Source organism: Paenibacillus sp. L3-i20, from assembly GCF_022180385.2.
Classification (GTDB): Bacteria; Bacillota; Bacilli; order Paenibacillales; family Paenibacillaceae; genus Pristimantibacillus.
Genome location: NZ_BQME02000002.1, coordinates 1,095,757 through 1,557,129, shown reverse-complemented (window position 1 = coordinate 1,557,129; position 461,373 = coordinate 1,095,757). Strand labels below are relative to the sequence as shown.

At 42.1% G+C, this 461,373-nt stretch carries 488 protein-coding genes, 1 other RNA gene, 2 pseudogenes, 1 riboswitch and 1 other annotated feature (1 of these 493 only partly in view); of the genes and pseudogenes, 415 read left to right on the top strand and 76 right to left on the bottom strand.

Features of this window, described 5'->3' with window-relative positions:
- Positions 1 to 51: 51 nt before the first annotated feature.
- Positions 52 to 2,067 (bottom strand): serine hydrolase domain-containing protein, encoded by a 2,016-nt coding sequence (locus MFF31_RS20885; RefSeq protein ID WP_238190669.1) that lies wholly within the window; start codon positions 2,065 to 2,067, stop codon positions 52 to 54.
- A 214-nt stretch (positions 2,068 to 2,281) separates the two neighbouring features.
- Positions 2,282 to 2,524: a binding site (T-box leader), on the top strand.
- A gap of 59 nt (positions 2,525 to 2,583) precedes the next feature.
- Here MFF31_RS20885 and leuS point away from each other — a divergent pair.
- Positions 2,584 to 5,022 carry a leucine--tRNA ligase gene (gene leuS / locus MFF31_RS20880; protein WP_238192174.1) on the top strand — a complete coding sequence of 813 codons (2,439 nt, stop codon included), beginning with the start codon at positions 2,584 to 2,586 and terminating at the stop codon, positions 5,020 to 5,022.
- A 42-nt stretch (positions 5,023 to 5,064) separates the two neighbouring features.
- Here the strand turns inward: leuS and comER are convergent, their stop codons facing one another.
- Positions 5,065 to 5,904, bottom strand: coding sequence for a late competence protein ComER (gene comER / locus MFF31_RS20875; protein ID WP_238190668.1), 840 nt, complete (start codon positions 5,902 to 5,904; stop codon positions 5,065 to 5,067).
- Between the two features lie 72 nt (positions 5,905 to 5,976).
- On the opposite strand from comER, the gene MFF31_RS20870 reads away from it, so the two are divergent.
- The 7 genes from MFF31_RS20870 to holA all read left to right on the top strand — a co-directional run bounded on the left by MFF31_RS20870 (position 5,977) and on the right by holA (position 14,576).
- Positions 5,977 to 6,618, top strand: coding sequence for a ComEA family DNA-binding protein (locus MFF31_RS20870; RefSeq protein ID WP_248565546.1), 642 nt, complete (start codon positions 5,977 to 5,979; stop codon positions 6,616 to 6,618).
- Between the two features lie 122 nt (positions 6,619 to 6,740).
- A complete protein-coding gene (locus MFF31_RS20865; protein WP_238190666.1) occupies positions 6,741 to 8,036 on the top strand; it encodes a homocysteine synthase in 1,296 nt (431 codons plus the stop codon).
- An 82-nt stretch (positions 8,037 to 8,118) separates the two neighbouring features.
- Positions 8,119 to 8,649: a deoxycytidylate deaminase gene (locus MFF31_RS20860; RefSeq protein WP_238190664.1), complete on the top strand. Its 531-nt coding sequence runs from the start codon at positions 8,119 to 8,121 to the stop codon at positions 8,647 to 8,649.
- 214 nt (positions 8,650 to 8,863) lie between these two features.
- Positions 8,864 to 11,464 (top strand): ComEC/Rec2 family competence protein, encoded by a 2,601-nt coding sequence (locus MFF31_RS20855; RefSeq protein ID WP_238190663.1) that lies wholly within the window; start codon positions 8,864 to 8,866, stop codon positions 11,462 to 11,464.
- A gap of 271 nt (positions 11,465 to 11,735) precedes the next feature.
- Positions 11,736 to 12,284, top strand: a complete 549-nt coding sequence (locus MFF31_RS20850; RefSeq protein ID WP_238190662.1) for an RNA polymerase sigma factor — start codon at positions 11,736 to 11,738, stop codon at positions 12,282 to 12,284.
- The gene (locus MFF31_RS20845; RefSeq protein ID WP_238190661.1) at positions 12,281 to 13,303 is read left to right on the top strand and encodes an anti-sigma factor; all 1,023 of its coding nucleotides are present in this window, start codon (positions 12,281 to 12,283) and stop codon (positions 13,301 to 13,303) included. Before MFF31_RS20850 ends, MFF31_RS20845 begins: the two co-directional genes overlap by 4 nt.
- A gap of 238 nt (positions 13,304 to 13,541) precedes the next feature.
- A complete protein-coding gene (holA, locus tag MFF31_RS20840; protein WP_238190660.1) occupies positions 13,542 to 14,576 on the top strand; it encodes a DNA polymerase III subunit delta in 1,035 nt (344 codons plus the stop codon).
- Between the two features lie 201 nt (positions 14,577 to 14,777).
- Here the strand turns inward: holA and rpsT are convergent, their stop codons facing one another.
- Positions 14,778 to 15,050, bottom strand: coding sequence for a 30S ribosomal protein S20 (gene rpsT / locus MFF31_RS20835; protein WP_238190659.1), 273 nt, complete (start codon positions 15,048 to 15,050; stop codon positions 14,778 to 14,780).
- 259 nt (positions 15,051 to 15,309) lie between these two features.
- On the opposite strand from rpsT, the gene gpr reads away from it, so the two are divergent.
- Complete coding sequence (gpr, locus tag MFF31_RS20830; RefSeq protein ID WP_238190658.1) at positions 15,310 to 16,317, top strand: GPR endopeptidase; 1,008 nt, start codon at positions 15,310 to 15,312, stop codon at positions 16,315 to 16,317.
- A gap of 176 nt (positions 16,318 to 16,493) precedes the next feature.
- On the opposite strand, the gene MFF31_RS20825 is transcribed toward gpr, so the two are convergent.
- On the bottom strand, positions 16,494 to 19,094 hold the full coding sequence (locus MFF31_RS20825) for a CBM96 family carbohydrate-binding protein (RefSeq protein ID WP_238190657.1): 2,601 nt from the start codon (positions 19,092 to 19,094) through the stop codon (positions 16,494 to 16,496).
- A gap of 444 nt (positions 19,095 to 19,538) precedes the next feature.
- Here MFF31_RS20825 and spoIIP point away from each other — a divergent pair, with 444 nt between their 5' ends.
- The 15 genes from spoIIP (at position 19,539) to MFF31_RS20750 (ending at position 34,671) form a co-directional block, all read left to right on the top strand.
- Positions 19,539 to 20,771: a stage II sporulation protein P gene (gene spoIIP / locus MFF31_RS20820; RefSeq protein ID WP_238190656.1), complete on the top strand. Its 1,233-nt coding sequence runs from the start codon at positions 19,539 to 19,541 to the stop codon at positions 20,769 to 20,771.
- 6 nt (positions 20,772 to 20,777) lie between these two features.
- Positions 20,778 to 21,173: a translation initiation factor 2 gene (locus MFF31_RS20815; protein ID WP_238190654.1), complete on the top strand. Its 396-nt coding sequence runs from the start codon at positions 20,778 to 20,780 to the stop codon at positions 21,171 to 21,173.
- Positions 21,174 to 21,251: 78 nt separating this feature from the next.
- Positions 21,252 to 23,069, top strand: a complete 1,818-nt coding sequence (gene lepA / locus MFF31_RS20810) for a translation elongation factor 4 (protein WP_238190652.1) — start codon at positions 21,252 to 21,254, stop codon at positions 23,067 to 23,069.
- 64 nt (positions 23,070 to 23,133) lie between these two features.
- Positions 23,134 to 24,303: a radical SAM family heme chaperone HemW gene (hemW, locus tag MFF31_RS20805; RefSeq protein ID WP_238190650.1), complete on the top strand. Its 1,170-nt coding sequence runs from the start codon at positions 23,134 to 23,136 to the stop codon at positions 24,301 to 24,303.
- Between the two features lie 82 nt (positions 24,304 to 24,385).
- Complete coding sequence (locus tag MFF31_RS20800; RefSeq protein ID WP_238190648.1) at positions 24,386 to 24,856, top strand: N-acetyltransferase; 471 nt, start codon at positions 24,386 to 24,388, stop codon at positions 24,854 to 24,856.
- Positions 24,857 to 25,034: 178 nt separating this feature from the next.
- Positions 25,035 to 26,060 (top strand): heat-inducible transcriptional repressor HrcA, encoded by a 1,026-nt coding sequence (gene hrcA, locus MFF31_RS20795; RefSeq protein ID WP_238190646.1) that lies wholly within the window; start codon positions 25,035 to 25,037, stop codon positions 26,058 to 26,060.
- A gap of 18 nt (positions 26,061 to 26,078) precedes the next feature.
- Positions 26,079 to 26,633: a nucleotide exchange factor GrpE gene (gene grpE / locus MFF31_RS20790; RefSeq protein ID WP_238190644.1), complete on the top strand. Its 555-nt coding sequence runs from the start codon at positions 26,079 to 26,081 to the stop codon at positions 26,631 to 26,633.
- Positions 26,634 to 26,737: 104 nt separating this feature from the next.
- The gene (gene dnaK / locus MFF31_RS20785; RefSeq protein WP_238190642.1) at positions 26,738 to 28,579 is read left to right on the top strand and encodes a molecular chaperone DnaK; all 1,842 of its coding nucleotides are present in this window, start codon (positions 26,738 to 26,740) and stop codon (positions 28,577 to 28,579) included.
- A 98-nt stretch (positions 28,580 to 28,677) separates the two neighbouring features.
- Positions 28,678 to 29,808 (top strand): molecular chaperone DnaJ, encoded by a 1,131-nt coding sequence (gene dnaJ / locus MFF31_RS20780; RefSeq protein ID WP_238190641.1) that lies wholly within the window; start codon positions 28,678 to 28,680, stop codon positions 29,806 to 29,808.
- 93 nt (positions 29,809 to 29,901) lie between these two features.
- Positions 29,902 to 30,060, top strand: coding sequence for a YfhD family protein (locus MFF31_RS20775; RefSeq protein WP_238190639.1), 159 nt, complete (start codon positions 29,902 to 29,904; stop codon positions 30,058 to 30,060).
- A 135-nt stretch (positions 30,061 to 30,195) separates the two neighbouring features.
- Entirely contained in the window at positions 30,196 to 31,185 is a 990-nt protein-coding gene (gene prmA / locus MFF31_RS20770) for a 50S ribosomal protein L11 methyltransferase (protein ID WP_238190637.1), read from the top strand.
- Positions 31,186 to 31,896: a site-2 protease family protein gene (locus MFF31_RS20765; RefSeq protein ID WP_238190634.1), complete on the top strand. Its 711-nt coding sequence runs from the start codon at positions 31,186 to 31,188 to the stop codon at positions 31,894 to 31,896. It begins immediately after the preceding gene.
- 48 nt (positions 31,897 to 31,944) lie between these two features.
- On the top strand, positions 31,945 to 32,736 hold the full coding sequence (locus MFF31_RS20760) for an RsmE family RNA methyltransferase (protein WP_238190632.1): 792 nt from the start codon (positions 31,945 to 31,947) through the stop codon (positions 32,734 to 32,736).
- Positions 32,737 to 32,741: 5 nt separating this feature from the next.
- Positions 32,742 to 34,130 (top strand): tRNA (N(6)-L-threonylcarbamoyladenosine(37)-C(2))-methylthiotransferase MtaB, encoded by a 1,389-nt coding sequence (gene mtaB, locus MFF31_RS20755; RefSeq protein ID WP_238190630.1) that lies wholly within the window; start codon positions 32,742 to 32,744, stop codon positions 34,128 to 34,130.
- A gap of 106 nt (positions 34,131 to 34,236) precedes the next feature.
- Positions 34,237 to 34,671 carry an NUDIX hydrolase gene (locus MFF31_RS20750; protein ID WP_238190628.1) on the top strand — a complete coding sequence of 145 codons (435 nt, stop codon included), beginning with the start codon at positions 34,237 to 34,239 and terminating at the stop codon, positions 34,669 to 34,671.
- Positions 34,672 to 34,673: 2 nt separating this feature from the next.
- On the opposite strand, the gene MFF31_RS20745 is transcribed toward MFF31_RS20750, so the two are convergent.
- Complete coding sequence (locus MFF31_RS20745) at positions 34,674 to 35,645, bottom strand: Na/Pi cotransporter family protein (RefSeq protein WP_238190627.1); 972 nt, start codon at positions 35,643 to 35,645, stop codon at positions 34,674 to 34,676.
- A 132-nt stretch (positions 35,646 to 35,777) separates the two neighbouring features.
- Here MFF31_RS20745 and MFF31_RS20740 point away from each other — a divergent pair, with 132 nt between their 5' ends.
- The 31 genes from MFF31_RS20740 (at position 35,778) to rnpB (ending at position 69,497) form a co-directional block, all read left to right on the top strand.
- A complete protein-coding gene (locus MFF31_RS20740) occupies positions 35,778 to 37,139 on the top strand; it encodes a class I SAM-dependent rRNA methyltransferase (protein ID WP_238190624.1) in 1,362 nt (453 codons plus the stop codon).
- A 46-nt stretch (positions 37,140 to 37,185) separates the two neighbouring features.
- On the top strand, positions 37,186 to 40,701 hold the full coding sequence (gene addB / locus MFF31_RS20735) for a helicase-exonuclease AddAB subunit AddB (protein WP_238190622.1): 3,516 nt from the start codon (positions 37,186 to 37,188) through the stop codon (positions 40,699 to 40,701).
- The gene (gene addA, locus MFF31_RS20730; protein WP_238190620.1) at positions 40,698 to 44,591 is read left to right on the top strand and encodes a helicase-exonuclease AddAB subunit AddA; all 3,894 of its coding nucleotides are present in this window, start codon (positions 40,698 to 40,700) and stop codon (positions 44,589 to 44,591) included. Before addB ends, addA begins: the two co-directional genes overlap by 4 nt.
- Positions 44,592 to 44,626: 35 nt before the next feature.
- The gene (locus MFF31_RS20725; protein ID WP_238190618.1) at positions 44,627 to 45,244 is read left to right on the top strand and encodes a hypothetical protein; all 618 of its coding nucleotides are present in this window, start codon (positions 44,627 to 44,629) and stop codon (positions 45,242 to 45,244) included.
- Between the two features lie 76 nt (positions 45,245 to 45,320).
- The gene (locus tag MFF31_RS20720) at positions 45,321 to 45,641 is read left to right on the top strand and encodes a hypothetical protein (RefSeq protein ID WP_238190616.1); all 321 of its coding nucleotides are present in this window, start codon (positions 45,321 to 45,323) and stop codon (positions 45,639 to 45,641) included.
- 117 nt (positions 45,642 to 45,758) lie between these two features.
- Complete coding sequence (locus MFF31_RS20715) at positions 45,759 to 46,103, top strand: histidine triad nucleotide-binding protein (protein ID WP_238190613.1); 345 nt, start codon at positions 45,759 to 45,761, stop codon at positions 46,101 to 46,103.
- A 95-nt stretch (positions 46,104 to 46,198) separates the two neighbouring features.
- Positions 46,199 to 46,372: a 30S ribosomal protein S21 gene (gene rpsU / locus MFF31_RS20710; protein ID WP_005547957.1), complete on the top strand. Its 174-nt coding sequence runs from the start codon at positions 46,199 to 46,201 to the stop codon at positions 46,370 to 46,372.
- Between the two features lie 15 nt (positions 46,373 to 46,387).
- Complete coding sequence (locus tag MFF31_RS20705; RefSeq protein WP_238190611.1) at positions 46,388 to 46,831, top strand: GatB/YqeY domain-containing protein; 444 nt, start codon at positions 46,388 to 46,390, stop codon at positions 46,829 to 46,831.
- A gap of 144 nt (positions 46,832 to 46,975) precedes the next feature.
- On the top strand, positions 46,976 to 48,361 hold the full coding sequence (locus tag MFF31_RS20700) for an NfeD family protein (protein ID WP_238190608.1): 1,386 nt from the start codon (positions 46,976 to 46,978) through the stop codon (positions 48,359 to 48,361).
- An 82-nt stretch (positions 48,362 to 48,443) separates the two neighbouring features.
- Positions 48,444 to 49,442, top strand: a complete 999-nt coding sequence (gene floA, locus MFF31_RS20695) for a flotillin-like protein FloA (protein WP_238190606.1) — start codon at positions 48,444 to 48,446, stop codon at positions 49,440 to 49,442.
- A 67-nt stretch (positions 49,443 to 49,509) separates the two neighbouring features.
- Positions 49,510 to 50,070: a hypothetical protein gene (locus tag MFF31_RS20690; protein WP_238190604.1), complete on the top strand. Its 561-nt coding sequence runs from the start codon at positions 49,510 to 49,512 to the stop codon at positions 50,068 to 50,070.
- Positions 50,071 to 50,317: 247 nt separating this feature from the next.
- Positions 50,318 to 50,596, top strand: a complete 279-nt coding sequence (gene yqfC, locus MFF31_RS20685) for a sporulation protein YqfC (protein WP_238190602.1) — start codon at positions 50,318 to 50,320, stop codon at positions 50,594 to 50,596.
- A 20-nt stretch (positions 50,597 to 50,616) separates the two neighbouring features.
- A complete protein-coding gene (yqfD, locus tag MFF31_RS20680; RefSeq protein ID WP_238190600.1) occupies positions 50,617 to 51,810 on the top strand; it encodes a sporulation protein YqfD in 1,194 nt (397 codons plus the stop codon).
- A 6-nt stretch (positions 51,811 to 51,816) separates the two neighbouring features.
- On the top strand, positions 51,817 to 52,788 hold the full coding sequence (locus MFF31_RS20675; protein ID WP_238192173.1) for a PhoH family protein: 972 nt from the start codon (positions 51,817 to 51,819) through the stop codon (positions 52,786 to 52,788).
- 17 nt (positions 52,789 to 52,805) lie between these two features.
- On the top strand, positions 52,806 to 55,058 hold the full coding sequence (locus MFF31_RS20670) for an HD family phosphohydrolase (RefSeq protein WP_238190598.1): 2,253 nt from the start codon (positions 52,806 to 52,808) through the stop codon (positions 55,056 to 55,058).
- A gap of 1 nt (position 55,059) precedes the next feature.
- On the top strand, positions 55,060 to 55,557 hold the full coding sequence (gene ybeY / locus MFF31_RS20665; protein ID WP_238190596.1) for an rRNA maturation RNase YbeY: 498 nt from the start codon (positions 55,060 to 55,062) through the stop codon (positions 55,555 to 55,557).
- Complete coding sequence (locus MFF31_RS20660; RefSeq protein ID WP_238190594.1) at positions 55,557 to 55,922, top strand: diacylglycerol kinase family protein; 366 nt, start codon at positions 55,557 to 55,559, stop codon at positions 55,920 to 55,922. The genes ybeY and MFF31_RS20660 overlap by 1 nt, the downstream gene beginning before the upstream one ends.
- 27 nt (positions 55,923 to 55,949) lie before the next feature.
- Positions 55,950 to 56,387, top strand: coding sequence for a cytidine deaminase (cdd, locus tag MFF31_RS20655; RefSeq protein WP_238190592.1), 438 nt, complete (start codon positions 55,950 to 55,952; stop codon positions 56,385 to 56,387).
- Positions 56,388 to 56,389: 2 nt separating this feature from the next.
- Positions 56,390 to 57,313 (top strand): GTPase Era, encoded by a 924-nt coding sequence (era, locus tag MFF31_RS20650; protein WP_238190589.1) that lies wholly within the window; start codon positions 56,390 to 56,392, stop codon positions 57,311 to 57,313.
- 89 nt (positions 57,314 to 57,402) lie between these two features.
- On the top strand, positions 57,403 to 57,555 hold the full coding sequence (locus tag MFF31_RS20645; protein WP_238190587.1) for a YqzL family protein: 153 nt from the start codon (positions 57,403 to 57,405) through the stop codon (positions 57,553 to 57,555).
- A gap of 61 nt (positions 57,556 to 57,616) precedes the next feature.
- Entirely contained in the window at positions 57,617 to 58,363 is a 747-nt protein-coding gene (recO, locus tag MFF31_RS20640; RefSeq protein ID WP_238190585.1) for a DNA repair protein RecO, read from the top strand.
- A gap of 333 nt (positions 58,364 to 58,696) precedes the next feature.
- Entirely contained in the window at positions 58,697 to 59,575 is an 879-nt protein-coding gene (gene glyQ, locus MFF31_RS20635; RefSeq protein ID WP_238190584.1) for a glycine--tRNA ligase subunit alpha, read from the top strand.
- A gap of 1 nt (position 59,576) precedes the next feature.
- Positions 59,577 to 61,658: a glycine--tRNA ligase subunit beta gene (glyS, locus tag MFF31_RS20630; RefSeq protein ID WP_238190582.1), complete on the top strand. Its 2,082-nt coding sequence runs from the start codon at positions 59,577 to 59,579 to the stop codon at positions 61,656 to 61,658.
- A gap of 33 nt (positions 61,659 to 61,691) precedes the next feature.
- The gene (locus tag MFF31_RS20625) at positions 61,692 to 62,513 is read left to right on the top strand and encodes a pyruvate, water dikinase regulatory protein (RefSeq protein WP_238190580.1); all 822 of its coding nucleotides are present in this window, start codon (positions 61,692 to 61,694) and stop codon (positions 62,511 to 62,513) included.
- Between the two features lie 79 nt (positions 62,514 to 62,592).
- Positions 62,593 to 63,063 carry a YaiI/YqxD family protein gene (locus MFF31_RS20620; RefSeq protein ID WP_238192172.1) on the top strand — a complete coding sequence of 157 codons (471 nt, stop codon included), beginning with the start codon at positions 62,593 to 62,595 and terminating at the stop codon, positions 63,061 to 63,063.
- Positions 63,064 to 63,200: 137 nt separating this feature from the next.
- Positions 63,201 to 65,033: a DNA primase gene (dnaG, locus tag MFF31_RS20615; RefSeq protein WP_238190578.1), complete on the top strand. Its 1,833-nt coding sequence runs from the start codon at positions 63,201 to 63,203 to the stop codon at positions 65,031 to 65,033.
- A gap of 36 nt (positions 65,034 to 65,069) precedes the next feature.
- The gene (gene rpoD / locus MFF31_RS20610) at positions 65,070 to 66,203 is read left to right on the top strand and encodes an RNA polymerase sigma factor RpoD (protein WP_238190576.1); all 1,134 of its coding nucleotides are present in this window, start codon (positions 65,070 to 65,072) and stop codon (positions 66,201 to 66,203) included.
- A 90-nt stretch (positions 66,204 to 66,293) separates the two neighbouring features.
- A complete protein-coding gene (locus MFF31_RS20605) occupies positions 66,294 to 67,130 on the top strand; it encodes a hypothetical protein (RefSeq protein WP_238190574.1) in 837 nt (278 codons plus the stop codon).
- Positions 67,130 to 67,903 (top strand): tRNA (adenine(22)-N(1))-methyltransferase, encoded by a 774-nt coding sequence (locus tag MFF31_RS20600; protein ID WP_238190572.1) that lies wholly within the window; start codon positions 67,130 to 67,132, stop codon positions 67,901 to 67,903. Before MFF31_RS20605 ends, MFF31_RS20600 begins: the two co-directional genes overlap by 1 nt.
- On the top strand, positions 67,879 to 69,000 hold the full coding sequence (locus tag MFF31_RS20595) for a Nif3-like dinuclear metal center hexameric protein (RefSeq protein ID WP_238190570.1): 1,122 nt from the start codon (positions 67,879 to 67,881) through the stop codon (positions 68,998 to 69,000). The genes MFF31_RS20600 and MFF31_RS20595 overlap by 25 nt, the downstream gene beginning before the upstream one ends.
- Before the next feature lie 93 nt (positions 69,001 to 69,093).
- Positions 69,094 to 69,497, top strand: an RNA gene (rnpB, locus tag MFF31_RS20590) — RNase P RNA component class A.
- A gap of 536 nt (positions 69,498 to 70,033) precedes the next feature.
- Here rnpB and MFF31_RS20580 read toward each other — a convergent pair.
- Complete coding sequence (locus MFF31_RS20580; protein ID WP_238190569.1) at positions 70,034 to 71,881, bottom strand: S8 family peptidase; 1,848 nt, start codon at positions 71,879 to 71,881, stop codon at positions 70,034 to 70,036.
- Between the two features lie 176 nt (positions 71,882 to 72,057).
- On the opposite strand from MFF31_RS20580, the gene MFF31_RS20575 reads away from it, so the two are divergent.
- The 6 genes from MFF31_RS20575 (at position 72,058) to helD (ending at position 78,851) form a co-directional block, all read left to right on the top strand.
- On the top strand, positions 72,058 to 72,558 hold the full coding sequence (locus MFF31_RS20575) for a YpuI family protein (protein ID WP_238190567.1): 501 nt from the start codon (positions 72,058 to 72,060) through the stop codon (positions 72,556 to 72,558).
- A gap of 55 nt (positions 72,559 to 72,613) precedes the next feature.
- Positions 72,614 to 72,826: a DUF1540 domain-containing protein gene (locus MFF31_RS20570; protein WP_238190565.1), complete on the top strand. Its 213-nt coding sequence runs from the start codon at positions 72,614 to 72,616 to the stop codon at positions 72,824 to 72,826.
- Positions 72,827 to 72,833: 7 nt separating this feature from the next.
- Positions 72,834 to 73,262 carry a hypothetical protein gene (locus tag MFF31_RS20565; protein WP_238190563.1) on the top strand — a complete coding sequence of 143 codons (429 nt, stop codon included), beginning with the start codon at positions 72,834 to 72,836 and terminating at the stop codon, positions 73,260 to 73,262.
- Between the two features lie 129 nt (positions 73,263 to 73,391).
- Entirely contained in the window at positions 73,392 to 74,183 is a 792-nt protein-coding gene (locus tag MFF31_RS20560; RefSeq protein ID WP_238190561.1) for an ABC transporter ATP-binding protein, read from the top strand.
- Positions 74,171 to 76,525, top strand: coding sequence for a poly(ethylene terephthalate) hydrolase family protein (locus MFF31_RS20555; protein WP_238190560.1), 2,355 nt, complete (start codon positions 74,171 to 74,173; stop codon positions 76,523 to 76,525). Before MFF31_RS20560 ends, MFF31_RS20555 begins: the two co-directional genes overlap by 13 nt.
- Positions 76,509 to 78,851, top strand: coding sequence for an RNA polymerase recycling motor HelD (gene helD, locus MFF31_RS20550; RefSeq protein WP_238190559.1), 2,343 nt, complete (start codon positions 76,509 to 76,511; stop codon positions 78,849 to 78,851). Before MFF31_RS20555 ends, helD begins: the two co-directional genes overlap by 17 nt.
- Before the next feature lie 17 nt (positions 78,852 to 78,868).
- Here the strand turns inward: helD and MFF31_RS20545 are convergent, their stop codons facing one another.
- Entirely contained in the window at positions 78,869 to 79,762 is an 894-nt protein-coding gene (locus MFF31_RS20545; protein ID WP_238190558.1) for a helix-turn-helix domain-containing protein, read from the bottom strand.
- 675 nt (positions 79,763 to 80,437) lie between these two features.
- On the opposite strand from MFF31_RS20545, the gene glgB reads away from it, so the two are divergent.
- From glgB to MFF31_RS20520, 5 genes are read left to right on the top strand one after another with little or no spacing between them, the layout of a single operon-like run.
- A complete protein-coding gene (gene glgB, locus MFF31_RS20540; protein WP_238190557.1) occupies positions 80,438 to 82,345 on the top strand; it encodes a 1,4-alpha-glucan branching protein GlgB in 1,908 nt (635 codons plus the stop codon).
- A 16-nt stretch (positions 82,346 to 82,361) separates the two neighbouring features.
- Positions 82,362 to 83,528 (top strand): glucose-1-phosphate adenylyltransferase, encoded by a 1,167-nt coding sequence (locus MFF31_RS20535; RefSeq protein WP_238190556.1) that lies wholly within the window; start codon positions 82,362 to 82,364, stop codon positions 83,526 to 83,528.
- Positions 83,525 to 84,634: a glucose-1-phosphate adenylyltransferase subunit GlgD gene (glgD, locus tag MFF31_RS20530; protein WP_238190555.1), complete on the top strand. Its 1,110-nt coding sequence runs from the start codon at positions 83,525 to 83,527 to the stop codon at positions 84,632 to 84,634. The genes MFF31_RS20535 and glgD overlap by 4 nt, the downstream gene beginning before the upstream one ends.
- 55 nt (positions 84,635 to 84,689) lie before the next feature.
- Positions 84,690 to 86,153 carry a glycogen synthase GlgA gene (gene glgA / locus MFF31_RS20525; protein WP_238190553.1) on the top strand — a complete coding sequence of 488 codons (1,464 nt, stop codon included), beginning with the start codon at positions 84,690 to 84,692 and terminating at the stop codon, positions 86,151 to 86,153.
- A complete protein-coding gene (locus MFF31_RS20520) occupies positions 86,135 to 88,105 on the top strand; it encodes a glycoside hydrolase family 15 protein (protein WP_238190551.1) in 1,971 nt (656 codons plus the stop codon). Before glgA ends, MFF31_RS20520 begins: the two co-directional genes overlap by 19 nt.
- A gap of 40 nt (positions 88,106 to 88,145) precedes the next feature.
- On the opposite strand, the gene MFF31_RS20515 is transcribed toward MFF31_RS20520, so the two are convergent.
- From MFF31_RS20515 to MFF31_RS20495, 5 genes are read right to left on the bottom strand one after another with little or no spacing between them, the layout of a single operon-like run.
- Positions 88,146 to 88,598: a spore germination protein GerPE gene (locus MFF31_RS20515; RefSeq protein WP_238190525.1), complete on the bottom strand. Its 453-nt coding sequence runs from the start codon at positions 88,596 to 88,598 to the stop codon at positions 88,146 to 88,148.
- A complete protein-coding gene (locus MFF31_RS20510) occupies positions 88,573 to 88,797 on the bottom strand; it encodes a hypothetical protein (RefSeq protein WP_375541339.1) in 225 nt (74 codons plus the stop codon). The genes MFF31_RS20515 and MFF31_RS20510 overlap by 26 nt, the downstream gene beginning before the upstream one ends.
- A gap of 3 nt (positions 88,798 to 88,800) precedes the next feature.
- A complete protein-coding gene (gerPC, locus tag MFF31_RS20505) occupies positions 88,801 to 89,481 on the bottom strand; it encodes a spore germination protein GerPC (RefSeq protein ID WP_238190523.1) in 681 nt (226 codons plus the stop codon).
- 32 nt (positions 89,482 to 89,513) lie between these two features.
- A complete protein-coding gene (locus tag MFF31_RS20500) occupies positions 89,514 to 89,723 on the bottom strand; it encodes a spore germination protein GerPB (protein ID WP_238190520.1) in 210 nt (69 codons plus the stop codon).
- Positions 89,720 to 89,959, bottom strand: a complete 240-nt coding sequence (locus MFF31_RS20495; protein WP_238190518.1) for a spore germination protein — start codon at positions 89,957 to 89,959, stop codon at positions 89,720 to 89,722. Before MFF31_RS20495 ends, MFF31_RS20500 begins: the two co-directional genes overlap by 4 nt.
- Before the next feature lie 135 nt (positions 89,960 to 90,094).
- Here MFF31_RS20495 and MFF31_RS20490 point away from each other — a divergent pair, with 135 nt between their 5' ends.
- From MFF31_RS20490 to mntR, 11 genes are all read left to right on the top strand, one after another.
- Positions 90,095 to 90,523, top strand: a complete 429-nt coding sequence (locus MFF31_RS20490) for a hypothetical protein (RefSeq protein ID WP_238190517.1) — start codon at positions 90,095 to 90,097, stop codon at positions 90,521 to 90,523.
- A gap of 157 nt (positions 90,524 to 90,680) precedes the next feature.
- On the top strand, positions 90,681 to 90,881 hold the full coding sequence (locus tag MFF31_RS20485) for a hypothetical protein (protein WP_238190515.1): 201 nt from the start codon (positions 90,681 to 90,683) through the stop codon (positions 90,879 to 90,881).
- Positions 90,882 to 90,921: 40 nt separating this feature from the next.
- Positions 90,922 to 91,152 (top strand): hypothetical protein, encoded by a 231-nt coding sequence (locus MFF31_RS20480; protein WP_248565545.1) that lies wholly within the window; start codon positions 90,922 to 90,924, stop codon positions 91,150 to 91,152.
- Positions 91,153 to 91,227: 75 nt separating this feature from the next.
- Positions 91,228 to 91,665 carry a Fur family transcriptional regulator gene (locus MFF31_RS20475; RefSeq protein WP_238190511.1) on the top strand — a complete coding sequence of 146 codons (438 nt, stop codon included), beginning with the start codon at positions 91,228 to 91,230 and terminating at the stop codon, positions 91,663 to 91,665.
- A 17-nt stretch (positions 91,666 to 91,682) separates the two neighbouring features.
- On the top strand, positions 91,683 to 91,919 hold the full coding sequence (gene yidD, locus MFF31_RS20470; RefSeq protein ID WP_238192170.1) for a membrane protein insertion efficiency factor YidD: 237 nt from the start codon (positions 91,683 to 91,685) through the stop codon (positions 91,917 to 91,919).
- 455 nt (positions 91,920 to 92,374) lie between these two features.
- Positions 92,375 to 94,360 (top strand): methionine--tRNA ligase, encoded by a 1,986-nt coding sequence (gene metG / locus MFF31_RS20465; RefSeq protein ID WP_238190509.1) that lies wholly within the window; start codon positions 92,375 to 92,377, stop codon positions 94,358 to 94,360.
- Positions 94,361 to 94,586: 226 nt separating this feature from the next.
- A complete protein-coding gene (locus MFF31_RS20460) occupies positions 94,587 to 95,609 on the top strand; it encodes a metal ABC transporter solute-binding protein, Zn/Mn family (protein ID WP_238190507.1) in 1,023 nt (340 codons plus the stop codon).
- 70 nt (positions 95,610 to 95,679) lie between these two features.
- The gene (locus MFF31_RS20455; RefSeq protein WP_375541369.1) at positions 95,680 to 96,495 is read left to right on the top strand and encodes a metal ABC transporter ATP-binding protein; all 816 of its coding nucleotides are present in this window, start codon (positions 95,680 to 95,682) and stop codon (positions 96,493 to 96,495) included.
- Positions 96,479 to 97,288, top strand: a complete 810-nt coding sequence (locus MFF31_RS20450; protein WP_238190503.1) for a metal ABC transporter permease — start codon at positions 96,479 to 96,481, stop codon at positions 97,286 to 97,288. Before MFF31_RS20455 ends, MFF31_RS20450 begins: the two co-directional genes overlap by 17 nt.
- A gap of 35 nt (positions 97,289 to 97,323) precedes the next feature.
- Complete coding sequence (locus MFF31_RS20445; RefSeq protein WP_238190501.1) at positions 97,324 to 98,037, top strand: cytochrome c biogenesis CcdA family protein; 714 nt, start codon at positions 97,324 to 97,326, stop codon at positions 98,035 to 98,037.
- A 117-nt stretch (positions 98,038 to 98,154) separates the two neighbouring features.
- Positions 98,155 to 98,577 (top strand): transcriptional regulator MntR, encoded by a 423-nt coding sequence (mntR, locus tag MFF31_RS20440; protein ID WP_238190499.1) that lies wholly within the window; start codon positions 98,155 to 98,157, stop codon positions 98,575 to 98,577.
- A gap of 438 nt (positions 98,578 to 99,015) precedes the next feature.
- Here the strand turns inward: mntR and MFF31_RS20435 are convergent, their stop codons facing one another.
- Positions 99,016 to 99,990, bottom strand: a complete 975-nt coding sequence (locus tag MFF31_RS20435; RefSeq protein WP_375541338.1) for a DUF1385 domain-containing protein — start codon at positions 99,988 to 99,990, stop codon at positions 99,016 to 99,018.
- A gap of 200 nt (positions 99,991 to 100,190) precedes the next feature.
- Here MFF31_RS20435 and MFF31_RS20430 point away from each other — a divergent pair, with 200 nt between their 5' ends.
- The 5 genes from MFF31_RS20430 to MFF31_RS20410 all read left to right on the top strand — a co-directional run bounded on the left by MFF31_RS20430 (position 100,191) and on the right by MFF31_RS20410 (position 104,299).
- A complete protein-coding gene (locus MFF31_RS20430) occupies positions 100,191 to 100,703 on the top strand; it encodes a YqhR family membrane protein (protein WP_238190496.1) in 513 nt (170 codons plus the stop codon).
- Between the two features lie 90 nt (positions 100,704 to 100,793).
- Positions 100,794 to 101,246, top strand: a complete 453-nt coding sequence (aroQ, locus tag MFF31_RS20425) for a type II 3-dehydroquinate dehydratase (protein WP_238190493.1) — start codon at positions 100,794 to 100,796, stop codon at positions 101,244 to 101,246.
- 13 nt (positions 101,247 to 101,259) lie between these two features.
- Positions 101,260 to 102,333, top strand: a complete 1,074-nt coding sequence (locus MFF31_RS20420; protein WP_282570601.1) for a M24 family metallopeptidase — start codon at positions 101,260 to 101,262, stop codon at positions 102,331 to 102,333.
- A gap of 28 nt (positions 102,334 to 102,361) precedes the next feature.
- The gene (efp, locus tag MFF31_RS20415; RefSeq protein ID WP_238190489.1) at positions 102,362 to 102,919 is read left to right on the top strand and encodes an elongation factor P; all 558 of its coding nucleotides are present in this window, start codon (positions 102,362 to 102,364) and stop codon (positions 102,917 to 102,919) included.
- Positions 102,920 to 103,045: 126 nt separating this feature from the next.
- Positions 103,046 to 104,299 carry an aspartate kinase gene (locus tag MFF31_RS20410; protein ID WP_238190487.1) on the top strand — a complete coding sequence of 418 codons (1,254 nt, stop codon included), beginning with the start codon at positions 103,046 to 103,048 and terminating at the stop codon, positions 104,297 to 104,299.
- An 81-nt stretch (positions 104,300 to 104,380) separates the two neighbouring features.
- Here the strand turns inward: MFF31_RS20410 and MFF31_RS20405 are convergent, their stop codons facing one another.
- Entirely contained in the window at positions 104,381 to 105,091 is a 711-nt protein-coding gene (locus MFF31_RS20405; protein ID WP_238192169.1) for a 2-phosphosulfolactate phosphatase, read from the bottom strand.
- 162 nt (positions 105,092 to 105,253) lie between these two features.
- On the opposite strand from MFF31_RS20405, the gene MFF31_RS20400 reads away from it, so the two are divergent.
- From MFF31_RS20400 to MFF31_RS20270, 27 genes are all read left to right on the top strand, one after another.
- A complete protein-coding gene (locus tag MFF31_RS20400) occupies positions 105,254 to 105,520 on the top strand; it encodes a YqhV family protein (protein WP_238190485.1) in 267 nt (88 codons plus the stop codon).
- Between the two features lie 101 nt (positions 105,521 to 105,621).
- Positions 105,622 to 106,662 carry a stage III sporulation protein AA gene (gene spoIIIAA, locus MFF31_RS20395; protein WP_238190483.1) on the top strand — a complete coding sequence of 347 codons (1,041 nt, stop codon included), beginning with the start codon at positions 105,622 to 105,624 and terminating at the stop codon, positions 106,660 to 106,662.
- Positions 106,659 to 107,174 (top strand): stage III sporulation protein SpoIIIAB, encoded by a 516-nt coding sequence (spoIIIAB, locus tag MFF31_RS20390; protein ID WP_238190480.1) that lies wholly within the window; start codon positions 106,659 to 106,661, stop codon positions 107,172 to 107,174. Before spoIIIAA ends, spoIIIAB begins: the two co-directional genes overlap by 4 nt.
- A 15-nt stretch (positions 107,175 to 107,189) precedes the next feature.
- On the top strand, positions 107,190 to 107,393 hold the full coding sequence (gene spoIIIAC / locus MFF31_RS20385; RefSeq protein ID WP_197935305.1) for a stage III sporulation protein AC: 204 nt from the start codon (positions 107,190 to 107,192) through the stop codon (positions 107,391 to 107,393).
- Positions 107,394 to 107,402: 9 nt separating this feature from the next.
- Complete coding sequence (gene spoIIIAD, locus MFF31_RS20380; protein WP_238190478.1) at positions 107,403 to 107,798, top strand: stage III sporulation protein AD; 396 nt, start codon at positions 107,403 to 107,405, stop codon at positions 107,796 to 107,798.
- Between the two features lie 5 nt (positions 107,799 to 107,803).
- Entirely contained in the window at positions 107,804 to 109,027 is a 1,224-nt protein-coding gene (spoIIIAE, locus tag MFF31_RS20375; protein ID WP_238190476.1) for a stage III sporulation protein AE, read from the top strand.
- Positions 109,028 to 109,204: 177 nt separating this feature from the next.
- The gene (gene spoIIIAF, locus MFF31_RS20370) at positions 109,205 to 109,930 is read left to right on the top strand and encodes a stage III sporulation protein AF (protein ID WP_238192168.1); all 726 of its coding nucleotides are present in this window, start codon (positions 109,205 to 109,207) and stop codon (positions 109,928 to 109,930) included.
- A 29-nt stretch (positions 109,931 to 109,959) separates the two neighbouring features.
- Entirely contained in the window at positions 109,960 to 110,589 is a 630-nt protein-coding gene (locus MFF31_RS20365) for a stage III sporulation protein AG (protein WP_238190474.1), read from the top strand.
- A gap of 217 nt (positions 110,590 to 110,806) precedes the next feature.
- Positions 110,807 to 111,421: a SpoIIIAH-like family protein gene (locus MFF31_RS20360; RefSeq protein WP_238190472.1), complete on the top strand. Its 615-nt coding sequence runs from the start codon at positions 110,807 to 110,809 to the stop codon at positions 111,419 to 111,421.
- Positions 111,422 to 111,648: 227 nt separating this feature from the next.
- Positions 111,649 to 112,149 (top strand): acetyl-CoA carboxylase biotin carboxyl carrier protein, encoded by a 501-nt coding sequence (accB, locus tag MFF31_RS20355; RefSeq protein WP_238190469.1) that lies wholly within the window; start codon positions 111,649 to 111,651, stop codon positions 112,147 to 112,149.
- Positions 112,150 to 112,196: 47 nt separating this feature from the next.
- Positions 112,197 to 113,585: an acetyl-CoA carboxylase biotin carboxylase subunit gene (accC, locus tag MFF31_RS20350; protein WP_238190467.1), complete on the top strand. Its 1,389-nt coding sequence runs from the start codon at positions 112,197 to 112,199 to the stop codon at positions 113,583 to 113,585.
- Between the two features lie 102 nt (positions 113,586 to 113,687).
- Entirely contained in the window at positions 113,688 to 114,095 is a 408-nt protein-coding gene (locus tag MFF31_RS20345; protein WP_238190465.1) for an Asp23/Gls24 family envelope stress response protein, read from the top strand.
- A gap of 99 nt (positions 114,096 to 114,194) precedes the next feature.
- Entirely contained in the window at positions 114,195 to 114,752 is a 558-nt protein-coding gene (gene amaP / locus MFF31_RS20340; protein WP_238190463.1) for an alkaline shock response membrane anchor protein AmaP, read from the top strand.
- Between the two features lie 14 nt (positions 114,753 to 114,766).
- Positions 114,767 to 114,997 carry a DUF2273 domain-containing protein gene (locus MFF31_RS20335; protein ID WP_238190461.1) on the top strand — a complete coding sequence of 77 codons (231 nt, stop codon included), beginning with the start codon at positions 114,767 to 114,769 and terminating at the stop codon, positions 114,995 to 114,997.
- Between the two features lie 112 nt (positions 114,998 to 115,109).
- Positions 115,110 to 115,553, top strand: a complete 444-nt coding sequence (nusB, locus tag MFF31_RS20330; RefSeq protein ID WP_238190459.1) for a transcription antitermination factor NusB — start codon at positions 115,110 to 115,112, stop codon at positions 115,551 to 115,553.
- Between the two features lie 56 nt (positions 115,554 to 115,609).
- On the top strand, positions 115,610 to 116,470 hold the full coding sequence (gene folD / locus MFF31_RS20325) for a bifunctional methylenetetrahydrofolate dehydrogenase/methenyltetrahydrofolate cyclohydrolase FolD (protein ID WP_238190457.1): 861 nt from the start codon (positions 115,610 to 115,612) through the stop codon (positions 116,468 to 116,470).
- A gap of 8 nt (positions 116,471 to 116,478) precedes the next feature.
- Positions 116,479 to 117,858, top strand: a complete 1,380-nt coding sequence (gene xseA, locus MFF31_RS20320) for an exodeoxyribonuclease VII large subunit (protein WP_238190455.1) — start codon at positions 116,479 to 116,481, stop codon at positions 117,856 to 117,858.
- Positions 117,833 to 118,090, top strand: coding sequence for an exodeoxyribonuclease VII small subunit (xseB, locus tag MFF31_RS20315; RefSeq protein ID WP_238190453.1), 258 nt, complete (start codon positions 117,833 to 117,835; stop codon positions 118,088 to 118,090). The genes xseA and xseB overlap by 26 nt, the downstream gene beginning before the upstream one ends.
- 2 nt (positions 118,091 to 118,092) lie before the next feature.
- Complete coding sequence (locus MFF31_RS20310) at positions 118,093 to 119,007, top strand: polyprenyl synthetase family protein (protein WP_375541337.1); 915 nt, start codon at positions 118,093 to 118,095, stop codon at positions 119,005 to 119,007.
- A gap of 115 nt (positions 119,008 to 119,122) precedes the next feature.
- The gene (gene dxs / locus MFF31_RS20305) at positions 119,123 to 121,021 is read left to right on the top strand and encodes a 1-deoxy-D-xylulose-5-phosphate synthase (RefSeq protein ID WP_238190451.1); all 1,899 of its coding nucleotides are present in this window, start codon (positions 119,123 to 119,125) and stop codon (positions 121,019 to 121,021) included.
- Between the two features lie 15 nt (positions 121,022 to 121,036).
- Positions 121,037 to 121,867, top strand: coding sequence for a TlyA family RNA methyltransferase (locus tag MFF31_RS20300; protein ID WP_238190449.1), 831 nt, complete (start codon positions 121,037 to 121,039; stop codon positions 121,865 to 121,867).
- Between the two features lie 125 nt (positions 121,868 to 121,992).
- Positions 121,993 to 122,478 carry a hypothetical protein gene (locus MFF31_RS20295; RefSeq protein ID WP_248565544.1) on the top strand — a complete coding sequence of 162 codons (486 nt, stop codon included), beginning with the start codon at positions 121,993 to 121,995 and terminating at the stop codon, positions 122,476 to 122,478.
- A gap of 19 nt (positions 122,479 to 122,497) precedes the next feature.
- Positions 122,498 to 122,950, top strand: coding sequence for a transcriptional regulator AhrC/ArgR (ahrC, locus tag MFF31_RS20290; protein WP_238190444.1), 453 nt, complete (start codon positions 122,498 to 122,500; stop codon positions 122,948 to 122,950).
- A 15-nt stretch (positions 122,951 to 122,965) separates the two neighbouring features.
- Positions 122,966 to 124,678, top strand: a complete 1,713-nt coding sequence (recN, locus tag MFF31_RS20285) for a DNA repair protein RecN (protein ID WP_238190442.1) — start codon at positions 122,966 to 122,968, stop codon at positions 124,676 to 124,678.
- A gap of 123 nt (positions 124,679 to 124,801) precedes the next feature.
- Positions 124,802 to 126,130 (top strand): SpoIVB peptidase, encoded by a 1,329-nt coding sequence (gene spoIVB / locus MFF31_RS20280; RefSeq protein ID WP_238190440.1) that lies wholly within the window; start codon positions 124,802 to 124,804, stop codon positions 126,128 to 126,130.
- Positions 126,131 to 126,402: 272 nt separating this feature from the next.
- Entirely contained in the window at positions 126,403 to 127,215 is an 813-nt protein-coding gene (spo0A, locus tag MFF31_RS20275) for a sporulation transcription factor Spo0A (RefSeq protein ID WP_238190438.1), read from the top strand.
- Positions 127,216 to 127,375: 160 nt separating this feature from the next.
- The gene (locus MFF31_RS20270; protein WP_248565543.1) at positions 127,376 to 128,926 is read left to right on the top strand and encodes a VanZ family protein; all 1,551 of its coding nucleotides are present in this window, start codon (positions 127,376 to 127,378) and stop codon (positions 128,924 to 128,926) included.
- Between the two features lie 330 nt (positions 128,927 to 129,256).
- Here the strand turns inward: MFF31_RS20270 and MFF31_RS20265 are convergent, their stop codons facing one another.
- The gene (locus MFF31_RS20265) at positions 129,257 to 129,484 is read right to left on the bottom strand and encodes a hypothetical protein (protein WP_238190434.1); all 228 of its coding nucleotides are present in this window, start codon (positions 129,482 to 129,484) and stop codon (positions 129,257 to 129,259) included.
- Positions 129,485 to 129,624: 140 nt separating this feature from the next.
- Between MFF31_RS20265 and MFF31_RS20260 the strand changes: the two genes are divergently transcribed.
- Entirely contained in the window at positions 129,625 to 130,866 is a 1,242-nt protein-coding gene (locus tag MFF31_RS20260) for an MFS transporter (RefSeq protein ID WP_248565542.1), read from the top strand.
- Between the two features lie 51 nt (positions 130,867 to 130,917).
- On the opposite strand, the gene MFF31_RS20255 is transcribed toward MFF31_RS20260, so the two are convergent.
- Together MFF31_RS20255 and MFF31_RS20250 are read right to left on the bottom strand one after the other, a co-directional pair.
- The gene (locus MFF31_RS20255; RefSeq protein WP_238190431.1) at positions 130,918 to 131,082 is read right to left on the bottom strand and encodes a mechanosensitive ion channel protein MscL; all 165 of its coding nucleotides are present in this window, start codon (positions 131,080 to 131,082) and stop codon (positions 130,918 to 130,920) included.
- 133 nt (positions 131,083 to 131,215) lie between these two features.
- The gene (locus MFF31_RS20250) at positions 131,216 to 131,509 is read right to left on the bottom strand and encodes a DUF2627 domain-containing protein (protein WP_238190429.1); all 294 of its coding nucleotides are present in this window, start codon (positions 131,507 to 131,509) and stop codon (positions 131,216 to 131,218) included.
- A gap of 225 nt (positions 131,510 to 131,734) precedes the next feature.
- On the opposite strand from MFF31_RS20250, the gene lpdA reads away from it, so the two are divergent.
- From lpdA to MFF31_RS20220, 6 genes are all read left to right on the top strand, one after another.
- Complete coding sequence (gene lpdA / locus MFF31_RS20245; protein WP_238190427.1) at positions 131,735 to 133,162, top strand: dihydrolipoyl dehydrogenase; 1,428 nt, start codon at positions 131,735 to 131,737, stop codon at positions 133,160 to 133,162.
- Positions 133,163 to 133,261: 99 nt separating this feature from the next.
- The gene (locus MFF31_RS20240) at positions 133,262 to 134,296 is read left to right on the top strand and encodes a thiamine pyrophosphate-dependent dehydrogenase E1 component subunit alpha (RefSeq protein WP_238190425.1); all 1,035 of its coding nucleotides are present in this window, start codon (positions 133,262 to 133,264) and stop codon (positions 134,294 to 134,296) included.
- Positions 134,296 to 135,279 (top strand): alpha-ketoacid dehydrogenase subunit beta, encoded by a 984-nt coding sequence (locus tag MFF31_RS20235; RefSeq protein ID WP_238190423.1) that lies wholly within the window; start codon positions 134,296 to 134,298, stop codon positions 135,277 to 135,279. Before MFF31_RS20240 ends, MFF31_RS20235 begins: the two co-directional genes overlap by 1 nt.
- Before the next feature lie 48 nt (positions 135,280 to 135,327).
- Positions 135,328 to 136,632, top strand: a complete 1,305-nt coding sequence (locus MFF31_RS20230) for a dihydrolipoamide acetyltransferase family protein (RefSeq protein WP_238190420.1) — start codon at positions 135,328 to 135,330, stop codon at positions 136,630 to 136,632.
- 15 nt (positions 136,633 to 136,647) lie between these two features.
- Complete coding sequence (lipB, locus tag MFF31_RS20225; protein WP_238190418.1) at positions 136,648 to 137,343, top strand: lipoyl(octanoyl) transferase LipB; 696 nt, start codon at positions 136,648 to 136,650, stop codon at positions 137,341 to 137,343.
- A gap of 181 nt (positions 137,344 to 137,524) precedes the next feature.
- Positions 137,525 to 138,655, top strand: a complete 1,131-nt coding sequence (locus MFF31_RS20220; protein ID WP_238190416.1) for a M20/M25/M40 family metallo-hydrolase — start codon at positions 137,525 to 137,527, stop codon at positions 138,653 to 138,655.
- Here MFF31_RS20220 and mciZ read toward each other — a convergent pair whose 3' ends face one another.
- Positions 138,656 to 138,838, bottom strand: coding sequence for a Z-ring formation inhibitor MciZ (gene mciZ / locus MFF31_RS25475; RefSeq protein WP_375541336.1), 183 nt, complete (start codon positions 138,836 to 138,838; stop codon positions 138,656 to 138,658). It abuts the gene before it with no gap.
- Between the two features lie 97 nt (positions 138,839 to 138,935).
- On the opposite strand from mciZ, the gene MFF31_RS20210 reads away from it, so the two are divergent.
- The 19 genes from MFF31_RS20210 to MFF31_RS20120 all read left to right on the top strand — a co-directional run bounded on the left by MFF31_RS20210 (position 138,936) and on the right by MFF31_RS20120 (position 155,287).
- Positions 138,936 to 139,499, top strand: a complete 564-nt coding sequence (locus MFF31_RS20210; protein WP_238190415.1) for an NUDIX hydrolase — start codon at positions 138,936 to 138,938, stop codon at positions 139,497 to 139,499.
- A 129-nt stretch (positions 139,500 to 139,628) separates the two neighbouring features.
- Positions 139,629 to 140,246, top strand: a complete 618-nt coding sequence (spoIIM, locus tag MFF31_RS20205) for a stage II sporulation protein M (RefSeq protein ID WP_238190413.1) — start codon at positions 139,629 to 139,631, stop codon at positions 140,244 to 140,246.
- 92 nt (positions 140,247 to 140,338) lie between these two features.
- Positions 140,339 to 140,800 carry a ferric iron uptake transcriptional regulator gene (fur, locus tag MFF31_RS20200; protein ID WP_238190410.1) on the top strand — a complete coding sequence of 154 codons (462 nt, stop codon included), beginning with the start codon at positions 140,339 to 140,341 and terminating at the stop codon, positions 140,798 to 140,800.
- 157 nt (positions 140,801 to 140,957) lie between these two features.
- Positions 140,958 to 142,082 (top strand): alanine dehydrogenase, encoded by a 1,125-nt coding sequence (gene ald, locus MFF31_RS20195; protein ID WP_238190409.1) that lies wholly within the window; start codon positions 140,958 to 140,960, stop codon positions 142,080 to 142,082.
- 109 nt (positions 142,083 to 142,191) lie between these two features.
- Entirely contained in the window at positions 142,192 to 142,425 is a 234-nt protein-coding gene (locus tag MFF31_RS20190; RefSeq protein WP_238190407.1) for a DUF4227 family protein, read from the top strand.
- 116 nt (positions 142,426 to 142,541) lie between these two features.
- Entirely contained in the window at positions 142,542 to 143,432 is an 891-nt protein-coding gene (xerD, locus tag MFF31_RS20185) for a site-specific tyrosine recombinase XerD (RefSeq protein WP_238190404.1), read from the top strand.
- 48 nt (positions 143,433 to 143,480) lie between these two features.
- Positions 143,481 to 144,662 carry a phosphopentomutase gene (gene deoB, locus MFF31_RS20180; RefSeq protein ID WP_238190402.1) on the top strand — a complete coding sequence of 394 codons (1,182 nt, stop codon included), beginning with the start codon at positions 143,481 to 143,483 and terminating at the stop codon, positions 144,660 to 144,662.
- Positions 144,663 to 144,688: 26 nt separating this feature from the next.
- Positions 144,689 to 145,513 (top strand): purine-nucleoside phosphorylase, encoded by an 825-nt coding sequence (locus MFF31_RS20175; protein ID WP_238190400.1) that lies wholly within the window; start codon positions 144,689 to 144,691, stop codon positions 145,511 to 145,513.
- Between the two features lie 110 nt (positions 145,514 to 145,623).
- The gene (locus MFF31_RS20170; protein ID WP_238190398.1) at positions 145,624 to 145,794 is read left to right on the top strand and encodes an aspartyl-phosphate phosphatase Spo0E family protein; all 171 of its coding nucleotides are present in this window, start codon (positions 145,624 to 145,626) and stop codon (positions 145,792 to 145,794) included.
- A gap of 26 nt (positions 145,795 to 145,820) precedes the next feature.
- On the top strand, positions 145,821 to 147,155 hold the full coding sequence (locus MFF31_RS20165; RefSeq protein WP_238190396.1) for a pyrimidine-nucleoside phosphorylase: 1,335 nt from the start codon (positions 145,821 to 145,823) through the stop codon (positions 147,153 to 147,155).
- Between the two features lie 396 nt (positions 147,156 to 147,551).
- Positions 147,552 to 148,736, top strand: coding sequence for a D-alanyl-D-alanine carboxypeptidase family protein (locus tag MFF31_RS20160; RefSeq protein WP_375541335.1), 1,185 nt, complete (start codon positions 147,552 to 147,554; stop codon positions 148,734 to 148,736).
- 144 nt (positions 148,737 to 148,880) lie between these two features.
- A complete protein-coding gene (gene spoIIAA, locus MFF31_RS20155; protein WP_238190394.1) occupies positions 148,881 to 149,234 on the top strand; it encodes an anti-sigma F factor antagonist in 354 nt (117 codons plus the stop codon).
- Complete coding sequence (spoIIAB, locus tag MFF31_RS20150; RefSeq protein WP_238190392.1) at positions 149,231 to 149,677, top strand: anti-sigma F factor; 447 nt, start codon at positions 149,231 to 149,233, stop codon at positions 149,675 to 149,677. The genes spoIIAA and spoIIAB overlap by 4 nt, the downstream gene beginning before the upstream one ends.
- A 19-nt stretch (positions 149,678 to 149,696) precedes the next feature.
- Complete coding sequence (gene sigF, locus MFF31_RS20145; RefSeq protein WP_238190390.1) at positions 149,697 to 150,452, top strand: RNA polymerase sporulation sigma factor SigF; 756 nt, start codon at positions 149,697 to 149,699, stop codon at positions 150,450 to 150,452.
- A 133-nt stretch (positions 150,453 to 150,585) separates the two neighbouring features.
- Entirely contained in the window at positions 150,586 to 151,236 is a 651-nt protein-coding gene (locus MFF31_RS20140) for a stage V sporulation protein AA (protein ID WP_238190389.1), read from the top strand.
- Positions 151,229 to 151,657: a stage V sporulation protein AB gene (locus tag MFF31_RS20135; RefSeq protein WP_238190387.1), complete on the top strand. Its 429-nt coding sequence runs from the start codon at positions 151,229 to 151,231 to the stop codon at positions 151,655 to 151,657. Before MFF31_RS20140 ends, MFF31_RS20135 begins: the two co-directional genes overlap by 8 nt.
- Positions 151,658 to 151,690: 33 nt before the next feature.
- Positions 151,691 to 153,337 (top strand): spore germination protein, encoded by a 1,647-nt coding sequence (locus MFF31_RS20130; protein ID WP_238190385.1) that lies wholly within the window; start codon positions 151,691 to 151,693, stop codon positions 153,335 to 153,337.
- Between the two features lie 135 nt (positions 153,338 to 153,472).
- Positions 153,473 to 154,804 carry a diaminopimelate decarboxylase gene (lysA, locus tag MFF31_RS20125; RefSeq protein WP_238190384.1) on the top strand — a complete coding sequence of 444 codons (1,332 nt, stop codon included), beginning with the start codon at positions 153,473 to 153,475 and terminating at the stop codon, positions 154,802 to 154,804.
- 51 nt (positions 154,805 to 154,855) lie between these two features.
- Entirely contained in the window at positions 154,856 to 155,287 is a 432-nt protein-coding gene (locus MFF31_RS20120; RefSeq protein ID WP_238190382.1) for a peptidylprolyl isomerase, read from the top strand.
- 193 nt (positions 155,288 to 155,480) lie between these two features.
- On the opposite strand, the gene MFF31_RS20115 is transcribed toward MFF31_RS20120, so the two are convergent.
- From MFF31_RS20115 to MFF31_RS25335, 5 genes are all read right to left on the bottom strand, one after another.
- On the bottom strand, positions 155,481 to 155,906 hold the full coding sequence (locus MFF31_RS20115) for a tyrosine-type recombinase/integrase (RefSeq protein ID WP_309296692.1): 426 nt from the start codon (positions 155,904 to 155,906) through the stop codon (positions 155,481 to 155,483).
- Positions 155,907 to 156,523: 617 nt separating this feature from the next.
- Positions 156,524 to 156,949: a ferritin-like domain-containing protein gene (locus MFF31_RS20110; protein ID WP_238192162.1), complete on the bottom strand. Its 426-nt coding sequence runs from the start codon at positions 156,947 to 156,949 to the stop codon at positions 156,524 to 156,526.
- 54 nt (positions 156,950 to 157,003) lie between these two features.
- Entirely contained in the window at positions 157,004 to 157,243 is a 240-nt protein-coding gene (locus tag MFF31_RS20105; protein WP_238190381.1) for a translation initiation factor 2, read from the bottom strand.
- A gap of 80 nt (positions 157,244 to 157,323) precedes the next feature.
- Positions 157,324 to 158,031, bottom strand: a complete 708-nt coding sequence (locus MFF31_RS20100) for a DUF421 domain-containing protein (RefSeq protein ID WP_238190379.1) — start codon at positions 158,029 to 158,031, stop codon at positions 157,324 to 157,326.
- Positions 158,032 to 158,701: 670 nt separating this feature from the next.
- A complete protein-coding gene (locus tag MFF31_RS25335; RefSeq protein ID WP_309296702.1) occupies positions 158,702 to 159,049 on the bottom strand; it encodes a DUF6713 family protein in 348 nt (115 codons plus the stop codon).
- A gap of 189 nt (positions 159,050 to 159,238) precedes the next feature.
- Here MFF31_RS25335 and MFF31_RS20095 point away from each other — a divergent pair, with 189 nt between their 5' ends.
- Positions 159,239 to 159,496, top strand: a complete 258-nt coding sequence (locus tag MFF31_RS20095) for a hypothetical protein (RefSeq protein ID WP_238190377.1) — start codon at positions 159,239 to 159,241, stop codon at positions 159,494 to 159,496.
- A 67-nt stretch (positions 159,497 to 159,563) separates the two neighbouring features.
- On the opposite strand, the gene MFF31_RS20090 is transcribed toward MFF31_RS20095, so the two are convergent.
- Together MFF31_RS20090 and MFF31_RS20085 are read right to left on the bottom strand one after the other, a co-directional pair.
- On the bottom strand, positions 159,564 to 160,076 hold the full coding sequence (locus MFF31_RS20090; RefSeq protein ID WP_238190375.1) for a DUF3231 family protein: 513 nt from the start codon (positions 160,074 to 160,076) through the stop codon (positions 159,564 to 159,566).
- Positions 160,077 to 160,320: 244 nt separating this feature from the next.
- Positions 160,321 to 160,461 carry a hypothetical protein gene (locus tag MFF31_RS20085; protein ID WP_238190373.1) on the bottom strand — a complete coding sequence of 47 codons (141 nt, stop codon included), beginning with the start codon at positions 160,459 to 160,461 and terminating at the stop codon, positions 160,321 to 160,323.
- A gap of 381 nt (positions 160,462 to 160,842) precedes the next feature.
- Here MFF31_RS20085 and MFF31_RS25260 point away from each other — a divergent pair, with 381 nt between their 5' ends.
- From MFF31_RS25260 to MFF31_RS19995, 20 genes are all read left to right on the top strand, one after another.
- Positions 160,843 to 160,968, top strand: coding sequence for a hypothetical protein (locus MFF31_RS25260; RefSeq protein ID WP_282570544.1), 126 nt, complete (start codon positions 160,843 to 160,845; stop codon positions 160,966 to 160,968).
- A 29-nt stretch (positions 160,969 to 160,997) separates the two neighbouring features.
- The gene (locus MFF31_RS25470) at positions 160,998 to 161,150 is read left to right on the top strand and encodes a hypothetical protein (RefSeq protein ID WP_375541368.1); all 153 of its coding nucleotides are present in this window, start codon (positions 160,998 to 161,000) and stop codon (positions 161,148 to 161,150) included.
- An 84-nt stretch (positions 161,151 to 161,234) separates the two neighbouring features.
- The gene (locus MFF31_RS20080; protein WP_238190371.1) at positions 161,235 to 161,435 is read left to right on the top strand and encodes a DNA-binding protein; all 201 of its coding nucleotides are present in this window, start codon (positions 161,235 to 161,237) and stop codon (positions 161,433 to 161,435) included.
- 263 nt (positions 161,436 to 161,698) lie between these two features.
- A riboswitch (FMN riboswitch) is annotated at positions 161,699 to 161,903 on the top strand.
- A 220-nt stretch (positions 161,904 to 162,123) separates the two neighbouring features.
- A complete protein-coding gene (gene ribD / locus MFF31_RS20075) occupies positions 162,124 to 163,233 on the top strand; it encodes a bifunctional diaminohydroxyphosphoribosylaminopyrimidine deaminase/5-amino-6-(5-phosphoribosylamino)uracil reductase RibD (RefSeq protein ID WP_238190369.1) in 1,110 nt (369 codons plus the stop codon).
- A 22-nt stretch (positions 163,234 to 163,255) separates the two neighbouring features.
- The gene (ribE, locus tag MFF31_RS20070; RefSeq protein WP_238190367.1) at positions 163,256 to 163,921 is read left to right on the top strand and encodes a riboflavin synthase; all 666 of its coding nucleotides are present in this window, start codon (positions 163,256 to 163,258) and stop codon (positions 163,919 to 163,921) included.
- A gap of 72 nt (positions 163,922 to 163,993) precedes the next feature.
- On the top strand, positions 163,994 to 165,229 hold the full coding sequence (locus MFF31_RS20065; protein ID WP_238190365.1) for a bifunctional 3,4-dihydroxy-2-butanone-4-phosphate synthase/GTP cyclohydrolase II: 1,236 nt from the start codon (positions 163,994 to 163,996) through the stop codon (positions 165,227 to 165,229).
- Positions 165,230 to 165,282: 53 nt separating this feature from the next.
- Entirely contained in the window at positions 165,283 to 165,753 is a 471-nt protein-coding gene (gene ribH / locus MFF31_RS20060) for a 6,7-dimethyl-8-ribityllumazine synthase (protein WP_238190364.1), read from the top strand.
- 34 nt (positions 165,754 to 165,787) lie between these two features.
- On the top strand, positions 165,788 to 166,567 hold the full coding sequence (locus MFF31_RS20055; protein WP_238190361.1) for a segregation and condensation protein A: 780 nt from the start codon (positions 165,788 to 165,790) through the stop codon (positions 166,565 to 166,567).
- Entirely contained in the window at positions 166,536 to 167,138 is a 603-nt protein-coding gene (scpB, locus tag MFF31_RS20050; RefSeq protein WP_238190360.1) for an SMC-Scp complex subunit ScpB, read from the top strand. The genes MFF31_RS20055 and scpB overlap by 32 nt, the downstream gene beginning before the upstream one ends.
- A gap of 60 nt (positions 167,139 to 167,198) precedes the next feature.
- Entirely contained in the window at positions 167,199 to 167,888 is a 690-nt protein-coding gene (locus MFF31_RS20045) for a DUF2953 domain-containing protein (RefSeq protein ID WP_238190358.1), read from the top strand.
- Positions 167,861 to 168,346, top strand: a complete 486-nt coding sequence (gene ytfJ / locus MFF31_RS20040; RefSeq protein ID WP_238190357.1) for a GerW family sporulation protein — start codon at positions 167,861 to 167,863, stop codon at positions 168,344 to 168,346. Before MFF31_RS20045 ends, ytfJ begins: the two co-directional genes overlap by 28 nt.
- Positions 168,347 to 168,498: 152 nt before the next feature.
- Positions 168,499 to 169,587 carry a D-alanyl-D-alanine carboxypeptidase family protein gene (locus MFF31_RS20035; protein ID WP_238190356.1) on the top strand — a complete coding sequence of 363 codons (1,089 nt, stop codon included), beginning with the start codon at positions 168,499 to 168,501 and terminating at the stop codon, positions 169,585 to 169,587.
- A gap of 111 nt (positions 169,588 to 169,698) precedes the next feature.
- Positions 169,699 to 170,358 carry a nucleoside recognition domain-containing protein gene (locus tag MFF31_RS20030; protein ID WP_238190355.1) on the top strand — a complete coding sequence of 220 codons (660 nt, stop codon included), beginning with the start codon at positions 169,699 to 169,701 and terminating at the stop codon, positions 170,356 to 170,358.
- Complete coding sequence (locus MFF31_RS20025) at positions 170,351 to 170,884, top strand: spore maturation protein (RefSeq protein WP_282570543.1); 534 nt, start codon at positions 170,351 to 170,353, stop codon at positions 170,882 to 170,884. Before MFF31_RS20030 ends, MFF31_RS20025 begins: the two co-directional genes overlap by 8 nt.
- Positions 170,885 to 170,941: 57 nt before the next feature.
- Complete coding sequence (locus MFF31_RS20020; protein WP_238190354.1) at positions 170,942 to 171,685, top strand: pseudouridine synthase; 744 nt, start codon at positions 170,942 to 170,944, stop codon at positions 171,683 to 171,685.
- 84 nt (positions 171,686 to 171,769) lie between these two features.
- Positions 171,770 to 172,300, top strand: coding sequence for a redoxin domain-containing protein (locus tag MFF31_RS20015; RefSeq protein ID WP_238190353.1), 531 nt, complete (start codon positions 171,770 to 171,772; stop codon positions 172,298 to 172,300).
- Between the two features lie 11 nt (positions 172,301 to 172,311).
- On the top strand, positions 172,312 to 173,988 hold the full coding sequence (gene resB / locus MFF31_RS20010) for a cytochrome c biogenesis protein ResB (RefSeq protein WP_238190352.1): 1,677 nt from the start codon (positions 172,312 to 172,314) through the stop codon (positions 173,986 to 173,988).
- On the top strand, positions 173,985 to 175,250 hold the full coding sequence (ccsA, locus tag MFF31_RS20005; protein WP_282570542.1) for a cytochrome c biogenesis protein CcsA: 1,266 nt from the start codon (positions 173,985 to 173,987) through the stop codon (positions 175,248 to 175,250). The genes resB and ccsA overlap by 4 nt, the downstream gene beginning before the upstream one ends.
- 27 nt (positions 175,251 to 175,277) lie before the next feature.
- A complete protein-coding gene (locus MFF31_RS20000; protein WP_238190351.1) occupies positions 175,278 to 175,994 on the top strand; it encodes a response regulator transcription factor in 717 nt (238 codons plus the stop codon).
- Between the two features lie 18 nt (positions 175,995 to 176,012).
- Positions 176,013 to 177,458, top strand: a complete 1,446-nt coding sequence (locus MFF31_RS19995; protein WP_248565541.1) for a HAMP domain-containing sensor histidine kinase — start codon at positions 176,013 to 176,015, stop codon at positions 177,456 to 177,458.
- Between the two features lie 117 nt (positions 177,459 to 177,575).
- On the opposite strand, the gene serA is transcribed toward MFF31_RS19995, so the two are convergent.
- Positions 177,576 to 179,168 (bottom strand): phosphoglycerate dehydrogenase, encoded by a 1,593-nt coding sequence (gene serA, locus MFF31_RS19990; protein WP_238190349.1) that lies wholly within the window; start codon positions 179,166 to 179,168, stop codon positions 177,576 to 177,578.
- Between the two features lie 226 nt (positions 179,169 to 179,394).
- Positions 179,395 to 180,318 (bottom strand): hypothetical protein, encoded by a 924-nt coding sequence (locus tag MFF31_RS19985; protein ID WP_238190348.1) that lies wholly within the window; start codon positions 180,316 to 180,318, stop codon positions 179,395 to 179,397.
- Positions 180,319 to 180,382: 64 nt separating this feature from the next.
- Between MFF31_RS19985 and MFF31_RS19980 the strand changes: the two genes are divergently transcribed.
- On the top strand, positions 180,383 to 180,976 hold the full coding sequence (locus MFF31_RS19980; protein WP_238190347.1) for a type II CAAX endopeptidase family protein: 594 nt from the start codon (positions 180,383 to 180,385) through the stop codon (positions 180,974 to 180,976).
- Complete coding sequence (locus MFF31_RS19975) at positions 180,973 to 181,206, top strand: hypothetical protein (protein ID WP_238190345.1); 234 nt, start codon at positions 180,973 to 180,975, stop codon at positions 181,204 to 181,206. Before MFF31_RS19980 ends, MFF31_RS19975 begins: the two co-directional genes overlap by 4 nt.
- Here MFF31_RS19975 and MFF31_RS19970 read toward each other — a convergent pair.
- Positions 181,196 to 182,044, bottom strand: a complete 849-nt coding sequence (locus tag MFF31_RS19970) for a polysaccharide deacetylase family protein (RefSeq protein WP_238190342.1) — start codon at positions 182,042 to 182,044, stop codon at positions 181,196 to 181,198. The genes MFF31_RS19975 and MFF31_RS19970 overlap by 11 nt on opposite strands.
- Positions 182,045 to 182,210: 166 nt before the next feature.
- Here MFF31_RS19970 and MFF31_RS19965 point away from each other — a divergent pair, with 166 nt between their 5' ends.
- From MFF31_RS19965 to MFF31_RS19575, 79 genes are all read left to right on the top strand, one after another.
- The gene (locus tag MFF31_RS19965) at positions 182,211 to 182,534 is read left to right on the top strand and encodes a hypothetical protein (RefSeq protein WP_238190340.1); all 324 of its coding nucleotides are present in this window, start codon (positions 182,211 to 182,213) and stop codon (positions 182,532 to 182,534) included.
- 201 nt (positions 182,535 to 182,735) lie between these two features.
- Entirely contained in the window at positions 182,736 to 183,350 is a 615-nt protein-coding gene (locus MFF31_RS19960; protein ID WP_238190338.1) for a genetic competence negative regulator, read from the top strand.
- Positions 183,351 to 183,507: 157 nt separating this feature from the next.
- Positions 183,508 to 184,743: a Glu/Leu/Phe/Val family dehydrogenase gene (locus tag MFF31_RS19955; protein ID WP_282570541.1), complete on the top strand. Its 1,236-nt coding sequence runs from the start codon at positions 183,508 to 183,510 to the stop codon at positions 184,741 to 184,743.
- A 15-nt stretch (positions 184,744 to 184,758) separates the two neighbouring features.
- Complete coding sequence (gene prsW / locus MFF31_RS19950; RefSeq protein WP_238190334.1) at positions 184,759 to 185,454, top strand: glutamic-type intramembrane protease PrsW; 696 nt, start codon at positions 184,759 to 184,761, stop codon at positions 185,452 to 185,454.
- Positions 185,455 to 185,499: 45 nt separating this feature from the next.
- On the top strand, positions 185,500 to 185,661 hold the full coding sequence (locus tag MFF31_RS19945) for a hypothetical protein (protein ID WP_238190333.1): 162 nt from the start codon (positions 185,500 to 185,502) through the stop codon (positions 185,659 to 185,661).
- 98 nt (positions 185,662 to 185,759) lie between these two features.
- Positions 185,760 to 187,115 (top strand): germination protein YpeB, encoded by a 1,356-nt coding sequence (gene ypeB / locus MFF31_RS19940; protein ID WP_238190331.1) that lies wholly within the window; start codon positions 185,760 to 185,762, stop codon positions 187,113 to 187,115.
- Positions 187,116 to 187,195: 80 nt separating this feature from the next.
- The gene (locus MFF31_RS19935; protein WP_238190329.1) at positions 187,196 to 187,849 is read left to right on the top strand and encodes a flagellar brake protein; all 654 of its coding nucleotides are present in this window, start codon (positions 187,196 to 187,198) and stop codon (positions 187,847 to 187,849) included.
- 60 nt (positions 187,850 to 187,909) lie between these two features.
- On the top strand, positions 187,910 to 188,107 hold the full coding sequence (locus MFF31_RS19930; protein WP_238190327.1) for a hypothetical protein: 198 nt from the start codon (positions 187,910 to 187,912) through the stop codon (positions 188,105 to 188,107).
- Positions 188,108 to 188,243: 136 nt separating this feature from the next.
- Positions 188,244 to 188,942 carry a (d)CMP kinase gene (cmk, locus tag MFF31_RS19925; RefSeq protein ID WP_238190325.1) on the top strand — a complete coding sequence of 233 codons (699 nt, stop codon included), beginning with the start codon at positions 188,244 to 188,246 and terminating at the stop codon, positions 188,940 to 188,942.
- Positions 188,943 to 188,945: 3 nt separating this feature from the next.
- Positions 188,946 to 189,524, top strand: a complete 579-nt coding sequence (locus MFF31_RS19920) for a lysophospholipid acyltransferase family protein (protein ID WP_238190323.1) — start codon at positions 188,946 to 188,948, stop codon at positions 189,522 to 189,524.
- 75 nt (positions 189,525 to 189,599) lie between these two features.
- Positions 189,600 to 190,844, top strand: coding sequence for a 30S ribosomal protein S1 (gene rpsA, locus MFF31_RS19915; RefSeq protein WP_238190321.1), 1,245 nt, complete (start codon positions 189,600 to 189,602; stop codon positions 190,842 to 190,844).
- Between the two features lie 91 nt (positions 190,845 to 190,935).
- A complete protein-coding gene (locus MFF31_RS19910; RefSeq protein ID WP_238190319.1) occupies positions 190,936 to 191,580 on the top strand; it encodes a YphA family membrane protein in 645 nt (214 codons plus the stop codon).
- Positions 191,580 to 192,497 (top strand): YIEGIA family protein, encoded by a 918-nt coding sequence (locus MFF31_RS19905; protein WP_375541367.1) that lies wholly within the window; start codon positions 191,580 to 191,582, stop codon positions 192,495 to 192,497. Before MFF31_RS19910 ends, MFF31_RS19905 begins: the two co-directional genes overlap by 1 nt.
- The gene (locus tag MFF31_RS19900) at positions 192,490 to 192,669 is read left to right on the top strand and encodes a capping complex subunit for YIEGIA (protein WP_238190317.1); all 180 of its coding nucleotides are present in this window, start codon (positions 192,490 to 192,492) and stop codon (positions 192,667 to 192,669) included. The genes MFF31_RS19905 and MFF31_RS19900 overlap by 8 nt, the downstream gene beginning before the upstream one ends.
- Before the next feature lie 78 nt (positions 192,670 to 192,747).
- Positions 192,748 to 194,070 carry a ribosome biogenesis GTPase Der gene (gene der / locus MFF31_RS19895; protein ID WP_238190315.1) on the top strand — a complete coding sequence of 441 codons (1,323 nt, stop codon included), beginning with the start codon at positions 192,748 to 192,750 and terminating at the stop codon, positions 194,068 to 194,070.
- Positions 194,071 to 194,082: 12 nt separating this feature from the next.
- Positions 194,083 to 194,682, top strand: a complete 600-nt coding sequence (gene plsY / locus MFF31_RS19890) for a glycerol-3-phosphate 1-O-acyltransferase PlsY (protein WP_238190314.1) — start codon at positions 194,083 to 194,085, stop codon at positions 194,680 to 194,682.
- 6 nt (positions 194,683 to 194,688) lie between these two features.
- Complete coding sequence (locus MFF31_RS19885; RefSeq protein ID WP_238190311.1) at positions 194,689 to 195,723, top strand: NAD(P)H-dependent glycerol-3-phosphate dehydrogenase; 1,035 nt, start codon at positions 194,689 to 194,691, stop codon at positions 195,721 to 195,723.
- 75 nt (positions 195,724 to 195,798) lie between these two features.
- Positions 195,799 to 196,074, top strand: a complete 276-nt coding sequence (locus tag MFF31_RS19880) for a stage VI sporulation protein F (RefSeq protein WP_238190310.1) — start codon at positions 195,799 to 195,801, stop codon at positions 196,072 to 196,074.
- A 143-nt stretch (positions 196,075 to 196,217) separates the two neighbouring features.
- Positions 196,218 to 196,397 carry a DUF2768 family protein gene (locus MFF31_RS19875; protein ID WP_238190308.1) on the top strand — a complete coding sequence of 60 codons (180 nt, stop codon included), beginning with the start codon at positions 196,218 to 196,220 and terminating at the stop codon, positions 196,395 to 196,397.
- A gap of 50 nt (positions 196,398 to 196,447) precedes the next feature.
- Positions 196,448 to 196,744 carry a 2Fe-2S iron-sulfur cluster-binding protein gene (locus MFF31_RS19870; RefSeq protein ID WP_238190306.1) on the top strand — a complete coding sequence of 99 codons (297 nt, stop codon included), beginning with the start codon at positions 196,448 to 196,450 and terminating at the stop codon, positions 196,742 to 196,744.
- Positions 196,745 to 196,761: 17 nt separating this feature from the next.
- Positions 196,762 to 197,412, top strand: coding sequence for a nucleotidyltransferase family protein (locus MFF31_RS19865; protein ID WP_238190305.1), 651 nt, complete (start codon positions 196,762 to 196,764; stop codon positions 197,410 to 197,412).
- Positions 197,364 to 197,711, top strand: coding sequence for a 2Fe-2S iron-sulfur cluster-binding protein (locus MFF31_RS19860; RefSeq protein WP_238190303.1), 348 nt, complete (start codon positions 197,364 to 197,366; stop codon positions 197,709 to 197,711). Before MFF31_RS19865 ends, MFF31_RS19860 begins: the two co-directional genes overlap by 49 nt.
- Before the next feature lie 18 nt (positions 197,712 to 197,729).
- Positions 197,730 to 198,479 (top strand): hypothetical protein, encoded by a 750-nt coding sequence (locus MFF31_RS19855; protein WP_238190301.1) that lies wholly within the window; start codon positions 197,730 to 197,732, stop codon positions 198,477 to 198,479.
- Between the two features lie 290 nt (positions 198,480 to 198,769).
- Positions 198,770 to 200,248 (top strand): stage IV sporulation protein A, encoded by a 1,479-nt coding sequence (spoIVA, locus tag MFF31_RS19850; RefSeq protein ID WP_238190299.1) that lies wholly within the window; start codon positions 198,770 to 198,772, stop codon positions 200,246 to 200,248.
- A gap of 269 nt (positions 200,249 to 200,517) precedes the next feature.
- Positions 200,518 to 200,793 (top strand): HU family DNA-binding protein, encoded by a 276-nt coding sequence (locus MFF31_RS19845; protein WP_238190297.1) that lies wholly within the window; start codon positions 200,518 to 200,520, stop codon positions 200,791 to 200,793.
- A gap of 148 nt (positions 200,794 to 200,941) precedes the next feature.
- A complete protein-coding gene (mtrB, locus tag MFF31_RS19840; protein WP_116044760.1) occupies positions 200,942 to 201,163 on the top strand; it encodes a trp RNA-binding attenuation protein MtrB in 222 nt (73 codons plus the stop codon).
- A gap of 208 nt (positions 201,164 to 201,371) precedes the next feature.
- On the top strand, positions 201,372 to 201,941 hold the full coding sequence (locus tag MFF31_RS19835) for a hypothetical protein (RefSeq protein WP_238190295.1): 570 nt from the start codon (positions 201,372 to 201,374) through the stop codon (positions 201,939 to 201,941).
- Positions 201,942 to 202,062: 121 nt separating this feature from the next.
- Positions 202,063 to 202,932 carry a heptaprenyl diphosphate synthase component 1 gene (locus MFF31_RS19830; protein ID WP_238190293.1) on the top strand — a complete coding sequence of 290 codons (870 nt, stop codon included), beginning with the start codon at positions 202,063 to 202,065 and terminating at the stop codon, positions 202,930 to 202,932.
- A gap of 6 nt (positions 202,933 to 202,938) precedes the next feature.
- Positions 202,939 to 203,658 carry a demethylmenaquinone methyltransferase gene (locus MFF31_RS19825; RefSeq protein WP_238190291.1) on the top strand — a complete coding sequence of 240 codons (720 nt, stop codon included), beginning with the start codon at positions 202,939 to 202,941 and terminating at the stop codon, positions 203,656 to 203,658.
- Positions 203,655 to 204,530, top strand: a complete 876-nt coding sequence (locus MFF31_RS19820; RefSeq protein WP_238190289.1) for a UbiA-like polyprenyltransferase — start codon at positions 203,655 to 203,657, stop codon at positions 204,528 to 204,530. Before MFF31_RS19825 ends, MFF31_RS19820 begins: the two co-directional genes overlap by 4 nt.
- On the top strand, positions 204,524 to 205,198 hold the full coding sequence (locus MFF31_RS19815) for a UbiX family flavin prenyltransferase (protein ID WP_238190287.1): 675 nt from the start codon (positions 204,524 to 204,526) through the stop codon (positions 205,196 to 205,198). Before MFF31_RS19820 ends, MFF31_RS19815 begins: the two co-directional genes overlap by 7 nt.
- Positions 205,167 to 206,024 (top strand): menaquinone biosynthetic enzyme MqnA/MqnD family protein, encoded by an 858-nt coding sequence (locus tag MFF31_RS19810; protein ID WP_238190285.1) that lies wholly within the window; start codon positions 205,167 to 205,169, stop codon positions 206,022 to 206,024. Before MFF31_RS19815 ends, MFF31_RS19810 begins: the two co-directional genes overlap by 32 nt.
- Positions 206,025 to 206,999, top strand: a complete 975-nt coding sequence (locus MFF31_RS19805) for a polyprenyl synthetase family protein (RefSeq protein ID WP_238190283.1) — start codon at positions 206,025 to 206,027, stop codon at positions 206,997 to 206,999.
- Between the two features lie 97 nt (positions 207,000 to 207,096).
- Positions 207,097 to 207,876, top strand: a complete 780-nt coding sequence (locus MFF31_RS19800; RefSeq protein ID WP_238190281.1) for a CheR family methyltransferase — start codon at positions 207,097 to 207,099, stop codon at positions 207,874 to 207,876.
- A gap of 72 nt (positions 207,877 to 207,948) precedes the next feature.
- Positions 207,949 to 208,119, top strand: coding sequence for a hypothetical protein (locus tag MFF31_RS19795; RefSeq protein WP_238190280.1), 171 nt, complete (start codon positions 207,949 to 207,951; stop codon positions 208,117 to 208,119).
- 208 nt (positions 208,120 to 208,327) lie between these two features.
- Positions 208,328 to 209,497 carry a chorismate synthase gene (aroC, locus tag MFF31_RS19790; protein ID WP_238190278.1) on the top strand — a complete coding sequence of 390 codons (1,170 nt, stop codon included), beginning with the start codon at positions 208,328 to 208,330 and terminating at the stop codon, positions 209,495 to 209,497.
- Between the two features lie 3 nt (positions 209,498 to 209,500).
- Positions 209,501 to 210,604: a 3-dehydroquinate synthase gene (gene aroB / locus MFF31_RS19785; protein WP_238190276.1), complete on the top strand. Its 1,104-nt coding sequence runs from the start codon at positions 209,501 to 209,503 to the stop codon at positions 210,602 to 210,604.
- Positions 210,601 to 210,972 (top strand): chorismate mutase, encoded by a 372-nt coding sequence (gene aroH, locus MFF31_RS19780; protein WP_238190274.1) that lies wholly within the window; start codon positions 210,601 to 210,603, stop codon positions 210,970 to 210,972. The genes aroB and aroH overlap by 4 nt, the downstream gene beginning before the upstream one ends.
- 362 nt (positions 210,973 to 211,334) lie before the next feature.
- On the top strand, positions 211,335 to 212,900 hold the full coding sequence (trpE, locus tag MFF31_RS19775) for an anthranilate synthase component I (protein ID WP_238190272.1): 1,566 nt from the start codon (positions 211,335 to 211,337) through the stop codon (positions 212,898 to 212,900).
- Position 212,901: 1 nt separating this feature from the next.
- On the top strand, positions 212,902 to 213,945 hold the full coding sequence (trpD, locus tag MFF31_RS19770; protein ID WP_238190270.1) for an anthranilate phosphoribosyltransferase: 1,044 nt from the start codon (positions 212,902 to 212,904) through the stop codon (positions 213,943 to 213,945).
- Positions 213,935 to 214,732 carry an indole-3-glycerol phosphate synthase TrpC gene (gene trpC, locus MFF31_RS19765; protein ID WP_238190268.1) on the top strand — a complete coding sequence of 266 codons (798 nt, stop codon included), beginning with the start codon at positions 213,935 to 213,937 and terminating at the stop codon, positions 214,730 to 214,732. Before trpD ends, trpC begins: the two co-directional genes overlap by 11 nt.
- Positions 214,729 to 215,415 carry a phosphoribosylanthranilate isomerase gene (locus MFF31_RS19760; protein ID WP_238190267.1) on the top strand — a complete coding sequence of 229 codons (687 nt, stop codon included), beginning with the start codon at positions 214,729 to 214,731 and terminating at the stop codon, positions 215,413 to 215,415. Before trpC ends, MFF31_RS19760 begins: the two co-directional genes overlap by 4 nt.
- The gene (trpB, locus tag MFF31_RS19755; protein WP_238190265.1) at positions 215,412 to 216,602 is read left to right on the top strand and encodes a tryptophan synthase subunit beta; all 1,191 of its coding nucleotides are present in this window, start codon (positions 215,412 to 215,414) and stop codon (positions 216,600 to 216,602) included. The genes MFF31_RS19760 and trpB overlap by 4 nt, the downstream gene beginning before the upstream one ends.
- A 1-nt stretch (position 216,603) precedes the next feature.
- Positions 216,604 to 217,413: a tryptophan synthase subunit alpha gene (gene trpA / locus MFF31_RS19750; protein ID WP_238190263.1), complete on the top strand. Its 810-nt coding sequence runs from the start codon at positions 216,604 to 216,606 to the stop codon at positions 217,411 to 217,413.
- 138 nt (positions 217,414 to 217,551) lie between these two features.
- Positions 217,552 to 218,643 carry a histidinol-phosphate transaminase gene (hisC, locus tag MFF31_RS19745; protein WP_238190261.1) on the top strand — a complete coding sequence of 364 codons (1,092 nt, stop codon included), beginning with the start codon at positions 217,552 to 217,554 and terminating at the stop codon, positions 218,641 to 218,643.
- A gap of 10 nt (positions 218,644 to 218,653) precedes the next feature.
- Positions 218,654 to 219,745, top strand: coding sequence for a prephenate dehydrogenase (locus MFF31_RS19740; protein ID WP_238190259.1), 1,092 nt, complete (start codon positions 218,654 to 218,656; stop codon positions 219,743 to 219,745).
- A gap of 381 nt (positions 219,746 to 220,126) precedes the next feature.
- Positions 220,127 to 220,720, top strand: coding sequence for an RNA polymerase sigma factor (locus tag MFF31_RS19735; RefSeq protein WP_238190257.1), 594 nt, complete (start codon positions 220,127 to 220,129; stop codon positions 220,718 to 220,720).
- The gene (locus MFF31_RS19730) at positions 220,717 to 221,325 is read left to right on the top strand and encodes an anti-sigma factor family protein (protein WP_248565540.1); all 609 of its coding nucleotides are present in this window, start codon (positions 220,717 to 220,719) and stop codon (positions 221,323 to 221,325) included. Before MFF31_RS19735 ends, MFF31_RS19730 begins: the two co-directional genes overlap by 4 nt.
- A gap of 38 nt (positions 221,326 to 221,363) precedes the next feature.
- The gene (locus MFF31_RS19725; RefSeq protein WP_238190255.1) at positions 221,364 to 221,951 is read left to right on the top strand and encodes a histidine phosphatase family protein; all 588 of its coding nucleotides are present in this window, start codon (positions 221,364 to 221,366) and stop codon (positions 221,949 to 221,951) included.
- A gap of 385 nt (positions 221,952 to 222,336) precedes the next feature.
- Entirely contained in the window at positions 222,337 to 223,509 is a 1,173-nt protein-coding gene (locus tag MFF31_RS19720; protein WP_238190254.1) for a hypothetical protein, read from the top strand.
- A gap of 78 nt (positions 223,510 to 223,587) precedes the next feature.
- The gene (locus tag MFF31_RS19715; RefSeq protein ID WP_238190253.1) at positions 223,588 to 224,094 is read left to right on the top strand and encodes a gamma carbonic anhydrase family protein; all 507 of its coding nucleotides are present in this window, start codon (positions 223,588 to 223,590) and stop codon (positions 224,092 to 224,094) included.
- Positions 224,095 to 224,116: 22 nt separating this feature from the next.
- Positions 224,117 to 224,296: an IDEAL domain-containing protein gene (locus MFF31_RS19710; protein ID WP_238190252.1), complete on the top strand. Its 180-nt coding sequence runs from the start codon at positions 224,117 to 224,119 to the stop codon at positions 224,294 to 224,296.
- A gap of 120 nt (positions 224,297 to 224,416) precedes the next feature.
- Positions 224,417 to 224,839 carry a DUF2487 family protein gene (locus MFF31_RS19705; protein ID WP_238190251.1) on the top strand — a complete coding sequence of 141 codons (423 nt, stop codon included), beginning with the start codon at positions 224,417 to 224,419 and terminating at the stop codon, positions 224,837 to 224,839.
- Between the two features lie 241 nt (positions 224,840 to 225,080).
- On the top strand, positions 225,081 to 225,611 hold the full coding sequence (locus tag MFF31_RS19700; RefSeq protein WP_238190250.1) for a QcrA and Rieske domain-containing protein: 531 nt from the start codon (positions 225,081 to 225,083) through the stop codon (positions 225,609 to 225,611).
- Between the two features lie 16 nt (positions 225,612 to 225,627).
- The gene (qcrB, locus tag MFF31_RS19695; RefSeq protein ID WP_238190249.1) at positions 225,628 to 226,299 is read left to right on the top strand and encodes a menaquinol-cytochrome c reductase cytochrome b subunit; all 672 of its coding nucleotides are present in this window, start codon (positions 225,628 to 225,630) and stop codon (positions 226,297 to 226,299) included.
- Between the two features lie 19 nt (positions 226,300 to 226,318).
- Positions 226,319 to 227,179, top strand: coding sequence for a menaquinol-cytochrome c reductase cytochrome b/c subunit (locus MFF31_RS19690; RefSeq protein WP_238192154.1), 861 nt, complete (start codon positions 226,319 to 226,321; stop codon positions 227,177 to 227,179).
- Between the two features lie 73 nt (positions 227,180 to 227,252).
- Positions 227,253 to 227,927, top strand: coding sequence for a DUF1405 domain-containing protein (locus MFF31_RS19685; RefSeq protein WP_238190248.1), 675 nt, complete (start codon positions 227,253 to 227,255; stop codon positions 227,925 to 227,927).
- A gap of 22 nt (positions 227,928 to 227,949) precedes the next feature.
- Complete coding sequence (locus MFF31_RS19680) at positions 227,950 to 228,828, top strand: sporulation protein YpjB (RefSeq protein ID WP_238190245.1); 879 nt, start codon at positions 227,950 to 227,952, stop codon at positions 228,826 to 228,828.
- Positions 228,829 to 228,921: 93 nt separating this feature from the next.
- Entirely contained in the window at positions 228,922 to 229,257 is a 336-nt protein-coding gene (locus MFF31_RS19675; RefSeq protein WP_238190243.1) for a nucleotide pyrophosphohydrolase, read from the top strand.
- A 54-nt stretch (positions 229,258 to 229,311) separates the two neighbouring features.
- Complete coding sequence (locus tag MFF31_RS19670; RefSeq protein ID WP_238190241.1) at positions 229,312 to 229,845, top strand: tetratricopeptide repeat protein; 534 nt, start codon at positions 229,312 to 229,314, stop codon at positions 229,843 to 229,845.
- Between the two features lie 10 nt (positions 229,846 to 229,855).
- A complete protein-coding gene (dapB, locus tag MFF31_RS19665) occupies positions 229,856 to 230,668 on the top strand; it encodes a 4-hydroxy-tetrahydrodipicolinate reductase (RefSeq protein ID WP_238190239.1) in 813 nt (270 codons plus the stop codon).
- 39 nt (positions 230,669 to 230,707) lie between these two features.
- Positions 230,708 to 231,130 (top strand): methylglyoxal synthase, encoded by a 423-nt coding sequence (locus MFF31_RS19660; protein WP_238190238.1) that lies wholly within the window; start codon positions 230,708 to 230,710, stop codon positions 231,128 to 231,130.
- Positions 231,130 to 231,822, top strand: coding sequence for a bacillithiol biosynthesis deacetylase BshB1 (gene bshB1, locus MFF31_RS19655; protein WP_238190236.1), 693 nt, complete (start codon positions 231,130 to 231,132; stop codon positions 231,820 to 231,822). The genes MFF31_RS19660 and bshB1 overlap by 1 nt, the downstream gene beginning before the upstream one ends.
- A 64-nt stretch (positions 231,823 to 231,886) precedes the next feature.
- Complete coding sequence (gene bshA, locus MFF31_RS19650) at positions 231,887 to 233,047, top strand: N-acetyl-alpha-D-glucosaminyl L-malate synthase BshA (protein WP_238190234.1); 1,161 nt, start codon at positions 231,887 to 231,889, stop codon at positions 233,045 to 233,047.
- Positions 233,048 to 233,103: 56 nt separating this feature from the next.
- Positions 233,104 to 234,402: a CCA tRNA nucleotidyltransferase gene (locus MFF31_RS19645; protein WP_238190232.1), complete on the top strand. Its 1,299-nt coding sequence runs from the start codon at positions 233,104 to 233,106 to the stop codon at positions 234,400 to 234,402.
- Positions 234,395 to 235,378: a biotin--[acetyl-CoA-carboxylase] ligase gene (locus MFF31_RS19640; protein ID WP_238190230.1), complete on the top strand. Its 984-nt coding sequence runs from the start codon at positions 234,395 to 234,397 to the stop codon at positions 235,376 to 235,378. The genes MFF31_RS19645 and MFF31_RS19640 overlap by 8 nt, the downstream gene beginning before the upstream one ends.
- Positions 235,379 to 235,637: 259 nt before the next feature.
- Entirely contained in the window at positions 235,638 to 236,555 is a 918-nt protein-coding gene (panB, locus tag MFF31_RS19635) for a 3-methyl-2-oxobutanoate hydroxymethyltransferase (RefSeq protein ID WP_238190228.1), read from the top strand.
- A complete protein-coding gene (gene panC / locus MFF31_RS19630) occupies positions 236,552 to 237,436 on the top strand; it encodes a pantoate--beta-alanine ligase (protein ID WP_238190226.1) in 885 nt (294 codons plus the stop codon). Before panB ends, panC begins: the two co-directional genes overlap by 4 nt.
- A complete protein-coding gene (gene panD / locus MFF31_RS19625) occupies positions 237,429 to 237,812 on the top strand; it encodes an aspartate 1-decarboxylase (RefSeq protein WP_238190224.1) in 384 nt (127 codons plus the stop codon). The genes panC and panD overlap by 8 nt, the downstream gene beginning before the upstream one ends.
- A 151-nt stretch (positions 237,813 to 237,963) precedes the next feature.
- Positions 237,964 to 238,701, top strand: coding sequence for a tetratricopeptide repeat protein (locus MFF31_RS19620; RefSeq protein ID WP_238190222.1), 738 nt, complete (start codon positions 237,964 to 237,966; stop codon positions 238,699 to 238,701).
- A 16-nt stretch (positions 238,702 to 238,717) separates the two neighbouring features.
- Positions 238,718 to 241,618: an ATP-dependent DNA helicase DinG gene (gene dinG, locus MFF31_RS19615; RefSeq protein WP_238190220.1), complete on the top strand. Its 2,901-nt coding sequence runs from the start codon at positions 238,718 to 238,720 to the stop codon at positions 241,616 to 241,618.
- A gap of 6 nt (positions 241,619 to 241,624) precedes the next feature.
- On the top strand, positions 241,625 to 242,281 hold the full coding sequence (locus tag MFF31_RS19610) for a redox-sensing transcriptional repressor Rex (protein WP_238190218.1): 657 nt from the start codon (positions 241,625 to 241,627) through the stop codon (positions 242,279 to 242,281).
- Positions 242,259 to 243,563: an amidohydrolase gene (locus tag MFF31_RS19605; RefSeq protein ID WP_375541334.1), complete on the top strand. Its 1,305-nt coding sequence runs from the start codon at positions 242,259 to 242,261 to the stop codon at positions 243,561 to 243,563. The genes MFF31_RS19610 and MFF31_RS19605 overlap by 23 nt, the downstream gene beginning before the upstream one ends.
- A complete protein-coding gene (locus MFF31_RS19600) occupies positions 243,563 to 244,099 on the top strand; it encodes a hypothetical protein (RefSeq protein ID WP_248565539.1) in 537 nt (178 codons plus the stop codon). Before MFF31_RS19605 ends, MFF31_RS19600 begins: the two co-directional genes overlap by 1 nt.
- A gap of 113 nt (positions 244,100 to 244,212) precedes the next feature.
- Positions 244,213 to 244,752, top strand: a complete 540-nt coding sequence (locus tag MFF31_RS19595; RefSeq protein WP_238190215.1) for a hypothetical protein — start codon at positions 244,213 to 244,215, stop codon at positions 244,750 to 244,752.
- Positions 244,745 to 246,238: an AAA family ATPase gene (locus MFF31_RS19590; protein ID WP_238190213.1), complete on the top strand. Its 1,494-nt coding sequence runs from the start codon at positions 244,745 to 244,747 to the stop codon at positions 246,236 to 246,238. The genes MFF31_RS19595 and MFF31_RS19590 overlap by 8 nt, the downstream gene beginning before the upstream one ends.
- Before the next feature lie 112 nt (positions 246,239 to 246,350).
- On the top strand, positions 246,351 to 247,220 hold the full coding sequence (locus MFF31_RS19585) for a 3-hydroxyacyl-CoA dehydrogenase family protein (protein WP_238190212.1): 870 nt from the start codon (positions 246,351 to 246,353) through the stop codon (positions 247,218 to 247,220).
- Entirely contained in the window at positions 247,220 to 248,419 is a 1,200-nt protein-coding gene (locus MFF31_RS19580) for an acetate/propionate family kinase (protein ID WP_238190211.1), read from the top strand. Before MFF31_RS19585 ends, MFF31_RS19580 begins: the two co-directional genes overlap by 1 nt.
- A 20-nt stretch (positions 248,420 to 248,439) precedes the next feature.
- Entirely contained in the window at positions 248,440 to 249,123 is a 684-nt protein-coding gene (locus MFF31_RS19575) for a DnaD domain protein (RefSeq protein ID WP_238190210.1), read from the top strand.
- 33 nt (positions 249,124 to 249,156) lie between these two features.
- Here the strand turns inward: MFF31_RS19575 and MFF31_RS19570 are convergent, their stop codons facing one another.
- The 9 genes from MFF31_RS19570 to MFF31_RS19530 form a co-directional block, all read right to left on the bottom strand.
- Positions 249,157 to 250,158: a MerR family transcriptional regulator gene (locus tag MFF31_RS19570; RefSeq protein WP_238190209.1), complete on the bottom strand. Its 1,002-nt coding sequence runs from the start codon at positions 250,156 to 250,158 to the stop codon at positions 249,157 to 249,159.
- Between the two features lie 108 nt (positions 250,159 to 250,266).
- The gene (gene mtnB / locus MFF31_RS19565; protein ID WP_238190208.1) at positions 250,267 to 250,920 is read right to left on the bottom strand and encodes a methylthioribulose 1-phosphate dehydratase; all 654 of its coding nucleotides are present in this window, start codon (positions 250,918 to 250,920) and stop codon (positions 250,267 to 250,269) included.
- Positions 250,920 to 251,600 carry a 2-hydroxy-3-keto-5-methylthiopentenyl-1-phosphate phosphatase gene (locus MFF31_RS19560; RefSeq protein WP_238190207.1) on the bottom strand — a complete coding sequence of 227 codons (681 nt, stop codon included), beginning with the start codon at positions 251,598 to 251,600 and terminating at the stop codon, positions 250,920 to 250,922. Before MFF31_RS19560 ends, mtnB begins: the two co-directional genes overlap by 1 nt.
- A complete protein-coding gene (locus MFF31_RS19555) occupies positions 251,597 to 252,829 on the bottom strand; it encodes a 2,3-diketo-5-methylthiopentyl-1-phosphate enolase (protein WP_238190206.1) in 1,233 nt (410 codons plus the stop codon). Before MFF31_RS19555 ends, MFF31_RS19560 begins: the two co-directional genes overlap by 4 nt.
- Positions 252,829 to 253,695: a pyrroline-5-carboxylate reductase gene (proC, locus tag MFF31_RS19550; protein ID WP_238190205.1), complete on the bottom strand. Its 867-nt coding sequence runs from the start codon at positions 253,693 to 253,695 to the stop codon at positions 252,829 to 252,831. Before proC ends, MFF31_RS19555 begins: the two co-directional genes overlap by 1 nt.
- A gap of 24 nt (positions 253,696 to 253,719) precedes the next feature.
- A complete protein-coding gene (locus tag MFF31_RS19545; RefSeq protein ID WP_238190203.1) occupies positions 253,720 to 254,970 on the bottom strand; it encodes a glutamate-5-semialdehyde dehydrogenase in 1,251 nt (416 codons plus the stop codon).
- Between the two features lie 24 nt (positions 254,971 to 254,994).
- Positions 254,995 to 256,101, bottom strand: coding sequence for a glutamate 5-kinase (gene proB, locus MFF31_RS19540; protein WP_238190202.1), 1,107 nt, complete (start codon positions 256,099 to 256,101; stop codon positions 254,995 to 254,997).
- A gap of 339 nt (positions 256,102 to 256,440) precedes the next feature.
- Positions 256,441 to 257,646 carry a pyridoxal phosphate-dependent aminotransferase gene (locus tag MFF31_RS19535; protein ID WP_238190200.1) on the bottom strand — a complete coding sequence of 402 codons (1,206 nt, stop codon included), beginning with the start codon at positions 257,644 to 257,646 and terminating at the stop codon, positions 256,441 to 256,443.
- A 111-nt stretch (positions 257,647 to 257,757) separates the two neighbouring features.
- Positions 257,758 to 258,240 (bottom strand): hypothetical protein, encoded by a 483-nt coding sequence (locus MFF31_RS19530; RefSeq protein ID WP_238190198.1) that lies wholly within the window; start codon positions 258,238 to 258,240, stop codon positions 257,758 to 257,760.
- Between the two features lie 123 nt (positions 258,241 to 258,363).
- Here MFF31_RS19530 and MFF31_RS19525 point away from each other — a divergent pair, with 123 nt between their 5' ends.
- Positions 258,364 to 259,167 carry a carbon-nitrogen family hydrolase gene (locus tag MFF31_RS19525; RefSeq protein WP_238190196.1) on the top strand — a complete coding sequence of 268 codons (804 nt, stop codon included), beginning with the start codon at positions 258,364 to 258,366 and terminating at the stop codon, positions 259,165 to 259,167.
- A 17-nt stretch (positions 259,168 to 259,184) separates the two neighbouring features.
- Here the strand turns inward: MFF31_RS19525 and MFF31_RS19520 are convergent, their stop codons facing one another.
- Positions 259,185 to 260,078 carry a LysR family transcriptional regulator gene (locus MFF31_RS19520; protein WP_238190194.1) on the bottom strand — a complete coding sequence of 298 codons (894 nt, stop codon included), beginning with the start codon at positions 260,076 to 260,078 and terminating at the stop codon, positions 259,185 to 259,187.
- 180 nt (positions 260,079 to 260,258) lie between these two features.
- Between MFF31_RS19520 and leuC the strand changes: the two genes are divergently transcribed.
- The 17 genes from leuC to gyrA all read left to right on the top strand — a co-directional run bounded on the left by leuC (position 260,259) and on the right by gyrA (position 284,681).
- A complete protein-coding gene (gene leuC / locus MFF31_RS19515; RefSeq protein ID WP_238190192.1) occupies positions 260,259 to 261,674 on the top strand; it encodes a 3-isopropylmalate dehydratase large subunit in 1,416 nt (471 codons plus the stop codon).
- Between the two features lie 33 nt (positions 261,675 to 261,707).
- The gene (leuD, locus tag MFF31_RS19510) at positions 261,708 to 262,307 is read left to right on the top strand and encodes a 3-isopropylmalate dehydratase small subunit (RefSeq protein WP_238190190.1); all 600 of its coding nucleotides are present in this window, start codon (positions 261,708 to 261,710) and stop codon (positions 262,305 to 262,307) included.
- A 153-nt stretch (positions 262,308 to 262,460) separates the two neighbouring features.
- Positions 262,461 to 263,963, top strand: coding sequence for an N-acetylmuramoyl-L-alanine amidase (locus MFF31_RS19505; protein WP_238190188.1), 1,503 nt, complete (start codon positions 262,461 to 262,463; stop codon positions 263,961 to 263,963).
- 19 nt (positions 263,964 to 263,982) lie between these two features.
- Positions 263,983 to 264,588, top strand: coding sequence for a GerMN domain-containing protein (locus MFF31_RS19500; protein ID WP_238190186.1), 606 nt, complete (start codon positions 263,983 to 263,985; stop codon positions 264,586 to 264,588).
- 28 nt (positions 264,589 to 264,616) lie between these two features.
- A complete protein-coding gene (locus tag MFF31_RS19495; protein WP_238190185.1) occupies positions 264,617 to 266,701 on the top strand; it encodes an S-layer homology domain-containing protein in 2,085 nt (694 codons plus the stop codon).
- A 157-nt stretch (positions 266,702 to 266,858) separates the two neighbouring features.
- The gene (gene nth / locus MFF31_RS19490; RefSeq protein ID WP_238190183.1) at positions 266,859 to 267,554 is read left to right on the top strand and encodes an endonuclease III; all 696 of its coding nucleotides are present in this window, start codon (positions 266,859 to 266,861) and stop codon (positions 267,552 to 267,554) included.
- Between the two features lie 5 nt (positions 267,555 to 267,559).
- Entirely contained in the window at positions 267,560 to 267,832 is a 273-nt protein-coding gene (locus MFF31_RS19485; RefSeq protein WP_238190181.1) for an NAD/NADP transhydrogenase alpha subunit, read from the top strand.
- A 12-nt stretch (positions 267,833 to 267,844) separates the two neighbouring features.
- The gene (locus MFF31_RS19480; RefSeq protein WP_238190179.1) at positions 267,845 to 271,540 is read left to right on the top strand and encodes a dynamin family protein; all 3,696 of its coding nucleotides are present in this window, start codon (positions 267,845 to 267,847) and stop codon (positions 271,538 to 271,540) included.
- A gap of 394 nt (positions 271,541 to 271,934) precedes the next feature.
- Positions 271,935 to 273,728 (top strand): ABC transporter ATP-binding protein, encoded by a 1,794-nt coding sequence (locus MFF31_RS19475; protein WP_238190177.1) that lies wholly within the window; start codon positions 271,935 to 271,937, stop codon positions 273,726 to 273,728.
- Positions 273,728 to 275,551: an ABC transporter ATP-binding protein gene (locus MFF31_RS19470; RefSeq protein WP_238190174.1), complete on the top strand. Its 1,824-nt coding sequence runs from the start codon at positions 273,728 to 273,730 to the stop codon at positions 275,549 to 275,551. Before MFF31_RS19475 ends, MFF31_RS19470 begins: the two co-directional genes overlap by 1 nt.
- A gap of 176 nt (positions 275,552 to 275,727) precedes the next feature.
- Positions 275,728 to 276,912 (top strand): formate-dependent phosphoribosylglycinamide formyltransferase, encoded by a 1,185-nt coding sequence (gene purT / locus MFF31_RS19465; protein ID WP_238190172.1) that lies wholly within the window; start codon positions 275,728 to 275,730, stop codon positions 276,910 to 276,912.
- A 10-nt stretch (positions 276,913 to 276,922) separates the two neighbouring features.
- The gene (locus MFF31_RS19460) at positions 276,923 to 277,195 is read left to right on the top strand and encodes a DUF3886 domain-containing protein (RefSeq protein WP_238190170.1); all 273 of its coding nucleotides are present in this window, start codon (positions 276,923 to 276,925) and stop codon (positions 277,193 to 277,195) included.
- Positions 277,196 to 277,406: 211 nt separating this feature from the next.
- Positions 277,407 to 278,222 carry a GDSL-type esterase/lipase family protein gene (locus MFF31_RS19455; protein ID WP_238190168.1) on the top strand — a complete coding sequence of 272 codons (816 nt, stop codon included), beginning with the start codon at positions 277,407 to 277,409 and terminating at the stop codon, positions 278,220 to 278,222.
- Positions 278,223 to 278,242: 20 nt separating this feature from the next.
- A complete protein-coding gene (locus tag MFF31_RS19450; protein ID WP_238190166.1) occupies positions 278,243 to 279,202 on the top strand; it encodes an ABC transporter ATP-binding protein in 960 nt (319 codons plus the stop codon).
- Positions 279,195 to 280,181 (top strand): ABC transporter permease, encoded by a 987-nt coding sequence (locus MFF31_RS19445; protein WP_238190164.1) that lies wholly within the window; start codon positions 279,195 to 279,197, stop codon positions 280,179 to 280,181. Before MFF31_RS19450 ends, MFF31_RS19445 begins: the two co-directional genes overlap by 8 nt.
- A 54-nt stretch (positions 280,182 to 280,235) precedes the next feature.
- Positions 280,236 to 282,206, top strand: coding sequence for a DNA topoisomerase IV subunit B (gene parE, locus MFF31_RS19440; RefSeq protein ID WP_238190162.1), 1,971 nt, complete (start codon positions 280,236 to 280,238; stop codon positions 282,204 to 282,206).
- A 12-nt stretch (positions 282,207 to 282,218) separates the two neighbouring features.
- The gene (gyrA, locus tag MFF31_RS19435) at positions 282,219 to 284,681 is read left to right on the top strand and encodes a DNA gyrase subunit A (RefSeq protein WP_238190160.1); all 2,463 of its coding nucleotides are present in this window, start codon (positions 282,219 to 282,221) and stop codon (positions 284,679 to 284,681) included.
- Here the strand turns inward: gyrA and MFF31_RS19430 are convergent.
- Positions 284,662 to 284,829, bottom strand: coding sequence for a hypothetical protein (locus MFF31_RS19430; protein WP_238190158.1), 168 nt, complete (start codon positions 284,827 to 284,829; stop codon positions 284,662 to 284,664). The genes gyrA and MFF31_RS19430 overlap by 20 nt on opposite strands.
- 212 nt (positions 284,830 to 285,041) lie before the next feature.
- Here MFF31_RS19430 and MFF31_RS19425 point away from each other — a divergent pair, with 212 nt between their 5' ends.
- On the top strand, positions 285,042 to 285,446 hold the full coding sequence (locus tag MFF31_RS19425; protein WP_238190157.1) for a MarR family winged helix-turn-helix transcriptional regulator: 405 nt from the start codon (positions 285,042 to 285,044) through the stop codon (positions 285,444 to 285,446).
- A gap of 54 nt (positions 285,447 to 285,500) precedes the next feature.
- On the opposite strand, the gene MFF31_RS19420 is transcribed toward MFF31_RS19425, so the two are convergent.
- From MFF31_RS19420 to MFF31_RS19410, 3 genes are all read right to left on the bottom strand, one after another.
- Complete coding sequence (locus MFF31_RS19420) at positions 285,501 to 286,748, bottom strand: CapA family protein (RefSeq protein WP_238190155.1); 1,248 nt, start codon at positions 286,746 to 286,748, stop codon at positions 285,501 to 285,503.
- 61 nt (positions 286,749 to 286,809) lie between these two features.
- Positions 286,810 to 287,517, bottom strand: coding sequence for an RluA family pseudouridine synthase (locus tag MFF31_RS19415; RefSeq protein ID WP_238190153.1), 708 nt, complete (start codon positions 287,515 to 287,517; stop codon positions 286,810 to 286,812).
- Positions 287,517 to 288,383, bottom strand: coding sequence for a class I SAM-dependent methyltransferase (locus tag MFF31_RS19410; protein ID WP_238190152.1), 867 nt, complete (start codon positions 288,381 to 288,383; stop codon positions 287,517 to 287,519). Before MFF31_RS19410 ends, MFF31_RS19415 begins: the two co-directional genes overlap by 1 nt.
- Before the next feature lie 153 nt (positions 288,384 to 288,536).
- On the opposite strand from MFF31_RS19410, the gene MFF31_RS19405 reads away from it, so the two are divergent.
- Together MFF31_RS19405 and MFF31_RS19400 are read left to right on the top strand one after the other, a co-directional pair.
- Positions 288,537 to 288,725, top strand: a complete 189-nt coding sequence (locus MFF31_RS19405) for a hypothetical protein (RefSeq protein ID WP_238190151.1) — start codon at positions 288,537 to 288,539, stop codon at positions 288,723 to 288,725.
- Positions 288,726 to 288,850: 125 nt separating this feature from the next.
- Positions 288,851 to 289,180, top strand: a complete 330-nt coding sequence (locus MFF31_RS19400; RefSeq protein WP_238190150.1) for an antibiotic biosynthesis monooxygenase — start codon at positions 288,851 to 288,853, stop codon at positions 289,178 to 289,180.
- A 99-nt stretch (positions 289,181 to 289,279) separates the two neighbouring features.
- On the opposite strand, the gene MFF31_RS19395 is transcribed toward MFF31_RS19400, so the two are convergent.
- The 4 genes from MFF31_RS19395 to MFF31_RS19380 form a co-directional block, all read right to left on the bottom strand.
- Complete coding sequence (locus tag MFF31_RS19395) at positions 289,280 to 289,726, bottom strand: hypothetical protein (protein WP_238190149.1); 447 nt, start codon at positions 289,724 to 289,726, stop codon at positions 289,280 to 289,282.
- Between the two features lie 268 nt (positions 289,727 to 289,994).
- Positions 289,995 to 291,341 carry a lytic polysaccharide monooxygenase gene (locus MFF31_RS19390; RefSeq protein ID WP_238190148.1) on the bottom strand — a complete coding sequence of 449 codons (1,347 nt, stop codon included), beginning with the start codon at positions 291,339 to 291,341 and terminating at the stop codon, positions 289,995 to 289,997.
- A 514-nt stretch (positions 291,342 to 291,855) separates the two neighbouring features.
- The gene (locus MFF31_RS19385) at positions 291,856 to 292,956 is read right to left on the bottom strand and encodes a nitric oxide synthase oxygenase (protein WP_238190147.1); all 1,101 of its coding nucleotides are present in this window, start codon (positions 292,954 to 292,956) and stop codon (positions 291,856 to 291,858) included.
- A gap of 94 nt (positions 292,957 to 293,050) precedes the next feature.
- Positions 293,051 to 294,304, bottom strand: a complete 1,254-nt coding sequence (locus MFF31_RS19380; protein ID WP_238190146.1) for a serine hydrolase domain-containing protein — start codon at positions 294,302 to 294,304, stop codon at positions 293,051 to 293,053.
- 172 nt (positions 294,305 to 294,476) lie between these two features.
- Here MFF31_RS19380 and MFF31_RS19375 point away from each other — a divergent pair, with 172 nt between their 5' ends.
- From MFF31_RS19375 to MFF31_RS19360, 4 genes are read left to right on the top strand one after another with little or no spacing between them, the layout of a single operon-like run.
- Entirely contained in the window at positions 294,477 to 295,034 is a 558-nt protein-coding gene (locus MFF31_RS19375) for a TetR/AcrR family transcriptional regulator (RefSeq protein ID WP_238190145.1), read from the top strand.
- The gene (locus MFF31_RS19370) at positions 295,031 to 295,360 is read left to right on the top strand and encodes a DMT family transporter (RefSeq protein ID WP_282570536.1); all 330 of its coding nucleotides are present in this window, start codon (positions 295,031 to 295,033) and stop codon (positions 295,358 to 295,360) included. Before MFF31_RS19375 ends, MFF31_RS19370 begins: the two co-directional genes overlap by 4 nt.
- A gap of 13 nt (positions 295,361 to 295,373) precedes the next feature.
- Positions 295,374 to 295,715, top strand: coding sequence for a DMT family transporter (locus MFF31_RS19365; protein WP_238190144.1), 342 nt, complete (start codon positions 295,374 to 295,376; stop codon positions 295,713 to 295,715).
- A gap of 30 nt (positions 295,716 to 295,745) precedes the next feature.
- Positions 295,746 to 296,267 (top strand): GNAT family N-acetyltransferase, encoded by a 522-nt coding sequence (locus MFF31_RS19360; RefSeq protein WP_238190143.1) that lies wholly within the window; start codon positions 295,746 to 295,748, stop codon positions 296,265 to 296,267.
- Positions 296,268 to 296,328: 61 nt separating this feature from the next.
- Here the strand turns inward: MFF31_RS19360 and MFF31_RS19355 are convergent, their stop codons facing one another.
- Positions 296,329 to 296,574, bottom strand: coding sequence for a glutaredoxin family protein (locus tag MFF31_RS19355; protein ID WP_238190142.1), 246 nt, complete (start codon positions 296,572 to 296,574; stop codon positions 296,329 to 296,331).
- 290 nt (positions 296,575 to 296,864) lie between these two features.
- Between MFF31_RS19355 and MFF31_RS19350 the strand changes: the two genes are divergently transcribed.
- The 4 genes from MFF31_RS19350 to MFF31_RS19335 all read left to right on the top strand — a co-directional run bounded on the left by MFF31_RS19350 (position 296,865) and on the right by MFF31_RS19335 (position 302,297).
- Positions 296,865 to 299,291 carry a heavy metal translocating P-type ATPase gene (locus tag MFF31_RS19350; RefSeq protein WP_238190141.1) on the top strand — a complete coding sequence of 809 codons (2,427 nt, stop codon included), beginning with the start codon at positions 296,865 to 296,867 and terminating at the stop codon, positions 299,289 to 299,291.
- A 41-nt stretch (positions 299,292 to 299,332) separates the two neighbouring features.
- The gene (locus MFF31_RS19345) at positions 299,333 to 299,953 is read left to right on the top strand and encodes a nitrite/sulfite reductase domain-containing protein (protein ID WP_238190140.1); all 621 of its coding nucleotides are present in this window, start codon (positions 299,333 to 299,335) and stop codon (positions 299,951 to 299,953) included.
- Positions 299,954 to 300,167: 214 nt separating this feature from the next.
- On the top strand, positions 300,168 to 301,571 hold the full coding sequence (locus MFF31_RS19340) for a collagen-like protein (protein WP_238190139.1): 1,404 nt from the start codon (positions 300,168 to 300,170) through the stop codon (positions 301,569 to 301,571).
- 111 nt (positions 301,572 to 301,682) lie between these two features.
- The gene (locus MFF31_RS19335) at positions 301,683 to 302,297 is read left to right on the top strand and encodes an S-Ena type endospore appendage (RefSeq protein WP_238190138.1); all 615 of its coding nucleotides are present in this window, start codon (positions 301,683 to 301,685) and stop codon (positions 302,295 to 302,297) included.
- A 55-nt stretch (positions 302,298 to 302,352) separates the two neighbouring features.
- Here the strand turns inward: MFF31_RS19335 and MFF31_RS19330 are convergent, their stop codons facing one another.
- From MFF31_RS19330 to MFF31_RS19320, 3 genes and pseudogenes are all read right to left on the bottom strand, one after another.
- Positions 302,353 to 302,688, bottom strand: coding sequence for a DUF3992 domain-containing protein (locus MFF31_RS19330; RefSeq protein WP_238190137.1), 336 nt, complete (start codon positions 302,686 to 302,688; stop codon positions 302,353 to 302,355).
- A gap of 39 nt (positions 302,689 to 302,727) precedes the next feature.
- Complete coding sequence (locus tag MFF31_RS19325; RefSeq protein ID WP_238190136.1) at positions 302,728 to 303,099, bottom strand: DUF3992 domain-containing protein; 372 nt, start codon at positions 303,097 to 303,099, stop codon at positions 302,728 to 302,730.
- Positions 303,100 to 303,244: 145 nt separating this feature from the next.
- Positions 303,245 to 303,445: pseudogene (locus tag MFF31_RS19320) on the bottom strand (antibiotic biosynthesis monooxygenase family protein); the annotation flags it as partial.
- A gap of 243 nt (positions 303,446 to 303,688) precedes the next feature.
- Here MFF31_RS19320 and MFF31_RS19315 point away from each other — a divergent pair.
- The 8 genes from MFF31_RS19315 to MFF31_RS19280 all read left to right on the top strand — a co-directional run bounded on the left by MFF31_RS19315 (position 303,689) and on the right by MFF31_RS19280 (position 311,755).
- Positions 303,689 to 304,213: an alpha/beta hydrolase gene (locus MFF31_RS19315; protein WP_238190135.1), complete on the top strand. Its 525-nt coding sequence runs from the start codon at positions 303,689 to 303,691 to the stop codon at positions 304,211 to 304,213.
- Positions 304,214 to 304,227: 14 nt separating this feature from the next.
- Positions 304,228 to 304,512, top strand: a complete 285-nt coding sequence (locus MFF31_RS19310; RefSeq protein WP_248565538.1) for a hypothetical protein — start codon at positions 304,228 to 304,230, stop codon at positions 304,510 to 304,512.
- Positions 304,513 to 304,733: 221 nt separating this feature from the next.
- Positions 304,734 to 305,336 (top strand): GNAT family N-acetyltransferase, encoded by a 603-nt coding sequence (locus MFF31_RS19305; protein ID WP_238190132.1) that lies wholly within the window; start codon positions 304,734 to 304,736, stop codon positions 305,334 to 305,336.
- 42 nt (positions 305,337 to 305,378) lie between these two features.
- A complete protein-coding gene (locus tag MFF31_RS19300; RefSeq protein ID WP_238190131.1) occupies positions 305,379 to 306,353 on the top strand; it encodes a phosphotransferase enzyme family protein in 975 nt (324 codons plus the stop codon).
- A gap of 57 nt (positions 306,354 to 306,410) precedes the next feature.
- Complete coding sequence (locus MFF31_RS19295) at positions 306,411 to 306,755, top strand: hypothetical protein (RefSeq protein ID WP_238190129.1); 345 nt, start codon at positions 306,411 to 306,413, stop codon at positions 306,753 to 306,755.
- Between the two features lie 399 nt (positions 306,756 to 307,154).
- Entirely contained in the window at positions 307,155 to 307,637 is a 483-nt protein-coding gene (locus tag MFF31_RS19290) for a MarR family winged helix-turn-helix transcriptional regulator (RefSeq protein WP_238190128.1), read from the top strand.
- An 18-nt stretch (positions 307,638 to 307,655) separates the two neighbouring features.
- The gene (locus MFF31_RS19285) at positions 307,656 to 309,878 is read left to right on the top strand and encodes an ABC transporter ATP-binding protein (RefSeq protein WP_238190126.1); all 2,223 of its coding nucleotides are present in this window, start codon (positions 307,656 to 307,658) and stop codon (positions 309,876 to 309,878) included.
- Positions 309,875 to 311,755 (top strand): ABC transporter ATP-binding protein, encoded by a 1,881-nt coding sequence (locus tag MFF31_RS19280; RefSeq protein WP_238190124.1) that lies wholly within the window; start codon positions 309,875 to 309,877, stop codon positions 311,753 to 311,755. Before MFF31_RS19285 ends, MFF31_RS19280 begins: the two co-directional genes overlap by 4 nt.
- A gap of 607 nt (positions 311,756 to 312,362) precedes the next feature.
- Here the strand turns inward: MFF31_RS19280 and MFF31_RS19275 are convergent.
- Together MFF31_RS19275 and MFF31_RS19270 are read right to left on the bottom strand one after the other, a co-directional pair.
- Complete coding sequence (locus tag MFF31_RS19275) at positions 312,363 to 313,484, bottom strand: site-specific integrase (protein WP_238190122.1); 1,122 nt, start codon at positions 313,482 to 313,484, stop codon at positions 312,363 to 312,365.
- A gap of 144 nt (positions 313,485 to 313,628) precedes the next feature.
- On the bottom strand, positions 313,629 to 313,844 hold the full coding sequence (locus MFF31_RS19270; RefSeq protein ID WP_238190120.1) for a helix-turn-helix domain-containing protein: 216 nt from the start codon (positions 313,842 to 313,844) through the stop codon (positions 313,629 to 313,631).
- Positions 313,845 to 314,159: 315 nt separating this feature from the next.
- Between MFF31_RS19270 and MFF31_RS19265 the strand changes: the two genes are divergently transcribed.
- The gene (locus tag MFF31_RS19265) at positions 314,160 to 315,125 is read left to right on the top strand and encodes a hypothetical protein (protein ID WP_238190118.1); all 966 of its coding nucleotides are present in this window, start codon (positions 314,160 to 314,162) and stop codon (positions 315,123 to 315,125) included.
- 167 nt (positions 315,126 to 315,292) lie between these two features.
- The gene (locus MFF31_RS19260; RefSeq protein ID WP_238190116.1) at positions 315,293 to 316,351 is read left to right on the top strand and encodes a hypothetical protein; all 1,059 of its coding nucleotides are present in this window, start codon (positions 315,293 to 315,295) and stop codon (positions 316,349 to 316,351) included.
- A 17-nt stretch (positions 316,352 to 316,368) separates the two neighbouring features.
- On the opposite strand, the gene MFF31_RS19255 is transcribed toward MFF31_RS19260, so the two are convergent.
- Together MFF31_RS19255 and radC are read right to left on the bottom strand one after the other, a co-directional pair.
- On the bottom strand, positions 316,369 to 316,860 hold the full coding sequence (locus MFF31_RS19255; RefSeq protein WP_238190115.1) for a lecithin retinol acyltransferase family protein: 492 nt from the start codon (positions 316,858 to 316,860) through the stop codon (positions 316,369 to 316,371).
- A gap of 295 nt (positions 316,861 to 317,155) precedes the next feature.
- Positions 317,156 to 317,836: a RadC family protein gene (radC, locus tag MFF31_RS19250; RefSeq protein WP_238190113.1), complete on the bottom strand. Its 681-nt coding sequence runs from the start codon at positions 317,834 to 317,836 to the stop codon at positions 317,156 to 317,158.
- 334 nt (positions 317,837 to 318,170) lie between these two features.
- Between radC and MFF31_RS19245 the strand changes: the two genes are divergently transcribed.
- Genes MFF31_RS19245 through MFF31_RS19225 form a run of 5 tightly spaced genes read left to right on the top strand, consistent with a single transcriptional unit; the run spans position 318,171 to position 324,540 of the window.
- Complete coding sequence (locus MFF31_RS19245; RefSeq protein WP_238190111.1) at positions 318,171 to 319,253, top strand: ABC-three component system protein; 1,083 nt, start codon at positions 318,171 to 318,173, stop codon at positions 319,251 to 319,253.
- Complete coding sequence (locus MFF31_RS19240; protein ID WP_238190109.1) at positions 319,253 to 319,741, top strand: ABC-three component system middle component 2; 489 nt, start codon at positions 319,253 to 319,255, stop codon at positions 319,739 to 319,741. Before MFF31_RS19245 ends, MFF31_RS19240 begins: the two co-directional genes overlap by 1 nt.
- Positions 319,742 to 319,785: 44 nt before the next feature.
- Positions 319,786 to 321,615, top strand: coding sequence for an SMC family protein (locus MFF31_RS19235; RefSeq protein WP_248565537.1), 1,830 nt, complete (start codon positions 319,786 to 319,788; stop codon positions 321,613 to 321,615).
- Positions 321,616 to 321,655: 40 nt separating this feature from the next.
- Complete coding sequence (locus MFF31_RS19230; protein ID WP_238190105.1) at positions 321,656 to 323,518, top strand: AAA family ATPase; 1,863 nt, start codon at positions 321,656 to 321,658, stop codon at positions 323,516 to 323,518.
- Positions 323,515 to 324,540, top strand: coding sequence for a hypothetical protein (locus MFF31_RS19225; RefSeq protein ID WP_238190103.1), 1,026 nt, complete (start codon positions 323,515 to 323,517; stop codon positions 324,538 to 324,540). Before MFF31_RS19230 ends, MFF31_RS19225 begins: the two co-directional genes overlap by 4 nt.
- Before the next feature lie 561 nt (positions 324,541 to 325,101).
- On the opposite strand, the gene MFF31_RS19220 is transcribed toward MFF31_RS19225, so the two are convergent.
- Positions 325,102 to 325,368, bottom strand: a complete 267-nt coding sequence (locus tag MFF31_RS19220; RefSeq protein ID WP_375541333.1) for an IS3 family transposase — start codon at positions 325,366 to 325,368, stop codon at positions 325,102 to 325,104.
- A gap of 307 nt (positions 325,369 to 325,675) precedes the next feature.
- On the opposite strand from MFF31_RS19220, the gene MFF31_RS19215 reads away from it, so the two are divergent.
- A complete protein-coding gene (locus MFF31_RS19215) occupies positions 325,676 to 326,239 on the top strand; it encodes a sigma-70 family RNA polymerase sigma factor (protein WP_238190101.1) in 564 nt (187 codons plus the stop codon).
- Positions 326,220 to 326,912, top strand: coding sequence for a DUF4367 domain-containing protein (locus MFF31_RS19210; RefSeq protein WP_238190100.1), 693 nt, complete (start codon positions 326,220 to 326,222; stop codon positions 326,910 to 326,912). Before MFF31_RS19215 ends, MFF31_RS19210 begins: the two co-directional genes overlap by 20 nt.
- Positions 326,913 to 327,315: 403 nt before the next feature.
- On the opposite strand, the gene MFF31_RS19205 is transcribed toward MFF31_RS19210, so the two are convergent.
- The 4 genes from MFF31_RS19205 to MFF31_RS19190 all read right to left on the bottom strand — a co-directional run bounded on the left by MFF31_RS19205 (position 327,316) and on the right by MFF31_RS19190 (position 330,395).
- Entirely contained in the window at positions 327,316 to 327,630 is a 315-nt protein-coding gene (locus MFF31_RS19205; protein WP_238190098.1) for a DMT family transporter, read from the bottom strand.
- A gap of 3 nt (positions 327,631 to 327,633) precedes the next feature.
- Positions 327,634 to 328,338 (bottom strand): DMT family transporter, encoded by a 705-nt coding sequence (locus MFF31_RS19200; protein ID WP_238190096.1) that lies wholly within the window; start codon positions 328,336 to 328,338, stop codon positions 327,634 to 327,636.
- Positions 328,328 to 329,122, bottom strand: a complete 795-nt coding sequence (locus MFF31_RS19195) for a MerR family transcriptional regulator (protein ID WP_238190094.1) — start codon at positions 329,120 to 329,122, stop codon at positions 328,328 to 328,330. The genes MFF31_RS19200 and MFF31_RS19195 overlap by 11 nt, the downstream gene beginning before the upstream one ends.
- A 361-nt stretch (positions 329,123 to 329,483) precedes the next feature.
- The gene (locus MFF31_RS19190; protein WP_238190092.1) at positions 329,484 to 330,395 is read right to left on the bottom strand and encodes an SDR family oxidoreductase; all 912 of its coding nucleotides are present in this window, start codon (positions 330,393 to 330,395) and stop codon (positions 329,484 to 329,486) included.
- Positions 330,396 to 330,550: 155 nt separating this feature from the next.
- On the opposite strand from MFF31_RS19190, the gene MFF31_RS19185 reads away from it, so the two are divergent.
- The 5 genes and pseudogenes from MFF31_RS19185 (at position 330,551) to MFF31_RS19165 (ending at position 334,906) form a co-directional block, all read left to right on the top strand.
- Positions 330,551 to 330,898 (top strand): winged helix-turn-helix transcriptional regulator, encoded by a 348-nt coding sequence (locus tag MFF31_RS19185; RefSeq protein ID WP_238190090.1) that lies wholly within the window; start codon positions 330,551 to 330,553, stop codon positions 330,896 to 330,898.
- A gap of 253 nt (positions 330,899 to 331,151) precedes the next feature.
- The gene (locus MFF31_RS19180; protein ID WP_238190088.1) at positions 331,152 to 332,168 is read left to right on the top strand and encodes a serine hydrolase domain-containing protein; all 1,017 of its coding nucleotides are present in this window, start codon (positions 331,152 to 331,154) and stop codon (positions 332,166 to 332,168) included.
- A 23-nt stretch (positions 332,169 to 332,191) separates the two neighbouring features.
- Positions 332,192 to 333,118 (top strand): hypothetical protein, encoded by a 927-nt coding sequence (locus MFF31_RS19175; RefSeq protein WP_248565536.1) that lies wholly within the window; start codon positions 332,192 to 332,194, stop codon positions 333,116 to 333,118.
- A gap of 57 nt (positions 333,119 to 333,175) precedes the next feature.
- Positions 333,176 to 333,725: pseudogene (locus MFF31_RS19170) on the top strand (response regulator transcription factor).
- Positions 333,722 to 334,906 (top strand): sensor histidine kinase, encoded by a 1,185-nt coding sequence (locus MFF31_RS19165; protein WP_238190084.1) that lies wholly within the window; start codon positions 333,722 to 333,724, stop codon positions 334,904 to 334,906. The pseudogene MFF31_RS19170 and the gene MFF31_RS19165 overlap by 4 nt, the downstream one beginning before the upstream one ends.
- Before the next feature lie 173 nt (positions 334,907 to 335,079).
- Here the strand turns inward: MFF31_RS19165 and MFF31_RS19160 are convergent, their stop codons facing one another.
- Positions 335,080 to 335,859: an alpha/beta fold hydrolase gene (locus MFF31_RS19160; protein ID WP_238190082.1), complete on the bottom strand. Its 780-nt coding sequence runs from the start codon at positions 335,857 to 335,859 to the stop codon at positions 335,080 to 335,082.
- A gap of 199 nt (positions 335,860 to 336,058) precedes the next feature.
- On the bottom strand, positions 336,059 to 336,247 hold the full coding sequence (locus tag MFF31_RS19155) for a hypothetical protein (protein WP_238190080.1): 189 nt from the start codon (positions 336,245 to 336,247) through the stop codon (positions 336,059 to 336,061).
- 340 nt (positions 336,248 to 336,587) lie between these two features.
- On the opposite strand from MFF31_RS19155, the gene MFF31_RS19150 reads away from it, so the two are divergent.
- Positions 336,588 to 338,567 carry an AraC family transcriptional regulator gene (locus MFF31_RS19150; protein ID WP_238190078.1) on the top strand — a complete coding sequence of 660 codons (1,980 nt, stop codon included), beginning with the start codon at positions 336,588 to 336,590 and terminating at the stop codon, positions 338,565 to 338,567.
- Positions 338,568 to 338,611: 44 nt separating this feature from the next.
- On the opposite strand, the gene MFF31_RS19145 is transcribed toward MFF31_RS19150, so the two are convergent.
- Positions 338,612 to 339,427, bottom strand: coding sequence for a dihydrodipicolinate synthase family protein (locus MFF31_RS19145; RefSeq protein WP_238190076.1), 816 nt, complete (start codon positions 339,425 to 339,427; stop codon positions 338,612 to 338,614).
- 279 nt (positions 339,428 to 339,706) lie between these two features.
- Between MFF31_RS19145 and MFF31_RS19140 the strand changes: the two genes are divergently transcribed.
- The 9 genes from MFF31_RS19140 (at position 339,707) to MFF31_RS19100 (ending at position 346,492) form a co-directional block, all read left to right on the top strand.
- Positions 339,707 to 340,033, top strand: a complete 327-nt coding sequence (locus MFF31_RS19140; protein ID WP_238190074.1) for an Orn/Lys/Arg family decarboxylase — start codon at positions 339,707 to 339,709, stop codon at positions 340,031 to 340,033.
- A 312-nt stretch (positions 340,034 to 340,345) separates the two neighbouring features.
- Complete coding sequence (cyoA, locus tag MFF31_RS19135; protein ID WP_238190072.1) at positions 340,346 to 341,272, top strand: ubiquinol oxidase subunit II; 927 nt, start codon at positions 340,346 to 340,348, stop codon at positions 341,270 to 341,272.
- A 14-nt stretch (positions 341,273 to 341,286) separates the two neighbouring features.
- Positions 341,287 to 343,281 carry a cbb3-type cytochrome c oxidase subunit I gene (locus MFF31_RS19130; protein WP_238190070.1) on the top strand — a complete coding sequence of 665 codons (1,995 nt, stop codon included), beginning with the start codon at positions 341,287 to 341,289 and terminating at the stop codon, positions 343,279 to 343,281.
- Positions 343,281 to 343,907, top strand: coding sequence for a cytochrome aa3 quinol oxidase subunit III (gene qoxC, locus MFF31_RS19125; protein ID WP_238190069.1), 627 nt, complete (start codon positions 343,281 to 343,283; stop codon positions 343,905 to 343,907). Before MFF31_RS19130 ends, qoxC begins: the two co-directional genes overlap by 1 nt.
- Positions 343,908 to 344,234, top strand: a complete 327-nt coding sequence (gene cyoD / locus MFF31_RS19120; RefSeq protein ID WP_238190067.1) for a cytochrome o ubiquinol oxidase subunit IV — start codon at positions 343,908 to 343,910, stop codon at positions 344,232 to 344,234.
- Positions 344,235 to 344,267: 33 nt separating this feature from the next.
- Complete coding sequence (locus MFF31_RS19115; RefSeq protein ID WP_238190065.1) at positions 344,268 to 344,603, top strand: c-type cytochrome; 336 nt, start codon at positions 344,268 to 344,270, stop codon at positions 344,601 to 344,603.
- A 15-nt stretch (positions 344,604 to 344,618) separates the two neighbouring features.
- On the top strand, positions 344,619 to 345,197 hold the full coding sequence (locus MFF31_RS19110; protein WP_375541332.1) for an SCO family protein: 579 nt from the start codon (positions 344,619 to 344,621) through the stop codon (positions 345,195 to 345,197).
- A 29-nt stretch (positions 345,198 to 345,226) separates the two neighbouring features.
- Entirely contained in the window at positions 345,227 to 345,760 is a 534-nt protein-coding gene (gene resA / locus MFF31_RS19105) for a thiol-disulfide oxidoreductase ResA (RefSeq protein ID WP_238190063.1), read from the top strand.
- Positions 345,761 to 345,799: 39 nt separating this feature from the next.
- Positions 345,800 to 346,492, top strand: a complete 693-nt coding sequence (locus MFF31_RS19100) for a cytochrome c biogenesis CcdA family protein (RefSeq protein ID WP_238190060.1) — start codon at positions 345,800 to 345,802, stop codon at positions 346,490 to 346,492.
- 74 nt (positions 346,493 to 346,566) lie between these two features.
- Here MFF31_RS19100 and pdxR read toward each other — a convergent pair whose 3' ends face one another.
- Positions 346,567 to 348,006, bottom strand: coding sequence for a MocR-like pyridoxine biosynthesis transcription factor PdxR (gene pdxR / locus MFF31_RS19095; protein WP_238190059.1), 1,440 nt, complete (start codon positions 348,004 to 348,006; stop codon positions 346,567 to 346,569).
- Positions 348,007 to 348,266: 260 nt separating this feature from the next.
- Here pdxR and MFF31_RS19090 point away from each other — a divergent pair, with 260 nt between their 5' ends.
- Together MFF31_RS19090 and MFF31_RS19085 are read left to right on the top strand one after the other, a co-directional pair.
- Complete coding sequence (locus tag MFF31_RS19090; protein ID WP_238190057.1) at positions 348,267 to 349,097, top strand: uroporphyrinogen-III synthase; 831 nt, start codon at positions 348,267 to 348,269, stop codon at positions 349,095 to 349,097.
- Between the two features lie 18 nt (positions 349,098 to 349,115).
- Positions 349,116 to 349,271, top strand: a complete 156-nt coding sequence (locus MFF31_RS19085) for a nitrilase-related carbon-nitrogen hydrolase (protein WP_238190055.1) — start codon at positions 349,116 to 349,118, stop codon at positions 349,269 to 349,271.
- 424 nt (positions 349,272 to 349,695) lie between these two features.
- On the opposite strand, the gene MFF31_RS19080 is transcribed toward MFF31_RS19085, so the two are convergent.
- Positions 349,696 to 351,273, bottom strand: a complete 1,578-nt coding sequence (locus MFF31_RS19080; RefSeq protein ID WP_238190053.1) for an FAD-dependent oxidoreductase — start codon at positions 351,271 to 351,273, stop codon at positions 349,696 to 349,698.
- 247 nt (positions 351,274 to 351,520) lie between these two features.
- On the opposite strand from MFF31_RS19080, the gene MFF31_RS19075 reads away from it, so the two are divergent.
- The 12 genes from MFF31_RS19075 (at position 351,521) to MFF31_RS19020 (ending at position 360,716) form a co-directional block, all read left to right on the top strand.
- On the top strand, positions 351,521 to 351,931 hold the full coding sequence (locus MFF31_RS19075; protein ID WP_238190051.1) for a hypothetical protein: 411 nt from the start codon (positions 351,521 to 351,523) through the stop codon (positions 351,929 to 351,931).
- Positions 351,932 to 352,094: 163 nt separating this feature from the next.
- Positions 352,095 to 352,508: a hypothetical protein gene (locus MFF31_RS19070; RefSeq protein ID WP_238190049.1), complete on the top strand. Its 414-nt coding sequence runs from the start codon at positions 352,095 to 352,097 to the stop codon at positions 352,506 to 352,508.
- Positions 352,509 to 352,526: 18 nt separating this feature from the next.
- Positions 352,527 to 353,480: an acetylxylan esterase gene (locus MFF31_RS19065; RefSeq protein ID WP_238190047.1), complete on the top strand. Its 954-nt coding sequence runs from the start codon at positions 352,527 to 352,529 to the stop codon at positions 353,478 to 353,480.
- A 14-nt stretch (positions 353,481 to 353,494) separates the two neighbouring features.
- Positions 353,495 to 354,235 (top strand): class I SAM-dependent methyltransferase, encoded by a 741-nt coding sequence (locus tag MFF31_RS19060; RefSeq protein ID WP_238190045.1) that lies wholly within the window; start codon positions 353,495 to 353,497, stop codon positions 354,233 to 354,235.
- A 436-nt stretch (positions 354,236 to 354,671) separates the two neighbouring features.
- The gene (locus tag MFF31_RS19055; RefSeq protein WP_282570600.1) at positions 354,672 to 354,902 is read left to right on the top strand and encodes a glycosyltransferase family 2 protein; all 231 of its coding nucleotides are present in this window, start codon (positions 354,672 to 354,674) and stop codon (positions 354,900 to 354,902) included.
- Between the two features lie 262 nt (positions 354,903 to 355,164).
- Positions 355,165 to 355,593: a hypothetical protein gene (locus MFF31_RS19050; RefSeq protein WP_238190044.1), complete on the top strand. Its 429-nt coding sequence runs from the start codon at positions 355,165 to 355,167 to the stop codon at positions 355,591 to 355,593.
- Positions 355,594 to 355,665: 72 nt separating this feature from the next.
- Positions 355,666 to 355,917, top strand: coding sequence for an acyl carrier protein (locus MFF31_RS19045; RefSeq protein WP_238190042.1), 252 nt, complete (start codon positions 355,666 to 355,668; stop codon positions 355,915 to 355,917).
- A gap of 216 nt (positions 355,918 to 356,133) precedes the next feature.
- The gene (yiaK, locus tag MFF31_RS19040; protein WP_238190040.1) at positions 356,134 to 357,156 is read left to right on the top strand and encodes a 3-dehydro-L-gulonate 2-dehydrogenase; all 1,023 of its coding nucleotides are present in this window, start codon (positions 356,134 to 356,136) and stop codon (positions 357,154 to 357,156) included.
- Between the two features lie 8 nt (positions 357,157 to 357,164).
- Entirely contained in the window at positions 357,165 to 357,365 is a 201-nt protein-coding gene (locus MFF31_RS19035) for a hypothetical protein (RefSeq protein WP_248565534.1), read from the top strand.
- 106 nt (positions 357,366 to 357,471) lie between these two features.
- Entirely contained in the window at positions 357,472 to 358,008 is a 537-nt protein-coding gene (locus MFF31_RS19030; protein WP_238190038.1) for a GNAT family N-acetyltransferase, read from the top strand.
- 201 nt (positions 358,009 to 358,209) lie between these two features.
- The gene (locus tag MFF31_RS19025) at positions 358,210 to 358,653 is read left to right on the top strand and encodes a hypothetical protein (protein WP_238190036.1); all 444 of its coding nucleotides are present in this window, start codon (positions 358,210 to 358,212) and stop codon (positions 358,651 to 358,653) included.
- Between the two features lie 158 nt (positions 358,654 to 358,811).
- Entirely contained in the window at positions 358,812 to 360,716 is a 1,905-nt protein-coding gene (locus tag MFF31_RS19020; RefSeq protein WP_238190034.1) for an alkyl/aryl-sulfatase, read from the top strand.
- 396 nt (positions 360,717 to 361,112) lie between these two features.
- Here the strand turns inward: MFF31_RS19020 and MFF31_RS19015 are convergent, their stop codons facing one another.
- Positions 361,113 to 361,592, bottom strand: a complete 480-nt coding sequence (locus MFF31_RS19015; RefSeq protein ID WP_238190032.1) for a hypothetical protein — start codon at positions 361,590 to 361,592, stop codon at positions 361,113 to 361,115.
- A gap of 690 nt (positions 361,593 to 362,282) precedes the next feature.
- On the opposite strand from MFF31_RS19015, the gene MFF31_RS19010 reads away from it, so the two are divergent.
- A complete protein-coding gene (locus MFF31_RS19010) occupies positions 362,283 to 362,861 on the top strand; it encodes an ASCH domain-containing protein (RefSeq protein ID WP_238190030.1) in 579 nt (192 codons plus the stop codon).
- A complete protein-coding gene (locus tag MFF31_RS19005; RefSeq protein WP_309296690.1) occupies positions 362,833 to 363,219 on the top strand; it encodes an ArsR/SmtB family transcription factor in 387 nt (128 codons plus the stop codon). Before MFF31_RS19010 ends, MFF31_RS19005 begins: the two co-directional genes overlap by 29 nt.
- A gap of 209 nt (positions 363,220 to 363,428) precedes the next feature.
- Here the strand turns inward: MFF31_RS19005 and MFF31_RS19000 are convergent, their stop codons facing one another.
- From MFF31_RS19000 to MFF31_RS18990, 3 genes are all read right to left on the bottom strand, one after another.
- The gene (locus tag MFF31_RS19000; RefSeq protein ID WP_238190028.1) at positions 363,429 to 365,348 is read right to left on the bottom strand and encodes a glycosyl hydrolase family 18 protein; all 1,920 of its coding nucleotides are present in this window, start codon (positions 365,346 to 365,348) and stop codon (positions 363,429 to 363,431) included.
- Between the two features lie 218 nt (positions 365,349 to 365,566).
- Positions 365,567 to 365,857: a YxcD family protein gene (locus MFF31_RS18995; RefSeq protein ID WP_375541366.1), complete on the bottom strand. Its 291-nt coding sequence runs from the start codon at positions 365,855 to 365,857 to the stop codon at positions 365,567 to 365,569.
- A complete protein-coding gene (locus tag MFF31_RS18990; protein WP_238190023.1) occupies positions 365,857 to 366,267 on the bottom strand; it encodes a hypothetical protein in 411 nt (136 codons plus the stop codon). The genes MFF31_RS18995 and MFF31_RS18990 overlap by 1 nt, the downstream gene beginning before the upstream one ends.
- A gap of 128 nt (positions 366,268 to 366,395) precedes the next feature.
- Here MFF31_RS18990 and MFF31_RS18985 point away from each other — a divergent pair, with 128 nt between their 5' ends.
- On the top strand, positions 366,396 to 366,926 hold the full coding sequence (locus MFF31_RS18985; RefSeq protein ID WP_238190022.1) for a DUF309 domain-containing protein: 531 nt from the start codon (positions 366,396 to 366,398) through the stop codon (positions 366,924 to 366,926).
- Between the two features lie 18 nt (positions 366,927 to 366,944).
- Here MFF31_RS18985 and MFF31_RS18980 read toward each other — a convergent pair whose 3' ends face one another.
- Both MFF31_RS18980 and MFF31_RS18975 read right to left on the bottom strand, forming a co-directional pair.
- On the bottom strand, positions 366,945 to 367,499 hold the full coding sequence (locus tag MFF31_RS18980; RefSeq protein WP_238190019.1) for a beta-class carbonic anhydrase: 555 nt from the start codon (positions 367,497 to 367,499) through the stop codon (positions 366,945 to 366,947).
- Between the two features lie 27 nt (positions 367,500 to 367,526).
- Complete coding sequence (locus MFF31_RS18975; protein ID WP_238190017.1) at positions 367,527 to 367,844, bottom strand: iron-sulfur cluster biosynthesis family protein; 318 nt, start codon at positions 367,842 to 367,844, stop codon at positions 367,527 to 367,529.
- A 129-nt stretch (positions 367,845 to 367,973) separates the two neighbouring features.
- Here MFF31_RS18975 and MFF31_RS18970 point away from each other — a divergent pair, with 129 nt between their 5' ends.
- Both MFF31_RS18970 and MFF31_RS18965 read left to right on the top strand, forming a co-directional pair.
- Positions 367,974 to 369,488, top strand: a complete 1,515-nt coding sequence (locus MFF31_RS18970; protein ID WP_238190015.1) for a carboxypeptidase M32 — start codon at positions 367,974 to 367,976, stop codon at positions 369,486 to 369,488.
- 143 nt (positions 369,489 to 369,631) lie between these two features.
- The gene (locus tag MFF31_RS18965) at positions 369,632 to 369,949 is read left to right on the top strand and encodes a hypothetical protein (RefSeq protein ID WP_238190012.1); all 318 of its coding nucleotides are present in this window, start codon (positions 369,632 to 369,634) and stop codon (positions 369,947 to 369,949) included.
- On the opposite strand, the gene MFF31_RS25255 is transcribed toward MFF31_RS18965, so the two are convergent.
- Complete coding sequence (locus MFF31_RS25255; RefSeq protein ID WP_282570533.1) at positions 369,936 to 370,064, bottom strand: hypothetical protein; 129 nt, start codon at positions 370,062 to 370,064, stop codon at positions 369,936 to 369,938. The genes MFF31_RS18965 and MFF31_RS25255 overlap by 14 nt on opposite strands.
- 104 nt (positions 370,065 to 370,168) lie before the next feature.
- On the opposite strand from MFF31_RS25255, the gene MFF31_RS18960 reads away from it, so the two are divergent.
- The 21 genes from MFF31_RS18960 to MFF31_RS18860 all read left to right on the top strand — a co-directional run bounded on the left by MFF31_RS18960 (position 370,169) and on the right by MFF31_RS18860 (position 394,593).
- Positions 370,169 to 371,182, top strand: coding sequence for an ABC transporter substrate-binding protein (locus MFF31_RS18960; protein WP_238190010.1), 1,014 nt, complete (start codon positions 370,169 to 370,171; stop codon positions 371,180 to 371,182).
- Between the two features lie 26 nt (positions 371,183 to 371,208).
- Positions 371,209 to 372,003 carry an ABC transporter ATP-binding protein gene (locus MFF31_RS18955; protein WP_238190009.1) on the top strand — a complete coding sequence of 265 codons (795 nt, stop codon included), beginning with the start codon at positions 371,209 to 371,211 and terminating at the stop codon, positions 372,001 to 372,003.
- Positions 371,996 to 372,853 (top strand): ABC transporter permease, encoded by an 858-nt coding sequence (locus MFF31_RS18950; protein WP_238190007.1) that lies wholly within the window; start codon positions 371,996 to 371,998, stop codon positions 372,851 to 372,853. The genes MFF31_RS18955 and MFF31_RS18950 overlap by 8 nt, the downstream gene beginning before the upstream one ends.
- A gap of 40 nt (positions 372,854 to 372,893) precedes the next feature.
- Entirely contained in the window at positions 372,894 to 373,862 is a 969-nt protein-coding gene (locus MFF31_RS18945) for an aromatic acid exporter family protein (RefSeq protein ID WP_238190005.1), read from the top strand.
- Positions 373,863 to 374,078: 216 nt separating this feature from the next.
- Positions 374,079 to 374,648, top strand: coding sequence for an outer spore coat protein CotE (locus MFF31_RS18940; RefSeq protein WP_238190003.1), 570 nt, complete (start codon positions 374,079 to 374,081; stop codon positions 374,646 to 374,648).
- Between the two features lie 141 nt (positions 374,649 to 374,789).
- Positions 374,790 to 376,256 (top strand): putative amidoligase domain-containing protein, encoded by a 1,467-nt coding sequence (locus tag MFF31_RS18935; RefSeq protein ID WP_238190001.1) that lies wholly within the window; start codon positions 374,790 to 374,792, stop codon positions 376,254 to 376,256.
- A gap of 111 nt (positions 376,257 to 376,367) precedes the next feature.
- Entirely contained in the window at positions 376,368 to 379,082 is a 2,715-nt protein-coding gene (mutS, locus tag MFF31_RS18930; protein ID WP_238189999.1) for a DNA mismatch repair protein MutS, read from the top strand.
- A gap of 30 nt (positions 379,083 to 379,112) precedes the next feature.
- Entirely contained in the window at positions 379,113 to 381,167 is a 2,055-nt protein-coding gene (gene mutL, locus MFF31_RS18925) for a DNA mismatch repair endonuclease MutL (protein ID WP_238189997.1), read from the top strand.
- Positions 381,164 to 381,949 (top strand): class I SAM-dependent methyltransferase, encoded by a 786-nt coding sequence (locus MFF31_RS18920; protein ID WP_238189995.1) that lies wholly within the window; start codon positions 381,164 to 381,166, stop codon positions 381,947 to 381,949. Before mutL ends, MFF31_RS18920 begins: the two co-directional genes overlap by 4 nt.
- Positions 381,933 to 382,949: a tRNA (adenosine(37)-N6)-dimethylallyltransferase MiaA gene (gene miaA / locus MFF31_RS18915; RefSeq protein ID WP_375541331.1), complete on the top strand. Its 1,017-nt coding sequence runs from the start codon at positions 381,933 to 381,935 to the stop codon at positions 382,947 to 382,949. The genes MFF31_RS18920 and miaA overlap by 17 nt, the downstream gene beginning before the upstream one ends.
- Positions 382,950 to 382,966: 17 nt before the next feature.
- Entirely contained in the window at positions 382,967 to 383,212 is a 246-nt protein-coding gene (gene hfq, locus MFF31_RS18910) for an RNA chaperone Hfq (protein WP_238189993.1), read from the top strand.
- Positions 383,213 to 383,361: 149 nt separating this feature from the next.
- Positions 383,362 to 385,821: a transglycosylase domain-containing protein gene (locus MFF31_RS18905; RefSeq protein ID WP_238189991.1), complete on the top strand. Its 2,460-nt coding sequence runs from the start codon at positions 383,362 to 383,364 to the stop codon at positions 385,819 to 385,821.
- A gap of 33 nt (positions 385,822 to 385,854) precedes the next feature.
- On the top strand, positions 385,855 to 386,511 hold the full coding sequence (locus MFF31_RS18900; RefSeq protein WP_375541330.1) for a peptidylprolyl isomerase: 657 nt from the start codon (positions 385,855 to 385,857) through the stop codon (positions 386,509 to 386,511).
- Between the two features lie 210 nt (positions 386,512 to 386,721).
- On the top strand, positions 386,722 to 387,279 hold the full coding sequence (locus tag MFF31_RS18895) for a ribonuclease FAU-1 family protein (RefSeq protein WP_238189986.1): 558 nt from the start codon (positions 386,722 to 386,724) through the stop codon (positions 387,277 to 387,279).
- On the top strand, positions 387,276 to 387,953 hold the full coding sequence (locus MFF31_RS18890) for a YdcF family protein (RefSeq protein ID WP_238189984.1): 678 nt from the start codon (positions 387,276 to 387,278) through the stop codon (positions 387,951 to 387,953). The genes MFF31_RS18895 and MFF31_RS18890 overlap by 4 nt, the downstream gene beginning before the upstream one ends.
- 88 nt (positions 387,954 to 388,041) lie before the next feature.
- Positions 388,042 to 389,016 (top strand): AAA family ATPase, encoded by a 975-nt coding sequence (locus MFF31_RS18885; protein ID WP_238189982.1) that lies wholly within the window; start codon positions 388,042 to 388,044, stop codon positions 389,014 to 389,016.
- Between the two features lie 294 nt (positions 389,017 to 389,310).
- Positions 389,311 to 390,606 (top strand): methionine gamma-lyase family protein, encoded by a 1,296-nt coding sequence (locus MFF31_RS18880; RefSeq protein ID WP_238189981.1) that lies wholly within the window; start codon positions 389,311 to 389,313, stop codon positions 390,604 to 390,606.
- Between the two features lie 61 nt (positions 390,607 to 390,667).
- On the top strand, positions 390,668 to 391,078 hold the full coding sequence (locus tag MFF31_RS18875; protein WP_238189978.1) for a MerR family transcriptional regulator: 411 nt from the start codon (positions 390,668 to 390,670) through the stop codon (positions 391,076 to 391,078).
- Between the two features lie 32 nt (positions 391,079 to 391,110).
- Positions 391,111 to 392,439, top strand: coding sequence for a type I glutamate--ammonia ligase (gene glnA / locus MFF31_RS18870; protein ID WP_238189976.1), 1,329 nt, complete (start codon positions 391,111 to 391,113; stop codon positions 392,437 to 392,439).
- Between the two features lie 261 nt (positions 392,440 to 392,700).
- Positions 392,701 to 393,471 carry a restriction endonuclease gene (locus MFF31_RS18865; protein WP_238189975.1) on the top strand — a complete coding sequence of 257 codons (771 nt, stop codon included), beginning with the start codon at positions 392,701 to 392,703 and terminating at the stop codon, positions 393,469 to 393,471.
- Positions 393,472 to 393,597: 126 nt separating this feature from the next.
- Positions 393,598 to 394,593: a hypothetical protein gene (locus MFF31_RS18860; protein WP_238189973.1), complete on the top strand. Its 996-nt coding sequence runs from the start codon at positions 393,598 to 393,600 to the stop codon at positions 394,591 to 394,593.
- A 391-nt stretch (positions 394,594 to 394,984) separates the two neighbouring features.
- On the opposite strand, the gene lexA is transcribed toward MFF31_RS18860, so the two are convergent.
- Complete coding sequence (lexA, locus tag MFF31_RS18855) at positions 394,985 to 395,602, bottom strand: transcriptional repressor LexA (RefSeq protein ID WP_238189972.1); 618 nt, start codon at positions 395,600 to 395,602, stop codon at positions 394,985 to 394,987.
- A 160-nt stretch (positions 395,603 to 395,762) separates the two neighbouring features.
- Here lexA and MFF31_RS18850 point away from each other — a divergent pair, with 160 nt between their 5' ends.
- The 4 genes from MFF31_RS18850 to MFF31_RS18835 all read left to right on the top strand — a co-directional run bounded on the left by MFF31_RS18850 (position 395,763) and on the right by MFF31_RS18835 (position 397,910).
- On the top strand, positions 395,763 to 396,140 hold the full coding sequence (locus MFF31_RS18850) for a LysM peptidoglycan-binding domain-containing protein (RefSeq protein WP_238189970.1): 378 nt from the start codon (positions 395,763 to 395,765) through the stop codon (positions 396,138 to 396,140).
- 178 nt (positions 396,141 to 396,318) lie between these two features.
- Positions 396,319 to 396,546: a DUF896 domain-containing protein gene (locus tag MFF31_RS18845; RefSeq protein WP_375541329.1), complete on the top strand. Its 228-nt coding sequence runs from the start codon at positions 396,319 to 396,321 to the stop codon at positions 396,544 to 396,546.
- A 40-nt stretch (positions 396,547 to 396,586) separates the two neighbouring features.
- Complete coding sequence (locus tag MFF31_RS18840) at positions 396,587 to 397,096, top strand: hypothetical protein (protein ID WP_238189969.1); 510 nt, start codon at positions 396,587 to 396,589, stop codon at positions 397,094 to 397,096.
- Positions 397,097 to 397,121: 25 nt separating this feature from the next.
- Positions 397,122 to 397,910 carry an HAD family hydrolase gene (locus MFF31_RS18835; protein WP_238189967.1) on the top strand — a complete coding sequence of 263 codons (789 nt, stop codon included), beginning with the start codon at positions 397,122 to 397,124 and terminating at the stop codon, positions 397,908 to 397,910.
- Positions 397,911 to 397,982: 72 nt separating this feature from the next.
- On the opposite strand, the gene MFF31_RS18830 is transcribed toward MFF31_RS18835, so the two are convergent.
- Positions 397,983 to 398,525 (bottom strand): 1,2-dihydroxy-3-keto-5-methylthiopentene dioxygenase, encoded by a 543-nt coding sequence (locus MFF31_RS18830; protein ID WP_238189965.1) that lies wholly within the window; start codon positions 398,523 to 398,525, stop codon positions 397,983 to 397,985.
- A gap of 142 nt (positions 398,526 to 398,667) precedes the next feature.
- Here MFF31_RS18830 and metH point away from each other — a divergent pair, with 142 nt between their 5' ends.
- The 3 genes from metH to MFF31_RS18815 all read left to right on the top strand — a co-directional run bounded on the left by metH (position 398,668) and on the right by MFF31_RS18815 (position 405,255).
- Positions 398,668 to 402,108: a methionine synthase gene (gene metH / locus MFF31_RS18825; RefSeq protein WP_238189963.1), complete on the top strand. Its 3,441-nt coding sequence runs from the start codon at positions 398,668 to 398,670 to the stop codon at positions 402,106 to 402,108.
- Between the two features lie 114 nt (positions 402,109 to 402,222).
- On the top strand, positions 402,223 to 403,182 hold the full coding sequence (rnz, locus tag MFF31_RS18820) for a ribonuclease Z (protein ID WP_238192142.1): 960 nt from the start codon (positions 402,223 to 402,225) through the stop codon (positions 403,180 to 403,182).
- A 114-nt stretch (positions 403,183 to 403,296) separates the two neighbouring features.
- Positions 403,297 to 405,255 (top strand): DEAD/DEAH box helicase, encoded by a 1,959-nt coding sequence (locus MFF31_RS18815; protein WP_282570529.1) that lies wholly within the window; start codon positions 403,297 to 403,299, stop codon positions 405,253 to 405,255.
- On the opposite strand, the gene MFF31_RS18810 is transcribed toward MFF31_RS18815, so the two are convergent.
- Together MFF31_RS18810 and MFF31_RS18805 are read right to left on the bottom strand one after the other, a co-directional pair.
- Positions 405,156 to 406,832, bottom strand: a complete 1,677-nt coding sequence (locus MFF31_RS18810; protein ID WP_238189961.1) for a recombinase family protein — start codon at positions 406,830 to 406,832, stop codon at positions 405,156 to 405,158. The genes MFF31_RS18815 and MFF31_RS18810 overlap by 100 nt on opposite strands.
- Before the next feature lie 12 nt (positions 406,833 to 406,844).
- Complete coding sequence (locus tag MFF31_RS18805; protein ID WP_238189960.1) at positions 406,845 to 407,657, bottom strand: S24 family peptidase; 813 nt, start codon at positions 407,655 to 407,657, stop codon at positions 406,845 to 406,847.
- A gap of 182 nt (positions 407,658 to 407,839) precedes the next feature.
- Between MFF31_RS18805 and MFF31_RS18800 the strand changes: the two genes are divergently transcribed.
- The 63 genes from MFF31_RS18800 (at position 407,840) to MFF31_RS18490 (ending at position 457,490) form a co-directional block, all read left to right on the top strand.
- Entirely contained in the window at positions 407,840 to 408,058 is a 219-nt protein-coding gene (locus tag MFF31_RS18800; RefSeq protein ID WP_238189958.1) for a hypothetical protein, read from the top strand.
- Positions 408,059 to 408,063: 5 nt separating this feature from the next.
- Entirely contained in the window at positions 408,064 to 408,261 is a 198-nt protein-coding gene (locus MFF31_RS18795) for a hypothetical protein (RefSeq protein ID WP_238189957.1), read from the top strand.
- A 33-nt stretch (positions 408,262 to 408,294) separates the two neighbouring features.
- Positions 408,295 to 408,483, top strand: coding sequence for a hypothetical protein (locus MFF31_RS18790; RefSeq protein WP_238189955.1), 189 nt, complete (start codon positions 408,295 to 408,297; stop codon positions 408,481 to 408,483).
- 40 nt (positions 408,484 to 408,523) lie between these two features.
- On the top strand, positions 408,524 to 410,008 hold the full coding sequence (locus MFF31_RS18785; RefSeq protein WP_238189953.1) for an AAA family ATPase: 1,485 nt from the start codon (positions 408,524 to 408,526) through the stop codon (positions 410,006 to 410,008).
- 26 nt (positions 410,009 to 410,034) lie between these two features.
- On the top strand, positions 410,035 to 410,268 hold the full coding sequence (locus MFF31_RS18780; protein WP_238189951.1) for a hypothetical protein: 234 nt from the start codon (positions 410,035 to 410,037) through the stop codon (positions 410,266 to 410,268).
- Positions 410,261 to 410,902, top strand: coding sequence for a P-loop NTPase family protein (locus tag MFF31_RS18775; protein WP_238189950.1), 642 nt, complete (start codon positions 410,261 to 410,263; stop codon positions 410,900 to 410,902). The genes MFF31_RS18780 and MFF31_RS18775 overlap by 8 nt, the downstream gene beginning before the upstream one ends.
- Positions 410,903 to 410,933: 31 nt before the next feature.
- Positions 410,934 to 411,290: a hypothetical protein gene (locus tag MFF31_RS18770; RefSeq protein WP_238189949.1), complete on the top strand. Its 357-nt coding sequence runs from the start codon at positions 410,934 to 410,936 to the stop codon at positions 411,288 to 411,290.
- Positions 411,280 to 412,260, top strand: coding sequence for a metallophosphoesterase (locus tag MFF31_RS18765; protein ID WP_238189948.1), 981 nt, complete (start codon positions 411,280 to 411,282; stop codon positions 412,258 to 412,260). The genes MFF31_RS18770 and MFF31_RS18765 overlap by 11 nt, the downstream gene beginning before the upstream one ends.
- 5 nt (positions 412,261 to 412,265) lie before the next feature.
- The gene (locus MFF31_RS18760; RefSeq protein WP_238189947.1) at positions 412,266 to 412,514 is read left to right on the top strand and encodes a hypothetical protein; all 249 of its coding nucleotides are present in this window, start codon (positions 412,266 to 412,268) and stop codon (positions 412,512 to 412,514) included.
- Entirely contained in the window at positions 412,511 to 412,753 is a 243-nt protein-coding gene (locus tag MFF31_RS18755) for a hypothetical protein (RefSeq protein ID WP_248565533.1), read from the top strand. Before MFF31_RS18760 ends, MFF31_RS18755 begins: the two co-directional genes overlap by 4 nt.
- The gene (locus MFF31_RS18750) at positions 412,750 to 413,322 is read left to right on the top strand and encodes a hypothetical protein (RefSeq protein WP_238189946.1); all 573 of its coding nucleotides are present in this window, start codon (positions 412,750 to 412,752) and stop codon (positions 413,320 to 413,322) included. The genes MFF31_RS18755 and MFF31_RS18750 overlap by 4 nt, the downstream gene beginning before the upstream one ends.
- Positions 413,323 to 413,507: 185 nt before the next feature.
- A complete protein-coding gene (locus MFF31_RS18745) occupies positions 413,508 to 414,023 on the top strand; it encodes a hypothetical protein (RefSeq protein WP_238189945.1) in 516 nt (171 codons plus the stop codon).
- 161 nt (positions 414,024 to 414,184) lie between these two features.
- On the top strand, positions 414,185 to 415,717 hold the full coding sequence (locus MFF31_RS18740; protein WP_309296689.1) for a DEAD/DEAH box helicase: 1,533 nt from the start codon (positions 414,185 to 414,187) through the stop codon (positions 415,715 to 415,717).
- A 17-nt stretch (positions 415,718 to 415,734) separates the two neighbouring features.
- Entirely contained in the window at positions 415,735 to 416,091 is a 357-nt protein-coding gene (locus MFF31_RS18735; RefSeq protein ID WP_238189943.1) for a hypothetical protein, read from the top strand.
- On the top strand, positions 416,088 to 416,816 hold the full coding sequence (locus MFF31_RS18730) for an FAD-dependent thymidylate synthase (RefSeq protein WP_238189942.1): 729 nt from the start codon (positions 416,088 to 416,090) through the stop codon (positions 416,814 to 416,816). The genes MFF31_RS18735 and MFF31_RS18730 overlap by 4 nt, the downstream gene beginning before the upstream one ends.
- Positions 416,817 to 416,942: 126 nt before the next feature.
- On the top strand, positions 416,943 to 417,791 hold the full coding sequence (locus MFF31_RS18725; protein ID WP_238189941.1) for a hypothetical protein: 849 nt from the start codon (positions 416,943 to 416,945) through the stop codon (positions 417,789 to 417,791).
- Between the two features lie 25 nt (positions 417,792 to 417,816).
- The gene (locus MFF31_RS18720; protein ID WP_238189940.1) at positions 417,817 to 420,897 is read left to right on the top strand and encodes a DNA primase small subunit domain-containing protein; all 3,081 of its coding nucleotides are present in this window, start codon (positions 417,817 to 417,819) and stop codon (positions 420,895 to 420,897) included.
- Between the two features lie 43 nt (positions 420,898 to 420,940).
- Entirely contained in the window at positions 420,941 to 421,156 is a 216-nt protein-coding gene (locus MFF31_RS18715; RefSeq protein ID WP_238189939.1) for a hypothetical protein, read from the top strand.
- A gap of 170 nt (positions 421,157 to 421,326) precedes the next feature.
- Positions 421,327 to 421,488: a hypothetical protein gene (locus tag MFF31_RS18710; RefSeq protein WP_248565532.1), complete on the top strand. Its 162-nt coding sequence runs from the start codon at positions 421,327 to 421,329 to the stop codon at positions 421,486 to 421,488.
- Between the two features lie 41 nt (positions 421,489 to 421,529).
- Positions 421,530 to 421,757 (top strand): hypothetical protein, encoded by a 228-nt coding sequence (locus MFF31_RS18705; RefSeq protein WP_238189937.1) that lies wholly within the window; start codon positions 421,530 to 421,532, stop codon positions 421,755 to 421,757.
- A complete protein-coding gene (locus MFF31_RS18700) occupies positions 421,738 to 424,497 on the top strand; it encodes a DNA polymerase (protein WP_238189936.1) in 2,760 nt (919 codons plus the stop codon). Before MFF31_RS18705 ends, MFF31_RS18700 begins: the two co-directional genes overlap by 20 nt.
- Before the next feature lie 241 nt (positions 424,498 to 424,738).
- The gene (locus MFF31_RS18695) at positions 424,739 to 425,077 is read left to right on the top strand and encodes a hypothetical protein (RefSeq protein WP_238189934.1); all 339 of its coding nucleotides are present in this window, start codon (positions 424,739 to 424,741) and stop codon (positions 425,075 to 425,077) included.
- Complete coding sequence (locus tag MFF31_RS18690) at positions 425,067 to 425,552, top strand: hypothetical protein (RefSeq protein ID WP_238189932.1); 486 nt, start codon at positions 425,067 to 425,069, stop codon at positions 425,550 to 425,552. The genes MFF31_RS18695 and MFF31_RS18690 overlap by 11 nt, the downstream gene beginning before the upstream one ends.
- Positions 425,553 to 425,617: 65 nt before the next feature.
- Positions 425,618 to 425,941: a hypothetical protein gene (locus MFF31_RS18685; RefSeq protein ID WP_248565531.1), complete on the top strand. Its 324-nt coding sequence runs from the start codon at positions 425,618 to 425,620 to the stop codon at positions 425,939 to 425,941.
- Positions 425,926 to 426,249: a 3D domain-containing protein gene (locus MFF31_RS18680; RefSeq protein WP_248565530.1), complete on the top strand. Its 324-nt coding sequence runs from the start codon at positions 425,926 to 425,928 to the stop codon at positions 426,247 to 426,249. The genes MFF31_RS18685 and MFF31_RS18680 overlap by 16 nt, the downstream gene beginning before the upstream one ends.
- Positions 426,250 to 426,389: 140 nt before the next feature.
- A complete protein-coding gene (locus MFF31_RS18675) occupies positions 426,390 to 426,989 on the top strand; it encodes a hypothetical protein (RefSeq protein WP_238189929.1) in 600 nt (199 codons plus the stop codon).
- Between the two features lie 9 nt (positions 426,990 to 426,998).
- Positions 426,999 to 427,277: a hypothetical protein gene (locus MFF31_RS18670; protein WP_238189928.1), complete on the top strand. Its 279-nt coding sequence runs from the start codon at positions 426,999 to 427,001 to the stop codon at positions 427,275 to 427,277.
- A gap of 1 nt (position 427,278) precedes the next feature.
- Positions 427,279 to 427,542, top strand: a complete 264-nt coding sequence (locus MFF31_RS18665) for a hypothetical protein (RefSeq protein ID WP_238189927.1) — start codon at positions 427,279 to 427,281, stop codon at positions 427,540 to 427,542.
- Positions 427,543 to 427,656: 114 nt separating this feature from the next.
- A complete protein-coding gene (locus MFF31_RS18660; RefSeq protein ID WP_248565529.1) occupies positions 427,657 to 427,887 on the top strand; it encodes a hypothetical protein in 231 nt (76 codons plus the stop codon).
- A gap of 267 nt (positions 427,888 to 428,154) precedes the next feature.
- A complete protein-coding gene (locus MFF31_RS18655; RefSeq protein ID WP_238189925.1) occupies positions 428,155 to 428,355 on the top strand; it encodes a hypothetical protein in 201 nt (66 codons plus the stop codon).
- Positions 428,352 to 428,606 carry a hypothetical protein gene (locus tag MFF31_RS18650; RefSeq protein ID WP_238189924.1) on the top strand — a complete coding sequence of 85 codons (255 nt, stop codon included), beginning with the start codon at positions 428,352 to 428,354 and terminating at the stop codon, positions 428,604 to 428,606. The genes MFF31_RS18655 and MFF31_RS18650 overlap by 4 nt, the downstream gene beginning before the upstream one ends.
- Positions 428,603 to 429,196, top strand: coding sequence for a hypothetical protein (locus MFF31_RS18645; RefSeq protein ID WP_238189923.1), 594 nt, complete (start codon positions 428,603 to 428,605; stop codon positions 429,194 to 429,196). The genes MFF31_RS18650 and MFF31_RS18645 overlap by 4 nt, the downstream gene beginning before the upstream one ends.
- Before the next feature lie 255 nt (positions 429,197 to 429,451).
- Positions 429,452 to 429,892, top strand: coding sequence for a hypothetical protein (locus MFF31_RS18640; protein WP_238189922.1), 441 nt, complete (start codon positions 429,452 to 429,454; stop codon positions 429,890 to 429,892).
- A 178-nt stretch (positions 429,893 to 430,070) separates the two neighbouring features.
- A complete protein-coding gene (locus MFF31_RS18635) occupies positions 430,071 to 431,003 on the top strand; it encodes a hypothetical protein (protein ID WP_238189921.1) in 933 nt (310 codons plus the stop codon).
- Positions 431,004 to 431,127: 124 nt separating this feature from the next.
- A complete protein-coding gene (locus tag MFF31_RS18630) occupies positions 431,128 to 431,328 on the top strand; it encodes a hypothetical protein (protein ID WP_238189920.1) in 201 nt (66 codons plus the stop codon).
- Positions 431,318 to 431,794: a helix-turn-helix domain-containing protein gene (locus MFF31_RS18625; RefSeq protein WP_238189919.1), complete on the top strand. Its 477-nt coding sequence runs from the start codon at positions 431,318 to 431,320 to the stop codon at positions 431,792 to 431,794. The genes MFF31_RS18630 and MFF31_RS18625 overlap by 11 nt, the downstream gene beginning before the upstream one ends.
- Positions 431,795 to 431,805: 11 nt before the next feature.
- Positions 431,806 to 432,303: a hypothetical protein gene (locus tag MFF31_RS18620; protein WP_238189918.1), complete on the top strand. Its 498-nt coding sequence runs from the start codon at positions 431,806 to 431,808 to the stop codon at positions 432,301 to 432,303.
- A gap of 162 nt (positions 432,304 to 432,465) precedes the next feature.
- Positions 432,466 to 434,160, top strand: a complete 1,695-nt coding sequence (locus MFF31_RS18615; RefSeq protein WP_238189916.1) for a terminase — start codon at positions 432,466 to 432,468, stop codon at positions 434,158 to 434,160.
- 29 nt (positions 434,161 to 434,189) lie between these two features.
- Positions 434,190 to 435,821 (top strand): phage portal protein, encoded by a 1,632-nt coding sequence (locus MFF31_RS18610; RefSeq protein ID WP_238189914.1) that lies wholly within the window; start codon positions 434,190 to 434,192, stop codon positions 435,819 to 435,821.
- 552 nt (positions 435,822 to 436,373) lie between these two features.
- Entirely contained in the window at positions 436,374 to 437,888 is a 1,515-nt protein-coding gene (locus MFF31_RS18605; protein WP_238189912.1) for a minor capsid protein, read from the top strand.
- Positions 437,885 to 438,163, top strand: a complete 279-nt coding sequence (locus MFF31_RS18600; protein ID WP_238189909.1) for a hypothetical protein — start codon at positions 437,885 to 437,887, stop codon at positions 438,161 to 438,163. The genes MFF31_RS18605 and MFF31_RS18600 overlap by 4 nt, the downstream gene beginning before the upstream one ends.
- Before the next feature lie 302 nt (positions 438,164 to 438,465).
- A complete protein-coding gene (locus tag MFF31_RS18595) occupies positions 438,466 to 439,245 on the top strand; it encodes a hypothetical protein (RefSeq protein WP_238189907.1) in 780 nt (259 codons plus the stop codon).
- Between the two features lie 60 nt (positions 439,246 to 439,305).
- Positions 439,306 to 439,722, top strand: a complete 417-nt coding sequence (locus MFF31_RS18590; RefSeq protein WP_238189906.1) for a hypothetical protein — start codon at positions 439,306 to 439,308, stop codon at positions 439,720 to 439,722.
- A gap of 95 nt (positions 439,723 to 439,817) precedes the next feature.
- Positions 439,818 to 440,831: a major capsid protein gene (locus MFF31_RS18585; RefSeq protein WP_238189905.1), complete on the top strand. Its 1,014-nt coding sequence runs from the start codon at positions 439,818 to 439,820 to the stop codon at positions 440,829 to 440,831.
- Between the two features lie 72 nt (positions 440,832 to 440,903).
- Complete coding sequence (locus tag MFF31_RS18580; RefSeq protein WP_238189904.1) at positions 440,904 to 441,254, top strand: hypothetical protein; 351 nt, start codon at positions 440,904 to 440,906, stop codon at positions 441,252 to 441,254.
- Positions 441,255 to 441,269: 15 nt separating this feature from the next.
- Positions 441,270 to 441,641 carry a hypothetical protein gene (locus tag MFF31_RS18575; protein WP_238189903.1) on the top strand — a complete coding sequence of 124 codons (372 nt, stop codon included), beginning with the start codon at positions 441,270 to 441,272 and terminating at the stop codon, positions 441,639 to 441,641.
- A complete protein-coding gene (locus tag MFF31_RS18570) occupies positions 441,641 to 442,132 on the top strand; it encodes an HK97 gp10 family phage protein (protein ID WP_238189902.1) in 492 nt (163 codons plus the stop codon). The genes MFF31_RS18575 and MFF31_RS18570 overlap by 1 nt, the downstream gene beginning before the upstream one ends.
- 234 nt (positions 442,133 to 442,366) lie before the next feature.
- Positions 442,367 to 442,609, top strand: a complete 243-nt coding sequence (locus MFF31_RS18565) for a hypothetical protein (RefSeq protein WP_238189901.1) — start codon at positions 442,367 to 442,369, stop codon at positions 442,607 to 442,609.
- A gap of 14 nt (positions 442,610 to 442,623) precedes the next feature.
- Positions 442,624 to 442,836 carry a YqzN/YkzM domain-containing protein gene (locus tag MFF31_RS18560; RefSeq protein WP_238189900.1) on the top strand — a complete coding sequence of 71 codons (213 nt, stop codon included), beginning with the start codon at positions 442,624 to 442,626 and terminating at the stop codon, positions 442,834 to 442,836.
- Positions 442,837 to 443,189: 353 nt separating this feature from the next.
- Positions 443,190 to 444,251 carry a phage tail sheath C-terminal domain-containing protein gene (locus MFF31_RS18555; protein ID WP_238189899.1) on the top strand — a complete coding sequence of 354 codons (1,062 nt, stop codon included), beginning with the start codon at positions 443,190 to 443,192 and terminating at the stop codon, positions 444,249 to 444,251.
- Positions 444,252 to 444,270: 19 nt separating this feature from the next.
- Positions 444,271 to 444,690: a phage tail tube protein gene (locus tag MFF31_RS18550; protein WP_238189897.1), complete on the top strand. Its 420-nt coding sequence runs from the start codon at positions 444,271 to 444,273 to the stop codon at positions 444,688 to 444,690.
- 83 nt (positions 444,691 to 444,773) lie between these two features.
- A complete protein-coding gene (locus MFF31_RS18545; protein WP_238189895.1) occupies positions 444,774 to 445,250 on the top strand; it encodes a phage tail assembly chaperone in 477 nt (158 codons plus the stop codon).
- A 173-nt stretch (positions 445,251 to 445,423) separates the two neighbouring features.
- The gene (locus MFF31_RS18540) at positions 445,424 to 448,471 is read left to right on the top strand and encodes a tape measure protein (RefSeq protein ID WP_238189894.1); all 3,048 of its coding nucleotides are present in this window, start codon (positions 445,424 to 445,426) and stop codon (positions 448,469 to 448,471) included.
- The gene (locus MFF31_RS18535; protein ID WP_238189892.1) at positions 448,468 to 449,142 is read left to right on the top strand and encodes a LysM peptidoglycan-binding domain-containing protein; all 675 of its coding nucleotides are present in this window, start codon (positions 448,468 to 448,470) and stop codon (positions 449,140 to 449,142) included. The genes MFF31_RS18540 and MFF31_RS18535 overlap by 4 nt, the downstream gene beginning before the upstream one ends.
- Positions 449,139 to 450,299 carry an XkdQ/YqbQ family protein gene (locus MFF31_RS18530; protein WP_483874651.1) on the top strand — a complete coding sequence of 387 codons (1,161 nt, stop codon included), beginning with the start codon at positions 449,139 to 449,141 and terminating at the stop codon, positions 450,297 to 450,299. The genes MFF31_RS18535 and MFF31_RS18530 overlap by 4 nt, the downstream gene beginning before the upstream one ends.
- Positions 450,300 to 450,764: a hypothetical protein gene (locus MFF31_RS18525; protein ID WP_238189889.1), complete on the top strand. Its 465-nt coding sequence runs from the start codon at positions 450,300 to 450,302 to the stop codon at positions 450,762 to 450,764. It abuts the gene before it with no gap.
- Between the two features lie 14 nt (positions 450,765 to 450,778).
- Positions 450,779 to 451,195: a DUF2634 domain-containing protein gene (locus MFF31_RS18520; protein ID WP_238189888.1), complete on the top strand. Its 417-nt coding sequence runs from the start codon at positions 450,779 to 450,781 to the stop codon at positions 451,193 to 451,195.
- A gap of 20 nt (positions 451,196 to 451,215) precedes the next feature.
- Positions 451,216 to 452,355, top strand: coding sequence for a baseplate J/gp47 family protein (locus tag MFF31_RS18515; RefSeq protein WP_238189886.1), 1,140 nt, complete (start codon positions 451,216 to 451,218; stop codon positions 452,353 to 452,355).
- Positions 452,352 to 452,900 (top strand): putative phage tail protein, encoded by a 549-nt coding sequence (locus MFF31_RS18510; protein ID WP_238189884.1) that lies wholly within the window; start codon positions 452,352 to 452,354, stop codon positions 452,898 to 452,900. Before MFF31_RS18515 ends, MFF31_RS18510 begins: the two co-directional genes overlap by 4 nt.
- A 16-nt stretch (positions 452,901 to 452,916) precedes the next feature.
- Positions 452,917 to 456,213, top strand: a complete 3,297-nt coding sequence (locus MFF31_RS18505) for a pyocin knob domain-containing protein (RefSeq protein ID WP_238189882.1) — start codon at positions 452,917 to 452,919, stop codon at positions 456,211 to 456,213.
- 60 nt (positions 456,214 to 456,273) lie between these two features.
- Complete coding sequence (locus MFF31_RS18500) at positions 456,274 to 456,582, top strand: hypothetical protein (RefSeq protein ID WP_238189880.1); 309 nt, start codon at positions 456,274 to 456,276, stop codon at positions 456,580 to 456,582.
- Between the two features lie 18 nt (positions 456,583 to 456,600).
- Positions 456,601 to 456,861: a phage holin family protein gene (locus MFF31_RS18495; RefSeq protein WP_238189878.1), complete on the top strand. Its 261-nt coding sequence runs from the start codon at positions 456,601 to 456,603 to the stop codon at positions 456,859 to 456,861.
- Positions 456,858 to 457,490, top strand: a complete 633-nt coding sequence (locus MFF31_RS18490; RefSeq protein WP_238189876.1) for a M23 family metallopeptidase — start codon at positions 456,858 to 456,860, stop codon at positions 457,488 to 457,490. The genes MFF31_RS18495 and MFF31_RS18490 overlap by 4 nt, the downstream gene beginning before the upstream one ends.
- A gap of 138 nt (positions 457,491 to 457,628) precedes the next feature.
- Here MFF31_RS18490 and MFF31_RS18485 read toward each other — a convergent pair whose 3' ends face one another.
- Entirely contained in the window at positions 457,629 to 457,853 is a 225-nt protein-coding gene (locus MFF31_RS18485; protein ID WP_238189875.1) for a hypothetical protein, read from the bottom strand.
- Positions 457,854 to 458,006: 153 nt separating this feature from the next.
- Here MFF31_RS18485 and MFF31_RS18480 point away from each other — a divergent pair, with 153 nt between their 5' ends.
- From MFF31_RS18480 to MFF31_RS18450, 7 genes are all read left to right on the top strand, one after another.
- Complete coding sequence (locus MFF31_RS18480) at positions 458,007 to 458,243, top strand: helix-turn-helix domain-containing protein (protein WP_238189874.1); 237 nt, start codon at positions 458,007 to 458,009, stop codon at positions 458,241 to 458,243.
- A 490-nt stretch (positions 458,244 to 458,733) separates the two neighbouring features.
- Positions 458,734 to 459,090 (top strand): hypothetical protein, encoded by a 357-nt coding sequence (locus tag MFF31_RS18475; protein ID WP_238189873.1) that lies wholly within the window; start codon positions 458,734 to 458,736, stop codon positions 459,088 to 459,090.
- 356 nt (positions 459,091 to 459,446) lie between these two features.
- Positions 459,447 to 459,932: a hypothetical protein gene (locus MFF31_RS18470; protein ID WP_238189872.1), complete on the top strand. Its 486-nt coding sequence runs from the start codon at positions 459,447 to 459,449 to the stop codon at positions 459,930 to 459,932.
- 11 nt (positions 459,933 to 459,943) lie between these two features.
- Complete coding sequence (locus tag MFF31_RS18465) at positions 459,944 to 460,111, top strand: hypothetical protein (protein WP_238189871.1); 168 nt, start codon at positions 459,944 to 459,946, stop codon at positions 460,109 to 460,111.
- 47 nt (positions 460,112 to 460,158) lie between these two features.
- Positions 460,159 to 460,380 carry a hypothetical protein gene (locus MFF31_RS18460; RefSeq protein ID WP_238189870.1) on the top strand — a complete coding sequence of 74 codons (222 nt, stop codon included), beginning with the start codon at positions 460,159 to 460,161 and terminating at the stop codon, positions 460,378 to 460,380.
- Between the two features lie 291 nt (positions 460,381 to 460,671).
- A complete protein-coding gene (locus tag MFF31_RS18455; protein WP_238189869.1) occupies positions 460,672 to 460,866 on the top strand; it encodes a hypothetical protein in 195 nt (64 codons plus the stop codon).
- Between the two features lie 367 nt (positions 460,867 to 461,233).
- Positions 461,234 to 461,373 carry the 5' portion of a hypothetical protein gene (locus tag MFF31_RS18450; protein ID WP_238189868.1) on the top strand. 52 nt of this gene lie beyond the right edge of the window, so only the first 140 of its 192 coding nucleotides appear in the window; its start codon is at positions 461,234 to 461,236; the stop codon falls past the right edge of the window.

Sequence of the window (461,373 nt, the reverse complement as noted above, 5' to 3'; positions counted from 1 at the left end):
AACTAGACTGCCCGTCACATCTCACAGCAGATGGTCGGGCAGTCTTATATTTTATATGCCTATTCCAGATGTAAATAATTGAGCAAATGAGTTTAGCATTGCAGCGGCTTCTTTATTAAGCAAAAACTCTTTCGACCGAAAATTTGTCCCAGCTTCTGTAGCCTTAACCTCTGGACCGTGCAAACCAAATGCAACAATAAATTGTACGGCTTCATCTGCCCATGGTGACGGTTTATCAATTAGTTTAGCGGGAACTGCAGTGAAACTGATTATTTGTGAGAAGCGATAAATCATTACAGCTGCTTCTTCTCTTGTAATAGCGTGGTCCGGTCTAAAAGTATGAGCTGTTGTACCATTTATTACATTCGTGTCTGCCAAAGTTTGAATTTCAGGAGCATAACGATTGTTTTTGATATCAACAAAAGATGATGTATTAGTCGATTCCATAACTCCTATTAATCGAACAAGTTGTGCTGCGAATTGCGCACGTGTTACTTTTTTGTTTGGATGAAAATGAGAAGAAGTTGGTTCTAATAGGCTCCCTAGGTCTCGTAACGAATAAATATCATTTGAAAAAGGATCAGTACGCGGCACATCGGTAAAGTCAGACAACTGCTGAACACGTTCCGACCAGGCATCGTCCGTCAGATAAGACAAATACGTTATGTTTTTAGTTTCATTTTCTTTAAAAGCTGCTAACTTGCCCCCCTCATCTTGAAATAAGTTTGTACCGATAGGTTTTAATTTTATTGTTCGAGTTGGCCCGATGACGGTCAGAAAACCTTCTTCAGCTTTTATTTTGAAAGAGATCAATGGAAATCTTAAGTAACGGAAAGTGCCTTCATAACGTATCAATTGAGCTTTAGTAAGTGTAATCGATGAGTGTTCTTCATCAGATTTAGGATAATAATGATCCATAAATGCAGCAAACAATTGTTCTCTTATATTGCTTGAGTCGCTATTAGTAATAACAAATCCTCCAACTTTTTTTTCAGGCAACAGCCATAGCCACGAGTGGTAACCCTCAAGGTCGCCGCCTTTTCCAATGACGAACTGACCATTAAAATGTTCTTGAAAAAACATTTCGAAACCTAATGTCATATTTGGACGTTCAGGATGAATGCTGACTTGTGTTTGATGCATTTCTTTTAATGTATTTTCCGATAAAATTCGATTATCTCCCAGCTTGCCGCCATTTAAGTGGGCTAACATAAACTTGCTCATATCGGTACCTGTTGCGAAAAATCCCCCATCAGGTGCAATCGTTGGTACTAGGTTATAATCGGGGTATGGCTTTTTATTTGCATCATAACCTGTAGCTAATTGAGCGAGCACTTTCTCCGACATTCGAAAATCGCTATTTTCCATACCTAATGGCTGCAATATCTTCTCATCAATGACTTGTTCAAATGGTTTGCCTGTTACTTGCTCGACAATCAGCCCTTGAAAATTAGATGCTAGATTATCATAACGGTAAGCTTCTCCTGGTGTCCGCACGATGGTGGGCATATTATCTTTCAAATATTGTTTTAACGGATAGTTGGCCTTGCTTGCAGACGAGGAGGTTAGCGTATCGGTTTTATCGAAGCCGGATGTATGTGTTAATAGATGTCGCATAGTAAGTTTTGTATTGGTGTTGTTCGGAATAGTTAGTCCTTTTAAATAATGCTGTACATCAACATCCAAATCTATTTTCCCTTCCTCTACAAGCTGCATGACAGATGTAGCTGTAAATAGTTTTGAAATGGATGCAACTCGGAAGATAGTTTTGTTAGGATCAACAGGCTTTTTACTTTCTAAGTCTTCAATTCCATAACCTTTGTTCAGCAAAACATTATTGCCGCTTACAACAACAAATGAGCTTCCTACTAGGTTTTCCTTTATTTCTGGGCGATTAAAAAAAGCGTCGGCAAACGTCTCAACTTCTTTTGTATCTGAAGGTCCCGTGAAAGCAGCGGCTTCGATGTTTGCCTTGTGGGGTAGTGAAAACATAGTAAAAACAAGCGTAGTTGCAACAAGTAGTGCCATCCAAGTTTTTCGTTTCTTATGAAGAGCTAACGAGTACATGATTCATTCATCCTCTCAAAAGAAAATTTTTCCTTCGATTATTACATTAAGTCATTCCATAATTTAGAAAAATAGACTATGGTCTAACATTTGTCTGGACTTTAGTCGCAGCATTAACATATCAAGACCTCATAAATGTAATTGGGGGAATGGCTGCAAGTCGCTTGACACGTATACTTAGCGGCTTATATAATTACAAGTAAATGTTTTTGAATATGGAGCGTTGAAGAGAATCAGTACTTGCGATTACAAAGCTTAGAGAGCTGGCGGTTGGTGAAAGCCGGACTTTGTGCGCGAGGAAACTCATCTCGGAGCTGTGCGCTAAACCGTCTTTACTTGCAAAGGACGACGAAACGCACCGACTGGCCAGCGATAATGGTGACAAGTGAGCGTAGGACAAAGACTGTCCGGCGCTAACTAGGGTGGTACCACGGGAGAATAACCTCTCGTCCCTAGCGTTAATTCGCTGGGGGCGAGAGGTTTTATGTTTGTTATTGAAGATTAGGAGGAAATATGATGAGTCAAGAGCCGCAACGCCATGGCTATAATCCGCAAGCGATTGAGCCGAAATGGCAACAAATTTGGGATGAGAATAAGACATTCCAAACAAAAGAGGATTCTGATAAGCCAAAATTTTATGCGCTTGATATGTTCCCTTACCCTTCAGGAGCAGGGCTGCATGTAGGGCATCCAGAGGGATATACGGCAACTGATATTATGTCTCGCTACAAACGCATGAAGGGTTACAATGTTCTTCATCCGATGGGCTGGGACGCATTTGGTCTTCCAGCAGAGCAGTATGCTCTAGAAACAGGCCAGCATCCAAGAGACATCACTTTCAAAAATATTGACAACTTCCGTCGCCAAATCAAATCACTTGGTTTTTCTTATGATTGGGATCGTGAGTTCAGCACAACTGACCCAGACTACTATAAATGGACACAGTGGATATTTATACAGCTATACAACCGTGGACTTGCTTATGTAGCTGAAGTTCCAGTTAACTGGTGTCCAGTACTTGGAACTGTACTTGCTAATGAGGAAGTTATCGATGGTAAGAGTGAGCGTGGAGGACATCCAGTTATTCGGAAACCGATGCGCCAATGGATACTTAAAATTACAGAATATGCGGATCGTTTATTGGACGATTTGGATGAGCTAGATTGGGCTGAAAGCATTAAAGATATGCAGCGCAACTGGATTGGCAAATCGACAGGAGCAGAAGTAACCTTTGATATCGAAGGTCATGATGCATCGCTAGTTGTCTTTACAACTCGTCCTGATACGTTGTTTGGAGCAACATATTGTGTGCTTGCACCTGAACATGAACTTGTAGCTGTCATTACAAATGATGAGCAGAGGGCTGCGATTGAGGCTTACCAGGCTGTTGCAGCACGTAAGAGTGATCTCGAACGAACTGATTTGGCGAAAGAAAAGTCAGGCGTATTCACGGGTGCTTATGCAATCAATCCAGTAAATGGAGAGAAAACTCCAATTTGGATAGCAGACTATGTACTTGCTGGTTATGGTACTGGTGCTATTATGGCAGTTCCTGGACATGATTCACGCGACTGGGAGTTTGCAAAACAGTTCGATTTGCCAATTATTGAAGTAGTGTCTGGCGGAGATGTTTCAAAAGAAGCTTATTCTGGCGACGGACCACACGTCAATTCTGATCTATTAAATGGTCTAGACAATGAAGCTGCAATTAAAGTAATGATCGAACGATTGACTGAGACGGGAAAAGGTAAAGCGAAAGTAACATACCGTCTGCGCGATTGGTTGTTCAGCCGTCAACGTTACTGGGGAGAACCAATTCCAATTCTTCATTTGGAAGATGGAAGCATGAAGCCTGTACCAGAAGACCAGCTGCCGCTTTTATTGCCGGATGTAGATGCTATTACACCATCAGGAACGGGCGAATCTCCACTTGCGAATGTGACTGAATGGGTAAATACGATTGATCCAGAAACAGGAATGAAGGCGCGTCGTGAAACAAATACGATGCCGCAATGGGCAGGAAGCTGTTGGTATTACTTGCGTTTCATTGATCCGAAAAATGAAAATGAAATTTGTTCGCCAGAGAAGCTGAAGGAATGGCTTCCTGTAGATCTTTATATTGGTGGAGCTGAGCATGCCGTATTGCATTTGCTATATGCTCGTTTCTGGCATAAAGTGCTTTACGATATCGGTGTTGTGCATACAAAAGAACCATTCCAAAAACTTGTAAACCAAGGAATGATTCTAGGCACGAACAATGAGAAGATGTCTAAATCTCGCGGTAATGTCATTAACCCAGATGAAATTGTAAACGAATTTGGCGCGGATACATTACGTATGTACGAAATGTTTATGGGCCCTCTTGAAGCTACTAAGCCGTGGAATACCAATGGTGTAGAAGGTTCATATCGATTCCTTGCACGTGTATGGCGCTTGTTCGTGAATGAAGACGGTACACTTAGTACGAAGTTTAACGATGGTGAAACTTCGGATGCCTTTAAGCGGGTATGGCATCGTTCCCTTAAGAAGGTTACTGATGATTACGAAAACTTGCGTTTCAACACTGTCATTAGCCAATTAATGATATTTGTAAATGAAGCGTACAAGACGGACCACCTTCCAAAAGAAGCGATGGCGCAGTTCCTACAAATGTTATCGCCGATCGCTCCGCATATTACAGAAGAGCTATGGGAGAAATTAGGTCTTAGCGAAACGATCTCCTATGCAGCATGGCCGATTTTTGATGAAGCTTGGACAGTAGATCAAGAAGTAGAGATCGTCGTTCAAGTTAACGGGAAAATCGTAGAGCGTGTCTCCATTGCAGCAGATACAAACGAAGCTGACATGGAATCGCTCGCGAAAGAGATGGAGAAAGTGCAAGAACTTATCTCTGGCAAGACGATTCGCAAGGTTGTTGTTGTAAAAGGCAAGCTTGTAAATATTGTAGCGAATTAATCGCGAACCCGAAGAGGTGAGCGGGCTTTAGCTGATGCACAGCTATTGTCCGTTCACCTCTTCGCCGCAGAAAGCGGTAGTAACCTTGATCAAATCTTCATTATATTTAGCATGGGTTGTACGGATAAGCTGATTGAAAATACCGTCCGTTTCTCGTCTTAACATATGGAGTGCTTGAGCTGTTATTCCACCAGGTACAGCTACTCGTTCCTGTACCTCAGTAGGACTCATTCTTCCTTCAGTAATGAGTAAGCCAGTGCCGAGCAACATATTGGATGCTACTTGAAGGGCAATCTCGCGTGGAATACCTGTCTCCTCAACGGCTGCATCAACAAATTGCTGAAGAAAAAAGGCCATAAACGCAGGACCACAACTAGAAAGATCGGACACGATTCGAGTAAAATTTTCGTCAATGCGAAGAGGCTCACTTATATGGGTGAACAAAGATTCCAGTCTTTTTTTATCGGTTTCACCGATTGAATCACCATAAATACATAGTGATGTTCCACTCCAGGTTTGATTAGTAATACTAGGAATGACTTTTGCTATTTTACAATTCAGCTCACCTTCTAAGTGGGAGACGAGAACGGGGCTTGTAATCGATACAATAATTTGTTCAGCTCGGACGATTGGTTTAATATCCTTTACAACATGGAAAAATTCATGCGGCTTTATGCACAAAAAAACGATATCGCAACCCATTGCTGCTTCAGCATTCGTATATTCGGCTCTTATACCCGGGTACCGATCAGCTAGCGCTTGCGCTTTGGAGAAAGTTCGATTACTAATTGAAATTTCTGAGGGCGATAGCGCGCCAGATGCGATAAACGATTCGATCAGCAAGCTTCCCATCGAACCTATTCCGATAAATCCAACATTCATGTAAAGCCCTCCTACTACCCAAGATGCGGATATGATTTGCTCATTTATTCTATTCCATAAGACTTGTTTTATATGTCACGAACTATCAATTTATATGTTGAAGGGAAGAAGTTAATGTCCGTTCAAACAAGAAAAGTTGGTTCATCTACTCGTTCTAAATTGCTAATGGGAGTAAGTTTATTAGGAGCTGTACTGTTACTTGTAGCTGCATTGATGGGTAATAAATCATCACAGACTGCGGAATGGATTCCACTTAATGAAGCGGTGCAGGCGTCATTAGATCACTCGGCCAAATTATCGGAAGAACAGTTAGGCTCCGCAGAAGAACAATCAGGTTCAACAAATGAGACTGCAAGTAAACAGCATGAAGCTGCAAGTCAAGAACATGTAGCGATCGCTAACGATGGAGAAAAAGCTATTAAAGGAAACGCAGAAGATACTAAGGGACACAAGCAAACGGATGCTAACACAATGAATAATCCGGGTGTTAAAGAAGCAGTCAGTAAGGATGGAACTGGAAAGATAGATATCAATCGTGCGACGAAGGAACAACTGGATCAATTAAAGGGGATTGGTCCTTCGAAAGCAGAAGCGATCGTTAATGATAGGGAGAAGAATGGTTTATTTAAAAATGTGGATGATCTTCTTCGTGTAAAAGGTATAGGTAAGAAGTTGCTTGAAGGACTGAAAGAAAGCGTTGTAGCTCACCCATGATTGTGAGAGAATGGAAATGAGTAGTCATTTTATGTAGGGGCTGCTTAAATCTATAGTGAGTGATTGGCAAAGGCTTACGTGGTAAGATTTGCTTCACGCTACTTTTGAGGAGGAGTAAGGTCATGTCAACAGAAAGAAAACTCTCTCTTGATACACTATCCGTCCACGGAGGTCAATCTATTGATCCTACAACGATGTCCCGAGCAGTTCCAATCTACCAAACGACATCGTACGGATTCAGAGATACGGATCATGCTGCAAGTTTATTTTCGTTACAGGAATTCGGAAATATTTATACACGCATCATGAATCCTACAACAGACGTGCTGGAGAAGCGTGTTGCTGAATTAGAAGGTGCTCCTGCTGCACTAGCTGTTGCATCTGGGCAATCCGCAATTACCTATTCCATTCTTAACATTGCAGGTACGGGCGATGAAATTGTGTCAGCGACAAGCCTCTATGGAGGAACGTATAATTTATTTGCTACGACGTTACCGAAGTTAGGCATAACGGTCAAATTTGTAGATCCTGCAGATCCAAACAATTTTAGAGCAGCGATAACAGACAAAACAAAAGCTCTCTATGCGGAGTCAATTGGAAATCCGAGAGGCGATGTAGTTGATATTGAAGCTGTTGCTGCAATCGCGCATGAACACGGTATTCCTTTTATCGTTGACAATACGTTCCCAAGTCCATATTTAAGCCGGCCTATTGAGCATGGAGCAGATATCGTTGTTCATTCAGCAACTAAGTTTATTGGTGGTCATGGAACTTCTATCGGTGGAATTATTGTGGACAGCGGTAAGTTTGATTGGAAAGCAAGCGGCAAGTTTCCTGGTCTAACTGAACCGGATCCAAGTTATAATGGCGTTGTTTATACAGATGCGGTTGGTCCGATAGCTTATATTATAAAAGCACGAGTTCAATTGCTTCGTGATATGGGTGCGGCACTATCTCCGTTTAATGCATTCCTCTTGCTGCAAGGACTTGAAACACTTCATCTTCGGATGGAGCGCCATAGTTCAAATGCACTGGCGGTAGCACAATACTTAGAAAAGCATGAAGCTGTAGATTGGGTGAGTTATCCTGGTCTGCCTAGTCATACATCATTCAAAAATGCTCAGAAGTATTTGCCTAATGGCAGCGGCGCTATTTTGACCTTTGGCATCAAGGGTGGAGTAGAAGCTGGCAAAAAATTCATTAATTCAGTGAAATTGTTATCACATTTGGCTAATGTCGGTGATTCGAAATCATTAATTATTCATCCAGCAAGCACAACTCATCTGCAGCTTACTCCAGAAGAGCAGCTAGGGGCAGGGGTAACTCCCGGCATGCTGCGGTTGTCGGTCGGTACGGAAGGCATTGTAGATATTATTGCTGATTTGGAGCAAGCAATCGCTTTAAGTCAACAAGGATAATATGATTATTCTTTAGGACAAGTAATAGATTCATACAACTAGCAACTAGAGTGCACGAGCAGCAAGAGATAGGGAGGAAGAAATGAAAATCGAAACAACTGATGCCATCCGCAAGGATTGGGACACTTACTTTATGGATATTGCTTATATGGTTTCAACCCGTTCCCGCTGTCCACGCAGACATGTTGGCGCCGTGCTAGTTCAAGGGAAGAAGCTGCTTGGAACTGCCTATAATGGAGCGCCAATGGGGGTTCAAGATTGCTTGGAAGCGGGCTGTATGATTACTGAAGAGATTGAAGTAAAGATGGTTGATGGCTTGGAACAGGTGCAGAAGAAACAGCGCTGCATTCGTACGATCCATGCAGAACAAAATTTGCTCCTCTTCACTGATCGTGCCGACCGTGAAGGCTCACTTGTTTATGTAACGGATCAGCCTTGTTGGACATGTGCTAATATGCTTGCGAATAGTGGTGTGACGGAAATTGTATACCACAGAGGGTATCAAAAGGATAGTGAAAAGGTATATGCCTTGATGGAGCATAAAGGCATAGGTTTCCGTCAATTGACTCATTACTCGCCTCCCGCTCAAGCTGGGATGGAAGTTACGCAATAGAGATAACCGGAAACGATGGGAATATAGTAACGATCAATAATAAAGATGGAAGTTGTGCTGGAGAGAGTATGTAGAAGCTCTCACGTCTATTTATGAGTTGGAGCTTAGTTAACCTAGTTTTGGAGGAGGAACCTCCAGTCGCATCTTATGATGCGGCTGGAGGTTTTTGTTTTGAACGGGAAATGCATGTACTTATAAAAATGGGAGGCAAGTTATGAGCATGAATAAAAGGCCAATCGTTTGGTTCGCCGCATCCTGGGTTGCAGGTAGCGCAGCTGCAGCGAACTTTGGGCTGCATGAAGGGCTGCTTGTAGCGGGAGCAGGGGCATTGCTCGCGATAGCAGCTGTCTTGAGCAGGCTTGCGACAAAGAGATTAGCCCTCGCTTGCCTGCTTGCATTATGTCTGGCGGCTGTTCAGCGTGAATGGACCGATGCGCGTAATGTGACCGCGCTCCAGTCGCTGCTTGCCGCCGCCGAGGCGGATGGACCGAGAGCGGCGTATGCCGCAGACGCTCACGGCACAATTATATCCGCGGTCGAGGTCGACGGGGACCGCGTACAATTCCACATGGAGGCATCCGCCATCCATGTACAGGGCCACCCGCCGCTCGCCAATGCTCGCGAGCGCTTCCTCGTGCAGCTGCGGCTAAGCGCGCAGCCGGAGCAGAGCATCGCCGCGGCTTGGCAGCGCGGCGACCAAGTGCGCATAGCCGGCGAGCTAACGCGGCCGGCTGCTGCAACCAATAGCGGCGGGTTCGACTACCGCCGCTATTTGAGCAGCCAGAAAATCCACTGGCTGCTCAAGGTCAAGAGCACCGCCGCCGTTACGCCTTATGCGGCGGCGAGCAAACATTACGCGGCCGAGTTTATGGGCCGCGTCGACGCTGCGCGCGCATGGCTGGGCGCGCAGCTAGATCGATTGTATCCGTCCGAACAGTCCGGATATATGAAGGGGCTTATCCTCGGAATACGCGAGGATCTCGCCCCAGAACAGTTCCAACAATTTTCGCGGTTAGGGTTAACGCATATATTAGCTATATCTGGGTTGCATGTTGCAGTTTTCATGTATGCCCTCAGTGGTTTGCTTAAGCTGTTTCGCATGCCGAGAGAACGAATGTTAACAACGCTTATGATAGCTGTTCCATTATATGTACTTCTTGCAGGGGCATCACCCTCTGTGCTGCGTGCTGGACTTATGGCAGTGCTCGGACTCATTGCTGCTAGACTAGGGAAGTTGAAAGACGGTATGCATTTATTAGCTGCAGCAGCTGTTGTTCTTCTTGCTTTGGATCCGTATTATTTAGACAATGTCAGTTTTCAACTTTCTTTCATCGTTACGTTAGGTTTAATTATTGGTGTACCGCCAATTCGCCGATCTCTCCCTCATTCAAAGCGATATGGTTGGTTGATGGATTTGTTGGTCGTAACAGTCGTAGCCCAAATTGTTTCATTTCCGGTTACCCTTTATTATTTCAATCAATTTCATTTACTTTCTTTACTTGCAAACTTAATTCTTGTCCCATTTATCAGCTTTATTGTCATGCCGCTTGGAGCTGTCGCACTGCTTCTTTCGTTGTTTTGGATCGGGGCTGCTAAACTTTTTGCAGCACTTTCTGTATATGCTAATCAACTTTCATTTGCTCTAGTTGATTGGCTTGCACAGCTTGATTCATTCCGAACGATATGGGCTTCTCCTCCGATATGGTGGGTAGCGGGCTGGTTTCTACTTCTCATTTCCTGTTTTAGAATGTTTGATCAATTGAATTCATTAAGAGAGCCGGAAGTGGATAATCGTCTACTGGCTTTGGAAATGAAAGGTTCCTTTGAGACTACAGCTCCATTGTTTGCTCAGGATGACATATGCGTATCAGAAGGAAAAAGTACTGGGATGAGGAGATTATTGAATTGCGGGGTTCTTCATCTAACTATTGCGGCAGCTATGCTTCTATTTGCTTATTTTCCAGATATTATGAATAGAGACGCAGTTGTCAGCTTTTTGGATGTTGGACAGGGAGATTCAGCTTTTATTCGTACTCCAGAAGGAAAACATATTTTAATCGACGGCGGGGGAACGTTATCGTTTCAAAAGCCGGGAGAAGAATGGCGCAAGAGAAAAGATCCATTTGAGGTAGGGGGAAAAGTTGTTGTGCCTTTGCTCATGAAACGAGGTGTGAAAGAAATTGATTTATTAATCATCTCTCATCTAGATAGTGACCATATTCGAGGATTAATTGCCGTATCTAAACATATTCCAATCAAGCAAGTTTGGTGGAATGGTAGCTTGAAGGATGCAAATGATGCAACAGAATTAATTACGAGCTTACTTGAAGCCGATATTCCTATGTATGCTCCTACTTCTGGAATGGAAATTGAGATAGACATTAGGACGAATGTAAGTGTGTTATGGCCTAGGACAGTTCAATCGAAACCTATTTTATTCATAGAGGAACAGAACGAGCATAGTCTAGTTACATCGATCACAATTTATGGATATACTTTTTTGTTCCCGGGTGATATAGCTATTGCGACAGAACGGGAAATTATTCGTACAATAGAAGATGCAGTTAAACCGACCTCCATTATTTTGAAGCTTGCCCATCATGGAAGTCGCTATTCTACCGGTGAGGAATGGCTTAATTATTTCAGACCAATTGGTGCAGTCGCTTCCGTTGGTGGAACGAATACATATGGTCACCCACATCCTGATGTACTTGGTCGTTTAAAGGAAAACGAATCATTGTTATGGCGAACCGATTATGATGGAGAGGTAGTATTTCGAGTTACAGAAACGGGCCTACTTGTAGAAAATAGGTGAATCTATATACGGAATACTAATATTTTGGTATGCTTGAAGGTGCAATTCACACATATTGAGGTCTTAAGTCTACTTATCGCTGCTTTTTACAGGTTTAACTGAAATGCATTTTGATAGATTTTTCATTTTTAAGACACTTTTGAAGTTAATGGATGTTGAAATTATCATTTAGCGATGAACAATATTAAAAAAATATAATTTTTAATGTATGTTACTGCAACTTTTATAGCAACCGCCCCGTCAGTAAGGTTGCAAGAGAGGAGGATCCTTCGTGGTGGAGCCCGGCATAATCAAAGCCGCCCAATCGGGAGATCGCGACGCTTTAATAACTCTATTGCGTGAGATTGAAACACATGTATATCGGACAGCCTATTATATATTGAATAACGAGCAGGATGCGATGGATGCAGCTCAAGAAGCACTTATTCGAATCTATACGAAAATCGGCTCTTATGAAGAAAAGGCCCAGTTCAAAACGTGGATTCAGCGAATAGTAACGAATATTTGTATCGACAAATTTAGAAGAAGTAAACCGACAATTTCAATCGATGAGCATGAATTGGTATTCCGCGAGAAGCAGAATGTTGAGGAAGAAGTTATGTCCTCATACGCCTTAAAGGACATTCGCAATGCGATCGAACAATTGCCGGAGCATCATCGCATGGTTGTTGTACTTCGGTACTTGCAAGATTTTTCGTACAACGAAATTGCGGACTCGCTTGATTTGCCACTTAATACAGTGAAGTCGTACTTATTTAGAGCTAGACAACAGCTGCAAACGTTACTTCATGATTATCAGAAAGGTGGTGTCCGGGGATGAATTGTCAAGAGGTGATGGAGCTAATGCAAAGACAACTTGACGATGATCTCAGCGAAAGCGAGAGGGAAGTCTTATTGGCTCATACGAGACATTGTCCGGACTGCGAAGCGATGTTCGAGCGAATGAAGCTATTATCGATCGAGCTTACTAGCTTACCGAAAGTGGTGCCCAGCTATAGCTTGGTAGATGCGATAATGCCAGAGCTAATGCGCATTGATCTACTTAGTGAGAAGGGTAGTCATATTGCTCATCCTGCACGAATCGAAGAGTCGATCATTCCAATACAGTCACGTCGAGCAAAGCGGAATCGCCGTTTCTCATCTTGGGGAGCATTAGGCGGTATTATTGCGGCTGGTGTAGTTGCTGGTTTATTTCTAGTGACATACCCTCCTGATTTGGGCATAAAGGACAATAGTAGTGAATCACAATTTTCAGCAGATATGAAGATTGCTAGTCCGAATGGTGATGAGCAGAGTCTTTCTTCATTAAGCAGCAGATCAGAAGATCCTGGTGGAGACGCTGCTGCGGAAGATGTTTTAGTCGAGGGTGCAAAAGTTCCATCTGCCTTTATAGCGGAGAAAAATCAAATCGATTTTAATGCCACTAGAGGTACTGAACGTGGAAAAGGTCTAGTTAATGAAGAACCTTCCTTGGAAGGGGTAATAGGAACAGATCAAGTTGGCACTGAGACTACTTCGATCACAGGAACTTCGATTGATGAGCTAGAAGTAACTAAGAAAGAACCTAATAGCTCTGATTTCGGCATTGCTGGAGTTGAGGAATTCGCTTCACCAGATGGACAATTTACTGCTCGCGTTAGTGGTCACTCCATTATAGTTGTAACTGCAAGTGATGGTGAGACTGTGAAGGAGACTTCCAGGAAAAATGGACAACATAGTCAGTTGAGTTGGTCGGAAGATGGTTCTGAACTTTCCTATGAGGTTCATCTGGATAGAGGAGCTATTGAAAAATACGTCATAAAGACATCCAACTGGAAAGAAGAAAAGGCAACTCGTTAATGTTACATGCTTTTGCACAAGTTGGCACAATATTGCGTATTATGTAATTAAAGAAAAGTCTGCGACGTATGAATCGCGTCGTATGACCATTCTTCAAGCAGTACCATGGAGCTGCTTGTGAATGTTAATATAAAGACAAAGGGATGAGACCTCATGAAGGCTCATCCCTTTGTTGCCGTTGACTTTATTAGCGAGGTTGCTATCATTGGCTGATTTTTTGGTAAGGGGAGCTCATTAAATGGATGTAAAAGATGCGCTTAAAGAAATCAAAAGCAAGAAATTTCGACCTATCTACGTCTTATTTGGGAAAGATCGTTATCGAATGAGTCAATTCGTAGAAGCACTTACAAATGAGTTGTTTACTTCCGAAGAGAGGGAGATGGGAGTTACGAAGTTCGATACTTCTGAAACTTCCATTGATGAAGCTGTGCTTGAAGCAGAAACACCGCCCTTTTTCCTTGAACGAAAACTCATTCTCATTCGTGATTCAACAGTGATGGCTGCTGGAGGGAAAGAAAATACGAAGGTAGATCATCGCCCAGAAACGTTACTTCAATATATGAATAGTCCACTCGACACTTCTATAATTGTATTTGCTGTACATGCTGATAAGTTGGATGAGCGGCGTAAGCTAGTCAAGACGTTAAAGGATCGGAATTCCATCGTAGCTTTTCCAGAGCTTGATGCTCCGGCGTTAAAGCGATGGATGATGAAACGAGCTGAAGAACAGAATAGACGGTTAACAGAAGATGCGGCTGAAATGTTGTTAACAAGAGTTGGGATAAATATGGGTCAACTTTCGCAAGAGGTGGACAAGCTTTGTCTACATGCAGGAGCAGGCGGTGTCATTGACGCAGAGCAAACTGCCCTTCTAACAGAAGCAACCGTAGAGGAAGATGTGTTTGCGCTTGTAGATTCTATTGCAGAATTGCGAATTGATCGAGCGATGAAGCTATATCATCAGCTCCTTATCCGTCGTGAGGAACCAATCAAAATTGCTGCATTAATTGCGAGACAACTAAGAATCATGCTTCAAATCAAAGAGCTGGAGGGACATCATTATTCACCGCAACAGATGGCTGGTCAGCTAGGACTACATCCATATGCAGTGAAATTAGCGGCAGAGAAAAGCCGTAAGTTTACTCCAGCGAGATTAGGGGTATTGCTTGCATCACTTGCTGAATTGGACTACAAGATGAAAACAGGTGTTATCGAAAAGACTCTTGGCCTTGAGTTGTATCTTCTTTCGTTAGGCCTTGAGAAGGGTGCTTAATTATCATTGTATTAGTTACTGCATAGTTCATTATTGAAGTTAGAAAAGGCTTCACCCTCCAAATGGAAGGTGAAGCCTTTTCGTTTAAAATATAAGAACTTATAAGTTTTTCATCTTATAAGAGGCTTATATTTCTCCACGAAACGAAAGCTAAGCCTCCAAAGGACGGCTTTAGCTGTTTACGCTTGATGTACTTGAAGCTTACGCTTGCACGGACAAAGAGTTAAGACGCTTTGCAAGACGTGATTTTTTGCGGGCAGCCGCATTTTTATGAATCAGGCCTTTCGTTACTGCTTTATCCAACTTTTTCGTTGCAACGATAAGAGCCGCTTTAGCAGCATCTACATCAGTTCCAGCGATCGCTTGGTCAGCAGATTTAACGGCCGAACGAAGTGCAGATTTTTGGGATGCGTTCAAAGCACGGCGCTTCTCGTTTGTTTTAACGCGTTTAATCGCAGATTTAATGTTTGGCATGGAATTCACCTCCTAAAAAGTTTTGTGCAGCAAAACTTCTCATCGCAAGCATTAGAGCTTACTGTTCAAAGTGGTTTATGGCAATAAACCTAAACAACACAACTTAAAATATATTATCATGCGACTGTACAAAAAGCAATAGTAACCAATATTGCAAAGCTCCGCATTATCAATTGTAAAAGTAGTGTGAGCAGTATGAAAATACAACTGTTGCGAACACTAACGGTAGTACAAAGGTTCGAAGGGAGATATGTACATTATGAAAACCGATCTTGATCTGCAAAAATATAATGTAAGAACTGACCTCGCGTTAGAGGCTAAAGAACAAGCCGAAGGATTGAGCGGAGGAATAATACCGGGTGTTCATTCGGAAACAACGGAAGTTGATGGGGTTAAAACTACAGCGTTGCATATTCAAAATGAACAGGGCTCCCAAGCAATCGGGAAGATGATTGGACAATATGTCACAATAGAGGTGCCGGGCTTACGTAATGGAGATACGATGTTGCAGGATCGTGTAGCTACTGAGTTTGCTAAGCACTTTGAATCATTTCTCCAACGATTGTCTATTAGCAAGACGGCTCGCGTACTTATCGTAGGTCTTGGTAACTGGAACGTAACACCGGATGCGCTTGGGCCGCTTGTCGTAGAAAATGTGATGGTAACGAGACATTTCTTTGAATTAATGCCAGATCAGGTTGCGCCGGGCTATCGACCTGTCAGCGCAGTTGCTCCTGGCGTTCTAGGTACTACTGGAATCGAGTCCAGCGAGATCGTACAAGGCATTGTAGACCGCTCAAAGCCGGATTTGGTCATTGCGATCGATGCGTTAGCATCAAGATCACTGGAAAGAGTGAACACGACGATACAAATCGCAGATATTGGCATTCATCCTGGCTCAGGTATTGGCAATAAGCGTAAGGGACTGACTTGTGAAATTTTAGGCGTACCTGTCATTGCGATTGGCGTTCCGACTGTTGTATATGCATCTACGATTGTTAATAATACGTTCGATTTGATGCGTAGTCATATGGAGGCGCAAAAGGGCGATAACAACAAAATTTTTGGATTATTGAACGAAATGGAAGAACATGAGCGACTGCTATTAGTTAAAGAAGTTCTTAGTCCAATTGGTCATGACTTATTAGTTACTCCTAAGGAAGTCGATCAATTTATCGAAGACATAGCCAATATTATTGCAAGCGGATTAAATGCTTCATTGCATGAAGCTGTTGACACTGATAACGTAGCTGCATATACACATTAAATTGTAGAGAAGAGCTTATAAAAGTTTGCTTCTTGTCACTTATTTTGAGTGGCTGGAAGCTTTTTTTGTTCGTAAAAAGAGACGATCTCGCAGCCATATTCATGGCTTTAGAGACAGTCTCTTTTTCGGAAGCAAGTAGAGTAGAAGTTCCAGATGCTTTGGCGCATACCCGCAGATTAATTCGTTATAATTAATTCTGGCCTGTTTAATGTGTTTTCACTAGTATTAAATGTTGTGTATTTGCCTGCTGATTCACTTAAAATAAACGAAGCCATATCGTCTCCTGCCGTTTGAGCGATAACGTACGCTGTTACATCAATCTCGTAATAAGTTGTGATTGTATTCATAGCGACTGAACCTACTGAAATTCCAGTTGCGGGTTTGTTATTCCAAGTCAAAGTTGCTTCCGACCAAGAGTCTGCTATCTCGGAAGCGTTTAATGTTGTCGTAGACGAGGAGCTGCCATAGATACGAAGCTTCGCATTCGTTATGGTTCCGGTAAGGCTGCTTAAATTAAATTTAAGTAGGGAATAACGATTTTGGGAAATATCGGTTTTAACCGCCATCGTTGTTGTGTTTCCGTAGTTATTCATTTGCTTATTTTCTTGGACATAGGAGTCATCCGTCGGACTTAGCAGTACGATGGTACCATTGCCTCCTCCGGCTTGTGTGGTTGCTTGAGCTGTATTGCTCCATAGAGATACGTTGCCGTCTGCATCTTTAGCTTTTACGCTGTAGCTATAGGATGTATTTGCTGACAGGCTTATGTCACTGTAAGATGTGCCAGTTACTTCACCGACTAACACACCGCCACGATAAACTTCATAACCAGTAACAGCTACATTATCTGTTGCTGCCATCCAGCTTAAATTAATTTGAGAACTCGAAATCGGTGTCGCAATTAAATTTGTAGGAGCAGTAGGAGCCTCAGTATCTGTACTCGTACATGTGTTGGTCGCTGTACCAGTTTCAAGCAATGACATGCCCGTATACGCTAAACACGCATAAACGCCTTTATTCGGCGAGGTGCTGAAATCGCTTTTTTCATTGCTGCCCCAAGTATTGATAAACGTACCTGATGGCTTTTGCAAATGACTCCAGCCTGAACCATCCCATCCCATTTGGTAGATGGCAGTTAACTGATTGTAAGGAGCGTAGCTGACATAAGGCCCGTCTTTTGTCTCTTGTTTGGACATGGTATTGTTGAAGAAAACATTTTGCTCGCCTGTAGATCCTGACCATTTTGTAGCGTGAAGTCCGGCACCATACCAAATCGGATACCAAGTACCTTCCAAAACATCCTGACCGCCTTCACCTTCACCCCACGAACTGTGTTCAAAAGGAATAGTAATCGTATTTTGTTCGATTAAATTTCTCCGTTCCCAGCCGCCATGCAAATTCATATCTGTTGTAAGTGTATTTTGTTGTACGACGTTGCCTGTTGCCGACCATTGGAGGGTTAGATGGCGTACCCGATCAATTGTGTTGCCGATAATTTTGCTGTCATACAGCTTGGAGCCCCGAACATAGCCGTGCCCACCTTTGCCTTTATTCCACGAGCCGAAAATAATATTGTTTCGTATCTCCATATTTTTGGCGAATTCAGTTACGATCGGATGGGAACCCGTCATATACGTACGAATCCCTTTCACCCAACCATCCTGCGACCATTTGAACAAAATGCCATGCACTGCGTATTCCAATGCTTCATTTTTATATTTAAGGCCAACTCCGCCCGGATTTGTTACTGCATCGTAATCATTGGCGTTTATCGTAGTGGCATAAGGGGTATAGGAAATGTCTTGCGTAAAGTAGAAATCCTCGAACCCGACACCTTTAACGGCTGTCACCTTCATTACTTTACTATAGTAAATTGAATTAGAACCGCCGGGATCAGCAGGAAGCAATCCACCGTTGCTGAATGGAACATCAAACTCTAAAGGTTTATCAAGTGTAAGTGTATCTCCGCTGATGCTGACTACTGTAAACATCTGTGTCCGCATATGCCCGTTGTAGCGATATTGCTGCGGTCCTTGCATTTGATCATAAAAAGGAACGGTATTGGCAGCTCCTACATAAACGGTGTTACCTACTTGGAATGTACTTCCTTTGCCGGAGGCAACCTTTACGTGCGTACTGCCCTTCGTGCCGCCTCCGCTCGTAGCTACCCTTTGTCCACTTAGCCAGTGGAAGTTGATGCTGCCCTCATACGTTTGATCGCTGGCATGTTTGGTCCGATCTTCAACCCGAAACGCTGCATATCCGGGCCATAGCTTCCCATCTATTAACGGAGCTCCGGGGTTGGCAGGATCTTCGGAGTATGTAACTGCTGGTTTAAAAACAATATTAGTCCCGGTTATTGGATCATTGCCAGCTCCTTGAATCGTAATATAACTTGCATCCACACGAATTTGTTTATTGAAGTCGATTTGACCGAGGGGTAATTTTAAAATAGCCCGATTGGATTCGCTGATAACTTGCCCGTTTGCCTTTAGTACACCGCTACGAATGTCATTAATGACTTGTTGTAGGGCATTTGAATCATCAACACCATCGCTTGCTGTAATGCCCTTTGTAGTAAGGTCAATGATCGTACCAGTTGTTGGCAGTGACTGCCCGCCTTTATAACCAGCTGTACTCCAATTCGGCAAGGAGAGATCGACAGCTGCTTGCGCTGTGGGCACCCCAAGCGAAGAAATGACTAGCAGTGAAGCGAGAATGGCTAAATAGATACATGTTATTTTTGACCCTTTTACAACTTTACTTACATAGATCATTGTTGATCCTCCTTCAAATGGTAGTTTCTAATTCAACATAGCTGGGATAATAGTTAAGTAGAGCCTCACCACCTCTCATAGCTATTAAAATCAGGGGAAAAGAATGATTTTTATGGGCAAATTGAATACGTTTAAGTGATTTAACTTTTAAATTGCAAAATTTTTATTTTAGCGGTACCTACCGCCACTATAACAAATATAGCGCTTTCAATGTAGAGTATATCTTCAATATCTATATAGGATGGAGTACATCTTTTTCATATCGAGTAAGAAATGCACTTGTGTTTTTATCAAGGATGTAATGATGCAATAAATTGTATAACTACCAGGTTTGGATGCCATACAATATTACTCTACTGGTTCTATCAATATGTAATCTCTCATAGATTGATAGTAGATTAACAGCGCTACTATTAGTTTGGTGCAAAATGGGAGGTTAACAAAATGAGGAAACGATTTCCTATTTGGTTGAGCATATTAAGGGATACGAGTAGTGTTAGACAACTGCTTGTTACTGGCCGAGCATTTTCCTTGCTGTCATTTAGCTCAACATTGTTTTTTGTCGTTCTTGGTGTTGCAGGGATGGTTCATCAGCAGTCATCGCAGTCTCCAATTCATTCTATGAAGGGATTTGCTGCATCGGTATCAAGTGGTTTGTTCGGAGATATGCTAGAGATGGAGATGCCATCTTTTGAGAGTAGCTTGGAATCTGAATCCCTAACCGGAAAAGATATTAGTGTGTTCTTAATGCGTACGCTTACGAACATTAATCCTAATGATCCAAGCAGTATGCTAGCGGGGGAATTGCCAGGCATGGGAGGCGATGATTCCTTCCTCATTAGAAGGGGGCTCGGAACTGATACAGATGTAGGGCCTCAAGATCATTCGCCGGTCTATGATCCACTTGAAGGGCTCGGAGAAGAAGAAGGTACTCAGGTACCGACTGAACCTATTGCAGAAGGGCCAGAAAATGGCGGAGAGTTAAAGGGAGAAATTACTAAGGGAAGTAAGGAAGGACAAGGTAGTACACCTGCTAACAAAAATTCAAAAGTAGTGTTTATCTATCATTCTCACAATAGAGAGTCATGGTACCCGGAAATTGATAAAGAGTCAAAGGATGCAAGTTCAAGTAAAAAAAATATTACGATGCTAGGTAAACGTTTGGCTAAAAAGCTGCAAGAAGAAGGAGTTGGAACAATTCATTCAGATACGGATTATCCGTCAAAAATTAAAGGATTCCGGTATGAATTAAGTTACAAGTATTCTATGAAAACAGTTAAGGAAGCAATTGCTAGCAGCAAAGATTTGAAATTTTTCTTTGATTTGCATCGAGATTCGCAAAAAAGAAAATATACAACAATAGATATTGACGGCAAAAGTTATGCGCAAGTTTATTTTGTAATAGGTAATAAAAATCCTAATTGGAAAGAAAATGAAGCATTTGCAACAAAAATTCATAAGGCATTAGAAAAAAAATACCCTGGCATTTCAAGAGGAATATGGGGGAAAAATACGGGTAATGCTGAGTATAATCAATCATTAGCAACGGATAGTGCATTAATTGAAATCGGCGGCATTGAGAATACGCTTGAGGAATCATACAGAACGGTTGATGCTTTGGCGGAAGTGGTTTCTGAAATTTATTTTGAAGCAAAAAAAGTATCCGGAAAGGAATGATGCATAATGAGGCGTAATCCGTGGAAGTGGCTCCTTCTCGGAGGTGCTTTAACCTTTATCGTTTTGTTTGGTCTCGAAATGTCAAATACAGGTATTGAACGTATATATGGACCGATTGAGGGTGAAGAGATGATCGAAATAGCGCCCGAAGATTCAACTTATGAATCGGATACAGAAAGAAGAATAGCAGAGTTAGAAGAGGAGTTAAAACAGATTAGGCAGATCGCATATGAAGACGAATCTAACCTAGAAACTGACCATCCGCGTCTGCCGGGTATCCCTTATGAAGAAAATGATGCAGCAGTTAACAAAATTGCAGATTCAACATCTGGATTGCTCCAATCAGCCTCCAGCAGCGGTATTCGATTCGTCGGATCGCTGTTTGAAGGATTGTTCCATTAAACCTTCATTGCTGTCATTCCTACAAACTGATATAATAGGAAGAATGATTAGAATTATTGGAATGTGTGGGGGTTAGGCATGACAGACGTTCGTGACCGACAAAAGAAAATAAGGAATTTTTCCATTATCGCTCATATTGATCACGGCAAGTCGACGCTGGCGGACCGGATACTTGAGTATACTGGTGCACTAAGCTCGAGAGAAATGCAAGCGCAAGTTCTAGACCAAATGGATTTGGAACGTGAGCGCGGTATTACGATTAAGCTGCAAGCTGTACGACTTACGTACCGCGCAGATGATGGCGAAGAATATTTGCTTAACTTAATTGATACACCGGGACATGTCGATTTTACATACGAGGTTTCGCGAAGCATGGCAGCATGCGAAGGAGCGCTACTCGTAGTTGATGCGGCACAAGGTATTGAAGCACAGACACTTGCTAATGTGTATCTTGCTTTGGATAATAGTCTTGAGATTTTACCTGTTATTAATAAAATCGATTTGCCTAGCGCTGAACCTGATCGTGTGAAGCAGGAGATTGAAGATGTAATTGGACTTGATGCCAGTGAGGCTGTTCATGCATCTGCCAAAGCAGGTATCGGTATTAAAGAAATATTGGAGCAGGTTGTTGCTAAAGTGCCAGCACCAAATGGTGATCCAGATGAGCCGCTTAAAGCACTAATTTTCGACTCGCATTACGATCCCTATAAAGGTGTAATCGTATATGTACGTGTTATTGACGGTCATATTCGTGCAGGTAAGAAGATTCGTTTCATGGCTACTGAAGCTGAGTTTGAAGTTATTGAGGTTGGCGCATTCAAACCGCGTATGACGATCGTTGACGAATTGTCAGTAGGTGACGTAGGATTTGTAGTTGCTGGTATCAAAAACGTGAAGGATACTCGTGTCGGTGATACCGTTACGGATGCCAAACGTCCAGCACCAGAGGCGCTTCCAGGTTATCGTCGTATTAATCCTATGGTTTATTGCGGATTGTATCCAATAGAAAATCAGGATTATAACGATTTGCGCGATGCACTTGAGAAACTGGAACTAAATGACGCATCTCTTCGTTACGAGCCGGAATCGTCTACTGCTCTAGGCTTTGGATTCCGCTGTGGATTCCTTGGATTGCTGCACATGGAAATTATTCAGGAGCGTATTGAAAGAGAATTTAACATTCCGCTCATTACGACAGCACCAAGCGTTATTTATAAAGTAACGCTCACTAACGGTGAAACGTACGATATCGATAATCCATCGAACTATCCAGATTCGGCTAAACTCGAATATGTTGAGGAGCCATACGTTAAAGCAGCAATCATCGTCCCGAATGATTACGTAGGTGCGATTATGGAGCTTTGTCAAAATAAACGTGGTGAGTTCGTTAACATGGAGTATTTGGATACGAATCGTGTAACGATCACTTACCAATTACCATTGTCAGAAATCGTTTACGATTTCTTTGATCAACTTAAATCAAGCACTAAGGGTTATGCGTCATTTGATTACGAAATTTCAGGCTATCGCAGGTCTAATCTTGTGAAGATGGACATCATGCTAAACAGTGAACAAGTCGATGCTTTGTCTGTTATCGTCCATCGTGATCGTGCGTATCATCGCGGTCGGATCATTTGTGAGAAGCTGAAGGAACTTATTCCTCGTCAAATGTTCGAGGTTCCAGTTCAAGCTTCCATCGGAACAAAAGTTATTGCGCGTGAAACGGTTAAAGCGATGCGCAAAAACGTACTTGCTAAATGTTATGGCGGCGATATTAGCCGTAAACGTAAGTTGCTTGAGAAGCAAAAGGAAGGCAAGAAGCGTATGAAGCAAGTCGGCAGCGTGGAAGTGCCTCAGGAAGCCTTTATGGCCGTACTGAAAATCGACGAAGATTAAACCGAACTTTCGATGAGGGAGAGCTCAGCTCTCCTTCATTTTTTGTAGTGGGAGGAGAATTCCTATGATTGAAAATGATGCGCCGAAGGCGTTATATATACACATCCCTTTTTGTACGAATAAATGCCACTATTGTGATTTTACTTCCTACGTTTTAAAGGGACAGCCAGTGGATCAATATTTGGATGCGCTGGAGCAGGAAATGATACGAACAATTGAAACTTTGCCACCAAGCCGAATTGAGACTGTATTTGTTGGTGGAGGTACGCCAACTGTACTGACACCTCCGCAAATGGGGAGGTTTCTTAATTCAGTGCGCAAACATTTCCCGATAGTGGAAAATGCGGAATTTACAATAGAGGCTAATCCCGGAACGACTGATATAGATAAGCTTCAAGCGATGCGAGACGGCGGTGTAAATCGGATCAGCTTCGGAGTACAATCGTTTGATAATGGTTTGCTTGAAAAGATTGGACGTATTCATAATGTAGACGACGTATATCGTAGTATTGAAAATGCTCGGAAGGTTGGATTTGATAACCTTTCTATTGATTTGATGTTCGGTTTACCGGGGCAGACGTTAACGCATTTGTCTGATAGTGTTGATCGTGCAATGGAGCTTGGTCTTCCGCATTATTCGATCTATAGCTTAAAAGTGGAAGAAAATACGTTGTTCCATAAACTCTACGAGCGGAATGAACTGCCATTGCCTCCAGAAGAAGAGGAGTTTAATATGTTTCTTCTATTAATGGAGAAGCTCGAGAAAAACGGTTATGCACATTATGAAATAAGCAATTTTGCAAAACCTGGCTTTGAGGGTAGGCATAACTCAACGTATTGGCGCAATGAAGCGTATTATGGTCTTGGAGCTGGAGCTCATGGCTATTCGAATAGAACTCGTCACGTCAATTTAAAGGGTATTACACCTTATATTGATGCGAGTACAGAAAAGCTTCCGCGTCTTGAAACATTTGATGTTTCTGAACAAGAAGCGATGGAAGACTTTATGATGGTTGGATTGCGATTGCGAGAAGGAGTTAAATCTTCTAATTTTGCGAAGCAATTTCCTGAACATAAACTTGAAGTATTCTTTGGCTCTGTTATTGACAAATTACTTCAAAATGGTCTTTTAGAGCGTTTGGAAATAGAAGATGATACTGTCTATAGATTGACAAATCAAGGAGTACTGCTAGGCAATGAAGTGTTTGGTGCCTTTATTGGAATAAATAGATAATTCCCTCTTGAGTGTTTATTCGTTTTGATGTATATTTATTCATATTCATCTGGAACGAGAACACGTGGAGGTGCAGGCAATTATGCAGGCGGTAGAGGTTATGTGTAGGAAAGCTACATCAGACGATGTTGAATCACTATTTCAATTGATCAAAGGCTACGCTGAGCAAGGTATTATGCTGCCTCGAACCCGCGAAGCTCTCGTTTATATGATCGATACATTTGTAGTTGCTGAGATAGGCACTGAAGTGGTTGGATGCGGCTCCTTGATGAAGCTGGGAGATAATTTAATTGAGATTAGATCCCTCGGCATAACGGAAGGTTATAAAGGTCTAGGCATCGGCAACAAATTAGTTGACGGTCTTTTGGAGCAAGCTAAGCTGCAAGGAATAACAAAGGTAATGGCATTAACGTATGCTGTTTCCTTTTTTGAACGAAATGGCTTCAGTATTGTTGACAAAGATATTTTTCCTGAGAAGGTATGGAAAGATTGTGTCAACTGCCCGAAACAGCATGCTTGCGATGAAATAGCTGTACTGCGTGTATTGGACTAATAATTGCGATTTTCGAGTGATTTCTATGAAAATAATGACCTAAATATACCGAACCGACTTGACAATTGTGAAGCTGGTTTGGTATTTTTGTATTAGTGATTAGCACTCATTGGAGTTGAGTGCTAACGAAATGGATGTTGAATGACAAAGAACCAATGAAAATCGTGGAGGGATAGAGATGCTGACGGATCGACAACGGATGATTTTGAATGCTATTGTAGATGACTATATCCGCTTTGCAGAGCCAGTAGGTTCACGCAGCATTTCAAAACGCGGAGATGTTGGCTTCAGTCCAGCAACGATACGGAATGAGATGGCAGATCTTGAAGAGCTGGGATTTTTGGAACAGCCACATACTTCAGCCGGACGCGTACCATCCACGAAAGGATACCGCTATTACGTCGATAACTTGATTCAATTGAAGCAAGTAAACGACGAAGATGTGGGAGTTGTTCGTTCATTCGTAACAGACAAGATGAGTCAAATGGAACAAGTTATTCAGCATACGGCAATGATTCTCTCGAACATGACGAATTACACGTCGATTTTGTTAGGACCAGAGCTATATAACACTTCACTTAAACATTTTGGGCTTATCCCACTTAACGAAACATCCGCAGTTGCGATTATCGTTACGAACACGGGCCATGTTGAGAATCGGACAATTTCAATTCCACCGGATTTGAAATTGGACGATATGCAAAAGATGGTTAACATCCTGAATACGAAGTTAGTTGGTGTACCTCTCATAAGATTGAAGGCAAAGCTTTATAGCGAAGTTGGTCAGGAGCTTGAGCGACATGTCGATCATTTTGAGCAGTTGCTCAGTGTACTCGACAGCGCCCTTTCAAGCGACGAAGAACAGAGGGTCTTTCTTGGTGGTGCGACTAACATGTTATCTCAGCCTGAATTCAAGGATGTAGATAAGGTGAAGACGATTCTTGATCTACTTGATGAAACGCCAACGATTATGAAAATGTTCTCAGCACTCCCTTCAGGTATACAAGTCCGTATTGGAACAGAAAATGACCACAAGGCGATAAGCGATTGCAGCTTGATTACAGCTACGTATTCCATTGATGGTGAGGCACTTGGTACGATTGGGATACTTGGTCCAACTAGAATGGAGTATGGTAAAGTAATTAGCTTGCTTGATTTAATGTCCAAAGATATGGGCACGCTGCTCAGTCGATGGTATAAGTAAACTTTTGAAGGAGGTGATATGGTGAGTACGAAGGAACAACATAATGAAGCAATGGATACAGTAGTAGAAGAAATGGTTGAAGAGCAAACTGCAGGCGAGCAAGAGGTTTCCGAGGAGAATGTTGATACACGCTACGAGGATCTTGTGAAGCAATTGGAGGAGCAACAGCAACGTTACTTAAGAGCACAAGCAGATTTCGATAATTTCCGTCGCCGTACAGTGAAGGAAAAGGAAGAGCTTGGACAATATGCATCAATGAAATTGATTGGTCAATTGCTTCCGATTGTTGATAATTTCGAACGTGCGATTGTGGCTTCTTCTGCTAACAATGACTTTGAGTCATTGGCAAAAGGTGTTGACATGATCTTCCGTCAATTAACGCAAACGTTGGAGCAAGAAGGATTAAAGCCAATGGAAGTTGTTGGTGAGCCATTTAACCCTGAGTTCCATCAAGCAATTATGCAAGTTGAATCCGAAGAGCATGAAGAAGGTATTGTCGTCGAAGAAGTTCAGAAGGGCTACATTCTGAAGGATAAGGTACTACGTCCTGCTATGGTAAAAGTTAGCAGTTAGTATATCTGGAGATGACATTAGATGCGAGTCGAGTGAAGATTAGTGGTTTATTTGAACTCGTCGGCGCTTATATAAGAATTTAATTTACAAGGAGGACTCAAACGATGAGTAAAGTTATTGGTATTGACTTAGGAACAACAAACTCTTGCGTTGCAGTTATGGAAGGCGGAGAAGCAGTTGTTATCCCTAACCCAGAAGGTAACCGCACAACACCATCTGTTGTAGGTTTCAAGAAGGATGGAGAACGTGTAGTAGGTGAAACAGCTAAGCGTCAAGCTATTACAAACCCAGATCGTACGATCAGCTCTATTAAACGTCATATTGGCACAAGCCACAAAGAAAAAATTGACGAAAAAGAATATACACCTCAAGAGATTTCTGCGATTATTTTGCAAAAGCTTAAATCAGATGCAGAAGCATACTTGGGACAAACAGTAACACAAGCGGTAATTACAGTTCCTGCTTATTTCAATGATAGTCAGCGTCAAGCTACTAAAGATGCTGGTAAAATTGCAGGATTAGAAGTATTGCGTATTGTCAACGAGCCAACTGCAGCAGCACTTGCATACGGTCTTGAGAAAAAAGAAGATCAAACGATTTTGGTATATGACCTTGGCGGCGGTACTTTCGACGTATCCATTCTTGAGCTTGGTGATGGCTTCTTCGAAGTAAAAGCAACAAGCGGCGACAACAAACTTGGTGGAGATGACTTTGACCAAGTTGTAATTGATCACCTTGTAGCTGAGTTCAAGAAGGATCAAGGTATTGATCTTTCCAAGGACAAAGGTGCAGTACAACGTTTGAAGGATGCAGCAGAAAAAGCGAAAAAAGAATTGTCTGGCGTTATGACTTCAACAATTTCTTTGCCGTTTATTACAATGGTAGACGGAGTTCCTCAGCATCTTGAGATGAATCTAACTCGTGCGAAGTTCGACGAGCTATCCGCTACTTTGGTTGAACGTACACTAGGACCAACTCGCCAAGCGCTAAGCGATGCGGGTATGACACCTAATGATATTGATAAAGTTGTACTTGTAGGTGGATCAACTCGTATTCCTGCCGTTCAAGATGCTGTTAAAAAGCTTATCGGCAAAGATCCGCATAAAGGCGTTAACCCGGATGAAGTTGTAGCACTAGGTGCAGCAGTTCAAGCGGGCGTATTGACAGGCGATGTTACGGGCGTAGTACTACTTGACGTAACGCCTTTGTCACTCGGAATTGAAACAGCTGGCGGCGTATTTACGAAAATGATCGACCGTAACACAACAATTCCTACAAGCAAGTCACAAGTGTATTCAACTTATGCTGATAACCAGCCAGGCGTTGAAATTCACGTTCTTCAAGGTGAGCGTTCTATGGCAGCAGGCAACAAAACGCTTGGACGTTTCACGCTAAATGATATTCCACTAGCTCCGCGTGGCGTACCACAAATCGAAGTTACTTTTGATATTGATGCTAACGGTATCGTTAACGTATCAGCTCTTGATAAAGGAACAGGCAAAAGCCAAAAAATTACGATTACATCTTCCAGCGGCCTAAGCGATGCTGAAATCGAGCAAATGATGAAAGACGCTGAGCTTAATGCAGAAGAAGATCGTAAACAACGTGAGCTAGTTGAAGCGAAAAATGCGGCAGATCAACTTATCTATTCCGTAGATAAAACGATTAAAGATTTGGGAGATAAAGTTGATCCTTCTGAAATCGAAAAAGCTAATGCTGCTAAAGAAAAAGTTACAGCTGCTGTTGCAACTGATGACGTTGCTCAAATCACTGCTGCAACTGAAGAACTTACAGAAATTGTACAACAATTGTCTGTTAAGCTTTATGAGCAAGCTTCGCAGGAAGCGGGCGCTGCGGAGGGCGGAGCTGAAGGCGATGCTGCCAATGCAAGAAGTAAAGACAACGTAGTTGACGCCGACTACGAAGTTGTGGACGATAAGAAGTAAGAGGAAACGGGCGAGAGGTCAAGGACAGGCGTTTCCTGTCTTTGACCTCCTTTCGTGCGTTATGGCAACATTATTATTAAACGTGGGGGTGAGATCAAGTGGCTAACAAACGAGATTATTATGAAGTGCTGGGTCTTGGAAAAGGTGCTTCAGATGATGAAATCAAAAAATCATACCGACAGCTTGCAAGGCAATATCACCCAGACGTTAACAAGGCAGCGGATGCAGAAACAAAGTTTAAAGAAGTAAAAGAAGCCTACGATGTACTCAGTGATGAGGGTAAACGTTCAACATATGACCGTTTTGGACATGTTGATCCGAATCAAGGTATGGGCGGCGGCGGAGCTGGCGACTTTGGCGGCGGTTTCGGTGATATTTTTGATATGTTCTTTGGCGGTGGCGGCGGAAGACGTGATCCAAATGCACCACAACGAGGCAACGATCTTCAATATACGATGACTGTTGAGTTCAAGGAAGCTGTATTCGGCAAAGAAACAGAAATTACAATTCCTAGAACAGAGTCATGCGACACTTGTTTTGGCACGGGTGCAAAGCCTGGTACAAAACCTGAGACATGTTCGACTTGTAAAGGTGCTGGACAACAAGAGGTTGTTCAAAATACGCCATTTGGTCGTATGGTTAACCGTAGAGCATGTACAAATTGTAGTGGAACTGGACAAATTATTCGCGAAAAATGTGGAACTTGTCATGGCGCAGGTAAGACGAAAAAGCAACGTCGTATCAAAATCAATATTCCTGCTGGTGTTGATGATGGCGCACAAATTCGTATGTCTGGCGAAGGTGAAGGCGGTCTTCGCGGAGGTCCTGCCGGTGATTTATATATCGTAATTCGAGTTAAGTCGCATGAATTCTTCGAGCGTGAAGGCGACGATATTTATTGTGAAGTACCGCTTACTTTCGTTCAAGCAGCACTTGGGGATGAAGTTGAAATTCCTACGCTGACAGAGAAAGTGAAGTTGAAAGTACCTGCAGGCACGCAGACGGGCACTTATTTTAGGTTAAAGGGTAAAGGCGTACCTAAGCTTAGAGGACATGGAACGGGCGATCAGCATGTTAAAGTGACGATTGTAACACCAACGAATCTAACGGATGAACAAAAAGAGTTGCTTCGTCAATTTGGCAGCTTAAGCGGTCATTCAACAAATGAGCAAGGCGAGCATCACGAATCTATTTTTGAACGTATGAAAAAGGCGTTCCGCGGCGAATAGCGCGGAACGTCTTTTTTTTGTATATTTTTTCTAATGATGGTGCATTCTATTATTGTGCAGCATTGATTATCAAAATGAAAAGGAGGTTCAATCATGACTAATGATAACAAAGATTTGGAGAAACAAAATTTCGCTGAACTTCCAATTGGGAAAAATGAAGATGTGGAATTTTCTGAAGAACTAGCTGATGAGGCTGATCGTAAAGCTCACCAACGCGCAAACGAAGCTGATCAACGTGCTGAGGAGCAATAATTCCAAGGAATGTTGAATCGAAAAAAGTAAAATGGCGTAGAAACCGATTTCGGTTTTTAGGCCATTTTTTGTGCTGAGGAGTCCCTCTAGTGTACAATAGAGGATAGGCATTTTTGACTTTAGGAGGCAATACATATGAAATGGAACGAACTTACAATTAACACGACAGAAGAAGCAACTGAGATGATCTCGAATTTTTTGCATGAACTAGGTGCTGGCGGGGTATCAATTGAGGAATCCGGCACGCTAAATAAACCTCGTGATACTTCACTGGGACAGTGGTATGAACTGCCGCTTAACGATATACCTGAGGGACAAGCAGTTATTAAAGGCTATTTCCCTGAAGATGTAGATACAGCACAATTGTTAGAGAAACTTAAACCTCGTGTAGTTGAACTAAAAGATTACGATATCGATACAGGTGAAGTTGTATATGAAATGAGGCAAGTCGATGACGAGGATTGGGCAAATGCTTGGAAGCAATATTTTAAGCCGCTTCGTGTATCAGACTCACTTACAATTAAACCGACATGGGAAGAATATGAGGCGAGCGAAGGCGAGCGTATTATCGAACTTGATCCTGGCATGGCGTTTGGTACAGGTACACATCCTACAACTGCGCTTTGTTTACAGACATTAGAGTCTGTCGTGCGCGGTGGAGAAGAAATGATTGATGTAGGTACAGGTTCAGGCATATTGGCAATTGGTGCATGTCGACTTGGCGCTAAAAGTGTGCTTGCTCTCGATCTAGATCCAATAGCTGTTTCCAGTGCCACTGAAAATGTGCGTCTGAACAATTTATCTGAAGAAATAGAAGTTCGACTTAGTGACTTGTTAGGCGTTTTAAGAGAAGAACAGTCAACTGTAGCAGAAGGTTCTGCTATTCGTGTTACGGTCCCTGTTGATCTTGTCGTTGCTAACATATTGGCAGAGATTATACTTCTATTCCTAGATGATGTTTATCAAGCTCTTAAGCCAGGCGGTACTTATATCGCATCAGGTGTGTACAAGAACAAGGAACTTGTTGTTGAGCAAGGATTAATTGATGCTGGTTTCCACATTATTGAGAAACGCCGTGACGAGGATTGGATTGCATTTGTGGCTAGAAAACCGCAGGTGGACTAAATGGAGCGTTTTCTGTGGTATCCCATTGAGGACCTGCCATTTATCGTTCTCGTACTAATGTTAGTATTTACTATACATGAATTCGCCCATGCTTATTTCGCCTATAAATTCGGTGATGACACGGCATACAAAGCTGGGCGAGTTACGCTGAACCCAATGGTTCATCTTGATCTATTGGGTTCGATCTTATTGTTAGTTGTAGGGTTCGGCTGGGCAAAGCCGGTTCCTGTTAATCCAAGTAGATTTAAGTATCGTAGAACGATGAGTATCATTGTATCTGCTGCGGGACCTGTCAGCAATTTATTGCTCGGTGCGTTTGGGATGTTGATCTTTTACATTCTTAATCAAATGGGTGTACTGAGCTCTAGTTCAGAAGGCGTGTATATGGCGCTGTTGACCTTTTTCTATTATTTGATAACGGTTAACTTGTTGTTATTTATTTTCAACTTGATCCCGTTGCCGCCGCTTGATGGTTTTCGCATCATCGCAGATTTATTGCCACTGCGAATTAGGTACAAGATGGAACAAAACTTACATTGGGGTATGATTATTTTTCTGTTGATTGTATTTATTCCTCCCCTTCGTGAAGTAACTCTTGATCCAATTCTAGGTTTAACCAGTAATATATTCGTAGCACTCATACAATTTTTTAATTCTATTTTCACACCAATTGATTGGTATCAGATTCAAATAGATTTCTTAAAGGAATAAATGCTATTATGAAGGTTGGAATATAAATAAGGGTGGTTAGCTGCTAAAATGCAACGTTACTTTGTAGCGCCGGAGCAATTTCGAGGCGTCATCATTACTATAACGGGCGAAGATGCGCACCATGCAGCTCGTGTGATGCGGATGAAACCTGATGATCAAATTATTGTTTGTGACGGCGTTAGCCGATCAGTAAGAGCAGTTGTTCTTGAGGCTTCTCCTCAAGAAATACGGGCAGAAGCTGAGGAAGAGTTGTTGCAAGACAGCGAGCCTGCTTGGTCTATTACAATTGCGCAGGGACTTCCTAAAGCGGATAAGATGGAGCTCGTAATTCAAAAGGGCACAGAAATTGGCGCTAGTTCCTTTGTACCATTTGAATCAGAGCGAGTAATTGTGCAATATGACGGTAAGAAGGAAGCTAAGCGGATAGAGCGATGGAGTAAAATTGCTAAGGAAGCTGCGGAACAAGCGCATCGTCATCGCATTCCATCTATTCAGCCTGTACAGAGCTGGCGTCAAATGCTTACCTTAATTGGTGAATTCGATCTTGCTCTATTTTGTTATGAGCGAGAAGGCGCAGCCGCTCACGGCAAGGGTATTGCCAATGCCGTTCGTCAGTGGAAGCTTGAAAGAGAGAAGAGTAGTGATGAGGTAGTCCAAAATCCACGTATAGTACTCCTTGTAGGACCTGAGGGTGGTTTCTCAGAACGTGAAGCGGTGGAAGCGGAAGCTGCAGGAGCAATTCTTGTAGGATTAGGTAAACGAATATTACGTACGGAAACGGCGGGGCTAGTAGGCTTGACCTGCTTATTATATGAATCCGGCGCAATGGAAGGAGCATGACCACGATGCCAACAGTTGCATTTTATACACTGGGCTGCAAAGTTAACTTCTATGATACGGAAGCGATATGGCAGCTATTTAAAAATGAAGGTTACGAGCAGGTCGATTTTGAATCTACTGCTGACGTTTATTTAGTCAACACATGTACAGTAACAAATACAGGTGACAAAAAAAGTCGTCAAATTATACGCCGAGCAGTTAGGCGTAATCCAGATGCTATCATTGCAGTAACAGGATGTTACGCACAGACGTCACCAGCTGAGATCATGGCTATTGAAGGCGTTGATTTGGTTATTGGTACGCAGGATCGGGAGAAAATAATGTCCTTTGTTGGACAAATTCAAGACGATCGAACGCCTGTGAACGCAGTACGCAACATTATGAAAACACGCACCTTCGAAGAACTAGATGTACCAGACTTTGCAGAAAGAACTCGCGCATTCCTGAAAATTCAAGAGGGCTGCAACAACTTTTGCACATTCTGCATTATTCCTTGGTCCCGTGGATTATCAAGAAGTCGTGAGCCGCAGAGCGTATTAGAGCAAGCACGAGCACTAGTTGCGGCAGGTTACAAAGAAATCGTATTGACTGGCATTCATACTGGCGGTTATGGCGATGATATGGAAAATTATAATTTGACTAGTCTGCTTTGGGATTTAGACAAAGTTGAAGGGCTAGAGCGTATTCGTATTAGCTCAATAGAAGCAAGCCAAATTGACGATGCAATGATAGATGTGTTGAATCGTTCCAGCAAGATGTGCCGTCACCTTCATATTCCTCTGCAAGCAGGAGAAAACTCTGTCTTGAAAAGGATGCGGAGAAAATATACGACGGAGGAATTCGCAGCTAAGATCAAGCGTCTGCATGAGGCTATGCCAGGTGTTGCGATTACAACAGATGTTATCGTTGGATTCCCTGGTGAGACGGAAGAAATGTTCGAAAGCGGCTTCCGTTTCATGGAAGAATTGCGCTTTGCTGAAATGCATGTTTTCCCTTACTCGAAACGTACAGGCACGCCAGCAGCTCGTATGGATGAGCAAGTGGACGATGAGATCAAAAATGAACGTGTTCATAAACTTATCGACCTATCCGAAAAGATGCAACTTCAGTACGCAGAACAATACGTAGGCAAGGTGCTTGACGTTATTCCAGAACGTGATTACAAAGGCGCACCTGGGCAAGGTTTGGTTATGGGTTATACGGATAATTACATTCAAGTCGTATTTGATGGTACTGTTGATCTTATTGGTCAGTTATGCCGAGTGAAGATTACGGAAGCTGGTGTAAATGAATGCCGTGGTCAGTTGTTAAGGGTACTAGACGCTGATATGCGTTCAGAGGAAACAGACATTCATTCGTTCGTATATGAACGTCCAGAAGCGATACAAGCTTAACGTAGAAACAAATGCAGGATTCCTTTCCTTTTCTATTATTTGAGAAAAGATGAAGGAATCCTTTGCTGCATATACTAAAGCGTAAATGTTGCAAGGGGGAAGGGACATGTTGGAGATTTCAGCTGGTGGTGTCGTATTCCGCCATAATGAGCAAGGGCAACTGCAGATTCAGCTAATTCAGGATCGGTACGGGAAAGTGTCGCTTCCAAAAGGTAAGATGGAAGCAGGAGAAACCGTAGAGCAGACAGCATTGCGAGAAATTGCTGAGGAAACCGGGCTGGAAGGCGTCATTGTCGCATCAATCGATCAAATTAAATACCAATATGAGCATGCCGAGTTCGGTACTGTTAATAAAGAAGTTCACTATTATTTGGTTGAAGCAGTGGGTGGAACACATCAAGCCCAAGTTGAAGAGATACGCGGGGTAGACTGGTTTGACCCTATGGAAGCTTGGAGAAGGCAGAAACAATCCGGTTACGATAATAATCTTCGAATTGTTGCTGGCGCATTGCAATTGCTTGGTCTGTCGGTTGGGCAATAAGCTTAGACAGGATCAAGCTTGCGCAATGATTTCATGTAGCAGAATGGCAGAGCAAACAATGAGCTGGCAATGTTGAAAATAGTTTGGGCATGTGCTATTTGTGATGCAGGAGTGTGGGATATCGCAGCAGATAGTGCTGTTAGTCCTTCAATAAACGGTAGAAATAATAATGCTCCTCCAGCATTGAGAAGAATATGGGAGTAGGCTACATATCTTCCTGCTTTTGACCCACCGATCGATGCAAGAAGGGCAGTTACGCACGTACCGATATTTGCTCCAAGTACTAGAGCAACTCCAAGCTCAATCGGCATGGCACCAATCGTAACAAAGCCCATTACCAATCCAATAACTGCTGCACTGCTGTGAATGGCAGCAGTCAATATAGCTCCAGCAGCAAGTCCCCACCATAGACTAGTTGCTGCCCTCTCAAGAAACCAGGCAAACATGCCGCTTTCTTGTACTGCAGGTCCAATGGATTGCATGATTGATAGCCCTGATAACAACAGTCCAAATCCGCATACAGCGACAGAAATGGAACGTACAGTATCTAGCCAGGGCATTTCGGATATACGAGGGATAAATCGAATTTCACCAAATAGGGCGGTTATGATCCAAACAACGACAGAAGCAGTTAGCAGCGTAGGAGCAATCCGATGAATATTTAATCCGATAAGCTCAGTAGTTAGGCAAGTACCAATATTAGTACCTAATATAATCCCGAGTGTTCGAGGGAATGTAAGTAGTCGTGCATTGACAAGACCAATGGATATGATCGTTACTGCCGTACTGCTTTGAAGGAAAGCTGTCGTTGCAGTTCCGATGGCCAAGCCATGAAGAGGCGTCGCGGTCGAACGCTGGAGAACTAAAGTTAAGTATGGGCCAGCTAGACGATGTAGCGCTAGCTCCATCAGTTTCATGCCACACATGAAAACCGTGAAACCGAACACCATGGGCAGAAAGATGGATTGAATCATTTGTTCAGTCTCCTTTTCTAAAAGAAGGATGGCAGTTTAAGTAAATAAGTGAAATCATTATTTATAGGTATGCTTAATAAGAGACATGCATGACAAGCTATACATAGCTGCAAATAGAGAGGACGTAAAGCATTGAATCAACAACCTAAAGTTGTGCTAATTAAAGCACGTAAAAAAAGAATAGAACAAGGTCACCCATGGGTATTTGCAAGTGAAATCGATAAATTAGAGGGCAGTGCTGAAGCAGGACAATTAGTGGATGTTGTAACTCATCAGGGGAAATATTTAGCGACGGGCTATTGGAATCCAAGCTCACAAATAACTGTCCGAATCGTATCCTATTCGCCTCTCGAAAAGTTGGACAAAGCATTTTTGATTGCCAAATTGCAACAATGTAAAGAACATAGAAATCGATTCGTATCGGATCGCGATTGCAGGCTCGTTTACGGGGAGGCAGACTTCTTGCCGGGACTAATCGTTGACCGTTTTGGTGACGTATTAGTCGTGCAAATACTGACGCTAGGGATGGATATTGTACGTAATGATCTCATTGAAGCATTAGTAGAGGTATTCAAGCCGCAAGGTATCTATGAGCGCAGCGATGTGAGCGTTCGCCAGTTAGAGGGGCTTGAGGAGCGTACAGGCGTACTTTATGGCGATTGCCCTCCCATTATTGAAATTGAAGAAAATGGATTAAAGCTTGAGGTAGATATCGTTGATGGGCAGAAAACAGGATATTTCTTCGATCAACGTGAGAATAGAGCTGCAACGGCACCTCTTATGAGGGGATGGGGAGAAAGAAGTGGTATTAAGCTTCAAACTCACCCAGAAGACCAGTCAGCAGGGCTTGTTCCTGTCAACGCTAACGGAAAAGTGGTCACATTCCCATATTGGGATGGTGCGACTGTATTGGAATGTTTTGCCCATACGGGAAGTTTTACTCTTCACGCTTGTAAGTACGGGGCAAAAAAAGTCACTTGCTTAGATGTGTCTGAACATGCAATAAATACGGCAAAACGAAATGTCGATCGCAACGGCTTCAGTGATCGAGTTGAGTTCGTTGTTGCTGATGCCTTTGATTATTTGAGAACGCAAGTAAAGGGCTTGGATGAAAGAAAGAAACGTGCTGCTGGCGGGGTGGATACATCCCAAAAGCTTGAAAGTACTAGTCGTACATGGGATGTTGTCATATTGGACCCTCCTGCATTCGCTAAGTCGAAGCATGCAATTGCAGGTGCAAGTCGGGGCTACAAAGATATTAACCTTCAAGGGATGAAGCTTGTCAATGAAGGGGGCTATCTTGTAACAGCAAGTTGTTCTTACCATATGAGTCCTGAATTGTTTCTAGAGTCAATTCAAGAAGCTGCGAGCGACGCAGGCAAATTGTTGCGACTTGTGGAATGGAGAGCTGCAGGCAAAGATCATCCACAGCGTTTAGGGGTAAAAGAAGGTCATTACTTGAAGTTTGCAATATTTGAGGTTCGGAGCAAGTAATTATTATCTGTAATTTTTTCATACAGCGAGGGAAGGAGAACCACGGATGTCACTTCAAATTGTTATTGGACGTTCAGGGGCAGGGAAAACAAGCTATTGCCAAGCTGAAATGAAAAGCCGTTTAAGAGCTGAACCTGACGGTCCGCCGCTTATCATGTTAGTACCGGAGCAAGCGACATTCCAAACGGAATATTCACTGCTTCAAGAAGGAGATTTGCGCGGGACATTAAGAGCGCAAGCACTCAGTTTTCGCAGACTAGCATTTCGTGTTATGCAAGAGACGGGCGGTACAGCATTAGTCCCAATTGGCGATACAGGAAAGCATATGCTGCTATATAAAATTGTTCACCGATTCTCCTCCCAGCTGGAATTGTTTCAAAGCGGAGCAGAGCAGCCAGGTTTTATCGATAGACTTGCGGAAGTGCTGACAGAATGGAAACGATATGGCATGTCTGCTGACCTCCTGAAAGAATTAATAGTTAAGACGAATGATTCGCGTTCGCGCTTGTTGCAGCGAAAGTTACATGACCTTGCTGTTATTTGGGGACATATGGAGTCTGAGCTGAGTGGGAAGTATATTGATGCTGAGGATTATTTGCATTATTTAAAAGAAAGCTACGCGGAAGCCAGTTCTATGGAAGATGCAATCATATGGGTAGACGGATTTTATGGCTTCACTCCTACTGAATATGATGCACTGGGGACGCTATTTGCAAATGCTGCACAAGTAACCGTTACACTTACTCTTGACCGTGGGTACGAAGCGGGAGAAGCTCCGCATGAACTAGATTTGTTTCATCCGACAGCAGAAACGTATGGAAAGATAATAGCTATTGCAGAGGCAAACGGCGTAGAAGTACTACCCTTAATTAATCTAAATGATGGTGAAATAGCACGATTTAAAAATAGCGCTATGCTTTGTCATTTGGAGAGACACTATGATAAACGTCTTCCTATGTTACTGCCGGACAAATTACCATCTGACGGGCTACAGGCTGATTACAACATCACATTACAAGCAGCCTCAAATCGGAGATCCGAGGTAGAGGCTGTCGCTAGAGATATTTTACGGCGAGCGCAAGATGAGGATGTAAGATGGAGAGATATAGCAATACTAGTGCGGAATGCTGAGGATTACTCCGACTATTTGACAGTTGTTTTTGACGATTATCAAATTCCTTTTTTTGTCGATCAGAAGGAAAAGGCACTCCATCATCCATTGGTGGAGTTTATTCGTTCCTCTCTGGAAACTGTTTTATTCGGCTGGAGATACGATGCTGTATTTCGGTGCATCAAAACAGAAATGCTCTTCCCAGTTGACGGAAGTATACCGCGCGATTGGTTCGACAGATTGGAAAATTATTCGCTTGCAGCAGGCATCGACGGTTGGAAATGGCTTGACCGCAAGAGCTGGAAACCGCTTGTTTCTGTTTCATTAGACGAAGAAAACGAAATGGAAACAATCATTTCTGATAAGTCGCAGCTTGAATTTGATGTCGTAATGACAGCTAGACAATCCATCGTTCCACTCCTTGAGCAATTTGGTAATTCGCTTCGCAAAGCAACTGATGTCATAGGGATGTGTGAAGCATTATATGTGCTTCTTGATCATTCTAACGCTGCAGATCGACTAGAGCGTTGGAGTCATGAAGACATGGAAAGTGGGAAAACACAGCGAGCTCGGACTCACCGCCAGCTTTGGGACAATGTAATGAGTCTCTTGGATCAACTCGTTGAGCTTGCTGGGAAAGAGTCCATGTCTCCAGAGTTGTTCGCTGGAATGGTTGAGGCAGGATTGGACAGTTTGAAGTTAGCAGCAGTACCGCCTGCTTTAGATCAAGTTTTAGTAGGAAGCATGGATAGGACCCGATCAGGAAACATTCGGATCTGTTATGTTCTAGGTGCAAACGATGGTGTAATGCCAATGCGGGTGAAAGAAGATGGAATATTAACGGAATCCGAACGCGATGAGCTGACTGAGGATGGGATGTCCATGGCTCCGAGCGTTCGGAGACGATTGCTGGATGAGCGATTTATGATTTATAACGCCTTAACGACACCGAGTTCACGGTTATGGATCAGCTGGGCGCAAGCAGACGAAGAAGGTAAAAGTTTGCTGCCTTCAGAAATTATAAGAGGGATACGTTCGTTATTTCCAGGTATTTATGTAAACGAAGTCGTTGCTGAACCAACATTATCAATGTCTATAAATATGCAGCGTACCTATATAGCTCATCCAGAACGAGCAATGACTTATCTCATTACATCACTGAGAAACTGGCAGCAAGGGGCGGAACTTGCCCCGTTATGGATGGATTTGTACAATTGGTTTGCTATTCGTCCGAAGTGGCAGCCTAAATTGCAATTACTAACAAATTCATTAACTTATCATAATCGGGAAATTAATTTACCTATTGCCCTTGCAAGAGAACTGTATGGCGACCGCATGCAAGTAAGCGTCTCTCGAATGGAACGATTCGTTTCTTGTCCGTTCCAGCACTTCGCTATACACGGCTTAAAGCTTCGCGAACGTAAGCTATATAAGCTGGAAGCACCTGACGTAGGTCAATTATTCCATGCTGCCCTCAGTAAGCTTGCAAACGGACTTGGGAGCAACTGGGGAAAACTTTCGAATAATGAAATAAAAGCAGCAGCTTCAAATACAGTTGATGAAATTGCACCAAAGCTGCAATCTCAAATATTGCTCAGTAGCAGCAGATTCCAATTTATTGCTCGAAAGTTAAAAGAAATTGTGGCACAAGCTGCGCTTATATTAGGTGAACATGCAAGAAGAGCAGACTTTAAGCCGATTGCTACTGAAGTCGATTTTGGTCCAAGTGGGACGTTGCCAGCTCTCGTTCTTACGCTGGATAACGGAGCAGAGATGGAAATAATCGGACGTATTGATCGTGTTGATGGCGCAGAGACGAAGGAAGGGCTTCTCCTCCGAGTACTTGATTATAAATCGAGCTCTACTTCATTGAAGCTAGAGGAAGTCGTTCATGGCTTATCTTTGCAAATGTTGACTTATTTAGATGTATTGGTTACTTATTCTCAAGGCTGGCTCGGCAAACCTGCATCGCCTGCGGGAGTTCTTTATTTTCACGTTCATAATCCATTGTTGGCGCTCTCCAACAGACAATCCCCGCAGGATGTATCAGATAAGCTGTTGAAGCGATTCAAGATGCGTGGACTTCTTACGGCAGATGCGGAAATTATTCGTCTAATGGATGATGAGCTTGACACGGGTCATTCTGAACTTTTGCCAGTTGCACTGAAACGTGATGGTGGATTTTATAGCAGCTCGTCTGTCGTAACAAATGAACAATGGTCGATGCTTCGTCGCTCTGTACGAGGAATGATGGGACGTATCGGCAGCTCCATTCAAGCTGGCAATGTTTCTATTGAGCCTTATCGTCTGGGAGGTAAAACGCCTTGTCAATTTTGCGATTACAAAGCGGTATGCCAATTTGATCCGCTATTTGAAGGCAATGACTATAGAAAACTGAACAAGTCTGGCAAAGAAGATGTTTGGCGTGAGCTGGAGAGGGGTGATGGATGATGCATAGTGTAATTCGAGCGCCTAAACCAGAAAATAGTACGTGGACAGATGATCAATGGGAAGCCATCGTCACCAGCGGATCAAATGTACTCGTTGCTGCTGCTGCTGGATCTGGGAAAACTGCTGTTCTAGTAGAGCGTATTATTCGCAAAATATCATCCAATACAGATGTAGACCGCCTGCTCGTTGCAACCTTTACAAAAGCTGCCGCAGCAGAGATGAAGGATCGGATTCGTCTCGCGTTAGAGAAGGAACTGGATAAGAACCCAGAATCAGAGCATCTTCGTAAACAACTAGCTTTAATGGGACGAGCATCAATAACAACTCTTCATTCCTTCTGTCTCGATGTCATTAGGAGATATTATCCGCTAATTGGTCTCGATCCAGGCTTTAGAATCGCGAACGAAACAGAAAGTGAGCTAATGAGACTGGATGTACTGGATGAGCTCTTTGAGCACAAGTACAGTGGAGAGGCTGACGATAGTGGTGCATTTCTATCACTAGCGGACCGATATGGTGGTGAACGTGGAGATGAGCCGCTGTATCATCTTGTGCAGCAACTATATGATTTTGCACAAAGTCACCCTTGGCCAGCTCACTGGCTTAAAGAAACTGCGGGAGCATTTCAAATCGATTCGATAGATGAACTGCAGGAGAGCGACTGGGTAAAAAGCCTTAAAAGTGATATTTCACTTTCGTTAGAAGGAGCCTTTTCACTCGTTGCACAAGCACTTTCTTTAACGAAATTACCTGCGGGACCCGCTCCATATGCAGCTACGTTGGAAGAGGATTTGAGTCTCATCCAAAGCCTTCTTAGTGCAGTGGATTCGACAACTTGGACCTATTGGGCAGAAGCGTTCCAAGACGTATCGTTTGGCAAGCTTAAAGCTATGCGTGGTGATGAGTATGATAAGTCATTACAAGAGCAAGCGAAGGAATTGCGCGAAGGTGCAAAAAAACTTGTAAACGGCTTAACAGATGAACTGTTTGGAAGAACAGCGGAACAATTTCTAGAAGAATTGAAGGAACTAGCTCCACTTATGAGTACGCTTTCGGATCTAGTCATCGATTTCGGACAACGATATGAAACTGCGAAACGGGCAAAAGGATTACTCGACTTTGGTGATTTGGAGCACTATTGTCTTCGCATTTTGCGAGACGAAGCTTCAACACCAATCAATCTGATGCCATCTATTGCTGCACTGGAGTATCAGCAATTGTTTGACGAGATATTGCTCGATGAGTATCAAGATACAAATATGGTGCAGGAAGCGATAGTCTCATTGATTGAGCGAAGCGGCAACGGCAATCGCTTTATGGTTGGTGATGTTAAACAAAGCATCTATCGCTTTAGATTAGCTGAACCCAATTTGTTTCTTAATAAATATAAAGCTTATCGCACACGTTCTGAAGCAGCCTCAGAAAAGGTTAGAGAATCTAGCCAATTGTCTTCATCATTCAGCCCTTTAATGGGACAACGAATTGATCTTGCACGAAACTTCCGCAGCCGTAATGAAGTGGTTGATGGGGTAAACGACGTCTTCCGATCTATTATGCGTGAGAATGTAGCTGAGATGGATTATGATAGCCGTGCAGAGCTTGTATGCGGAGCTACCTTCCCGCAGCCAATACCCGAGGACAGCTGTTTGGTGGAGATCACCTTGTTGGATAGAGCAGACAATGGTGAATCTGAGGAAGATGGATTGGCAATCGATTACGAGGAAGATGCCGATGTGGATCAAGATGGGGAATTCAGTTCTGAAGAGATGTCGGATCTGAAAGTTGTTCAGCTTGAAGCTCGCTGGATCGGTGAGAAGCTTCGAGAACTGATGGATAAGGGCTTTCAAGTTTTCGATAGTAAGAAACATAGCTATCGTCCGCTGGAATGGCGTGACGTCGTTATTCTTCTTCGTGCAACCACTCAATGGGCTCCTGTCATAATCGAAGAGCTTCAGTTGAAAGGGATACCCGCTTATGCTGAGCTCAGCAGCGGTTATTTTGAAGCGATTGAAGTAGAATCAATGCTCTCTTTACTGCGTGTCATTGATAATCCATACCAAGATATACCACTTGCAGCTGCGCTGCGTTCACCACTGTTTTCCCTGACTGCAGAGGAACTAGCACGTATTCGAATTAAATCAAACAATACATCCTATTATGACGCTGTTCTCCATGCCGCAAGTGATGATAAACTAGAAGTGGAATCAAGAGTAAAAGTTTCCCGTTTTCTAGATAGTCTAGATCGCTGGCGTGCAGAAGCACGACAAGGCTCGCTGGCTGAATTATTGTGGCGTATTTACCGTGAAACAGGTTATTATGATTTTGTTGGTGGACTTCCAGGTGGTGCGCAAAGACAAGCTAATTTACGATCATTGCATGATCGTGCAAGACAATATGAAGCCACTTCATTCCGTGGATTATTTCGTTTTCTAAGATTTATCGAGCGTATGCGTGATAGTGGCGGAGATCTGGGAACAGCACGAGCGTTAGGCGAGCAAGATGATGTTGTTCGTATCATGTCCATCCATAAAAGTAAGGGACTTGAGTTTCCGGTTGTGTTTGTAGCGGGATTAGGGAAACTTTTTAACCAACAGGACTTGAGAAGTTCGTTTCTAAAACATAAAACGCTTGGTTTTGGTCCTAAATTTGTCGATCCTGATTTAAGAATTAGTTTTCCCACACTGCCTTTTCTAGCAATTCGTAGGAAGCTGAGGATGGAGCTTCTAGCAGAGGAAATGCGAATTCTTTATGTTGCTCTCACTAGACCTAAAGAGAAAATGTTTTTAGTCGGGACTGTTGCTGACTCTGCCAAAAAGATGAAACGCTGGGAACAGTCATTGGACGGGAATGGGAACATAACTGACTTCCGAGTAGCGACTGCAAGATCATTTATGGATTGGCTGGGCCCACTTGCTGTAGCTGGATTTGCTCAAAATAGTGGCGCCGCTATACATCCTCAATCAGAAGCGCATAAAGCTAAATCGAATGGCGATTCAGATACTGTTTGGGTAGCGCAGATTGTACCGGCATCGTTGTTTGGAAATGAAGCTGCAGCAGCAAGTGCAGAAGAGAATAATAATTTAAATGCTACGTTTACAGAGCGTTTGCAAGCTATAACCTCACTAGCCTTGTTAGAAGATGTAGAAGAAGATGTTGAGTTGCGCAAGCGATTAGGCTGGCAATATCCTCACAAGGCTGCACAAGATTTGGCGGCGAAAACATCGGTAACGGAGATGAAGCGTCTCCATTCTGTCTTACAAGAACCTGATGAGGAACAGTTGGAGCAACTGACTGAAGTAATTGATCAGAGTATGCAACAAAACTTTACACTTCGTTTGAGACGACCTTCCTTCATGGAGGAGAAGTCGCTAACTGCTGCAGAGAAAGGTTCAGTCAATCATCTACTTATGCAGCATGTGCCGCTCAGTGGGATCATTAACGAAAACTCTCTTAATAAGACGCTTGCAGGTATGATTGACAGACGGCTTCTAACAAGTCGGCAATCTGAGGCTATAGATCTTCGATCTGTTGCTGCTTTTTATGATAGTGAGCTAGGACAGAGGCTGCAAAAAGCGAGTTGGGTTCGCAGAGAAGTACCGTTCAGCTGTATGTTTCCAGCGAGTAGAGTGTACGGAACAGCTGATGTACAAGTGAAGGATGAGTCCATTCTGATCCAAGGTGTTATCGATTGTCTCTTTCAAGACGAGCAAGGTGTCGTCCTTCTAGATTACAAGACGGATCGTGTCAACAAGAAGGATTGGGTTCAAGCAGCAGAACGCCATCGCTTCCAATTGGAGCTTTATGCAGAGGCTATTGAAGCGGTTCTTGGCCGGAAGGTTGAAGAGCGTTACGTGTTTTTCTTTGACGGCGCCCAGAACGTTAAGTTGTAAAGCAATTTTTACTTTTATCGCATGGAGGGAGAAACTTGGGGGACAAAAAAACGAGACGGCGTCCGTTAGCGCTGCCAATTACTTTAATACTATTAGTTATGAGCATTATGGGGAACGTACTGTACTCGACTAAAAATATTGAATATTCGCAAAGAGAAAAAGTAGAAGCGGGTCAACAAATTTTTGATGGCTTTGCTAATGGTAAAAAGGATATGGATTATTGGGGTCAATACATCGCTCAAATCCAGCAGATGTCCACTATTGACGCTCAAGGTGCTCGGTTAACTGCGTCACATTTGAGTGAAGCTCTTGTTCAGAATGAGAGTGGACTAGCAGTGTTGATGAAGGATGCAGCGGAGTTATCGAGTGAGGAATTTTCTCAAGCTTCTGGCGAATATGATGCTTTGATTAAACGGATGCATGAAGAATTACGAAGTATCGGTGATGGGAACGGAGCGCTTAAGGAAGAGGAACTGCAAAATGTTGAGGCAGCAAAAGCAGTTATTACCGAGTTATCTACTGGAGTGAATAAATTCCATTTTTCCATGGAAGGTAACCGTAACGCACTTATCCGACTATCAGGCGGTTATGACTGGCTTGATATTGCAGCTATTCTACACAATACAATTAAAAGTTATACAAATGGAAAGTGATGTAAAACTAGTCTGTTTTAACAGTAGCCAAATGCCCATTCCTGCATAATATGAAGCAACAGGGAGGCTGAATATTATGGAGAATGCGGCAGTGGATATATCGAACAAAAAGAAACATTGTGAGCAGCATATGCACCGTTACGTTATGGTTCAGACGATTGATGGAGTATGTTGTGACGGGATTGTGGAGCACGTCGATGAAGATATGGTTTATATAGCTGTTCCATATTGTCCTAACGAATACGGAAGAAACGATTACGGCAACAGACCGTTTCATGGTGGCCATGGTTTCGGTCATGGTTTTGGTGGAGGATTCTATCCAAGACGCTTTTTTCGTAGAGGATTCCCCTTTGGATCGCTGCTTGCTTTGTCATTACTTCCATATTATTACTATTGATTCTTGTTTAAGCGACGAAAATCAGGCCAAGCCTGACTTTCGTCGCTTATTTATTGGACGAGCGCCGAAATTTTCGTTATGATAGTGGATAAGGATTCGTAAGGGGGTAGAATAACAATGGACTGCATTTTTTGCAAAATCATCGAAGGCTCGATTCCGTCGACTAAAGTTTTCGAAAACGAACGAGTTTTGGCCTTCAAAGACATTCAGCCAGCCGCTCCTGTTCATATATTGATCATTCCGAAGAAACATATTCCAACAATGAACGATGTAAAGGATGAGGATGCTGATCTGATCGCAGAGCTGTTTGCCGCAGCTCGACAAATCGCGAAGGAACAAGGGATTGCGGACGCTGGATACCGGCTTATTAACAACGTAAACAGCGATGGAGGACAGGTAGTCTACCACTTGCATATCCATCTGCTGGGCGGCCAGAAGCTTAGCACATTATTGGCAAACTAACGTAAGTTGACACTTGCTTTCAGTTTACCTTATAATGAAATTTGATAAACCGTGTTAAAGCTCTGGACGGTCTGTTTCGGAGGGAGGGAAAACTGGTGTCTGAAACTAAAGTTCGCAAAAACGAAACTATTGATGCTGCGCTTCGCCGCTTTAAACGTTCCATCGCAAAAGACGGTGTTTTGGCTGAGGTGAAAAAACGCAAGCATTATGAAAAGCCAAGTGTTAAGCGCAAGAAGAAGTCTGAGGCTGCGCGTAAGAGAAAGTTCTAGGAGGAGCCTTGCATAATGAACCTGAGCGAACGATTGACCGACGATATGAAGCAAGCCATGAAGAGTCAGGAAAAGTTCAAACTAAGCACAATTCGAATGATGCGTGCATCGGTAAAAAACTTGGAGATTGATCTCAAGCGTCCTTTGGACGATAATGAAGTGCTTGATATATTGAGTCGTGAGATCAAACAACGTAAAGATTCCCTCCAAGATTTTAAAAAAGCCGGCCGCGAGGATTTGGTTACGGGTCTTGAAGCAGAAATCGAAATTATTAGTCAATACCTTCCTGAACAGCTAACTGAAGAAGAGATTCAAGAGATAGTAAGGCAGACCATCCAAGAACTCGGTGCTTCTTCCAAAGCCGATATGGGGAAAGTTATGAGCGCTCTTATGCCAAAAACTAAGGGTCGCGCTGACGGTAAACTAGTAAATCAAGCTGTACAGCAATTTCTGCAATAGCAAAGTACTAACTCGCAAAACACCCCTTTTTAGGGGTGTTTTTTTATGTTGATACAGTTAAAAGTGATCGATTATGAGAAAAATGAAACAAAACAGGCTTTTTAACGTATTAGGGAATAGTATTCGAAAAGAGGAGGGCCTTACTTGCATAGAACAGGCTGGTTGAGAAAGGTTGTTTTCTTTCCCCTTATGCTCTTTGCACTCGTTTGCCTTACGCTAGGAACGGCCATTATGCCGTTAGCTTCTGCTGACACAAGCGTAACTGGTAAAACGGAGGAAACTGGTACATCGGTTTTTGTAATACCGGTCAAGCATACAGTTGAGCAAGGGTTGCATTCGTTTCTAGAACGAGCATTCAAGGAAGCGGAAGAAGCGAACGCCGAGCATATTATTATGGTTATTAATACGCTGGGTGGAAGAGTAGAAAGTGCAAGTGAAATTGGTGAGCTTATTAGGTCAAGTAAAATTCCTACAACGGCATTTGTTGAGGGAAAGGCAGTATCAGCTGGCACGTATATCGCATTGAACGCCAACAACATCGTTATGCAGCCAGGAAGTGTGATTGGAGCAGCAGCTGTAGTAAACGGTGAAGGAGCGTTGATTGAGAATCCAAAGACAATTTCGTATTGGGTTGGTAAAATGAGCGCTGCAGCTAAGTTGAATGGAAGGGATGCTTCTATCGCAGCAGCGATGGTAGACACTAACATTACAATTAATATGAGTGAATCCATCGGTCGGGATAAGAAGGCAGGAGAAATATTGTCCTTATCTGCTTCAGATGCTGAGAAAGTTGGATATTCAGAGTTTACTGCAAAATCGGTGCAGGAGGTTGTTACTTGGTTAAAGCTTGATAACAGGACATTAATCGAAATCGAACCATCTATTGCTGAAAATGTAGCAAGATTTCTCGTTAATCCTGTTGTAACAACTATCCTTCTTATACTAGGAATCGCAGGAATTGCCATTGAAATGTTAGTACCGGGATATGGAGCGCCAGGTATTACGGGCATAATAGCGTTTGGATTGTTTTTCTTTGGTTCTTATGTATCTGGGTTTGCCGGAATGGAGTCAATCGTCCTATTTATTGTAGGTATGATATTATTAGTTCTAGAGTTATTTATACCTAGCTTTGGAATATTAGGATTGCTGGGCAGTGCATCGTTAGTTGCAGGTGTAGTTATTGCTGCTCCAAGTCCAACATCAGGATTTATATCGTTGTTTGTAGCTCTAGTCGTTGCTTCTGTGCCGGTATACCTTTTTGCTAAGTCAAATAAGGGCCGTGGTGTATGGAACAAATTTATATTGCGCGAGCAGTTAACGACAGAAGAAGGGTTCCTGTCAGCTGATGATCGTTCATCGCTTGTTGGTAAGCAAGGTATTGCATTAACAACGTTGAGACCGTCAGGAATAGCTTTAATTGATGGTGAGCGGATAGATGTCGTCACTGAAGGTGAATTTATTTCAGTCAATCGTCCGGTTCAAGTTGTCAAAGCAGAAGGTACATGGATCTTTGTAAAAGAGGTTATTTAGTAAATACAGGTGTTCGATATTATTGTCATGATTTCCAAAAAAAGTTGCTTCACTTATGTGAGCGAAGATGGGGGTACTATTTATGTTTGGATTAGATTCAACCGTTACACTGCTTATTTTTATTGTACTAGGATTAATCGTATTGTCTGTATTTTTGAGCTTCTTCCCGATTATGCTTTGGATATCGGCATTGGCTTCCGGAGTTAAAATTAGCATCATTACACTTGTTGCCATGAGATTGCGGAGAGTTGTACCAAGTCGTATTGTTAATCCGTTGATTAAAGCGACTAAAGCTGGTCTAGGTCTTAACATTAACCAACTGGAAAGTCACTTTTTGGCCGGTGGTAACGTTGACCGAGTTGTAAACGCATTGATTGCAGCACAACGTGCTAACATTCCATTGTTGTTCGAACGTGCTGCTGCGATTGACCTTGCTGGTCGTGATGTGCTTCTAGCTGTTCAAATGAGCGTTAACCCACGTGTTATTGAAACGCCTATCGTTGCAGCTGTAGCTAAAGATGGTATTGAAGTTAAAGTTAAAGCTCGTGTAACGGTTCGTGCTAATATCGATCGACTAGTCGGTGGTGCTGGTGAAGAAACGATTATTGCTCGTGTAGGTGAAGGTATCGTAACGACAGTAGGTTCCTCAAATTCCCATAAAGATGTATTAGAAAATCCAGATCTTATTTCCAGAACGGTTCTCGGAAAAGGTTTGGATGCTGGGACAGCATTTGAAATCTTATCGATCGATATCGCTGACGTTGATGTAGGCAAAAACATAGGCGCACATTTGCAAACAGAACAAGCAGAAGCAGATAAAAAGATTGCTCAAGCTAAAGCCGAAGAGCGTCGTGCAATGGCAGTAGCGCAAGAGCAAGAGAATAAAGCAAAAGTTGTTGAAATGGAAGCTCGAGTTGTTGAATCAGAATCACAGGTACCACTTGCAATGGCAGAGGCGCTAAGAAGCGGTAAGATTGGTGTAATGGATTATTTGAACTTGAAAAATATTGAAGCTGATACAAAGATGAGATCTTCAATCGGGGAACAAGACGGTGGAATTGATGACAAGGAAGGACGCTAATAAATAGCGGACTACTTTCTATGAGGGTAACCGGTACTAACGGTCGTTCCTTGGAGGTGAAGGTAAGATGGAATTACTCGAATTTTTATTTCAAAACTTTTATGTAGTCATTGGAGCTGTGTTTTTTCTTTATAAATTTTTGAAAAAACCTGAGAAACAGAATAAGCAGTCAGATATGCCAAGTTTCGAAGGAGAAGAATCTGGTCAATTGGATCCAAACCGTACTCTGGAGAAACATGGTACGGGAAGCTCGCCTAAGCTCGATGGCAGCGGATTATCAGAGCAGTTAGATCCTTCTCAGTCACAACATAATAATCAGACTGTATATCGTTCTCGACTTGATTCTGAGATTAGCATTGAGGGAACCTCACATGAAATGAAGGAACTTGATGGAATTAATTCTGATTATAGAAGAGGCATGCATGATCGTAATCGTGACTCTGTACCAGAGAGATCATCAAGACCGTCATTTGCGAGCTTAGGGGGACAATCATTCCCGCAAGGACGGGAATCGATTGAGACGTCTCGAACTTCAAAACCACGTTTATCTAAAGCGGAGTTGAGACAAGCATTTATATGGTCTGAAGTGCTTGGATCACCTAGAGCTAAACGCTCTTATCGAAAGTAACAAATCATTCACGTTCCACTTATATAAGCCCTCATTCCACGTTTGTGGGATGGGGGCTTTTTTTGCTGTGAAAACCATGTATGAAAAAAGCTGAGGCAGCTTGGAATATTTGTAATGGATCTCATATTTGAAGGAGTATTAGCATAATTTGGTATAGCACATGTTTATCGTCATAGTTGTGTTTGAGCTGTACTAAGCTTACGAAGCCAGTATGCGCTGCAAACCTTGAGGAGGCTACGATACGTCAATGCGCCATTTGAAACGGAAATTTCACAAGATGACGGCTGAGCTTCTAGATATGCCTCAAGATGTCGTATTTGATTTACCGAGACTTACGATGATTGGGGACCGACAGCTCTATATTGAAAATCATCGGGGGGTTGTTCATTTCTCCAGTGAATGCCTTCGCCTCGCACTTAGCAAAGGACAGCTAGAGGTAAACGGAAGTTCGCTCGTCATTAGGACCATTTGGACTGAGGAAGTATTTATTGAAGGAGTCATAACCAGCATTCAGCTGCTTCCATAATGAGTGAGGAGGAGAACAGATTGAAGGGACAAAGTATAATGTGGGTAAAGGGAGTCGTTGTTGTTCATGCACGAGGTGGTGAACCTGCGGAATTGGTAAATAAGGCACTTGCAGGCGGCTTAGAGCTGTCTGCAATTCGTTGGACAAGCAAAGGGTTACTGCAATTTGAATTATCCGTTAGCGACTTTTTTCGTTTACGACCGTATTTAAAGGAGACAGGCTGTCGCATTCATGTAATCGAGCGAAGAGGTCTTCCGTTTTGGCTTGTGAGAGCAGAACGTCGTGTTTGGTTCACAGGTGGCATAGCATTATTTTTTGGTATGATCTTTATGTTATCATCTCTTGTCTGGAGTGTAGATGTAGAAGGTAATGTAAAACTTACTGAGGATGATATATTGAAAGCTGCAAGGCAAGAAGGGCTATATGCGATGCAGTGGTCGTTCCGTCTACAAGACGCAGATGTAATTTCCAGACGACTTGTGAATGCATTGCCTGGGACAACTTGGGTTGGCGTTGAGAAGAAGGGAACTAAAGTTAAAATTCAGGTAGTAGAGATGACACTTCCAGAAGGGGTTGCACTTCAAAACCCGCGGCATTTAGTAGCGTCAACAGACGCAGTTGTGACCCAGATTATCGCAGAGACCGGAAGACCTGTAGTCAGGAAAAATACGCGCGTCAAAAAGGGACAAACTCTTATCTCGGGGACAATCGGATCAGAAAGTAATTCACGCACGGTAGTGGCAAAAGGGACGGTTCGAGGTCTAGTTTGGTATGAATTCGATATTGAAGCACCAATGATGCAAAAAATGAAAGTATATACGGGTGAGAAAAAGATAAAGTGGCATGCAGTCTTTGGTTCACGATCTTTGCAAATTAGCGGCTATGGAGGTCATTCGTTTTCAAATGTTGAAACGATAAGGCATGAGGAGAAAGTATCATGGAGAAATTGGTCACTCCCAATCGGACGAATGAAGGAGACCATTATGGAGTCTGAGTTGCAGGAACGAGAGTTGACCCAGGAAGAAGCCAAGAGTATCGGATTGTTGCAAGCAAAAGCAGAAATGACTGAATCAAGTGGCACAGATGCACGTGTCGTAAGCGAAATTGTTTTGCATGAAAAGGCGGACAATGGTAAAGTTTATATGAAAGTTCTTTTTGAAGTGGAACAATCTATCGTAGAGGAAATGACATTAGTCCAGATGCAAGGAGATTGAGAATTGTTGCAAAATGAAACGAAAATCATAAAGATTTCGCTCGAAAATGGAGCAGAAGGCTTGGCTGTATTCGGACCTCAGGATAGGTATTTGAGAATGGTAGAAGAAGCAATGGAAGCATCGATCACTTCTCGTGAAGCAGAAATCGTCATTTCAGGTCCCGTTCAAGAGGTGGATTCGCTCGAACAATTGTACAATGTCCTTCTACAACTCGTAAGAGGTGGTTATACGCCTTCAGAGCGTGACATTGCATATGCACTTGAACTTGCGCGCACAATGCAAGCAGATGAGCTGCTAGACTTGTTTAAGAAGGAAATCGCATCTACGTTTCGCGGCAAAAAAATATTAGTTAAAACGATTGGCCAACGCCATTATGTAAAAACGATACGTAAACGTGATATTGTATTTGGAATTGGTCCAGCAGGTACGGGTAAAACATATTTGGCTGTTGTACTTGCGGTTGCTGCCCTGAAGGAAGGAGCAGTGAAGCGGATCGTGTTGACAAGACCAGCCGTTGAAGCAGGAGAAAACCTAGGTTTCTTACCTGGCGATTTGCAAGAGAAGGTTGATCCATATTTGAGGCCGCTTTACGATGCGTTGCATGACGTATTAGGACCGGATCAGACCGTTAAGGCGATGGAGCGTGGATTAATAGAAATAGCGCCACTGGCGTATATGAGGGGTCGAACTTTAGATGACTCCTTTATTATTTTGGACGAAGCACAAAATACGACGCCAGAGCAGATGAAGATGTTTCTTACGAGGCTTGGTTTTGGTTCTAAGATGGTTATAACAGGAGATGTAACCCAGATTGACTTGCCACGAGGCAAAAAGTCTGGATTAATCGAAGCACAACGTATATTGAAAGATATCGAAGAAATCGGCTTGATCTTTTTTACTGAATCAGATGTCGTAAGACACTCATTAGTGCAAAAAATAATTATGGCTTATAATTGGGATGCCGAGAATAAAGCCTAGAAAGGAATGATTGTCGCATGGGCCAAAACGGTACGAGCAAACAGGGAAACGTAATTAAGCCTGTAATGGCGGGAGGTTGGAGACAAAATCCCACTGTTAGATGGATGCTGATGGTTATGTTCGTGCTGCTTTTTTATTTCAGCTTATCGCCGCATGTCATTCCAGAAACGTATGATATCTCGGAAGGTTCTCCAAGCGAAAAGGATATAAAAGCACCATTCCAAATTAAGGATGAGAAAGCAACCCGGCATGCTGAAGAAGAAGCGGCGAACGAAATTGAGGATACTTACAGTATAGTGGCCTTGCGCAATGATACGTTAGTCGACGAAATTTTTATCCACATTGAAAAGCTCAATAAAGATGATCAGGTAACTACTCAAAATAAGATTGAAATTTATCGTAGTCAAATTCCAGATCGTTATATTGCGCACATTAATAATTTTGTCAAAACGAATTCAGGTGATGGTAAATATAATGAATCACTTCTTGGCGAAATGTCTGTTGTAGCTAAAGAACAGCAATACAAGATTCCCGAAGAGACTTTTTATAAGATGCCTCAGTTAACATCCGATCAGCTAACGGAAATGCGTACAGTTACAAAGGAAATCGTCCGCAAACTAATGGCGGATCAACAATTGAGAGAAGCTGAGACAGCACGCACGCAAGTAGCTGAGTTAGTAAATGCGAGCTCGTTGTCGAATCGTACGGAAAGAGAAATCGTTCAGGAACTTGCTCGATTTGCAATTATGCCAAATAAGTTCTTTGATAAGGAATTAACGGATACAGCGAGAGTGTTAGCTAAACAAAATACGCCGCCCGTTATTATCAATCAAGGGGATATTATTGTTAAACGAGGCGAAACCATTACGCCTGAAATGTACAAGTTCCTTTCTGACTCTAAATTGCTGCAAGACAAAAGGAATTATTTTCCTCAGGCAGGACTGTTTATTTTATCACTAATGTTAATTGTTGTGTTGTACGTTTATTTGCATCAGTCTGGCGGTATTAATGGTTTAAGACCAAAATACAACAATGCACAACTATTAATGTTATGGCTTATCTTTTTGATTAACATTATTACGATTCAAATTATAGCATTAACACAGACGGATACTGCGCCGTACGCCGGATTTTTAGCACCTGCTGCGTTAGGTGTTATGCTCATTACATTGTTACTAGATATGCATCTAGCCATAATCAGCTCTTTTATTTTCACGATTATAGGCAGCATAATTTTAAATACGAGTTCTAGCCAAATGTTTGATTTCAAATATGGCTTTTTTATTATCGTAGTTTCATTGGCTGCAATTTTCTCGATCCATAGAGCCAGTCAGCGCTCGACGATTCTAAAAGCTGGAATAATGGTTAGCTTGTTTGGCTCCTTATCTGTTATGACTATTCTAATGATGTCGGAACAATTGGAACGGTTGCCGTTTATTTATTCGGTAGCTTTTGCATTTGCAAGCGGTTTGCTCACGGCTATTCTAGTTATTGGCTTAATGCCGTTTTTCGAAATTACATTCGGTATTTTATCTGCGCTTAAGTTGGTAGAATTATCGAGTCCGAACCATCCATTGCTGCGTAAGCTTCTGACAGAAACACCAGGAACTTATCACCACAGTGTTATGGTCGGCAATTTATCTGAAGCTGCGGCGGAAGCAATCGGTGCAGATGGCCTATTGTGCCGTGTTGGCTCGTTCTATCATGATATCGGGAAGACGAAGAGGCCGAATTACTTTATCGAAAATCAGTCCAATATTGAAAATCCTCATGATTCGATTGAACCAAAGTTAAGTAAATCGATAATTGTGGCACATGCAAGAGATGGTGTGGACATGCTAAAGGCACATAATATTCCAAAACCAATTCGTGATATTGCAGAGCAGCATCATGGAACAACTTCGCTTAAGTTCTTCTATCATAAGGCGCTTAAGCAAGCTGAGGAACAAGGAGTACAGCCTAATTTTACAGAGGAAAACTATCGTTATCCAGGTCCTAAAGCGCAATCGAAGGAAGCAGCTGTGGTTGGTATTTCAGACTGTGTAGAGGCTGCAGTGCGTAGTCTTCGTAATCCAACAGTTGAGCAGATTGAAGCGATGATTAACAAAATTATTAAAAGCAGACTAGATGACAATCAATACAATGAATGTGATTTGACATTGAAGGAATTAGATAAAATTGCTCAGTCGTTAAAGGAAAGTATTATTGGTATTTTCCATTCTCGTATTGAATATCCGGATGATGTAAAGACGAAGGAGCGTATCGATTAGAATGAGCTTGCAATTAGATTGGAGCAACGAACAGAATAAAGTAGAAATTCCCGATAACTGGATTGAGAAGTTGACGGAACTTTTGCAACTTGCTGGAGCAGCAGAAGGTATGACTGATGGCGATGTAGCACTAACATTTATTGACGATGAAGGAATCCACGCTTTAAATCTTGAATATCGGGGTATTGATCGACCGACAGACGTGTTATCATTTGCAATGCAGGATGATGGCGTCGATGAACTAAATATTATTTTTGAAGTTGAAAACGAAGATGAAGTAGACCCAATCTCTGGTATGCTCGGCGACATTATTATTTCTGTAGAACGTGCAGTTGCCCAAAGTGAGGAATATGGACATTCGTTGGAAAGAGAAATTGCCTTTTTGTTCGTACATGGCTTCCTTCATTTAATTGGCTATGATCATCAAGATGATGCGTCAGAAGCGGTTATGACGGAGAAGCAGGAAGCGGTTCTGCAAAAAGCAGGATTGACTCGTTAATGCTTAGATTTGTACGCAGTGCATGGCTTGCACTGACGGGAATCGTCTTTGCTGTTCGAACGGAGAGACATATGCGCATTCATTGCGTCGCAGCTCTTGTTGTTATATGTCTAGGAACGATCGTATCACTCAGTATTGTGGAATGGGCAATTATTTGTTTTGCTATAACACTTGTAATTAGCGCCGAGCTAGTTAATACTGCAATAGAGCAGGCAGTGAACTTAGCAAGCCCCAATCATCATCCAATCGCCAAAATAGCGAAAGATGTTGCGGCAGGGGCAGTACTTGCCGCAACGTTTGGTGCGATAATAGTGGGGCTGCTCGTTATTGGGCCGCCCTTGTGGCGTCTAATTTTTATTAAATGACAGCATGAATCGTGAGGAGCATATGAGATGGAAAATAACAATCTTTCAGAGTTATACACAACGTTACTACAAGCTGCTAAGGAAGCTATGGGGCGTGCATACGTACCTTATTCAAACTTTCAAGTAGGTGCAGCTTTATTAGATAAAGATGGTCATATACATTACGGCTGTAATGTGGAAAACGCCGCTTATGGTCCAACTAATTGTGCGGAGCGGACAGCATTGTTCAGAGCGATTGCAGATGGAAAAGGAGCTAGATCATTCCAAGCTATTGCTGTTATGGGTGATACAGATGGACCTATTACACCTTGCGGCGTTTGCAGACAAGTATTGGTTGAGCTATGTGAGCCAGATATGCCTGTAATTATGGGTAATCTGAAGGGGAACTTTGCAATATCGACTGTAGCTGAGCTGCTGCCAGGCGCATTTACGCCGTCGTCTTTACACAAGGAGGAGCAAGTATAATAATGAGTCAAACACCTACTAATAAAACGGGAGCGAAAAAATTCCGTTCTGGATTTGTTGCAATTATTGGAAGACCTAATGTGGGCAAATCCACTCTTATGAATCATTTAATCGGGCAAAAAATAGCGATTATGTCGGACAAACCGCAAACTACGCGTAACAAAATTCATGGTGTCTATACAAATGACGATATGCAAATCGTATTTTTGGATACGCCAGGCATACACAAGCCTCTTTCCAAGCTAGGCAATTATATGATGCAGACGGCTCAGAGTGCATTACAAGAAGTAGAAGCAGCCCTTTTCCTTATCGATGCATCGGAAGGATTAGGAGGCGGAGATCGATTTATTATTGAGCAGCTAAAAAAAGTGAAAACTCCAGTGTTTCTAGTCATGAACAAAATTGACAAGGTACAGCCGGAGCAACTTCTACCGATGATTACACAATATAACGCCCTTCATAGTTTTGCGGAAATTATTCCGATTTCTGCCTTGCAAGGCAACAACATCAGTACACTTATGGAGCAAATTTCTAAATACTTACCTGAGGGTCCTCAATATTATCCAGCAGATCAAGTTACGGACCACCCGGAGCAATTTGTTTGTGCTGAGCTTGTCCGTGAAAAGATATTACACATGACTCGTGAAGAAATTCCGCATTCTATCGCGGTCGCTATCGAGGATATGCGCGTTCAAGAAAATGGTGTTGTTTATATCGGCGCAGTCATTTACGTCGAGCGGGATTCCCAAAAGGGTATTATTATCGGAAAACGCGGAGAGTTGCTGAAAGAAGTTGGGAAGCAAGCCCGTAAAGACATTGAAGCGCTTCTTGGCTCACGTACTTATTTGGAATTATGGGTTAAAGTGAAAAAAGATTGGCGTAATCAGGACAGAGTACTTAAAGATCTTGGATTCCGCCACGACTGACGTAATTTACTAAGCATATCGTAGCAACTTTTATCGCATCCTATTAACGTCTGGAGCAGCATTTCCGAGGCGGAAAGGGATGAATACGTATGCGAGATTTTTCGTGGAAGTATTTTACGTTGACCGGGGATGTCGAATCCTTCATGCTTTACAAGGAAATGGATCAAAGTGGATTATCTACACACTCTGATGCGTTGGATAAACAGGACGATGAGCTTTCATTGTTAGATGATCTGGAGTAAGTATAGTTGCATATACTTGCATCGGGTAAAATGAAGGTTGTTTCATGGGGGAGACACCGGAATGTTGTATCGCGTAGAAGGTATAGTAATCCGAAGTATGGATTATGGGGAAAATAATAAGATTGTAACGCTGCTTACAAAAACGAATGGAAAAGCAGGCGTTCTTATACGAGGAGCCAAAAAAGTTAAAAGTCGGCATTCCTCGCTCGCACAGCCTTTCACATATGGAGAGTATCAATATTTCCGAGGGACGACTGGACTTGGAACGCTTAATCATGGTGAGATTATTGAATCTCACCATGATTTGCGTTCCCAGCTGGATCTATCGGCATATGCTTCGTACGCAGCAGAATTGACTGATAGAACGATTCAAGATGATGAACCAACTGGATTTCACTTTGAGCAGCTAAAAGCATGTTTTGCGGCAATGAAGGACGGGAAAGATGCACAAATCGTATCGCATCTCTTTGAGATGCGAATACTGGATCTATCTGGGTATGCACCCGAGCTAGATGAATGTGTAAACTGTGGAAACAGGGTGGGCCCGTTTCGACTTTCGGCCTATGCTGGAGGCATATTTTGTACACGATGTACCAGTCGTGATTCTGCTGCGTTGCCAATTAGTGAAGGAGTACATAAGCTGCTACGTCTGTTCCGGGGCATGGATATGCGAAGGCTTGGCTCAATTGCTCTAAAAGATGAGACTAAAGCTGAGCTGAAGCTTTGTATGCGAGCGCTAATGGATACACAACTGGGTATTGTACTTAAATCAAGAAATTTTCTTGATCAGCTCGATAAATTAGTTTGACATTTGGACATGATCCGCATAAAATAGTAAATTATGAATATTGGACAATGATGGAGAAAGTAGTTATGGTCTGTCGACAACATTAGCGAATCGGGGAAGGTGAAAGCCCGGTAGGACAATCATAACGAAAGGCGCTCCGGAGTCTTACGGATAAAAGAGGGTTGTCTTGCGAACAAGATGACCAAGTAGGGTGGAACCGCGGGATTATAACTCTCGTCCCTACGTCTGGGAGCAGACGTAGAGGCGAGAGTTTTTTAGTTTGCCAAAACAATGTTTGCTCCAGAACGATTGTCCTTAAAGGACAAATAATCGAGGATAAAGGAGTCGAGCGAAATGAATTTTCAAAACATGATTTTGACGCTTCAACAATTTTGGGCGGAACAGAACTGTATTTTGGTACAGCCTTACGATGTGGAGAAGGGTGCAGGCACGATGAATCCGATGACTTTTCTACGATCGATTGGTCCTGAGCCATGGAACGTAGCATACGTGGAGCCTTCCCGTAGACCGAATGATGGTCGTTATGGTGAAAATCCGAATCGGCTGTATCAACATCACCAATTCCAAGTTATTTTGAAGCCGTCGCCAGACAACATTCAAGAGGTGTATTTGGAAAGTCTTAAACGTCTTGGTATCGATGCAAAAGATCATGATATCCGATTCGTTGAGGATAACTGGGAAGCCCCTACACTTGGCGCATGGGGACTAGGCTGGGAAGTGTGGTTGGACGGCATGGAAATTACGCAATTTACTTACTTCCAGCAGGTTGGCGGTATTGATGCTAATCCAGTTGCTGTTGAAATAACGTATGGTTTGGAGCGCCTTGCTTCTTACATTCAAGAAAAAGAAAATGTATTTGAATTGGAATGGGTTGATGGAATCACGTACGGAGATGTGTTCCTACAGCCTGAATACGAGCATTCCAAATATACATTTGAAACATCGGATACAGCGATGTTGTTCACATTGTTCTCCATGTATGAAGAAGAAGCTAAAAAAACAATGGATCATAATCTTGTGTTTCCTGCGTACGACTATGTGCTGAAATGTTCACACACTTTCAACCAACTAGATGCTCGCGGAGCAATTAGCGTGACAGAAAGAACGGGATATATAACGCGAGTAAGAAACTTGGCGCGTCAATGTGCTTCTACGTTCTTAGAAGAAAGAGAACGTCTTGGATTCCCGTTGCTTAAGAAAGGAGTGGAGTAACTTGACTAGAGACTTATTACTTGAAATTGGTCTTGAGGAAGTACCGGCTAGATTCGTTCGTGCAGCGATGAACCAACTGAAAGAAAAAACGGAGAAGTGGCTAACTGATTCACGCATATCATTCAGTTCTGTAGAAGCTTATGCAACACCTAGAAGGCTTGCTATTCTTGTTAATGATGTAGCCGAAAAACAAGCTGACAGCAATGAGGAAGCTAAAGGTCCATCACGCAAAATTGCACAAGATGAAGCGGGCAACTGGAGTAAAGCAGCGCTTGGATTCGCGCGCAGTCAAGGTGTAGAACCGGAAGCATTATACTTTCAGGAACTAGCGGGCGTTGAATATGTGTACGCAAAGAAGAGTAGTATTGGTATTGAAACTGCTGGCCTACTTGCAGATGGACTCAGCGGTATTATTACATCGATGTCTTTCCCAAAAAATATGCGTTGGGGCAGCTATGAGCTTCGCTTTATTCGTCCGATTCGTTGGATGGTCGCATTATTCGGTCAGCATGTCATTCCGTTTGAAATTACTGGTGTAGCGACGGGTAACGTATCCCGTGGTCATCGTTTCTTAGGTGAAGATACGATTATTCCTATGCCTGCGCTTTATAAGGAAAAACTTCGTGAGCAAAATGTAATTGTTGATTTGACTGAACGTGAAGCTCTAATCGTTAAAGGAATCAATGATTTGATGCAAGAGAAGGATTGGGTTATTGCAATAAAAGAAGATCTACTTGAAGAAGTATTGTTTCTTGTAGAATATCCAAACGCATTGTTTGGTACATTTGACTCTTCATTCCTTAACATCCCGCAAGAAGTATTGATTACTTCAATGAGGGAGCATCAACGTTATTTCCCTGTTCTTGATCAATCGGGTAAGTTGTTGCCGTTCTTCGTTACAGTACGTAACGGGGACCTTCGTTCGATTGAGCTAGTGGCAAAGGGTAATGAAAAAGTGCTTCGTGCAAGGCTGTCTGATGCTAAGTTTTTCTTTGAGGAAGATCATAAGCTGACGATTGAACATGCTCTTACTAAGTTAGAGGCAATCGTTTACCATGAAGTGTTAGGAACAGTAGCGGAAAAAGTGCATCGTACAACTGCGATAGCAGAAGTTATTGCGAAAAAGCTTGTAGTGGATGAGACGGGTGTTAAAGACATTACTCGTGCTGCAGCTATTTGCAAGTTCGATTTAGTGTCTTTAATGGTTGGAGAATTTCCTGAGCTGCAAGGCGTTATGGGTGAAGATTACGCACGCAAGCTTGGAGAAAACGAGGCAGTTGCAAAAGCTGTCAATGAACATTACAAACCTAGATTCTCTGGTGATAGTGTCCCATCAGAGTTAACAGGAGCTGTTGTCAGCCTTGCTGATAAGATAGATACAATTGTAGGATGCTTCTCAATCGGCATCGTTCCTACAGGTTCACAAGATCCTTATGCCTTGCGCAGACAAGCGGCTGGTATCGTCTCTATATTGTTAGCATTTGATTTGGAGCTTGGACTAGATGATTTGTATGATATTGCTATTTCAGTACACGAGCAAAGAGGTTTGAAACGATCTGCCGATGAAATTCGTAAAGACCTAAATGACTTCTTTGCATTGCGTGTGAAAAATTGGCTCTCTGAAAAGTCGTATCGTTATGATGTAGTAGATGCGGTTATGGCAGTAGACTTCAATCGTCCAGCACTCATTGAAAGTCGTGCTGCTGCAGTACAGGTCAATTCTTCAGGAGATGCAAAGGCAGAATTCAAGCTTACAGTAGAAGCATTCAATCGTGTAAGTAACCTGGCTTCTAAAGCAACAACGTCTACAGTAGATCCCTCATTATTCGGTGAAGCTGCTGAGTCGGAATTGTACGAAGAATGGCAAGCGCAAAAAGCTGTGTTTGAAGATGCAATTGGACGTCGCGATATGATGGCTGCAGTTGCTACATTAGCTAGTCTTAAGCCTCAGATTGCCACATATTTTGACAGTGTAATGGTTATGGCTCCTGATGAAAATGTGAAAAGTAATCGTCTTGCAACATTGTTCGGAATTGCAAAAGATATATCGCAAGTTGCTGATTTTTCAAAGCTTGTCTGGTAGACCCGTCAAGCCAATTCAAGGAGGTGATGTGACATGCCAAACGTAAATAGTAAGCCGGAAGTTATCGTATATGTTGTATCCGATGCTGCTGGCGATACAGGCGAACTTGTCGTTCGTGCGGCAATCGCACAATTTCACCCCATTCAGGCAGAAATAATAAGAACGCCATTTATTACGGATGAATCGACTCTGGAGCGTATTATTGACCAAGCGAAGCAATCAAATGCTATCGTTCTTTATACGCTCGTTATGCCGCATCTTCGCGATAGTATGAGAAAGCTGACTGAAATAAGCGGAATTGCAGCGATTGATCTATTAGGTCCATTCATTGAGACGCTTGAACAGAGAACAGGCAAAAAATCTCGTCAAGAACCTGGGCTTAACCACGTTCTTGACGCTGATTATTTCCGTAAAGTTGAGGCGGTTGAATTTGCAGTAAAATATGACGATGCAAGAGATACTTCCGGGGTTCTAAAGGCTGATATTGTACTCGTTGGTGTGTCCCGCACGTCTAAGACACCGTTGTCCATGTATTTGGCCCATCAGAAGTTTAAAGTAGCTAATGTACCGTTAGTTCCGGAGCTGAAGCCTCCTGACGAGTTGTTTAAAATTGCTAAGTCTAAAATTATTGGCCTTACGATTGATACCTCTTATCTAAATGTCATTCGTAAAGAAAGACTAAAAGCGTTAGGATTGCCAAATACGGCTGCATACGCAACGACTGATCGCATCGAGAAGGAACTACATTACGCGGAAGAAGTTATGAGAAAACTTGGATGTGTAGTTATCGACGTTTCGCATAAAGCTGTAGAGGAAACGGCAAGTCTTATCATGGAATATGTTCGACTTCAGTAATGGATGTGCAGGATTTTTTTGATGAACTGCCGTATATAATAATAAGGCAACAAAAACTTTAAATGAGCGGTGATCGAAAATTAGTGCAACGAAGCAAACCATTGTTGTCGATGCGGATGCTTGTCCGGTCAAAGCGGAGATTGCGGAAACAGCTCGAGCATTTGATGTTGCAGTTTGCATGGTCGCTTCTCATGACCATCGAATGAGTCCGCAAGATGGCGTTCAGATCGTACAAGTAGATCGAAGTAGTCAGTCTGTCGACCTATATATTGTTAATCATATATCTAAGGGTGATATCGTTGTAACACAAGACTTTGGTCTGGCGTGTATTTCATTAGGTAAAGGTGCAATCGTACTTTCGCCTAGAGGCGAACAGTACACCGATGAAAATATTGACTATTTAATGGAAAGACGACATGAGAGCGCTAGAATACGGCGAAATGGCGGCAGAACAAAGGGTCCGAGGGCAATGACAACGAGCGATCGGATAACCTTTCAACAAAAGTTGACAAAAGTTTTGCTTATCGAGCAGGAGAAACATGACGTTTAGCGAATATTATACAAAATCCAAACAACTTTATGTTCCTCTCCTGCTTTGACTTAGATTCACCGTTAAATGATTCTGAATAAGTTGAAACACTTATTCAGTCGTTTGCGCATGTGTTACTAGGATGAAGGTGATGTACGATGACATACGGTAAAATACCGGAAGACGTCATTGACGCTGTTCGAAAACGTCATGACATTGTAGAAACGGTCGGGAAGTACGTTCATCTAACGAAGCAGGGAAAATATATGAAGGGGTTATGTCCATTTCATTCTGAGAAAACCCCTTCGTTTACCGTTACACCGGAATTGCAGATCTTTCATTGCTACGGTTGCGGAAAAAGTGGTAATGTCATTCGTTTTGTGGAGGAAATGGAGGGATATTCCTTTCCAGAAGCCGTCAAAATTTTGGCAGAGGAAAGTGGTATTCCGGTTACATGGGCATCACAAGATGGCGGTAATGCTTCGGCACAAGACCCGAATCGTCAAAAACTCATTGAAGCCCATGAGCTGGCCTTTAAGTTCTATCATTACTTGCTGAACAACACGAAGCAAGGAGACGGAGCCAAAAAATATCTGCGTGAACGAGGTTTGAGTGACCGATTAATTGATCATTTTATGATCGGCTACGCACCTGACGAATGGGATGTATTGGCACGCTTCTTGACAAGTAGAGGGTTCGATCCTGTTTTGATGGAGAAGGGCGGATTATTATCAGCCAAAAATGATGGCAGTGGATATGTGGATCGGTTCCGAGGTCGGATCATGTTCCCTTTGTGGGATGGCAACGGCAAACCCTCTGCATTTGGTGGAAGGATCATCACGGACGGGCAGCCAAAATATTTAAATTCTCCCGAGACGATGTTATTCACGAAGAGTAGAACATTATATAATCTGCACTTTGCGAAGCCAACCGTCAGGAAAAACAAAGGGATCGTATTGTTTGAAGGCTACATGGATGTTATTAAGTCATGGAGCGCAGGAGTATTAAATGGAGTTGCAACGATGGGTACGGCACTTACGGAAGAGCATTGTTCTATTTTGAAGCGTCATGCAGAAGAAGTTTTGCTCTGTTATGATGGCGATGATGCTGGACAAGCTGCTGCATTTAAGTCGATTCCGATGCTTCAAGCTGTAGGACTTAAAGTGCTAATTGCCATGCTGCCTAAAGGGAAAGACCCCGACGATTATATAAGTGAAAATGGTCCGGATGCATTTCTTCGAGATATTATTGATGAGCCTGTCTCCGTTACAAAATTTAAGCTTATATATTCTAGGAAAAACCATATACTGCTAAAAGAAGAAGGTCGAAAAAACTATCTTATGGAAGCAGTAGAAATTGTGGCTGAGCTCGATTCTTCTACAGAGCGTGAAGTTTATTTGAAGGAATTATCTCGTGAGTTCGATATCTCACTTGACTCCCTCAAGCAGGACTGTCATGGTATCCGTGCAGAACTGTTAAAAAAAAGACCGCGAGGGGATAATAACGACAATTCGTGGAATAATGGTAGGAATGAAAAGCGCCGTACGTCTGGAGCGCCTAAACTTCTGCCGGCCTATACGTACGCGGAGCGGAGATTGCTGCATGTAATGATGCGGGATCAGGACGTAGCATTGGCGGTTCATCATCGAATTGGCGATTCTTTTAATGTAGAGGATCATGCAGCACTTGCTGCTTATTTATACGCTTATTATGCAGGAGGCTATGAACCGGATGCCGCTCGGTTTATTGAATCCTTACATGATGTTCGTCTCGAAGAGACTGCGTCATCCATCTTAATGATGGACGGCGATATTCCTTTTGATGAGACAATAATGGATGCTTTTATAGGGACGATCCAGAAGGTGCCTTTGCTTCGGGATATTGAACACAAACGAGAAGAAATGGTGCGTGCTGAACGTGCTGGTGACGCCTTATTGGCTGCGCAATTAGGACTTGAGATTATAACCCTAGAGAGACAGCTGAAAAGTTGACTTCAAGAATGTTTCTAGGGAGGAGGGAGTCGGAACATGGCGAACGATCAACATACTGAATTAGATGCAGAACAAAAGTTAGATCAGGTCAAGGATAGTCTGATTGAGCATGGTAAAAAGAGATCTTCCTTAACGTACAAAGAAATTATCGAGAAGTTATCTCCTTTTGACCAAGATCCAGAACAGATCGATGAATTTTTCGAGCAACTCGATGATTTGGGAATTGAGGTGCTGAATGAAAATGATGAGGAAAATCCACTTCGGGCTGCTTCGGGGGAAGAACAAGAACGTGAAGGGGACGACTTCAACTTCGACGATGATCTGGCTTTGCCGCCTGGAATCAAAATCAATGACCCTGTAAGAATGTACCTGAAGGAAATCGGACGCGTGCCGCTACTTTCGGCGGATGATGAGATTGAGCTTGCGATCCGAATTGAAAATGGTGACGAAGAAGCGAAACGTAGACTTGCTGAAGCTAACCTTCGCCTTGTTGTCAGTATTGCCAAACGTTATGTAGGTAGAGGAATGTTGTTCCTTGATTTAATTCAAGAGGGTAACATGGGTCTTATTAAAGCGGTCGAAAAGTTCGATCACCAAAAGGGATTCAAATTCAGTACTTACGCAACATGGTGGATACGCCAAGCAATTACTCGTGCAATTGCCGACCAAGCTAGAACGATTAGGATTCCAGTTCATATGGTGGAAACCATCAACAAGCTTATTCGTGTTTCTCGTCAGTTGTTGCAAGAACTCGGACGCGAACCGACACCAGAAGAAATTGCAGTTGAGATGGAACTTAGCACGGAGAAAGTTCGCGAGATTATGAAGATTGCTCAAGAGCCAGTTTCATTAGAAACGCCAATTGGTGAAGAGGATGATTCACATCTTGGCGACTTTATTGAGGACCAAGAGGCATTGGCACCAGCTGATGCAGCAGCGTACGAGCTTTTGAAGGAACAATTGGAAGATGTTCTCGATACGTTGACCGAACGTGAAGAAAACGTATTACGTTTGCGTTTTGGACTTGATGATGGCCGTACCCGAACGTTGGAAGAAGTAGGTAAGGTGTTCGGCGTAACTCGTGAACGGATTAGACAGATCGAAGCAAAGGCACTTCGTAAACTTCGTCATCCGAGCCGTAGTAAACGACTAAAAGATTTCCTTGAATAATTGCATAGATTTGACAACGACCTTTCTGCTCTTGCAGCGAGGTCTTTTTTCCAACTAGGGAATGTATCGTGCTGAAAGGATATCAACTATATGAATCAGGAACGTCGGCAAATTATTGTAAGAGAGATTGATCATTGGCGGAGAAGCAAGTTGCTTCCCGATCAATATTGTGATTTTTTGCTTAATCTTTATGTTGACCCGGAAGAGCAACGAGATTCAGGTCCACCACTACATACGGTTGGCAAAGCAATAGCTGCTGTACAGAAGGCCACTGGAAAACAATGGCTGTTTACTTTTGGAACTTTTACCTTAATTTCCTTCGTTGTGCTTTATTTTAGCCGTTTTCATCCTGTATTGCAAATAGCAGTATTGGCGGCATCTGTAGTCGGTTTTCTATGGGTTGGAAAGCGTCTGCGTAACCGCAGTGAAGCGTTTAGTCTGGCATTAACGGGTATTGGCATGCTGTTGCTTTTAGGTGGTGGATTACACATACAAGAACTGCATGGATTACATCACTGGGGCTTTAGAACAGGTCTTCTTGCATTCAGTTCAATATTTTGGGTAGTGTATGGTATTATGGCTAGAATACAAGTTCTTCATCTTTGTGGCTGGTTGGCTGGACTGCTTGTCTATGGTTGGATGTTATCCAGGTTTACGGACATACCGACCTGGTATGAAATACAATTGTATTGGTTGCCGCTAGCTATATTGTTCGGTTGGAGCAGTTGGTTTTTACATCGCTGGACAAAACCAGTTTCCGGTATTTTATTTGTCACTTGTGCATTGGCATGGTTCATGCCTGAACTGTATACGTTAGTTATTGTAAAAGAATCAGTATGGCTGGAAGTTCAGCTATTAATAAAAATCGCAATCGGTGGAGGACTTCTCTTCACATTGCGAAAGCAATGGATGGTGTGGGTAGCATAATGATTAAATTATCAAAACGTCTGCAAACAATTGCAGATTATATAACGCCGAGCAATCGAGTCGCAGATATTGGCTCGGATCATGCTTTATTACCCGTATATTTGTTACAAAGCGGTAAATGCCCGTCTGCCATTGCAGGTGAGCTTAATCTTGGTCCAATGCTGGCAGCTAAAAAACAAGCGGCAGATGCTGGTTTATCTGATCGTCTAGAAGTTCGTCAAGGGGATGGATTAGCTGTATTAGCTCCAGACGAGGCGGATACAGTGACGATAGCTGGAATGGGCGGAAGCCTTATGAGCGATATTTTGGAGGCAGGTTATACTTCTGGCAAGCTTGAAGGTGTGAAGGAACTTGTTCTTCAACCTAATGTAGGCGAAGATGCTGTTCGAATATGGCTGTTAAATAGAGGATGGTTGCTTAAGGACGAAACCATTCTTGAAGAGGATGGAAAAATATATGAAGTAATACATGCTGTCTTATCTGATGATGCAGAGAAGCAAAATGAAGTGATATATGACGGTTCATTCCTTCAATTGGATTTAGAGAAACCAACATTGACGGCTCTTTTAATTCGAATGGGTCCATACTTACTGCGTAGACCTCATGAAGCTTTAGTGAAGAAGTGGCGCAGTGAGCTACAAAAATTAGAGTGGATATGTAAACAGCTTAGCGGATCTGAGCTTCCAGAATCAGCAGTAAAGAGAGATCAATTTCAAGCTGAGATGAAGTTGATTGAGGGGGTGCTGAATTGTTTGCAAACGGACAAACGGTAATTCAATATATGGAGCAGCTTGCTCCTAAACATTATGCGGTGGAAAATGATCGGATTGGACTTCAGCTAGGCACATTAAGTAAGCCGATTCCTAAGGCGCTTATAGCACTCGATGTCACTGACGAGGTTGTAGATGAAGCTATTGCTGTCGGTGCAAACTTGATTATTGCCCACCATGCCATTATCTTTAGACCAATAGCTAAGATTGATACGAATACTCCAGCTGGAAAGCTATACGAAAAGCTCATTAAAAATGATATTGCCGTATATATTTCACATACGAACTTAGATGTCGCTGATGGTGGTATTAACGATTGGTTAGCTGATCAAGTTGGTATAGAGGAAAAAGGCAGAGTTTGCTTGGAAGAGGTTCATACTGATAAGCTTTATAAGCTTGTAGTATTTGTTCCAGAAAGTCATCATGAAGCTGTGCTTGAAGCAATCTGGCGTACAGGTGCTGGTGAGATTGGTAATTATGATAACTGCAGCTTCAACATTAAAGGAACAGGAACCTTTAAGCCTGGTGAAGGTACTTCACCTTTTATTGGCTCACAAGGGAAGTTAGAGAAGGTTGATGAAGTTCGTATTGAAACGATTGTTCCTCACAGCATCCATCGCAAAACTGTGCAAGCAATGCTAAAGGCACATCCATACGAAGAAGTGGCATACGATTTGTATGCTGTTGATCTGAAGGGCAGAACGTTTGGTCTTGGACGTTCGGGTAAGCTAAAGCAGCCTTCTACGCTTGGTGAGTTGGCCGAAGGTCTAAAGAAAACATTTGATGTGCCGATGCTTCGAGTAGTTGGCCCATTGGATAAAAACATCCGCAAGGCAGCTGTATTAGGTGGCTCCGGTGCTAAATATGTTAGATACGCAGCGTTCGCAGGTGCTGATGTGCTTGTAACGGGAGATATTGATTATCATACCGCTCATGATGCATTAGCAGCGGGAATTTCTATCATCGACGCTGGTCATAACATTGAGAAGGTTATGAAGGTCAAGGTTGCGGAGTGGTTGATAGAAAAGCTGGAGGAAGGGAAATACGACACAGAAGTAGTGTCATCTTCCTTAAACACGGAGCCTTTTACCTTTATCTAGAAATAAATAGGGATTGTTCTTTTAAACTTTAAATGTTGTTAGAAATCAGGGTTGAGCTTTCTGCTCAAACCTTGTATACTTAGTTCTCTACGGAAAGTTTGACAGACAATCGCTGGCAGCCTTGTTGCTGCGAGAGGAAAGTCCGGGCTCCACAGGGCAGGATGCTGGATAACGTCCAGTCAGCGCGAGTTGAAGGATAGTGCCACAGAAATGGACCGCCGATGGCTGCGTTAGCAGCACAGGCAAGGGTGGAACCGTGGTGTAAGAGACCACGAGGAATTTAGGTGACTACGTTCCTGGTAAACCCCATCTGGAGCAAGACCGAGAGGACGCAGCAGCCCCTAAGCTGCAGCTTTAGCCCGAGGCGCGTCCGGGTTGGTTGCTGGAGCCATTCAGCAATGTATGGCCTAGATAGATGATTGTCGCTTTACAGTGGGAGGGTCGTTCCCGTTTGTACCACTAGAAGTACAGAACCCGGCTTACGGCAAACTTTCCGCACGACCTAATTAACGAAGTATTACATTATAGAAGTGACATTTGGAGAAATTCGACATTAACTCACATACAGAGAGATTGATAATACGACGACTAGAAATAGACGATTATCAGAATTGTCTTAATGAGTTTAATAAGCGTGTTCCATCTAAGCACAGACATGATTCAGGCAAGTAGGATATGAGTGAATGTACGTTTGAATGGTTTACTGGATTGGTAATATTCATCAAGAATAGGCATCGAACGATATCACTTATATATTTGGTATATTTAGAAAAGAAGACGGTGTTCATTTGGGAGCAGTCGACTTTTCCATTGGTGTTGATATGAAGCTTCTAAACATTTAGCTGAAAGCGTTGGTATGGAGTTCGAATGTATTAGAAAAAAGTTCATTTTTGAATTCAGATAATATACGGACAACCTCATCTATTACAAAAATAGTTTTTAATTGATCATTTCATACATCTACATGTATAGATAAAGCGCCTTTCATCATTTTGATGAAGAGGCGCTTTTTGTTTTGCCGAGAATTATTTCATTAGCGTCTTAACCGTTCTAATTTACGTTTTACTTGTTGTGGGAATGTCTGAAGCGCACTGCTGTACGTTGCGGCAGCATGGAGTGCTTTATCAACATCAATTTCTCCGTAACCGAAATAGATGTCTTTGCCGCTTGTTCCAAGATCACGAGCAGATACTCGCATAATTTCCATTACTTCTTTGTTCGTTAAGTCTGGATTTACAGAGCGGATTAAGCCAGCTAATGCTGCGACATGTGGACTAGCCATAGATGTCCCTGACAATGCAGCATATTGGCTTCCTGGATATGTGCTTGCGATGCTGTCTCCAGGAGCTGCTACATCGATATAATCGCCGTAGTTAGAGAAAGAAGCTTTTTCCTTTTTATTATTAGTTGCGGCTACGGCAAATACTTCTGGATATGCTGCTGGAAATCCGGGACGTTCTGTATTATCGTTGCCACTGGCTGCGACAAGTACAACATCACGATCATAGGCATATTTTATTGCATCATGGAGGAAGTCAGCTTGTGCATAGTTGCCAAGGCTCATATTGATGACCTTTGCACCATTATCAACGGCCCAAATGATACCTTGAGCCACAGAATAGGTGGAGCCAGCCCCACTGTTATCCAATACTTTAACTGGCATAATTTTGTTGAACCAAGAAACTCCTGCAACACCTTCTCCGTTATTGACGGATGCACCAATAATGCCTGCGACATGAGTGCCGTGACCAACATCGTCATTCGGCGCAGCGTCCTTGTTTACGATGTTCATGCCCTTCACAGTCCGACCTTTCAAGTCGGGATGATTGCTCTGAATGCCTGTATCTAAAACAGCGATAACTACACCTTCATCTCCTGTTGATACGGTCCAGCCTGCTTCCGCTTTGATGGAAGGTAAATTCCATTGGTACTTAGAGTATAGTGCATCATTTGGAGCAGTTGTGCTAGTTGCTTTATTATTATCATTTGTCAGATATAAGTAATGTGGTTCTACATATTCAGGATTCCAATTTTGCTCAAAATATTGCATTAAAACTTTAGTTTCAAGCGTTTTGGAGCGGAATACATAGGTATCTCCAATTTGCTGCACTGATTCCATATTAATATCTCTGTTTATTTTATCGATATCGTGTTTAGACAGTTGTTTTCTTACATGAACTACAGCATCTCGAATATGATAATGACTTGCATTGCCGTTGTCCTCGCCTGTTTTTACTGTTGTATCGATTGTTGTGTTCGGCATGACCGATTCAATGCGGTAGTTTCCTTCTGCTGGATACGGAATTAATCTTAAGTTTCTTTTTTGATGCAGCTCGACAGCTTTTAGAATATCTTGTTTGATTATGCCGACTACTCCTATTCCTATATGAGCTTTGCTTGGTTCGCCTAATACAACATAGCGGCTGCCATTTGTACCTTCAAAGGGTGGAGACTCATAGGCAGTGCCCTTTGTTACTTTAGCTGACGCTTCTGCTGCATATGTTTTGGCTATGCCTGATTTTGATTCTGGAATTTGTCCAAAATGTTTTGCTTTAGAATTAGACATCAAGCTTATATAAGTTACATGTGTATGCTCATCCATCAGCGCTTTAATTTTTTCAGAAGTTTGCTCAGGTGAGTCCTTAGCTGCATTGTTTAATACGTTCCAAAAATCCTTTTTAGTTTCAGTCATTGTAAGCAATGCAGTATTGTTCATGTCATTTTGAAGTGTTGAAAGTTTAAGCATCTGTTCCTTATTTGCTGTTGATGACATCGATTGAGGTTGTTCCTTATTTTTTGATGGTGTAAAAATAAGTACTGCGGGAATTAGCAGTGCTGCTGCGGCGACAATGGCACCTGTTGTTAACCATGATTTGCGCATTCGGCATCTCCTCCAGTAATAAGTGATTAAGCAAACATCTTATAGTTAGGTTCCGATTGTAGGGATGAAATTATGCGGACAAATCAGTAAACGCCAGTACCGTTTCAATGGAATATGTGGTACGATATTGGTGTTTATAGTTTTTTGTTTGGAATTAGGAAAGGGGATTCACCACCATGCCATCAACTAATGTCAAAGCGTTAACTGAAACGACGCGCGAAAAGCTTAAAGGGGCGATTGCTCAGGTTGAACCATTTTTGAATAATTATGCGTTGTCTCAATTGACCGGAGAGGATGGAGGAGAAGGAGCCGAACTTTTTTATAAAGGCTTATTGTCCGATCTTCGTCATTTGTTGGTATATTCTGAAGTTACCAACGAGAAATTGGGCGTATTGCTCAGAAGGCCTAATTTCGATACCGATTCTGGAGAACGTGTATTATACGAAGTTTACCATCATTGTGTAAACGCCTTTTTCTATCCTAAAAACGAATGTTACTCTGAAGATGGCCGTTATGCATACACAGGTCAAGATGCTATTCGCTTCAGATACAAACCAATTCGTGAAGCGCGCAATGTCGTGCTTAGCATATCGAAAATTTATGAAGAGCTGCGCGATGATTTGTCCTATTACGAAAGCGATTATATGACTCAACGTCGTATGCAAGGACAAAAATAAGGCAGAATGAATCACTTCCGCTCGAGGGACACTGAGTAGCGGAGGTGATTTTTTTATGCCACAAGGCGTAACTTGTAGTGTAGCTAATTGTCATTTTTGGAAGGAAGGCAATAACTGCGGAGCAAAAGAAATAAAAATCGATATCGATCAGCATTCATCTCATTCTTTCCATGAAGAATTTGCGGGTGATGATCTTGGTTTGTTTCACCAAGATCAAGCGGAGCAATCTGCTGCTACTTGTTGCCACACCTTTAAACCGAAGGAGTGAATAACGAATGAAACAAATTGATGATCATAACGATGAACATGTAAGCAGTGCTCATAAAAGCGAATATGAAAAAAGCTTTAGGCCAACAAATAGTGGCTTACCGAGTCAGTTACCCAATGTTAATGAAGAAATGGGTGCAGAGTTTGCTCACGGCTTACCAGTCACTCTAACAAACCGAGATGTAAATCGTACTGAAGCAATTACAGAAGAAGTTGAAGCAGACACCAGTGGAGGGGCATTAGGCTTTGTGTCACTTTTGTTCGCCATTGCTTCAATGTTTATCTGGCCGGTACTAATGGGTGCGACAGCTGCAGTGCTTGGTTATGTCGCTTATCGTCAAGGTTCGCGAGCACTTGGTGGCTGGGCAATGACGATCGGAATAATTGCAGTTACATTTAATATCATTCTTGTACCCTTATATTATGCATTAACGTAATAAGTTGGACTTGCCTCCTCCCCTGACAAGGGGAGGGTTTTTGCTTTCAGTTACTTTGGATTCCATTTATGATAGAATAGTAGGTCAACTATCAATAGAGTGATTCCATAATGATGCCGGAGGGAAAACATGATTATTGAAATGTCGAATGTATCGTGGGAACGTGGAGATCAAACGATTATAAACAATATCAATTGGTCAGTTCATAATAAGGAGCACTGGTGCTTATTAGGACTAAACGGTTCTGGAAAAACGACGCTGCTGAATTTAATAAATGGCTACATATGGCCGACTACGGGTAATATCAATGTGCTTGGACACACATTTGGCGAATATGATTTACGCATTTTACGGAAAAGCATTGGCTGGGTAAGTACGTCGATGCAGCAACGACTGCATGGGAGTGAACGGGCACTTCCCATTGTATTAAGCGGCAAACATGCCACCATTGGTATATATGATTCATATGATGCTGCTGATTGGAGCAGGGCTGAAGCGCTTATGGAAACTTTTGGATGTAGTAGCCTGAAAAATCGTACATACGATACCCTTTCACAAGGTGAGCGTCAACGCGTGCTAATCGCAAGAGCGTTAATGAATGATCCAAAACTACTCATTTTGGATGAGCCATGTACTGGTTTAGATTTATTCGCAAGAGAACAATTACTACAAATGATATCATCTATTGCTAGCGAGGAAAGTGCACCTACTCTCATTTATGTGACACATCATATAGAAGAAATATTGCCCTGCTTCAAAAATGCGTTGCTATTAAAGCAAGGTGAGGTCTATGGAGCAGATCGGACAGATTATTTATTTACATCGCAACGTATGAGCGGCTTTTTTGATGTGCCGGTACAGATTGAAGTGAAGGACGAGAGATATTGGCTGACGGTCAAAGGTGATGAATGGAACAAGTAACCATACAAACATCAAGACTTAAGCAGATTAAGTTATGGTTTCACAGACGATATCGTGTAAGGCATGATCGTGAGGGCAAAGTAACTCGTATGGCAGCTGGTGCTGCTTCTTTATTCAGCATGCTCGCTATGGCTATTGCAATTTTCGGTATTCCGACAGGTTTAGGAACTTTTTTGGATATGCTTCTTCTATCATCAGTGAATGTAGCTTTAATGATAATTGTAACGTATTGTCTTGCTTATCTCTTTTCTATGTTCTATTTGCCGTTACCACGTCGTTTATTAGCGATATGGACCTATATCTTTATTCAAATGTACATTATTTTGTATTTAACCGAACTTGGTGTGGAAATGTCATTATGTCTCAGCTTGCTGTATTCAACCTGCGCAATTTTATTTGGTTTTATGATTTCCGGACTAATCAGTAGTAGGATGAGACAGATCCCTAAAATAATGATTGTTGGGATGACAGCGGCATTTATCGGTGTGCTTAGTGTTTTCTCGGAATGGCCAACACCAGAACCTCTACCATCACGTTCCGTTGATGAGGTGAAGATACCGTCCACAATCGTAAAGGAAATGACTTCAGATCCTTCCGTTAAGGGTGATTATAAGGTTCAATCATTCAATTATGGTAGCGGAAATGATAAGCACCGTTCTATATTCGGTAACGAGACGGATGTACTTTCGACATCAGTAGATGCATCAAAATATATTACAGAATGGTCGAAGCTCAAAAAGCTATTTTGGGGATTCGATGAGCGGGCCATTCCCATCAACGGCAGAGTGTGGATGCCAGTTGGAGAAGGGGAATTCCCGTTAGTATTAATCGTTCATGGCAATCATCTTATGGAATATTTCTCGGATGGTGGCTATAGTTATTTAGGGGAATTACTTGCAAGTCGAGGGATGATAGCTGTTTCGGTTGATGCTAATTTTTTCAACTTTTCAGTTTGGTCAAGTTTGCCGAATGATGATATGAAAATGAGAGCATGGTTGATGCTGAAGCATTTACAACATTTTCAAAACATGGATATCGGTCTTATTGCGAATAATCCACTTCAAGGAAGGGTTGATTGGGCTAAAGTTGCTTTAATTGGTCATTCCAGAGGAGGGCAGGCTGTTGCGATGGCAGCAGACAAAAATCGTTGGTTTGCCGAAGATAAGTCATTTGCTAGTTTAGATGAGGTGAATATTGAGTCGGTAGTTGCAATAGCCCCAACAGATAAAGTGGTGGATGACAAATCAGCGAACTTAAGCAATATAAATTATTTAACGATTCAAGGTGCAAGAGATGCTGATGTTAATGTTTTTTATGGAGATCGGCAATATAATAGGACGACGTTCAGTGAGCAATCAGAAAAGTTTAAAGCATCGCTTTATATAGGCAATGCTAATCATAGTCAGTTTAATGCAGACTGGGGTAGAATGGACGAACGGTTGCCAGGTGGAATATTACTAAATAATGTAGGAATGCTTGAGCCTGAGAGTCAGCGTCAAATTGCGAAAGTATATATTTCCGCTTTTTTAGAGGCTACTCTCCATAATAAGTCAGAATACAAAGCTCTATTTCAGGACTATAGAAGTGGTGCTGGATGGCTTCCCGATACGAAATATGTTGGCAAATATGAGGGAGCTGAATTTAAAGAGATTAATCGGTTCGAATCCAGTAATTCTAAGTTAACGACAACAAGTGGAATAGGCTTTTTCAAAAATGAAATCGTATCTGCTTTAGATCGGGATGGAAATAGTAAAGGGACTAAAGGTGTCGTTCTGCAATGGGATAAAGCGGGGGCAACATATGAGATCCAATTAACTACTGAATTAAATAATCGACTTGGTGATTTAAGTGGAGGGAATTTAGTTTTTTCTATCGCGAATATGGAGTGGGAACTTTTGGCTTCTTATAATGAAGAAACAAATTCAAAAGATACCGAAAAAGTGGGAAATTCTCCTTCAAAAGAGTTGCAGATGCTGCCCTCTTTGCCAGAATTAGAGATTGTCATTACTAATCATGCGGGACAAGAAACAAGCTTAAACTTAAATGATTTTATGCCGGTACAATCTCCCATGTATGCATCATTTCTTTCGATGGGATTTTTGGAGCATTATGTGAAAGATAATAAATATAAACACGCTGCTGAGGCAGCAATGCATACTTATATAATTCCGGTTGAAAGTTTCATTAAAGAAGGGGATTCAAATGCTGTCGATACAGCTGATAACAATTCTGATCAAGAAATGAAATCGATTGTGTTTCGTTTTAAAAATAATCTAGGTAAAGTAATGATCGATGATATCGGTTTTATGCCACAAGGAGGTTCTTATGTCGAATACAACTAATGAATGGCAGCAAGAGCAGCTGCGCGTGGATCAGTTAAGTGACGTTATTAGAGAACGAATTTTATATTTACAAAATCAAATTAGTGGCTCCAAAAGTGAGATCGTCGATGTCCGCAAAAATTTTTGGGACGATGTAACGGTTAACTTGGAAGATGCTGCCGAAGCAGCGGAAACATTCGCAAGTATGAAGCAACAAGCAGAGATTTTGTCCGAAAGGGAAAGAAGCTACCGGCACATGGAGCAACAGCTTACTACGTTGCTTAGATTACAGCAATCGCCCTATTTCGGGAGAATCGATATTAAGGAAGATGGCAGTTCGAATAGGGATATAGAACCGGTATATCTCGGAATTGGTTCTTTGCTGGATGATACTGGCGAAAATTATCTCATTTATGATTGGAGAGCTCCCGTATCAAGCCTTTATTATGATTTTAGTCCTGGTCCAATTGAATATGAGACACCAGGTGGGAATGTTCGTGGTGAGATGACATTAAAGCGTCAATATATTATTCGAGATGGCCAAATTAAAAGCATGTTCGATACAGGCGTAACAATTGGTGATGAACTGTTGCAGCAGGTGCTTGGCAGGCAATCTGACGCACAGATGAAAAGTATAGTGGCTACTATTCAGCAAGAGCAGAATCGGATTATCCGAAATGAAAAATCGAAGTTGCTTATTGTCCAGGGAGCGGCGGGCAGTGGGAAAACATCAGCAGCTCTACAACGTGTTGCGTATTTGTTATACCGACATCGGGGATCACTTCAAGCACATCAAATCGTATTATTTTCGCCGAATCCATTGTTCAATAGTTACATTTCAACTGTCCTTCCAGAACTTGGCGAACAAAATATGGGCCAAACAACGTACCAACAGTATTTGGAGCATCGATTAGGTAAAGACTTTGCGCTGGAAGATCCGTTTACACAAATGGAATATACTCTTACAGCCTATAATGATGATGGTTATAGAGCTAGAATAGATAGCATTTCATACAAGTCCGAAGTGGCTTATATGGAGCTTATGGACGTTTACACTGCGGCACTTGGTCAATCCGGCCTCCTTTTTTCTTCGATCATGTTTAGAGGTCGTGCATTAATAAGAAAAGATGCGATTGCCGAGCACTTTTACTCCTTGGATCGAAGTGTTTCCATCCCTAATCGGCTAAAAACAGTAACGAATTGGTTGCTTAAGGAGCTAACGCGATTAGCAAAGCTTGAAGTGAAGAAGCAGTGGGTGGAAGAGGAGATAGAACTTCTTGACGCGGATGTCTATACGGAGGCGTACCAAGAGCTTAGACAAAATAATAAGTTTACGGAGACGTCATTTGAAGATTTCCAGTCAGAACATGTATTTCTTGCGAATAAGATTGTGCAGGAGAAGTTTAAGATACTTAGAAAAAGAGTCAAGTTAGGAAGGTTCTTAAATGTACCAGCGATCTATAAAGCTCTGTTTAAAGGAAGTGAAGAAGTTCAATCGTTATTGCAGAAGGCAGCAAGGAATTCCATTAAAGTTCCTAGCAACTGGGATGCGATCGGAAGCCAAACATTGTCGAGTTTGGAAGGGGGCGTAATGCCCTATGAGGATGCTACTCCATATTTGTATTTGAGGGAGAAACTTGAGGGGTTCCAAACGAATACAACGGTTAAGCATGTATTTATCGATGAAGCGCAAGACTACTCAGCGTTCCAATATCATTATTTGAGAAAAATATTTCCTAATTGCAAAATGACAGTACTAGGTGATTATAATCAATCTATCTTTGCACATGCGGGTTCAGGGAACATTTTCCATACATTATCCACGCTATATGATACAACAGAAACGGAACAAATTATTTTGCATCGGAGTTATCGTTCTACTCGTCAAATCGTGGAGTTTACGAGTAGCATAATATCTGGCGGAGATCAAATTCAGCCGTTTAATCGCAACGGTAGTGAGCCAGTCATAGTGAAGTTTGAAAATGACTCTGAAATGATCGCAACAATTGGCAAGCAGTTAAATGAATGGATAGAGTCTGGATACGATTCTGTTGCGCTTATTTGTAAAACTGCTGCAGAGAGCAAAGAAGTAAGTGAACAGTTGTCGGATAGTTGTCCGCAACTAAAACTTATTGAAAAAGAAACGGTAACATTCCAGAAAGGAATTGTCGTCATACCGTCTTATTTGGCGAAAGGCGTGGAGTTTGATGCTGTCATCATTTGTAATGCATCAAGCGATGTATATTCGCTAGAGAACGAAAGAAAATTATTCTACACCGCTTGTACCCGTGCCATGCATGAGCTGCAACTTTTCTATCGGGGTGAATTGACACCCTTTTTACAATAAAGAAATATCAAAAGTTTCTATTTGCGTATAACAGGCCATATGTCATGGACATCAACTTGAAGCTCCGAGGCGATCAGCTCAGCTGTTAGCCTTTGGGGCTTTTCAATTTTACCATTGCGAAGTTTTGATATCGTTTGTTGAGAAATTCCGGTAGCTATTGATAGTTGACCAGTAGATATGTCTCTTTTAGCCATCCAAATTTTAAGTTTCATTGCTGAATCTGTTTCTGCATCTATTGGACGCAAATCCCAAATGACAAAAGCAAACTCATTACTTTGATTATAACCGTTCAATATGGGGGTAATCGTCAGCTCAAGCTCAAGCTGTACGCCACTGAGCTTGCTCGTGTGTAAAGTGATGTTCTGCTCTTGTGTAGTATTTGAAATCGCCTCCATAATCGACAACACATGTTGTCGTTCGTGTTCTGCAAGAAACTGCAACAGTGATATGTCATTAGGAGAATGATCCGGTTCTAGCAACAAGGACGTCATCATATCTCGCAGGAATCGAATATGTAGATGTTTATCGATGATGCCGCCTAATATCACTTTGCCCTTTTCAAGCTGCTTATTTATCCATAAATTTGCGGTCAGATCCTGAACGATTATAAACGCTCTTTTCTTATTGCTTTTATGATCATTTGATAAAGGTATTTGTTCTATGCGAACAGTTAATGCTTCACTTGATCTAGTCGCTATAGTAACTTCACTTTTAATTAGCCGTCTAGTCAAATCAATATAATAATTGTCCGTAATGAATGAGCTTTTTGTTAATTTGATGTTATCAATCGTTTCCCCAACTAATAGAGAGTACGCCTCGTTAGCATCCTCGATCTTCACGATACCATCTTGCTGGGACAAAATTAACATAGGCTGATCAAGTAATTGAAATAATTGTTTATGGATCGACAAATTAGGGCACCTCTTACTTTAAACACTCGTTTGATAGAACTAAAGTATAGAATAAGGGGCTATCCTAAACAAGAAACAATAAATGGGGTTTTTTCACTTCTTTTGTCGTTTCTTTAATATTTTAAACTTCATAGCATGAAGTGGGCTTATACGTAGCATTACGAGTGTTGAGCTCGTTTTGCCCGTCCTAATTGGCTCATAGAGAACTTTATTACTAGACCATTTCCCGATAATATTAGTGCGAGCCATTCCATAGGGATGTTGTTATTGGATATGTATTTGAACAGGGAGGAACATCAAGTGAACTATTGCAGCATCGAAGGCTGTTCAAAGCCTATCAAAGCCAAATGTTTATGTGCGATGCATCATCAAAGAAAGCTGCGGCACGGCGATCCATTTGTGGTTAGACCTTTACGTGTTAAGAAAACTGTCAATTGCAAATGGGTGAAATGTGAAGAAAACGCCAAAACAAAAGGCTATTGCTCTAAACACTACTATATTCAACGAGTTATGAGTTTAGTTTAATGAAATAGGGCGATGAAAATCACGTCGAAACGTGAGGTATTATGACACAGACCTACTGTGACAAGTGATGTTCTATGAAAATGGACTGTTTTTTTTCACAGAAGTATGTATAATAAGCGTAATTACTTTTTTTGGGAGGTGAAGCTGCGATTGATTGAGACGTTGCTGTATGGATTATCTGAGAAAGATCTGTACTTATTCAATCAAGGTTCCTCTTATCATAGCTATCGATTTATGGGAGCCCATCCCATCGTTTGGGATGGAATCGAAGGTGTGAGATTTACTGTATGGGCACCTCAAGCATCTGAAGTACGCGTAATTGGCGGGTTCAATGACTGGGAGGGAAATCTGCACAGTATGATTCGGATTGGAACAACTGGCATATTTACACTCTTTATTCCTGAACTGTTTGAAGGTGAATTGTACAAGTATGAGTTAACGACAAGTGATAGTATAACAATTCGTAAAGCAGATCCCTTCGCTTTCCTCACAGAGCTCAGGCCAGGGACTGCGTCTGTCGTTACGAAATTAGCTAGCTTCACTTGGGGCGATGAAGATTGGTTGCAGCATAAAAAGCGAAATAAACCGTATACGAATCCACTTCTCATCTATGAGGTTCATGCAGGATCTTGGAAGATCAAAGGCAAGGAGTTGTTTTATACCTACGAAGAGCTCGCTGCTGATCTCATTCCCTATGTGAAGGATATGGGCTATACACACATAGAGCTAATGCCTGTTATGGAGCATCCTCTAGATCAATCATGGGGTTACCAGATCACTGGTTTCTATAGCGCCACAAGCCGATATGGGACACCAAACGGGCTGATGCATTTCATCGACTGCTGCCACCAAAATGATATTGGTATTATACTTGACTGGGTTCCCGGTCATTTCTGCAAAGATAATCATGGACTTCGACTGTTTGACGGCACACCTCTTTTTGAGGGCTGGGATGATAATCGTGCAGAACTTCCGCAATGGGGGACATTGTCCTTCGATTTTTCTAGAAAAGAAGTAGTTAGCTTCCTCATTTCCAACGCAATTTTTTGGATGGACATCTATCATATTGACGGATTACGAGTAGACGCCGTCGCCAATATGCTCAACTTGCATATGGATAAACCACACCACATGTACACCTACAACGAATTTGGCGGTAGAGACAACCTAGACGCTCTACGCTTCCTCAAGAAACTCAACGAGACTGTATTTCACTATTTTCCCGAAACACTCATGCTGGCAGAGGATTCCTCCGCATGGCCAGCTGTTACTTCACCGACCTACATGGGAGGCCTTGGATTTAATTTCAAATGGAATATGGGCTGGATGAATGACATGCTTCGTTACATGGAGCTGGACCCTAGCGAAAGACCTCATAATCATCATCTGATCACATTCTCTTTGTGCTACGCTTTCTCAGAAAACTATATTCTGCCACTATCTCATGATGAAGTTGTACATGGGAAGAAGTCACTTTTAAACAAAATGCCAGGCTCCTATGAGGAGAAATTTGAACAGCTCAAACTATTGTACGGTTATTGGATGACGCATCCAGGCAAAAAGCTTCTGTTTATGGGGAGCGAATGGGGGCAATTCGATGAGTGGAAAGATGGTGACATGCTTGATTGGATGGTTTTGCAATATGACTCTCACCGCAAGATGCAACATTTCGTAAAAACCCTCAATCAAACCTATCGCTCATTGCCTTCTCTTTGGGAGAGGGACAGTGATCCAGAAACTTTTAATTGGATAGATGTTCATAATTGGGAGCAATCAGTCATATCCTTTATTCGTTGTGGCTTTTCAAGCATTTCCATCATCGTTGCAAACTTCTCCAGAAATGACTATCACGATTACCGTATTGGTGTTCCTGAGCCAGGCAATTATTGCTCACTTATACATAGCAACGATGTTCAATTTGGCGGAGGGGTAACACAAGCCAGGGACTGCTACGTTAGCGAAGAAATTATGTGGCATGGTCGCGAACAAAGTATTTCCATTCATTTACCCCCACTCACATTTCTGCTGCTTATTCCACAAATGGGGGACACAATTTAAGAAGGAGTTGGTGTCCATGGGCCGAAAAGAAATGATCGCTATGCTGCTTGCAGGAGGCGAAGGAAAGCGACTTGGTGTATTGACAAAAGATTTAGCGAAACCGGCAGTATATTTCGGCGGGAAATATCGCATTATCGATTTCACGCTCAGCAATTGCGCCCATTCAGGCATTGATACCGTAGGTGTACTGACGCAATACCAACCGCTAGAGCTTAATCGATACTTAGGAATCGGCAGTCCCTGGGGTCTTGATCGTCGTGATGGTGGGATGACCATATTGCCGCCGTATGTAAAGCAAAGGGGTGGAGTGTGGTACAAGGGAACAGCAAATGCCATTTATCAGAACATGGCTTTTATCGAGCGTTATAATCCGGAATACGTGCTTGTTATATCGGGTGACCATATTTATAAAATGGACTATGATCTGATGCTGCAGCATCATAAAAGCTGCGAGGCGGATGTCACGATAGCAGGGATTCAAGTTGATTGGAAAGAAGCAAGTCGATTTGGTGTTATGCATGTAGATGATGAGGATCGTATTTTAGCTTTTGAAGAAAAACCAAAAAACCCAACTAGTAACCTCGCTTCGATGGGTGTTTATATTTTCACTTGGAAGGCACTTCAAAAATATTTAATTTATGATGAGTCCAACCGAGCATCCAGCAATGACTTCGGTAAAGATGTTATTCCAGCGATGCTGCGTGATGGATTGCGTTTACATACATATGCATTCAAAGGGTATTGGAAAGATGTCGGGACGATAGAATCGCTATGGGAAGCAAATATGGATCTAATAGCAGATGAGCCATCTCTTGATTTGTATGATCCTGAGTGGCGTATTTTTTCTGTAAGTCCGAATCGTCCAGCACAATATGCTTCAGAGACAGCGGAGGTTACGTCTTCTTTTGTAACAGAGGGCTGTGTGCTTGAAGGATTCGTGGACCGATCTGTACTTTTCTATGGTGTTCATGCAGAAATCGGTAGTCAAGTTACGGAGTCTGTTATTATGCCGAATGTTCGGATAGGTGCTGGAGCACATATTCATAGAGCTATTATTGGCGAAGGTGCTGTTGTGCAGGCGGGAGTTAAGATTGGTGATCCTAATGATGATGCTATTACTGTTGTTGCGGTGGAACAATATGTTTCTATCGAACATCAACTGCTGGAGGTAGAACAATCATGAAGCATAAAGTATTAGGGGTCATCAATCTTATTCATGAAACCGATGAGCTGGAGAGATTGACGCAAGGACGTTGCTTGGCTACGGTACCTTTTGGCGCTAGATATCGTTTAATTGATTTTGTCTTGTCCAGCATGGTGAATTCAGGGATTAATAATGTAGCTGTATTTGCACATACAAAATATCGTTCGCTAATGGATCATCTTGGATCAGGGAAACATTGGGATTTACAGCATCGCCAAAGTGGATTATTTATTTTGCCGCCTGCTACAGATGATATTCAAGAGATTAGCAGAGGCGATCTCTATCATTTCTACCAGCACAGAGATTATTTCAAACGTTCTTCGCTCGAATATGTCGTAATTTCCAGAAGTCATATGGTTTGCAACATTGATTTTGAAGATGTTATTGGCTTCCATCTGGAGAAGGGTGCAGATATTACAGTTGTTTGTAAACAAGGTGAGCAAATAGCAGGGAAGGCTCGCAAAGTGAAGATGGGTATTGATGGCCGAATTACAGCTATTCAGGACCATTACGGTCGTATGCTTAGCGATACAACTTCAATGGAGATGTATGTAATGCGCAAAGAGCTTTTAATGGAGTTAGTAGAAACGTCACTTGCTCAGGGGCATGATCATCTCGATAAACATGCTATTTTCTCTAGACTTGATCAACTGAATGTATACGGATATCAATACGAAGGTTATTTGGGCGTCGTTAACACGCTTGCAAGCTATTATGAACATAATATGAATCTATTAAAACCTAATGTGTGGCGTGAATTGTTTTTCCAGCCGGGTCCTATTTATACAAAAGTTAAAGATGCACCTCCAACAAGGTATTCATCTGGTTCTAAGGTGAGAAATTCGCTCATTGGTAACGGATGTCGCATCGAAGGTACTGTCATCAACAGCATCCTGTTTAGAGGTGTGCAGGTTGAAAAAGGTGCAATCGTCAAGGATAGTATCATTATGCAAAATGGTCAAATCGGCGAAAATAGTCAAGTTCATTACAGCATATTGGATAAAGATGTGAGAGTCGAAGAAGCTCGTGACATTCGTGGAGTAGGCAGTTCTCCGTTTTTGGCTGGCAAAAGAAAATTGATTTAAGTGCTGAGGCGGTCGCATAGGCCGCTTTAACTTCTTAAGGGGGTTAAGGGAGAAGATGAAGATTTTGTTCGCCACTTCAGAGGCAGTGCCTCTTGCCAAAACAGGCGGTCTTGCGGATGTAGCGGGAGCATTGCCGAAAGCATTGAACAAACGGGGAGCTGACGTTAGAGTCGTATTGCCTAAATATGAGGAAATAGCAGATGAATATATCAACCAATTTGAGAGAATTGCCGAATTTCAAGTTTCTTTTGGCTGGAGGAATCAATATTGCGGACTTTTGAGGGCTACAATTGCTGATGTCACTTATTATTTGATCGACAATGAGCTGTACTTCAAGCGCAGAGGGCTGTACGGATACGGTGACGATGCAGAACGATTTGTTTTCTTTTCCTTTGCTGTTATGGAAGCTGTTCGCTATATGGATTTTCATCCAGACATTGTGCATTGCCATGATTGGCAAACGGGGCTAATACCGTTTTTACTTCGAACAAGATATGCGTATGATCCTGCATGGGCATATACAAAGTCAGTTTTTACGATTCACAACTTAAAGTATCAAGGTATTTTCGGGATCGATTTGTTGAAGGAGTTGACAGGAGCTGGAGATGAACTATTTGTAGCAGAAAAACTTGAGTTTTACGGTGCTGCAAGTTGTATGAAGGGTGGAATAGTGTATGGGGACAAGCTGACAACAGTTAGCGAATCGTATGCACAAGAAATTCAAACGCCTTATTATGGTGAAAATTTAGACTCCCTTCTGCGTTATCGGGCCGGTGATCTAGTTGGTATCGTTAACGGAATAGATGAAGACCTTTATGATCCTATGAATGACTTATCGCTTCATACACCTTACCGGAACTCACTTTCACGTAAGCGTAAAAATAAGATTGATCTACAAACGGAGCTCGGACTGCCACAATCAACAACCATTCCGCTTATAGGCATCGTATCCAGACTTGTTGAGCAAAAGGGCATTGATCTTATAGCAGCAACGCTCGATGATCTGCTACACGAAGAAGTTCAGCTCGTTGTACTTGGAGCGGGAGAATGGCGTTATGAGGAGCTTTTCGCAGATGCTGCAAGACGTTATCCTGACAAAGTTGTTGTATGGTGGGGCTATAGTGACCGAATGGCACGTAGAATCTATGCAGGCTCTGATATGTTTGTTATGCCGTCAAAGTTCGAGCCTTGCGGATTAAGTCAGCTCATAGCGCTAAGGTATCGCTCCGTTCCTATCGTTCGGGAGACGGGAGGGCTAAAGGATACGGTTCAGGCATATAACGAATATACCGGGGAAGGTAATGGCTTCAGCTTTTCTAATTATAATGCTCATGATTATTTGGATACAGTGAAACGTGCAATTACTAGTTATCACGATGAGGAAACGTGGAAGCAGATCGTGGACAATGTCTCACGTGGAGACTATAGCTGGGATGTGTCGGCAAAAGCTTATTTGAACGTATATTCACAACTGCTCCCTCACCGAAAGGAGAACGAAAGATGGCCCGTCATCTTGTAATCGGCAACGGAAAGATGCTGCTTAATCTGGATCAACACTGCTACATTCGTGATATTTATTATCCATACGTTGGTCAGTTGAATCACGTCGGTGGGCATTATTGCCGATTAGGTATTTGGGTGGAAGGAGTATTCTCCTGGCTTGATGAGCCGGAATGGAGCTTCGAACTTGATTATATTGAGGATTCGCTGGTCACGAATATTGTAGCAAGACATCATCGACTTGGTGTGGAATTGTATATGAACGATGGTATACATCAGAGAGAGTGTATTTACATTAAACGTGTCGTAGTGCGGAATCGAACGGATCAGGCAAAGGATGTCAGATTATTTTTCCACCAGGATCTTATGATCGATGGTTCCGAAGTGGGAGATACTGCCGTATATTATCCTGAGAATCATAGCTTGTATCATTACAAACGTTCCAATTATTTTATGTTTAACGGCTTCTCTGATGAAGGCGGGATCATGCAATATTCTACAGGAATCAAAAGGTTTCAGTCGGCCGAAGGTACATGGAGGGACGCCGAGGATGGTGTATTAATGGGCAATACGATTGCCCAGGGATCTGTAGATAGCACGATAAGTTTCCGCACGCGGGTGGAGGGTCAATCTGAGAAAACGATATATTATTGGATGTCTATTGGTCGTAACCTTGAGGAAGTGAAGGAGCTAAACCAATATGTTCATGACAATCATCCTGAGAAGCTTCTAAGTCGGATGGTCGTTTATTGGAATCACTGGCTGCGCAGATCAGATGATGATTTGGGAGATTTGCCGCAGTCAGTTGTGAAGTTGTTTAAATTAAGCCTGTTGCTTGTCCGAACGCAAGTGGATGAGCGCGGAGCTATCTTAGCAGCTAATGATACCGATATTTTGCAGTACAACCGTGATCATTATAGTTATATGTGGCCCCGAGATGGTGCATTGATTGCCGATGCGATGTCGATGGCTGGATATCAAAGCGTCATTGCGCCGTTTTTTCATTTCTGCGCGACAGCGCTGTCTCCTGATGGGTATTTGTATCACAAATACAATCCAGATGGAACGGTAGGCTCGAGCTGGCATCCTTATATCGTGCAAGGCAGCAGAAGACTGCCTATTCAAGAAGATGAAACGGCACTTGTGCTGTTTGCTTTATGGAAGGACTACTCTCGTCATGGTGTGATTGAATTGCCGCAATCGCTTTATAGCAATTTGATCCGTAAAGGTGCATCCTTCTTAAGTCAGTATATGGAGCCCTCACTTTCATTGCCGAAGCCCAGCTATGATTTATGGGAGGAGCGCTATGGTATATGGACGTATACAGCGGCATCAGTATATGGTGGTTTGATGGCAGCGTCATTTTTTACGGATCTATTCGGTGATTATGAACGGAGCGATCATTACAAAAGTACAGCCCAAACGATTAAACAAGGTATTATTACTCATTTGTGGGATGAGGAGTCAGGTCGATTTGCCCGTGGGCTTGTTCAAAAGGAAAATCGTTGGGTGAAAGATATGACACTTGAGAGTAGTGTGTTCGGTATTTTTGAATTCGGTGTATTGCCTGTGGACGACGATCGAGTTATTAGAACGATGAAGTCAATTAAAGAAGGACTTCAAATTAAAACGGATATTGGTGGTATTGCAAGATATACAAATGACTACTATTTCCAACAATCGGGTGATATTGAAAAAGTACCGGGTAATCCATGGATTATTTGTACACTTTGGGTGGCTAACTTCGAGATTGACTCCGCACAATCGCTGCAAGATCTAGAAGAACCTAAAAGAACGCTGGAATGGGTTACTAGGCATGCTCTACAAAGTGGCTTATTACCAGAACAGCTTAATCCATATGATGGTTCACCTTTGTCGGTCGCACCGTTGACTTGGTCACATGCAACAGTTGTGCAAAGTGTTTGCAGGTACGGAGCGAAATATAAAGCGCTTAAATTAAGGGAACAGTAATGAGTAAACCGACCGAAAAAATTTCGGTCGGTTTTTTGTGTTAGGTTGGCGGCGGCTGATCAATGGGGAACTGCCGTATATGTTTAATTCTAGAGTCCTGAATGACACGCATGCTGTTGCCAATGTGTATGCTTGAGGCTGCACCGATTGCAATTATTCGAATGCAGCCTACGACTATAGCTGGGGAGCAGTTCATCCGATGTAAGGTGATCGCATCTCCAGCTTCGAAGACAGGATCATTCAGCTCTGGACGAGGGCGGTCAAATATACGATAGGATTCGAAATAAACTTTACCCGAAGAGGCATGATCAGTTGATCTTTGAACAGCAAGAGCTCGTAGTTTGGCGTTTGTTTCTCCTCGGTCACCAAACTGGATGGTTGTGGAGGATGACACGTTAATAACGCTTATTATACCAACCTTAGAAGTGCGAATAGGGAAAATACCACAGTTGCATTGTTCACTGTCACTATTCACCATGAACGTTTGACTCACCAATTGCGTCTCTTCCATCTCTTGGTTCTGGCAATGGAGCAAGCGGTCCAACAATAACTGACTCCGGCGGCGTGTCGAACATTGAATAAAGCGCAACTTGATCGGTATCTCCAACTTGCAGCATCGACGCACTCGAAACGCCTAATATATCAATTTCACCAACAGTGAGGCAATGATTGATTACTGTAAATTTCACCATAAACTAAAGTCCTCCCGGCAGTGCATTTCCTTCTTTCAATTGTCGCATATACGCACTGATCGCTGTTTCTGCATCCTGTTTTGTTTTGCCATATACATCGTCGATAAGGAGATTAGGATATGCGTCGAGTGCCTCCTTATCTTCTTTCTTCATCCGTTGCAAATAATAGTGAATACGGGTTGGCATTTGCTTCCGAACATCTTCGATTATTATTTTGCGATGATAGGGGTCCAGAGGCAGTGTTAATGCATCTTCATGTTGCATGAGTAAGTGGGGGGCATCGTTATCAAGAAAATGATTTAGCTTCCTGAAAATATCGTTATAGGGTCCTTCGGGCGGCGTAATAGCAGGGCTAGCTGATGGATATTGGTTTTGATTATTGACGGAGAGTTGCTCGATATTGCTTGAGAATGGCTCTACTCCATTCCCACCATTTCCTCCCATGCCTGGAGCAGTCATTCCAATGTTAAGAGTACCATCAAGCTTTTCCACTTTAAGCTGGTCAAAGTGGTATTCAATGCTTTCGATATTATAGGTTGGTTTTGCTTCCAACTTCTTGAGCTGAGCACATAGATCGGCCACTGTACATTCCAATTGCTCGATTTGTAATTTGTTATTCTTAAGCCTTTGCTCAACAGCATTGGACCAGACCTGCCATGGAGAAAGCTGATTTTGTTCTTTCATCTTGTAATTCCCCTCCATGCGAACGAATTGATCTATATTTGAGCTGGGCTTGGTAATGGAACGAATGACAGAGGATTTTCTTCGCCTAGTTGTGGCGCTGGTCCAGTAAATCCTCCACTATTATAAAGCTGTGACAACGAACGAATTGCGCCAGCACTACCAACTTGCAAGACAGAACTGTTCGATACGCTGTCCACACGTAATTGATGAATCGTAATTTGTTGATGAATAGTCCAGCTCAAATTGCATTCACCCCATTACCAATTTCATTGTTCACATTATCTTGAAGGTCAGGGTCTACCGAATTAGTAGCACTAACAGCGGAATTGGAATTTGTTAAGCTTCCCGTTAAGAATGAACCGGAACCTGCGTAGGCTTTGGAATTGCTTGAAGGTGACACCTGGACGGTATCGCCGAATTGAACGATTGAGGCTGATCCGACGCTTACAATTTTGACAAAACCGACAACTGATGGCATTTGCATCACTCCCGTCATCTTCTCGATATTTGATATTCTATGCGGCATTCGCCTAGAGGTTACCGATGAATATGTATCCTGTGAGTAGGCATTCGCATATGGTAAGAGAAAGATAGGAGGCAGGTGAATTGTGGAATGACTTCGAAATGGGAGGATCTTGAACGGTGGATGGAGGGTCAAAAGCTGCCTCGAGGCTTCGAAGTGCTGCGTGAACCAGATTGGGTAGAGCACTTCGTTCGGAAAATGATGACCAAAGCTCTGCCTGATGTAGCAGGTCATATAACCGGTTCCCGTTCTGCAACGATTACAGAATCGAAGCAATATATCGTAGTCAAATTCAAGCTGCCTCCTGGTTATGTCCGTGGTGGGATTAGGTTACTTGTCCGAGAGGATATGCTCCGAATCGAAGGACTCCCTGGAGGGAAGCATGAGCTTGTAAAGCTGTCTAAGCTCATACAACCTCGGATATGCCGCACTTCGGTTAAAGATGAGATTCTTTATGTTAAATTACGTAAAAGAATAAGAAACCGTAAAGTTGTAGAGTGTCAAATCCAGTGGGATTAGATTGGTATATTGCAAAAGAGCGTATCTCAATGATGCGCTCTTTCGATTTGTCACGAAAAAGTCTGGAATTAGTTGTTACAGCGGCTGGATAATGAACGGTGTATCCCTTATAATGGCTAATAAAGTGAATATTTTGGGCTGAAGAAGGAGTGTCGTCATGTCATTAGTTGATGTAAGCGGCGTATCGTCTACGTTGTTTATACTTGGAGTTATATTTCTATTGCTCATTTTTGGTTTATTGAGCTTTGGAATTCTTCGTATGTTCCAGCAAAAGTTTCGTGTAGGTTGGTTTTGCTTCGGGGGTGCGATTGTAAGCTTTAGCGTGTTTATGTTTATACTTAACAAATGGTACATATGACGATGTCGATCGAGCTAGATTAAGGGTTAACCTTGGGGGTATGAGATTGTTCTGGACCGCAGTATGGTTTATTGTGAATATATTATTTGTTACATCCGCAATTGTTACTTTGTTTATGCAAAGAGCTTACACGGAAGGGAAGTCACAAGCGGCTGCTCCCGAAAAACTTAAATCATTAAAGTCACGTCGTCAAATATTAATTGTGATTACGATTATATTATTCATTGCGATGTGCGCTAGCTTTGTTATGAACATGAAGATAAATGGATAACAGGGGCTCTCATTGACGAGAGTTCTTTTTTTCGGCATTATAAAGAGAGAAACTTTCATATTCGGAGGATCGACAATGCATACTATAGAAGAGATCGTTAGCCGAATGTCGAGTCAAGGGCTGCGCGTTACGGATCAACGTAAGACGCTAGCAAAGTTGTTCGCGGAAACGCCAGGTTACTTGTCGCCGAAGGACGTCTATGAATTTATGGGCAAAACGTATTCCGGTTTAAGCTTTGATACTGTTTATCGTAATTTGAGAGTGATGGAAGAACTGGGTGTGCTGGAGCAGGTTGTGTTCGAGGAAGGTGCTAAGTTTAAACTGCATTGCAGGGAAGAACATCACCATCATCATATGATATGTTTGCAATGTGGAATCACATATCCCATTAAGTTCTGCCCAATGGAACAAACAACAGTACCGGAACAATTTCGAGTAGTGAAGCACAAATTTGAAGTGTTTGGATACTGCAAGGAATGTTTCCAGGATGAAGCTTCAGCAGAACAGCAATGAAAGGTGATAAGCGAATGATGCGGCGTATTGTAAAGGCGCCAGTCCATTTTTATCGCAAGGCCATTTCACCGTGGAAACCACCAACGTGCAGATTCTACCCTACTTGCTCTGCATATGCGCTAGAAGCAATTGAACAGCATGGTGCGGCCAGAGGAGCTTGGCTTGCAGCCAAACGAATTGGTCGGTGTCATCCGTTTCACCCCGGCGGGTTTGATCCTGTACCGGACGCTGCTCCTCGTGCAGCAGAGAAATAGGGTAACATGCACAAAAAAAGAATTGTCCTTGCTTGACAGCATGTCAATGAATTAGATATATTTGTGAAATATAAGTAAGCCGATGAATGGATGAGTACAACGGAGAACCCTTCGCAGAGAGCCGGGCAAGATGGTGCAAGCCGGCAGGGGCAATGTTGGAATATGGTCCTGGAGGCCCCCTTTCGAGCCGAGATTGCATATTCGGTAAGGGAGAGGCGTAACGTCAGCGTTAATGACGATTGTCGTCAGAAGGCGACGTATGAAGCAGTTGCGAACCGGCTTAATTGCTCTAGATTTGGAACACTAGAGTGATATGGAGCGTAGCTGGAAGTTGGGTGGTACCACGTGAGTAACAACTCTCGTCCCATGTTGGACGGGAGTTTTTTGCGTTTTTTGAAATTGGGAAAATGCGCAAAATTATTATCTGGTATTCAGAAAAACAGGAGGAACTATCCATGACGAACAAATCATTTTATATTACAACGCCAATCTATTACCCAAGTGACAAACTCCATATTGGTCATGCCTACACAACGGTTGCGGGCGATGCTATGGCTAGGTACAAGCGCTTACGCGGTTACGATGTACATTATTTGACAGGCACAGATGAACATGGTCAGAAGATTGAGCGTAAGGCTAAAGAAAAGGATCAAACACCACAGCAATTTGTTGATAACATTGTTGTCGGAATAAAAGAGCTATGGGCTAAGCTTGAAATTTCTAATGATGACTTCATTCGTACAACGGAAGAGCGTCATAAGCTAGTTGTTGAGAAGATTTTTGCACAACTGCTCAAGCAGGATGATATCTACAAAGGTACGTATGAAGGCTGGTATTGTACGCCATGCGAATCTTTCTTTTTGGAGAGACAATTGAGTGACGGAAACTGCCCTGACTGCGGAAGACCAGTAGAATTAGTCAAAGAAGAAAGCTATTTCTTCCGGATGAGCAAATACGCGGATCGTCTTCTGAAATATTATGAGGATCATCCTGAGTTTATCCAACCGGAATCCCGCAAAAATGAGATGATCAACAATTTTATTAAACCGGGTCTTGAAGACTTGGCTGTGTCTCGCACTACGTTTGATTGGGGAATTAAAGTTCCTGGAGATCCGAAGCATGTTATCTATGTATGGATTGACGCTTTGTCTAACTACATTACAGCACTTGGTTTCGGTGATGAAGGGAAAGACGATAAGTACAAACAATTTTGGCCAGCGGATGTACATTTAGTAGGTAAAGAAATTGTACGTTTCCATACGATCTATTGGCCAATTATGCTAATGGCTTTGGAACTACCTCTACCTAAAAAAGTATTTGCTCATGGCTGGTTGCTTACAAAAGAAGGGAAGATGTCGAAGTCAAAGGGAACGGTAGTTGATCCTGTTGTGCTAATTGAACGTTATGGTCTTGATGCACTTCGTTACTACTTGCTTCGCGAAGTTCCTTTCGGTGCAGATGGTGCATTTACTCCTGAAAACTTCGTAGAACGCATCAACTTTGATTTGGCTAATGATTTAGGAAACTTATTAAACAGATCCGTTGCGATGATCGACAAATATTTCGAAGGAGCTGTACCAGCATACTCTGGTACGGTGACGCCATTTGATTCCTCGCTTCAACAATTAGCGACAGAAACAATTGAACAAGTTGAAAATGCAATGGAGCGAATGGAGTTTTCAGTAGCTCTAACCTCATTGTGGCAGTTTGTAAGCCGTACGAATAAGTATATCGATGAGACACAACCTTGGACGCTTGCTAAGGATGAGACGAAGAGAGAAGAATTGGGTTCTGTTATGCATCATTTAGCTGAATCTCTTCGAATTATTTCTATCATGCTGCAACCATTCCTCACTCATTCGCCTCGTGTAATGTGGGAGCAACTAGGCCTAGCTGATGGTGAGCTTACAAGTTGGGAAAGTATGCGCGCATTTGGCAGCGTGCCAGGTGGAACGAAAGTCAGTAAAGGTTCACCAATATTCCCTCGTCTCGAAATGGAAGAGGAAGTCGCTTTTATTGCATCGTCGATGAGCGGTGGTACTCCTGCTAAATCCGAAGAGCTTGTTCAATCTTCGGCGAGCATTGAGAAGTCAGTTGCTGGAGCAGAAGAGGGCAAAGAAGAAATTGCGATTGATGACTTTGCAAAGGTAGAGCTAAGAGTAGCTCAAGTATTGTCTGCTGAACCGGTTGCCAAAGCAGATAAGCTGCTGAAGCTACAACTCGATCTTGGTTATGAGAAGCGTCAGGTCGTTTCCGGAATAGCGAAGTTCTATAAACCAGATGAGCTTGTAGGGAAAAAGGTTATATGTGTGACGAACCTTAAGCCCGTGAAGTTACGTGGTGAAATGTCACAAGGTATGATTCTCGCCGCTTCCCATGGCGATCAATTAACTCTTGCAACAGTACCAGATTCAATGCCGAATGGGGCAATTGTTAAGTAAGAGAAATGTCATGTATATAGAAGTCGTTTCATTCCCGCTTAGGGTATGGAACGACTTTTTTTGTACTAAGCTAGTACTGAAGGGCAAAGAACATAGTAGAATTTATATTTGTTTTCTTGTATGAATTGTATATTGACATGGGCTAATAACAGCCGTATAATTCTAAACGTAATCATAACGATTACTATAAAGAGAAGACGACAGCAATTAGAATGGAGAATAATAGATGAAAACGAACAAATTCCGATCGAAATGGATATCAATAGTACTCGTATTGTGTGCAATGTTAGTTGTTGCTGCATGTGGCAAAACGAACACTCCCAATAATGAGACGCCAACCTCAACAACAGTCGTTCCAACTAAAGATGCCGAAGCAGTGGTGGAGAAACTTAACGTAGTAACTAGCTTTTACCCAATCTATTACTTAGCAACTGAAATTGGTGGAGAACATGTTCAAGTTGATAATCTTATCGCAGCAGGTATAGAACCGCATGATTGGACACCCAAGAGTCAGGATCTAAACAAAGCATCTAAAGCAGAGTTGTTTCTCTATCATGGAGCGGGACTAGAGACCTGGGTTGATGATTTCTTAAAGGGATTGTCTTCGGATAGTGGTGTAGTGACGAAAGAAATGAGCTTGGGTATACCGCTTATTAATAGTAATGCAGAGCTTATAGAAGAAGCTCATGACCATAGTGAGGAAGAACACGGTCACAGCCATTCTAGCGATATAGATCCTCATACATGGGTAAGTCCGAAGTCCGCATTAATATTGGCCCAAAATGTGAAAGATAGCTTAGTGTTAGCAGATAAAGCTAATGCAGACGTTTATACTGCCAACTATGAGGTTGTGTTAGATAAAATTAAAACATTGGATAATCAATATACTGCAGAACTAGGAAAAGCTAAGCAACGGAATATGGTCGTATCTCATCATGCTTTCGGCTATTTGGCAAGAGACTACAATTTAAAGCAAACCGCAATTATGGGAATAAACCCGGATGCTGAACCACGAGCGCAAGACATTATAAAAATTGCTAAGTTTGTGAAGGAAAATGATGTTAAATATATTTTCTTTGAAGAGCTTGTTTCGGATCAACTCGCTACAATGCTTGCTAGCGAAGCAAAAGTAAAGACGATGGTGCTTAATCCTTTGGAAGGTTTAACGAAGGAGCAAGAGAAGGCAGGAGAAACGTATTTGAATCTCATGCAACACAACTTGCAAAATTTGATGCAAGCATTACAATAGAGTAGATCATTAACTAATTCGGAGCTGATTCAGCTCCATTTTTGTTGTTAGGAGTGGAATCATGTTAACTATGAATGAACGTTCAGAGGCAAATGCGAGCTGCCATAATGAAGTCATATCAGTACAAAATGTGTCATTTTCGTACCAGCACAAAACCGTTTTGACAGACGTAAGCTTTGGAGTGAAGGAACGTGACTTCATTGGATTGATTGGTACAAACGGTGCTGGTAAGACAACTTTACTACGAATGATCGTAGGTTTGAATAAACCTAGTAAGGGTAGCATTCGCTTGTTCGGACAGCCTATTGAGCAGTTTAAACAATGGGATCGAATCGGATATGTACCACAGAAAAATGCTTTAAATCCGCAATTCCCTGCTACAGTTAAAGAAGTTGTATTGTCCGGATTATATGGTCGTTCGAAGTTGTTTAAGAGAGTAACTAAGGACGATCAAACAAAAGCGATAGATGCACTTGAGGCGATGGGTATTGTTGACTTAGGTGAAAAAAGAATCGGTCAACTATCGGGAGGACAGCAGCAACGAGTGTTTTTGGCAAGAGCGCTTATTAACAACCCATCACTGCTCATATTGGATGAGCCTACAGTCGGCATTGATGCCGAAACGCAAGAGAGCTTTTTCCATATGATCAAACATATGCATCAACATCACAATATGACGTTTTTGATGGTATCGCATGATATGGAAATGATTAAAGGATATTTAGGACAGGAACCTGCTTCAACTTCGGGCAAGTTAAAACTTTATATTAAACATTCTCATGAGACACAAGATTGTATAGAAAATAATTTAGCTCACAGTCTTAAAGGATTGCGAAAGAAAATGGAAAGAGGGAGAGAGGTTAATCAGGTTGGAGATTCTAACTAGTGAATTTTTTCAGAGAGCATTAATTGGCGGTTTATTTATTGGAATTACAGCACCACTCATAGGGCAGTTTCTAGTTTTGCGGAGGTTGTCAATGATCGGTGACACCTTGTCGCATGTAGCTATAGCGGGGGTAGCATTAGGTTTTTTAACAGGCGTCTATCCGCTGCTAATGGGACTTATCTTTGCCATAATTGCTTCATTCGCAATCGAAAAACTCCGTAAAGCTTATAAAACGTATGCAGAATTGTCACTTGCTATTATAATGTCAGGCGGTATAGCACTTGCTTCATTGCTCTTCACGCTGGGTCAAAGCTTTTCAATGAACGTAAACAGTTATTTATTCGGAAGTATTTATACGTTAAACAATACAGATTTATATATTATTGGTGGAGTAACAGCGATCGTCCTACTAGTTATTGGTCTGCAGGTAAAGGAGCTCTTTCTCATTACTTTCGATGAAGAGGCTGCTGCGGTTAGCGGGTTGCCCGTCAGATTCTATAATGTTATGATTAGCGTGCTTACAGCTCTAGTAATAAGTGTTTCTATAAAAATTGTTGGTGCTTTGTTAGTATCTGCTTTATTGACGATACCAGCTGCTTGTAGTTTAGTTATCGCGCGAAGCTTCAAGCAAAGTATATTTACTGTCGTAATTATTGGTGAGGTTGCCGTTATTGTTGGTTTAATTGTTGCTGGAGTTTGGAATTTGGCTCCGGGAGGAACAATTGTATTACTATTAATAGCAATTTTGCTCTTATTGCTCCTGTTCCGTCGGGGAGTTAAATCAGGGCGTTGATGGGGAACGATTCTCGTAAGAAGAGGTGATCTTGGTTGTCAGATATTAATATTTGGTTAGCATTAGGTGCAGGATTTGCCTCCTTTATTTCACCATGCTGCTTACCGCTTTATCCATCGTATCTGTCCTACATAACTGGAATATCAGTTTCTGAGATAAAGGACTCCCAAATTACGAAGGGGAAACGTATGCTAATGATGACGCATACGCTATTTTTTATTTTAGGTTTTAGTATTATTTATTACACGCTCGGTTATGGAGCGAATATGTTTAGTGAATTTTTCAGCGAATATAATGATTTAATCCGGCAATTGTCTGCAATATTAATTATTTTGATGGGATTGTTTCTACTTGGTATCTTTCAACCACGAGCACTAATGAAAGAGCGGAGAATGAACTTTATTCCGAAAAAAGCTACTTATTTCGGCTCATTCATATTCGGTATTGGATTTTCAGCGGGATGGACTCCGTGCACAGGTCCAGTACTTACAGCTATACTTAGTCTAGCGGCATCTGAACCAGGGACTTGGTTCCAACTTACAACAGCTTACTCTCTTGGTTTTGCAATTCCGTTCTTTATACTTGCCTTTTTCCTTGGGACGGCGCGTTGGATTCTTAAATATTCCGCTACTGTCATGAAGGTAGGCGGAGCTATTATGATAGTAATGGGCATATTGTTATTCACGGATCAGATGATAAAAATAACAATTTGGTTAAATTCAATTACTCCACAGTGGCTTCAGTTTTAAGCATAGTTAACTTAGGGTTAATGTTGATCAAGTTGCAGTTCGCTAGTTGAAAAGTGTATGATACTTAGAGTGATGCTGAGAATACTAGATGATGAAGCAAGGTTAGGAGGTTCTTAGGTGCCGACTCCGAGCATGGAAGATTACTTGGAACGTATTTATAAGCTTATAGATGAGAAGGGCTACGCGCGCGTTTCAGATATAGCCGAGGGTTTGGAGGTTCATCCGTCTTCTGTTACGAAGATGATCCAGAAGCTCGATAAGGATAATTACTTAATTTATGAGAAGTATCGTGGACTTGTTTTAACCAATAAAGGTAAGAAGATGGGTAAACGACTTGTAGATCGACATCATCTGCTGGAGTCTTTTCTTGAGACGATTGGTGTACAAGAAGAGAATATCTATAGAGATGTAGAAGGAATTGAACATCATCTTAGCTGGGATTCAATTACATGTATTGAAACGTTGGTTGAATATTTTAAGCGCGATAGCAAGAGAATGGACGAGCTTAAAGCTCTTAGATCAGAAATGGATACGGAGTAGTTAATATCGTAGATCCTATTTGATCACAAAAAAGTGGCTGTGCAGATTTTTAATCTGCGCAGCCACTTTTTTGATTTAATTGTTAATGGTATTTTGGACGATCATCGTCGTCTTTTCCACCCTCGATTACTCTAAATGGAACTGTTTTTGATCGTGGCCGATCCCTCTTTGATTTCATAGGGACAGTGCGACTCTGCACAACATGGGATCGATTATGCCGTGATTGACTTCTGTTGAGGAAGGATGGTGGATATTTGTAAAGGAGAAATATTCCCCCCAATACGATGATAGGTAGTAGTAATGAGCCGGCATTCCGACTCAGTCCAACAATTAATCCTATCGCCATTAGAGTAAATATAATCATTGTTCCAATACTAAATCCTTTCGAACGTTTGAACAACGCCATCACACCTTTCCATTTACGAATTACGAATGTACCTATTTCGATGCTGTTATTTGAGCATCCAACTCGCGCATCCGATTGAATGAGGCGATGGATACTTCAACCTGTTCGTCCTTAGGCTCCTTAGTTGTAAGAAGTTGCAACCATAGGCCAGGATAGCCGAGGAAACGCAATATTGGAAGTTCTCGGACAGCGTTTGTAAGTCGCAACACTTCATAGGATAACCCAAGTACTAATGGCAGCAATAATATTCTAATATAAATTCTTTCCCAAATTGATTCCCAAACAAAAAAAGGCAATGAGTATACGAATACGCCTACGATAACTGTAAATACGATAAAGCTGGAACCACAACGGTAATGCAGTCTACTATACTTTTGCACATTGCTGACCGTAAGTTCTTCACCAGCTTCATAAGCGCTTATTACTTTATGCTCTGCGCCATGATACTGGAACAGCCGCTTAATTAAAGGTGTCAAAGAAATGAAGTACAGATAAGCAAGCAACAAAATAATTTTTATAAGACCTTCTAATAAATTATGACCGACTTTATTTTCGAATAACCCGCTGAACAATAATTCTTCTAACGCCGCTGGTACAGCAGTAAAGATCAGCTTTCCGAATATGAAGGATAAGACGCCAGCAACTGCGACGCTGATTACCATACCTAGGCTGAAGCCGCTCTTTTTCTCTGTTTCCTTGACTACTGCTGCTGTTGGATTATTCTTCGACTCTTCCTCAGCTTCATCTTCTGCGTATGCTTCCATCGAGAAATTTAGATGCTGTGATCCTTTGGCACTGGATTCAACGATACCAACTACTCCACGAAGAAGTGGTACTTTTTTTAAATACTGTACCCACTTTTGAGATGCGCGAGGCACTTCATAAAAAACGATCTCTTCATTTTTGCGTCTGACAGCTGTTACGTTAACGTGTTTGCCTGCAAACATAACGCCTTCAATAACTGCTTGTCCGCCATATATGTTACGAGAATCTTGCGGCAAGTGCATGTCACCTTCCTTGATAGCGTATATCTCATCAATGAGATATCTCTAGAATTTATGTTTCTATTGTACTTGATCTCTTAGGTAATTGCGAGTAATCGTCAAATTGCTCAGAGGTCCCTTCTGAGAGCTGTGATTACATATGCGCGCATATCCACATACTAGTATCTACAGGGTTAATATTTCATGCAGAAGGAGATAGAGGGATGAAAAAACTTCAATCGCAGAAGGGTAGAGAGAAAGAGGAACAATATAAAACAAATAAATGGTTATATGCGATTAAGATTGGTTTCTTTGGAGGGTTAATTTGGGGAATTATACACTGGTTCTGTTACAGTATGAAGTTTACAAAAGTAGTACCTGGATTTCTTCTCGATCCATTTTTTCGTCATTCGTTTCTGAAATCAGGTTGGGGTGTCATATATGGGATAGGTAGCTTTATACTATTTTCTATTGTAGCAGCCTTATTATATATCGCCTTATTCCGTAAACTTAAAGGTCCCTGGCCAGGTGTATTGTATGGGTTAGTGTGGTGGGTTATTATTTTTATTGGGATTGGGCCAGCAGTTGGAATGATGAAATGGATCACGAAAATTGGTTGGAATACGATCTATACAGAGTTCTGTATTTTCTTGTTATGGGGTGTTTTTATTGGTTATTCCATCGCATTTGAATTCACTGATGAAGTTTCAAGAGAGCCGGTTACAATGAAGTCTTGACATATTACTTCTCAAGGAGCGGACATTTGTGGTAAAATGTCTAGTGATCTTCGACGATAGATGTATGACGGTTGCTTAGGAGGTGCTGGTATGCGCAAAATTACTATTTTGAATGGTCCTAACTTGAATATGCTTGGCATTAGAGAACCTGGTGTTTACGGCAAGGAGTCACTAGCTGCAATTGAGTTGCTGGTGAGGAAGAGGGCAGAAGAACTTAATATTTCGGTTTCTTTTTTCCAAACAAATCATGAGGGCGAAATGATTGACCGTATACATAGTTCATATGGCAACGATGACGGAATAATTATTAATCCAGGAGCATGGACGCACTACAGTTATGCGATTCGTGATGCACTATCTGCGGTTTCTTTACCTGTCGTTGAGGTACACTTGTCCAATATTCATAAGAGGGAAGCATTCAGGCACGTATCAGTGGTAGCCCCAATAGCAGTAGGTCAAATTGCCGGTTTCGGCGCATTAGGTTATGTGCTTGCACTGGATGCGATTGCAGGGCAAGTGCCTAGCGGCGATAGCAAGGCTTGAAAGGGAGAAAATGATGACGATGAATCGAGTAAACCAGCTTCGAAAGCTTTTGGATGACTTGCAATTGGAAGCAATATTGATCGGCAGCCCTTATAACCGTCGCTACATTAGCGGTTTTACGGGATCATCAGGATTTGTACTTATTACATCTGAGAAAAGTTATCTGCTGACGGATTTCCGATATCGTGTACAAGCGGCCCAGCAAGTAGTTGGATTTGAAATCATCGAGCATGGAACTGATCCGCTGAATGATGTTAGAGAAGTTCTATCACAATTGGGGATACGAAAGCTTGGCTTTGAGCAGGATCATGTAAACTATGGAGAATTCGTTCAATGGACGAACACTTTAGGTGATATTGAGCTTAAGCCAACAGCTGGACTTGTGGAGAAGCTACGAATGATTAAGGATGAGTCAGAGCTTGCAGTCATGCAAGAAGCTGCTGATCTTGCTGATCGTACCTTCGCTTATATTATTGGACTTATCCGCAGTGGTATGAGAGAAACTGATGTAGCGCTGGAAATGGAAGTATTCATGCGCAGCAACGGTGCAACAAGCTCATCTTTCGATACTATCGTAGCATCAGGAGAGCGCTCAGCATTGCCGCATGGTGTTGCTAGTGATCGTATAATTGGTGTTGATGAGTTCATTAAATTAGACTTTGGTGCTTATTACAAAGGCTATTGCTCTGATTTGACTCGTACAGTTGTCATCGGCAAGCCGAGTGATAAACACCGCGAAATTCATAATATCGTACTGGAAGCTCAGCTTCATGCCCTTGAACATATCCGTCCGGGTATGACGGGAAGAGAAGCAGATGCATTGACACGTGATATTATTACGAAGTATGGTTATGGCGATCACTTTGGTCATGGAACCGGGCATGGCCTTGGTATGGAAATCCATGAAGCACCAAGATTGTCCAAACTTAGCGAAACGATTTTAACCCCCGGCATGACAGTAACGGTAGAACCAGGCATCTATATTCCAGGCTTCGGCGGCGTACGGATCGAAGATGACATCGTTATTACGGAATCCGGTATTAAAATATTAACCTCATCCCCGAAAGAGCTAATCTGCTTGGGGTAAGGATTATTCATTCAGGAGGGAATCAGCGATGGTTTCAGTAAACGATTTTAAGACAGGTTTAACGGTACAAGTAGATACCGACATCTATACCGTTCTAGATTTCCAACATGTTAAGCCAGGTAAAGGTGCGGCATTCGTTCGCTCCAAGCTAAAAAACTTGCGTAATGGCAACGTAGTAGAAAAAACGTTCCGTGCAGGTGAAACAATCGGCCGTGCGATTATCGAAAACCGCGCTGTACAGTACTTGTACAACTCCGGTTCCGAGTACACGTTTATGGACAATGAAACTTATGACCAATTCAACCTAGACAAGGATCAATTGGAGTGGGAACTTAACTTCTTGAAAGAAAACATGAACGTTAACATTTCCAGCTACCAAAGCGAAATTCTAGGCATTCAAATGCCGAACAGCGTTGAACTTAAAGTTGTTGAAACTGAGCCAGGCGTTAAAGGTAACACGGCTCAAGGCGCAACTAAAAGTGCAAAAGTTGAAACGGGCTTAAGTGTACAAGTTCCTTTGTTTATTAACGAAGGCGATGTGCTTCTTGTTGATACACGTGAAGGCAAATACATCTCAAGAGCTTAGTCACTTCCATAAGAACCGTCCGAGTAAATCGGACGGTTTTTTTGTTATTGGATATACCCACGAATAAGGCTGCTATGGTATAATATGAACTTGTATGTATATGTCGGGGTTGGGGAGTGGACGGCGTTGTCTTTGATCGTGATGAAGTTTGGTGGTAGTTCTGTTGGAACGCCTGAGAGAATGCAGCGAGTAGCAAAGCGCATTATCGAAAGGCAGCAAGGTGGAAATGACATCGTCGTTGTTGTTTCGGCGATGGGAGATACGACAGACGATTTAATTGATCAGTCGAAGGGACTTAACCTTAACCCTCCTGCTCGTGAGATGGATATGCTCTTAACCGTAGGTGAACAAATATCGATAGCGCTGCTTTCGATGAGCATACATCAGCTAGGCGGTAAGGCACAGTCATTTACAGGCTGGCAAGTTGGCATGATCACAAATGATGTACATGGAAAAGCGAAAATAACCGATATTAAGCCAGATCGACTATTTAAAGCTTTGGAAGGCGGTAATATCGCTGTTGTAGCGGGCTTCCAAGGAATGAGCGAAACCGGTGATATTACAACACTGGGTCGAGGCGGATCGGATACGACTGCGGTTGCATTAGCAGCAGCACTCAATGCTGATATTTGTGAAATATATACGGATGTGGACGGTATTTATTCGACTGATCCACGTGTAGTAAAAAACGCTCGCAAGCTTGAAGAAATCTCATATGACGAAATGCTGGAGCTAGCTAATCTTGGTGCAGCAGTCTTGCACCCTCGTGCTGTTGAGTATGCTAAGCACAATAATGTGCGTCTTGTCGTTCGTTCAAGTTTTACACAAAATGAAGGTACAAGTGTGAAGGAGGATGCGGTCATGGAACAAGGCGTGGTCGTTCGCGGAATTGCTTTTGATAAAAATGTAGCAAGAATCAGCATTTTGGGTGTTGAAGATTTGCCAGGCGTACTTGCGAATGTGTTCAGTGCACTCGCTGATAATGGCATTGATGTAGATATTATCGTTCAAAGCGGTGTTCAAGATGGCAAAGCGGACTTTTCCTTCACCTTATCCGGCGAAGATAGAGATAAAGCAATCTCGGTCATTGAGGGAAATCGGAAAACGGTACCTTACAGGGAGACAACTTCAGAAGCAGGTTTAGTGAAAGTATCCATTGTCGGAGCAGGCATGGTTAGTAATCCGGGTGTTGCAGCGAAGATGTTCACAGCTATTTCCTCGTTGGGAGTTAGCATCAAGATGGTTAGCACTTCTGAAATTAGATGTTCATGCATCATCGCATCTGAGCCTCTTAAAGAAGTTGTTCAAGCGCTTCATACTGTTTACGGTTTAGACGCAGATGAGCAAGCATTCGTAGGTGGACCGTCGGAACGCAGATAGTACTTATATAACTTTATACCAATATAAAGGAGAGGGTGTCCCAGACGGGATGCCCTCTCTATTTTTTTTGCCGCAAAATTATTAACGAAGTATGAGCTGATCACCATTCAAATAGGGTACATGATTTATTTTATTAATTGTCGAACAAGTTTCAATATCATCACGTGAGCCTAGCTTTTGCAGTCTTTTACCAGAGAGACTGTTCAGAAGGGTTTCGAACACTCTATCTGCTCGATCACGATAAAGAGAATGCATCGCATGGCCGAAGTCATCAACGTCTATTGGATTACTACTTTGTTTCTTTAAGCAATCGAGTAACAAGCCTGCGCATAAACCATCTTCAATTGCAAAGTCATCATGACTTCCAGCACACAGAATAACGATATCCCGGCGCAGTTCCAATGCATATCGAGCACAAGCTTCTGCGTTTAGTAATGACGCCACAATAATATGATCAGCTCGCATTGATTTGTGTATGCCACGTGTGCCGTTTGTTGTAGTCAAAATGATTCTGCGTCCTCCGACACTTTGCTCTGTATATTCATTTGGTGAATTACCAAGGTCAAAGCCTGCGATTTTCCGGCAAAAACGTTCTCCCCCAAGAATATCGCCAGGAAGCTGCATCGCCCTGGCATCCATAACCGTTTCGGCAGGAACTACACTTGTTGCACCGGCAGAAAGTGCCGTTACAATTGTGCTTGTTGCGCGCAACACATCGATTACAAGTGCCGTTTTATGATGAAACTTAGCGGAACATGATTCATTCACACTGGATATGACCTGGACATGCATCACACAATTCCTTCTTTCTTGAATCATTTAATCGTAATTGTTTGCATGATCGATTAATTATTTACTATATGCTGCCACATGTAGGCAGGTGCCCTGCATGAAATGGAGACAAGCAAGCATATACATAAGACATCCATAAAAGTGAAAGGAGGTCCACGGAATGTGTTGAACAAAATAGTTCTTAGTATGGCAATGCTTCGAATATTGTCAGGCAGCATCGAGCTGTGCGCAGCATTAATTATGCTTCGAATGAATGACATCGAAAAGTCACTTATCGTAAATTCATCGCTGGCATTAATCGGGCCGCTAATTCTAATAGCAACAACGACTATTGGTCTTGTAGGTCTGTCTGATAAGCTTTCTGCTTCGAAGTTTATTTGGGTGGCTGTTGGTGTTACTTGTTTGATGATTGGCATATTGAAAAAATAATAGATTACAAATCTAGCAGAAACAGAAATGAAAGACATATTTTCATCTGACAAGCATACATATGTAACGACGTTAGACAATCAAAGGGGAGTGATGGAAGTATGCTATCCCATGTATCGCATTTATTGCCGCTAGAGGTGAAAAAGCTGCTTGATCAACTTCCTCTAGATGTCAAAGGGATGCTTGAAGAAATAAGAATTCGGGAAGATCGACCACTGGAGATCGCTTACCGAGGAATTTCCAAATTCGTGGCAACTGACGGGGCGCTCAGACAACTCTCAGATGGAGCGTTCAAACCAACTGCAGAGCAGTGTAGAAAGCTGCTGGAGCGAATAACGAATTATTCGTTATACGCCATGGAAGAGGAGCTTCGGCGAGGATATATTACCGTATCGGGTGGACATCGAATCGGGCTTGCAGGTCGGACGATTCTAGACGGTGGAACGGTGCGGGGAATCCGGGATATCGGGGGCTTCAACATCCGAATCGCGCGTGAAGTCATAGGAGCTGCTAGGCATCTTATGCCTAAGCTGATAGACCGAACGCGAGGATCAATTAGTTCAACACTCATATTGGCACCGCCTCAGCAAGGTAAAACAACATTGGTAAGAGATATCGCTAGATCAACTAGTTATGGACTTTGGACAGGCAGCGACTCTAATGGAAGCGGTGGTAAAAAAGTAGGCATCATTGATGAAAGATCTGAAATTGCAGCATGTGTTAGAGGCATACCTACTTTTGATGTTGGTCCAAGAACAGATGTGATGGATGCTTGTCCTAAGGCAGAAGGAATGATGATGCTTCTTCGTTCGATGTCCCCTGAGGTGCTGATTGTTGATGAGATAGGTCGGCCGGAGGATGCTGATGCAATTCGTGAAGCGAGCCATGCAGGGGTAAGTGTCATTGCGACTGCACATGCCTTTGACATTCATGATGCGAAAGGACGACCAGAACTTCTGAAGTTGGTTCAGGATGGGACATTCACGCAAATAGTGGAGTTGAAGCGAACAAACGACGGAGTCATGCATCGCATTGTAAGCGCAAAAACCATGTTGGATACCCCTTCAACAAGAGGCAAGGAACATATACATGCTCATGGTTCTCTCAGCATCATGGGGCGAAGCCGAGTTGATGAGCTATGAAGTTGATTGGAGCAGTCCTCATACTGCTTGCAGGCACATTGATTGGTTTTCAACAGGCTGCACGATTTTCCGAACGACCAAAGCAGTTGAAGCAGCTTGCACATGTACTTCAAAGGCTGGAAACGGAAATCGGCTATGGTCATACGCCACTTCCTGAGGCGCTAGAGAGGACAGCAGATGCTGCATCCGAGCCTCTAGCCTCGATGTTAAGATCAGCAGCTTCAGGTGTATTGAAGGCGGAAGGACTGTCGTTTCAAGAGAGCTGGGGAGAAGCGATTAAAGCCCATTGGGGCGAAACTTCTATGAAAAGTAACGAGCAGGCAGTCATTCTGCGGCTCGGATCAACACTTGGCATAAGCGATAAAGAGGATCAAATGAAACATCTGCGACTAGCTTTATTACAACTTAAAGCTGAAGAGGACGCAGCAAGAGACGATCAAGGACGATATGAGAAAATGTGGAAAAGTCTCGGAGTGCTGTTCGCTGTGCTGATCGTCATTTTGATGGTGTAAGAGGGTGCGCTGCTTATGAATATCGATGTTAGCGCCATATTTCAAATCGCTGGGATCGGCATTATCATCGCAATGATTCATTCCGTTCTGAAGCAGATGGGAAAGGAAGACATGGCGCATTGGGTCACCGTTATCGGATTTGTAGTCGTCTTGTTTATGGTCGTTCGGATGCTCAATGAATTGTTCCAGGAAATCAAAACGATCTTTTTGTTCCAGTAGGTGAACGAAGTGGAGATTATACAAATTGTCGGCATCGGCTTAATGGCATCCGTACTCATACTAGTAGTAAAAGAACAGAAGCCGATGTTTGCTTTCCTTCTAGCAGCATTTACAGGACTTTTTATCTTTCTTTATGTAATCGGCAAGATTGAAGCAGTCATTACAGTATTAGAAGATTTAGCGAATCGCTCCGGCATACCCTCTATTTACTTGAAGACGGTGCTGAAAATAATCGGAATCGCTTATATTGCCGAGTTTGGAGCACAAATTGTACGAGATGCGGGGCAAGAGAGCATCGCCTCAAAAATAGAATTTGCCGGCAAAGTATTCATTCTCGTCATGGCTATACCGATTATCAGCGTTATTGTCGAGACCGTCATCGGATTGCTGCCGGCGGGGAGTTGACCAATATGTTGCCGTCAAGTGACATGCGAAGCAGGGCCAAACTGTTGCTGTTCCTGTTCGTTACATTATTTTGCTTCTCGTTTATGTCTTCGATTAGCAAAGCTGAAGGTGAGCCTAATGGAACGACTACGACACCTACAGCCAAAGAACTGACAGAAGAACAGCTTGGCGGACTTGGGACAGAACCTGTCGAGCATTATTGGAACAAGCTCCGCAGTGATTATGGCGGCTATTTCCCAGATCAAGGTGTACCAAGCTTCGGTGAAATGCTTATGCCGGGCGGAGGAATGAATCTGTTGGACGTGTTTCAAGGACTGCTCAAGTATTTATGGCATGAGGTGCTCTACAATGGAAAACTACTCGTCACAATCATTATGCTAACCGTATTTAGTATGGTACTTGAGACGCTGCAAAACGCTTTTGAAAGAAATACGATCAGTAAAGTTGCATATTCGATCACATATATGGTGCTTGTTATTATAGCTGTCAACAGCTTTCATGTGGCAATTGGTTACGCAAGAGAAGCTATTGAAAACATGATTACTTTCATGCTTGCTATGGTGCCGCTTCTCCTCACGTTGCTTGCTTCAATGGGTAGTCTAATTACGGTATCGGTTCTGCATCCACTCATTATTTTTATGATCCATGTTGTAGGTACCGTCATCTACACGATTGTATTTCCATTATTGTTTTTCTCTGCTGTGCTTCATATCGCCAGTGCCTTGTCAGAAAAATTTAAAGTGACACAGCTTGCTAATCTACTTCGAACAATCGCTGTTGGTCTGCTTGGTGTGTTGCTTACTATATTTCTAGGTGTTATTTCAGTCCAAGGAGCAACTGGAGCAGTAACAGACGGAGTGACTTTACGAACGGCTAAGTTCGTCACAGGCAACTTTGTTCCGGTAGTGGGCAGAATGTTTTCGGATGCGGCAGACACGGTTATTTCGGCCTCGATGCTCGCAAAAAATGCAATTGGTTTAGCGGGCGTTATCATATTATTGTTCTTGAGTGCTTTTCCAGCATTAAAAATATTAACGCTAGCGCTAATCTATAACATCTCGGCCGCTATTATGCAGCCGCTTGGCGACTCTCCAATCGTGGGATGCTTGCAGACGATTGGTAAGACGATGATATACGTGTTTGCTGCACTTGCTGCTGTTAGTCTCATGTTCTTTTTGGCAGTAACGATCATTTTGACCGCTGGTAATGCTGCAATTATGGTTCGTTGAGCAATAGACTTTCGAAGAAAGTTTTGCTCTGTAATTGCTTGCGAAGCGAGTTTTGTTTCGCTGCTGCTTAAGAAGTGAGTTTTGCTTCGCACTTGCTTACGAAGTAAGTTTTGCTTCGCACTTGCTTACGAAGTAAGTTTTGCTTCGCAAAACTTTGGGGGAGGTGAGCTCAATGTGATGGCGTGGTTAAGCGATTGGCTTAGAGATATTATTGCGGTCATCCTACTCGCCGTATTGGTAGAGCTGATGCTCCCGAACAAAGCTATGCAGCGTTATGCAAGGCTTGTGATCGGATTGTTTATACTGCTTACGATACTTTCGCCAATTCTTCGTCTCTTGCAAGCTGATATGAGTGCAAGATTAGATGCTGGGATGGAAATTTGGAATGAACAAGCGATGGAACGCAATGTGAAGATGCCGACTCTTGAAGAAATTCAAAATAGAGCAAATGAAATTCGAAGTAAAAGAAATCAAGAAGCAGCAAAGCTAACAAAACTTGCGCTAGAAGAAGCAATGTTTAAGGAAATTGAAAAACAGACAGGAAATCAAGTGGAATCGGTTGATGTTGAACTTACTTGGAAGAAACAAGGACAAGGGGATCCTGTTCCCGAAATTGGGACAATCACCGTTTCGTTAAAGGCACAAATTAATAGAGATTCAGAAGGACAAGGGAATACGAGTGTTAAGGAAATTGCACCTGTAGCTGTAAATATAGAGGTTGAAAGTGTTGAAGTTAATCCAGCAGCAACAAGTGAATCGAATAAAGAAGAAGCTGGAGTAGGCTACATCAAAGTGAACAAGGCGGAAACACTCGCCATTCAAGGCGTTTTGGCGCAAGGCTGGAGCGTTCATAAAAAAAATATCTTTATCCGTCAGCGAGCTGATCCAAATGTTCCAAAGTGAAGGATTTGAAGGGAAGGAGGATGATTGGAATGGCTAAATGGTTAGAAGGATTAGAGTCTGCAATAGGTGGTGGTCCAAGCGGGCCCAAGCGTGTTCGGACTCTCAGAATTCTTCTTATTGTGGGAGGGATTGGAGCTGTTCTCATGCTTATAAATTCTTTTTTACCCTATAAAGGGGTAGAGCCCTCACTTCAGCAAACGAACCCTTTGCCTGTGGTTGATGGAACCTCCAATAAAGAAACATCCCCTAATTCTCCCTTTGAATCTATTGAAGGAACACTCGAAACACGGATGAAGGAGATTTTGGAGAAAATCGTTGGTGTCGGTACTGTTGATGTGATGGTCACGATTGACTCAACTGAGGAAATCGTCGTTGAAAGACATAAGCAAGAAACACAAACGATCACAAACGAAAATGATCCAAATGGGGGAGTGAGGCATATTACTTCGATTGGCAAGGATGGCCAAGTTGTTTTGAATGAAGTATCGGGTGACCAAAAGCCTATCATAACCAAAACGATTAATCCAAAAATCCGTGGGGTCATCATTGTAGCAAAAGGTGCAGAAAACGCCATGGTCAGAAGATTGATTATCAATGCAGTAGAAAAAGGTGTAGACGTTCCGATTAGTCGTATTTCAGTGGTGCCAAGCAAGCAATAGTATGGATACTTACGAAGCAAGTTTTGCTTCACAAAACTTTGGGTTAATGCTTACGAAGCAAGTTTTGCTTCACAAAACTTTGGGTTAATGCTTACGAAGCAAGTTTTGCTTCACAAAACTTTGGGTTAATGCTTACGAAGCAAGTTTTGCTTCACAAAACTTTGGGTTAATGCTTACGAAGCAAGTTTTGCTTCACAAAACTTTGAGGAGGATGTATATGAATACAAAAAGACAAACAATTTGGCTGGTTTCGATGCTTAGTTTGATGGTGATTTTATCCGCTTATTACTTGTTCACGCAAGACATGAACGATGCTGATAAGTTGTCGGGCAGCAAAACACCGGAACAAAATGTAACTGAGGTAGCAGGGAGCGGCGAAGTTGTTGTTGACGAAGTGATGAAAGCAACGGGAGTAAACGAAATTAGTGCAGTTAACCAGCAAGTACTTAACAAATTGGAGGAAGAAGGATTTGCTCAAGGCGGATTATTCAGTGAGTTGCTTGCAAAGCGTGAAAAAAGTTATTCCGATGCGAATGATCAAATTTTGTCGGAACTTGCTAATGTGAACCTTAAACAGGAGGAATCTGCTGCAGCATCAGCTAAGATGGCTCAATTGGAAGAGAAGTTCGATCGCATCAAAAATTTGGAGTCTGCGCTTATGGAACAATATAAGATAGCGTTGATTTCTGAAGAGAATGATCGATTCAAAGTCGTTGTTACTAGCGATAAGCTAGAGAAGAAAGAAGCAGCAAGCATAATCGATCAAGTTATGACTGCAATGGAAGTAAATGCAGATCGTATTTCAGTACAATTTGTGCCTGTTCCGCAATAAGTAACTAATGTACTTTAACTGACTCCGTTCGACACCGGCAATCAGCCGATCCGAGCGGAGTTTTTCGTGATTCTACTATTTAGTTGCCAGTTCGAAGATGAGATCATAATTGTAACTGATTGATCGGATGGGCTAGAAATGGTGGCTTGTACAAAAAATGATTCGTCTTGTTGTTTTTTTATGTTATAATGTTAAACGTTATGTGAAGAAGAGGAGTGATTACGTTCATGTTCAAGTTGAGCGAGATTAAAGAATTGATCAAGTTGGTTGATCAAACATCCGTTCAGGAGCTCGAAATTGAAAACGAAGGAGCACGTCTGCATATCCGTAAACCAGGAAAAACTGAAGTGGTGAATGTGCAAGCGGCTCCAATTACGCATACATATTCACAAACTCCGTTTGCGATGGCTCCACAACAGCCTCCTGTAGTTACTAGCGGACAGCCAGCTGTTCAAGAAGCAGCTCCGATTCCAGCTCCGGCTGCAAACCTTCATCAAATCGTTTCGCCGATGGTCGGTACTTTCTACAGTTCACCGACTCCGGAATCAGGACCTTTTGTTAAAGCGGGTGACCGTGTTCAAGAGAAGTCTGTCGTTTGCATTTTGGAAGCGATGAAACTGATGAATGAACTGGAAGCAGAAGTTAAAGGTGAGATCGTTGAAGTGTTGGTCTCAAATGGTCAGCTAGTTGAATATGGCCAGCCGCTGTTTCTTGTTAAAGCGGACTAAAACTTTTGTTCCCAATAGGGAAACTGTCGTCTGAAAGGGGTTCCTACGTGAAATTCCAAAAAATATTAATTGCAAACCGTGGTGAAATCGCAGTACGAATTATTCGTGCTTGTCGTGAGCTAGGAATCGGCACAGTTGCTGTTTATTCTGAAGCAGACCGTGATTCGCTCCATGTCCGACTTGCGGACGAAGCTTACTGTATCGGTCCAACCGCATCTAAAGATAGCTACTTGAATTTAACGAATATAATGAGCGTTGCTACAATAACAGAATGTGATGCTATCCATCCTGGTTATGGTTTCTTAGCAGAAAATGCTGATTTTGCTGAAATTTGTGAATCTTGTAATATTACGTTTATAGGTCCTTCACCAGAAGCAATTAGTAAAATGGGTGATAAAGCTGTTGCTAAGCTTACGATGAAAACAGCTAATGTGCCTATTATTCCTGGCTCTGATGGACTAGTCGAAAACATGGATGATGCAATCATTGTCGCTAGAGAAATCGGTTATCCCGTTATTATTAAAGCGACTGCAGGCGGCGGAGGCAAAGGCATCCGTATTGCAGATGATGAGGATTCATTAATTACTCAAATTACGACAGCACAGCAAGAAGCTCAAAAAGCTTTCGGCAATGCAGGCGTATATTTGGAGAAGTATTTGACTGGCATGAAGCACGTAGAGATTCAAATTATGGCGGACAAGCATGGTAATGCGGTGCATCTGTTCGAACGTGATTGCTCTGTGCAACGTAGAAGACAAAAGCTGGTTGAGGAAGCTCCTTGTCCAATTTTGACTCCTGAATTGCGTGAGAAGATGGGTTCTGCTGCTGTTCGTGCTGCTCTTGCAGTTCAATATTCAGGAGCGGGAACACTAGAATTTCTTCTTGGTCCGGATGACAAGTTTTACTTTATGGAGATGAATACTCGTATTCAAGTTGAACATCCCGTTACAGAAATGATAACGAACGTTGACCTGATTAAAGAAATGATCAGAGTTGCGGAAGGCAATCCTCTTTCATTCAAGCAGGAGGATTTATCTATTAATGGATGGTCTATTGAATGTCGTATTAATGCGGAAGACTCAGAACGCAATTTCATGCCTTCACCAGGGCATATCCCGTTTTATTTGCCACCTGGCGGAGCAGGGGTGCGAGTTGATAGTGCAGTATATCCTGGGTATACGATTTCTCCACATTATGATTCGATGATTGCAAAGTTAATTGTTTGGGGATCTACACGTGAAGAAGCGATTGCAAGAATGAAGCGTGCTCTGTCTGAGTTTGCAATCGAAGGTATTCGTACAACAATTCCGTTCCATCTTAAATTACTTAATCATCCTAAGTTTGTACAAGGGGATTTTGATATTAAATTTCTGGAAGAGCATGATATAAATGCATCTGATCTCACTGTCAGCAGAGATGTAAACAAGTCTCTTTAGTTTGTCATATTTCAGGCTGAATGTTATAGTATATAAATAAGATGCGGATCAATGCTTGGCTAGAGCCAAGTGCACGCAATATTAGGGAGGTGTACAACGAACATGAGTACGATAGCTGCTGATTATGAAAAAACAGAAATCGGTACGATTCAGATTGCACCTGAGGTTATTGAAGTTATTGCTGGTCTTGCTGCAGTTGAGGTAGAAGGCGTAGCTGGGATGAGTGGCGGTTTTGCAGGCGGTATTGCTGAATTGCTCGGTCGCAAAAATTTGTCCAAAGGCGTGAAGGTAGAAGTTGGTCAAAGGGAAGCTGCAGTTGACGTATCAATTATTGTTGAATACGGCAACAAAATTCCAGAGATTGCTTCAGCCATTCAAGTCAATGTGAAACGTTCAATCGAGATGATGACAGGTCTGCATGTAGTGGAAGTGAATGTTCATATCCATGACGTTTATTTCAAGCCTACTGAAAAGCTTGTTGAGGAAGAAAGCATTAACAGAGTCAAATAATAAAGTGTAAAGCGTTGAATTCGTACAACCCCCTCGTGATTGGGCATGCCGCTCGGCACAAGGGGGTTTTCATTAGGTCTGACGGGAGGAATGGCTGCGTTGATAAAAGTTGTGGACAAGCTACTTTTGTTTTTGTACAGCATCGTCATCGGGATTGTATCGGTGTTCATGATAAGTTTGGGGTTTGGATGGATAACGGATACTATGATGGTTGATCTATTGGGCGATTTCTATCGTCAAGAGTCCATTTCACTAACTGTTGGAGTGACGGGTATTATTTTGTTTCTTGTTAGTGCCCGATTTTTCATTGTATCCCTTCAACGTAACTCAGCTTCAACACAATCGATTGATCAACGGACAGAGTTTGGAGACATTCGTATTTCCATTGAAACAATCGAAAACTTAGCCTTAAAAGTTGCAGTCAAGCAGCGTGGTGTTAAGGATATAAAAGCGCGAGTTCGAGCGACAGATGCTGGTCTTGAAATTGTGCTTCGTGCAATAATAGATGGTGAACACGCTATACCAGTTCTAACTGAAGAAATTCAGCGTGCTGTTAAAGAGAGTATAGAAGAAATCACGGGAATACCAGTTACGAATGTTGCCGTGTTTGTTGCTAATGTTATTCAAGCAAATACATTCAAAAGCCGCGTAGAATAGAGGTGAACTTACCGATGTGGAGGGAGTTCTGGGGAATCTATTGGAAACGTTTGGTTGGAGCAGCAGTGGGTTTGTTTTTTGGAATCATCTATTTAGCATTTGGTTTCTGGGACATGCTTTTTGTAGCACTGCTTGTCTTCATCGGTTATTCGATTGGAAAAATGAAAGAGCAAATGAATGGAGAATTATTTTCTTGGCAGAGGTTATGGTACGCCCTGCAAGATAGGTTTCGTCCATTTCGATAATTCTGTGGTCTCCTCCGTACTCCGGATTTCGGACAGCCGCTAATTAGGGGCAGGGAGGAGATCATAGTTTTTTTCTGAAAAAATATTTGGCAAGAACGGATGTGTAGAACACATGAAACGCAGATTATCTAGGGAAATTACAGTTTCAAGTCTTTATCAATTGGAAATGAATGAGGTAACTCCGTCAGAAGCGATTGATATGCTTATGGAGGAACTTCGCCAAGAAAATGAAATTGAGGCAGATCCATCAGAAGTCGGAAGTACAGACGAGTTTGTACGTGAGCTTGTGAACGGCGTTCTGGAAAATAAGCAAGTTATAGATGGAATGCTTCAACAATATCTTACTGGTTGGCAGGTAGATCGATTGTCTCGAGTAGATAGACAAGTACTAAGACTTGCTTGCTATGAGATGGTATTTAGAGACGATGTACCTCCAGTTGCAGCGATTAATGAAGCTATTGAAGTTGCAAAACATTTCGGGACAGAGGAATCGGGCAAGTTCGTCAATGGTGTTTTAGGTAAATTGTTGCAGGAAATTGATGAACTAAAAGAATAGAACATTATTTTTATGGGGAAAAAGCTACTTAAAGGATAAAGGAGTCTGAAGCGGTTATGAGCGCACACATTATCGAAGGAAAAAAGATTTCTGAAGAAATACGGGGCGAGTTGATTCAAGAAGTTACCGCATTGAAAGAAAAAAACGTTATTCCCGGTTTAGCGGTTATACTTGTCGGTGAAGACCCTGCATCCAAAGTTTACGTAGGCTCCAAAGAAAAAACATGTGGGCAGCTAGGAATCTATTCGGAGGTACATCGTTTAGATGAAAATACATCCGAGATGGATCTACTTGCACTTATTGATCGTCTGAACGAACAATCTTCAATAAACGGTATTCTAGTTCAGCTTCCGCTACCTAAACATATTAATGAGAAGGCAGTAATTGATGCTATTAATATAGACAAAGATGTGGACGGATTTCATCCGCAAAGTGTTGGTAATTTAACTATTGGTGACAATAGTTTATTGCCATGTACACCTGCAGGTGTAATTGAACTAATAAAACGGAGCGGTGTGGACATTGCGGGCAAACATGCAGTCGTTATTGGTAGAAGCAACATTGTTGGCAAGCCAGTTGCAATGTTGTTATTGCGCGAGAATGCTACTGTTACAATTTGCCACTCTCGAACGACTAACATGGAAGTTATCGCGAAACAGGCGGACATCCTTGTTGTTGCAATTGGTAAAGCTAAAGCAATCGACAGCCGCTTTGTAAAACCTGGAGCTATTGTAATCGATGTTGGGGTCAATCGTCTTGAAAATGGCAAGTTAGCTGGCGATGTTGATTTCGATGATTGCATCAATAGTGCTAGTTACATTACACCAGTTCCTGGTGGTGTTGGCCCGATGACGATAACTATGTTAATGAAAAACACGATTACGGCGGCTAAAAGGGCAAACGGAATCGAGGTGTAAACCTTCTAATGGGAACTAATCCAAAAGTGTACTCCATCAAGGAGCTCAATAAATATATTCGCATGAAATTAGAAACGGATCATGTATTAGGTGATGTTTGGCTGCGAGGAGAAATATCTAATTTCACCCATCATTCAAGCGGTCATATGTATTTTACTCTTAAAGATAGCGATAGTAAGCTGAAATGCGTCATGTTTGCTTCTCATAATACACGGCTTCCTTTTATTCCTCGTGAAGGTACTAAAGTTATTGCAAGAGGAAACATTTCTGTTTTTGAACGAGATGGTAACTATCAGTTTTATGTAATGGCGATGCAACCTGACGGAATCGGCAGCTTATATCTTGCGTACGAGCAATTAAAAAGCAAGCTGGAACAAGAGGGTTTGTTCGCCTCTGCCCGTAAAAGGTCATTGCCGCCATTTCCTAAATCAATTGGTGTCATAACTTCACCTACAGGTGCGGCTGTAAGGGATATTATTACGACTATACAGCGTAGATACCCTTTAATACCAATCTATATTTATCCTGTTCTAGTTCAAGGAAAGCAAGCGGCACCTGCTATTGTGAATGCAATAGAAGCGATGAACCGATTTGGAGAATGCGACGTATTAATTGTTGGGCGTGGCGGAGGTTCACTTGAGGAGCTATGGGCATTCAATGAGGAAGCAGTTGCAAGAGCGATAGTGAAATCCGATATTCCAATTATTAGTGCGGTTGGTCATGAAACGGATTTTACGATTGCTGATTTTGTTGCTGATTTGCGTGCTGCTACCCCAACAGCTGCTGCTGAGCTTGCGGTTCCTCAAATAACAGAGCTTTTGCAGAGCAAGAATCGGTTGGAGCAGCGATTAATTGCAGCATTGCGCTTAACTGTTCGAATTGATAAAGAACGTTTGCAACGAGTAAGAAGATCACCTTTTTTCTTACATCCTCGCAGATATTTGTTGGACCAAGCGCAACGACTTGATCGTTTGAAGGAATTGCTCAACGAGAGAACTTCTCGTTTGACAATGAAGGAGCATGCACGACTAGCCAAGCTACAATCGCAATTGGCTGCACATCATCCTGGTGAGCGCGTTAATTATGCGGCTAAGAGGTTAAGTGGAGCAACACATCAGTTGGAGCTCGCATCAACTGCATTGGTGAAATCAGGCAAGTTGCGTTTGCAAAGCGGGATAAAGCAACTTGATGCGTTAAGCCCACTAAAAGTAATGGCAAGAGGTTATAGTCTTGTATATGATGTGGACAAGAATCGGTTAATAAAATCCATTGAAGATGTAACGGTAGGCGATGACGTTCAAGTTAAACTGGCACATGGCGGAATGACTTGCCGCGTTCAATCCCTAACAGGAGGTTCGAACGATGAAAAAAGCAGTGAAGAGCGATGAGCTTAGTTTTGAGCAAGCGATGGAACGTCTAGAGTCTATCGTTGCCAAGCTTGAAAACGGTGACGTTCCTTTAGAAATGGCTATCGAATTGTTTCAAGAAGGTATGAAGCTTTCCCATTTGTGTGGAGGTAAGCTAGAGCAAGTCGAGAGTAAAATTGAGTTGTTAATCGATTCAGAGCAAGGTTTCGAGAAAAAAACGTTTGTTGCAGCAAACGAAGACAAAGGGGAATAAGATTGAACGCTAGCGTCGCAACTTCAACTTATTTGAAAGAATGTGCAGCCCAAATTGGGCTGGCGCTTCAAACTTCACTCCCGTTAGAATGGGATGTACCACAGCAGCTTCGTGATGCAATGCAATATTCTCTTGATGCAGGTGGTAAGCGAATTCGACCTGCCCTTGTATTGACAGCAGCTCAAGCGATAAATGGCTCATCATTGCACTATGAAAGTGCAATGCCTATCGCATGTGCTGTTGAATATATACATACATATTCTTTGATCCACGATGATTTGCCAGCGATGGACAATGATGACTATCGGCGTGGAAAACCTACAAATCATAAAGTGTTCGGTGAAGCGATGGCAATTCTTGCTGGAGATGCATTGCTTACACATGCATTTCGTTTAATTCCACAAGCTGCGCGCCAAAGTGATGTTAGCCCTGAGATAGCATTGGCAATTGTTGAAGATTTGGCTACTCTTGCGGGAGCATCTGGCATGGTTGGCGGGCAAGCCGCAGACATGCTTGGGGAACAAGGAATTACCGCTATTGGCGAGTTAGAGTATATACATTTGCACAAAACAAGCGATTTAATTGTATTTTCTGTTGTATCTGGCGGTCGAGTTGGCGGAGCTGATAAAAGTCAGCTAGAAAAGTTAGCCCTCTACGGACGGAATATCGGTTTAGCATTCCAGATTCAAGATGACATATTGGATTTGATTGGTGATGAGCAGAAGCTTGGTAAAAAAACGAATAGTGATGTCGCTCAACAAAAAGTAACATATCCGTTCCTTATAGGGATGGAGGAGAGCGTAGCTTTAGTTAAAAAGTTAACTCAAGAAGCAAAAACTGCTATTTTAGAAGCAAACCTTGCAGAGCCTGAACGATTGTTGCAAATTGCCGATTATTTAGTGCAACGGGACCATTGACAGACTTTACAATTGTTCAAGTGATTGGGCAACTGAATGGTATTGTGCTATAATAGGTAAAATGTAGAAGTGTATAGGACAGTTAATAGCTGTTCTCGAAAGTGAGGAAAGTAACGTGCTGCTGGATCAAATAGATGGACCTCAAGATTTGAAAACGCTAAATGTTGCTCAACTAGAGCAGCTTTCCGATGAAATCCGACAGTTTCTTATCGAGAAATTATCCATTACAGGAGGTCATCTTGCTCCCAATTTGGGTGTCGTCGAATTGACCTTGGTTATGCATTACTTATTTAATAGTCCGGATGATAAATTTATATTTGACGTTGGTCATCAATCTTATGTACATAAGATTTTGACAGGACGTATGGACCGATTTAATACTCTTCGCAAATACAAGGGCTTGTGTGGATTTGTTAAAAGAGCTGAAAGTGAACATGATGTCTGGGAAGCCGGCCATAGCAGTACATCGTTGTCTGCTGCAATGGGAATGGCGTTAGGCAGAGATCTAAAAGGTGAAAGTAATCGTGTAGTTGCTGTAATCGGTGACGGTGCTCTTACAGGCGGTATGGCATTAGAAGCACTTAACCATATTGGTCATGAGCAACGGAAGATGATTGTCATTCTTAACGATAACGAAATGTCTATTGCGCCCAATGTAGGTGCGTTGCATCACTATTTAGGTAAAATAAGGACCGATCGTCACTACCATAAAGCAAAAGATGAACTTCAGCATCTGCTGAACAAAATACCGGCGATAGGCGGGAAGCTTGCAAAAACAGCGGAGCGCGTAAAGGACAGTCTAAAATATTTGCTAGTCAGCGGTATTTTGTTCGAGCAATTCGGACTAACATATTTAGGTCCAGTGGATGGACATGATGTGGAAGGGCTTATCGATATTTTGAAGCAAGCAGATGCAATGCCTGGCCCAGTACTTGTTCATGTACTTACGATTAAAGGAAAAGGTTATTTACCTGCTGAAGCTGATTCGCATAAGTGGCACGGTGCTTCGCCATACAAGATTGAATCTGGCCAAATGGTCAATTCTGTAGGGCCGCCAATGTATACGAAAGTATTTGGCGACATGCTCATTGAGCTTGCTGATCAAGATGAGCGAATTGTAGCTATTACACCTGCAATGCCGGGAGGCTCGGGCCTTCTAGACTTTGCAAAAAAATATCCAAAACGTATGATTGATGTTGGAATTGCTGAGCAACATGCTGCAACTATGTCTGCTGCAATTGCGATGGAGGGTCTTAAGCCTGTATACGCCGTGTACTCAACATTCCTTCAAAGAGCGTATGACCAGGTCGTACACGATATTTGCAGGCAAAATGCAAACGTTGTATTTGCAATAGATCGAGCAGGTTTTGTTGGACCAGATGGAGAGACACATCAAGGCGTATATGATATTGCGTTTTTACGTCATCTACCTAATTTAGTGCTAATGATGCCTAAAGATGAGAATGAGCTGCGACGCATGATGAAAACAGCTTTCCTTTATAACGAAGGACCAATTGCTATACGTTATCCAAGAATAAACGGAGCTGGTGTTGAAATTGACGCTGATCCGTTGCCGATTCCAATTGGCACATGGGAAACGCTTCGTGAAGGTGATGCTGTTGCTGTTCTTGCAATTGGCCCAATGATTGGTGTGGCTGAACAAGCGGCCGATCAATTATTGATTGAAGGCGTTAAGGTAGAAGTTGTAAACGCAAGATACATTAAGCCGCTGGATGTGACAATGTTATTGTCATTAGCAGAACAGGGCAAAAAGATTATTGTGTTGGAGGAAGGTTCAGAGTTAGGCGGTTTTGGTAGCTCTGTTCTTGAATTCTATTCGCAGCAAGGTCTATATAACGTTCCTGTTCGAATTATTGGCATTCCAGATCTATTCGTGGAGCATGGCTCTATAGAGCAGCAACGTGAAGAAATAGGCTTAACAGCCCATCGTGTTGCAACTGAATTGCGCTCGATGTTAGCTGTCAGCAATAAACGCGTTACCGAGCAAGTGTAACGATCGAGGAGACCCATGACAACCACTCAGAAAGAACGAATAGATGTGCTTCTTGTGGAGCTAGGCTTCTTCGATAGTAGGGAGAAGGCGAAAAAAGCGTTGATGGCAGGTCTTGTACTTGTTGACAACGAGCCAATAGACAAAAGTGGAATGAAAGTTCCGCGTATCGCTGACATTAAGGTAAAGGGTGCAATCCATCCTTATGTCAGTCGTGGCGGCTTGAAACTAGAAAAAGCAATACGCGAGTTTAATATTGAGCTCGAAGACAGAGTAATGTTGGATATTGGAGCTTCCACTGGAGGTTTTACGGACTGTGCTCTTCAAAACGGGGCATCCTATGTATATGCAATCGATGTAGGATATAACCAATTGGATTGGTCACTTAGACAGCATGAGAAAGTAAATGTAATGGAAAGAACCAATTTCCGTTACTTGAAGCCAGAGCAGTTGGAAGGTCCTCCAGCAACTTTTGCAAGTATTGACGTTTCATTTATTTCACTTAAGCTGATTTTGCCTACATTATCGACACTTATGGCAGAAGGTTCAGGAATTGTGGCTTTAATTAAACCGCAATTTGAAGCTGGCAGAGAAAAGGTAGGCAAGTCTGGTGTCGTTAGAGAGCCAAGTGTTCACTTAGAAGTACTTGAAAATGTGCTCAATAACGCGTCAGAACTAGGTTTTAAATTACAAAATGTTACTTTCTCTCCGATTACTGGTGGCGAAGGGAACATAGAGTTTCTCGCATATTGGTTATGGATGAATGAACCCAATGAAGCCGTGCCAAATGAATTTGATCTAAAGAAATTGGTGGAGCAAGCAAATGGGACATTCAAAATAACTAAATAATTAATTGCAACCAGGAAGGGTGCCGATCAGTTTAATTACTGTAAGGCATCTTTTTTTACTTTACATGCGGGACCATAATTTGATAAACTTATACCAAACAAACGTTCGCTTTCATTGTATGACCAATGGTGAATGAGGTGTTAGCCATAGAAACGTATGGAGATTGGTTAATTATGTTAATCGCAGGCTCTTTGCTTGCAATATGGGCATACAAAGCCTTTTATCGATGGTTGCATACTCCGGTTAATGTGAATCGGATTAAGCTCGGTAAGGGAGGCGCAATTGGAGATAATGATGAGAATGTATCATTGCTTGAGCGATCAGGTTATGTTGTCTCATCAGGCAAACATGTAATTCCTATCCCAATTGAGTTAGATGATACGCCACTTGGAAGTGGCTCTCGAATATATATTGATTATATTGCAGAGAAAGAAGACTGCACATATGTGGTGAAGACTGCACGTGACCGTTTGCCAATGGATTGGACGGCTAGTGGAGTAAGGGATAGATTGCTGGTATATTCGTTATTGCTACCGGACTGTACGGGTGTGTTGTTTATAGATGCAAAGGAAGGCATCATTCGCAAAATTACTTTCCAACTTGGAGATTAACTATCAATGGGGGTACCATATGAAAAGCATGAGACAGTTTAAAATTAGAGAAATCATTATGGGTGGAGAAATTGAAACACAGGAAGATCTAGTTGAAGCGCTGCGGGGCTCAGGTATGCAAGTTACTCAAGCGACAGTATCACGAGATATTAAGGAACTGATGCTAGTTAAAGTGCCAGTGACAGAAGGCCGATATATTTATTCAATGCCAATGGAACAACAACGACAAAATCCTATACATAAACTAAAAAGAGCGATGCTTGATCACTTTACGCATATCGATTTCTCGAATAATTTAGTTGTGTTGAAATGTTTGCCGGGGACTGCCAATGCAATTGGTGGAATGATCGATAATATGGAATGGACAGAAGTGATGGGCACGATCTGTGGGGATGATACGATACTTATTATTTGTCGTACTACGGAGCAGAGCGAACTCATCGTAGAACGACTGCTTGCCGTAATGAACTAGAGAGGGGATCAAACCATGCTGCGCGAGCTATCTATACGTAATTTAGCTGTCGTCGAAGAAGTAAGCGTTACATTTCATCGTGGATTTCATGTGTTAACTGGAGAAACAGGTGCAGGTAAATCAATCATCATTGATGCGCTGAGCTTAGTTGTTGGTGGAAGAGGCTCCGCAGACATGGTTAGATATGGTTGTGATAAAGCGGAGATGGAGGCAATGTTCGATTTAGTGCCAACACATCCAGTATGGAGACAACTTGACCGATTAGGCGTTCAATACAGCTCTGAAGAAATGTTAGTCATTAGACGTGAATTATCTTCTCAAGGGAAAAGCAGCAGCCGTGTGAATGGTCAACTGGTGACGATTACAATGCTTCGGGAAATTGGTGAATGTCTCGTTAATATTCATGGCCAGCATGAACATCAATCTTTGCTGCGTACGGATCAGCATTTGGAATGGCTTGATCTGTTTGGTGGTGATCTGTTGCTTGAACGGAAGCAACAATATAAGAATGTATATCAGCAATTGCAACAGGTGCGTAATTCACTTAAGGAGCTTGAAGATTCTACTCGCCACAATGTGCAGATGCTCGATTTATATCGTTTTCAAATCGAAGAGATTACAAGCGCGCATCTTAAGCCATTAGAAGAAGACGTATTAATTGATCAGCGTAGAAAGCTTACTTATGCTGAGAAGCGTATAGATGCCGTGTCAGAGGCTTATGCGTTGATGTATGGCGGCAAGGGGTTAGATGCTTTCAGCAAAGCAATATCAAAGCTAAATGATATTCAAAGTTATGATTCAGAAGTACTTGGTCCTATGCTTGAACAGCTGCAATCTGCGTTCTATCAAGCAGAAGACGCCGTATTTCAGCTTCGTAATTACCGTGATGGGATCGAATCCAATCCAGAGGAGCTTTCTAATATTGAGGACAGGCTGGATTTAATTAATGGATTAAAACGTAAATATGGGGAAACGATACCTGATATATTGGCTTATTTAGAGCAAACAACTGCTGAACGAGATAAAATCGAAAACCGTGATGAACTGCTCGAAGAATTGCGTAAACAAGAAGAAGAAAAATTTATACAAGTGGCTGAACTTGCTAATGAACTGTCGCAACTGCGTCTACATGCTTCGAAACGATTGTCGCAATCGATTGAAGTCGAGTTGCAGCAACTTCAAATGCCAGCTGCTAAATTTCAAGTTCAATTAGATCGACCATTAGAGGAAGATTATTCAGCGATAAGAAAAGTGATGAATGCTAATGGAATCGATTCTGCTGTATTTATGCTCACCACTAATCCTGGTGAGCCGCTCAAGCCGTTGAATAAAATTGCTTCCGGTGGAGAAATGTCGCGTATTATGTTGGCACTCAAAAGTATATTTGCTGAAATTGACCAAATACCTGTACTTATTTTTGATGAAGTGGATACTGGCGTTAGTGGTCGTGCTGCTCAGGCAATTGCAGAGAAATTATCTAGACTTGCTGCTAAATGTCAAGTTTTTTCAATCACACATTTACCTCAGGTTGCTTGCATGTCAGACCATCATTATGAAATTAAGAAGCAAGTGATTGGAGAGCGGACATCTACATCCGTCAATCAACTCATTAATGAAGCGCGGATTGACGAGCTTGCACGAATGCTTGGCGGGGTGGAAATAACGGAAAAAACAAGGCATCATGCACAAGAAATGCTTGATTTAGCACATGGACTGAAAGGAGCGTAAAGGTAGGTAATAAGGGAATGTTTTTGCGGACATAAAAGATGGATCGAAGGGTAACTTAAAGGTACGCCATTGGCGATTAATCCTTTTTCGTCATGCGATGGAATGACAGGGAGCGTGAAATCATTGAACTCCAATCAACGGAAGCGATGGTTTGGCTTGGTTCTCGTTATCCTCGTGTGTACGGTTGGTTTCTCCACTCCGTTTCAGCATTTTGCCGCATTCCCGAATGAACTACGTTTATTCTCTGGCCAAATGAAGCGACTTCAATATGGAGTACCCGTACATGCGGAGGTAACGGTAGATCCACAAATGCTGCAAATTAACGGAACTTCGGAGCATTCCTTATCCGTTAATTTGAACGAACCATTTTCACTACAGCCAAATCAAAGCGGTCAAACCAACATGAAAGTGAAATTATTTGGTAAAATCCCTTTCAAAACGATTAAAGTCAATGTCGTACCTGATCTTCGTGTTATACCTGGAGGACAGACTATTGGCGTCAAGGTCAAATCTGCTGGAATATTAGTCGTTGGACATCATCAGGTTATGGATCGTGAAGGTGCCAAGCAATCACCTGGAGAAGCGGCTGGCTTAAAGATGGGGGATTTGATTGTAAGTATTAATAATGTGCCAATCAATGAAGTTCATAAAGTTGGTGAGCATTGCGAAAGATTTGGAAATGATAAGCAGCCTTTGCAAGTAACATATAAGCGAGGTGGGCAGCTTAATCAGACCAAGTTGAGCCCTGTTTATGATGCTGATGATCATGCATGGCGATTAGGTCTGTATATTCGTGATTCTGCAGCCGGAGTTGGAACGTTAACCTTTTATGCACCTGATCAAGGCGTCTACGGGGCATTGGGACATGTTATAACGGATATGGATACACAAACACCTATTGAGGTAGGAGAAGGTCAAATACTTCAATCAAATGTTATTTCCATAAACAAAAGTCAAACCGGCGAACCAGGAGAAAAAAGAGCTCAGTTCGTCAAAGAAGGAAAAATATTAGGCAATATTGAACGAAATACACCCTTCGGAATATTCGGGAAGATGAATGAAGCGCCTACACATAGTTACAGCGCTAAATCTTTGCCTGTAGCATTTGCTGAGGATGTTAAAGAAGGACCAGCTCAAATACTTACTGTTGTTAATGGACAGAAGGTGGAGCGTTTCAATATCGAAATTGTACATGTATCCAAGCAATCAGGACCAGCAACAAAAGGTATGGTAATAAAGATAACTGATAAGCGTTTACTAAGTAAAACGGGTGGAATCGTACAAGGAATGTCAGGTAGTCCAATTTTACAGGATGGTAAGCTTGTTGGGGCAGTCACACATGTATTTGTTAATGATCCATCTTCTGGATATGGATGCTTTATCGAGTGGATGCTTCAGGATGCAGGGGTTTTATTGAAATCTTCTTTAAAACGTACTGGTGAAGCAGCATAAGTGATTTGAGCTTCTTAGGCATTAAAGGAACGTCTTCTGCAGATTTTCTATTCTGCATGAGGCGTTTCTTTTTATCAAAGATCAATTTGAAATTTGTCGAACAAACCCGAAAAAGTACGGTTAATGCAATAAATTATTTATTATATCGAAATGTTCCAAAAAAATAAAGAAAAAAGATTTTCGACAGAAGGAATTCTATGTTGAGTGTCGAAAACTTTAGTCAGACAGCAAATGAACGATGACATAAATATCATTTAGAGGAGGATTAGACTTTGCATAAGATCGAGGTATTGTTAGCAGACGACAACAGAGAATTTACAAACTTGTTATCGGAATACATATCGGAACAGAGTGATATGAATGTTAGTGGTGTTGCGTATAACGGTGAAGAGGTAATCAGACATCTGGAACATACAAGAAATATACCAGATGTGTTGATCCTTGATATTATTATGCCTCACTTGGATGGACTTGGTGTGTTGGAGAGGTTAAAGGAAATGAACTTGTCGCCAATGCCAAAAATTATTATGCTTACAGCATTTGGCCAAGAAAACATTACCCAAAAAGCTGTACAATTGGGTGCCTCTTATTACATATTGAAGCCATTTGATATGGATATATTGGCTAATCGTATTCGGCAACTTGTTGGCAACACAACGTTCTCATCCACTGCTAGCTATAGCACTGGAACTACGACAATTAAATCGAACGTCGTACCGCTTGCGAAAGGCAAAAACCTGGATGCAAACATTACAAGCATTATTCATGAAATTGGTGTACCTGCTCATATTAAAGGATACCAGTATTTGCGCGAAGCGATTACGATGGTATACAACAATATCGAGATTTTGGGAGCAATTACGAAAACGCTCTATCCAGCAATCGCAGAGAAGTTCAAAACAACGCCTTCCCGCGTTGAACGTGCGATCCGCCATGCTATTGAAGTAGCTTGGACACGCGGTAACATTGACAGCATCAGCCACCTCTTTGGCTACACAATCAACATTAGCAAGTCCAAGCCTACTAACTCGGAGTTCATCGCGATGGTGGCTGACAAGCTAAGAATTGAGCACAAGGTTTCATAAGAGAGTTACGCGCGAAAGCCCTGTAGAAGCCAATTCGGCTTTTTACAGGGCTTTTTATCTTTAGTTAACATAAGGTGTAGAAATAATGTCTATATTAGCATGACTTTGTTGCAATGATAGGCAAACCTTACATTATTGTTAGATTCAATCCAATAAAGCTATGTTACTATGGAGAAAGGAATTAGGCTCGGAATTGAACGATGAAGAAAGAAGGTTAACTAGCAACATGAATGACTATTTATTTCCTATTAAGCAGGCGTTTTTTACGTTTCCGTTTTTAGCTTTTGCACTTACTATTCCATTTTTGATTGTGCAGTACAGAAAATATGGCTATGTGAATAAGCTGCGTGCAGTTATTTTGTATTCATTGCTGCTCTATTCTATCACCGCGTATTATCTCGTCATATTGCCATTACCCAAGGTAATAGATAATTGCACAGGATACGGATCTATCTGGTCCTATATGCAATTGCAGCCTTTTTCGTTTGTAAGTGATATTGCAAGAGAGACTAATTTTGCTTGGAACAGCATGTCCTCATATGTAGCATTATTACAGGAACGATCATTTCTGCAAGTTATATTTAATGTAGTATTAATGATTCCACTTGGTATTTTTTTGCGATATTATTTCAGATTTCGGTTGATAGGTACTGCATTTATAGCTTTTCTCGTATCGCTCTTTTATGAGACAACACAAGTAACAGGTCTATATGGCTTCTATTCGTGCCCATACCGGTTATTTGATGTTGATGATCTTATTTTGAATACAAGCGGAGTTATTATAGGGTTTATTGTAGCGCCAATTCTTAATTATTTGTTACCTCGATCAGACAAATTAGATGAGAAGGTTAATCTGAATGAAGTGAAAGTGGGCCTGATTAGACGCGGCATCTCGTTTGCAATTGATATGTTTGTTCTGATGATTGTTTCTAGCGTCATTTACATTATTTTATATGGATCAGGTTCAATAGCTTTAGGAACAACCCCAGACTCAGCTTCGTTCTGGATGATAGCGTCAGGAATAGCCGTACTTATTTATTTTGTTGCATTTCCTGCAATGTTTGGCGGCAGGACGTTGGGGAAATGGATTACACGTATTCATATCGTTGAGGATAATAAACGTGATACAAAAGGATTCATTTCATGGAAAGGTTTGCTGAAGCGTTATGCACTGCTCTATTTTGGGATTTTCGGTACGATTAGATTGTTGGTCTTCATATCTGATTATGGTGATATTCCAATCGAAGCTGTTGTTGGTATAAGGATCATTATTTTTATGGTTGTACTAGTATTTGCGGTTCATATCGTTTGGAGCATGCTCAAAGGTGATAAACTTTTGTTCTACGAGCGAATCAGCGGAACACGAAATGTTGTCACTACTGTCTCTAAAAGTGAGGAACAAGTGGAGTTGCCGACTTCTGATGCAGGCATTATACCTAGTGAGGATACGATAGCATCGTTGATAGAGGCTGAAAGAAATAACCAATCTAAGCAGCAGGAACGGACAGAAAAACATCAGAGGGTTGATAATCGGTCAGAAAACCTTCACACAAAAGATGTTCAGACAGAAGCCGCAGTTGATGACAATTCCCACTTTAATCATTCTGTTCCGGAATTACATGAGCGTGAAAGTAATGATCAGTCGAAGCAAGTAGACATTGAGCTAGAAAAGTTGAAAAAGAAGCTCGCTCAAGCGAAAAAGGATGAGTAATGTTTAAGAAATCTCAATAATAGTTCAACGGATACCATTTCATTATTGGCTCTCAAACCCAATAATGAAATGGTATTTTTTTAGAAGATTATAAAAGTAAAACCATTAAACTTTATTTGCTTTTCCCTTACAACGCGAAAAAATGATTTTAGCTAAACTAATTTTCATATTTATTTTCTGTTTTTAGGTATGCGCAATAAGTCTACAGCGACAACAATTACAACTGCTATGATTATAGGAATACTGTTAAATGCAATGCTTTCTGATGGCAGCAGCCCCCGGAACTTTCAAACTGCATATTTTAACTCATCAATTTGTGAAGTTAGAGCGTCATTTATACTTTGATTGAAGAACAGCAAGAAGTTTTCCTGTGAGAAGACCAATGAGGAAAGTAACGACTACTACTAAGTTAATATAAGAACGATCTTTAGCATTTAAACCCATTTCAACAAAAAGATCAGAGATCCAGAAAATACTGCTGCACATTATAATTAGGAAAATCAAAGATGGAATTGAAAGTATCAAACGTGTCCGTACTGACTTGTTTTTAGAGTTCATTTTACCTCCTGTTTATTTTTTTGATTTACTACGAATAACCATATCTTATAGAACCTTCTAAATACAACTTAAAATGATTTATTATAATGTAAAATAAATAGGCGATATGCTATAGTTTTAATAATTGTAAAAATGAAAGAATGGGTGAATTACAATTGAGCTTGTTTTCGGACTTAAGACAGTTTAGCCGCGTAACTGGAGCAAAGCGATTAATATTGTGTTTATTCTTTTATGGCATTGGACTCGGAATTCTTGCACCGATGAGTTCGATTTATTTAAGCGATCATATTGGATTAACAAAAGGTCAAATTGTTGCTGTTTTTGCCATTTCCGGACTGCTAAATATGGTGGTGACCATTACTGTCGGAGCATATAGTGACCGAATGAGAAGCAAGAAGTTGCTTGCCATGCTCGCTGCAATCATATGTATGGTTGGGTTATTATTTTATATGAGAGCCGATAGCTTTGAGGAAGCGCTCGTTAGTATGAGCATTGCAAGCGCGCCATCAGGATTAATAATGGGACAAATGTTTGCGATGTCACGTTTGCATTTTACGAAATATGCGCCTGATCTAGTCGAGATGTGTTTAATTTGGTTACGATCATCTTTAAGTGTTGGTTTTTTTGTAGGATTGTTGATTGGTGCAAATCTGTATGTAATCGCAACATTTCAAGGCGTTCTCTGGGGCAATTTTTGCGGATATGCTATATTGCTTGTGCTGCTATTGATCCATAACGAATATAGACCAGATAGGGAAGACGGAACGAAGAATAGGCAACCGTCACAAGTTTCTGGAGCCTCGGGCGAACCGTTTTCACTTATGATGCTTTTTGCTATTTTGTTATTGGCATGTGCTGATGCAATTAGAGGTTTATATTTGCCCCTTGTCGTTAAGGAAACGTTTGGCAGAGCTGAATTGATGTCTTATTTGTGGAGTATACAAGCGATATTCGAGCTGCTGTTTATGACGCTTGCGGGTTACTGGGCTATGCGATATGGAACAAAAAAGGTGCTATTTATCGGAGGATTGTGCGCCATTATAGGCTACATTGTTTATTCTGCAACGTCATCTCTGCCAATGTTTTTTCTTATCCAACCGATATATTCTTTATTTGTATCAATTAAATTTGGTGTAGCGATGGGTTATGTGCAGCGGATGTTTGTTCATCGAAGTGGATTTGGAGCGAGCTTATATGAAGTTATTATGCTAATGGCTACGCTAGTTGGTTATTTGCTGCCATTGTTTATAAAGGGTTATCATTCACATTTGTTTTTTATACCGATGTTCATCGTTGCAACTTCACTAGCGTTAATAGGCCTCAGCTGGATGAAGGAGCGGAAGCGCATGACAACTGCTGGCACGGATTTCATCAGTATGTAGTCATTACTGCTGGCACAGATATCATCAGTATGTAGTCATTACTGCTGGCTTTTAATATTCAACTCGGCGACTCAAGTATACGTTATTACCGTACTTGCGAATAAGGTTGACTGACTCTTCCGCTATAAAAGTTTGCAGCTCGCTAATGCGAGATTTGTTCGGGCGGATCGTTTCTGTCATCTTGCCATTAACAATTACATCAAATACAATGTTCATCTTTTCACCTCATTTTTGTCGTTGAACCCATTGTATGACAGCAATATTAAATAGGGATCAAAACAAGTTGTGAAAAGTGTAATGTTTTGTCCACATTATTTGTGCAATGTAAAATAAAGAAGCGCCTTCGACGCTAGCCTTGCGGCTTTGGCGGACGAGGGCGCTTCTCTTTAAATCTAGGAGCTACATAATTACGTTTGCGATCTCGGAAGAAGATCCAGCCTCCAATGAAGCCTGCTCCTATAGCGAACATGAGGACCCCAAGAAGAAAGGTAAGCCATTCGAAGTTAGGCGTGATCGCATCGTTTCCGAACTGGGAGTAATAATTAAACAATGAATCTTTTATTTTCAAAAAGCCAAAACATGCAGTTAAACCAGGGATAACTAGAAACAAAATGGCGATAAAACGAGAGATCATTAATTTCATTACTTAACTTCTCCTTATTCATTGACTATAAAAGGATATTGTTTTAACAATTTTACTTTCCTATCATACCTTTTTCTGAGTTGGGTGTCTATTTTGTAAGTAGAACGTGAAATACGAGTGGAAAACAAGTACAATGGAACTGGAGCTTTTGTGTGATATACATAATAGACTGAGCATGAATTTGAGGTATAATCATATATTGTAGTAATTATTGGAGGCGACATTATGGCAATAACGGTAGATGTAGCAGTTCTTGGCGGTGGTCCGGGTGGATATACAGCAGCAATTCGTGCAGCGCAGGCGGGCAAGAAAGTAGCGTTAATCGAAATGGACAAGCTGGGTGGTACTTGCTTGCATAAGGGATGTATTCCAAGTAAGGCACTTCTACGTAGTGCAGAAGTGTATCGTACATTGCTACAATCAAGCGTGTATGGTATTAATGTGGCTGATGGAGCTATTTCACTTGATTTTGGTAAAGTGCAAAATCGTAAAGAAGGTACAGTCGAGCAACTGCACCGTGGTCTTAAAAGTCTAATGAAAAAAAACGGTATTGAAATTATTAACGGCAGAGGAAGGGTAATAGGACCTTCGATCTTTTCTCCAAAAAGCGGTTCTCTTGCAGTTGAACTTGCAGATGGCGAGATGGAATCTGTTGTTTCGACTAACTTAATTATTGCTACTGGATCACGTCCAAGAGAACTGACTGGGCTGGAATCGGATGGTGTACATATTTTGACTAGTGATCATGCACTTGAAATGGAAAAGCTTCCTGCATCAGTACTGATTGTTGGCGGTGGTGTAATTGGCGTCGAATGGGCATCTTTACTTATAGATTTTGGCGTTAATGTAACGCTAGTAGAGGCAGGGTCAAGATTATTGCCTGGGGAAGATACTGAAGTATCCACAGAGCTTTCGAAGCAACTACGCCGTAGAGGTGTCCGTATATTGACTAGCGTACAACTGAATACAGAAAGCTACATTGCTAACGAAGAAGGAATTAGCATTAAAGCATCTACTGCAGACGGAGACGTTGTTTTGACTTCCGAAAAGATGTTAGTATCTATAGGTCGTGTTGCGAACATCGAAGGTATTGGCATGGAAAATACCGATATTAGAGTGAACAACAGCTATATTGAAGTCAATGAATACGGGCAGACGACTGAGCCGCATATCTATGCAATTGGAGATGTTGTCGGTGGTGTACAGCTTGCCCATGCGGCAGCTCATGAAGGATTGACGGCGGTTGATCATATTTGTGGCTTAAAACAAGCACAGGTGCCGCATCATGCCATTCCAAGATGTATTTATTCAAGTCCAGAAATTGCTTCATATGGTTTAACAGAAGACGGTGCTCGCAAAAAAGGGCATGAGGTGAAGATCGGGAAAATTCCTTTTCAGGCAATTGGTAAAGCTCTGATTTTGGGTGATGCAGAAGGTTTTGTGAAAGTGATCGCCGATCGGAAGACGGATGACATATTGGGGGTACATATGATTGGACCTCATGTTACAGATTTAATTTCTGAAGCTTCATTAGCTGGTTGGTTAAATGCCTCACCTTGGGAAGTTGGGTCAATGGTGCATCCACATCCAACGCTTGCAGAAGCTGTTGGTGAAGCGATGTTGGCTGTTGATGGGAAGTCTATTTCCTTTTAAGTAAGGCGGTTTTCTTTTTGTTCGAAAAGCGGTTATAATGAGTAAGACGAGGTCTTAGTACCAGGTTATAGTAGCTGGCAAATAAGGAGGAATACCTTTATGACCAAAGTATCTGCAAAAGTGCAAAACAAGCGTCATTTAGAATTAGGGCTTAGCGACGAGCAAGCTATTGATATGTACGCAATGATGGTTAAAGCAAGAAAGTTTGACGAAAGAATGTTATTGTTGCAACGCGCAGGCAAGATCAACTTCCACGTATCCGGGATTGGACAAGAAGTGGCTCAAGTTGCTGCTGCCTATGCACTTGATCGAGAAAATGATTATTTTTTACCGTATTACCGTGATTACGGTTTAGTTCTTTCAGTTGGTATGACACTTCGTGATTTGTTATTATCCGTATTCGCTAAGGCAGAAGATCCTAACAGCGGCGGGCGACAAATGCCGGGCCACTTCGGATCGAAGAAGCTTCGCATCGTAACAGGCTCAAGCCCAGTTACGACACAAGTACCACATGCTGTAGGTATTGCACTTGCAGCTAAGATGAAGAAAAAATCATTTGTTAGCTTTGTAACTTTTGGTGAAGGTTCCAGTAATCAAGGTGATTTCCATGAAGGCTGCAACTTTGCTGGTGTACACAAGCTCCCAGTCATTTTGATGTGCGAAAATAATCAATATGCGATTTCTGTTCCTATACACAAGCAGCTTGCCGGTAAGGTTGCAGATAGAGCGCTAGGATATGGCTTCCCAGGTTTGCAGGTCGATGGGAATGACGCGCTTGAAGTGTTTCGCGTAGTTAAAGAAGCACGTGAGCGTGCGGTTGCTGGTGAAGGGCCTACATTGATCGAAGCAATGATGTATCGTATCTCGCCACATTCCACTTCTGATAATGATTTAGCATATCGGACTAAAGAAGAGGTCGATTTGCATCGTTCAAAGGATGGTATTCCTAAGTTTAAGCAATATTTGGTTGACTGTGGGATTTGGAATGAAGAGCTGGAAGCCGACCTGAATGCTGCTATCCGTATAGAGCTAGATGAAGCAACGGCATATGGCGATAAAGCGCCTTTCCCAACTCCGGAATCTACGCTGTTGCATGTTTATGCGAATGATGCTGAGCAAGGAGGGCGACGTTAATGGCTGTAATGGATTATATTGACGCGATTCGGTTAGCTATGAAAGAAGAGATGGAACGGGACGAGGATGTGTTCGTTCTTGGTGAAGATGTTGGAGTAAAAGGCGGCGTGTTTACGACGACAAAAGGCTTGCATGAGCAGTTTGGTGAAATGCGTGCTATGGATACCCCTCTAGCTGAATCTGCAATTGCTGGAGTAGCTATTGGAGCAGCAATGTACGGTATGAAACCAATTGCTGAGATGCAATATTCTGACTTTATGTTCCCAGCAACAAATCAGATTATTAGTGAAGCAGCTAAAATTCGTTATCGTTCCAATAATGACTGGACATGCCCACTCGTAATAAGAGCACCGATTGGTGGCGGCGTATTCGGAGGACTTTATCATTCGCAATGTCCTGAATCAGTATTTTTTGGTACACCTGGTGTGAAGATTGTGGCACCTTATCGTCCATATGATGCGAAGGGTCTGCTTAAAGCTGCTGTTCGTGATCCGGATCCAGTCATTTATTTTGAAAATAAAAAATGTTACAAGCTAGTAAATGGGGAAGTTCCAGAAGATGATTATATTGTTCCAATAGGCGTTGCCAATGTTCTTCGCGAGGGCGAAGACATTACCGTTATCGGATACAGTATGCCGCTTCGTTTCGTTGAGCAAGCAGCTGAAGAGCTGCAGCAAGAAGGAATTAGTGCGCATATTCTTGATCTTCGTACATTGCAGCCGCTTGATAAGGAAGCTATTTTGGAATCGGTCCGTAAGACGGGTAAAGTTTTGATTATTCATGAGGATAATAAAACAGGTGGCGTTGGAGCTGAAGTGTCGGCTATCATCTCAGAAGAACTGCTTTACGAGCTGGATGCGCCTATTATGCGTTTGTGTGGACCGGATGTTCCTGCAATGCCAATTAATCCGCCAGGTGAGAAGTTTTTCTTGCTTAACAAAGATAAAGTAAAAGAAGCTATGAGAAATTTAGCGTTATATTAACCTATCCGCAGAGCTTGCTAAAGCTTGGACAGTTGGGAGTTGGTTGAAATGAAAACATTAATAGAAATTACTGTTCCACAACTTGCAGAATCATTGGTATCAGCAACAATAGACAAATGGCTGAAAGCGCCCGGTGATTGGGTAGATATCTATGAGCCAATTTGTGAAATTCTTACGGATAAGGTGAATGCAGAATTGCCTTCAACTGTATCTGGAACACTTATGAAGATTTTGGTCGGCAATGGCGAAACTGTGCCAGTTGGTACTTCTATTTGCCTAATAGAAACGGAAGTTTCCGAAGAACAATCTGGTAGTGCTGCACCTGCACAGTCAGGGGCTAACGTTAGTGAAACAGCTGCTGTTACGATGTTGGCGGATGAGAATGCACCTATGCGCAACCGTTTCTCACCAGCAGTTCAGCAATTAGCGGGAGAACATAACGTTCGGTTATCAGATGTAACAGGAACCGGTCTAGGAGGCCGTATTACTCGCAAAGATGTGCTGGCATTTGTAGCATCTGGTGCACATCAATCAACGGGTACACAGCCTGTATCAACTATCGATCCGAAAGCACAGGTAAGAACTTCAGGCATTCATCTGTCTGAAACTCCTCGTTTACCTAAGATTGAAGTACAAGGTTCGGAAAATCCAGGCCGCGGAGAAACATTTATTGATGTGACACCGCTTCGCAATACGATTGCTCGAAACATGCGCCAAAGCGTCAGTGAAATTCCACATGCGTGGACGACAGTTGAGGTTGATGTAACGAACTTGGTCGTCCTTCGGAACAAGCTGAAAGATGAGTTTATGAAACGTGAAGGGGTCAATTTAACCTATTTAGCGTTCTTGCTAAAAGCAGTCGTTAATGCGATCAAAGATTATCCGATCATGAACTCAACTTGGGCTGTAGACAAAATTATTGTGAAACGCGATATTAATATTTCACTTGCTGTCGGTACTGAAGATTCGGTCCTAACACCAGTAATCAAAAATGCTGATCACAAAAACGTAGCAGGACTGGCGAAGGAAATCGACGAGCTTGCACGTAAGACGCGTGATGGTAAATTAACGTTGTCTGATATGCAAGGCGGCACATTTACAATAAACAATACGGGTTCATTTGGTTCCATCTTGTCATATCCGATTATCAACTATCCACAAGCAGCGATTTTAACGTTTGAATCGATTGTGAAAAGACCTGTTGTTATCAATGATATGATTGCGGTAAGATCAATGGCGAACCTATGTTTATCATTAGACCATCGTATTTTGGATGGGGTTATATGTGGTAGATTCCTGCAACGTGTGAAGGAAAACTTGGAAAGCTTTACGATTGAAAGCAAACTGTACTAGAGAAGGGGAACCATCATGGCTGAGACAGGTGCAAAAACTGACTCTAGACGTTTGGAAGCCGAGTACATCGGAATGCTTCCTTATGGGGAAGCATGGGATATGCAGAAGGAATTTGTAAAGCAAATTGATCGGGAGGAGCGTTCTGAGACGCTGCTCCTTCTTCAGCATCCACCTACATATACGATGGGCTCCGATCGACATCCCGAGCATCTATTGTTTGGTGAAGAGGAGCTGCGCGAGCGTGGAATCTCACTTTTTGAAATTGATCGAGGCGGCGACATTACTTATCATGGTCCTGGGCAATTGGTTGGCTACCCACTTTTGTACCTTGATGCCGTTGGACTAGATCTCCACGCTTACTTACGAAGCTTAGAGCAGGTCATTATTGATTGGTTGTCACAGTATGGTATAGAAGCAGGGAGAAAACCGGAATATACAGGTGTATGGGTCGGCGATGAGAAAATAGCTGCAATTGGCGTCAAATTTAATAAAGCCCGTCATCGGAGGGGCTTTATTACGAGCCATGGATTTGCGCTCAATATTAAGTCTGGCATTGCCTCAGAAGGGTTCAACGGTATTGTACCGTGTGGAATCCAGCAATACGGTGTAACATCATTTAATGATCTTACAGGAATGTCAATGACAGTTGAAGAAGCTTCTAAAGGTATACTACCGTATTTTATTAACCAATTTAATTGCAGTAGCGTTTAGCCCAAGAAGACAGAGCCAATACCAGCAAATAGGGTAGTAATTAGAAGAGCTGCAGCTACGATGATGGCTACTAGACGAATCATTTTTTGTTGACGCATAAGGAAGATCTCCTTTCTAGGTAAGTGGTAGGGTTAACCTTATAGTTCTATTGTAAACGAAAATAATGAATGGAGGAAATAGTATGATACAAAAAGATCGTTTAGTTCAAGAATTTATGGAGCTTGTGCAGGTGGATAGTGAAACGAAGCATGAGGGACAGATTAGTATCGTTTTGAAGAAGAAGTTTGGGGATTTGGGACTAACGTTAAGCGAAGATGACGCAGCGGCAAAAACGGGTCATGGAGCGAACAATTTATTTGCAATGCTTGAAGCAAATAAAGGGGGCGAAGGAATACCTACAATTTTCTTTACATCTCATATGGACACTGTAACTCCTGGCAATGGCATTAAACCGCAATTGGATGAAGATGGTTATATCCGCAGCGATGGAACTACCATTTTGGGTGCTGACGATAAAGCAGGTATTGCTGCTATGTTTGAAGCCATTCGAGTATTGAAAGAGCAAGATATTCCTCACGGTCGAATTCAATTTGTTATTACAGTAGGGGAAGAGTCTGGTCTTCTTGGAGCTAGAGCACTTGATGCTTCGAAGCTAGAAGCGAAGTTTGGATACGCACTGGATTCAAACGGTTCGATCGGTGATATTGCTGTAGCGGCACCAACACAAGCTAAAGTTATAATTAAAATGTACGGAAAATCGGCGCATGCTGGTGTAAATCCTGAAGATGGAATAAGTGCAATTCAGGTTGCAGCGAAGGCAATTGCAAAAATGCCTCTTGGCCGTATTGACTCGGAAACTACTGCGAACATCGGCAGATTCGAAGGCGGCGGAGCAACTAATATCGTATGCGACTATGTGAAAATTGACGCAGAAGCGCGCAGTATTGTACAGCACAAGCTTGACGCACAGTTGGTTGCAATGAGGGAAGCAGTTGAAAATACTGCAAAAGAATATGGCGCTCGCGGAGAGTTCCATAGTGAAGTTATTTATCCTGCTTACGAATATAGCGATGGCGATGCTGTTGTTGAATTAGCAAAAAAAGCGATCATTGAAATTGGAGCTACACCTAGAACATTCCATTCAGGCGGCGGAAGCGATGCTAACATCTTTAATGGCCTAGGATTGCCAACGGTTAACTTAGCTGTCGGGTATGAATACATTCATACTACAAAGGAACAAATCAAAGTGGAAGATCTTGTGAAAACGTCTCAATTAGTTGTTGAAATCATTAAACAAGCTGCTTTAAGCTAATTACTCTTTTGGAGTAGAGGGAGTACTGGAGTTACCTAGCTTTACCTTTATCGGCGGGAGTCCGTTTGTGAATGGAACTAGTTTCATTCCTCCAGAAGCAGCAGCGAGTTTACGCAGTTGATGACGGATCTCCCACCCTTTTCCTACGATACGCAAATGTTCAGGTGCAATATATTGTTTCATAGCATTCATCTCCTTTTTGATTAATACTGAAAAGGTATGCTGACGATGGACAAGATATGCTGTTTATTCACAAGGCAAGTTGAGGAGTCGATTCAGAATGGGAGAATTGCCAAAGCCGGAAATATGGCAGGAAGATACAATCCACACGGAATCGATCTATGAAGGAAAAGTGATTTCGTTGCAGGTCGACACCGTGAAGCTCGCTAATGGGCTTACAGTCAACCGGGAAATCGTCAAACACCCACAAGTAGCAGCAATTATAGCTTTGGTAAATGGAAAGTTACTTGTAGTTGACCAATATCGAAAAGCGATTGAAAAATCTCAGATCGAAATTCCTGCAGGAAAACTTGAAGAAGACGAGGACCCTCTTATAGCAGCGGGTCGAGAGCTTGAAGAAGAAACAGGGTATCGTGCGAAGAAGTTAAAGCTCGTTAACTCTTTCTATACGGCATCTGGTTTTTCTAACCAAAAGTTGTTTCTCTATTTTACCGATGAGCTTGAGCAAGGAAAACAAAGCTTTGACGAAGATGAAGATTTGCAGGTTGAAGCCATTACAGTAGAGCAAGCAGATGCCTATATTGCAACAGGACGTATTAGTGACGCCAAAACAATTATGGCCATATATGTTTGGAAGCTATATCTATTGAAAGATAAGTTGTAAACCATTCACTCGTCATAGGAGCCCCGCCAGAAGCATAGGATGAACAAGAGGACAACCATTCCCTGATTTGCTTTAGAATGAATTGTAGCTCTGTTTATTTTCATGTTGCTTGTGAGGGGGCTTTTTGTTGTGAAAAATAATTTTAACCTTTACATATTTGTGTCCGTGCTTTTTGTTGTTGGCGGCATTTTTGGGGCTCTTCTTGTTAACGCACTTACTTTGGAGCAGCAGCAAGAGTTGACTGCGGAGGTGAGTCATTATGTTCAGTTGATGAATGGAGGGGTCGCTTCCAATGAGGTGGATGTATTTTGGGATCGGTTCTTTTTTCATTTTAAATGGCTAATGCTTATTTGGCTGTTAGGCGTTACGGTTGTTGGCATTCCTTTCATCCTAATATTGAACTTTTTAAAGGGGACGCTTATTGGATTTTCAATAGGTGTGTTGTTGCAGCAATATGCTTGGAAAGGCGTTCTCTTTTCATTAGTAGCTCTTGCACCGCAAAATATTATAATTATTCCTGCACTTGTCATTACGAGTTCTGCAGCTATTACATTTGGTCTTTTTATTGTACGAAATAGACTCCTTCAGCAAAAAGGTGAACTCCTTCCTCAGTTAGGAGCTCTGACTTCAACAACAATTATTATGATGTTTATATTTGCGGGAGCTGCATTATTAGAAGCCTATATTTCACCAACGATCATCAGCTGGGCTGCTCCATTTATTTCGCCCCTTAACGGCATCTTTTGACAGCATAATGTTTGACTTTCCTACTGGTTAGCACCTATAATGAAAGGAAACGTTTTCTGGTATAGGCGCAGACATGTGGCAGGGGGGAAATCATGGAAGCCCGGATTGAGAAGATAAAGCAACAGTTGCAATCGCAGGGCTACAAGCTGACCCCGCAGAGAGAAGCAACCGTGAGAGTATTGTTAGAGCATGAGGAAGACCATTTAAGTGCTGAAGATGTTTTTATGCTCGTCAAGGACAAAGCTCCGGAAATTGGACTTGCAACAGTTTATCGCACATTAGAGTTATTGAGTGAGATGCATGTTGTCGAGAAGCTTAATTTCGGCGATGGAGTAGCGAGATATGATCTGCGAACGGATAGCAACAAACATCATCATCATCATCTAATATGCGTACAATGCGGATCTATGGATGAGATTAAAGATGATTGGCTACTTCCGTTAGAGGAACGACTAGAGGAAGAGTACGGATTTTTTGTCGTAGATCACCGTTTAGACTTCCAAGGCGTATGTCGCCGCTGCAGAGAGAAAAATGAAAATCCACCTACAAATTAAACGGCTATGCAATCCATTTTATGGAGAGCAAAGCCGTTTTGGCTTTTTAAGTAAATTTTAGGGTTAGTCTCTCTTTTAATTATCCTTGCATACACATATTTTAGGCCAATGCTGGAGATGGTATCGCTGAGGACGATCAACAAGGAGGCTTGAAACTATGATCATAGGTGTGCCAAAAGAAATCAAACAGAGCGAATATAGAGTAGCGCTTACACCTGCGGGAGTAATCATGCTTACTTCTGCTGGACATCAAGTATTAGTTGAAGCTGGAGCAGGTAGCGGCAGCGGTTTCGGGGATGATGATTATAGTCGAGAAGGGGCTGTTATCTTAACTGAGGCTTCTGAAGTGTGGGCACGAGCAGACATGATTATGAAAGTGAAGGAGCCGCTTCAAGCGGAATTTCAATATTTTCGAAACGGACTTCTATTATTTACGTATCTCCATCTTGCGGCTGCACCAGACTTGACTGAAGCACTAGTCAATAACGGTGTAACAGCAGTTGCTTACGAAACCATACAATTGGATAATGGCAGCTTGCCACTTCTCACTCCAATGAGTGAAGTAGCGGGAAGGATGGCTGTGCAAGTTGGAGCACAATTTCTAGAAGCTTTCAATGGCGGCAGAGGGGTTCTGCTAGGTGGTGTTCCTGGAGTACCCCCTGCTGAGGTTGTTGTCATCGGTGGAGGTATTGTAGGGACTAATGCAGCAAGAATGGCTTTAGGACTAGGAGCTAATGTGGTCATTATTGAGAAGAGTGCGGATCGGATGAGATATTTGGATGAAGTATTTGGTGGTCGAATTCGAACACTAATGTCAAGTCCATATCATATTGCAGAAGCTGTTAGTACAGCTGATCTTGTTATTGGAGCTGTACTTATTCCGGGTGCGAAAGCGCCGCATCTAGTTACAGAGCCGATGGTTGAGCGTATGAAAAAAGGATCAGTAATTGTTGATGTGGCTGTTGATCAAGGTGGATCCATTGCAACAGTAGATCGTCCAACGACACATACAGACCCTGTTTATATCAAACATGGGGTAATACATTATGCTGTTTCAAACATTCCAGGTGCAGTACCAAGAACGTCTACATTTGCACTAACGAATGTAACGATTTTTTATGCAATGGAGTTGGCAAATGGTGGTCTGGATGCACTTCGGAGGAGCTTGCCGCTGCAAAAAGGTGTCAATACCCATAGTGGATTGTTGACAAATGAACAAGTAGCAAAGGCTACAGGGCTTTCATATACACCAATTGAAAAAGCCTTGGAAAGTAATTCTTAAAAGTAACTTGACGGTAGAAAATGAAGTCTATCATATTCGCATCTGCCTCCACATATGGTGATAGGGACAGTGTCAGTAGCTCGTCCATATCGAAAGGAGGCAGCTGCGAATGGTGTTTTCGCTGCGGGGCTGGTTGAATCGTATCTTGTTTATTATTGTTTTCCTCATTCTTCTCTTTTTTGCTGCCGGGGGATATCGATTGCTTGTTGAAGTCATCTCACCTATTCATCCTTATCAGAAGCCGCGAGGCGATGCGATGAAAGTATTTATTACTGATGTAGAATCACCGGAACAAGGCAATTCTGCTGATCGACTTCGGTGGTTTTATTGGTATGGTGAATAATGGAATGACGAACTAGAGTGACATTTGCATGAAAAAGCAGGATAATTAATGTCGAATGTTGAATCCCTCTCAAGAACATATAGTCATTATGGCGACATCTGCGAAAGGGAGTTATAATGAAAGCTCAATTGAACCTTTATATTTCATATTTGCAGATGGAGAGACGGCTTTCTGCGAATTCACTGGCATCCTACGAAAGGGATTTAGTGCGCTTTATTTGTTACGCTGAGGATCAAGGCATAACGGAGTGGCAGTCGGTGCAAAGACATCATCTCTCCAAATACATGGCATTGCTCAAAGAACAAGGACGAAAGGCAGCTACAATATCAAGGCACATTGTATCTGTGAGGGCATTTTTTCATTATTTAGCTCTTCGTGGCATTATCGTTCAAGACCCCTCTATACATATGGAGGCGCCAAAACAGGAGAAGAAGCCTCCGCTCGTGTTAACAATTGCTACAACGAGTACTTTACTAGATACACCTAGTACAGAAAGCGCTACCGGCAAACGTGATAAAGCAATGTTGGAGCTTCTGTATGCAACAGGTATTCGAGTTACAGAGCTTGTGTCATTGAATACAGAGCATCTTCATCTGTCACTAGGATATATCCAGTGCATAGGTAGCAGTATGAAAGAGCGAGTAATACCTTTTGGAAGTCATGCTAGTGCTGCGTTAGCATCTTATTTAGATGCAGGCAGAGAGCAATTAGTGACTGAACGAGAGCCAGCTTCAGCATTGTTTCTAAATCACTTAGGAACAAGAATGACAAGACAAGGTTTTTGGAAAATGATCAAAAAGTATGCAAAAGAAGCAAAAATTAATGAGGAAATTACTCCTCATACACTTAGGCATTCTGTCGCTTCGCATCTTCTTGACAACGGAGCAGATGTACGAACGGTACAGGAGTTGCTTGGGCATTCTGATATTGCAACGACGCTCAAGTATACGCAAGTGTCTAAGACAAGAATGAAAGAAGCTTATACTAGCGCTCATCCCAGAGCTTAACAGTAATGTTAAGTCTAGTTCTGAGGATGGATAGGGAGGAATAGGAAAATGAAATTTGATCGTATTGCTGTAATTGTATTGGATAGTGTAGGTATCGGTGAATTGCCTGATGCACCAGATTTTGGTGATGCAGGTTCTCACACATTAGGACATATTGCTGAACGTGTTAATGATTTGGCATTGCCAAACTTGCGAGGCTGGGGACTAGATCGCATCGCTCCGATAGCGAACTGGAAACCTGCTGATGAACCAGCTCGTGCTTATTATGGCAAGATGGCAGAGGTGTCGGTAGGAAAAGATACGATGACGGGTCATTGGGAGCTTATGGGTCTTAAGCTTACGGTTCCTTTCCAAACGTTTCCTGATGGTTTCCCTCCGGAATTAATCGGACCTTTCGAAGAAAGAACGGGACGTAAAGTAATTGGTAATAAATCTGCAAGTGGAACAGAAATATTGGATGAACTTGGCGAAGAGCAGATGAAGAGCGGTGCATGGATCGTTTATACGTCTGCAGATAGTGTGTTTCAGATTGCAGCACATGAAGATGTTATCCCATTAGATGAGCTTTATCGTGCATGTGAAATTGCAAGAGAACTGACAATGGACGAACGCTTCACATTAGGACGTGTTATTGCAAGACCATATAAAGGCGAGCCAGGTTCGTTCAAACGAACATCTAATCGTCATGATTACGCTGTGAAGCCGCCAGAACCTACAGTCTTGGACTCACTAAAAGGCGGCGGATATGATACAATAGCCATTGGCAAAATAAACGATATCTTTGATGGCGAAGGAATTACGGAGTTTGCACCAACAAAAAGCAATGCAGACGGTATCGAGCAAACAATTGAGCGCTTAAAAAATCCGTTTAAAGGCTTATTGTTTACGAACTTGGTTGATTTCGACTCCCTGTACGGACATCGTCGCGATCCTGAAGGTTATGCTCGGGCGCTTGAGGAGTTCGATCAGGCACTTCCTAACTTAGAAAGCGTGCTTGGAGAAAAAGATCTTCTTATTGTTACAGCCGATCACGGCAATGATCCAACACATCCAGGAACAGACCATACTCGTGAATACGTACCGGTTCTTTTATATAGTCCTGCATTCAGATCAACAAAAGAACTTCCGATCTCTGCTACATTCTCTGACTTGGGAGCAACGATTGCAGACAACTTTGGAACTGTGGCTCCACCTAACGGACAAAGCTTTTTAGCCAAACTAGAAATCTAAATAATCACTTTTAGGAGGAATTACTAATGAATCAATTAACAGGAGCACATATTAAAGAAGCAGCACAGTACATACAGGGGAAAATCAATATTACACCGGAAATCGGTTTAATTATGGGTTCCGGTTTAGGTGTACTTGGTGATCTAATTGAAGATGCTGTAACGATTCAATACCATGACATTCCGCATTTCCCAGTTTCCACTGTAGAAGGCCATGCTGGCGAGCTTTTGATCGGAAAATTATCTGGTAGAAACGTAGTGCTTATGCGTGGACGTTTCCACATGTATGAAGGCTATGGCCCAGAATTGACAGCGTTCCCCGTTCGAGTAATGAAGGCAATCGGTGCCCAGTCTCTTCTTGTAACAAATGCTGCTGGCGGCATTAATCTTGACTTTGCATCAGGTAATTTGATGCTTATTTCTGATCACATTAACTTCACCGGAAAAAATCCGCTTATCGGACCAAATGATAATGAGCTAGGTGTTAGATTCCCAGATATGTCTGAGGCATATAGCAAACGTCTTCGTTCAATTGCTAAGGAAATTGCAGAAGCTCAAGGATTCTCCTTACAAGAAGGGGTTTATGTTGGCTTGCTAGGACCAACGTATGAAACGCCAGCAGAAATCCGCATGCTTCGCCAGTTTGGCGCAGATGCTGTCGGAATGTCGACGGTTGCAGAAGTTATCGCAGCACGTCATGCGGGCTTGGAAGTAGTCGGTATTTCCTGTATTACTAACATGGCAGCTGGTATTTTGGATCAACCTTTGTCACATGATGAAGTTATGGAAACAGCTGAGCATGTCAAGTCCCAATTTTTGAACCTTGTATCGGCATTAATTGCTAAAATGTAATCGTCTTTGTAACATAATTGTAACAATTGACTCGACTCAATATGACAGTGTTTTACCGCTTGTTCGTCGTATAATGTCCATGATCATAGAAAGATGGAGTGGACCTAAAAATGGACAAACATTTACTATTACAACTAGAGCGTTTGCGCAACGAAATGGTAAAAACGGCTATAACAGAACAAAATTTGTTGCATCGTGACGTTTTGGTACTTAGTCAAACGCTCGATGAAATTATTGTTCGCGTTCAATCAGAACGCCGTACACTTGCTAAAGTGACCTAACTTGCACAAGGACTGAGGAGGACAACATGAGAGCAGTAGATTTAATTCATAAAAAACGTGATGGCGGAGAGCTTAACTCGGAAGAGATTGCTTTTTTGATAAATGGTTACAGCAAAGGTGATATTCCTGATTATCAAATGTCTGCATTGGCAATGTCGATCTTTTTCAAAGGAATGACAAGTGCGGAAACAGCGGCGCTAACATTAGCGATGGCGGGTTCCGGCGATCAAGTTGATCTATCACCTATCAATGGGATAAAAGTAGACAAACATAGTACAGGTGGTGTAGGTGACAAGACGACACTTATTATTGGTCCTCTAGTTGCCTCAGTAGGTATTCCTGTAGCTAAGATGTCAGGACGTGGTCTTGGTCACACAGGGGGTACTATTGATAAGATGGAATCAATTGCGGGCTTCCATACAGAATTATCCCGTGAAGATTTCATCAAGCAGGTAAACGATATTCATTTGTCTGTTATTGGACAAAGTGGCAACTTAGCGCCAGCAGACAAAAAATTATATGCACTTCGCGACGTAACATCTACGGTAGATTCAATCCCGTTGATTGCGAGTTCAGTTATGAGTAAAAAAATTGCAGCAGGTGCGGATGCCATCGTTTTGGACGTAAAAACAGGCAGCGGCGCGTTTATGAAAACAGTAGAACATGCTGAGAAATTAGCTAGTGCTATGGTGTCGATTGGATCAGAAGTTGGCCGTCAGACAGCAGCTGTTATTAGTGATATGGATCAACCACTTGGTTATTCCATCGGTAATGCGATTGAAGTATTAGAGTGTGTGGATACGCTTAGAGGACAAGGGCCAGAAGACTTGACGGAGCTTAGTCTTGCTTTAGCTGCTCATATGGTTGTTCTAGGCGGCAAAGCATCTAGCTTTGATGAAGCTATGACTCTTCTGCGTAAACAACTTGACAATGGTGAGGCATTAGCTAAATTCCGTGAGTTCATTGTAGCTCAAGGCGGCGATGACAGCTTTGTAGATGACGCTAGCAAGCTTCCTACAGCGCCTTATACTGTTGAGGTACTTTCCACTGAATCTGGCTTTGTACAGGCTATAGAGGCAGAGGAGCTTGGTTTGTCCGCTATGTTGCTAGGAGCGGGCAGAGCGACAAAAGAAGCTGTCATAGACTACGCAGTCGGAATAACTCTTCGTAAAAAGGTTGGCGATGCAGTTAATGTTGGTGAATCGCTCGTAACACTTCATGTTCGTGAGCAGAATGAAAATACTGCTGCAGTAGCTGAACGCGTTAAACGTGCTTACACCTTCAACCAAGAGAAACCATCTGAGCGACCTCTATTATTGTCTGTCGTAACAGTTGACGGAATAACTCGATATAGCGAATAGATTATAGTCAGTCATATGTAAATACGGCACATGAGTGTGTTTAAAGCCTGTTGAGGATCTCCTCAACAGGCTTTTTTAATTAGAAAACCTATTGGACGATAATTGGGAGCCGTTAAAATCGATGCAATTGATGTAACTGACCATTACCAAGTGACTTCATCATCAAATAAATGCGTCGATCGTATAACGAAGCACGACTCTTCTCCTTATAAAAATGTTATTTAACAATAGAAAAACGACTCTTTAGACGTCCCTTTGCAAAAGTATCGTCATTGTTCTGGGAGCTGGTGGAATAATTTGCATACCATTCGTCAACACTGAAAAGGAAAATATATCCGATCTGTGTCGTTAAATGGTATCGCATCACAACACATATCTACCAGGAGGGACAATACGTTGAATAGTCGAATGACATCATTTGTTGCATTGGCATTGGTTTGTACGTTACTGTTGCCAATATCTGTATTTGCAGAAGAGAAGAAGCAAGAACCGAATAGTACATTAGCCGCAGATTTGGCACCGTCAGCTCGTTCAGCTATTTTGATGGATGCTGAGAGCGGTACGGTCATTTATGAGAAAAATAGCCATGACAAGCTCCCGCCTGCGAGCATAACAAAAATTATGACGTTGCTCCTCATTATGGAAGCTCTGGATGAAGGTACAATTAAGCTAACAGACCAAGTAAGTACGAGCGAATATGCAGCATCGATGGGTGGCTCTCAAATTTTTCTGGAACAAGGCGAAGAAATGTCCGTTGATGACATGATCAAAGGCATAGCGCTTGCATCGGGTAACGATGCATCCGTTGCGATGGCAGAGAAGCTTGCCGGAACCGAGCCTCAGTTTGTGGCAATGATGAATAAACGTGCCCAAGAACTTGGTATGAACGATACACATTTTGTTAATCCAAATGGTTTGCCAGTAGAAGGTCATTACTCCTCTGCTCATGATATTGCAGTTATGTCGAGAGAGCTTTTGAAACATAGTGAAGTGACCAAATATACAGGGCTCTATCAAGACTATTTGCGCAAAACATCAGAAAAACCATTTTGGCTAGTGAACACAAATAAGCTGGTTCGGTTTTATAGTGGGGCTGATGGATTGAAAACGGGGTTTACTAGTGAAGCAAAATATTGTTTATCAGCAACAGCAAAGAGAGACAATCTTCGAGTCGTCGCAGTCGTTATGGGTGAACCAACAACGAAGCAGCGCAATGTAGAGGTTTCCCAAATGTTTGATTATTCTTTTGCCCAATATATAAACCACCCGATTATCGGAGAAGGCGAGACGATGGGTACCGTTAAAGTTGAAAAAGGGATGGAATCAGAACTCTCATTAGTTGCTAAGCAGCCTTACAGCGTACTTTTGAAAAAGGGCAGTCCAACAAAAGACATTCGTTATGAACTTAAGCTCGATGGGAAATTAAAAGCGCCAGTCCAAGAAGGACAACAATTAGGAAAGTTAATTGTTTATCAAGATGACCAGGTATTAAAGGAATATGATATCGAATCACCCCAGTCAGTAAAGAAGGCTAACTGGTGGAACATGTTGAAGCGTTCCGCTAGCGGGTTGTTCCATTAAGTGTTAATTACCTACATTTTTTGTCATCTCATAGCGGTATGCTTCTAGTTTTGTCGGTGTGCAGGAATCGGAAGCTCATTTGGAGAATTGCTAGTTTTATCTCGGCGAGTGTAACCATTACCCGAAAAGGAGATGAACAGCATAATGAGTCTGCAAATTGAATTGGAGCATTACCGCAACGTATTGATTGTACGGCTTCATGGAGAGCTTGACCATCATACCGCAAATACAGTCAGATTCAAGATGGAAGAATCGCTCCTGCGGGACAACGTCAATCATGTCATTTTAAGTCTTAAGGAACTTCAGTTTATGGACAGTTCAGGGCTTGGTGTCATTTTGGGCAGGTACAAACAAGTGAAGGGCAAAGGTGGAAAAATGATCGTATGCGATGTCAATCCTGCGGTTCGGCGATTGTTTGAATTGTCAGGGTTGTTCAAAATCATATCGGTTCACGACAACGAACGAACTGCTATTTCGAGTTTGGAGGTGGTGTCATGACAGGGAAAAACGAAATGAAACTTTCGTTCAGTGCCCGTTCGGAAAACGAAGCATTCGCACGGATAACTGTTGCTGCTTTCGTGTCCCAGCTTGATCCAACGCTTGAAGAGTTAAATGATTTAAAAACTGCGGTATCAGAGGCTGTTACGAATGCTATCATTCATGGTTATGAGAGTGATGCAACTCGTGCAGTAACGATTGTAGCTACTATTGATCGAGACACTGTCTCGATCGCCATCTCGGATGATGGTCGGGGAATAGAAGATGTGGAGCTTGCTCGCCAGCCGCTCTACACGTCCAAGCCAGAGCTTGAGAGATCAGGTATGGGATTTACGATTATGGAGAATTTCATGGACCGTTTCGAAGTTTCTAGTACAGTGGGCGGCGGTACCCGCGTTGAAATGCTGAAACGCATCGAGTCAAAAAAAGCGCTCTATAATTAGGGCATAGGGGTTGAGCCTCATGAATGTCGATTTGAAGCAATCAGGCCAGCCTTATCTGGATGATGCCGAAGTTAAGCGACTTATCGCTTTGAGCCAATCTGGTGATACGGTGGCTAGGGATACATTAGTTGGATGTAATATTCGACTCGTATGGTCAGTCGTTCAGCGTTTTATCAACCGGGGATACGAGCCAGAAGATCTGTTCCAAATTGGATGTATTGGTTTGCTTAAGTCTGTTGACAAATTCGATTTGTCTTATGACGTAAAGTTTTCAACGTATGCGGTTCCTATGATAATAGGAGAAATTCAACGTTTCCTAAGAGATGACGGAACATTGAAGGTAAGTAGATCACTGAAAGAGACAGCTAATAAAGTAAGAAAAATGAAAGACGAGCTGTCAAAAACATTGGGACGTCTACCTACCATCTCTGAAGTCGCAGAACGACTAGGCATTACGCCAGAAGATGTCGTGTTCGCACAAGAAGCGAATAAGCCGCCAACGTCGATTCATGAGACCGTATTTGAAAACGACGGAGATCCTATTACGTTAATGGATCAGATAGCTGATGAATCTCAAGATCGCTGGTTTGATAAGATGGCTCTTGAAGAAGCAATTGAGGGATTAAATGAGCGCGAGCGGTTAATCGTATTTTTACGATACTACCGGGACAAGACGCAATCTGAAGTAGCAAGCAGGCTAGGTATTTCTCAAGTCCAAGTTTCACGGCTAGAGAAAAAAATATTACAAACGATACGAGATCAAATCGCCCAGTAGGCGGTTTGGTCTTTTTTTTGTTAATTGGTAGTTTATTCAATTCAGATTGTATGAAATTGGCTGAGTATCCTTATCCTCCTCGTCTCATACTAATGGGGATCACACCAAGTTTAGGCAGAAGGGATGATGACATATGGACGTTTCTAGCCATTCAGTTCTCTATCTGCGTCTCAAAAAAAGAATATATATAAAGTCGTCCCAAACGGTGACACTAGGGCAAATAGCAAGGTTACTAACTGATGATGAAGAAATGGAGGAACGTTTAACAGAGCTAGTACTCTACAAGCATGACAAATCAGATGGAAATCGCGTCGTTATCGATCTTTTGCAAATTGTAAAATCGTTGCGGCAAATGACGCCCAATATTGCCATTGAGCCTTACGGTGACCCTCAGGTGCTACTGATGGTTGCCGATAAGCCAGTTAAGCCGCGATATGTTGTTCTTGTACTGGCGTGGCTTCTACTTTTTTTCGGCGCAGGTCTTGCGATTATGAACTTTCATACGGATGTGAATATGAAAGATGTTCATATTCGAATTGTTGAACTAATAACAGGGAAACGGGAGGATCATCCGCTCTGGTTCCAAATTCCTTATTCGGTTGGTATCGGTTTAGGCATGGTACTATTTTTCAACCATCTGTTTAAAAAGCGGTTTAATGAGGAACCGAATCCACTTGAGGTCGAGTTGTTTATGTATCAAGAAAACTTAAATGATTATGTTATTGCAGATGAGATGCGCAAAAAAAATCATATCGACCAGCAAGAAGGCGGCCCCTATGATTGAATTGGCTTCTAATCTTTTTATCGCCATATTAGGTCTTGCAGGCGGCTTAGCGGTAGGAAGCGGGTTAGTTGCTCTTCTTATCGTATTTGACCTCATTCCTCGCTTAGCGCAGCTAGCCAGAGCGTTCCGAATGTCTATTTGGTTCGAAACAGCAATTGTAAGTGGTTCGCTGTATTGGACATTTGCAGATTTTATGGATTGGAGACTGAATCTGCCTTATGTAAGTTTAATCAGTGTTTCAGGATTATTCGATGGCATATTTGTAGGCATGTTAGCTGCTGCGCTGACCGAGGTGATGAATGTATTGCCGATATTGGCAAAACGAATGAAGCTGTCTCGTTTTATTGCGAGTTTGGTCATGGCCATGGTATTAGGAAAGACGTTAGGGTCACTATTTGATTGGCTCGTATTTCAGTGGTAGTTTAACGATTAATTTGAAAGGGGTGACCAGCAAATGAGTGAACATCAGGATGGCAATGAGCAAGATGCTAGCGATGATGAAAAGAATTCTCCGCAAGGCAAGATGTCGGAGGAACAACAACAAGAAGAGTCGCAAAAAGGCGGGAGCTACGCTCTTGGAGCGAGTCAAAAAGAACATACTGCTGGACAACATTCATCTTCACAGAGCGAAGGCGATAAAAAAAAGAAAAGGGGCATTCCATCCAATTTGGAAGAGGTGCTTCACCGATTAGAAGTGGAGCTTGGCTATAAGACAAGCTTCGATATTGTCGTTAGAGAAATGACCTTTGGTGAAATACGTACAGTAATGTTTTGCATGAATGGTCTAGTGAAAGAAGAAATACTTACCGAGGTGTTGAAGAGGCTATCCTATCTCCATTCTGAGGACTTAGATAGTGGAGCTCTGCATTCTTTTCTAGATCTTTATGTGCCGGCGGCACAGGTGAACCTGGAAGACGATTGGGACAATCTTATCTATTGTGTCTTATCCGGTGGGACTGCATTGTTTATCGATGGCGAGTCGCAAGCGATCAAAATTGATGCCAAAAACTTCCCTGCACGAGGTTTGGAGGAGCCATCCTTAGAAAAGGTTGTACGAGGCAGCCGCGATGGTTTTATTGAGACGTTAATGGTCAATGTTTCTTTGGTGCGAAGAAGATTGCGTGATCCAATGCTTCGTTACGAGCTGGTCAGTGTTGGAGAACGTACGAAGACAGATGTTTGCATTGCGTATATAGATGATATCGTCGATAAAGAGATGTTGAAGTCGATCAAAGAAAAGATAGCAATGGTGAAAATTGATGGATTGCCTCTTGCAGACAAGCAGCTTGAGGAAGCAACGATCAAAAGAGGCTGGAGTCCATTCCCGCTCGTTCGTTATTCGGAGCGGCCAGATACAGTAGCATCTCATATGCTGGAGGGTGCAGTGGCAATTTTTGTAGACACTTCTCCGAGTGTTATGACATTACCTACAGGTTATGCTGATCTCATGCAGCATGCTGAAGAAAATCGGCAAACGCCATTTATCGGAACCTATTTACGGTGGGTTAGATTTATTGGCATCTTTGCTTCACTGTTTTTGTTGCCCCTTTGGCTTTTGTTTGTTATGCATCCTGAATTTGAGCCGGCGATATTTGAGTTCATTGGTCCTAACAAAACAGGGAAAATACCGCTGTATGTCCAATTTGTTTTAGCTGAAATCGGCGTTGACTTACTGCGTATGGCATCTGTTCATACTCCCAAGTCGCTTGCTACTGCAATGTCGCTTGTTGCTGCTATATTGATTGGTGACATCGCTGTAAAAACAGGTGTTTTTGTCAATGAAGTCATTCTTTACATGGCTATTGCTGCGATTGGTATGTTTGCAACACCAAGCTATGAGCTAGGCCTTGCGAATCGTATCGTTAGGTTAGTTCTACTATCAGCAGTAGCTGCTTTTAATGTTGCGGGATTAGTAATTTCAACAACTGTTATAATGCTCATCCTTGTCAATGAACGTTCAGTGAATAGACCGTACATGTGGCCTATCATACCATTCGATGCAAAAGCGCTTTGGAATATTATAATCCGCCAACCCGTTTTGCATAATCGTACAAGACCTAACATCCTGCGTCCGCAAGAAAGAGACAAGATGCCGAATTAGTAGTAATTGTGCAAAAATACAAATGAAATGTGAAATTATCCATTTCGGATGCGCCCCTCTTGCGTTATACTGTTGCTATAGATGCAAACCAAAATTTGTCTACTAAATGCAGTAGAAGAAAAGCGAGGGGTAGCAATGTTTCTACATGGAACTAGCAACATTAACACTAATGGTCATTTAGAGATCGGTGGTTGTGACGTAACCGATTTGGCAAAGGAGTTCGGCACGCCGTTATATATTGTGGATGAAGCATTAATTCGCAAACGTGCAAGCGAATATGTAGAGGCATTTAAAGCTTCCGGATTAAAGTTTCAAGTGGCTTATGCGAGTAAAGCCTTTAGCGTTATGGCAATGTGTGCGATTGCTGAGCAAGAGGGACTTTCTTTAGACGTTGTATCCGACGGCGAGCTATATACTGCCTTGCAAGCTGGGTTCCCAGTTGAACGTATTCACTTCCATGGCAACAACAAAACACCAGATGAGATCAATATGGCGTTAGATGCAGGAATCGGCTGTTTTGTTGTGGACAACTTTAACGAGCTTGACTTGCTTAATGCATTAGCTGGTGATAAAGGCAAAAAAGTAAACATTTTGCTTCGGATTACACCAGGAGTAGAAGCACATACACATGATTATATTTCGACAGGACAACAAGATTCCAAGTTTGGTTTCGATTTAGGAAATGGCTCCGCTAAGCAAGCGATTGTAGCAGCGATGGGTTTATCCAATCTAATCGTTCTTGGAGTACATTCACATATTGGTTCACAGATTTTCGAAGTTGAAGGCTTCCGTATGGCTGTAGATAAAGTATCCGAATTTGCAGTTTCCATTCGTTCTGAGCTTGGATTAACGTTTAAAGTGATTAACTTGGGTGGAGGTTTTGGTATCCGTTATGTAGACGGAGACACTCCGCTTCCAATTAGTGAATATGTAGGCGCGATTACAGATGCGATCAAAACAAATTTCTCAAAAGCAGATTTCCCGCTTCCTGAAATTTGGGTTGAGCCAGGTCGTAGTATGGTTGGAGATGCAGGAACAACGTTATATACAGTTGGGACAAGCAAGCACATTCCGGGTGTTCGCAAATATATTGCAGTTGACGGCGGTATGACAGACAATCCTCGTCCAGCATTATATCAATCGAAATACGAAGCTATTTTGGCGAATCGTGCAAATGATGCAGTGGAAGAAACCGTATCAATCGCTGGTAAGTGCTGTGAGAGCGGTGATATGCTTATTTGGGATCTTGAGCTTCCTAAGGCTGTAGGCGGAGATCTGTTGGCTGTATTCTGTACAGGTGCGTACAATTATGCGATGGCGAGCAACTATAATCGTATACGTCGTCCAGCAGTAGTATTTGTCAAAGATGGCTCTGCTGATCTAGCTGTTAAGCGTGAATCTCTGGACAATATTGTGTGCAATGACGTTATTCCGGTAAGACTGCAAAAATCCACACTTGCGAAGTAAGTGCAAAATTGGTAACGTAGTACTATTCGGATAAAGAGAGGTAGATGCAAAATGGCAAAACAAGCAAAAATTAAACTAGCAAACGGTGGAGAAGTTCATTTGGACTTGTTCGATACGGATGCTCCTAATACGGTTGCAAACTTCGAAAAACTAGTAAACGATGGTTTCTACAATGGATTGTCGTTCCACCGCGTTATTCCAGGTTTCGTAGCTCAAGGCGGTTGTCCTAATGGTAGCGGTGCAGGCGGTCCTGGTTACACAATCAATTGTGAAATCAATCCTAACAAACATGAGCGCGGAACTCTTGCTATGGCTCATGCTGGACGCAACACAGGTGGAAGTCAATTCTACATCTGTTACCAACCACAGCCACATCTTGATGGCGGACACACAGTGTTTGGCAAAGTAACAAAAGGTATGGAGTTTGTTGACGCACTTAAAGGCGGAGACAAGATGGAAAAGGTTGAAGTTTTGGATGTTTAATAATTTGCATTTAGTTATACATTTGTAATTGTTTTTCTTGCTGGGCAGGAAGATCAATTATTTAATTTGAAAATCGCCACAAACCTTGATACATAAGGGTTTGTGGCGTTTTTTTTGATCGAAATAGAGTGTTGGAAGGTTTTTGGTAGGAAAGTATTAATAATAAAAAGCAATCACAGGACTCTATGGGACATTATTTTAGAAGCTTGTCCAATGTTATTAGAGCATCCTTTTGCATGTTAGGTAACATATGAGAATATGTGTCTAGTGTAAATTTGATCGATGCGTGACCTAGAAGTTCTTGCACGATTTTCGGATGAACTCCAGCACCCAATAAAAGGGAAGCGCAAATGTGTCGTAGATCGTGAAAACGGATTACACGCATGTTAGTGTTTTTCAATATCCGTTTAAAAAACTTATCAAAATTGTCAAGGCTAACTGGGTCACCGTTTGGTTGGCAAAGTACTAAATCACGTTGTTCGTAATTTTTCTGTAACTTCATTAAATCCTGTTCGTTTTCACATTGTTGTATTTGTTCCCAACGCAATTTAATACTTGCAGTCCTATGCGTTTTAATCTCACTTAGAGCGTCAGGTAGAAGCGTTTTGATTCTTACCACTTGCTTTTACTCGTTTATAAGGCTTCAAGGTTTGTTGGATACTTATCATAAGTCGTACAGAAAGCTCGATTCGTCGGAGGCGAACGATGTCATTGATTGGTCTATTCTTTGCCCTAGCATTTCACTCGAAAGAAGGAACTAGCTGATAATACAAAACGAAGAATAGCCCGCGGTTTAATGAAGTTAGTCATAAAAAGCCCAGCACCGGTTATTGTTCGCATTGGTCAAACGATCGATGTAACAAATTTAGCAGGAGGTCATTGTGACAGAATTTTATATTGGAGCAAACGGATGTGCCGAAGGAATTTAAAGAAGAAATTGGGCAGGCAGGAATAACAATGCACGATCTGCAAGAAAAGCTTAGAGCGCACAGGAAGTAGTGTGAATTCCGACGAAGTGACGAAGTAATTCTATGAATAAGCGGTGAACATGAATGAATTGAAAATGTATTTTATTCGGCCACGATTACATGTGGAGTATGACTCGTAAAACCAGTTACAAATGTCGTCAGTGCGGAAAAGCTAAGCGTTAGCGAGCGCGATACAACTAAACGAATAGGGAAATTGCGCAGTAGACACATAATGCGCAATAAGAAAAACGGCAAAAGTGCCGGCAGATTATTGATGATTCAAACAATACAAAAACCATACTGCGTGATTTTGTTCATCGGATGCGGCTTGTTGAAACGTCTCCCTGATGAAAGCATCATTGGTTTCTCTTGCGATTTTATGATAAAAATCGACTGTTTCTTGTTCATCCTTAAATGATGCAAGCACTCCACTTCTAAAGTTAGCGGCACATTGTCCAGTTAGTTGAGGAGAATGTGTCATATCTGTTAGATATGTGTATATTCGGGAGATCAAGTGATAATGCCTAATTTCGTCATTTCTTATTTCAAGGATTCGATTTTTAATTTCTTGTGTTGGGGCCTGATTTGATAATTGCTCATAACAGTGAATAGCGTGAAACTCACCATTTAAAGCTTTGGTTAAATCGGCAACAATCTTTATATTTGTAGAAGGCTGCCTAGTGTAGTATTGTATCTTATTCACTCCTTTTGAATCAAAGTTTGATTAAGCTTAATATACGGATTCTTGTCAATCGGCAATATTCCTGATCTTAACTAATTCGTTTATAAAATAATCTAATTGTTCTTGAGAAGATCCTATAACTGCTGAATTACGTTTATTATTAAGTGCTTGATAATCTTGTTGTAAAGCGTCGAGCGCCAATCCTGCAGCAAGCGCGGCTATCCCATCGCCTATTGTAGCAATCGAGGCTCCTATAAAAGCCAGCTTGGCGATTTCGATATCACGTAAATCGTTATTGATATCCAAATGTTGTTCCCTCCCAATTTCACCTGCATTAATATATGTGCGTTTGCCTGAGGAGGTGAAGTGTTAGATTAATGAAAATACTATTCTTTATCAATCGGATGTTTAATTTTATCTTTATATTCATCCAAAAAAAGCTGACCATTGCTGCTTTTAACGGCATAGAATATGTTCTCTAATTTTGTGCCATGAGACTTTAGTTGAGATAGCAACCATGATTCGGGAATATGATTGGAGTTTAAGTTCTCAACCAAAATATGTCCGTCAATTATAAGCTCAATTGGGAACTGAGTGGCATTACCTGCATTTAACTTCATGTCTTTTAATGTCACGGTTTGTAGTTCTTTTTTCTTTTGAACAGATAGTTTTCCATTAATCTCAAGGAGGGCGTATTCCACTTCTTCTATATCAAAAATCTCCTTCTGGCGAAGCTGCTGGTTTAAAGAATCCATAGTCATGTTATTCTTTTTTAAGTTATTTTCAAGAATATTTCCCCCTTCTATGAGAACGGTTGGTGTTCCTTCAGTCCACATCTTAAAGTTTCTATATTTCAGAAACAGTTTTGATAAAGCAAAAGAAGTAATTGTGAAAACAGACAGGGCTATTAATAGGTGGATGACTTGTATCTTTTCGTTAAATGCAAAGTTAGCTGCCATAGCACCCAATATGACCGCCGTCACGAATTCGTGAAAGTTCATATTGGAAAGTGTTTGTTTCCCCAATATTCTTGCAATTAACATGAGAATTACGAATGCAGAAAAACTTCTGATTAAAATAACAATATGGTCCATGCACAAAACTCCTTGTTTTAATATTTGTAGGCATCAATAACTAAGGTGCTCGATTGATTGGAATAATATACCAGTCAAAAACAGATAAATACATTGGACTGGAGATGATGAATTTTGAAATTGAGTACAAAAGTTGTTGCATGAGTTTTAAAAACGAGGTTGATATGCGCTTCATAGGGAGGATTTGGGGGACAAACTATCGAGCTTACAAAAGAACAGGTTAGTGATATTAATCATGCGCTTGGATTGAATTTCTAGAAGAAATCAACCACAAATTACTACTATTGCGTTGGTAATAGACTGAACTGGAGCGATTTGCTAGACAAGGGGTTGGTAACAAGGAGTCCTGGATGGACGGAAGGGAAAACATACTTTCGTCTTACGTTTGAAGGTATGAAGATGGTTTTCCAAAAGCCGATTTCGAGAAAATATTTCAACGATTTGCCGTGAAGATTCATGAATATTGAGGAGCTTGGGAACGATAGGATGAAAATACGGTATATATTTGCACAACTCAATGACAAGTGTGAGGAGTACATGCAAGAGGTCATCATCAGAAAATAAACGCCTGGACTGTCTCTCGTTAATTGAACTACCGTCTATGCAAACAATTATCTCTGTTAGCTAGATCGTTTGGCGAATAAACGGTCAGTTCAATAGATTACGGAATTTATACATACATTAATCCAAGAAGATGCAAGATCCCTAATATGCCCATTGGATAGATAATCATTCTTGAGTAAAAATTTTTAAAATTATTATTTGGATGCTTCTCAAAGAAAAAATGTACTAATACGTGAAAAATTATGAACAGATCTATTATTACGAAAGATAAAAAATGATGGCTTACAAATGAAAATATTAATATCGTATATAGTGGTAGATGAAGAATTGTAAATACTTTGAATGCACGTTTATCTTCCATATCTTTAAGAATAAGAAACATCTTCCATTCTTTGGCTCTTATTGCATCCATTTCGTGCAAACATAGGAGAGCAAAATTAAATGAAAAAACCATTAGTAATAATGATGACAAATCCACACCTCATTAATGAACTATATTTAGTGAAATCTTATCTCTCCTTAACTGATTAATAATACGAATAACAAATAATTTAGTTTCCTGCTCTATGTATTTTAATTGGCGTTTGAATAATCAAATACATGGGAGGTAATAGGTAAAGCAAAAATCGCAGTATTAAACAGGATGAAAATTGTTGATTGGTCATGCTTAGGCGAGGAATGTGAGTATGTCCTTACCGAGAACTCCGAGGATAATCATGGTGAATTAATTGCTGCGGGTTTCTCAGAAGAACAGATTCAAGAAGCTGAATGCTGTGATATGGAAGAGATTGATCTGGCCACAATTGCTTTCAATCATGCTGGAGCCAAATGGTTTCACAGTCAAGTTGGTTTCAGTGACGATCTGAATATTCCAATGAAAAGATTGCCGATTACAATATGAACACTGTACTGAATATTGAGGATCATTAGGTAATTAAAAAAACCTGCCACTAAGGGCAGGCCGGATACTAATTATGTTCAGGTCGCTTTACTTGAAGTGGTGGAGGGATAAGCCAACCTTTTTCTTTGCTCAACTGGAGTATTTTTAAACCTAAAGCTGATTTCGTGAGATGGTATTTAGCAAATAATGCTCCAATATCTTCTCTAATTGACTGACCCATAGCTTGACTGCAAGCTACCAGTCCTAATGATGCGTCAGCCGCAATTATAGCGGCAATTTCAGGGTCAGAGAATCTTGCGCCGACTGGAATGTCTTCAAGTTTAACTGGGGGTCTCTCAGGCATCGCTGGTGTAGGAGTAATCCCATTGTCAGTAAGCAGAGTATCGAGTTCTTTAATCTCTAGCTTAGCTTGATCAATAAGAGCATCCAGTATTTTTTTTAGCTCTTTGTCTCCGGCATGATTTAAGTAGGCTTGGTAACATGATACTGCACCTTTAGCTACAGTAGAGGCCGTCCAGACACTAAAGATTTCACCATAGTGCATAGGTTCATCTTTTGGGTTACCGCTCAAAATGCCCATTTTATCTCTCCTCAAATAGTGGTTTAACAACTAGAGTAGTTTGTCCCAATTTTAAGGGATTAATGTGTACTACTGAGCATATGTAGCATATATGTGACTTTCCTTTTAGTTGTTTGATATTTTCGCAGTAGACACATTTCATTGTTATTGACTGCGAGAGTGGAGAACGTTTTATTCATGATAAAGGTGGGCGATTCGAATGGGAAGGTAGACAGGTCTTAATTTAAAGGAGTTTAGGAGGATGTTACTCCTCCGTGCCCTCAACTAAGTCATCTTGATCGCTACCCCATATATAATCAAATCCCGGTTTTATATCTGGCACATCCTTTTCTTTCTTTGCTTCAACTTGTTCTTGCTTTAATTTTTTATTTTTTTCATCTAGCACTGGTTGTCCCTCCTTTTCTTACTTGTCTAATATGCCCTTTACATGAAGAAACATTAAAATAGGTCACTCTTGTTGATCTGATGGATAACTGCTGCCTAAAAACAGAACATATGGTCGATTTATTGAGAGAGGAGGGATAAATGGTCGTCGTTATAGAAAGACAACAGGGTGTTTTAAAACTAATTGAAGCTAACGAAGGAATCTCAATGAAAGAATTGTTGCAGCTAGTCATCAATAGTCAAAGTAGCTTAAGCGGAATCATGACTAACTTAGTCAACAAGGAGCTTATCTGTAAAGCAGGAAGCAAGAGAGAATGTCGCTATTATCCTATAGGCATTAAATACTCAGTAAACATTACAAGTTCGAAAGGATGCATCTCGATTGAGACGTTGGCTTAAGCAATGGAGATGGGGATTTATCGGTGCATGGATCGTGTTACTTGTTTACTCAGCTACAGTATATTTTGCGATTGAAGGCCAACCAATAGCCGTAGCGCATCAACTTTGACTGAGGATGAGCAACACAAGCTTAAAGAGGTGTTGGACATTTTGAGCTCAATAGAGCGGGAGGTCTTGATATTGGCAAAAGGTCAGGGTTTTCCACATGAGTATATTGCCAACATGCTAAACATGCAAAAGGGTAGCGTTGATGTAATGGTCCAGTGTGCTCATAAAAAAGTATCAGCATAATGGCAGACAAGCTTATTTTGAAGGTGTAGGATAAGCGGTTGAAATCATACAGATCACTAGAGGTAACAAAGGGGAGGAATTGCAATGCTTATATCAAAAGATGAACTTCCAATAGTTCTGGAACCGCCTCATATTCAAAAAAATTTAGGCATTGGCAGGAGAGCGACATATGAATTTCTTAATGAGCCACCCTTTACGGCAAGACGGGTTGGGAAGAACAGAATGATTAAAGTTTCTAAAGAAATATTTTTCGTATGGTTAGAGGGCGAAAAGAAGCAGGGATGAAAATCCTTGCTTTTTTATTTTTTAGGTGGTAACATTTCATCAATGTTTAGCTTGAATAGCCACATGCAGTGATAGGTTTTCTGGTAGGAACCTTGGTAGGGTTTAAAGTGGAGCTTGGTAGGATATTGGCAGGCAATCACTTATCATGCTTTGACATGATGGGATACGATATCTTAAAAAAAGACCAAAAACCCCTAAGAATAAGGGTTTCTAATCACCATATGACACGATCTAAACATTATTAAACACAAATAAATTAATTAGCTTTCCTTCGGGGTAGGGTGAAATTCCCAACCGGCGGTGATCGGAATGCAATGCGGAACGGACAACCGTACGTGATGCACTTCCGTCAGTCCGTGACCCGGGCTAGTGATTACAAGTGAGCAGAGTGCTCCTTTGTTTCATTGGAACGGTGGACCTGGTGTAATTCCGGGACCGACAGTAAAGTCTGGATGGGAGAAGGAGAAGCTTCGGCAGGCTACGTTTGTTTTATTTAGCTTGTTCTCTTGTGAGTTATCTCACAAGTTGGATGGGTTTTTTTGACAATGTGGAAGTGCTGGTTCTGACTGCATAAAGGCAGTCTCTTTGTGATCGCATTTGAGATCCTTAAATTAGAACCAATCTGTCGTTGTTCTCACAATCTTAACCCCCCTGTCGGCAAGCAAGCCGGTGAGGGGGTTTTTCTGTTTTGCTAGATGTATTAAATGATGAGTATTACATGCGTCTTGCGCTTGATATGGCGGCTAAAGCTTCAGGCCAAACGGACATAAACCCAGTTGTGGGATGTGTCGTTGTGAAGGATGGAAGAATAGTTGGTATTGGTGCACATTTGAAACGTGGCGAAGGTCATGCCGAAGTTCATGCGTTAAACATGGCAGGTGATGCTGCTGAAGGTGCGACTGTTTATGTAACGCTTGAGCCATGTAGTCATCATGGTAAGACACCGCCTTGCTGTGACAGAATTATTGATTCTAAAGCATCAAGAGTTGTCGTAGCAACAACTGATCCTAATCCAGTCGTTGCTGGAAGAGGAGTTAAGCGACTTCTGGAGCATGGAATAGACGTTGAAGTTGGGTTGCTTAAAGCTGAGTCGTTCCAAATGAATGAGAAATTCAACAAATTTATTACGTCATCATTTCCATTCGTAACTCTAAAAACAGCAAGCACATTGGATGGGAAAATTGCGACTGAAACTGGTCATAGCAAATGGGTTACAGGAGCTGTAGCGAGAGAACAAACACATATGCTTCGACATCAGCATGGCGGTATTATGGTCGGTATTGGCACAGTGATAGCAGACGACCCCCAATTAACGACAAGAGCTGTAGTACCAGCAATTAATCCAGCACGAGTTATCGTTGATTCTAAGCTAAGATTGCCTTTAACGGCACGAGTTGTAACTGATCATTCGGCTCGAACTATTGTTTTAACTACTAGCAGAGCCGATCAAACTAAACGAAATCAACTTATTGAAGCGGGAATTGAAATTATTTCATGCGGAGATGGAGAGGAAGTTGATTTGCTTTACGCTATGAGTGAACTCGGCAAACAAGAAATTGGTTCCATTTTACTCGAAGGTGGAGGCAAACTTAACGGTGCAATGTTAGAAGCGGGACTTATTGATAAAGTGATATTATTTTTCGCCCCAAAAATTATTGGTGGAGACCTCGCACCGCAAAACTTTGCATTTAAGGGGCGTACATTAATGGATCACGCAATTCAGTTAAAAGGGATAAAGGTGGAAATGGCAGGCGACGATATTTGCGTTACTGGATATCCTATTTATACAAGCAGTTAGTCTGACAGGAAGGAGTGATTAATTGTTTACTGGATTAGTTGAAGAAGTAGGCAAATTAAAGAGTGTATCGAGGCAAGGCGAAGCAATGGTTATAACGATTAGCGGAGCTATTGTAACAAAGGATGTAAAGCTCGGAGACAGCATATCTGTTAATGGCGTTTGTCTTACGGTTACTTCTTTTGACCGATCTAGTTTCACAGTTGATGTGATGCCGGAGACGTATCGCAAATCAAGTTTGCATGAACTAAAGACCGGTGAACCTGTTAATTTGGAGAGAGCAATGCAAGCAGGAGCACGATTCGGTGGGCACATCGTACAAGGGCATGTTGACGGTACAGGGCATGTGGTATCTCGTAAGGTGGATGCTAACGCTGTAGTCTTTACCGTTCGTTTAACTGATCCAAATAATCTTCGATATATTATTCCGAAGGGCTCAGTCACAATCGATGGAGTAAGCCTAACAGTCGTCGATACGACGGAAGACGGATTTACAGTATCTATCATTCCTCATACATTAGCCCAAACCGCACTGCAAAATAGATATTCTGGACATACCGTAAACATAGAAAGCGATATTATCGGCAAATATGTGGATCATCTGCTTCATTACAAGGAACCAGAAAAGAATAAGCGCGGCGAGACTTCAAAGTTATCTACAGCCTATTTAGTGGAACATGGTTTCATGTAATTTGTTACTAACGGCACGAGCAGGCTCAAGTCTCTAAAAGAGAATGAGCTGCATATAGAGGAGGGAATCGGGATGGATGCGAATAATACTGAGCAAGACTATTTCGACCGAATAGAAGATGCTGTTGAAGATTTAAAAAGCGGCAGACCGATTATCGTAGTTGATGATGAAGATCGTGAGAATGAAGGCGATTTAATCGCTCTGGCAGACAAAACGACACCTGAAGTAATAAACTTCATGATATCTGAAGCTCGTGGTCTTGTCTGTGTTCCTATAACACAAGAACGCGCTAATGATCTTGATTTACCACCTATGGTATCGCAAAATACGGATTATCATGGAACTGCTTTTACTGTGTCGATTGATCATACATCCACGACAACGGGCATATCTGCATATGAACGTTCATTAACAGTAAAGGCATTAATTGATCCTCAAGCAAGAGCTGCTGATTTCCGTAGACCAGGTCATATTTTCCCACTAATTGCAAAAGAAGGAGGCGTCCTCCGTCGTGCAGGTCATACAGAAGCGGCAATTGATTTAGCGAAACTAAGTGGTTCTGCTCCTGCTGCTGTCATCTGTGAAATTATTAAAGAAGACGGCACGATGGCGAGACTTCCTGACCTTATTGAATTTAAAGGAAAACACGGATTAAAACTTATTACAATTAAAGAGCTTATTCGATATCGCAATGAGAAGGAAAAGCTGGTTGAACGAGCTGTTGATGTGAAGATGCCAACTGACTTTGGTCAGTTTAGAGCGATAGCTTATACGAACCAGGTTGATCAAAAGGAGCATGTAGCCCTAGTTAAGGGGGAGATTAACTCCGATGAACCTGTACTAATAAGAGTTCATTCAGAATGCCTTACAGGCGACGTATTCCATTCACATCGCTGCGATTGCGGTCCTCAGTTAGATGCTGCACTTCGTCAAATTGATGCTGCAGGCAGCGGCATATTGCTATATATGCGTCAAGAGGGACGGGGTATAGGTTTAATTAACAAGTTAAAAGCTTATGAATTGCAAGAGCAGGGCTTTGACACGGTCGAAGCAAATATCAAGTTGGGCTTTGCTCCAGATTTACGGGAATATGGGATCGGTGCTCAAATATTGAAAGATCTTGGCGTAAGGAAAATCAAATTGCTGACAAATAATCCACGCAAAATAAAAGGGCTTGAAGGTTATGGTCTTGAAGTTGTAGAGCGTGTGCCTATCCAGATGGAAGCTAATGAAAGCAATCAACATTATTTGCGAACAAAAAAGGCTAAGTTAGGACATATGCTTCGATTTGAAGGCTCTGAAGTGTAATAATATGCATTCATTTTTATCAAAAATTATAAAACTGAGAGGAAGTTATTAGCATGACGAAATATTATGAGGGACATTTAGTATCAAAAGGTTTAAAATATGGTGTAGTTGTAGGTAGATTTAACGAATTTATATCCGGAAAGCTGCTCGGTGGTGCTCTTGATGCATTCAAACGTCATGGTGCTGAAGAAACGGACGTGGAAGTTGCTTGGGTTCCAGGTGCATTTGAAATTCCGCTAATCGCACAGAAGATGGCAGAAAGCGGAAAGTACGATGCTGTAATTACATTAGGTGCTGTTATTCGTGGTTCAACACCACATTTTGACTACGTATGCAACGAAGCTGCAAAGGGAGTTTCAGCTGTAGCTCTTAAAACAGGAGTTCCAACAATCTTTGGTGTTCTCACCGTTGATTCAATTGAACAAGCAATTGAGCGTGCAGGTACAAAAGCAGGTAACAAAGGATATGAAGCGGCAGTTACCGCTATCGAAATGGCTAATTTAACAAAGCAGCTGCAGGGTTAATCTCTCCAGCTGCGTTAAGCGGGAGGTTGCGCTAGTGTCTGTGCTTTACAAGCTTGATGCATTCGAAGGTCCACTGGATCTGTTACTTCATCTGATCGATAAATCAGAGATTGATATTCATGAAGTGTCCATCAGCGAAATTACAGTTCAGTATATGGAGTATTTGGATGCCTTAAAGGAGCTTGAGCTTGAGGTAACAAGTGAGTTTCTTGTTATGGCGGCGACGTTGCTTGCGATTAAAAGTAAGCAACTCCTGCCTAAGCCTCCGATTTTTGAGGATGAGTATGAAGAATGGCATGATGATGGACTCGATCCACGTGATGAATTGATCCAAAAGCTCGTTGAATATCGGAAGTTTAAGCAAATTGCCGATCAGTTGCGCGAGAAGGAGCTTGAACAAAGTTTAATCTACTCAAGAGAGCCGGAAGATATGACTCCATTCCAGAAGGAAGAGAAGGTTAATCCAGTAGAAGGCTTACATATTTCGGATCTTGTTGCTGCATTCCAGAAAGCGCTGCGAAGAGCAGCTAGAAGGAATGTTATTGCAACAGTTCAACGTGATGAAATATCAGTTAAAGATCGAATTAGAGATATTGTAGATGTGCTGAGGCAACATGAAACGGTACGATTTTCAAAGCTTATTCGTGAAAATATGAATAGACATGAGATCGTCGTGACGTTTCTTGCGATTTTGGAGCTGATGAAGATGAAAAATATCCGTTGTTTTCAACATTCGCTCTTTGACGATATCGTCATTCATTGGAGAGGGGAGAACGACGGAAATGGATTATCAGAAGCTGAAGTCGATTATTGAAGGACTTTTATTTATGGCAGGGGACGAAGGTTTGACAAAACGTCAGCTTGCCGACATATTGGAGCTTGATGCCGATTTCGCATCAGAGCTTGTCTATGATCTTCAACGCGATTTAGAACGTGAAGCAAGAGGCATACAAATTACAGAGGTGGCATCTGCTTATCGGATGACTACACATCCCGAGCATGCCCCATATTTCGAGAGAATGGCTTATTCACCAACAAGGGCACAGCTGTCACAAGCTGCTTTAGAAACGTTGTCAATTGTTGCCTACAGACAACCGATCACAAGGATCGATATTGAAGAAATTCGCGGAGTGAAAAGTGACAGGGCCATTCAATCGTTAGTCTCCAAAGATTTGATTGAAGAAGTAGGACGAGCTGAAGCGATAGGCAGACCTATTTTATATGGAACGACGAAATCATTTCTAGATTACTTCGGATTAGCTTCAATAAAAGGGCTTCCAGAGCCTAAACATGTTGATGTTGATGATGCTTTGGATGAGCAAACACAGATGTTATTTGACAGACTCGATGGTCGTCAATTAACAATTGATGAATTGAAAGAATGAGAATTGACCGCAGAGCCATACTATATTCAACCTATATTAGGGAACGGAGGAAGCATTGAGATGCTTAGTCACCCTTACGGTTGGATGATGGCAGGCGGTCTCTTTTTTTTGCTCATCATAATCGTAATTTTAGCATCTCCTATCGTTGTGAATGGAAAAGTGCGATGGGTAGGAGAAGATGAAGATGCGGAGCTAAATATTAGAGCACTGTTTGGTTTGATTCGCTACCAATACAAAATACCATATGTACGTTTTACAGGAAAATCGCTCAAGTTGGAGGAAGAAGTAAATCAGTCTGATGTTGGAATAAATACGTGGAAACAGTTTAATGATGAAATTGATGCTGAGAAAGTAACGAGTTTTATTGATAAGTTTAAACACATCCTTTATATTACACGTGATTTGAAGGGGTGGATAAGAGGTACGTTATCTAAAGTGAACATTACGGAATGGAAATGGTCTACAGCAGTTGGAACAGGCGATGCGATGTGGACTGCAATGGCGACAGGATCACTGTGGTCGGTCAAAACATCTATCATTGGCGTTATTTCACAGATGGTTCATGTGAAGGCACAACCAATGATGGAAGTTAGCCCTAATTTTCAAAAGGCTGCTTTTGCAACAGAGTGGTCGTGCATAGCTCAAATCCGCTTCGGTTATGCTATTCTTGCCGGACTGCAATTATTAGTTCGCATGAAGAAATGGAAAGGAGGCGTCAAAGCATGGCAGAACACCCTATTCAAGGCCTAATGCAAACCGCAATGGAAAATATTAAAGAGATGGTTGATGTTAATACAATTGTAGGTGACCCTGTTCAAACGCCAGACGGTAGTATTATTATGCCGATCTCAAAGGTAGGCTTCGGTTTTGTCGCTGGCGGCAGCGATATTCGAACTGAAGGTGCTGATAAACATGGCAGCTCTGGAAATGATGCACATCACTCGACAGTTTCATTGCCATTTGGAGGCGGTAGCGGTGGTGGAGTATCTATTACGCCAATTGCCTTCTTGGTTGTAGGAACACAAGGTGTTAAAATTGTGCCACTTGATAACGGAACGCATCTTATTGAAAAAGTTATCGATTCGGCTCCAAAGGTGTTTGATAAGCTTCAAAGTATGATGAAGCAACCATCGGGCAATACAGAATTTACTGAAACAACAACGACCATCATAGATGGTCATGTTACAGATGATTCTCAAAGTATCTAAATTGAAATAAGTTTGAAACTGCCCGCAAGGGCAGTTTTTAATTTTTTTAGTTGTTATTGACTCGTCTACCGAGGCAAGTACAAGCATATACTAATGTAGCATGTACACCTAGAACAAATGATGTTATTGCACCGAGAGGAGTATAGAACAACATGATTTTTACAAAGCAGCAGCTTACCCGATTTGCAGCCTTTTTTCTAATCTCCACTTTGGTCAGTTTTAATGTAATTCCGACAGAAAGTGTAGGAGCGTCGCCTGATGCAATTGGGACAAATGCAAGAGCAGCAGCGCTTATCGATGTTGAATCTGGTCGGCTGCTATACAGCAACAATGGCGATACGCCAATGAGAATCGCCAGTCTGACCAAAATTATGACAGCAATAGTTGCCATAGAACATGGGAACTTAACCGATATGGTGAAGACGTCTAAGCGCGCTGTAGGGAAGGAAGGCTCATCTATTTATCTCCAACTGAATGAAGAAATGAGCTTAAGCAATATGCTTTATGGACTAATGCTTCGTTCAGGCAATGATGCTGCAACAGCAATTGCGGAACATGTTGGCGGCTCAGAGGAAGGTTTTGTCCATTTAATGAATGAAAAAGCGATCCAAATTGGGCTAACAAATTCACATTTTATGAATCCGCATGGGCTAGATGATGATGAGCACTATTCGTCAGCAAATGATTTGGCCAAGCTATCTGCTTATGCACTCAAAAATGAAGTTTTTGCAGAAATCGTAAGTACAAAGGAAAAAAAAGCTCCTAACCCGCATGATCCATGGGATTATCGTTGGCAAAATAAAAACAAAATGCTTGCGATGTACGAAGGAGCGGATGGTGTTAAAACAGGTTACACCAAAAAGTCGTTTCGCTGCTTAGTCAGCTCAGCAACTCGCAATGGTCAGAAGCTTGCAGCCGTTACCATTAATGATGGTGATGACTGGGCGGATCATCGCAATTTGCTCGATTGGGGATACAAACATTTCCCATTAAGAACGATTGTAGAGAAAGGGAATGAAATTTCTGGTTATCCTTATGCAATTGGTCAAAGCTTTAGTTACCCACTTAACCTTGAAGAAGAGAGTGGAATAGATTCCAAATTAGTGTTGATTGATGCTGCAACTACACAATATGCATTAGGTGAGCGCGGTCATTTACATTTCTATTTAAAAGGACAAAAAATAGGTGTTGTGCCCATATATGACACTGGGAGTGCACGATTGCAACTGCCAAATAAATAAGTGAATTCGTTCTAAAATAGTGAAGATGATGCGGGAATTTGTCCTTTTGGGAGAAAAGGAGCAAGTACGCACATTGGACAATGTTATTGTTTGTAGGGGAGGTATGTTCGTATGGTGAACTGGATATGGTTGTTTTTTATCGTTGTAAGTGTTGTTGTTGCAGCTTTTACTGGCAAAATGGATACGGTGACACAGGCTGCCTTTGATGGCGCAAAGTCTGGCGTCACCGTCAGTTTTGGCTTGATAAGCATTATGGTATTCTGGCTTGGCATGATGCGGATTGCTGAAGATGCTGACTTGTTAAAAAAACTTGCACGGTTGCTTAGACCAGTTGTACGCTGGTTATTCCCAGACATTCCGAAAGATCATCCAGCAATAGGATACATTATGAGTAATCTTAGCGCTAACTTGTTCGGACTCGGCAATGCAGCAACTCCAATGGGTATTAAAGCGATGCAAGAACTCCAAAAACTGAATCCCGACAAAGATACCGCAACTCCTGCAATGTGCACTTTGCTTGCCCTCAATACCTCCAGCATTACAATTGTACCTACTACCTTGATTGCAATACGCATGAACTACGGCTCTGCTAACCCTGCTGAAATCATTGGTACGACAATTGCTGCTACTATTGTGGCGACAACAGCTGCGATTGCCGCTGATCGATGGTATCGCAGTCGCTCAAAGGCTCCTCCATTACCGCCACCGTCACAGAAACCGAGTAAACATACAACGCCTTTACAGTCATCAGGAGGTGGAGAGCTTGTATGATCTCTTTACAAAACTGTCATCATGGATGATACCTGCCATAATCGTGTTTATTCCGCTTTATGCCGCGTTAAGAAGGAAAATTCCCGTTTATGAAACATTTGTTGAAGGTGCTAAAGATGGGTTTAGTACAGCTATCAGCATTATTCCGCCGTTAGTTGGGATGATGGTAGCAATCAGTATGTTCCGAGCATCCGGGGCGATGGAAATTATGCTTTCTGTTGTGCGGCCATTGTTCGATTGGTGGGGCATACCAAGTGAAGTGCTCCCGCTTGGCATTTTGCGGCCATTAACGGGCGCTGGTTCGTTAGCATTCACGGCTGATCTTATTCAAACATATGGACCTGATTCAATGATTGGGAGAATTGCATCAACAATTCAAGGAAGTACAGACACAACGCTGTATGTACTAACCGTGTATTTTGGTGCTATAGCAGTCAGAAGAACACGATATGCCTTAAAAGTAGGATTATTTTCGGATATTGTCGGTTTTTTTGCTGCAATTGCCATTTGCCTTTACATATTCTAATGGTTGAGCTTGTGCTTTTGTCGCTATATCGTTATGATGTAGAGTGAGGTGAAAGCAGTGGAACGTTTACAGAAAATATTAGCACAAGCAGGGGTTGCTTCACGTCGCAAATGCGAAGAGCTTATCCTGTCAGGAGCCGTTGAAGTTAACGGAGAGAAAGTAACAACACTTGGAGTAAAAGCAGATCCGGCTACGGATGTCATTACAGTAAACGGAAAAACCGTTCGCGGTGAGCAGAAGCTTTATTTAATGCTTAACAAATCCAAGGGTGTAATTACAAGCGCCAAAGATCCGCAAGGACGCAAAATCGTAACCGATTTCTTGCCGGGCATTAAAGAACGGGTTTATCCTGTTGGCCGGCTAGATTATGATACGGAAGGTTTGCTTTTATTAACAAATGATGGTGAATTCGCAAACATGCTGACGCACCCAAGTCACCATGTACCGAAAACATATCACGCAACTGTAAAAGGTGTGCCCCATGGTTCAGCGCTTGAGCAATTACAAAGAGGCATTAAGCTTGAGGATGGCATGACAGCACCTGCGGAAGTGGAATATCATGATGTTGATACCATTAAGAAAGAAGCAACCATTTCCATTACGATTTATGAAGGTCGTAACCGTCAAGTTCGAAGAATGTTTGAGGCGATTAATCATAAAGTAATTCGTCTAAAACGCATCAAATTTGGCGACTTGAGTCTTCATAATCTTGCTCGCGGCAAGTATCGTCATCTAACCGAAAGAGAAGTACAAGAGCTCCTAAACAGTGCAGTTAAGACACATAAAGTTCATAAAAAGTAATCGACGGCGGCAGTAATTGCCGTCGACTTTTCGTTATAATGAAGCTAAAGTAGTCGTGCTAATGGGACTGGTGGTGAAGATAAAATGGGCAAATCGCGGAAAACTGTCCAAATCGTAATATTATTAGCTGTATTACTCTTAGGCGGATACGCAATTGGAACTACGCTGTTCGGGAAAGAAGAGTCAGGTCCAATAAAAGTTGGCAGCAAACCGCCCGCATTTAAACTTGCTGATATGACCGGCGGGGTAAAGGGACTTGATGATTACGCAGGTAAGCCCGTCATTATTAACTTTTGGGGAACATTCTGTGAACCGTGTGTAAGAGAAATGCCAGAATTCCAGAGACAATACGAAAAGTGGGAAGATCGTGGGCTGGTTATACTCGCCATTAATTTAAGTGAGGATACGCTTACAGTTAATAATTTTCTTAATCGTTTCGATCTGACCTATCCAATTTTGCGAGATGTAAATCGTAAAACAGAACGCAGCTACAGTTTGCGCCAATATCCTACTACATTTTTCGTCAAGCCCGATGGAACGTTGATGGAGGTTGTTGTCGGAGGAATGTTAGAAAAAGATATTAATGAGCGAGTTGAACGTTTGTTACAGCTGTAGGAGGTCATCATGTGTTAGCAGTTGAAAATACGAAATGTGATTGTGGTCATCAAAATTCAATTGGAACTGTACTTTGTGAATCATGCGGCAAACCGTTGCTTAAAGAGATGCAGCATTCGGACGAGCCGCTTGAAATGCGTTATGATGGTGTAGCAAGGCGTTCACAGAAGAGCAATCCTAATTATATTGACCGAATATGGAGTTTTTTTTCCTCGGTAAAGATTGCAATCTATTTGATTGTATTGACGTTTATAACGGCTATGTTTGGAACAATTTACCCGCAGGAAAGCACGTTTATCAACAATTTTGATGCCACCGTATATTACGAAGAGACATATGGTTTACCAGGTAAAATTTATTATGTGTTGGGTTTATCCCATACGTATGAGAGCTGGTGGTTCATCACTCTTCTAGTAATGATCGGAACATCATTAGTAATATGCAGTTTGGATCGCGTATTACCGCTTTATCGTGCTTTAAAGAAGCAACAAATTCGCAAACATTTGCAATTCATTTTACGTCAGAAGACTGCCTATACGGCCGACATTGACACGGATGAACGCACTTGGGTAGCACAATTTGGTGAACAGCTGAAGCGCAGAGGGTACAAGGTTCATTTTGAGGAAGGAACAGGTACTGCTTTATTAGCCGAAAAGAATAGGTTCAGCAGATGGGGACCATATATTAATCATATCGGTCTTATCCTCTTCTTGTTAGCGATACTAGCACGCAGCATCCCAGGATGGCAGATGGATGATTATGTTACTATCCCAGACGGAGACACTGTACATATTACTGGGACAAACTATTACATTAAAAGCGAAAAGTTTACAGTTGAATTTTATAGCGATGATGAGTTGCCTGATCAATTGCAGGGAGTCAACCGAGCGAAGAAATTTGAAACTCAAGCAATACTATATGAGTGCGTAAGCAATTGCAGTGACCCGCTTAATAAACCTGTATTAGAAATGGTCAAGGAACATAACATTATCGTTAATGATCCATTGACGCATAAAGGTTTAAAGCTCTATCAATTCGACTTTGATCTAACACCGCGTTTAAATGGTGTAAAGCCGATATTGGAGGACAAGCGTACTGGAGAAATATACGGTCCGTTTGATCTACCAATGAAGGATGCTGCTCTGCAATATAAGCTGGGTCCTTACACGCTCGACTTATATGCTAATTACATGGAGTTTGCATTAAATAGCGAAGGCAAACCTACTACTCTCTCTAGAGATCCGAAAGCGCCTGCATTTGTGTTTACTGTCAAGGGACCAGGGCTTGCAAAAGAGGGAGAACCTTATATGTATTTCCCGATGCAAAAGGATAAAGTGAAGTTTGCTCAAGATACAATTAATCGTGAAATTGCGGAAAAAATTGAAATACGGGTAGATGGCATGGAAAATGTTGATTTCTCGGAAGCAACAACCTTTTTGAATGTTCGTATAGATCGTGCATTGCCTTACCTATGGGTTGGAGCTGTTTTTTCAATGATAGGACTTATTCTAGGTTCCTATTGGCAGCACCGTAGAATTTGGCTTCGTATTGATAACGGCAAGCTTTCGCTTGGGGCACATACGAACAAAAACTGGTTTGGCATGAGAGCAGATGTTGCCGCCGCCTTGAAAAAAATAGGGGTAACAATTGACCCGAAGAAGCTAGATAACGGAGGGAATAACGCGTGAGTTTATTGGAGTTCAGCAGCGATGCGTTTATGGCGGCATTTTTTCTATATTGCTTCGCATTTATGTTTTATGTTATCGCTATAGCGGGCAAGAAATGGAGCAATCGTGATCCACAAGAGCATGAGAAGCGTTGGAGTAAAATTGCGTTTTTTGTGTCCAGTACTGGGCTTGCGGCACATCTTACCTTTTTCTTCACTCGTTGGTTCGGAAGTCCGATGAAGCAAATTCCTACGAGCAACATGTATGAGTTTATGACTTTTTTAGGAATGGCTATTATGATTGCCTTCACTATCATACATGCTATGTACCGCAAGCCGCTTTTAGGTATGTTCGCATTGCCGCTGACGGTTATCATTGTTTCTTATGCATCGGTATTCCCACAAGAAGTTCAGCCGCTCATCCCAGCACTGAACTCCATTTGGTTAAAGGTGCATGTAACGACTGCAGCTCTAGGTGAAGCCTTTTTTGCAGTAGGTTTCGCAGCAGGGTTAATGTACTTACTAAGAGTTGTTAATTTTGATGATACTACCAAAAAAGCACGTAGATCGCAATTTTGGGTAGAGTTCACTCTTTATTCGATCATCGTTATCATCGGTTTTATCATAGCAGTATTCGGATTTCGCGCAGCGGGTTATGAAGCTCAGTTCACACAAGAAAATGTATTAATTGATGCTAATGGCGCTGAACAATCGAAGATTGAAACAGTCAATTATTATTTGCCGCCAATTGTACAACCATACAACAGTGAAATTGTAAATATTCAATCATTCCTTGGTATGGATAAGCCATTGTTTGAGGCACCACATTGGATGGATGGTATTAATGCAGGTCGTAAGTTAAATACAGTTGTTTGGTCGATTATTGCGGGTACATTATTATATGGTCTACTTCGACTGCTATTCCGTAAGCGGATGGGAGCAGTAATACACCCTATGATGGATGGTATTGATCCGGATGATCTAGATGAAATTAGTTATCGTGCAATTGCGATCGGGTTCCCAATATTTACGTTAGGTGCACTAATCTTTGCAATGATTTGGGCAGAAATTGCTTGGGGCCGATTCTGGGGATGGGATCCAAAGGAAGTATGGGCACTTATTACTTGGTTGTTCTACAGTGCATATTTGCATTTCCGTCTGTCGAAAGGCTGGCAGGGATTGCGATCAGCTTGGTTAGCAGTTATCGGGTTTGTTATCGTCCTCTTTACATTAATTGGTGTTAACTTGATTATTGCAGGATTACATTCTTATTCTGGAGTATAATGTAGCTAATGAAAGGAGCTGTTTCGAATGACTGATTACTCGAACCGTATTTTGGTAGTAGATGATGAGGAACGTATTCGCCGCCTGCTTAAGATGTATTTGGAGAAGGAAGGCTATACAATAGATGAGGCAGAAGACGGTGAATCTGCTCTAAGACTAGCGTCTAACACAGATTATGCACTCATATTGCTTGATGTAATGTTGCCAGGAATTGATGGAGTGGAAGTATGTTCACGTCTACGTCAGATTAAAGCAACTCCTGTCATCATGCTTACAGCAAAAGGTGAGGAAATGAATCGTGTACAAGGCTTCGAAGTAGGTGCTGACGACTATGTCGTGAAGCCATTTAGCCCACGTGAAGTTATTTATAGAGTGAAAGCAATTCTTAGACGATCTTCCGCAACTGCATTTTTGACAAAAGAGCTTAATACAAGCAACAATATCGTGTTTCCTCATCTTGTTATTGAACATGATGCTCATCGTGTAACAGCAGGAGGACAAGAAGTTAGTCTAACGCCAAAAGAGTATGAGTTGCTTCATTACTTAGCTGTCTCACCGGATAAAGTATTTTCCCGTGAGGAGTTACTTAAAGATGTTTGGAACTATGAGTTCTTTGGTGATTTGCGTACAGTAGACACTCATGTAAAGAGATTGCGTGAGAAGTTGAATAAAGTATCAACCGAAGCAGCAGCGATGATTACGACAGTATGGGGCGTTGGCTACAAGCTTGAGGTTCCGAAATAAATGAAGTTATGGGATCGAATGGCCCGATTATTATGGCATAGTGTAATAGGAAAGCTTTGGGCGACTATTATGCTGTTGGTTGCTGTAGTTCTATTAATTTTAGGCGTATTTTTGTTGCAATACATTGATATTTTATTTGATGATAACTCACATGACATCAAGCTACTATTTATCATTACAGCTGTCATCGGATTTCTACTATCAACGTTTTTTGCCTTTTTCCTGTCTGCCAAAATTCAGCAGCCGCTTTTGCAACTGAAACATGCGGCTGATTCGGTCGCACAAGGCGATTACAGTACACGAGTTAATATTCGCTCGTCCGATGAAATTGGCCAATTAACTCATACATTCAATCATATGACTGAGCAGCTGGAGAAACTCATTCATGATTTGAATCATGAAAAAAATCATTTAGCGAGCGTGTTAAGAAGTATGGGCGACTCCGTCATTACTTTTGATGCAGAAGGACAAGTCATTTTGACAAATCCAAGCGGACATATGCTCATCAAACAGTGGTCATCCTTTGAGTCAGCATGGGAGGAAGAATCGTTAGATGGGATACCTTCTTATTCAAGTGTTCCAATGCCGCTCAGACAGCTGTTTCAGGATGTAAGAGAAGAAGGTCAAGATCTTACTGGAAAGGTGCATGTGCATAGCAACGTATGGTCTGTTGTAATGGCACCACTACAATCTGGAGGGGTCGTGCGCGGCGCTGTAGCCGTCATACGTAATGTGACAGAGGAGCATAAGCTTAATAAGCTGCGTCGAGATTTTGTAGCTAATATCTCGCATGAGATACGCACACCTTTGTCCATGCTTCAAGGCTATAGTGAAGCATTGCTAGATGATATTGTTGTTTCACCAGAGGATAGAAAAGAGTTAGTTCAAGTTATTTATGATGAGTCGCTTCGTATGGGACGTCTGGTGAACGACTTTCTTGATATTGCTAGGATAGAAGCCGGCCATGTAGATATGCATTTTCAAGAGGTAGATGTCCGTAACGTTGTCAAACGAGTGCATCGGAAGTTTCTTGTATTTGCAAAAGAACGAGAACTTACGCTTCATATGGAAATTCCTGATATACCTTTGACGATGAAGCAGGGCGACGAAGATCGTCTGGAGCAGGTACTAACGAATCTGCTAGACAACGCCGTGAGACACACGCCTGCTGGCAAATCAATTATGATATCCGGTGAGAATCAAATTGTTAACGGGACAGCTTACATTCAATTGAATATAAAGGACGAAGGCCACGGCATTCCGCCTGAAGATGTCCCCTATATTTTTGAACGGTTTTATAAAGCAGACAAGGCTAGAACAAGAGGTTCGTCAGGTGGAACTGGACTCGGACTCGCTATTGTCAAAAATTTAATTGATCTGCATGATGGTCAAATTGTTGTTGAAAGTTCCGCCGAAGCAGGCACTTTGTTTACGATGCTGCTTCCTGTCGAAGCACATGAATAATGTCAATGCAGATTGAATATTGTCCAATAAGAGAGAATGAAAAAACAGCGTCCCCCCTAGGGGACGCTGTTTTTGTTGAAGCAACAAGATTAATCTTGTTGTTCGTGAAACATATTATTATGGAAGAATGATTTCTTTAGCCGTGTTTAACTCAGACATGCTTGTTAGTTGTTGCAAAATTTCTTTAGGTGTACCTTTGTCTACACGAAGTACCATGATAGCAGATCCACCTACAAGCTGACGTCCAACTTGCATCGTTGCAATGTTGACATCATTGTTGCCTAACAAAGTACCAACTCTGCCGATAATACCGGGCTTATCATTATGTGAGATTAGAATGAGGTTGCCCTCAGGTGTAACATCTACAGGGAACTTATCTATTTGTACAATGCGCGGACCATATCCTGTTAGCAAAGTACCAGCTACAACATGCTCTTCTTTCTTTGTACGTAGAGCAACAGTAACTAAGTTTGTAAAGTCTTTTGCTGCATGAGATTTCTGTACCACAATGTTAACTTCGCGAAGCTTAGCAAGATGCAAGGAATTGACGATATTAACTTGATCACTGCCCAGATGATGTGCAAGAACACCGCGTACAATATAACGAGTAAGTGGTTGTGTATCGACTTCAGCGAGTTCCCCAGAATAGCTGACAGAAATTTCAGTTACAGCTCCTTCTGTTGATTGTGCGATAAAACTTCCAAGCTTTTCTCCAAGCGCAAAGTAAGGTTGCAGCTTGCTTTGTAGATTTGCAGGGATTGGAGGCATATTCACAGCATTAGTGAACGGCTCATCACGTAATATATGAAGAACTTGCTCGGATACGTCGATAGCTACATTTTCTTGTGCTTCAACTGTAGACGCACCAAGATGTGGTGTTACGATTATTTTTGGATGTTTCAGGAACGGATGATCTTCTGCTGGAGGCTCAACTTCGAATACGTCAAAGGCTGCACCAGCAACGATTCCTTCATCGATAGCTTCAACTAACGCCAATTCATCAATGATACCACCGCGCGCACAGTTAACAATACGCATACCAGGCTTCATAACACCGAATTGAGCTTTACCGATCATATGACGGGTTTCAGGAGTAAGTGGTGTATGAACAGTCATAAAGTCCGCTTGACGAACAATTTCGTCAACAGTTGCAAGCTTGATACCTTGCTTTTCTGCGCGTTCCTCAGTCATAAACGGATCATATCCCAAAATATTCATACCAAATGCTTTAGCTCGCTTTGCAACTTCGCTACCGATTCGGCCCATACCTAGAACGCCTAACGTTTTGTTTCTTAATTCAACACCAAGGAAAGATTTGCGATCCCAAGTGCCACTAACCGTTTTCATGTAGGCTTGAGGAATGTGACGAGCAACTGCCATCATCATTGCAAAAGTATGCTCACATGTTGTAATTGTGTTACCGTCCGGCGCATTAATGACAATAATGCCGCGACTAGTTGCGGCTTCTAAATCAATATTGTCAACACCTACACCAGCTCGTCCAACGACTTTTAATTTCTTGCCGGCTTCCATCACTCTTGCAGTTACGCGCGTCTGACTTCTGACAAGAAGAGCGTCATATTCACCAATGATGGCTACTAATTCGTCTTCACTAAGACCAGGATTTTTGTCGACGATTACATCTGTTGCTTCGACAAGCTGTTGGATACCCAAATCACTAATTGGATCAGATACGAGCACTTTGTACATGTGGAACATGCCTCCTAGAATTGGCGATGCAATGATTGCTTCGCAAGAATATGAAAAGAAAAACTCTAAACCCGCATCGCTGTGCAGCGCCCGGGTAAAGAGTTCAGTCTACGAACGAGTTGGACTTTATTATTTTATAGCATTACAGCACTATAATGCAATGCTGAAACTTGATCATTTGTGAAAATTTCGTTATGATTCAAGCAACGTAATCGAGGAAATACCGTTAATTAGTCTCTGGATAGAAGAAAGGGAGTTGAGGCAAAACTTCCGATTGATAGAAGCGTCCTTTATTCAACGAGAAGTCTCCCAAATCGACAGCTTCTGTATTCATGAGAAGGTCAATTATGCCGGTTAATGTCGTCAACTTCATTTTGGCAGCTTGCCCAGATTCGATAAATTCGTCTATACGACTTGTCATATCATGTGGATAGTAAGTGTTTAGTTCCTTGCGTGTAACCAAATAATCGACAATTATCGTGTTTTTTATTGCTATCGGCAGTTGCTTCCATTGTGTCGTACTTAGCCCAGCCGATGCTTTATATTCACTTGGAATATCAGGATCAATAGTTGCTGTCCATTTCTGAATGGCATGGAAGTAAGCACGTTGAGCGTTTAATGATTCCTCAGCAGCTAGTGTATAATTTTTTTCATTCAAAATGGATTTATAAAGTTCAATTACATTCACCTTGGAGCTAGTGCCCGCTGCTTTTGCTGCGGCTTCCTTAAACTTTTTTAAACTACGAATATATCCAACTTGAGCTTCACCTAACAACGGTGACTTCTGCATATCAAATGAGCTTGCGTCTTTCGACTTCTTATCAGCGAGCTTAGCTAATTCTTTAAAGGTAGATGAAATATCGACCGCTTGTCCTTTTGAAAGTTTGGTCATAGCTGCAAACCATTCGTTTTGAAATTCACGATAAGGCGAATATACAGTAAGATAGAAAGATACTAAATCCTGTTGTTGATATGGACTATTTGCGTGTTTAGAAGCTTCTCCATCTTGCTTGGCAGCGGCGTTGTACTTCAATTCCATCTTTTCTGAGCCAATCTTGACGCCGTAGAAAAAGGCTCCAACTGCGCAGACGAGCATAAATACAAAGCCTACACTAAATAACATTGCTGAGGTCGTTAATCGTTTTTCCATGATAATCTCCTTCTATGTATAAAAATATGAGTATACGACAATTATTACAGACAGGCGGGTAACTATGAAAAAATTTGATATACGTAATATAAAGGTGCGAAAGGTTAATATTAATGAAATTGACGACCGCATGCTTCTTATAAACTTATACGCTACACAAGGACTTACTCTTATTATCGGTATCATATGGATTTTATTTCAGCGTCAAAATTTTATCGAACTTTTTTCTATCCCTTCGTCGATATTATTTATATGGTGGGGTCTTGGATTAGCAGCGGCAGTTATCGTTATTGATCTGCTTATTTCCAGGTGGGTACCTGAAGATGCAGCAGATGACGGCGGTGTGAATGACCGAATATTTGGCAATCGCCCTATATGGCACATTGTCGTCATTTCGTTTGTTGTTGCCGTCTGTGAAGAATTATTGTTCCGCGGTGCGATCCAACATGCAGTTGGACCATATTGGACCAGCATCATTTTTGCTGCAATCCATGTTCGTTATTTGAAGCACTGGATTCCGACTGGTCTTGTATTTTCGATCAGTTACGGGCTTGGGTGGATATACATCCAAAGCGGTACGATCTGGGCTCCAATCATTGCTCATTTTGTAATTGACCTCATTATGGGTCTCATCATTCGCTATAGGAGGGAGTCATGAGCAGGAAATTAAAGCATAATCGTTCATCAAGAACACAACAACATGAAAAGGCGGATGAGCTTTTGCAACCGCCGAACGAATCCGATGAGATGATTGAGCTTCCGCCTAGACACAAAAAACATCCTTCAAGTGTTAACAAAGTAAATAAATGGTATTACAACGTATTGTTTATTTTATTTGTATGTCTAGTCGCTTTTCTATTTTGGTATGGCAAAAAGTTCAGTACTTAACTTCAATTGTCTCGGGATTAATGAATGAATAGCCCTCTTCTTCAATTTTTGATAACAACGGATCTAGAGCTTCCGCAGTCCATTTCAATTCATGCATAAGAATGTTTGCACCCGGATGCAATTGTTCCATTACATTTTTAATTACGATATCTGGTTTGTTTTTGGCTGATTTATCCCAATCGAGTGATCCATTAGACCACGTCATGTATAACATGCCGTGGTTTTTCGCTATTTCTTTAACGACATTACTGCCTTCACCGTAAGGAGGACGGAAAAACCTCGGTTTTTGCCCAGTTAACTGTTTCACTTCAGTTTGAACGCTTGCCAATTGCTTCTCAACAACATCTTTATTTTCTTTGCGCAAACTAATATGGTCATAAGAGTGATTGCCAATTGTTTGCTCACGTTCATGAATTAATTTCAACAGCTCAGGATGTTGTTTCACTTGGTAGCCATTTACGAAAAAAATGGCTTTAGCCTGATACTTATCTAGTGTATCCAGAATGCTTGTTAGTGTTTTCTCATCATTAGGACCGTCGTCAAATGTTAAAAGAACGGCTTTTTTTGTTGTTGATTCCGCAATTGGCTCGAACCGAAATACTTTATTCATTTTATAGAGAGGTTCTGTGGTGGGATCAACTTTAGTTGTTGCTTTTGGCGTTGGTGATGGTTGTAAGGATGTCTCTATAGCCATCACCTGCTTGTTTGTTGGGTTTAATGTTTGAGTAGTAGCCGCTTTACTTTCGCCATTTAGAGGCCAATCTGTTGTTGTGCTGCTGCAGCCTGTTAATTGCACAGCCAGTAAAACAATCAGCGTGGATATTTTAAGTTTTTGCATCTTTACCCTCCATTAATTATTTGGGTTTAAATTGAGCCGTTCATATTGTATCATATCCTGATCTGTTCTTGATTAGCTGGCTTTCCTTAATTTATATCGAATGATTTTTTGTTCAAGGAGCCACACTAAGTCATGAAATTGAAGTAAGAGAGAGGTGTCCAGCTCTATGAAGTTAAGCGGTCTTTTGTTTGGCGGATTGATTGGCGCTGCAGCTACAATATATATTTCCAAGAAGCGACCAGGTGTTTTCGCTTTCGCTTCCAGCGCAATGACAGATTTATGCTCTAATTTAGTTAACAAATCGGTGACAAAGATGATGCGTTCTGATTGGAAGGATGAAGTTACGACGGTCGTCCCAAAGTCTACAGACGATACCGCAAAAAAATCCGCAGTCGCTTGGGAACAAATTGAATTATTGCTTCAAAGTGACCCTGCACTGAAGCAGGAAGTAGATAAGATCAAAGCGGAATCGTCTTCGTTAGCTCATTGAGTTAATAGGTAACGAAATGGAGTCGGTTTAGTAGGTCCACGTTTGAGTGGCTGCTAAATCGATTCTTTTTTCGTGTAATAATAGTGCATTCAAGTTGCAGACATGATAAAGTAATTACATAGTGGATGAGACCATTTTATTCACATACGAGCAATAGATTCATATTCTATTAAGACAGATGCTGCAAAGGAGGATCCTGTCATGAAAATCGAACGACTTAGTCAGGATAGAATACGGATATTCCTGACGTTCGACGACTTGTCGGAACGTGGGATCCAAAAGGAAGATATGTGGCGTGAACCGCCCAAACTTCATGAACTATTTTTAGAGATGATGGATCAAGCCTATAATGAGCTTGGTTTTGACGCGAGCGGACCGCTTGCGGTTGAAGTGCTTGCTATGCCTGCTCAAGGGATGGTTATTAATGTAACCCGTGGCAAAACGAATAACGCAGCCGGCGATCGTTCAACAGACGATGATGAAATGGAAGATGACATATATGATATGGAAGTAACGATGGAACAAAGCGACGTCGTTATGTTCGCTTTCCGTGACTTCGAAGACGTCATATCCGTAGCCAAGCAGCTCAAAGCATCACAACTTACCGAGGGTGGGAGATTATATTCCTACAACGGCAAGTGGATTTTAGTTTTTGAACCTACAGGAGTGGAACCTACAAGGTATCATGCAGTAATCGCATTACTTGCTGAGTATGGGGAAGCGACTTCAGTTACACATGCAATGCTAGAAGAGTATGGAAAAGTCATAATGCCAGGAAATGCGGTTAAGGAAATCTGCAATCATTTTCTTTATTGACTTAATCTAGCACCACGTTAAAGGGCATCAGCAGAAATTCACTTCTGCGAGATGTTCTTTATTTTTATATTTCCTATAGACTCGAAAATAGAATATGATGTCCGTATGGAGTTCATATTAGTTGTAGAAAACGACGCAGAACAGGATGGGTGGACAAATGAGCGATGTGTTGGAGTCAACGCAGGTAGTAATTGAACAAGCACTTAAGAGATTAGGTTATGGACAGGATATGATTGATCTATTGAAGGAGCCTATGAGGCTGCTAACTGTCCGCATTCCTGTGCGCATGGATGACGGCTCGACAGTAGTATTCACAGGTTATCGTTCTCAACATAATGATTCTGTTGGCCCAACTAAGGGAGGCGTACGATTCCACCCAGCTGTAACGGAAAAAGAAGTTAAAGCACTTTCCATTTGGATGAGTCTCAAATGTGGAATCGCTGATCTCCCTTATGGTGGAGGTAAAGGTGGCGTTATATGCGATCCGCGCAAGATGTCATTTAGAGAGCTAGAGCGACTTAGCCGTGGATATGTACGAGCAGTCAGTCAAATCGTAGGACCAACAAAAGATATTCCTGCACCAGATGTGATGACAAACTCACAAATTATGGCCTGGATGATGGATGAATACAGTCATATTCGCGAGTTCGATTCTCCTGGATTTATTACAGGGAAGCCGATTGTACTCGGCGGTTCCAAAGGTAGAGAGACAGCAACTGCCCGCGGTGTAGTTATTATGATTCATGAAGCGCTTAAATTGAAAAATATACCTATCGAAGGTGCTCGAATCGTCATTCAAGGATTTGGAAATGCGGGCAGTTTCCTTGCCAAATTTATGTATGAGGCAGGAGCTCGTGTAATAGGCATTTCCGATGTGAACGGAGCATTGTATAATAAGGATGGACTCGACATTCCGCATTTGCTTGATCGTCGCGATTCGTTTGGAAATGTAACGAATTTATATCCTAAAACGATCTCGAATGAAGAATTACTTGAGCTAGATTGCGATGTTCTAGTGCCAGCGGCAATTGAGAATCAAATTACAGAGGAAAATGCTCCTCGAATTCAAGCATCCATCATTGTAGAAGCAGCTAATGGACCAACTACACTTGAAGCTACAAAAATCATTACGGAGCGGGGGATTTTGCTTATTCCTGACGTTCTTGCAAGTGCTGGTGGTGTAATTGTTTCTTATTTTGAATGGGTACAAAATAACCAAGGTTATTATTGGGGTGAACAAGAAATTGACGATAAGCTTCGTGTGATGATGATTCGAGGCTTCGAAAACGTATATGAAATTCATCTAACCCGCAAAGTTGATATGCGACTAGCTGCTTATATGTCAGGAGTGCGAAAGATGGCGGAGGCAGTCAGATACCGCGGGTGGGTGTAAGAAAGCAGGGGGAAAATGCTTGTATTTTCCATATTAACGGCAGCAGTGGCACCAGGGGTTTCATTGCTAACTTATTTATATTTAAGGGATCGTTATGACTCAGAGCCATTTCATATGGTGCTCAGGTTATTTATCCTTGGAATATTAGTAGTTGTACCGATTATGGTTCTACAGCACGGATTGAAATTGTGGCTTGGAGATGATCCATTTGTTTCGGCCTTTGTTATGTCTGCAGGGGTAGAGGAATTTCTGAAGTGGTTCGTGTTGTATCATGTTATCTATAACCATATGGAATTCGACGAGCCATATGATGGAATTGTTTATGCTGCATCCATCTCATTAGGATTTGCAACGATGGAAAATGTACTTTATGCGATCTATATGCCATCTTCCATCGGAACATTGTTTGCTAGAGCTTTATTGCCAGTTTCTGCTCATGCATTGTTTGGTATTATGATGGGATATTATTTAGGTAGAGCTAAGTTTAAGAAGAAAAGCGGAATTAACATCTACATCATTATCTCATTCATATTGCCTTTTGTTCTTCATGGCTTATACGATTGGATTATTTTGATGGCAAAACATCATTGGATGTGGTTTATCGTACCGTTTATGATTATCTTATGGATCTGGGGACTTCGTAAAATGACTTTGGCGAACGCAAGATCGCCATTCCGTTTTATTGGCCGCAAAGGTGAGATTAAACTATAGCTGTTCCGTCTATACTGACCATATAAAGACTATTGGGAGGTAAAGATGGAAGCGGCTCGAATTAAAGTGACGATTCGCTGCAACGTCTGCGGCGAAAAATTTGTTTTACGAGGAAGACGTGAAAAAGATTATATCGACACTGGTTTTAGGCAATGCATATGCAATAATAGCAACGATCTAGATATTGAGGAGCATGCTGGTTTTTAAAAATGCTCCTTCTTTCACAAAAGAATGCAATTATGTATAAAGCTCCTCTCTGAAATCCAAACTAACACCAGGTTTGGCATTAGAAAGGAGCTTTTTGTATGTATCGTAGACTTAGCTCAGTTATGTTTCCACTTGTGACCATTCTTCTTATTGGCGCAATTTATTGGGGATACCAAGAGCATCAAGAGAAAAATTCTATTTTGATTAAAGCGGAAAATCAATACCAGCGTGCTTTTCATGATTTGACCCTGCATATAGAAAAGGTTCATGAGCAACTTGGAAATACGCTTGCGGTCAATTCTACTTCAGGAGGATATCATCGTAAGGGGTTAGTTAATGTTTGGCGATTAACTAGTCAAGCACAAAATGAAATAAGTCAGCTGCCTTTAAGTTATTTACCGTTTACAGAGGCGGAAGATTTCCTATCCCACATTTCTAATTTTGCATATAAAACGGCTGTTCGTGATTTGACGAAGCAACCATTGTCAAAGGATGAATTCAACACGTTGCAGACGCTATATACGAAATCAGATGAAATCGCTAAAGATTTGCACAACATGCAAAAGGATGTATTGTCCAATCGACTACGCTGGATGGATGTTGAATTAGCAATTGCATCAGACAAAGAAGCGGGCAGCAACGCAGTTGCTGATGGTTTGAGATCTGTTGATAAGAAGGTTGGATCATATCCTGAACTTAATTGGGGTCCATCTGTGAGCAGTATGTACGCAAAGCGTACGATCAAAATGCTAGGTGGAGAGATGGTTACGACTGAGCACATTCAAAAGAAAGCAGCAGAGTTTTTGAAGGTTGATCAATCACAGGTTAGAGTGGCTGAAAATGCAAAAGGAACGGAATACGCTTCGTATTCCGCACTTGTGAACGAAAAAGATCCAAATCAAAAGGTGCAAATGGATTTTACGCAAAAAGGCGGTCAGTTAATTTGGTATATGAAGTCGCGCGAGCTGGGTAGTCCGAAAATTGACTATGCGCAAGCGAAAGCATCGGCAGATGCATTTCTTGTAGAACATGGTTTCAAAGATATGCGTGCGATCAGCTATGACCATTACAACAACTCAGCTTCATTCACATTCGTAGGAACACAAAATGATGTGTTAATTTATCCAGAAAAACTGACTGTTAAAATCGCTTTAGATAATGGTGAGGCAGTAGGTCTGCAAGCTAATGATTTTGTTTATGAACATCATAAACGTGAGCTGAAGCAACCAACACTATCGAAAGAGGAAGCAAAAAAAGCGATCAATCCAGCAATGAATGTAACAAATGAAGAACAGGCGTTAATAATTAACGAGCTTGGCGAAGAAACATTATGTTATGAATATACGGGTCAAATCAATGGTGCGATCTACCGCATCTATATTAATGGGGATACGGGTATAGAGGAAACGATTGAAGTGATGACCAAACAAGACAAGGATGTATCAAAAAAATAAAGGGAATTTCCGACTAATATCGATATAGCTCCCCTCCAATCGACATGCTATAATGTCTGATATATGGGAGGGGAGCCATTTTGTTGCCTAAAGTTAATCAAATGCTTTATTATCAAATCGCTTCTTCTGACGAAGCAGATGCGGCAATTGAATATCGTTCACGTATTGCCGATGAAGAAGGTGGATCTCTACATATCGAATACCCTCTTAATGTTCAGACAGGACGTACAAAGCGCTTATACTTAGGTGATGAATTGTCCGTATTTTTTCTGTCGGATGAAGGGGTTAAACATTACTTTGATTCCCATGTGATTGGATTTAAAGAAGATGGCATTCGTTTAGTGAAAATTATGAAACCAGATCCAGAACGGATGACAAAAGTTCAGCGTAGAAGCTTTTTGCGAGTTCCAGCAGAATTGGAATTAGCAGTAAAAATGTCGGGTCATGTACGATTCCTCTGTTATACAGATGATATCGGCGGTGGCGGTATTTCCTTTGTTAGTGACAGTAAGTGGCCGCTACAAAGCGAACAAGTATTGGAATGTTGGCTGCTTCTACCGTTCAAAAATGGGACAGTTGAGCATGTGTCTTTTGATTCAGAGATTGTTAGAGTAAGTGTCCTTGAATCGGGACGTAAGGAAGTCATGACTAAATTTATTAGCATTAGCGATTCCGAAAGACAAAAAATTATTAGATTCTGTTTTGAAAAGCAATTGGAATATAGAAATCGCTAGTATTGAATAATTTATGAAATAAGCGGAATGCTATCCACATGTTGGGAGGGTGCATTCCTATTGCTTCGACAACTACTACATAAAAAAAGAAGTCGCAAAGAGCTGCTGAAATTGTCCGATATAGTAACGGGACTATTGCGAAAAGCAGTCATTGTCCTTTTACTACTAGCCTTTCTTACACAAATCGCAGTCCAAAATGATACGATTAGAAATTGGCTAACGAGCGCAGATCGGTGGGAAGGAACCCGCTTGAACTAGCGCTTCTCTTTTGCATCTCAGGGCATTCTGTGGTATAATTTTCACGTTCGCAGGCAATGCCTGCTTTTTCTTTGAACTTCTACACTACAATTCAAAGAGAAAGAGGCCGTCTCGATTTAAAGGGGGATGACCATACGTGGCGCAACAAGATGGTGACAGTGACCGAATTAACATTGCAATTGACGGGCCTGCAGGCGCTGGCAAAAGCACGGTTGCGAGAATGGTCGCCGGACAATTGGGTTATGTGTACATCGATACAGGTGCGATGTACAGAGCTGTAACATTAAGCGCTCAGCGCTTATCCATTACAGCTGAGCAAGACGATAACTTAGCCGAAATGCTGGAGTCACTCCAGATTAGGCTTGCGCCAGGCGAAAGTGGACAATCCATATTCGTTAATGATGAGGATGTTACAGCCCTCATTCGCTCCCGTGATGTGACAAGGCAAGTTTCTTATTTTGCTGCGAGCGGAATTGTACGTCAAGTTCTAAGCACAATGCAAAGAGAATTTGCAATCCGTAAAGGTGTTGTCATGGATGGTAGGGATATCGGAACGCATGTGCTTCCAGACGCAGAAGTTAAAGTTTTTTTAACGGCATCGGTTGAGGAGCGCGCGCTAAGAAGATATAAGGAGTTATCTGACGATAACATTATCTCGCTTAAACAGCTTGAAGCAGAAATTGCTGAAAGAGACCAATTGGACGAGCAAAGAGACATTTCTCCACTTATTAGAGCCTTGGATGCCATAGAATTGGACAGTAGCGGCATGACAATTCTCGAAGTTGTTGAGACAATTGTGAAATTAAGCCGAACCAAATTGGCGGAGGCGAAGTAAACTATGTTATACCGCATATTCCGATTTCTATTGAACACCATCTACACTTTAGTATTTCGGCTTGAAGCAAGAGGGCTGCACCATATTCCTGCAGAGGGACCAGTTATATTAGCTTCGAACCACATTAGCAATTTTGATCCGCCGACAATTGGTGTAAAGGTTCCTCGCAAAGTATATTTTATGGCGAAGGAAGAATTATTTAAGATTCCAGTGTTTGGGGCAGGTATACGCGCAGTCGGAGCATTCCCTGTAAAAAGGGGTGGAGTGAGCAAAGATGCCATCAAATCTGCTATTACGCTATTGAAATCAGGCGAGGTCATGGGCATTTTCCCTGAGGGGTCACGCAGCAATGCTGGAGCTGCCAAAAAAGGCGCAGCTATGATCGCGATCCGAAGCGGTGCGGTCATCGTTCCCGTTGCAATTGTAGGGAATTATAAACCATTCAAAAAAACGCTCGTTATTTACGGTGAACCTATTGATCTTACAGCAATTATCGAAGAATCATCATCGGAAATGCTAGAGCAAGTTACAGAAGTTACCATGATTCGAATTCGCGAACTTGCGGCACGACATGGCAATTAATTGTTTTAAATACCGGATTGGCTTTGCCAAGCGGGTTTAAATAAAGTTGGGGTATGAACTGAGGAGGTTATTTCAATGTCAGAAGAGATCAATGTGCAAGAGACTGTTGCAGAGGAAGTAAGCCAAGATGCAATGGATAATTTCGTGTCTTTGAAAAAAGGCGACTCTGTAAAGGGTACAATCGTCAAAATCGAAGATAACCAAGCTTACGTAAGCCTTGGATATAAATATGACGGTGTCATTCCACTTAATGAACTGTCTTCGGTTCAATTGGAAAACGCTGCTGCTGCAGTTGAAATCGGTCAAGAGGTTGAGCTTAAAGTAGTTAGCATCAACGACAGCAAAGAAAGTCTTGTACTTTCCAAAAAACAAGTTGACGGCGCAAAAGCTTGGGATGAGCTTCAACAACGTTTTGAAAACGGCGATGTGTTTGAAGTTGTCGTAGCAGATGTTGTAAAAGGCGGACTTGTAGCTGACGTGGGCGTACGCGGATTTATTCCTGCTTCCATGGTTGAGCGTCATTTCGTTGAAGATTTCAGCGGATACAAAGGTCGTACTCTACGCGTTAAAGTGAAAGAAATCGACGTAGAAAAACAAAAAGTTATCCTTTCTCAAAAAGAAGTATTGGATGCTGAATTCGAGCAAAGCAAGCAACAGGTTATGTCTAACCTAGTAGCTGGTCAAGAGCTTGATGGTACTGTACAACGTTTGACGCCATTCGGCGCTTTTGTTGATATCGGTGGCATTGACGGATTGGTACACGTGTCTGAGCTTTCATGGCAGCATGTTGCTCATCCAAAAGATGTTGTATCTGAAGGTCAAGCGGTTCGTGTAAAAGTACTTAAAGTTGATGCTGCAGCTGGCAAAATCAGCCTAAGTATCAAAGCAGCACAACCAGGTCCTTGGGATTCTGCTACAAGCCAATTTAACGCAGGCGATATCGTTACAGGTACAGTACGTCGTCTTGTGAAATTTGGCGCATTTGTTGAAATCGCTCCTGGCGTTGAAGGTCTTGTGCATATTTCACAAATCGCACATCGTCATATCGAAACTCCAAATGAAGTATTGCAAGAAGGTCAAGAAGTTCAAGCGAAAGTTCTTGAATTCAATGCTGCTGAAAAGCGCGTTAGCCTAAGCATCAAAGAAACAGAAGAGGCTCCAGAGCAAGCGGAACCTAAAGCAAGAACGGACCGTGCACCTCGTGCGCCACGCGCTCCTAAGATGGAAGAAATCAACAACCCTAACGTAAGCTTGAACAGCGCTAGCATGAGCTACTCGCTAGCTGAGCGTTTTGGTGACAAACTAAGCAAGTTGAAATAGTATCATTTCGTCCAAAGGCTATTCCTGTGAATCATCACAGGAATAGCCTTTTTTTGTTGGCGCATAATAGGGATACGAGAGGAGATTTGCGATGATTCCCGGCTACTTGACCGTGTTACTGATGTTGAATGTGTATATTCTATTTGCAACGGGATGGAAGTCGGTATTTGCCGCCGATATCCGAACGGATCTCTTTTTTTCGGTTACAGCTATAATGGCGTGCAGCCTCCTATTCCCCTTATGGTGGGCACCATTCAAGGATGTGCTTAATTTGAAGATTCATGGCGCTGCATGTCTTCTATTGTCAATAAGCGCAATTATTGTCTGGCGGTCGAAAGAGAGCGGCGTTCGCGGCTACTTACTGTTATGTATATTGATGCTTGCGATGATTATGGGCAGTATTAAAAGTCTATATTCGATTGAAACGATGTTTCATTGGTTTGAGTCAAGTTGGAATGCTTCGCTCATTGGAGGACTCATATGCGGCATCTTCACAACGGAAATAAAGCATCAACTTGCGATCCTTACATGGGGAGCTGCACTAGGAGAAGGGTTAGAGGCCTTTTTCCGGGAAGGTACGTACCATGTCGCTATTGGAACCCTTTCTTGGTGGGATGGATTGTTAGTAGCACTCTGTATTGCAGTTTCTTTTTCTTTGATGAAGCGAGTAGTACGAAGGGGTAAATTAAAGCTAAGTGCAGCATGGCTGCAACTGAAAGGGGGCCGTTCTTCTTGATTGTAGCTTTTATAAAAGAAAATCATCATTTGATGAGCGTTTTACTCGGGATTGGATTCGGTATTTTATCACGCTTATTAATGCTTAAGACAGATTATAGGCAATACCCTACGTACCCCCATGGGAGCATCATTCATGTTTCCCTTGGTGTAATAGCAGCTGCACTGGGTGCGGTGGCGGTCCCTGCTTTATTCAACAAAGACTATACAGCTATTACATTTCTAACTCTTGCAGCTCAGCAATTTCGAGATGTTCGGAAGATGGAACGAGATACATTGACAAAAATCGACAGCATGGAACTAGTTGGACGAGGATCAACATATATTGAAGGAATAGCGATGGTTTTTGAGGGGCGTAATTATTTGGTCATTATGACGGCTCTCCTTACAACCCTATTTGCTATCCTTCTAAATCTATGGTTCGGCGTTGCAGCTGGACTTCTTTCACTTGTCATAGTGTACAAATTAAAGTCAGGTAAATCAATCTCTCATATAGCTGAAGTTACGATATCGGATATTCGAATTGATGGACCAGACTTATTTGTGTCAGATATTTACATTATGAACGTCGGATTAAAGTCTAATCAAGCTATCATTGCAGAAAGAGGGCTTGGCTTCATCCTTACTCCCATTAATCCTAATGCGAAAGTTACTTTATGTAATTTGGGACAACGCCAAGCAATTCTTTATGATCTAGCAACTATTCTCGGTGTATATCGAGATGATGGAGAACCTGCGCTAATCCCTATGGCTAAGCTTGATATGAAGGATGGAAGGCTTGCTATATTTATTTTGCCACAAGAGCGCGATTCAACAAAAGGGAGAGATGTCATTCTGCGAGCTCCAATAATGGAATCGGCTGTTCGTATGCCAACTGAAGCACCTGTGAACAAGAAGGAGGCAGAAACTAATGGCTGAAATTGTCGCAATCGTATCGCTTCACTCTGATCAAATAGCAGGTGGTGCTCCTATTTTTTTTGTGCCGGATGAAACTAAGCTAGAGGAAACATCATTTCTTCTGGAGAAAATATTGGATGCGAGTGCACATGACCTAAAGAATGGAACAATTATTCTTGTAGACCATCGATAATATGAAAAGTTAGCCAAGATCGATCTTTTTTGCTATGATGAGTAACGTGAGAATTGTTGAAGGAGTGAAAAACCAATTATGGCAAGACCCGTTATCGCCATCGTCGGGCGTCCGAATGTGGGTAAGTCAACCATATTTAATCGTGTAGTCGGTGATCGGCTGGCAATCGTTGAGGATAAACCGGGAGTTACCCGTGACCGTTTATACGGAGTAGGGGAATGGAACGGCAAAGCATTTAGCATCATTGATACCGGTGGTATCGAAATTGATGGTGAAGATGAAATTATGAAGTCTGTACGTATGCAGGCTGAACTAGCAATTGAAGAAGCGGATGTTATCTTGTTTATGGTGGATGCCAAAACTGGATTAACTCATGCAGATGATGAAGTTGCACAGATGTTATTCCGTTCACGCAAACCGGTTGTTCTTGCGGTGAACAAAGTGGATAATGCGAATCGTATGGATGAGGTTTATGAGTTCTATGGACTCGGATTTGGACAACCAATTCCAATTTCAGGTTCTCATGGACTAGGTATCGGCGATTTGCTTGATGCTGCAACTAATCTATTGCCTGAACTTGAAGATGACGGCTATGACGAAGATGTTATTCGTGTTGCTCTTATCGGTAGACCAAATGTCGGTAAGTCATCGCTTGTGAATGCTTTACTCGGTGAAGACCGTGTTATTGTGAGTAATGTTGCTGGAACGACTCGCGACGCTATTGATACACCGTTTGAACATGACGGACAGCGTTACGTGTTGATCGATACAGCAGGTATGAGAAAACGCGGCAAAGTATATGAGTCAACAGAAAAATATAGTGTAATGCGTGCTATGAAAGCGATAGAACGTGCAGATGTTGTACTCGTGCTTATTAATGGCGAAGAAGGCATCATTGAGCAGGACAAGCATATTGCTGGTTATGCTCATGAAGCAGGTAAAGCATCTATTTTCACAGTGAACAAGTGGGATGTCGTTGACAAGGATGAAAAGACGATGAGCCACTTTACGAAAAGTATTCGTGATCATTTCTTATTCATGACTTATGCACCAGTCGTTTATTTATCTGCATTGACTAAACAGCGCTTACATAAGCTGCTGCCTGTCATTAACCATGTTTCTGAGCAGCATGCATTACGTATTCAGACTCATTTGCTTAATGATGTTGTATCGGATGCGGTTGCATTTAATCCTCCGCCATCAGATAAAGGGAAACGTCTGCGCATTAATTACGTGACACAGGTTGCTACTAAGCCACCTACGATCGTATGTTTTGTTAACGATCCAGATCTAATGCATTTTTCATATGAAAGATACCTGGAGAACAAAATTCGCGCAGCGTTTGATTTTGAAGGTACACCTTTAAGAATCTTTACAAGGCGCAAATCCGACGAGGACTAGGGGAGAAGAAGCTTGGTAGGGGATATTATCGCGGTTGTTCTTTGTTATTTGATCGGATCAATATCATTCAGCATTGTCATTGCCAAATGGGTGAAGGGAATAGATATCCGGCAGCACGGAAGCGGCAATGCTGGTGCTACCAATACTCTTCGTATATTAGGCAAGGGGCCCGGAATAGTAGTTTTCCTATTGGATATTGCCAAAGGTATTGCGGCAATCTATGTAGGGCATGTGCTTAGCAACAATGAATGGATACCCGTATTATGTGGAATTGCAGTCATAATAGGACATAATTGGCCGATCTGGTTCCGTTTTAAAGGTGGCAAGGGGATTGCTACCGCTGTAGGCGTTCTTGCATCACTCGCATTAGTTCCAGCATTATGTGCCGGAATTGTAGCAATTGGTTGTATTGTACTGACTCGATATGTGTCTTTAGGATCATTATTGTTTGCGGCGTTTACGCCAATTTTTATCATTTTGTTTGATTATTCGTTGCCCTTGCTTAGTGGAGCATTAGTCATTTGTGCTTTCGCATTCATTCGTCATAAGACTAATATTGTAAAGCTGATTCAAGGAACGGAGAACAAGCTAGGTGCCAAGAAGGGAGCGTAACGTCTCATGAGCGAAAATAATACATTGCATGGTCGCCGTGCTGCTGTGCTGGTTGCAGGGAGCTGGGGAACTGCTCTTGCGTCTGTTTTAGCCAGCAATGGTTATATCGTCAACTTATGGACTCGAAGTGCAGAACAAGCAGCAGATATCAATACGAACAGACAGAATAAAAAGTTTTTGCCAGGTAGTGAACTTTCACCATCTATAATTGCAACGACAAATATGGAGGACGCTCTAAGCGATGTAGAGTTAGCGCTATTTGTAGCTCCTTCAAGTGCGATGCGTCAAGTCGCAAAACAAGCGGCACCATTCCTAGCTTCTGAAACACTTGTTGTACATGCAACAAAAGGATTTGAAGCTGATACACTTAAACGTATGTCAATTGTCCTATCTGAAGAGCTTAGTCGTCCGTTATCGTCAATCGTAGTATTGTCGGGTCCAAGCCATGCTGAAGAAGTTATCAATAAGCTGCCAACAACAGTTGTTGTAGCTTCGGAGCAACAAGAAGCTGCAGAAAAAGCTCAAGATGCGCTTATGAACAATGCTTTCCGAGTTTATACGAATGGTGATGTCGTTGGGGCAGAAGTTGCCGGAGCAATCAAAAATATTATCGCTCTAGGAGCAGGTTTAAGTGATGGGCTTCAATTTGGAGACAATGCTAAAGCGGCGCTACTTACTCGCGGATTAGCGGAAATCGGTCGTTTAGGTGCTGCGATGGGAGCCAATCCGCTTACTTTTGCAGGTTTAGCTGGCGTTGGCGACTTAGTTGTAACATGTACAAGTCAACATAGCCGCAACTGGCGTGCAGGATATATGCTTGCAGATGGAACACCGCTTGACAATGTTTTGGAGAAGATGGGCATGGTTGTTGAAGGTGTTCGTACGACGAGAGCAGCTTATGAGCTCGCAAAGCAATACGATGTCGAGATGCCTATTACTAGTCAGCTCTATGAAGTATTGTTTCAAGGAAAAACACCAAAAGTGGCTGTTGAACATCTTATGGGCAGATTAAAAACCCATGAAATCGAAATTATTGGATAAGGTCAAGCGCCTACACCAAACGTTTGCCCTCTTCATATGATGCATTGAGCTCATAGGTTGAGGAGGGTGAACGATTTGTCAAAAGATATTCCTAAAGATGTTCTTGGCGCAATTAACAAAAAAACAGGCAAAAACATTACTGAAAACTCAGTTAAGAAATTGGCGAGCGGCGTTGATGCCAAAACCCTGCAAAATGAAGTTGAGCTTCGCAAGTTAATTAAGCAGGTATCAGATATGGCGAAAATAAAAGTGCCGGAATCGACCGTCAATGATATTGTTAAAGCTGTTAAATCGAGCGGGATGAGCCCGTCGAGTATGGAGACTTTAGTTAAAATGATGATGAAAAAGTAATTTTTTTCGACAAAAGCATGCGAAGCTCCCCATGGAGTGCGTCTTAAGGCGCTAATTCGCTATTATGCTTTTGTCCTTTTTTTTGGCTGGTGCTATAATAGTTGAGAACTTATAACGTTATAGATTAGGAGAATGGTACTTCGATGGACGCGATGACGAAGATGTGGGTCTCTTTTCTTGGCATTGGCTTAATGGCGATAGCTGCCTTTTTGATCACATTTGCTAGGTTAAAAACAAAAGGCATTTTAAAATTTGTATTGTCTTTTATTGCATTTGTATTATTGATTTTCGGATTTATTTACGGAGTATTCTCCATCATTTAATGAAAAGTTACATATACTAAATGAAATGGTTAAAGGAGATTTCTACAACAATGATTGAGCTTAAAGGCAGAACTAAAGTAGCTATTGTCGAAACGGAAGCAGGACTATCTATTCTGGATCATGCTATTAAGCATAATATTGACTGGAGCTATTCTTGCGCTAGAGGAACTTGTGCTCGTTGTCGTTGCCTTATAACAGAAGGCGGCGAATTTCTGGAAGGCATTACTGACGAAGAATGGGATCGTCTAGAGCCTGAGGAGTTTGAGGAAGGGTACCGTCTTGGTTGCCAAGCCATTATCAAGGAGGACGCAGGAAACATATCTGCAGCTAACAAAACCTATTTCTAACGTAAAGGGGTGCCGGCATGAGAGAGGACTCAACTATAAGAGCAGCGCTGGCGTCTATTATTGAAGCAGCAGGCAGCGATAGATGGATGCTTGGTGGAAGCGCAGGATTGCTACTGCGAGGAATCGGATTGCCATCTGGGCCGCGTGATATCGATTTGTATTGTGATGATGCTGACATTCCCTTTGTTCACCATGCGTTGCAACAATACGCTATTGATGAACCCGAAATTAGCGTCACCGATATTTATCGTTCGACGCTTAGTCATTATCTAATCGAGAATTATCGTGTAGAACTAGTTGGAGGTTTTCAAATTACGGCTCATGGCTGTCTATATCGAACGGAAGTAAATAGGGTTCTCAGACGTTATGGCTTGTCCCTTGATGTTGGGAACATTGAAATGAAGCGAGTGGTACATATCGTGCCTCTAGCCCATGAGTTGTGGTTCAATGCGCTTAGAAACAGAGTTGACCGGGTGCAACTGATCTCGAGTGCGATTAGGATAGCTCCTGGGAAGCATGAAGCGGCATTTGCCCTTATTGAAGAAAGTAACAACTTCCCCAAAAACACAATTAATCATGTACATTCATGGATAGATGATCAGAAGGAAGGTGAGCTGGAATGGACGTTGAAGTATTCTTCTGGCCATCCGGTCGGTCAGTCAGAGTAAGACGAGGTACAACTATTCTAGATGCATCTAGAAAGGCTGGTATATCCATTAAGACTCGTTGCGGCGGTAAGGCAGCTTGTTTTATGTGCAAAGTCATCGTTAGACCAGAAAGTGAGCTTCTTCCTATTGGTGATGAAGAACGACGCAAACTTGCTGGCATGGAAGAAAAAAATATACGATTGTCATGCCAAACAAGAGTTTCAGGTAAAACGGATGTTGAGTTGTTACCAGATCCGCTTCAATCTGCGGTAGCTAAAGCGTTGGCAAGACAAAAGGAACAAGATGATGAGTTATGGTAAGGGAATGGAGGATTATGAATGAATACAAAATATAAGCATGGAGCTAATCGGTTGTTGCGTTTTACGGCAACGATGATAGCAATCATGCTTTTCATACTGCCATTAACGGGATGCCTATACCCAAAAGAAAACTTAAAGCAAAACGTTGCTCCCAAGGAAGCGATTCGAAACGTGCAAGGGGCAATTGATCAGTATTATAGTGACTTGAAACTGTTGCCGATATTGAACAGTGGTCAGGATGTGCCTAAGTATGAGAAATTTAGAATCGATTTCCCAAAGCTTCAAAGTAAAAATTATATGAGTTCGCCTCCAACTGCTGCTTTTGAAAACGGTGGAAATTATTATTTTATTATTATCGATGAAGATACAAAACCTCGTGTAAAGCTAATGGATATCGTCAGTTTCCAAAAGATGAATGATATTCAGAACTGGGTTAAGCTACATATTCAAGATGGTGGGGTGCTTCCGAAAAAGGATGCGATGTACCCTGGTTTCTATGAGATTGACTATGCAATGATGAATCAAAAGGCACCTACTATAAGTAGTGTTTTCTCTGGACAAACGTTGCGAGCACTTATCGATGACAATGGTGTTGTTTATACTGACTATGGAATTGATATCATGCAACTGATTCAAAAGAATGGCACTGTTAACGAAGATGAAAATTTCGATCTTAGAAGTTTGCTCGTTGATTCATCTGATTTTGTTCCTGTAAAAGCACCTATCTATAAGCTTATTAATGGTGAACCGGTTGCTGTTCATTCGTAATAGGACAAATATTCGATCCTTCCCTGCATCTTTGGGAAGGATTTTTTCTTTTTTATATGTTTTTTTGATTTCGATAGTCATAGTCAGAACGATATTCTCATATATTTCAATCTTGGAAGGGAAGTTGGATTAACCGGAAAAAAAGTTTTCACAAATTGAATCGTCATATTTGGACAGTCTGAACATAAGATGTTACTAGTCCAAAAAGTATGTACGAGTTGCGTCGCTGGCCTGCCCTTTTGTCCGGTGGATGGCGGCGAACCGGAAAATCAATTGGGAGGGGATATTCAGTGGAGAAAGTAGACATTTTCAAGGATATAGCCGAACGTACCGGCGGGGATATTTACCTCGGCGTAGTTGGGGCGGTCCGAACTGGCAAATCAACGTTTATTAAACGGTTTATGGAGACTGTTGTACTCCCAAACATCGCTAATGAAGCAGAACGCATAAGAGCCGTAGATGAGCTTCCTCAAAGCGCGGCAGGCAAAACCATTATGACGACTGAGCCGAAGTTTGTACCAAATCAAGCGGTCCAGCTCAAAGTTGCAGAAGGGCTTGAAGTGAATGTTAGATTAGTCGATTGTGTTGGTTATGCGGTTGAAGGTGCCAAAGGTTATGAGGATGAAAATGGTCCTCGTATGATAACGACTCCATGGTTTGATGAGCCAATTCCATTCCAAGAAGCAGCTGAGATTGGCACACGTAAAGTTATTCAAGAACATTCTACACTTGGTGTAGTTGTCACAACTGATGGTTCAATTGCAGAAATTCCTAGAAGCTCGTATGTTGTTGCTGAAGAACGTGTCATTGACGAGTTGAAGCAGGTAGGCAAACCATTTGTACTCATCATTAACTCTACTCGTCCACGCAGTGACGAAGCTCAGCAACTTAGAAGTGAATTACAAGCGAAGTATGATATCCCAGTTATCACCTTGAGTGTTGCAACGATGGGTGAAGAAGAAGTAATATCTGTTCTACGCGAGGTGCTGTACGAGTTTCCTGTGCATGAAGTAAACGTAAATCTTCCAAGCTGGGTAATGGTTCTAAATGATAATCACTGGTTGCGCAGCAATTATGAAAACTCCGTCCGTGATACGGTTAAAGATATTCGCCGTCTAAGAGATGTGGAACGAGTTGTTACGCAGTTTATGGATTATGATTTTATTGCTCGGGCCGGGTTAAGTGGCATGAATATGGGGCAGGGCGTAGCTGAAATCGATTTGTATGCGCCGGATGAGTTATATGACCGAATCTTAATGGAGGTCGTAGGCGTCGAAATAAGAGGCAAGGATCATCTGCTCCAGCTCATGCAAGAGTTTTCCCATGCTAAGCGTGAATATGATCGATTCGCAGAAGCGCTCGAAATGGTGAAAACGACTGGTTATGGAATTGCGGCTCCTTCGCTTGCTGAGATGGCGCTTGATGAGCCTGAGCTAATACGTCAAGGCTCAAGGTTTGGCGTTCGACTAAAAGCAACAGCACCATCCATTCATATGATTCGTGTAGACGTCGAGTCAGAATTTGCTCCGATTATCGGAACAGAAAAGCAAAGCGAAGAGCTCGTGCGATACTTAATGCAAGATTTCGAAAATGATCCGATCAAAATATGGGAGTCAGACATATTTGGCAGATCACTTCATTCCATCGTAAGAGAAGGCATTCAAGGAAAAATAGCTATGATGCCGGACAATGCTCGTTATAAACTGCAAGAAACACTTGGCAGAATTATAAACGAAGGCTCAGGTGGTTTAATCGCGATAATATTGTAATTAATAGCTCGATTGTATGGTAAATGCCGCCTCGTAATGAACGAGGCGGTATTTTTGTTAGTTTTCACCAGCAGTAGACTTGAAATTGAGATTACACTGTATTACTATAGGTTTGTTCGGTCAAAAGGTATATATTTGAAGTTTTCAGTTAATAAGATGGATATGATGAGAATTAAGCTAATGCTTACGAAGTAAGTTTTGCTTCGCAAAACTAAGCCTATGCTTACGAAGTAAGTTTTGCTTCGCAAAACTTTTAAGGAGGTGAAACCATGAATAAAACTGATTTGATCACAAAAGTTGCTGAATTAACGGAATTGTCTAAGAAGGATGCGACAAAAGCAGTTGATGCTGTTTTTGAAGCAATCTCCGATGCATTGCAAAGCGGTGATAAAGTACAGCTAGTTGGCTTCGGAAACTTTGAAGTTCGCGAGCGTCAAGCTCGTAAAGGCCGCAATCCTCAAACTGGCGAGGAGATTGATATCGCTGCTAGCAAGATGCCGGCATTTAAACCAGGCAAATCTCTTAAGGACCTTGTATCCAATTAACGTATATGTTTAGGTGAGACGCTCGAACGCATTTTTGTTTGAGCGTCTTTCTTTTCTCTCGAAAATAGAGACTAGTCATTGCACTATATAGCGACTTCCACTATAATTCACATGGATGACTTTGAACGACAAATGCGGAGGGATCACCATGGAGCCTACGGTTGGCGATTATATTGTAGTGAAAGCAAAGGATCAAGGTGTTCAGGTAATCGGACTGACACGTGGTCAGGATACACGATTTCATCATACAGAGAAGCTCGATAAAAACGAAGTTTTAATCTGTCAGTTTACTGACCACACCTCTGCAATCAAAATTAGAGGTAAAGCGATCGTTATGACGAAATATGGTACCGTAGAAACGGATCAGTAATGATTGTACATGAAGCAGGCGATGCCTGCTTTTTTGTTGTGTTTATAGATTCATACTGGAACAACCTCAGCAATATTGCACAAGCTGAATAATTGTCCATGCAATCTCGTACAATGTTGAATAAGCCATTGATAGTATGAGTCTAGTTTGGATTGAACAAACTTAAAGTATGGCAAGTTCTCATTCGTAGTAGCATGGAGGTGCAGCAATGCGAGTCAGGAAATCAATTGTGACGGCTTACGCGTTAACATTAGTCATCACAATAGGTTTGGTATGGGTAATAGGCACTTTATCGAAGAATGAGGAAGAGCGTAACAATATCGTTGTATTTAAAAGTAGTTCAATCGATCATCTTACTACCTCGAATCTGGTTGATGTTTTACTCGCAATTCCATTTAAAGAAAAGATCGGACATGTCGAGTGGAGTAATTCAAGGCTGTCGCTTGAACTGTTAGTAGCTGCAGATGGCGGTAGACCAGAAACTTGGTTCAATGATGTTAAGAAGCTAATAAACGTTTCGTTCGTCCAGCTAGATAACGTCAATAGGCTACTTGTACGGATAGTTGAGAGAGATGAAGATGGAAAAAGACTTCTTGCAGCAATTGATGTGAGGCAATCGGATGAATGGCTCGTTAGAGAATTGAAAACTCTTGATTATGCGAATCCAGCCTATGATGAGACTTGGCGAAAGCGTCTTCGACTTAGCTTTACGAAGGCTTGGATGACGCGGTTTGGCAATGCTCAAGGCTACTCGGCGCAATCTTCACACATGCAATAATGCCTTTGGGGCGAAACGGTGAACATAAAATCGGATTCGTATTCTCTGATCCGAAGTTGTGATATAATAGTTTAGATTATTGAGCGGCAAACCCTGCTACTTACGTTCGGAGGCTTTTACCATGACAACATACCGCATTACAGAATTGACACAACAATATGCGAAACATGATATGATACATACGCACACGGAACTTCCTCCAATAGCAGGTCCTAGATTACGAATGTTATATGCATTTCTGAATCAACAACCGACGTTGAGTAAGCATAGTGAGCTATATACACTCGTTATTTCACTCGTTCAGCTTGGGATGGATACACATGATCTTATTGATACGGAGACGGCAAGGCGCTCAGAAAAAGAGATGCGTTCAAGGCAGCTTAACGTGCTGGCTGGGGACTTTTTCAGTGCTCGTTTCTATCAACTTTTAGCTGAAGCGGGACAAATCGAGATGATTACAAAAATAAGCAACGCAGTTTGCGAAGTAAACCGACTAAAGGTGAATCTGTATATACGTATGAGGCAACTGCGATTAACAGCGGATGAATACTTCGGCTTCGCAGTTCAACTCAGGAGTGAAATGTTTGGTCAATTTTCAACATTGCTCGAAGGTACTCTCTCAAGGCTATGGCCTGAGCTACTTAATGGCGTTAGCAGATTCGAGGTTGCCCTAGATGAGATTGAGCGGAGTGAAAGCAAAGAACGTTTTGAGAAGAGCTGGACCTATTGGTATTTGCTCCAATCAGGTAACGAGGAAGAGCGTCATCGTCTGACTTCAATGCCTTTTGAGAGGGCATTTATAAGAGATATGGTAGAAAAATACGATTCTCGAAAACATTTAAATAAAAAGCTAAAGCTCGCTGTTGAAGCAATGAAGGCAGTAGCAGCAAAGCTCGAGTCGGACATATTAGTTAAAGAAATTAGCGGGATTTTGGAAAGCTTGAATAATAACATCAACAATTCCTTACCCGCCCTAAATGAAATGAGGTGAGATAGGGTGGATACAAACTCTAAAAGTCACGTACATGCCTTATTCGAAACTATCGCACCTAAATATGATTTTATGAACGATGTGATAAGCTTCCGAAGACATAAAGCATGGCGTAAGTATACGATGTACAAGATGAACGTTCAGAAGGGGCAGAATGCTCTTGATATTTGTTGCGGTACGGCAGATTGGACTATTGATCTTGCCCGCGCAAGTGAGACAGGCCATATTATCGGTCTTGATTTCAGTCAAAATATGCTGAACGTTGGCGCTGAGAAGGTAGCAAGGGAAGCTCTTGGCAGACAAATTGAATTGGTTCAAGGCAATGCGATGAATTTACCGTATGAGGACAACACGTTTGATTATGTAACGATCGGTTTCGGATTACGTAATGTTCCAGATTATTTGCAAGTGTTGCGTGAAATGCATCGTGTCGTTAAGCCGGGTGGAAAAGTCGTCTGCCTGGAACTTTCGAAACCAACATGGCAACCATTCAAAGGCATCTACAATTTTTATTTTGAACGAATTATGCCACTTTTCGGCAAGATGATTGCAAATCGGTTTAAAGAATATCAGTGGCTCCCTGTTTCATTGAAATTATTTCCTGACTCCAAGCAATTAACGGAGCTATTTAAGCAGGCAGGTTTACATAATACCGAAGTGAATCTGTTTTTCGGCGGTATTGCCGCTTTGCATATGGGTACGAAGGGAAATGATGGGCAGCTATGATTCGCAAACTAGGCATTATTCTTGAAATGATTAAATTTGAACATACAATATTTGCATTACCATTTGCCTACATCGGTGCTATTCTGGGATCAGTTATGATGGAGGGGCAATTACCTTCGTGGAGTGAAATAGGCTGGATCTCATTGGCAATGTTCGGGGCAAGAAGTGCGGCGATGAGTCTTAATCGTCTAATCGATAAAGCAATAGACTTCCACAACCCAAGAACAAACGGTAGAGCGCTTCCAGCAGGCTTACTTAAGTCGGCAGAGGTTCTATTATTTATAATTGTTTCATTTGGATTATTATTTTTAGCGACGATTAATTTAGAACCAATTGCACTAAAGCTAATGCCAATCGCAGTCTTTTTCCTTGTATTATATTCGTATACGAAACGATTCACTTGGTTATGTCATATCGTCTTAGGTTTAACGATAGCATTGTCACCGCTTGGTGGATGGGTGTCTATAACAGGCGAGTTCAACGGAGCAGCATGGCTGTTGTATGGGACGGTTGCACTGTGGATTGCAGGTTTTGATATTATTTATGCGACACAAGATTTTGAATATGACCGTAAAGCGGGTTTAAAGTCTATACCAGCCCGTTTTGGATTAACAGGTGCAATTTGGATTGCACGTTCGCTTCACATCATTACAGCAATCGGATTTATTGCACTGTTTTGGATGACACAGCTTAGCTGGATGTACTTGTTAGGCGCTTTATTATCCATTACACTATTATTTTATCAGCACTGGCTTGTAAAGCCGACTGACTTGTCTCGTGTGCCTACTGCGTTTTTCGGAATGAATGGTACGTTAAGCGTCTTATTGTTTCTTTTCACGATAGTTGATTTAGTGGTGTTAAGGCAATGGTAGTGGGTTCGTTTCAAGCGAGTGGGGCAAATATAGTTAAACAAAAAAGATGGGTTGTTGGCATTACAGGTGCAAGCGGTTCAATCTATGGAATACGTCTTGTTGAACAATTATTGCAGCAGCAATATTTGGTTCATCTTGTTGTGACAGAGGCTGGCTGGAGAGTGCTGAAGGAAGAGATGGGCTGGGAAACGGTTCGAAGATCCGAGACGCTTGAACGTAGATTTGGTCAACACATAACAGATGGCAATCTCATTTATCATCCGAATGGAGATATTGGTGCATCAATTGCAAGTGGTTCCTTCCGAGTTGAAGGTATGCTCATTGTTCCTTGTTCTATGGGAACGTTGTCCTCTATTGCACATGGGAGCTCAAACAATTTATTAACAAGAGCTGCTGATGTAATGTTGAAAGAGGGACGTAAGCTTCTGCTCGTACCAAGAGAGACACCTTTACATGTTATTCATTTGGAAAATATGCTGACTTTAGCCAAATTAGGTGTGCGTATTGTGCCGGCAATGCCGGCATTTTATTATAAACCGCAATCAATGGATGAGATGATTAACTTTTTAGTTGGAAAAGTGTTAGACAGTATAGACATAGATCACGATTTGTACAGAAGATGGGGAGATGAGCATAATGGGCTTCAATCGCCCGATCACCATCGGTGAAATAGATTACGCAAACGCTTGGCCATTGTTTTATGGATTTGAGAAACAGGCGCGCGAGCGATCATTTGAAGTAATTTCTCGTGTTCCATCTGAGCTTAACCGATTACTAAATGTTGGTGAGCTAGACTTATCAGCTATTTCTTCATTTTCATATGGACAATTTGCTCAAAATTATATATTGATGCCGCAGTTGTCTGTCGGTTCAATTGGTCGCGTACATTCTATTATTTTGTTTCTAAAAGAGCCGATTGAAAAAATAAGACCTAAACGTATTGCAGTGACAACTGCATCAGAAACGTCTGTAAATTTGCTGAAAATTATTATGGAAATGCGTTACGAATGCAAACCTGATTATATACCCACGGAACCAAACTTAGAAATAATGTTAAGGGATGCAGACGCCGCATTGTTGATTGGTGATCCCGCAATTGCAGCTTCTTGGAATTGTGAAGGTCTGTATGTTATGGATCTCGGTGAAGAGTGGAATAACTGGACTAATCTAGGTATGACATACGCAGTAGTTGCAGCTCGCAAAGAGATCGTAGAAAGAAACGGTGATGGTATACATTCCGTTTATGATGCGTTGTTGTCTACCAAGAAACACAATCTTGGACGTCAGGAAGAACTAGTAAAACGTGCGATTGAACGACTAGGTGGCAAATCCGATTATTGGACTATTTATTTCCAATCTCTGCAATATGATTTTGGAGATAAACTTCAAGAGGGGTTAGCTCTATATTTCCGTTATGCGAAACAACTGAACTTGCTTCAGAGTGAAGTAGAACTATGCTTTTATAAAGGACAATCTCCCCAAAAAGGTGAATGAATGAAACTATTAGACTTGTATGCAAAGATGAAGGGTGATTTGAATCAGATTGAGCATGAACTGGAGCGAAGCGTTTCCGATGATCATGCTCTTCTTAGTGAGGCATCAACACATCTGTTAAAAGCAGGCGGGAAACGTATACGGCCTGTATTCGTCCTACTTGCTGGCAAGTTCGGTGATTATAAGCTTGATGTTATGAAGCGTATTGCAGTGCCTCTTGAACTGATTCATATGGCATCACTCGTTCATGATGATGTAATAGATGATGCTGAGACGCGTCGTGGACAACTAACCGTAAAGTCCAAATGGGACAATCGTATTGCAATGTACACTGGTGATTATATTCACGGTAAAGCGCTCGCAATTGCATCGGGGCTGCCTAATCCATTAATTCATCAAGTATTGTCGAAGGCATTGGTACAAATGTGTATCGGAGAAATGGAACAAATCCGTGATTTCTTTAATACGGAGCAATCGATTCGTAATTATATGCTGCGTATTCGCCGGAAAACAGCGCTACTCATCGCCATTAGTTGTCAACTTGGAGCAATAGCAGGGAATGTGGATCGTACGACAGCAAACCGACTATATCGTTATGGCTATAACGTCGGAATGGCATTTCAAATTCGAGATGACTTGCTAGATCTATACGGAACAGAGAAACAAATTGGCAAGCCCCCTGGCTCTGATATACGTCAAGGTAATGTAACTTTACCAGTTATATTAGCTCTTCAAGATGCAAAGATTAGAGGTCCATTACTGGAAGAAATCCAAAAAATTCGTGACTTTGATGGGTTTGCCGATACAAAACGAGCAATCCAATTAATCAGAAATAGCGAAGGCGGAGGATTAGCTGATGAAATGGCTAACCGATACATACAAAAAGCTTTACATGCATTAAAGGATTTACCCGACATAACGGCGAAAAAGAATCTTACCGACATTGCATACTTCGTCGGTAAACGTAACTACTAATCGTTAAAGTGTCTTCTGTACACAGGATGAACTAGTCAGCTACGATCAAACGATATAACGGTAAGCTATTGTTTCACCGTTATCCTTGGAGGACGCCATGTCAGAGGATCAGGACTTCTCACAATTTGTAATACGTATTAAACGAAAGACCGACATTGATCTTTCCCAATACAAAGAAGCACAAATGAAACGACGCTTAACGACGCTGCGAATGAAACACGGATTTTCAACATTTGATCAATATTATCAAGCGATAGAACAAAATCGGGCATTGTTAAATGAGTTCTTGGATCGTATGACGATTAACGTTTCAGAATTTTGGCGAAACCCAGTCCGTTGGGACGTACTTAGAAATCGATTTCTTCCTGAAATGTTGGTAACTACTCCGAAGCTTAAAGTATGGAGTGCTGCTTGCTCCACTGGTGAAGAGCCATACACAATTGCAATGATTCTTTCTGAGCTTGGTGCCCTTGGACGTTCGAGTCTTCTTGCGACAGACCTTGATAATAACGTACTTCAAAAGGCTCAAGAGGGCAGTTATTTAGAACGGTCTTTAAGGGATGTTCCTATGGATTACAGAAATAAGTATTTTTCACCATCAGAAGGTGCTTTCCTTGTATCAGACGTACTTAAGAAATCAATTAATTTCAAGCAGCAGAACTTGTTGCATGATACGTTTGATTCTGGTTATGATCTTATCGTCTGCCGCAATGTTATGATTTATTTTACTGAAGAAGCTAAAAGCCAGCTTTATCATAAGTTTTCTGCTGCACTCAAGCCTGGTGGGTTATTGTTTGTAGGAAGTACAGAACAAATTTTTTCGCCAAGCCAATTCGGGTTTGAGACAGCAGACACATTCTTTTACCGCCGCTTATAGATGAATGTATACCAATTTCCATCTATTCCTATACTAGTCATTATCATTACATGATCAGAAGGGCGGATGGAGATGGATAAGCGGAAAGTAATTGACGCATATCGGCATGGATTTATTACGATTCAGGAATGTGCACAAATTATTGGAGTAGATAAAGGTCAAATGAACAGACTAGTGAATGATTGGCAGTTAACTTCAGAAGCTGTAATACATAATAATGAGCGAAGTATGAATACGTTGTAATCGCTTATATCGGAGGGGCCAGGTTACTTTCCATCCAGTTGGATGAAAGAGCCGGCCCCTTCTTCGTTGTGGTAAAGCGTTAAAACTGCAACGCCTATTAGAAGATTTCTTGTCAAACCTGCATCGCTATACTATAATGAGCAAAGATGTTTTGGGCAATTCATGACAGCAGGCGAAAGAAAGCTTGCGTTGAAGGAGGAGTTTGGGTATGAGTTTACGGTACTTGACTGCAGGAGAAACCCACGGTCCACAATTGACCGCAATTATAGAGGGTTTGCCAAGTAATTTAACCATTGATTTCGAGGAATTGAACTTTCAACTGCATCGTCGCCAGAAAGGTCATGGCCGCGGACGTAGAATGCAAATTGAAAAGGACACTGCTGATGTAGTAGGTGGGGTTCGTCATGGAAGAACAACAGGAGCACCAGTTGCACTTGTCGTTCAGAATAATGACTGGAAACATTGGACGAAAGTTATGAACATTGAGCCAATCGAAGGCAGTGACGAGGAGAAGCGTCGTGTACACCGTCCACGACCGGGTCATGCAGACCTTAATGGTGGCTTAAAATACAATTTAAAAGATCTGCGAAATGTGCTTGAGCGTTCCAGTGCTCGTGAAACTGCAGCCCGTGTAGCTGTAGGTGCGATAGCTAGACAATTGCTAGCTGAGTTCGGTATAAAAGTTGCTGGACAAGTTATTCGTATTGGGGAGATTGAAGCACCTGCGAACCAACTGCCTGTTGATGACCTCATTCGTTTAACCGAAGAATCATCTGTTCGCGTAGTTGATAAGGAAACAGAGCAAAAGATGATGGATTATATTGACCAAATCAAGGCTGAAGGCGATTCAATCGGAGGTATTGTTGAATGTGTCATTGAAGGTGTGCCAATTGGTTTAGGCAGCCATGTTCAGTGGGATCGCAAGTTAGATGGTCGGATCGCACAAGCTGTCGTATCGATTAACGCTTTCAAAGGATGCGAAATCGGAATTGGATTTGAAGCAGCTAAACTAAGAGGATCTCTTGTACACGATGAAATTTTGTATACAGAAGAGAAGGGCTACCATCGTGCTAGCAATCGTCTAGGCGGCTTCGAAGGCGGCATGACGAATGGTGAACAAATCGTCGTTCGTGGCGTAATGAAGCCAATTCCAACGCTATATAAACCTCTTCGTAGCGTTGATATCGATACAAAAGAGCCATTCACAGCTCAAGTAGAACGCTCTGATAGCTGTGCAGTACCTGCGGCAAGCGTTGTAATGGAACATGTTGTAGCTTGGGAAGTAGCGAAAGCATTCCTTGAGAAGTTCGGCGGAGATTCAATCGAAGAAATTCGTGCGAATGTAAATAGCTACCTTGAGCAACTGGATCGGTACTAAGCGATGCGTGAGCTGCTAGTTGATTTAGGCGATCGCTCATATCCAATTTATATAGGGGAAAACCTCTTAAAAGAGGTTTCTACCTATTTTCAAAAGCATGGTATCGGACAAAAGTCACCACTATTAATTATTTCGGATTCTAATGTTGCCCCTCTTTATTTAGCTCAGGTGGAATCTTCTTTAAATCAAGGAGGTTATTCGGTTGCCACTGCAATCGTCCCTGCTGGAGAGGGTTCCAAATCACTTACAATGCTTGAGGAGTTAGTTGCAAAAGCATTGGATGCAGGACTAGATAGAAAATCCGCAATTGTTGCATTAGGTGGCGGAGTTGTCGGTGATCTTGCTGGATTTGTTGCAGCCTCGTATATGAGAGGTATTAAATTTATACAAATACCAACTACTATTCTAGCTCATGACAGTAGTGTCGGAGGGAAAGTAGCGGTAAACCATCCACAAGCCAAAAATATTATCGGTGCTTTTCACCAGCCAGAATTTGTTCTATACGATCTAAATACATTACAATCTCTACCTCCAAGGGATGTTAGCAGCGGACTATCCGAAGTTGTGAAGCATGGACTTATATGGGATTCCTCATTTGTAGCTTGGTGTGAGAATAATGCACAAAAATTGCTTGAACTTGATTTAGATGCACTAGGTTATGCGCTACATAATGGATGTAGTGTTAAAGCTTCGGTCGTATCTCAGGATGAGCGAGAAAATGGGCTCCGTGCGATACTTAATTTAGGTCATACAATCGGGCATGCACTTGAGGCTGTTGCAGGTTATAACGAACTTCAACACGGAGAAGCGATCTCTATCGGAATGGTTGGTTCAGCTAAGCTGGGAGTTCGATATGGAGCTCCTGAAGAAGTGTATACGGTAACGAAGCGAGTTCTTGCCCAATGTGGACTTCCAACCCGATTGCCGGAGCATTTCGATGTAGATGCCATTATGTCTGCCATGATGCACGATAAAAAATTTACCGAAGGCACAATGGTCTTTGTTGTTCCAACTGCAATAGGGAAAGTAGAGATCAAGTCTGATGTGCCTGTGCAATGGGTAAGAGATATCGTGATGGAACTAAAAGGAGAGGACGTAGAGCTATGAGCGTACGAGGAATACGAGGAGCGATCACCGTAGATGCGAACGACGCTAAAGAAATCGCAAATGCAACTTTGGAGATGATAAGTTCAGTAGTTGCCCAGAATGAATTAGTAGCTGCGGATATATGTAGCGTAATGATCACAGTTACTAATGATTTGGACGAAACGTTTCCTGCTCAAAGCATAAGGCAACTAGCAGGTTGGGAATATGTGCCGCTAATGTGTGCACTTGAAGTGCCTGTCAAAGGAAGTCTAAAGCGTTGTATTCGTGTTTTGTTGCACGTGAACACAGATAAAACGCAAGCTGAGATTCAACATGTATATTTGGCAGGGGCGAAAGTGCTTCGTCCAGATTTAGTGAATATAAAATAACAGGTTGACGTACGGATATGCAATGAATTATATTTAAAATTATAAGTGAGATTAGTCGAGTGGGTTTTTAGCCGAGATGAGATGAGAAGAGTTTAGGAATGAGCGTAGCGAGTTAGTGGTTCGTATTACTGATGGGAAAGCTTGATTTGCGCACAAAAGACGAAAGTCTATCTGTGGGCTCTTCCGCTTTACCGCATTACAGTGAACGAGCTATCGTTATAGGCTTATCTTCAGAATCATCATTTAGGCGCTCCTGCTTTGGCGGGGGCGTTTTTTTATTTTGTAATCCTCTCCGACATGTGTAGATTATTCTTCAATCAAAATGCAGACAAATAGATCTGCGAAAAATGGAGGTCGTTATCATGTCCAATGAGTTGCAAAGGATTAATGAGTTAGCAGGTACGTACAATTTAATACCTATCGTAAGGTATGTAATGGCAGATACAGAGACACCAATTAGATTATTTCAACATTTCGCCAATGAGGATCATGCCTTCCTGCTAGAAAGTGTAGAGGGTGGTGCGAAATGGGCACGTTATTCATTCATCGGAACAGATCCGTTTATGAAGCTATACGGCAAACATGGTAGTATGGTGCTTGATGTTCAAGGTGAGCAGACCATATTGCGTGATAAGCCTATTGAGCTGCTGAAATCTAAACTTCGCTCGTTCCGGAGTCCTTCTTTCAGTGAGCTCCCTCCATTTACTGGTGGGGCGATCGGGTTTTTCGGATATGACTTGCTCCAATACTACGAGAAATTACCAGCTCATCGCGTAGATGATTTAAATATGAATGATATGCAATTTATGTTCTGCGACCAAGTAATCGTATTCGATCATTTCAAACAGCAACTCCAAATCGTAGGTAATGTCCATGTAAAGCAAGGTGCAACAGAAAGTGATATCGCCATCGCTTACGGTCAGGCGCTTGCGAAGATCGATGCAACTATTGCAAGGTTGCAGCAACCGATTGCAATGGCGGTAGCGCCAAGCTCGGCAATACCGCTTAATCCTGATTTGGGTGAAGTAAGTTCTAACTTAACGAAGGAACAATTTATTTCAAACGTAGAACGCGCAAAAGATTACATTCGCTCAGGGGATATATTCCAAGTTGTTCTTTCACAACGATTCAGTATAGATACTGATATTGATCCGCTCCATGTGTATCGTGTCCTTAGAACGATGAATCCTTCTCCATACATGTACTATTTAAAAATGGGCGAAGAAATTATTGTAGGCACCTCCCCTGAAGCTCTTGTTAAAGTGAGTAACGATCGAGTCGAGACAAGGCCAATTGCTGGTACAAGGCCAAGAGGTGCTACACCAGAAGAGGACAAAGCGCTTGAACTGGAGTTGCTTGCTGACGAGAAGGAACGTGCGGAGCATTTAATGCTTGTTGATTTGGGTAGAAACGATATTGGACGTGTCTCAGAGTTTGGAACGGTAAGATGTGATTCCTATATGGAAATCGAGCGTTATTCCCATGTCATGCATATCGTTTCAAACGTTTCAGGCAAACTGCGGAAGGATAAAGACTTTTTTGATGCCTTTGTGTCATGCTTACCAGCGGGAACTGTGTCTGGTGCACCTAAGCTAAGAGCAATGGAAATTATTGCTGAGCTAGAGAATGAAGCACGAGGAGCATATGCAGGTGCGATCGGTTATTTAGGTTTTGGCGGTACGATGGATACATGTATTACAATACGAACAATTATTTTCAAACACGGCAAAGCATATGTCCAAAGTGGAGCTGGGATCGTGTGGGATTCCGTACCTGAAAGTGAATATATAGAAACAGTTAATAAAGCAAAAGGAATGCTGAAGGCGATTCGTGCTGCAGAGCTAAGTTTCCGTAAAGCTGCGGTTGAACCCGTGATGGTTGCCATTAATTCGGATTATGATGTTGAAATGAAAGGCGGGCGTGGTTAAGATGAGTAGGACAATAACAATTCAACAGGCATTGAACCTTCTGGTCAGTGGTCAGCATTTAAGCAGATCAGACTCTAACTCGGTTATGACGATGATCATGAATGGCGATGCTTCTCCAGCTCAGATTGGCGCCATTGCCACAGCACTCCGTATGAAAGGCGAAACAAGGGATGAAATTGCGGGATTCGCTGAAGTTATAAGGCAATATTCCAATCAAGTTCAAACTGATTTTGAAGGTGTGATGGACACCTGTGGTACTGGTGGTTCAGGCATTCATAAATTTAACATATCTACTGCATCGTCAATCATAACAGCAGCAGCAGGCATTCGGGTTGCCAAGCATGGCAATCGCGCTATTTCTGGTAAAACGGGGAGCGCAGATGTGTTGGAAGCTTTAGGTGTTAGTATTTCATTAACAGCAGAACAAGCTTCGAAGTGTCTCTCTGCAATTGGAATTTGCTTCATGTTCTCTCAACAATATCATCCTTCACTTAAACATGTTGCTGCACCTAGGAGAGAACTTGGCATACGTACAATTTTTAATATGTTAGGTCCATTAGCTAATCCTGCACCCATCGATAGACAATTGCTTGGTATTTATGATCGTTCACGTACGGGTACGATTGCGGAGGTGCTTGGAGAGCTAGGATTAAAACATGCATTTGTCGTTAGCAGTCATGATGGACTTGATGAAGTTAGCATTTCCGCAGCTACACAAATATCGGAGCTTAAGAACGGCATAGTTACAACATATGATATTGAACCTGAGGATTTAGGGTTGCCACGCTGGGATATTTCAGAAGTAATTGGCGGAGCTCCTGAGGTTAATGCTGCCATAATTCGTAATATCTTTACTGGTGAGCAACAAGGTGCTTACAGAGATATCGTACTTGCTAATGCGGGATCGTGCATTTATGTTGGAGGACTGGCCGAATCTCCACGTGAAGGTGTTTCTATAGCTGCGGAAGTGCTAGATTCTGGTAAAGCTTTCACTAAATTAAATGATCTTATTAAAATGACAGGAGAGTTAGCGCATGTTTCTTGATAAAATTGTGAGTACGAAAAGAGCAGAAGTCGAGGTGCTAGCCTCAACCTTTCATTTGTCCGAATATGAAGTGAAGATTGCAGGAATGGACCCTTGCAGAGGTTTCGAAGCTGCGTTGCAACTTCCTCGTCGCAAGAGAAATATGGGATTGATTGCTGAAGTGAAAAAAGCTTCGCCATCTAAGGGACTAATAAGACCTGAGTTCGATCCAGTAACAATTGCATCTGCATATGAAGCGGCAGGAACGGATTGTATTTCTGTTTTAACAGATCAACAATATTTCCAAGGATCGAATGAATATTTGATGCAAGTTAAAGAAGCAGTTCAAGTACCGCTGCTTCGCAAAGATTTTACAATAGACTATCGACAAATTTACGAGGCCAGAGCTATCGGTGCAGATGCTATTCTCCTTATTGCAGCCATACTGACAAAAAACCAAATTTCTGAGTTTCACGATCTTGCAAGGTCGATTGGGATGGATGTACTCGTAGAGGTTCATGATGCGGAAGAGCTAGAGACAGTACTGGAGCTCGGTAAAGCTTCTTTGATCGGAATTAATAATAGAAACTTGAAATCATTCGTAACAGATTTAAAAACAACAGAACAATTAATTGGAATGATACCAAAACATGCTACGATTATAAGCGAGAGTGGAATTGCTGGAAGGTCCGATATGACCTATTTACAATCTATTGGAGCTCATGGCGTTCTGATAGGTGAACATTTTATGCGTCATTCCAATGTTAGCGAGGCTGTTCAGGATCTCATGGATGCGGTGAAGGAATGAGTCCACGTATCAAAATATGTGGTTTAATGGACGCAGAAACCATTTCAGAGATGGATGGTTTACTTATTCATGAGGTAGGATTTGTTTTTGCAAAAAGTAAACGTCAAGTAAATAAAGAGACAGCTGCTGAACTTATTCAAGCGTTACACAAGCTGAAAACAGCAAATGGCGTACGTCCTCAAGCAGTAGGTGTGTTCCTGAATGCAACAATCGAAGAAATCGGTGACATTTTGACTGAAGCCCCACTTGATGTTATTCAATTGCATGGCGATGAAACTCCAGATTATTGTAAAGAGTTAAAAAAACGATACCCAGAAAAACAAGTGTGGAAAGTTTTTGCAGTACAACCGAATCTAGTTGAAATTGAATCTGATGCTAACATCAATGATGTAGCTTTGAGACTGCTTCGTTACAATGACAGCGTCGATGCTATATTGATAGATGCTCCAGGCGGAGGTACAGGTGAACCATTCAATTGGGAAGCGATAGCGTCCTATAAGCAAGAAGCGGGACGCTATGGCCTTCCACTATATATAGCAGGTGGATTACATTCGAATAATGTGCAGGAACTTGTACGCAATTATTCGCCAGACGGAATCGATGTATCAAGTGGAGTTGAGAGTAATGGCCGCAAAGACATCGACAAAATCAAATTATTTGTAAGAAGGGTGATAGAGACATGACACAAGTACCAGATGGTAACGGAAGATTTGGCAAATTCGGTGGAAGATATGTTCCCGAGACGTTAATGAACGCACTGCTAGAACTTGAGGAAGCATACTTGCATTATTCTAAAGATCCTGAATTTCAACAAGAAGTGCGTGAGTTATTATACAAATATTCAGGCCGCCCAACTTCACTTTATTATGCTAAGCGTTTAACCGAACATCTTGGCGGAGCAAAGGTTTACTTGAAGCGTGAAGATTTGAACCATACCGGTGCACATAAAATAAATAATACAATTGGACAAGGCGTTCTTGCTAAACGTATGGGCAAATCGAAAATTATTGCTGAGACGGGCGCTGGACAGCATGGTGTAGCATCAGCGACAATTGCTGCTTTGCTTGGCTTGGAATGTAAAGTATTTATGGGTGAAGAAGATATGAAGCGCCAGCAATTAAATGTATTTCGCATGAATTTGCTTGGCTCTGAAGTAGTGCCGGTAACTTCTGGAACACGTACGTTAAAGGATGCCTGCAACGAAACGTTACGCTACTGGGTTAGTCATGTAACCGACACTTATTATATTTTAGGTTCCGTAACAGGTCCGCATCCCTATCCAATGATGGTACGTGATTTTCAACGTATTATCGGTGATGAAGCACGGGCACAAATATTGAAAGAAGAAGGACGACTGCCAGATTATGTTGTCGCTGCGGTTGGGGGCGGAAGCAACGCTATGGGAATCTTCTATCCATTTGTGCAAGATGAAGGTGTTAAGCTGCTTGGTGTTGAAGCTGCGGGACGTGGTGTAGAAACAACAGAACATGCAGCAACAATGACTAAGGGACGTCATGGTGTATTCCAAGGTTCATTCAGCTACGTACTGCAAGATGATCATGGACAAGTTCAGCCTGCCCATTCGATTTCTGCTGGTCTTGATTACCCAGGTATAGGCCCGGAACATGCATTCTTAAAAGATTCTGGTCGTGCGGATTATGTCCCAATTACTGATGCAGAGGCACTTGAAGCGCTCCAGCTTTTGTCTCGTAAGGAAGGCATTATACCGGCTTTGGAATCCGCTCATGCGATAGCTCAAACGATCAAGCTTGCACCAACACTTGATAAGGATAAAGTGATTGTTGTTAGTTTATCTGGTCGTGGAGACAAAGACGTTGAAGCCATAATGGGTTACTTGGGAGGTCAATAGGATGAATCTCATCGATGCAGCATTTGCTAGACTGAAAGACGAGGGAAAAACAGCATTAATTCCATTTATTACTGTTGGAGACCCCAATTTAGATAGTACATTGGCTATCATCAAGCAACTGGAACAATCAGGTGCTGATATGATTGAACTCGGTGTTCCATATTCTGATCCTTTAGCAGATGGACCTGTTATCCAGCGTGCTTCTGAGCGTGCGTTAAGAGGAACAACGGTTACGCTTCTGAATTGCATAGAGATGGCAGATCGTGCACGTCAAGAGGGTGTTCGAATTCCTCTTATTTTGTTTACTTATTTTAATCCTGTGCTGCAATTTGGATTAGAGAAGTTTTTTGCTCTGATTCAGACCAAAGGAATTAGCGGGTTAATTATACCGGATTTACCTATTGAAGAAGATGAAGAGGTGCGTACAATGGCTGAAGCTGCCAATGTTCATCTCATTCCTTTAGTTGCACCAACTTCAAAGGATCGAGTTACACGCATTTCTCAAAAAGCACGTGGTTTTGTTTATTGCGTATCTTCACTTGGAGTAACTGGCGTCCGAACTGACTTCCATAGTGATATAGATTCTTTCTTAGCGACTGTAAGAGAAGCCACGGATTTACCAATCGGCATAGGTTTCGGTATCTCGAGCAGGGACCAAGTAAAACGATTCGAGGGCGTATGTGACGCAGTCATAGTTGGAAGTGCTATCGTCCGCCAGATCGAGGAAGCGCAATTGTTATTAGAAAATGCGGACACGCGTGAACAAGGTCTCAATCAAATCGGACAATTTGTCGCTGGACTTAAAGGGTAACAATTCAAACTTTACATCGACCTCCCAGAAGTGGGAGGATTTTGTTTTTGTGAAAATACTTTAAAACGATTTGCATATATGAGACAATGAATGACAGTGTAAATAACGACTTATGAAAATTGATGAGGTGAATAACAAATGTTGCCAAAAACGAATATAATCCATCTGCCCGTATACCAACCTGGTAAGCCGGTTGAAGATGTAAAAAGAGAACTTGGTTTAAGTGAGGTCATTAAGCTAGCATCTAATGAAAACCCATATGGCTTCTCAAACAACGCGAAGAGTGCAATGATTGAAGAGATGTCCAATTGCAATATATACCCAGACGGAGCAAGTGTTGAACTTACAGCAGCTATTGCTGATAAGCTAAATGTATCGACCGATGCTTTAATTTTTGGAACAGGATCTAGCGATATTATTTTGATGACTGCAAGAGCATTTCTAGTGCCAGGTGATGAAACGATAATGGCTGACGAAACGTTTTCTCAATATAAGCATAATGCAGAAATCGAAAACGCAACGATAGTAGAAGTGCCTTTAAAGGACGGAAAACATGACTTGCCTGCAATGTTGTCCAAAGTATCGGATAAGACAAAAATTGTATGGATCTGTAATCCTAACAATCCAACAGGTACAATCGTCACACATCATGAGTTGTCATCTTTTATGAAGTCAGTACCTGCACACGTACTTGTCGTGCTTGACGAAGCATATGGTGAATTTGTCTATGATGCCGACTATAGCGACGGAGTAAGTATGCTTAAGGATTATACTAATTTACTTGTGCTTCGTACATTTTCAAAAATATATGGACTTGCAGCACTTCGAATCGGCTACGGAATAGGTCATCCAGATGTTGTACGATTTATTAATCAAGTGCGTGAACCGTTTAATACAACTAGATTGGCACAAACTGCTGCAAAAGCGTCATTAGCAGATGATGCATTTATAACTTACTGCCGCGAGAAAAATGTAGAAGGTATCCGATATTTATCTGAGCAATTCGACAGACTGGGCCTGACATATTTCCCAGCGAACGGTAATTTTGTAATGGTAGATGTTAAACGTCCTTCTCCCGAAATATTTCAAGCGTTGTTGCACCGGGGCATCATTATTCGATCAAGATGGACACATTATCCAAATCATATACGGGTATCAATTGGTACCCTTGAGCAAAACAAGCAATTTATAGTTGCTCTAGAGCAGGTATTGCAGGAAGTGACGGTGTAAATAAAAGGTTATGATCAATGTAGCGATATTTGGAGTTGGACTTATAGGAGGATCGATTGCGCTCTGCTTAAAGGGTAAGCCGGGAATTAACGTCATCGGATTTTCCAATCGTCAGTCCTCCGTGGAGAAATATGTACAAAGGGGTGTAGTTGATGTTGGAACTACATCCATCAAGGATGCAGCCGAGCAAGCAGATTTTATTTTTTTGTGCGTGCCGGTAGGCAATCTGCAAGAATATATGGACAAGCTAAATGACTGCAACTTGAAGAATGGCTGTATTGTTACGGATGTAGGGAGCACAAAGTCATCAGTTGCTGCGTTTGCGAGATCTCTGCAACTAAACAACGCAACCTTTATTGGTGGCCATCCTATGGCGGGTTCTGAACGTACAGGTGTAGAGGCAGCGTCTTATCATTTGCTCGAAAATGCGTTCTACGTGCTTACACCTGATGAATCGACACCTCCAGAAGCAGTTGAGCGCCTTACTGATCTGTTATCTCATACAAGAGCAAATATTGTAAAGCTGGATGCGGACGCCCACGACGATATCGTAGGCGCAATTAGCCATCTTCCACATATTATTGCAGTTGCACTTGTCAATCAAGTACGTGGCTACAATGAAGGAAATGACTTATATGAATCACTTGCTGCTGGGGGTTTCCGTGATATAACGAGAATCGCTTCAGGAGACCCTACTTTATGGAGAGATATTCTTATCGATAATCGTTCTGTCTTAATGAGACTGCTTAAGGACTGGAGCTTGGGAATGAATGAGTTTGTTCGCATGCTGGAAGAAAAGGATGGCAGCTCCATTGAAGAAGCTTTCCAAAAAGCTGGAGATTTCCGAAGCAGAATGCCTGAGAGAAGAAAAGGAATGATACATTCCGTCTATGATTGTTACGTAGACGTGCCAGATCATCCAGGTATTATTGGAAAGATTGCTAGTGAGTTGGGTAATAATCGAATTAATCTTAGCAACCTTCAAATTATTGAGAGCAGAGAAGATGTGCCGGGCATTTTGAGGCTTTCTTTCCGTAATCAAGAGTATTTGGACCAAGCTATCGTATTATTAAATGGATTAGGTTATTCAGTTCATCAGTAAAAAATGATAAATTTACGTTTTCATGTTTCCTTAAGTGGGCATGAAAACGCTTATTGACAAAATGGAAGCGTATACATATAATGAGAGTACAGTATGGTTTCTCTCCACTCCTATCCAATACATGTAGTGCTCAACATGAGCGCTGTCCACTCCTCGGAGTGGTTTTTTTTTGACCAGAAACAATTGATTTGACAGTTAATTGAAGTATTATGAGCCTTTTGTCGAAAGAAGAAGGAATTTGAAGTTCGAAATCGAATACATTACTACTCGTGTTTTATTTGTAAAAAAAGTAATGATATCGACCGCAACTTTTTGTTTCTGGATTAGTACAACGTACTAGAGACCCAGAAATGAATTGCAGGCGGAGGAGGTTCGCCTGTCATGACTGATTCCCAATTAATTCGTGAAATTAAGGATGGCAACGTCGAGCTGTACTCCGAACTGATGGGACGTTACCAGCGTAAGATATTGGCTTTTATTTTTCATATGTTGAAAAGTGCAAGACTTGAGCTTTTGGCTGAGGACTTGTGTTCAGAGACGTTTTATAAAGCGTATCGAAGTTTACATTCATTCCGTGAAATGGACGCTTCTTTTTCGACGTGGCTATACACTATCGCACGTAATACGGTGCTGAGTGAATTACGCAAACAGAAAACGGCGAATGTATCGCTTGATGAAGCAGGGTTTGAACCTATTGCGGCGCTGGATTCTGCACCTGAGCACCGCCTGTTAAAAAATGAGCGGATGACAATGGTTAGAGATGCCATAAATAGCTTACCCGAGAAACAACGCTCGGCGCTAATTCTTCGAGAATATGAACAGCTTGATTACCAGGAAATTGCGAATATTTTGGGTCAATCTGTCAGTTCAGTGAAATCGTTGTTATTCCGGGCAAGAGCCAGCGTAAAGGTACAGCTGGAGCCTTATTTCGGACATATGCCGATGGCAGAGGAATTTGAGAGGGTGAACACGTGATGAAATGTGAAGAAGCTGAATTATGGTTCAGTGCATATGGTGATATGTCCGAGGACGATACCGAAAAAATATTGCTTGAGGCTCACTTAATAGATTGTGAACAATGTGCGCAGGAATTTCAGTTTTGGCAGGAGAGCGAACAATTGATTCGTCAATATTCCAGTGATACAATTGATATAGGGACATCAGAACAAGTGAATCGCAACGTTATGGATCGCATCTATTTGGAGCAATCTTGGTATTTACCAATAGCTAGCAAAAGTTATCAATTCTCTAAATCTTTCAGACGAAATATTGCCTTTTTAATTGCTGGATGTATGGCGATGTTCGCTTGTGCCTTTTTTATATTCTTGTTTGATAGTAAAGAAGTATCACATCAGGAAGAGATGGAGCAGTTAACAGGAATATTTGATGCAGTTAACGCATCTGGTGATGACTTGGATTTCACTACAGGCAATTATGCTGAAGTTCCAGTTGCAAGTATAAGTGATCCATTTGTACTAACGGTTATTCCTACATTTCCTCAATATTATGTAGCATTGTCTATGTTAGGACTTATAATGGCACTATTAATTTTGAATTGGTTGTCAAGGACTCGAAACTAATCATTGCATTGCCAACGAGAGATAGGAGAGAAATCGAATTGTTAATTGGTATAGTGAGACACGGGCAGACAGATTGGAATGCAAAAGGAATTATTCAGGGACAAACAGATATACCATTAAATGAAGAAGGTATTTCTCAAGCTAGAGCATTAGCAAATAGATTAAGTGGAGAAGATGCGATTTGGGATGCCGTTATTTCAAGTGATCTTATGAGAGCACATGAAACAGCAAAAATTATTGCGGAGAAATTGGAAATACCATTATTGGCGGCTGATATTCGGTTAAGAGAACGCGCTTTCGGAGAAATTGAAGGAACAACTGAGTCAGAAAGGCTACAACGATATGGCTCTGACTGGCGTGAGCAAAGCGTTGGCAGAGAATCAGATGAAGCAGTCAGCATTCGAGGTCTTGAAGCCATCGAAGATTTAATGAAAAACGAAGCAGGACGGAATATTCTCATCGTATCACATGGTAGCTTTATCGCTCGAATGCTACAGGTGATGTGTGCCGATTTACAGGATACTAAACTTGGTAACTTATCTTATTCGATTTTGGAGAGAGAAGATAATAGCTGGTTACTTCGACTTCATAACTGTACAAAACATTTAGAAGCTCATTTGGCATAACATATACGAATTCCCTAACTGGATTATTGCGATTTACAAATTGCACTGGTGTCGTCAGGAGAATGGCTTAGCGTAATTTTTTATGCTGTCCATAAACTGTCGCACCAAAAGTGCTTTGTAGAACGTCCCTCTAATATTCCTCAATCGTTTTTATATAACAATCCCCCTTCTTAATTACATGCAATTCGTCAACTACCTATTGCACCTTACGCTACAATTTTACTTTACTAGTTTTTTATTAATTTGTTGTAAAGAAAAAATTGGTGATAGATCTCCTAATAAATAAGTTAAGTCGGGTATGAAAAGTTTGAATTATCCAATAATAGTAGTAAAACCTCGCTTTAGAAGCTGGCAGTTGTCAGAGTTCTGCAGAAAGGGGAGTGCTATGAATTTATCGGATATGCTAAGTTATGCAGATATTGGACAGCTAAGTAAAATTGCTGGCGTGTATCGATGCGAGTGTAACGGGAATTCGAAAAATGAGCTCATTCAGTCTATACTGTCACGAATCAGTAGACATGATGTGTTCGAAGAACAAATTAGCGATATGAAGCTTGAAGATTTACGGTTTTTAAACTCTTTATTATTTGAATCAAGACAATCGTATAGTCTTGAGGATTTGGTTGCCCGGGTACAGCAGAGCAGGTTCGGTGAAGAAAAGATAATAGAAGAGTCCGAAGTGGTCAGCAAACCAAAAAAGAGTAAGAAAAAAGTTGTCCCACCACCGCCGCCTCTTAGCCCAAGGGAAATTATCGCTAGGTTTAAACATCAAGGCTGGCTTTTTAACGGCTTTAGTGGCCCAAGCAGATATTTGTTCCAAGTACCGAATGACTTGAAAGCTAGATTTCGGGAAACGCTGAGGAGAAGATTTGCAGAACAGTTGCAATATACTGATGAACCTCCAATCTATCGGGATGAACAGGAGCTTATTACTGACGATCTGAAAAATTTACTTCATTATGTATATCAAAACGAGATTCAGCTCACTTCAGATGGTTCGATGTACAAACGATTTACACAGCAGTTGCTTGATCAAATGGGTGTAGTGGAAGAGCTTCCGGCAAAAGGAGCTTGGCGATTTGGATATGGTCGTCATTTCAATCACTACCCAGATCGATTTTCACTGCTGTATGATTACTGCTACAACGCAAAATACATAAGTGAGAATGAAGAAAAACTAACTGTTACAGACATTGGCTTAGCCAAGCTGCAAAAATCGTTCACAACTGAGCTTGATGGATTGTACCGTTACTGGTTAAAGCTCTATAAGATGCCAGTTACGAATTTATTGTCGCTTGTGCATTGGATTCAAGCATTGTCTGAAGAATGGGTAACTGTACAATCGGTTAAGTCTGTGCTGAGTCCGTTCATTAAAGTGTATTTCTACGACGATGTGGATTCCATTCTTGAGCAACGAATACTTAAGATGATGATGCATATAGGACTGCTACGGATAGGTGAGCACCCGCTATATGGGACGGTCATTCGAATGACAAAAGCAGGTAATGCTGTTGTATCCGGGAGTGGATTGAAACTGGATGGGCAAGAAGCACTTTAGCATTGACTTTTGTACATCAACTTGATAGAATCACTCCAATTCTTAAGACATTCGCTAGGGCAAAGGAGATGATTCTTCATGTTGGTGCCATTCAAAGGGGTATTACCTACTGTACATGAAAGCTGCTACATTGCAGATGGAGCAAAACTGATCGGTGATGTTACGATTGGAGAAAATAGTACGGTTTGGTTCAATGCAGTACTTAGAGGAGATTTAGCACCTATCAAAATAGGGAACAATTGTAATATTCAAGATGGTGTTGTTGGACATGTTAATTCAAATCAACCGCTCATTCTAGAAGATGGTGTATCGGTCGGACATAGTGCAATCATCCACGGTTGTACGATAGGCAAAGGCACATTAATCGGAATGGGGGCAATCGTACTTAACGGCGCAGACATTGGTGAATATGCTTTAATAGGAGCCGGTTCGATTGTTACAGAGAATAAGAAAATACCATCCTATACACTTTCTCTCGGAACACCTGCCAAAGTCGTAAGAGAGTTGACAGAGGATGATTTGCAACGCATGAGAAAGACGATGGAGAGCTATGTGACGAAAGGAATCGAGTATGGGATCTCTTAACGCCGGTGTGGAGGTGTATCCTATGGATAAAATGAAAGTGACCTATGAAGCAATGTTGGGTTTGGTCGCGGAACTTGTACTTGATGAAGCGGTGCTTAAATTTCAAACAAATCAATTAAACAGTGCAATTGACGATGCACTTGCTTCAGGTGATGAGGATACGTTCCACAGACTTGTTAAGCAGTTGAATGAGCTTAAATAATTGTGTGATAAGAAGCTTCCTTGCTAGTAGCGGACTGAGAAGTCCTAGTCTAGCATTCGGAAGCTTTTTTTTGTAATATAAAAAAGTTGATACTTGCAACATTGTCATGGGGGGAAAAAGATGAAGTTTAGCGATATTACAAATGATCAATGGGACGAGCTAAAGCCTTATTTAGATACATGCCTATTGCCAGTCACGGGAATGAACGGGCTTGAAGCTCCGTTTGAAGCTACTGAATGTTTGGAAAGCCTAAGAGACATTATGGATTTAGTTGAGCTGCCATTTAAAGGGCGAGTCGTTACGTTTCCTGCATGCCATTATGTGTCTAGTGGAATCAGCTTTAATTCCATGTTAGAGGAATGGTGCAGTAATCTGAAACGATCGGGTTTCAAGTTTGTTATTCTGATTACAGCAAAAAGCACCTTGTCCATTCAGTGTGAAAATGCAGATTTAATAATCAAACCTGACCAAGATGGAAACGTGCCGTCACAAGAAGAAATAGCGGGTCACATTCGTAACCTATGGAACGGGAAAAATGTATGATAATTACATTGATTCCGTATAATTCGTCCGAAAAAAGGGCAAAACAAATGCCATAGCAGGTCAAATGTGACAAAATCCTAACAAATTGATGAACGATATTTCCATAATGTCGCAAAAATCGGGCCATATTCTTGACGCTCCTAAGCACCTAAGCTATTATAAGTTATGTCCTAGTTCGTCATGTGTTTTTGCTGTGCGGCAAGACGCAAGATATGGTTGGCAAAGGGGGTTAGAACAGAAGATGAGTAATCATGAACAACACGAGACGGAGCACCGACCGGTTCAGCGCAAAGAAATGTCCCGGCGTCAATTTTTGTCATATACGCTTGGCGGCACAACTGCTTTTATGATGGGTGGCGCGGTATTGCCGATGGTACGTTTTGCAGTGGACCCACTGTTAGTGAAAAAGGGTACAGGAAACTTGGTTAAAGTTGTAGAAGAGAGCAAGATTACAACAGAACCACAGGAGTTCAAATTCAAAATTCATCAAGTTGATGGATGGTATGAAAGTGAGCCTGAGCTAGTAGCTTGGATCTCGAAGGGTGCAGATGGCAAGATTTTTGCACTGTCACCGGTGTGTAAGCACTTGGGTTGTACGATTTTCTGGAACACGAATGGCAAGAATGAATATGATTGCCCTTGTCACGACGCACGTTATTCCTTCGATGGGAAAAACTTGGCTGTCGCGAATTCACCGCTAGACGAGTACGAAGTTAAAGTTGACCAAGGATTTGTTTATTTAGGACCAATCATGGCAAATACAAGAAGCTAAGGAGGGCGTACTGCAGATGTTTAAAAGCGTATACAACTGGATTGACGAACGTCTTGACATTACGCCGCTTTGGAGAGATGTAGCGGATCATGAAGTGCCGGAGCACGTTAACCCTGCACATCACTTCTCTGCATTTGTTTATTGCTTCGGTGGTTTGACGTTCTTTATTACTGTAATTCAAATTTTGTCGGGTATGTTCCTGACCATGTACTATGTTCCGGATATTATTAACGCTTACGCAAGCGTAGACTATTTGCAGCATCAAGTTGCGTTTGGTCAAATCGTACGCGGTATGCATCATTTCGGAGCCAGCTTAGTAATAGTAATGATGTTCCTACATACTCTTCGCGTGTTTTTCACTGGTTCCTACAAAGCACCTCGTGAGATGAACTGGGTTGTCGGAATGCTGATTTTCTTCATTATGTTAGGTCTAGGTTTCACAGGTTATTTGCTTCCTTGGGATAACAAAGCTTACTACGCTACTAAAGTAGGGGTTGAAATCGCAGCATCTGTACCAGTTATCGGATCTTACATCGCTGACTTCCTTTACGGAGGCGACATTGTAGGTGCGCAGACACTGACTCGCTTCTTCGCGATTCACGTATTCTTCTTGCCAGGCGCTTTGATCGCTATGTTGGCAGCGCATTTCTTGATGATTCGGAAGCAAGGTATTTCAGGACCACTTTAAGCGAAGGGAGGGCTAAATGATGGCTCATGGTCACAAATCGAACGAGAAAGTTGTTTATGTCGGCGACACACGTGTCAAAAAGGGCAAGGGTGTTCAAATACCGCCGGACTATACAGCATTTCCGGGAAAATCGGAAGCCTTTATTCCTAACTTTTTGCTTAAGGAATGGATGGTCGGCTGCGTAGTGCTTGTCGGCTTCCTTGTTTGGGTAATAGCAGAACCAGCTCCTCTAGGTTATCCTGCGGACCCAACGAACGCGGCTTTTATTCCGATGCCAGACTGGTACTTCTTGTTCTTGTATCAATTTTTGAAATATCCATACGTTTCTCAGCAGTACATCCTGCTTGGAACGATCGGCATACCAAGTATTATGTTCGGCGGATTGCTGTTAGCTCCTTTCCTTGATACAGGCAAAGAGCGCAGATTCTACCGTCGTCCAATTGCTTCATCTCTTATGATTCTTTCTCTTGTAGCTTGTGTATATTTGACAGTTGTATCGTGGGATCATTACCAACACATGTTGGAGAAAAATGGACAAACTCCTGAGCATCATGTTCGTGAAGAGAAAGCTAAAGAAGCTCACGAAAAGGGTGAGGAACGTCCTAACCCACTTAAGAAGAAGCCAGTTGCCGCAATTATTGAGCCTGAAGATCCAATTATGTCGACAATTCAATCTCAATGTATGTCTTGTCATGCAAATGATTTAAGTGGTGCTATGGGCCCTGCACTTCTTGGTGTAGGAAATCGTATGACTAAAGAAGAAATTGTCACTACGGTAACTGAGGGTCGTGGTGGCGGTGCAATGCCAGCTTACGGCGGCGACTTATCTACTGAAGAAATTGACCAAATTGCAACTTGGTTGTCTAAACAAACGCAGTAGTTTTACTGCTAACATTAATAAGAAGGAACCTGATCGTATTATGCGGTCAGGTTTTTTTTGAAAGGAACAACTCATGAACCTATCTTTTTTCTGGAGTCGCGAATTTCTGCTCAGTCGTCAATTTTTGTGGTTGTTGTTTATCGTTAATTTAGGCGGTACGATTTACGGATATATGTGGTATGAAAGCCAACTTGTATGGACAGTGGCTAATATGCCCGCTTGGATGCTACCATTTGTACCAGACTCACCAACATCTAGTCTGTTTTTTACTGCAGCTATTTTTTATTTATTGTTTCCATATAAAAGTGCGTCGAAAATTGCGACAGCAGGAAGAGTAATCGTAGAGGCTCTAGCTGTAGTCTGGTCAATAAAATATGGTGTTTGGGCAGTTGCAATGATTATTGCAGGTGCTGCACAAGGTGATGTGCTTAATTGGAGTCATTATATGTTAATTGTTTCTCATCTTGGTATGGCTTTTGAAGCATTGCTGTACTTCCGCTTTATGAAGGCGGGGACAGCGGCATTAACCGCAGCTTTAGCGTTTTTACTGCTAAATGATATGATTGATTACACATATGGTATTTATCCTGGATTGCCAGCCGAATTGGAAGATAACATTACACCAATAAAGTGGTTCACCTTTAACTTATCGCTACTGAGCTTTGGTACGGCATACATTGCATTGCGTTATCGATTAGCGAAACAAGTAAACAACAATACTGGTATATCGACCAACATCCCTTCATAGATTTAGCTATGGGGGGATGTCCATGAAATCGCGAGTTATTGTACCATTTGTCATTTGTTTGTTTATGACGATTGGATCAGCTGGAGCTGTGTGGGGCAGCGCGAGCCCTGATGGAAGTTTAGTATATATGTTTTCTAACAGTCCATATCAGGAGCTGTACCGTATGGAAGAAACGGCTACGGCATTATATAACGCCGCCTATCAGAATAATAGACAAGGGGCTTATGCAGAAATGCAAAAGCTGCAAAAACATATCGGTAACGATATGTTAACATCATATGGTACTTCTCAAGGGTGGGCTGCTTTATCTAGCGATGCAGATCTCATTCAAGCTGCGCTATCTAGTGGAGATAAAAATTCCAATTGGATTGAACATGCTGTTCGTATCCGTTTAGGTACTGATGCACTTGTTAGAGGGAAGCATGGACTTTGGTTTCAATATGAAAACTTATTGATTGATGATATAACCTCGGTTCATAAAGCATGGAAGAGAGGGCAAGGTAATCATCTTACAGCAGCACAAGCAATGATGAAAAGTGTATCTCTACATGCGGTAAGGATTGAGTCGGCTGCTCTTCTCACTGGTAATGAACTAAGAATGAATGAATTAATGAAAAGAATAGAGTATACAAACCGGTTACTTGAAGCAAGAAAGCTTACACTATATGATAGCGCAGTAGATAAAAAGATTGAGGAATCGCTGGACGGGATTAGTTCTGCGATTAAAGGCATTTTCCTATCGGCTGATCATGCACAAGTGCTTCCTGCAATTGTTTTACCTGCTGCCCCTAATCCTTTGAAATGGGCTTTATTTCTTGGTACGATCATTTCGGCTGTTTTGACTTGGACAGGCTGGAGAAAATATAAACAACACCCGTACGGAGTGAAATCGCTAAAATAAAACACACTTTATGAAAGTGAAATTTATTGATTTTGTACGTGCCAATACGGTAACATATAGGCGTGCGGTTAAAGATAGAGAGGGAGCTTGTTGATGTCGGAGAAATCATTGTCAGATATACAACGCGAAGTAGACGACTATATTGGCCAATTCAAAGAAGGATACTTTAGTCCGTTAGCTCTAATGGCTAGAATGACTGAAGAAGTTGGTGAGCTTGCCCGAGAAGTTAATCATTACTACGGTGAAAAACCGAAAAAAGTCGAAGAGGCAGAAAACTCAGTCGAGATGGAGCTTGGTGATATTTTATTTATATTATCTTGTTTTGCTAACTCACTGCAAATTGATTTGACGGAAGCACATAATAAAGTGATGCATAAATTTAATACGCGAGATGCAAATCGGTGGACGAAAAAAGAGGAAGAACTGTAAGCAAGCTCTCAACATATGCTGTACCATCAACCCCTGTACAAGGAGGATGGGCATATGGATGGGGAATCATGTATTAGGAAAGCGTATGAATTTATTTTTAATAACGATTTTGAAGGTGCGATTTTTTGGTTTGAGCAGGCTATTGCGACCGAACCAAATAATGCAAGCTATTATCATAAATGTGCTGTTTCGTGTGCACGGAGCGGGAAATGGTCAAAAGCAAAAGTCTATGGCGATGTAGCCGAAATGCTTGAGCCAGATAACGAGGAATATCGATATCATTCTGGATTAATTCAAGCTCGTCTGCTTTTAGTAGAAGCTAATGGCTTGATTAATGAAGCATCGCCCAATTTATTACAAGCAGCAGAGCTATTACGACAAGCAATTATTTTGGATCCTATTTGCTTTGATGCATTTTATACACTAGCTATCGTTTGTTCGACAGTTGGTTTTCTTGATGAGGCAATTGAACACGCACGTGAAGCATTACGTCTCGATCCTCAGCATTCTGCTGCTCGAAGATTGTTTGCGGATATTAGTCGCAAAAGACGTATGGAGCGGATTCGCTCCACGATGAGACGAAAATGAGGAAAAGGTGATGACGATGTCGACACAACCTATTAGAGTAGCTATAACTGGTGCGGGTGGAAGAATGGGAAGAGAAGTTGTTAAGATGGTACTAGAGGATGAGTCTCTTCAGCTAGTCGCTGCCGTGAATCCTTCATCTGGTCCTGTTGATGCTGGAATTTTTGCAGGTAAGCCGAATACTGGTGTAATCGTAAGTAGTACACTTGAAGAAGCGCTAAGTAGTGCTAAAGCGGATGTCCTTGTTGACTTCACGGTACCTCAAGCTGCATACAGTAACACAAGAACTTCAATTGAATACGGAGTACGTCCAATTATTGGAACAACAGGGTTTACTCCAGAACAAATCGAAGAACTGGACGAGCTATGTAAGGAAAAAGGTATCGGTGGCTTAATCGCACCAAACTTCTCCATCGGAGCTATTCTTATGATGAAATTTGCAGCACAAGCGTCTAAATATTTGCCTCATGTTGAAATTATTGAGTATCATGGTGACCAAAAACTGGACGCACCATCAGGTACTTCAATTAAAACAGCTGAGCTTATTTCTCAAGTGCGTCAAGAGCTTAGACAAGGAAACCCAAAAGAAGAAGAAACAGTTGAAGGTGCAAGAGGCGGATATTATAACGGTTTTAGAATACATAGTGTAAGACTTCCAGGTGTATTTGCTCAGCAGGAGGTTGTATTTGGCGGTTATGGACAAACTTTAAAGATTCGTCATGATTCCTATGACCGAGCTGGTTACATGCCTGGTGTCAATGTAGCGGTAAAGAAGGTAATGACGTATAGTGGATTAATATACGGTTTTGAGCATATTATGGACTAACTACAGCTGCATGATTTGACAGCAGAAGAGGGGAACGACATGTTGAATATCGCATTTATCGCACATGATCGAAAAAAGGACGAGCTAGTTAATTTTGTTATCGCATATGAACATGTGTTCATACCACACACATTATTTTCCACTGGAACGACAGGTACGAGAATTATGGAACAGACAAGCCTGTCCATTCATCGATTTATGTCTGGACCACTTGGTGGAGATCAACAGATCGGGGCATTAGTTGCAGAAAATGTGATGGATCTTATCATTTTCCTTCGTGATCCATTGATGGCACAGCCTCACGAGCCAGATATTATCGCGTTGCTTCGACTTTGTGATGTACAAGGTATACCTGTTGCAACGAATATTGCAACGGCAGAAGTACTAGTGAAAGCAGTTGAACGGGGCGATTTCGCATGGCGTGAACTTGTCCATAAATATAAGCCAGGAGCGTTGGAGTAATGGAATCAATTGATATACTCGTGTTTGGTGCACATGCGGATGATGCTGAGATCGGTATGGGTGGAACGATTGCTAAGCATGTGCAAGAGGGTTATAGGGTAGTTGTATGTGATTTGACCCTTTCGGAGATGTCATCTAATGGCACCGTGGAGCTAAGGCAGCAGGAGGCTGCCCATGCATCTTCGGTGCTTGGTTTATATGCACGTACAAATCTAGGATTGCCCGATCGTGGATTGGAGTCTAACCGCAGCACAATTGAAAAGATTGTTGAGGAGATAAGACGCTGGCGTCCACGAATCGTATTCGCTCCATATTGGGTCGATCGTCATCCCGACCATGTGATGACTAGTAAATTGATCGAAGAGGCCGTATTTAATGCAAAGCTGCGCAATTATTTGCCCCAACTTCCTATTGTAAAGGTAGAACAGTTGATCTATTATTACATAAATGACGTGGATGCGGTTTCATTAACCGTTGATATTAGTGAGGTATATGCTACAAAACAAGCAGCTCTTAAAGCTTATCAATCGCAATTTGATCCTACTGCAACTAAGGATTCTGTTGAAACTCCACTCACTAACGGCTATTTGGCTCGTGTTGAAGCTAGAGATTTTTTGCTCGGCAACAGCAGTGGATATGCCTATGCAGAAGGCTTTGCTATTAAGCGTCCTTTTAATGTTTCATTATTTTGACAAAAAGTACAACCTGTATCGAATAACATATATAGATACCACTTGAGTGGGAGGTGCATCCTGAGTGACTAGAAAGCTGAAAATTGGCATAACCTGTTATCCGACATTAGGCGGTTCAGGTGTAGTTGCTACTGAACTAGGAAAACTGCTCGCTGAACGCGGGCATGAAATTCATTTTATTACACATAGCATTCCGTTTCGTTTAGGTAAATTTCATAAAAATATATTTTTCCACGAAGTAGAAGTCAATGATTATTATGTATTCCGTTATCCGCCTTATGATTTATCACTAGCAAGCAAAATGGCTCAAGTTGCAAAGATGCAGAAGCTGGACTTGCTTCATGTACATTATGCTGTTCCGCACGCTGTTTGCGCATATTTGGCCAAAGAAATGATTGGTGATGGTTTAAAAACGGTGACGACACTTCATGGTACTGATATAACTGTGCTTGCTCAGGATGAGTCTCTAAAAGATTTAATCCGTTTAGCTATACACAAAAGTGATGCGGTTACGGCTGTTTCTAAAGATTTAATTCAAGAAACGAGACAATTGCTTGATATAATGACGCCAATTGATTTGACTTATAATTTTGTTGATAAACGGGTCTACTATCCAAGGGAAGTTAAGTCGCTGCGGGCCGATTTCGCTGAACCTGATGAAAAAATATTGATGCATATTTCCAACTTCAGACCGGTAAAACGTGTCTGTGATGTTATTGACATATTCGAACGTGTATCGAAACAAGTTCGCTCTAAGCTTCTATTTGTAGGTGAAGGCCCAGAACTTTCAAAGATGCAATATAGAATTAAGAGTCTAGGGCTTGAGGAACGTGTTCATTTCTTAGGTAAGCAAGAGGATGTAGCACAAATGATTTCACTTGCTGATTTATTGTTGCTGCCATCAGAGAAAGAAAGCTTTGGGCTTGTTGCTTTAGAAGCGATGGCTTGCGGTGTACCAACAATCGGATCTAATGCAGGTGGTATTCCTGAGCTTGTCACGAGCGGTGAAACAGGATATTTATCCGCTATTGGAGACGTCGAAGAAATGTCGGCAAATGCGATTAAGTTGTTAACCGATGAAGCATTACATGAACAATTTAAGCAAGCTTGTTTGCATAGAGCAAGAAACGTATTTTGCAATGATTCAATTACGGCACAATATGAACAAATCTATTATCGGGTACTAGGTATTGATGCTGAACTGCCAGTAATGGCGTGTGAATAAATTACGATCAAATAAGATCAGAATGACTCAGCTGGTCTGACACGGAGGTTGTATCAGTGAGATTTCAACTGACGGCGACGATGACAGCAGCATTGCCAGTATTAATGCAATTACAGGAGCATGGCTTTGAAGCGGTATTCGTAGGTGGAGCCGTTCGAGACATGCTCTTAGATTTGCCAATTAATGATATCGACATTGCTACGTCCGCATTGCCAGAACAGACAATTCAATTATTCCCGCGTACGATTCCAACGGGATTACAGCATGGAACAGTTACGGTAATAGTTGAAGGCATACATTATGAAGTAACAACATATCGGGAAGAATCACAATATGAAGCTCATAGAAAGCCGAAACAAGTATTGTTTATAAGTAGTTTGGACAACGATCTTCTTAGAAGAGATTTCACGATGAATGCAATGGCGCTCCGTGACAATGGAGAGCTTCACGATCCATACAACGGCCTTGCTGATATGAGAAATTCGACACTCAGATGTGTAGGTGATGCTGATCTTCGGTTCCAAGAGGATGCGCTTCGGATGTTGCGAGCTGTTAGGTTTATGGGCGCATATAAGTATAAACCCGCTTTATCAACTTGGAAGTCGTTAAAGAAACATCAGGGATTGCTTATTCATATAGCGATGGAAAGAGTTCGTGCTGAGTTGGATAAGATGCTTCAAAGCGAGAATCCACTTAGAGCACTGAATTGGCTCGCTGCAAGCGGATTATTAGCTTATTGCAAAGACAAGCTCGCCTTGCCTGAAGTGCTCAAGGAGTTATTAACAAGTCAGAATAAGTGTTTATATAGAAGTGACGCTTTGTCCTCTATCAGTAAACTAAACGAAATTGAACTACAATGGGCGACACTATTCCTATCGTTTAACTTTGAAGAGAAGGATGCCTTAACTACGATGACAGCATTAAAATTTGCTGGCAATAGAACGAAACTAATTCAAGATATGATGAGGTTGCATGCATCCATTTTATCTGAGGAGTCATACGAACCTAAACTTTTGCTGACATGGCGTGAAGGGATTATTCAGTACGGAGAAACAGTTGCATCGAAATGGCTCTTAGTAGCTTACTCTTTTAGCTCAACAGCGACGAATCTACATACTGTGGTATTGGATCGGTTGAAGTTAGAATTGGATCAAATGCCACTTAAGACGCTTAAGGAACTTAATATTTCGGGATCGCAATTGCAACGCCATCTTAAGCGTGAGGGAGGTCCTTGGTTAAGTATTATGCTTAGACGATTGCTTATGTCTGCTGCTGCTGGTGAAGTAAGTAATGAAACGGACAAGCTTCTCGAATTAGCAAATCAATGGAATGAAGAGGTACCTATTAATGAATAATGAATGGTTATTACAATTATTTCGAAATCATCCTGGTGAATATGTGTCCGGGGCACTGATGAGCCAGCAACTGAATGTTAGCCGTACAGCTATTTGGAAACAGATTAAGAAGCTAGAAGGGGCTGGATACGAGTTCGAAGCGTCTACAAAGCTTGGATATCGCTTACTTAAAGAACCTGATCAAATTGATTCTAATTCTTTAACTAAAGCATTAACTTCGAATAGGTTTGGTCGGAACATTATTTGCTTCGAAGAGGTGAAATCGACGCAGGACTTAGCTCGGTCACTCGCTGAGGATGGTGCATTAGAAGGAACGCTAGTAATCGCAGAGAAACAAAATGGTGGCCGTGGCCGCATGGGTAGAGGCTGGGTATCGCCACAAGGAAAAGGTATTTGGATGAGTATGGTTATGCGCCCATCTGTACCGATACATTGTGCACCTCAGCTTACATTGTTAACTGCGGTTGCTTTATGTAGAAGCTTAAAGCGCATTACTAATCTGCCGATTGGCATTAAGTGGCCAAATGATTTGCTCATTGATGGCAAAAAAATTAGCGGAATATTATTAGAATCTGCTGCCGAAGACGAGAGATTAAAATATATTATAGCAGGGATCGGAGTTAGCGTTAATTTATTAGAGTCTGATTATCCGGAGGAGTTATTCAGTAGAGCTACTTCCCTTCGTATAGCTGGCGGGCAGGCATTCAATAGAACGGCTATTATTGCGGAGTTTCTAAAGGATTGGGAGCAGTTATATGATCTGTTCCAGCAAGAAGGCTTTCAACCTATATTGGCACTCTGGGAGTCGTTATCTGTATCAATTGGCAAAACAGTGAAGCTTATTACACCGCAAGGTGAGCTCGTTGGCGTGCCAGTTGGTTTAGAGGAAAGTGGAGCTATTCGTATAAAGCGAGAAGATGGTAGTATTGTAGCTATATTTTCGGCTGAAATGGGCGAACCATTAGGGGAAAATTGATTTCTTTATTGCATAGCATTTACGAAATAGTGCTTTTTTGATACACTACGATTATCAGGCGGTATTCTTCGGGAGCTGCACTGATAATGGCAGAAAAAATGGTGGTAAAGTTTAGTTTTGCATATTCTGCTCTGAGCCGTAGGGACCGAGACAGGAGGAAGCACAACAAGCAATCGTTTCCTTTTTCGTTCGAGGACCTTTCTAGCAGCGGCTAAAAGGTTTTTTTGTGTTTAAAATAGTCTAAAAGGGGTTGAAGCTAATGAGGAAACGACTGACGATCTCAAGCCTGCAGAAGATGAAGCAGGACCGCAATGCGATTTCCGTGCTGACGGCATATGATTATCCGTCCGCGAAGCTTGCAGAAGAGGCAGGAATTGATGTTATTTTGGTGGGTGACTCGCTCGGGAATGTCGTTTTAGGTTATGAGACGACGATACCTGTAACGATTGAGGATATGATTTATCATTCGAGGGTAGTGGCTAGAGCAGCTACAAATACGTTTATTGTAACGGATATGCCGTTTATGACATATGGAGCAAGTCGTGAAGCAACGCTGCTTAATGCAGCGAAAATTATGCAGCAAGGCGGTGCACAAGCTGTAAAGCTTGAAGGCGGTGCAGAAATTGCTGCTGATGTAGAAGCACTTGTACAAGCCGGAATTCCTGTAATGGGGCATATTGGGGTAACACCTCAATCGGTTCATCAACTTGGAGGCTACAAAGTGCAGGGCAGATCGGAAAAAGATGCACAACGTTTAATGGATGATGCACTTGCATTAGAAAAAGCTGGAGCATTCAGCATCGTAATTGAGCTTGTTACTGAATCGCTTGGTACGGCAATTAGTGAAGCGCTTACGATTCCTACAATAGGAATTGGGGCAGGCAGAAGCTGCGATGGACAGGTACTTGTTTATCATGATTTATTACAATATTCATCCCCATATTTTGAAAAGAGATTTGTGAAATCTTACGCCGATATAGGTACGACTATTCGTCAAGCAATTGAATCTTATGTAAGTGAAGTGAAAGAAGGCATCTTCCCTGCGGAGAACAATGTATTTGAGGCACAGACAGCTTCACCAAAGTCTTTATATGGTGTCGGGGCAAATCATTCATCTGCAGGAGCAGTGAAAACTAATGTACCGTCTAATGCGCCGAAGGGAGTTCCAATTGCATGATCGTTTGTCGCACCAAAGAGGAACTTAAAAAAAATCTTAACCATTTACGTGAAAATGGGAAGTCTGTAGGGTTTGTTCCTACGATGGGCTATTTGCATGAAGGACACGGTAGTCTGCTTCGGTTGGCGAAGGAAGCAAATGACATATCTGTACTTAGTATATATGTTAATCCAATGCAATTTGGTCCGAATGAAGATCTTGATCGTTATCCTAGAGATGAAGCTCGGGATCTTGCGCTCGCTGAGACAAACGGAATCGATATCGTATTTCTACCGACTAATGAAGAGATGTATCCTTCTAAGCCATTGACAGCAGTAATGGTAAGCGGATTGACAAGTCAGTTATGCGGTGCAACTAGACCAGGGCATTTCGACGGAGTAGGTCTTGTAGTAAGCAAATTATTTAATCTTGTGAAACCAGATCGTGCATATTTCGGCATGAAGGATGCACAGCAGGTTGCTGTTATTGAGCAGATCGTCAATGATCTTAACTATGATGTTGAGATCGTACCTTGCAAAATAATAAGAGAGCCGGATGGATTGGCATTAAGCTCAAGAAATGTTTATTTGAACGCTGAGCAGCGTGCTCAGGCGGTTGTATTATCTCAATCATTACATTTAGCTGATGAGTGGATACATGAAGCAGGATTGTCTGCTGGAGCACTGCTCGACCGTGTTAGATCAATCATCTCGAAAGCAAAGGAAGCAACCATCGAATATGTGGAGCTGCTTCATTATCCATCTCTTCAGCCAATAATTGAAGATGAACTTCTTAATGGGATGGAGTCCCAAATTATTTTGGCATTAGCAGTTAAATTTGGGACTACACGATTAATTGATAATAGCTTATTAAGTCCAAGCGGAGGTGTACAACATGTTTAGAACGATGATGAAGTCTAAGCTCCATCGCGCAACAGTGACTGAAGCAAATTTAAACTATGTAGGCAGTATTACGATAGATGAAGATTTGATGGATGCGGCCGATTTATTGGAAAATGAGAAGGTGCAGATCGTAAATAACAATAATGGCGCTCGTCTTGAAACGTATGTAATTACAGGTGAAAGAGGCTCCGGCGTTATTTGCTTGAATGGTGCAGCAGCTAGATTAGTGCAACCTGGTGATCAGGTCATTATTATATCCTATTCAATAGTGACTAATGAAGAAGCCAAATCTCATAAACCCATTATTACCATTTTGGATAGCAATAATAAACCGCTACAACTTTTGACAGAAGAGCTTCATGCTACAATATTGTAAAAATGGTGTTTATATTCATACGAATTAAACGGATTTATAATTAACGCAACATACCTGTCTTATGTAACGGTTGCCATGCTGAATGAAAAGACGTCGACAAACAAAAAATGACCGTATCACTCCTTATTCAAAAGTGAAGGCGGGATGCGGAATGTTTCAGCATATGTTCACATCGATGAACGAGATGCTCGACGGGATCGTGGAGCTATATCCAGAAGCAACCGATCAGGAGCGACTGATTTATAATGAACAGGTATGTGAGCTAAAGAAGTTGAGCGATGCCTTTATTGAGCATTGGTTGCAGTTTGAGGAGAAAGTATCCGACTTTAATGATCTTTTTAGTGAGCAGGGTGTCACGTCTCAAGAAACAGATGAGGTGATTCTTCATTTGGCGCCTCAAGCAGCGCTTCAAACGACCACACCGTTGGAATTAAAAAGTACAGCAGTTCCATGTAATGAGTCAGATCTTATTATCCCTGACGATGTAGCAGACAAGATTAAGACGGGGCAAGGTTATTATAATTTATTTATGTTTTCAAGGGCTGCTACCCTTTTCCATGAGGTCGTCTCCATCGCTCCAGAATGTAATTTAGCCCGCTTGTTTCTAGGCATGAGCCAAATGCATATGCAAAATTGGAATGAGGCACAGCGGAACTTTCAGCTACTAATTGTACTTTCGGACTTTCCGAAGTGGCTCGCTTTAGGCTATAATGCCCTTGGGTGCATTCAAGCAGTTCACATGAATATGGCCCAAGCAGAAAAGCTGTTTAATAAAGCGTATGAAGTGTATCCTGCTTTTACGGACTCATTAAATAATTTAAAAAGCTGTCAAGGAACACCTGGGCAATTATCGTTATATTTCGGTAGCACGGAGCTGTGCTGTTTGTGAGAGGAACGGGAACGGAATGAACTATGCTGTTTTGGATTTAGAAACGACTGGACATAGCGCTGAAGACGATATTTTGCAGGTTGGGGTCGTAATCGTCTCTGACCAGCTCGAAATTATTGGAACTTTTAGCTCATTTGTTAAGCCGACTATTCCCATTCCGCCTTTTATTACGCAATTGACGGGCATTGACGAATCGATGGTAAAGGATTCGCCGGAGCTGAATGAAGTGCTGCTCCAGCTTATTCCTTTGCTCGACGATGCAGTACTTGTAGCGCATAATGTTGGCTTCGATGCTGGTTTCTTAAACCAAGCGCTTGATCGCTCAGGTTATATGCCGTTTACAGGCCGAAGGTTGGACACTGTTGAGCTTCTACGGATCATGTATCCGTCGATAACAACTTACCAGTTAGGCGCTGTAGCAGAGCAATTCGGCATCGCAAATCACCAGCATCATCAAGCTGACAGTGATGCGATGGCGACCGCTCAGATTTTCATTGAACTTGTAGGAAAACTTCGCTCGATGCCGCTGCTAACTGTGCAGCGGCTGTCTGCGTTAATTGACGAGAGTAAGGATCTACACTGGTTCTTGAAACAAACGGAGAAACGCATCGAACAAGATACTGTATTCGATTCCAATGAATATGATTATTATCGGCAATTTGCGCTTAAAGCGCGGGAATGGTCTGAAGAAAAACATCCGCGGGGTGATGGGATAAGCCCATCAGAAAATCCACTTGCAGAAATGTCTTTTGAGCAATATTTAGCGGAAATTAAAGAACGATTTCAAACCAAATTCGAAAATTATGAAGAGCGTGAAGCGCAAACAACGATGTTTAATGAAGTTTATGACGCTCTCAGCTCCGATAAACATTTACTTATAGAAGCAGGAACAGGAACAGGAAAGTCACTTGGCTATTTAATTCCTGCACTATATTACAGCATTCAAAGCAATAGCAAAATTGTCGTAAGTACACATACGATCAACTTGCAAGAACAGCTTAGGCAACGTGATCTCCCTTTATTAGGAGATGTGCTGCCGTTTCCCTTCAGAGCATCAATATTCAAAGGACGAGGCAATTACCTTTGTTTAAGAAAGTTTGAGGGGAAAATAAATGTCGGAGATATGGTTTCGCCAATCGAAGATTCCATTACAGCAGCTCAGATGGTTGTCTGGTTAAGCGAGACAGAAACGGGTGACCAGGAAGAGCTTAACTTCGGCAGCAGGGGAGCCGATTTCTGGGGAACGGTATCAAGTGATGCGGATTCCTGCTTGAATCGTGCCTGTCCTTGGTTCAAGCGCTGCTATTATCATCGTGCGAAACATGAGGCAAATTTGGCTGATGTTTGTATTACGAATCATTCGATGTTATTTACAGATGTTCAAGCAGATCATCGATTACTTCCAACATATATGAATCTTGTTATTGATGAAGCACATCATGTTGAAGAAGTTGCTGGGAAACATCTTGGGATGCAAGTGAATTATTTTACATTGGTGCAGGCTATTGTAAGGCTCTACAAGGATAATCGAACTGGCTTACTCCCATCGCTTCGTTATAAATTGGAGCAAGAAGATGATGATCATGTACAGTCATGGATAGAAACAATTGAAACCATTATCCCTATTTTTCAAGAAATAAAAGAGCATTGGGATAAACTGTTCGAAATGTTGTACAACTTTGCTGCAAGTGGAGCAGAAGGTATGACGGATACGGGGTCGCTTGTGAAACGTTTAACTTCATCTACAGTTCCTGATGGTTGGGAGGAAGTTGTCACTGTTGAAGGGAATATACATGTAGAATTAGCAAGAGTCATAAAAACGGCGGAAAAGATGATGAATGACATCAAAGATCGAGTCGATGAGCTTACTGTTCAAGCAACGATTACAGATCTAAACGGGGCACTTCGTGATCTAGGAAGAGTTAAGGATGAACTTCGACTTCTAACGAAGCTGGATAGCCCTCAATTCGTTTATTGGATAGAAGCCAGCGCAGCATATCGGTTTCGATCAGTACAGCTATATGCGGCACCTGTGGATGTTAGCGAGCAGCTCCAAAAATACTTTTTCGATGTGAAGGAAAGTATTATTCTAACATCAGCTACACTTACGGTTCAAAAGTCATTTCAATATGCGGAAGAACAGCTTGGATTGACTGGTTATGAGGCTCAGGGCAAACTGCGAACAGTTCAACTCGCTTCACCGTTTAATTATCGAGAGCAAGCATTAGTTGTTATTCCACGTGATTTCCCTGTTCTGAAAGGTGCTTATGTGGACGATGATTATTTGCAGAAGTTAGTTGTTTCAATCGCGGATTCAGCGAATGAGACTAAGGGAAGAATGCTTGTTTTGTTTACATCGTATAAACTGCTTAAGCAAGTATATGATCCATTGAAACAAAAGTTAGAAGAAATTGGAATCGGCATATTAGGTCAAGGAATAGATAGCAGCAACCGAACAAAACTTACAAGACGATTTTTACAGCAGCCACAATCGGTTTTGCTCGGAACAAGTAGTTTCTGGGAAGGGGTAGACATCCCTGGTGAAGGTTTGATCTGTCTTGCCATCGTACGCTTGCCGTTCCAACCTCCCAATCATCCGCTTGTTGAAGCGAAGTCGGAAATGCTTAAGAGACAAGGGCAAAATCCGTTTATGAAATTATCTATTCCGCAAGCAGTTATTCGATTTAAACAAGGCTTCGGCCGTTTAGTAAGAACTTCGCAAGACAAAGGCATTGTTATCATTTATGATACAAGAGTCATCGAAACTTATTATGGCAAACATTTTTTGTACTCATTACCTGGACCAAAGATCGAATCGATGCATACGGATCAAATGGTAACACGAATGCAAGAATGGCTGGCGGATAGCGGAAAACCGACTTCCGAACTACAAGCGCCGAGCACGAAGGGGGAGTAGGGCTCGATGAAGCATGCAAAAATATCGGAGGCTGTCGTAAGACGCCTTCCTATTTACCTGCAAGTGTTAAACGATCTGCACAGTCGTGAAATTCAAACTGTTTCTTCACAGGAGCTTGGTGTTAAACTTGACCTGAACCCTGCTCAAATCAGGAAAGATCTAGCATACTTCGGTGAATTTGGACGTAAGGGCATAGGGTATGATGTCATTTATTTAATCGAAAAGATTAGACAAATATTGAAAGTAAACCAAACAATCAAGGTAGCTCTTGTTGGAGCGGGTAACTTAGGTCATGCCTTATGTAATTACAATAAATATTCCAAAGATAATATGAAAATAACGGCTGTTTTTGATATCCATCCGGAGAAGATTGGCACTAATGTAAATAATCTTGTCGTTATGCCAATGGATGAACTTGCAAGGACGGTCAAAGAGCAAAATATTAGAATCGGTATTATAACAGTACCGGCATATGAAGCTCAAAATGTAGCTAATCAATTTGTAGCTGCCGGTGTGGAAGGTATCCTTAACTTTGCACCTGCCATTTTACGTGTTCCAGAGGAAGTTCGGATACATAACGCGGATTTTACGAAGGAGCTTCTTGGATTAGCATATTATTTAAACCATGAAGGGGATGGAAATGATGACGCAATTGTGGATTGAAAATGGACTATTTGTCACGATGGATGAAACCAACCCAAAGATTAACGGTCATATGGTTATAACGGATGATCGAATTACATATATCGGAGCAGAAGCGCCAGTAGACTTATTACCCGATGTTCAAAAGCTTGATGGCAGCAAGCTGGCATTTATGCCTGGATTAATTAATACACACGGACATGCGGCAATGACTTTGCTGAGAGGTTTCTCTGATGATCAGAATCTTCAAGTTTGGCTGCAAGAGAAAATGTGGCCGATGGAAGCAAAATATGTTGACGCTGATACAAAAGCAGGCAGCGCACTAGCGATCGTAGAGATGTTGCGCAGCGGAACGACTACGTTTGTTGATATGTATGATCGAATGGATCAGGTTGCAACAATGACTGAGCAAGCAGGTATTCGAGGCATATTGACTCGTGGTGTTATTGGACTATGCTCTGAAGAAGAACAAAAAACGAAGCTAAACGATGCAATTACATTTGCCCGCGATTGGAATGGCAAGGCGGATGGAAGAATTTCGACTATGTTGTCACCGCATGCACCGTATACTTGTCCGCCAGAGTATATCGAAAAATTCGTTCAAGCGGCACATGATCTTAATTTACCATTGCATACCCATATGTCAGAAACGCTAGCAGAAGTAGAAATGAATGTTCGTGACTACGGGGTAAGGCCAGTGGAACATTTAGACCGTCTTGGATTTTTTAGTCGTCCAGCGTTAGTTGCCCATGCTGTTCATTTGACAGATGAGGAGATTGCATTGCTAGCAGCACGCAATGTATCAGTATCTCACAACCCTGTAAGCAATCTTAAGCTTGCAAGTGGCATCGCAAGATTGTCCGATATGCTTAACGCAGGAGTGAAAGTATCGCTTGGAACAGACAGCGTAGCAAGCAACAACAATTTAGATCTATTTGAAGAAATTCGGTTTTCTGCACTTCTTCACAAAGGTATCTCCGGCGATCCAACTGCAATTCCTGCACTTGAAGCATTGAAGCTTGGAACTATATACGGAGCAGAAGCAATTTGGCAGTCTGATCGTATTGGTGCACTTAAAGTCGGAATGAAAGCTGACTTTATTGCTATCGATATTGATCAAGCACATTTCTATCCGATGACCGACATCGTATCTCATCTTGTTTATTCGGGATCGGGAAGAGATGTTAAACATGTATGGGTTGATGGACGACAAGTTGTTCGCAATAGTATTTGTACGATGCTCGATGAGGAGAAAATTCGTTATGAAGCGCAAGCAAGCTTCGAGCGACTATTAAAGGGCTAATGCGCGTAATCGAGAAGAAGCGGCCGCCGTTTATGACGTCGAAACGTTGGATAATTGTTATTGTACTAGCTGTTATTGCATTTGGAATTTGGTTCGGATTTTATTTCCGCGATATTCAGACGCCGAGATGGTCTGAAGAGAGAGAAGCCCGAGAAATTGCCATTGCAACGAATCTGCTTAAGGAAGTAACAAGCGTACAAAAGCATATTTGGGAGCAAACAGTATGGATAACAGAAGGAACGGATCTCAACGATCGGTCCATTTATCTTTTTCATAAAGAAAAGGAGCTTCTTCACAACATCGATGCGAGTGTAACGCTCCCAAAAGAAGCTGTAGCAAGCAACTTCAAAACGTTGAAGCCAGATGTGGAAGTTATTCGAATTATGCCAGCTGTAATAATGAATAATCCTGCTTGGGAAGTTTACTACAGTGTCACAGTAGATGGGGCAAAAAGTTTTAATTATGATTTCTATTCATTCGACCAGGAAATGAAATTAATACAATCATATAAGTTATCAGCCAAAACGGGACCTTGATGGTCCCGTTTCCTGTTTTTACAACAACTTATTGGACTTAATCTATGATATACTTTCGTATAGCAAAGCTGATAGATAATAATCTACATCAAAGCTAATGGAGGGGTTCATAGATGAAAAAGCCTCGTTTTATACCGATTGTTATTACAACAGTTCTATCTATTGGCTTATTGTTTGGTGGATGGACATTTTATAAACAAGTAGTTGTAGCGTCACCGTTAACAGAAGCAATAATGAAGGTACCTGGTGTTGTGGATACAGAGAAACCTTCCATTTTAGATAATACAGTTCATTTATCAGTTGAACTTTCACAGCAAGCTAATTTAAGTGATCTTTTTGAGAAGGCGTCAGAAGCTGGTAATGATATTGCACCAGGCAAAAAGCTAGATCTTCAAGTACAATCGCCGCAAGATGAACAATTAAATGCGTTGTGGCAAAAGTCGATGTTCGAAATTGCAGAAGCGATGGAAACAAAAATGTACTCTAAAATTCCGGATGCATTGAAGCGAGCAACAACCGATGTTAAAGGGGTATCATTCGTTACTGACATGGATGAAACAAATGTATATATAACCATTCGCAATGATAAAGCTGCTAAATATATGGTTTTACCTCGTACACCAACGAAACTGGGAGCGTGGTCAAATGCGTAAGTATGCACTTGAGATAGCGATTGGGTTTGTGCCCGTTTTACTCGTATTTTTATTTGTGATCGGAATTAATGTGCTGCCTGTTTTATTTCTTGCTGTAATTGGAGCAGCTGTATTCTATACAGCTAGAGGGAAGGGGAAGCTAACGGCTTTTTCCAGCGGGAAAAATCGCAGCGAAGTGGCAGATTCCTCTTTTACTTTCGATCAAATTGGCGGACAAGAACGTGCGAAGCAGGAGCTTGTTGAAGCGCTCGACTTTTTAGTTAAGCGTGATCAGATTGCAAAGCTAGGAATCCGTCCTTTAAAAGGTATTTTGCTGGCTGGCCCTCCTGGTACAGGTAAGACGCTGCTTGCAAAAGCTGCAGCGCAATATACAGATTCTGTTTATGTTGCTGCATCAGGCAGTGAGTTTGTAGAGATGTATGTGGGTGTTGGTGCAGGACGAATAAGAGATCTGTTTAAAGAGGCACGTACGAAGGCTAAGAAAGCGGGCAAAGAAAGTGCAGTTATCTTTATTGATGAGATTGAGGTTATCGGTGGGAAGCGTGATGGAGGACAACATCGTGAATATGATCAAACGTTAAATCAATTGTTAACTGAGATGGATGGTATTCATGCGAATGAATCACCAAGAATTCTATTAATAGCTGCAACAAACAGGAAAGAAATGCTGGATAGTGCATTGCTTCGTCCTGGCCGCTTTGACAGACATATTGGCGTTGAGTTGCCAGATAAGAAGGGGCGTCTCCACATTCTTAACATTCATGCCAGCAATAAGCCTATGGACGATGAAGTTAAGATGGAACGTATTGCAGATCAAACGTATAGCTTCTCGGGAGCGCAGTTGGAATCGGTTATGAATGAAGCCGCTATTTATGCGATGCGAGTAAACGATCCTGTCATTACAGAGCAGCATTTAATTATGGCTATTGATAAAGTGTTGCTAGGAGAAACAACAGATCGTGAAACGTCGATAGAAGAGCGGGAACGAGTCGCATTGCATGAACTAGGACATGCTATTATGGCAGAGCTAATGCGTCCAGGCAGTGTATCCCAAGTCGCGTTAACACCAAGAGGCGGAACGTTAGGGTATGTTCGTCATCAGCCTCAGCAAGATCAATATTTATATACAACCCCATTTCTTCATAGCCAGATCATGATTGCTTTAGGCGGTGCAGCTGCCGAAGAAATGTTCTATGGGGATCGTAGCACGGGATCAAGGGGAGACTTTGAGCAAGCGATGAACATCGTAAAGACGTTAGTTGAATCTGGATTAACTTCGCTTGGCATTGTTGATTCATCGATGATGACTCCACAGAAGTGGGCGGATATTAGCCGTGAAATTCTTGATGAGTTAATGGCAAAGACGAAAAATTTGCTTGAGGAACAGCGAAATGTGTTCCAATCTTCGCTTCAAACGCTAATTAAGGAAGAAAGTATTGACGGAGAATCGTTCAGGTCAATGCTAAAATTATATTCTGCCGCATAAAACGTTTACAATTTCAACAATATGAAGGCGGACACACATCCGCCTTCTTTATTTGCTTTTTATTCGTTATAATAAGGATTGAGACACTATCTAGAGGGAGCAGTTACAGCAGATGATAAAAAAGGTTGGAGTAATTGGTTTAGGAACGATGGGACAAGGTATTGCAGAAATGCTTGCCGCAAAAGGATTAGATGTCGTAGTCATCGAGGTTTCGGATGAACGTCTTTCCTATGGGTTGCAAATGATTGAAAGTAATCTTGATAAGCAAATTGAGAAGTGGGCATTGACTGGTGCAGAGAAAAAACTTATTCTCTCCAAAATTAGTAGTGCCAAACAATTTGAAGAGCTTGCAGATTGTGAGCTTGTTATTGAGACGATTACTGAGGATTTGGAAGCGAAGAAAGAAATTTTTGAACGTTTGGACAGCATATGTGGAGAAAACACGATTCTTGCAAGCAATACGTCAACATTAAGTTTGACGGAGCTAGCCAGCGTAACGTCTATGCCTGCACGAGTAATCGGGCTGCATTTCATATATCCAGTATCAAAAATTGATTTAGTTGAAATCGTTCGTGGTTTAAAGACGTCAGATGAAACATTTGCTCAAACGAAACATTTTGTAGAGGAAATCATCCTTAAAAAGGGTGTCATGGTGTTTGAATCTCCTGGCTTCGTTACAACACGTTTAATTTGCTTGTTTATAAACGAAGCGCTTCATGTTTTGGAAGAAGGCGTTGCCTCAGCCCAAGATATCGATAACGCTATGCGTGTCGGTTATTCCTTCCAAAACGGACCATTCGAAATGGCTGACCGATTTGGCCTTGACTCTGTGCTTGCAGCACTTGAGCGTATGTTCCGTGAATATGGAGAATTGAAATATCGACCTTCGATCGTACTTAAGAAGATGGTACGTGCAGGGCATCTAGGAGCCAAATCTGGAGTAGGCTTCTTCCACTATGACAAGGATGGGGATCGGATCTAATGAAAGTACTAGTAATTAATGCTGGAAGCTCATCGCTTAAATACCAGCTGTATGATATGAGAGACGAAAGTGTTCTTGCAAGCGGGCGTGTAGAGAGAATCGGGATGGATTCATCGATCGTAACTCATGAGCCAGCAGATAAACAAGAGGTTCGTGTTGTTAGTGAAATTTTGGATCATGTTACAGCTGTAAAAAGAGTTACCGATATGCTGACGCATAAAGAACATGGTGTTCTTGCTTCAATGAATGAAATTGATGCTGTTGGCCATCGAATCGTACATGGCGGTGAAGTGTTTAAAGGTTCTGTATTAGTAACCTCAGAAGTAAAACTTGAAATTCGTCGACTATTCGATCTTGCTCCGCTTCATAACCCAGCTCATATGATGGGTATTACAGCAGTAGAAACGAATATGCCGAATGTTCCTCAAGTTGTTGTTTTTGATACAGCATTCCACCAAACGATGCCGAAAACTTCATATTTGTATCCGATACCGACGGTTCTTTACCGCAGACACAAAATTCGTCGTTATGGTTTCCATGGAACTTCTCATTCGTATGTGAGTGACAAAGCGGCTCGTTTCCTTAAGAAACCGCTAGAGTCGTTAAAAATGGTTACTTGCCATATCGGAAACGGTGCAAGTTGTGCTGCAATTTTGGACGGCAAATCATTTGATACTAGCATGGGTATGACACCGCTGGAAGGTTTAATGATGGGAACGAGAAGTGGGGATATTGACCCTGCCATTGTTCCGTTTGTAATGAATAAGGAAGAACTTACATTGAACGAAGCAAATTCAATGTTGAACAAACATAGCGGTATGCTTGCTATCTCTGGAATTAGCAGCGATATGCGTGAAGTAACGGAAGCAATGAATGAAGGCGACAAAAATGCTAAGCTTGCATTCGATATGTATGTTTATCGTGTTAAAAAGTACATTGGAGCATATGCAGCTGCAATGAACGGTATAGACACATTAGTGTTTACAGCGGGCGTAGGTGAAAACTCTTCTGATCTTCGTAAAGCGGTATGTGAGGGCATCACGTTCTTAGGAATTGAACTTGACGAAGAGCTTAATGCGAAGAGAAGCAAAGAAGCTCGTGAAATTTCAACACCAAATTCGCGCATTAAAGTATTGGTTGTTCCAACGAACGAAGAACTGCTTATAGCTCGCGATACGTACAAAATCGTTCAAGGTTAGGATGAGGGGAGAGGCTGCGCATGAGCGAAGAGATTTGGAAGGCATATACCCATGGCATTGCAGCTGCAATTAATGAAGGTGGAATATACATTCCCAGTATGCTCTTACGTAGCTATAACAGTCTAGGTATCTCTGAATCGGAAGCGATGCTGATCTTTCAGATTATGCAATACACCGATGTGGAGAGGAATGACTTCCCTACACTTGAACAATTAGCCGATCGAATGGGTACGAATGTACGGAATATCGGCACTATGCTTGGACGTTTAATGAAAGACGGCTTCCTCACAATAGACGATTATATCGATAGCGAATCTGGTATGCAGGCAGAGCGGTATAACTGGAGCGGTTGGCTGATGAAGGCAGCAGAATGGTCTGCTACTGCGAAGCGAGAGGCAAAAAAAGCTGAACGTCAGCCTGCCGCACAGGAAACTAAACCAGTCTCCAACTTGTTTTCTGTTTTTGAACAGGAGTTTGGAAGATTATTGTCTCCGATGGAATGTGAGACGATCAGCAACTGGCTCGATCAAGATCGATATACGGAAGAGATCATATTATTTGCTTTGAAAGAAGCGGTATTTGCAGGAAAGCTCAGCTTGCGCTATATCGATCGTATATTGATTGAATGGAGTCGTAATCGAATAACGAATGTTGAGGAAGCTAGAGCGCATTCCCAGAAGTTTTTTGGAGGGAGAGCAAAGTAATTGATACAATACCTTGCTTTCTTTCACTCGGAATTACTGCTTCTCAGCAAAAAGAATGAACACATCGTGGCTTAATTGTTCGTTTATGACAGAATAATGATGACACTTTAGCCATTCAATAAGCTCAGGTAACAGAGAAGGGGTCATCCCCTTATCCACGTTATCTGGGCTTTTTTTGTTGTTCATAAAACCTGTAAGAACTAGTCTGCCATTAGCTAGAAGTACACGATCCATCTCTGCTAATGCTAACAGTTGACCTTCATGCTCAAGGTGTTGAAGAGCGAAGCTACAGGCAATAAAGTTAAATGTTCTGCCGCTTAGCGGAAGCGCTAGTAGATTGCCTTGCCTTGTATCAGTAAGCGGTAGTCGCTCTCGCAAAATGGATAACATTTCTGCAGATTGCTCAACCAAAGTTAATTGAACACCAGGTAAGTTTAACATGACGGATAGATTTCCGCTGCCTGCACCAACCTCTAGACCATTTTCCCCATCGAGAGGGTCAACCCACTCCGAAGTCCGGACAAGAGCTTGTTCATAAAGCTCGGGTTCAATGAAGCTAGATAATGCAATTATCGGTGCCTTGGCGCCATATTGAAGGGCGATCTCATCATACTTCCATCGGTCACTCCAAGATGAACGTAGTACTCGTTGTCCTCTAAGACGTTTCGCTGAAAGTTCCGCTTGATCCAGCTGTGGAACGCCACTACGTCTCCATGCGTCCATCGTTGCGTCGAATGCACCGAGCGCATCAATCGTATCGGAGAGCTCAGCGTACAGTTCAGAGCGAGCAAGATCGAGCTTTCTAATGAAAATATCCGCATTATTTATGTTAGCAACGATTCCTTTAATTTGAGAGAGCGACATGCCTAATTCTCTCAAGGAAACGACCCAACGAAGTGTTTCAATATCTTCTTGCCGATAATAGCGATATCCATTTTCCATTTCCTTACCGGGTGCTACTAAACCTTTTTCCTCATAGAATCGGAGTGTTCTTGGCGTTACACCAAGTGCTTTAGCTGCTTGATGAACTTGCATTGTCATCACCTCATTAAACCATTATGAACGTTCACGTAACGTTAAGGTCAAGCAACAATTTGAAAAAAAACTGAAGCTGCAAGAAGCAACTTCAGTTTTATTGGATGCTTATCGTTGACTATTTTTCAATAGCTCAAAGCGGTACACATATTCGAAAATAAATTCAAATGCTTCCAGATGACGTTTTGCCTCAAATGCATTAGCACCCCAAGCATAAATGCCATGTTTTCTAAGAATAATACCTGGAATTTGTAGGTTAATGGACTCCGTTACTTCTGGCACGATAGAAGGGATATGTGTGAAGTTCGACACGATCGGTATATCGATATGTGCCTCTTCATCCCAAATATTAAATGCTTTAATGAGCTCAACACCATCAACAGGCACAGATTTACGATCCCAGAAATACTCTGAAATAATATTATTGAATACAGTGTGTACGTGAAAAATTGCACCAGCGCCTGTCAGTCTGTAAATTTCACAATGGATTAATGTTTCCGCGGATGGCTTAAGCGACGTAGACTCACATGCTTTTCCTTCATGATCAACAAACAAATAATCTTCCGGTGTATGTACCGTCTTATCTTTGCCACTTGCTGTAATTGCAAAATGGAACTGCTCAGGTGAGTAGTCACCTACACGTACAGAGAGGTTGCCGCTTGTACCAGGAAACCAACCACGGGAAGCGAATAGCTCCTTTACGTCGCGCAGCTCAGATAGTGCAAGTTGTTTCGTTTCGGTTTTAATTTGGTCAAAACTCATTACGTTGTCTTCCTTTCAGAGCTCATAGCTTCAATAATATCGAAAAACGTTTCATATTCCGTATGTGCTATGCCAAGTTCTTTACATTTTGTAGTCAAATGAGAACGGGAGAAGACAATATCAGCAAGCTTTGCTCCTTCAAAATCAGTTACACTATCGCCGATAATAATACGTTCATACTGATCGGATGGGAAGTTGCGCATGATAGTCGTTTTACACATCCCGCAATTGTTGTTGCAATGCTCGTCACAAGTGTGTGGCCATAATATTTCGATTTGTTGGCCTGCAAATGAGCTTTCGTTGCAATAAATGTGGTCGCGCGGGATATCGAATGACTCCAATATCGGGTATACAAAAAAATCAATGCCGCCGCTAGTTACATAAAAGGCGATGTCCTGTTCTTTGCAAAAAGTAAGAAATTGAGCAAAACCATCACGAATTTTGGCATTGGATATTCCAAACTCAATTACTTCCTCTTGCATCGATGCAGGTATCAATTTGAATAATTGACCAACACCATCTTTAATCGATAGTTCAGTTGATATCGTTTTTTGAGCGATAGGCTCCCACCCAGTAGGGTTAAAATGTTTAATGATCGCAATAATATTGTCATTAACAGTAATCGTACCGTCGAAGTCGCAAAACACGATGCGTTTCTTAGATGTTAGTGGTTTTGTCATGCGTCTTTTATCCCCCATGATTGTATTGCGGCTTGTAATGCCTCGTTCCCAGGCGCATAAGCTGCTTCTTGAAGTGGCGTACCGTTAAGAGTAGCAGAGATCGCTTGACGGAATGCTTGTCCCCCAGCAGCTGTTCCCATGGAATGACCGTGAATGCCGCCGCCAGCGTTGACAACAACATCGCTGCCAAAGTCCTTTAATATTAACGGAACAAGGCCAGGATGTATACCCGCAGATGGTACTGGGAAGCTTGCTCGTAATCCATGGAGCGGGCTTAACAGAGCATCCTTAACAGCCAAATTTTCTTCTTTAGGCATGACGACAGAGCCATATGGAGAAGGGAATAGAACTAGATCCGCTCCTGCAAGTCTCATTAGTTTTCCTAATAGAAGGGAAGCGCTAATTCCATATTGTGGAGACGGATAGATTGCTCCCGCAAGTGCAGGGTGCGCAGCAATCGGCACATTAATGGTTGGATCACTGCTCAGTTCATGAAGAACATCGTAGCCATATGCCAATGCATTAAATAAGAGCGCGTTAGCTCCAGCATCTATCGCTTTACGCGCATTAACTGCAAGTTGAGAAGTAGGTCCCGTCAAATTAACCGCATACAATAACTTTTGTCCCGTTTCCACTTCCGCTTTTCGTGCAGCCTCCATACAAGCCTCTACACGTTTCTCAAGTGGAGTAAGCGGATTTTCGAATAAAATCTCGTCGTCTTTTATCAGGTCAACTCCGCCTAATGCCTGCTTGTAAAATTGCTCTTGCAGATTCGTTAGATCGTGACCTACAACGGATTTGAATATGCTCATAAGTAATGGTCTATCATGAACACCTAAAAGACCACGAACACCTTCTAGACCGAACTTAGGACCAGGGAATGCTGATACAAATGATTCCGATACATCAAGGTCAAGCAGTTTAATCCGCCCGTCCATCGACAGCTTACCAAATACAGTAACTAGAAGAGCAGGGAGGTCGCGGCTGAAGTTGATATCTGGATATGCGATACGAATATCCGCGTAACGTTCTCCGGGAGCATGATTCGCCGGCTCATAAACATCTACAGACAATACTTTACCTAGATGCTTCTCCATTTCCGCTTTTTGCGCTTCAGGTAGATCTGTCCAGCTCCCTACTGTTAAACCAACTGCAATAGAGAGCGCCTTTTTATGAAAGTCAGCACGATCATCGTAGGACCGATAGGTAGCTACACAAACTTGGCTCATTAAAGTATGCTCCTTTCCATGTCAGCACCTATCTCAGCTGCGCGTGTAGCAGATCGATGCATCCCTTTAATAATTGCTTCTGGCAAGCCGCCTTGCGCCATAAGCTCAATTGCAGCTTGCGTTGTACCGTTAGGGGATGTAACTTTGCGTCGCAGTTCCTCGGGAGCTTCACCAGTCAATTTGACCATTTGGGCTGCACCAAGTACAGTTTGTACAACTAGCTCTCTTGCCATATCAGGTTCAAGACCTAACTCATCTGCAGCTTTTAGCATCGATTCCATTATAAAGTAAACATAAGCAGGTCCGCTTCCAGAAACACCAGTAATGGATGTTTGCAACGATTCATCCACGATTGCATTCAGACCGATTGATTTGAAAATAGCTTCTGTAACGAGACGTTGATCAGCATCTACGGCATCCGAATAGCTGATGCCGGTTGCGCCTAATCCTATTGTACTCGAAGTATTTGGCATCGATCGCACGATTGGCTGTTGATCACTTAGCAAACGCTCCATTGAAGTGATGGATAGTCCTGCAATTACAGAAATAATTAGCTGCTTTGAATGAAGCAATGGGGCAAGCCCAGCAATTGCTTCTACAGCATCTTTAGGTTTCATTGCAAGAAAAATAATATCTGCCTCTCGAAGATAGGCTTCATTCGATGAACCTTGAACGATTGTTTGCACACCATAACGTTCGTGCAGTTCATTAAGTCGTGTTTCGTTGCTGCGATTCAACATTGAAATCATAGTTGGTTCCACTAGCTTTTCATGAATGAGTCCACGAGCGATCGCCTCAGCCATAGAACCAGCTCCGAAGAAGCAAATGCGCTTTGATGATATGTCGGTTTGAATGATATGAGACATATTACAATTCCTCCTGTATATGAATTAGTTGCGAATTTGACCAGTGCCAAAAATACGATATTTTGTTGAAGTCAAAGCAGGTAAGCCCATCGGTCCACGTGCATGCAACTTTTGTGTACTAATGCCTATCTCTGCGCCAAAGCCGAATTCAAACCCATCTGTAAATCGAGTGGAAACATTATGATAAACAGCTGCTGCATCAACTTCTTGCAGAAATTTGGAAGCATTTTCTTCGGTTTCAGTCACGATACATTCCGAATGTTTCGTTCCATGTTTTCTTATATGATGAAGTGCTTCATCTATGTTATCGACTATTTTCACGTTAAGAATGTAGTCATTGTATTCAGTGCTGTAGTCATCATCGGATGCAAGCTTGATCCCAGGGAGCAGTGAAAGTGTACGCTCACAGCCGCGAAGTTCAACATTTGCGTCGATAAACGATTGAGCTATTTTTTGAATTGAAGTTTTGGCTACCGCTTCATGGATTAACAACGTTTCAATGGAGTTGCACACTGATGGACGTTGTACTTTGCCATTGAAAGCAATCGAAATTGCCATCTCAAGTTCTGCTGAGTCATCAATATAAACGTGGCAAATGCCAGCACCAGTTTCTATGACGGGCACGGTAGCATTTTCGATCACATTCCGAATCAGTGCAGCACCGCCTCTTGGAATAACGACATCAAGCAATCCATTAAGCTTTAGCATTTCGCCTACGGAAGCACGATCCGAATCTTCAATTAATTGTATAGCATCACTAGGCAATTTTGTTGAAGTCAACGCATCTTTTAAAATCTCTACGATTTTACGATTTGAAGAAATCGCTGCTGAACCGCCTCGCAATACGACAGTATTGCTCGTTTTTAGACATAGACCTGCTGCATCAACCGTTACATTAGGTCTTGCCTCATAGATCATACCAATAACACCAAGCGGCACACGTATTTTCTCTACTTTCATACCGTTAGGACGTTCGAATGATTCAAGCAGCCCACCAACAGGATCTGGGAGATCGACAATTTGACGGAGCCCATCGGCAATACCTGCAATACGTTCACTATTGAGAGCAAGTCGATCCAGCAGGGAGGGGCTAGTGCCTTGACTTTCACCCCTTAGTAAATCCTCAGCATTAGCAGCAATCAGCTCTTCTTGCCGAGCTATTAGTGCGTCTGCCATCGCGATTAGCGCATCATTTTTTTCCTGGGTTGTCATCCGATTCATAATGGCTGCCGCATCTTGAGCGAGCATTGCCTTTTGTCTCACTTCACTTAACATATCTCTTTGCCTCCCGAATCCAATTTATTTAAGAGTAATCCATTCATCGCGATGAATGACTTCAATTCGTGTTACTTCAATTCTACGGGAAACCTCATCTGTGCTTAAGCCAGCCGCTGCTTTCAATTGCCAAGCTGCATAGTTGACCACACCCCGACCGAGCGTTTCTCCTTGAGAATTAAATACTTCAACAACGTCACCAGGGTGAAAGTCGCCTGAACTATCAGTAATGCCAGCAGGGAGAAGACTTTTGCCGCCAATTAATAACGCATTCACAGCACCATCATCGACAATAATTCGTCCCTGAGGGGTGGAGTGGAAGCCTAGCCATTGTTTTTTCATGGGCAAGCTATTCAGCTTCGTATCGAAATACGTGCCTCTGCCAGTGCCCTCAATAGCACGGGAAAGATCACCATCATATTGAACCTTACCGATATAAGCTCTAACACCGCCGCGCATGGCGATTCGCGCTGCTTCGATCTTTGAGCGCATTCCGCCAGTTCCGACAGAAGAACCAGAACCTCCCGCAAGTTTTAATATGTCTTCGGAAATTTGATCGACCCGCTCGATTTTGACAGCAAGCGGATTTTTACGAGGATCTTCTGTGTACAATCCATCCATATCTGTAATGATGACTAACATATTCACTTTGGTCATTGCTGCAACTAATGCAGATAAGTTGTCATTGTCTCCAAATTTAAGCATGAGCTCATCTGTCGCAACGGTATCGTTTTCGTTGATGATCGGAATAATACGTTGTTTTAGCAGTTCTTCAATCGTCATTAATGCGTTTTGTATACGACGTCGATTGGAGAAATCAGCTCTAGTTAGCAAGATTTGAGCAGCAACGATACCATACTGACTGAATGCTTCCTGATAGGTCTGCATGAGGAGTGCTTGACCAACTGCTGCTGCCGCTTGTTTTTCATGGACAGCCTTTGGTTTCGAAGGATATCCAATTCTACGGAAACCTGCTGCTACTGCACCAGAGGTTACGAGCATAATGTTCTCACCTAATTGATGTCTCGATGCAAGTTCAGAAGCAAAAAAATGAATATTTTCCCTATTAAGTCCGCCTTCATCGGAGGTCAAAGAGCTGCTTCCGATTTTCACCACGATACGTTCCGACATATTAAGGCACCGTCCTATACTGGTTTCATGACAACAAAAAAGACCTTCATCCATAAAGGACGAAAGTCTGGGCTTCCGCGGTACCACCTTTGTTGATGATCGCAATCATTTGCGAGTCATCCATCTTAATACCTTGTAACAGTAGGCACTGTTCGGCTTGTCGCCGACCGCTCGGAGGTAGGTTCAGCAGGGGGCCAACGGTAAATTCTTGCAGCCAATGGAATTTACTCTCTGAACAAGGCCTGAACTACTTACTGGTCCCGTCATCACGTTTCATAATTTAGCTAAATTAAGGATAACATGATCTAGTTGCGCTGTAAAGAAAGCTATGTAGCTATTCTAATCGCTTGAATTAGTGAAAATACCGAGCTTGCCTATTCGTTCGATAGCTTCTTCTAAGCGGGCTTCACTCGTCAACAAGCCAAGACGAACGTAACCTTCTCCATGAGTACCAAATCCGACACCTGGTGCTACAACTACATCTGCTTCAAATAGCAGTTTATCTGCAAATGATTCGGAGGTATAGCCTTCCGGAACAGGTAACCAGCAGAAGAATGATCCGCCGGGACGTTCAGCTCTCCATCCAATACGATCCAGTGCTGCGAATAATGCTTCGCGTCTGCGTTCGTAAAGCGCTCCAAGTTCCTCCACACATTGTTGAGGTCCAGTTAAAGCGAGAGCTGCTGCTTCCTGAATGCCACCGAATAAACTGCAATAGTAATGATCTTGTATAAGATTGATCATCGCAACGATATCAGGATTTCCTAGCGCGAATCCTACACGCCATCCAGCCATATTGTATGTTTTCGACAACGTGTAAAATTCTACTCCAACTTCTTTGGCGCCTGGTGTTTGGAGGAAGCTGATTGGTTTCACCCCATCAAAGCCGATTGCGCCATAAGCAAAGTCACTGGCTACAACAACATTATGTTCATTAGCAAACTTGACAACATCCTCATAGAATTTGGGATCTGCGACAGCTCCAGTAGGGTTATTAGGGTAGTTCATAAACATTAATTTCGCTCTGCTAGATATTTCATTATCAATGGCAGTTAGATCTGGAAGGTAGCGATTGTCTTTTGTAAGCGGCATAAACGACATCTCGCCGCCTGCAAGGGATACGCCAGACCAATAATCCGGATAACCGGGATCTGGAACGAGACAAACATCACCAGGGTTAAGCAGACATTGACTAATTTCAACAAGTCCCGTTTTGCCACCGAAAAGGATTGCAACCTCTGTAGTTGGATCAAGATCAACGTTATAATCTTCCTTATAACGTGTTGCTACAGCTTCCTTTAGAAATGCATAACCGCTAAAGGGTGGATACTTATGGTACAGAGGATTTGTCGCTGACTCCTGTAGCTTCGATACAATATGGGGCGGAGTAGGCTGATCTGGATTGCCTTGTCCCAAATTGATAACATCTCTTCCTTTTGCAATTTGTGCATTAGCCTTAGCTACTAACTTGGCAAAAAATTGTGTTGGCAGACCTACCATACGATCAGCAGGTTTAATATGACGTTTCTGTACGTCTACATCCATTTCATCACTCTCCACATCACTACTTACACTATTCACTTTTCATTTCGAATAGATATTAGCAATAATGTAGCACGAATGACTGGATAATTGAAGCAAAAGGATGAAGGGACGTTAATTTGGATTTTCAGGTAAGCCCACCTTTTTTATGAATGGTTTAATATTCTCTTTAAATAAAAATAAATAAGGTTTGTTTTGTAAATCGAATACGAGCAGAAAAGGTGACTTGTCCTTGCAATAGAAAAGAAACAAATTGGTTGTAGTAACGTTTATTTCACCAGTAGAAATTTGAGCTGGCTTGGCAAGGGGAATTCGATATACATAAGTACAGCCATGGTCAGTCGTTGCCTGTGGAGATAAACCTGACACTGAATTAGTCCATTTGGCAGCCATTCGTTGAATTTTTTTGTCATTAGGTATTGTCTTAACTACTTTGCCAGCTGATACGTCGAACACTTGAACGGGACCGAGAGCGTCGTTATTACCAGTTGAACTTTCTCCAGTTGGTGCTGCTGCGAACACGTTGCAACTAATTAACGGTATCATTATCATCGCGGCAATTAAAACGACAATTTTTTTCATTAGCTTAGACGTCATAATAGAAAACTCCTTTTGTAGGTTCAAATAGATAGTCACCTTGTTACAATGCCCATCTTGACAGAGAACCATGAGACGGTATTATAGGGAAATAAAAACTTTGCGTAGGAGGATTGGTATTTAATGAAGAAACAATTGCGGCTCGCGTTGCTGCAGATGGACATAGATGCGGGAAACCCGGAAGTCAATTTTGGTAAGGTCAAGGATATGTTAGAGGAGGCTGTCACATCTGAGGTAAAGCCTGATGTTATTATGCTTCCAGAAATGTGGAACACAGGTTATGCATTAGAAGAGATAGAACTACTTGCCGATCCAGATGGACAACGTACGATTGAATACTTGTCACATTTCAGCAAACGACATGCGATTTACATCATTGGCGGCTCTATAGCGGAGAAAAAATCCGATGGTGTTTATAATACGATTTACGCGTTTGATCGTGAAGGAAACACAATTGCTGATTATTCCAAAATTCATTTGTTCCGTTTAATGGATGAAGAAAAGTATTTAAAGGCAGGTACGAAGCATGGCAAGCTAAATATTGAAGGCGAACAAGCGGGGATGATGATTTGTTACGATATTCGTTTCCCAGAACTATCAAGAACGTTAGCTTTAGATGGAGCAAAACTGTTGTTTGTCCCTGCAGAATGGCCACATCCTAGATTGCATCATTGGCGCACCCTTCTTATGGCAAGAGCAATTGAAAATCAAATGTATGTTATTGCGTGCAATCGTATGGGCAAAAGCGGCGAAACGAACTTTTTTGGTCATTCACTCGTTATCGATCCTTGGGGAGAGATTATAGCGGAGGCTGGCGAGGAGGAGACGATCCTTTATGCGGACATCGATCTTGATCTCGTAGACCAAGTCCGCACCAGAATTCCGGTATTTGAGGATCGTCGTTCTGAGTTGTATTCTAAGAAATAAATGATGCGAAAGTTCGTTTAACGATAATGACTAATCGTTTGATTTAACGTCTCAATGAACGCTTGGGCTGCTTTTGATAAATAACGACCCTTCCGGCTTGCTACAACTAGAGTACGAGTCGGTTTGGTCGCAAGTGGTAAATAATGTGGAGCAAAGTCAGTACCGCGCGAACGAGTAAGCATTTGAGGGACGAAGGCTATACCCATCCCTCCGGCGACAAGTGATTGAACCGTTTCAATATTGCTGCTTTCAAATACAATTTGAGGTGTAAAGCCAGAAGCCTCACAAAGCTCAACTGTAATTTGGCGGAAACCTTGACCACGTTTTAATCCGATAAACGGTTCATCCTTCAGCTCGCCAATATCAATAGCGTCTTTACGCGTAGCCAAACGATGTTGCGGAGGAAAAGCAACACAAATTTCCTCTTCCAAATAAGGCTCCCAAGAGAGTGAACTATCGATTAGTGGGAGGGACAGCAGACTTAAATCTGTACCGCCGCTTGCTGTAAGTTGCTCTAACTTCGAAGTAGTCTCCTCAACTAGTACAACCTCGATTTGCGGATATTTTTCTCCGAATACAGGCAGAACTAGAGGCAAAACATGTGATCCAGTAATGGGGAGAGTTCCTACAACAAGACGACCTCGACGCATCTGAGCCATATCATCCATCTCTTGTTTGAGCTGTTCGACAGCATCTAATATCCCCTGTGACTTATTAACAAACACTTGACCTGCCTGTGTTAATTCAACTGAATTTGTTGTGCGTCTGAATAAAAGTACGCCTAGCTCCTGCTCAAGCTTGGATAATTGCTGACTTAAGGACGGCTGTGCGATATGGAGTTTATCTGCTGCTCTTGAGAAGTTTTTTTCGTTTGCAATTTGGATGACATAATTTAGTTGTCGCAATTCCATGAATATTCTCACTCCACATTTCGAATTTGCATAAATATAATGAAAGTTGACTTATAGTTATTACCTATAGCAATTATAGATATTATATCTTAGATCAATGAAGAAAGACATGGTATGATAGCTTCAATTAAATAAGTAGATTATTGCCAGCAGCAATAATGAAACGATGGGGTGGGCATAATGGCGAAAAAGACAATGTTCGAAAAGATTTGGGATAATCACGTCATTCATCAAGAAGAGAATAAACCTAGTGTCATTTATATCGATCTTCAACTAGTCCATGAGGTTACTTCACCGCAAGCATTTGAAGGATTGCGTATGTCAGGGCGCAAAGTGCGTCGTCCCGATTTGACGTTTGCTACTATGGATCATAATGTACCGACAAAAGATCGCTTCAACATTACAGATCCAATATCCAAGCAACAAATTGATACTCTAACTCAAAATTGTAAAGACTTCGGCGTTACATTGTTCGATCTTGATAGCATCGATCAAGGTGTTGTACACGTTATGGGTCCTGAGCTTGGTCTTACACATCCTGGCAAAACAATCGTCTGCGGCGACAGCCATACTTCTACTCACGGTGCTTTCGGTGCATTGGCATTCGGTATTGGTACAAGTGAAGTTGAGCATGTACTTGCGACGCAATGTTTGCAACAATCCAAAGCAAAAACGATGGAAGTTCGCTTCAATGGCAAGCGTAAGCCAGGCGTAACGGCAAAAGATTTAATACTTGGCGTTATCGCACAATACGGTACGGACTTTGCTACAGGTTATGTTATCGAATATACGGGCGAAGCAATTACTAGCCTTACAATGGAAGAGCGCATGACTGTCTGCAATATGTCAATTGAGGGTGGCGCTCGTGCAGGTCTAATTGCACCAGATGCTACAACGTTTAACTACTTGCGCGGTCGTGAGTACGCTCCAGCTAACTTCGATGAAGCTGTTGAAGCATGGTCACAATTAACGACGGATGAAGGTGCAGAGTACGATACAGTACTTCATTTCGATGTAGATGCGCTCATTCCACAAGTAACATGGGGAACTAGCCCTGGTATGGGTACAGATATTACTTCCCGCGTACCATTCCCTGAGGATCTTCCTACAGAAAACGAACGTAAAGCTGCTGAAAAAGCGCTTGAATATATGGATCTAAAACCAGGTACGCCAATGTCTGAAATTGAGATCGATTATGTGTTCATCGGTTCTTGTACAAATGGACGAATCGAGGATCTTCGTGCCGCTGCAGAAATTGCAAGAGGCTACAAAGTTAGCGAGAGAGTAACGGCGATTGTTGTTCCTGGCTCCGGACGTGTGAAAATCCAAGCTGAGAAGGAAGGTTTGGACAAAATCTTCACTGAAGCGGGATTTGAATGGCGCGATGCAGGCTGCTCCATGTGTCTTGCAATGAATCCAGACGTGTTGAAGCCAGGCCAGCGTTGTGCTTCAACGTCGAATCGTAACTTCGAAGGTCGTCAAGGTCGTGGCGGTAGAACACATCTAGTATCGCCAGCAATGGCGGTTGCAGCTGCAGTGAACGGTCGTTTCACCGATGTACGTGAATGGGAAGTTAGAACAGCAGTTGCTAATTAAGTAACGTTAACGCAGGAGAGGGGAAACACCAACATGGAACCATTTAAACAGCTTACAGGAATCGTAGCTCCGGTTGACCGGGTCAATGTAGATACAGATGCTATCATCCCAAAACAATTTTTAAAGCGTATTGAACGTAGTGGATTTGGTCAATTTTTGTTTTTTGAATGGCGTTTCCACGAAAACGGCGACATCAATACAGAATTTGAACCAAACAAAGCGCGTTATGAAGGAGCTTCTGTACTCGTTTCGAGAGCGAACTTTGGCTGCGGCTCATCCCGTGAGCATGCGCCGTGGGCGATTCTGGATTACGGCTTTAAAGTGATTATCGCACCTTCGTATGCAGATATTTTCTATAACAACTGTTTCAAAAATAGTATTTTGCCTATTAAGTTAAGTGAAGAGCAAGTAGAAGATTTGTTCCAACGTACAGCTAAGCATGAAGGATATAAACTTTCAGTTGATCTAGAGAAAAAACTACTGACTGACGAGCACGGGCTAAGCATTTTATTTGATCTTGACGAACACCGTCGTCAATTTCTATTGCAAGGTTTGGATGATATTGGCCTGACGTTGCAGCACGAAGAAAAAATTACAGCATACGAGCAAAAACATGCAGTTCGTCTTGGCTAAATAGTTAGATTGAAGAGGATAACCCCACAAAATTGAGGTTGTCCTCTTTTTTCCTATATACGCAACTTTTTCTGACAGCGTGCGTCTATTATATTGTCCAAGCATGTCGAATGGGGATATTCCGTGCGGACAATTCAGTCATCGAGGTGGGAAATGAAAAAGTCTGTATCCATTGTATTGTTATTGTCATTGTTGTTCACCATGTTTGCTTCTATTGGACATGCTGCTGCAGCTCCTCCCAAACTATATTTGAATGGGAAGCAGTTAATGTCTGATGTTGATCCGCAAATTAAAAACGGTTCAACGCTAGTGCCGCTTGCGATTCTGTCAGATGGCTTAGGTTATGAAGTAGAGTGGGAGTCGGTAACGAAGAAGGTAACCGTCAAAGATGACAACACCGTTATCGAACTCATTATCGGAGAGTCAATGGTAAGGGTAAACGGCGTAATAATGGAGACAGAATCAAAGCCGCAACTTATTAATTGGAGAACGATGGTACCTGTCCGTTTTGTCGGAGAATTATTAGGACTGGACTTCGAATGGAAAAACACAGAACGTGAAGTACATATGTTTGACAAAATCGTACCGCCGGTAAAAGAACCAGTAGATCCTATAGCTCCAACTGTTCCGGTGGATCCATTAGTTCCAGTAGATCCAACAAATCCAACTGTACCTGAGAAGCCAGCTCTTCCTACAGGCATTATATCAGGCGTCACACTCAATGAACAAAACGTAATAACAATTACGCACACAGGAGTACAAAAGCCAAATAAACCACTCTTGTTAGAAAATCCTAGAAGAATGGTATTTGATATTCCGAACGCAACCTATTTGCCTGAGCTTTCAGCAACTTTTGTAAACGGTCAGTCAGAAACAACTTTGATGGACAACCCATTACTGAACGGGTATCGTTATTCTCAATTTTCAAACACGCCACTAACGGCTAGACTTGTTGTAATGATTAACCCAGATACAGGTTATGTTCTTTCCGAGACTGAAAATGCAATTCATCTATCGTTTATGCCAAGCAGCGAAGTGCCGATCGAACCAACAATCCCAGTAGTACCACCGATACCAGTAGATCCTCCATTGCCATTACCAGGAGAATCAGATGAAGTCTATGACATCGTTCTTGATCCAGGGCATGGCGCTAAAGATCCAGGTGCTTTAAGTAAGTCATTGAATCGCTGGGAGAAAGAATTTAATTTGAGTGTTGCTCTTAAGCTTAAAGCAGCTCTAGAAAAAGATAAGCGAATCAAGGTACATTTAACACGTACAGATGACACTTTTGTAGAGCTTGTTGATCGAGTAAAGTTTGCAGAAAATTTAAAAGCGGATGTATTTATTTCAATTCATGCTAATAGCTATGATAAAACAAGTGTTAACGGCTCCGAAACCTATTATGATCGTCCTAATAGTAAGCCACTAGCAGATATTATTCATAAACATGTACTAGCTGGAATGGGACTTGCTGATCGTAAAGTTAAGAAGGCTGGCTACAAAGTAATTAAACAAACGACGATGCCAGCGATTCTGATCGAAGCGGGATATCTGTCAAATAGTACTGATTCTAAAGCATTATTCAATGATGCAGTACAGAATAGGCTAGCTGATGAAGTCACTAAAGGTATTAAGGAGTATTTGAATCTGAAATAGAAAGCAGGTGTTCATAAATATGAATACAGCCAATCGTAGCTTTCGAGTACTACTTGCAACAACCTTTTTGGTGGCTACTCTTGCAGCTTGCGGGGGTCAAGGAACTGGGAAGTCGGAGTTAGGGAGCTCTGGGAGCGAGTCTACAGTAGATCCGATAACTTCAAGTGTTCCTGCAACCCCTATAGCAAGTAAAGCACCCGAGGCAACTGATGAAGCCAAGGAGTTAGAGGAGCAAGGGACAGAAGTCATTATTTATCGTACAGACGAAGAACTATTAAATATGGTAGAGCAGAAGATCAATATCGTCTCTAAGGATGAAGTTGAGCTAATAAACAAGACGATCGCTGAGTTTCAGAAAGATAATGAAGAAGGCGGCGTTTCATTGTGGAAGGGGATTCACTTTCTTTCCGTTGATCTCAAAGACAATGTTTTGACATTAGATATTCATATTCCAGATGAAGCAAGGCTAGGTGCGCCTGGCGAGCTTCAATTAGTAGAATCGCTAAAAAAGACATTGTTTCAATTTTCATTTATTGAGGGCATTAATTTGTTAGTTGTTGGTGAACCAGTTGAAAGTTTGATGGGGCATGTAGATATTGAACATCCAATCCTGAAATCGGAATAAAATTACATAATTTGAAGGAGACAAAATAATGCCATTGCATGAAACGTGGAAAAAGATTGTAACAGGGGCATTAGCGATTACGCTAGTGACTGGAAGTGGCACTGCGATGTTAACTGTGCCAAGTACAATAAGCGCTGCAGCAGCGACTACACCATTTACAGATGTACCTGGAGGCCATTACGCTGAAAAACATATTTCTAAACTGTATTATCAAGGAGTTATTACTGGCTACATTGATAATATAACCAAAATTTCCACTTTCAACCCAGAAAAAGGTGTTTCACAACAAGAAGCTGTGCTTATGGCTCTTAAATTCGCAGGTATTAGCCATTTGGTAGATGAAAATTCTATGATTGTATTTGGTGAATCATTCGTTGTCGGCACTTTTTTTAAAGGCTACATCGAGCTCGCATTCAACAAGGGCTTACTAGACCGTGAAGAGGAATACGCACTAGCAGCAGCGGACAAGACCACTGAATGGGGTAAGAAGCCTGCAAGTCGTGAATGGGTTACAAAGCTAATTGTAAAAGCAATTGGACAACAAGCGGCGGCTACAAATTTGCAGAACACGGAATCGCATTTCAAAGATGCGGCAGACATTGATACACGTTACAAAGGTTATGTAAATGCGGCGGTACAGCTCGGACTTGTAAAAGGGGTAACTGACACTACTTTTAAACCTGATTCAGATGTTAAACGTGCTAGTCTTGCAACAATATTTAGTAGAGCACAAACAAGTTATGCTATTGAATATGATGGACAAGTTGACGGCGTTATTTCTGATCTTACAGAACAATCGATTTCTGTTTATAGCAAAGAGACTGATACAAAATATACGCTAGATGCTAATACGTTGTTCTACCATTACAAATCAGAAAAACCAGTAGCTTTGAATGAATTGAAAGAGTACACGGACGTTACTATTTTTGCTAAAGACGGTAAAGCATTGTACGTTGAAGCAAAAGGTGATGAGCAGCGTACAACGACTGTAGAAGGTGCGTTTGCAAGGTACAACGCCGAAGAGAGCATCATCTATATGTGGATTAATGATAAGCCAGTCCCTATTAATTATACTTCTGAAGTAGCAATTGAAGACTCAGAAGGAAAACAAATAGCGATTACAGATCTTAAAGCGAATGGTCAAATTACAATCGTTCAGGACAGTTTCCGTACTAAGCCAGTTGCAATGAAAATTGTGATTTCTTCAACACCAGCTACAACAGTAGCAACAGGAGATCTCGTATCAGCGGATCAGAAAGTAGTCACAATTAAGTCAGCTGGCACATTAGTATCTAAATTTGTTGCTGCAGGCGCAACTGTTGAAATTAACGGTCTAGCGAACGCTGGATTTGCTGATTTGGTAAAAGATGGGGATCAAGTTGAACTTACTTTGAATGCATCGGATCAAGTGACGAAAGTGAAAGTGACTAATCGAGAAGTTAAAGTTATCGTAGCAGCTGAGATTTTCAACATAAATGAAGCTAAAAAAGTAGTTACAGTTATGGACTCTAATGGAGAACCAATTGCACTCACAATTACGGATAGAACCAAATTTGATTATTTAGGTAATAGTATTGATCTAGCAAATGCTATTAAACTTACGACTCAAAACGCAAATGTAGTTATTCGTTACACGCATAAAAATATTATTTCTATGCAATTTGTAATGGCGCACACGGGGAAAGTATTGGAAGTTGATTTGAAAAATAGAGTAGTGACGATTGTTTCAGAACAAGGGGTAACCGCAAAAATTCCTTATATCACTAACGTGATAGAGTATTTTGGACGCCCGCTGGCTGCTCATACCGATCTAAAAACTGGTGATGTTGTTACAATGACTATGAAGCCAGATAAAATTGAAGCAATAGGTATTCGAGTACATCAGAATGTTCAATATGAAGTAACTTCTACGAACACGGTTACGAATAAAATCAAAGTGAGGACGACAGTTAATGATACATTCGAGTATTCAACACAAGATGTTTCTTTTGTAAAACTAGATGGAACAAAAGGTACTTTAGCTCAATTGCCAGTAGGAGCAATCGTTGTATTCTCTTATGTGGGTAACTCTGTAGTTAAAATACAAGAAGTAGGTAAAGCTTCAAACGGTTAATGCAACGTAATCCTATAGTAGTTTAGACGAAAACAGGAACGTTTTGTGAAAAACTGCCCTTCGGGGCAGTTTTTTTTATGAAATTAGCAGTTTGAGGTTGCGAAGCGTGTCAAATTTCGCTACACTTTGAACGATAGTGTTTAAGTGGAGGCTTACAATGAATGCGAAACAGAAAATGCGTCATATACTGGATACATTAGCCGATCTGTTTCCAGATGCGCATTGTGAGCTCAATCATACTAATCCTTTTGAGCTGACGATTGCCGTTTTATTATCGGCACAATGTACAGATGAGATGGTAAATAAAGTTACCGTCGGTTTGTTTCAGAAGTACAAAAGTCCGGAGGATTACTTGGGAGTACCCCTTGAAGAACTTGAAGGGGACATTCGGAGAATCGGCTTGTTCCGAAGTAAAGCTTCCAACATACAGAAGCTCTGCCGGATACTTATCGATAAATATGATGGTGAAGTGCCAGCAAGTCATGAAGGCTTGACGGAGTTGCCAGGTGTAGGTCGCAAAACTGCGAACGTTGTGATGTCTAATGCATTCGGTGTGCCTGCTATTGCAGTGGATACACATGTAGACCGAGTCTCTAAGCGACTGTCTATTGCAAAAGAAGATGATTCTTTGCTTGTTGTAGAACAGAAACTGATGAAGCTTGTACCTAGGGATGAATGGACGTTAACTCATCATCGAATTATATTTTTCGGACGTTACCATTGCAAAGCACAAAATCCGCAGTGCCCTATATGTCCATTACTAGATATTTGCAAAGAAGGAAAAGGACGTATGAAGCCGGCGATTAAGACAAAAAATAGGATTAAGAAACCTAAATTAGCGAACGAAGGATGATGAATATGAAGTGTATTTCCGTATATACAAATAATTTTGAACAGTTTTCTGATATTTATGAGCAAGTTCTACAATCACCGCCTGAAGAAAACGAAGATATTGTTATTGATGGAATTACGGTAAGTGGTTCCGGCGATGTACCAGATCAATACATTGAACGTATGCGCGTTAAACCTGAAGTTGTTGTAATGAAAGAAAGAGAACGGAATATTATGATCTTGCAGCATGGCAACGTGTTTGAAATTTGTATGCCATCTGACGAAGAGGAAGCTGTTTAGGAGTAGCTGCTGATGACACAGATAACGGTACAAAGCATAGCGGAAGCATTACAAGCAACAGCCGCAGCGATGTCCGAGGCTGGCGATCATACTCGTGCGAAACAAGCGCTTGAGCTGAACAGTAAGCTGACCGAAGGTCGGCTTACTGTCGCTTTATGCGGACACTTTTCAGCGGGTAAGTCAACCTTGGTTAATAATTTATGCGGTGCAAAGTTACTGCCATCAAGTCCTATTCCTACTAGCGCTAATGTCGTTGCGATACGTGGAGGGGAACGAGCTTACGCGTCTGTAGAAAAGGTGAAGGACGGAGTAAGTACACAGGCAGAGGTTCCGATTAATGAACTAGACAAATATTGTGTAGATGGCGAGCAATTTGCTTCGGTATCTATTGTTTATCCAAGTGAATTATTAGGCGACCATACTGTGCTATTAGATACGCCAGGCATTGATTCTACGGATGATGCACATCGAATGGCTACGGAATCGGCTCTACATTTGGCTGATGTCGTATTCTATGTAATGGATTATAACCATGTCCAGTCTGAAATTAACTTTGCATTTGCGAAGGAATTGAAGGATTGGGGTAAGCCCTTATACTTTATCGTTAATCAAATTGATAAACATCGTGATCGAGAATTAAGCTTTTCATCCTATCGTAACAGCGTAGAAGAAGCGTTCCAGGCTTGGCACTTAGAGCCAGCGGGGATCGTTTATTTGTCGTTACGCGAGCCGAACCACGCGCATCATGAATGGAAGAAGTTAATCGATTTAATCCGCTCTCTCGGTGAGCGAAGAGAAGAGTTGTGCTCCTACAGCGTTGATGCGTCACTTAGACATTTGCTGAATGCGCATCTGAAATGGACTGAGGAACAAACGGAGATAGATCGCGAACGATTACTTGAGCAAGCTGGCGGTGAAGAAGCTGCTGCTATCGTTTCAGATGAGATAACTCGTCTAACTGATTCCATTGGAAAGCTTGCAAGCGATCGTGAGTTATATCGTACCGAGCTTCGCAAAGAACTTCAATCACTGCTCGATAATGCGAACATTACACCAGCTGGGTTAAGAGACTTGGCTCATACATTCCTTGAGAGCCGTATGCCAGGGTTCAAGATGGGGATGCTTTTCGCAGGTGCGAAGACGGCTGCTGAACAAGAGCGCAGACTTGAGGTATTCCGAACGGAGCTCATTAGTCTTATTAATGCTTCAATTGATTGGCATGTGAAGCAGTTGCTAAGAAACGCTGCTGAGCGTATCCATTTTGATAGTGATAGTCTAGAAAAGAAATTGACAACAGCAGCAGGTCTGCAACCTGATTCGTCATGGCTAATTGCACGTGTTAAAACGAGTGCGGTAATGGGCAATGAGTATACGATAATTTTTTGCAAAGAGCTTGCAGCAGACGTTAAAGGTATGTATCGTGCATGGGCGCTAGAAATAGTTGATGAGCTTGCTGAACATAATGCAGCCGCGAATCGTGAACAATCTGCACAAGTTGAGGCACAGCTGGATGCTTTAGAACAACAAGCTAAAGCATTGAATGCAATTGCGGCAATTGAAGAGAGTACTAGTACCCATGCTGTAATAATGAACGCACTTCTTCCAGCCCCAGTGAGCAGACCGATTTTACCAGTTCCAAGAGATACTGAATCATTAGTTACGGAATCAAACGCAAAACATCCGTTTTCTAGTCTGAATGAAAGTAATTTGGAGCAAACATTAAAGAATGCTTCCAATGAAGAGATGCTGGAAAAGTCTAGTGCTAGTGAACAACAGTCTGGCAGGAAACGGCTAGGTGGAAGCGGGATGTCCGCACTCTCAAATCAACGTTCAGCTGCGGCTAAGTTGCTCAGCGCTTCCGAGCTTCTTGCGCCAATCACTTCCTTACGTTCAGCAGCAGTAGCATTAAGAGATAAAGCGGAGCGTCTTCAAAGCAGCCAGTTTACAATTGCGTTATTTGGAGCTTTTAGTGCAGGCAAATCGTCATTAGCTAATGCTTTAATAGGTGATGCAGTATTGCCTGTTTCACCTAATCCAACGACAGCAGCTATTAATCGTCTTATGCCTCCGACGGAGCAATTTAGTCATGGATCGGCTCGAGTTATTATGAAATCAAGCGAAGCAGTTATTTCCGATTTGCGTTATTCGCTTTCACTCCTTGGTGAAAATGCGACTGAAGCAAAGTTGCCTGATGCTGCATCCATAATGAAATCGATCGATCGTTTGAAGCCAGAATCGATTGGAACAGGCGGTAGACCCCATTACAGCTTCTTGAGAGCAGCAAGAGCAGGGTGGGCGCAACATGAAGCGCTGCTTGGCAAAGAGCTGAAAGTTGAACGAGACGAATATGCTCAATATGTTGCAGATGAGTCCCGATCATGTTTTGTAAGTGAAATCGATTTCCATTATGATTGCGAATTAACGGCGGAAGGAATCGTACTAGTAGATACACCAGGTGCGGATTCGGTTAATGCAAGACATACTGGAGTAGCCTTTAATTATATTAAAAATGCTGACGCAGTACTTTTTGTCACGTATTACAACCATGCCTTCTCGCAGGCAGATAGACAGTTTCTAGATCAATTGGGCAGGGTGAAGGATCAGTTCGAGCTGGACAAAATGTTTTTTATTGTTAATGCTTCAGATCTTGCTGCTGATGAGGCAGAGCTTCAAGGCGTATTAAACCATGTAGAAACAAATTTGTTGCAGCATGCTATTCGATCGCCGAGACTATTTCCAGTATCGAGCATTCAAGCACTCGATGGTAAGCTCGACGGCAATAGCAGCTTACTTGAACAGTCCCGTATGGAAGATTTCGAACATTCCTTTCTATCCTTTATTCAGAATGATCTAGGACGAATGGCGATTGATTCTGCCGAGTTAGAGCTTAAACGTACGATTGATACGGTAGCAGGGTGGCTTCGAAGTGCAGAAGGTGACGCAACTGTAAGAGAAGCAGCACTTAAAGAGCTTGTTCTTGCTGTGCAGAAGACGGAGCTTCCAATCGAAGATCTTCGAAAAACGGTATTGCCAGAAGGATTGAAGCAGGAAATTAATGAGCTCCTTTATTATGTTATCCAGAGGCTTCAATATCGTTTTGGTGAGTTTTATCATCTTGCCTTTAATCCTGCCACATTGCAGGATGACGGCCGTGATTTGCGACGAGTCATATGGACCGCTTGGTTAGAGCTTCAACGATTAATGCAACGAGAGCTTTCTCAAGAGCTGCTAGCAACGACTCTTCGTATGGAACGTGCATTGCATGAATCGGTAAAAAAGATCTATCAGCATAGCTGTGAAGCTGTTGAAAGTATAGTTGAGGGCTATCCATCACTTCCTTACGATGCTGAGCAGGACATTACTGCTCCGGAGCAATCTAAGGACTGGGAAGAAAATAGCATTGAAGTGAAATGGCTCTGGAGTCGGTTTAGGTCACCTCGCCAATTTTTTGAAGGTGAAGGAAAAACTTTGCTTCGCAAAGATTTTGAAGCTTTGCTTGCTCCTTCCCTTCAGAGCTGGATGCACAATGTGACGAAGCAATGGACTGTACATTATGAACAAGAGTGGATTTCTGCGGCGAATGCTGCTTCTAATCGTCTAGATCAAGATGTGCGTTCATTTGCCGGGGGCAAGCGGAGCTCACTTACGGACGGAGCCGATCTTGCATTGTTGAAAAAACTTCATCATAATCTCATTCATCTCGAATAGATTAGAATGATGTACGATCCCATCGCAATTATAGCTGAATGCTTTTACAAAATGATTATCATTTTGTAAAAGCATTTTTTGTATAAATAGTAGAATGTATAAGTTAGTTATTTTATTAAGGGCTTATATTTCGTCGCGAAACGACAGCGAAGTCTCCAAAGGAAGGCTTAGCTGTTTATGCTTGTTGTGTGAAATGATGCAAAAAAGGAGTAAAAGGTACATATTGCTTATGATTTAGGACGATATGGAAGGAATAACCACCAAGGGTCATTCTGTTGCAAAAATAAGATGGATTACTAAAAAATACGCATTAATATCGTGTTTGCTCCACTAAACTGAAGCTGATAATATTCTTTCATATATTAGAAATTTCAGATAAGGGGGATGGATTGAGATGGACATTCTTAAGCAATTGAAAGCCTTTTATTTGCCGGAGAGAAAGTTTCTGATCGCATCGATTTTGTTTTTGATGGCTGCAACGGCAATTGGGTTAGTATATCCCAACTTATTGCGTTATTTAATTGATGATGTGATTACACCGGAAAAGTTCCATCTCGTACCGCAGCTTGCATTAATTGCAGTAGGTGTCATTTCTCTAAAAGCACTTAACCAATTTCTTCATGGATTTTTTGGAGGACGATTAGGAAATCGTGTCGCCTTTCGATTGAGAAACGCATTATATGATAAATTGCAGACTTTATCCTATCAATATTACGATAAGGCCAAAACAGGCGATCTAATGTCTAGACTTACAGCTGATTTGGAGGCAATCCGCAATTTTATTGGGTTCGGTTTTGCTCAAATTTTGAATATGGTACTCATGCTTTTGTTCGGCGGTGGGATGATGTTCTACCTTAACTGGCAGTTGACACTTATTACGCTCATCACGATGCCTCTATTAATTATTTTGGCTCTTCGCTTTGAACGATTGATTCATCCAGCATTCCGTGAGATGCGACAGGCAATGAGCAACTTAACGACAGCTGTACAAGAAAATATAACAGGCGTAAGAACAGTTAAATCATTTGCACGTGAATCACATGAAGTATCTAAGTTTTCAGTTCGAAGTGAGGCATACCAAACGAATCAAATTGATGCAGCAAAACTATGGGCGAAGTACTTCCCTGTAATGGAGCTAGTTGCTAATACGAGTGCTGTTATTCTACTTATTGCTGGAGGCATACTTGTTATTAATGGTTCATTGCTTCTAGGTGAATTTGTCGCATTTTTCAGTCTTATTTGGTATATTATCGGTCCGATGTGGGGTCTCGGCTTCCATATTAACAACTACACACAGTTTAAAGCTTCTGGTGAACGAGTGATTGGGTTGCTCAATGAACATGTTCACGTAAAAAACGAAGATGATGCAATTGAGATCTCTACTGAATTTGTGAAAGGTCACGTTCGGTTTGATGGTGTAACTTTCAGTTATCCAGACAAATCTGCTGCGTTAACGAATATTACGATTGATGCGCCACAAGGAGCTGTAATTGGTTTGTTAGGTGCAACGGGTTCAGGGAAATCAACGATTATTCAGTTACTAATGCGTGCATACAACGTAAAGCATGGCAGTATTACAATTGATGGCATTGATATTCGTTATATGGACGTAGCTTCTTTACGCCGTCAGATCGCTCCTATTTTCCAAGAGACATTCCTCTTTTCAGCATCTATTCGCGACAATATTGCATATGGGGTTAGGGATGTTTCACAGGACGAGGTCGAAAGGGCAGCAAAGCTTTCAAAAGCACATGACTTTATTATGGAGCTTCCACTTGGTTACGACACAGTTGTGGGAGAAAGAGGAATGGGGTTGTCCGGTGGACAGAAGCAGCGAATTGCGATCGCCCGCGCCCTAATAAGAAATCCCAAAATATTAATTCTTGATGATGCTACAAGTGCTGTCGATATGGAAACAGAGCATGAGATTCAAGCAGGCTTTAGGGAACTAATGGTCGGCAGAACAACATTTATAATCGCACATCGAATATCATCTCTTCGACACGCTGACGAAATAATTGTACTTGATAAAGGACAAATCGTACAAAGAGGAAGTCACGCAGAACTTATTGCGCAGTCAGGTCCATATCGCAATACATATAACATTCAATATGCCGATTTTATTCCACAGAGCGATCAATCTTCGTCAGTCATTAATTTCCATGATCGTAGAAGGAGAAACGTATAATGAGTATAAAAACGGCTGGCAAGGGACGCAATCGCAATGAACGATTTGTTTATCAAGACGATGATGCGATAGAAAAACCTTTTAATTGGTCACAATTGCATCGCCTTTACACGTATATGAAACCTTATCGTCGCCAACTTATGCCTGTACTAATAATGATGCTTTTAGGCACGCTAACACGTCTTACGATACCTTTTCTTATGATCTTTGTTATTGATAGAATAGTCGATCCTAAGTACGGGACTGGCAACATAACAACATTAGTATTAATCGGTGGAGCAATGTTAGGTTTGTATATCATCCAATGGGCAGCGAATACGTATCGAATCAAGTTTACAAATATAATTGGTCAAGGTGTTATTTTCGATCTGAGAAATGACCTGTTCCAGCATATACAGAAGCTTTCTTTCCGCTTCTACGACAAGCGTCCTGCTGGTTCTGTTCTCGTTCGAGTAACTAATGACGTAAATGCACTACAAGACTTGTTCACCAACGGTGTTGTCAATCTGCTGATGGATTGTATACAGCTTGCAGGGATCGTCATTATTTTGCTTGCACTAAATGTGAAGCTAGGTTTAGCCGTTATGATTACAGTACCATTAATGATTATTGTATCTACATCTCTGCGCAAAAGGATTCGGTTCGCATGGCAAGATGTTCGAATGAAACAGTCTCGGATTAATGCCCATTTGAATGAAAGTATTCAAGGGATGAAGGTAACACAGGCATACGTGCAAGAGAAGGATAACTTAGCTTTTTTTAAACATATGAATACGGATAACATTAAATCTTGGAACAAGGCATCTGCTCTAAATCAATCGTTTGGTCCTGTCATCGAAATAACAGCAGCTATCGGTACTTGTATTCTATTTTGGTACGGGGCAACACTTATTCAGGATAAGGTCATTACAGTCGGTTTGCTCGTTGCTTTCGCTACTTATATCGGCAACTTCTGGGAGCCAATCAACCGGCTTGGTCAGATGTATTCGCAGCTCCTGATCGCTATGGCTTCGTCTGAACGAATTTTTGAATTTATTGATGAAAAACCAACCGTGTCAGAAAAGGAACAAGCAGTACAATTGCCGGAAATTCACGGTGATGTTACGCTTGAAAATATCGTGTTTGAGTATGAAGCAAATAGGCCAGCTCTAAAGGGAATCAGCATCGATGTGAAGGCAGGTCAATCTATAGCATTAGTTGGTCATACTGGATCTGGAAAAAGCACGATCATTAATCTGCTGTGTCGGTTCTACGATCCTGTACAGGGTCGCATTTGCATTGATGGATATGATATTAAGGATGTTACAATTGAAAGCTTGCGGGCACAGGTAGGCTTAGTCATGCAAGACACGTTTATATTTGCTGGCTCCATACGTGACAATATTCGATACGGACGTTTAGATGCTAGTGAAGAGGAAATTGTGAAAGCTGCACAAGCTGTGAACGCACATCATTTCATAATGGAGCTGCCAGAAGGGTATGAAACACAAGTAGAGGAGCGCGGTAACGTACTGTCGATGGGACAACGCCAGCTCTTATCCTTTGCTCGTGCTTTGTTAGCAAATCCACGAATTCTCATTTTGGATGAAGCCACAGCAAGTATCGATACTGAAACAGAGCTCAAAATTCAAGAAGCGCTTAAAACGTTGCTAGCGGGCAGAACTTCCTTTATGATCGCACATCGGTTATCTACTATTCGTCATGCTGATGAAATTATAGTACTAGATCATGGACGTATAGTGGAACAAGGAAATCATGAAGAATTATTAGCAAAAAAGGGCGTTTATAACGGATTAATTGAAGCACAATATCGTTATTTATAACAAATTATGAATTAGGCAAGAAATTAACATTGTAATTATATTGATTTTTATCCCATGAACCTCCACAATGGAAGAAAAAGTTCAAGCTCTGCATATACTATTTCCCTTGTTCGACTACGATAATGGGGGAATAGATGAAAGCAGCAGTGATGAATGTCCAGGAGGTTCTTTCTTTTATGTACGGATCACCGCTCACGACACACTCGCGTAAAATATTAATGCTAGGTTCAGGCGAACTAGGTAAAGAAGTTGTTCTTGAAGCCCAACGTCTCGGAGTAGAAACGATAGCTGTTGATCGTTATGCGAACGCTCCTGCTATGCAAGTAGCTCACCGCAGCTACGTAACAGATATGCTGGATGGCGATGCGATTCGTCGAATTATTGAAGATGAACGTCCGGACCTTATTGTACCTGAAATAGAAGCAATAGCTACAGCTACATTAGTAGAGCTGGAGAATGAAGGCCATCGGGTCATACCTACAGCTAGAGCAGCTCGTCTAACGATGGATCGGGAAGGTATTCGTCGTCTCGCAGCAGAGACTCTAGGGATTCCAACTGCTCCTTATCGCTTCGCAGAATCTCTTGAGGAGTTAAGAGAGTCGGCGGAAGCGCTTGGTTATCCTTGTGTAATTAAACCTATTATGAGCTCTTCGGGCAAAGGGCAGAGCGTCTGTCGTTCTGAGGCGGAGCTTGAGAGCTGCTGGAACTATGCGATGGAAGGGGGACGTACGAAGAAACCGCGTATCATTGTGGAAGGCTTCGTTACGTTCCAATCCGAAATTACGCTGCTTACGATCCGTTCCGTATCAGGAACAAGCTATTGCGCTCCTATCGGTCATGTTCAGAAAGACGGTGACTATATAGAATCGTGGCAGCCGCATGAAATGACGGAGGAACATATCTGTGAAGCTGAAGCGATAGCGCTGAAAATTACGGAGGAGCTAGGCGGCTATGGGCTCTATGGTGTAGAATTGTTCATCACAGACAATGGCGTCTTGTTTAGCGAAGTATCCCCTCGTCCACATGATACGGGTATGGTGACGATGGCGACACAGGATTTATCGGAGTTTGCACTTCATGTCAGAGCAATACTTGGTTTTACGATCCCGACAATTCGATTGCTGACGCCAGGTGCTTCTCATACACTTAAGGCTGATCGTGAATCAACAGATTTCCGCATAGGCGGATTAGAAGAAGCAATGTCCGTACCGAACACGCAAATACGCGTATTTGGCAAGCCAGAAACGAAGGTTGGCCGTAGAATGGCAGTCGCCCTCAGCACAGGTCCAGATGCTGAATCTGCAAGAGAAACTGCACGTATAGCTGCGGAAGCATTGTCAATCGAATATAACAGCAAGTAGGTGATAAAATATGGCCAAGAAACGAAAAAGTCCAGCGCCTTCACGGAAGTCGGATGCTGGAGCAAGTCAGGAGCAAGGTATTACGCTTAAAGAGTTGCTAGGTGCTGAAGTACTAAGCAAGCTCAAAGCTCAAGCTGATGAATTGAAACAAGCAGAATCTGATCTAAAAGAAGAGCAACGCCAGAAGGAAGAAGAAGCAAAGAAAAAGGAACAGAAGCTTCGAGAAAATGATTTTGCATACTTGCTCGAGAATAGTGATTCTAAAGGGAGCAAGTATAAATAGCTTAAGGTAGCATAGCTATAAAAATTGTTAATTAGGATCAAATAATTAGAGAGTTGCCGCTATGGCATCTCTCTTTTTTTTGCATGCAGGGCATAAGCTTGTGCAGAAATGTACACCATGGTAACAACTGACACCAAGCACATATTTTCTTTCTTGTGCTCTTTCGGTCTCGAGATAAGTTAATTATTTTACAATTGAAGAGGGAGAATGGATGAAAAATCGGTACTTATGGCCATCTATCGCCTTTTGTTCATTATTTGTAACCGTCACACTTATCGTAGGTTTCGGCTTTGTAATAAAGGATATGTTGATGCCAGCTGCAACGAAGGGGCAAATTAACGAGATAAGAAAGGAAGTTGTAGAAAATACAGCCCTTAAGCAGGCATCAGAAATAAAAATCGTTGCTATTGGCGATTCATTAACTAAAGGAACCGGCGACTCATCAGGAAAAGGGTATGTCCAAAGACTAGCAGATGGACTTAAGGTTCAGTTCAAAAAGCCAGTCAAACTTGTTAACAATTTGGCTGTGAATGGAATGCAAACTACTGAACTGAGAGAACGACTCTTAACAGATCCCGGATATCATTATGCCATTAAAAGAGCTAATTTGATCGTATTCAGCATTGGCGGCAATGATTTGTTTTTATCCGCAAGAACTAAGCTTGCTAATCGTAAATTATCAGCAATGAATTTGGATGAATTAACGGTAGATTTTGAAGCGGCAATTGACCGATTTAATGATATTGCTAAGCAACTTAATAAGTTAAATCCGTCTGCTACTATCGTTTATATGGGTCTCTATAATCCGTTTTATGATATTCCCGAACTTAGAGATGCCAGCTTAAAGATGCAGAAGTGGAATAAGGACGTTTACGAAACCATATTTCAGTATCCTAATATGCTCATGGTACCTACATTTGATCTCTTTGAAGGACGGATTATGGATTATTTATCCTCCGATCACTTTCACCCTAATGACTTTGGGTATGAACGAATTGCATCTCGGATGTTGGAATCAGTGAACTAAATATGGGGGCTAAGATATATATGAATGGGCCTGTTTTATCTGTAAGAGGACTGCACAAAAAAATTCGAGGAATAACAATCGTTGAGAATATCAATTTTGATATAAGTGCTGGAGAAATATTCGGCTTTCTTGGTCCTAATGGAGCGGGGAAAACGACGACAATTCGAATGTTGGTGGATCTTATAAAACCAACGAGTGGTCATGTTCTAATTTGTGGTTATGATGTGAAAAAGCAACCCGAACAAGCACTACGTCATGTTGGTTGTATCGTAGAAAATCCAGAAGTGTACAGCTATCTAACCGGTTGGCAAAATTTAGAGCAATTCGCACGTATGCTGGATGGTGTTCATGCAGATCGCATCCAGGAAGTGACGAGCATAGTGAAATTGAATGACCGCATTCATGATAAGGTGAAAACTTATTCGCTTGGTATGCGACAACGATTAGGAATTGCACAAGCACTGCTTGGTCATCCGAAATTACTCATACTAGATGAACCGACAAACGGACTAGATCCGAAGGGAATTAAGGAACTTAGAGCATTTGTACATCAATTAGCTAGCGAAGGGTTAAGCCTGCTCATTTCCAGTCATTTATTAAGTGAAATCCAGATGCTTTGCGGCAAAGTTGTAATTATTGATAAAGGCAAAATAATTGCAGCCGGCAAGGTGGAAGAGTTAATGGAACAGGCGAAAGGGTATATAAAGTGGAAGCTCGCGCCTCATGAAGATGGGAAGAAGGTTTTGCAGCAAGATCCGAGCGTAGTCGTATTGGACAATGATGATTTAAATCAAAGTGAATCGGCATCCCATTCCAGTGAGCAAGAGGAGATTATAACGACGATAATGCGTGATGATCATATTCCGAGCACTGTAGATCGATTAGTTGGCCAAGGCATCGGCATTAAAGCTGTTTATCAAGCCGAACCTACACTGGAGGACTTATTTCTTACGCTAACGGAGGGTGAGTCGTTTGAATAGACTGCTTGCACTTATACAAAATGAAACATTAAAGTTATGGCTGAAAAAACGTTTCTATGTCGTCATTCTAATTCTTCTAGTACTCATCCCATTGTTCACTTATGCCGAATATAAAGTAGTGAAGAATCATGCGGATCATTATTCGGATTGGCGCAATCGAGTACTGCAGCAAATTGCAGATATAGAAAATACGCTTTCTAGTGATCGAATCCCCGAGGAATGGAAGCGGAGCAGGCGAATCGCAGTCCAGCAGCTTCAATATTATTTGGACCATAACGTCAATCCGAGTGAACCAAGCGGCGTAACGTTTACAAGGGAGTTTCTGGACAACTCAATTACGCTATTTATCCCGATGTTGATTTTATCTCTCGGGTCGGATATCGTATCCGGGGAAAAGACAAGCGGAACGATCAAGATGTTGCTCACTAGGCCAGTGCGACGGTGGAAAATATTGCTGAGCAAGCTATGTGCCCTAACTTTATATGTTTCGCTTACCATTGCGATAACCGTATTATTATGTTACCTTATATCCGGCTTTGTTTTTGGTTATAGTGGATGGTCGGCTCCCGTTTTTACTGGATTCGAAGTTCATGGAGCAATGGTGGATAGTTCTAGCGTTCATATTATCCCACAATGGCGATACTTGCTTATGCAAGCAGGTTTATGTTGGTTTGCTGCGATGACGGTTGCCATATTAGGACTAATGGTCAGTGTTTTGATTAGAAGTACTGCTGCCAGCATGGTCACAATGATGGCTGGAATTATTGCCGGAACGATTCTTTCTTCAATGACTTCATCCTGGACGAGCGCCAAATATTTATTTTCCGTCAACTTGAAACTGACAGCATATTTGGACGGATCACCACCGCCTATTGACGGAATGTCACTCCCGTTTTCACTAATAGTGTTAGCGATTTGGGCGTTAGCTGCACTGATCGTTTCGTTTCGTGTCTTTACGAAAGGGGACATATTGAATTAAAATAGCTTGAAGATATGACAATGAGATTTACGAAAGATGGATTGGGGGAAGCTCATGTCTGAGCAAATAGATATTTTTACAAGTCCAGCGGCCACTGACCGGAACTATGAGGCCGATGATATACAAGTGCTTGAAGGTTTGACAGCTGTAAGGAAACGTCCGGGTATGTACATCGGCAGCACCAGTACATCAGGACTTCATCATTTGGTATGGGAAATCGTCGATAATGCGGTGGATGAGCATTTGGCGAAGTTTTGCTCTGCAATAGAAGTAACTTTGCACAAAAACGGATCGATTACGATTCATGATAATGGACGAGGAATTCCGACGGGTATGCATAAGACCGGTATTCCAACCCCTCAAGTCGTTTTTACTATTCTTCATGCTGGAGGAAAATTTGGCGGTGGAGGATATAAGAAATCCGGTGGTTTGCACGGAGTAGGTGCATCTGTGACGAACGCTTTGTCGGAATGGCTAGAGGTAGAAATATTCCGCGATAACAAAATACATAAAATGCGGTTTGAATATTGGATTGATGATAAAGGCAAAGAGCATGTTGGAGAACCGGTTACTGGCCTTGAGATAATAGGTAATACGAATCGTACGGGCACTAGAGTAACATTCAAGCCAGATGTTCGCGTGTTCCAAAACGGTACTTCTTTCAACTACGATACGCTTGCCGAACGACTGCAAGAGATTGCTTTCTTAAACTCTGGTCTTAGAGTTGTTATTAAAGATGATCGCAGCGGGAAGAGCGATCAATTTCATTATGAAGGCGGAGCAAGTCAGTTTGTACAATTTTTAAATGAAAATAAGACGGTCCTTCATGATGTCATTCATTTCGCAGGTGAACGAGACGATATCGAAGTAGAGGTCGCTATGCAGTATAACGACGGGTATACGGAGACGCTTGCTTCTTTTGTTAACTCAATCCCTACTCGTGGCGGCGGGACGCATGAGACGGGCTTTAAGACAGCTTACACACGTGTAATGAACGATTATGCGCGTAAGGCGGCGCTTCTAAAGGAGAAAGACAAAAACCTGGAAGGCAATGATCTACGCGAAGGCATGATGGCTGTCATTAATATTAAGATGTCTGAAGTAGAATTTGTTGGGCAAACGAAGGATCAGCTCGGAAGCGCTTCTGCAAGAAGTGCTGTTGATGCTGTCGTTACAGAGAAAATGCAAGTTTTTCTAGAGGAAAATCCACAAGTAGCACAATCGTTGCTAAAAAAAGCAGTGCAAGCGTCAAGAGCACGCGAAGCGGCTAGAAAAGCACGTGAAGAAATTCGCAGCGGGAAGAAAAAAAGTGAAAGCTCTAACCTAGGCGGCAAGCTTACGCCTGCTCAATCCAAAGATTATACCCGTAACGAGCTATTTATTGTAGAAGGTGATTCAGCAGGTGGTTCTGCCAAGCAAGGCAGAGACTCCAAGCATCAAGCTATTTTGCCTCTGAAGGGCAAGCCAATGAACCCTGAAAAGGCGAAGCTGGTTGATATTTTGAAAAACGACGAGTATAAGGCTATCATTGCAGCGATTGGTGCAGGTGTAGGATCAGAATTTGAAGCTGATGAAAGCAACTACAACAAAATTATTATTATGACGGATGCAGATACAGATGGTGCTCATATTCAGGTTTTGCTTCTTACGTTTTTCTATCGATATATGAAGCCACTAATTGATACGGGTCGCATTTATATTGCACAACCGCCTCTATATAAGATTACGAGAAAATCCGGCAAGCTGGAGACGATTCGATACGCTTGGACGGATGAGCAATTGCAAAATTATTTAAAGGAATATGGCAAAGGATACGAGTTACAGCGTTATAAGGGACTAGGTGAAATGAATCCTGATCAATTATGGGAAACAACGATGAATCCTGAATCCCGTACACTTCTGCAAGTTCAGATCGAGGATGCTGCTAAAGCGGAGCGCCGCGTATCGACGCTAATGGGAGATAAAGTTGATCCACGTAAACGCTGGATTATTGAAAATGTGGACTTTACGGAATATGTGGAGTAGGGGGGAGCAAGCATGAGCACTCTGGAACAATTTTTACCGGCGTATCTGGAAGAGGTCGTAGGTGATCGATTCGGACGCTATTCAAAATATATTATACAGGATCGCGCGATCCCCGATGTTCGTGACGGCCTAAAGCCAGTTCAACGACGCATCCTATATGCGATGTATGACTCAGGGAATACTCCGGACAAGCCATATCGGAAATCAGCCAAAACGGTTGGAGACGTAATGGGTAACTACCATCCTCATGGTGACTCTTCGATTTATGAAGGTATGGTACGGATGGCGCAGCCATGGAAGATGGGTCATCCTCTTGTGGATGGACACGGCAACTGGGGTTCGCAGGATGATGATCCGGCAGCAGCGATGCGTTACACGGAGGCACGTTTGTCCAAGATTGCTTTGGAGCTGCTACGTGATATCGATAAACGAACTGTATTATTTAAAGATAACTTTGACAATACAACAAAAGAACCTGTCGTGTTGCCTTCTCGCTATCCCAACTTGCTTGTTAACGGAGTTAGCGGCATTTCTTCAGGGTTTGCGACAGAAATCCCTCCTCATAACCTGAGGGAGGTAATCGACGCATGTATCGCTTATATGTTGAAACCTAGTTTGGAACTTGAGGATCTTATGGGTATTGTAAAAGGCCCTGACTTCCCAACTGGTGGTCTTATTATGGGTGAAGAAGGTATTCGCGATGCCTATACAACAGGTAAAGGCCGTATATACATTCGTTCAAAAACAGCGATAGAAGATATGAGAGGCGGCAGACAGCAGCTTGTTATAACGGAAATTCCTTATCAAGTCGTCAAATCACGTTTAGTGACTGCAATGGAAACGATTCGTCTTGAGAAAAAGGTGGAAGGTATCGCCGAAGTAAGAGACGAGAGCGGACGTAACGGTTTGCGAATCGTTGTAGAACTGAAGAAGGATGCTGACGCTAGTGGCATTCTGGCTTATTTGTTGAAGAAAACAGATCTTCAAGTCACTTATAATTTCAATATGGTTGCTATCGTCAATAAAGCGCCACAACAGCTTGGTCTTATGCCTATGCTTGCTGCATATATCGCCCATCAGAAGGAAGTTGTTACGGAGCGTACGAAATATGAGCTTGAGAAAGCGGAAGATCGCGCTCATGTCGTTGAAGGATTAGCTAAAGCACTCAACATTTTGGATGAAGTGATCGCGACGATAAAAGCTTCCAAAAATAGATCAGATGCTCAAAATAATTTAATCGCAAAATTTGGTTTCTCGGAGCGGCAAGCAGATGCAATTTTAACATTACAACTATATAGATTAACGAATCTTGAGATTACCTCGTTAGAAAAGGAACTCAAAGAGGCTCAGAAAAAAATTGCCTACTTACGATCGATACTAGATAGTGAGAAAAAGCTGATCGGAGTTATCAAGGATGAGTTGATGGAAATCCGCGATAGCTTTGGCATCGATCGTCGTTCAGGTATTCAAGGTGAGGTTGAGGAATTGAAAGTGAATCTGGAAGTGCTTGTCACACCAGAGGATGTTCTTGTAACGTTAAGCCAAGATGGTTATGTGAAACGTACGAGTATGTTATCTTTCACTCGTTCCGGGGGCGAATTAGACACTGCGGGGGCAAAAGAAGGCGACGTCATCCGCGACCTGCTGCAGGTCAATACGATAGATAATTTGTTACTTTTCACACGTAAAGGTCAATATTATTTGCTGCCTGTGCATCAGATACCTGAGTTTAAATGGAAAGATACTGGGACTGCAATTGTAAACATTGTCCCTCTTCCGAAAGATGATTCAATTATAAGCGTCATACCTGTCAAAGATATGAATGAACCGAATATTTCACTCGTATTTGTTACGAAGCGTGGACAAGTGAAACGTTCAGAGCTTAAAGAGTATGCGACTACTCGTTCAACGGCAGTAGCAGCCTGCAAGGTTGCAGAAGGTGACGAGATTATAAGTGTTACCCCAAGCGATGGTGCAAAAAATATACTTCTTGTCACTTCAAATGGGATGAGTATTCGATTCATGGAATCGGAAGTTAATGCAATGGGCAGAGTCGCAGCAGGCGTGCGCGGAATGCAACTCCGTGACGATGATGAAATCGTTGCAGCGATCTGGGTAGCTGATGATGAAGGAGAAGTATTAGTTATTTCCGACATTGGTCACGCAAAACGTTCCTTACTGCTAGATTATCCGATTCAAGGTAGAGGCGGCAGAGGTGTTCAAACATTTGAATTCAAAGAAGGCAAGCGTGTACGCTCGAACGGAGACAAGCTTGTAGCCGGATACTATTGCCGTAAAGCAATTGAAGTTGTTGCGCTTACAGCTTCTGGCGGAAAGCTAATCGCTCATTCGGAGAAATCACCAATCGAAGAACGTAAATCAATCGGCAGACTGCTTTTCCCAGTCGACAAAAACGATGTTATAACATCAACATTTGTTCGGACTGTACCTGATCTTAATCAAAAGGCTGATTAGGCGGATCGAAACGCTCAATGATTTCGTATAACACTTCAAGCATGACCCACAATGGAACTAGCCCGTCAGGGCGATCTAGCCATTGTGGGTCTTTTATTATGCCATATGAGCGAATACGCCTAATCATTTCATTTTTTCTATCGTCCATAGGAATCACGCTCCTTGGGCATGCCGTTCTGTATTGCTGCGCTGTCCGCATGTATGGGCAGTCGCCTCATTATATGTCTAAAGCTGTCAAACTGTTCGAGATAATAGCGATTAATAGCACAAACTATTAATTGCATTAATCTTTAATTCGACATTAGATATTGGTATAATAGACTGATAGAATCCAAAATTGACAGGAAGCGGGTGGGGAGTTTGATTTCTGAAGATTTTACTCGATTGTGGACAAAGCTAACACGTGAGTGGAAGATTAGTCTAGAGCAGTCGCTTGCTCCGCTCACAGAGGGACAGTTGAACGTTTTAGAATTGCTGCTTGATTCACAGCCAAAGAAGCCGTCTGATTTGATTCAATATTTATCTACGACACCCGCAGCGATAACAACTTTGCTAGACAGAATGGAACGAAATGAGCTCATTGAACGAACGAGAGACGTTAATGATCGCAGAATTGTTTGGATTTCTGTGTCACACAAAGGAAAAGCAGAAGCGGAGCGGGGGAGAACCATTCGTGGCAATCTGATTGAGCATTCTTTAGATCGTATATCCTCACATAATCAACAGCTTCTCGTTTATCTTTTGGGAAAAGTAGCCAATACATAAATGAAACAACAGCCGCTTTCCTTATTAGGAAGCGGCTGTTGTTTCAACTGTATATTATTTCATTGAATCAAGTCGAGCTTTAAGCATCTCAAAATCCGTTTTCATCGCTTTATAATCACTTGCTTTTAGAAGTTTGTCATTAGCTTGTGCTAATGTTTCCTCTACAGGTAGAATACGATAGCGGAATGATTTATCCGGTTTATAACGATGTACCCATGTCGGGATAGCTTCCACTTCAGTAAGCTCAATCGTGCCTTCAGTCATATTTTTGCGAACGTTAACTTTAAAAATAACGCCATAATCTTTCGATTCACCACGTTGATTGGAGATGAAATTTCCCATTGAATAAATGATAAGTGCTGACTTATTGTTTCCTTTTTCGTCGATAGTTTCAATAACTTCGTATGGCTGAATCACATGCGGATGTGAGCCAGCTATTATGTCAGCTCCAGCAGCTACAAGTGCTCTAGCTAACTGCTTCTGCTCTTCATTTGGAGTTGTTTGGTATTCAGCACCGAAATGCAGCGCCACAGTTACGAGATCAGCTCCGCCTTCTTTTAACCGTTTGATATCTTTTTTAATCTTCTCTTCGTCAATCAGTGCAACCAAATACGGTTTGCCTTCCGGAATGGGAATACCATTCGTACCATAGGTGTAAGAAAGCAGACCCATTTTGATTCCATTTTTTTCGGAAATGATTAACGAGTCGGCTTCCTCTTGTGAAGAAGCTGTGCCGATCGCTTGTAGGTCCAGCGATTTTAAGTGCTCTAATGTACGAAGCAATCCTCGTTCACCTTTATCGAGGGAGTGATTGTTTGCAGTAGAGAAGAGATTAAAACCAGCATTTTTTAATGCTTCTGCGAGTTCAATTGGTGCATTAAAAGTAGGGTAGCCAGTATAACCAAATTCTTTGCCAGCAATAGGTGTCTCTAAATTAGCCATTACCCAGTCACCTTGCTCTAAAATCGGCTTTACTTCTGCAAAGTAAGGGTTGAAGTTATACTTTTTCTCAACTTCATTATAAGCACCTGGCAATTGCGGTGTGTGGCTCATAATATCACCTACTCCTAACCATACTGCCTCTACAAATTGTGGTGTTGAAGGAGATGGTGTAGGTGTTACTGCAATAGCCGTTTCTTGATTTTGCGAAGTTTCGGTTATTAACTGTGAATTATCAGGCGTGCTTTCTTTCGATAATGAGAAGCCATCTTGTAGATTAGGAAAAATGAGAAAAGCAATTAAAGCAATGGAAGCTAGACTTAATCCAATAAGTAAAGTAATCCTCGTTTTTTTATGGCGCATCTCAACATGTTCGTCCTCTCATAATAATACAGAAGGCGACGGAGTGGCTTTTCTGTACGATTTAGATATAGTGATTAGCTGCGGATTGGAGTTGGTTCGTTTGCCACCAGCTCCAAGGTATAACATGCTCTGGTATGGAGCAAAAGGTTAATGCTTCTTTTGTAACAGGATGTGGAACTGTAACGGAAGTCGACCATAACGCAATATCGATTACGTCGTTCCGCTTCGCAGCGCCATATTTAAGGTCCCCGATTAGAGGACAACCAATATGCGCAAATTGTGCTCTAATTTGATGAGGTCTTCCCGTATGAAGTTGCACTGCAATTAAACTGAAACGATCAGAGCTTGCAATTACAGAGTAGGAAAGTATCGCTTCTTTGGCGTCTTCAGTTGGCTTATTAAAGACAGTTACTTGATTTCGCTTCTGATCCTTGCGGATATAATGCGTCAAACGGGCTTCTAGCTTGACCGGAGAGCCTTGAACGACACAGATGTAGGTTTTGCCAAAGGTACGACTGCGAACCGCCTCAGACAGCCTGGAGGCAGCCTTAGAAGTCTTTGCAAAGATCATTGCTCCACCAACGGGACGATCTAGCCGATGTACGAGTCCTAAGAAGACGTTGCCGGGCTTTTGATGACGCTCTTTTAGATCTTCCTTAAGAAGTGTCAGCATATCGGGATCACCCGTTTCGTCCTCTTGTGATGGTATGCCAGGAGGCTTCACAACAGCAAGCAAATGATTATCCTCGAACAATACGCTAATAGGCATTAATTTGACTCCCAGCGCCCAAGTATTCCACAAGGCAAATTAAGACCAGACTTCGTTATCGGCAATCCAATTTCCCCACAATTAATTTCTCCGCCAAACTTCGACTTCATCGTCATATGAAGCAGATTATGAAGAACAGACGGGGATAATCCTGTTGTATATGAATTGATTAGTAGGAACAATGGATTATCAGAAAGAATGGATGTGCAAGTTTGCAGAAATGGATATAAGTTTTCTTCAAGCTTCCACGTCTCGCCGTTAGGACCACGTCCATAGGAAGGAGGGTCCATAATGATTGCATCATATTGACGTCCGCGGCGCTGCTCACGTTGAACAAACTTAAACACATCGTCGGTAATATATCGGATTGGAGCAGACTCAAGGCCAGATAGCTGTGCATTTTCCTTTGCCCACTGAATCATTCCTTTAGCTGCATCGACATGGCAGACGTCTGCACCAGCAGCCGCAGCTGCAACTGTAGCACCTCCAGAGTATGCAAACAAATTCAGAACACGTATCGGACGACCGGCATTACGGATTTTATCCATCATCCAGCTCCAATTGACCGCTTGCTCAGGGAATAGACCCGTATGCTTGAAATTTGTAGGCTTAATATGAAATTTCAATTCTCCATAAGTGATTGTCCATCTTTCAGGAAGCTTTGTAGCCATATTCCATTGTCCTCCACCAGAAGTGCTGCGGATGTAATGTCCGTTTACATTGTTCCAGTGCTCTGATTCATCTGCGATGGGCCAAATAATTTGCGGATCTGGACGGCGTAAAATATATTTACCCCAGCGCTCCAGCTTATCGCCTTCACCTGTATCAATTACCTCGTAGTCATTCCATTTATCTGCTAAGTACATATTAAAAAATCCTTCCTAGACGCAAGTCTTGTCATGTATTAATGTCATCGCTTATTATAACGAAGCGAGGATAAGTAATCAACGAAACATACGAATAGTTAGCGGTATTATTTCGCAGCATTAAGATTAATCGGAAAAAGGTGGATAAATGAGATGATGCATATGGAATGTGAATGCGGCAATCGAACGGGATTGTTCGGTACAGGAGATCGCGATGAGCATGGCAGAGAATTTATTGAAATGGAAGATGATGATCGTTTTACCTTTATTATCGGCGAAGATAGTATCGTGTTCCGTTGTTCCTTTTGCGGGTATCGTTATCGCCTGAAAAAGTATGAATAAATATGAATAAGTAGTCAATAAAGCAGCTATTCAATATAGATTTTTTCAATAGCAAAAGTTGACATTGATAATCGTTATCGATATGATGTTGAAGAGTAAATAATTGTATATAGGAGGAACTTCATTTGTTTATACAAATAAGAACAATCGTAGTACATCCGGGTAATGCAGAACAAGTAGCAGGTAGATTCGGCGAAGCTGGCCATATTGATACAATGCCTGGTTTAATAGATCGTACTGTTATGGTAAGTAGAAAAAATAAAGATTCCGAGGAAGTTATCGCAATGATTCGTTGGGAGTCTGAGGATGCATGGAAAAATTGGGAAAAAGATCCTGTTCATTTAGCTGGTCATCGTGAAAATCGTGGAGCAGAGACACCGAGCTATCTAATCAGCTCATCGGTTAAGATGTATGATGCAAAAGTCGTAAATGCAAAAGAAGTAACACAGGCATAGAAAAATTGCAGCTGAAGTACATAGTTGAAGGGCCTTCTCGAATGGTTTATTAACCTGAGAAAGCCCTTTTCTTGTTTTTATGTGTTTAGAAAACCCGAATCAATAACCGTAATACTTTTTCCAAATTTTGAATGAATCTGGATCATCGTCATCATCATCGTCGTCATCGTCGTCATCATCATCATCGTCATCACAATCATCATCGCGCCCTTTTTTGCTGAACCAATCCCAGAAACGATCTTTTTTGTTTTTACAATAGTTGTTATCATCGTCGTCATCTCTGTCATCATCTTTGTCGTCGTCACTGTCGTCATCCCAGTCATCGTCTCTGTCTCGATCTTTGTCCCCATCATTACTGTACTTTGAATAATTAATCTCTTGGTTGTCATTAGATGATCCGCCAAAGAAAGAGAAGATGGTAGAGAAAAAACCTTTTTTGCTTTCAACACCGTAATCATCAGAATAGTTGGAAGCAAAGGCTGATGCAGGGAAAGCCAGTAATGCTAGTAGTAGAGTTAAGCTTACTACTTTTTTCAACATCTTCATTAGGAATCTCTCCCAAAATGGCATAATATAAGAACAAATGAGTTCTTAATAAAGAACTATACCTAAAGTAACAACATTTGTAAATGAAAAAAATGAGAAAAATTAAAACAATAAAATAGTTTGTCGAATGAGCTCGTATTTAGATGATTTTTGTCGTCTAATAGAATGTTTTTCATACCAGTTATCCATTTATTACTGTAAATTTGTCAATAAAAAAGCCCTTGTAATGCATCGCTGCACCAAGGGCTTTGCCTTTATAATGAGTCTATTATACTACTTTCCATAGTGATGCTACATTTGCTGGCTCCCAGCCTACAAGTGAAGTATGGTTCTGTCTGCACTCATAAACAACACCATTGTAAGATACTTTAGTACCAGTAGTATAAGCAACTCCAGCAGCCCATGCTGGTTGTGTTGGAGCAGCAGCTGTTGTACCACTTACATTGCTAGCTGCTGATTCATTACCCGCAGCATCAACTGCTTTTACAGTGTAAGTATAAGTAGTAGAAGGAGTCAGTCCATTTACAACATAATCTAAAGTTGATCCAGAAACCGTAGCTACTAAGGTAGTTCCACGGTAAACACGGTAGCTTTGAACCCCTACATTATCAGTAGAAGCACTCCACATAAGCCAAATGCTAGTGGAAGTTGGAGCTCCCATCACATGCAGTGCTGGAGGAGCGGATGGAGCAACAGTATCAGCTACAACAGCAGTAGTAGTGATATTAACGGTATTACTTGCTGCCGATGTGTTTCCTGATGGATCAGTTGCGCTCACTTTTAATGCATAACTAGTGCTAGAGACTAGCCCAGTCAAATTGTAGCTGGTCACATTACCTGGCACAGTTGCAAGAAGGGTAGTACCGTTGTAGATTTTGTAATTAGAAATGCCATTAGCGTCTGTGGAAGCTGTCCATGCAAGGGAAGCGCTAGTTGAACCTACATTGGAAGCGCTTAAAGTTGCAGGAGCAGTTGGAGCAGTTGTGTCAACTGGACCAGATGGGAAATTAACATCAATTGCGTTATAGAAACCATTAACTGTGTTCGAAACATCCCAAACCGCTAGAATGACATGATAGCCTGTACGATCAGTTGGAACATTACAATTATGGGAATAAGTCATTGGAGGCTGAACGCCACCATAATTTACAGTACAGAACGGAGTTAGATCGAACTGGTTACGAGTAAGTGGAGCGTTAGGGTCCCAGTTTTGTTTCGTGATATAGTAATGGAATTTGGAAGTAGCATGATTAGCAGTGAACTTCCACGTAAACGTTTGCTGTCCACCTACCATTGGTACCTTACTCCAACGTGTGCTGGATTGCTCGTCAAGTTTAGGATAAAGTCCACCTGCACTTGCGATTGTTCCATCAGCTGGACCAGCAGCTGGGAAACCTTTTAGCGTTTCTAAACTTTGCGGTTCGTATACTATATTTCCACAGTCTGTATTGAGCCCTTGCTTACATAGTATTGCTCGACTACCAGGAGAATCTACATATCCATGTGCGGATACTCTATCAGCGAAAACTGTCAAACATGCTAATAAAACGATTAAAGAACCACTCGCAATTAAAGCTTTAATAATAAATTGACGTGGAGAATTAAGGATTGTCATAACAAATAAACCTCCCAAATAGTTTTTATTATTTTGTTAACGCTTACAATTATCGACCTTTTTAAAAAAACTTAAATGGTTCTCCTTTCGTATAGAGTGTGATAATGAGTCAACAAACGAACGAATTGTTATGCTCCTTCCACAAATAAAATTTATATAAACTCAGATGAGCCTATACACAAGGGAGATAGTAAAAGTCTAAGTTGGGTTGGAATTGAGATGATTCTTTTTCGCAGATTAGAAAGCTTGCAGTAGATGTAAACGTTCTCATGGAGATCGATCGAGAGGCGAGTGGAATAAATATCAAATGCTGTTGAATGTGTTTAGTATAGAGGAAATTGATAGAAAAAGGAAGCTAAAAATCAAAAAAATTACACTTTGTCTCTGAATACTCCGTGAAAATGATAATAAATACGGAAGAAATATCAAATTCGACAACATAAAGCTGCATTTTATTTGTGTTTTGATCTTTAAGAGAGAAGAAAAAAGGATTTTATAGAGGTTCAAAGAACCTCTATTTCGAACGGTGCAAAAATTGTGGGGAAACGATGACATCTTTATACGTACTGTGAAAGATATGAGTTGTGGCAGGGGATAGCGGTGGAACAAGCCAAGACCATCTGCCCGTTACTTCCCTGTTGTTTAGAGCTTCATTTTTTTCGAATCTCATAAATTGCTGAGCAGCCGTATGATGATCAACTATCGTAATACCTTGAATTTTGAAAGAGTGGAGAACAGCTACATTAAGTTCAACAAGCGCTTTATCTTTCCACAACGTTGAAGCTTTAAACGTATCGAGGCCCATTAGTTTAGCTACATTTGGGAGTTGATTGTACCGATGTTCATCTGCTAGATTGCGAGCACCAATTTCTGTACCCATATACCATCCATTAAAGGGTGCGGCAGAATAGTAAATCCCACCGATCTCAAGCATCATATCAGATACAAGTGGAACGGCGTACCACTTCAATTCAAGTGATTCAAAATTAGTTATTTCAGGATGAGTGATCTGAACTTCCAAAACAAGCTCTTTCGGAATATCAAAAAAGGTTGGCGCTTTTCCATCCACACTTAAAACGAGCGGCAAAACATCAAAGGCAGTTCCGGCACCTTTCCAACCTAAAGCTATACATGTTTCCGTAAATGATATGGATGCAGCATCTCCTACAATTGTTCCATCATCCATTACGTAGCCTGCATATCGTATTAATTGATGATTCCATATTCGTGGTCCCGTTGAGACATGATTACTTTTGACAGGGGAGAATACAGTAATAAGTGGACGAATCTTTCCACCATTCGAAGCGACTGAAATATGTTCAAATAGAACGTTAGCCATTCCATCTACTGTATTCACCTCCCGTGCATCCACAACAGTTAAGCTATCCCAAAAGAGTCTGCCAATGCAGCGGTTACTGTTCCGCCATGCCATCTTAGCTCCATAGCTAAGCTCTTCAAAAGTATGGTCATAATAGCCATTCATTTGAATGTCGTGTTTGATTTGGTTAATACGCTCATCTATATCTATCTGAGTTTTCCCTAATTCTGAGTAGCATCTGGAGATGAAATCGGCAGCTGCCACTAGTATGCTCGGTTGTTCGATTGTATGTTGCATGGACGGTCACCTGTTTCCGTATGTCGATGGGTATATTATATCAACTCAGAACGATGTTCAATCCTATCACTTGTGAACAAAATAAAAAATATCGTTACTCGGTCTTTATTAGTCCTAGAAAAGAGAGTGTTCCATCAGGTTTGTATTTAAATGAATAAGATTTGTTTGTCCATTTGTGCTGAAATATAGTGTCTGATATGGGATAAATCGGGTTCGAAATTCGATCATTCCATACGAAAAGTAAATCATCTCCATCACGCTCTACAACTGCTTTACAACCGAATCCTTCATATGTCCCTATGAATTCATTTATTTTTTCTGGACTTAGCGAAAATGATTGAGGCAGCTGAGGTACAGTCACATCTTCACCAAAGACAATACCAGCAAGAACTTCAGCTAACATCGTTACAGGAACAAAGTCATAATTTGTTAAAATTATGACAGTCACTTTAGATTGCGGGTAACGGTGCAACTCACTTCGATAACCTCGATACGCCCCGCCATGATAAATTCGTTTTTGATTATTACATTCATCCAAAAACCAACCAAGTCCATATTTGGCATTATCCGAATGAAACGTTTCATGTAACACTTCTTGTGATAGTAGTTGGCTGGAATAAAACGCTTGATCCCACTTATAAAGATCTTCGATAGTTGAATACATACAGCCTGCAGAGGAGATAGCGTACATATCAATAAATTCAGATGGAACAGGTTCATATCCGGATGAGTCGTAGGAAGAAGCAAGTCCGGAAATCAAGCGCCGACTATCATTCATCCCCGTATTTGTCATGCCAAGCGGCTCGAGTATTCGATTTGTAACAAACTGCTCGAAGGTCAGACCGGACAGCTTTTCAATAATAATTCCGAGTAAATAATAACCAGTATTGTTGTAGGAAAACTGTGAACCAGGCGAAAAGTCGAGTGGATATTCCAAGATAACAGATAGAAATTGTTCACGTGAAAGCGGCCATTTATTCAAATTAGCGTTGTATTCGGGTAAGTTTGTAGAATTGACGAGCCCGGATTCATGCTGCATCAAATGACGGATCGTTATCATTTCAACCTTTTTGAATGCTGGCAAATAATCACTCAGAGGATCATCTAGCCGGAGAAGCTTTTGCTGGGCCAACATCATAATTGCCATTGCTGTAAATGACTTAGTAATGGACCATATTCCAAATTTCGTTGTAGGTGAGTTAATTACTTCATGTTCAATGTTTGCATGTCCGTGAGCTAATTTATACAATATCTCGCCTTCTTGAGCGACTAGAATCGTTCCGCTGAAAGGCCAACTGTCTATATATTGCTCCATATAGGTTTTAATTCGATTAGATACAGATGTCATTGTTGACATACCTCCTTTAAGGGGCTATTTTAGCATATTTTTAAAATGGTTCACATTGACGGTTTTGTGTATGCACCAATTATCGATAGAGTAGTGAGGTTGACATTTAAATTATCTGGATAGTAAAATAATAAAAAACCGTCCAGACGGTACAGTAAATGAGGTGAGCTTTTTGGATTCGAAAGCAACGTTAAAACGGAAACACATATTAGAATCTGCCACGAAGTTTATATTAACTGAAGATTTCCAATCGCTAACGCTTGATGCAGTTGCCAAGGAAGCGGGGGTTAGCAAAGGTGGACTGCTGTATCATTTTCCAAATAAAGAAGAGTTGCTAAAGGGGCTGACTCTTTACATTTTCGAACAGTTTAATGCGTTGTTTGATTCATTCGCCCAAAATGATCCTGACGAGAGTGGCAAATGGTGCCGTGCATATATTCAAGCATCAAGAGTTGATTTGGAGCAAAATGCTGCCTTAACCGTAGGTGTAATGTCTGCTACGTTGTTGCAGCCATTTATTGTTGAAAGCATGTCCCACAATTACTCCTATTTGTTAAGAAGGTTGGATTCTGATGATCTTGATCCTGCAACAGTAAGCATCATCAGACTTACCATTGATGGGATGTATTATTCGGTACTTTATAAGATTGAACCATTAAATAAGGAACTGCTTGAGGAAGTCATGTCTCGATTAATGAGTATGACACGGATTAGGAGGAATGAAGCTTGAATTCATATCTGTTATTAGCTATTGCAATCGTAAGTGAAGTATTCGGAAGTTCGATGTTAAAGATGTCAAAAGGTTTTTCAAAATGGATGCCGTCTATAGCTGTTGTTATTGGGATGGGCTCAGCGTTTTATTTCTTATCGCAATCGTTAAAGGAATTGCCGCTTGGAGTTGCTTATGCGATTTGGTCTGGGGTAGGAACGGCTCTGACAGCAATGATTGGTGTGTTCGTATGGAAGGAAAACTTTAATGTAAAAAAGGCACTCGGGCTGGTGCTTATTATTGCAGGTGTCATTATTATGAAGCTATCTACGGGTAGTTCAGCCTAGAAGGGGTGATCATATGAATAAAGGATATATTGCATTGACAGTTTCTATCCTATTCGAAGTATTTGGAACAACGATGCTTAAGATGTCAGAGGGATTTACTGTTTTATTGCCGTCCATAGGTGTCGTTATAGGCATGTCTGTTGCTTTCTATAGTCTTTCGATCTGTCTTAGAACGATTCCATTAAGTTTGGCGTACGCCATTTGGTCGGGAGTTGGGACTGCATTAACTGCCGTAATCGGTATTCTGATATGGAATGACCCATTTAACTTATTAACTCTTTCTGGCTTCGCTCTTATCGTAGGAGGGGTTGTGTTACTTAATGCATCTAATAAATCAAGCGTTACTACTCAATAAATAATGAAACAAGAAAGAAGTGATTAGACTATGATTACGATTAGAACAGAAAGTACTGCTGATTATAAAAGCGTATTTCAATTAAATTACATTGCTTTTGAAAATAGGAATGATGAGGCTGAATTAGTCGAGAAAATTAGGGCATCCGATTCCTTCATTCCGGAATTATCTCTCGTTGCTGAAAAAAATGATGAGATTATAGGACATGTATTGCTAAGTAAAGCGAGAGTAATCGATAATGAAAAAAATTATGAGGTAATCGTGCTAGCTCCAATCGCAGTAATGCCAAATTATCAAAAAAGTGGGGTAGGAAGCAAACTTATTCATGAGGGGTTAAAGAGGACAGCTGAATTAGGTTATAAATATGTGTTTCTAATCGGTCATCCCGATTATTATCCTAAATTCGGATTTAAACCGGCACGTGCTTTTGGATTTGAGATAAAACAATTTGATGTGCCGGATGCAGTTTTTATGATGTGTGACTTAAATGCAGGGAAAAGCAACAATTCAATAAATGGGGAATTAAAATATCCAGATACATTTTTTAATTAATTGTGATTAATAAAGTAAAAGGGAGTCCTAAACATGTTTAGGACTCCCTTTTGCTCATTTTTTATGCGTTAGGAAGTAGTAAATTTTCGATTTCCTGACGATTAAACACGAAGCCAAAAAATAGTTTATCGTCAATAAAAATAGATGGAACTAAATTTTTGCCGGATCTTTTGCGGAGAGTGTCCGCGTGTTCTGGGTGATCAGCTATATCATAATCTGTATATGCGATATTATTTACTTTTAAAAATTGTTTGAAATTTTTGCAGTCCTCGCAAGTAGGTGTTGTATAAACCTCAACTTTTTTCATGAATAATGCTCCTTATCTCAATATAGTAAAGATTAAAACCACTACCAATGCACATTTACTCTTGGGTATTAGACTTATTTGTTGTGCATCTTATAAACAAACTATATACGATTCAGAGAATCATTATAAGAGCTGAATAAAAAAAAACCAAATTTTTGATTGACACATATACCATACGGGGGTATATTATATTTACAGAAGGGTAATAAAGTAAACGCCCATCAAGGCCAGTTACACTGTTACAACTTATTGATCATTTTTTATTGATTACAAATAAAGGAGACATGACAATGGACACAACAAGCAAAGCTACGAAGCAAGCTACATTACAGCTTTTAGGAATGACATGTGCTGCTTGTGCAACTCGAATTGAAAAAGGATTGAATAAAATCGAAGGTGTCGAAGACGCGACTGTTAACTTCGCAATGGAACGCGCTACTGTAACGTTCGACCCAGCAGTAACGAACCTATCGCATTTAGAAATGGGCATTCAGAAGCTCGGATACAGTACTGCAAAAGAAGTGGTTGATTTACAATTAGTTGGAATGACTTGTGCCGCATGTGCAATGAAGATTGAGAAAGCATTAAATAAAATGGATGGTGTGACAACTGCAACAGTAAACTTTGCGATGGAAACTGCACATGTTGAATTTCAATCATCAGATGTAAAGCCAGAAGATATGCTGCATAGAATTGAAAAACTTGGCTACAAAGCGATATTGAAACAAGAGGCAGGCGATCCGGCAGAATTACGTAAAAAGGAATTAAAACTGCAAAAGCGTAAACTTTTACTTTCAGCAATTTTGTCATTTCCTCTTCTTTGGGCAATGGTGACCCACTTTTCATTTACATCTTGGATATGGATGCCAGATATATTTATGAATCCGTGGTTCCAGCTAGCATTAGCAACTCCTGTACAATTTTATGTAGGTAAACACTTTTATGTTGGAGCGTACAATGCACTTCGCAACAAAAGTGCCAATATGGATGTTTTAGTCGCACTTGGAACATCAGCAGCATATTTCTACAGTCTATATTTGACGATTCAATGGGCAACAGTAGGCAATGCTCATCATGAAGTTGCAATGTACTACGAAACAAGTGCAGTTCTCATAACACTCGTAATTTTAGGTAAATTGTTTGAAAGCTTAGCAAAAGGACGTACGTCTGAAGCGATTAAGACGTTAATGGGACTTCAAGCTAAAACAGCGTTTGTCATTCGTGATGGTCAAGAAATTACAATTCCGATCGAGCAAGTTATTCTTGGTGATGTTGTTGTTGTAAAACCAGGTGGTAAGGTACCTGTTGATGGCGAAGTTATTGAAGGGTCTTCTGCAATTGACGAATCAATGTTGACGGGCGAGAGTATTCCAGTTGAGAAGAAAATAGGGGACAGCGTTATTGGTGCAACTATAAATAAAAATGGATTATTGAAAGTAAAAGCAACAAAGGTTGGCAGAGATACAGCATTGGCACAAATTATTAAGGTCGTGGAGGAAGCACAAGGATCTAAAGCACCGATCCAGCGTGTTGCTGATGTCATCTCTGGTATTTTTGTACCGATAGTGGTCGCAATTGCTATAGTTGCATTTTTAGTGTGGTTCTTCTTGGTGTCATCGGGAGATTTCGCGAAGTCATTGGAAATTGCCATTGCAATTCTCGTTATAGCTTGTCCTTGTGCTCTTGGACTTGCGACGCCAACGTCAATTATGGCAGGTTCTGGTCGTGCTGCTGAGTTAGGTGTTTTATTTAAAGGCGGCGAACATTTGGAATCTACTCACAAAATTAATGCGATCATTCTCGATAAAACAGGAACGGTAACAAAGGGTAAACCTGAATTAACAGATGTTGTAGCCGAATCAATAGATGAAACGACGTTCCTAAGACTCATTGGAGCAGCTGAAAAAAATTCAGAGCATCCTTTAGCAGAAGCAATTGTAAGTGGAATTGAAGCAAAAGGCATTCATCTACCGAACACCGATCAATTTGAAGCTATACCTGGCTATGGTATCCGAGCAGTTGTGGAAGGTAAAGAAGTGTTAGCTGGAACGCGGAAACTAATGGGGAAATACAATGTTCTTGCAGAACATGCTTACGAACAAATGGCGGAATTAGAACGTGCCGGAAAAACAGCTATGTTGTTTGCGATTGACGGACAATATGCTGGCCTTGTTGCTGTAGCTGATACGATTAAAGAAACGTCTAAAGAAGCTGTTACTCGTCTGAAAAATATGGGTATCGAAGTCATCATGATAACTGGAGACAATGAGCGGACTGCAGCAGCTATTGCGAAGCAAGTAGGTATAGAGCATGTACTTGCTGAAGTATTGCCTGAAGGAAAAGCGGAAGAAGTTAAGAAGCTGCAAGCTCAAGGGAAAAAGGTAGCAATGGTTGGTGATGGAATCAATGATGCACCTGCTCTTGCTATGGCGGATATTGGAATGGCTGTTGGTACAGGTACAGATGTAGCAATGGAAGCTGCTGATATCACGCTAATGCGTGGAGATCTGAACAGTATTCCCGATGCAATATATATGAGTCGTAAGACGATGAGTAACATTAAGCAAAACTTATTCTGGGCACTTGCTTATAACACGATTGGTATTCCAATTGCAGCGATTGGACTTCTAGCTCCTTGGGTGGCTGGTGCAGCGATGGCGTTAAGCTCAGTTTCTGTAGTCCTTAACGCACTCCGTTTGCAACGTATGAAAGTTTAATCAATAAGAGTGCATAATTGCATTTTAGGAGAGTGGGGAAATTGGCAGTAAAAACATTTGCTGTTACTCCAGGCTTTGGTGTTGGGGGTACGATTTTCAAACCGGAACAATTAGCTGCACTTGGCACAATTATAGGGGAAGATGCAAAGGTAGAGTTGACAACTTTTAAACAGTTGTATGTGAAGATGAACGAGGATCTTGAAATTGAAGTTAGGCAAAAATTAATGGAAGTAGGTTTGGAAGTACATCCGGCTGGATTTGTGTCGAAAAGTTTAATTACATGCAACTTTTGCAGAGGTGCAGATGAAGCGGGATTAGATGTAGCAAAAGTATTGGACGCTGCGATTGCGGGTCACGAAGTGCCAAGTCCATTAAAGATAGGTTATGCAGGTTGTGCACTTGGTACTAGTGAACCGTTATTGAAAGACATTGCAGTTGTCAAAATGAGAGATTCGTACGATATTTATGTTGGTGGAGATGCAAAGGGACTGAAGGCTACTTTTGCACAGCTGCTGATGTCCAACTTGCAAAAGGATCAATTAGTTCCTATTGTTAGTAAGTTAATTGAGTTATTTCAATTACAAGGGAAGAAAAAAGAGAAGTTTACTAGATTTATTGAACGAATAACGATTGCAGAGCTAAGAGAATATGTAGTCAAATAAAATAGGATTTCTGAAAAGGGTAGTTCTTCCTTTTCCACCTGAGATGGTGGGAATTGAAGGCTGCCCTTTTTATATTGAGACGACATATGTACATGCAATTTGGGTTGGTTAATCATTAATTAGTTATAACCAAACTTTTAAAGCTAACCTTATTGTTATTGCATATTTAGGATGACTTTACTTAAGTAAATTTCCTGGGAAGGGGAATTTTGAAATGGGTTTTTACAACTCGAATCGTAGAGGGTATCTATCAGGAGGTTCATATAATAGTTGCAGTTGTTCGGGTGGTTTAAGTTGTAATGGTTGTGACGAGGGAGTGACCGGTGCTACGGGGGCGACGGGAGTGACCGGAGGAACAGGAGCAACGGGAGTTACGGGAGTTACGGGTGTGACGGGTGCGACGGGTGTGACGGGTGCGACGGGTGTGACGGGTGCGACGGGTGCGACGGGTGTGACGGGTGCGACGGGTGCGACGGGTGTGACGGGAGCGACGGGAGCGACAGGTGACACGGGAGCAACGGGAGTGACGGGTGCGACGGGTGCGACAGGTCCGACGGGAGTGACGGGAGCAACGGGAGTGACGGGAGCAACGGGTGCGACAGGTCCGACGGGAGTGACGGGTGCGACAGGTCCGACGGGGGTTACGGGTGCGACGGGAGTGACGGGAGCGACGGGAGCGACGGGTCCGACGGGAGCAACGGGAGTGACGGGAGCAACGGGTGTGACGGGTCCGACAGGAGCAACGGGTGTAACGGGAGCAACGGGAGCAACGGGTGCAACAGGTCCGACGGGAGTGACGGGGGTTACGGGTGCGACGGGAGCGACGGGAGCGACGGGAGCGACGGGAGTTACGGGAGCGACGGGTCCGACGGGAGCAACAGGAGTTACGGGTGTGACAGGTCCGACAGGTCCGACGGGAGCGACGGGAGTTACGGGAGCGACGGGTCCGACGGGAGCAACGGGAGTGACGGGAGCGACGGGTCCGACGGGAGCAACGGGAGTTACGGGTGCGACGGGTGTGACAGGAGCAACGGGAGTGACGGGAGTGACGGGTCCGACGGGAGCTACGGGTCCGACTGGAGCAACGGGAGCAACGGGTGCAACAGGTCCGACGGGAGCATCAGGACCGAACTTGTTAGCAGTGGGTTTTTCGGCTTTTCTGTCGACAATTACTTTATCCGCATCGACGCAATTAACAAACTGGTCGACAACTAACCCATATTATGGAAATGCTAACTTTAATGCAGTTACTGGCAATTACACAGTACCAACCTCTGGAAGGTATTCAGTATCTGCTACGGTGAACTATGCAACTACAGCTGCTATAGCTGTGTCACTAGGGGCAGCGATACTACCCTATTTTGCCATCCAACGTACAACACCTACAGCTACCATTTTGGTGAGCGGACTGTTACCTGTACTAAATGTTAACATCGTGTTAATTCTCACACTCAGAGCAGTTCTCGGCAATGGTGTTGTGACTCTCGCAGGAGAGGTTCAGCTTTCTGCTGGTGATGTTATTGGTCTGTTCTATCAAGCTAATGGTCTTACAATATCCGTAAACGTAGGTACAGGGGCAGTTAATGGAGTTGTCTGGTCTGTACATCAAATGACGTGATAGGCTAGCTATTAGTCAATTTCAAAATAATTGTTGAAAATGTATAACCATGTACGGTGTACTTTCATTTACTATAGGTAACTGAAGGTACGGTTTTGAAAGAGGGGGAGTATGCTGAATAGGAGCGAACGGTTAAGAAAAGAAATCTTATTGGCATTGAAGTCGGTTCCTGCATCAATAAGCAGTCGTAAAAATAAACGTAAGCGTATGTCCAAATGTATGAAGGAAAAAAGAAGATGTATCAAACGAAAACAAAAGAGACGGTTTGTTCCGTTTCTACAACATCGTTGTCGTAGACCAATACCGGTGCCAATTCCGTGTCATAACTTTGTTCGAACTTGTAATCACCGTCCATGCCCACCAGTCCCGCCAAACCCACCATTTAAATTCGTTGTAGAAAAGGATTGTTGTGGTTCAATTGTCCTTCAAGGGATACAATCTTCATTTACGATTTGGCAGATTGATGTTGATTCCAAATTAACTGTGGCACAGGTTAGCTTTTACTTGAATTCAAACAGTACAGAAGCGTTAGAAGTATTAATAAAAGGCGATGAAAGAAGACGGCTTTATGTACCGCCAGGTAGTACGACTAACTATATTGGTCAAGGTATCACTTCTGTAAAAATACCAACACAAGGCAATGAGTCGACGTATATCGAAGGAAAGTATGTAATATCAACAACACTTCAATTACAAACCAATTCAGCATTAGTGGATGAACATTAATAAAGGTGATTCTTCAGAAAATCGAAGAACCACCTTAATTATTTGTGGAATTAATTTACAAATTGTAGCGGACTGTAATACAGAACTCGCCTTGAGCTGCAGCAGTCGTTGTTAATGTAATTGTATTGAATCTTGCTACAGTAAACGATGCACTGCCTCCAGGAGGAACTACAATTGTTTCAATTGCGGCTACTACTCCAGTTCTGAAAAAGTTTACTGTCAAATTTCCAGTACCAGTCTCGTATTTTACATATCCCGTTCCATTAATAATTTGCGAAATATTGTCTGTGTATATCGTTTGAGTACCTGCTGCTGCTAGTGCCCAGTTTGTACAAACTTTATCTTGTACCGTAATTTTATCGGTGCAGCAACTCAGTGAAGTATTACACATATAATACTATGCCTCCTTTTTGTCTTATAATGTTAGTTATTAGACAGGATATCGAGTAGTAATGCAGAACTCGCCTTGATAAGTGCCAGCGGTAGCTCCAGGTAATGTTAGTTGTACAGCGCTAAAGCGGCGGTAGGTAAATGCTAAACTTGTTCCTGGAGAGATTATAAAAGGTGCTGCGTTTATTGGATTTCCTGCACTATCAAGAAAGTCGAGCTCGATATCTGCTGGACCAACATCATATTGTACATAACCAGTACCTACAATATTTTGAGTAATGTTATTCGTGAAAGTAACAACTAATACATCAGTTGCGACAACAGTACCACTCCAGGGTGCACATACTTTATCTTGAACGTATTGGTTTTCTGAGCAGCAAGTTAATGCTGAACTGGTTGAGTTACAACCCATAGACAATTACCTCCTAATTGAATTTCTAAGCTATTAAATGCAGGCAGTAACCCGCTTGCTTGGACATCTGCCTGACCATTTAATAATTTTCCGCAAAAAAAGCCTGGAACTGAGTTCCAAGCTTGACCTATGTAATATAAAGTGATGCAACTAAGTGTGCCTCATGTTTTCTCCAATTTTTAATCGCTTCTAAGCTATCCCAGTAGGAAATGGTAATACCTGCCCCTCAAGAATCTCTAACACTTTCAACCCCAATGTAGCCAGGTTGCAAAGAAGCGAGCTGATCCATTTTTTCTGCCATCAGATGATATCCGTTATCTCCAGTTGTTCGTTGACTTGAAAAGATGACTGTATAATACGAACCATTTGATTGTAGCCAATCTTACTCATTTGAGGATTTATCAGTACTGTCGTTTATTCTGATCGACGAAAAAGAGAATAAGTACGATTTGCAACCCGTGTAAATCGCAGGCTTTCTGGTTTACCAAAGGTGATGTTATTTGAGAATAATTTACATTAGAACACATGTTCTATAGTGTAATAATGGATATTCGTTTTAATAATTCGGGGTTCGTAGGGGAGCTATAGTATGGAGAATGTCACGCTATACAGAAACATTGCTGAGTTGAAGAGCATTAATATGTTTTATTTTGATACAAAAACCGAGGAACGGCCGACTATTCTTTGCCTTCATGGAAGATGGGGAAGAGCGGCAACATGGGTAGATTTTATGAAACACTATGGCAAACAATACAGAGTGATTGCTCCCGATCAAAGAGGACATGGATTGAGTGATAAACCGATTGCCAAATATACGACTGAGGAAATGTCTAGCGACATTATTGAACTATTAAATCATTTAAAAATAGATTCCATCATTCTCGTGGGACATTCCATGGGTGGAACAATTGCTGGATATTTGGCCGCTATGCATCCTGAGTATGTAACAGCAGTAGCAATCCTTGATAAATCAGCAGCAGGACCGGCCAAACTGAACATGCTGCCGCCCGATCAAATCTCGACCATCGATCCTTTGACGAAAGATTGGCCACTGCCATTTACCAGCTTAAGCGAGGCAATGAGTTTCATTAAGGTGCGTTTGATTCGGAGTTGAGCTATCAATACTTCATGAACAGTTTAACCGAAACGGTAGATGGCTATCAGATGATGTTCAGTTCTCAGGCAATGGCATGTAACATTGCATACTATGAAGAATGGTTTCATATTTTACCTGAAATAAAATGTCTAGTATTGTTAATCAAAGCAAATGGCAACGAGGCAGTAACGGATGATGATTTTGTTAAAATGCAGTCTCTGATTGGGAATTGTCTTGCTTATGAAATGTCAGACCCAGACCATAATGTTCATTTAAGTAATACAAAGAATTATATGCCTACGTTGATGAATTTTTAAAAAGGTTGTAACTTAAGAAGACCTAGTGAAACGTATAATCTTGTTTTTGACCAATCAGAGTTTTATGATTGGTCTTTTTTCATTTATCATTAGCTACGTAATAATTTTCATTTACAGAAAACCTGTTTATAAATAGAAAATGATTATAGTCATTTTTTCTTGCATTTAGGTTCCTTTGGAAAGTTATTATAAATAGAAGTATAGTTAATAGAGGGAGATGTATGATGGACATTAATTATTGTTCTATCTCTGAACAAAATACTTTTATAATTGACTGTAAGGATGTAATTTTAAGAGAATTTCTAGTTTCAGATTTAGATATATTTCATGAACTGACCTGGCAACCTGAAATTCATGAGTTTTTGCCTGGGTGGAACGTGTCTAAAGATCAACGGGAAGAGTGGTTTATAAACTTTGAAATTCCAGAGAACAAAATGTTTCTCAACGCCGTTTCAAAAGGTGAAGACATTGGCAACCTACGTCTTCGATTAGCAATTATTTCAAAAGTAAATGGTGAATTGATTGGTTGGTGCTGTACCGGGATAAAAGACGAATTACTACCTCCAAAGCGTGAAATCGTATATGCTATTTCAAAAAATCATAGAGGTAAAGGATACACAACTCAAGCTTCTCGAGGAATGATCAATTATTTATTTGAACATACAAACGTCCAAGAACTTAGTGCTGTTGCTCTTATAAGTAATGTACCATCGAATAAAGTCATACAAAAATGTGGATTTTACTTTCAAGGTATCATTGAGATTGAGGGCGAAGAAAATCACTATTATACATTAGAAAAGAACGATTGGGCATCTAAAAATTAGCGAAGTTCAGTGTTATGAATCAGTATGAAGGTGGGTTCACAAATGTCAACAGCAGTCGAACAAATCATTTTAAAAGAGATAAATGCGAAATATCCGATCACGGTTAATCATATAGAAAAAATTACAAATGAGATGTATCGTTGCAGTAATAATTTTAACGAATATTATGTACGTGTCACAGATTATAGATCCTTTGAAGAACAGCTGGAAGAAATAAATTGGCTCAGCTATTTGGAGCAGCATGGTGTTGGTATTTCTCCCATCATTAAATCTTTGCAAGGAAACTTGGTCGAAAAGGGAGAGTCTTTTGAAGAGAAGTCAATCGTTCTTTTTGGTGCAGCCAAAGGGATTCATCTGTCACGCTCAGAATGGAAGGGTGATGTCTTTAAAGAACTTGGTCGTCAAATTGGCAGAATGCATAGAATTACCTCTCAATATGAGCAAGAACATGAAATAAATCATATGATTAACTGGTATGACAATGCTGAGTATCGTTTTCTAGATCATATTCCTAAAGAAGAAACTACTATTAGAAAGCTAGCTCAAAAGATATTAAACGAGGTTCAGCTTTTATCTAAAGATCGCCATACATATGGTTTATTGCATGGAGACCTTTGGCTCGAAAATGTGTTAGTTAATAATCATTCTGAAATTACGCTAATCGATTTCCAAGATTGTGAAAAACACTTTTATTTGTACGATTTAATTGTTCCTATTTATTCGGCGCTTGAATATTCTTTTGCTGGAGGGGGAAATAGAAATGATTACGGAGAATCTATTACGAAGTTGTTATTTGAGGGTTATTTAGAAGAGCACACCATTGCAGACGAAATGATTGAAAAGCTGCCGTTGCTTTTTAAACTAAAAGAACTATTTGAATATAGTCTTATTCATATGTATGAGGATGTAGAAAATGCAGGTGAAGAACTAATTAGAGTACTCAATCATTACCGCTATCGATTAGAAAATAACCATCCTGTCCTTAATGAGAAGTTTTTAGCTAATTTGTTTAAATAGTCTTGTATACGCATATAAAAGTTGTGAAAGAAATAGAACTGCGAGGTGCAGCGTGTATTGAAATATGTCTATTATTTCATAAGTTCGTTTCTTAATTTTGTGTACGGTTATATATTTTATTATGTTCTTCTATGGTTATTGATTTCCATATACGGTGTTACTTGTCTCATTAATCCTTGCTCAGATATGATTGAAGAAGAATGGTTTTCCATCATTGCTGGAGTAGTGATCATTATATGTATTGGAAGTGTTCTGTTCCCGTTATTGTATTTTACAAATAAGAAACTTCTACAGGTGCTCAAGGTCAGGAAAACGTATTACTTTAGTTTTGTAACAGCCTTCTTTATTCTGGGTATTCTGTTGAAATATTATTTCAAAATTAATGGAATTGAGTTATTTTAAATCAAGGGTGTAACTGTGCTAGCAGCGATCAGTCGACGGTTCGATTCCACCTAGCTCCACAATACTTTAAATCAGAAACGGCAGAGATGCCGTTTTTTTTATTGCTTTAATTGTGTTGTAGCACTCCAGACATGTGGAGCGTGTCTCGGTATTGAGAAAGTATTGATTTAACTCCACATTTTACCTATTGTCTAACTTGTCAGAGCTCAAGTGGAAACAGCGCTTGAAGTTAATGGTTAGGCTACAAATCAATTATGGTAGCATATAATTTCCATCTCGAAAAGTGAAAAATTATATTTACATTGTGGACATACTTAGGTAAGCTAACTAAAAGTATATCTAACTAATAGGTTGACTAACTAGTTTGAAGGATGAATCCATATAGAATGGAGGGGGAACATGGAACAGGAGCATAGTCAAGGTAAACGGCTGATTGAGGTCATGTCAAAAATAAGACGTGTATCATCAAAACATCAACCAGCAGACATTGTTAAACAGCGCGAATTCCATGTATTGGGGATCATTAGTAGCAGAATGCATTGCGAACATTCCCTCGAACAGGAGCAGCCTGCTACGCCAGGCATTAAAGTGTCCGAACTTAGTGAGCTCTTGCAGATTACGATGCCGTCAGTTTCACAGATGATCAATGCAATGGAAGATAAAGGTTATGTTAAGCGAGTTACAACCAAAAATGACCGAAGAGTTGTATATATTATGCTCGATGTAGAGGGAGAAGCAGCTTTAAAGAGAGCCAAAAAAGCGTTCTTAACCTTTACAGATGAAATTGTATCAAGACTTGGGAATGAGGAAACAGAACAGCTCATTACCCTATGTGATCAGCTGTGCGAGATTATTGATGATATCAAAAACCGTCAGTCCTAGAGAGGAAAGGAACATGTTATGGTAAAACTCGCTAAATATTTAAAACCCTTTACAGTGATGCTCATTGTAGCTATAGCCTTATTGTTTGGGCAAGCGATGTCGGATTTAAATCTTCCTAAATATATGTCTAACATCGTTAATACAGGCATTCAGCAGAGCGGTATTGAAAGTGCTGTACCAGAAGCAATCAGTGAGGATGGCTTTGCGCTGATGACTTCCTTAATGAAGGAGCAGGATAAAGCAATCGTTGAGCGACATTACTCACTTGTCAACGCAGGGGAAGAGAATTTGATCGATAAGTATCCCCTTCTGGAAAGTAACAATGTTTATATTTTGAAGGTCATGGATAGCCATGCTATTGAGGAATTAAATCCAATCTTCGGCAGGGCTGCTTCAACCTTCATCCAAGTCTCGAAGCAGTTAGCTTCAACATCAAGTGACGAGGCTGCTCCTTCCAAAGAGATGGATATGTCCAATATTGATTTCAATGAGTTATACGCACTAATTCCAGTATTCCAAGAGCTTCCTGCCGATAAGCTGGATGAAGCAATCGCAGCTGCTAATGGGATGGATTCTGCTATACAGATTCAGACGGGAACAGCTTTTGTTAAGCTGTTGTACGGAGAACTTGGAATGGATGTAGGCAAGATTCAGAGCACGTTTATTATCAAGACTGGATTAATTATGCTTCTGATTGCTTTAGGCGGAGCCGCTGCTGCGGTTGGTGTCGGTTATCTATCTGCACGAGTTGGAGCTGGTGTTGCCAAAAAACTTCGTCGTGATGTGTTCAGTAAAATTGAAAGCTTCTCAAACAATGAGTTTGATAAGTTCTCAACTTCATCGCTAATTACGCGCACAACAAACGATATTACTCAGATTCAGACCCTTATTATTATGGGTATCCGCATCTTGTTCTACGCTCCAATCTTAGGGGTGGGCGGCGTTATCATGGTTATGCGGGAAAATAACTCCATGACTTGGATAATCGGTTTGGCAGTTGGCCTGCTGATTGCGTTAATTGGAGTTGTATTCTATTTGGCGATGCCGAAGTTCAAGATCATCCAGAAGCTTATTGATAAATTAAATCTCGTTTCGAGAGAAAGTTTAAGCGGTCTTACAGTTGTTCGTGCATTCAGTACACAACAATTTGAGAAGGAACGTTTTGATAAAGCGAATCATGATTTGACGAAAACCAATTTATTCGTGAGCCGAGTTATGGTATTTATGTTTCCTGCGATGATGCTCATTATGAACCTCATTACTCTCCTTATTGTATGGGTGGGTGCTAAGCAGATTGCTGAATCGGCTATGCAGGTCGGTGATATGATGGCCTTCATGCAATATGCTATGCAGATTATTATGTCCTTCCTAATGATTTCAATGATGTTCATCATGGTGCCGCGTGCTGCGGTATCTGCTCAGCGTATTTCAGAAGTGCTTTTAACGAAGTCTTCTATTGAAGACCCTGCTCAAGTAAAGCCATTTAAAGCCGATAAGAGGGGTGTAGTTGAATTCCAAAATGTTAGCTTTCATTACCAGGATGCACCTGAGGATGTGTTGACGAATATTTCGTTCACAGCCAAACCTGGTGAAACAACAGCATTTATCGGATCAACTGGCTCAGGGAAATCTACGCTCATTAATTTGATACCACGCTTCTATGACGTTACTTCTGGTGCAATTACAGTCAACGGAGTTAATGTCAAAGATGTAACACAATTTGATCTTCATGAACAAATCGGATTTGTGCCTCAGAAGGGTATACTGATGTCAGGGTCGATTGCAAGCAATCTGCGCTATGGGAAAACAGAAGCTTCTGATGAGGAAATACAATTGGCTGCTGATATTGCCCAAGCAACAGACTTCATTCTCAAGGATGAGGCTGGTTTTGAAAAAAACATATCAGAAGGCGGCGCCAATGTATCGGGTGGTCAGAAACAACGCTTATCGATTGCACGCGCACTTGTGAAGAAGTCACCTATCTATATTTTTGATGACAGCTTCTCCGCACTTGACTATAAGACCGATATTGCTCTTAGACAGGCGTTGAAGAAATATACGGGAGACAGCACCGTTCTAATCGTTGCACAGCGGGTAAATACAATACGCCATGCTGAGCAAATTATTGTATTGGATGAAGGTAAGATTGTCGGAATCGGTACGCATGAAGAACTGCTTCAGAACAGCCCGACATATTTAGAAATTGCTTTATCTCAGCTTTCGAAGGAGGAATTGCAATGAGCGATAAAGCCTCCAAGTTTAAAAAACCGAGAAGCAACGGACCGATGGGCGGCGGACCAGGTGGACCAGGCATGATGATGCCAGGTGAGAAGGCGAAGGATTTTAAGGGGACTTTTAGGAAGCTGGTTTCTTACTTGGGCCGATATAAGATTGCAGTGTTCTTTGTCATCCTGTTTGCTATTGGATCTACCATATTTAATATATTGGGTCCCAAAATACTCGGTGAAGCGACAACCAAAGTATTCGAAGGTGTCATGAATGTAATTTCGGGTAATGGTGACGGCATTGACTTTGGTTTTGTAGGTCAAATAATGATCATTCTAGTTTCACTCTATATCATTAGTGCATTGTTTGCTTATATTCAAGGTTATATCATGTCTAATGTTGCGATGAAGGTTACTTATAATCTGAGACGCGATATCTCGGAGAAGATTCATAAGTTGCCTTTGAAATATTTTGACAAAAAAAGTTATGGCGAAGTGCTGTCTCATGTAACAAATGACGTTGATGCGATCAGCAACAGCTTGAATCAAAGTATGACCCAAATCATTACTTCAGTAACAAGTATTATTGGGATCATGATTATGATGTTCACGATTAGCTGGCAGATGACGTTAGTGGCGCTTGGCGTACTGCCACTGTCTATGATCTTAATTATGTTAGTAGTGAAGAAGTCGCAAAAGCATTTCGTTGACCAACAAGCGTCTCTCGGACATGTAAATGGACATATCGAAGAGATGTACGGAAGCCATATGGTGATGAAGGCATTTAATGGTGAGGAACAGTCTATTAAGAAGTTCGATGAGCATAATGAGAAGCTGTACAAATCCGCATGGAAATCACAATTTCTGTCCGGGATGATGATGCCTATTATGAGCTTTATCGGTAACATTGGATATGTAGCTATCTGTATTCTCGGTGGTTACTTAGCTGTAAATGGCAGAATCTCTGTAGGTGATATCCAAGCCTTTATCCAATACATGCGTCAGTTCACACAGCCAATTGCACAGGTTGCGAATATTTCGAATGTCTTGCAGCAAACTGTTGCTGCTGCTGAGCGTGTATTTGAATTTTTGGCTGAAGAGGAAGAAACGGCAGATACGTCAACACCTGTAAGTATTTCTAAAGTTAAAGGTTCCGTAACATTTAATGATGTACACTTTGGATACAATCCAGAAAAGTCTGTTATTAACAACTTTACAGCGAGCGTAAAGCCAGGACAAAAAGTTGCTATTGTTGGACCAACAGGTGCTGGAAAGTCAACGATCATTAAGCTGTTAATGCGATTCTACGATATTCAAGAGGGTGCAATAATGATCGATGGCACCGATATTCGTGACTTCGCTCGCAACGACTTGCGATCGCTATTCGGTATGGTGCTACAGGATACTTGGTTGTATAACAATACGATTAAGGAAAATATTCGCTATGGAAAGCTCGATGCAACTGATAAAGAGATTTACGCAGCGGCTAAGGCTGCTCAAGTGGATCATTTCATTCGTACACTGCCAGACGGCTATGATATGGTCCTTAACGAGGAAGCAAGCAATATGTCACAAGGCCAGAAGCAGTTGCTTACAATCGCGCGTGCGATCTTATCGAATCCACAAATTCTAATTTTGGACGAAGCGACAAGCTCGGTTGATACGCGTACTGAGATTCTCATTCAGAAAGCGATGGCGAACCTAATGAAAGGACGTACCAGCTTCGTAATTGCTCACCGTCTGTCGACAATTCGCGATGCCGATCTCATTTTTGTTATGAAGGATGGCGATATTATTGAGCAAGGCACGCATGATGAGTTGTTAGCTCAAGATGGCTTCTACGAAAGCTTGTACAACAGCCAGTTCTCTGAGGGCGAGGAAGAAGTAGGTTAATACGTCTATTAAGTAATGTTCATGCCTTTCAGCTTTTCGTTCCCATTACGTTTACGAGTCTATTCCGTACAATTGTATTACAATGTTTTGTTTGGTGGAGGTAAGACATCTACGTATTTAATGGGATTGATACTCGTTGGTGTAGGTGAATTACACATTAATATAGTCATATATACATTAAAAAGGAGCAAACCTGCGAAAGTTAGGGCTGCACATTGAAGACTATCATGTAGATAAGTAGGGAGGGGCTTGCAGGCGATTACAGTCGTGCTTGCCCCTTTTTCGCTGACCTACAATCTGATTTATTGGGTGTATAGCTCAGCTGGGAGACCGCTTCGCTGGCAGCGAAGAGGTCAGGGGTTCGATCCCCCCAGGCTCCACCATAACAACACCTTATACACCGGGGATTCCCGGTGTTTTTTGTTGTATAAGAACTTTAATTTTGCTTAGATTTGCTTCGTGGTCACACGTTTGGTCACACATAGCATTTTTTTAGAGGGTAATTTGGAAAAATTGAGTAAAACCACATGAAATGTAAGTGTGCATGTTTCCTATAACAACGTATCCGCTCATTGAAATATTTTTGACTGAGCGGATTTTTATTAGATTAAGCAAAAAGCATCTCACCATATTGCGTAGCGGTCTCTTTGTGAACAGAAGGTAAAACATGGGAATAGGTATCAAGGGTGACTCGGATGTCCGAATGGCCAAGAATCTCTTTTACCACTTTAGGGTTAATATTTCGTGCTAGCATAAGGGTTGCCACTGTATGGCGTAAATCATGGAAACGAATTTTGGGTACATCAGCTTTTTTCATTAGTTTATAAAACGTACGGAGCAGATTACGGGGATTGAGTGGCTTTCCAAATTTGGTGCATATCACTAAATCATTATCTTGATAAAGGGAGCCAGCCAGAAGCCTCTGTTTTTTAATAATCTTTTGATGTTTCCTCAAGTCATCCAAGGTTCTTCCGATTAAAGAAATCGTTCTAGCACTGGATTTAGTTTTTGTATCTGTGATTAACTGCTTACCATCATGGCTTAACGTTTGACGAACACGCAAAGCATTTTCCTCGAAGTCAATATCCTTCCAGCGTAACCCTAAAATTTCAGATTGCCTCATACCCGTTGTTAAGGCAAGATGAAAAGCAATATGGAGATCATTTTTTTCTGCAAGTTTTAGAAAGTTAGTGGTTTCTTCAAGATTCCAAACGGACATTTCTTTATGAGGTACTTTGGGAGCTTCTGCATCAGCTGCTGGATTGTAAGAGAGATATTTACGTTTAATTGCTGTCTTGAACGAACTCTTAATGATCTTATGAATGTCTTGTATAGTTCGTTCGGCTAGACCGGTTTCTATAGAGAGGTGTGCATAAAATTTTTCAATCATTTGTGTCGTGATCTTCCCCATTTCTTTGTTTGAAAAGTAGGGGATAATATGTTTAGCGATATTGGATTTATAGGTCTTCAGTGTCACGTCCCTAAGCTTTATTGCCTTACTTGCTAACCACTCTCCCTCAAGAAAGTTAGTATATTTTATATTTGAATTTTTTACGTAGTTATTGTCATCAACCTGAGTTAGTATTTTTCGCATTTCACGCATCGCTTCTTTTTCAGTTTGAAATCCACGTCGCTTAATTTGTCTTCGTTTGCCGTTCTCATCTTTCCCTGCGCTAACTACAAACCAATACGTTCCATTTTTTACGTCTTTATTTACTTTCATCTGCATATTTAATGCCTCCTATATGAATATGAATACAAAAAAGCAGGAGCCATAGCCCCTGCCGATTGCAAAACTGTTATTAGATGAATTGCTTTTTACTATAGGATGTGAAATGTAATAATTGGTTTATCAAGCTGATTCTATATCATGCTAGTTATCAAGTTCTTTTTTATATAATCTGATATCCTTTTGTACTTTAATTAACACATAGTCTCTAATACAGATTTTAGGAATACGGTAAGCTTTACCTATCTTGAAAGCTTTGACCTGTCCGCTTTGAAGTAACTCATAAGCTTTGTTATGTCCAATAGATAGAATCTCCATCATGTCTTCGATTGTCAAAACATCATCATAGTTTGCAAACATGTAGTCATTCCTTTCATAGATATTCTGTTTTATAATATAGATTCCAAGACTTGTTAAATACAGACTTAATATCATAACCCTATTCTTTTCTAAGATGCTGTTCCCAAGTTCCCTCGTTCCTAAGTTCCCATAGATTGAAATGGTAGATTATAAAAGGTATTATATTGTGTTTTGTACGCGTCAAAGCTAATTTGTATTTTCACAGAATCATTAATTAGATTACTTTTTTAATGATTTGTTTCAATGGTTATAATTTATAATTCGTTAGATTAAACCGGAGAACGTACCTGAACTAAATAACAATGAGGTGAAAGTATGGACATTTATACAACGTCAGATTTCATTGAAAAGTATGTTGATAAAATCAAGACTGCAAAATTTGAATCTCTAACCGAAGACACTATATTGAAATTGAATCGAATATATCATAAGGAAAATCTACATATCGATGAAGAAGGGAACCTTGTATTACTTAAGCAAGAAGAAAAGGAAAATGTAATTAAAGTATGCAATTTCTTTGCTGTTCCAATTTATAGACTAATGTATGATGACGGAAGCGAAATTCATGAAAGTGGGCTTGGTTTGGTCATTTACTCTAAGTTTAGTGATGAAAAATATAAGCGTAATTTTGTTAATCTAAGTGATGAAGCAATTGAGAAGGGCAACTGGCTGAGTATCGAGTATTTAGATCGTGATCTTTTTCTTTATACTAAGGATTTATATAAATATCTTCGAATTGCTATTAAATTGTCTACGCGAATCCTTAAGAAAAGAGAAGTCAAAATTTATTATGATAGTTACTGGCTTGAGGACGAAGATGCAATTGATCATATTGATGAAAGACATATTTTTGATTTGTTACATAGTAGAGATCGTGATAATCAAGATAAATATGGTTTAGAAAAAGATCCTGTAGAAATTGCTAAGTTGCTAAAGGAATATACATTACAATATAAGCTCATTCCATTTTATACAGAGCCAATAGATAAGGAGCAAAACTGGGGTTGGGAAGATAATGACTATTTTTATCTTCCGTATGCTAGTACATGGAAATGGATTAGAGGTATTCTCGAAAATAGGCAGTATATTTTGAAAATGAAAGACAAGCAAATTGACGAGTATTTAATCGAATACGAAATATTTGAGAGTAATGAAGAGAGGAAAACAGGAGTTAAACGAGCAGATCGGAATTCAACTGTATACGCTGGAAAAAAAGAGCGTGTGTTGATGATTAAGAAAGAAAGCATGAATGATTTTCTAACGAAGGCTGAAATAAATTGATGAAGATGTAAAATCTTTACAAGAGTACAAGGATGGTGTAATCGCTCCTTGTACTTTTTTATATGCTCTGTAACATTTCTTTGACTTAAATAATATACCCCCTCCGCCACTTGCTTTTGTGCATCAAGATAAGCGGGGAGTGTGGGTTTGTCAAAGGAGTGTTTTTATTGATAGACAAATTATTTCTTTGCTATAGGATGACACGTATTGAATATGATGATGCGTTTCAGAAAATTCAAAATTACTTTAAAGGAACTAGAAGTCAGTTAAGAAAAGACAAGTATGACAAGACCGCATATGTGACAAACGGTTTGTCAAAGTATGGCTTCCGAGATATCAGGTTGAGAAAAAATAAGTGGGACTATCGACGGATTGAGATACGATTAAGACCGAAGTTACTAATAGATCAAGAAGGGTATTACAAACTTACGGCTTTAAAAGAATTTATTGAAGTTAGCAGAAATTTCAATTATGTGCTCAAGGATTTACTTGGGCTGACTGTACCTTGTTTTTTTCAATGGCAAGCTAGTAGAGTGGAATTTGCTGTTGATTTACGAGTTAAGGAAGATCTTATTCCGACATATATGATCTTATTTAAAAAAGGCAATGTACCAGAATATTTTCTAAACGAAGAAATTACAAGGAAATATTGGGAGTCAGAGACAAATGTTTATTTAAAGAGTAAGAATAAAACCGTTAATTGGTATAACAGATATGAGACTTTAGTTCTCAGACAAAGTAACTCTAATAAAAGCTTTGCTGATTTTTCAGAAACTAGGGGAATAATTCGATTTGAAACTCAAGTAAGGAATATAAGTGAAACTGTAAAGGATATTTTGAACCATGAAAACTATGAAAAGGAAGTGCTGAAGTTTTATCGATTGATTGTCGGGGCAGGCGATTACTATAAAATGGAGGATGCTATATATTTGATTCGTCAAAAGGTAAGCTCTCAAGGAAAGAGAATGGCATTGGAACGACTTATTAGATTAGTAGATACTGCAGGAAGTGTATGGAGAGCAAAAGAACTCTACACAGAGGATAGAAACAAAAGTAAAGCAGCAGATCAATTTAGCAAAAGACTGAATCAACTTCGTAAATTGAATATTAACCCTGTAACGCTACCAGTAGAATGGGGAATTGATAAATTGACAAATTTATATGAATTGATTATGGAAGACATTGACTCAAACTATGACGAGAAAGGAGAACAGGAATCTTGTTAGCCTGTTCTCCAACTGAATTAGTTGTACTTTTCCTTCCAATTCCACTTTTTCCATAGCACCTTTTCACCATGTTTACGCTCTACAAGATCCTTAAGCATCCAAATAAAATTAATAGAATTTTCGGAATCTTCGATCAAGCAGCCTGCGCAAAATTGGTGACAGTTATCCATGACCAGATTGTAATTACGGTGTTGGCCTACCATATCCGAGGCTCTATAGGCAACCTCTGGAAATCCAATTGTTCCATCCCAATCTGGGTAACAGGGAACATATATTTCATGGTTAAAGGTCGTAATATGTCCTGTAAATTCATTCAAAGTTACCTGACGAATCTGACCATCTCCACCTAAGCAGATTACCTTACCGTCCGATATATAAATACCGGAATGCTCCATCGAACCGAATCCTAACTCTGTATAAATAACACTTCCGTATGAGGGTTCAAGGTTTTCTCTAGTCATTATACGATTACGTATAGATTCGATTGTGGATATTAACCAGTCAGTCATTGGTTTTCTCTCCTTTTTTTAAATGAAATAGCAAGCGTCTCGGAATCTCTCTTGGAAATCATGTTTATTTACGATATTACATACTATCGACCTCCTTTTTCGGCAACAAAAAAGACGCAAAATACGAGGCAACATTAAGTGAAGTGAGAAAAAGATAGTGCTCTCACATAACTAAATTGTTGTCTTGTGTCTGCGTCTAAATGTTTGTTATTATTGGCAGCTAATGCAAAGATGTTAGTGATCTTCGCGGCTGTGCATCTTGCGATAAATATACAAGTCTGCTTATTAAAAAAGTCTATGGTGTACTACTTCTAGTACTATCATAGCCACTTATTGGAGAAATAATCAAAGAGTAGCTGAAATAGATTAACATTAATCCTCGTTCCTTTAGACTGACATAGCTATTTCCTCCGATAATGATATGATCAAGCACTTCTATGCCAATGATTTCGCCAGCACTTACGAGTCTTTTGGTCAATTCAACGTCTTCATGAGATGGAGTAGAATCTCCGCTTGGATGATTATGTGAGCAGATAAGAGAGGCGCTGCAACGTTTAATCGCGGCGCGGAAAACTTCTCTAGGATGTACAATAGCAGCATTCAAAGAACCGATGGAGATGATCTCTTTAAAGATCACTCTGTTTTTAGTGTTAAGAAACAAGCATGTAAAGTGCTCCTTAGTTGAATATCTAAAATCAGGTTCAAGGAAGTCAAACGCATCCTTAGGACTGCGAATAGTCACTTGATCTTGAGTTTGGGCAGTTAGTGCGTTGGCTAACTTCAACATGGCAGTGAGTTGACGAGCCTTACCCATGCCTATCCCTTTTATACTGACTAACTGCTGTTCTGATACATCCAATAGTTCTGCTGTTGTCGGGAATTGCTCAAAAAGTTGCTGAATTGGATAGCTGTCTGGTCTTTCTCTTAATGATTCTGAAACGAGCCTTTTTAATTTATCGTTTTGATAGTTGTTCATAAACTGCTCCCTCTGATTTAAGAATTGGAAAAACAAAGTGCCGGACACAATTAAACGCGCCCGGCACTTGCGTGAGTTAGTCTCTGGCGAGGACTACCTATCATGTATAGGTATCAGGAATATAATATAGAATTAAAATCGAGAGATATACTGCACTATGGCTAATAGATATCGAATGTATCAAGTTAAGCTATACATCTATAAAAGGAAAATGGAAGAAAGTGTCGAATGAATTATCAATAGTGATATTTAATAGTTTCAAGGTACATATTGCTTATTTTAAAGTTACTAAGATAAATGATTCTACTTCAGGTGGATTGGAGGAGGAGTTAAAATGATTGTTTCCACTTTTGAATTAGCCCAGTTGGTTGCAATAGATCCATTAAATGATCCTAGTGTATTTGCGTTTCCTATTCCTCCATTACAAAGATTAAAAAGTTTTTCTCCAGATGATTTTGAGGCATTTATCAGTGAATGGGCAATTTCTTGCGCAAAGCAATTATATAAAGATGTGTATAGAATCGGAAGTTCCGGAGATATGGGACGTGATGTGATTGGAGAATACATAGATGGGTCGTATGATTATTACCAGTGTAAGAGATATGAAGGTAAACTAACTCCTAGTGCATATTGGTTGGAATTTGGTAAATTATGCTACTATACATTTAATAAGGACATACCAATGCCCAAGAAATACTACATTATTGCTTCGCAAGGGATTGGTGCAAAATTCTTGAAGATCATTAAAAGCCCAGAGGAAATAAGAAAAGGACTCATTGACCAGTGGGATGCGAAATGTAGTAATGGCATAATAAGCGGTCAAAAAATAGAATTGAAAGGTTCTTTTCTTGATTATGTCAAGGCCTTTGATTTTAGTGTTGTAGATACTTATTCAATAGAAAGAATTATTGAAGAACATAGAAAAACTAATTACTTTTATTTTAGATTTGGTGGATCAATTAAGCCCCAAAGAGGTAGGAAAATGCTTCCTCCGAATATGCCTGAACAAAATGAATTCAATTATCTTAATAAAGTACTAGCGGCGTACTCTCAATATAAGAAATTAAATATTGACTTGGAGGCGCTTCAAACAATACCGGAACTGGTAACAGATTTTAATGACAATCGAATTAATTTTTATAGCGCTGAATCTTTGAAACGGTCTGTAAGGGACATATTTGCAAGTGAGGATCATTTTGGAGTTTTAAAAAGCGAAATGCACAGTGGTATTAAAGATTTCATGAAAGGCGACTTTGAGGATGGGTATAAAAAGCTAACAAAAACAATGCATGAGTCAACAAAAGTAAACTTATCCGTGAGTATTATAGATCGGGAATTACATTTTGTAACAAATGAAGACAAAAAGGGAATTTGTCATCATTTAGCTAATGAAGATCAAATAATCTGGGTGATATAATGAGTAATTTACTATTATTTAACACGCCATTGGAATTGGGCTTGAGAAGTTTATATTTATTACAAGTTGCGTTTCCTTCAAAATTCAGCCTAGATAGAGTGGTTTTTCTTGATTATTTAACGATTTATACTAAAGACTCAAATGCTTCTTTTGACAGTCTTCACCCCGAATACCCTTTAAGGGCTATAGAATTATTTAGTCGAAGGGAATCGATAAAAAAGGGGATGTTGTTAATGGCCTCAAGGGGATTAATAAATATTGAGTGTGAGGAAGATGGTTTTCTTTACTCAGCAAACTTTAATACTAAATGGTTTATAGAAGGCTTGTCAGATGAATATTCATCGAAATTATTAAGTAAAGCATCTTTAGTAGAAGAGAGATTTAGGACGTTGTCTGATATTCAACTTAAAGAGTTTGTAAATACAAATGTTAAGTCGTGGGGAAAAGAATATTCGGATTTTTTCCCTTATAAGAATGAGGTGTTGTAATGCATGGCTTCTATATTAAGGAACTGAGAATAACGGGACCAGGAATGGAAGATGCTTCTATTGTTTTGAAAAAGGGACTCAATGTTATTAACGGTCCTTCCAACACAGGCAAATCCTACATTTTTAAATGTATTGATTACATGTTTGGGGCTGACACTCTCAAAGAAATTAAAGAGAGTAGAGCGTATGAAAATATTTTTTTAGAAATGAGAGATTTTGAAAACGATAATCCGATTACTTTGCTTAGATTCATAAATAAAAAATCTATATACTACGCGTATTCGAATATTAATGATTTTTATTCTGTTAAAAACTATAAATTAAAATCAGATCATGATGCTAACCGTGATGATAACATCTCTAAATTTCTCCTTAAACTAATGGGGATTACTGAGAATAAATTTATGCTAAGTAACAAAAGTGGATTTAAGAAAACATTAGGATATCGATCTATTGCCAATTTGTCAATGATAAGTGAAACGAAAATAATCTCTGACACGGATTCCCCTATTTACAACAGAATAAAACCAGATGAAACTTACTGCAAATCAGTTCTTAAGTTTCTATTGACAGGTATAGATGATATAAATTGTGAAGAAATTGAAAAAGCAGAAATCAGAAAGGCGAAAATTGATTCTAAAATCGAGTATATAAATAATGAAATTAATAATTTAAGTGTAGAGCAAACGATATTACTGAAACAACTAGAGGATGCTTCTTTTGAGAAAGTAGTCAATATTAATGAATACTCTGAAGAAATAATAAAAATTGAAAATTTAATTGAGGGAAAACGTAGAGAAATTATTGACAAACAAAACTTACAAAACAAACTTAATTTACAGAGAAATCAGCTAACATTATTAATAGATAAATTTAAAATACTGAATAAACAATATAAAAGTGATTTGGAAAGATTGACTTTTTTGCAAAATGGTGATGATTGTCTAAAGCAAATTCATATTAATCAATGTCCAATTTGTAATAGTAAGATTGATGATGATGCATTTAATGAGGAATTCTCATTAGAGATAATGGATGCATCTCAGCAAGAAGTAGTTAAAATAAATTTACATATTTCGGAACTTAGTAAAACAATTGATTCAACAAACTTAGAGATTAAAGAAATAGAGTTAGCAAATAAAGAATACGAGCTTGAGATAAGCAATCGCAAGATAGATGTTGAAGAACTGGTATTAAGAGAATTGACTCCCTTAAGAAGCGTGTTAACGGCATATTTAGAGGTAACTAATATACAAAATAAAATAAAGAGTATTGATGAAAGAGTTTCATCAAAGTACACAGAAATCATAGGGTTAAACGAAGCTAAAAAACAAAAACAGCCTAAATTAAATTATATAAGTACGATACCTGTGGGAATATTGAAAGAATTTACTGATGAAATATTTAACACATTATCTGAGTGGGGATATGAAGGTCTAGAAACTGTTACTTTTGATGAGAAAGAACAGGATATTTTGATCAATGATCAAGCAAGGAAAAGCAATGGTAAAGGTTTTAGAGCTTTTTTCTATGCTGCTTTCTCAGTATCATTGATGAATTATTTACTTTCTAAAAATCATCCTTTTACTCGCGTGTTATTATTAGATTCTCCTGTTACAACATTAAAGGAAAATGAGCTAAAAGGTGAAGGTAAACAAGATGACGATATGATTGATGTGTCGATGCAAGATTCATTATTTATTTCATTGTCGCAAAGTAGTGATAACAAACAGATTATTATATTAGAGAATAAGGAACTTCCCGGAAAAGTTGTGAAATGTAATCACATCTCTTTTACTAAAGGAACTAGACAAGGGAGATATGGTTTTTTTCCAATGAATAATGAAAATGTTCTCGTAGAAGAAGGGGTATAACAAGTATTCTTTGTATTACAACAATTAAAGGAGTGTTTTTATGCTAAAGAGCTGGACACTGCAACAATTTAAATCTGTCAACGATAAAACTAAATTGCAAATTGCTCCATTAACGTTATTTACAGGAGCAAACAACGCTGGAAAGAGTACGATAATTCAAAGTATGTTACTTACCACACAAACGATACAAAACCCTATAGAAGATAGATCAGTTGTATTAAATGGTCACATTACTAGGTTAGGGACATTTGAAGATATTGCTTCAAATTCTTCTGATACAACAGATATATCAATTGGATTTGAACTTCAACCATTGGAACAAACCGATAAAAAGGCTCGAAGGGTATTTTTGGGAAATAGGCCAAGGAAGAATTTTAAAAATATAACTGTGGAGTGCAATTATACCTTTACTTATAATAAAAATACTGAGATGACAAATTTATACCCGCATTTAAAGAGTTGCAATGTTAAAGTGGGTAATGAAAAAAAAGTTGAAGAAATGTCAATTGAGAAAGGAGATATCTCAGAAAGTATTAAGGATTTTAAAATATCTCCTAGATATTTAGATTCATTTGAAGATGCTTTGCAATATAAAGTAACAAAAATACCGGAGTATTTGAATGAAAGGAAGTATTATAGAAATCATCCCAACAATGGGAGGCCAGCAGGGGCAAGCATGAATCATTTCTTACCCAATAGAATAACCTTAGTATATGATTTGGTTGAGGAAGAAATTTCCAAGTTGGTTGATATGGCTTCAAGTCCTACTAGTTATTATTATCGTGGAACTGATTATGAAGAATATATAACAGAAAAATTTCATGAATTAATTGTTGAGTGCCTTGACCACATTTACAAAGAAAATAACGTAAATTACAATGAAAAGCGGTCGCTTACGTTTCAAAAAGCCTTGATAAGATTTTCCGAGACTTTTTCATTAGATAAGCTAAAACGATGTTTTGATATACTATTGGCTGATGACCAAAGAAAATATACTGCGTATATGTTAGAGAGAACTTCCAAGTTAAAAGAGCTGGCGAGATCAAATAAGCCAGTTGAAAATGCTTTATTTAACGGAGATTTACCTGACTTTGCCAGTTACGCTTCAGAGTCAATAACTAATTATTTCACTAATAATGTTAAATATCTGGGTCCATTAAGAGATGAACCGAAACCAATTTATCCACATGCAGGAGCAACTGATTCACGTGATGTTGGTTATAAAGGAGAACATACAGCTGCTGTACTTGAATTACATAAGAATACTAAAATTGATTACATTTCACCTAGTGATCTAAATATTGAATCTAATACACACATTGTTAAAAATGATTTTTTAATAAGTGCAGTACTTGATTGGTTGAGGTATATGGGAGTAGTAAGTAATGTCGAGACAACGGATAAAGGGAAGCTTGGTCATGAATTAAAGGTAAGTGTTAATGAAGACATGAAATGGCATGATCTAACTCATGTGGGGGTGGGAGTCAGTCAAGTACTTCCTATCCTAGTGCTTTCTTTACTCGCTAGTAAGGGGTCAACTCTTATTTTTGAACAACCTGAATTACATTTGCATCCAAAAGTCCAAACAAGACTAGCTGATTTTTTTGTTTCAATGACTAACATTGGTAAGCAATGTATAGTAGAAACCCATAGTGAATATTTAATTAATAGATTAAGATACCGCACTGTAGTTTCTCAAGATTCAAACTTCACTAATAATATTATTTTGTATTTTGTTGAAAAAGAGAGAGGGAATTCTAAATATAAAGCAATAAGAATCAATAAATTCGGAGTTATTGAGGAGTGGCCTAAAGGTTTTTTCGATGAAAGTGAAGAGATGTCTGCATCAATACTGAAGGCGGCGATGGCAAAAAGAAAAAAGGAGTTGCATAACAGAGAATGACCACAATATTCATTGACCCTTACACCCTTGCTTACCCATCTGAAAATGATTCTAAAACCTCTGAAGACCTAGAATATTATTTAGAGAACATTTTATCATGGAGAGACTTGAGAGATATTCATTGGGCAGAGATGTTTATAAGCAAAAAAGCAAGTGACATCCTTATAGAATATAATAATTATCCATACTGGGATAATTTAAAGGCTACATTAATCAAAACAGGTCTCAATGAATTTTACCAAGCGAGAGATATCATTGATGTGGTAGACGGACTTTTACAATTACGTTCAATTGAAGAAAAGTTAGATTTAATTGATGTTCTTTTTGATGATGTTGAGGTTGCTCCAGACGATTATCTAGAACCAAGGCCTACAGTTTACACTGATGAATTCAAGCGAATTCTTGTATTAATGGCTCTTGATTCTCATCTAAATCTCGAAAATGATAATTTATTAATATCAAGGGATATAGAACATAACAGAATAAGTGTTAAAAGTGAAATACAAGTTTGCGAATTTAATGATGAGAAAAATGCATTATCATTTCCATTGCTACTTGAACGTGACTTTACTTCGTGTATTCATATTTCAGATTTATTATTGAATATAAGTCCAATTATATTATGGAAAAAATCAAAAATGAAAAGCGAATATACTGAAATACTGAAAATCTTTATTTATCAAAGACTTGCTAAAATGGGGCAAGATCCCGATATTATTCCGCAATGGAAATTTGGAAGAGAGTTCTTAAATTCATGTCGTAGTTTAGGCTTCCTACATCAGGAATCGAAAATAAACTCTTTATTAAGAGCATGTGCCGATACAATAATAAGTCAAAATCTAAATTCTGTGCATGCATTAAGAATAAATGAAAGTGGAAATAGCCCTCAAATATCAAGAAACGAAGATAAAGCATGGAGAAGAGATATAGATTATGAATACCATTTACATTACTGGCAAACAATTGATGGACCAGAATTAGCTTCTGTAGTTGTTCATAACGATATGGTTATTCCAGCTTAGATTCAGTTTTGATCAAAAAAGTTTTATTCTGGTCACATTTTTGGTCACTCCATTTAATTTTTAAGCGCCACGGCATACTCGAACACAGAAACATAAAAAGTTAAAAAGCTTTGTCCCAAAAGGCTTTCCTCCGCTATTACCTTAACGTACAAAACCCCGTCTCTCCACTGGCAGCGAAGAGGTCAGGGGTTCGAGCCCCCTAGGCTCCACCAAACAATAAATTCAATCCACTTCATCCGAAGTGGTTTTTTTATTGTTTAATGGAGCCCACCAAGGGGGAAGACCGCTCGCACGAAGCGAATGCGGAGGAGCACGGTGTCTGAATCCACCGCTAAGCATTACATTATTGAAATAGTTTCTGTGAAAGTTTAATCAAAATTTCGATATCTTGGGATTCAGTCCGCGTGGATGGAATCGGTAAGTAGGTTTCGAAGGGAGTACTTCTAATGGAGGAGCACAGCTTCAGAATCGACAGCTAAAAGTCCTCGTCGAATATGCTTCGTAAGTTATTTAATCAAAGATTCTGACATCCCGTGACGGAAGGCGAGAATACATGAGTTTTTAGATTGTCAACATAAAACTGAACCACTTATATAAGGGCATACTCCTGGCTTCAACAGGAGTTAGATAATCTGGTGTTCCGTGAATCCAATGATAATTAAACCAATGGTCGTAATCATGGAGTTCAACATCAAGCTGCTCTTCCGTAAGGAAATGCGCTTGGTTAGCGAATTCCGTCTTGAAAATTTTAAATGTTGCTTCCGCACCAACATTATCGTAGGGACAGCCTTTTCGGCTAAGGGAATGTGAAGCACCAAACGTTGTCAAAGCCTCAGAAACGAGCTTATTAATACCCCCATCCGCTAGGACATATCGCTGGGAGCGAAGAAGTCATGTAGAGAAAATAGTGTTAGTATAAAAGGATATTGGGGAACTTTTAAATCGAAGATGAAGTCGAAAAGCCGCATCAAACAGGCATACTGTTCATGTAGCTTTTATCGTATGATATTCAAGCTAGAAGGAGTATGAGGATTTAAGCTCATATTCGCAAAATCTTTAATGGGCTGTCAGATTTAAAGCGCAGTGCAGCGAAAAACACGCTCGGGTCGTCTAAAAAGGTGGAGGTGGTAATTCAGTGAAGCCGGCCGGCTCGAATAACAAGGAAAATTTCCCGAAAGATCCCTCTCAAGCTTTAGAGCAGCTGATGGAAAGCTATGGCTCGACGGTCATGCGCACCGCTTATTTTTATACCGGTGATCGGCATTTTGCCGAGGATATCAGTCAGGAGGTATTCCTTCGCGCTTATCGCAACTGGAACTCGTTTCGTGGAGATAGCGCGATTAAAACATGGTTGACGACGATCGCCATAAACGTTTGTCGGGACAAGATGGGCGTGCGGATGTTTACGGAACAGCCGACCGATCCCAGTCGGATGGAGCGGGGACGGACATTCAACGTGGAAGAAGAAGCGCTTAAAAGATTGCAGAAAAGCGAGATTTTGCGGCATATGCTGCGTCTGCCTCTGCCGTACCAGGAGGCTTTGTATTTATATTATTATCTGGACTTGGACACACGGGAAGTTGCGAAAGCGACGTCGTCACCCGAGGGTACCGTGAGAAACAGACTGCATCGGGCACGTGAGGCGTTGGCTCGGGAAATGCGCAAGGAGGAAATAATCGATGACGGACATGGAGCGTAATTTACGTCAACATTTGCAAAAGGAGTCGGATGATATGTTGTTTTCTAAAATGGAATTGAGCGATAGCGTTAAACAGAAGATCAGGAAGCAAGCCGCCGCGGAACAGAGAAGCCGCCACCGATTCGTTCTTCCGAATGCCTGGCTTGCAGGAGCGGCAGCGCTGATCGCGGTAGTCGTCATAGTGACTGGATTGCCGATGCTGCAAGAGCCCGCCGCAGTACCGACGCCAACGGATAATTCGTCGGAAACCGTGCTGCCCGGAAACGGAGGAGCCACAGGTTCGGAGTTGTCCCAATTGATTACAACTCCATTCGGAACGGCGGAGGCAGCGAAATCAACTTTCGGTTCGGGTGTGCATGTTCCTCAAGTCGCTCCGGAAGGCTTCAAGCTGACCGAGATCGTCGGCGTCGGAATTAAGGACCAACCACTCAGAGATTTGAACTTCACATACGGCTCGGGTGATAAGACGGTGACATTCAGTGCGAGTCGCATGCCGGCGGCATTCCCGACGGACCTGTTCACACAGACCAAAGTAGGCGGAGCGGACGGCTTTATTTTCGAGCAAGCCGAGTTCACGGAGCTGTTCTGGGTTGTTGACGGCATTCAGTATGGCATGTCTGGTCCGATTTCGGGCAATGAGGCCATGAAGGTAGCCGAATCGGTTGAGCCTTAATGAGTTGATGCGTGTATATCGTGAATGAATTGAACGCCCCACCCGTCGAGGTGGGTTTTTTTGGTCAGTAAAGGATTTATTACAGGGTATTATCATGCTTTGACTTCATAGACTCCCCCAACCGTGATACTGTACTTATTGATGCTGACACTATTAAGAGAAATTGTACCTTGAGCGAAAGCTAGATAAATTGGGGTAGTGTAATATCCCCATACGGGAGAGCACATCGCTGGCAGCAATGTGATTAGCGGTTTGATCCCACTAGGCGCTATCATAATAAACAAATCATCCATGCCCTTAGGACGTGGTTTTCAGTTTGTTGATGGATAGACTAGGGGAGATACATCCCAATAAATTCGCCCGTTTGAAGGGACTAAAAGCAAACACCCCTTGATACCTAATCTTAGTCTATCAGCCGTAAAGCAATGATACATGTAATAATGCCTACTATGGATATAATACGCATCGGTGAAATAGGCTCTTTATATAGGAGGATTCCTAGCGTGACTGCGCCCACCGTGCCAATTCCGGCCCATACAGTATAAGCGACGCTAAGCGCTAACGTTTCCAGTGCCATCGAGAGTAAAGTCAAGCTGACAGCAAATGCGCCCAGCATGAGGAGGTAATTGCCCCATGTCTCACGTTCGGAGGAGCGCTTCAATCCGATAAAGCCGATCATTTCGAATCCTCCCGCTACGAGGAGATATAGCCATCCCATACGTCAACCGTCCTTCCTTGTAGTATGGCTTGATTGCTTCAATAGAATAATGAACATGACGAGCATGGCTACCAAACCTAACTCGATTGGCTGTATCGCTTCACCGAATATCGTGATATCTAGAATGATAGTTCCTACAGCACCGAAGCCTGTAAACACGGCGTATATGGTCCCCAATGGCAGCGTTTTGGCTGCTTTCATAAGGAAATGAAAGCTGAACACAAATATCATCACTAGGAGTGGGCCTCCGAGCATATCTACTTTTAATAATCCGGCCCAAATAATTTCGAATACGCCGCCAAGCAGTAAATAAAGCCAGCCGGAACGTACCGGTGTGGTTTGTTTTGGATAAGCCGCAGACAACCCTGCTTGATCAGCTGATACACACTGTTTTTTGACATCGGCTATTTTCACTTTAGTTGAAGTCTTTTGCAGTGGGGGATGCTCTTCGTTCTGCTTGGAAACCAACCGCACAAACAAATATGAACAGCAGTCGATTGCATAGAGAACGGCCCATAACGTTACGATGTATACACCTGATTGCGAATGGTAGTAACCCGACTTTCCCTCTATAATCGATAACCGCAATTGTTCTAACCTATCAGATAGTTCGATCCCGCTGTGAATGAACAAAAACAGCAGAATATGAATAACAAGAATCATAAGAGTGTGAATTAACAAGTGAATGGCTCTACGGCTATTTCTCATTCAGCAAGACTTCCTTTCCGTCAAGCCAAACTTCCATCATTCGATTCACATATTCAATTAACTTGACATCATGACCATAAACTGGCGAATCTCCACTTGAGTTTGGAGACAGCATCGACCAATACTTTTCAAGCAGTTTCTCATTGCCTTCGAATATCTGGAGGGCCCAATGCCATAGCCGCTCTGCTAATTGTTGTATAGGTTCGGAATCTGGCGGCATCTCCATCTGTGCACGAATTTCTCCAAGCAGTTCGATGTAGATTGCCATTCGTGGATCTTGACTGCCCATCACTGGAAGTCGGGAAATAATGTGTTCTTCCTCAGATGTGAATGTGTTCTTCTCAAAATAGGGAGGAATGACGCCTTGTTCGATTTCCCGATGCTGTAGTGAATCCAGCAACTCCCTCAATTCCTTGGCTTGCAGCTTTCCGCTTGTACCTATCGCGTGAATTGCCGTTTGCAGCATATATCTTCTACGTTCGAGGTCCTCCTGCAGGCCTTCGACCCAGGAAATCTGGAGTTCTAACGATTCGACCCAGGCTATCTTCTCCTCTTGCTGTGTCATTTTTTGCACGCCAAGCAGCTTGGCAATTTGAGTCAAAGAATATCCGAGAGACTTGAGCAACAGGATTTGCTGTAACCGAATTAAATCCTGCTCACTGTAGTCGCGATATCCGTTGTCCTTCACAACATGAGGGCACAGCAGGCCAATCTGATCGTAATAATGCAGCGTTCGCCTACTGACGCCGGTAAGTTCAGTCATTTTTCCTACGTTATACATCATTGATCACCTCACCATAAGTATAAACTATGACGTAAGAGTTACAGTCAAGAAAACTATTTCGAAGAATATACTTTATCAGCAATTAGATCAAGATTCACACATCCCTTAGTTGGTGATTTTGATAGAATAAGAAATATCCCCCTAGGCTCCATAATCAATTAGTTTACTAAAAAAGTCGCAGTCTTGTTGCTTGAAGCAACAAAACTGCGACTTTTAGAGACCTCCCCCATAATGGTAATGGGAGGTCCTTTTTTCGTAGTTAGAAAGAAATATTTTAGGTATTGACGCCATTGATAGTAGTGCCAAAACCGAAGGTGCGAGCACTCTTTTCTATATGAAGACCTTCAAAAAGTCGTTCAGATTAACGGTTAATTACATCACCAGTGGAAATAAGTCCTTGTTGAATGGCTTGATTTACCCATGTCGTCAATGAAGTGCCGGGAATTACCGAACGTAATTTGGAGTCTACATGATTGGATTGCGGCATGGATGCGGTATTCGCTGTAACCCAATGATACAAACCTGCTAACCCAGAAGCAGTCTCCTTGCCTAACATGGGGCTAATAGCGGCCTCAAATGTTTCGACAGGTAGGGAAAAGAATTGTATTTCTTGTTTTAGGGATTGACTGAATAGCTCAGCCAATTGATTGCCAGTAAGCGCTTCAGGACCAGTCACTTGAAGGGTTTGACCTGCTAGCTCTGGATGATTTAGTGCGTAAACAGCAAAGTCTGCGGTATCCTCAACACTAACCCAAGCGATAGCTTCTTCGGCAGGGACAGGATAAGCCAATGTACCGTTGTTAAGTATACCTGGAATAATGAAATTCTCCATGTATAGTGTGGGCTGAAGAATGATAAAGGGAATACCGCTTTGTTTGACATAGTCGATAAGTTCTCTTTTGATTTCTAAAGCAGCTGTATTCGTAACCTGTTCCGGTACGTAAACGCTAGTATTGACCACTAATAGCTCTATATTAGCTTCTTTAGCTGCGTCGACTGCATTTTGGAAATAAAGACGAACTTGGTGTAGGTCAAAGTCAACCGGCATAAGCAGCAATACTTTATTTACTCCCTTATGTGCTTCGGCCAAACCAGCGGGATCGGCTAAATTTCCAATGACCGCAGAGATGCCTTGTTCGATAAGTTGATCGGCTTTTTCTTTACTCCTTGCAATCGTTCGAATGGTGTAACCCTCCGTAACTAATTTTCGCGCCGCGGCTCCTCCTTGTACACCTGCTGCACCATAAACAAGAATATTATTTTTATCAGTCATGATCATCATCCTTTCGGTTAGATCTCCGAACTTAAAAAAGCTCGTTTGAAAATGTTTCGGAGATGTGTTAATACTAATAGAAACATGTTATTTATGTAAGTACGCACATAAAAGATATGTAGTATCATTTTGGATACTAAAGGAGGGAAGTAATAGTGGGGAATCTGGAAATTCAATGTCCAGTGGAGGTAACGGTTAAATTAATCGGCGGCAAATGGAAGCTTGTTATTTTACATCAACTGGCAACTCTTGGCGTCAAAAGGTTCAATGAATTACGAAGAATATTCCCCGATATTACTCAGCGAACATTGACCCGCCAATTGCGGGAGCTTGAGGAAGACGGACTTGTGAATCGTAAAGTATACTCGGAAATACCCCCAAAGGTTGAGTACTCCTTATCAGAAACGGGGGAAAGCTTAATTCCCATTTTATTAAATGTAAGGGATTGGGGTATATCCTATATGGATCAAAACCAAAAGAAGGCAGAAGCAAATCAAGAGTGACGACATCTCACTTATTAAGCAAATCAGAAATTGGTTGGGCAAATATAAATGGATGTCAGAACTACTGAATGAAGAAACATCATATCGATCCCTCTAATTAATCAGACACACAATGAACTGCCTTCTATGAAGGTAGTTTTTGTTTTGGGAAAAATAGTAAATCGATTCATTCTCCGTTCACATGTTTTTGATAAGCTCTGATCAGCAAGTTAAGAACTTAGCATCAAAAATATGCTGAAGCAGGAGGTTTATTATGACATCATCTATGAAGAAATTTTCTCGCAAAACGATTTTATTCGTATTATTAGTCACTTTGGTGGGGGTGGGATTGTTAGAGTTACAGATACCCATATCAGCCACTCATACGACTAAACTGTTAGCAGCTCAAACAGAGGTTACTGAGGAAGATTTAAACGATAACGTAAAGTTGACCGCATTTATTGATGGTCTAATGAACGGACATTTGGACACATACAGTATTCCAGGAGCAGTAATATCTATTGTAAAGGATGGCAAGGTGCTGTTAGCCAAAGGATACGGTCACTCTAATCTCGAAGAGGGTAGAGGGGTTGATCCAGAGAAAAATCTGTTCCGAATTGCTTCTACAACAAAGCTGTTTACATGGACAGCTGTCATGCAATTAGTTGAACAAGGGAAAATTGATCTCGATAAGGACGTAAGTACTTATTTAAAAACAGTCCAAATACCAAAATCCTATTCCGAGCCGATTACGATGCGACATCTTATGACTCATACTGCTGGATTCGAGGAAGGCGGTGTGGGCTATCAAATTACAACAGACGCTAAGAAGTTGCCGATATCTATTTCTGAAACACTAAATAAACATATGCTTGCTCGCGTTCAGGCTCCAGGCGAAATGATGTCTTATTCCAACTTTGGGGCTGCACTAGCAGGTTTAATCGTAGAAGAAGTTAGCGGAATGGCTTACAACGACTATATACAAAAGAATATATTTGATCCGCTAGATATGAAATATGCTACCGTTCAGGAGCCCATTCCTGCATCATTAGAGCCATATTCGGTGCTAGGATATGCGCGAGAGAATGGTCAATTTGCAACTAAACCGCCAACTTATGAAGGTGGATTCCGACCTGCGGGTTCGGGCGCAGCTTCCGCACAAGATATGGCTCATTTTATGATTGCCCATTTACAGGATGGTCGTTTTGGGGAGAAAAATATTTTTAAACCTGAAACGGCACAGCTCATGCATTCGCTAGCTTTTCAGTTTCACAAAGATATGCCGGCATGACGCTTGGTTTCTACGAACTAAAGATGAATGGATTGAGGATTATTTCTCATGGGGGCGCTGATACACTATTTAATACGGAGCTATATCTTGTACCAGATAAAGGGATCGGAATTTTTGTTTCATATAGTGGTGGTGAAGGTGCAACAGCTGCAGTAGGATTATCAAAAACGTTCTTCGATCGTTATTATCCTTTGAAGGATGTTGACCTGCCACTAAGCACTGGCGAATTACAGGATTCAGTAAATAAATATTCAGGTTTCTATCAATTCACACGACGTAACCATTCGGATATCGATAAGTTTTATAGTTTTATGTCACAAATAAGTATTGCTGTTTTAGATAATCGACTTACGATTGGAAGCGGGCCAGAGCAATTAGTGTATGCTCCAGTCGAAACGAATCTATTTCAAGAAGTTGGTGGGACAAGTCAGATAGGATTCCGTACTGATACTTCAGGAGAAGTCACCCATTTGCTTCTGGATTTTCTCCCATCCATGCCGCTAGAACGTGCACCACTTATTAATCAATCGAAGTTTTGGTTTACTTTAATCGGAATTTCTTCATTTCTGTTCATCACCGTATTGCTCGGATTCGTTTATCGTAAGCGTGAGATTAAAGTGATGCCGAAAGAGCAAAAGTGGTTCATTCGATTATCGTTAGTTACTTCAGTCTGGGCACTACTATCATTGGTCGTAACATTTGTTGTCGTATTAAATATGGACTTACTGGATCGACTTAGTCGTATAACACCAGAGCTTTCGATCTACCTTGTAATGCCGATTATACTTATTACTTTGACCGTCGCAATGATCATCTCTAGTTTCTTCATTTGGAAAAATAGTTATTGGACGTTGCTAAAGCGAGTACATTATACGCTTGTTGCATTGTCGGCTCTAATCACGTGTTTGTTTTATTATCATTGGAATCTGATCGGTTGGCAGTTTGGTTGATGTAATGATGCAACAAGTTAGCAGGAGCACGATACCATTTGGGAGGCATATACGATCATGGTGAAAATTTTAATAGCGGATGATGACGCTCATATCCGTGAGTTAATCCCCTTATTTTTGAGTAATGAAGGATATGAAATTGAAGAGGCAAGTGATGGAGCGGAGGCACTATCAATTGTAGAAAATAACCGCATCGATTTAGTTGTTTTAGATATTATGATGCCGAAAGTAGACGGTTGGGAGTTGTGCAAGGAAATTCGTCAGTTAGATTCGAATATTCCTTTATTGATGGTTTCGGTCAAAGGGGAGACGGGGCAAAAGGTGAAAGGGTTCCAGCTTGGAACGGACGATTATTTGACTAAGCCATTTGATCCGATTGAACTTGTAATGAGAGTTAAAGCATTGCTAAAGCGATATCAAATTATCTCTTCACAAACGCTAATGCTGGGTGGTATAGAGCTAAATCGTCGTAATTATCAAGTGATAAGAGGAAAATTATGAAGGAGATGATCGAACCGTCGATGTTCATATTAAGCGGCTAAGAGAACGATACGCCAACGATACGCAACATTTTCAAATCGAAACTTATAGGTTAGTACTATCATGATCAAATCGTTATACATCCGAGTAATTGGCACCTTTTTGGTCGTTATTATGATTAGTTTATTGTCCTCCTTCTATATAGGCAGGTCCCTTTTCAAAAAAGAAATAAGCCGTATTGGACAGAATGATATGATTGCAGTGGGTGAAGAAATAATCGCTCAATATGAACAAACAAAACCAGACGATCGAGATGAATTTATACAGCGTATGGTGAAAGTGTCTGCACATCCGATACATCTATACAAAAACTCAGATGAAGTGAAATTTTATAACTTAAAAAACACGACAAAGATCAAAATTTCGAATGAATCGATTATTAATCGGTTGATGTTGCTCGTATTATTAGTTGGGATTGTGATTGGATGTGTATGTATTGTTGTTGCTGCAAGATATTTGGTGAAGCCTCTGCAAATATTAACACAAGCAACGAAGCGATTAGCAAAAGGCGATTTCGATGTAGAAATAAAAACAAAAAGCACAGACGAAATTGGCGTATTGACGCAAGGATTTAATGAGATGGCAAGCGAACTGAAACAGCTGGAGAAGATGCGGCAAGATTTTGTAACCAATGTTTCCCACGAAATTCAAACACCGTTAACGTCTATTTCTGGATTTGCTATGGCATTGAAAAACAGACAATTGGTAGCCGAAGCTAATCGTAATCATTATTTAGATATCATCATCGCAGAAAGCAGTAGGTTGTCTAGACTTAGCGACAATCTGTTAGAACTCGCATCATTAGACTCAGAACAACATCCATTCGAACCGGCTAAATATAATCTGAGTGAGCAAATTAGAGGGATTGTTGTTACATGTGAACCACAGTGGTCGGCCAAAGAACAAAAAATAGATCTGCATATAGATAATTCGGTCACAATATTGGCTGATCAAGATCAGCTTAATCAAGTATGGATGAATTTACTCGGCAATAGTATCAAGTTTACTCCGCCAAACGGACATATTGAAATAAGTCTTACTCAGTCAGGTAATGAAATCATTATTGCCATAACTGATTCAGGGATTGGAATCGCACCTGAGCAAATTGATTTTGTATTTGACCGATTTTACAAAACAGATCCTTCACGAAATCGAAACATTAGCGGCAACGGTCTAGGATTAGCTATTGTGAAAAAAATCATTACATTACATCAAGGAATAATTGAAATAAAAAGTCAAACAGATTAAGGTACAACCGTAATCGTATATTTGCCTATTGATGTGTTTGAAAAATCATACTGATTTAGCGAGATAAAAATGTCCCACCGAAAAAGTGCAGGACATTTTTATTTATGTATTCGACAGTTATTACAGCTCACGGTGCTTAAAATCAATGTAATTTGAATGCTATTAGCATGCCATTATTTTAGAAAACGCGTGAGAACTTGCAGTACCACTTCAGGATTCGGCATATGATCTTCACCCTTTAGTTTAATGTACTCTGCATGAGGAATTGCATTGCTTATTTGGTCCGCTACTTCATGTATAGATGTGGGACTTTTTTCGCCTATAATTATTTGAGTAGGAGTAATAAGTTGTGATATTCGTTCAACAGGGGGCAATTCTTTAGCTATCAACGTATCATAGGCAAGTGTTGGTGCGAGGGTCAGCATAGTTGACCACTGCGGTGATTGTTGCATATAGCCAATGACTTCTTCTGGAATACCGATACCCTCCAAGAAATAACGAATTGCTTCGTCATGGTTACCCTGATCTAACATTTTCTTTAGTACTTTACTTAATGCAATAAATTCTTTTTGGTTTTCCTCATCATGAGAATATGCGGGATCATAGATAACAAGCTTACTCACTTTATCACCAAGAAGCATAGCCGCTTCGAGAGCAAGAATAGCGCCAGACGAATGACCGTAGACAAATGCCTCTCCACCAGCAACATTAATCATTGCTTCAATGTCTTCAAGTTCACGCTCAATTGTGTATGGCAATGTGTTGCCACTGTCACCGCGTCCGCGTCTGTCATAATTGTAGACGGTAAATTGTTCTGCAAACACTGTAGCGTCATGCAAAACCGGTTCAAATGAACGAAAACAGGTTGCTCCAGTCACGAAAATAAGTGCAGGGCCGTTGCCGTAAACATCATAAGCTATCGTTGTTCCGTCTTTCGATTTAGTCGTTTTCATTATTTTCCCTCCATATAAATCGATAGTTAATCTTAAGTTAATTATCGCTTAAATAGATACGTAACGTTTCTTCTGGATTGCTACATTCATTAGTAGTAATATTATCATTCCGCTGCAATAGATAAGCAAAAGGCCTCCTAGTTCAGAGAAACTAGGAGGCCTTTTAATCGTTATTAAGACTTTAACTTTCCGATGTACCTCAGTTATCGCTTCTTCTGATTGTAGTTAACTTTTTATCTCTATTGCCTGGGCCAATTGCGAGCGCAGTTCTTTTGGCTACATTTGTGCAAATGATAGCAATTGCTATATAGTCCATTCTAAAAGAGACGCTAGATAATCGCCGATTAACGATAATAGGTGTAACATTGCTAAATGGAGTTGGCACCATGGTTTTTTCCTCAAACTATATTTCAAGGTCTTCCATCAATCTCTCAATATATATGCGGTAATGGACTTCTTGTCGGTACTTTGATTGTTATTGTATTGGAGCAAGTATGGAGGGCAGATTGAGCAACTTTATAGAAGCGATTCGTTAAAGCTCTTCGATGATCCACTTTTCCCAAGTTCCAGCAACTATACGTTTTAGCATGCTGCTTTTACTTAACCTAGGTCCTTTAATGTCGCTTTTGTTGACAATGATTATCGTTATCTACTATGATCATTGTTGATTGCATAAGAGATTACTGCTGGCAGAGTTCAGCGGATCGTCGGCCGGGAGAGGTTAAAGAATGAACTGGGAAGAGTATATTCAAATGTGGGATCACGCATTCATACAGCTGATAGATATTAGACAGCTTCATATAAGCAATCATGGTAAGCAACAACATCTTTTCCCCACCAGTGGTTATATTTATGTCGTACAAGGGAATGGAACGATATGGCTTGATGAAGATAAACATGTATTCGATCGATTCTATCTGCTTCATGCGGGAAAAGGGAGCCGTATTCGAATAGAAGTTGGACAAGAAGACGTTACGTATTATTACTTATTATATAGAGGGAATATTCCGAGTAAAGCGAGTGGTGCAATTTTAAAGCTTTATCACATGAACAATCCTTTTCAACTTCAATTTGCTAGCCGACCAATTGCTCCTGTCGTATTATACCGTCATGTGGATGCGATGTACGAAGAATGGAATCGTAGAGAGATTTTTGAACGGTTTCATGTGAAAATTCGTTTTTATCAATTTGTTCACACATTGGTTAAGCAGCTTCATTTACAAGGGGTTGCTACTAAAGAAATAGATACTGTTGAACAGATTATTCAGTACATACATGAACATTATAATGAAACGATTACCCTTGAGTATTTGGCTGAGGTATGGAATTACAGCATCCAATATTTATCGAGACAGTTCAAACATCGTACTGGGAGAAGTCCAATAGAATATGTCATTCAAACTCGAATGGCTAAAGCGAAGGACTTAATGGTCCGAACTGATGCAACTGGGCAAGAGATAGCTGAGAGTGTTGGATATTATGATTTGTTTTATTTTTCACGTCTGTTTAAGAAACAAGTAGGAATGACCCCCGTTCAATACAAAAAGATGGTGAAGGAGGGATCATTAGTTTCAGATCGTCCATGGGAAGAGTTCGTATCCTCCATGGGCAAGTATATCTCTGATTGCTATAATGATGGTGATAATCATTATCAATTAAAGATTGAAGGGGACAAACAGATGTTGAAGAGAATGAGAACGAAAATAGGATTAACGATGATGCTGGTATTAACGTTGTTGCTTGCAGCCTGTGCAAATGGGAATACAAGTCCAACTAATCAGAATACAGCAGGCGGGAAATCAAATGTGGGTACGGAAACAACACAATCTACATCTTCAAATCAAACAAAATCCGAAACAAGTATGCGAAAAATATCAACAGTAATGGGCGATGTTAATGTTCCTGCAAATCCTGAACGTATAGTTGTTGACTGGGATTTGGGACCAGTCTTAGCTGTAGGGGTAACGCCAGTTGGAGCATCAAATACACAAATGAACTATGCAGCATTTCTAAAGCCATTTTTACCGGAAACAGTTGAAGATATTGGTGCAGAAGGAAGTATTTCTTTTGAAAAAGTATTGTCGCTTACGCCAGACGTTATTATCACTTGGAATAAAGAAGCGTATGAAAACTATTCGAAAATTGCTCCGACCGTCGTATTTGATACAAGCCAATATGCAACGATCCATGAAGAGATTACAGCAATGGGCTATATTTTGGACAGAGAAGAAGAAGCTAAAAATTGGCTCATAGACTTTGACAAACGGACAGAGGCTGCCCGTACTAAAGTTAAAAATGCAATTCCAGCAGATGAAACGATCTCTATTGTGGATTATATTACGGTAGACGATTTCTTAATGGTAATCGGAAAAAATGGTGAAAGAGGGGGTAGAGCAGCTTACGAGTTGTTAGACCTTAACCCTGCTCCTAAAGTAAAGAGCGAAATTATTGACCAAAAGAAAGATCGTATTGAAGTGTCTTGGGAAACGGTAAATGATTACGTAGGTGATTATGTCATTGTACTTAGTGTTAAAGGCAAAAAACCACCTGAGTTGCCTATGATGTGGAAAAACTTAGATGCAGTCAAAAATAATCGTGTCATTGTAATTGAAATGGAAAATTATTTTGCTGCGGATTCATTTTCATCCCTATTACAAGCAGAAGATATTGCGGATAAGATCGCTAAGCTTGCTGAAACTGCTAAGTAATCAACAAAAGAAGGTAGCTCCGACTAGTCGGGGTTACCTTCTTTTTAGTTTGCTCGAAGGCGATCCGAGCGGATATGTCCGCGTTCCGCTAGCAGCCATTTAAGCGGAGCGGGATTTGGTTCAGATAATAAAAATTGTATAAGGGGGAGCAGTCGATCAAAGATTTGACGAGATTCATCAATTTTCCCTGAACGGAACAGATCATAGGTGTGAACAAACTGATCACTATCCAAATTCGCGCTGGCCAAAATACCGCCTTTTCCACCCGTACATAATGACGAGAAAAAAAGGTCATCTTCCCCGCACAAAACCGGTTTGTCCATCGAACGAGCCAGCTTGAAAAATCGTTTAATATTGCTTGTATCTTCTTTCATACCAATGACATGATTCATTTCCATAATTGCTTTTATCGATTCTAGCGCTAGTGGTACACCTGTGAAATTAGGGGTATCATGCAAAATAACAGGCAGCTCAGCTTCTGCAAGTGCTCGGAAATGCTGAATGATGCCGCTTTGAGACGTACGATTGTTGTAAGGAGCGGGAACAAGTGCTGCATCAGCTCCTAGTGATTTTGCCCAAGCTATTTTTTTAATAATAGTTGTCGTATTGCTGAGCCCTGTTCCAATAATCAACGGAATTATCCCAAGTGCTTTGCGGGCAGTAATGATGAGTGTCTCCAGCTCAGATGTTGCGATCACCTTTGATTCCCCGATCATTTCGTTAACGACGATACCATGGACGCCTTTTTTCACTAAACGTTTAACGTGTTCCTTAAATGATTTCACATCTAAATTTCCGTGATCATCAAACGGTGTCACGACTGGGACGATTACGCCTTTTAACGTTTGTTGTATAAGCATAGTGTACAACTCCAAACTCAGAGGAATGTGTGCAAATAAGTATTGTTGCATCAATATAAAGCTTTTTTTACAAAAAGTAACCAACCATTCGACTATGCTTTTGAGCAAACCGGTTGGGTAGTTGCAACGGCTGGTTAGGGAAATGTTGGATTGGATGGTTACGTCTATTGATTTAATTAACATCGCACCGCTAGTTACTGATAGAAGACAGCTTGTTCTGCATGGAAAAGCGGGGATTCCGAGCATGAAGTGTCACAACTGCTTGGGGCGTTGCGACATATGACTGAGATGTTTAGTAAGGGCAGCAGGGGCGATGGCACTGAGCGGAGCAATTATAACACGGTAATACCAGCCGCCCCGCAATTTTTAATATCACCAAGAGAAGCGATTTATTCTACAGTTGAGCATTTGGAATTGATACAGTCTCATGGTTATATATGTGCAGAGTTCATCTATGTGTATACACCAGGAATTCTAATCCTTATGCCTGGGCAGCTCATTACTCGGTATACGCTGGACTACAACATGCGTCATATAGAAGCAGGACTCCCGGTTAAGGGGCTCGATTACTACTTTGCAAAAGATAAATATCTCATACAAGATTAATAGAAGAGATTTAGGCACCGTCCCAATAGTAGAGAAATCTACCGTTGGACCGGTGCCTTTTGATTTGACGGCTAGTAATCCGAGGAAATTGGGTTATAGTGGTGTGAACTTGCGCTTGAAGTCTATTAGCCCGACCCAATCGGTTTACACTTTCACCTTTGTTTACTGCGTGGCAAGCAATCCAATATTGTTGCAATTTGTTGAACATGGTTGGTTGTATGTTGACGTTCAGCGGCTGGTGACACCTTTATCGTTCTCTTATAAAGTGAGATAGATTCAAGAACGAATGGAAGTCGATAGGAGCTGAGAAGTTTGAAATTATCCAAAGCCTACAAGCGGCTTGCAGCGGTACTGATGTTTGGTATGTTGCTACTAATTACTGGTTGCACGGAAAATATCGTCGTGCTGAATCCGAAAGGACCGATTGCAGAACAGCAGCGGGACTTGATGATCACATCCACTTTGTTATGCTTTATCGTTATTATTCCTGTCCTCATTATGACGGCAGTTATCGTCTGGCGATATCGTGACAGAGAGGGAAGGAAGGCAAAGTATACGCCACGATGGGAGCATAGCACCAAGCTCGAAATCATCTGGTGGGGTATACCGATTATTGTCATTTTAGTACTTGCAGTCGTTACTGTAAAAGCCACATACGCATTGGAACCCTCCAAACCATTGGCATCTGAACAAGAGCCAATAACGGTACAGGTTACATCACTTAATTGGAAGTGGCTGTTCCAGTATCCGGAACAGGGGATAGCAACGGTTAATGAACTGAAGATTCCAGAAGATGTGCCCATCCGATTTGAGATTACGGCAGATTCTCCGATGAACTCCTTCTGGATTCCACAGTTAGGCGGTCAGATGTATGCAATGTCAGGAATGGCGATGACTCTTTATTTGCAAGCGGACGAGCAAGGGGAATATTGGGGTTCCGGCGCCAACTTTACGGGTACCCACTTCGGGGATATGTATTTTGATGTAGAAGCAACTTCCCGCGAAGAGTTTGATGAATGGGTAAAGGGAATCAAAGACGAATCACCCCCATTATCGCTAGAAGGTTACAAGCAATTGGCTGAACCTGCTACATCTGAAGTTCAAACGTTCTCTTCGTTCCCTGAAGGGTTGTTCGAAATGACCGTGACCAAATACGGCGCATCGCATAATCATGGCTTGTCATGGGAAGATGCACAAAAGTTTGAGCTTGAAGAAACAAAGGCAGGTCAAAACAAGTAAGGAGAGAGTTACTCATGTGGGAGAAAGTGAAGGAATTCGCTTCCGAATTTTTTGTAACGGGAGATCCAATGATCTATGGTGCAGATGTCAGTATCGCACTTACGATTATTGCCATCGTTTCCGTATTGACTTATTTCAAGAAGTGGAAATGGCTGTGGACGGAATGGCTTACAACCGTCGATCATAAAAAAATCGGTATTATGTACATTATATCCGCCTTTTTGATGTTGTTCCGCGGTGGGGTGGATGCGCTGCTTATGAGAGCGCAATTGATTGCGCCAGAAATGAGCTTTTTGACACCGGATCATTATAACCAAATTTTCACGACACACGGCGTAATTATGATTCTATTTATGGCGATGCCATTTATGTTCGGTTTGTTTAATGTGATGGTTCCGCTTCAATTAGGGGCGAGGGATGTTGCATTTCCATTCCTGAATGCGCTTAGCTTCTGGTTGTTCTTCGCCGGAGCGATGTTGTTTAACCTATCGTTTATTATTGGAGGTTCCCCTGATGCGGGGTGGCTCGCATATCCGCCTTATTCGGAGTTAATGTACAATCCGGGAGTTGGACAAGACTTTTATATTTGGGGTATCCAAATTTCAGGTATAGGTAGTTTGATGACCGGTATTAACTTTATCGTTACTATTTTGAAAATGCGTGCCCCAGGTATGAAATTGATGAAGATGCCGATGTTCCCTTGGTCGGTATTGTCGAGTTGTATTGCGATTATCTTCTCATTCCCAATTCTTACGGCAACGCTAGCACTACTGTTTCTAGACCGATATGCCGGCGCTCATTTCTTTACGCTGGATGGCGGCGGAAATCCTATGATGTACATCAATTTGATTTGGATGTGGGGACACCCAGAAGTATATATTATCGTACTTCCTGCCTTCGGTATTTTCTCAGAAATTGTTGCGACTTTCTCGAAGAAAAAGCTGTTCGGCTACAAATCAATGGTGTTCGCCATGATTATTATAAGTGGACTCTCATTCCTTGTATGGGCCCATCACTTCTTTACGATGGGGACGGGGGCAGACGTAAACGCCTTCTTTGCTTTAACCACAATGCTGATAGCAATACCTACCGGCGTCAAGGTGTTTAACTGGCTGTTTACGATGTTCCGAGGAAAAATTACATTTGAAACGCCGATGTTATGGACGATAGCATTTATCCCTTGTTTTGTAACAGGGGGACTTACGGGCGTATTGCTCGCAGTTGCACCTGCGGACTTTCAGTTCCATAACAGTTATTTCTTAGTCGCACATTTCCATCATGTCATAATCGGCGGAGTCGTCTTCGGTTACTTCGCAGGTCTTTATTACTGGTGGCCTAAACTATTTGGCTTCAAGCTGAATGAGCGATTAGGCAAATGGGCGTTCTGGTTCTGGAATATCGGTTTCTATCTATGCTTCATGCCGCAATATGTACTTGGACTAATGGGCATGACGCGCCGTGTCTCCACTTATGGATGGGACAAAGGTTGGATGGACATGAACGTCATATCAACCGTCGGAGCTGTTCTGATGGGGATCGCATTTATCTTCCAAGTGTGGCAAATTGCGCATGGTGTGAAGCATCGTCACGCGAATATGGATACAACGGGAGATCCATGGAACGGAAGAACGCTAGAATGGTCCATTCAATCTCCAGCGCCGCATTATAACTTTGCAGTGCTGCCTGTTGTGACTGAACAAGATGATTGGTGGGAAAGAAAGTTACGCAACAAAGAAGCAAAACTGAAAGGGAAAGAGGTTCATCCTGAACCATTGAAGCTGGAACCAATCCATATGCCGAAAAATTCGGGAATTCCTATCATTATGTCGGGCTTCTGGTTTATAGCTGGTTTTGGTTTTGTATTCCGATGGGAGACGTTTATTATTGCAGGATTAGCGGGTGCAGCGATATGCATGATCGCCCATTCCTTCAACTATGATACGGATTATTACGTTCAAGTTGATGAAATTGAACGAACGGAAGCGATGAAAGGCAAGGTGATTAACTAATGGCACATTCTCACGCACCTGGAAAGGCGCATGAAACGGACATGCATACAGAGCATCATGAGCATCCGGATCAGGAAGGAATGCGCAATTTAGGTTTTTGGATATATTTGATGACAGATGTTATCCTGTTCGGAACGTTTTTTGCAACATATATCGTTTTGCGTAATAACACAAACGGCGGGCCTGGTCCCGCCGAGTTGTTTGAAATTAACGGCATTATCATAAGTACATTTATATTGTTATTCAGTAGCTATACATGTGGTCTTGCACTCCTCGCTATGAACAAAGGAAACCGCAAAGCGCTAATTGGCTGGCTTGGCGTAACCGTAGTGTTAGGCCTTGTATTTATCGGATTTGAAATCAATGAGTTTGCACATCTTGTTTCTCTGGGAGCAACGATGGGTACTAGTGCATTTTTATCAGCGTTTTATACTCTGGTAGGAACTCATGGTTTGCATGTAATTGTAGGTATCGTTTGGATGGTTGGTGTTATGATTCAAATTTCTAGAAGAGGAATAACACCAGTTACGAAGCGGAAAGTCAACATCGTCAGCTTGTTCTGGCATTTCCTGGATGTTGTTTGGATCTTCGTATTTACGGTCGTTTATTTAATGGGGGTGAGCTAAATGGCAAATCGAGACGCGGCACATTCAGGTGGAGAAGCGCATGGTTCGTTCAAATCCTATACGATCGGTTTTATTTTATCTCTCGTGTTAACGGTAATACCAATCGCAGTTGTTTTAAATGGTTGGCTTGAAGGAAATGCAAGCGCAATGGTGTTAATGATAGCTGCTGTTCTGCAGCTTGGTATCCAATTGTTGTTCTTTATGCATCTTCGTGAAGAGAATAAACCGCGCTACAATTTAATGTCTTTGATCTTCGGCCTTGTTATTTTGGTTGTTATCGTTGCTGGTTCTATGTGGATCATGATGTACAACATGGTAGCTGTGTAACCTAGTAATCTTGCAAAAGAGGAGGGGAACGTGGTGAAGCGAATATACGGATGTGCATTAGCTGTTGCAATGCTGCTTCTATTAAGCGCATGTGGGCAAAAGGTGGAAGATACTATTCTTAAGGATAGTATTACGACACCTGAGGATGGCGAAGCCGTTGCGATCTATAAGAAGCAATGCATTTCTTGTCATGCTGCTGACTTGAACGGACGGGTAGGGCCTGAGCTTAAGAAGGTTGGGTCTAGACTAACCGATGAACAATTAGGTTCTATCATCCGTGAAGGTGCACAAGGTATGCCGTCGTATGAGAACCGTCTTGAAGATAAAGAGATTGATGCAATCGTGCAGTGGTTAGTCAAAATGAAATAAGAGGGTGAAGTTTGTATGGTGAAAAGAGCTGCGTTAGCCATTATGATCTGTGCAATGTTGGTCGTCATTTCTGCATGTGGAAATAGCAAACCAAATAAATTGAACTTGCCCGTTAATGACTTCACATTTACGAACCAGGATGAACAACCTGTTTCTTTGTCCGATCTAAAAGGTAAGGTTTGGGTAGCTGATCTGATCTTTACGCATTGTGAAACGGTTTGCCCGACGATGTCGGCTAATATGGCTGAACTGCAAAAACAATTAAAATCAGCTAATGTAGATGCGGAAATTATCTCTTTCTCTGTTGATCCTGAACGTGATAATCCAGCAGCACTTAAGAGCTATTTGGAGAAATTCGATGCAGATTTTACAAATTGGCAGGCTTTAACCGGATATTCACATGAAGAAATCAAAACGTTTGTACTGCAATCATTTAAAGTTCCAGTGGCGAAGGATACAGCATCAGACCAAATTATCCACGGCACATCCTTCTATTTGGTCGATCAGAAAGGCACAGTTGTCACCAAATATGACGGAATGGAAAATACGCCATACGAAAAAATCATTAAAGATATAAAAGCACTACAACGATAGTAGCTGGAAAAGTAAAGGAGTGATTGGTTATGAATAGCATATCCAGTTCACGATGGGTGAAGTGGTCACTATTTGCACTCGCGACAGTTGCTATCGGTTATGCCATATGGAGCAGCTTTCCAAGAAATGAAGAAGGCGGAAGAGTCGGCGATACAGCACCTTCATTCAGCCTGTCAGGCTTAGACGGTGAAACAATTCGTTTAACTGACTACCGGGGAAAAGGCATTATAATCAACTTTTGGGCATCATGGTGTAAGCCATGTACGAACGAGATGCCACTAATGAATGAAGCTTATGCAGAGTCGCCCGATGTCGAAATCATTGCAATTAATGTTGGCGAAAAGCCGGAGAAGGCAAAACGATTTGCCGAAGAACTGGGGCTGAAGTTTCCGGTTGCGCTAGATCAGGACAATGAAATCAAAAAGAAATATCGCATTAGCGGTTTGCCAGTTACGTTGCTCGTCGACAAGGACGGCAAAATTGTTGAGCGGATTACTGGGGAGCTGCAAAGCACGCAAGACATTTTAGATTTAATGGACGAAGTTCGCCAAGATGCTTCATAAAAACAACCTAGTACGTAAGTAGATCGGAGAATGAATGGTATGGATCAAGTTACCGCAATCATCGCCTTTGGCGGAGGGATATTAGCTTTTATTTCTCCTTGTACTCTGCCATTATATCCGTCTTTTCTTTCCTATATTGCCGGAATATCGGTGAATGAGCTTCAATCCCGAAGCTCTAATGGCGTCTCAAGCGCGGTACTTAAACATTCGTTATTGTTTCTAGCAGGCTTCTCATTGGTCTACTATGTGCTAGGCTTTTCGGCAAGTATGCTGGGGCAATGGTTTGACTTATATAGAGACTTGATTCGGATGCTCGGAGCCGTATTTATATTTCTACTCGGTTGCTTTATGGTAGGACTTATTCGCCCTAAGTTCATGATGCGTGAGATGCGTTTCAATGCTCCCAAAGCTGGCGTGGGTAAAAGTTTTGGCTCATTTGTAACGGGCATCATATTTGCTGCTGGATGGACGCCTTGTATCGGCCCTATATTTGGAGCAATTATGTACACCAATATAATGAACCCAGATCCATGGCCAACTTTTGTTCATATAACGGCTTATGCATTAGGCTTCGGAATACCTTTTCTAGCAATGGGATATTTCATCGGAAAAGTAAAACGTTTATTAAAATATTCCGACCTGATGATGAAAGTCGGCGGCGCCATCATGATTATATTAGCTGTAATGTTGTATTTCGATAAAGTAAGCTGGCTTAATACATGGGCTAATTGAGAAAAGATCGTCTACTACCTGCTTGAACAGGTGGTTGGCGATCTTTTTTAATGCGCTATTTTATTGTTACAAAATTATTCGTGAATCAGCTCGCGTAATGCTTCTGCGAACTTGGCAATGCCAACGCCAATTTGATCGGCCTTAGCTCTTGCGAAAGTAAATCGGACAAAACCGGAATCCGAGCCATAGACGCTACCCGGTACAAAAACTACACCTCTTCGTATCGCTTCCTCCAGTAATTTGCCGTCATGGACTTCAGGAGCAAGCTTGCACCACAGATGCAATCCTCCTTGCGGAACCATAAACGAGATGAGGTCTGGAAGCTCCTTTTGCAATGCCTCAATGAGCAAGTCCCGTTTATATTGCAACTGGAGACGTAAACGTTCCAGATGAGGTTCAAAATGGGCCGATTTTAGAAACTGAGCAGCTACTTGCTGCGGAATGACGCTAAGGCCAAAATCCATCTGCTGTCTGGCATCCGCAAGCCGTTCTACGATGGAATTGGGGGCGACCATCCAACCAACACGAAGACCGGAAGCAGCTATTTTGGAAAAGGAACCTATATAGATCGTTGATCCGACTTTATCCATTGATTTGAGTGGAGAGGGTGGTGTTCCCTCATAAGACGTAAGGCCGAATGGATCGTCTTCTACAATCGGCAGTGCCAATTCACTTGCCACATCGAGCAATTGTTGGCGGCGTTCGGTACTAAACACCGTTCCAGTAGGATTTTGATAATTCGGATTAATAAACACCATCTTGATACGATGTTTTTTGTATAACGAACGAACATCTTCTGGATTGATTCCATGTTCGTCCACAGGGAGCCTGAACAGTCGAAGTCCTGCCGATTGAAACAGGGGCAAAGAATAACAATAGGATGGATCTTCTATCGCAACTGCATCTCCGGGTGAGAGCAGACACTGCGTTATTAAATAGAGTGATTGCTGGGAACCAGATGTGATCAATATGGAAGACTCAGTCGTTTTGATATCACGATACCGATCCAAATTAGCAACCAAAGCTTGTCTAAGTGGAATATATCCTTGAGGGTTATCGTAACCCAGATAGGAAGTATAGCTATGCTCGTTCATTAATAAAGTAATTTCTTTGGTCGGAGCCAAGTCCGCAGATAACTCGCCGCTTGCGAAATCGATCAGGGAAGGTTGTTGAGTTAGCGCTTCCCGAATTCTCCGCATAAAGGGTAAGTTCGGCAAGAAGCTGCCACCTTCGGCATAACGGCTCCAGTTTGGAGTATGCTTTGGTGTTGCTCCCCATTTTGTTCTACTTACGCGCGTCCCACTGCCAGTCCGGCTTTCAATAATTCCAAGTGCTCGTAGTTCAGCAAATGCCAATATAACCGTACTTCGGTTGACACCAAGTTGCTCAGCCAGTTTTCGTTCGGACGGAAGCAGGCTGCCCGGTGGATATTCGCCATACGAAATTCGTTGTTCCAAGTGGTCGGCAATTTGCTCATATAGCGTTTTTTTGCTGTTGCGTTCGGGTTTCCACATGAGATTTACCTCCATTGTTTGGTTTAGTCATAGTTGTGATTTTTATCATATCATTTTTTTTTGAAAATACAGAAGATAGATGTAACTTAACGATGACAGATGTTCTACTTTTCGATGAACATGGATGGGTCGGACTCGAATTAAATGGATGGTTACTAAAAGTGGATGGATAAAAACGGTTAGAAGTGGATGGTTTTGTTTTTACCATTTTCTTATAACATAGTGTTCAAATCGGAATTGCGTAAGGGAGCAGGAAGAGAATGGCTAAAGGACTACTGGAAGGGAAGAAAATAGTCATAACCGGATCTCGTAAAATAAAGGAACTAAGCGAGATCATCGAAAGACAAGGTGGGGTGCCTATCGCTCGCCCTCAGCAAGGATTGCTTGTACAGCAAGAACAAGAGGTCGAGCGAGATATTCTGCAATGGATCGAAAACGGAACAGACTGGGCTATTTTTACAACAGGTACTGGCTTGGATGCCCTGCTTGGACAAGCGGAGCGATTAGGGGTACGTGATCAACTTATTGCTATTATGCGGGAATCGAGAGTTGGAGCGAGAGGCTACAAAACGTATGCACTTTTAAAAAAAGAGGGTATAGAACCGATCGTTGTGGATGAAGACGGAACAACAGACGGATTAATGAAGATGCTGCAAGGTTATCTGTTTGCGGGCCAAAGAGTTACTATTCAGCTCCATGGTCAACCGAAGCCTTCGTTAACATCTTTTTTTGAAAAGAAAGGCGCTTCAGTTCTGAACATATTGCCATATAAGCATGTGGCACCTGATGCGGAAGTATCCCGAAGACTTATTCAAGAGATGTTGGAAGGGACTGTAGATGCGGTTTGTTTTACAACTGCAGTACAGGTTAGCTACTTGTTCCAATATATTAAACAAAATGGTCATTATCTGGAGATCAAAGAAAGCTTCCGCAATCGAGTGCTTGCGGTTGCAGTGGGAAGAGTGACATCAGAAGCGCTCAAAGAAGAAGGAATTAAACGTGTGCTTGCACCTGAAAATGAACGAATGGGTGCGATGATCATTGAACTGGCTCATTATTATAAAAATGCATCAACTCAGAGAGAGGGATGATAGGATGAAAAAAGTCAAGTGAAGGTTGCTCTTATTCAGTCAGCAGCTATATTGTTCGATAAACGATCAGCGATGGAGATGATCTCCAGCATGACACGAGAAGCAGTAGATCAAGGAGCTGAGTTGATCGTATTTCCAGAGGTGTTCTTGCCTAGTTATCCGCGTGGACAGTAATAAGCATTGAAGATTTAATTGAATTTCCTTTGAGAATTTCAGGATTCAAAAAATATTTCCATGGATCTGTCTTCATAACTACATGATGAGGAGAACTGTAAATTATTTGAAATAAAGACGTATTCAAGCATTGGGTCATACAACCTTTGGATTGTAGGAAGGTAGGAAGCTGATTCAAACTAATAATTTCATACTAAAATAGCCAAGCATTACAGCGTAAAGTTGCTTAATTACATGCAAAAAGAGAAACTTGTGAGCATCCTATTATCTTCCTATCGTTAGGTTTGCGAGAACTGACCAAGGATACAGGGAAGTGAATTAGCTGTAATGAAAAGCTTAATGTTTTATTCATCAAAAGTTAAGAAAACTAAAAAAGAAAGCCAAAACAATTGAACATTGCTTTGGCTTCCTTTGTGTACATTATTTAATATCCAGAGTCTTCCGAGATAAGGTTATCTAGCATTGTATAATCGTATTTTTGTAATGGCTTTTCAGCAGGTCCCTCAAGTACTTCTCCTGTATACGAGAATCGAGAACCATGGCAAGGGCAGTCCCAAGAACGATCACCATTGTTCCATGCAACTTCGCATCCGATGTGAGTACATGTTGTATCTACGATATGAAGCGTACCTTCTACATCTCTATAAGCTCCTTTTCTATGGCCATTAATATCAATAACAGCCCCTTCATCGTTGGATAGATCATGTATAGTCTTCTGGGGAATCTCTAATTTTCCTTTAATTAATTGACAAACAACATTAGCATTTTCAACTAAGAAGTTCTTAAGACTTGGATTCATATGGAAGCGGGAAGGGGTATACAATTCTCGATAATTGTTCTTTTTATCACATACTATATCTCGTAATAAAAGGGCAGCTGCAGTTCCGTTTGTCATCCCCCATTTCCTGTATCCGGTTGCAATTAATACATTCTTTTGACCAGAGGTAATTGGGCCGACGTAAGGAATTTTGTCTAGTGTTATTAAATCTTGAGCTGACCATCGATATGCAACATCTTCTAGCCCAAAAACTTGTTGCCCGAATAATTCTAGCGCCTCATAATGTTTTGATGTCTCTTCTCCTTGTCCGGTTTTGTGACTTTCCCCAGAGATAAGAATCATTTTTTCCCCATTAATTGTTGCAGAACGGAGAGATCGCTTTGGTTCATCCGCACTAATATACATGCCATCTGGATAGTCTTTCTTTGTTTTTGCAGCAATAATATAGGAACGTTCTGCATGCATCCTAGTAGAGTAAAGTCCCGCACCTTCATAAAAAGGGAAATGAGAACAGGACAGGACGTAATTTCCTGTAACACGAGCTCCACCACGAGTAAGAACTACTGGTTGTTCGCCGGTCTCAATATTTACCGCTGTTGTATTTTCAAAAATGTATCCACCTTTTTCAGTAATTATTTGTGTAAGATGAGCTAAATATTTGAGTGGATGGAATTGTGCCTGATCTTTCATAATAAGCGCATTATTTATTTTTAAATCGAAAGGAAGCTTATTTACAAGTTTGCCTTCAATACGAAGTTCTTCATAGGCTGCTGCTTCTTTTTCTATTTTGAGTGCATATTCCTCTGTTGTGGCATACACATAGGCATCTTGATGAGTGTAATCACAATCAATATGCTGTTTATTTATTATTTCTTCAATAAATTTTAAAGCACCGATATTTGCTTCATAATACAATCTTGCCATGTTTTTTCCTGCATTTCGGATTAGTTCATCATAAATTAAATCGTGCTGGGCAGTGATTTTAGCTGAGGTATGTCCTGTCGTCCCATGTAGCAATTTGTCTGCTTCTATAATAGCGACCTTCAAACCTTCATTCACCAAAAGATAGGCAGAAGTAATACCTGTAATTCCACCACCCACAATAATGACATCGACTTGCAGGTCCTCCTTTAGGCTGGGGTATTCCGGTAAGTGAATTGTATTTGTCCAATAAGATTCGGTACTAAAAGGTAATTTCCCATTGTCATGATTGTTATTAGTCACTATAAAGCCTCCATCACATGTTTTATAGGCTCATTATTTCCAATTGGCAGGTGGTTAAACTTTGAGTTTTGGTTACTGATTAGGTAGCTCATCCATCGTTGGAAGGGAGCTTTGTACTATTGTCACTATTCAGAGCGAACAACGCTTGAATAAATGTTGCGATATTAGTTTTTGTCAAACTGACGTAACATTCAATCTTTATATTGAGGAGGCGGACGTATAGAAGAAAGATGAAGGAGCAGAGTTCATGGAAAAAACAATAATTTTGAGTTTGGTGTTTTTGATTTTTTTTGGTGTTTTATCAGGATGCGGAAACGGAGATATCAAAAAGGAAAAGGACGAAATCAGTTTAGTTCCGTCAGGAAAAGTTGGCGGGAAGGACTTTGCATTCACGGTTAAGCCAGAAACATTTGATCTCACCATTAGGCGGCACGGGGATATTTGCGCCAACGATTTCCCTTATTGCAACAAGGACCTTCTTAAGGAACCTGGTCTTATTCTCAGTTGTGCCGGAAGTCGTTCGGAACAAAATCTAAAAGGCTATTTTTACATGGTGGCTCAGGGGAAAGTTGATTTCATTTTATCTCTCATCAAGCACATAAACTATCTAAGAACTACGAGAAAATATGTTATATCAACATATGGTTTTACATTCTGAGAAAATAGCAGACGAGGAGTCGTTCGATTGCAGACTTGATTAAAGATTGTGAAGAGCTAAGAAAACAATTGGGTATAGCGAAATGGACTATTATTGGATAAAGGAACTTGACATTCAGTCTTATATCAAACAAGATTTAATAAAACGAGTAGTGGGGATAACCGTGATAACAAATAAACAAGCGGGAAGAAAAGTTGTTTCTAGTTTGCTTATTTCGTTAATAATGACAGTAACACTCCTTTTCTATAAAGGTGATACGTTTCACATTACCACTTTTATTTATACGAATTGGATTTTTAACATTTTTACGTTCCTAATCGGTGTTCCATTGTCACTATTAGCGGATATAATTATTTATAAGATATCAAATAAATTGATCTATATGTCGGTTGGACTTTTATTACACTTCATATTTGCAGTTTTTATATTCCGTATTTTTTTCAGAGATGAACTAGCTGTATCAGATTGGTTTTCGTTTGGATTTTTTTGCTGGGCAGCTGGATTGTGGTTGATTGATTCTATTTTGAAAACAAGGTCTGAAAGATCACAGCGAGAGAGTATTACTTACACGATATAGGATAGGGGTACAGTCTAAATGAATTTCATCGAACAGAAAATATCTGAATTAGAAAATTACTTGCCGGATTTAACTACTCCAGATGACATGGATGAATTTTGGTCTGGCGTTTTGAAAGATACACGAAACATTCCTCTACAAGGTACAAGAGAAAGTATGGATACTCCGATGATAGGTGTCGAATCATATCGGGTTATTTATAAAGGGATTGATGGGACACCTATTCATGGTATTTATATGGTGCCTACCGTTTTTGGTAAAAAGTCGTATCCTTGCATCGTTCATTACCACGGTTACCATGGGAATAAAGGGCTTCCGGAGCATTTTGCCCCATACCTCATGAGTGGAATAGCAGTGTTCTCGATTGATGTTCGTGGTCAAAGCGGGGATACTGGTGATCTGACGCCACAGTTAAATGGTTCAACTAGCGGTTGGATGACAAAAGGTATTCTTGATCCAGAGGAAAGTTACTATAAACATATTGTGACCGATGCCATTCGTGCAATTGACTGGGTAAGAGAGCAGCCGGAAATTGATGTTAATCGGATTGGAGTAAATGGCGGAAGTCAAGGCGGTGGTCTTGCACTTGCAGTTAGCGCTTTGGGCTGTAGGCATTCGTTCGCAATTGCAGATATTCCGAATATGTGCCATATGGATTGGGCGATATTCAATTCGACAGGTTCAATAACTGAAGGGGCAACTTATGTATCCCATTATCCAAATCAATTAAGTACTGTGTTACGTACGCTAAGTTATTTTGACAATAAAAATCTAGCTCACCGAATAGAAATTCCTATACTGGTAAGTGTTGGATTTAAAGATACGATCTGTCCTCCTGAATCTGTGTACGCCATGTATAATCGCGTAGATGCGCCAAAAAGAATTATTAACTATCCGTTTAATGGACATTGGCCGGGGAGTTTACATATACGTGAGGTATTGAATTTTATTCATGAACAAACTAGCAATTAGGAGATGTACATGTAATGAAGCAAAATAAATATGATGATCCAACTTTTTTTTCTGCATATAGTGGGATGACCCGATCTATTGAAGGACTTGAAGGTGCTGGTGAATGGCATGTATTGAAATCTTTGCTGCCAGAATTAAAAGGAAAAGATGTGCTTGATTTAGGTTGTGGGTTCGGTTGGCATTGTCTTTATGCCCGTGAACAGCAGGCAAATTCAGTAGTTGGTGTAGATATATCCCAAAAAATGTTAGAGAAAGCTCGCTCCCAAACGAATGACTCAGCAATTACTTATGTACAAATGCCTATTGAAGACATCGAGTTTGCACATGAGCAATTTGATGTTGTTATTAGTTCATTGGCGTTTCATTATATCGAATCATTCGAGGATATAGGTAAGAAGATATTTGATTATTTGAAACCGGGAGGATCATTTATATTTTCAGTCGAGCATCCGATTTTCACTTCCCGTAATGAACAAGATTGGTTTCTTGATGAAGCGGGCAATCGCCTACATTGGCCGATAGATGATTATCAGTCAGAAGGTAAACGTGAAACAAACTTTTTGGCAAAGGGTGTTATCAAATATCATCGAACGATCTCTACTTATTTCAATGACTTAATAGAGGCTGGATTTACATTAAAAGCTGTGAAGGAACCCGTTCCTTCCGATGATATGCTAAATAAAGATGCAATGATGAAGGATGAGCTTAGAAGACCTATGTTTTTAATTATTTCAGCGGAAAAGCAGATGAAATAAATTGGATAAACTATACTGAGTAATTGAATGTTTACGCAAAAGGCAATATGTTTCCTTAATATCTTTGCCATTTAACTCTCCCTACTTGTAGGGGGAGTTTTTATATTCATGTCCATTTGATCCATTTATTCATATCTTTTTCACCATAAGAGGATTGAAAAATATTTCGACATAGTTTGAATTGTTTCAGTACAAATTCACTTCACTCATTTGGGCATAAGAGATCTTTTCAAATATTGAACGACTTAATTCGTCATTAAAAGAAGTACCTTAAACCCATTTACGCCCACAAACGGCATAGCTATAATTATACAAATAAGTAAAAAACAATATGATTTTGGTTTTGAAAATAGATTTCAAGAGGGTACGCAGGTTCGATCTACTGGGCTAGAATGTGATGCTTCAGTTAAAGGTAGTGTTCAAGTTGAAGTGAGGGATTGATGATGGCTCAACTGAAAATGTTAGTGACATTATTGAGAGGTTTAGCGAGAAGATAGATGATCTAAAATACGTGTATTTGGAGCGAAATGAACAGTCTTGCCGAGCTAGAACTAGAAACACAGGTATTCGATTAAGTGATGGGGATTATGTCATTTTACTTGATGCTGGTATGTTAATTTCTTCTGACTATGTGATGAATATCCATCAAGAAATTAGTCAAACGTAAGAGATCGTTATTTTAAACAAAGTGATTGACCTGCGCACTGAACCATCAACTGTTAATTTACAATTAATAGATGGCTTATCGCCGCAAAATATGAAGGAAATATGCGATCAATTGCAATTCGACCCAGCGTGGGAGGATGGCCGATCATTTTTGTTTGATATTTGCCATGGCAAAATTAATACGTATGCGGCTCTTTGGAGAATGGGATGGTCAGCTGCGATGTGTATATCGAAAGAGCTCATTATGAAAACGAGTGGGTTCGATGAAAGCTTTAATGGTTGGGGAGGATACAGAGTTTTCATATCAATTATTTTTGGCTGGGGCAACGTTTTATGTTCCGATGGATATCATTACATTGCATGTCACTCACCCACCTAAAAGTATTGCAGTAGATAAGAAGCAAAACTCATTCCACAATAAATTAAAAATGCACAAAAAACACAATCATTTTGAAACTGTCATTATAACAGACTACTATCGTATGTTTGATGAAGGTTTGTTAATGCTGCTTCTTCATGAACTGCTTAGAATATTAAACAATCTTTATATCATCCATACAGAGGGACACTCGAACAAGCTTTTATTAACGAACTGTGATAAGAGGGAAGATCTGGTGCGCCTATTCACAGGATTGAATGTAAGCTATTCCGATTTTTATGTAGGGAAACACTCCATGTTCCACCTGCAGTAAGAGTGTGTACTTTTCTAAAGAGTATTAACCTTTCGTTAGTAAATTATGTTTTTAAATAAAAGGAGAATGTATATGTTAAACGTGTTGGAACAGAATTTATTATCCGAATTTGCTGAACTTAACGTAACGATATTAAAGTCTGAATACGATGAGCAGCTAGAAGATCTATGGGGAATAGACTCCATTTCTTATGTGCAAATATTAGCTTCCCTCCAAAAAGCACTCCACTTTGTCATTACGGATGAAGACTATATGACGTTAAAGCTGAACACTTTCAACAATCTATTATATTTACTAGAAACGAAAACGGAGATCGTCAAATAGAGTAGAAAGATCTTACCTGGTGTGTGTCCAATTATAGGTGTAACGGAAGAAGATGCAAAAGTGAAGGAGTCAAAACTTAATGGGTTCATGACCATGGAATATGGCATAAAACAGTTGTCGAATATGTAACTTTATTAGAGAATTGATCGAATTTTTATCTAGTGACGAAGGGATCAATCTCTTACGTTTAAGTGATATGAGGAGTTGAAATGATAGTTGAGAGTTTCTTACCTATTTATGATTGAAATTTTAGAGAAGATTTTTTTAAAGCTAAAATTTTCAGAAGATGATGCAAGCAAATGTGCTGAGTTATTCGCTAAGGCAAATCTTGATGGAGTTTATTCACATGGAATAAACCGAGTTCAACATTTTATTAATAATGTGAATGACGGGTATATCAATCCGTTTGCCAGTCCCTTGTTTTTGGATCAGCTAGGAGCGATTGAACGTTATGACGGACAAAGTGGAGCTGGCAATTTAAATGCACATTTTGCGACAAATCGAGCCATTCAATTAGCTGAAGAAAATGGAATAGGAATGGTTACGATGAGTAATTCTAATCATTGGATTAGAGGAGGCGCTTATGGCTGGCAAGCTGCCGAGGCGGGATATATTTGTATTTGTTGGTCAAATACTGAATCATTGATGCCATCATGGGGTTCCAAAACAATGAATATAGGGAATAACCCCTTAGTTGTTGCGATACCTAGATTACAAGGGCATATCGTGTTAGATATGGCTTTGTCTCAATTCTCATATGGAAATCTACAATTATATGAAAATAATAAAGAGAAGTTACCCGTTCATGGTGGCTACGATAGCGAAGGCGAACTAACAGATGATCCAGCACATATTAAAGCATCAAGCAGACTTTTGCCGATGGGCTTTTGGAAAGGGTCTGGACTTGCAATTGCACTTGATATGATGGCAGCGGTGTTAAGCGGGGGCAATCCAACTTTTTTGTTGGATGAATACAATTCAAAGCCGGGCGTATCTGCTCACAAAGCGTCGCAAATATTTATTGTAATCAAGCCTTCAATGACGGGCTCCGTTCATTCATTTCAACCATTAATAGATGAAATCATAAGTAATATACATACAACAGAAAGAGCCGACGGATCAAGTGGCGTCTATTATCCGGGGGAAAGAACGATCCTAGCAAGACAAGAGAATCTCGAGCTCGGTTGCCTGGTCGATTGCAAGGCCTGGGAAAGTTTGTTAGCTGTAGCTGATCACTAATTGCTTGGTTGAAATATTCTTATGCATTAATCGTGCGATTGCGTGAGCAAGTGGAGCCATATCAACTATCTTTGGATGAAGTAAAAACGAATGCAAGTTGTTTGCTCGGGGAAATTGAAGAGTACTTTTTAATCTTGAACGTTTCATTAATCGGTATTCATATTATTTCAAATCGCAAGAAGACGTATCTACAAACAACTTGCCTCTAATAAGAGCAAAAGCTACGGTACTATTAGATATAGAGAAAAAAATGTAGTCTTTTCTCATTGCTTAATGGTGTGGTATCCTTTCTATTGTGGAAAGGGGTGGAAATTTATGAATGTTTGGGAAGGTAAAAAAGTTAGATTGCGAGCGATCGTAGCCGAAGATTGGATGCAGTTTCATACAAATGATTATGATTCAGAAGGAGCTAGAACATCAGACGCAATTTACTTTCCAAGATCAGAAGCTGGAACGCAGTTATGGGCTGAGAAAGTAGCTTCAAATGGTGCTAATGGAGATAATGTTATGCTCGCTATTGAAACGTTAGATGGAAAAATTGTAGGTAGTATTAGTGCTCATAGCTGCGATGCTCGAAATGGTGCTTTTAAATATGGCGTAGCTATATTTCATGATCATAGGCTTAATGGTTATGCATCAGATGCTGTTAAAATTTTGTTGCGCCATTTTTTCCATGAATTACGTTATGAAAAAGTTACAGCACATGTATATGCTTTTAATGAAAGCTCTGTTAGATTACAAGTGAAACTAGGTTTTAAGCAAGAAGGGAAAATTAGGAGCGTCATCTACACAAATGGGCAGCACCACGATGAGTATATTTTTGGGATGTTAAAAAGTGAGTTTCTCCTATAAATGATAAAACATATTTAATTGAACAACTTGTCATGTCTGTCTAATGCTGGAGAAGATCCTTAATGGGAACTTCTCTTTTTTTATTAAGAAGTAATGCTAGAATACTAAGCTTCAAATCGTAATAAATAGTTTTAACATCTTTCCACTTTTAAGCGTTATATGGATAGATTGATCAATTTGACTCTGATTGGAGCAGCGTTGATGAAAAAGAAAGATTACATTTTACTCCTTATTATTATGTTAGTACTATTCGGGGGATATTCGTGGGTGATGAAAATAGAACAAAAAGAATACAGTTTATTGGTTAGTCAGTTTTATGATGACTTTATTGAGGAGGAGTATAGTATCTTGTACTCTTATTTTTGGTTTGGTCCCGAGTTCGAACAATTATCTGAGCATGACAAGATTGGTTATAACGCCCAACACATGATAAATAATCGTTATTGGTATAGAGACATTAAAGAGTATAAGCTATTAAATTCAGGATGGAGAGGAAGGGGTGTAAGAAAAGTAACGATACAGGTTGCCGTTCATAGAGGAGAGAATTCGATAAAAAAATACAAAGATACACTTGAACTTGTGAGGAAAAACGGGGTTTGGAAGATCGGGGATTTTCAGACGGGTGTGCCTGCTAATTTACCGTAAGGTACCGGTATCAATGAGGATCTGCAATGGTTAAAGTGACAAGTCTTCCACATAATCAGAGTAGGGTTATAAATACTTGGGGATTGCATATGAATCCGCACCAGAGGAAACAATATTTGGGGGAAAACTCGAAGAATAACTCTCTGGAGGCATCGGAAATGACAAGTTCGAAAATAACCTCATCTCTACCCGCATCTACCTTTACAAAAGCGGAAAATGAAGCTGTTTATAAAACGCTAAACTTTGAAGATAAACAAGATTTTGAAGACGCTAATAGAGGATTTATCGCACCATTGCAATCTAAAACTATTACAAACAATACAGGAGAAATTGTTTGGGACATAGAAAAGTTAGCATTTCTAGACGATCCTATACCTGATACGGTTAACCCTAGTTTATGGCGAAATTCACAACTACATGCGATTACTGGTTTGTTTAAGGTCGTAGAAGGCGTATATCAGGTTCGAGGACAATCAATCGTCACGATATTTATAATTGAAGGAAAAGAAGGCGTAATTGTCATTGATACGTTAGCTGGAACAGAATCAGCAAAAGCAGCGATGGAATTATATTATAGCCACCGACCTCAAAAACCAGTGACAGCCATTATTATAAGTCAAAGTCACGCAGATCATTTTGCCGGAATCCAGGCAGTTCTTGAGTTTGCCGCAAATCCTAACATCCCCATTATTGCTCCAGAACATTTTACAAAAGAAGCATTAAGTGAAAATGTTCTCTTAGGTACGATTATGACTCGTCGTGCACAATATCAGTTCGGCAATATATTACCTGTTAATACTACCGGATCGGTATCTGTAGGTATTGGTCCAGTTTTAGGTTCGGGTACATTTAGTTTTGTGATTCCTACTGTTGATATTGTGGAAGAGACTAAGAAGATGGAGATCGATGGAATTACGTTCCGATTTTTATTAACACCAAATACAGAAGCACCTGCAGAAATGCACTTCTATATTCAAGATTACAAAGCGTTGTTTGTATCAGAGAATGCCAACAAATCCATGCATCAATTGTACACGTTAAGGGGTGCTAAAACGCGAGATGCATTACTATGGGCAACTGCTCTTGATAAGACAATCGATTTATTTGAACACGAAGAAATTGATGCGTTGCTTATGATACACGCTTGGCCAGTTTGGGGCAAAGAGAACGGATTGCATCATTTGAAATTACAACGTGATCTGTACAAATATATGCACGATCAAACGATACGTCTAGCCAACCATGGCTATACAATGGACGAAATTGCTGAAACGATTACACTTCCAGACAAGTTAAATCAATATTGGGGAAATCGCGGGTATTACGGAACGTTAAAGCATAACAGTAAAGGTATTTACAATTTTTATTTAGGCTTCTATAATGGACATCCTTCCGACCTAGATCCACTCCCACAAGTAGAAGGTGGCAAAAAATATGTTCAATACATGGGTGGGGCAAGTGCGATCATTCAACAGGCAAAAGCCGATTATGAAAAAGGTGAATACCGATGGGTAGCGCAAGTATGCAAGCATATCGTAATGGCTGACCCGGATCATACCGAAGCCAAACAACTATTAGCAAATGCATTAGAACAATTGGGTTATCAAGCGGAATCAGCAAACTGGCGCAACATTTATTTAGCCGGTGCATTAGAGCTAAGAAATGGTGTGAATAGAGAGATTGGCCCATCAGATACTTCTGGATTAGTTGAACATATGCCCATCACTGATTTTTTAACATTGTTAACGATTAGAGTTAATGGTCCAAAAGCAGAGGGCATACAAATGACGATGAATGTAACGATCACTAATGAAAATGAACAATTTGTGATGCACTTAGAAAACTCCGTTTTATTTAATAAAGCGGATCGACAAGATAATCAACCGAATGTAACATTAGTAGTCGACCGAGACACATTTTACGCTATAATGCTCGGTAGTCAATCGATAGATGAAGCAATAGCATCAGGTAAGCTGGAAATGACGGGTGAGCAACATAAAGTGAACGAATTTATATCTTTATTGGATCAATTCGAACCACTACCCAATATCGTAACCCCTTGATTAGACAGTCAATAAAGGGAACTAACCCACTAAATTGAATAAAAGCCTCCCATTACCGAAGGGTAATGGGAGGCTTTCGTGAATACGATTGTTGTGTTAACGGGAACGTTAGTTTAAAAAAAAACGCAAGTATAGGACTTTATTTCTCGTTTTTGGCTACGACTGTCTCAATTTTTAGGCTCATTCTAAAACTTTTATTATGAAGTCCGACGGTATAACAATTCGAAAAGTCGGGTGTAATAAAGACATTTGGTCTACAACTTGATTTTCTTCTGGCTTATAATAAAATTGTAGATTGACGGCTATACTGCAACTAGTAACACTTACATTTGAATGGATATATGAGAATCAAAAGGAAGAATCTTCTTTAATTGTGATGATGACTTGAAATCCAAGTCAGCAAAATTTATACCAATTATCTTTTTCAGCAGAAGTATATAAACATAAATTATGTAAGTTTTCGTGAAAATGTTCATGTGAAAGAACGATTGCATGCTTAAATTCTTCATTAAAAATGTAGGTTTCTTGTGGGAATGAGTAATAGTTGTTCATAAACTCTTTGAATGTCATTTTATGAATGTAATCTCTTCCTAATAAATGGAACTCTTTATTTTCCTCAGATGCATCCCAAAAGACATAGACATCCCCTGTAAAAGGAGGATTCGTGTTTATTTGATCAGATGTCATCGCTATTGGTCCACCAATCATACAATCCCAAAGCATATATCCGGTTTCTCTTTTATAATCTATATATGCCCCTGAATTTGTATCACAAAAGGCCTCTTTAAACTGTTCTTTTAATAATTTTGATTCTGATTTGGATAGACGCTTAAAACTCTTCTTGATTTCTAGCACTGTAAAGGTTGGTAGTTTCAATGGTAGACTCCTTTCGCTGTTCCCGTATAAGAAATCAAGGTGTAATATGTAAATAAATATAGAAGAAGGGTATAGCAATTGCTACACCCATCTATAGTTACTTTAAAAGTAGGTTGTAAACAGCTTCGCTTCGTTACTAGATCAACAGTCGTCAAATTTTCCTCTTATTACAATATAATAATTTTTAAGCAATCAGTCGACCTAAGATTATCGTCTTCTTTACTTCTTATTTATTTACATACAGGATACTATAATGGTTATACCCGATAAATAGATAGTTATCAATTATACCAATGATGTCCTTCTCCCCTAGTATTATATGCAATTAGTTTATGCCAATGTGGTTTGTTATATGGATACATAAAAACACCTTGTGTATTATGAGTATGGGCAAAATCATGGGCTGGGGATAGTCCAGAAGCAGTAGCTGCTTATGCAACTGCTCGGGCATCCGCAAAAAAAGTATCCAATCCAACTGAGGCTCTAAGTGCAGCCGTTGTATATGGTATAGTTTCAAGGATAAACACGCCTCCACCCCACCCATTTCCATTCATCCTTTGCTGCCGGCATGACAAAATGAACGGAATTCAATATAATGTAATCAATTGGTTACTTGTTTAATAAGTTACCAAATAGTTACCTGTCAATCACAGTAGTTTGAGTAAAACGATCGGGTGGAGGGACTAACTGTTGCTATTTAAAGGACATATATTGGAGAAGATTGCTGAAGGTACGATTTCGTTAGCGTTTCGACGATGGAGAAGGGCGCAAATTAAGCCGGGAAGCCGGTTGCACACTCCAATTGGGCTTATTGAGATTAAATCTTTGGAAATTATCATAGACACAGATATAACGGAGTCTGAAGTTGCACTTGCGGGATTTTCTACACGTACAGAGTTACTCAAGGAACTTGATTCATTTAGTTATGAAGGAGATATTTATCGGATAGAAGTGACGAGAATCGGAGATGACCCACGTGAGGAGCTACGTGAACGAGACATCCTGACCGAAGCAGAATGGTCTGACTTGCTTGCGCGGCTAGGGCGACTGGATCGAGCAAGTTCATCCGGACCGTGGACCTCAAAGTTTCTGAAGCTAATCTGCGAGCACCCCGGTGTCAGATCAACGGAGCTAGCAGCAGAGATCGATTGGGAGACGGAGAAATTAAAATTAAATGTTCGCAAACTGAAAAATCTTGGTCTGACGATCAGTCTTGGGACAGGTTATCGGATATCACCGCGTGGAAAAGCACTTTTGGACAGAATGTAAAGCAGAGGGGATGTACACACCGGATATGCGGGAAGATCATTTAGAAAATGCTATTTTTAAAGCTTTAGCTGATCCGAATAGAAGACTCTTGCTTGACTTACTTTATGAAGAAGATGGACGTACTCTCTCGGAATTGTGTGCTCATCTGAATATGACACGTCACGGCGTCATGAAGCATCTAAGCGTCTTGGAAGCAACGGGTTTGATCACTACACGAAAGAGCGGGCGTGAAAAGTTCCATTACTTGAACTCCGTACCGATCACACAAATTCATGATCGTTGGGTTAGCAAATTCGCTGAACCATGGACTAGTGGGGCAATTTTAAAGCGGACTTCGGACGGTTGTAAGGATAAATAAAAAATAATTAACTTTTCATAAATGTCACTGAACAGCTGTCAGAAATAAATATAAAGTATTTCAACCGTATAAAGAAGAGTTCAAGTTAATCAGCGTTTTCAGGCTAAACTAAAACAGCGCGCGCCGATTGAGTATCGGCACGCGCTTGTATCATAGCTTGTTCATCTGTCTACTTGACAGGGGTATAGCCAATAGGAGGCTTTCGTGTATTATCTAGCGCGGAGCATCTTCGTCCACAACTCAGCGTCCTCATAACCAAGACGCCATGCGGCTACGCCGGCTAAATCATATTTTTTGGCTAAATTAATTCTAGCTAACACAGTGTCATGCGTTTCTGCCCAAAATACATGGGTAAAGCCGTCTTTCTGATACGTATACTTGTATTGACCTGCTTCTGGATCGAAAATACCAGTCGCTTTCGTATCAGCAATAAGCTTCGGTAAATTCTTCATGAGTAGCGCACGATTATCTACTAGCTTGCCGCTTGCATCAATTCGCCATTCACGTACATAGAAGGGGATACCTAACATAAGTTTATTTCTAGGGATTCCGTAATCAAGGTAATTTTTAATACCTTCTTCAACCCATTTTAATCCCGCAACAGATCCAGCTTTATCGCTGCCTTTCCAGTGCTCGTCATAAGCCATAATGATAACTGTATCAACAATACCGCCGATTGCAGTATGATCATAAGCAGTACGATGATTCCAGCTCATGTCGCCACGTGGTAGATCGATGGATACCTTTAGCTTCTTAGCATGGGCTGCTGCTGTAAGCTTCTTAACGAATGAGGTATAAGCATTTCTGTCCGCACCGGCAACTTCTTCAAAATCTAGATTGAGTCCATAGACACCCAGTTGGACTAAACGTCCTACAAGCTCGTTAATAAATTTTGTTTGTGCATTCTGATCTTTTAAAAACGCAGTTGTCATCTTCCGATCGAAGCCATTGTGAAGAAGTGGAGTAACTAAAATCCCCTTTTCCTTCAATGTTTTCACTACAGCAGGGTCTGACATATCCTTTAACGTACCGTCAGCTGCAGTTAACTCAAACCAGCTTGGAGAATCAATCGATAATCCTTGTGTGTTCGCAACATGACTTAATATCGTTGAAGCGTTACTGCTTCCATTCCAACCAAGCACTTGCAGTACTTTTACATTATTCCAAATGGATCTTCCATCAATTGTACGAATGGAGCTGTTCGCGTAATGTTTGGCATAATAAAGTGCAGAGCTTAGTGTATGAAACGCATTAATTTTTTTGTCGCCTTGATAAACATTTAGATAAGGCATACTTGACCATAAAACCGCATTATCCTTAATAACTTCAGCATTCGCAAGAGTAGAAGCTAGTTTAACTGCTCCATCAAGTCCAACAAATGATTTGACAAGCTTTCCATTCTGATTAACCTGGTAAGTAGGCACATTAGAATGAATGATTTTGCCGCTAACGCTATGTACAACTTCGCTGTGTGCTACTTTTTCAGAAGCTGCAATTGCATTCTTCAAGAAAGAGAATAATTTCGTATTCGGTGCTTGCTTTCCATCTACGACTATTTGATAGACAGCTTTGGCAGAACCTTGTGCTTTTATTTGAGCAGCGGTAAGATTGTCCCAAATCCATTTGTTCGTATTTAGGTCAATGATGTGGACGTTGCCCCACTTTTTTGCTTCTTTTTTCGCTTCGTCTAATGTTTGAAAAGTCCATTGTGGGAGCGTGTTGTCGCCTTGATATAAGCGATACTTTGGGTAAGTGGCATATTTAAAGCCGACATTTTGTAAGTCGCGAATATGCGCATTAGCTAATGTTTTCGTCATTTTAAGCGCATCTTCATAGGTATGGAAATCTAACTTCGAGTTAGAAACCCCATTTTGATAAACTTTGTACCTTGGGAAATTGTCCCACAACCACTTGCGATCAGAAATTTGCTCTACATGGCTGTAGTTAAATTGTTTGGCATAGTAAACAGCATCGGCTTGTTTGACAAATTCTTTAATCGCTTTGTCATTCTGATAGACGCGATATTTCGTCATCCCAGTTGCCGCAGCTTCAGTCACTTGTGCAGCAGATGCAGCAAAGGTTTGGACGAGCATAAACAACGCGACTATTAAACTAAATTTTTTGAACATGAGTTTTCCTATCACTCTCCTCTAATAAGCTACTCTATTAGACGTAAATAGTAGAGAAGTAGTTGCTAACGAGAAGGGTTGTAAATAGTGGAAGAAGGGAAGGGGGAGTGTTGGAACTTCTTATCGATGTAAAATGGAATGTAAAAAAAGAGCATTCCGTAACAATGTTCCAAAAAGGAAATTGTACGGAATGCTCTATATCTTTAAATCATTTGAAGTTAGCCAACAATATCTGCCCAAAACTCGCCTTCGTCTTCATTCAAACCAAGTCTTATATCGGAACGGAATACACGGCGGTTATAATGTGAGTAAATGAATTGTTCGATTGCTTCCAATAGATTGGATTCAATCAAGTACTGACTACGGCCAGAAACCCATAACTCTGCTGTATAACCATATTCCTCATCCCAAGAAAGTTGAACTTCGACATCAGTCGGTTGAACGCCGCGTCGCTCGGAAATGTGAAGACATACTGCATTTATAATCTCATCCGTATAAATTCTCACGATTAGTAAGGTCTCCGTTGATCTGGTTTGTTATTCTTTTTGTTACGCAAGTAAACGAAAGCAACACGGATTAGCATAATAATCGCAAAGATCGCAAGTAGGTTAATCATCAAACCCATAATTTGTCCAAATGCTCCTGCACCGAACATGCTGCCGAACATCAAACCAGCAAGACCACCGATCATAAGACCTTTCATTAGGCTGCTTCCACCGTACAAACCAGGTTTTTTAGCAGTTGTACCCGCTTTAGTACCTGGGTTGGATTGTGTAGCACTGTCGGATTTCTTAGGTGTTTGTGTGTAGCTTTGCTTAGGGGATTTAACTCCGCCGCCGCGTTTAGCGTCTGCCACTTGTCCAAATCCTAGTGCTAGGAACAAGGTTAACGCCATCATTACGAGTAGTCCTTTTTTCATCTGATTCTTTCTCCTTCTGCTTTGTCTTATAAAGCGATAAATTGCTATCGTCCTCTTATACGGATAAAATATATGGAGGTTTCAAAAATGTTTCTACTATTAAATAATTAAATATATCGGAGGTAGACATGAGCAAATACCCTGAATCTTATGTTACCTATTTGGTCGAATTTCATGCAACAAGAGACTATTTTGAATGCCATGAATTGCTGGAGGAGTATTGGAAGGAAAACCCGAATGATGGCCTTGGTCATGTTTGGGTAGGGCTAATTCAGCTTGCAGTAGGACTTTATCATGAACGAAGAGGCAATCGAAGAGGGGCAAGGATGATGTACGATCAAGCTTATTCACGCTTGAAAGACGCTGATCTAGCATCACATGGCATTCACCAGCAACATATTGTTGATGAATTGGCAGTTAGACGGGCTAATGTGAGCGACCCAACTTATCCTTATAAAGATGTCACAATGCAGTTAATTGACGAAGAGTTGTTAGAACTTTGTATAAGGAACTGTGAAGCTCGTCATATCAAATGGGGTACTCCGAGTGATTTAGATGATAGTGCCATCATCCATCGTCATACATTGCGTGATCGTTCGGATGTTATTGCAGCGAGAGAAGAGTCGCTCAGGCAAAAAAGAAAAAGCAGTGTCGAATGACACTGCTAAATAAACGAATTAAGCTTCATCAATTAATTCAAGAGCACCAGTGTCAGGATCGATTATGAGACCATGGATAAGAATGTCCCTTGGAAGAAGTGGATGATTGCGGATAATACTAACACTATTTACTACGCTATCTCTAACGCTGTCAAATCCGGTAAGCCAGCGCATTAAATTGACACCGGAATGCTTAAGTGTTTCGATCGTTTGATCGGGTACCCCACGTTCTTTCATATGTAAAATAATCTCTTGCGGATTAAGCCCTGTCATTCCGCAGTTATGATGACCGATGACGAACACCTCGTCAGCTTGCAGCTCATAGAGTGCAACAAGTACACTTCGCATAATGTTGCCGAAGGGTTGAGTAATGATGCCGCCTGCCGTTTTAATAATTTTGGCGTCACCATTTCTTAGGTTCATAGATTTCGGTAACAGTTCAGTAAGCCTTGTATCCATACAGGTTAATATGACCATTCGTTTGTCAGGAAACTTACTTGTTGCGTATTGCTCATATTGCTTCGTTTCAACAAAAGTTTTATTATACGATAAAATTAGGTCAATATTTTTCAAATTCATTCCTCCTGTAATGGTCTAAACTTACGGTATGAACTTCAGATGAGTCGTATAAATTTGATTGTTACTTTTTAAACTAAAGCAGTTGTTCACAGAATTATAGTCTATGCGTAGCTGAGGTTCATAGAATACTTCGTGACGTGGTTCGTAAAAGAATGAAAATGGATCGCCATTAGCTAATTGATCATCTACAGATGGTTCATGAATAAGAGTGAGCACTGGAACTCCGCTTACAACACAGCCACAGTCCTCCGTATCATGTAGAAGCTTAAGTTGTTTGCTGCTGTCTGCCAAATAAGGGGTTAATTTGTTTACAGCACTTGGAGAAAAGGTAATATGCATGTTTAGTGCCTCACTTTCTGGTATTGCGATAGCCGGTCGCTAGGTTTAAGATGATTATAAGGAGTACATTCCTTAAGATCAAGACAAATACAGATAAATATGTATCATTTTTGAGAGGTGGAAATAATAATGGCAGTACAACACTCAGAAGCTTTAAATAAGTTCAAGGAAACGATACATAAAATAAAAAGTTATGAAGAAGCGTTAGGCGTGTTGTATTGGGATTTGCGTACTGGTGCACCGAAGAAGGGCATGGATCATCGTTCAGAAGTAATCGGTTCATTGTCTGGTGACATGTTTAAGCTGTCGACTTCTCCAGAACTTGGTGAGTGGCTTTCTACTTTGGAAGAAAAGAGCACTTATTCAGAACTAACTGAGATTGATCAGCGACTAGTATTAGAAACACGCAAAGATTATGATCGCAGTGTCAAAATTCCTCCAAAGCTGTATCAGGAATATGTCATCTTGTCTTCTCAATCGGAATCAAAATGGGAAGAAGCGAAGGAAGCAAACGATTATGCTAGCTTCCAGCCTTATTTAGAAAAGGTTATCGACTATACAAATCAATTTATTGATTTGTGGGGCGCTAAGGAAACGAGATATGACACGCTTCTTGATCAATATGAACCGGGTATGACAGTTGCTCAGCTAGATGGAATTTTTGGCGGATTGCGTTCGCAGCTTGTGCCATTAGCAGCAGCGATTGCGGCTTCGCCGCATCAGCCAGATACGTCATTCCTGCGTCAAAAATTTGATAAGACTGCACAAAAGGAATTTGGACTATATATTTTGAACCAAATGGGCTACGACTTCGAAGCGGGAAGGCTTGACGAAAGTGCACACCCATTTGCAACGGGACTTACTCCTGGCGACGTTCGGATTACGACGCGCTATCAAGAAGATGATGTGACGAATGCTCTATTTGGTACGATTCACGAAGGCGGCCATGCTCTATACGAGCAAAATATTATGAAATCACTTATTGGTACCACGCTTTGTACCGGAACATCTATGGGTATTCATGAGTCGCAGTCACTTTTCTGGGAAAATATAATTGGACGCAGCCGTCCGTTTTGGGATTCCTATTATGGTGAACTTCAGAAGAAGTTCCCAGGACAATTAGATGCTTCTGTAGATCAATTCTATAGAGGTAACAATATTGTACAGCCTTCACTTATTCGGATTGAAGCAGATGAATTGACGTATAGTCTCCATATTATTATTCGATATGAGATGGAGAAGCTAATTTTCAATGGTGGGGCAAAAGCTGCTGATCTACCAGCTATCTGGAATGAAAAGTATAAGGAATATTTGGGAATTACTCCTCCAAACGATGCAAAAGGCATTTTGCAAGATGTTCACTGGTCGGGCGGAGCGTTTGGCTATTTCCCTTCGTATTCACTTGGTTATATGTACGCTGCACAGATTGCTGATACGATGGAACGCGAAATTGACGGCATGTGGTCGCTTGTAGGTGGCGGCAATCTGCTTCCAATTAAAGAATGGTTGTCTGATCGTATCCATAAGTATGGTAAAATGCGCACACCTTCGGAGCTGATTCAATCCATTTCAGGAAAACCGCTTGATCCTCAGCATTTGGTGACGTATTTAACGAAGAAATATACGGATATTTATAAGCTGTAAATTAGAAATGACAATAGACTGGTTGACGATCGTTATAGTTACGATCGTTAATCCAGTCTTTTTTTACTCCCAGATGTTGATTCGCCACAACTATATTGATACAATATTGAGATATTCTGGTGTATATGTTAGGGGTGATCTCGTTGGCTCAAAAAAAACCGATTGGTTACGGTTCTATTTCGTTGCTTCTTCTGCTGTTTGGATTTTTATTTAATATTCCATTGCAAAATGATTTCAAAATCAGTTATCTTTTATTCAATATTTTAAACTTGGATATTTATTCAAATGGTGATGTAGGTATACATTATCCAGTTGTAGCTTCAATTATATTTTGGATTCCGGCACTGCTTATAGCTAAAAAGTATCCAAACGATTACGGTGCTTCAATTAGCTATCATTTTTCTAGTTTATTGTCTTTCTTGATTATTTTTGCGGTAGTAATGACAACTATATTTTCCTAATTGCTGCGGCGTTCAACGGAATTGATGCCATGTCTTTTTTGCTAAGGAAATAATAAGCAATTAATGCTGCCTGGAACGAAGAAATTCGTTTCCAGGCAGTTTTTAATTTCAACATAATCAACTTGGAATGAAAGGTAATCAATCTTTCACCGTCCCGCATGCAATTGCATAGGCTGATGTACATCTATTTTTGCCTATATTGGCGGGAGGTATTGGAATATGAGTAAACGAGTGTTTGGAATGTTGCTTCTAGTGGCTCTTCTAGTCGTGACGGCATCGCTTGCCGGCTGTGGCAAGGGCAGTTCTGATAAGAAGATTATCCGCATCGGTGAAGTAACAAGATCATTATTCTACGCACCACAATATGTAGCAATTGAAAAAGGGTTCTTTGAGGAAGAAGGATTAAAAGTTGAACTGACAACTACGCCTGGCGGAGACAAAACGATGACTGCATTGTTGTCAGGTGTTATTGATGTTGCATTGGTAGGTTCCGAAACGTCGATCTACGTCTATCAACAAGGTTCTGATGATCCGATTATTAATTTCGCACAACTGACTCAGACAGACGGAACATTTCTTGTAGCAAGAGAAAAAATCACCAACTTTGATTGGAATACACTAAAGGGTAAAACTTTCCTAGGGCAGCGCAAAGGCGGTATGCCGCAAATGGCTGGAGAATTTTCCCTCAAAAAACATGGTATTGACCCGCATGCGGATATGGAATTAATTCAAAATGTTGATTTCGCCAATATTGCTCCAGCATTTTCGTCTGGAACTGGCGACTATGTTCAATTATTTGAACCAACAGCTTCTATTTTTGAAAAAGAAGGCAGAGGATATGTTGTTGCATCCTTTGGTACAGAAAGCGGTCATTTGCCATATACCGTTTATATGACAAAAGGCAGCTTCATCAACAAAAATGAAAAGTCAGTTCAAGCATTTACAAATGCGATCCACAAGGCACAGCTATGGGTAGCGAATAACGATGCGAAGACGATCGCAGATGTTGTTTTGCCATACTTTAAAAATGTAGATCCAGAAATATTAGTGAACTCAATCGACCGCTACAAGCAACAAGGCTCCTTTGCATCTGACCCGATCGTAGACGAAGCGGAATGGAACAATCTTCTTGATGTTATTACATCTGCGGGTGAGCTTGAGAAACGGACAGAACATGATGTGCTTGTGAACACATCTTTTGCAGAGAAGGCTATAACAGCGGTCAAAAAGTAAGGTGTTTAATGTGAGGGGGCAACTTAATGACTCAGTCAACTGTACTCGAGCTGCAGCGGCTCTCACATGTCTATGTGAATGATAAAGGAGCTTCGCTTGCAGTAGAAGGGATCGACCTTGCTGTTGCACGAGGTGAATTTGTCAGCTTAGTTGGACCGAGTGGTTGTGGTAAGACAACAGTACTTAGCCTACTCGCAGGGTTGTTTCCACCAACAGGTGGAAAAGTGCTGCTAAATGGAGAAAAGGTGAATGGACCTTCAGCGAAAGTAGGCTACATGTTACAGCAGGACTATTTGTTTCCATGGCGGACGATTCGTGACAACGCTGCCGTTGGGCTAGAGATTAATGGTACGAAGTCTAAAACTACGATGAGAGCTGTTGAGGAATGGCTTGCAGAACTCGGATTAGCAGGATCAAGCCAGAAGTATCCACATGAATTGTCTGGCGGTATGCGGCAACGTGTCGCATTAGCGAGAACACTCGTGACTGAACCTGAAGTGCTTTTGCTTGATGAGCCGTTCTCGGCACTCGATTTGCACATTAAGCTTCAGCTTGAAGACCTCGTACAACAAACATTGCAGCGACTCGGTAAGACAGCCGTTCTAGTAACGCATGATCTCGCTGAAGCGGTTGCAATGAGCGATCGGGTTATTGTATTGGGACGAAATCCGGGACATATTCGTAAGGAAATCGTCATTCCGGAAGAAATTAGAGCTGCAAATCCAATATCTGCGCGAAAACTGCCACAATTTCAATCCGTTTTTGAGGAGCTGTGGGCAGAACTAGATGCGGTTGATGGAGGAGGAGAGAAGAATGGGTGATAAAGAAGAGCTTTCTACCATTTCTGGTCTCCAAGAAGATAGGATCGAGTTAATGGATAACCTGTATGATAGGCATAAGCGTAGGATGCGTAAGTTGTCAGGCGCTGTGAGCTTTACTCAGCTTATGATTTTATTGTTATTTTTTGGACTATGGGAAGTAGCGGGACGTAGCAAATGGGTCGATCCTTTGTTATTCAGCTATCCAACAAAACTGTTTCAACTTCTTTGGGAAATGGTAAAGGATGGATCTCTGTGGCCTCACGTCGGTGCTACAGTGTCAGAGACGATTGTTGGGTTTGCACTTGGCACAATTATTGGAACGGCAATTGCAGCTGCGTTATGGTGGTTTCCATTTCTATCCCGAGTGCTCGATCCGTATTTGGTCGTACTAAATAGCATGCCTAAAGTAGCGCTTGGACCAATCTTTATCGTTTTACTTGGACCAGGTTTTATGTCCATCGTTGCGATAACGTTATCGGTTACAGTTATCATTACAATCATTAATATATACAATCAATTTCGTGAAATTGATAGCGGCTATATTAAGGTTGTCCGATTATTTGGTGCTTCTCGGATGCAATTATTTCGACTTGTAATATTACCAGGTTCATTCCCTGTCATTATCGCAACGCTTAAGGTCAATGTTGGATTAGCTTGGGTTGGCGTTATTGTAGGTGAATTTTTAGTTGCGAGAGTAGGTCTTGGTTATCAAATTATTTATGGCTTCCAAGTATTTAACTTCACTTTGGTGCTATCGTCTTTAGTTGTGATTGCAATTGTGTCCACAATTATGTACAAATTGGTAGCAATATTAGAACGACGGTTGACGGAAGGCTGGCGAGAACGGTAGGATGGGGTTACACATCTTATCGGATATGAGGACAGACAAAATGGGAATACGTGTTATTAAAACAGCAATTGCGACTATTGCGGCCATTTATACGGCTCATTATTTTGGTCTTGAACCACCACTATCAGCAGGTATACTTGCAATACTCGGCGTAGAAGTAACGCGGATGAAGGGGCTAAGGAGCGCTTTCGACCGTTTTATTGCTTCTGTGCTGGGTCTTTTTTTCGCTTCATTAGTATTTACAGTGTTTGGATTTGAACATTGGGCGGTAGCGATTTTTATTTTAGTTACATTCCCGATTCTCTCCCGCTTTAACTTAAAAGATGGCATTGTTACAAGTTCGGTTATCGTCTTCCATCTCTATACATTTGGAGAAGTAACCGTGTCTAATATAACAAATGAAATCTTTCTTCTCATTGTCGGTCTCGGATGCGCAACGGCAATCAACTTTATTTACATGCCTAAGGATGAGAAAGTGATTACCGTCCTCCGCAACGAAGTTGAGCAAGATTTTGCTACTATTTTCATGGAAATGGCCAAGACGTTAAGAGATCCAAAACATATTTGGAACGGCAGTGAGCTTTTAGGGGCTTACCGTGTTATTGAAGAGGGATCGCTAAGATCACTCCGAAATCGGGAAAATCGGCCGTGGGATCATGAAAACTATTGGCCAACCTATTTTGAGATGCGCCGTCAACAGCTGGACACGATCCAACAGATGATTGCAGAGCTTGCACTCGTCTATGATAAGCTGCCGCAAGCCGAGCTAATTGCAGTATTGCTAGATCAACTTGCAACCGATTGTAAGTCTGTTGTTTACCAAGGATTAGTGGAACAGGAAGTATTCAAACTTATGGTGGAATTCCGAGCTATGGAACTTCCAAAAACGAGAGAGGAATTTGAGCTCAGAGCTGCTCTCCTTACACTATTACATGAGGTTGATCGCTATTTGGCAATTGCGAAACGATTGAAGAAGAAAGCAACAGTACCTAAAAAAGGGGTCGTTTAAGACCTCTTTTTTTTGTGCAAAAAAATAAATAGATACTTCATAATTTCTGAGCGAGCTGAATATATATGATGTACAGGGTGATTGCACAGAACAGTTAGGAAAGAAGAATATCAGAGGCATGTAAAATAAATTTGTTTGATTAGACACGTTTAATCAACAAACGCCTATGATCTGCATACACTTTAAATGAATGATTGTATGGAGGAGGTTAAATCAATGACTATTGCAGATAAACAGCTCCAGTGCAGAGAAATCATTACGAAAGCTGTCTGCGGAAAGGGTCGTAAGTTTTCCACTGTAACCCATACCGTTACACCGCCTCATCATCCGACCAGTATACTGGGCGCGTGGATTATCAACCATCAGTATGAAGCGGTTCGTTCGGGCGACGGTATTGAGGTAATCGGTACTTACGATATCAACATTTGGTATTCGTACAACAAAAATTCGCAAACAGAAGTAGCCAAAGAATCCGTACAATTCGTAGAAAACGTACCACTCTCGTATGTAGATCCTAAACATAGGTCTTCCACGGAGGAAGTTTCCGCGGAAGTGCTCCAGGAGCCGAACTGTATCGAAGCGAATATCTCTTCGAATGGCGCTAGCGTCATCGTTCGAGTGGAGCGCGAGTTCGCAGTTGAGATGATCGCCGAGACGAAGGTATGTGTAGCTGTCATTCCAGGTGGTTGCAGCGACCTGGATGACAAAGATTTGGACTTTAGCCTCGGCGATGACGATGGTGATTATGAAGATCTAGATCCTGATCTATTAGACGACGAATTGTAACATCTCCGCTTCTGGTACGGATAACGTAGTATATGCCGTTCATATGGCAAATTCGAGGGCGAAAGCCCTCCTTTTTTTTGGAAATATGCGCTGTTCGATTAGGGCAGGCATCTCAAGTAGAACGGGAAGAGGCGGATGGAAATGGCTTCGACGTGGTTATGGCGTGGCAGCGAAGATGAGCTTATTCAAATCAAAATGAAAAACGAGATAAGTTCGGGAATCATGAAACCCATTCATACTGTCGAGTCAGTTCATCCTAACCTCAAAAAACAATCAAATTGTTCACCACTTATTGGTGATGCGGTCATCGTAGATTCAGCACTTCATCCAATCAATGGTAGCAAATATGAAAATGTATGGATATTGAACGAAGGAGCGCATGCAGCTGTTCGATCTAATGATGAGGAAAGGCGAAGATTATGGAAGCGTGCGGGTATTGGCAGCAGTTTTAGAGCACTGGCAGGCGAACGCATCTATCGTGTAACAGTTGTTAATCTGGAGCCTTATTCGATTGTTAGAATGGATAGAAATGGCTACGAGGTAGTGGGTGAAGAGCTTCGCTTTCGAGAAAATAGTGCAGAATCGATGTTGCCAATTGACAAGTGGCCGCTTGATGCCTCACTTCGCAGAGTTGTTCGGACAGCGGTAAGGTCGCTTTATACGCTAGGCCTTGATATTGGAGAGGCCGTTATCGCACTAGGGGGCGATGGGCATGTAGCTGTCAGAGACGCATGGCCATTACTGCGCGACAAGGGGCAGGGAGCAGCGGCTATAGAGCGATTCGCGGTCTGGTATTCGGCAGCGAGCGCTCAGATGGCGGATCGGAGGCGCATTCTAATCGGCGCCGATCCTGAGTTTGTTCTGCTAATGCCGAGTGGCAAAGTTGCCCCGGCATCACGCTTCTTCGGCGATGGCGCCTACGGTGCAGCGGGCGCCGACGCCATGCTTGTAGGGCGACGGCTGCTCTATCCCGTCGCCGAACTGCGGCCCGCGCCGGCCGAAACGCCGGCCGCGCTTGCCGCTAACGTGCGGCGGCTGCTCGCGCGCGCCGCAACTAAGATCAGCGACCCCACGCTGCGCTGGGTCGCTGGAGCAATGCCCGTGCCGGGGCTTGCGCTCGGCGGGCACATTCACCTAAGCGGAGCGCCGCTTACCGGGCGCTTGCTCCGCATGCTCGATAGCTGCGCGGCATACCCGCTCGCGCTAGTGGAGGACCCCGCCGGGCGGGGGCGACGTCCCCGTTATGGAGCTCTCGGGGACTTTCGCCCGCAGCCGCATGGCGGGTTCGAGTATCGAACGCTGCCGAGTTGGCTCGTGTCTCCGGCAGCGGCCAAAGCAGCCTTCGCGCTTGCACTGCTCTGCGCGCGCGAGGCGCTGCGAATACCGAGCATACCGGCTCAAGAGGAGCGGTACGCAGCAGCCTATTACAGCGGCGATCGCACGGAGCTCGCCGCTTGCCTTGATGCAGTCGCGTCGACGATCTCTGCGACTGAGAGCTACGCCGCACTTGCGGCGTATATCGAGCCGCTTTTTGAAGCTGCGCGGCGCGGCAAAACATGGGATGAAAGTGCCGACATACGAACGAAATGGCGGCTTCCGATTGTATAGGTTATAGCGTACATCTGTTCCGCTTGTTATAATGGAGATCTGATGTTTGCGCGATATGGGCATTGTCTGCTGAGGCATGTCTTTAATCTATATTATTCAGGAGGAACGTGAATGGCCGGTTACACTCCGATGATCCAACAATATTTATTAGTAAAAGAAGGAGCGAAGGACGCTTTTTTATTTTTCCGTCTGGGCGATTTTTATGAGATGTTTTTTGAAGATGCGATCAACGCATCCCGTGAGCTAGAAATAACGTTGACCGGAAGAGAAGGTGGCGGCGACGGAAAAATTCCGATGTGCGGCATCCCTTATCACTCCGCAGAAAACTATATTAGCAGATTAATTGATAAAGGCTATAAAGTAGCGATCTGTGAGCAAGTCGAAGATCCGTCCACAGCAAAAGGTATTGTGCGCCGTGAAATCGTTCGAATCATTACTCCAGGAACGGTTATGGAGTCGAAGTCGCTTGAAAGCAATTCGAATAACTTTATTGCAGCAACTACAAATGTCGGTGGAATGCTCGGTATCGCCGCTTGTGATTTGTCGACGGGTGAGTTGTATGTTACTTCATTTCCTGAGCAGCTAGAAGCATTAATCGACGAGCTTAATGTGTATTCACCTTCCGAAGTTGTAGGTGATCAATTGCTGCTAGACAAAATTAGCGGCTCATCGATTTGGAATAGACAATTACCGCTTACTGCCAGAGCGCCGATCTCACGAGAGGGGCTGCTCGTACAATTTGACGCTAGTGAGCTGGATCGATTGTCCGATGCAAGACTTCAAGCAGTAAGCATATTGACAGGCTATTTGGAAGAAACGCAGAAGCGGTCACTTTCACATGTTAGAACGATCAGAGCTTATGAGCCTAATCAATTTATGATTTTAGATCATTACACGAGACGCAATTTGGAGCTTACGGAAACTGTTCGTGATCGAAGCAAAAAGGGATCGTTGCTCTGGTTATTAGATCGGACAGGCACTTCAATGGGTGCGAGGCTGCTCCGTCGTTGGATAGATAAACCGCTTTTGAGCAGCGCTGCAATCGGGAAACGACTTGATGCGGTAGAGTCACTTTACCGTGATTTAATATTGCGTGAAGATATTCGTTCGGAATTAGGTCCGATATACGATTTGGAACGCCTTGTAGGTAGAGTTGCATACGGCAATGCGAATGGTCGCGATCTCAATGCGCTTAAGCTGTCGCTTCGACGTATTCCTGCATTGACTGAGCTATGCGTGAGATCGGGTTCCGACGTACTTCGTGAACTCATTGAAGGCATTGACAATTGTTCAGATATTGCAGATATGATCGATACGGTTGTAGTTGAAGAGCCGCCTATTTCTATTCGTGAAGGCGGACTTATTCGAGGCGGCTATGATGATTACTTAGACCAGCTGCGTGAAGCAAGCACAAATGGGAAGAAGTGGCTCGCTGAGCTGGAGCGTCAAGAACGTGAAGCTACGGGCATCAAATCATTAAAAATTGGGTTTAACAAAGTATTTGGATACTATTTAGAAGTATCCAAGGCGAACATTTCTATGTTGCCAGAGGGCAGATATGAGCGTAAGCAAACTCTTACTAATGCAGAACGCTACGTTACTCCTGAGCTGAAAGAAAAGGAACGTCTTATACTGGAAGCAGAAGATAAGATGGTTGATCTGGAATACGCCAGATTCATTGAACTACGTGATCATATTGCGCTACATCTTCATCGTCTGCAGCAAGCTGCTGCAATTATTGCTGAGCTGGATGTATATCAGTCCCTTGCAACAGTTAGTGCTGAACGTAGATTCAATAGACCACAAGTGGAAGAAGGCTTTAATTTATGTGTTACAGAGGGACGTCATCCAGTCGTTGAAGCGATGCTGGAAGGAACACCTTTTATCGCCAATGATACATTGTTATCACAAGAGGACAATCGCATTTTACTTATAACTGGGCCGAATATGGCTGGTAAAAGTACTTATATGCGCCAAGTAGCGCTAGTTAGTGTCATGGCACAAATAGGTTGCTTCGTTCCTGCTAAATTTGCAGTTATTCCGCTAGTTGATCGAATTTTCACTCGCATCGGAGCGGCTGATGATTTAATTGGTGGCCAAAGTACGTTTATGGTCGAGATGAAAGACATTCAAGTCATGACAGAAAAGGCTACAGCTAATAGTCTAGTCATTATCGATGAGCTTGGTAGAGGGACATCGACTGGAGAAGGGATGGCTATCGCACAAGCGGTCATTGAATATGTCCATCACCATATCGGCTGCAAAGCGTTAGTATCCACTCATTTCCATGAGTTGGCACATCTGGATCAATCCTTGTCATCACTAACTAATGCTCGTATGGCAGTAGAGGAAAGTGGAGATGACGTTACGTTTCTAAGGAAGTTAGTAGCAGGTGCGGCAAGTACAAGTTATGGTATCTATTGTGCACAGCTTGCTGGTCTTCCTCAGTCTATTATTGGACGAGCTTACGAATTATTGGATGAAACGGAATTGAGTTCTGGAGAAGTTGGGATTAACAATTCCAGAGATAAAGAAGTTGAATATGTTCAGCGTGAAGTTACTCGAACGGAACAACCTACTACTTCTAACAATGAAGCGGAAGGTTCAAACCTTGTAGCAGAGTCTAGAACTAACCTTCAAGCAGCTATTGTTCAATTGTCGATGTTTGAAGAGCCGGCAGCAGCATCTGAAGTGACGAAGCTTAAGAAAGTAAATCCTAAAGCTGAACAGCTGGCAGAGGAACTTAGGAAGTTGGATCTGTTTAATATTACGCCTATGATGGCTATGCAATGGTTAAATGAAATGAAGAGCAAGCTGCGGGATTAAAGGTGACTTAGCGAAGGGAGGCGATCCGAAGTGGCGAAGATCAAAGTGTTGGACGAGCAACTTGCGAACCAGATTGCTGCTGGAGAAGTTGTAGAGCGGCCATCCTCCGTCGTCAAGGAGCTCGTTGAAAATGCGGTTGATGCTGGCAGTACGACTGTTGATGTAACGATTGAAGAGGGTGGTCTCACGCTCATTAGAGTAATTGACAATGGAGGGGGCATTGAGGCCTCTGATATTATGACTGCGTTCCAAAGACATGCAACGAGCAAAATCTCTGCAAGTGGCGACTTATTCAGAATATCAAGTCTCGGCTTTAGAGGTGAGGCGCTTCCCAGTATTGCTGCCGTATCACGGCTGCAATGTATTTCAGCAGACACCAATACCGGGCTTGCACGCCGACTTCTAATTGAAGGTGGTTCGATAACAGCTGACGAGCCAGCGAACGCTCCTCAAGGTACGGATATGAGCGTTAGAGATTTATTTTATAATACACCCGCACGGTTGAAATATATGAAGTCCATTCAAACTGAACTTGGACATATATCAGACTTTATTAACCGATTAGCACTTGCTCATCCTGGCATTGCTTTTACACTAAAGCATAATGGAAACACACTGCTTCGTACGCTAGGAACAGGTGATCGATTGCAAGTCATCGCTGCGATATACGGCACGAGTACAGCGAAGGTGATGCTTCCAGTGTCTGCTTCTGATGCCGATTATGAGTTGACGGGTTACATTTCTAAACCAGAGCTAACTAGAGCGAACAGGAACGGGATAACAGTAGTTGTCAATGGACGATATATTAGAAGTCATGCGGTGAATCAATCTCTGCTGCAAGCCTTCCATACTCTTTTGCCAATCAATCGTTATCCGCTAGCTGTTCTGGAAATTGGTATGCATCCATCACTGCTTGATGTAAACGTACATCCATCTAAGATGGAGGTCCGATTTAGTAAAGAAGCTGAGCTGCGAAGTTTGATCGAACGTGCTGTAAAGGATGTTTTGGGGGCACAGCGTCATATCCCGGGACCAGGAACGAATGGCAGACAAGAACGCTCGAAGCCGGCATTTGTTCAAGATGCAATATCGTTCCACATTGGGGATCGTGATCAGCAAGCTTCAACGAACGAGTTAAGTTCTAATGCTTCTGAAATTAATTCTGGAGCTTTTTCTAAATTAGCAGCTGCAACTGAAGGTCCTCAATCAGATATGATTCAGAGAAGTTCTACAGAGGGCCGATCAAGTGGCTACTCACCTTCGTATGGTTCACAAGCTAATTACCGGGAATATGTTCCGAAGGCGGCGACTGAGAAGCTTTATGCGCCTTACAACAGTTCAATTAAAGCTCCGACTGAAAGTCAGAATATTGAATGGACAGTTCGTGAATCGATTCAATCTAGTAGTGAGAACCGGGTGTCGGTTGAAGATCATACAACGGTTACAATGGACCAAGATCGTGTTGAGCATCAAGAGAAAGCAGGGCTAGCAACTCCTAGCTTCCCAGAGCTTCACTGGATCGGGCAGCATCATGGTACTTATATTGTAGCGCAAGCTGAAGACGGACTTTATTTAATCGATCAGCACGCTGCACATGAACGAATTAATTATGAATACTATCTTCATAAATTTGGGAATCCTGTTGCTGCGAGTCAGCAATTGCTTGTCCCTTTAACTCTTGAATTTACTGCTGGTGATGCAGCACAGCTTCGTGAATTAACCGAACTGTTTGGCGAGGCTGGAGTTGAAATTGAGCCTTTTGGTGCTCAAACCTTTCTCGTTCGCTCTTACCCAGAATGGATGCCAAAAGGAGAAGAGCAGTCACTTCTTGAAGAGATGGCTGAATTGCTCATAACTGAGCGAAAGTCCATCAACATTACGAAGCTACGAGAGAAAGCTGCAATTATGTGTTCGTGCAAAGCATCCATCAAAGCAAATGATCGCTTGTCGCGTGAAGAAGGAGATTCGTTGCTTGCCAGATTATCTCGTTGCGACCAACCATACACTTGTCCACATGGCAGACCAATAATTGTCCATCTTTCAACGTATCAACTAGAAAAAATGTTTAAGCGGGTGATGTCTTGATCATTACGACAGCTCCGCGTCCATCGGAGCGAATAAACGAGCAAGTCCGTAAGCTTGCGGCTGAATTGTCTGCAAAGGCAATACCACGGAGGAACGCGTCTATTCAAAAGTTATTGGATATGAGCGATGATAATCGCGTCATTATTGCAACGGAGAAGGAGGTTCGGTTTTATGACAATGCAAACGAACCACCTCTTTATTTCCATCCTAGTATGGCCTATGTGCGAGTGAAGCGGCTTCGTCGCGGGGAAACGGACCCATTGATCGAACTTTCAGGTTGCAGCATTGGTGATCATATCATTGATTGCACAGCAGGCATGGCAGCAGACTCTTTAGTATTTTCATACGCTGTAGGCGAGCAAGGACGTGTAGAAGCACTAGAAAGTGAGCCGATTTTGTGTGCACTAGTGAGGGAAGGACTTGCTTCTTATGAGTCTGGATTGCCTGATGTAGATGCTGCTATGAAGCGTATTCATTTAAGCTGCAAAAATCATGCTCATTATTTGGCTAATTTACCGAACAAGAGCGCTGATATCGTTTATTTTGACCCTATGTTCAGACAGCCGATCATGGAGTCATCTGCGATAAGTGCATTTCGGACAATTGCCAATATGGATGCTTTGAGCGCTGAAGTTGTGGAACATGCGGTTAGAGTTGCCAGGAAAACGGTTGTTATTAAAGAAAATCAAAGAAGCGGCGAATTTGAGCGACTAGGCTTTAAGCGGACGCATGCGAATACGTCGAAGATAGCATATGGAGTGATACATGTTGGATCAGCATAATGAAATAGCTGGAGAACGAGCAAAGGGAATCTCATTACGCAAGCAACCGCTGCTTGTACTAATTGGACCAACTGCAGTTGGCAAAACAGCTCTAAGTCTTAACCTAGCAAAAACATGGGATGCAGAAATAATATCCGGTGATTCCATGCAAGTTTATAAGGGTATGGATATTGGTACAGCCAAGATAGGTGAAAATGAGCGGGATAACATTCCGCATCATCTTATCGATATATGTGAACCCGAAGCAGCTTATTCAGCAGCAGATTTCCAGACAGGTGCAACAGAAGCGATTCGAGATATTGCCGCCAGAGGAAAGTTGCCCTTTATTGTGGGCGGTACAGGTCTTTATGTAGAGTCTCTTTGTTACAACTTTCAATTTGCTGAAAATGGTTCTGACGAAGCTTTCCGTGCCGAAATGGAAGCATATGCGCTAGAGCATGGTGCAGAAGCTCTTCATGCGAAACTAGCTGCAATTGATCCACCAGCAGCGGAACGACTCCATCCAAACGATCAGCGGAGAGTTATACGTGCACTTGAAGTTCATCATATGACGGGGCAAACCTTTTCTGAGCAACAGGCAGGACAGAAAAAAGAATCTCCGTACGAACTATGTATCATCGGACTTACGATGGATAGAGCAGAGCTTTATAGAAGAATTGAGCTACGCATCGATCTTATGTTACAAGAAGGATTGGTAGCTGAAGTAGAGCAGTTGTTAAAACATGATCTAGCTCCTAATTCAGTACCTATGCAAGCGCTTGGTTATAAGGAGATTGCAGCCTATTTGCGTGGAGAATGCAGCTATGAAGCGGCTGTTGAGCGTTTGAAAAGGGACACAAGAAGATTTGCGAAGCGTCAACTATCTTGGTTCCGACATATGAAAGATATTCATTGGTTCGATACTTCAGAAAATTTTCACAACAATTTAAGTGCAATTCATGGTATAATAGCAGGAAAGTTTCAAGATCATCTTGAATATACTTCTAATCAATCTTTTTAAGACGGGGGTTACGTCCAATGAACAAATCAATCAATATTCAAGATACGTTCCTGAATCAGTTGCGCAAGGATAACATACCGGTTACCGTTTTTTTGATGAATGGGTTTCAGATTCGAGGCGTAATTAAAGCATTTGATAATTTTACAATCATTATTGATAGTGAAGGACGTCAGCAAATGGTGTACAAGCACGCCATTTCCACGTTCGTACCACAACGAAATGTATCGCTAATGCAACCGGACAACAACCCGTCTGAGGGCTAGTTACGTATTACTTGTGAAACTTTCTTATAGCGTCGTTCGTTTAACTAGATAGCGGTACGCAAGAGCAACCCGCTCTGAGCGGGTTGCTCTTGTTATTTCGTGGAAATGCTAGTAGAAACGATGCAAGGAAATGCAGGAGGGGATTCATCATGGCAGAACGGCCTAAGAGAAAGACAACAACAACACAAACGAAGAAAAAAAGACGTATATCAGGTAAGGCATGGTTTTATGGAATATTTTTTACAGTGGTAATCGGAATCGTTTGCGGGATTATTGGGTACTTGCTCATTATTCTTAATGGAGAAAGAATTCTTGAAGAACATGGTGGCAAGCTCGAATTCGGTGAAGCATCCATCATTTACGATGCTGAGGGTGAGGAAATCTCCAGATTGTATGATGTTATGGATCACCGTGAGGTTGCGGAATTTTCAGAAATTCCGGAGAATATGCGTAATGCGATTGTAGCAACAGAGGATCAGCGTTTCTACACACACTCAGGACTTGATTTCTGGGCAATTGGACGAGCAGTCGTTAAGGACGTAATTGCAAGAAGCGCGGTAGAGGGCGGAAGTACCATTACTCAGCAGTTAGCCAAAAACGTATTTTTGACTGCGGATAAAACCTTTTTCCGTAAAGCGACTGAAGCTTCCATCGCAGTTGCACTGGAACAACAACTATCCAAAGAAGAAATATTGACGATGTATTTAAATAGAATTTATTTTGGTAAAGGTATTCATGGAGTTAAGGCTGCTGCCGATTATTATTTTGGGGTGGAATTAAATGAGTTGGAGTTATGGCAGGCTGCAACACTTGCTGCAATGCCGAAAGCTCCAAATCGATACAATCCGATTAACAATCCTGACGATTCACTGAATCGCAGAACAGTAGTACTTCAGCTTATGTATGATCAGAAGTATATTACAGCCGCAGAGATGGAAGAAGCGAAAGCTGTCGTTTATGAGGAACCTACTAAACGTGATGAATTCAAAAACGGTAATTACCATGCATTTGTTGACTTTGTCATCGAAGAGGCGATGAAGATGACGAAGAAGACTGAAGAAGAGCTACGCATAGGTGGTTACCACATCTATACAACGTTAAGTAAGCAAGCGCAGAATGCGATGGATGAACAATTTAATAATCCAGACAATTTTGAAGTTAGTGTGGATGAACAAATTGTTCAAGGAGCTATGGTTATTATTGATCATAGAACAGGCGAGATTAAGGCGCTTTCGGGTGGACGCGATTATGCGAAGAAGGGCTGGAATCGTGTTGAACAGCCAAGACAACCAGGATCAGCAATTAAACCCATCGTGTCATTTGGTCCAGCTCTAGAAACAGGTAAATTTTTCCCATGGACGATTCTAGCGAATGACCAGAAATGTTATTCCAATTATTGTCCGAGAGATAGGTGGGGAGCAACGCCAGTATCGATGACGCAAGCGATGAAAGATTCTCGAAACCTTGCAGCTGTTTGGCTGCTTAATGAGGTTGGCGTGAAGCAATCCACTGAGTTTGCGGAGAAGCTTGGACTTAAATTTCAAAAAGAAGATCGTAATTTAGCGATGGCACTTGGTGGTCTAACTCGTGGTTCCTCGCCACTACAAATGGCTACAGCCTACAGTATAATGGCTAACGGTGGAAAGTCTGTAGATCCGCATACGATCACAAAGATTAAGGGAAAAAAAGATGAGTTTATTTATAAAGCACCTAAGTCGGAACAACTAATGTCACCAGATACAGCATGGTATTTGACCGAGATGATGCAAGCTGTTGTTGAAAAAGGTGGTACTGGTACACGAGCTAATTTTGGTCGCCCGATTGCGGGTAAAACAGGTACAACGCAACATGGTATTCAAGGGTATAAAGGTAAAGGAATAAAAGATGCATGGTTTGTTGGTTATACACCGGAGTGGACGGCAGCCGTATGGATGGGCTACGATAAAACGGATGTAAAACATGTGCTTAAGAGAGGCGGATCTGACGCTGCAGCACTTTTTGCAAAAGTAATGAAGCCAGCTATGCAAGGTGTTGATAAGGATAGCTTTAAACGTCCTAAAGGAGCGAAGGAAGATAAGCCGCTTGCTAAAGTTTCTAATGTTCTAGCTACCTATATTCCTGAGGAATCTAAAGCTCAAATAAGTTGGGATCCTCTAGATGAACCAAATATGACTTATGAAGTTTTCCGTAAAGGCAGCGGGGAAGCTGAATTTAGTCGATATGCAGAAGCAGGAACATTAACTATTGTCGATGATTTCACTGTTTTCCCGGGAATGACCTATGAATATTATGTTGTTGCAATTGATACATCCAGTGGAACGAAGAGGGATAAATCAGGTATTGCCAAACTTGTTATTCCTGAAGTTCCAATTGAATCGCCTATACCGACTGAACCCACAGAAACAATACCACCAACTGATCCTAGTGGTGAGGTGACACCAACTGATGGAGGGATTCCGACTCCTGAAACATCATTACCGCCTTTAGAAACAGAGCAGCCGGGTACGGGAGAAGTCGAAGGTGGTGAAGTGCCTGAAGTACCTGCTGGATCATTTGTCCCTCAATCGACAAGTGAAAGCGGCGAAGAAAGCATCGGAATAGGAAACTAAGGTCTATTAATCTGCTGTGCAATAGATAGGTGGTTGAAGAAGTTGAAGCTTTACGTAAAACGATATCGTGCGACATTGTTTGTTATGGTAATCATCCTTCTACTCGCAGGGTGCGGGTCGAAGGATGCAATACCTGCAAGTTTGGACGGGCAGTCAAAAGGCGCAATTAAGCTTATGAGTTGGGATAAAACGCCAGAGATGTCGATTGATCTGAACAAGCAGTATAAGGCTAATGTAGAGACGAGCAAAGGAAGCTTTGTGATTGAGCTTTATGCAAATGAGGCACCAGTTACAGTAAACAACTTTGTATTTCTAGCGCAAGAAGGTTTTTACGAAGGGATAACATTTCATTCGATTATCGAATCCTTTATGATTCAAACAGGTGACCCTACAGGAAACGGAACTGGTAATGCAGGGTATCGTATACCAGATGAGCTTGAAACAGATAGGGACTATGAAGAAGGAATTGTGGCGATGTTTAATACAGGATCGCCTAATTCAGGCAGCAGTCAATTTTTTATTTGTACAGGTCCAGATGCTGAAAATTTAAACAGACAACCAAATTATTCAATTTTCGGTAAAGTAATAGCTGGAATGGATACTGTTCGTAAGATTTCGGTTACACCAGTTGTAAATGGAGTACCATCTGAGCAAGTTACAATTGTATCAATTAGCATTGAAGAGAAGTAAATAATTGTACGGGTTTAAGAGGCAGTTCTTCGGACAGTATTTGCTGTTCAGAAGGGCTGTCTCTTTCCATTTCGTCATGCTTTATGGCTGATAGCTAGGTTTATTTTCCCTGTTCGCTGGAGATGGACGTTAAGATATGGTAATCTTTTTCTATAGAGTGTTTATGTTGGTGTTAAAGTTTGTCTAATTGAACGGAAGGGTACGTTCCGTATGAAGAGAAAATTTTCTGATCGAGCAAATTGGCGTCGCATTTTACGAAGAAGTTATTCGTGTTTAGCGCTTGATGGTGATGAGTTTAAAGGGCTTGTTACATTTTACCGGATTCACGAGCTTAGAGAGCCGCTTTGGAAGGAATACAACGGTCGTAGATTATGTTTAGCAGACCGAGGATATTTATGGATGCAACATTTCCCGAAAGGTGAGCATTTTGTAGTCACAACGATGTTTGACGATAAGGGACGCGTAGTTCAGTGGTACATCGATATTTGTAAGACACAAGGACTAACAGAACAGCAGGTACCGTGGTTTGATGATTTGTATCTTGATGTTGTCGTTCTGCCAAGCGGTGAGGTTTATCTTATGGACGAAGATGAGCTGGAAGATGCGCTGAGACAAGGTGATGTAACAAGCAAGGACGCTGCGCTTGCAAAGAAGACAGCAGGACGATTACTTTCGAGCATTCGGAATGGTCGTTTCAGGTATTTCACACTTAGTTTAAGGCATCGTAAAACTTTGGGAGAACGAACGGGGGAACTCAGCGAATCATGAAGTCTGTAGCGCAAAAGAGGAGCAAACCACGGAAACGAAAGACAGTCTTTCGGCCGTGGCTGCTCTTTTTCCGTTTCTTTATGTGGTTAATTGTTGCAGGTGTGTTTTGGTGCGGCTATGTAATGTGGTTGATGAATAATTATACCGCTGAAAGTACTTACCCAGAAGCAGATGCGGGTATTGTGCTCGGAGCGGCTCTTTGGAATGACAGACCAAGTCCTGCTCTTAAGGAACGGCTCGATTATGCAAAGTTACTTCTCGAAAAAGGTACCGTTGATCGGCTTATATTATCTGGCGGTCATGGAGGTATTTCGTCAACTTTGTCTGAAGCTGAGGGAATGCAAAATTATTTGCTATTGAAAGGCGTAGATAAGGACAAACTGTTACTAGAAACAAAGGCGAGCAGTACCTATCAAAATATTATTTTTAGCCGTGACATTGGAGAATCGCACGGTTTACAAACTTATCTTGTTATTACACATGATTATCATGCCGCTCGAGCTAAAGAAATCGCTGCATATGCAGACCTAGAGTCCAAAGGTGTTGCTGGAGTGAAGTCCAAAGTATTAAATGAATTTTATAATGATACGAGAGAAGTGCTTGCTTTCACTAAATGGAAGCTGGATTGGCTTACTATTTCACTAGGAATTCGCTCTCCTGAATCGTTGCTGTGAATCTGTTAATATGCAGCTACAAGATAGAATAAGCTTGTAGTGCGGAAATCCGCCACAGCTTCTGTACAAAGGAAAGGTGATGCGTCAGATGAACGGACACGTCATATCGGGACCAGGAAACGGAACGACGAGACCTTCCCGACAAATTAACGTGGTACTCAGAAGTCATGATTCATTCGGAAGCAGTTCTTCCGCTCATGCATATGAGGCAGACCCATTACCTTCTGTAAAGCCACTGCCAGCGGTAGATCACTTTGCCGATATCCAGAAGGAACTTGAGCCTATGATCGGCATGGATAATGTGAAATCGCTCGTATACGAGGTCTATGCTCTGCTTTATATAAGTCGTATGCGCGCTGAAGCGGGACTGAACGGTGGATCACAGGTTTATCACATGATTTTCAAAGGAAATCCAGGTACAGGAAAAACAACAATTGCTCGAATCGTGGCTAAACTTTTTCAAAAGATGGGTGTCCTAACGAAAGGTCATCTTATCGAAGTAGAGAGGGCCGATTTAGTTGGTGAGTATATCGGTCATACTGCACAAAAAACAAGGGATCTTGTTAGGAAAGCGCTCGGTGGCGTATTGTTTGTTGATGAAGCTTACAGTTTAGCTCGAGGCGGCGAAAAAGATTTCGGCAAGGAAGCAATTGACACATTAGTTAAAGCAATGGAAGATCACCGAAATCAATTTGTGCTTATACTGGCAGGTTATCCGCTTGAGATTGATCAGTTTCTACTGACAAACCCAGGATTACCATCACGATTTCCTATTCAGATCGAGTTTCCTGACTATTCCGTAGATCAACTGCTGCAGATTGGTGAGCTGATGGTGAAGGAACGGGATTATGTTCTATTGCCGCAGACGGTGTTTAAGTTGCGTCAGTATTTGATGCAAGAAAAGTTAAATGACATGTTTTCTTTTAGCAATGCAAGATTTGTTCGAAACACGATTGAAAAATCAATTCGACATCAAGCCGTGCGTCTCATTAACCAATATTCAAACTCTATACCGGCAAAGGGTGAACTCATGTCCATACGCCCGGAAGATTTGAAAGTATGAAGATTGATCTTTCTTGAGTATCAAAAATCGAATGAATATAGCAGCTCTCATAAGTGTTACCCTGCAAGCGGCAAGCGAATGAGCGGTAAAGCCGAGCATTCGCTTGTTGGGTTTGTGGTTTATGTCTAAGTAGCGTTTTTCGTTCATCAAATAACTTTGTAGATGGAAGAATTATGCTAGTTTGCTGTGACGGACAAGCTGACTATCTTGAGATATAATAGAGTGGATTTATTTACACTAAGGGTAGCCATTAAAAAATCTTTAACCGTAATAGGAATAAAGGGAGAAATGATCATGAATAACGAACATCAAGAGAAACAACAACTTTGGGATCAACTAGAGAAATTGGCTGAAGCCATGGAAGATAAAGCGAGCTCCGCTTTCCGCAATGTTGAGCGGATTGCAGAGCGGAATCAATGGAAAGTAATTGAAGCATTCAAACGTCACAAAGTAAGTGATTATCACTTTGCTGGATCAACTGGCTATGGCTATAATGATCGAGGTCGAGAGGTGCTCGATCTTGTATATGCGGATGTGTTTGGTGCGGAAGCAGCACTTGTTAGACCTCACTTTGCATCTGGTACTCATACGATTAGCTGTGCGTTGTTCGGGGTACTTCGTCCGGGTGATGAACTGTTGTATGTAACTGGGAAGCCATACGATACGCTTCATAAAGTTATTGGTAAGCCTGGTGATGGCAAGGGCTCGCTGCAGGATTGGGGAGTTCATTATTCAGAAGTGGCTCTACTGCCAGATGGTGGGCTTGATTGGGACAGTATTGAAGGAGCAATTAACGAGCGGACAAAGGTTATAGGAGTACAGCGTTCTCGCGGTTATGATTGGAGAGCTTCATTCACGGTTACTCAAATTGCAGAGATTGTAAAGAGAGTAAAAGCTATTAAGCCTGACGTTCTTGTTTTTGTAGACAATTGTTATGGTGAATTTACGGAGTTAATCGAACCAACAGAAGTTGGTGCTGATTTAATGGCAGGGTCTTTAATCAAAAACCCAGGAGGTGGTATTGCAGAAACCGGCGGCTATATTGCTGGTACACATGCAGCAGTATTAGCAGCGTCATATCGGTTGACTGCGCCTGGTATTGGTGGAGAGGTAGGTGCAATGTTAGGGACTTTACGTTCTATGTTTCAAGGGCTATTTCTCGCTCCACATTTAGTTGGCCAAGCTGTCAAAGGCAGTATTCTTGCGTCAGCATTATTTGAAGAGTTAGGTTTCGAGACGAAGCCGAAATGGCAGGATGCACGTACTGATCTCATTCAAGCAGTACGATTCGGCCAAGCGGATCATCTGATTGCATTCGTACAGGGAATTCAGCAAGCGGCTGCTGTTGATGCGCATGTAGTGCCTGAGCCTTGGGATATGCCTGGCTATGAGAATGCAGTTATTATGGCGGCTGGAACATTCATTCAAGGTGGCAGCTTGGAGCTCTCTGCGGATGCGCCAATCAGGGAACCCTATATAGCTTACATGCAAGGTGGACTTACTTACGCTCATGCGAAATATGGCGTACTTACAGCATTAAAGAAACTAGTTGAGAGCGGATTAATTGTTATCAAACCTTACACAACTTGACACATTTATAGTGCGAAGATACAATGGACCTATAAATGAGCAACTGGAAGGTTGATGCGACATGGCTGATGAAATTCGCAGAAATATGGCCTTATTCCCTATCGGCATCGTTATGAAGCTGACAGATTTAACGGCCAGACAAATCCGTTATTACGAGCAGCATGAGTTGATTGTGCCTGCTAGAACAGCGGGCAATCAACGGTTGTTCTCGTTTAATGACGTAGAGCGTTTGCTTGAAATTAAGTCTTTGATCGAGAAAGGCGTTAACATTGCAGGAATAAAGCAAGTTATGAATCCGGTTTCAAAGGAATCAGACGATGCAACCATTGTAAGCGAGCAATCCGAAGTGAAGCGTCGGGAGATGTCAGATCAACAGCTGCATAGATTGCTTAAGCAACAATTGATTGAGAAACGACCAGGTCAAGCTTCAATGATACAGGGACAATTGTCCCGATTCTTAAATAAACGGTAAAATAGCAGCCGAAACTAAGAGGAGATGATTCTATGAGTTTCACTAAAGAAGATATTAAACGTATAACACAAGAGCAGAATGTACGTTTTATTCGTTTGCAATTTACCGATTTGCTAGGTACAATCAAAAACGTTGAAATTCCAGTTAGTCAATTGGATAAAGCACTTGATAATAAAATGATGTTTGATGGTTCATCCATTGAAGGTTATGTACGTATTGAAGAGTCGGATATGTATTTGTATCCTGATCTCGACACTTGGGTTGTTTTCCCTTGGGTAGCACAAGATCGTGTTGCTAGACTGATTTGCGACATCTATATGCCGGATGGAACGCCATTTGCTGGCGACCCGCGCGGTATTTTGAAACGCACGTTGAGAGAAGCGCAAGAGCTTGGATATTCAGCAATGAATGTTGGACCAGAACCTGAGTTTTTCTTGTTCAAAACAGATGATCGCGGCGAACCAACCTTGGAGCTGAATGATCAAGGCGGTTACTTCGACCTTGCACCGATGGATCTTGGTGAAAATTGCCGTCGTGAAATCGTGTTGACGCTTGAGGAAATGGGCTTCGAAATTGAAGCTTCCCATCATGAAGTAGCACCTGGTCAACATGAAATTGACTTCAAATATGCCGATGCAATTCGAGCGGCTGACCAAATTCAAACGTTTAAGCTAGTTGTAAAAACGATTGCTCGCGTTCACGGCTTGCATGCAACGTTTATGCCTAAGCCGCTGTTCGGTGTTAATGGCTCCGGTATGCACTGTCACCAATCGTTGTTCCAAGGCAGCACGAATGCTTTTTATGATGAAAAAGATAAATTAGGTCTAAGCGATACGGCTCGTTACTACATGGCTGGCGTATTGAAGCATGCACGTGCGATGGCGGCTATTACGAATCCTACTGTTAACTCTTACAAACGTTTAGTTCCAGGCTATGAGGCGCCTTGTTACGTCGCATGGTCAGCAAGCAACCGCTCGCCAATGATCCGTATCCCAGCTTCACGTGGCTTGTCAACACGCGTTGAAGTACGTAATCCTGATCCAGCAGCTAATCCGTACTTAGCGCTTGCAGTAATGCTAAAAGCAGGGTTGGATGGTATCGTGAACAAGCTTCCGTTGCCAGCCCCAACTGACCGTAACATCTATATCATGTCAGAGGAAGAGCGCATAGATGCAGGAATCCCAAGCTTGCCTGTCGACTTGAAGGAAGCACTAGACGAGATGCTTAAGAGCGATATCGTCTGTGAAGCACTTGGCGACCACGCTCTTGCTCACTTCTACGAGTTGAAAGAGATTGAATGGGATATGTACAGAACACAAGTTCACCAATGGGAAAGAGATCAGTATTTGACTCTTTATTAAAATTATATATGTATTTTGTTATATCAAAGCTTTTAAGGTTAATAATTATAGGGGCATACATGATCTGTAATGGATCCGTGTATGCCCTCTTTTTGCCTCTGAAGCTTTTTTTATTAATTGATCAAAATTTTTAATGGGTATTTGTGAAATTCATTTACCCATGAGATACATAATTATAATTATATGACGCTGAAACACTATCCTTTTAAATGGATTAAGTTATAATAGGGGGTAATTAATAATAAAGGGAGATTGTGGATAATGGCGAAAAGAAGGAAGAAGGATCAACTGGACCCTATGCAAAGTCTAGTTTTTTTATTGATGTTTGGTAGTTTTATAGGGGTCTATTACATATTCAAATCATTCATCTATTCTTCAATTGCTGCTGGAGCGATTCTAGGTATCTATTTTACAGTTATGATTATTCTTAATCAGAAACATAATGAACGACTAAGAAGATCAGGTATCGCAGATATCGATAAGATGGATGGAAGAAGATTTGAACTTTATTTAGGTCATCTTTTTGAAGCACATGGTTATGCAGCAGAGGTAACACAAGCAACTGGCGATTATGGAGCAGACTTGGTAATCTCCAAGGATGGAAAAAAGATAGTTGTTCAAGCAAAACGTTATAGTAAAAATGTAGGTTTAAAGGCAGTTCAAGAAATTCATACTGCTATGGCTCACTATAGTGCTCTCGAAGCCTGGGTAGTTACAAATAGAGACTATACAGAGCAAGCATATAATTTAGCTAAGTCAAATGGTGTCCGTCTCATTAATCGTGAACAACTCATTGAGATGATCCTTGCGATTAACTCCGAACCTCAAACTTCACAGGCTTTAGTTGCGGTTGCAGTAGGAGATCATGTTACTCCTGATACTGATCATGAAGAGGTTGCAATTAATGAGCCTGAAGACCTTGATTGCCCGAAATGTGGTTATTTGCTAGTCAAAAGAAAAAGTAGCCGAGGCGAATTTTATGGCTGCTCGAGCTTTCCTAAATGTAGACATACAAAAAATATAAATGCGTAATAACATACTTAACTCTTACAATTCGCGTAATGGATAATATTTTAATAAATCGACGACATTCGCTATTATGTAATTTGTGTATTTGACGATAATTAGTTTTAACAACATTTAAAGGAGATATTGGTTATGAAAAAAGCATCAGTATTATTATTTTCATTATTTATTTTTTGCTTCTTATTAATTCCTAATGCTCTTGCAGCGAATGTGAATGATGTGCTAGCTTCACCTGAACAAGGTTGGAAAAGAGTAGATTTGACAATGGCCACTCAAAATATTTCTTACTCTGGAACGTGGAGAAACGATACAACTTCTCCTGGATACACTGGAAAGCATAATAATAATTCGATTCATGGTACAGCGGGATCTACAATTAAGTTTGATTTCACTGGTTCAAAAATTATACTGAGATCATGGTTGGCATCGGGTAAAGTAAACGTGAAAATTGATAATATTGATATGGGGACTTATACGGCTAATGGAACGGCTGCGTATGGGGTTATTTACGCAAATGAAACATTAACTAATACCAGACATTCTGTAATAGTGACTCATGTTACAGACACATACACAGATTCAATAGACATTGCTGAGAGTGGAGAAATATTACCATTTGAAGGAGTCGAAGCACCGTTAAATTTAAGTGCAAAGCCTAATAATAACACAATATTATTAAGCTGGGGACAAGTAGAAAATGGAACCTATACTATAAAGCGTAGCACTACACCAGGAGGTCCATATACGACAATAACAGAGGGGATTAATGGTCTAACATATAATGATAATAAAATTGAAAAAGGTATTAACTATTATTATGTTGTGACAGCAAAAGTTGCTGACAAAGAAAGTACTAATTCGAATGAAGCTACAGCTGTGCTTCCAGTCGATCTGGGTCGTGCTATTCTCGTAATTACTCTTGTTAATGGTATCGAGAAAGAATATGATTTATCAATGTCAGAAGTTGGAGCATTTATTAATTGGTATGATGCTAAGGATGCAGGAACTGGGCCAGCTAAATATGCATTTCAAAAAACTTGGAACGTTGGTCCATTTAAAAGCAGGGTAGAGTTTGTTATTTTCTCTAAAATTGTTACATTTGAAGTAAACGAATATGAACAAAAATGATTAACAATTGACATTTTCAGCTAAGCCGTTCATTTGAAGCAGCTTTGAACTTGAATAGCTTAATGTTCAGTTATTGTTCTTAAGAATTCAAAAAAGCTTATTTAAATGATATTACTAGGATTTAAATCGTAACGAACTTTAGCATCGCTATTATGCGGTAAGTGGCTCCATTTCTGCCACGGATGAGGATATAACTCCTATTGGGTTTATTTAGGGCAATGTAACTGTTGTTTACTGTAAATTAGGTATGATAGAATTCGTTAAATAGGAAGTGTATCCCGTTAGACGTTGAATATTTGAGTTTCCCAGCACATTTCAAGCTATGATACTTCAAAATTCAAAAAAAGAGCTGCCCACCAGACTAATTGTCTAATGGGCAGCTCTTTTTGCGTTAATGAATATCACGGAAGAGTCCAATTACTTTACCAAGAATGCTCACATTATGTAGGCGAATAGGCTCCATTGTGGAGTTCTCCGGTTGTAAGCGAATATGATCTTTTTCCTTGTAGAACGTCTTAACAGTTGCTTCGTCATCTTCGGTCATTGCTACTACGATATCACCATTGTCGGCTGTTTGTTGCTGACGGACGATAACATAATCTCCGTTATGAATGCCTTTTTCGATCATACTGTCACCAATGACATTTAGAATAAATACATTATTGTCTCCTACAAAATGCGATGGAAGAGGGAAATAATCTTCTATATTCTCAGTTGCAGTAATCGGAATACCAGCTGTAACCTTACCTACTATAGGAACTTGCGATACAGGGAATTCAATAACATTGTTATCTTCTTGGTTCAATATTTCAATCGCCCGAGGTTTAGTTGGGTCGCGTCGTATAAATCCCTTTTTCTCCAAACGGTCTAGATGTCCGTGAACCGTCGAGCTGGAGAGAAGACCAACAGCTTCTGCTATTTCTCGGACAGAAGGCGGATACCCTTTGTCTCGAACTTCTTGCTTAATAAATTCAAGAATCGAATTTTGCCGCTTGGAAATCTTAGACAATTAGATCATCTCCATTCGTTATGCTGTGTCAAATTATAACACAGAACCGAAGTTCGTACAAACGTAAGTTCTTAAGTACATAAGTTCGTATTTTCATATTGACTACAAACATTTGTTCGTGTTAATCTGAAAACAGAACAAATGTTTGGGGGAGCTAATTATGATATTAATGAATCAGGGCACTTATCGTTCCATACATACGGAGACAATACTAATGGTTAAGCCTGCACATACATTGACTGCTTCACGCTTAATTAAGCGCAAGGAATTTAAATTTATTGTAAGTATTATGGTTGCTGTTCTTATCTTTACTAGTTTTTTACTAATTGCTATTGATGCGTCAGGTACAGAACCTCTTAAATTGGAAGAGAAGATTGTAACTGTAGGCAGCGGTGACACGCTTTGGGACATTGCCAGTCTTCACGCCATGAAGGGTGATGATATCGGCTATATTGTATATAAGATAAAAAATAGAAACGACTTGTCTACTGTTACAATTGTGCCAGGGCAGAAGCTAATTATTCCTAAATTAAACTAGCATTTGAACTTGAAATCTACATATAAAATAAACACTACATAGACTGATAAGAGCGTAATGACCCCGAAGGAGGTTATAGCGCTCTTTTTTGCGTTAAGATACATGTCATAAATGATGCCGAATGGCTCTATAACCTTGACAATTGAACCTTTGAAATGTCAAAGTAGGGAGTAGAGATTTGACAGCAAGAGAGGGGTGGGCAGAGACGATGGATATGGATAAAATAATTGCTCGCATTAACGAGCTTTCTCGTAAAAATAAAGCATCAGGTCTAACGGATGAGGAAACAATTGAACGGGATCAACTCAGACAGCAATATCTCACTAATTTCAAAGGGAATTTAAAGCAGCAGTTAGATTCAATTAAGTACGTTGAGGATGAGCAAGAAGATACGACAAAACATTAATAAGTAAAAAATTAAAAAAGTTATTCAGGGGGAATCGGATTTGTCACGATCATGGGAGCGCAAAGTTCGCAAAAACATGAGTAAAGTCAACAAAGATCGTAAAAAAAATGGAACAAGTCAACTTGTACTAAACACGGAGAAAAACGATAAATTTACGGGTCGCAATATTATGGCACCTATTCTGTTAGTTGTATTTGTACTATTTTTCAGCACATTTCAACTAACTGTCGTACCAGACTATAAACCAAATGCGATGTTTTGGGTAACGCTAAGTCTTTATATAGGTCTTGCAGTATTGTTATATTATCGCAAGCCGTATTTTACAATTGGCAAAGATTATGTGCAATCCCGTCGTTTCAGAGGTGACAAACGCCTTGCAGCAACAGCAATCAAAGGATTCCGTTTTCAAAATGGTTATGTTACTGTCATCCCACAAAAGGGTGCTCCTTGGACATTTTCGCGTATGCTGAATCGTTATGATACTAATGAAATGACACAAAAAGTAAAAGTTTTTGCTGGAACACACAACATTACGTTTGAGGAAAAATAATTCGTTTGGGAGAGAAGAGACCATCATGGGGAAACAAGCTGTCTTATTTGATCTTGATGATACGTTATTATGGGATGATCGCAGTGTAATGGAAGCGTTTGAAGCAACTTGTCAAACAGGAGCAGCTGCTTCTGGCGTGGATGCGGCTGAGCTTGAGCTAGCTGTTCGTAAGGAAGCGAGAGCCTTATACGAGTCATATGAAACGTTTGCTTTTACTAAGATGATTGGTATTAATCCTTTCGAAGGACTATGGGCAAATTTCACTGCGGGTGAGCAGGAAGAGTTCCGCAAGTTGCAGAAGATTGCACCTGATTATCGCAAACAAGCTTGGACATTAGGTCTTAAAGCTCTTGGTGTTGATAATGAGGAACTTGGTGCTGCGCTTGCCGAACAATTCCCTGCAGAACGTCGTGCTAGACCTTTCGTTTATGACGAAACGTTCAAAGTACTAGATGCTTTGAAGGGTAAATATAAGCTGCTTTTACTTACAAATGGTTCTCCAGATCTTCAAAAGGAAAAGTTAGACGGAGTCCCAGAACTAATATCGTATTTTGATCATATTATTATTTCAGGTCAGTTCGGTGAAGGTAAACCTGCTGCATCGATTTTTAAACATTCACTTGAGAAGCTTGGAATTGAGCCAGATCATGGCATGATGGTAGGGGACAAGCTGACTACTGATATTTTGGGAGCAAATACGATCGGCATGACTTCTGTGTGGATCAATCGCCATGGTGTGGTACGCGATGATGAAATTGTACCGACTTATGAAATTTCCAATCTGGAAGAGCTTCTTCAACTATTAGAGCAATAAGAAAAGTAAAGTAATAATGAAATGAAAAGCCCCTCAAGCGGCAAATGGCGCTTCGGAGGGGCTTGAAATTTATTATTTCGATTGAAAAGTAGCATCAGCGAATGGATGAGCGATCCAGCCTTCTGTTTCAATAAAGAGACGAACAGCTACGATTTGTTTATTTTCCATTAGGGTGAAGAAATGAGCTTTATGTTCAGGAACGGAAATGACATCGCCTGCTTCTAGTTCAACATCAAAGTAACCTACATCGTCTGTTCCTTTAATGATGAAGATGCCTCGTCCTGCTGTAATCGCACGAACTTCATCCTCTGTATGTGTATGAACATTTTCGAATTTTTTAAGTAGTTCATCTAGATTTGGCGTTGCCTCAGATAATGAAATAATATCCCAAGTTTTATAGCCGCGTCGTCCCGCTAATTCATTAATTTCCTCATCATAAGTGGCTAAAATTTGTTGTTTCTCTTCGTCAGTCAACACAAATTTATTTTGCAGCTCTTTATCTAGTTTTGTTGGATCCCAGTGCTCGTAGAGCACTTCTTGACTATCTAGAAATGCACGGACATTTTCTTCTCCTTGAATCCGTTCCTCAGAATTGCGAATTCTTATCTCAGCCATGCTCATTCCCTCTTTTCCAATAGAAATTAAATGATATAATAATTATAAATCAAAAGAACTCGAATGTCGATGGATGATCCTTTTCTGATGGTGTGGATTCTGATAAACTATTTTGTAACGATTTTGGGAAGGGTGTAGCAAATTGTCGAGACCGACCTTACAACAACTGCTCCAGGAGAGAATACTAATTCTGGATGGTGCAATGGGCACAATGATCCAACAAGCTGATTTGACAGAGGATGATTTCGGCGGACCTGAACTTGATGGCTGTAACGAAATGCTCGTACTTACGCGTCCTGATGTTATTCAGAGAATCCATGAGGAATATTTAGAAGCTGGCGCTGACATTTTGGAAACAAATACGTTTGGTGCTACAAGTATTGTTCTAGCAGATTATGATATTCCTGAAAAGGCAAGAGAGATTAATCTAGTTGCAGCGAAATTAGCTCGTGCAGCGGCAGACAAATATAGCACACCAGAAAGACCAAGATTCGTAGCGGGTGCGCTAGGACCAACAACGAAGACATTATCCGTTACAGGCGGCGTCACTTTTGATGAACTCGTAGAATCGTATTTCGAGCAGGCACTTGCATTAATGGAAGCAGATGTTGATACATTGCTTTTGGAAACTTCTCAAGATACGTTAAATGTAAAAGCCGGAAGCATTGGCATAAAGAAAGCCTTCGAAACATTGGGCAGAGAGTTGCCAATTATGATTTCAGGAACGATCGAACCGATGGGTACAACTCTTGCTGGTCAATCGATTGAATCTTTTTATATTTCATTAGAACATTTGAAACCTATTTCAATCGGGCTTAACTGTGCGACTGGTCCGGAATTTATGCGTGATCATGTACGAACACTTAGCGAAATAGCAAAAGCAGCAGTAAGTTGCTATCCAAACGCTGGATTACCCGATGAAAATGGTCACTATCATGAATCCCCTGAGTCACTCGCGAAGAAGATGTCTGCGTTCGCAGAACAGGGCTGGCTGAATATTGCTGGCGGCTGTTGCGGTACAACGCCTGAACATATCCGCGTTATGGCAGAGACAATGGCGAAATACGCACCAAGAACGAAGCTCGGTGAACATTCCGATGCTGTATCTGGTATTGATACTGTGTTTATTGAATCGGATAACCGTCCGATTATGATCGGTGAACGGACTAATATTTCTGGTTCCCGTAAATTTAAACGTCTGATTAAGGAAGAGAAGTTTGATGAAGCTTCCGAAATTGCTCGTGCTCAAGTAAAAGGCGGAGCTCATGTCATCGATATTAACTTGCAAGATACAGATATAGACGAAGCCTATGCGGTTCATAACTTTTTGCCACAGGTTGTTAAGAAGATCAAAGCACCTCTCATGCTCGATTCTACTTATGATCACATCATTGAGCTTGGGTTAAAATATTCGCAAGGTAAAGCGATCATTAACTCCATTAATTTGGAGGATGGTGAGTCGAAGTTTGAACAAATCATTCCGCTTATACATCGTTATGGTGCGGCAGTTGTTATGATACTAATTGATGAGCGTGGTCAGGCTGTTTCTCGTGAAGCAAAGCTAGAGGTGGCAGAACGATCATACAATTTGTTAGTAGATAAATATGGAGTTAATCCAGAAGATATCATTTTTGATCCTAATATGTTCCCCGTCGGATCTGGAGATCCGCAATATATTGGCTCTGCAGTGGAAACGCTTGAGGGGATAAAGCTAATAAAAGAGAAGTTCCCAAGGACAAAAACAATTCTAGGTCTTAGTAACATCTCCTTTGGATTGCCTGATGCAGGCCGTGAAGTGTTAAACTCTGTTTACCTTTATCATGCAACTAAAGCTGGCTTGGATTATGCAATTGTTAATACAGAGAAGTTGGAGCGTTATGCATCAATTCCAGATGTAGAACGTCGCCTTGCTGAAGAACTCATTTATAATACGACAGATGAAACTCTTGCTGCGTTCGTAGCCGCTTTCCGAAATAAGAAAGTAGAGAAAAAAGAAAAGATTTCAAATCTTACTTTGGAAGAACGCCTTGCTTCTTATATTATAGAAGGAACTAAAGAAGGACTTATTCCCGATTTAGATATAGCACTAAAAACGTATGTTCCACTTGCAGTCATTAACGGTCCTCTGATGAAAGGTATGGAGGAAGTCGGCAGACTGTTTAACAACAATGAGCTGATTGTTGCCGAAGTGCTACAGAGTGCTGAAGTTATGAAAGCATCTGTTACGTATTTGGAGCAATTTATGGAGAAGAATGAATCAGCCGTTAAAGGGAAAATTATACTGGCAACAGTTAAAGGCGACGTTCATGACATTGGTAAAAACTTAGTAGAAATCATTTTGTCGAACAACGGTTACAAAATCATAAATCTGGGCATCAAAGTACCGCCTGAAGTGTTGATTGAAGCGTATCGCAAAGAGAAGGTAGATGCGATTGGTTTGTCTGGTTTACTTGTAAAATCTGCGCAACAAATGGTTATAACTGCGCAAGATATGCGTAATGCAGGCATAGATGCTCCGATTCTAGTCGGTGGAGCTGCGCTTACTCGCAAATTTACAAAAACGAGAATCGGCCCAGAATACGATGGACTTGTACTATATGCTAAAGATGCTATGGATGGTCTGGATATCGCGAATAAGTTGATGGACCCTGACCATCGCCACCGGTTGGAAGAGGAACTTGCAGCATACAAATTAGCTGGAGCAACAGCAGAAGAAGAAACCAAGGTACTGCCAACACTTACACGTGCTGTTCGTTCCAAAATTAATCCAGATGCACCGGTGTTCGCACCACCAGATCTGGAGCGGCATGTTCTGCGTGATGTTCCAATTCCGCATGTTATCCCGTATGTAAATATGCAGATGCTTCTTGGTCATCACCTCGGACTCAAAGGAACTGTTGATAAACTGCTTGCCGAAAATAATGAAAAAGCAGTGCAATTAAAAGCTACAGTTGATGAAATATTGAAACAAGGTCAGACAGAAGGTTATATTAGGGCGCACGGTATGTACCGTTTCTTCCCAGCACAATCGTCTGGCAACGATGTTATCATTTATGATCCTAATGATCCTACAAAAGAAATTAAACGATTTACGTTCCCACGCCAACAAGTTGAGCCATATCTATGTTTGGCTGACTTCTTGAAAACGGTGGAGAGCGGAACGATGGATTATGTAGGTTTCCTTGTTGTTACGGCAGGTCAGGGTATTCGAGATCTAGCAAATGAATGGAAGGACAAGGGAGATTATTTACGATCTCATGCACTTAATTCTGTGGCTCTTGAAGTTGCAGAAGGAATGGCAGAACGCGTCCATCATATGATGCGAGATATTTGTGGATATCCAGATCCAGCAGAAATGACGATGAAACAGCGACATGGTGCTCGTTATCAAGGTATTCGTGTATCGTTTGGCTACCCAGCTTGTCCAAACCTGGAGGATCAGGAACCACTATTTGATCTGATGAAGCCAGAGGATATTGGTGTCGAGCTTACAGAAGGATTTATGATGGAACCAGAAGCGTCCGTATCTGCTATGGTGTTCGCTCATCCTGAAGCCCAGTACTTTAATGTGGAGAAAGTTTAACACTAACGTGAGGATTGAGCCTTCCGACAGTTGATCTCAGGATCAATAGCGGGAGGCTCCTTTCTCATGATGGGCATGTATAGGGAAATTGTGTGGAAGAGAGGCGGAAAGAAGATGAAACTATGGTTTTTGGGTACAGGAGCAGGCAGACCAAATAAACATCGTAATGTAACAGCAATGGCTCTTCAATTGCCAGAACCGTTAAATGGATGGTGGCTGTTTGACGCAGGAGAAGCTACACAACATCAAATTATGAAAACACCACTAAAACTCAACAAGCTGGAACTCATTTTTATTACGCATCTTCATGGCGATCATCTTTACGGACTCCCCGGACTACTAAGCAGTCGTTCCTTCGATGGAGGAGTTACTCCAGTAACAATATACGGACCTCATGGGATTAAAATGTATATCGAAACTATCTTTGATCTGACGGGTACAACACTAGATTATGAATTGATCTATAAAGAGATAGATGAGTCGGCAGCAACTATTTATGAAAGTGACAAATTAGTAGTTGAAGCAAGGTCATTAGAGCACAGAATTCCTTGTTTCGGCTATCGTGTAACAGAACAAGACTCTCCGGGCAAACTTCGAGTTGACAAACTACGTGAGCTAGGTATAGAAGCTGGTCCTCTATATGGTAAGTTAAAGGGAGGGGAACCAGTAACGTTGCAGTGCGGAGCAATTATTCAACCTGAGGATGTGACAGATGGTGTGCTTCAGGGCAGGGTAGTTACCATTTTAGGTGATACAACGCCATGTGAATCAGCCATCCTATTAGCTCAGAGTGCCGACGTGCTCGTTCATGAGGCAACATTTTCTGCTGGCAACGAGGAGAAAGCACATGAGTATGGCCATAGTACGACGGTGGAAGCAGCTGATGCTGCAAGTAAGGCAGGGGCACACATGCTTGTTATGACACATTTTAGCGGAAGATATAGCAATGAGCAGTTAGAACTGCTTGAGGAGGAAGCTAAAAAAGTATTTCCCAATACGATTGCAGCGCTTGATTTAGGTATGATTGAAGTGAAACGTAGAGCCACGACCGAATCAAATGTCGATAACTCCTGAAAATGACATTGCAGAGCGAACATGTATTCTGTAATATAAAAGCGATAAAGTAAATAGTTGAGATCTAAAATCTCATTCATGTATAAAGATAGGCAAGGAAGAGGAGTGGCGCATATGAATCGGTGGACGGGCAGAGCTAAAAATTTAGGGGAATGGCTGGACCATATAAAAACGAATGAACAGGTAATGGCTAACGTGACCCATTGGCGGAAACTCCCACCACGCGAGGCCCGAAATGCTCCTCTACCGGATGATCTACATCCTGCATGGCGTGAAGCTTTGCGATCGCGAGGAATTAATGAATTGTACGTGCATCAAGCAGAAGCATATGAAGCTGCTAGGAAAGGCAATCATGTAGTAGCAGTTACACCTACAGCATCGGGAAAGACGTTGTGTTATAACTTACCAGTCATACAAAGTTTGCTTGAAAATGAAGAAGGAAGAGCGCTGTATCTATTTCCAACAAAAGCATTGTCACAGGATCAAGTTGCTGAGCTTCAAACTCTTGCTGATTTGATGGATTCTGGTATAAAGACACATACATATGATGGCGATACTCCACCTACCGTCAGAACGGCAATTAGAAATGCGGGACATATTGTAGTAACGAATCCGGATATGCTGCACTCCGCTATTCTTCCGCATCACACAAAGTGGGTAAAACTATTTGAAAATATTAAATATATTGTGATCGATGAAGTCCATGCGTATCGAGGTGTATTTGGTAGTCATGTAGCAAACGTAATCCGACGATTGAAACGGATTTGCAGTTTCTATGGCTCAACACCACAATTTATTTGTGCATCTGCTACGATTGATAATCCTCGTGAACATGCCGAGAAACTGATTGGTGAGAAAGTAGCTTTAATAGACAATAACGGTGCTCCGATGGGAGAGAAGCATATTGTCTTTTACAACCCGCCAGTTGTAAACAAACAATTGGGTATACGTCGCAGCAGCGTTCTTGAAACACAGAAGCTAGCTGGGTTGTTGCTGAAGCAAGGTGTTCAAACGATAGTGTTTGCACGCAGTAGAGTAAGAGTTGAGCTATTGTTAACCTACTTGCAGGAGCTTACCCGCAATAAGCTGGATGCTAAGACGATCCGTGGTTATCGCGGTGGCTATTTGCCTAAACTTAGGCGCGAGATAGAAAAAGGATTGCGTAGCGGTGAAATACGAGGTGTAGTTAGTACGAATGCATTGGAGCTAGGCATAGACATCGGACAGCTTCAAGCTTGCGTGCTAAATGGATATCCCGGCACAATTGCGAGTACATGGCAACAATCGGGACGAGCTGGCAGACGACAAGAAAGCTCTGTCACCTTTATGGTGGCAAGCAGTAACCCGCTCGATCAATATATGATTCAAAATCCTGACTTTTTCTTCGAACGCCCGCCTGAGCGAGCACTCATTCACCCTGACAATTTACTTGTACTTATTGATCATGTTAAGTGTGCTGCGTACGAGTTGCCGTTTCGACAAGGGGACACATTTGGTTCCGAGTCACTCGAAGATATGATGGAATTTCTGGTCGATGAGAAGGTGCTGCACAAAGCAGGCGGCAGATGGTTTTGGATGGAGCAATCTTTCCCGGCGCATAACATCTCTTTACGATCAGCAGCTCAAGAAAATTTCGTCATTATTGATATGACTAACGATAATCGTGTGCTTGGTGAGGTTGATCGATTCAGCGCACCAACACTTATACATGAAGAGGCTATTTATATACATGAAGGGGTGCAGTACCAAGTTGAGAAATTGGACTATCCCGAAAAGAAAGCTTACGTGCGTGAGGTTGATGTGGATTATTACACAGATGCAAACGTAGCTGTCGAGCTAAAAGTGCTTCATGTTGATAAGGAAAAGGAAGCTGGCGAGCTAATTAGGCAGTATGGTGAAGTAACTCTAAATGCCAAAGCAACTATTTTCAAAAAAATAAACCCTAGTACAGACCCACGAAGAGCGTATAGAGATTATTCTATATGCTCTTTCTTATCTTTCTTTAATATTTCCATGCCTAGACTGGCTTTTGTCACTCGTTTGGGCTTTCTCTTGCCCGGCTGGTTCCTGTAGGCAAAGGGGTCATCTGCTACTGGAATTATAACCTCGACAGGGATACCCGCCATATTTCCCTGTAGCACAAACCGATCCTCGTATAGCACACCACTGGCGAACAGCGTACCTACCATTTCCATTTGCTCCTGTGCTGTTAACAAAACATTGAATCTCTCAGCTACGGCTAGGTACTGGTAGACGGTTGAATAGTTGAACTGGTTAGCAGAAAGGGCTTCCTTTTTTGCTTCTAATTGCCGCTTTTTACTTTGATGTATACTACGTTCATTTTCTAAGACTTCTTTTTTGGCATTAAGAACATCCTTTGAATACCCTCCGTCTAGATATAAATCGAGCAACATATCTATTTTTTGTTGGGTGGCTTGCAATAACTTGGTAGTTGAATTGATATCACTAGTAAGTTGGTCAATATCCGCTTGCCCATGCTCAAACTGAATGTAGCGTTTGGCTGTGTCTTCGCTGCTCAATATATCTTTTAGGGCTGCGATGAAATTAAATTCAATTCGAATCGAATTAATGGACATGCCACAATCAGGAGAGTACGTTGGCCTGTACTCGCGCCCGTGCTGGAAATAATAATGAATTGAATAAGCAGAATCACCGCTTTGTTTTAGGGAAAGTACTCTACCACAGTTTCCGCAAGTCGTTTCAATGTTTCGCAGTATATGTGGAAATACGGGTGCCCGGCGACGATATTTCTCTTTGCGTAATGCCTGGATTTTGTGCCAGGTTTCTTCGCTTCGTAATTTCGGATATATGTCTTCTGTAGTTATCGTTTCACCACTTGCAAAATGCTTTTCTAAAACTCCATGATAAGCTTTAGATTTTAGGCGTCGACTTATATGTTCAGCATTCCATTCTTTACCGCTAGGCGTTTTTGTAATAGCGGAAAGGCGTATTGCAATATCCGAATCACTTAACCCCTCTACACAATACAGGTCGTCTATTAAGGGGATAATCCAAGACCATTTTTCGTCTAAGGAGTATGAACCATCTTTTTTGTCGTAGAGGTATTCCCATAGAGGTTTTCCCCAGCCTTTACCTTCACGCGTACGTTGTCGTTTACCACGCATCATACGTTTAACTATCTTTTTCTTTTCCCTTCGGGCAAATAAATTTTTCAGGTCGGCAAAGAATTCGTCATCTTCATCGGCTAAGTCGGTTATTTTTCCTGGTTCGGCTATTTTTACACAGTTTTCGCGCAGCTGGCTTTTTAGGTATTCCCAGCTTACGGTATCCAAACGTGAGACCCTATCCTGGTCTATACATAAAACAATGTCACCCTTATCTTCGTCTACGTCATCCAGCAACTGCGTAAGGCCCGCCTTGTCCAATTTCCCCCCAGAATCTACGTCCCTGTATACTCCTACAATTCCCCAGCCCATTGATTTTGCGTAGGCGATTAGTTCTTGAATTTGGCCTTTCAAAGAGAATCGGTGTTCCTGCATTTTTGTCGAAACTCGAATGTAAATAAATACCCTTAAATCTTTTCCTGGAGGAATATCCTTGAAATAATAAACGGCTCTATGCTGACTGAAATAATCGGCTATCTGCTGAATCTCTATCACAGACTGCATATGTCAGCCCCCCTAATATCTTTTGTTAGGGTCAAACAAGACTTGAATAACTTTACCGCAGACCCTAGCGTTTTCACTTTCAACCAAAATAGGAGTGTATTTTGGGTTATCAGCAATTAGTAAAACTTTTCCTTCAATGTGTTTAACCCTTTTGAGTGTGGCATTTTCACCATCAACATTTATAACCGCAATTTCTCCGTCAGCTACTTCGGGCTGTATTCTTACGAGAACTTTATCGCCTTCATAGATACGGGAGCCTGTCATACTATCCCCTTTAACAACTAAAGAGAAAACTTCACCCTCAGTTGCTCCAAAGGTATTAGCAACGTATTCCCATTCGATAATATTTTCTTCCGCGAACAATGGCAGCCCTGCTGCGATACTCCCCAGTAAGGGTACACGGATAAAATGACCGATTGTTTTTGCACCCATTTTTTCTAAGTCTTTTAAGTTTTTATACTCTGCTTCTGCTTCTTTAACTAAATGATTGGCCTTTGCTAGCTTATGGTTTGCCTGGCTTAAATCCTTTTCAGCTTGTTCGTAATCATTAGCCAGCCCCTTTAAAGTCGTAAGCCTGTCTATTTTAGCTTTTAAATCGGGGGTAAGCAGTCCTACAGCATCTAGTAAATCCGCGTAAGACACCTCGTTGTGCGCAGCGTCAGCTATCTTTTTTATGGTCTTGGCTTCCGGGGCATTATCATTTTTACAATTTATAAGATTCGATATATAAGAATTAGAAACATCTGCCTGCCGAGCAAATTGATTAAGGGATCTATTACCTTGTGCTATTTTAAGCAATTCGGAAAACCTGGATTTGTTAAACATATTATTTTTTAACTCTCCTTTAATTAATTGATGTTGTCATTATATATCAAGTGTTCTCTACAGGCAACATTTTATTCGTATGTCGAAATTTGTGTTGACTGTGGAGAACGATTGAGGGTATTATGTGGGAACACAGAAAGTGTTATCTGTGGTTAACAGTCTAGAAGGAGGTGTTATCTACAATGAATATCAATATAGACAGACTTTGGAAGCTGATGGAAGAGGTCGCAGATGGTAAATACCGCGTATTAGCGAGGATGCTAGGGGTGCAACACTCGCACTTACACAAGGTTTTAAATGCTGGAAGTAAGGCTGGCCCCGTAATGTTAGGAAAACTTCATACCTATTGTGAAGAAAACGGGCTATCTTTTGAAGAATTCATAGTTAAAAAGGCGGAATAACAAACATGAAGAAAGCAAACGATGGTTTCCCGATAAATGTCGAATTAGTTCACAAAATGTCGTACTTGCCTGTTAAGTTAGCCGAACTAGCAGAAAAAAATCCTACAGGGGCGCTAGAGTTGCTAACAGCTTGGGGAAAAGGTACAAAACCTATTACCCACTTATGGAATGACACTTTAAAACTGATAGCAGACGCAAGCTAACAGGCACTAGCTTGAAGGGAGGTGAGGACAACAATGGACGGCAAAATAAAAAGGCTCCAAGATGCGCAGCTGCGAGATGTGGAAGAAATGAAGGCTATTTACGAAGTAGCAGCCGGGGGAAAAGATGCTACTACGGCTTGCGAACTGGTACTGGGTAATAGCTTCAAGTTAAGCAGCGAAGTAGCTGCGGGAATTGAAAGGGGCGAAACGGTATGCGAGTAAGGTTAGTAATTAGCCCATTACTCCGGGGCCGGGAAGCAGCTTGGGCATACCTAGCGCAGCTCTTGGTACAGGGGGCGGGCCACTGATGGCAAAAATACTAAGCGTAAGAGCATGGGGCTTCCAGTCATGGGTAGCCGGGCAGTATGACTTGGCAGGCGGCTTGAATGTATTTACAGGCCCTTCGGGGGCAGGAAAGACTGCTGGGACAATTCGGGTGCTTCGATGGCTTACAAAAGGAGAACCTTCGGGCGAAGACTTCCTTCATACGGTTTACGAATCAGATGGTATAACGATTAAGCGCCAGGCAGAAGAAGCTGGGGTAGAAGTCAAACTGGATAATGGCGTCACAATAACAAAGACCCGCAGGAAAGGAAAAACGAAATACTGGGTAAAGCCCTTGTACGACGAACCTTTCGAAAAGGCTGAGGTACCCGCGGCGGTGAAGGAAGCTCTTGGAATCAAAACTAGTAGCTTCGGAGATTACGAAGTTGACTTGCACTTCGCTTTTCAACTGGCAGCGCCTTTCCTTATATCAGAGCCTGGAAGCGCAGGGGCGAAGGTGTTGGGCAAGTTGGCCGGGACGGAAGCAGTAGACGGCGCTATAAAATCGACGGCGAAGGATACATACGCCGCAAGGAACGAGAAACAAACCGCCGACAAAGAATATGAAAGAAAAGTCGAACAGCTTAAAGCTTTCGAAGGCCTAGACGACATTAAACGTCAACTAGATGCTTGCGAATGGCTTACAGATGAAATCGACAATGCCTTGGCAAAGAAGGTAAACCTGGAACAACTTACAACAGCTTGGCAAGGGGCCGAAGCTGCAATACAGCAGGCCGTACGCAAGTTGGACAAGTTGGCAGGGTTACCAGCGCTGGAAGAAGACTTGGTAGAAATAGAAAAAGCCCAGCAACGGTATGACCGCTTACTGGACTTATACGAACAACTGGGTAAGGCTACCGCCACAGTAGAAATTCTTACCCAGCGCCTTAAAGATTTGGCAGGACTTGACGCCTGCGAATGGCTGCTATCAGAAGCAGAAACCGCAGAAAACCGTCGGGCCAACCTTAGTCATCTTATCGAACAGTATAACAAATATGATTTCGATGTAAAGAGAGCGACAGAAGTAATTACACGGACAAAAGACCTGGACGTAGCCGTAAATACGCTGGAAGGCGTAGAGCAAGGATACGGAAAGATTACTGAAATGCGGCAGCTGCTGGGCGTTTATGATACCGCGACAGCTAGTGTTAGTCGATACCAGGGCCTTATGGACAGTCTTCAAGGGATAGAGGAAGCCGAAACCCTGGTAAGCAGTATTGAAACAAAACAGGTACGCCTAGCGAACCTTCGTGAACTTTATAACCTTTATAAAATTAAAACGCAGACGTTAGACAGCGCGGTTACAGCAGAAACGCGAGCAGCGAACGACCTTGCGGCAGCTGAAAAGGAACTATCAGAAGCGTGGGCGGCAACTGGGGGCACTTGCCCACTATGTGAACAGACCGTAGCCCATGCCCACTAATAACCGAATCGAAGGGATGTATATAAATGGACTCTAAACAACGTATTGAGCTAGCAAAAGTACGCATCGACAAAGCAAAGAAGGCCCAAACAATCGCTGAAACGGAAAAGTCCGCAGCGGAACGCCAACAGGGTGAAGTAACTATTAAAATGGCAGAACTTAACGTAACCCCGGAAACGGCCCAGGCCGAAATCGCAGCCCTGGAAAGCCTGGTAGATTCCGAATTATCAAAAGTCGAAGACCTAATACCAAATGTATAGACTGCATGCAGCGAAGGCCAGTATTAAGACCCAGCGCGAAAAGCTGGCCGCTAAATTCGGCCAGCGTGATCTGCTCATAACTGACCGCGACCAGGCGCAGCTGCGAGGCCTGGAAGCTGTCAAAAAGTTAGGCCAGTATGACTTGGTACAAATTCTTTTGCAAAAGACAAGCGATTACGCAAGGCAACAAGCCAAGGGACGCATAGAGGACATTGTAACTCAGCTCCTATTGGTAGTATTTCCAGGTAACGACTTCGCCTTCGAAATTGTGCTGGACGTCAAGGGCGCACAGCCAGTCGCCGAATACTGGTTAACCAGGAACGGCGTAAAGACCCAACTAAAGCCGCCCGACTACGATAATGGCGGCGGGTATGTAGACGTTATAACCCTGGGCCTTCGCCTAGGCATAGCGGAACTGGAAGAAATACAAGGGCCGCTGCTAATGGACGAAGTAGGCAAGCACGTAAGCGCGGAATATTCGCAGAACGTCGCCTACTTCCTAAAGCAATACAGTGAACAGTTAGGGCGGCAAATTATCCTTATCACGCATAACGAAGCGCTGGCAGCCGTAGCTGATAAAGGCCTGCGGGTAACACTGAACAGCCGGGAAGAATCCGAAGTAAAAACAATATAACCGGGCAAACCCCGAAGGGAGAAATTTAACTATGTGTATTATTTGCGAAATCGGTAAGGCAGTTGGAGCTACAGAAGTAAAAGTAGGTGTAGTAAGTCCGCAACTGCGCGAAGAATTTATGGCAATCAGTAAAGATGAAGCGTTAGCTGAGCTGGACGTAAAGCAGCTCGTACTTAATGGCCGACGTTCTTACGTGTTGGGAGCTACCGAAAAAGAGCTGGCAGAGAAACAGGCTATTATCGACGCGAAGTCCAAATCCGACGAAGCGAAATTTGAAGCCGTCTATGATGTCTTATGGGATCGGGTACACGCAGAACTACCTGAACTTGACCGTGAGCGTAATTATTCAATCGACGCTGAAACCGGGGAAATTACGAATGCCCGTTAAATTCCTATACTTCGGAGACCCACATATACGCGGCACGAACCCCAGGAACCGCACGGACAGTTACCCCGAATCCTGGAAGGCGAAGCTACGGGAGATATGGGCGCTGGGTAAAGAACACCAGGTAAACGCCTTCTTGCAGCCGGGTGATACCTTTGACCTTCCCGACGTAGCGAATAGCGTACTTAATGACGCCGCCGACGTCTTCGCGGAAGCCCCGGCCCCGGTCTATACGACAGCAGGGAATCACGATATACCCGGCTATAATGTCGCAGCTTTCGGAACTACCAGCCTTCGACTGCTGGAAAGGATTGTACCGCAGCTTCGGGTAATCAATGACCCTTCGCACCCTGTCATAATTGGCGACGTTGCTATAAGTTTTACGCCGTATAGCGGGAATATTGACCGCGACGGCTACGGATATAGCCCGGAATACGAATTACCGCCTATGGGCGACTTTTACCGCTTGCATATCGCGCATGGCATGTTAATAGACCATACGCCGCCTTTCGACCGCTTTACCCTTGTTCAAGAAGTAAAGACTACGGCCCATATGGTATTTACAGGACATGACCATACCGGGTACGGAATCTATCGACGTAGCGACGGTGTTACCTTCTGTAATCCCGGCAGCCTTACACGCTTGGCAGCAAGCCAAACCGAAATAAGCCGAACTATCCAAGTGGCCCTTATTACCATCGAAGGCGGCCAGGGCCGTATCGAACTTATACCGCTGCAAAGTGCGAAGCCCGGCGAGGACGTTTTAGACCGTAGCCGAATCGAGAAAGACCAGCAGCGCCAGTACGCTATGGAAAACTTTGCAGCATTAATTCAGACCGCCAGCGGTGAGAAGGTACGACTGGACATAAACCAAATCATTGAAGCAGTTGCCGAAAAAGAAGGGTTGGCCCCGGAAGTCGTACGGCTTGCCCTGGAAAAAATCGAAACTGCAAGAATGGGAGAAGGGAGATAACCAGGATGATAATAAATAGACCTACTTTCGATATTAGCGTCTTGCAGTCGGGGGTGCCGCTGCACGTAGTTATCAAAGACGAACAGCGTTTTAAGAAAAAAGAGTATAACGCCATTGTTATAAGTGCAGACCCCTTACAACTACACGTTATGTATTGGGATGTATACGCAAGTCAAAGGGATACCCAATTTATTCATATTGAATCAGTAGTAAAAGAATTGACCGAACTTACCCTGCTGGAAATGCCAAAATGACCCCACAGCAGGAAATGGTAGGTTGTGACCATTGCGGACACATGGAACCAATGACACCCGAACTTACCGAATTAAGCTTCGCATGGCTGGATGTAGACACATGTAAGACAAGCTGCCAGGCCTGCAAAAGCTTCGTTATTATGCGAACATGGGCCATAAACGAAAATGGATACCCGGCAGGCGGCGAAATGTTAGTAGTAAAGACTTCTTTACAATCGAAGGGAGATAAAAAGAAATGAATCCAAATGGAGCATTTGCAGCAGTAAAAGACGTTTTGGCAGCCTACAGCGAAGACGAAGTTAAGTTAGCAGTAGCCGCTACTATAGGGCCAGCTGCCCGAGCTATTCCCGCGGAGCATTACCGCGTACTCGCCCCTACAATCCTGGCTGATACAGTAAACCAGCTGGACGCCAGCGTAGACGACATTCTGAACAAGGGCGACGCCCGCGAAGAGGCATACGGCAATAAGGGAGAGCTGCTGAAAGAACGCTACCAGCTAGAAAATAAGATCAAGCTGGAGGAATCCGACGCTATTATGAACGGCCTTAAGCCGGACGGTAAAAGTGTCGAATGGAACAGCGTTACGTATCCCTTTTCTAATGATATGGCCCGCGACGCTTTCCGCAGGACGGTAAGCAGCGCAAGCCGTAAGCGCCTGGCAGAAGTCGAAGGCGAATTGGCGGCCCTGGAAGTGCAGGTATCGATAGCCCGTGACGGCTGGGATAAGGCGGTACAGGCAAGCGATTCGGTACGCAGTAAGGCTTTTGTACAGGGGCGGCTGCTGCAATTCTTGGCTGGTAGTAATTAAATGATTAGCACAAAGCGTGGGGGTGGCCGCTGTAATTCTTGCAATAGGATAGGCGCATTTACTATAGGCATAACTAACGATATAACGGGCCCATTTAAGTCGCTGACCTTATGCGGCGCCTGTAAAGGAAGGTTAATCAAGCAGTTAAAAGAGGCGCCTGCCTTACCGCAGCAGGGAGAGATAACGTGAATCCGAAAGCCAAAGACCCGCGAGAATTACAGCAGGAGCGACAGCAGAGGGGCGAAGACTTCCAAGCAGAAATTAGAAGCAGTTGGGCGAATATTCCGAACTGCTGGCGAATGAGAATCAAGGACGGCGGCGGGGGAACCCGCCCAGCCGACGAAATCGTACTGCTGGAAGAAGTAAACGTACTGGCCGAACACAAACGGACTGAATCCGACCGATTTGAACTAAGTTTCCTACGACCCGACCAGGTAAAGGGTTTGCTGCTATTTGACCGCTGCCTGGCTCGGAACTTTGGACTGGTATTCGTAAGCTTCAATAACCCGGAAAAGGGCCGAGATGACGCATACGCCTTCCGCTTAGTAAGGGCTTTACGTTACATGCAAAGCAAAGAACGACAATACGTTACCTTGGAAGAATTCTCGCAGGGCGCTATACCCTGTGCGAAGCTTCCACGGATAACGGCTGATAATTCGTACGACTTAAAGGGGTTGGTAAAATGTTGCAAATCACTATAAGCAATAACATACGCATACGCGGGGCTAGTATCCCCCTTCGTGCCGCCATTACGCAGGCGCTAACCGTACCTAACCCGGAATTCGTAAAACTCAAAAAAATGGGCCGACCGACTTACGGAATACAGCAGCGCTTGGAAATCTTTAATAACGACCTGGGTGACTTGGTAGCCCCTAGGGGTTTCGAAGGAAAGTTACGCGACCTTTTAAAAGAGCAGGGTCTACGCCCGGAAGAAGTCATACGGTATAGCTTTGCCGAACCAGCCAGTGTAGACTTCGGGGAATGGATTGGCCCCGAACTTCGGGATTATCAACAGCCTGCCGTACTTGATGTACTTACAAAAGATGGTGGAGTCCTGGAAAGCCCCGCAGGAAGTGGTAAGACATTAATGGGGTTTCGGATTGTGCGTAGTTGGGGTCTACCGACCTTATGGCTAACTCATACCCTGGACTTACTAGACCAAAGCGCAAAGGCAGCAAAGGCATTTCTGGGCGGTGTGGGCGAAGTAGGGATAATTGGCGAAGGAAAAGTAACCTGGGGCAGCGGAAAGCTTTTCGTAGCTACGGTACAAACCTTAGGGGCAAACCCTACGCTGGTAGCAACCCTAGCAAACATGGTAGGCGTAGTCGTCGTAGACGAAGCTCACCACTTCCCAGCGCAGCAATTTATAGAAGTAGCAGGAAAGTTCCCTGCAAAGCATCTACTTGGGCTTACTGCAACGCCGCAGCGTAAGGATGGGCTAGAAAGCTTCATGTATGCGGGGTTAGGGCCTACAGCCCACGCAGTAAAGCGTGACGGCATGTATGAAGCAGGGGCGCTTATCCTGCCCGAAGTAAAATTCGTCTATACCGAATACGGTAAAGAAATAGCGATCACGGGAGACAGTGAAACCGTAGAAAATAGCGTAGATGCTGGCGGTGAAGATATGGACTACATTGGATTGCTAAAAGACCTTACCCAAGACCCTGTACGCGCAAAGCTAGTAGCCGAAAATATCCTAGAAAGTATCTTCAAAGTAGCACCTAAAGGCGGGGCGGTAATTGTATTAGCTGATAGTGTACGTTACTTGTATGTACTGCGTGACCTGGTAGAAACATTTGCTAGGGCCAGGTTGGGGTTTGTGCCACGTATGGCCGTTATGCATAGCGGGCTTACGAAGTACACCTGGCGTAGAATTCGTAAAAGCGATATTAAGCGGTACGCCGATCAAGAAGTACGATTTAGCATGAGGCTAAAGCGATGGGAAGCAAAATTCGAACAATACACCGACGAAGAATTTGAAGCTTGGCAAGTAACGCCAAAGCAGCGCAAAGCAACAATGGAACAGGCTAGGGGTCGCCAACTGGACATACTTTTCGCCACGTCGCAGCTGGTGAAAGAAGGGCTTGATATTCCGAATCTGTACGACGGTCACCTAGCAACTCCGCAACGTGGTGACGGTAGAAACAGCGCGAACGGTTCAGGCGTCGAACAAGCGATAGGGAGAATAATGCGGCCCGATCCGAATAACCCGGACAAGGTAGCGACTTGGTATGACTACGTTGATGGCAGCGACGGCACTTTCTACGACCAATATCTAAGCAGGCGAAAGGTTTATGCCAGGCTGGGAATCACCTTGGCGAAGAAACCGCGCACACAGAAGGACAACATTAAGGACTTCTTAGTAAATATGCCGGGCTTCGACCTTCCACTATAAAAGGAGGAATTATCCAAATGATTAATTTTTACCCGCAGAAAGTACCGTTTTTCAAAGCCTTGAAGCTTCTATTTACGCGCCGCGTATGGCTAGCCGTACACATTGACGAAGTGGGGCAGCCGATTGGCGCACAGGTAGGCTACGACAAACCGAAGGGTGCACTACCGCTGACGCCGGAAGTTATCGAACAACAGCGCCAACAGGCTATCACAGCGCAGCAAGAAGCCGTTAAGGCCTATGAAGTAGCAGCAGCGGACGAACAGCAGCAACAAGGCGCACAGGCTCCTAAGCCGCTGTATTCAACCCGGTATGCCTCACCACCGCCGCCGAAGAACAGGCAACAGCGTAGGGAAGAAAGGCGGGGTCGTAAATGAGTTTCGAAGTAAATCTGCTGCGATACAGCGACCCCGACCGTAAACACCTGGCCCATGCGGCAGCGGTTTACCTGGGTAAGCCCGATACCAGCAACGTACGACGGCCCCTAACTTTGGTAAAGAAACGCGATGCCCTTAATATCTTCCGGGGAGAAAGCGCGCGCTTCGAAATCAAGGCTAGTAAAGTCGTCTACGATCACCTGGTAACGTACACGACGGCGAATATGAGGGCCTGCGGCGGGCTGCGGGCGAACCGGGCTACGGAATTCGTTTTACCCCCGGAAATCCCATACGAAAGCCCGTTATATGCGGATATTGAAAAGGTAGGGAACGCCCACCTGGCGGCATACCTGGACTTTGCGAACGGCATTGACCCGGCGACGCAAGAACCTACCGAAAAAATGCGCCTGCAAGCAGCCCGCGCAGTTGCCCCAATGTCCGTGAAGCTGCATTTTATTATCGAATTCAACTTCGCCACGCTGGCAGAAGCCCTTTTCCCACAAAGGATATGGACGCCAGGAGCACAGCTAGATACGTACCAGGTAGCGCTGGAAATGTTTCGACTGGTTCACGAAACCGACCGGGAATTATGGGATACCTTCTATAATTATTACGGCCCGGACTTTCGCACATGGGCGGCGGCATACGGAAAGCTTATGAAGGAAGACCCGGCGCAGCTGCGTAGCATCCTGGAAAAGTACCCCATGAAATCTATGTGGGGGTAATGTTACGGCAGGCAGCCCGTAACACCCAAGAAAGGTAAATTTTTTTACTCATAGTGTTATCTGCAAATAACAGGTATTCGGCGGCAGCCTAACCATAAAAAACTAATCGAAAAGAGGAATTACACAATGACAACAGCAAACGAAAAAGCAGTAGTAGCACAACCAAAGGGCGCTCTAGCGCTGGCAAACGTAGGGGCTAACTATATCGCCGAAGTAATCCAGGCGAAACAAGCGCAGTTCTTAGAAGTGAATGAGGGTCTAGATTTCGATTACGTTAGAATGGGCCAATACTTGAAAATCAATAAGAAAGGTAATTTCGTAGAATCTCGCGATGATGCAGTAAGCTATGGCGAAACGATAGACGTAGTAGTAGCACAAGGTGAAACACGCTGGGTACTATGGGGCGGTGAGGAAACAGCTGAAGAGGGTCAGTTGATCGTATCCCTGCCTGCGAAAGAAGAACTGCTGCCCGAAGAAGCCTTAGGTTTAACAAAAGTTCAAATTGGGAAACGCATGGTAGCGAAAGCGGAAGCTACAGCCCGCGCTACGCTTGATAACTGGCTGCAAACTACAGCACAGACTGACCCTACGGTACTTGATCGTTACGAGCAAAGCGACTTACAGCTGCGCTACTTGGCATACATTGTTCCTGTTCAATTCTTGACTCCCGAAGATAGCCCGAAAATTTACCTTATGAACTTCGCACCTGGCGATACTTTCGGTTGGGGCCAATATGGTATGTCAATCTTTGACGGTAAATTTAAGGCTATCGGCGTACCCGCTAACAGCAGCGCGAAGCACGTAGTAACGCGTTTTACGACAGCCGAACGCACGAAAGATAAAACTTCCTGGTTAGGTATCGACTTCACTTGCCTAGGATTGTTTAACCCAGCAGACTATGGTATCGACCCGGAAGCTGTAGAATTTGACGCGAAAGACGTAACTGTAGCCGAAGATGAAAAAGCACAAGCATAAAATTAACTAGAAGGTAGGCGTCTACATGGCAAGAGAACCGCAGATAACAGACTATAAATTCGTAGACGCCTGGCATACAAATGATAGCGGGCAGCCTGTACCCTGGACGCGGGTAGAATACCCGGAAGGCGTCAGAAAGTACCAGCAGGAAGAAGCCAATAACTTCAACTGTTTTTGTACCGTACAGCGCTATACCAGCAAAAGCAGGGGGGCGCGGGGCGAAAGCTTTATCGCCCCTTTGTATTTTGACTTGGATTATAAGAGCGACCCCGCAGTAAGCCAGGCAGACGCAGTAAAGCTTATCGAATTTTTTATGAATGAACTTGAAATACAAGAAACAGACATTCATTTATATTTCTCCGGCAGTAAAGGTTTTCATATTTTAATAGACTTCCAGGCCCTGGATATAAGACCGGGTACCGAATTGCATAAAGTTTATAAACATATTGCGGGCTACCTGGTACATAGGTTAGGCCTTCGTGCTCTAGACCTGGTAGTTTATACGTCTTCGCGAATGCTGAGACTACCTAACAGTATTCATAGCGGTACAAAGCTTTTCAAAATTGAATTAAGCATAGACGAACTTCGATCAAAGACCCTGGACGAAATTAAGGGCATGGCTAACGGCCCTCGCCTTTATCCTGTTTTAGACCCGGCGCAGCGTAAAGCAGCGCGGGATATGCGTCCGAAGGCAGTTCTATTTTATGAGGATAAAGAAAAGGAATGGCGCGAAGCAGCTGCTACTTCCGTCAAAAAATTCGCCGAAGAATTTAACTTCCGTAAGAACAAACCCCCGGTATGTGTTACCGATATTTTAACTGGTGGTTGGAAGAAGGATGGCGACCGAAACCAGGCGACCGTACAGCTGGCTGCTTACTACAAAGAAGCAGGCCACCCGAAAGAAGAAGCCCTTAAACTGCTGGAAGAATGGGTACGTAAGCATACCAGTGCAGGTAGTAAATACGACGCCGAACAGCGAGTAGCAAATACGCGCAGCGTCGTAGAAGCTGTCTACGATAAGGAAAACGGCTATAAGTTTGGTTGTGCCTTTATTAGGGCGCTGCATGGCGAAAAGATACCAGGAAGCCAGGACTACGACCGTGTAGCTTGCGCTGGGGCATTATGTGATTGTCTAAAGAAATCGACGAACGATGATAGCAAATCGGTAAGCCTTCACCTGGCGCATACGGGTGACGCAGAACTTCACGGCAAGCTGGTTAAGACCCAGGTAATGGTGGCCGGAAAGAAGCATACGCCTTATATCGTACCTTCGAAAATCGAATATTATTGCTGGGGCCGTAAGGATTGCAAAAAGACGCACTGCCCGCTATACGATATTCCCAGCCATACCCTTTTCAAAGACTTAGGCATAGGTGACCCGGAACTGCTGGAAATGACGGCAACAGGGAAGGACAACATAACAGGCATCCTACGTACTATATCGGGAATTCCAGCCTGCAATAAGTACAACACAGAGATTTCTGAAACGACGAATGTTGAAGAATTACTGGTAATTCCTATGGCCGAATCTAACAGCACAGATGCCGAAGAAGGTAAGGGGCGCTACGTAATGCGGAAGGCTTACGCTATTGGTAAGTCGGACGTAACCGAAAATAAATATTACGAGATTACAGGCCATGTCTTCCCGCATCCGAAGAACCAGGAAGCTACGATACTGGTTAAGGAAGCAAGACCTTTGCAGGATGTTGTAGATAGTTTCATGTTAAACGACGGTGTTAAGGAAAGCCTTGAAGCTCTGCGCCCAGCAAGCTACACAGCTGCGGCAATTGAAGCAAAGCTGGCGGCCATATGTGCCGACCTTACCTACAACGTTACGAAAATCGTAGAGCGTGACGAAACATTGCTGGCCGTCTTACTTACTTACCATTCCGTGCTGCGCTTTAATGTACCCTGGACAAGCTTACCGATAAGGGGCTGGCTGGAATTAAAAATAGTCGGTGACACCGGTACAGGAAAAAGTGAGCTAATCGAAGGAATACGGAAGTTTACAGGGCTGGGGAATCGCGTAAATGCGGAAAGTACCAGTCGTACAGGACTTACTTACAAAATGGAGCAAAGCGGCAGTGCTGGGGCCTGGTATATCGTATGGGGCGTATGGCCGCTTTCGGACAAAGAACTAATTTGGATAGACGAGGATACAGGTATTGAAAAGGAGAACTACGGCGAAATGACCCTAGCTCGCAGCGATGGAAGGCTGGAAGTTAAAAAGGCAGTTACCGCAGAAACTCCTTGCCGCGTACGCGCTATTCTTTCCGGGAATCCACCGAAGGGCCGCAGGCTGGCAAGCTACGGCCAGGGTGTCGAAGTGTTGAGGGACATTTTCAATAATGAGGATATACGCCGTTTTGACTTCGCTGTATTTATGCGAATGAACGACGTAAGCGCAGAAGAATACACCCGGCAGTTGCCAACATATCCGAGTTTCGTAAATTCTGAAACTCTTAAAAATTCTATCCTCTTCGCTTGGTCAAGGAAGCCCGAACACGTAATATTCAATGCCGACACGATAGACAGAATATTAGAGGTCGCTACCGAATTGTCGAAGATTTATGGTAATGCTAGCGACGTACCCCTTGTGTCGCCTTCCGACCAACGAAATAAGATTGCCCGCTTATCTGTAGCCTTGGCTGCACTCACGCATAGCGTAGACGAGTCGGGTGAAAGAATTGTCGTATGGCCGGGCCATGTAGACTTTATCCGGGAGTACCTTAAAAGTTTGTATAATGCGCCAGGCTGCGGCCTTAACTACTACGCGAAGCTAGCTATAAGGGAAGAAGAGCTGGACGACGAAAAGTACGGAAAGATTACGCAAAAGCTGCGTGAACTATCGACGCTTAAAGGCGACCTAGCCTACTACAAATTCGTTAAGCTATTCGCCCAGCAGCAATACCTTCGTCAAAATGACGTCGAAGCCATGCTAGCGATAGAAAAGGAAGAAGGTAAGGCCATTATAGCCCTGCTGGCAAACATGCGTATGATTCAGCAAACAAGCGGCGGCTACCGTAAAACGGCCCGGTTTAACGCCTTCATAGCCAAGCTTTTCGAAGAAGGATTATTCGACAACATGGATGATGACGATTTGTAACTAAGGGGTGGGACAATATGGAAGGACATGGGAGGGTTGAGCTATGCCGATGATCGACGAGTTTACAGATAAAGACGGGGAGTTGTACATCCACATAAATGTACACGATCAATTACAATCAATCCCCGCGCAAATTTGGAAAGACTACCACGAGTTGACGGAATTGACGGTGAAACAAGCGAAAGAATTACACCGACTAAGGAGACTACTAGCAAGAGCCGATTCTCGAAATTGGTCTTTTGGGAACGATGTCTATTGAATATTAAGGAACATGGGATGTGAACTATCTTGAGATTCAACCTTAAAAAACCATGTAAAGATTGCCCTTTTCTACAGGGGAGCTCGACCAATAAAACATTGGTAAAAGGTCGCTTGGAGGGGATTGTTTCTGATTTAATGGACGGAATGACTTTTACTTGTCATAAAACATTGAATCTTAAAAGCCTAGATCAGGAACATTGTGCCGGGGCATTACAGTACTTGGAACGTGAAGAAAGACCTAATCAGATGATGCGAATTGCGGAACGGATTGGTTTGTATGACCACACAAAATTAGAACAATACTCAAGCCTAATCGATCCAATTCATTAATAACCAACTTGAAATACTAAAGAACATGGGAGGGCTTGGGCATGGGGGAATTTTTGCACTACGACAACGGGAAAGGTAAGTCAGAATCACATGAAGTATATATTGACGCTGATATTTCGGCAATAGGCTATGGAGCCACGAAACAGGAAGCATTCCAAGACTTCATCGGAAAACTGGATGATTACATCGAAAAGTTGAAAAAGTTTAGGGAAGAAGCCCTCATAGATGATGCAGTTAGGGTAGATTGTTTTGGAAAGAGGCTGGGATAAAAAAATTTTACCCATACCGTTATCTGCAAATAACATAAGCGAAGAAGGTGTTATCTACATGAAACTAGGCGGCCTTTTTGGAAACGTGCAGCCGAAAACCCTGGCAAAAGCCTTACCCGTTAAGCCTGCTGATTTAAGCCTGCCGCTGTCAGTACCAGGGGCGGCCTTAGCTAGAGCGATAGCGCCAAAGAAACGACCTGGCGACTTCGGGATAGTTTGGCCAACCACACCCCAGCAGCAAGTAAAGGACTATAGGGCGATACTCACGCTTGCCGAACTAGAAGCCTACGCCGACCGCTGCGAAGACCTGGGCTTATGCAGCTTCGATTGGGAAACCGCAGCAAATAAAGCAGCCCGCGAAGCCTGGTATGAATACGAACAAGAAGCACATGCGAAAATCGAATCGTTGCGGGGTACGACCCGGCTTATGCGGGAAACCCTGGCGCTTGATAGAGGATGCGACCCGAAGGTAGTACACCAAGAAATAGAGCTAATGGCGGCTACCAAGAAGCTAGACAGCCCGGAAGCTTTAGAGATTGACGCACAAATAACTTTCCTAGAAGCACAGCTAGCAACGGCACGCGAAGAATACCTAATGACGCCACTAGACCCCCACCGGGGAGAAGTTTGCACTGTATCCCTGGCAGCTGCGCCGCACGAATCGCGCGTCGTACCCATTGACCATAAAGCGGGCCGGGTATTTGAACCGACGTTAAGCCGTGAAGAAGCCCGGAAGCTTGTAATGGATACGCTAGATCGTCGTATATTCCGTAATCGAAAAATAGTAAAGATAGCAGTAAATCTTTCCTTCGAAACTAAGTTCGCGGCGAAGTACGGTAAATACATTCTGCTGCCAGTCGCCGACCCGCTGGTAATGTGGGTACGATGCCTGCAAGTCGCTGATCCGAAGCGTCTAAACGACGTTAAAAAGCCCGCGACTGGCTGGGGATTGAAGCCAGCAACTAAAGCAATTTTCGGTGTAAATATGGGCGAGTTTAAGGAACTACTTGCGAAGTACGGGGTAGACTTCTTCGACGAAATTGCAGCAGACAGCGGTGACGGCCTTGTGTATTCCGCAGAAGATAGCGACTACGGCATACAGCATTACCTTTACTGGCGGGAAATAGCGAAGCAGATTAAGGACGACCGCCAGGGAACGAATTACGATACTTGGCTGCATGAAATCGAAATGCCATTTTCTCGCGTTATCGGCCTTATGGAATACAACGGTATGGGCTGGGATAACCACTTGGCGCAAATGAAGCGCGAAGAAGCTTGGAGCGTACAGGCCGCAGCCAGCACGGAAATGAAAGAACTTATTAAAGCGACCGTTGGACTGGATATAGACCCAGGGAAGACAGGGAAGACAAACGGGGTCAAGCATGTGCTTTTCAAAATGATGAACTTACCCCAGGGCAAGCCGACCGATAAGGGCGGCATATCCCTGGACGAAGAAGCCCTTATAGATATTAAATTCATGCTTGAAAACAACCTAGAAGACTTGAAAGAAGAAAAGCTTCTTGCGGTGCAGTTACCCGAAGGATGGGACAAGTACCACGCCGATAACCCGGAATGGCTGGAGTTATCTAAGGAAGAAAGGGCAGCCATTGAACTCCGAAACAGGCCCCCTCACCAGTACAAAGAAGCAGGGCTGCGGCTGCTTGAACTAATGGGCCGGATTCAGAAAATGGGTACGCTTCTTTCGTCCCATATCGATGGAAGGGAGAAATGGCAGAACCCCGTAACCGGGAAAATTCACGCTAGTTATACCCCCTGGACGGATACCTCCAGGCTTAACAGCATGAAGCCGAACGGTCAAAACGTACCACGCCTGGAAAATGACGAACTGGGCGTAAGGAACTTCTACGTAGCCGGGCCAGGCAAAATCTTATTCTTTATCGACTTTAGTGGCTTCGAACTTCGAATACTGGCGTGGAAGTCGGGCGACGAAGTTATGATAGAAATTTTCTGTACTGGCGGCGATATGCACATAAAGACTGGCGCGGCCATTACGAATAAGCCCGAAAACGAAGTAACGAAGCAAGAGCGTACCGACGCGAAGCCTGCGAACTTCGGTATGGCCTATGGAGGCACGGAACACGCGCTACAAAAGACCATTAAGACGGATTACGGCCAACGTAAGACCCTGGCCGAATGTGCGGTAATGGTGGACGGTACGAAGAAAGCTTACCCAGGCGTCCCGGTATTCCAGCGAGAAATAGCGCTGCAAGCCCGCGAAGACGGATTCGTTAGCACGATCTACGGATATATTCGACTGCTGCCCGATATTGGAAGTACAAACCGTTATTCCAGGCAGTCGGCAGAACGCCAGGCGTCAAATACTCCAGTCCAGGGAACCGCAGCTGACGTTATGAAGAAGGCACAGAACGAAGTATACGAAGAAACTGGACGCGGTACTAACCTAGCATTTGACGCTGACGAACTGGGCATAAACCCGGCACAGCTGGCCCGTGACCTGGGCGAATCCCCTCCTGTCCTGATTCATGGGAAAACGGATATGGAAGCACAGATACACGATGAGATGATTTTCGAAATGGATGACGACCCGGACGTAGTAGAAGCAGCCTGGAAATGGGTACAGGCCACTATGACAAAGGAGCCTATACCCGGTTTCCCTGTGCCAATCGAAGCAGAAGCTTCTGTAGGTTACGCCTGGGGCCAAAAAATGAGTGTCGAGAAATGGTTAGAAGAAAAACGCGCAGCTCAGAAAGGGGCTTAACATATGGGACGTCATAACATTTATATAAGTCTCAAAAGAACTAGCCCGGAAAATAGACAGCGATTCATTAGCAACGCACCGGGTCGTGTGGTGGGTACGATTGACAAAAGATTTGGCGGTATCGCTTGGGTAGTAAGCCCCCACCGTTCAGACCAAAACACCGGGGCAGAATGCGTTGGCGTGTTTGGGCCAACGGCCCAGCGAATGCTACATGAAATGAGCATCCGAAAGGGGTCACGACATGAACAGGCAAAAAGTAAGGGAATTTGAACGAAAGGGTGCTGCTTTTGAATCCCGTAAAGCATTTGCACCTAACGAAGTCGTCGCGATGAATAACGCCAGCTACGCCCTAGGCGTTGAACATGCTCTTGAAGCTGTAGCTATTGTTTATGGGTTGGGAGATAAGCGCGTAGAACGCGTAAGGGAAAAACTGCGCACCTTACAGGAACTTGACTTCAATCACAGCCCGGAAGCGAAAGCTGCCCACGAAATGAACAATATGTACAAAGTTAAGCTAAACCGAGCTATACGCCGGGCAAATGATCCGAAAAGAAAAGGGGCCTTTATAGATGACAACTAGTAACTCTCTAACAACTTGGGAAATATTTTTGCAAGAAGCAACTGCCATATTCGTCGCAAAAAATACGGACTACGATAGCCGTTTTACTAGAGCACTTATTCAGTACCAGGCCGAACGTGGCCCGGAAGCAGCACGAACAATATGGGCATGGGAGGTCGAGAAGAAGCTAGACCGCTGCCGCACCTGGATTAAGCGGGGCGAATTGCTGGTAAAGGATGAAGGTGTAAGGAATTCAGTAATTGACCTGTTTAATTATTCGGTGCAGTACCTTATCTTTCGTAATTATTTGGGCTATGGTAGAGACCCTTTTTCCCAGCTAAACGAAGAGGGGTTTCACTATCAAGCGGCTAAATTGTCACCAGCGGAATGGATTGGGTTTCTTATTGACAAGGGCCTAATAAAAGAAGATGAAGCTCAATTGCGGCGGCTTATTCTTACGGAAATGCTAGGCCCGCGTGAGGTAGTAAGTGGTTAGGGAAAACTGGCGGCCAGTCGCCGTAATCCTAGCGATACTGGCCGTTATCATAGGGGGCGCATCTAGTGGTAAAGAAGAAGCACAGTCAAGGGAAGGGGTACAAACGCAGGTACTTGGCAGCTCAGTACAAAGAATCGGCGAAACACCCCTATTTGCAGGAAGTAGAAGAGGGCTTACAAGTAGCGGAACTGGAATCATGGAAACGCAAAGCAGAGCAGTATCAAGCAGCCTGGGAAAAAGAGAAGTCGATAAACAAGACCTACAGCCGGGACTGGAAAGCGATTCTAGCGCACCAGGCAAACCAACGTCGATTATCAGCCCTTCGGGGTGTACTGGTAGGGTTGTTCCTAGGATTTTCGATAATGTTGCTAGATTGGGCACTTTCGTAGTAACTGCGTATACTGCCGGGTACGAATCTACGCAGAAGAAGCCAGGGCAGAAGGGCTACGGAATCACATATAGCGGGACTACGGTAGAGGAAGGCCGCACAATTGCTGCTGACCTTTCCGTACTTCCAGTCGGGACGCGTATCTATATCGAAGATGTAGGCGAACGGACGGTAGAAGACAAGGGGGGCGGCGTTAAGGGGAAGCATATCGACCTCTATATAGCCGATCTTGACGAAGCCCTGGACTGGGGTAAGCAAAAGAAAGATGTTTACGTGATTGAATGGGGGGAAAAGAAAGATGAAATGTAAAAAATGCAAGGAAGTTGACATTCCAGAACCTCAGTTTTGTTGCATCGGAATTATGTGCGGCTGTATGGGTTTGCCTATTGAGCCCCCCTTTTGTAAGGGATGTTGGGAAGAGCTAATCGGCGAAGAGAGGAGAGAAAAGTATGATTAAGGTTGAAATTATCACCGACGCCAGTCGCTACGAAATGCTGTTGGTAGACTTCGATAACTTGAAAGCAGCTGACGCCTTCGTAGGCAAAGAGCTTATGAAGAAAGATGAAGCTAAATTCCATTGTTTGGACTCTGTTCTAACGATTGATCTAGTAAATAGCAGAATTAAGTCTTACAAGGTATGGGTAACTAGCATCCTAGAAGATGCGAAAGAAATAGGGCAACTGCCCGAATTCATGCCCGCAGCTGCCCCTGAAGGTATACCCTACTTATGGCAAGATCGTACGAACTTCCTGGGTCGTAAGCTACGCATAGAAGGACTGGCCGTTGATTGGGGAGATAAGACCTACTACCTTCCTACAGAAGTAGACGGCAAACGGCCGCATGATGTCTTAGACCAAAGGAATTTAGAAGATCTTATGCGGGGAGTAACCGACCAAGGGGGACAAGCTGTAGTCGTAATTCCCCCACCTGTTACATTGATAGGAAGCGAAGCAGCTGCTTTCTTAGTAGACTTCGCACAGCAGCACAACGAAGACCCAGTAAGACCTGGCGACGTAACAGCCCGCGCTGCGGGGAGCGTACTAGAATAGGAGGCAGCTATGGATATGAAACGGTTTGCAAGTTTAACAAAAGCCATCACTTACTTCCCGCTAGCTGCGGAAATACGGCGCCAGGAGGCAATAACCTTACGATTGCTACAACTTTCCCATCGTACTGGACACGATATGAAGCAGTTGACAAATGAACTTCGACAGCGAACCATAGCCAGCCCATTACGCGCCGAAGATATGTTAGAAATTATGTACGAAGAATATAGCAGTGAACAGCTTGCGCTGGTAATAAAAGAAGGGGCGCTAGTCGTACCGGGGAGGGCGTAGAATGAACGATCTTGTTAAAATTCAGCGAAGCGATTTACTGGGTTATATGCACCTTCTCGAACAAAAAATGCTAAGTAACAAGATGGATTATAACCGGGTTTCACAGCTGACATTCGAAGGGAAAGACGGCACACTAAAGTATTTAAAGGAACAAAACCAGCTTCATAGGGATACCTGGGTAACATTAAATAGGAATGGCGCCAACGGATGTGTTGAGATATTTAACGCTACGAAACGGCGGGAAATTACCCGGCTTTTATGCTAGAAATGAGGTGCAGAAGATGAACTGGCTACGAATAGGGCTTAAACGTAGTGGTTTTATATGCTTATTTCGAGGTCATAAGCGCGAAAGCCGGGGCATATGGAACCCGCCGGAGGAATGGGACGCATGTTCTCGCTGTTTAAAGACGTGGGACGCATGAACGAGTCCCGGATATTAAAGGCGCTATTATTCATTACCCAGGAATCCGGGGGACTAGGCCCGGCGCAGCTTAACGTATGGATGGGCAAGCTAATGAAAGCAGGATATATAGAACACGAACAACGAAAGGTAGGCGACTGCAACCTTCCTTTCGTAATAATCACAGATGAAGGGAAGGCGAAGCTATGAGAATCTACCAAAATAACCCCAGGGGCTACAAAATCGGGCAGCATGTTACCGTAACCGAAGTCATTTTAGAATCTAATGAAACGCCGCCCCCCCAGCCGTGGGAAGGTCGGGTAATCAAAATATCATCAAGGCTATTAAACTGTCGACCAGCGAAGGTTTACCACGTAGAAACCAGCAATGGCGCCATAATTAAGTCTTGGTACAGACATATTTATAAGTAAAGATAAGCTGTTATAAAGCTAACTTTACTACTTAAAGGGGGCCGCCATGCGGGAGTTAATTGACCGAAGCAACGAAATTTCGGCCCGTACAATCGGTAAGAAAAGCGGCGTTCGATTTCGGAAGTACGACCACTGGGGCAGTTGGCCGATAAAGGCTTACGGCCCTGGATTGACCGGGGATAATGCCCCCGACTTCCAAACTTGGAAGGAAGCCTACGACTGGATAAGAGGGGAAGTGGAAGAATGAAGAAGCCTTACGAAATACCACGGTGCGACTGTGGAGAAGAGCTGCGGGCAGTTATTGTAACAACCTTATGTCCGACCATTAAAAAAAACGGGAAGGAATTGCATCAAGTAAGGCGTATAGTATCGGGCGTTAACGCTGCACGCTACTTACGTTGCTTACGTTACTTAGGCAATCAGCAATCTTGTAACGCATTATACGTAGCGAGCTTAGACGATAGAGGACGATTGGTCAGAGGGGAACGCACACGATGAAAATACGCATTTATTGGAAGGACGGTAATAGCACTGACCTTAATATAAATCGTTTTGGAGTGCTGGATAGAGAACTCCTGGATTTCAGAAACGTATTGCGAATAGACCAATTAAGCGAAGAAGGAATGCCGCTAATAGATTCGATGGTCTGCTGCTCCAATCCAAACCCGCAGACATTTGGGCCGAACGATGCCCTGGCCGGGACAACAACAGTATGTATGAACTGCGGCAGGCTGCAGGAACTAGGCAGACGGGAACACGAGGCATATGAAATGCTGCTAGCTGGGAAAATCGAGTGCCGGGGCGGCCATGTATACATGAAAAACACGGTTCCTTTAGGCCCTCGAATAGCGGAGGCTGCCAGGAAATTAGGTATACCGTATCTTGAAGCGCTGGACATGTCGTTCGAACATAAATGCCGTAAGTATGACTGTGTCCTATGTGGGAACGAACCCAACGAATCAGCGGTGCTACACGCTTGTCCGCAAAGGATACCTAGGGACAGTCCCCCGGATATCATAGAGAGGGGCTCGAAATGCTTTCGCTGCGGTTGGACGCCCCAAAAGCAGCCTGCGGAAAACGATATATAAATGCCGCGTTTCTTAAGGGGGGTACTCTTAGCATAGTAGCCAGCAAACGAAAGTCGGACTGCGAAATGACCCCCCCTAAGATTTGCAGCAGTCTTATATCAAAATATTAAAAGAGAAGAACAGTAAGTAATACTATACTTACTAACTATTAATAACTATATATATATAACTATTATTATTTATTATTTATATATTTATATTATATATAGTCTTTATTTCTTTGCCGGGTTAATGGCAATTTATGGGGGCTGGGGAATGGCGCATATTGAAGGCTACGTATCGAAGAAGAATATCATCCGCTGGCTGGAGAACTACGGCAGCCTGGAAGCAGGCGACCAAATCGACGACGGCCAGGTAGTAATCGTAAACAGCGGCCCGAAACAGACCGACGGCGTTAGCGGCGGGCGGCTGAATAAGATTATGTTAGACCAGGCGCTGGGGCAGCTGCGGCGCGAAATGTCCTTTTCGTTCTATTGCGTTCGGTTCACCTATATACGGCCGATCTTGCAGAAGGAAGCGCTACGTATCCTAAATGTACGTCGCCCGGTGTTTATCCGGGGGCTGGAACAAGGCGAAGAATACTTATTCCGGGTAATCAATGGCGGCGCCGCCGAAGAGAAGGAAAGGCTGGAAGGCTTGAAAGCCGCGCCAGGCAAGCTATTGGCTAAGATAATGTCGGAAAAAGTAGACGCTTGACAATTTACGCATATGGAAGGTATATTTATGGTAAGCTGCTTAACTTATGTCCCAAGACATAAGGAGGGCAAAATAGCGGGGGGCGGGCCTTTATAGGCTACGCCCCTTTCGTTTTGCGGAACAAACTTCAAGAAGTAAAGAAGTAAAGATAACTTTATCATATAGAGGGGGCGCGATAATGGCCGACGAAAAACTTAATACGCCTGCCGTCGCTGCTGACCCTGCCTACGATATGGCGAAGAAAAGCCGAATTAACGCAAAGGCCGACCAAAAGAACAGGCTAGAAATTATCCGGGGTCGGGAAGTCTTAACATGCGGGGCCAGGAAGAAAAAAGGGCCAGGCTTTTGTAAATCGACTGCCGGGGCCGGGACGCAGCACCCAGGATATGGCCGTTGTAAATATTGTGGGGGCAGTAGTACCGGGCCGAAGACAGAAGAGGGAAAATCTGTCGTTGCTAATAACCCGCGCAAACATGGTTTTTACAGCGAAGCTTTAAGCCCCGCAGAACAGGTTGCCTATGAAGAAGAACTGGTTACCGAATCAATGGGCTTGCAACACGAGATATACATGTTAAAAGCAAAGATAAAATTGTACTTAGTAAATTGGCGTAAAAAGTGGGAAAGCTTCTATAGCCGCAAGCTAGCAGAAAAGTACATAAAATATAAGTGCCTTAATCCCGACTGCGGCCGGACGATGGTAATGGGCGCCCTTGAAGGAAAACCGGGTTATTGTCTTAACGTTAAGTGTCAAGATAAGCGGCTAGAGTTAATTGATAGCTGGGTTGCTGAGAGAACTCATGAAGAAGCAGAAAAATATGCAGACACTCAATCGAGAGTGTGGTATTCCGAAGGCGAAGGCGCTAGGAGTTACTATCATGCTGGAAGCTTAGAAGATAGAACGCTAGACCGGGCTTTAAATACGTTAGGTCGATTAATAGAAAAACATGCCCGACTTAACCCTAACAGCAGCGACGATCTGCTAGGTCAAATTAATGCGGAGCTTCGCGCAGCATCAAAAGGCAAAGTAAGCATATCATGGGGCGGCGAAGCACAAGCGCGTCAAAACCCTGTAACTACGCCGAAAAACAGCCCCGAAAATGTTGGGAAATAATCTTAAAACAGGTTCATTAGAATAAACCACTGTGCGTGGTTCAGTTTACCGTAACTACACCGTTTACTATGGATAACAATTTGTGTATAATGATCTCTGTAGATAACGAATGTGGAGGTATCGTATGATTGATAAACGTATGGAAGAAGTTGCACAGCAAATTGAAGGTCTGATAATTTCGCAAATGAATAAAGGAATTCCTGGCCCATATCTTCCGCGGGAATTCTCAGAAGTTGAAAGGGCCTTCTTAATTAAAATTACAAGAGATAAACTCCCACGAACTTCATTTGTTCGTAAGGGGCTAGCGTGGGCATATGAGACCTAGCCAATTTGAAAGCCTAGAAGACTATGTAGCAGCGCATAGGTCGCAAACGCGAAAGAAGCAGTCCGAAGCGAAGCAGGGCGAAAAAAGTAGGACTGCTATACTTAATGAAAACCAGGTAATGGAGATACGCAACAAGTACCTACCGGGACTAGTTGGCACGAAGCAGCTTGCGAGGGAATACGGCGTTTCAAATACTACAATAGCAAGCATTGTAACCGGGAAAACTTGGCGGCATATCCCTATGGGCGACTATAGTAGCATCGAAGAATACCAGGCAGCGAAGAAGGACGAAGCTGCCGCCCGCCCTACCAGCCACGCGAATGCGAAGCTGGACAAGGAAAAGGTACGGGCCATACGCCAGCGATTCTCCGAAGGTGCTAAGAAGTTTCACTTGGCGAAAGAATACGGCGTTAATCCTAAGACGATAGACGATATTCTGCTATTCAAAATATGGAAAGAAGCATAGGGGACATGTCCATGGACGAGCAGACACCGCAGCGCCGCCATATTGCCGGATTAACCGGGCAATTCGATTCCTTGGAAGCCTACATGGAATTCCATAAAAAAGGCCGCCAAGAACGGACGCCCAGGGGCGAAAAACACGCTAACGCCAAATTGACCGAAGCCCATGTATTGGAAATTCGTAGAAGCTATGCTGCTGGGGAGAAAGATGGCCCCAGCTTAAGTAAAGAATACGGTGTTTCCCCTGCCAGCATTGATAATATCGTAAACGGGACAACATGGGGCCATGTAGACGGCATAAGCCAGGAACAGCTGACCACCATAAAACAGGCCCGAAGGTTGGAAAGCCAAGCCAAGGCTACGGATGCTACCAGGAAGCTTACTGAATCCGACGTACGGGCCATACGGGCCGAATACGTGAAGGGTAATGGAAAAGCACTTGCTGCGAAGTACGGCGTTAAGCAGCCGACCATATCGAACATTATCACGCGAAAAATTTGGAATCATATATAGGCTGCCTTCGGGCGGCTTTTTACATTTCACGAAAGGGGCGCGGATTATGGCACAGGGAACATTAGCCCAGGCAATCGAAATTCTAACGGCGCAAGGAGTAAGGCCGCAAGAATATAAGCACTTAAAACCTGACGCTATCATTAAGCTGGCCGGGTTACAGCCATGATAGACGGCAGCAGCGCGTATAAGCTAATCGAATACGATTACCTGGCAGATACAGACCCAATAAGCGGCGCGCCCACAGTAGTAAGCGTGCCGAAGACTGTAACCGAAGCCAGGGACGCCCTGCCCTACAATACGATAGCGAGCCTGGATGAACTCTTTCTACGGGAAAACATACGGACGGCCTGGCGGCTACTTCGTAAGAATGACCCGTATGACTATCAGCTGGAAGTAGCCGACGCTATCATATACTCGGCTTTACAGGGCTTAGGCTGGTTTATCGTGGTAATGATAAGCCGCCAGGCAGGTAAGAATGAAATAAGCGCCTTCGTGCAGCATTACCTGTTATTGTATGGCTGGTATCATGGCGAACGGATAAGCGGAGTTAAATTCGCGCCCGTTCATAAGCCACAGGTACAGGCCAGTATGGACAGGTTAGAAGGCGCTGACGCCCCTGACGCGGGCGGCATGGCCGGAAGTATCCTAACGAAGCGCACATTTACGAAAAGCGACGGCTATAAATATCATATAGGTAAGCCCCGCGATTCGAATAAATGGGCGTTTTTGTCTATTAACCCTACAGCGAATGTCGCTTCACAGACAGCCTTCACGCTGCTAGAGGGTGACGAAGCCCAGGATATAGACGAAGCAAAATGGAACCGGGACGCGCAGCCTATGGGGAGCTTTAACAATGCGACGACCGTACTTTATGGAGTTGCTTGGACGAAGGGTAGCTTTATATACCAGGGGATGCAGCAGGCCTATGATATGGAAGCCAGGCTAGAACCGAAACTAGGCTACAGACCGAAGCTAGTATTTAAGATAGACGCCGACCGGGTTATAGCAGCCGGGAATGCGAACTATAAGGAATTCTATGAAAACCTTGTAGCGCGACTGGGCGAAAATCATATAGCCGTACAAACGCAGTACCGCCTTACCTTCGTAGACACCATAGGCAAATACTTTAGTGACGAAGAAATAGCCAGGATATTCGCCAGTCTATACGAAACCAGGCAAGGGCCGAAGCCCGGAAGCAGCTATATCTTTTCTATAGACGTAGCCGGGCAGGAAGAACAGCCTACGGAACTGGCAGACGAAGTAGAAGCCGGGAACCATAAGCGCGACGCTACGATACTTACGATAGGCGAACTATTCCCGGACGGCGTTGTAGTCCCTGTAGCCTGGTATCAATGGGTAGGCAAAGGGCATACGCAGCAGCGGTTACAGATAAAGACAATACTAAAACACTGGAACTGTACAGGTGGCAGCGGGGATGCTACAGGGTTGGGCGAAGCGCTGATTTACTGGCTAATCGAACAGATGCCCGAAATGGAAATAGAAGCGTACAAATTCAAGGCCGCAGGTGACGAAAATAAAAGTAAGCTGGGATACCTGGCCTACTCTTACGTCAAAGGTGGCCTTTTCCGTATGCCACGACGCCCGGCAGACAATCCGCAGCAGGCTGACTTGTACGACGAAGCCCGCTGGCAGCTTGAAAACCTAGTAAGGGTAGCGAAAAAAGAACAAAAGATTAACTTTCACGTACCGCACACAGCAAAGCCCCGACGCGAAGGCCATGTACCCCATGACGACGTAGCTATAGGGCTTTTTCTGCTGATAAGGGCCGCGTACATGATAAAAGACCCGGAAGGCCGCAAAGCGTCGGCCTACAATCGGGATGATATAGGAGGGTAACTTCAAGATGACGGAAAGGAGGGGCTAAAATGGCGGTGGTAGGAAATATACCGAAGCTACTTTCAGCACAAGAGGGCCTGGTAGAAGCCCGAGCAGCTGCGGCCCAGTGGGTAGCTGAAAATAATGCATGGCTTAAAGGCGTGATAGCCAGTCATAAGACGCAGCTAGAAGAAGACAAGGTAGAAAAATACCAAAAAGCGTACGACGGATACCTGGATAGTATCGATAATCGGGACAAGGCCAGGGGTGACGATATAAACCATAAAATACAGGCTACGCTGGCTGGTGTGGTAATCGACTTCGTAGTAGATTACATGCTGGGGAAGCCCATCGTATGGGCCTTCGAAGACAAGGAAGACGGAGGCGAGCCAGCCCCGGAAAAGAAGAAGCTGCTGGAAGCTTACCGAAAAGAACTACTGGAACTTCTCGTAACCGAAGAAGGTCAGCGGGTATTGCGTGAAATGCTTACCCAGGGCAGCATCGGCGGGCAGTCGGCCAGCCTGGGATGGGTAGACGAATCCGGGAATATCGATTACGAGGAATTCCCGATACAGGAAATTATTCCAGTATACGACCCACGTAACAGACTGCGCCTAGTTATCCGGGCATATGAAACCCAGGTTTATACAGAGGGCGAAGAAACGCCGAAGACCATTACCAAAGTCGAAATATATGACCAGCGCTTCGTTACCTGGCTGGTAAGTGACGACGGAATGGAATACAAATTAGACCCAAACGAAGCACCCAGCGAGAACCTGGCCGCAGTCTTCGAACACATGGCCGCACGTATCCCGGTTTCCGTCTTTGTGAATGGAACCCCGGCGACTTACAGCGAAAGAAAGAAGAAGGCGGGCGTATCTGACCTGGCAGGGGGAATCATTGACCTGGTAGACGAGTACGCGAACGCCATAAGCGATAAGGCGAACCTGGTAGACCGCTTGCAAGACGCTTTCCTTGTATTCATCGGGGCAACCCTGGGAAATACGAAGAATGCAGCCGAAGGCGAAGTAATGGCTATGCGTAGAGCGCGGGCCATCGCCCTAAAAAATGGCGCGAGTGACGCGAAATTCATCGCACCGCCCCAGGACGACCAGGCCGTAGAAAATTACTTGAATAGGCTACGGGATACGCTGCACGAAAAGGCGTTTATCCCGAAACTATCCGATCTCTCGGGGGCTACGGCAACAGAGATCAACGTGAAATATGCGGGCGTCGATATTAAGGCCGGAAAGAAGGAAGTTTACTTTACCGGGGCTGTAAAGAATCTAGTAGCAATCCTTACCGACTTTCTTAATGCGCGTCGCTTAGTTAACGACGGCAAAGTAGACCAAGAAAAAGTCTATGACATACTTACCGGGAATCAGTCCCCCCCGGCCAGCGTACAGCTGTACATAGCCAGTTGGGTAGACTTCACGCTAAACCGTAACATGCCGCAGAATTACCTGGAAATCGCGCAGATTGTTGCGCAGATGGCCGGGATTGTGCCCGATTCGTACTTATACGAATTGCTATGGTTTATTCCCGATCCGAAGGCAGCTTTGGACGAAATGAAGACACAGAAAGAGCAGGCTGCGAAAGATGCAGCAGCAGCTATAGGATTCGGTGGAGAATTCGGCAGTACAAAAACGGTTGAAAACAATGACCAGGTAGAGGATGCATAATGAAAGGGGCGTAAAGTTATGGCTAGTAATCCGCAGCCACCGAAGAAAGCGGAATTAGATAAAGCCATAGCGGATCGAGAAGCTCGCTTGGACGCCCATGTAAACAAGTATAACGACATACTGGACAAGCGAGCAGCGCAGTACGCCGCAGAAATCGCACCTTTTTGGCAGAGAGCCGGGAAGGTTATAGGCGAAGAAATGGCGAAGATAGTAGGGGAAATCGTAGACGCTAACGGCGTACCGATTCGCAGGCAACCAATAGAGGCCGCCAAACGTAGAAACATGCAACGGGCGCTGAAACACTTGGGCAAACTGCTACGGTATGTAAGCGAAGCGGAACAGCCTGACAAACTTACGAATAACCTGGCTTACACTTATATCGATAGCCTATACTTCAATGCTTTTGGCTTACAAGAAGCAGCGCAAACTGCTATCTTTACCCCGGTAGTAACCAGCGCCCAAATAATGGGGGTACTAGCGAACCCCTGGTTACCCGATGGTAATACGTACAGCCAACGGTTACGTGCAAATACCGCCTTTTTAGGGTTGAAAATGCGGGAAGCAGTCGAAGAAGCTATACAAAAAGGCTGGGATACCCCGCGGATAGCGCGCCGAATTCAAGATATTGCCAGGGAAGGCTACCATAATAGCGTAAGACTAGCACGAACCGAGATGAATCGAGCAGCGGGGCAGGGTGCGAGCCATTTATTCATGCAAAATGCTGATCTGCTGGAAGGTAAACGCTGGAACGCAACCCTGGACAGCAAGACAGCTCCAAAGGACGCTGCCAACGATGGCAAGATATATGATCTAGCGTATGACACCCCGGAAATGCCGGGTATACCAGGTGCCCGAATGCCGAATCACCCGCATTGTAGATGCAAATGGACACCTAAGTTAGCTTCTTTAGGTGTAAGGGATGGGGAACGAATCGCCAGGGGTGACGGAGATACCCAGGACGCCTTCGGTGAACGGATTTACACGAAAGCGAAGGATTACCAGGCATATGCGAAGGAACGGGGTATAGATTTAGACGAAAGACTACGTAATGACAATCCTAGTCGGTACTTGCGTAGAAATGAACGTGGCCCGGCCCAAGTAATAGCGAAGGCAACTACAGCAGCTGCGGTTATAGCACCGTGGCTAGCAGAGACAAAGCAACTTTTAGGCGCTGGCGTCGATAGCGAAGAGCAGGCTCGGCAAGTAGGAGACGTCGTACGGAAGGAATTAGAACGCAGGGTAGCCGAAGTAGCACCTGCCCTACAGCTTCGTATAGACTTACTTACGGACGAAGCCGACGCGTTATACGAAGAAAGCAGAGAAAAAACAGACGCGATACTGGCTATGGCTTGGAGCGACCCGAATTATAATGAACGGTATAAGGAATACAATACATGGAGTGTCGAAAACAGCCGCCAGCTTACGGCAAAGCGGCAGGAACTTGACACTGCGAAGAAGGCCCTTACCAGGTTGCGCGGCGAAGAAGCTATAAAGGCGCTGGCTGAAATTAGACCAATGGGTAGCAATAAAGCCCATAATTGGGAAAGTGGTAGCCATACCAAGGCGAAAGATGCTATAATGCGGGCGCAGAGGTATTACCCGACTGATTGGCTAGAAAAATCGCACAGTTTTAACAACCTAGATGCGAAGGTAGTAAGCCGGGGCTATTATTCGGGTGGTCTTAAAGGGCATATTGCTGATTTCAAGATAAGCGGCAGCACGGACGACAGTTTAACCCGTGTGTCAGTACATGAGTTCGGCCATAGATTTGAACACGTTATACCCGGAATTAAAAAGCTTGAAAAGGAATTTTACGACCGAAGGACGGCTGGCGAATCCTTAGAATGGCTTGGGGAGGGTTTAGCATCTTCCGGCTACGCTAAAAGCGAAAAAGCGCGCTTCGATAAATTCCTATCGAGGTATATGGGTAAAGACTACGGCAATAAGGAAACATCGTACTTCGAAATCTTTACAATGGGTGCCGAAAGCGTCTTTACAGGAAGCTACAAGATTGAATCCGACCCGGATTACTATAACTTCGTATTGGGGGTACTGGCGTCTAAATGAGATTCGAAGCAGCTGGCAAAATAAGAACACACGAAGTAAATATAGCCTGGCAAGACGGAAGCTTAACTGGGAACGGAACGGCTATACGTATGGTAATAGCAGAAGCAGCTAACCTCGAAGGCGAACTGGTTGGCCCAGTAGGGCAGCAGACAGAAACCCAGCACTTACGTAGCGCCTTATCAGCTATGCTGATTATCGACCGGGTACTAACCACGGCTGTATACACCGGGGAAGTACCCGAAGCTGGTAGCGTACCCCCTGGGGCCGTTATCTAATGCAGCCTGGCCGCTGCCGACCTGGACACTAATACAAAAGGGACGCGAAACGCGCTGCAAATTTGCACGATATGTAGTTGATGATATGTCCATGCAAAATTAACCGTGCGTAGTTCACTACCAAATAGCCAGGGTCTAGCGGCCAGGAATTAAATAATAAATAGATTGGCCCCAGGCTTTTACAGATGAGGGCCTTTTCTATATACCCGGATAACGGGGCCAAAAAACTCGTTTACCCGTATCGAGAACAACGGGGCGCATATAGGGGCAGCCCTTAATACTGCGCTGGAAGGGATACAGTTATGGACTGGCTGAAAAAATTGCAGGAAAGATACCGCGCAGGAAAGATTACGAAGGACGTTTACGACGCGAAGGTAGCCGAAGGCCTGGAAGACGAAGTAATTAACCAGGAAGAACACGACGCAGCATTAAAATTTGACCCTAAAGCCCCGGAAGGCGGCGAACTGATCTACAGCCAGGAAGACGTAGACCGAATCGTAGTTACGAAGTCGCGTACCCTTCTGCGTAAAGAGTTGAAAGCCGCGGGAATCGAGCTGGACGTAGATAATAAGGGTCTTATGGCGCACGTAGTCAACCTGGTAAAAGGTGAAAAAGGCAAAGAAGGCGTTGTTACAGAAGTGGAACTAGCGACACTTCGTAAGGATGCAAGTAAAGCGAAAGCCCTGGGCGATCAACTTAAAAACCTTACGCTGGAAAACGCGGTACTTAGGAATGTGGGAGGTCAATATACCCCGGTTAATCCTAACCAGGTAGTACGTGCTCTGCGCGATTATGCCGATGAGATCGAGTACGACGAATACGATGTACCCGAAAAACGAAGCGTAGAGCTAGTACTTCGAAAGCTGGCAAAAGCTGAACCGAATCTATTTAAGTCTCCCGAAGACGACGACAACGATAATAATGGCGTTGACGACGATAAAAACGGAGCGAATAGTGGTAGACTCTCCGGGAAGACACCTGGTGGAGGGGCTAGTGGTGGTAAGCCTGCTAATAAGTCCAAAGAAGACGCCGCGTTGGCAGCCATGCTTTCCAGCGTAGGTATCAAGTCAGAAGGCCCGTAAAGAGAAGTGAAGAAGTAAAGAAGTAAAGACAACTTGAGTAAAAAATAGGAGGAATCAAACATGCCAGGAACTTATGACGGTCAGATTCGCAAAGACGCCGTACTGGGAAGTAAGGAAATTAAGGCAAGCGCGGATTACCAGGTTATGCCTATCGGCGGTACACTAGACGGTACAAAATTCGCTGTAGGAGCGCTGATTCTTGAAGGCCAATGTTTAGTAAGGGAGAAAGCTACGAAGAAATACGTACCGTACAATACGGCGGGCGTTGTAGACGCTGCGGGCAATATCCCTGCGACGCACGATAACCCGGTGATTCTTGACCAGTCTATCAAGCTGGTAGTAAAGGACGACGGCACGAACCCCGATACGATTTTCGGGCAAGCGTTGATTCGCGCGGCTGTATACGAAGGCCAACTAATTGGTGTAACAACAGGCTTTAAGGCTGCGACGCCTCAAATCCGTTACCTTACAGTCTAAAAATTTTTACCCATATCGTTATCTGTAGATAAAAGCGACTGGATTCCAGTCGCTTTTTGTTGTCCACAAAAAACACCCACAGGAGGAATAAAAACATGGCAGGATTAGCACAGTACAGCGATAAATTTTCAAATCCGCTATTTACGCGGTTTATTCAAAACGTACCAGTAAAAGTGGAGAATATTATGGGGCGGTTTCTTCCACGAGTTGAAACATTTGACACTAAATTTCATGAGTCTTACGTAACACGCCAGGCTGATATGGCAAATATCGTTTCGGCGTTAGGAGACGTTCCATTAACTGACCGCGACCCAATGCGTAAAGTATCTGGGGAAATTGCGGATATCGCACAGGGCTATTTAGTAACAAAAGAAGAACTAGGCGCGCTAATGGATAAATCTAGCGACCCTACACGACGCACTCTAGCGGAAACGCAGTTGCTCGGCAAGACTGTACAAATTAAGCAGAACGTAGACGCACGTATTGAATGGATGGGCGCGCAGGCGCTTACAGAAGGGGTGCTAAATTACAACAAAGATGGGGTCATCCTAACTACTGACTTCGGTGTACCTTCTTCTAACAAAAAGACCGCAGCTATTCGTTGGGATGATTTAAACCCTACCATCCTTGCCGATTATGAAGCTTGGGTTGCGTTGTATAAGGATCTAAACGGCGTTACCCCTGCCCAATATCTAACTTCTACAGCTGTAATTAACAGAATGTTGAACGATACCCTAGTACGTAAACAAATTACGGGATTATCGGACAAGCTTATTACTATCGCGGAGCTAAACGCATTTCTAACTGGTCGAAATATGCCGGGCGTAGAAGCATGGGACGGACAAGTAACATACCGCGACCCTAATACTGGTGCACGCACAACCGCACGACTACTTAATCCTAAAAAAGGTGTGTTCCTTCGTGAAGGCGGCGAAATCGGCGAACAGTTGATTGGGCCTACTATTGAAAATGAAATGAGACCAGGCATTTTCGCGGAAACAATTGACCTTAAACTACCTACACGTTCGGTTATTAACGTAGTAGCATCGTCGTTCCCGAAAATTACAAACCCAAATCTTATTTTCCAAACTACAGTATTGGCGCAATAAGTACCCGAAATCCTGGGCAGTTTCGACTGCCCCTTAAACCTAAAATCTGATAAGTCGAAGGGAGTATATGAAATGCATAAAGTACTTGTAACAGGAATGGGAGTATCTAAAGAAGGCGTTGATGTTCCCGTTGGGGAAATAATCAAAGTTAGCGAAAAGAGCGCTTTAGCCCTTATAAACGAGGGTAAAGCGCAGGCTATCGAAGTAGAAGTAAATACACCTGACTCGAATGCCAAGAACCAGGGCGGTAACGAACCTACCGAAGAAGAAAAGCAAGTGCAGGCTTTAGACGCGCAGTACAAGCGTGACGACTTGTACGCAGCGGCAAAAGAAGCTGGCGTGGATATTGCTTACAATGCAGTTAAGCCCGATATTATCGCAGCAGTAATCGCCCAGGGCTTTGCAGCCGCGCTTATTAAGTAAGAAGGGGGCTAACTTATGGCTTTCCTATCAGCTGCGGAACTGCCGAACTATTACCCTAACAACATGGCCGTAGGCGACGTAACGAAGTACCTGGGACGCGCTAACGCCTACTGCTACGGGGTAATCGGCGGCGAACCGCCTATCGTAGACGAAAACCTAAAGGTAATCGTTTCTACGGCCTTCGAAATATTGGCAGAAGGTGAAACCTCACAGACCGACAATGTTACCGGGATTATAACCGAAGCCGGGCCAGCTTCCAGCTACAGCAGGGAAAAAGGGAATAACCCGCTAGCATCCATCGATAAAATGCTACTGCCATATAAAAAGGCGTTTGATGCTGCGAACGCGGAGCAAGCTGACAATGGCATAACCTGGTTGGGTGGGTAATGGCACGGCGTGTCATTGAACAAAGCGGTTTAAAGGAATGGCAGCGCTGGCTGGTAAGTCTTCAGAACAGTGAAATAGAGAACACCCAAAGCCGTATTATTCGTACTGCGGGCCTTCGAGCACTGGAACACCTGGACGACTTAACGCCAGTACGTACTGGCCGCCTTAAAGGCAGTATGTCAATGGGCAGCCAGGGTAACGTATTTAAGTTGCAAACTGGTAGCCGCGCTTATGTCTTTGTTGGTACGGCAGTTTCTTACGCTCAACACATAAACGACGGCTTCACACAGAAAGCTGGGCAATTCGTTCCGGGATACTGGAAGGGGCATACTTTCCATTACAAACCGAACCATGACGACGGAATGGTATTAACAGGAAAAGTAATACCAGGTGCGCATATGTTTGAAAAGGCTATGGATGAACTGGAACAGGATATACCTAATATCCTTGATTATGAATTTCGCAGGATGTATCAAAAACTATTTAGTTAGGGGGCAGGCATGGGAAATTACTTTACGTACGAACTTGAAGCGATAACCCGATGGGTAAAAGCCACGGCAGGACTTAACAGTATTCTGCTATCGTCTGCCCCGCCAAAAGTAGCGCGCCCGGTAATTCTTTGGGAAGCTCCCCAGCGTAGTCGCGATAGAAATATATCGCGCTATGTCTACGTAAATAAGGTTCGGCAATACGGGAAGATATTCGCTGCCGATCTGCCGAAACTGTTGGACTACCAGGCGCGCTTACAGCTAGACCTAGAAGACCGGGACGGCCTACTGAACGTTTACGGCGAAGGCGGCGCTATTATCGGCAGGCTAAAGGAAGTTGCAGTACACTTCGAGACTAACGAAGCACTGGACGTTCCTTTTAGCCTTGAATACGAAGCGACTTACAGCCGTAGCAGGCCAGTAGCACCACCAGCTGCTAAGACCGTAATAACGAGACGGGTTTATAAACTGCCCGAATAGAAAGGAGTTAAAGCATGGCTAAAAAAGAAATGCAAGAACAGCAGGCCGAAACGCCTGCTATTTTTATGCCCGGAGAACTTATATTAGGGGCTACACACTTTGGAACTACCCCTGAAATAATGGCAGGGGCGCTTTATGGTTTAACTGCTGGAATTACTAGAGAAGCAGCGGCAGAGCGGTTGGAAAAATTCAAAACGAAGACGGTACAAAAGGGGAGCAACGACTAATGGCAGGAAATTATACAGAAGGACAAAGCCAGGAATTAAGCGGGGTATACTCACTGGTCAAGGCTACTTCTAGTCAAGGGCCTACGGCCGAAATCGGCGTAGCGGCATTTCCCTTTACTGCGAATTGGGGGCCTGTGAACCAGCTAATTTCTTACGCTTCGGCGAAAGATTTTAACGAGACATATAACGCAGATGGAAGCCCCTTTTCGTCTTCCAAAGTCTACAGCCTGGCTTATGCAGATGCGACTTATAAACCGAATAGCTTGTTAGGCTATCGCCTGGCAGTAGCAGCCGCTGCGAAAGGTACGGCTATCCTGGCTGTAGCAACGGGTACGACATGGACGCTGGAAACCTTGTACCCATCAGACCGCGCTTTTACAGCCGTCGTAAAGGCAGGCGTAGCCCCAGGTACTACCCGTGTTGAGATCATAGAAGAGGGTGTACTCTTATGGGGTGACGAATCTGATAGTATCGCAGACCTAGCGACTAAAATCGCAGCGAGCCCGGTAGTAAGGGTAAAAGTGCCAGGAACTAACTTACCATCCAATACCGCTGGCGTATCCTTTTCAGGGGGTAACAATGGCGCAGCGCCTACTGTATCTGAATATGTGGCTTTTCTCACGGAAGTCGAAACAGACGGTACAGCAAATGCCGTAGCACTAGACGGCGTAACAGACGAAGCAGTACTAACTGTTTTTGAAACCTGGGTGAAGAGGGTAAGAGGTGAAGGCCTTTACTTAGAAGGCTACCGGGGCGGCTTAGCTACTTGGGATACCGACCTAACACTGCCAAATACAAAAAGTGTAGCCATTAACTACCGGGGAATGATTAACGTCGGTAACGGCTGTGACGGCTACACTTCCGCAGAGATGGCTATTTATGTTGCTGCTTACGCTTGTAGTAGGCCGCTTAATACTAGCGTAACAGACCAGGTAACGCCTTTCGTTAAAGTCAATTCAAAAACTCCGCTTACGAAGGCTAACAGAATTCTAGCGAAGCAAAAGGGTACTCTAATTTTCATTATGAAGGGCGGTAAAGTTGAAATCGACGAAGGCGTTAATACGCTTTCTTCCGTTACTGGGGATGAAAAGTTAGAAATGAAAAAAATGCGGGTTTCGAGAACAATCGACTACGTTAACCGAGCTACCGAGTCTTTCGGCGACGAATATAAGAAAACAAGATCGAATACCCAGGCAGCTCGCCAGGCTTACGCTGCGGTAATTGAAGACGAATTCTTCCGTGGCCTGGTACGTGATGAAATTATCCAACCTTCCTATTCCTACAAGGAAGACCCGGACTACCATGGCGACAAGGCTAGCTATAATCCGAAAATCGACGAAGCCTATTTCTATTCAGAGTACTGGCCGACCGATTCTATGGAAAAAATCTACCAAAAATTCGGCGTGAAATTTTAAGAGAGGAGCGAAAAAATAAATGTCTAGAATTGACGGGAACGAAATCATTAACGGTAAGTACGGTCATCTGTACGACGAAAATGGGCAGGAAAACCAAACCGTACAAGAATTCGAAGCTAATTTAGAATACGCCAAAGAAGAAATCCAACTACCGGGCCAGTTTCTTAGTACTCATAAGGTAATGGGTGGAACTGGGAGCGGCAGTATGACTTTTCTTAAGATCGACAGCCGTTTACAAAAGAAAATAGCCGATAACCCTACGGCCAAGTTTGTCTTTCGGGGTGTGCTGGCAGACCCTACAAGTAGAGGTCAGGAAGCAGTACTACTTCGAGGGGTATCCTTTGACTCCGTGCCGCTTATGCATTTCGCGGTAGACAGTAATGTAGAAGTATCATTGGATTTTACATTTGACGATTTCAATTATGTACAAACAATCTAGAAGTAAAGTTATAAAGATAAGAGGGGCGGCCATACAGGCTAGCCCCTTTTAATTTTTCCCCAGTCGAAAGGACGGTAAATAAAATGACAAACGCTAAAAAATACTTCTCCCTTGAGGATGTACTAGGTAAAGACGCGACAGAACTTACTGCTGTAAAGCAGGGTGAATACGAAGTAGATAAGCTAGGCGAAGTACCTTTTACAGCTCTAAATAACACAGAATACAAGCAAATTAAGAAAGACTGCATAAAAATGACGCCGAATGGCACAGGCGGTATGGAGCCTGAGGTAGACGAGGATAAAATGATGTCCCGCGTCGTAATTGCCGCAGTAGACAAAGACACCCGAACAAACTTTACATTTGCCAGTAAGGCGCTGCTGGATAAGTTGACAGCAGCGAACGCAAAAGAAGGTAAGCCGCCTGTAACCACGGCTGACGAAGCATTAAGTGTCCTTCTATCACCGGGCGAAATTATGAACTTTGCCGTCAAGGTTCAGAATTCTAGTGGATTTGGACAGAAAGCAGCGAAAGAAACGCAGGAAGCCGTAAAAAACTCCTAAAATCGAATGGCGAAGCGAAACTACTGGGCTACATATGGAACGATAAGGGGAAATTCCCTTCGGAAATATTAGCCCTGCCGCCATTCGAGAGAGAATTTGTCTACCAGGCTACCCTATTAAAAATAAAAGAAGAAGAAAAAGCAGCGAAGAAAAGGTAGGAGGGGGGTATTACATTGTCGCGGGAATTTACTATGGGTATACGCCTTAACTACAGGGATAACGATTTTTCGCGGGGAATAAAGGACGCAACTCGCAATACAAACGGATTCCGGGACAGTATGCGAGGAGCTTCTACTAGCGCTGACGGATTGATAGGGACACTAGGGAGCCTAGCTGTCGCCTTCGGGGGTATTGCAGCAGTTAAAAACACTTACAGTTGGCTAATAGGTGCGAACGCAGATATGGAAACGTACCATAATACGCTTACCGTCGTCCTGGGCACTACAGAAGAAGCAACGAAAACCCTAGCCTGGGCCAATAAATTCGCCGCACAAACTCCCTTCGAGATACCTCAAGTGGTTGAAGCAACTACTCGTATGTCTGCTTACGGACTTGAAGCAAAGAATACGCTGGGAATAGTCGGAGATATGGCATCTGTCATGGGTAAGGATTTAATGCAGGCAGTCGAAGCTGTAGCAGACGCACAAACCGGGGAGCTTGAGCGGTTAAAAGAATTTGGTATCACAAAGAAAATGATACAAGAACAGGCTAAGCTGCTCGGAAGCAACCCGATTAATAACAAAGGGCAGATAACCGATGCAACAGCATTTAACACAGCCCTGTTTTCACTGATGGAAAAGAGATTTAAGGGCGGCATGGCAATGGCTAGTAAAAGTTACAAGGGTATGTTGAGTAATACACAGGACTTTATGGGCACGTTAGGACGGAACCTAGGAAAGCCCCTTTTTGACAAGGCGAAGGCTAACTTAGAGAAATTCTTGGAGACATTAAACGAACTGCAAAATAGTGGGGCAATAGATCGCTTCGTAAGCAAGGTACATAAATTGGGTGCTGTTGTGGGGAATGAAATTTCTTTTGCAATTAAGATTATCAAAGGAGCCTTCCGGGCTGTAATGAAAATCAGTGCCCCAGTCTTTAAATTTATAAAAAGTAACTGGGAAGATATTAAACCCTTTGTACAAGGTGTCGCAGTTGCTATAGGCGCCGTGGTAGGCGTAATGGTCGCAATGAGGACATTTACACTGCTCGCGACTCTCGCTATGAGGCTGCTTTCGGCCGCAATGCTTACAAACCCGATTGGCTGGCTTATTTTGGGGATCGGGCTGTTAATCGGCCTTTTTATTAAAATGAATAATGGTATTGACGGTGCGAAAGCTCGAATTATGGGCTGGGTAGAATCGGCAAAGAAATCAAAAGTGCTAAATAAGATTATTAATGGTATTAAGGAAAATTGGTACATGCTGCTTGGTGCTCTTCCTGCATTGTTTATCCGCTTAAATGGTGGGATTGATGGGACAAAGGAAAAGCTGGCGTCATGGTTTAAAGCTTTAGTATCTTGGTACAATTCGGATAAGACGCAGGCTTGGATACAGGCAGCTGTTACTGCTTTTAATAGATTGGCTACGATGGCAGGGCAGGCATTTGGCTGGCTGCAAGCACAAGCCGTAAAATACTGGCCTGCAATACAAGCGGTTGCCATGGTCGTAATTAACGGACTGGTAAACGGGTTTAAGTGGATAATGGATACAGCTAATAAATATTGGCCTACTATACAGAATGCTATAGTAGGCGCCTGGGAACAAATTAAAACGAACATATTACCTGGTCTAATGGTTCTAATCAAGGTTTTTGTAGACGCATTTAAGAAAATATGGGCTGTCGTCGTGCCACTGGTGAAGGGTATTTTTAATTTCTTTAGGGCAATCGCACCTACGGTGATGGTACTAGTAGGAATTATTGCGTGGGCAGTGACTAAAATCCTATGGCCTGCTATTTTGATAATCGCCAAAGTTTTTATGAATGTTGCCGCTGCGGTTATCCCCGTAGTAGTAACAATCGTTACGTCGATTGTTAAAGCATTTACTAAAGTACTTAATTGGTTCTCTGTAATATGGCCTGCAATTCTTAAAATAATAAAGTTCGCCTTTGGTGTAATCATGTTCCTATGGGCGGCGCTAGGGCCGTACATTATGGCGGCATTAGAAGTAATTGGAAGCATAATTACAGGTGCTTTTAAGGTGATAATGGCAGTAGTGAAATTCGTTTGGACTACTATAAGCAGCATAATAAAAATTGCCTGGGGTATTATTAGCGGGATTATTGAGACTGCATTAGGTATCCTTACTGGCGATTGGGAAATGGCGTGGAATGCATTTAAGGGGATATTCGAAGATGTATGGGACGGTATTAAAGATTTCCTGGGTGGTATAGGTAAGATGTTCTACGATTCAGGTAAAGCTATCATTACGACTTTGGTAGACGGTATTAAATCCGTTGCTAAGGCCCCTGGGGAAGCGATAAAGGGTGTTTTAGGAAAAGTACGCGACTTCCTCCCATTCTCAGATGCCAAGCGCGGCCCACTTTCCACATTGACGTACAGTGGTGGCGCAGTAATGACGACACTAGCAACTGGCGTAAGAAAGAAACAAGGCGCTTTACAAGATGCTGTAAGCAATGCCTTTACTGGTATTGATACGCCTTCCATAGTCCCGCCTAGGCTTGAAAGTACTGAGCTGGATATGAAGGCTACTCCCATAGTCACGCCTAGACTTGAAAGTACTAAGCTAGATATGAAGGCTACTTCTATGGCAGTCACACCGAAAATGAACCAAACAGAAGGTTTTAATATCGATGTGAATAAGCAGGCAAATGTTCTGCGGGACACAATAATGAGCGCTTTTAGTGACGGAGTAAGTATACTGGTTCGGAACCTTAAAGAGGCTGTGATTGGAGCGTTTTCGGAAACCGCAATGGGGATGCAAAAACCAAGCGTGTCCACGGCGCCGGAATTAGCCCCTGTGGAGTCATTTAGCGCCGCAGGTAGCACCATTTCCCCGGCACAAGTAAGCGCCGTAACAGCACCGCCTGCGAAAGCAGGAGGCGACATCAATATAGCTAGCCTGGTTGGGAAAATAGATATTTACGCGCAACCGGGCGATAACGCAAGCGACCTGGTAGACCAAGTTATCGACCAATTGTATACAAAGGCGAAGGAAGCAACTGCTATCCTTACCTCGGCAAATAAGGGGGCGCTGGTATGACTATCCCTGGTATCAAGGTAGCGATAACTATTAAGGACAACGAAACGGGGAAAAGTTTAACTATCCCCGTGCTTCCTACTAATGGTGAAATAGCTTACGACGACGGTGACCAAAAACCAATAACCGTAGATATTTTAGACTTTGGATCGGTAGATATACCCGGAGGCGTAGAACTAGATGTTATAGGCTGGGAAAGCTTTTTTCCAGCCCGGCACGATGTCAGCTACTGTTCGGTAGGCCCTTCCCTACTTAAAAAGCCGCTGGAATATCGGAATCAGTTTTCCATGTGGAAGGATAATGGTACAAGTTTACAGGTGATCATAGCGGCTTTTGGTATAAATAAAAGAATGTACTTGCAATCTTTTAAGCCAAAACTACGCGGCGCAGAAGGTGATATTTACTACGGGGTAATCTTTAAGGAATTCATAAAGTTAACCCCAAAGAAAGTAAAGGCCGATGGTACAACAATTACGACAGGTGTTACAGCAGACGACAGGCCCGCACTTCCGGCTGCCGCAAAAGCAGCTACGTATACTGTCGTCAGAGGCGATACGCTGGCACTTATCGGGAAAAAAGTACCGAAACCTTGGAAGTCAATTTATAACGACAATAAGGCTGTTATAGGTACGAATCCTAACCGAATATTTCCGGGACAGGTATTTAAGGTATGAGCATTCGACTTTTAATTAATAAGCAAGATGTCGCGCCCCTACTATCGGCGCCCCCAAGAATATCTGAGGACATAAGCGGCGTTTGTAGTACTTTGGACTTTCAACTTCAAAAGGCAGATGGCCTAGTAAACTACTTAGGTCAGCAAGTTGAATTATTCATTGGTGACGAGCGGGTTTTTTTTGGATTTCTTGAAATTAGGGGGCGAGAAGCGCAGGGAATGCTGGCATACAAGGCATATGACCCCCTGTATTTTTTGGCTAAGAACCCTGACGACTACTATTTTAATGGGGGGTTTACAGCTAGTCAGCGGGCAGAAGAAGTGCTTAAAAATGTCGGCGTAGTACGAGGGAAGTTGGCTCCGACGGGGATCACTCTTCCAGCATCTTTTTATAAAGCAGCGGCTGGTGACCAAGTTATAATTGATGGTCTTGTAAAGACCGCCCAAGGTAACAGTAAAAAATATTGGCTTAGATTTGACGCTTCCGAAGAACACTTCGGGGCTACAATTTTCGAACGGAAAATCCCCCCTTATATGTGGGCCTTTCAGCGTGGTGTTAATATGACCAATGCGCGTTATGAGGAAAGTCTAGAAGAACATTACAACGTTGTTAAGTTGATTAACAGAGAAACGGGCAAGACAGTTGTACGTTTCGATAAACAAGCTGTGGCCGATTTTGGTGCAAGAACACGATTTGAAGAGGTTGATAAGGATCACGCTGCCACAATGGAGAAAGACGCTATGGAAATGCTGAAAGAAGGCTTAAAAATTAAGTCATCTATCGGTATTGAAGGTGTAAACGACAACATGGTAATGCCTATCTTTCACGTAGGTGACGTAATCTACGTTGAAGACGGAGTTACCCTGGCACTGGGGCCATATTTCATTCGTCGGGTGGAGCATACTTTTGTAAGTAGTAAACGTATTACGCTAGTTTTCGACGTAGAAGCAGCGCCGGATTTACCAGTTGCTCCGTTTGATAGCGCCGAAAAAGACGCAACGGAATACACCCCGGACGGTAAGCAAATTAAGAAGGAAACAACGCCAACCGCTGTAAAAACTGGTAAAGGTGTGAGCGAAACGCCAAAGTACCAGGTAGAAATGGAACAAGTATCAATGAAGTTACAGCGATTAGATAAAGAATCGGGGATGACTTAAATGGCGGGAGGTAAAACAGACAAGACGCTAGCACTGTTAGAAACATTAGTGAGGCTACGAAGTCCAGCTGGCAGCCAAGCAATGGGGCTTTACACCGTAGAAGTAAAGACATCTGACCCCTACCCCATAACCTTCGTTATGCAAGGGACGAAGCTGGCCCTAGGGTTGGATATTTTTGAAGTTCCAGTAGATTTCTATCCACTACGAGAAGGTGACCAGTTAGTAGCCTTCCCCCTGGTGGGTGGTACTGGAGGCAGTAACCGCTGGGCTATTCTAGCAAAGCTGACTAGCGGCCTGGTTATGGCGACTATGCAAAGTGCTGACAGCTGCAAGCCCGACAGAATGGCTGTGACCTACAACGTAACCAAGGCCCCCGATCTTGTACTTAGTAGTGGCGACCGTGTAGCAATAGCGCCTACTTGGGATGGCAGCAAAATAGCTTACGCCGTTCTGAACAAATATTAAGGGGGCGAGAAGTATTGGTAGTTAAGGATAACCGTAAAACACCTATCTTTGATTGGGAACAGGGTGAGTTTGCCACCGATCTAACAGGGAGGGTAAAAATGGCTACGGGTGCGCTAGCCGTTGAACAAATTATTTTAAAAGCCCAGCATACAATTCGCGGGCTTTTTTTAGTTTATGCGGCGGACCCGGAGGTAGTAGGAATCAAGGGTCATACTTACGGCAGCGACTTGAGAGAGATACGAAAGTCAGATCTTCCGCTAGCTGCAAAGCATTCTGAACTGGAAAGGGCTATAAAGGAAGCCGTAATATACGACCCATGGATACGGAATGTAAGCGAGATAACGATAACACACAGGAGCTTGGATGAAGCCGAAATAACGGCCACTATTGACCATATTTACGGTACAGACATTGTAACATTTAGAACTTAGCGGAAGGGGGGAAGTATTTCATGTCAAGAAATAATTTTCAACCAGTTTTTGAAGAAAGTGAAACGGCCATACGCGACCGCATGATAGCAAAGGTAGAAGCGGACGGCTGGCGGGCTGAACCGGGCGACTTTATGTATGATGCAGTAGCTCCTGGCCCTACAGAGATAAAGCAAATACAAATAAATCAGGATACGATACTAGCCAGTCGCTTTGCACGGCATGCAGAAGGAATAGACCTTAACGATTGCTTATATGATGTGGGCTTGGAACGCTTGGGTGCTACGGCAAATAAGCGGGCACTATCAATTACAGCCGATGCGGGCGTAGCAATTAAGGCTGGGCAAATGTTTTTCGCGGTTGTTCTTGACGACCAAGGCCAGCCCTTACAATTTACGACAGACTCGGCAGTGACATGGGCCACAAACGGCTCGATAACATTAAACATCATCTGTAATACTCTAGGAACTATCGGAAACTTAACAACAGGCAGCCAATTTGTATTGCAGCCGCCCATTCCTGGTGTGCGAACTATAGTTGACCTGGGTAATACGGTTCTAGCCCGGGATATAGAAACCGACGAAGACGCCTGGAAACGGTACGACTTTAAGGTAACGCACCCGGACACAGGTGGAAATAAAAACGACCTTGTTCGCTGGGCGAAGGAAGTCGCAGGCGTCGGGAAAGCGAAATGTGTTCCGCGCTGGAATGGTGTGAATACTTCCAAGGTTTTACTAGTGGGGAACGACTTCAAGCCTGCTACTGCCCAAGTAGTTGCCGACGGCCAGGCTTACATAGACCCTGCGGCTGCGGGCTTAGGTGAAGGTAAAGCCCCCATGGGTAATTCTTGTACTGTGGTTGCAGCAGATAACCTTGCTATTAACGTTATTGTAACGGGTATTCAATATGCACCAGGGGCCATACAAAACGAAGTAAGGGCAGCCTTTCTAGCTAGTTTGGAAAGTCACCTTAATAGCTTGGTGTTCGAAACTGACCCGTTAACAAAAGCACCGCTAGCAGTTAATTACAACAAAATTTTTGGATTACTGACTTTTACTCCTGGCGTAAGTAACTTTACGTCATTAACCATTAATGGTGCTAAGGTAGATATTTCCGTTAGTGCGACACAAGCGCCAACGGTTGGAACGGTGACGGGGGTATGAATCAGCGCTTAGACCGAATGTTAGGCCAAGCACCTGATTACTATGAAACTAGTGCCGTCTATACGAAAATACAAGCCGTACAAGGGGACGAATACGATAGCCTAGACGAAAAAAATGCTGACCTAAAAGAGCAGTTTCGAATTAAAACTGCGACTTGGGGGTTGCGTTATTACGAAGAGTCCTTGCATATCCCAGTAGACCTTAATGATAGCTTGGATAACAGGCGAGGACGGGTACTCTCACGATGGCGAAGTCCTGGTAACTTTTCAGCTGCGTTAGTTAAAACCGTTTGCGAATCTTTCGTTAACGGCCAAGTGGATGTAAGTATCGACCTTACAACCAGTACAGTAAATATTAAATTTAATGGCGACTTGGGCATACCGTCGAAAATCGCCGATGTAGACGAGGCAGTAGAGAATATTATCCACGCGCACCTAGGTAAACAGTTTACTTATCGCTATCTTAAAATTAATGAAGTGCACGAAGTAATGTCTATAAATACATTGAACGCGACGCGGTTAAACAACTTCGCGCCGTTTGTTTAACGAAAGGGGCGATTAAATGGCAAATACTACGAATTTGGCGCTTTATTATGCCGACCCAGCAACTGACGGAGCCAATAACTTTAATCTTCAAACCATGCTAAATGATAACTGGGTAAAGTTAGACAATAAATTTCATAGCACCACGGGGCATACCCATGATGGAACTGCTGGAAATGGCCCTAAGATCGCAGCTATAGGTTTGGCTAATGGTGCAGCTACTGATACGGTTATTGGTGCCCGAACCATAATTGATACTACAGCACAGACAGTGGGTGCAGCAGCTCCAATATCTACTTTACTAGGGCAAATGGGCAATATGATCAAAAGTATTACTGGTAAAACTAACTGGTATACACCCCCAGCGATTACCTTAGAATCGGCAAGTGCCCAGCTAACAGCTGCGACGCATGCAGCAACTGTATCAGCAATAATGAAGCGTGACGCTGCCGGGCGTGCACAGGTAGCCGATCCAGCAGTAGATGGGGATATAGTAAATAGGGGATTTTTGTATAACCGCGACGCTAAAGACGCGGTAAGAGTAGCAACTACTGCGAATATCACTCTATCAGCTACGCAGACCGTAGACGGTATTGTGCTGGCTGTAGGTGACAGGGTACTAGTGAAAAATCAGACCACCGCCGCACAAAATGGTATCTATGCCGTTGCTGCGGGGGTTTGGTTACGGGCTGCTGACTCCGACATAGCTGCGAAGGTGACTCCGGGCATGACAACGCGGGTACTCGATGGCACAGTAAACAAGCTTTCCACCTGGCAGCTAACGACGGCAGGAACAATCACTCTTAATACTACAGCTTTAGTTTTTAGCCAGGTAAACGGAGTACCCGACAATATTGGCATCGAGTTTTCGGGTGTTAATGGTGATATACAGCTTAAAGACTCTGGTACAACCGATACGAAGCTTGGAAACCGTACTATAACCGATACGACAGCGCAAACAGCAGGGGCGGCGGCTGCTATGACTACTCTGCTAGGACAAATTGGTAATATGATCAAAAATATTACTGGTAAACCGAATTGGTACACCCTTCCGGCCACGACTCTCGAAGCAACAAAGTCCCATATGAACACTACGAGTAATATACACGGCTCAACAGCATTGGCTACGCCTGGTAGTTTAGCTCAAAGGTCTGCTGACGGATGGCTGGCGGGCATGGGATTTGCTTCGCATATAGAGCAGGGTAAAGCACCCCTTTGGGTGCAATCCACTACGAAAGTTGAAAGTCTAAACGCCGATTTGGTGGACAATTTACATGTGGCATGGGCGGCAACTGGTGACACAATAGCGGCAAGAGATGGTAACGGCGATCTTACAGCACGTCGATATGTTTCGACCATAAATAGGGGTACGGCGCCGTTTTCGGTGTTGTCAGACACGGTTGTAACCAACCTAAACGTTGATATGTTGGATGGGAAACATGGTTACTCATTTATGCAAGTAGGCATTGCGCCTCCCGATTTAAATAATGCTGTAACGGCTGGATCTCATAGATTGTTGGAATCACATACAAATGGGGCTCCCAATAACAGTTTTGGAAATTTGCTAGTTTTAAGAAACCTTGAAATGGACACAATCGCCCAGGTATCTTTTCCTTATAATAGCGGCAATATTACGTATCGTTACGGCAATCCGACTCAAATCGGCGGGACTGGTTCATATAGTCCGTGGTTAAAGATTTGGAACGAGGGAAATGACGGTATAGGTAGCGGTCTTGATGCTGATAGATTGCATGGCATGATACCCACAAATAACACAGAAGGAAGTACAATTGCTGCAAGATCAGCCACTGGCTGGCTGGGCGCTGTCGGATTTTCGGCATCGGCTCCACAAGGCACAGCACCGCTTTATGTATTATCTACAACTAGAGTAGATAGGCTAAACGCTCATTATTTGGATGGCTATTCAGCCAATCCAGTAAACTCCAATAGCACAATAGTAGTACGGGATTCGACGGGGTGGATTGATGCGAAAGGCATGACATGCCATGCAAAACATCCTGACCCGCCGTTCACCGTACTTTCTAACGCTTGGGTGGAGAACCTTCACGCCGACGCATTGGACGGTATGCATGCAGCATGGGCGGCAACTCCTGACACAATATTAGCAAGGGATGGTAACGGGGACGCTACAGCACGCCGATTTGCTTCGACAGCTACAGGGAGTGTACCTCCATTTGTAGTAAACTCTACTGCAAATGTTCCTAACCTCAACGCCGATTTGCTAGATGGCATGCACGCTAGTCATTTTCAGTTAAGAACAGGTGGAGGTATAACCGATTTTAATGCAGCACTCACACAGGGCACTTATCAATTCGCCAATAATGCCATAAATGGCCCGCTAGTTGGCTATGGTGTCGTTGATGTAATCGTTAGTAATGGCGGCACACACAATAACAAAGATAATTGGATATGGCAACGGGCGATGTATACAGACACTTATACCTACTTCCTTCGATCTAAAACAAACGGCGCGCCATGGACAAAATGGGAAGAAACTATATCAAGTGACGCAACGGGGTTTTTATCCAATCTAGCAACGTCGAATAAGACAAATCTCGTAGGAGCAATAAACGAGGTTTTTACATCTGCCAGTAATGGTAAAACCGTAATAGCTGGTGCTATTGCTGGCATGGGACAAGCGGCAACGGGTGCGGATACTCATGCGCTATTGGCGACAAAAATTAGAAACATTTCCAAAGATGCAACAGCTACTGCCTCTAATTTACTAGCGGGTACGTCGGCGTACATTGGGGGAGTAAAAACAAATGGTACTATGGTAGATCGCGCTGGAGACACGCCAGCTCTATCAAGTGCAGTAAGTGGTACAACTTTGCGACTACGCACCTCTGACGGTTACAGGGACGGCGCCAATGATTTTGTGACGATTACATCAAACGATTGGGATGCTTCGTACATCCCAAAAAATAACAACGTATTTGGTAAGGTCGGAACACTTGAAATACCAACAAGAGCAGAAATTTATTCAAACGACACCTCGTCACATCCGTTACCTACTTCTATAAGAAATGCATTAAACGCCTATGAAAACGGAAGATACTTTTCACTTTACGTAACGTTGCAGAGCAGGAACAATTTTACTCGAAATAGGGCGCTAGTATGGGGTATAAAAAACGCAACTAACTCCTTTACTGTGTTGTCTACTCATGTCACATCAGGAGCGCCCATATCACATGTAGACAGTGCGTTAAACGTTATAACTCAAGCGGGGCACAATGTAACTGGTGATTTTATACTAGGGAGTTTCATGCCTTATGGGGGCTTCCCTTTAAATTAATTAGTTATTAATTAGCTCTGCATTAGCGGGGCTTATTTTTATGCAGAAAGGGGCTAGAAGGTGGATAAAGACTTTGTATTTATGGCGGCAATCATAGGGGCAATATCAGGAATTAGTAGTAATTTACTAGGATGGATCGGAAGGTCAAGGACTGTGAAACAAGACACGCAGGAGGATGCAAGTAAAGGGGCTGTTTTAAAAACTGACGTTGATTATATTAAACGTGGTGTTGATGAAGTGCGCCTCGAACAACGTATGCAAGGAAAGGCTTTCGAAGCATTGTCCGGCCAGGTTATTCGTTTGGAGGAGTCAGTTAAACAAGCCCATAAACGGATTAATCGGTTAGATGGAAGTAAAGACGACAACTAAAAACGAGGAGTGATTCACTTGGAATGGAACGCTATTTATCAACTGATTGACCCTAAATTAATTATTGTAGTCGCTGTTTGCTGGGTGGTTGGTTTTATCCTTAAGCAAACGCCAAAAGTACCAAATTGGAGCATTGTATACATCGTTACAGCTGTGGCGTTACTACTTGCGGTTTGGCTAATCGGCTGGGGAGCTGAGGCAGTCATACAAGGTATCCTTGCGGGGGCCGTCGCTGTTTTTGGACATCAGATCGTAAAGCAGGCAGGTGGAAAGCGATGAGTAAATGGATTTATGATTCAGCATATCGTCTTACCAGCCCGTTCGGTATGCGAGTACACCCGATAACTCGTAAACCTAAGTTTCACCGTGGTATTGATTTAGTAGTTGTACCTGGTAACGGCCCACTTTACGCGTTTGTAGGGGGTATTGTCACACATGCAAAGCAGGGCGTTGCGTACAGCGGCATCCCAGCAGAGATGGGTATAGTGGTAGCTGTGAAAGATGCGAAGGGTTATCTGCACCTATACGCTCACCTTAGCTCTGCTAACGTAAAGGTAGGACAAACAGTAAAACGTGGCGAAATGATAGGCAGACAAGGTACTACAGGAGCAAGCACAGGTAACCATTTGCACTATGAGATTCGCAAGATTTCCAGCCCTTCATTTGGCTGGACTTCAACAGAAGCCGGGGTTGTTGAGCCTACTAAATACCTACAAGACTATTACAAAGGGGCAACGCCCCTAACACCACCAAAGGAGGAAAAACCAAAGATGAAATCAGCAGATGCAAACAAGATTATTCCATTCTTGAGTGCCGCCTATGCACTTGCTCAAGATAAAGAAAGCCGTGACGAAATTCACCGATTGGCTAATGAGCTACGTGTAGCAAGCGGACAACCGAAGCAATAATAATAACTCGCACCTGGCAGCAGGAGCAGATCCAAAGCCAGGAAATTTACCCTTCGATTTTTCCCCTAGCCTAACGGCTGGGGGCTTTTTGCTTTTAAAAATAAATTACCCGGACAGCTAATACTGTCCGGGTAAACTTTAAGCAGAAAACAGCTCTGCTTCTATGGCTGCTTCCAAAGCACATATTTTATCAATCGCCGATTCTTGTAAATTATGAAGTAGTGCTTCTTGTGCTTTTTCGGCGGTTAATTTTGCTGCGGCTACTTCTACCATAGCTTTTTCTTGCTGTCCTAGCAATATCTCTAGTCGGTTTTTAGTGGAACATATCAACGAGCTTAAATTCTCATTCTCCGTTATATGCATGCGGCGTACCTCTCTTATGTTGTAAGTTATATTCGAACCCCTGATGTAATGTAATGAGCAACACAAAGCCGTTTCTATCTTCCACTCCTTTCCTGTAAAGCAAAAATACCTTATGATAGATAAGTTAAAAAATAAGTATTACGGAGGGCCGTCATGACTGGTAAAGTCGGGCGCTGCCTTCTCAATAAACGACTAGCCGAAAAGGGATGGACTCAGCAGAAGTTATCCGAAGAAACGGGTTTTGATTTTCGGCAGATATCCTTTTGGGCTACTGATGAACGTGCTATGTCTTTAAAGAATTTGTTCATCGTAGCAAATGTATTAGACTGCGATCCCCGTGCTTTGTATGAAAATGGCTATTTGTTGTTCGGTGAGAAGGTAGTAAAGTAAACCGTTTATCGGTTTACTACGGCCACGACTCTACGCCCGCGTAGAGAAACATGTCCTTATATTAACTGCTAATTCCGCATAAGGCTATACTAATATACCGACATTAAACGACAAATGAGGACAATATACTGAGATGATTGTAAAGCCCACGCTGGGAATCCTTACAGCGTGGGCTTTTTAGTCTTTTTTACATTCGACATAAACAGGCATTAATTCTAATTTTGGGATTACATTGATGTGTCTGTTATGTGAACATTTAAATGAGCATTGAACCCCTAACTTTTATATGTGCCCAAGAACTAACTCACTACTCTGTAAATAATCATGAACTACGTATTCACAAAATGAGTAGTAAAGAAACAAAGACGTCTTTACTTGATATCTTCGATTGAAACAATTCTAAATAAACTCTAGGTCTTTTGTCGTTTTATGTTGTCTGTAGGGAACAGCCGTTGTATGATATAGGAAATAATAGGAAGGGGTTGTAACTATGTCGCTTAGATTAAAAATAGTAACGGGCTGTAAGCATGTTAAGGGGATAGACGTATACATAGATAAGGGCAGAAATCCCGGATATCTTAAATTTAAAACGGGGCTTTTTACATCTACGACGTTGCCTATAGCTGGGTTAGATTGGCAGGCAGCAGCAACCCGCAGCGCTGGAAAAGCCGCAGCTGGGGCAATCATTGGTGGTGCGCTTACAGGGGGTTTAGGTCTATTAGCTGGGGCGGCAATCGGGGGTCGTAAAAAGGACGCTAGTACAGCAGTATTTACTTTTCACGATGGGCAACGCTTGTACGTAACCGCGACTGGTAAGGACTTTGAAAAGCTACAGTCCTGGCTGTAAAGACTCCAGCGTAGAAAAGGTATAAGTACTATATATAATATATATATAAATAATAAAATATAAATATATTATATATATAGTTATTAATAGTATCTATTAAGTATAGTAATACTTACTCTGTTCTCTTTTCTTTTGCTATTTTAATATAAGGCCGCTGTAATTTGCCGGGGGGGTACTTTTTCAGTACACTTACTCGGCCTTTGTTATTTTAATATAGATACCCCCCTCTCGAAACGCTAAGTTTATATATCATACAGTGAACCATAATAACCTGATCAAAAGTCTTTACATAAAGTTATCTTTACTAGTATAATGGTGATAGGTACATAAACCATAAATGAAGGCGGGAATGCAAAATGGCAAGAGGTAAACGAATCGCAGAAGGTAAGACCTTGGTAGTTTATAGCACGAAGGTAGAGCAGGAGACACGGGCGCTACTGGATGCTTTAGCAAAAGCGAACGGCCTGGACTTCGGCCAGCGCGAACTACTCGAAGAAATGATACCCCTTTACATGGCTGCAAACCCGGAAAAAGCGCGGAAGGCCCAGGCCTATATCGAATGGCTCGGCGGTATAGACGAAGAAGGACAGGTAGCAGCTACACCTTTAATCGCTGTAAACTCCGCAGCGGCAGAAAAGAAAGTGGCGGCAAGTCTGCCAAAGACTGTACAAACAGTTCGCTATACAGGAAATCCGAAAATTCACCTTTACGAACCAGGCAGCAAAAATTCGACTGGCTGCGGCCTGGCTGGAACAATCGACCCGGAAAGCATAACCGACCAGGAAGCCAACGCCGTAACTTGTGGAAAATGCCGCTACTGCCGTAAATCGGTTTTTGCGTAAGGAGTGAGACAATGGCAAAAATGTCCGAACAAACTTTGCAAGAGTTCAAAGAAAAAGTTTATGAAATGGCGACTATAATGCATGAGAATGGGCAGCCGCTTGAAGAAGCCTTTGAGTTTGTGTTTAAGCAAGCGCATATACGAGGCGAATGGGCTGAGAGAAATGGGATTATTGAATAGTTGCTGCGATACATCTCAGTGAATACTTTGAACATAGGGGGTTCGCAATGGAAGTTTGGCAGCTACCCGTCAAGCAGAGTAATTTAACAAATCATGATTGGATACATCCAAGAGCTAATTATCATGCGTTTCTAAACAACTCTAGTTTGTGCGGGAAATTTCATCAAGATACCAGTTATTTTAAAACAGACCTGCCTGAAGGTAACGAGTTAGCATTGCAAATGAGGTGTAAGCGGTGCTTGAAAAAGATAGCTGATACAACAAAATGAATAGGGTGAAGACATGAGAAAAAAAGTGCCCAAGTGCAAAGAGTGCAAGCATCATAGGGCAAAAGGTTTATCTAATTATGGTGCTGATGAACATTTTTGCTGGCATGATGATAAGAAAATGTCAGGATTTTTAGGAACGTGGATGGAGAGTAAGTCATATCATTCTTCAAGCCCAAAATGGTGTCCATTGCGCGATGCATCAAAATGAATATTTAATGTGCCTAATTTAGTGCACGAGCTGATGCTTCCAAGTAACAAAATGAATATGCAAGAACATGAGGAGGGTTTGGGATGATTGAATGGATAAAGTATGAATCAGCGGTTCCAAATAGGCTTAAATTGTATCTTGTTTCAGGTGGATTATGGGTTAGCTTTGGTATGCATCAATTTGATGGAAAGGATCGTGTTTATAGGTGGATTGCTGCTGATGGTGAGCCGCTCGATGGTGTAACCCATTTTGCGGAAATAAATTATCCAGCAAAATGAACACTGATTCAATACGGAAGAACATAAGGAGAGTGGTGAAGATGTACGCTTATCAGGTATGCCAAACGTGTGGAACGTACGAAATGAAACACACCTATGTACCATGTAGCGGATGCGAGTCAAATCATGAGCCAGAGGACGAAGAACAGTCATGAATATTGAGATGTAGGGGAGGCGCTATGAACAATAACCAGGAGCTAATAAATCGCGCCTACCTAACAACGACTAGCGGTTACTGCCGCAGCTGCCGGGAATCAGAACTTTTCGACCGCTACCAGGTTACAACTAAGCACGTAATAACTGCGGAAACGGAAACAAGTGTTATAGCCATATGCCAGGGCTGTACTTGGGAATATGAGGTTAAGACATGAACGAAGCACTTATGTACGCTGCTGAATTTATTGGACTAGAAAACGCAAAAGCAGCTGCAAGATACACTACAGCTGCCGGAATAGAAATTTTAAATTACGATCCCCTACAAGATGTATTCCACTTAACAGACGGCGA

Coding starts and splice junctions, on each gene's coding strand:
- MFF31_RS20885 (WP_238190669.1), bottom strand. CDS start 2,067: ATGTACTCGTTAGCTCTTCATAAGAAACGAAAAACTTGGATGGCACTA.
- leuS (WP_238192174.1), top strand. CDS start 2,584: ATGAGTCAAGAGCCGCAACGCCATGGCTATAATCCGCAAGCGATTGAG.
- comER (WP_238190668.1), bottom strand. CDS start 5,904: ATGAATGTTGGATTTATCGGAATAGGTTCGATGGGAAGCTTGCTGATC.
- MFF31_RS20870 (WP_248565546.1), top strand. CDS start 5,977: ATGTCACGAACTATCAATTTATATGTTGAAGGGAAGAAGTTAATGTCC.
- MFF31_RS20865 (WP_238190666.1), top strand. CDS start 6,741: ATGTCAACAGAAAGAAAACTCTCTCTTGATACACTATCCGTCCACGGA.
- MFF31_RS20860 (WP_238190664.1), top strand. CDS start 8,119: ATGAAAATCGAAACAACTGATGCCATCCGCAAGGATTGGGACACTTAC.
- MFF31_RS20855 (WP_238190663.1), top strand. CDS start 8,864: ATGAGCATGAATAAAAGGCCAATCGTTTGGTTCGCCGCATCCTGGGTT.
- MFF31_RS20845 (WP_238190661.1), top strand. CDS start 12,281: ATGAATTGTCAAGAGGTGATGGAGCTAATGCAAAGACAACTTGACGAT.
- holA (WP_238190660.1), top strand. CDS start 13,542: ATGGATGTAAAAGATGCGCTTAAAGAAATCAAAAGCAAGAAATTTCGA.
- rpsT (WP_238190659.1), bottom strand. CDS start 15,050: ATGCCAAACATTAAATCTGCGATTAAACGCGTTAAAACAAACGAGAAG.
- gpr (WP_238190658.1), top strand. CDS start 15,310: ATGAAAACCGATCTTGATCTGCAAAAATATAATGTAAGAACTGACCTC.
- MFF31_RS20825 (WP_238190657.1), bottom strand. CDS start 19,094: ATGATCTATGTAAGTAAAGTTGTAAAAGGGTCAAAAATAACATGTATC.
- spoIIP (WP_238190656.1), top strand. CDS start 19,539: ATGAGGAAACGATTTCCTATTTGGTTGAGCATATTAAGGGATACGAGT.
- MFF31_RS20815 (WP_238190654.1), top strand. CDS start 20,778: ATGAGGCGTAATCCGTGGAAGTGGCTCCTTCTCGGAGGTGCTTTAACC.
- lepA (WP_238190652.1), top strand. CDS start 21,252: ATGACAGACGTTCGTGACCGACAAAAGAAAATAAGGAATTTTTCCATT.
- hemW (WP_238190650.1), top strand. CDS start 23,134: ATGATTGAAAATGATGCGCCGAAGGCGTTATATATACACATCCCTTTT.
- MFF31_RS20800 (WP_238190648.1), top strand. CDS start 24,386: ATGCAGGCGGTAGAGGTTATGTGTAGGAAAGCTACATCAGACGATGTT.
- hrcA (WP_238190646.1), top strand. CDS start 25,035: ATGCTGACGGATCGACAACGGATGATTTTGAATGCTATTGTAGATGAC.
- grpE (WP_238190644.1), top strand. CDS start 26,079: ATGGTGAGTACGAAGGAACAACATAATGAAGCAATGGATACAGTAGTA.
- dnaK (WP_238190642.1), top strand. CDS start 26,738: ATGAGTAAAGTTATTGGTATTGACTTAGGAACAACAAACTCTTGCGTT.
- MFF31_RS20775 (WP_238190639.1), top strand. CDS start 29,902: ATGACTAATGATAACAAAGATTTGGAGAAACAAAATTTCGCTGAACTT.
- prmA (WP_238190637.1), top strand. CDS start 30,196: ATGAAATGGAACGAACTTACAATTAACACGACAGAAGAAGCAACTGAG.
- MFF31_RS20765 (WP_238190634.1), top strand. CDS start 31,186: ATGGAGCGTTTTCTGTGGTATCCCATTGAGGACCTGCCATTTATCGTT.
- MFF31_RS20760 (WP_238190632.1), top strand. CDS start 31,945: ATGCAACGTTACTTTGTAGCGCCGGAGCAATTTCGAGGCGTCATCATT.
- mtaB (WP_238190630.1), top strand. CDS start 32,742: ATGCCAACAGTTGCATTTTATACACTGGGCTGCAAAGTTAACTTCTAT.
- MFF31_RS20750 (WP_238190628.1), top strand. CDS start 34,237: ATGTTGGAGATTTCAGCTGGTGGTGTCGTATTCCGCCATAATGAGCAA.
- MFF31_RS20745 (WP_238190627.1), bottom strand. CDS start 35,645: ATGATTCAATCCATCTTTCTGCCCATGGTGTTCGGTTTCACGGTTTTC.
- addB (WP_238190622.1), top strand. CDS start 37,186: ATGTCACTTCAAATTGTTATTGGACGTTCAGGGGCAGGGAAAACAAGC.
- addA (WP_238190620.1), top strand. CDS start 40,698: ATGATGCATAGTGTAATTCGAGCGCCTAAACCAGAAAATAGTACGTGG.
- MFF31_RS20720 (WP_238190616.1), top strand. CDS start 45,321: ATGGAGAATGCGGCAGTGGATATATCGAACAAAAAGAAACATTGTGAG.
- MFF31_RS20715 (WP_238190613.1), top strand. CDS start 45,759: ATGGACTGCATTTTTTGCAAAATCATCGAAGGCTCGATTCCGTCGACT.
- MFF31_RS20705 (WP_238190611.1), top strand. CDS start 46,388: ATGAACCTGAGCGAACGATTGACCGACGATATGAAGCAAGCCATGAAG.
- floA (WP_238190606.1), top strand. CDS start 48,444: ATGTTTGGATTAGATTCAACCGTTACACTGCTTATTTTTATTGTACTA.
- MFF31_RS20690 (WP_238190604.1), top strand. CDS start 49,510: ATGGAATTACTCGAATTTTTATTTCAAAACTTTTATGTAGTCATTGGA.
- yqfC (WP_238190602.1), top strand. CDS start 50,318: ATGCGCCATTTGAAACGGAAATTTCACAAGATGACGGCTGAGCTTCTA.
- MFF31_RS20670 (WP_238190598.1), top strand. CDS start 52,806: ATGGGCCAAAACGGTACGAGCAAACAGGGAAACGTAATTAAGCCTGTA.
- ybeY (WP_238190596.1), top strand. CDS start 55,060: ATGAGCTTGCAATTAGATTGGAGCAACGAACAGAATAAAGTAGAAATT.
- MFF31_RS20660 (WP_238190594.1), top strand. CDS start 55,557: ATGCTTAGATTTGTACGCAGTGCATGGCTTGCACTGACGGGAATCGTC.
- cdd (WP_238190592.1), top strand. CDS start 55,950: ATGGAAAATAACAATCTTTCAGAGTTATACACAACGTTACTACAAGCT.
- era (WP_238190589.1), top strand. CDS start 56,390: ATGAGTCAAACACCTACTAATAAAACGGGAGCGAAAAAATTCCGTTCT.
- MFF31_RS20645 (WP_238190587.1), top strand. CDS start 57,403: ATGCGAGATTTTTCGTGGAAGTATTTTACGTTGACCGGGGATGTCGAA.
- recO (WP_238190585.1), top strand. CDS start 57,617: ATGTTGTATCGCGTAGAAGGTATAGTAATCCGAAGTATGGATTATGGG.
- glyQ (WP_238190584.1), top strand. CDS start 58,697: ATGAATTTTCAAAACATGATTTTGACGCTTCAACAATTTTGGGCGGAA.
- MFF31_RS20625 (WP_238190580.1), top strand. CDS start 61,692: ATGCCAAACGTAAATAGTAAGCCGGAAGTTATCGTATATGTTGTATCC.
- dnaG (WP_238190578.1), top strand. CDS start 63,201: ATGACATACGGTAAAATACCGGAAGACGTCATTGACGCTGTTCGAAAA.
- rpoD (WP_238190576.1), top strand. CDS start 65,070: ATGGCGAACGATCAACATACTGAATTAGATGCAGAACAAAAGTTAGAT.
- MFF31_RS20605 (WP_238190574.1), top strand. CDS start 66,294: ATGAATCAGGAACGTCGGCAAATTATTGTAAGAGAGATTGATCATTGG.
- MFF31_RS20600 (WP_238190572.1), top strand. CDS start 67,130: ATGATTAAATTATCAAAACGTCTGCAAACAATTGCAGATTATATAACG.
- MFF31_RS20580 (WP_238190569.1), bottom strand. CDS start 71,881: ATGCGCAAATCATGGTTAACAACAGGTGCCATTGTCGCCGCAGCAGCA.
- MFF31_RS20575 (WP_238190567.1), top strand. CDS start 72,058: ATGCCATCAACTAATGTCAAAGCGTTAACTGAAACGACGCGCGAAAAG.
- MFF31_RS20570 (WP_238190565.1), top strand. CDS start 72,614: ATGCCACAAGGCGTAACTTGTAGTGTAGCTAATTGTCATTTTTGGAAG.
- MFF31_RS20565 (WP_238190563.1), top strand. CDS start 72,834: ATGAAACAAATTGATGATCATAACGATGAACATGTAAGCAGTGCTCAT.
- MFF31_RS20560 (WP_238190561.1), top strand. CDS start 73,392: ATGATTATTGAAATGTCGAATGTATCGTGGGAACGTGGAGATCAAACG.
- MFF31_RS20555 (WP_238190560.1), top strand. CDS start 74,171: ATGGAACAAGTAACCATACAAACATCAAGACTTAAGCAGATTAAGTTA.
- helD (WP_238190559.1), top strand. CDS start 76,509: ATGTCGAATACAACTAATGAATGGCAGCAAGAGCAGCTGCGCGTGGAT.
- MFF31_RS20535 (WP_238190556.1), top strand. CDS start 82,362: ATGGGCCGAAAAGAAATGATCGCTATGCTGCTTGCAGGAGGCGAAGGA.
- glgD (WP_238190555.1), top strand. CDS start 83,525: ATGAAGCATAAAGTATTAGGGGTCATCAATCTTATTCATGAAACCGAT.
- glgA (WP_238190553.1), top strand. CDS start 84,690: ATGAAGATTTTGTTCGCCACTTCAGAGGCAGTGCCTCTTGCCAAAACA.
- MFF31_RS20520 (WP_238190551.1), top strand. CDS start 86,135: ATGGCCCGTCATCTTGTAATCGGCAACGGAAAGATGCTGCTTAATCTG.
- MFF31_RS20510 (WP_375541339.1), bottom strand. CDS start 88,797: ATGGTGAAATTTACAGTAATCAATCATTGCCTCACTGTTGGTGAAATT.
- gerPC (WP_238190523.1), bottom strand. CDS start 89,481: ATGAAAGAACAAAATCAGCTTTCTCCATGGCAGGTCTGGTCCAATGCT.
- MFF31_RS20495 (WP_238190518.1), bottom strand. CDS start 89,959: ATGCCATCAGTTGTCGGTTTTGTCAAAATTGTAAGCGTCGGATCAGCC.
- MFF31_RS20490 (WP_238190517.1), top strand. CDS start 90,095: ATGACTTCGAAATGGGAGGATCTTGAACGGTGGATGGAGGGTCAAAAG.
- MFF31_RS20485 (WP_238190515.1), top strand. CDS start 90,681: ATGTCATTAGTTGATGTAAGCGGCGTATCGTCTACGTTGTTTATACTT.
- MFF31_RS20480 (WP_248565545.1), top strand. CDS start 90,922: ATGAGATTGTTCTGGACCGCAGTATGGTTTATTGTGAATATATTATTT.
- MFF31_RS20475 (WP_238190511.1), top strand. CDS start 91,228: ATGCATACTATAGAAGAGATCGTTAGCCGAATGTCGAGTCAAGGGCTG.
- yidD (WP_238192170.1), top strand. CDS start 91,683: ATGCGGCGTATTGTAAAGGCGCCAGTCCATTTTTATCGCAAGGCCATT.
- metG (WP_238190509.1), top strand. CDS start 92,375: ATGACGAACAAATCATTTTATATTACAACGCCAATCTATTACCCAAGT.
- MFF31_RS20460 (WP_238190507.1), top strand. CDS start 94,587: ATGAAAACGAACAAATTCCGATCGAAATGGATATCAATAGTACTCGTA.
- MFF31_RS20455 (WP_375541369.1), top strand. CDS start 95,680: ATGAATGAACGTTCAGAGGCAAATGCGAGCTGCCATAATGAAGTCATA.
- MFF31_RS20435 (WP_375541338.1), bottom strand. CDS start 99,990: ATGCACTTGCCGCAAGATTCTCGTAACATATATGGCGGACAAGCAGTT.
- MFF31_RS20430 (WP_238190496.1), top strand. CDS start 100,191: ATGAAAAAACTTCAATCGCAGAAGGGTAGAGAGAAAGAGGAACAATAT.
- aroQ (WP_238190493.1), top strand. CDS start 100,794: ATGCGCAAAATTACTATTTTGAATGGTCCTAACTTGAATATGCTTGGC.
- MFF31_RS20420 (WP_282570601.1), top strand. CDS start 101,260: ATGACGATGAATCGAGTAAACCAGCTTCGAAAGCTTTTGGATGACTTG.
- efp (WP_238190489.1), top strand. CDS start 102,362: ATGGTTTCAGTAAACGATTTTAAGACAGGTTTAACGGTACAAGTAGAT.
- MFF31_RS20405 (WP_238192169.1), bottom strand. CDS start 105,091: ATGCATGTCCAGGTCATATCCAGTGTGAATGAATCATGTTCCGCTAAG.
- spoIIIAA (WP_238190483.1), top strand. CDS start 105,622: ATGCTATCCCATGTATCGCATTTATTGCCGCTAGAGGTGAAAAAGCTG.
- spoIIIAB (WP_238190480.1), top strand. CDS start 106,659: ATGAAGTTGATTGGAGCAGTCCTCATACTGCTTGCAGGCACATTGATT.
- spoIIIAC (WP_197935305.1), top strand. CDS start 107,190: ATGAATATCGATGTTAGCGCCATATTTCAAATCGCTGGGATCGGCATT.
- spoIIIAE (WP_238190476.1), top strand. CDS start 107,804: ATGTTGCCGTCAAGTGACATGCGAAGCAGGGCCAAACTGTTGCTGTTC.
- spoIIIAF (WP_238192168.1), top strand. CDS start 109,205: ATGGCGTGGTTAAGCGATTGGCTTAGAGATATTATTGCGGTCATCCTA.
- MFF31_RS20365 (WP_238190474.1), top strand. CDS start 109,960: ATGGCTAAATGGTTAGAAGGATTAGAGTCTGCAATAGGTGGTGGTCCA.
- MFF31_RS20360 (WP_238190472.1), top strand. CDS start 110,807: ATGAATACAAAAAGACAAACAATTTGGCTGGTTTCGATGCTTAGTTTG.
- accB (WP_238190469.1), top strand. CDS start 111,649: ATGTTCAAGTTGAGCGAGATTAAAGAATTGATCAAGTTGGTTGATCAA.
- MFF31_RS20345 (WP_238190465.1), top strand. CDS start 113,688: ATGAGTACGATAGCTGCTGATTATGAAAAAACAGAAATCGGTACGATT.
- MFF31_RS20335 (WP_238190461.1), top strand. CDS start 114,767: ATGTGGAGGGAGTTCTGGGGAATCTATTGGAAACGTTTGGTTGGAGCA.
- nusB (WP_238190459.1), top strand. CDS start 115,110: ATGAAACGCAGATTATCTAGGGAAATTACAGTTTCAAGTCTTTATCAA.
- folD (WP_238190457.1), top strand. CDS start 115,610: ATGAGCGCACACATTATCGAAGGAAAAAAGATTTCTGAAGAAATACGG.
- xseA (WP_238190455.1), top strand. CDS start 116,479: ATGGGAACTAATCCAAAAGTGTACTCCATCAAGGAGCTCAATAAATAT.
- xseB (WP_238190453.1), top strand. CDS start 117,833: ATGAAAAAAGCAGTGAAGAGCGATGAGCTTAGTTTTGAGCAAGCGATG.
- MFF31_RS20300 (WP_238190449.1), top strand. CDS start 121,037: ATGACAACCACTCAGAAAGAACGAATAGATGTGCTTCTTGTGGAGCTA.
- MFF31_RS20295 (WP_248565544.1), top strand. CDS start 121,993: ATGGTGAATGAGGTGTTAGCCATAGAAACGTATGGAGATTGGTTAATT.
- ahrC (WP_238190444.1), top strand. CDS start 122,498: ATGAAAAGCATGAGACAGTTTAAAATTAGAGAAATCATTATGGGTGGA.
- recN (WP_238190442.1), top strand. CDS start 122,966: ATGCTGCGCGAGCTATCTATACGTAATTTAGCTGTCGTCGAAGAAGTA.
- MFF31_RS20270 (WP_248565543.1), top strand. CDS start 127,376: ATGTTACTATGGAGAAAGGAATTAGGCTCGGAATTGAACGATGAAGAA.
- MFF31_RS20265 (WP_238190434.1), bottom strand. CDS start 129,484: ATGAACTCTAAAAACAAGTCAGTACGGACACGTTTGATACTTTCAATT.
- MFF31_RS20260 (WP_248565542.1), top strand. CDS start 129,625: ATGGGTGAATTACAATTGAGCTTGTTTTCGGACTTAAGACAGTTTAGC.
- MFF31_RS20255 (WP_238190431.1), bottom strand. CDS start 131,082: ATGAACATTGTATTTGATGTAATTGTTAATGGCAAGATGACAGAAACG.
- MFF31_RS20250 (WP_238190429.1), bottom strand. CDS start 131,509: ATGAAATTAATGATCTCTCGTTTTATCGCCATTTTGTTTCTAGTTATC.
- lpdA (WP_238190427.1), top strand. CDS start 131,735: ATGGCAATAACGGTAGATGTAGCAGTTCTTGGCGGTGGTCCGGGTGGA.
- MFF31_RS20240 (WP_238190425.1), top strand. CDS start 133,262: ATGACCAAAGTATCTGCAAAAGTGCAAAACAAGCGTCATTTAGAATTA.
- MFF31_RS20235 (WP_238190423.1), top strand. CDS start 134,296: ATGGCTGTAATGGATTATATTGACGCGATTCGGTTAGCTATGAAAGAA.
- MFF31_RS20230 (WP_238190420.1), top strand. CDS start 135,328: ATGAAAACATTAATAGAAATTACTGTTCCACAACTTGCAGAATCATTG.
- lipB (WP_238190418.1), top strand. CDS start 136,648: ATGGCTGAGACAGGTGCAAAAACTGACTCTAGACGTTTGGAAGCCGAG.
- MFF31_RS20220 (WP_238190416.1), top strand. CDS start 137,525: ATGATACAAAAAGATCGTTTAGTTCAAGAATTTATGGAGCTTGTGCAG.
- mciZ (WP_375541336.1), bottom strand. CDS start 138,838: ATGAAACAATATATTGCACCTGAACATTTGCGTATCGTAGGAAAAGGG.
- MFF31_RS20210 (WP_238190415.1), top strand. CDS start 138,936: ATGGGAGAATTGCCAAAGCCGGAAATATGGCAGGAAGATACAATCCAC.
- fur (WP_238190410.1), top strand. CDS start 140,339: ATGGAAGCCCGGATTGAGAAGATAAAGCAACAGTTGCAATCGCAGGGC.
- ald (WP_238190409.1), top strand. CDS start 140,958: ATGATCATAGGTGTGCCAAAAGAAATCAAACAGAGCGAATATAGAGTA.
- MFF31_RS20190 (WP_238190407.1), top strand. CDS start 142,192: ATGGTGTTTTCGCTGCGGGGCTGGTTGAATCGTATCTTGTTTATTATT.
- xerD (WP_238190404.1), top strand. CDS start 142,542: ATGAAAGCTCAATTGAACCTTTATATTTCATATTTGCAGATGGAGAGA.
- deoB (WP_238190402.1), top strand. CDS start 143,481: ATGAAATTTGATCGTATTGCTGTAATTGTATTGGATAGTGTAGGTATC.
- MFF31_RS20175 (WP_238190400.1), top strand. CDS start 144,689: ATGAATCAATTAACAGGAGCACATATTAAAGAAGCAGCACAGTACATA.
- MFF31_RS20170 (WP_238190398.1), top strand. CDS start 145,624: ATGGACAAACATTTACTATTACAACTAGAGCGTTTGCGCAACGAAATG.
- MFF31_RS20165 (WP_238190396.1), top strand. CDS start 145,821: ATGAGAGCAGTAGATTTAATTCATAAAAAACGTGATGGCGGAGAGCTT.
- spoIIAA (WP_238190394.1), top strand. CDS start 148,881: ATGAGTCTGCAAATTGAATTGGAGCATTACCGCAACGTATTGATTGTA.
- spoIIAB (WP_238190392.1), top strand. CDS start 149,231: ATGACAGGGAAAAACGAAATGAAACTTTCGTTCAGTGCCCGTTCGGAA.
- sigF (WP_238190390.1), top strand. CDS start 149,697: ATGAATGTCGATTTGAAGCAATCAGGCCAGCCTTATCTGGATGATGCC.
- MFF31_RS20140 (WP_238190389.1), top strand. CDS start 150,586: ATGGACGTTTCTAGCCATTCAGTTCTCTATCTGCGTCTCAAAAAAAGA.
- MFF31_RS20135 (WP_238190387.1), top strand. CDS start 151,229: ATGATTGAATTGGCTTCTAATCTTTTTATCGCCATATTAGGTCTTGCA.
- MFF31_RS20130 (WP_238190385.1), top strand. CDS start 151,691: ATGAGTGAACATCAGGATGGCAATGAGCAAGATGCTAGCGATGATGAA.
- lysA (WP_238190384.1), top strand. CDS start 153,473: ATGTTTCTACATGGAACTAGCAACATTAACACTAATGGTCATTTAGAG.
- MFF31_RS20120 (WP_238190382.1), top strand. CDS start 154,856: ATGGCAAAACAAGCAAAAATTAAACTAGCAAACGGTGGAGAAGTTCAT.
- MFF31_RS20100 (WP_238190379.1), bottom strand. CDS start 158,031: ATGGACCATATTGTTATTTTAATCAGAAGTTTTTCTGCATTCGTAATT.
- MFF31_RS25335 (WP_309296702.1), bottom strand. CDS start 159,049: ATGGTTTTTTCATTTAATTTTGCTCTCCTATGTTTGCACGAAATGGAT.
- MFF31_RS20095 (WP_238190377.1), top strand. CDS start 159,239: ATGAAAATTGTTGATTGGTCATGCTTAGGCGAGGAATGTGAGTATGTC.
- MFF31_RS20090 (WP_238190375.1), bottom strand. CDS start 160,076: ATGGGCATTTTGAGCGGTAACCCAAAAGATGAACCTATGCACTATGGT.
- MFF31_RS20080 (WP_238190371.1), top strand. CDS start 161,235: ATGCTTATATCAAAAGATGAACTTCCAATAGTTCTGGAACCGCCTCAT.
- MFF31_RS20065 (WP_238190365.1), top strand. CDS start 163,994: ATGGATGCGAATAATACTGAGCAAGACTATTTCGACCGAATAGAAGAT.
- ribH (WP_238190364.1), top strand. CDS start 165,283: ATGACGAAATATTATGAGGGACATTTAGTATCAAAAGGTTTAAAATAT.
- scpB (WP_238190360.1), top strand. CDS start 166,536: ATGGATTATCAGAAGCTGAAGTCGATTATTGAAGGACTTTTATTTATG.
- MFF31_RS20045 (WP_238190358.1), top strand. CDS start 167,199: ATGCTTAGTCACCCTTACGGTTGGATGATGGCAGGCGGTCTCTTTTTT.
- ytfJ (WP_238190357.1), top strand. CDS start 167,861: ATGGCAGAACACCCTATTCAAGGCCTAATGCAAACCGCAATGGAAAAT.
- MFF31_RS20035 (WP_238190356.1), top strand. CDS start 168,499: ATGATTTTTACAAAGCAGCAGCTTACCCGATTTGCAGCCTTTTTTCTA.
- MFF31_RS20030 (WP_238190355.1), top strand. CDS start 169,699: ATGGTGAACTGGATATGGTTGTTTTTTATCGTTGTAAGTGTTGTTGTT.
- MFF31_RS20015 (WP_238190353.1), top strand. CDS start 171,770: ATGGGCAAATCGCGGAAAACTGTCCAAATCGTAATATTATTAGCTGTA.
- MFF31_RS20000 (WP_238190351.1), top strand. CDS start 175,278: ATGACTGATTACTCGAACCGTATTTTGGTAGTAGATGATGAGGAACGT.
- MFF31_RS19995 (WP_248565541.1), top strand. CDS start 176,013: ATGGCCCGATTATTATGGCATAGTGTAATAGGAAAGCTTTGGGCGACT.
- serA (WP_238190349.1), bottom strand. CDS start 179,168: ATGTACAAAGTGCTCGTATCTGATCCAATTAGTGATTTGGGTATCCAA.
- MFF31_RS19985 (WP_238190348.1), bottom strand. CDS start 180,318: ATGGAAAAACGATTAACGACCTCAGCAATGTTATTTAGTGTAGGCTTT.
- MFF31_RS19980 (WP_238190347.1), top strand. CDS start 180,383: ATGAAAAAATTTGATATACGTAATATAAAGGTGCGAAAGGTTAATATT.
- MFF31_RS19975 (WP_238190345.1), top strand. CDS start 180,973: ATGAGCAGGAAATTAAAGCATAATCGTTCATCAAGAACACAACAACAT.
- MFF31_RS19970 (WP_238190342.1), bottom strand. CDS start 182,044: ATGCAAAAACTTAAAATATCCACGCTGATTGTTTTACTGGCTGTGCAA.
- MFF31_RS19965 (WP_238190340.1), top strand. CDS start 182,211: ATGAAGTTAAGCGGTCTTTTGTTTGGCGGATTGATTGGCGCTGCAGCT.
- MFF31_RS19960 (WP_238190338.1), top strand. CDS start 182,736: ATGAAAATCGAACGACTTAGTCAGGATAGAATACGGATATTCCTGACG.
- MFF31_RS19955 (WP_282570541.1), top strand. CDS start 183,508: ATGAGCGATGTGTTGGAGTCAACGCAGGTAGTAATTGAACAAGCACTT.
- prsW (WP_238190334.1), top strand. CDS start 184,759: ATGCTTGTATTTTCCATATTAACGGCAGCAGTGGCACCAGGGGTTTCA.
- MFF31_RS19945 (WP_238190333.1), top strand. CDS start 185,500: ATGGAAGCGGCTCGAATTAAAGTGACGATTCGCTGCAACGTCTGCGGC.
- ypeB (WP_238190331.1), top strand. CDS start 185,760: ATGTATCGTAGACTTAGCTCAGTTATGTTTCCACTTGTGACCATTCTT.
- MFF31_RS19920 (WP_238190323.1), top strand. CDS start 188,946: ATGTTATACCGCATATTCCGATTTCTATTGAACACCATCTACACTTTA.
- rpsA (WP_238190321.1), top strand. CDS start 189,600: ATGTCAGAAGAGATCAATGTGCAAGAGACTGTTGCAGAGGAAGTAAGC.
- MFF31_RS19910 (WP_238190319.1), top strand. CDS start 190,936: ATGATTCCCGGCTACTTGACCGTGTTACTGATGTTGAATGTGTATATT.
- MFF31_RS19900 (WP_238190317.1), top strand. CDS start 192,490: ATGGCTGAAATTGTCGCAATCGTATCGCTTCACTCTGATCAAATAGCA.
- der (WP_238190315.1), top strand. CDS start 192,748: ATGGCAAGACCCGTTATCGCCATCGTCGGGCGTCCGAATGTGGGTAAG.
- MFF31_RS19885 (WP_238190311.1), top strand. CDS start 194,689: ATGAGCGAAAATAATACATTGCATGGTCGCCGTGCTGCTGTGCTGGTT.
- MFF31_RS19875 (WP_238190308.1), top strand. CDS start 196,218: ATGGACGCGATGACGAAGATGTGGGTCTCTTTTCTTGGCATTGGCTTA.
- MFF31_RS19870 (WP_238190306.1), top strand. CDS start 196,448: ATGATTGAGCTTAAAGGCAGAACTAAAGTAGCTATTGTCGAAACGGAA.
- MFF31_RS19865 (WP_238190305.1), top strand. CDS start 196,762: ATGAGAGAGGACTCAACTATAAGAGCAGCGCTGGCGTCTATTATTGAA.
- MFF31_RS19860 (WP_238190303.1), top strand. CDS start 197,364: ATGGACGTTGAAGTATTCTTCTGGCCATCCGGTCGGTCAGTCAGAGTA.
- MFF31_RS19855 (WP_238190301.1), top strand. CDS start 197,730: ATGAATACAAAATATAAGCATGGAGCTAATCGGTTGTTGCGTTTTACG.
- MFF31_RS19845 (WP_238190297.1), top strand. CDS start 200,518: ATGAATAAAACTGATTTGATCACAAAAGTTGCTGAATTAACGGAATTG.
- mtrB (WP_116044760.1), top strand. CDS start 200,942: ATGGAGCCTACGGTTGGCGATTATATTGTAGTGAAAGCAAAGGATCAA.
- MFF31_RS19835 (WP_238190295.1), top strand. CDS start 201,372: ATGCGAGTCAGGAAATCAATTGTGACGGCTTACGCGTTAACATTAGTC.
- MFF31_RS19830 (WP_238190293.1), top strand. CDS start 202,063: ATGACAACATACCGCATTACAGAATTGACACAACAATATGCGAAACAT.
- MFF31_RS19820 (WP_238190289.1), top strand. CDS start 203,655: ATGATTCGCAAACTAGGCATTATTCTTGAAATGATTAAATTTGAACAT.
- MFF31_RS19815 (WP_238190287.1), top strand. CDS start 204,524: ATGGTAGTGGGTTCGTTTCAAGCGAGTGGGGCAAATATAGTTAAACAA.
- MFF31_RS19810 (WP_238190285.1), top strand. CDS start 205,167: ATGGGCTTCAATCGCCCGATCACCATCGGTGAAATAGATTACGCAAAC.
- MFF31_RS19805 (WP_238190283.1), top strand. CDS start 206,025: ATGAAACTATTAGACTTGTATGCAAAGATGAAGGGTGATTTGAATCAG.
- MFF31_RS19800 (WP_238190281.1), top strand. CDS start 207,097: ATGTCAGAGGATCAGGACTTCTCACAATTTGTAATACGTATTAAACGA.
- MFF31_RS19795 (WP_238190280.1), top strand. CDS start 207,949: ATGGATAAGCGGAAAGTAATTGACGCATATCGGCATGGATTTATTACG.
- aroC (WP_238190278.1), top strand. CDS start 208,328: ATGAGTTTACGGTACTTGACTGCAGGAGAAACCCACGGTCCACAATTG.
- aroB (WP_238190276.1), top strand. CDS start 209,501: ATGCGTGAGCTGCTAGTTGATTTAGGCGATCGCTCATATCCAATTTAT.
- aroH (WP_238190274.1), top strand. CDS start 210,601: ATGAGCGTACGAGGAATACGAGGAGCGATCACCGTAGATGCGAACGAC.
- trpE (WP_238190272.1), top strand. CDS start 211,335: ATGTCCAATGAGTTGCAAAGGATTAATGAGTTAGCAGGTACGTACAAT.
- trpD (WP_238190270.1), top strand. CDS start 212,902: ATGAGTAGGACAATAACAATTCAACAGGCATTGAACCTTCTGGTCAGT.
- trpC (WP_238190268.1), top strand. CDS start 213,935: ATGTTTCTTGATAAAATTGTGAGTACGAAAAGAGCAGAAGTCGAGGTG.
- MFF31_RS19760 (WP_238190267.1), top strand. CDS start 214,729: ATGAGTCCACGTATCAAAATATGTGGTTTAATGGACGCAGAAACCATT.
- trpB (WP_238190265.1), top strand. CDS start 215,412: ATGACACAAGTACCAGATGGTAACGGAAGATTTGGCAAATTCGGTGGA.
- trpA (WP_238190263.1), top strand. CDS start 216,604: ATGAATCTCATCGATGCAGCATTTGCTAGACTGAAAGACGAGGGAAAA.
- hisC (WP_238190261.1), top strand. CDS start 217,552: ATGTTGCCAAAAACGAATATAATCCATCTGCCCGTATACCAACCTGGT.
- MFF31_RS19740 (WP_238190259.1), top strand. CDS start 218,654: ATGATCAATGTAGCGATATTTGGAGTTGGACTTATAGGAGGATCGATT.
- MFF31_RS19735 (WP_238190257.1), top strand. CDS start 220,127: ATGACTGATTCCCAATTAATTCGTGAAATTAAGGATGGCAACGTCGAG.
- MFF31_RS19720 (WP_238190254.1), top strand. CDS start 222,337: ATGAATTTATCGGATATGCTAAGTTATGCAGATATTGGACAGCTAAGT.
- MFF31_RS19715 (WP_238190253.1), top strand. CDS start 223,588: ATGTTGGTGCCATTCAAAGGGGTATTACCTACTGTACATGAAAGCTGC.
- MFF31_RS19710 (WP_238190252.1), top strand. CDS start 224,117: ATGGATAAAATGAAAGTGACCTATGAAGCAATGTTGGGTTTGGTCGCG.
- MFF31_RS19705 (WP_238190251.1), top strand. CDS start 224,417: ATGAAGTTTAGCGATATTACAAATGATCAATGGGACGAGCTAAAGCCT.
- MFF31_RS19700 (WP_238190250.1), top strand. CDS start 225,081: ATGAGTAATCATGAACAACACGAGACGGAGCACCGACCGGTTCAGCGC.
- qcrB (WP_238190249.1), top strand. CDS start 225,628: ATGTTTAAAAGCGTATACAACTGGATTGACGAACGTCTTGACATTACG.
- MFF31_RS19690 (WP_238192154.1), top strand. CDS start 226,319: ATGGCTCATGGTCACAAATCGAACGAGAAAGTTGTTTATGTCGGCGAC.
- MFF31_RS19685 (WP_238190248.1), top strand. CDS start 227,253: ATGAACCTATCTTTTTTCTGGAGTCGCGAATTTCTGCTCAGTCGTCAA.
- MFF31_RS19680 (WP_238190245.1), top strand. CDS start 227,950: ATGAAATCGCGAGTTATTGTACCATTTGTCATTTGTTTGTTTATGACG.
- MFF31_RS19675 (WP_238190243.1), top strand. CDS start 228,922: ATGTCGGAGAAATCATTGTCAGATATACAACGCGAAGTAGACGACTAT.
- MFF31_RS19670 (WP_238190241.1), top strand. CDS start 229,312: ATGGATGGGGAATCATGTATTAGGAAAGCGTATGAATTTATTTTTAAT.
- dapB (WP_238190239.1), top strand. CDS start 229,856: ATGACGATGTCGACACAACCTATTAGAGTAGCTATAACTGGTGCGGGT.
- MFF31_RS19660 (WP_238190238.1), top strand. CDS start 230,708: ATGTTGAATATCGCATTTATCGCACATGATCGAAAAAAGGACGAGCTA.
- bshB1 (WP_238190236.1), top strand. CDS start 231,130: ATGGAATCAATTGATATACTCGTGTTTGGTGCACATGCGGATGATGCT.
- MFF31_RS19640 (WP_238190230.1), top strand. CDS start 234,395: ATGAATAATGAATGGTTATTACAATTATTTCGAAATCATCCTGGTGAA.
- panB (WP_238190228.1), top strand. CDS start 235,638: ATGAGGAAACGACTGACGATCTCAAGCCTGCAGAAGATGAAGCAGGAC.
- panC (WP_238190226.1), top strand. CDS start 236,552: ATGATCGTTTGTCGCACCAAAGAGGAACTTAAAAAAAATCTTAACCAT.
- panD (WP_238190224.1), top strand. CDS start 237,429: ATGTTTAGAACGATGATGAAGTCTAAGCTCCATCGCGCAACAGTGACT.
- MFF31_RS19620 (WP_238190222.1), top strand. CDS start 237,964: ATGTTTCAGCATATGTTCACATCGATGAACGAGATGCTCGACGGGATC.
- dinG (WP_238190220.1), top strand. CDS start 238,718: ATGAACTATGCTGTTTTGGATTTAGAAACGACTGGACATAGCGCTGAA.
- MFF31_RS19610 (WP_238190218.1), top strand. CDS start 241,625: ATGAAGCATGCAAAAATATCGGAGGCTGTCGTAAGACGCCTTCCTATT.
- MFF31_RS19605 (WP_375541334.1), top strand. CDS start 242,259: ATGATGACGCAATTGTGGATTGAAAATGGACTATTTGTCACGATGGAT.
- MFF31_RS19600 (WP_248565539.1), top strand. CDS start 243,563: ATGCGCGTAATCGAGAAGAAGCGGCCGCCGTTTATGACGTCGAAACGT.
- MFF31_RS19595 (WP_238190215.1), top strand. CDS start 244,213: ATGAAAAAGCCTCGTTTTATACCGATTGTTATTACAACAGTTCTATCT.
- MFF31_RS19590 (WP_238190213.1), top strand. CDS start 244,745: ATGCGTAAGTATGCACTTGAGATAGCGATTGGGTTTGTGCCCGTTTTA.
- MFF31_RS19585 (WP_238190212.1), top strand. CDS start 246,351: ATGATAAAAAAGGTTGGAGTAATTGGTTTAGGAACGATGGGACAAGGT.
- MFF31_RS19580 (WP_238190211.1), top strand. CDS start 247,220: ATGAAAGTACTAGTAATTAATGCTGGAAGCTCATCGCTTAAATACCAG.
- MFF31_RS19575 (WP_238190210.1), top strand. CDS start 248,440: ATGAGCGAAGAGATTTGGAAGGCATATACCCATGGCATTGCAGCTGCA.
- MFF31_RS19570 (WP_238190209.1), bottom strand. CDS start 250,158: ATGCAAGTTCATCAAGCAGCTAAAGCACTTGGTGTAACGCCAAGAACA.
- mtnB (WP_238190208.1), bottom strand. CDS start 250,920: ATGAGTTTTGACCAAATTAAAACCGAAACGAAACAACTTGCACTATCT.
- MFF31_RS19560 (WP_238190207.1), bottom strand. CDS start 251,600: ATGACAAAACCACTAACATCTAAGAAACGCATCGTGTTTTGCGACTTC.
- MFF31_RS19555 (WP_238190206.1), bottom strand. CDS start 252,829: ATGAGCCAAGTTTGTGTAGCTACCTATCGGTCCTACGATGATCGTGCT.
- proC (WP_238190205.1), bottom strand. CDS start 253,695: ATGTCTCATATCATTCAAACCGACATATCATCAAAGCGCATTTGCTTC.
- MFF31_RS19545 (WP_238190203.1), bottom strand. CDS start 254,970: ATGTTAAGTGAAGTGAGACAAAAGGCAATGCTCGCTCAAGATGCGGCA.
- proB (WP_238190202.1), bottom strand. CDS start 256,101: ATGTCGGAACGTATCGTGGTGAAAATCGGAAGCAGCTCTTTGACCTCC.
- MFF31_RS19535 (WP_238190200.1), bottom strand. CDS start 257,646: ATGGATGTAGACGTACAGAAACGTCATATTAAACCTGCTGATCGTATG.
- MFF31_RS19530 (WP_238190198.1), bottom strand. CDS start 258,240: ATGACGTCTAAGCTAATGAAAAAAATTGTCGTTTTAATTGCCGCGATG.
- MFF31_RS19525 (WP_238190196.1), top strand. CDS start 258,364: ATGAAGAAACAATTGCGGCTCGCGTTGCTGCAGATGGACATAGATGCG.
- MFF31_RS19520 (WP_238190194.1), bottom strand. CDS start 260,078: ATGGAATTGCGACAACTAAATTATGTCATCCAAATTGCAAACGAAAAA.
- leuC (WP_238190192.1), top strand. CDS start 260,259: ATGGCGAAAAAGACAATGTTCGAAAAGATTTGGGATAATCACGTCATT.
- leuD (WP_238190190.1), top strand. CDS start 261,708: ATGGAACCATTTAAACAGCTTACAGGAATCGTAGCTCCGGTTGACCGG.
- MFF31_RS19505 (WP_238190188.1), top strand. CDS start 262,461: ATGAAAAAGTCTGTATCCATTGTATTGTTATTGTCATTGTTGTTCACC.
- MFF31_RS19500 (WP_238190186.1), top strand. CDS start 263,983: ATGAATACAGCCAATCGTAGCTTTCGAGTACTACTTGCAACAACCTTT.
- MFF31_RS19495 (WP_238190185.1), top strand. CDS start 264,617: ATGCCATTGCATGAAACGTGGAAAAAGATTGTAACAGGGGCATTAGCG.
- nth (WP_238190183.1), top strand. CDS start 266,859: ATGAATGCGAAACAGAAAATGCGTCATATACTGGATACATTAGCCGAT.
- MFF31_RS19485 (WP_238190181.1), top strand. CDS start 267,560: ATGAAGTGTATTTCCGTATATACAAATAATTTTGAACAGTTTTCTGAT.
- MFF31_RS19480 (WP_238190179.1), top strand. CDS start 267,845: ATGACACAGATAACGGTACAAAGCATAGCGGAAGCATTACAAGCAACA.
- MFF31_RS19475 (WP_238190177.1), top strand. CDS start 271,935: ATGGACATTCTTAAGCAATTGAAAGCCTTTTATTTGCCGGAGAGAAAG.
- MFF31_RS19470 (WP_238190174.1), top strand. CDS start 273,728: ATGAGTATAAAAACGGCTGGCAAGGGACGCAATCGCAATGAACGATTT.
- purT (WP_238190172.1), top strand. CDS start 275,728: ATGTACGGATCACCGCTCACGACACACTCGCGTAAAATATTAATGCTA.
- MFF31_RS19460 (WP_238190170.1), top strand. CDS start 276,923: ATGGCCAAGAAACGAAAAAGTCCAGCGCCTTCACGGAAGTCGGATGCT.
- MFF31_RS19455 (WP_238190168.1), top strand. CDS start 277,407: ATGAAAAATCGGTACTTATGGCCATCTATCGCCTTTTGTTCATTATTT.
- MFF31_RS19450 (WP_238190166.1), top strand. CDS start 278,243: ATGAATGGGCCTGTTTTATCTGTAAGAGGACTGCACAAAAAAATTCGA.
- parE (WP_238190162.1), top strand. CDS start 280,236: ATGTCTGAGCAAATAGATATTTTTACAAGTCCAGCGGCCACTGACCGG.
- gyrA (WP_238190160.1), top strand. CDS start 282,219: ATGAGCACTCTGGAACAATTTTTACCGGCGTATCTGGAAGAGGTCGTA.
- MFF31_RS19430 (WP_238190158.1), bottom strand. CDS start 284,829: ATGGACGATAGAAAAAATGAAATGATTAGGCGTATTCGCTCATATGGC.
- MFF31_RS19420 (WP_238190155.1), bottom strand. CDS start 286,748: ATGCGCCATAAAAAAACGAGGATTACTTTACTTATTGGATTAAGTCTA.
- MFF31_RS19415 (WP_238190153.1), bottom strand. CDS start 287,517: ATGCCTATTAGCGTATTGTTCGAGGATAATCATTTGCTTGCTGTTGTG.
- MFF31_RS19410 (WP_238190152.1), bottom strand. CDS start 288,383: ATGTACTTAGCAGATAAATGGAATGACTACGAGGTAATTGATACAGGT.
- MFF31_RS19405 (WP_238190151.1), top strand. CDS start 288,537: ATGATGCATATGGAATGTGAATGCGGCAATCGAACGGGATTGTTCGGT.
- MFF31_RS19395 (WP_238190149.1), bottom strand. CDS start 289,726: ATGAAGATGTTGAAAAAAGTAGTAAGCTTAACTCTACTACTAGCATTA.
- MFF31_RS19390 (WP_238190148.1), bottom strand. CDS start 291,341: ATGACAATCCTTAATTCTCCACGTCAATTTATTATTAAAGCTTTAATT.
- MFF31_RS19385 (WP_238190147.1), bottom strand. CDS start 292,956: ATGCAACATACAATCGAACAACCGAGCATACTAGTGGCAGCTGCCGAT.
- MFF31_RS19380 (WP_238190146.1), bottom strand. CDS start 294,304: ATGACATCTGTATCTAATCGAATTAAAACCTATATGGAGCAATATATA.
- MFF31_RS19365 (WP_238190144.1), top strand. CDS start 295,374: ATGAATAAAGGATATATTGCATTGACAGTTTCTATCCTATTCGAAGTA.
- MFF31_RS19360 (WP_238190143.1), top strand. CDS start 295,746: ATGATTACGATTAGAACAGAAAGTACTGCTGATTATAAAAGCGTATTT.
- MFF31_RS19355 (WP_238190142.1), bottom strand. CDS start 296,574: ATGAAAAAAGTTGAGGTTTATACAACACCTACTTGCGAGGACTGCAAA.
- MFF31_RS19350 (WP_238190141.1), top strand. CDS start 296,865: ATGGACACAACAAGCAAAGCTACGAAGCAAGCTACATTACAGCTTTTA.
- MFF31_RS19340 (WP_238190139.1), top strand. CDS start 300,168: ATGGGTTTTTACAACTCGAATCGTAGAGGGTATCTATCAGGAGGTTCA.
- MFF31_RS19335 (WP_238190138.1), top strand. CDS start 301,683: ATGCTGAATAGGAGCGAACGGTTAAGAAAAGAAATCTTATTGGCATTG.
- MFF31_RS19330 (WP_238190137.1), bottom strand. CDS start 302,688: ATGTGTAATACTTCACTGAGTTGCTGCACCGATAAAATTACGGTACAA.
- MFF31_RS19325 (WP_238190136.1), bottom strand. CDS start 303,099: ATGGGTTGTAACTCAACCAGTTCAGCATTAACTTGCTGCTCAGAAAAC.
- MFF31_RS19315 (WP_238190135.1), top strand. CDS start 303,689: ATGGAGAATGTCACGCTATACAGAAACATTGCTGAGTTGAAGAGCATT.
- MFF31_RS19310 (WP_248565538.1), top strand. CDS start 304,228: ATGAACAGTTTAACCGAAACGGTAGATGGCTATCAGATGATGTTCAGT.
- MFF31_RS19305 (WP_238190132.1), top strand. CDS start 304,734: ATGATGGACATTAATTATTGTTCTATCTCTGAACAAAATACTTTTATA.
- MFF31_RS19300 (WP_238190131.1), top strand. CDS start 305,379: ATGTCAACAGCAGTCGAACAAATCATTTTAAAAGAGATAAATGCGAAA.
- MFF31_RS19290 (WP_238190128.1), top strand. CDS start 307,155: ATGGAACAGGAGCATAGTCAAGGTAAACGGCTGATTGAGGTCATGTCA.
- MFF31_RS19285 (WP_238190126.1), top strand. CDS start 307,656: ATGGTAAAACTCGCTAAATATTTAAAACCCTTTACAGTGATGCTCATT.
- MFF31_RS19280 (WP_238190124.1), top strand. CDS start 309,875: ATGAGCGATAAAGCCTCCAAGTTTAAAAAACCGAGAAGCAACGGACCG.
- MFF31_RS19275 (WP_238190122.1), bottom strand. CDS start 313,484: ATGCAGATGAAAGTAAATAAAGACGTAAAAAATGGAACGTATTGGTTT.
- MFF31_RS19270 (WP_238190120.1), bottom strand. CDS start 313,844: ATGTTTGCAAACTATGATGATGTTTTGACAATCGAAGACATGATGGAG.
- MFF31_RS19265 (WP_238190118.1), top strand. CDS start 314,160: ATGGACATTTATACAACGTCAGATTTCATTGAAAAGTATGTTGATAAA.
- MFF31_RS19255 (WP_238190115.1), bottom strand. CDS start 316,860: ATGACTGACTGGTTAATATCCACAATCGAATCTATACGTAATCGTATA.
- radC (WP_238190113.1), bottom strand. CDS start 317,836: ATGAACAACTATCAAAACGATAAATTAAAAAGGCTCGTTTCAGAATCA.
- MFF31_RS19245 (WP_238190111.1), top strand. CDS start 318,171: ATGATTGTTTCCACTTTTGAATTAGCCCAGTTGGTTGCAATAGATCCA.
- MFF31_RS19240 (WP_238190109.1), top strand. CDS start 319,253: ATGAGTAATTTACTATTATTTAACACGCCATTGGAATTGGGCTTGAGA.
- MFF31_RS19235 (WP_248565537.1), top strand. CDS start 319,786: ATGGAAGATGCTTCTATTGTTTTGAAAAAGGGACTCAATGTTATTAAC.
- MFF31_RS19230 (WP_238190105.1), top strand. CDS start 321,656: ATGCTAAAGAGCTGGACACTGCAACAATTTAAATCTGTCAACGATAAA.
- MFF31_RS19225 (WP_238190103.1), top strand. CDS start 323,515: ATGACCACAATATTCATTGACCCTTACACCCTTGCTTACCCATCTGAA.
- MFF31_RS19210 (WP_238190100.1), top strand. CDS start 326,220: ATGACGGACATGGAGCGTAATTTACGTCAACATTTGCAAAAGGAGTCG.
- MFF31_RS19205 (WP_238190098.1), bottom strand. CDS start 327,630: ATGGGATGGCTATATCTCCTCGTAGCGGGAGGATTCGAAATGATCGGC.
- MFF31_RS19200 (WP_238190096.1), bottom strand. CDS start 328,338: ATGAGAAATAGCCGTAGAGCCATTCACTTGTTAATTCACACTCTTATG.
- MFF31_RS19195 (WP_238190094.1), bottom strand. CDS start 329,122: ATGATGTATAACGTAGGAAAAATGACTGAACTTACCGGCGTCAGTAGG.
- MFF31_RS19190 (WP_238190092.1), bottom strand. CDS start 330,395: ATGACTGATAAAAATAATATTCTTGTTTATGGTGCAGCAGGTGTACAA.
- MFF31_RS19180 (WP_238190088.1), top strand. CDS start 331,152: ATGACATCATCTATGAAGAAATTTTCTCGCAAAACGATTTTATTCGTA.
- MFF31_RS19175 (WP_248565536.1), top strand. CDS start 332,192: ATGAATGGATTGAGGATTATTTCTCATGGGGGCGCTGATACACTATTT.
- MFF31_RS19165 (WP_238190084.1), top strand. CDS start 333,722: ATGATCAAATCGTTATACATCCGAGTAATTGGCACCTTTTTGGTCGTT.
- MFF31_RS19160 (WP_238190082.1), bottom strand. CDS start 335,859: ATGAAAACGACTAAATCGAAAGACGGAACAACGATAGCTTATGATGTT.
- MFF31_RS19155 (WP_238190080.1), bottom strand. CDS start 336,247: ATGGTGCCAACTCCATTTAGCAATGTTACACCTATTATCGTTAATCGG.
- MFF31_RS19150 (WP_238190078.1), top strand. CDS start 336,588: ATGAACTGGGAAGAGTATATTCAAATGTGGGATCACGCATTCATACAG.
- MFF31_RS19145 (WP_238190076.1), bottom strand. CDS start 339,427: ATGCTTATACAACAAACGTTAAAAGGCGTAATCGTCCCAGTCGTGACA.
- MFF31_RS19140 (WP_238190074.1), top strand. CDS start 339,707: ATGACTGAGATGTTTAGTAAGGGCAGCAGGGGCGATGGCACTGAGCGG.
- MFF31_RS19130 (WP_238190070.1), top strand. CDS start 341,287: ATGTGGGAGAAAGTGAAGGAATTCGCTTCCGAATTTTTTGTAACGGGA.
- qoxC (WP_238190069.1), top strand. CDS start 343,281: ATGGCACATTCTCACGCACCTGGAAAGGCGCATGAAACGGACATGCAT.
- cyoD (WP_238190067.1), top strand. CDS start 343,908: ATGGCAAATCGAGACGCGGCACATTCAGGTGGAGAAGCGCATGGTTCG.
- MFF31_RS19110 (WP_375541332.1), top strand. CDS start 344,619: ATGGTGAAAAGAGCTGCGTTAGCCATTATGATCTGTGCAATGTTGGTC.
- resA (WP_238190063.1), top strand. CDS start 345,227: ATGAATAGCATATCCAGTTCACGATGGGTGAAGTGGTCACTATTTGCA.
- MFF31_RS19100 (WP_238190060.1), top strand. CDS start 345,800: ATGGATCAAGTTACCGCAATCATCGCCTTTGGCGGAGGGATATTAGCT.
- pdxR (WP_238190059.1), bottom strand. CDS start 348,006: ATGTGGAAACCCGAACGCAACAGCAAAAAAACGCTATATGAGCAAATT.
- MFF31_RS19090 (WP_238190057.1), top strand. CDS start 348,267: ATGGCTAAAGGACTACTGGAAGGGAAGAAAATAGTCATAACCGGATCT.
- MFF31_RS19075 (WP_238190051.1), top strand. CDS start 351,521: ATGGAAAAAACAATAATTTTGAGTTTGGTGTTTTTGATTTTTTTTGGT.
- MFF31_RS19065 (WP_238190047.1), top strand. CDS start 352,527: ATGAATTTCATCGAACAGAAAATATCTGAATTAGAAAATTACTTGCCG.
- MFF31_RS19060 (WP_238190045.1), top strand. CDS start 353,495: ATGAAGCAAAATAAATATGATGATCCAACTTTTTTTTCTGCATATAGT.
- MFF31_RS19050 (WP_238190044.1), top strand. CDS start 355,165: ATGAAAGCTTTAATGGTTGGGGAGGATACAGAGTTTTCATATCAATTA.
- MFF31_RS19045 (WP_238190042.1), top strand. CDS start 355,666: ATGTTAAACGTGTTGGAACAGAATTTATTATCCGAATTTGCTGAACTT.
- MFF31_RS19030 (WP_238190038.1), top strand. CDS start 357,472: ATGAATGTTTGGGAAGGTAAAAAAGTTAGATTGCGAGCGATCGTAGCC.
- MFF31_RS19025 (WP_238190036.1), top strand. CDS start 358,210: ATGAAAAAGAAAGATTACATTTTACTCCTTATTATTATGTTAGTACTA.
- MFF31_RS19020 (WP_238190034.1), top strand. CDS start 358,812: ATGACAAGTTCGAAAATAACCTCATCTCTACCCGCATCTACCTTTACA.
- MFF31_RS19000 (WP_238190028.1), bottom strand. CDS start 365,348: ATGTTCAAAAAATTTAGTTTAATAGTCGCGTTGTTTATGCTCGTCCAA.
- MFF31_RS18990 (WP_238190023.1), bottom strand. CDS start 366,267: ATGAAAAAAGGACTACTCGTAATGATGGCGTTAACCTTGTTCCTAGCA.
- MFF31_RS18985 (WP_238190022.1), top strand. CDS start 366,396: ATGAGCAAATACCCTGAATCTTATGTTACCTATTTGGTCGAATTTCAT.
- MFF31_RS18975 (WP_238190017.1), bottom strand. CDS start 367,844: ATGCATATTACCTTTTCTCCAAGTGCTGTAAACAAATTAACCCCTTAT.
- MFF31_RS18970 (WP_238190015.1), top strand. CDS start 367,974: ATGGCAGTACAACACTCAGAAGCTTTAAATAAGTTCAAGGAAACGATA.
- MFF31_RS25255 (WP_282570533.1), bottom strand. CDS start 370,064: ATGTTGAAATTAAAAACTGCCTGGAAACGAATTTCTTCGTTCCAGGCA.
- MFF31_RS18960 (WP_238190010.1), top strand. CDS start 370,169: ATGAGTAAACGAGTGTTTGGAATGTTGCTTCTAGTGGCTCTTCTAGTC.
- MFF31_RS18955 (WP_238190009.1), top strand. CDS start 371,209: ATGACTCAGTCAACTGTACTCGAGCTGCAGCGGCTCTCACATGTCTAT.
- MFF31_RS18950 (WP_238190007.1), top strand. CDS start 371,996: ATGGGTGATAAAGAAGAGCTTTCTACCATTTCTGGTCTCCAAGAAGAT.
- MFF31_RS18945 (WP_238190005.1), top strand. CDS start 372,894: ATGGGAATACGTGTTATTAAAACAGCAATTGCGACTATTGCGGCCATT.
- MFF31_RS18940 (WP_238190003.1), top strand. CDS start 374,079: ATGACTATTGCAGATAAACAGCTCCAGTGCAGAGAAATCATTACGAAA.
- MFF31_RS18935 (WP_238190001.1), top strand. CDS start 374,790: ATGGCTTCGACGTGGTTATGGCGTGGCAGCGAAGATGAGCTTATTCAA.
- mutS (WP_238189999.1), top strand. CDS start 376,368: ATGGCCGGTTACACTCCGATGATCCAACAATATTTATTAGTAAAAGAA.
- miaA (WP_375541331.1), top strand. CDS start 381,933: ATGTTGGATCAGCATAATGAAATAGCTGGAGAACGAGCAAAGGGAATC.
- hfq (WP_238189993.1), top strand. CDS start 382,967: ATGAACAAATCAATCAATATTCAAGATACGTTCCTGAATCAGTTGCGC.
- MFF31_RS18905 (WP_238189991.1), top strand. CDS start 383,362: ATGGCAGAACGGCCTAAGAGAAAGACAACAACAACACAAACGAAGAAA.
- MFF31_RS18895 (WP_238189986.1), top strand. CDS start 386,722: ATGAAGAGAAAATTTTCTGATCGAGCAAATTGGCGTCGCATTTTACGA.
- MFF31_RS18890 (WP_238189984.1), top strand. CDS start 387,276: ATGAAGTCTGTAGCGCAAAAGAGGAGCAAACCACGGAAACGAAAGACA.
- MFF31_RS18885 (WP_238189982.1), top strand. CDS start 388,042: ATGAACGGACACGTCATATCGGGACCAGGAAACGGAACGACGAGACCT.
- MFF31_RS18880 (WP_238189981.1), top strand. CDS start 389,311: ATGAATAACGAACATCAAGAGAAACAACAACTTTGGGATCAACTAGAG.
- MFF31_RS18875 (WP_238189978.1), top strand. CDS start 390,668: ATGGCTGATGAAATTCGCAGAAATATGGCCTTATTCCCTATCGGCATC.
- glnA (WP_238189976.1), top strand. CDS start 391,111: ATGAGTTTCACTAAAGAAGATATTAAACGTATAACACAAGAGCAGAAT.
- MFF31_RS18865 (WP_238189975.1), top strand. CDS start 392,701: ATGGCGAAAAGAAGGAAGAAGGATCAACTGGACCCTATGCAAAGTCTA.
- MFF31_RS18860 (WP_238189973.1), top strand. CDS start 393,598: ATGAAAAAAGCATCAGTATTATTATTTTCATTATTTATTTTTTGCTTC.
- MFF31_RS18850 (WP_238189970.1), top strand. CDS start 395,763: ATGATATTAATGAATCAGGGCACTTATCGTTCCATACATACGGAGACA.
- MFF31_RS18835 (WP_238189967.1), top strand. CDS start 397,122: ATGGGGAAACAAGCTGTCTTATTTGATCTTGATGATACGTTATTATGG.
- MFF31_RS18830 (WP_238189965.1), bottom strand. CDS start 398,525: ATGGCTGAGATAAGAATTCGCAATTCTGAGGAACGGATTCAAGGAGAA.
- rnz (WP_238192142.1), top strand. CDS start 402,223: ATGAAACTATGGTTTTTGGGTACAGGAGCAGGCAGACCAAATAAACAT.
- MFF31_RS18815 (WP_282570529.1), top strand. CDS start 403,297: ATGAATCGGTGGACGGGCAGAGCTAAAAATTTAGGGGAATGGCTGGAC.
- MFF31_RS18810 (WP_238189961.1), bottom strand. CDS start 406,832: ATGCAGTCTGTGATAGAGATTCAGCAGATAGCCGATTATTTCAGTCAG.
- MFF31_RS18805 (WP_238189960.1), bottom strand. CDS start 407,657: ATGTTTAACAAATCCAGGTTTTCCGAATTGCTTAAAATAGCACAAGGT.
- MFF31_RS18800 (WP_238189958.1), top strand. CDS start 407,840: ATGAATATCAATATAGACAGACTTTGGAAGCTGATGGAAGAGGTCGCA.
- MFF31_RS18795 (WP_238189957.1), top strand. CDS start 408,064: ATGAAGAAAGCAAACGATGGTTTCCCGATAAATGTCGAATTAGTTCAC.
- MFF31_RS18790 (WP_238189955.1), top strand. CDS start 408,295: ATGGACGGCAAAATAAAAAGGCTCCAAGATGCGCAGCTGCGAGATGTG.
- MFF31_RS18780 (WP_238189951.1), top strand. CDS start 410,035: ATGGACTCTAAACAACGTATTGAGCTAGCAAAAGTACGCATCGACAAA.
- MFF31_RS18775 (WP_238189950.1), top strand. CDS start 410,261: ATGTATAGACTGCATGCAGCGAAGGCCAGTATTAAGACCCAGCGCGAA.
- MFF31_RS18770 (WP_238189949.1), top strand. CDS start 410,934: ATGTGTATTATTTGCGAAATCGGTAAGGCAGTTGGAGCTACAGAAGTA.
- MFF31_RS18765 (WP_238189948.1), top strand. CDS start 411,280: ATGCCCGTTAAATTCCTATACTTCGGAGACCCACATATACGCGGCACG.
- MFF31_RS18760 (WP_238189947.1), top strand. CDS start 412,266: ATGATAATAAATAGACCTACTTTCGATATTAGCGTCTTGCAGTCGGGG.
- MFF31_RS18755 (WP_248565533.1), top strand. CDS start 412,511: ATGACCCCACAGCAGGAAATGGTAGGTTGTGACCATTGCGGACACATG.
- MFF31_RS18750 (WP_238189946.1), top strand. CDS start 412,750: ATGAATCCAAATGGAGCATTTGCAGCAGTAAAAGACGTTTTGGCAGCC.
- MFF31_RS18735 (WP_238189943.1), top strand. CDS start 415,735: ATGATTAATTTTTACCCGCAGAAAGTACCGTTTTTCAAAGCCTTGAAG.
- MFF31_RS18730 (WP_238189942.1), top strand. CDS start 416,088: ATGAGTTTCGAAGTAAATCTGCTGCGATACAGCGACCCCGACCGTAAA.
- MFF31_RS18725 (WP_238189941.1), top strand. CDS start 416,943: ATGACAACAGCAAACGAAAAAGCAGTAGTAGCACAACCAAAGGGCGCT.
- MFF31_RS18720 (WP_238189940.1), top strand. CDS start 417,817: ATGGCAAGAGAACCGCAGATAACAGACTATAAATTCGTAGACGCCTGG.
- MFF31_RS18715 (WP_238189939.1), top strand. CDS start 420,941: ATGCCGATGATCGACGAGTTTACAGATAAAGACGGGGAGTTGTACATC.
- MFF31_RS18705 (WP_238189937.1), top strand. CDS start 421,530: ATGGGGGAATTTTTGCACTACGACAACGGGAAAGGTAAGTCAGAATCA.
- MFF31_RS18695 (WP_238189934.1), top strand. CDS start 424,739: ATGAACAGGCAAAAAGTAAGGGAATTTGAACGAAAGGGTGCTGCTTTT.
- MFF31_RS18690 (WP_238189932.1), top strand. CDS start 425,067: ATGACAACTAGTAACTCTCTAACAACTTGGGAAATATTTTTGCAAGAA.
- MFF31_RS18675 (WP_238189929.1), top strand. CDS start 426,390: ATGATTAAGGTTGAAATTATCACCGACGCCAGTCGCTACGAAATGCTG.
- MFF31_RS18670 (WP_238189928.1), top strand. CDS start 426,999: ATGGATATGAAACGGTTTGCAAGTTTAACAAAAGCCATCACTTACTTC.
- MFF31_RS18665 (WP_238189927.1), top strand. CDS start 427,279: ATGAACGATCTTGTTAAAATTCAGCGAAGCGATTTACTGGGTTATATG.
- MFF31_RS18660 (WP_248565529.1), top strand. CDS start 427,657: ATGGGACGCATGTTCTCGCTGTTTAAAGACGTGGGACGCATGAACGAG.
- MFF31_RS18655 (WP_238189925.1), top strand. CDS start 428,155: ATGCGGGAGTTAATTGACCGAAGCAACGAAATTTCGGCCCGTACAATC.
- MFF31_RS18650 (WP_238189924.1), top strand. CDS start 428,352: ATGAAGAAGCCTTACGAAATACCACGGTGCGACTGTGGAGAAGAGCTG.
- MFF31_RS18645 (WP_238189923.1), top strand. CDS start 428,603: ATGAAAATACGCATTTATTGGAAGGACGGTAATAGCACTGACCTTAAT.
- MFF31_RS18640 (WP_238189922.1), top strand. CDS start 429,452: ATGGCGCATATTGAAGGCTACGTATCGAAGAAGAATATCATCCGCTGG.
- MFF31_RS18635 (WP_238189921.1), top strand. CDS start 430,071: ATGGCCGACGAAAAACTTAATACGCCTGCCGTCGCTGCTGACCCTGCC.
- MFF31_RS18630 (WP_238189920.1), top strand. CDS start 431,128: ATGATTGATAAACGTATGGAAGAAGTTGCACAGCAAATTGAAGGTCTG.
- MFF31_RS18625 (WP_238189919.1), top strand. CDS start 431,318: ATGAGACCTAGCCAATTTGAAAGCCTAGAAGACTATGTAGCAGCGCAT.
- MFF31_RS18620 (WP_238189918.1), top strand. CDS start 431,806: ATGGACGAGCAGACACCGCAGCGCCGCCATATTGCCGGATTAACCGGG.
- MFF31_RS18615 (WP_238189916.1), top strand. CDS start 432,466: ATGATAGACGGCAGCAGCGCGTATAAGCTAATCGAATACGATTACCTG.
- MFF31_RS18610 (WP_238189914.1), top strand. CDS start 434,190: ATGGCGGTGGTAGGAAATATACCGAAGCTACTTTCAGCACAAGAGGGC.
- MFF31_RS18605 (WP_238189912.1), top strand. CDS start 436,374: ATGCGGGAAGCAGTCGAAGAAGCTATACAAAAAGGCTGGGATACCCCG.
- MFF31_RS18600 (WP_238189909.1), top strand. CDS start 437,885: ATGAGATTCGAAGCAGCTGGCAAAATAAGAACACACGAAGTAAATATA.
- MFF31_RS18595 (WP_238189907.1), top strand. CDS start 438,466: ATGGACTGGCTGAAAAAATTGCAGGAAAGATACCGCGCAGGAAAGATT.
- MFF31_RS18590 (WP_238189906.1), top strand. CDS start 439,306: ATGCCAGGAACTTATGACGGTCAGATTCGCAAAGACGCCGTACTGGGA.
- MFF31_RS18585 (WP_238189905.1), top strand. CDS start 439,818: ATGGCAGGATTAGCACAGTACAGCGATAAATTTTCAAATCCGCTATTT.
- MFF31_RS18580 (WP_238189904.1), top strand. CDS start 440,904: ATGCATAAAGTACTTGTAACAGGAATGGGAGTATCTAAAGAAGGCGTT.
- MFF31_RS18575 (WP_238189903.1), top strand. CDS start 441,270: ATGGCTTTCCTATCAGCTGCGGAACTGCCGAACTATTACCCTAACAAC.
- MFF31_RS18570 (WP_238189902.1), top strand. CDS start 441,641: ATGGCACGGCGTGTCATTGAACAAAGCGGTTTAAAGGAATGGCAGCGC.
- MFF31_RS18560 (WP_238189900.1), top strand. CDS start 442,624: ATGGCTAAAAAAGAAATGCAAGAACAGCAGGCCGAAACGCCTGCTATT.
- MFF31_RS18550 (WP_238189897.1), top strand. CDS start 444,271: ATGTCTAGAATTGACGGGAACGAAATCATTAACGGTAAGTACGGTCAT.
- MFF31_RS18545 (WP_238189895.1), top strand. CDS start 444,774: ATGACAAACGCTAAAAAATACTTCTCCCTTGAGGATGTACTAGGTAAA.
- MFF31_RS18535 (WP_238189892.1), top strand. CDS start 448,468: ATGACTATCCCTGGTATCAAGGTAGCGATAACTATTAAGGACAACGAA.
- MFF31_RS18530 (WP_483874651.1), top strand. CDS start 449,139: ATGAGCATTCGACTTTTAATTAATAAGCAAGATGTCGCGCCCCTACTA.
- MFF31_RS18525 (WP_238189889.1), top strand. CDS start 450,300: ATGGCGGGAGGTAAAACAGACAAGACGCTAGCACTGTTAGAAACATTA.
- MFF31_RS18515 (WP_238189886.1), top strand. CDS start 451,216: ATGTCAAGAAATAATTTTCAACCAGTTTTTGAAGAAAGTGAAACGGCC.
- MFF31_RS18510 (WP_238189884.1), top strand. CDS start 452,352: ATGAATCAGCGCTTAGACCGAATGTTAGGCCAAGCACCTGATTACTAT.
- MFF31_RS18505 (WP_238189882.1), top strand. CDS start 452,917: ATGGCAAATACTACGAATTTGGCGCTTTATTATGCCGACCCAGCAACT.
- MFF31_RS18490 (WP_238189876.1), top strand. CDS start 456,858: ATGAGTAAATGGATTTATGATTCAGCATATCGTCTTACCAGCCCGTTC.
- MFF31_RS18485 (WP_238189875.1), bottom strand. CDS start 457,853: ATGCATATAACGGAGAATGAGAATTTAAGCTCGTTGATATGTTCCACT.
- MFF31_RS18480 (WP_238189874.1), top strand. CDS start 458,007: ATGACTGGTAAAGTCGGGCGCTGCCTTCTCAATAAACGACTAGCCGAA.
- MFF31_RS18475 (WP_238189873.1), top strand. CDS start 458,734: ATGTCGCTTAGATTAAAAATAGTAACGGGCTGTAAGCATGTTAAGGGG.
- MFF31_RS18470 (WP_238189872.1), top strand. CDS start 459,447: ATGGCAAGAGGTAAACGAATCGCAGAAGGTAAGACCTTGGTAGTTTAT.
- MFF31_RS18465 (WP_238189871.1), top strand. CDS start 459,944: ATGGCAAAAATGTCCGAACAAACTTTGCAAGAGTTCAAAGAAAAAGTT.
- MFF31_RS18460 (WP_238189870.1), top strand. CDS start 460,159: ATGGAAGTTTGGCAGCTACCCGTCAAGCAGAGTAATTTAACAAATCAT.
- MFF31_RS18455 (WP_238189869.1), top strand. CDS start 460,672: ATGATTGAATGGATAAAGTATGAATCAGCGGTTCCAAATAGGCTTAAA.